Raw genomic sequence first — 452,370 nt, 5'->3', positions numbered from 1 at the left:
GGCGGCGTGGCACTCAACGCCGGCGGCCTTGCCCTGGGCGACAACGCTGCACTGGGCACCGGCACGCTGACCGTGGGCGGCGACGCCAGCCTGGACGCCACCAGCGCGCTGACGCTGGCCAACACCGTGCAGTTGAGCAGCGGCACGCTGACCCTGGCGGGCAGCAATCCGCTGACGTTGAATGGTGCAATCAGCGGTGCCGGCGGCCTGCTCAAGGATGGCGCGGCAACGGTCACCCTGGGCGGTGCCAGCACCTACACCGGCACCACCACCATCAACAGCGGCACATTGGCGGTGGCGGCCGGTGGCAGCCTGTCCGGTGCCAGCACGGTCAACCTGACCGGTGCCGGTACGCTGGATATCAGCGCAGGTGGCAGCCAGAGCATCGGCGGCCTGGCGGGTGTGACCGGATCCAGCGTGGTGCTGGGCGGTGCAACCCTGACCACCGGCGGCAACAATGGCAGCACCGTCTTCGGCGGCGTGCTCAGTGGCACCGGCGGCCTGGTTCAGAGCGGTACCGGCACGCTGACCCTGAGCGGCGCCAACACCTATACCGGCGGCACCACCATCAATGGTGGCAGTACGCTGCAGATCGGCAACGGCGGCAGCACCGGTTCGGTGCTGGGCGACATCACCAACAATGGCAGCCTGGTCTACAACCTGGGCACGACGGCAACCGTGGGTGCGGTGGTCAGTGGCAGCGGCGGCCTGACCCAGGCCGGCAGCGGCACGCTGGTGCTGACCGGCAACAACACCTACACCGGCGGCACCACCATCAATGCCGGCGGCACGTTGCAGGTGGGCAACGGTGGTGCGACCGGTGCGATCGTTGGCGACATCACCAACAACGGCGCGCTGGTATCCAACGTGGCCGGCAACACCACGCTGGGCGGCACCATCAGCGGCGGTGGTGGCCTGACCCAGGCCGGCAGTGGCACGCTGACCCTGACCGGCAACAACACCTATACCGGTGGTACCACCATCAATGCCGGTGGCACGCTGCAGGTGGGCAATGGCGGTGCGACCGGCGCGATCACCGGCAATGTCGCCAACAACGGCAGCCTGGTCTTCGACGTCGCGGGCAACACCACCGTCGGCGGCGCGATCAGTGGCAGTGGTGGCCTGACCCAGGCCGGCAGCGGCGTGCTGACCCTGGTTGGCAACAACACCTACACGGGCGGCACCACCATCAATGCCGGCGGCACGCTGCAGGTGGGCAACGGCGGTGCGACCGGCTCCATTGCCGGTGACATCACCAACAATGGTGCGTTGATTTCCAACGTGGCCGGCAACACCGCGCTGGGCGGCACCATCAGCGGCAGTGGCGGCCTGACCCAGGCCGGCAGCGGTACGCTGCTGCTGACCGGCAACAACACCTACACCGGCGGTACCACCATCAATGCCGGCGGCACGCTGCAGCTGGGCAATGGCGGTGCGACGGGCTCGATCGTCGGCGATGTGACCAACAATGGCACGCTGCTGTCCAACGTGGCCGGCAACACCACGCTGGGCGGCACCATCAGCGGCAGTGGCGGCCTGACCCAGGCTGGCAGCGGCACGCTGACCCTGACCGGCAACAACACCTATACCGGCCCGACCACCATCAACGCCGGTGGCACCCTGCAGGTCGGCAATGGCGGCGCCAGCGGTGCGATCGGCGGCAGTGTGACCAACAACGGCAGTCTGGTGTTCAACGTGGGTGGCAACACCACCGTCGGTGGCGCCATCAGCGGCAGCGGCGGCCTGACCCAGGCCGGCGCAGGTACCGTGACCCTGACCGGCAACAACACCTATACCGGCGGTACCACCATCAACGCCGGTGGCACGCTGCAGGTCGGCAATGGTGGCGCGAGCGGTGCGATCACCGGCAACGTCAGCAACAACGGCAGCCTGGTGTTCAACGTGGGTGGCAACACCACGGTGGGTGGCACCATCAGCGGCAGCGGCGGCCTGACCCAGGCCGGCACCGGCACCGTGACCCTGACGGGCAACAACACCTACACCGGCGGCACCACCATCAATGCCGGTGGCACCGTGCAGGTCGGAAACGGCGGGGCCAGCGGCTCGATCACCGGCAACATCACCAACAACGGTGGCCTGGTGATCAACACCGGCGGCACCACCACACTGGGCGGCAGCATCAGCGGCGGCGGCAGCATCGTGCAGGCCGGCCCGGGTGGCCTGAATCTCGGCGGCAACAGTGGTGGTTTCAGCGGCACCGGCCAGGTCACCGGTGGTGGCCTGAATGTCACCGGCACCATCGGCGGCCAGTGGACCATCGGCAGCGGTACCACGCTGTCCGGCACCGGCACCATTGGTGGCACCGGCGGCGGCGTGATGGTGTCCAGCGGCGGCGTGCTGTCGCCGGGCAATGGCCCGGGCAACGGCAGCGGCGCAGGCAATGGCACCGGCACGATCACGGTGGGTGGCAACCTGACCCTGTCGCCGGGCAGCACGCTGGGCATTGATCTGGGCGCCAGCGGCAGCGACACGGTGCAGGTGGGCGGCAGCGCCAACGTGGGAGGCAGCACGGTGCAGGTGAATACCATTTCGCCCAGCACCAGCTACCAGCAGGGCCAGCAGTACACGGTGGTCAATGCAGGCGGTGGCGTGAGTGGGCAGTTCGCCTCGGCGACCTCGCCGTCGGCCTTCCTGACCATCACCCCGGTCTACACCGCCAACACGGCCAACCTGCAGATCGACGTGGCGCAGACGGCGGCGTTCACCACCGTGGCCAACACGCGCAACCAGTACAACACCGCCGCAGCGCTGGACAGCCTGCCGCAGAGTGGTGCGGCGCTGGGCCTGTACAACACGGTGCTGATGTATGACGCCGGCACTGCGCGCAGCGCATTCGACCAGCTTTCCGGTGAAGTGCACGCGGCCAGTCGCGCGGTGCTGCTGTACGACAACTACCTGGAAGAGGGCATCCGCCAGCGCCTGGGCAGTGAGCTGCCGACCGTGCGTGGCGAGCGCGCCTCGGCCTGGTTGGCCGGCAGCGGCAAGGTGTTCAAGCAGGATGGGGATGGCAACGGTGATGAGATCCGTTCCAACCGCAATGCGGTAATGGCGGGCGTGGACTGGCAGCTGGGTGAACACGTGGTGCTGGGTGCAGCGGCCGGCAACGAACGGCTGGATACGCGCCTGTACGATCGCAGTTCGCGGGCCCGCCTGCGTGGCAACACGTTCGGCCTGTATGCACAGGGACAATGGAACAACGGCTTCGCGGTCGGTGGCAGCGTGTCGCGCGGTGACTACCGCACGCGCACCACGCGTGAGGTGCCGCTGCTGAGCCAGACCTTGTACAGCCGCCAGGATTCGGACGTGACCATCGCGCAGGTGGAGAGCAGCTGGACCTGGACCCACGGCAGGACCCAGCTGCAGCCGTACGTGCAGTTCACCAGGCACTGGGTCGACAGTGATCGTGCGGTGGAGCAGGGCGGCAGTGCCGCACTGGTGCTGGAAGGCGGCAAGGACACGCTCAACGTCAGCACGGTGGGCGTGCGCGGCCGCTGGGACGTGGGCAGCGGCGAGCGCTTCCCGGCGCAGCTGACCGTCGGCCTGGGCTGGCAGCATGCATCGGGTGACACCGATGTGGCCAGCCGCAACCGCTTCGCGGTCGGTGGTGATGCCTTCGATGTCTACAGCGCGGTGATGGCACGCAACGCACTGGTCAGCCAGGTGGGTGTGGCGGTCGGCCTGGGTCGCAGCAGCCAGCTGTCGATGTTCGTGCAGGGCCAGCATGGTGATGGCCGTCGCGATGTGGGTGGGCAGATCAACCTGCGGGTAGGCTTCTAAGGGGAGCGGGCCAACGGTAGATCCACGCGCTGCGTGGATCTACTTGTTGCGGCGCGACGGTGCCGCCGCGTCGCGCAGGCCGCTCAGTTCGCCGCATCCTGAGTGCGTCGGCGCAACCCGGCGGGCGGGTCGAACAGGCTCGAAGGCACCTCATCGAAAGTGACCTCGGTAACCCGCAGGCCGCGCTCGGTACGCTGGTTGCCGGTGCGTCCGCGGTAGCCCAGCAGCAGGCCGGTGCGGGTATCGATCCACAATGTGCCGGAGGTGGTGCCATCAGGGCCATGCGCGTTGTCATAGCGCCAGCCGGCAGCGAGACGGCCCAGGATGAACTCGCCGGGTGCGGGTGAGCAGCGCCCGCCGATCGTCTGGCATGGTGCGGCGGGATCGTACCAGTAGGGACCACTGGCGTCGGCGACCGGCAGCGTGTAGTTGCCACGTTCGCTTACCAACCATGCCCGGCCGCGCTGGCCCTGGGTGGTCAGCCATGCATCAGGCGCATTGCTGCCGCGGAAGTCGATGCGGATGGCCGGCCCGCGCAAGCGGATCTCGACCTCTACTTCACCGCCAGGCGCATTGGGACCGAGCGGGCCCAGGCCATAGGCGCGCGCGAGCAGTCGTGCCTGTGGAGGTTCGCTTTCGGCATCGTCCGTGGATTGCGCGGCGACGGCCCAGGTTGCTGCCATCAGCAGGCTGGCCAGCAGCACCCGCATGTCAGCGCGCCAGGTTGTTGCTGTCATGTACGGGGCTCTGCATGCGGACGATCGCATAGGACTCGATCGGCATGCGGCGATGGCCGGTGATCGGGTCCTCGATCAGCATCGAGGCCGGGCGGAAACTGTCGCCTTCGCTGACCAGATCTGAAAGGCCGGCGATCACCCGGTCGGCAAAGGGAACGATCAGGGGCATCGGATAGGTGACCTTGATCTTGAGGATGTTGGCGTCCTGCACGCTGACACGGCTGCTGCCGACGCGCGCATCGCGGAAGGCAAGGTTGTCGTTCGGCAATGCATAGCGCCCATCGAACTGGCGCTCGCGGAATTCGTTGTACGCCGCGCGGCTGGGCGAGATGACCTCGATCTTCGGCGACAGCAACGGGTTCTTCCACAGCAGGGCGACCTTGGCGCGGGCGGCGACGGCACCGGCGGCGTCCGGCGAGGTTGCGTACAACGGAGCCATTGCCATTTCCAGTGCGCTGCGCATCTCTGAATGACTGACGCCACTGACCGCGCCGGCACGTGCGGCCTGCAGCGTTGCGAAATCCAGCAGCGACTTTGCGCGATAGATCAGGACGAACTGGAAGATGACCAGGACGAGGAAGATGAAGGCCGGAACCACGATGCAGAATTCAAGCAGCGACTGGCCACGCTGACGGCCGATGGATGTGCGGATGTGCTTCATTGCAACGCCCTCGTGGATGGCGGTGCCGAAGGCGGAGAAGGGCACCATTGGAACGTTTCGCCCAGCACTGGAGCGATATGCCTGAGGCTGTCCGCCGGCATTTCCAGGGTGGAGTAGGCGCCGCGACACCAGGCGCCGCGCCAGGGGCGCACGGCCTCGCGCCAGCCAACAGCGCGCTGATCGCGGTCCAGGAACAACAGGTCGAGCGGATACCCCATCGCCAGCGTGTGCACGCTCGAGCAGGGGGTTATCAGCAGGCCCTGCCCGGGCTGGAGTGGCGCGCGCAACAGCAGGCCGCGCAGCCGCTGGTGCCAGCGATCGGCGTGCCAGACGCAGCTGAGCAGTTGCTGGTGGTCGCGGATCAGGGCGCCGGTTCTCATGTACGGAGCCTCACAGGATTCCCTGCTGCTTCATCTGCAGGAAGATGAAGTAGGCCAGGACGACGAAGATCAGGGGGAAGAAGAACAGCACCAGCGGTAGCATCATCTTCACCGGTGCTTCCAGGGCCAGCTTCTCGGCACGAAGGAAGCGCTCTTCGCGGCGCTGCATGGCCTGCGAGCGCAGCGTGTCGCTGAGGCTGGCACCCACCCGGTCGGCCTGGATCAAGGCGCTGGTGAAGCTGGTCAACTGGGAGATGTCGGCGCGATCGGACATGCGTCGCAGTGCTTCGGCGCGCGGAAGGCCCGCGCGCAGGTCACGCAGCATGCGCGAGAACTCCTGTGACAGCGGTCCGGGCGGCCCCTTGTCGACGGACTGCTCGATCGCACCGGTGATGTTCAGGCCCGCTTCGACGGCCATGGTGATGAAGTCGAGGAAGATGGGCAGGTCGCGGATCACGTGCTTGGAGCGCGCTTTCCGCCGTTCGCCCAGCCACAGCGTGGGATACATCCAGCCGAACGGTGCGCCGAATGCCAGGGCCATCAGCACGGAGCCGACTCCGAACCGGCCCAGCAGGATGATGGTGAGCAGCAGGAAGGTACTGGCCACGGCGGCGGAAACGATGCGTGCGCCATACAGTTCTTCCGGTGACAGCACGAAGTCCTGGCCGGCCGACTGCAGGCTGCGGTGCGCGCGCTCCAGCTGCGCCGAGGACAGGCGCGGCCCGGCCAGGCGCGTAGCGACCGTGATCAAGGGCCACAGGATGCGCAGCAGCAGTGGCAGCGGATCCTGGTAGTTGCGCTGGTCCACCTCGACCGACTGCACCAGTCCGCGCAGCGCGAATGCAAGCAGCCCAACAGCGGCAGCGGCAAGCAGTGCGACCAGGATGAGCAGGGCGTTCATATATCGATCGTCATGATTTTGCGGCACATGCGGTAGCCGAGGTATTCCAGTACCCCGATCAGGCCCATGACGCACCAGCCGATGAAGGTATGGAACATGGGATTCATCGTTTCCGGATAGAACAGCACGAGGAAGCCGACAAGACCGGCCGGGAGCATTGCCATGACGATGCCCTGCAGGCGCCCCTGCGCGGTGAGTGCCTTGACCTTGCCTTCCATGATGAGCTTGCGCCGCAGCGTTTCGGCGAGCGTGGACAGGCTTTCGGCGAGATTGCCACCGACCTCGCGCGAAATGCTGACGGCGGCCACGAACAGCTTCACGTCGGCGATGGGTACGCGGGCGGCGAAGTTGTCCAGCGCCTCCTCCGTGCGCACGCCCATGTGCTGCTCGCGCAGCACCAGTGCCAGCTCCTGGGCCAGCGGAGGCAGGCCATCATGGGCCAGTGCTTCCAGCGCAGGATTGAAGCCGACGCCGGCCTTGAGGCTGCCGGCCAGCATCAGCAGGCCATCAGGCAACTGCTGCTGGATCTGGTCGAGGCGGCGCTGCTTCAGCCACAGGTAGATCTTGCGGGGCGCTACGGCCAGCAGGATCAGGGCCAGGATCGGCAGCAGCAGGTTGCCACCGGTGATGATCCACAGCAGCACGGGGATCGCCAGCAGCATCAGGACATTGGTCCTGAACAGCACGCGCGGGTCGACGAACAGGAACATGTCGGCCAGATTGACCCGCGCCTGGTCCATGAAGTTGGCGCGGTAGCGGTCCATGAAGCCGGAGCTGGCACGCGCCAGCAGCAGTACCGAGCCTGTCACGCAGGCAAAACACAGCAGGGCGATCAGCAGGATGTCACTCATTCCGCCGTCCCCCGGTGCGGAAGATGTCCAGGTCGACCGCGACGCCGCGCTCGGCAAGCTCTTCATAGAACTCCGGCACTGCACCGGTCGCGACGAATTCGCCCACCACCTTGCCATCGCGTCCAGCACTGGAACGTGCCTTGAACAGGAACACATCCTGCAGCTGGATGGTTCCGCTTTCCATGCCGGTCAGTTCGGTGATGTGGCTGACCTTGCGCGAACCGCAGGGGAAGCGCTTCTGGTGCACGATCAGGTCCACCGCCGACGAGATCTGCTCGCGCACCACCGTCATCGGCAGTTCCATGCCGGACATCATGACCATCACTTCCAGGCGCGACAGCGCCTCGCGTGGATTGTTGGCATGGGCGGTGGTCAGCGATCCTTCGTGGCCGGTGTTCATGGCCTGCAGCATGTCCAGTGCTTCGCCGCCGCGGCACTCGCCGACCACGATGCGGTCCGGGCGCATGCGCAGCGCGTTGCGCACCAGGTCGCGGATGGAAATGTGGCCCTTGCCTTCCATGTTGGGAGGACGCGCTTCCAGGGCGACCAGGTTGGGCTGGACGAGCTTCAGTTCGGCCGCGTCCTCGATGGTGACGATGCGATCGGTATCGGGAATGAAGTTGGAAAGGATGTTGAGCAGGGTGGTCTTGCCGGAGCCGGTGCCGCCGGTAACGACGATGTTGCGCCGTTCGCGCACCGCAACGATCAGGAATTCCAGCATCGGCTGGCTGAGCGAGCCGAACGTGAGCAGGTCCTTTCCTTCCAGCTTGCGCTTGGCGAACTTTCGGATGCTGATGCTCGGGCCGCGCAGCGCCACCGGCGGAATGATGGCGTTGACGCGGGAGCCATCCTTCAGCCGCGCGTCGACCATCGGCGAGCTTTCGTCGATGCGACGACCGAGGGGCGTCACGATGCGTTCGATGGCCGACAACACCGCGCGGTCACTGGTGAAAACAATGGGGGACCGCTCGATCCTGCCGGCACGTTCAATGAAGATCTGGTCGTGCGCGTTGACCATGATTTCCGTCACCGTCGCATCGTCGATCAGGTCTTCCAGCGGGCCCAGGCCGATGGCCTCATCGAGCACTTCCTTGGCCAGCCTGCGCGGGTTGATCGTCTTGGGCAGCTCGGAGAACTCCCGTTGCATCACTTCATCGATCAGCTTGATGGTGGCGTTGCGCAGTGACTCATCATCCATGCTGCGCACATCGAGCCGGCGCAGGTCCATCTGCTTGACCAGCGAGGCATGCAGCTTTGCACGATAGACGGCCATGTCCGGCGGCAGCTGCTCCGGTCGTGCCAACTGGCGTTCGCTGGATGGCTGCGCCGGCGCGGGCGTCGGTGCAGGCGTGGAGTCCACCGGCGCATCGTTGGCCGCGCCCGCATTGAAGCTGCCGGCATCGGCGGTGGGTTCGGCTGGAGGGTCGTCGTCCACCACCTGCAGCAGGTAGTCGCCGATCTGCACGCGGTCACGGCTGGTGAGTGGGCCACGGCTGCCTTTGACCTGTTCGCCATTCACCAGTACCGGCGAGCGGCCTCCCAGGCTCTCGATGAAGATGCCCTGGTCCTCGCGCTTCAGCGCCGCATGGCGTTGGGCGATGCTCCAACCCTGCAGCACCACCAGGTTGCCATCGCCACGGCCGATCCCGCATTCACGGTGCAGGCAGCGGACACGTCGCTGGTCGCGATTGGGTGTGTCGATGAGGATGTTGAACATGCGACGGCTCCGGTTACTGCACGAAATCTTTGTTCCGGCGAGGCATGGCCTGCTGGCCGCGCTCCTGGATCTGTCGCGCACGCTCCAGGCCATCGAGGTTTTCCTGTGAGCCCGGCGTCACCACGCGCGGAGTAACGAACATCACCAGCTCGGTACGGTTGCCACGGAAGCCATCGGAGCGGAACAGCTTTCCCAGGATCGGGATATCGCCCAGCAGCGGCAGGCGCTTGGCATCCTGCTGCGCGCTGGAGTCGATCAGTCCGGAAATGACGATGGTTTCCCCGGCGTGGACGTTGATTTCCGACTCGGTGCGGCGGGTGGTGAAGCCCGGAACGCCCTGCACGGTCACCGTCGGATCGACACGGCTGACCTCGGCCAGGATGCGGGTGGAGATGTCCTCGTTGAAGTTGACCAGTGGCTCGATGTCGAGCTTGATGCCGTATTCCTTGTAGTCGACGGTGACCTGGCCAAAGCCCTGCGGAACCGGGATCGGCACTTCGCCGCCAGCCAGGAACTTCGCCTGCCCGCCACTGCGCGCACTGAGTTGAGGCGAGGCCAGCAGGAACGCCTTGCCCTTGTTCATCATCAGGTTGATCGCCGAGCCGATCTGCGTGGCGATGCCAAAGAAGGCCTGGGTTCCCTGCAGCTTGTTCGGCAATAGCACGCCGTTGGCCGGGCTCTGTTCGGGGTTGATGCGGTAGTAGTTGTTGTTGGTGAAATCCTTGACGATGCCGGCCACCGGGCCGCGGATCACGTTGTCCCACTGGATGCCGAGTTCTTCCAGCGCATTGGTGTCGAACTCCATGATCTTCACGTCCATCTGCACCATCGGGCGCATGCCCACCGGGTCGGCGGTAGTGAAGTTCAACACCGTCGGGTAGATCTTCTGGATCGCATCGATGCGGCTGCCGATCCCCGGATTGATGTCCTGGCCGGTGATGACCACGCGGTCGGCGACGGCATGCACGTTTATCTTTTCCACATCGGCCAGCAGGGTGCGGATGGTTTCGGCCAGGCTGACCGCATCGTTCTCGGAGATGTCCACCTGCACCTGCAACTGCTTGCCGTTCTGCAGCCACAGGTGAACCGTGGTGGAGCCGGCCTTCATGCCCATCATGATCAGGTCGCGTGGGCCGACGTTGGTGACTTCGAGCATCTCGCCACTACCGACGGCCACGCGCTTGAGCCCGCTGGGCAGCGTGTAGACCGCAGCCTGGCCGGCATAGATCCGGGCGCGGGTGGGCAGCGGCACCGCAGGCATGGCCGATGCGCTGGTGCGATAGGCGGGATCGGCAACCGGCGCCGGGAAGGCGCTCTGCCCGCCCGGTACCGGTGCATGGTTGGTGCTTGCCTGCGGCTGTGCCTGGACGGCGGGGCGCGGTGCGACCGTAATCGGCACCGGGGTCAGCTGGGTGCCAGTGGTCTGTGCCACGGCCAGCAGTGGTGCGGTGGCAACAGCGATGGCCGCGGTGGCGGCGATGAGGCTGCGGATTCCATTATTGCTGCGCATTCGTCGACCCTTTGCCCCCAATGATGAATTGCACGCCAGCACGACCCTGCGTGCCGTTGCCGAGCAGTTCCCTCTGCGTCATGCCACTGAGGCCGAACGCACCACGATCCTCCACCTGGCGAAGCATCACCCGCATCGAACCCGCCTTGGCAGCGACCGTGAGTCGCTGCGCCTGCGCCGGTGTCAGTTCCAGAGTGATGTTCGAATAGCCCTGCTGGTCTTCCGAGGCCGGCGTTTCACCGACGCGGTTGCCGGTTGCCAGTACGTTGATGTCCTCAAGCAGCGGCAGCACCCGGGCACCGGTTTGTTCCTGCTCGACGGTCAGCAGGATGTCGACGTGATCCCCGGGGGCGATCATGCCGGAGATCGAGTTCGTCTCGTCCACCTGAAGGGTATAGCCCACGTTGCCCTTGGCGATCACGCGTGAGAACTGGTCGTACAGCGGTACCAGTGCACTGGCACCCAGCGGTGCACCTTCGCGGATCGGCGCGCGCAGCATGCGGCCGCTGTACTCGGACACATTGTCCGGCGTGATCGCATCGGCAGGCGGCAGGTCGGCGGGGACTTCGCGCACTGCAAGGTCGGCAACGGTGACGATGCTGCCCGGTTCCATGTCGGTCTTGGGCACGGCCACCGGCACCATTTCCACCGGCGGTGCGGCACGTTCGTTCACCGCCTTCTGCACGTAGCGCACGGCGACCAGGGCCGCGAACAGGCCAAGGGCGAGGGCGATGATGATGAAGACGACGTTGCGGTTGGCTTTCAGCGGGAGCGCCTTCATACGACTCCCATCGACAGCATGTAGGTGAACCCCTGGTACGCCTTGCGCAGTGAATCGATCAGCTCGAGCACGATGTTCGGCTCGGCGACCAGGACCAGGACACCGACGGAAGCGACCACGGCGTACTCGATCAATGCGGCCCCGCGCTGGCGGCGTAGGGACGGTGGAATGCGTTTTCTCATGGCGGTGGTCTCAGTGCTGCGACTGGTTGACGACAATCGAGGTTCCCTGCTCGTGCCGGTTGAAGGTCATGGTCATTTCCTGGTTGCCCTTGCTGTAGCGGACAACGCACTGCAGCGCGATCATCGAACACCCGGCAGGGCCGGAACTGCGGCTCCAGCCATCCGCGGGAAGGCGGCTGGCGTAGAAGGCATCGGTCTGGAAGGGAGACAGCGTGCTTTCCATGGACAGGCTGCGCCCGGGCGTATCCAGGTAGGAGATGTCATTGATCACCTGGGTGCCGGACGGTTTCGGGAAATCGGCGCCGGCCGCCGCATCGGGCTTGCGCTTGAGCAGGCGTGTAATGCCGATCTGTGACTGGCTGCCACTGCCCTTGGCCGATACCTCGATGGTCACGTAGTACTCGCCGTGTGCATGGCCGATCACGGTCTTGCCGCCGACCTCGTTGATCACGGTCTGCCCAGGCCATTCGCGGTTGTAGTAGCTGACGATGGACGACACCGGCAATGTGGACGTGAAGCGCGAGATGCGCATGGGCAGGCCGTTGTAGAGCATGTCCTTGGCCACCCACTCGCTCTGCGCACCCTCGGGCTCGGGAATGTCGGGCCAGGACGCGGCCAGCGCAGGCCAGGCGAACAGCAGCGCGGCCAGTGCCGCCAGGAGGTCAACGCGACGGCGCATAGGCAGGCAACTTGTCGACAGGCACCACGTCGGGTGCGATGTAACCGGGATCAAGCCTGCTCAGCGTCCCGATCATCGGGATGCCGGAGAGGCCGTCAAACGCCTTGGCGATGCCCGCCATGTGCTGGGACGGCACCAACGGCTTGACCTGCGCGATCACCGAGCGTGACGAGTTGACCTTGAGCCCGGAACCGGCGGCATTCCAGGGGTCGGCCAGCACCACATGGGTGGCCTGCAGCTTCAGGCCCAGCGAATCGAAGGGTTCCAGGTAGGCCGCAGCACTGCCATTGGCACTTTTCAGATCCTGCACATCCAACCGCAGCTGGGCCTGGGTCAGGCCGTTGCGGTTGGGCGGGAACGAACCGAACATCGAGGTCACGTCACCGATCTTCTTCATCATGCCGCCTGCCGACGTGCTGGTGTAGGAGACCAGGGCGAGGTCACCGCGCCGTACCAGCGGCTGGTTGGAGAAGGTGTTCATCAGAACATCGCCGACGGCTGCATCGCGTGCGCCGGTCTGCGCCTGGCTGACGATGGGGTCGTTGGCGCGCCCGAAGTAGCGGTCGACGGCGAGATCGCGCTGGCGGCCGCTGGCCGGCAGTTTGTAGTCCGGTGATACGGTGGCTTCCCAGGCGATCGCGCGCGCGGCCTGCTGGGTGGCCTGGCGGGCGTGGATGTACTTGGCGAGGATCGGGATCAGCAGGAAGATCGGCACCAGCACGGCGCAGAGCACGGCGACTTCGGTGAGACTCTGGCCGCGCTGGCGACGCGCGCCGCGGAATGGGCGTTCCCTGTCCATGGCTACCTCAGCAGGTCATCGTTGGGAGGACGGTTCGCGCGGTACCTCGAGGTCGCCGCGTTCAAAGGGTTGGCCCACCGTCATGCGCTGCGTGGTCAGGCGGGTGCCATTGCCGTCCAGGGGTTCCTGTTCCAGGACAATGGCGTAGCGGCTTGGCCGGTAGTCGTTCAGCGCACCGGGAGTGAAGCCCCAGCTGGCACCGGCCGACCACACGCACTGGCTGAACCGTCCGTTCTCGTCCTTCCACGCGTTGCACGGCTGGCCAGCGACTCTGCGGTTGCCCGCGCGCTGGAAGCCCGGCGAGGCGCTGCCTTCGTCGGCTTCGGCGGCAAAGCGGGTGAGCCCGTCGCTGTCGGCAGGTGTCTGGCTGCGCTCTCCGGTTGCCAGGTCGACCTGCTCCACGCCGGAGGCGCTCTGGGTCTCCTGCAGGCCGGTGGTCTCCAGGCGGAACTGGCAACTGGTCGCCGGGCCATCGTTGAGCAGGCGCCACTCGCGGGTACGGAACACTTCTTCTTTGCTGGAAAGCCAGGCTTCGTAACGGACGGTCCCCAGGCGGGCGACATCGGCGTCATCCAGTGCGCGGGTCGGCAGCCCGGCCGCCTGGCAGTCGCTCAGTGCTTGCTGGTAGCTGGTGCGTGCCGCATTGCGGCCATCCACCAGGGTCTCGGCGATCTGGTCAAGATGGATGCCGGGCATGTTCCTGGCAGCGGCCGGCTCGCCGTTGTCCGCCGCGCTGCCACAGCCGCTGATCAGCAGTGTGGCGATCGACAGGTGCAGGCGATTGAATACAGCAAACGTCATGGCATCAGGGCTCCGGCTGCCGCCAGGGCAGCCTTGGTGGTGGCATCGGTCTTGACCAGTCGTGCCTGCCAGTAAGGACTGAACAGGTTTCCGGTTTCACGCTTGCGGTCATCGCGGCTGAACATGCGCAGCTGCACCGGACGGTCGAAGAACACCTGCGCGGAGGAGAGCGCCGCGATCTTGTTGTTGGCCATCTTGTCCGGCAGTTCCATCTGCGAGCCGGCCGGGGCGCCGATGCCGGCGCCTGACGTGGTGCGCGCGCTGGTGCCGGCGGTCTCGGCATAGATGGTGAAGACCGGGCCGACCTTGTCGCGGTCACGATCATTCTCGGCGTAGGGCTGCAGTGCCTGCCCGGCCTTGACGTCGTGATAGTCGCGCAGGCCGTTGTAGCCGGTGAAGAAGGCCTTGCGATGCTGGCCGTTGGCGAAGCGCACGTTGGCATCCTGGCTGCGGTCGACAATCCACGCCGCGCCACGATTGCGGCGCACCGCTTCGCCATACGGGCGGTAGCGGCGGCGGTCCCAGTCCGAGTACCAGCCGTTGCCGTTGCCGAAGCCATTGAGGAAGCGCTGGTTGCGATAGCTTTCCACGGCCTGCGCACCGCCCCAGCCGACCGGAATGTCGATATCGGGAAGCGGCCATGGCAGCGGAAGCTCGACGGCCATGGTGTCCAGCGCCGCCCATCGGTTGTAGTCGACCATGTCGGTGCCGCCGGACTGCACCAGGAAGCCGAGGAAATCATCGCTGCGGCTCTTGCTGAAGCCATCACGCGACTGCATCACCACATTGCGGAAGCGGTCGGCACCCTGGCGCTGCGTGGCCGAGCCACCGTTGGCGGTGCGGGGAATGCTGTAGCGCTGCAGCAGCCGGTTCTCGGCCGTGGCCAGTTGCGTGCCGAGCACCGCGGTTCCAATGGTGCCCAGCTGTGCCTGCGGTGAGTTCCGCTGCAGCACATCCTTGGCGATGGTGTAGCTGTCCAGCCGTGATACGCCTTCGATGACGAGCTGCACCGAGGCAGCGAACATCATGTTGAGCTTGTCGATGGCGATGATGGCCGCCTGCGCGACAGGCTGGAACGCCTGGCGGGTGGCCTTGAGGATGCGTTCGGCGACCTTGAAGGCGGTTGCCAGTGCCTTGAACACCACGCCGATGTAGGGAATGGCGGAGAGCACATCCAGCGTGGTGCGGATGACGATCGACGTGGTGTGCATCTGGTTCAGCCACGAATAGAGGCTGATCGTCTGCGCCACGGCCACTTCGTTGGCAACGCGGGCACGGTTCATGTAGGCCGCGTAGTTCAGTGCACGTGCCTGCTGGATCGCAACGCTGTAGGCGGCGGCGTCGGCCGCATTGACCAGCTCCACCTTCTTGTTCACCACCTGCCCCGTGTTGAACAGCAGGACAATCCCGATGCACAGAACCAGAATGAGTGCCAGCCCGAGAACCATTGCTTGGCCGGCGACCGTTCGGTGGCTGGAAACGCCCCGGGCCGCACGGCTTCGTGCCAAAGCCAATGCGCTGCGCATAACGAATTCCTGGGCCGGAGGCCATGGCTGCCCGTCGCGCGCCGCGTGCGGTGCGCGCAGGGAGATTATGCTGGGAGGGCCCTGGCGGCTTCATGCCGCCAGGGCTGGGGTATTACTTGTTCTTGTACGCGTCCATGCCCTTGGTCTTGTCAGCTTCCTGCTGGGCGCTGTTTGCCTGGTTCTTGGCGCGGTTGATCGACTGCGTTGCGCTCTGGCCGGACAGTTCTTTCGACATGCCTGCCACCTGGCTGCGAACCGTGCCTCCGAAGAAGGTGACGGCTCCGATCGCGGCGATGGCGATCAGCGCGGTGATGATGATGTACTCGGTCATGCCCTGACCGGCCTGCTTACGGGAAAAACGGATGTGACGACGGCTGCGTTCCATGTATTTCCTCCTTGATGGCAGGAATCCTCCCGGATGTGCGGGATATTCGGCGTGTCCGCTGGGGGATCCTGATTAATGGCAGGGCGAGGTAAAGACAGGAAGCTCACACCCTGGTTCGTCGAAAATTTGTCGCTCGTTCGAGAACGGGGCCAAGCCTATCGACAGAAAATTGACGATACAAGTCAGGTTTTTCCGATATGCAATGAAATATTTGAAAATGTGATGCGTATTGCAAATTAACAATTGTCTGCACATAAACGCGTCAATTTTGAGCTAGATGCGCCCATTTTCGTCAAAGAAATTAACATTCAACTGACACATTTATGTCACGCGGGTGGCCGGACATGTCGGAATTCTGGCGCGCCCGGTGACTTGTGGAGAGCCTTGTTCGTAGTCAAATCGAACGATGGATTCGAATGCATTTACTTTGCTGGATTCGCGATGAAACGGATGGTCGTGCAGCGCGAAAAAGAAAAAAGCACATGCAGGGCATGTGCTTTTTTCGTATCGCTTCAGCGCAGTAATGTCGTCGTGATATCAGCGCTTGACCAGCTCCACGCGACGATTGGCACGACGCCCTTCTTCGGTTGAATTGTCGGCGACCGGTTGGCTCTGGCCGTAGCCTTTGGCCGTCAAGCGATCAGCGGCGACTCCGCTGCCGACAAGACGTGTGCGTACCGACTCCGCACGCGCCTGCGAGAGCGTCTGGTTGTGCGATTGGCTGCCGCTGTTGTCGGTGTGTCCTTCCACGGAAAGACGAAGCTGCGGGTCGGCCTTCAACAGCTGGGTGACCTGTGCGATCTGTGGTTCCGAATCGGGCAGGATCTCGGCGGCGTCGGTTGCGAAGTTCACCTGGATGGACACCTTTCCACTGCTGTCCAGTGCCTGTTTCAGGGTGTCCGCTTCAATGACCTTGGCCGTGATCTGCACCGGCTTTGTCTCTGCGACGAGCAGGCCACCGGAGTTTCCACCCGAGCCCAGGTGAATCCAGATATCGCGATCTTCGCGATGGATGACATAGGTTTCTGCGGGTTCGTTGTAGATGTCGCCGATGCCGCCGACATAGGTGGTGGCGGCCTTGCTGTTGCCGATGTCACGCGATGCATCGGCGGGAATGGTGCCGGAGAAAATACGCTTGCCACCCAGGGCCTCGACCAGGCTCTGCACATTGCGGCTGAGTTCCAGCTGCGAATACGGGTGATCGCTGCTGCTCTGCAGTACCGACGAATGAACCTTGCCTTCAATCCATTCCACGCGATCTCCGGTCCAGAACGGTACGCGATCGAATTCGCTGTCCACGACGTCCTGGCTGGTGTAGCCCTGCGGCAGACCGAGATAGGGGAAGCTGCCGATCGTTGCCTGCGATACGGGCAGCTCGGCAACATTGAAGGCTGCGGCCTTCTGGCTTCCACCCCCGGCCGAGGCAGCCTGCGGTGATGGTTCGGCTGCGGCGCCGGAAGGTGCGGCCGGGGAAGCGCCACCCTCTGCGGGCGCTTCGCCAGCGCGCTTGCAGGCGCCCAGTGCCAGCACCAGGCTGGCGGCCAACAGGCTCGCGCGAACTGCGGACATCGTCGATCCGTGCTTCTGCATCATGAACGCACCTGCTTCATCAATTCGTTGCAGACTTCGTTGGTGGGCTTGTATTGGCCCTTCTTCCAGGCATCGGTGATCTTCTTCTGCGTCTGCGCTTCGGCCGCGTCATAGGCCTGGTCGAAGCCCGCTTCTGAGCCGAATACGGTTTTTGCCTGCGCCTTGTGGCTCGCGCGCAGCTTGGCCGCCTGTTCCGGGGTTGCACCACACGCCAGGGCGTTGCCTGCATGCGTGCCGCCCAATGCCCCGAACTGCGCCGCGCCGCCGCCTTGTGCGACTGCGGTGCCGCTGCCGATCAGCAAGGCGGAGGTGATCACTAGCTTCGTCATGAAATACCGCATGTTGATGTTCCTCATCCGGCCCGTTGGCGGGCATCAATCCCCTGTGGCCCGAGCATAGCAACAGGCAGTGAGTGCCAGCGTGTCGTTGCATCGCCATGGCACGGCCAGTGGTCAGGGCGTGGACAGGAAGGGCGGGGTGTCGCGACGTAGGGCAGATCCTGTGTTGGATGGCCGTCGAACGTGGAAGCGGGGCGGTCGGCCGGGAATCCACGCATGGCGTGAATCTACTGATGGGTCTGACGTCCCTGCATGGCGGAGATCCATCGATGGATCTGGAGCAGCAAGCCCCTCTGTTGAGGGGCTGCCCCGACAGGGGCGGAGAGAGGCCGGCAAGGGGAGGGGCCCAAACGTTGCGCAGCAACGTTTGGGGCGAAGCGCACACAGCGCACTTCGCGTCCCCAGCCAGATAACTGAAAAAGGCTGCCCGAAGGCAGCCTTTTTCAGTTATCTGGCGGAGAGAGGGGGATTCGAACCCCCGAAGCGCGGTTTAGACGCTTACACACTTTCCAGGCGTGCTCCTTCAACCACTCGGACACCTCTCCGGATCCCTGCCATCGGCAAACGCCTCAGCAGGGGCGCAGATTCTAGCGGGCGGCGCGGCCGGACACAAGCACCCAGTTCCGGGTCGCATCCAGGGGCATTGTTGGCGAGGGGGCTGGACAGGCATGGCACAATGGAACATCCGATGGAAAACGGTGGCCTGATGTCCTATCTCGTCCTTGCCCGCAAGTGGCGTCCGAAGCGTTTCGCCGAGCTGGTGGGCCAGGAACACGTGGTCCGTGCGCTCAGCAATGCGCTGGACAGCGGCCGGGTCCACCACGCGTTCCTGTTCACCGGCACCCGCGGCGTGGGCAAGACCACCATCGCGCGCATCTTCGCCAAGTCGCTGAACTGCGAGCAGGGCACCAGCGCCGATCCGTGCGGCCAGTGCGCGGCCTGCCTGGACATCGACGCCGGCCGCTACATCGACCTGCTGGAAATCGACGCCGCGTCCAACACCGGCGTGGATGACGTGCGCGAGGTGATCGAGAACGCGCAGTACATGCCCTCGCGCGGCAAGTACAAGGTCTACCTGATCGACGAAGTGCACATGCTGTCCAAGGCGGCGTTCAACGCGCTGCTGAAGACGCTGGAAGAACCGCCGGAACATGTGAAGTTCCTGCTGGCCACCACCGATCCGCAGAAGCTGCCGGTCACCGTGCTCAGCCGCTGCCTGCAGTTCAACCTCAAGCGCCTGGATGAAGACCAGATCCAGGGCCAGATGACCCGCATCCTGGCGGCGGAAGAGATCGAGGCCGACGGCAGCGCCATCGTGCAGCTGGCCAAGGCCGCCGATGGCAGCCTGCGCGATGGCCTGTCGCTGCTGGACCAGGCGATCGCCTATGCCGGCGGCGCGCTGCGCGAGGACGTGGTGCGCACCATGCTGGGTACCGTGGACCGCACCCAGGTGGCGGCGATGCTGGATGCGCTGGCCGAGGGCGATGGCCCGCGCCTGCTGCAGGTGGTGGCCGCGCTGGCTGAGTTCTCGCCGGACTGGAGTGGTGTGCTGGAAGCGCTGGCCGAAGGGCTGCACCGCATCCAGGTGCAGCAACTGGTGCCGGGCGCCGCCGCCGCGGAAGGCCTGGATGTCGCGGCATTCGCCGAGCGCCTGCGCCCGGAAGTGGTGCAGCTCTGGTACCAGATGGCCCTGAATGGCCGCCGCGACCTGCCGCTGGCACCGAGCCCGCGCGCCGGCTTTGAAATGGCGGTGCTGCGCATGCTGGCGTTCCGTCCGGCCGCAGCGGTACCGCCGGTGCCGAAGGCCGTCGACGGTGCGGTGGGCGGCGCGCCGGGCGGCAACGCTGGCGGTGGTGGCGCCGGTACCGGTAGCCACGACACGACGCCGGCCGCTGCCGCCGCTTCGGCCAGCCCGGCCGTGGCGGCGCAGGTCGCCGCGCCGGTGCAGGCTGCGCCGCGAGAACCTGAACCCGAACCCGAGCCGGCCCCGCAACCGGAACCGGATCCGACGCCTGAGCCCAAGCCGGTTCCGGTGGAAGAGCCCGTGTCGCCGCCGCCAGTGAAGGCCGCGGCAGAGACGCCGGCGCCTGCCGTCACTGCAGAGGCAAGCGACGACCTGCCGCCGTGGGCCACTGACGAAGCCGAGGCGCGTGACGAGGCGTTGGCGGCCGAGATGTCCGGCCCGGACGCCGCCATGGTCGCGCCCTGGCACGAACCGCCGGCTCCCGTCGCGGCTCCCAGCGAGCCTGCGCCGCCCGAGCGCCCGTTCCGCGCCGAAGGCATTGCCATTGCGCCGGCCGAACATGCTGAACTGGCCCCGGCGCGTGCTGCCGCGCCGCAGGAAGGTGTCAGCGAGCTGGCCACTGCCGAAGACTGGCTGGATCTGGTCGCCAACAGCGGCCTGAGCGGCCCCTCGCGGCAACTGGCCGCCAATGCCGCGTTCATCAGCTGCCAGCACGGGACCTTGAAACTGGGCCTTTCGCCCGGATTTGAATACCTGCGCTCGGAGCGCGCGCTGGCTGCCCTGGGCGAGATGCTGCAGAAGGCCCTCGGCCAGGCGCCGAAGATCGTGGTCGAGACCGTGGAAACCGAGCACGTTCCGGCCGAGACCCTGCATCAGCGGGCCGACCGCCAGCGTGGCGAGCGGCAGCAGGTGGCAGAGGCTGTTTTCATGGACGACCCGGAAGTGCAGGTGCTGATCCAACAGCACGGCGCACGGGTTGTTTCCGATTCCATCCGTTCTTTTGACGAGTAAGACACTATGCGCGGCAATATCGCCCAACTGATGCAGCAGGCCCAGAAGATGCAGGAAAACCTGCAGAAGGCCCAGGAAGAAATCGCCAAGATCGAAGTGACCGGCAGTGCCGGTGGCGGCATGGTCAGCGTGACCCTGACCGGCGCCAAGGAATGCCGCAAGGTGCGTATCGACCCGTCGCTGGCCAGTGACCCGGAAATGCTGGAAGACCTGATCGCGGCCGCCTTCAACGATGCCTCGAACAAGATCGATGCCGAGTCGAAGTCGAAGATGGGTTCGGCCACCGCCGGCATGCAGCTGCCGCCGGGCATGAAACTGCCGTTCTGATTCGTGGCGGGGCGCCTGTCGCTGCAGGTGCCCGCTGCAACCCTCAGTCGAGCATGGCTCGGCTCTACACGTAGCTGTCGAGCCTGCTCGACGCCATGAAAGCATGAAGCCGTGTCCGCACCCCTGCTTGAACAATTGATCGACGCACTGCGGGTGCTGCCTGGCGTCGGCCAGAAGACCGCACAGCGCATGGCCTACCACCTGCTCGAGCGCGAGCGCGAAGGTGGCCAGCGACTGTCCGAAGCCCTGGCGTTGGCGGTGGAGCGCATCGGCCACTGTGCGCAATGCCGCGACTTCAGCGAAACCGAGCTGTGCCCGACCTGTGCCAACAGCAGCCGCGAGCGCAGCCAGCTGTGCGTGGTCGAATCGCCGGCCGACCGCCTGGCCATCGAGAACGCCACCGGCTTCCGCGGTGTCTACTTCGTGCTGCAGGGCCGGCTGTCGCCGCTCGATGGCATCGGCCCGCGCGAGCTGGGCCTGGAGCAGCTGGAGCAACGGCTGGCCGAAGGCGAGGTGCAGGAGCTGATCATCGCCACCAGTGCCACCGTCGAAGGCGAAGCCACCGCGCACTACCTGGCGCAGCTGGCGCGCGCGCGCAAGGTGCAGCCCAGCCGGCTGGCGCAGGGCCTGCCGCTCGGTGGCGAACTCGAATACGTTGACCGCGGCACGCTGTCACACGCGTTCGGCACGCGCAGCGAATTCCGCGACTGAGCGCTGTCCGGGCAGCGCCCGGCGTGTCCGGCCTACAATGCGCAAGACATCCCGCCGAGGCCGACCATGAGCAACGAAACCCTCTTCAGCAAGATCATCCGTCGCGAGATCCCGGCCACCATCGTCTACGAGGACGACGAGGTGCTGGGCTTCAAGGACATCGCACCGCAGGCGCCGGTGCACGTACTGTTCATTCCGAAGAACGAGATCATCCCGACCCTGGACGACCTGCAGCCATCGCAGGCGCACCTGATCGGCAAGCTGGCCCTGGCCGCCGCCGAGTATGCGCGCCGCGAAGGCTTCGCGCAGGATGGCTACCGCATCGTGATGAACTGCCGCGAGCATGCCGGGCAGACCGTGTTCCACATCCACATGCACCTGCTGGCGGGTGCGCCGCTGGGGCATTTCGGTACGCCGGGGCGCTGAGCGCCCGGCATCCATCATTGCCCGCAGTGGATCCACGCGATGCGTGGATGAAAAAAGGCCGCCCGAAGGCGGCCTTTTTCGATCACGCATGGCGGATGGCGATCACCACCAGCCCCAACGGCCGTAACCACCCCAGTACGGGCCATACGGGCCCGGGCCCCACGGGCCATAGGGGTAGGGCACCACATCGACCTGGCGCTGTTCCGGCCACAGGTAGATCACATCGGCCGACAGCTTCGGCAGGCGGTAGTCGTACTCACCGATGCGGGTGTTCTGGTAGCCGTCGATCTTGCCGATGAAGGTCACGTCGCGGCCGGCTTCAAACACGGCCGGGTCGTAGAAACCGGCGCGGCAGGCGATGAAGCGGCCGTCGCTGGCGTCGGACGAGGTAGTGTTCGGGCGGCCGCTAGCGTTGAGCGGGCGCGAGATCATCTGGAAGCAGGTCTCGCCCTGGCCGGGCTTGGTTTCGATGATGCGACCGCCCCAACGGACCGGCGTGCCGACCTGCTGGGTGGCGACCGAGTCGCGCGGGGAGACCAGGCTGAACTGTCCCTGCAGCGGCTTGGGGGCCGTGGCGCAGGCCGACAGGGCCAGCGTGGCCACAGCGGTGAGGAGGAACTTGGTGTTCATGGGGAGGCTCCGGAAGTCGGGCGATGCCTGCGCAGGTCCCGCAATAATGAAGCGAGGTCGGTGCAAGTTCCAGCGTAACGCGCGTCGGCGAAACGCTGGCTGAGTGCCAGCAGGGCGGGGTCGGGGCGCTGGGCGTGTACCCGCCGTGACCAGTCGCATGCTGTCTCGTTGGGTTCGCGGGCCAGGCCAAGGCGTGCATAGCGCTGCCCCAGCCGGTGCCAGGCGCGCAGCAGCGGGTCGCGCTCGCGCTCGCCGCGGGCCAGCAGCCAGGCCATCCACGCCAGTGCCAGCAGCGCCGCGACCACGAAGCCGGTCACCAGCTGCGCCGGCCCGAGATCATCCAGCCCGAACGGCTTGAGCAGTTGCTGCTGGCGGCGTGCGTCGAAGGACAGCACCAGGTCGTTCCAGCCGCGGCGCAGCCAGTCACCCATCTGCCCCAGCTGCAGCCAGCGCTGTTGCAGCGGGGTCTCCGTGCCGGCCTGCAGGCGGTCGTCCAGCGTGTCCAGGATGCGTTCCGGTGCCACGGCCGCAGTCGGGTCGACCCGGACCCAGCCGCGCTGCGGCAGCCAGACTTCGGCCCAGGCGTGGGCATCCATGCGCCGCACCACCCAGTAGTCGCCGATGCGGTTGCGGGTGCCGCCCGCGAAGCCGGTCACCACCCGGGCCGGAATGCCGGCGTTGCGCATCAGCACCACGAAGGCCGAGCTGAAGTGCTGGCAGAAGCCTGCCTTGTAGTTGAACAGGAAATCGTCGACCGGATCCCGTCCCGCCACCGGCGTTTCCAGCGTGTAGGAGAAGTCGCGGGTGATCCATTGCAGCGCACGGCGGACGATGGCCTCGTCATCATTGCCGGCCTCCTGCCGCCATTGCTGTGCCAGTTGGGCGGTGCGCGGATTGAAGCCGGGCGGAAGCTGCAACGCGGCGCGGCGCAGGTAGGGCGACAGATCGGTGTCGAACCGTTGCGGAGGTGCCGAATGCAACCGCCAGCGGCTGAGCGCGGACAGCGTGCGGTCGCTGCGCAGGCTCATGTCCGCATCGAAGCTGCTGCCCTCCGGTGCGCGGCTGGGCAGGTCCAGGGCCACCAGCAGGCGACGGTCGGTGGGCTCGTAGTCGATCTGGTAGTCCCATCCCTGTGCGGCGGCTTCGACCACCGGGGCCGGGCGCCGGGCCGTCGCGCGATCGCGGCTCCAGCGGTGGCCATCGAAGGACGTCAGCACCGGACCGCGCCAGTAGCGCTGTGCGGGCTCGGGCACCGCGCCGAAGAACTGCACGCGCAGCGCCGGGGTGTCGTCGGCCATCAGGTCCAGCCATTGGTCAGGCGCCATGCTGTCAGCCAGGCCGGGTGTACCCACCGCTCGTTCGGGTACGCCCCACAGCGGCGCGGACAAGCGCGGGAACAGCCAGAAGCAGGCCAGAGCCAGCGGCAGGCCGATGCCCAGCAGTCGGCCGACACCACGCAGTTGCCCGCGCAGCGGCAGGCGAGGGCTGTGGCCCTCGTCCTGGGCCAGGCGTTGCAGCGCCAGCAGTGCGGCAACCGCGGCCAGCGCCGCCAGTCCGGTGGTCAGTGGTCCCTGGTCGAGCAGGAAGGCCGCGAACGGCGAGAACAGCGCGAATCCCAGCAGGCTGCGCGCGTCGCGCAGGTTGCGCAGTTCGCTGGATTTGATTGCCAGCATCGCCGCCAGCAGCGCACAACCGGTATCACGGCCCGGCCGCACCATGCCCATCTGCCAGACGATGGTGGCGAGCATGGCCAGCACCAGCAGCAGGCGCACCGGCATCGGCAGCACGCGCCGCCGGGAAAGCGCAGCGGTCAGCACGGCGGCGATCGCGATCACGATGGCCAGCACCGGCGGCAGCTGCAGCAGGAGTGGCAGCAGCGCCAGCGCTGCGCTGGCCAGGGTCCAGCTGCGTGCGTTGCGATCGAGCAGGACGGCAGGCTCAGTCATGGGGCATCAGCGCCAGTGCGCGCAGGCACAGGTGGTGGTGGCTGGCGCCCTGGCCGGGCCCGAACGGTGGATGGGCCGGAAGCTGCAGTGTGTAGCGTCGGCCTTCGCGCTCGGCCATGTCGACCCAGCGTGCCAGCCGCGCGATGCGCGCTTCATGGCCCAGCGGTGCCAGCGCGCGCCAGTCCAGCACCACTTCGATGCCGATCGGTTTTTCGTACTCGCGTACCAGCAGGCTGTCGCGGCGTGCCGAGTGTTTCCAGGCAATGCTGCGCGGGGCGTCGCCGGCACGATAGGGGCGCAGCTGGTGCAGCTCCTCGCCACTGGCGTGGGCGCGGGTGTGCAGTGGATCGCTGCCACTTTCCGGAAGCGGAGGTGCCAGTGCCTCGGCCAGTGGATAGACCAGCAGCGGCTGCTCCGGCCACACCCACGACCATGCCCGCACCAGCCCCAGCGGCTGCGTGCTCGACAGGCGGATGCGGGGCAGTTCCAGCCAGCCGCGGCGCTCGCTGGGGACATCCAGCTCCACTTCGCCGCGGCCGTGTGCAGGCAGTGCGACCCAGGCCTCGCTTGCGCCCAGCTGCAGGTGCAGCCCATGGCGCGCGCGCGGGTCGCGCAGCGACAGGTCCACGCGCAGGCGCAGGGGATGCCCCGCTGGAACCGGTTCGGCGGAGATTGCATCGATCTGTATGCCGGACAGCTGCAGGTGCGCAGCGATGGCGCTGGCGATCGCCGCTGCGGCCAGCAACAGGGCCAGCAGCAGGGCCGGGTTGTTGTTGTAGTTCAATGCGCCCAGCAGCATCGCCGACAGCAGCGTGGCGACGAACAGGCCGAAGCGGGTCGGCAGTACATAGATGCGATGGCGGTCCAGCCGCTGCGGCAAGGCTTCGGGCCTGCGTGGGCGTGCCAGCAGCTGCATGCGTGCCCAGCGTGTGGCCACCTTCAGTCCACCGCGACGGTCTGCAGGATCGCCCGCGCCAGTGCAGGCCCGGAGCTGGATTCGGCCTCCGCCACCAGGCGATGACCGGCCACCGCCACGAACAGGGTCTGCACGTCTTCGGGCACCACATGCCCGCGGCCGAGCAGCAGCGCATGCGCCTTGGCCGCGCGCAGCAGGGCCAGCCCGGCACGCGGCGACAGGCCCACGCGTACGCCGGCATGCTGGCGGCTGCGGGTCAACAGTGCCTGCACGTAGTCGATCAGCGCGTCGCTGGCATGCACCTGGCCAACTGCTTCACGCAGCGCACGCACCTGGGTGTCGTCCAGCTTCGGCACCGCGCGCGCGATCAGGTCACGACGATCACTGCCACGCAGCAGCTCGCGCTCGGCCTGCGCGCTCGGGTAGCCCATCGCCAGCCGCAGCAGGAAACGATCCAGCTGAGAATCCGGCAACGGGAAGGTGCCGGACAGATCGACCGGGTTCTGCGTGGCGATCACGAAGAACGGGTCGGGCAGCGGATGCGTCTGTCCATCCAGGGTGACCTGCTGCTCGGCCATCGCTTCCAGCAACGCGCTCTGCGTGCGCGGTGGCGCGCGGTTGATCTCATCGGCCAGCAGCACATGGGTGAACACCGGGCCGGGGTGGAACTGGAACTGGCGGCTGCCGGCCTCGTACACCGACACGCCGAGCACATCGGCCGGCAACAGGTCGGAGGTGAACTGCACGCGCTGGAAGCTGAGGCCGAGGCTGCTGGCCAGTGCATGCGCCAGCGTGGTCTTGCCCAGGCCGGGCAGATCCTCGATGAGCAGGTGGCCGCCGGAAAGCAGGGCGACAAAGGCCAGCCTGACTTCCGGCACCTTGCCCAGCACCAGTGCGTTCACCTGATCCTGTGCCTCCCGCAGGGCCTGGCGCAGTTGATCGGTTAGCATGCTGGGATTGGGGGACGAGGCTGGCATGATCGTCTCAGGTCTGGAATCCATTCGATTATCCATAGAGCAATGCAAGGCGAACAGCGCGCGCGGACAATATTTCTCTGGTTATGGACGCTGATCACAGCGGCCAAGCTGGTGGTGGCTGCGCGCCTGCCGCTGTTCGTCGATGAGGCGTTCTATTGGCAGGAAGGCCAGCACCTGGCCGCTGCCTATTCCGACCTGCCGGGGCTGACGGCGTGGCTCGCACGCCTGGGCGTGGAGATCGGTGGCCATCATGTGCTGGCATTGCGCCTGCCGTTCCTGGCCATCGGTGCGCTGCTGCCGTTGCTGGTGGTGCGCATCGCCACACGCTGGTTTGGCAACGTCGCAGGGTGGCAGGCGGGCAGCCTGACCCTGCTGATGCCGCTGTCGGCCACGCTGGGCCTGCTGGCCGTGCCGGATGTGCCGATGGCACTGGCCGCAGTGATCTGCCTGCATGCAGGTGCGCGCCTGCTGCACAACGTGGATGCGTCGTCGGCGATGAAGCTGGCGCTGGGCCTGCTGATCGGTGCGCTCAGCCACTACCGTTTCATTGGCGTCATCGGTGTCGGCTTCATTGCGCTGCTGGCGCTGCCGCAGGGCCGCCGCATGCTGGCCGACCCGCGCGTGTGGGTGGCGCTGGCGGTGGGTGTACTGGCCTGGCTGCCGTTGCTGGCCTGGAATGCGGACAACCATGATGCCGGCCTGAAGTTCCAGGTGGTCGAGCGCCACCCGTGGACGTTCGAATGGGACGGACTGTGGTTCCTGGTGATCCAGCCGATGCTGGTGACGCCGATCCTGTGCATCGCGATGTGGAAGGTCGCCCTGGCAGGTACCCGCAGCGGTGGTGGTGCGCGGGTGCAGTGGCGCTATTTCGGCCTGGTGGGCGGCGTGTCGACGCTGGGCATCTTCCTGCTGGGCTTCTTCACCGATGTCGAGCGGATCAGTTTCCACTGGCCATTGCCGGGCTACCTGGCGCTGCTGGTGGCCGTGCCGGTGGTCCTCAATGGCTGGCCGCGCTGGCTGCGCCGTACCGGCTGGTGGCTGGCGGCTGCAGGCACCGTGCTGGCCTTCGGCTACTACCTGATGGCGTCCACGCCGGCGCTGCGCGAGCAGATGGCCGGCAGCAAGTACTACCCGCGCAACTTTGCCGGCTGGCAGCCGCTGGCCGTGGCGGTGCGTGACGAACTGCGGCAGATGCCGCCGGGCACGCGTGTGCTGGCCGGCAACTTCAAGGTCGGTGCCGAACTGGGCTTCCAGCTGGGCAACGGTGATATCGAGGTATTGCCACATCCGCTCAACGACAAGCATGGGCGGACCGCACAGCTGGCGCAGTGGGACCTGCTGCACGAAGGCCCGCGCAGTGCGCCGATGCTGCTGGTGCTGTCACCCAGCGACCAGCGCTACCGCGATCTGCTGGCGCGCTATCACGCCATCTGCGAGCAGGTGGGGCCGCTGCCGGCGCCACGCGTGGTCAACAGCGATCATGGTTTCCAGCGCTTCCTGCTGTTCCGGCTGCCGGTGCAGCGCGCGCAGGGGCCCTGCGTGACGCCGGCAATGGCCTGGCTGGATGCGCCGTCCAACGGTGAGAAGGTCTCCGGAACGCTCGCCATCAAGGGCTGGGCGTTCAAGGATGGCGTCGGATTGGCGCGCATCGAAGTGCTGGTCGATGGCCGTTCGATCGGTGATGCGCGCTACGGGCGCGTGTTCGACATCCGCCAGGCCTGGCCGGACAGCACCGATCCGCAGCATCCGGCGGTGGGCTTCGACGCATCGCTGGATACCACCACGCTGGCGCCGGGCCGGCATTGGCTTGGCCTGCGCCTGCACGGGCGCGACGGCAGTGTGGAGGCGTGGCAGGAGCAGCCGTTCGAGGTTCGTTGAGGCTTCTGCTTTCGTAGCGTCGAGCCATGCTCGACTGCTTCTCCAAAGACGGTCGAGCATGGCTCGACGCTACAAAAAGGACAGCCGAGCATGGGCCTCGGCTCTACAGTTCAGGGCACTGCGAACCCCGCCTGGCGCAGCAGGCCGCACAGCGCGATCAGTGGCAGGCCGACCAGCGCGGTCGGGTCGCGGTTGTCGATTGCCTCGAACAGGCTGATGCCCAGGCCCTCGCACTTGAAGCTGCCGGCGCAGTCCAGTGGCTGCTCGGCGGCGACATAGCGCGTGATCTCCTGCGGGTCCAGCTCGCGGAAGCGCACTTCGGTCAGGTCCAGGGCGGCGAGGGATTCTCCATCCCGCCTGAGACTGATCGCCGTGTGAAAGCGCACCGTCTGCCCGGACATCGCCGCCAGCTGCGCACAGGCCGCCTCGAACGTGCCGGGCTTGCCCAGCGGCTGGCCGTTCAGATCGGCCACCTGGTCCGAGCCGATCACCCAGGCGCCGGGGTAGCGGGCGGCCACCTCGGCGGACTTGGCGGCGGCCAGGCGCGTGGCCAGGGCCAGCGGAGCTTCCCCATTCAGGGGAGTCTCATCCACGTCCGGGCGTGCGCATTCGAAGGGCAGGCCCAGCCGTTCCAGCAGTTCACGACGGTAGCGGGAGGTGGAGGCCAGGACCAGTGACATGTGACAATACCGGGGCAGGGCGCGGCAGTCTGGCCCCTCCACGGCGGCAGCGGCAAGTCCTGTAGGGCGGGCATTTGACAGCGGGCGGCGCGATCCTTAGTATTCAGCGGCTTATGTCCGCGAACGTGCCCGAAACGCTGGATGCCTGGCGGATGGTTGTAGCGCGAAGGCGCTTCGACGGTCAGGTCTCCCTGGCTGAATTGACCCGCCTGCAGGGGTTGGTCGCAGATACCGACGGCGAGTGTGTCTACTCGCTTGAATTCGGTCGCGACGACGTCTTGCGGGTATCCTATGTGGAACTGACCATCGACACCGCGTTGCCGCTGACCTGTCAGCGCAGCATGCAGCGATTCCTGTTGCCGGTGAAGGTGACCCAGAGGCTTGGCCTGATCCGCGACGAGGACGAGGAATCGTCCCTGCCGGAGGAATACGAGGCGTTGCTGGTGCCGGAAGACGGCCAGCTGCGTCCGTTGGACCTGGTCGAGGACGAGTTGGTGCTGGCAGTGCCGGTTGTGCCGCTGTCGCCCGACGGTGAGGCAGTCGACAAGGACTGGGCACCGAGCGAAGAAGAAACGAAGAAGGCCAATCCGTTTGCGGCGTTGGCAGCACTGAAGAAACAATAGCAGCCGGATTGTCGTCGGCGGCTGCGGCGAAAGCGAAAGTGTGCTGGGCGCTGGCGTCCTGCGCGACGATACGACGAAGCAAATCGAACCGAGTTTGGAGCAATCCCATGGCTGTGCAGAAATCCCGTGTCACCCCGTCCCGCCGCGGCATGCGTCGTGCCCACGACGCCCTGAGCGCCAAGCAGCTGTCGACCGACCCGACCACCGGCGAAGTGCACCTGCGTCACCACATCACTGCCGACGGTTTCTACCGCGGCAAGAAGGTCATCCAGACCAAGACCTCGGCCGTCGAAGAAGATTGATGTGCCGGGAAGGCCGCTGCCTCCGGGCAGCGGCCTTTGCCTTCTTTCCCGGGCGTGCCGGTGATCGGCGGCCCGCGCAACAGGAAACATGATGAGCAAGCGGATCTATTCGAGGATCGCGGGCACCGGTAGCTATTTGCCGGAAAAAGTCCTGACCAACGCCGACCTGGAAAAAATGGTCGAAACCTCGGATGAGTGGATCCAGTCGCGCACCGGAATTCGTGAACGGCACATCGCGGCCGAAGGCGAAACCACCAGCGACCTTGGCTACAACGCCGCCCTGCGCGCGCTTGAAGCCGCAGGCATCGATGCCTCGCAGCTCGACATGATCGTGGTCGGCACGACCACGCCTGATCTCATTTTCCCGTCCACCGCGTGCCTGATCCAGGCCAAGCTCGGTGTGGCCGGGTGCCCCGCCTTCGACGTCAACGCGGCCTGTTCGGGCTTCGTGTTCGCGCTGGGCGTGGCCGACAAGTTCATCCGCTCCGGCGACTGCAAGCACGTGCTGGTGATCGGCACCGAAACGCTGACCCGCATGGTCGACTGGAACGATCGCACCACCTGCGTTCTGTTCGGCGATGGCGCCGGCGCTGTCGTGCTCAAGGCCGACGAAGACACCGGCATCCTCAGCACCCACCTGCATGCCGATGGCAGCAAGAAGGAGCTGCTGTGGAACCCGGTTGGCGTTTCGACCGGCTTCAAGGACGGCGCCAACGGTGGCGGCACCATCAACATGAAGGGCAACGACGTGTTCAAGTACGCCGTCAAGGCGCTGGACTCGGTCGTGGACGAGACCCTGGCCGCCAACGGCCTGGACAAGTCCGACCTGGATTGGCTGATCCCGCACCAGGCCAACCTGCGCATCATCGAAGCCACCGCCAAGCGCCTGGACATGTCGATGGACCAGGTCGTGGTGACCGTCGACAAGCACGGCAACACCTCGTCCGGCTCGGTGCCGCTGGCGCTGGACGCCGCCGTGCGTTCGGGCAAGGTCGAGCGCGGCCAGCTGCTCCTGCTGGAAGCCTTTGGCGGCGGCTTCACCTGGGGTTCGGCCCTGTTGCGCTATTGATAGTGCAAGTTACGACAATGTGAAGCTTTGTCGTTGCGGCCCCTCTGGGGCCGTAACGCGTTTAAGGAGGACCTGTCATGGTTGAGCCCATCGTCATCGAAGGGCAACGTGCCTGGCTGAAGCAGTACGGCAAGGGAAGCCGAGCAATGGCCCTGGGCCTGCTCAATTTTGTTGCCCGCCGTTTCCATCTCGATGCCCTGCGCCCGCCACCGCACCGCGGTGGCGACGCCGCACGCGAAACCGAAGCCCGCCGCCTCGCGGAACTGCAGGCGCAGGGTGTGAACGTGCCTGACGTCCTGGGCACCGGCCATGCCGCCCTGGTGATCGGTGACAACGGCAGCTCGTTCAATACCTGTCTGCGCGAAGCCGACGAGACCGGTCGCGATCGGCTGGTGATGGCGGCGATGCAGGCCATTGCCGAAGCGCATGCCCGTGGTGCCTATTTTGGCCAGCCGTTGCCGCGCAACCTCACCTGGGATGGCGAGAAGGTCGGCTTCATCGACTTCGAGGAAGATCCGCTGGAAGTGATGGACCTGTCCGAAGCGCAGGCCCGCGACTGGCTGATGTTCGGCTATGGCGTGGCCAAGTACTACGCCGACCGCCCCGAGCACCTGCAGGCGATGATGGCCGAAGCGATGGGCGACGTTCAGGAGCCTGTGCGCGAGCACGTGCATGCGGTCAGTGGCCGCCTGCGCAGCCTGGCCCGGGTCTGCATGAAGCTGGGTCGCTCGGCGCGCGCGCTGGCCCATTCGATCTTCATTGCCCACGGCGCCAGCACTGCCGGCGTGCTGATGCTGGTGGGCCTGTGCGTGGATTTCCTCGCCGACGGCGATCTGGACGTCCTGCAGCTGTTCTGCTGATGGCTGACAGGGGTCAGATCCCTTTTCCTGCGGAAAAGGGATCTGACCCCGTTGCGCTTGCCCGGCCGCCCACCATACGCGTGCATACGCGCACGTACAGACGACACGGCATGTTCCCCCTTATCATGGCCCGCTTCGATTGCAACAAGCGGATGACCGCGTGACCGTATCCACCCTCGCTTTTGTCTTCCCCGGCCAGGGCTCGCAGTCTGTGGGCATGGTGGCCGAGCTGGCCGAACTGCACCCGCAGGTGCGTGAAGCCTTCACCGAGGCATCCGATGGTGCCGGCGTCGACCTGTGGGCGCTGTCCCAGGGCGGCCCGGAGGAAATGCTCAACCGTACCGAATATACCCAGCCGGCCCTGCTGGCCGCGAGCATCGGCGTGTGGCGCGCCTGGAACGCCGTGGGCGGTCCGCGCCCGTCGGTGCTGGCCGGCCACAGCCTGGGCGAGTACACCGCCCTGGTCGCGGCGGGCGCGCTGAGCCTGCATGACGGTGCGCACCTGGTGCGCCTGCGCGGCCAGCTGATGCAGGAAGCCGCACCGGCCGGTGTCGGCGCCATGGCCGCCGTGCTCGGCGCCGAAGACCAGCTGGTGCTGGACGTCTGCGCCGAAGCCGCAGGCAGCCAGGTGGTGGTGCCGGCCAACTTCAATTCGCCGGGCCAGATCGTGATCGGTGGCGACGCCGATGCGGTTGACCGTGCGCTGGCGCTGCTGGCCGAAAAGGGCGTGCGAAAGGCCGTGAAGCTGGCCGTCAGCGTGCCCTCGCACACCCCGCTCATGCGCGAAGCCGCCAACCGCCTGGCCGAAGTGATGGCCGGCCTGTCCTGGCAGGCGCCGCAGCTGCCGGTGGTGCAGAACGTCGACGCCCAGGTTCATGACGGCATTGACGCGATCCGTACCGCGCTGGTCCAGCAGCTGTACCAGCCGGTGCAGTGGGCCGGGTGCTTGCAGGCGCTGGCCGCCCGTGGCATCACCCAGATCGCCGAGTGCGGCCCGGGCAAGGTGCTGACCGGCCTGGTCAAGCGCATCGACAAGGCCATCGATGGCCGTTCGCTGGCCACGCCGGGCGACTTCGAAGCCGCCCGTGAGGCATGGTCGGCCTGATTTCCCTGTTCCTGCCGACTGTACCGGTGGCCGCTGCAAGCGGCACGGGTGCGGCGGCCGTCCCAGCCTGAGGAAAACATCATGAGCAAGCCCCTGCAGGGTGAAATCGCACTGGTCACCGGCGCCAGCCGTGGCATTGGTGCCGCCATCGCCGATCTGCTGGCCGCCCAGGGCGCCACCGTCATCGGCACCGCCACCACTGAATCCGGCGCTGCCGCGATCGGTGAGCGCCTGGCCGCCCACGGCGGTCACGGCCGCGCGCTGAACGTCACCGACGCTGCCGCGTTGGATGCCGTGCTGGCGGACATCGCCAAGGAATTCGGCCCGATCTCGATCCTGGTCAACAACGCTGGCATCACCCGCGACAACCTGCTGATGCGCATGAAGGACGAGGACTGGGCGTCGATCATCGACACCAACCTGACCAGCGTGTTCCGCACCAGCAAGGCGGTGATGCGCGGCATGATGAAGGCGCGCAAGGGGCGCATCATCAACATCGCATCGGTGGTGGGCGTGACCGGCAATGCCGGCCAGGCCAACTACGCCGCGGCCAAGGCCGGCATCATCGGCTTCAGCAAGTCGCTGGCCAAGGAAATCGGTTCGCGCGGTGTCACCGTCAATGTTGTCGCACCTGGCTTCATCGACACCGACATGACCAAGGCGTTGCCGGAAGAAGCGCGTACCGCGCTGATCAACGACATCGCCCTCGAACGCCTGGGTTCGCCGGAAGACATCGCCCATGCGGTGGCCTTCCTGGCCGGCCCGGCTGCCGGTTACATCACCGGCGAAACCCTCCATGTGAACGGCGGCATGTACATGCCGTAAGCAAGGGGCGCAGGGATTGCGCCGCAAGTGGTTGATCTGCGAAGGTTTTTGCTGCAATGCAAGGCCGCGCCGGTTTCCACTACACTATCCCACGGCCATCGCCTTTGATGGCGACCACTTTTGAACCACAACTCCATCTGGAGCGAGATCCCATGAGCACCATCGAAGAACGCGTCAAGAAAATCGTCGTCGAACAGCTTGGCGTCAAGGAAGAAGAAGTCACCAACAGCGCATCGTTCGTCGATGACCTGGGCGCTGACTCGCTGGACACCGTTGAGCTGGTGATGGCCCTGGAAGAAGAATTCGAGTGCGAGATCCCGGACGAAGAAGCCGAGAAGATCAGCACCGTGCAGGCCGCCATCGACTACATCAAGGCCCACGTCAAGGCCTGATGTCAGACGGCAGTGCGCGCGCGGGCCCATGCTCGCCGCGCACCGCACCCCATGGGGCCGCAGTTGCGGCCCCGTGTGTTTGAGCATCACACCGAAGCAAACCGAGTTGCCCGTTGAAATCAGCCGGGTCAGGAGAATCAGCAATGAAGCGTCGCGTCGTCGTAACCGGCCTGGGTATCGTCTCGCCGTTGGGCAATGATCTGGCCAGCAGCTGGGAAGGCATCACCCAGGGTCGTTCGGGCATCGGTCCGCTGACCAACGTTGCGGATGCCTACCTGGATCGGTTCACCACCAAGATTGCAGGTGAGGTCAAGGGATTCGACATCACCGCCGACAATGAACTGTTCGGCAAATTCCGGGTCAGCGGCAAGGATGCCAAGAAGATGGACCCGTTCATCCATTACGGCCTCGGTGCCTCGTTCATGGCCCTGCATGACTCGGGCCTGGACATCACCGACGCCAATGCCGAGCGCATCGGCGCCATCGTCGGCGCCGGCATCGGCGGCCTGCTCGGCATCGAAGAGCAGACCATCGAGTTCCACGAGGGCAAGAAGATCTCGCCCTTCTACGTGCCCAAGACCATCATCAACATGCTGCCGGGCCAGCTGAGCATCATCACCGGCCTGAAGGGCCCGTCGTTCTCGGCGGTGTCGGCATGCGCGACCTCGAACCATTCGATCGGTACCGCGATGCGCATGATCCAGTACGGCGATGCCGACGTGATGGTGGTCGGTGGTGCCGAGCGTGGCTCGTCGCCGACCGCACTGGGCGGCTTCTGCGCGATGAAGGCCATGAGCACCCGCAACGACGCCCCGGAACAGGCTTCGCGCCCGTGGGACAAGGACCGCGACGGCTTCGTGCTGGGCGACGGCGCCGGCATCCTGATCCTGGAAGAGTACGAGCACGCCAAGGCACGTGGCGCGAAGATCTATTGTGAACTGGCCGGCTTCGGCGCCAGCTCCGACGCGTACCACATGACCGCACCGAGCGAGAACGGCGAAGGCGCCGCCCGCTGCATGGTCATGGCCATGAAGGACGCTGGCGTGACCCCGGAACAGGTCGGTTACCTCAACGCGCACGGCACCTCCACGCCGCTGGGCGACCTGGGCGAGACCATGGCGATGAAGACCGCCTTCGGCGACCACGCCTACAAGATGATGGTCAGCTCCACCAAGTCGATGACCGGCCACCTGCTGGGCGCTGCCGGCGGCGTGGAAGCGATCTTCTCGGTGATGGCGCTGCAGGACAACGTCATTCCGCCGACCATCAACCTGCAGCAGCCGGGCGAAGGCTGCGACCTGGACTACGTGCCCAACGAAGCACGCCAGGCCAAGGTCGACGTGGTGATGTCGAATGGCTTCGGCTTCGGTGGCACCAACGGCACGCTGATCTTCAAGCGCGTCTGACCGAGGTGTAGCGTCGGGCCATGCTCGACTCCGCGTTCTACGGAGCCGCCGCAAGGCGGCTTCCGTGCATCTGAACTCCCGAACTGGCTGCCATGACCCACGCACCTCTGATCCACCCGCTGCCGCACCCGATCGATCTGCTGGCCCTGCAGCAGCACGACCCGGCGCGCTTTCCGCTGCTGATGGAATCCACCGCCTCGGGCACCGCCCAGGGCCGCTGGAGCCTGCTGCTGGCCGCGCAGGGCGATAGCCTGCGGCTGGATGCCGATGGCCAGGTGCGCGACCAGCACGACGCGGTACACGCCGGCAGCTTCCTGCAGGTGCTGGATCGCGCCTGGCAGCGCGAACGCCTGCCGCACGACGGCAGCCACAGCCTGCCGTTCCGCGGCGGCTGGGCGTTGATGCTGGATTACGAAGTGGCCAGCCAGATCGAGCCGGTGCTGCCGGCGCGCGCGCGCGAGGACGGCCGCCCGACCGCGCTGGCACTGCGCTGCCCGGCCGCGGTGCTGCACGACCACCACAACGATGCCAGCTTCGTCATCGCTGAAGCCGGCGAGCAGGCGTTGCTGGATGCGCTGGTGGCACTGGCCTCGGCCGCGCTGCCCGAAGCCGGGCAGGGCTGGCAGCCGCCGCAGTCGGTGGGCGAGGATGCGCCGCAGCGCTTCACCGACGGCGTACGCCGGGTGATCGAGTACCTGCGTGCCGGCGATGTGTTCCAGGTGAACCTGTCGCGGCGCTGGAGCGCGCGGTTCGCCGCGCCGGTCAGTCCGCAGGCGCTGTACGCGCAGCTGCGCCGTGCCAACCCGGCGCCGTTCGCTGGCCTGTTCAGCGCACACGGCCGCCATGTGGTCAGTTCCTCGCCGGAGCGGCTGGTGTCGGTGCATGCCGGCCATGCGCAGACCCGCCCGATTGCCGGCACGCGACCGCGCTTCGAGGGGGACGATGATGCCGCGCGCATCCAGGAGCTGGTCGGCCACCCGAAGGAGCGTGCCGAGCACGTGATGCTGATCGACCTGGAACGCAACGACCTGGGCCGCATCTGCCAGCCCGGCACCGTGGTGGTCGATGAGCTGATGACGGTGGAGAGCTACGCCCATGTGCACCACATCGTCAGCAATGTCAGCGGCCACCTGCGCCCGGAAATCACCCCCGGCGAGGTGATCGCCGCCACGTTTCCGGGTGGCACCATCACCGGCTGCCCCAAGGTGCGCTGCATGCAGATCATCAGGGAGCTGGAGCAGGTGCCGCGCGGTGCCTATACCGGCGCCTTCGGTTGGCTGAACCGCGATGGCGACCTGGACCTGAACATCCTGATCCGTACCGCCGAAGTGGATGGCTACGAGGTGAGCTTCCGCACCGGCGCCGGCATCGTGGTTGATTCGGACCCGGACAAGGAACTGGACGAGACCCGCGCCAAGGCCCGCGGCCTGCTGCGCGCGCTGGGCCAGCAGGGGTGATCGACCGGCCGGGCAGGAATGTTGGTGGGTGCCGACCGTTGGTCGGCACCGAGGCCTCCATGGCCGTTCATCCACGCATGGCGTGGATCTACTGATCGCCGCGCCAGGCATGGATTGTGGTGGGTGCCGACCGTTGGTCGGCACGCAGGCGCCACCCCGGTCATGACCCCAATCCACCGGCACGGTATCCTGCACGACGGAATCGAGTTCAGAGGTAGTCCATGGCGGGAGCCAAGCGCGGGTGTCTGTTCGTGGTAACGCTGGTGGTGGTGCTGGCCGCCGTCGTGGCCGGCGCGGGCGCGTGGTTCTTCTACCAGCAGACCCGGTTCGCCGACGCCCCCATCACCCCGTCCGCCGAGAGCATGGTCATCGCCAGTGGCGATGGCATGAACAGCGTGCTGCGCAAGCTGCGCGATGCCGGTGTGGATGAAGGCCAGGACGCGCAGTGGCAGCTGCTGGCGCGCCAGCTCGATGCTGCCGGCAAACTGAAGGTGGGCGAGTACGCGCTCAGCGCTGACCTGACCCCGCGCGAGCTGCTGCTGCGCATGCGCGCCGGCAAGGTGCTGCAGCACCGCGTCACGATCATCGAGGGCTGGAACATCCGCCAGCTGCGTGCCGCGCTCAAGCGCGCCGAGCCGCTGCTGCACACCACCGATAATCTTGATGACGCGGCGCTGATGCAACGCCTCGGTTTCGGTGGCCAGCATCCGGAAGGCCGCTTCCTGCCGGAGACCTACGTCTACCAGCGCGGCGACAGCGACCTCGATGTGCTCAAGCGCGCCCACGCCGCGATGGAAAAGGCACTGGACGAGGCCTGGGAAAGCCGCGCGCCGGACCTGCCGATCAACACGCCCTACGAACTGCTGACGATGGCGTCGATCATCGAGAAGGAAACCGCGCTGGCCAGCGAGCGCCCGCAGATTGCCGGCGTGTTCATGCGCCGCCTGAAGATCGGCATGCGCCTGCAGACCGACCCGACCGTGATCTACGGCATCGGTGCTGCGTATGACGGCAACATCCGCCGCCGCGACCTGACCACCGATACGCCCTACAACACCTATACCCGTGCCGGCCTGACCCCGACCCCGATCGCCATGCCCAGCCGCGATGCGCTGATGGCGGCCGCACAGCCGGCACCGGGCGACGCGCTGTACTTCGTCGCCGTGGGCGATGGCAGCGGCGCGCACGTGTTCTCGCCCAGCCTGGATCAGCACAACGCCGCAGTGGCCCGCTACCTGCAGCAGCTGCGCCAGCAACGTACCAAGGAGACCCCGGCGCAATGAGTCCCGCGCTGCTTCGCCACCCGCGTTTCGTCAGCCTGGAAGGCGGCGAGGGCGCAGGCAAGACCACCGCCATCAATGCCATCCGTGACTGCCTGCGCAGCCATGGCCATGAGGTGGTGCTGACCCGCGAGCCGGGCGGTACGCCGCTGGCCGAGCGCATCCGCGGCCTGGTGCTGAAGCCCGATGCCGAGATCGCCGCCGAACCGCTCAGCGCCGAAGCCGAACTGCTGCTGGTGTTCGCCGCACGCGCGCAGCATGTGCGCCAGGTGATCCAGCCGGCGCTGCAGCGCGGTGCCTATGTGCTGAGCGATCGCTTCACCGATTCCAGCTACGCCTACCAGGGCGGTGGCCGCGGCCTTGATCCGCAGTGGATTGCCGACCTGGAGCGCCGCGCCGTCGGCCTGCTGCCGGGCCTGACCCTGCTGCTGGACGTGGACGTGGCCGTCGGCCGCGCACGCGCCAATGGCCGCGACCTGTGGCCGGACCGCATCGAAAGCGAACAGGACGATTTCTTCCAGCGCGTGCGCGAAGTGTTCCGCAGCCGCGCGCAGCAGGACCCGCAGCGCTTTGCGCTGATCGACGCCGGCCAGGTACAGGAACGCGTGGCGGCCGATGTGGTCGCGTGCGTCGAGCGCTGGCTGCAGGACGGGGAGGCCGCATGAGCACGTTCTCGCCCTGGCAGCAGCGCGCGTTCGACCAGACCGTCGCCGCGCTCGATGCCGACCGGCTCGGCCATGGCCTGCTGATCTGCGGCCCGGCCGGGCTGGGCAAGCATGAGGTGGCGCTGGCCCTGGCCGACCACGTGCTGGCGCGCGGCGATGCCGCGCATGCCACGCGCACGCGCCAGCTGATCGCCGCCGGTACCCATCCGGACCTGCAGCTGGTCAGCTTCATTCCGAACAAGAGTGGCGACAAGCTGCGCACCGAGATCGTCATCGAGCAGGTGCGCGAGATCACCAACAAGCTGGCGCTGACCCCGCAATACGGCGTGGCGCAGGTGGTGATCGTCGATCCGGCCGATGCGATCAACCGCTCGGCCGCCAATGCGCTGCTGAAGACCTTGGAAGAGCCGCAGCCCGGCCGTTACCTGTGGCTGATCAGCAGCGACCCGGCGCGCCTGCCGCAGACCATCCGCAGCCGCTGCCAGCGCCTGGAGTTCAAGCTGCCACCGCAGCACGAAGCGCTGGCCTGGCTGCAGCAGCAGGGCCACAGCGAAGCATCGGCGCGCGAAGCGCTGGACGCCGCGCGCGGCCACCCCGGCCAGGCCGACAACTGGCTGCGCGAAGATGGCCTGAGCCTGCGCCGCGACGTGGGCCGCGAGCTGGAACAGCTGGCTGCCGGCAAGACCGGCGCGGTGGAGCTGGCGCAGAAGTGGTGCGCCGATGACAACGCGGCGCTGCGCCTGCGCTTTGCCGCCGACCTGGCGCTGGCCCAGGCCAGCACCGATGCCTTGACCACGCCGGAGCGATTGCACAAGCTTGCAGCCTGGTTCGATGCGGCCAACCGCACCCGCGACCTGCTGCGCACCACGGTGCGTGCAGACCTTGCGGTGGTCGAGTTGCTGCTGGCCTGGAACAAGGTGAACGAGCGGCCTGCCGCAAGGGGAAATCGATGAGTGCCAGCAACGCCCGCCAGGGCATCCTGTCCCTGGCTGTGAAGGACAAAGCCGCGCTGTACAGCGCGTACATGCCGTTCGTGAAGAATGGCGGCATCTTCGTGCCCACGCCCAAGCGCTACTTCCTGGGCGACGAGGTGTTCCTGCTGCTGACCCTGCCCGATTCCAGCGAGCGCCTGCCGGTGGCCGGCAAGGTGATCTGGGTGACCCCGGCCGGCGCACAGGGCAACCGCACCGCCGGCATCGGCGTGCAGCTGGCCGACGGTGCCGAAGGCGAGGGCGTGCGTCACAAGATCGAGACCCTGCTGGCCGGCCTGACCGGCTCGGACAAGCCGACCCATACGATGTAACTGGGCGCGGATCACCGCCACTGGTAGCGCCGGGCCATGCCCGGCGGCGATCGCCGAAACACCCGTGAACACGAATGTGAAAAACTGTTGACGGCCTCTGAAAAGCCCCTATAATGAGCGGCTCAGCAACACACCGGGCGGTTAGCTCAGCGGTAGAGCATTGCCTTCACACGGCAAGGGTCACAGGTTCGATCCCTGTACCGCCCACCATGTTGCAGAACGAAAGAAGCCTCCAGCAATGGGGGCTTTTTTGTTGCCTCGCATAATCAGCGAGGCCTTGCGCCAACCGGCGCCAGGGCATCACCCAGTCCATCCTGTGCAGCGCGCGCGATCTGGCGTGCGGCAACGATCAAGCCGTCCCGATGGAAGTCACCGAGTTGATCCTGTGGATCGCCAGCCAGGCGCGCGCGTTCGGCAGCATGCAGTAGATCCAGTACGGCATTCAATGCGACCAGCGAGCGGTCGAGCGAGTCGAAGCCTGTGGCGCTGAGTGTCTGCGGGGTACACGCGCGCCCGGCCTGGTCATCACCGGCGCGGATGGCATCGAGGCATGAAAGGAACGTTGGGCGCGAAGGTGGCAGCAGTCGCTCCGCCAGTGCGCATTCGATCTCACGCGCAAGGTCCTCGGGCACGTCGGCGGCGACGTCGCCGATAAGCGCGTGCAGGCGGGGATGGATGGCGGTTTGGTTGGTCATGGCGAAACCCTCACTGGCGTAGGGCCACCTTCCAAAGTGAAGGTGGCGGACGGTGCGGGTTGGCGTGCCAAGGCAAACAAGCTTCAAGGGAGAAGAACGCCTGGCGGATCTTGCGATCCCCACGCACCGCCCGCCATTGAGGGCAGTCGATGCATTCTCTCAACTGCGATTTCTCTCGCAGTCCTTGAAGCCTGTTCGTTTATTCGAGACGCCAATCCCGGCCAAGGCTTCTTGCCTCGGCGCGGCGATCTTCAGGCCGGGCAATCACATCGGTCTGTAAGGAAAATTCTCAACTGTCCCTAGGCAGGCCAGACATTTCCCGATGTGTGCCGTCCGACACCTGCGAGTAGTGCGGCCCATCACTGATGGCGCACATCGCCGCCCCTACCGACCGTGCACAAGACGACTCCAGAGCGGCGCCGCCACGGCAATCGCGTCACCCCGCGCGGCGGAGGCGGAACCGTGCCACGGGTCGACGCAGAGGGTTCCATTCCTGCGCTGTCCCGCCGCCCCAGGCAGGCGTAGTCTCAGCCCATTGCCGTGCCCATCCACTCTGGAGTGCCACCATGCCGCTCGCCCGTATCGATCTTCGCAAAGGTAAATCCGTCGACTACCTGCAACGCGTCGGCGAAACCATCTACCAGGCCATGCGCGCGGTGGGGGTGCCGGAAAATGATCGCTTCCAGATCTTCCAGCAACACGAGCCAGGTACGTTGATCTACGACCCCGGCTATCTGGGCGTGGACCGCACCGACGATTTCATCTGTATCCAGATCACCTGGAACGAGGGGCGCACGTTGGAGCAGAAGAAGGCGCTGTACGCCGGCATCGCCGATGGACTGCACGCGGCGGTGGGTATCCGCCGCGAGGATGTGTTCATCAATCTGGTGGAAGTGAAGAAGGAGAACTGGTCGTTCGGGAACGGGCAGGCGCAGTACGTGAGTTGATGCGGGAACGGCGTCTGCGCCTGACGCGGTTTGCTCAGGCCATGCGCGGCGATGCCTGCTGTTGTGCCTGTTGTTCGTCCTGCGTCGGTCGGCTTGCGTCGCGGGATTGCTGCTGCACGTTGGCCTGCTGATACAGCGTATCCGCGTCGCCCTGCTGCGTATCGAGCAGGGACAGGCGCTGGCGATTGGCGGCAGGGTCCGGCGAGGCGGTGTCGCCGCTGCGATGCAGGAATACGTAGCCGGGTACCTCGGCGGTGCTGTTTGAACTGAATGCCACGTGCAGCGTGTCCTTTTCGCTGAAGCCGGCCTGCACCGCCGCGTGGGTTAGATGGCCGGCCAGTCGTTCGTGCTCCTGCCCGGCAGGCAGTCCGCGCTGTTCGCCGGTCTGGGCGAGCGCAGCACGCACCTTCTGGTCCAAGGCGTAAAGGCTATGCCCCGGCGTGCGCGCATCCGCAGCCAGACGCTCGCCCAAGGAGCCATCAATGCCATCGGTTTCGCTGAGCAGACGCTGCTTCAAGCTGCGCTCGGGCAGGGGATGAGTGGTGGTGCGGTTGAGTTCGCTGTTGGGGAAAGGGGGCTCAATGCTGTCCACGCCATGGATGTTGCGCAGCGGACGATAGCCGTCCTTGCCCTGTGACTGGACGCCCAGCGGAATGCGGACGTCTGGCAGCAATTGGCCAACAGGGCCGCCGATGCTGTTCACGTCCAGGCTGTGCTTGCGCTGGATACCAGCATGATTCAATGCGCCCCAGGTGAAGTCCACGCAGTTGTGACGCACGTCGGCATAGTGCTTGCTGAAGCCGTGCGCTACTGGATCTTCGCCGAACGCTTTGAGCTTGTTGTACTGGGCTTCGGTGATTTCCAGAGAGCGCGTGTAATGCGGGTTCTTGTAGGTCTTTGCATCGTTGTCCACGATGTCACCTGGGCCGTTCATGCTGCCGTGCTCGATCGGTGCAAAGCCGTAGCTTGCCGGATCCTTTCCCGGTGCTCGAAGGACGTAGAACATGTGTCCCGGCCCGGACGTCTGCGCCGAGCCATCAGGATTGCGCAGCGGTTGCTGCGTAACGGGGTGGAGAAGCGGTGTTCCCGGTGCCGCAATGACGATATCGACGATGTAGCGTGGCTTGTCCATGTGCGTGGTGATCCTCCTGGAAGGTGTACGAAGGCGCTGCGCTACTTGGTGAGCGGACGCGATTCGTGAATCAGTATCCTGGCGCTTGCGCCACGAAGTGGTGCGATGTCTTCAACCGTGCTGATCTGTACGCGGTAGCGACTTTGCGCCTGCAACGGCAGCAGCGCGACATGGAGTCGATAGGCCCCATCGCTGCCTCGCTGGGTCTGGGCGTAGTTCAGACCCTTACCGCGGTGCCAGTCTGGCAGAGGCTGGCCAGATTGCGACTGTGCGATCTGATACGCGTCGGGGCTTGCCAGCGGCTGCCAAGTGCCGCCGGACCATTGCTGAAGTCCTACGCGTAAAGGAATGTGCAGGTCGCGCGGAGAAGCAGCATCTGGCGATGAGGAAACGTGCTGCAGATCCAGCTCCACCGCATATGTGTGGTAGCTGGCAAAATTGCGCGCCGTGGTTTCGAACTCGAACTGCACCTGCTGGCCGGGCGCGTCCACGGCGATGGGCTGTGAGAGTTCCAGCGGCTCTGGCGGTGGGGGCGGCCCCTTGTCGGCGCAGGCGGCAAGCAGCGCGGTCAGGCCGAGGAGGCTGATGCGCAGCCGGTGTGTGATGCGGGTGGTCATGCGGATCCCTCTGGCTCCTTGCCGTGGCCATCTGAACCCTAACGTTGGCGAGGCGGAGCCTGCAAGCGCCGGGACCGCGGTGCGGTGCATTCACATGTCGCCGCCGGAGGCGAGCCCCTGCGTCACCGTGTCGCAGGGGGTAAACCCTGAACGGGGTCCAAGGTTGGCCATGGCCCCGTAGAATGGCGGCGTGCGCCGTTCTGCTCTCCACCGCCGGTTCCAGGCCCTGGCATGGCTTGCCATGCTGCTGGTGCTGCTCGCCCCGCTGGTGAGCCGCTGGCTGGCGCACGGTCACGTGGCTGCAGCTGTACCGGTGGCAGCCCTGGACCACGCAATGCATGCAGAGCATGCGCAGCACGCGATGGAAGGGCACCACGACCATCACGCGATGGCGATGCCGCACGGCGAGGCCGCAAAGAAGCCGGCCGCCGATCCACATGCCGAGCATGAGATGGGCGTGGACTGCGACTACTGCCTGATCGCAGCGCGGTTGATCACCCTGCTAGTGGCGGCAGTGCTGCTGTTGGCGCCGATGGCACCGGTGTGCCGCGCGCTGCGCGGTGCGGTGCGGGCGTTGCCGCAACGGATCAGCGGCACGTTGGGAGCGCGTGGGCCGCCGGCTTTCATGGCCGCCTGAGCCGCACGCGCGTTGCATTGAACATTTTTCCATGAGGTTGCCGGCCACGGCCGGTGCCCGCACGCGCGTGTTTGTCCCTTTCTGATTGCTGCCCTGCCATTGCGGGGTGGCCTTGCATGCCGTGAAAAATGAAAACGAACCCCAACTCCGCGCGCCTGCGCCGGGCGACGCTGCCTGTCCTGTGCGCGTTGCTCCTGCACACCGCCCCCGTACTTGCCGCCGATGCGGCACCCCCGACCACGCTGGATACCGTGCGGGTGGTCGATACCCGCAGCGGTGAACTGTCGTCCTCCGCCAACGCCGGTTCCGCGCTGGGCCTGAGCGTGCTGCAGACACCGGCCAGCCTGACGGTGATTTCGCGCGAACAACTGGAGCAGCGCGGCGACAGCAACCTCAACGATGCCATCAGCCGGGCGGGTGCGATCAGTGCGATGCCGCACCCGGGCAATGGCCTGAGTGCGCTGTCCAGCCGCGGCTTCACCGATGGCGCTTCGGTGATGCGGCTGTACGACGGGCTGCGACAGTACGGTGGCGTGGGCATCACGTTCCCGTTCGATACCTGGTCGATCGAGCGCGTCGAAGTGCTGCGCGGGCCGGCGTCGGTCATCCATGGCGACGGTGCGATCGGCGGCGTGATCAACATCGTGCCGAAGAAGCCCACGCGTGGTGCGATCGAGAACGAGATCAGCGTAACCGTGGGCAGCGAGGACACCGCGCGCCTGGGCTTCGGCAGCGGTGGCGCGCTGACGCCCGAGCTGGCCTACCGGCTAGACGTGAGTGGCAACTACAGCGGTGGTTGGGTCGATCGTGGGCGCAACAGTGACGCGACATTCTCCGGTGCGTTGCTGTGGCAGCCGCGCGCGGACCTGCAGCTGACCCTCACCCATGCGCAGGGCTACCAGCAACCGATGCGTTACTTCGGCACGCCGCTGGTCGAGGGCCGCCAGCTGGAGGCGCTGCGCCACCGCAACTACAACGTGGACGACAGCCAGATCCGCTATCGCGACCGCTGGACCCAGCTCGATGCGCTGTGGACACCGAACGCGAACGTGGAATGGCGCACGCGCCTCTACCAGATCGGCAGCCAGCGCGATTGGCGCAATGCCGAGGCCTATGTCTACAACCGCGCTACCGGCTTGATCGATCGATCTGGCAATACCGAGATCACCCACAACCAGGACCAGACCGGACTGACCTCGACGCTGCGCGTGCAGGGAACCGCAGGTGGCCTGCAGAACAGCTTCGCGGTGGGCCTGGACGCCAACCGCGCGCACTTCAAGCACACCAACAACACCTATGCCGGCAGCTCGGGCCCGGTTGATCCGTTCGATCCGGTGCCGGGGCAGTTCGCCAGCGACGCACCGAACCTGCCGCGCTACCGCAACCGTGCCGAGCAGTACGCGCTGTTCGTGGAAGACCGGTTGGCGCTGAGCGAGCGCTGGTCGGTGCTGGGTGGGCTGCGCCACGATCGTGCGCGCATCGACCGTACCGATCTGATCAGCGGCCAGAACGCGTTCTCGAAGACCTACAGCAGCATCGGCTGGCGTGCAGGCACGGTATTCGCGCTGCAGCCGACGTTGAGCCTCTATACGCAGTATTCGCAGGCGGCAGACCCGGTCAGTGGCCTGTTGATGATCAGCCCGGCCAACGGGGCATTCGACCTGGCCAAGGGGCGGCAGATCGAGGTGGGCCTGAAGCAGGTCTTCGATGGCGGCGAGTGGACGCTGGCGGCGTATCGCATCCGCAAGACCGGGCTGCTCAGCCGCGATCCGCTGGTGCCGGACCGCCGTGTGCAGGTGGGTGCGCAGACCTCGCGTGGTATTGAAGCGTCCTTGAATTGGAACTTCGCGCCGCACTGGTCGTTGGATGCCAACGCGACGGTGCTGAAGGCCGAGTTCGAGGACTTCCTGGAAACCACGGGTTCGCCGCCGATGCTGGTGTCGCGCGATGGCAACGTGCCGCCGAACGTGGCCGAGCGCCTGGCCAGTGTGTGGTTGAGCTGGCAGTTCGCGACGGATTGGAGTGCGGCGGGTGGCGTTCGCTATGTCGGCAAGCGCTACGCCGACAATGCCAACACGCTGGAGTTGCCCGGTTACAGCACCACCGACCTGGCGCTGACGTGGCAGGCAGCACCGCGCACGCGATTGTCCGCGCGCCTGTTCAACGTGTTCGACAAGGCGTACTACGCCACCGCGTACTACACCAGCACGCAGTGGCTGCTGGGTGCGGACCGTCGCGTTGAGTTCACCGTCGACCATCGCTTCTGAGGACGCGCACCATGTCGCTGCGATCCACCGCCAAGCGTTGGACCTACCTGGTGCACCGCTGGCTCGGCATCGGCGGATGCCTGCTGATGCTGCTGTGGTTCGTCAGCGGCATGGTGATGCTGTTCATCGGCTACCCGAAGCTGACGCCGGGCGAGCGGCTGGCGGCATTGCCGGTGCTGGCTGAGGCCCGCGATCTGCGGGGGCTGTCGGTACTGCCTGCCGCCGTGCAGGCCGAGCCGGAAAGCGTGGCGCTGACCACGCTGCGTGGCGAGCCTGCGTATGTGGTGCGCAATGGCAGCAACGTGGGCACCTGGTCGGCGTACACCGGCCAGGCCCTGCTGCCCGTATCGGCACAGCGTGCCGAAGCATCCGCTGCACAGTTCGCCGGCGGCCAGGCCTTCGTGGGTGCGACGCGCGTGGACGAGGACCGCTGGACGCATTCGCGTGCACTGGACGCGCACCGGCCACTGTATCGCGTCGAAGTGGGGGGCGCGCAGCCCGGCGACCTGTATGTGTCCTCGCGTACCGGTGAAGTGGTGCTGGACGCACCGCATGTGCAGCAGCGCTGGAACTATGTGGGCGCCTGGCTGCACTGGCTGTACTTCCTGCGCATGCAGTCGGTGGATCCGGTGTGGGCGTGGGTGGTGATCGTGCTGTCCGCACTGTGCACGTTGGCGGCGGTCAGCGGCATCGTGGTGGGGGTGTGGCGCTGGCGCTTCCGCGGGCGCTACCGCTCCGGCGCGAAGACGCCCTATGTCGAACCATGGATGCGCTGGCACCATCTGATCGGGCTGGTGGCTGCGGCCTTCGTGTTCACCTGGATCTTCAGTGGGCTGATGTCGATGAATCCATTGGGCGTCTTCAGCAGCACGCGCGAGGCGATCGACAGCGGGCGCTATCGCGGTGACGCGGTGGCGGTGGATGGCGCGCTTGACGAGCCGGCGACACTTCTGGCGGTAGCCGATGCCGAGCACTTTCTGCCGGTGGAGATCCAGTGGCGACGGATCGGTGGTGAGCTGTTCGCGGTGCTGCTGGATGGGAAAGGCGATACCCGCATCGTGTCTGGCAGCGATGGGCATCTGCAGGTGGCGCGCCTGCTGCCGGCGACGTGGCTGCAGCAGAAGGTGCGTGCACTGTCCGATGCGCCGATGCAGGGTTTCGTGGTGCAGCGTGCAGCAGACGCCTACTTCTATCCGCGTGCGCCCGAGGCCATGAATGGTGCGGCGGTACGCCGCTTTCCGGTGGCGGTGGTGGACTTCGGCGATGCCGAGGCGACGCGCGTCTATATCGATCTGGCTACTGGCGATCCGTTGCTGACGATGGGGCATCGCGAGAGGGTGGGGCGCTGGCTGTTCTACTTCCTGCACAGCTGGGATCTTCCGGCGATGCTGCGCCAGGAAGGTGCCCGGCTGGCGGTGTTGCTGCTGCTGAGCGCTGCCGGCACCGCGTTGTGTGCCACGGCGACGGTGATCGGCTATCGGCGATTGCGGATGAAGCTGCGGCGCAGGCGGCGCTGATGCCGCGGGCTACACCCGCAGCCAACGCGTGGACATTGCCACCAGCAACAAGGCCGTGGCCACGCCGATGAAGGCGGCGATCAGGCCGAAGTGGTTGGCAGCGAAACCGATCAGCGCCGGTCCGGCAAGGATGCCCGCAAAGCCCAGCGTGGAAACGGCGGTGATTGCCAGCGCACCCGGCATGCGCGTCTGGTGGCCGGCCAGCGAGAACAGCGCCGGTGCGATGTTGGCGCAGCCGAGGCCAACCAGCACATAGCCGAGCAGTGACGCCGGCCACGGCGTGACCAGGGTCAGTACCAGTACGCCCGCGGCGGCGAGCAGCGCGCCGAACACGATCGCGCGCTCACGGCCTACGCGTGCCACCAGTGCGTCACCGAACAGGCGCGCGACGGTCATGGTCAGGGTGAAGACTACATAGCCGATACCGGCGAGGCTGGCATCGACGCGACGTACATCGCTGAGGAAGACCGCGCTCCAATCCAGCATCGCGCCTTCGCCGAGGAAGGCGACGAACGCCAGCACGCCGATGAACAGCACGATGCCATGCGGCAGGGCCAGCATCGGTGTGTCGTGTGGCATGCGTTCGCTGTGCCAGTGCGATGCCGACAACAGCATCACCAGCAGCATGGCGCCGACGCCGATCAGCACGGATGCCAAGGGAGGCAGCTGTGCGGACAGCAGCACGGTCATGGTGGCCGCGCCGAGGAAACCACCGATGCTGAAGAAGGCGTGGAAGCCGGACATCATCACGCGCCGTGCTTCGCGCTCGACGATGACGGCCTGCACGTTCATCGTGCAGTCCATCGCGCCTACGGCGGCGCCGAACACGAACAGGACCAGCCCTAGAATCCGGGCCGAACCAGCTAGGGCCAGGCCGGGCACGGTCAGGCAGATCAGCAGGCTGCTGGCCACCATCACCCGCCGGCAACCGAGGCGCGCGGCCAGCACGCCGGACAACGGCATTGCCAGCAGCGAACCGGCACCGAGGCAGAGCAGCACCAGCCCCAGCGTGGCGTCGTTGATCTCGGTGCGTGCCTTTGCGAACGGCACCAGGGTGGCCCACAGCGCGGTGGCGAAGCCGGGAATGAAGAACGCAGCGCGGGTCGCGTGCTGTTCGGCACGCGCGCGGTTGGCAAGGGACATGAGCGGTACGGTCAGGGGGGAGTGGGGTGTACCGCGATGCCTGCGGCGCGGAAGCGTGCCGCCAATGCGGGGGGGGCGGTGGTGGTCAGCACCAGGTCGTCGATCTCGTCCAGGCTGGCGATCTGCCAGTTGCCGCGGGCACCCAGCTTTTCAGTAGTGGCGGCGACGATGACACGGCTGCTGCAGGCCACCATCGCGCGTTTCAGCGTGGCTTCTTCCGCATCCATTGCCCACACGCCGGTGTCGCCGTCCACCGCGCAGGGGCCGGGCAGGTACACGTCGGCACGCAGGCGCTGCACCTGGGCCAGTGCTTCTGCGCCGACCGCACCACCGCCACGGGCCAGGCGCCCGCCGATCAACTGCACTGAGGTGCCTTCAAGCAGGCTGGCGGCCGTGGCGATCTGTGGCGCGTTGGTGATCACCGTCAGGCCGAGGGCGGCCGGCAGCTGCTGGGCGATCGCCAGGTTGGTTGAACCGGCATCGAGCAGCACGACCTGGCCGGGTTGCAGCAGCGCGCAGACGCGGGCGGCCAGTTCGGCCTTGTCGCCGCGATCGCGGGTCAGTCGTTCGCGTAGTGGGCGTTCCTTGGGCGGCGGCAGCACGGCGCCGCCGTAGACGCGCTGGCACAGGCCCTGCGCAGCCAGCTCGCGCAGGTCGCGGCGGATCGAATCTTCGGAGACGGCATAGCGGCGCGCCAGCTCGGCGGCGACCACGCGGCCCTGCTGGCGCAGTTCGTCGAGGATCTGCTGGGTGCGCTGGGCGGGGAGGGGGCTGAGATCGGTGCTCATGCCAGGAGTGTGCATGTTCGTGCATTAACGTGCAACAACGTGCGATCCGGGCGAGTGGCCACAGACCGGCTGGACTGCCGGTGAACCCGACCGCGCCAGCGTCTATGGATCGCCCTCGCGGCCCGGCATCATGGCAGGGCACTTGGCATGGAATTCCTGATGTCCCCCATCGTTCACCGCAAGCTGCGCATCGGCGCGGACCAGTACATCGGCCAGAAGGTGGTCGACCAGCAGTTCCACGAGTGCGATTTCTCCGGCGCGGACCTGACCGGCACCGAGTTCATCAACTGCAGCTTCTACGATGCCGACAGTCGCGCCGGCTGCCGCTTCAACGGCGCCACATTGAAGGAAGCCAGCTTCCGCAGCTGCGACATCAGCATGTGCCACTTCAATTTCATCAAGGCGCTGGGCCTGGAGATCAGCGAGTGCCGCGCGCAGGGCGCGGATTTCAGCAACGCCAGCTTCATGAACCAGATCACCACGCGCAGCTGGTTCTGCAGCGCCTTCATCAAGAAGTCGAACCTGCGCTATGCCAATTTCTCGCGGGTGACGCTGGAGAAATGCGAACTGTGGGAAAACCGCTGGGATGGCGCGAATGTGAGCGGCGCCAGCTTCGCAGGCTCGGATCTGTCCGGTGGCCAGTTCGAGGGCATCGACTGGAACAGCGCCAACTTCACCGACTGCGACCTGACCCACTCAGAGCTGGGTGAGCTGGACCTGCGCAGCACCAACCTGCGCGGTGCCACGCTGGATGTGCAGCAGGTGGCACTGCTGATGCAGCGCATCGGCATCACCGTGGTTCCGTAGGCATCACCCGGCGTACGCCACCCAACCCTTGAAGCTGAAGCCTGCGTAGAACAGCTCCACGCCGTCGAAGCCGGCCTCCTGCAGCAGCGCGACCTCCTGTTCGGGCGACAGCAACGGCAGCCGCTCGGCAATGGCGTCGATTGCGCGCTGTGCATCGGCGTGGGCAACGCCCGAGGTTTCGGCGAACGCTGCGTAGCGCTGCAACCAGCGCAGCTTGCCGGCCGGATCCTGCGGCACGCTGTGGTGGGCGACGATCAGAGGGGCGCCCTGGCGCAGTCGCTTGTGCAGTTCGCGCAGCGTATGCAGGCGTTGCGTAGCGTCGAGGAAGTGCAGGGTCAGCAGGCAGCTGGCACCATCGAAGCGCACGTCCGGGGCATCGTCGATGTAGCCTTCCAGCAGCTCAACGCGTGCGTTCAACGGGCCCAGTGTCTGCTCGGCCAGGGCCAGCATCGGCGCGGCCGGGTCCACGCCCAGCAGCTGCCAGCCCGGTTGCGCCTCGGCAAAGGCCTTCAGCTCCAGGCCACCACCGGCGCCCAGCACCAGCACGCGCCCCTGCACGTGGACACGTTCGGCCAGCAGCAGGTGAGTCATCTGCTGCAGGGCGAGGAAACCCGGCACCTGGCGCAGCGGGCCCTCGGCATAGCGGGCAACGGCCTGCGGATCGGAAAACGAAGACATGCGTGCATTCCTGCAACAGGGACATACCACTGTACCGTGGCATGCAAGTGCCTTTGCCGCGGGACACTCCCGCCTGCGCTGACCGGCTTGCATCCCGCTCAGCGCAACTCCCGCGCCAGCACCTGCCAGATCCTCGCGTCCTGGCACTGCGAAACGTTGAAGCGCAGATAGTCGGCCGCGCGCTGCGACTGGCTGAACGCGTTGCCAGGCGCCAGCACGATGCCTTCGCGCAGGCACTGCCGCGCCAGTGCGGCGGCATCGCGGCCATCCGGCAGTTGGCACCACAGGAACAGTCCGGCTTCCGGCTGCAGCCACGGCGTGATGCCAAGCGTGTGCAGCTTGCGCAGCGTGTGCCGGCGCACATCGGCCAGGCGCGAACGTATTGACTGCATGTGGCGGCGGTAGCCGCTGTCGGTCAGCGCGATGTGCATCAGCTGCGCGGCCAGGTGGCCACCGCCGAAGCTGGTCGCCAGCTTCAGGTCGGTCAACGCTTCGATCCAGTCATGGCGCGCAGCGATGTAGCCGCAGCGCGATGCGGCCGACAGTGTTTTGGAGAAGCTGCCGACGTGGATCACCCGTGACAGCCCATCGAGCGCGGCCAGCCGCGGTGCAGGCTGCAGTTCGAAGTCGGCGAAGATGTCGTCCTCGACGATGATCACCTCGCTGCGTTCGGCCAGGCCCAGCAGGCGGTGCGCGGTGCTGGCAGAAAGCACCGCGCCGGTCGGGTTGTGCAGGCCGGAGTTGGTGATGTACAGCCGCGGCGAATGCTCCTGCAATGCGCGTTCGAACGCTTCCAGGTCCGGGCCGGTGGGCGTGTACGGCACACCCACTGCCTGCACCTGGTGCGCCTTCAGCAGCGCGTGGTAATTGAAGTAGCTGGGGTCATCGACCAGCACGCAGTCACCGGGCTTGAGCAGGAAGCGGCAGATGAGGTCGACCGCGTGCGTCCCGGATTCGGTCAGCAGGATCTGCTCCATCGGTGCATCGATGCCGAGCGTGGCGCTTCGCCGTTGCAGCAGCTGGCGCAACGCGGGCAGCCCGAGCGGGCCGGCGTAGTCGGCCAGATGCATGGCATCGGCACGCGCCAACCGGCGCAGGCCGCGGCGCACGCCATCGTGATACAGCCAGTCGCTGGGCATCCAGCCGCACCCTGGCTTGAGGTGGCCCGGCGGGGTTTCCAGCGATTGCCGCGACACCCATAGCGGGTCCACGGCGCGGTCCAGCCGGGGCTCCATCTCGGCCAGTGCCAGCGGTGCGGCGGGCCCACTGACATAGAAGCCGGATCCTGCGCGCGCCGTGATCAGGCCTTCGGCCGCGAGGCGCTCGTAGGCTTCGACCACGGTGGAGACTGAGACTGCCATCGCTGCGGCTTGCGCGCGCACCGAAGGCAGGCGGGAGCCGGGACCATCCACGCGTGCGGTGATGCGGTTGCGGACGGCCTGGATGACCGATTCGATGCGGGTAAGCGGACGTGGCATGACAGCACTGTAGTGGAAGTGTGGGCAGTACAGTTCTTTGCGACTGTACTGGATTGTAGCTGGGGCGGTTCCGCGCTGGATGCTTCCATACAGGCTCCGCCAGGCATCGCCCGGCACTTCAGGATTACAGGCGTGGAACGGTCGGCGAGCGGTTGTATCAATGGCTTCATCGGGGTGGTGATTTTCGCGGGCTCGTTGCCGGCCACCCGCTTGGCGGTGCTTGAACTGGATGCCGGGTTCGTCACCGCCGCACGCGCCACCATCGCCGCTGTGCTCGGCCTGGGTCTGTTGTTGCTGCTGCGCCAGCCGTGGCCGCGCCGCAGTGACCTGCCAGGCCTGGTGGTGGTCAGCCTCGGCGTGGTGGTCGGCTTTCCGTTGCTGACTGCGCTCGCTCTGCGTCACGCCTCATCGGCGCACACCATCGTGTTTGTCGGCCTGCTGCCACTGAGCACCGCAGTATTCGGCGTGCTGCGCGGTGGCGAGCGGCCGCGTCCTGCCTTCTGGCTGTTCTCGTTGCTGGGCAGTGCCTGCGTGGTCGGCTATGCGGTGCGCAACGGCATCGAGGCCTCGCTGCAGGCCGACCTGCTGATGCTGGCGGCGATCGTGGTGTGCGGGCTGGGCTATGCCGAAGGCGGCCGGCTCGCCCGCCATCTCGGCGGTTGGCAGGTGATCAGCTGGGCGCTGCTGCTGGCGTTGCCGGTGATGCTGCCGCTGACGGTACTGATGCGCCCGGCCTCGTTCACTGCGGTCGGTGCGTCGGCGTGGTGGGCGCTGGGCTACGTGGCGGTGTTCAGCATGCTGATCGGTTTCCTGTTCTGGTACCGCGGGCTGGCGCAGGGCGGCATCGCCGCTGTTGGCCAGTTGCAGTTGCTGCAGCCGTTCTTCGGCCTGGCCCTGGCCGCGCTGCTGCTGCACGAATCGGTCAGCCTCAGCATGGTGCTGGTGACCGTGGTCGCGGTGATCTGCGTCGCCGGCGCACGCCGCTTCAGCCGCTGAGCGAAAAAGGGGACCGAAAAAGGGGACGGAGGGGATTAAGTCGTAATCGGTCCTGCTGTGCCTGAAACGACTTAATCCCCTCCGTCCCCTTTTTCAGTGATAGCGCGGGCGTATCGTGGGCTGTGGTCAACGGTATTGGCCGGACGCGGTGCGCTTGGCCGAAGCTGTGCCGATGCAGCCAATTTCCCGAATTTCCTTTGAAGGCCAGGTTGGCCTGGTGACGGGTGCCGCCGGTGGACTGGGCCTGGCCTACAGCCGCCTGCTGGCCGAGCGCGGGGCGCAGGTGCTGATGCATGACGTCGGTGCCGGTACCGATGGCCAAGGCGTTGATCCGCAGCGCATCGTGCGCAGCGTCGAAGTGCTGCAGGCGCAGGGGCTTTCGGTGCAAGCGGCGAGCAACCCCATCGACCATCGCGCCGGTTGCCATGCGCTGGTGCAGGAACTGCTGCAGGCGCATGGCCGCATCGACTTCCTGATCCACAACGCGGGCTGGGTCGAGTACCAGGCGCTGGAAGTGATCGAGGACGACGCGCTGGAGCGGATGCTGTGCCTGGCGGCGAAGACGCCGTTGTGGCTGGCGCAGGCGGCGTGGCCGGCCATGCGCGCAACGGGCGGCGGGCGCATCGTCATCACCACGTCCGATCGCGCGCTGTATCCCCAGTACGCGCAGCGCGGGCTGTCCGCCTATGCGATGGGCAAGCTGGCCGCGCTGGGCCTGGTCAATGTGCTGGCGCTGGAAGGTGCCGAGCATGGCATCGTGGTCAACGCGGTTTCGCCGGTGGCAAAGACCCGCATGTGGGGCATCGACGGCGAGCCCGACGAACTGCATCCGGAAGCCGTTGCGCAAGGCGTGGCCTATCTGGCATCCACGCGTTGCCAGGACGGCGGGTGGGCGCTGCGTGCCAGCAACGGGCAGTTCCATGCGCTGCGCCTGCAGGAAGCCGAGCATGTGGCGTACCCGCGGGATCTGCGCGCGGTGACTGCTGACAGCATCGAATCGGTCGCGCTGCAGTGGCCGGCCATCGCCCGCGCGAGCGTGGACGTGCGCAGCTGAGAGCGTACCCTAGGCGGGTTTCCGCTGCCTGCACCGAGATGATCGACCTGCGCCTGCTTCGCCAGTTCGTGGCCGTGGCCGAAGAGCTGCATTTCCACCGCGCCGCCGCCCGCCTGCACATGTCACAGCCGCCGCTGACGGCGGCGATACGACGGCTGGAAGACGCGCTCGGAAGTGAACTGATCGTGCGCGGCAACCGTACCCTGGGCCTGACCGTGGCGGGGCAGACGCTGCTGGTGGAGGCGCGGGCAACGCTGCAGCAGGCCGAGCAGGCGCTGCAACGCACCCGCGAGGCTGCAGCGGGGCAGTCCGGCAGCCTGCGCGTGGGCTATGTGGGCAGTGCGCTGTATGGACGCCTGCCAGGTTTGATTCGCCGCTTCCGCCAGCAATACCCGCAGGTACAGCTGCACCTGCAGGAAGCGACGTCGCGCCAGCAGCAGTTGTGGCTGCGTGAGCAGCGCATTGATGTCGGCGTGTTGATTCCACCGATTCCCGCCGCCGAGCTGCTGCTGCACGCCTTCGACCACGACCGCCTGGCGATTGCGCTGCCGCGTGCACATGCGCTGGCCGACGCGCCGGAGGTCAGTGTGGCGATGATGGCTGACGAACCGTTCGTTTCATGGCCGGCAGGCGAGGGCATCGGCTTCCATGCGCAGGTGCTGGGCCTGTGCACCGCTGCGGGCTTCACCCCGCGCGTGGTGCAGGAAGCGCAGGGCATGCATGCGGTGCTGTCGCTGGTGGCGGTGGAGGCGGGCGTGGCGATCGTTCCGGCCAGCATGGTCAGCTTCCGCCCGCAGGAGATCGTCTATCGCGTGCTGGAGAGCGAAGCAGCGCGCTTTGACCTGCCGTTCTGCATGCGGCCGGAATCACCGTCGCCGGTGCTGCGCAATTTCCTGCAGACGGCGGGCACCAACTGATTCTGTGGACCCGCTACGCCTCGTCGCCGCGGAACAGGTTGGCAACGGCATAGTCGATGAACACCCGCAGGCGTGCACTGGGATGGCGCCCACCGGGCCACAGCAACGAGAACTGCCCCTGGTGCGTGGGCAGCGCAGGCAGCACCCGTTGCAGGCGGCCATCGGCCAGCGCGTCAGCGGCGAGGAAGTCAGGCATCCAGGCCAGGCCCATGCAACCGATCGCAGCGGCCAGCACGGCTTCCATGTTGTTGCAGGTCATCGCCGTGGGAAGGCGTGCCCCGGCATCGCCTTCGATGCCCGGCAGCTGCCACGGATGCAGCTTTCCGGTGGTGGGGTAACGGAAGCGCAGCGCGGTATGCATGCGCAGCTCGCTCACATCACCGGGCGTACCGTGCGCCTGCAGATAGCCCGGCGCCGCACAGAGGATGAAACGAAAGCCACCCAGCCGTCGTGCGGTCAGGCTGGAATCGGCCAGTTCACCGCTGCGTATCACCGCATCGAGGCCTTCGCTGACCACATCGACGATGCGGTCGTTGAAGTCCAGTTCCAGCTGCACCTGCGGGTAGCGTTGCTGGAAGCCGGGCAGCACCGGCAGCAGGAAGCGGTAGCCGATGGTGGGCAGGCCGATGCGCAGCAGCCCGCTGGGGGCGTGCTGTCGCTGCGCCAGGTCTGCCTGCGCTTCGGAAAGTTCATCCAACGCACGCCGGCAGCGCTGCAGCAGCAGTTCGCCTTCATCGGTGAGGTGCACGCGGCGGGTGGTGCGCTGGAACAGGCGCGTGCCGAGTTCCTGTTCAAGGCGGGCGATGCGCTTGCCGACCGCCGATGCGGACAGGCCGAGTACGCGGGCGGCACCGATGATGCTGCCCGCCTCCGCGGTGCGGACGAAGGCGAGCAGGGCAGAGATGGAGTCCATGAAGGGCATGATTGCGGAACAATCGGCCGCAATCAACGTCCATCGAGCCTGTTTTTCAGCAATAGCGGCCTGTCCATCATCAATGCCCCTGATGGATGGAGGCCCGCATGGCCCCGGTTTCGATGCTCCCCGTACGTTCCCGCACACATCAGCGCTGGACGCTGCTCGCGGTCTGCCTGGCCGCGCTGGCGCTGCCGTTGTCCTTCTCGGCCGGGGCGGTCGTGGTGCCCGCACTGGCCCATTCCGTGGCGGCGTCGCCGACTGCGCTGGCGTGGGTGACCAACGCCTTCATGCTGACCTTCGGCAGCCTGCTGCTCGCTGCCGGTGGCCTGGCCGACCGCTATGGCCGACGGCGGTTGTTCCTGCTGGGCACAGCGGGTTTCACCATCGCCACGGCCGTTGTCTGCCTTGCGCCGACGCTGTTGTGGCTGGATCTGGCGCGCGGGTTGCAGGGTGTTGCCGCTGCAGCGGCATTGGCATCCGGTACGGCGGCGCTGGCGCATGCGTGGCAGGGGCCGGTGCGTGCCCGTGTGTTCGCCCTGCTGGGCACCACGTTCGGTGCTGGGTTGGCGCTGGGGCCGCTGCTCGCCGGACTGCTGCTGCAGGTACTGGGATGGCGCAGCGTGTTTGCGGCGGGCGGTGTACTGACGTTGGCGGCCTTCGCGCTGGGCGCACGCGTGTTGCCCGAAAGCCAGGGCGAGCGCGGGCGGCTGGATGTCGGCGGCATGCTGGGCTTCAGCCTGATGCTGGCGGCGTTGACCCTGGCCCTGCTGTGGCTGGGGGAATTCGGCCTGCATGCCGTGCGCGTGCAGCTGGCGCTGCTGGCGACGGTGCTGCTGGGCGCGGTGTTCGTCTGCACCGAACGGCTGCAGCGCTCACCGTTGCTGGACCTCTCGCTGTTCTCGCAACCGGCGTTCCTGGGTGTCCAGCTGCTGCCGGTCGCAACCTGCTTCGGCTACGTGGTGCTGCTGGTGGTGCTGCCCCTGCAGCTGCTGGGCGTGCACGGCCAGAGCGCGACCCTGGTGGGGCTGCAGATGCTGGCCCTGTCCGCGCCGATGCTGGTGCTGCCGATGCTGGCCGCACGCTGGGCCGAGCGCGTTGGAAGTGCGCGGCTGTGCGCACTGGGCCTGCTGGTCTGTGCCTCTGGCCTGTACCTGTTGTCGCGCTACGCATCGCACCCGTCGCCCTCGCAGTGGGTGCCGTTGCTGATGCTGATCGGTGCGGGCACGGCCTTGCCGTGGGGCTTGATGGATGGGCTGTCGGTGAGCGTGGTGCCGGTGCAGCGCGCAGGCATGGCCGCCGGCATCTTCGGAACGGTGCGGGTGGCCGGTGAGGGCATCGCATTGGCCGCAGTCACGGCCTTGCTTGCGCTGCTGATCGGCCACCAGCTGCAGGGAGCATCGCCGGCATCGCTGGCGCGTGCCGGTGCCTATCTGGCGACGGGGGCGCATGCACAGGCGCAGGCACTGCTTCCGGCGATGAGCGGCGCACAGCTGCAGCAGGCCAGTGCCGAGGCGCTGGCGATACTGCTGCGTGTCCTGGCGCTGCTGACCGCCGCATGCGCTGTGCTGTTGCACCTGCTGCTGCGGCGGCCAGCGTTGACTGTGATCAGAACCGGTAGCTGATGGTGCCGGTCACTACGCGCGGGTAGCCGGCGAAGCAGTCGCCGAAGGTACGGCACGGCGCGTAGTAGCGCTTGTCGGTGAGGTTGGTGATGTTCAACGCCATCGTCCAGTCAGTCACCTGTACTTCCACCAAGGCGTCTGCCAGCGTGTAGCTGGGGGTGATGATGCGCCCGCCGTTGCCCAGCGAGACCGTGTTGCCGACATGGCGCACGCCCAGGCCCAGGCGCAGGCGTGCGGCATCGTCCAGCTGGAAGCCCTTCGAAATCCATGCCGAGGCCAGGTCCTGCGGGGTGTCGTTCAGGCGCTGGCCCACTTCCAATGCGAAGTTGCTGCGGCTGACCTCGGCCTCGTTGCGCGCAACGGCGGCGGTGACGGTGAGGTCGTTGGCGAACTGGAACTGGCCTTCCAGCTCGATGCCCCTGGAGCGGATCTGCCCGGTCTGCACTACGTTCAGTACGTTGTCCGGGTCGTTGGTCTGCCGGTTGGTTTCGGTGATGCGGTACGCCGCCATCGTCAGCAGCAGGTTGCGCGCGGGTTGCCACTTGATGCCGGCCTCGCTCTGGCGGCCACGCATCGGCTTGAAGGCCTGGCCGAACAGGTCCTGGCCAGTGACCGGCAGGAACGATTCGCTGTAACTCAGGTAGGGCGACACCCCGGCACCCAGTTCGCCGATCAGGCCGGCGCGATAGGTGGTGGCGTTGTCGGTCTGGCTGGGCTGGCCTTCCGTCTTCGAGCGCGCATGGTCGCGGCGCGCACCCAGTACCAGCGACACGCGGTCGGCCCAGCGGATCTGATCCTGCACGTACAGACCCAGCTGCGTGGAGGTCTGGTCGGGTTGGCGGTCCCAGCCACGCAGCGTCGGCGCCACAGATACCGGGGCGTAGATGTCGATCGGCGTGCCGGTGGCATCCAGGCGCTGCAGCTGTTCCTTGTATTGGCTGTAATCCACGCCGGCCAGCAGCAGGTGCTGGAAGGCGCCGGTGGCGAAGTCGAACTGCAGCGCGTTGTCGGCGCTGAGGATCTGCACGTCCGGGCGGGTGCCATAGGCCGTGCGGTTGACCACGCGACGTGCGGCGTCGATGAACGGATCGGCCGGGTTGCTGTAGCTGTCCACGTACATCTGCTGCAGCGTCGTTTTACCATCGATGTAGCGCACGGCCGAGCGCAGGCTGAGCACGTCGTTGAAGCTGTGGTCGAACAGCGCGGTCAGGCTGTAGACGCGGGAGTCGATGCGGTCGAAGCCCGGGTCGCCGATGAAGGTGGAGGGATCCAGGCGGCGGCCGGGTGGCGCCAGCAGGGTCGCGGCCAGCGGCAGGAACTGCTGGCTGGAGCCGGTCTTGTCATGCTGGTAGCTGGCCAGCAGGGTCAGGGTGCTGCGTTCGCCGCGCCAGCTGATCGATGGCGCCAGGTAGACGCGATCATCCTTGAGCGTGTCGGTCTGCATGTTGGAGGCGCGTACCAGCCCGACCAGGCGACCGGCCACGGAGCCGTCCGCGTTCAATGCACCGCCGACGTCACCCTGCAGCTGCCTGCGATCGAAGCTGCCCAGCTGCACGGCGAGCTCGCCGCGTGCCGCACCGAAGGTGGGGCGCTTGCTGATGGCGTTGATGATGCCGCCGGTGGCGCCGGCGCCGTACAGCACCGAAGACGGTCCGCGCAGCACTTCCACCCGCTCCAGGCCGTAGATCTCCGGTCGCGCCAGCGGGCTGAAGCCGTAGCTGCGGCGCAGGCCATCCACGTACTGCACCGGGTCCAGGCCGCGTACCGAAGTAGCGTCGTTGCGCGTATCCAGGCCCCAGGCATCGGCGGTGACGCCCGCGCTGTAGCGCAGCACTTCCTGCAGGTTGTGCGCGCCGCGATCGGTGAACAGCTGTTGGGTGACCACGCTGATCGCCTGTGGCGTCGCGGTCAGCGCGGTATCGGTCTTGGTCGCGGTACTGGCGCGGTCGGCAACGACGCTGACGCGGTCCAGGGTCCGGGCGTCCGGTGTTTCCGCAGCCACAGCCAGTGGTGCGATGAGGGCACCGGGCAGCGCCAGGGCAAGGGAGAGCAGGGTGTGGCGGGCAGGCATGGCGGTCGGTCCATGGAAGATCGCCGCGGATTATCGGGATTGCCTCGAATTGATGCAAATGATTATCAATATCGCGTCATCCGGCGGTCGCCTTCGCATCACGCTCCCTATGCCGGCCCGCGCCTAGCCTTGATCGTCCCCGTCCCCCACGGAGACCCGCCATGTGGCTGCTCGACCATCTCTGGCCCGGCCGTAGACCACTTCCTCCCCCGGTCGCGGACGCGCCGCAGGCGCCGCCACGCCGCCCCTGGCTGAAACGCCCTGCGCGGGCCGGGCGCAGCGGCATGGCGCCCTGGCAGAAGGTCGCCACGCCGCCGCGGTGCGCGCGCCACTAGCCGGTGCGGTCGGCGGGGTGGTTGACCCCGTCGTTGACCGGGATCACACCCAGCGCGAACGGGTCGATGCCTTCCAGGCAGGCCACGTTGTAACCGTACTGTTCCGGGTTGGAGCGGCGCCGATGATGGGTGTAGATGCCGCACACGCCGCAGAAGTAGTGCTCGGCCACATGGGTGTTGAACTGGTACAGCTGCAGGTGGTTCTGCCCGCGCACCACCTGCAGGCCCGCGCGGGTAACGCTGGCTGCAATGGCACCCCGGCGCCGGCACATCGAGCAGTCGCAGCGGCGCGGGTCGACGATGCCGTCCGGCAGGTCCAGCAGCAGTTCAACCGTGCCGCAATGGCAGGTGGCGCGGTGCTGGGGTTGGACCGGAACGCCGGCCACGGAAGTGATGCCCATCGTTGCTCCTGTGAGATGAACCTGGCCGCATGGACCGCCGCAGACGGTGCGCCGGCGTGCCTGAACGGGCCGTAGATGCCACGGTGAACCCGCTTGTGGCTAACTATGCGGCTTCGGGACCGCGACAGGATGCCAGTGAGAGCCGCAGGACGTTGGATGACAGGAAGTGCCATGGCGCTGGCAGCGTTATGGGTGACCGGGCTGCTGGCCTATCAGATGCCGGGGCCGGGCTGGCTGGCGAACGGCATTGCGGTGCTGTGGCTGCTGCTTGCGCTGTGGGCGTCGTGGCGGGTCGCGCGTGGCCGTGGCCATCGTCGCCTGGGCCTGGCGTTCGGCGCCTCGCTGGCACTGGCTGGCCTGTGGTGGCTGCTGCTGACCCCGCGGCAGGACCGCGTGTGGGCCGATGACGTGGCCCAGCGCCTGCATGTGGTGTCCTTCGACGGGCGCCAAGTAGTGTTCGACAACGTGCGTGATTTCACCTGGCGCAGCGAAACCGACTACGACGCGCGCTGGGTGCGCCGCGAATACGACCTGGACCAGCTGCGCTCGGCCGACCTGGTGCTGTCGTACTGGATGGGCCCGGCGATCGCCCACACCCTCATCTCGTTCGGTTTCGAGGATGGGCGCCACGTGGTGTTCTCGCTGGAGATCCGCAAGGAACGTGGTGAATCGTTCTCGGCGCTGGGCGGCTTCTTCCGCAAGTTCGAGATGACCCTGGTGGCCTCGGAGGAGACCGACATCATCCGCACCCGTACCAACGCGCGCGGCGAGGATGTCTACCTGTACCGCCTGCACGGCATGGACCGTGCGCAGCTGAAGGAGCTGTTTGCCGCGTACATCGCGCAGGCGCGCGAACTGGATGCGAAGCCGGGCTTCTACAACACGCTCACCAGCAACTGCACCACCATCGTCTTCGACCTGGCCCGGCACATCGCGCCGCGCCTGCCGCTGGACTATCGCCTGCTGCTGTCCGGGTATCTGGCCGAGTACGCGCAGGAGGTGGGTGCGCTCACTCCGGGTGTGCCGTACGCCGAACTGCATGACAAGGGCCGCATCACCCAGCGTGCGCTGGACCTGGGCAGCGGCGACCACTTCTCCACCGTGATCCGCCAGGGCGTGCCCGGCACCGAGCAGGACCCGCAGTAATGACCCGACTCTTCCTGATCCGCTGGCAGCGCCTGCTGCCGGCGTTGTTCGCCGCCTTCCTGCTGCTGGGCAGCAGCGGCTGCGCGATGGTGACCGTCAAGCAGGTCAAATCCAGCGATTCGCTGGTGAACAAGCGTGCCGACGTGCTCAACACCGGCAAGCTCAGCCCGGCCGCGCGCGAGACGCTCAGCGCGGCGGGCCTGGACGAGTCGCAGTGCGAGAAGGACTTCCTGGTCTGCCGCAGCACGTTGTTGATGACCGATGACCTCAATGTCGAGCAGCGGTTGTCGGCGCTGTCCGAACTGTGGGTGAAGGCCGCACTGGCGTTGACGCCGAAGAAGACCGCCGCCGGCGATCCGCCGATGAGCGATGCGGCGCTGGACGCCTGGCTGGAAGCCGCGCGCTATGCCTATGCCTACCTGTTCTACAGCGGGCGCTCACCGTCTGACCGCGCCTTCGAGGACCGGCAGACGCAGGTGCGCGACTACTACAACTACGCGGCCGAGAAGGCGGCAGTGGTGTTGTTCGTGCGCGCACGCGCCGCTGCGCTGGCGGGCGAGGACTATACGAAACCGCTCACGGTCGGCAGCTGGTCGCTGGCCTCCAACTACCAGCAGTTGAACCTGAAGAGCATTCCTGCGCAGCTGGTACCGGCCGGCACGGTCAGCTTCGTCGGCCTGCGCAGCACCTATCGCCGCGATGGTTTCGGCGCCGAGCTGGTGATGGTGATGGACCCGCCGAAGCTGGTCGCGCCGGTGATCGCGCCGGATGGCCCGAAGGCCGATACGCCGCCGGAGGATGAGGACGACGCGCGTCGTGGCCGCCGCCATCGCCATGACGATTCGGTGCCCGAGTTCAGCGAGATGTCCTCGATCAACGTCACTGCGTTGCTGCGGTTCGAGGGCAGCAGCCTGGACGATGTGATGCGCACGCGCCGGGTCGAGCTCGATGCCTATTCGCCGGAAGCCACCGAACGCATCACCCTGCACGGCGAACAGGTACCGCTGGCCGGCAATTTCACCGCCGCCTACGGCCTGTGGCTGGCGCAGAGTGGCTTCGCCCGGCAGTCACTGCGCACCCTGTTCGGCATGAGCGAGGGCATCGGCGAACCGCACATCTACCTGATGCAGCCGTGGGACCCGAACCGCCGCATCATCTTCATGTTGCATGGCCTGGCCAGCAGCCCGGAAGCCTGGGTGAACCTGGCCAACGAGATCATGGGCGATCCCGAGCTGCGCCAGCAGTTCCAGGTGTGGCAGGTCTACTACCCGACCAATGCACCGATCGCGCTGAACCGCTACGAGATCGCCAACGCGTTCAACGACACGCTGAAGCATTTCGACCCCAACGGCAGCACGCGTGCGTCGAAGGACATGGTCTATATCGGCCACAGCATGGGCGGCGTGCTCGCGCGCCTGCTGGTGAGCGACTCTGGTGATGTGCTGTGGGATGACCTGCTGGCCAACTACGATCTGAAGGGCGAGCGGCTGAAGCGGGTGCAGACCAAGCTGGGGCCGCTGCTGCATTTCAAGGCGCAGCCGAACGTGGAGCGCGCGATCTTCATCGCCGCGCCGCACCAGGGAACGGATATCGCCGGCAACAAGGTCGGGCGCCTGATCGGTCGCCTGGTGCGCCTGCCGCTGACCATCCTCGGCAAGTTCGAGGATGTGTTCATGGCGCTGGCACAGGCCGAACAGCAGGTCGATGGCACGGCCAAGCCGAAGATTCCCAACAGCATCGACAACCTCAAGGCCAGCGACCCGTTCGTGAAGGCCGCCGCACAGCTGCCGATCGAAGCGGGCCTGAAGTACCACTCGATCATCGCCCAGCGCAAGCCGGAGTTGCCGGTGGAAAAGTCCGATGACGGGCTGGTGCCGTACTGGAGCGCGCACCTGCCGGGGGCGCTGTCGGAGAAAGTGATCATTTCCGGCCACAGCGTGCAGGAGACCCCACAGGCCGTGCTGGAAGTGCGGCGCATCCTGCATCGGGATATCGATGACATGGGCGCCGCTGCCAGGTAGTGCCGGCCGCTGGCCGGCATCATCACGGCATTCCTGCGTGCGTGGAGGTTGCCGGCCAGCGGCCGGCACCACCGTAATGCGGCGGCCTACACCCGCCGCGCGATCACTGCGGCCAGCACCGCCAGGCCGAAAGTGATCGCTAGGCACAGCAGGTAGCCGGTGTGCGGCGCGCTTTCCACGAAGAGGGCGAACAGCGCACCGGAGACCGCCAGCGCGGTGGTCACCGACAGCGCCTCGCTCAGCTGCAGCGCCGAGGTATTGGCACCCTGCTCATGCGGCGCTGACAGCGACAGGGTCAGCACCGACAGGCTGGCGTAGATCATGCCCATGCCGAAACCGGTCACGGCCCAGCCGACCAGCGCGACCGGCAGCGGCATCTGCTTGAACAGCACCGCCAGCGTGGCGGCGATGCCGACCGTCATCATCACCGTGCCAACGCGCAGCAGCTGCTGGCGTGACCAGCCGCGCTGCTGGTGACCCTGCAGCCAGGAGCCGGCGAACCAGCCCAGCGCACCGAGGCTGAGCACCGCGCCGGCCCAGCTGGGCGAAAGCCCGCGTTCGCGCTGCAGCAGCAGGGGCAGGTAGGCTTCGCAGGCGAAGAACGCCGCCGCAGCGATGCCGCGCAGCGCGATCACGCTGGGCAGGCCGCGGCGCAGAATCAGCGTTCCGGCCGGCAACAGCCGGTGCACGCAGAACAGCAGCGCCAGCATCGCCACGCCGATGCAGAGCAGGGCGGCCATGCCCTGTTGCTGGCCGCCGACGTAGAGCAGCAGTGCGGCCAGTGAGGCGCCACTGGCCCAGCGCACCACGTTGCCGCGTTCGCCATCGTTGCCGGGCGCAACGGGAGACTGCATGCGCGCCAATGCCGGGCGCAGCAGCAGTGCGGCCGGTATCGCCAGCAGTGGCACTGCCAGGAATACCCAGCGCCAGCCCAGATGCTGCACGATCAGGCCACTCAGCGCCGGGCCGACCATCGACGGCACCACCCAGCCTGCGGAGAACGCGGCGAACACCTTCGGCCGCAGGTGTTCGGGGTAGCTGCGGCCAACCATCACGTACAGCGAGACCGAAATCGCGCCCGCGCCCAGGCCCTGCATCAGGCGCCCGGCCACCAGCATGCCCATGCGCGTCGCAAAGCCGGCCAGCAGCAGGCCCAGCACGAAGCAGGCCAGGCCGTACCAGAGCGGGCGCGCGGGGCCGTGGCGATCCGCCCAGCGCCCGGCCAGGGTCATACCGATGACGCTGGTGGCCAGGGTGCCGCCAAAGGCCAGCGCGTACAGGCGCAGGCCATCGAGCGCTTCGGCCACGGTGGGCATGGCGGCGGCGACGGCCAATGCCTCGAAGGCATGCAGCGCGACCAGCGCGACCATGCCGATGGTGGTGGCGCGGTAGCGCGCGGACAGGATCGAGGTGTCAGCCGGCAGGTGGGCGTCGGCGGGAGAGAGGGTCGGGGTCATACGGGTCAGGTGCAGGCCGCGCTTGTCAACGGGCGGCGAAGATAGCAGCATGACACCTCAACTGTAGTTGAGGTCAAGCAATGGCATCCCAGGAACTCAGCGTTGGCGAGGTCTCCCAGCGCAGTGGCGTGGCCATTTCCGCACTGCATTTCTACGAGCGCAAGGGGCTGATCAGCAGCCTGCGTACTTCGGGCAACCAGCGCCGTTACAGCCGGGATGTACTGCGCCGGCTGGCCGTGATCCGCGTGGCGCAGCGGGTGGGCATGCCGCTGGAAGCGGTCGGCCGTGCCTTCGAGAGCCTGCCTGAAGGCCGCGCGCCGACCAAGGCCGACTGGGCTAAGCTGTCCGCGCGCTGGCGCACCGAGCTGGAAGAGCGCATCCACATGCTGCAGCTGCTGCGCGATGAACTGACCGGCTGCATCGGCTGTGGCTGCCTGTCGCTGCAGCATTGTCGCCTGGCCAACCCGGGCGACGTCCTCGGCGAACGCGGCGACGGCCCGATGCGCTGGGAGTGAAAAAGGGGACGGAGGGGATTAGGTCGCAAGTGCACAAACGACTTAATCCCCTCCGTCCCCTATTTCTTACCAGACCGTGATCGTCTCGCCGCTCTGGATGCCTTCCACCGCGCGCTGGAAGGCCAGTGCCGCGCGCTGCGCGCTCACCGCCTCGAAGCCCGGGAAGTAGGGGCCGTAGGCGGCCATCGATTCGATCAGCACGTTCGGGCTGACCACGTTGATGCGCAGGCCGCGCGGCAGCAGCTCGAGTGCGGCGGCACGCACGAAGCCTTCCAGTGCGGCATTCACCGAGGTGGCGTTGACGCCATCGCGGATCGGCTGTGCGCTGACGATGCCGCTGGTCAGGGTGATCGAACCGCCGGCGTTGAGGTGGTGCTGCGCGGCCAGTGCCAGCCGCACCTGGCCCAGCAGTTTGTCCTGCAGGCCGATGTTGAACTGCTCGGGCGTCATCTCCTGCAGCGGGCCGAAGTACAGCTTGCCAGCGGTGGAGATCACCGCATCGACCGGGCCGGTACGCGCGAACAGTTCGGCAACGCTGGCGTCGTCGGTCAGGTCGACGCGCAGCTCACCGCTGTGGCGGCCGGCCGCGAGGATCTGATGCTGCTGGCCAAGCTGGCGGGCGACTGCCTGGCCGAGGGTGCCGCTGGCACCCACGAGGAGGATCTTCATGGCGGTTCCTTGCGGGAGTGGGAATGGGCGCAGTCTGCGCCGTCACAGTGGGGTTAGGTAAGAAGCGTATGCTTCGCAGATTCCTAACTCAGGGTTAGTAATGGATACCCTCCGATGCATGCAGGCCTTCGTTGCCGTGGCCGAGCGTGGCAGTTTCGCCGGCGCCGCCGAACAGCTGCAGGTCTCGGCGGTGATGGTGGGCAAGTACATCCAGCAGCTGGAGGCGCACCTGGGGACAGCGCTGCTGCAACGGAACACCCGCCGCCAGCGCCTGACCGAAGCCGGCAGCGCCTATCTGGCCGGCTGCCGGCAAGTGCTGGAGCAGGTGCAGCAGGCCGAGGCCGACGTGGCCGGCCTGCAGGTACAGCCGCGTGGCCTGCTGCGGGTCAGTGCGCCGACCACCTGGGGCAGCTGTGTGCTGGCGCCGCAGCTGGCCGGCCTGCTGCGCGCGCAGCCGCAGTTGAACATCGAGCTGGACCTGAGCAACCGCCGCGTGGATCTGATCGAGGACGGCTTCGACGTGGCGATCCGGGTCGGACCGCTGCCATCGCAGGAGGTGGTGGCGCGGCCGTTGCCGCCCTATGCAATGAGCCTGTGCGCGGCGCCTTCATACCTGCGCCGGCGCGGCACGCCGCGCACGCCAGCGGATCTGCAGGGGCATGACTGCCTGAGCCATCTCGCCTGGCGTGGTGGCCATGGCTGGCAGCTGGCCAACGGCGAACAGGTGGACTGGGAGGCGCGGCTGACCTGCAACGACGGTGTTGCGCTGCGCGAGGCCGCGGTGGCCGGGGCAGGGCTGGTGCTGCAGCCGACCGCACTGCTGGCCGGCGAGATCGCGGCCGGGCGGTTGAAGCCGCTGCTGCGCGACTACCTGCCCGAACCGCGGCCGATGCACCTGATCTACCTGCCGGATCGACGGCCGCGCCCGCGCTTGCAGTGCTTCGTCGATTTCGTCATGGCCACATTGGGGCAATGAGCATCTACGCCTTGCGTGGATGATGGTAGGTGCCGACCGTTGGTCGGCACGCCTGTTTCAATCATTCGCCGCAGACAGTTCCTGCCCACGCACCTGCGCGGCGCGCAGCGCGGTGTCCACCAGTGCCTCGAAACCACCGGCCTGGAAGCGCTCGATCGCGGCCTGGGTGGTGCCGTTCGGCGAGGTCACGCGGCGGCGCAGTTCGGCGGGGCTTTCACCGGCCTCGTCAAGCATGCGCGAGGCACCCAGCAGGGTCTGCACCACCAGCGTGCGCGCGGCCTCGGCCGGCAGGCCCTGGGCAATGCCCGCCGCTTCCATCGCTTCGGCCAGCAGGAACACGTAGGCCGGCCCGCTGCCGGACACGGCAGTGACCGAATCCATCAGCGCCTCGTGCTCGATCCACACGGTACGGCCGGCACTGGCCAATACCTGTTCGGCCTGCGCGTGCTGCTGTGCATCCACCGACGGCGTGGCATACAGACCGGTCACGCCGGCGCCGAGCAGGGCCGGCGTGTTGGGCATTGCACGCACCACCGGCAGGTTGCCGCCCAGCCAGCGTTCCAGCTGCGCGCTGGTGATGCCGGCGGCAATGGACACCACCAGCGGTCGGTTCGCCTGCGCCAGTGCTTGCAGCGACTGGCAGACCTCGCGCAGCACCTGCGGTTTTACCGCCAGCAGCCAGGTGCGGCCCTGTGCGGCGGCATCGGCGGCGTTGTCGTGTACCTGTAGGCCGAAATCGGTGGCCAGCGACTCGCGCAGTGCGGCAACCGGTTCGGCCACGTGGATGTGCGCGGCGGGCACGCCCTGGCGGATCAGGCCGGCGATCAGGCTGCGCGCCATGTTGCCGCCGCCGATGAAGGTGATGGAATCAGCTGCCATGGAAGTCTCCTTGGAAAATCAGGCCGGGCGCGGACGCGCGCCGAACAGGGCGGTGCCGATGCGCACCAGGGTGGCGCCCTCGGCGATGGCTTCGGCGTAGTCGCTGCTCATGCCCATCGACAGCGTGTCGACCTGCTCATACTGGGCGGCCAGTGACTGGAAAAGGGCGCGCATGCGCACGAATGCATCCCGACGACGCTCGGCCTCCGGCCACGGCGCCGGAATCGCCATCAGGCCGCGCAGGCGCAGCTGGGGCTCGGCGGCGATCGCGGCGGCCAATGCGTCCACGGCCTCCGGCGCACAGCCGTGCTTGCTGGACTCATCGTCGATGTTGACCTGGATCAGCACGTTCAGCGGGCCGCGCGTGGCCGGGCGATGGCGCGCCAGCGCCGTCACCAGCTTGGGCCGGTCCACGCTCTGCACCCAGTCGAAATGGGTGGCCACGGCATCGGCCTTGTTCGACTGCAGGTGGCCGATCAGGTGCCACTCCAGCGCCAGATGCTGCAGCGCCTGCATCTTGGCCAGCGCTTCCTGCACATAGTTCTCGCCGAAGGCCTGCTGGCCCTGTGCGGCCAGCGCGGCCAGGGCCTCGGCCGGTTGGGTCTTGGAAACGGCCAGCAGGCGCGGATCGGGTCGGCCGGCCGCCTCGGCGGCAGCATGCAGGTTGCTCAGGATCTGGGGCAGGGGAGTGGCCACGTAACGCGTTCCGTTGAATCAGGAGGCTATACTGCCGCCCGGGGAAAGATCCTTCCAGTCGAAGCCGTTATTGGGGAGTAGCCGCTCATGGATATCGCCGAACTGCTGGCGTTTTCCGTAAAGAACAAAGCGTCCGACCTGCACCTGTCCGCAGGCCTGCCGCCGATGATCCGCGTGGACGGCGATGTTCGCCGGATCAACATCCCAGCCCTGGACCACAAGCAGGTCCACGCGCTGGTGTACGACATCATGTCCGACAAGCAGCGCCGCGATTACGAGGAATTCCTCGAAGTGGACTTCTCCTTCGAGATCCCGTCGCTGGCGCGCTTCCGTGTGAACGCGTTCAACCAGAACCGCGGCGCCGGTGCGGTGTTCCGTACCATTCCGTCCGAGGTGCTCACCCTTGAGGACCTGGCCTGCCCGCCGCTGTTCCGCGAAGTGATCCAGCAGCCGCAGGGCCTGATCCTGGTGACCGGCCCGACCGGCTCGGGCAAGTCGACCACGCTGGCGGCGATGATCGACTACATCAACAAGAACGAATACGGCCACATCCTCACCGTCGAGGATCCGATCGAATTCGTGCACACCTCGCAGAAGTGCCTGATCAACCAGCGCGAAGTACACCGCGACACGCATGGCTTCAACGAAGCCCTGCGCTCGGCACTGCGTGAGGACCCGGACATCATCCTGGTCGGCGAACTTCGCGACCTGGAAACCATCCGCCTGGCGCTGACCGCCGCGGAAACCGGCCACCTGGTGTTCGGCACCCTGCACACCAGTTCGGCGGCCAAGACCATCGACCGTATCATCGACGTGTTCCCGGCCGGCGAAAAGCCGATGGTGCGTTCGATGCTGTCCGAGTCGCTGCGTGCGGTGATCTCGCAGGCACTGCTGAAGAAGGTCGGCGGCGGTCGTACCGCTGCGTGGGAAATCATGGTCGGCACCCCGGCCATCCGCAACCTGATCCGCGAGGACAAGGTGGCGCAGATGTACTCGGCCATCCAGACCGGCCAGCAGTACGGCATGATGACCCTGGACCAGCACCTGCAGGACCTGGTCAAGCGCAGCCTGATCACCCGCAACCAGGCCCGCGAGTACGCCAAGGACAAGCGCCTGTTCGAGTAAGGCGGGGCAGCAGCGGGGCGGCGTGCGCCAGTGCGCCGCCGTACCCGCGCCGTTTCCTCCACCGACCGTTTCCTGGTACATGCCCCATTGGGAGCCCGCCGTGAACACCACCGCGACCACCATCGATTTCACTTCGTTCCTCAAGCTGATGGCGCACCAGCGCGCCTCGGACCTGTTCATCACGGCCGGCATGCCGCCGGCGATGAAGGTCAACGGCAAGATCTCGCCGATCACGCAGACCCCGCTCACGCCGCAGCAGAGCCGCGACCTGGTCCTCAACGTGATGACCCCGGCGCAGCGCGAGGAATTCGAGAAGACCCACGAATGCAACTTCGCCATCGGCCTGTCCGGTGTCGGCCGCTTCCGCGTCAGCTGCTTCTACCAGCGCAACCAGGTCGGCATGGTGCTGCGTCGCATCGAGACGCGCATTCCGACCGTGGAAGAACTGAGCCTGCCGCCGATCATCAAGACGCTGGCGATGACCAAGCGCGGCATCATCCTGTTCGTCGGCGCCACCGGTACCGGTAAGTCGACCTCGCTGGCGGCGATGATCGGTTACCGCAACCAGAACTCGACCGGCCACATCATCACCATCGAAGACCCGATCGAATTCGTGCACAAGCACGAGGGCTGCATCATCACCCAGCGCGAGGTCGGCATCGATACCGACAGCTGGGAAGCGGCGCTGAAGAACACCCTGCGCCAGGCGCCGGACGTGATCATGATCGGCGAGGTGCGTACCCGCGAAGGCATGGACCATGCCATCGCGTTCGCCGAAACCGGCCACCTGGTGCTGTGCACCCTGCATGCCAACAACGCCAACCAGGCGATGGACCGCATCGTCAACTTCTTCCCGGAAGACCGCCGCAACCAGCTGCTGATGGACCTGTCGCTGAACCTCAAGGGCGTGGTCGCGCAGCAGCTGGTGCCGTCGCCGGATGGCCGCTCGCGCAAGGTGGCGATGGAGATCCTGCTGGGCACGCCGCTGGTGCAGGACTACATCCGCGACGGCGAGATCCACAAGCTGAAGGAAGTGATGAAGGACTCGGTCCAGCTGGGCATGAAGACCTTCGACCAGAGCCTGTTCGAGCTGTACCAGGCCGGCGAGATCAGCTACGAGGACGCGCTGCGCTACGCCGATTCGCAGAACGAGGTGCGCCTGCGCATCAAGCTCAGCCAGGGCGGCGACGCGCGCACCCTGTCGCAGGGGCTGGACGGCGTGGAGATTTCCGAGATCCGGTGACTGGACGGGCGCCTGCGGGCGCCCTCTGCTCCGGGATGACCGCAGCGCCGGATGCACGCCGGCGTGCACCTGCCAGGGAGGCGTGCATGCGTGTGACTGCGAGCGTGGTACTGGCCATCGCCGTGCTGCTGCAGGGCGGTTGTGCTCGTACCCCCGAACCGGCTGCCCCGGCCGAGGGCTGCGACGATCCGGAGGCGCATGCCTGGTATCTGCTGCCACCGCCTGCACAGAGGCGTAGCAGGGGCCCGCTTCCCTTCCTCGATTTCACCGGGTTTGCGAGGGCATCCTACAGAGACGCGTTGCGGGATCTCGATGGCTTGCCGGAGCCGTCGTTCCGCTGTGGCAGCGTACCGGTCCAGGCGTATCGCTTCGTCTGGCATACCCCATTCTTCCCGGGCGTGGTAGTACGCGCGCAGCGCAACGCAGCCGGCCAGGCGTGGATCGTCGGGCGCAGTGCACGCGATTTCGAGATTCCCGGATCGTCGCCCGGGCGTCCATCCAGCGTCATCAAGGGCGGCACGTGCGCGCCACCGCGCGCGCTGAGTACGCAGGAATGGAAGGCCATCGCCGCCGCGTTTGCGCTTTTGCAGGGCGAAGACTCGAGCGCTGGGCTTGATGGCTCAACGTGGATGTTCGAGTCCGTGGTGGACGGCGAGCAGCGTTGGTTCGCGCGATGGGTGCCGCGGGATCCGGCGTTCCGCAACACTGGCAGGATGATGGTGGAACTGGCGGGGTGCACTGACACCGTGCCGGGCATGGAATGACCCGCGCGCCGCCGATTGATGAATTCCAGTCATGACCGACTGCCATCCAGCCGGTTCAATCCACCGCCAATGCAGGCGTATCGTCAGCGCTCCCCCTCTGGAGCACGACGATGCAGACACGTGAACTCGGCCGCAGTGGCCTGAAGGTTTCCGCCCTGGGCCTGGGCTGCATGGGCCTGACCCACGCCTACGGCCAGCCGGTGGAGCGCAGCCAGGGCATCGCCCTGCTGCAGGCCGCCGTCGAGCGTGGCGTGACCTTCTTCGACACCGCCGAGGTGTATGGCCCGTACACCAACGAAGACCTGCTCGGCGAAGCGTTGGCGCCGTATCGCGACAAGCTGGTGATCGCCACCAAGTTCGGCTTCAAGGACGCGCGCGTCGATACCGGCCTGGACAGCCGCCCGGAGAACATCCGTGCGGTGGCCGAAGCCAGCCTCAAGCGCCTGCGCACCGACCATATCGACCTGTTCTACCAGCACCGCGTGGACCCGAACGTGCCGATCGAAGATGTGGCCGGCACCGTGCGCGACCTGATCGCCGAAGGCAAGGTCGGCCACTTCGGCCTGTCCGAGGCCAGCGCCGCCACCGTGCGCCGTGCGCATGCGGTGCAGCCGGTCGCCGCCGTGCAGAGCGAGTACTCGCTGTGGTGGCGCGAGCCGGAGCGCGAGCTGCTGCCGACCCTGCAGGAACTGGGCATCGGCTTCGTGCCGTTCAGCCCGCTTGGCCGCGGCTTCCTGACCGGCGCGATCAACGCCGACACCACCTTCGACGCTAACGACTTCCGCAACAGCGTGCCGCGTTTCCAGGTGGAAGCACGCCGCGCCAACCAGGCGCTGGTTGATCGCATCGGCACGATTGCTGCGGCGCGTGGCGCGACCCCGGCACAGGTGGCGCTGGCCTGGCTGCTGGCGCAGGCGCCGTGGATCGTGCCGATTCCGGGCACGACCAAGGTCCATCGCCTGGAAGAGAACCTGGGCGCGGCCGACCTGCAGTTGGCACCGGAGGATCTGCAGCGCATCGCGCAGGCACTGGACGAAGTGTCGATCGTCGGCGAGCGCTACAACGCGCAGCGTGCGGCGCAGGCCAAGGGCTGATCACCAGGTGGGTGCGGTGGGTGCGGACCGTTGGTCCGCACTCCTCAACTTCCCATCGGCCCGCGCAGCGCTTCAAGCACCGTGCGCATCGCCACGGTGACGTGGCGGCGCGATGGGTAATACGCGTAGTAGCCATCAAAGTGCGGGCACCAGTCGTCCAGCACCGACTGCAGGCGACCATCGTCCAGCATCGGCTGCACCTGGTCTTCCGGCAGCCAGGCCAGGCCGCTGCCGGCCAGCGCCGCGGCGCGGGTCATACCCATGGTGTTGAAGGTCCACTGGCCGGTCACGCGCACGCTCAGTTCGTTGCCGTCCTGGCCGAAATCCCACGGCATCAGTCCACCATGCGTGGGCAGGCGCAGGGTCACGCAGTTGTGCCCGGCCAGGTCGTCCGGATGCTGCGGCACCACGTGCTGGCGGAAGTAGCTGGGCGCGCCGACCACGCGCATGCGCAGCGGCGGGCTGATCGGCACCGCGACCATGTCGCGGGCCAGCCGCTCGCCGAGGCGGATGCCGATGTCGTAGCGTTCGGCGACGATGTCGGCCAGGCCGTAGTCGGTGGTCAGTTCCACCTTCAGGTCCGGATAGCGCTGCAGCAGCGGCGCCAGCCGCGGCCAGGCCAGGTACTCGGCAGCATGGCCGGTGGCGTTGATGCGGATGGTGCCGGCCGGGCGCTCGCGGTACTCGGCCAGCGCGGCCAGTTCGTCCTCGATCTCGGCCAGGCGTGGGGCGAGGGTTTCGAGCAGGCGGGCGCCAGCTTCGGTGGTGGACACGCTGCGGGTGGTACGGGTCAGCAGGCGCACGCCGAGGCGCTGTTCCAGGCCGCGCATGGCATGGCTGAGCGCTGACTGGGACACGCCGAGCTGGGCGGCGGCCCTGGTGAAGCTGCCTTCGCGGGCAACGTGCACGAAGGCCTGCAGGTCGTTGAGGTTTTCACGGGGCATGACGGGATGATAAGGCTCCCGGATTGAACGGGCCTGTCGATTTCCGGCGCCCCGGTTCGTCGTACCGGTACATCCAACGCAAGGAGCTTCCGCATGAGCACTGACACCAAGCCGAAAGGCCCGGCCTCGTATTTCCCCTCCATCGAGAAGGCCTACGGTCAGCCGGTGGCGCACTGGTTCGGCCTGCTGGCGAAGCAGCCTAGGCTGAGGCACATGGAACTGGTCAGCTTCCTTAAAAGCGAGCATGGGCTGGGCCATGGCCACGCCAACGCGCTGGTGGCGCACCATCTGGCCGAGAAGGGATGAGGCAGGCAACGCTGCGCTGAACGGTCGTGTGGGGCCTGGCCACACGGCATCCAGGGTCAGGCAGACTGGGCGTTCATCCCGAGGCAGGACGCCCATATGCAGGTCACGTTGGACGCGATCACCGTCGACAACTACGAAGCCGTGTGCGACCTCGAGGTCAGTGAGGCGCAGCAGGATTTCGTCGCCGGCAACACCTGGTCGCTGGTGCAGGCCGCATTCCATCCCGGCTACCAGACCCGTGCCATCCAGGCCGATGGCGAGCTGGTCGGGTTCTTCATGTGGGTGCCGGAGACGCCGCAGCGCATCTCGATCTGGCGCTTCATGGTCGACCAGCGCTGGCAGGGGCGAGGCATCGGGCGCCGCGCGCTGGAACTGGCGCTGGCGCAGATCCGGGCCACGCCCGGGCTGGCCGAGATCGAGATCTGCTACAACCCGCGCAATCCGGTGGCCGGCGCCTTCTACGGCAGCTTCGGGTTCGTCGAGACCGGCATGGATGACGATGGCGAGGACATGCTGGCCGTGTTGCCTGTTGCGGGTCTGGAATAATCTGAATGGGCGAGGGTGGCTGAACGATTTCATCTGCAACTGTCATGCAGATCGTGTCTAATACCGCTCCCCACCCGCTGTTCCCCCACCCGCATGTCCCCTCCTTCCCATGGCCCCGCGCCGTGCGACGACGCTGACGGCCACCTGGTCACCGCCGGTCCGCTGACCCCACCGCCCGACAGTGCCGGCACCACCGCCGACGAAAAAGCGCTGCGACACTCGATCGCCGAGGACGTGCAGGGCATGGTGCTGGCCACGATGGTGGCCTCGCTGGGCCTGGCCATCTTCGCCAAGGGTGGGCTGATGATCGGCGGCATGGCGGGCATGGCGTTCCTGCTGCACTACGCGATGGGCTGGAACTTCGGCCTGGTGTTCGTGCTGGTCAACCTGCCGTTCTACTGGGTGGCGCTGCGGCGCATGGGCTGGGAATTCACCCTGAAGACCTTCGCCGCGGTCACCGCCTGTGGCGTGCTGACCGACCTGCTGCCGCGCTGGATCGACTTCTCGCATATCAACCCGCTGTACTCGGCGATCGTGGGCGGCGCGCTGTCCGGCCTGGGCATCCTGTTCTTCATCCGTCACCGCGCCAGCCTCGGCGGCATCGGCATCCTGGCGGTGTACCTGCAGCGCACCCGTGGCTGGAGCGCCGGCAAGGTGCAGATGTCCTACGACGCCTGCCTGATGGTGGCCGCGTTCTTCGTGCTGTCACCGTCGAAGGTGCTGTACTCGGCCATCGGCGCGGTGGTGCTCAGCCTGGTGCTGATGTTCAACCACCGCCCCGGCCGCTACATGGGCGTGTGATCGCGCTTTCCGCGTTCGCCGTGAACGTGTAGATCACCCGCAGCATGCAGTAGAGCCACGCCATGCGTGGCTGGCGCGGACGCCGATCAAGCGCCGGAGGCCTTCAACCACGGCGGCGACAGCGTCAGCAGCCGTGCATGCACCGGGCAGTCCGCGGCGTGCGCACCGGGCAGGTAGCCCAGGCTCATCAGGAATTCGCCGGTGATCTCGCCGCCGGTGAAGCGGAACGTCTTCTTGAACAGCTTGACCCAGTCGGCCTTGCTGCGCGGGTGATGCGCATCCAGCCATGCCGCGAAGCTGCCATGGCTGGCCCGCAGCTGCTGGATCACCTGCGCGTTGTGGATCGCCGCCAACACCTTCAGCCGGTTGCGGATGATGCCTGCGTCCGACAGCAGGCGTTCGATGTCCTGCTCGGCATAGGCCGCCACGCGGTCGACATCGAAACCGTCATAGGCCGTGCGGAAGCCCTCGCGCTTCTTCAGGATCGTTTCCCAGCTCAGCCCGGCCTGGTTGATCTCCAGCACCAGCCGCTCGAACAGCTCGCGCTCGTCACGCTGCGGGAAGCCGTACTCGTTGGCGTGGTAGTAGTCGTGCACCGGATGGCCCGGGGCGATGAGGCAGTAACCGCTCATGGGGAGGACTCGTTGGATTCGGGTTCGGGATCGATGGCCAGCGCAGGGCGCCCGCCGATGGACAGCATCGGCCAGCGCGGCGGTTCGAGAGTGAGCTCGCCATCACGCAGGGCCTGGTTGATGGCTTCGGCCTGGCCGCTGACAGTGCCGAACAGCGAACCGGCCCGGCGCCAGTGGGCATCCCTGCCACGTGCATACAGCACGCAGTCCGGCCCACGGTGGGTGTACAGCTCGCACAGCAGCACTTCGCCGGTGCCATCGCCGTCCAGGTCGCGATGCACGATCAGGCAGTCGCGCTCGCTCTGGGCGCAGGATTCGCCATTGATCGAACGCGTGGCCAGCGCCTGCCACCAATCGTCCGGCGGCGAGCTGGATCCCTTGGCCAGCTTCAGCGCGCGCTGCAGGGCGGCGACGTCCTGCGGACCCTTGTCGAGGCGGTGGCCGTCGTCCCAGCGTGAGGTACGTGCCAGTGCTGCAGCGATCACCTGTGGCGCGTTGGCATCGGTGGTGATGGCTGGATCACGCTGCAACTCGCGCAGCGCCTGCACGCCACGGCGCCCAAGATCGAAGCGCAGCACGTTGACGTCGCTACTGGTGATCGCCGGCGGATCCGCACGCAGGCGCGCCAGCTGGCTGGACAGGGTCAGCCGCACCGGATCCAGCAGCGGCGAGTTGCCCAGCAATGCCAGTGCCAGCACCGCCCAGCACATCCAGCGGTTGACCGGCTCCAGCATCTGCAACCAGCGGCTCTGCCGGCGCAGCACCGCCAGCGCATAGCCCACGGCATAGCCGGCCACGGCCAATGCGACGAGTACCGCCCAGAACCGGTCCACGGTCCAGCCGTACTGCGTCACGCGCAGGCCCAATGCATACAGCGCCAGCGCGGCGTACACCGGCAGTGTCAGCAGGCTGGCCTCGACCAGCCTTCGCAGTACCAGAGGGTAGGGTGCACTGTCTTCCCCCTGCTGGTAGACCGCATTGGTGAACGTCACCAGCAGCAGCGACACCACCACCAGCAGGCTGGCGGCGGAACGGGTCTTCCACAGCGGTTCCAGCCCGGTCAGCGGCAGGCTCAGCACGAACAGCACGGCGATGAACGAGAGCAGCGGCAGCAGCCCGCGGCAGATCGCGAACAGCACCTGGCGGGTGATCTGGATCGCGCGGTGCTGGGTGCGCCCGATCAGCACGCCGAACCCGGCCAGGCTGCCGGTGGCCAGCGCGATGAACGCGTCCTGGCGGAACAGGTCGCGGAAGACGGTCACGTCGAGCAACTGGAACAGCGCCGCCCACAGCCACAGCAGCAGCCAGGTCAGCCCGGTGAACAGCGCAGCCAGGGCCAGGGTCAGGCCGTTCTGCCAGGCACGCTCGAACAGCTCCGGATAGCTGGCGCGCCAATGCCCATGCTGCAGCTGGAACTGCCACCAGGGCAAGGCCACGAATACCGCCACGGCAATGCCCAGGGTCAACGGGACCTGCAACGCGCCCGACTCCAGTGCGGTCTCGCCAGTGAGGTTCCAGCCGGTCCAGGCGGCCAGCGCCAGCACCACCGCTGAGCCGAGCACGGCCTGCAGCCACAGTCGGCGCTGGCCCAGCTCGACCAGGCTCAGCGCCGCCGCGCTCGGAATGGCCAGCACCCAGGCGTACCAGCAGTAGCGCCAGCCGATATCGCGGAACGGCCACGCATCGGACAGTTCCTGTGCGGCATACAGCATCAGGCCCTGCAGCAGGGCAAGCAGGACGATGGCGCTGCGTGCCGGCAGGGTCAGGGGCGATGAAGACTGCATCGAAGACCTTCCATGGCAAAGCACCATCCTAGCCCATCGCTGTTCCGCGCCATCGCGCGACCATCCCGCCCCCAGCAGGTAGAATGGGGGCATGCCTGTAACGCCGACCTCCCTTGCCGATCACCTGCTCGTCGCGCTGCCGTCGCTGCTCGACGCGACCTTTGCCCGCAGCGTCGCGCTGATCTGCCAGCACGACGAGAACGGGGCAATGGGCGTGCTGGTCAACCAGCCTTCCGAATACACGCTGGGTGAAGTGCTTGCACAGATGGACATCACCACCGGTGATGGCGACCTGCAGGCGCGCATGGTGCTCAATGGCGGCCCGGTGCATCCCGAGCGCGGCTTCGTCATCCATGACGACGCGCGGGCGTGGGATTCCAGCCTGACCGTGGGAGAAGGCCTGTACCTGACCACCTCGCGCGACATCCTCGAAGCGATGGCGCGCGGCGAAGGCCCGGCCAATGCCGTGGTCACCCTCGGCTGTGCCGGTTGGGGTGCAGGGCAGCTGGAAAGCGAGCTGTCCGAGAACAGCTGGCTGACTGTGCCGGCCGATGCCGAACTGGTGTTCCAGCTGCCGCTGGAGCAGCGCTGGCAGGGTGCGGCCTCGCGCATCGGCGTGGACCTGTTCCGGCTGACCGACTACAGCGGCCATGTCTGAGCCCATCATGCCCGCGCCGGATCCTGCTGCCCCGGCCATCCGCCGTGACGGCACCGTTCTGGGTTTCGATGTCGGCTCGCGGCGTATCGGCGTGGCCATCGGCAGTGCCTTCGCTGCGCATGCGCGCGCGGTGGCCGTGGTCGATGTGCACGGCAACGGCCCGGACTGGACCGCGATCGAACGCCTGCTCAAGGAATGGAAACCCGATGGCCTGGTGGTCGGCGACCCGCTGACCCTGGACGGCCAGGACCAGCCCAACCGCAAGCGCGCGCAGGGCTTCGCCCGCCAGCTGCGGGAACGTTTCAAACTGCCAGTGGTGATGATCGACGAGCGTTCCAGCTCGGTCGAGGCCGCACGCCGCTTCGCTGTCGAGCGCGCCGAAGGGCGCAAGCGCCGCCGTGATGCGGCCGCCCTCGATGCCGTGGCCGCGGCGGTGATCATCGACCGCTGGCTGTCGTCGCCGGACGACGCCACCCCCATTCCCTGACTGCCCGACACCGCCATGACCGCCCAGCAAATCGATGCCTCCGGACGCCTGCGCCACCTGCTGACCCTGGAGGGCCTGCCGCGCGAAACCCTGCTGCAGCTGCTTGATCGGGCGGGGCAGATCCGCGATGCCGCGGTCGGTCGCGTCGGCAACAAGCGCCAGGTGCTGGCCGGTTCGGCGGTGTGCACGCTGTTCTTCGAACCGTCCACGCGCACCCGCAGTTCGTTCCAGTTGGCCGCGCAGCGCCTGGGCGCCGACGTGCTGAACTTCGATGCCTCGACCTCGTCCACGCGCAAGGGCGAAACCGCCTGCGACACGCTGCGCAACCTGGAAGCAATGGGCGTGCGCGGCTTCGTGGTGCGCCACCCGGATGATGGCGCCGTGGCCGCGCTGGCCGACGCCGCGGGTGAGGGCACCGCACTGATCAACGCCGGCGACGGCCGCAGCTCGCACCCGACCCAGGGCCTGCTGGACATGCTGACCCTGCGCCAGGCCAAGGGCCCGGATTTCTCGAAGCTGAAGGTGGTGATCGTCGGCGACGTGAAGCACTCGCGCGTGGCCCGCACCGACCTGCATGCGCTGCGCACGCTGGGTGTGGGCGAGATCCGCGTGTGCGGCCCGCAGTCGTTGCTGCCGGACGACGAGACCCTGAAGGGCTGCGTGGTCGGCGATGATTTCGACGCGATGCTGGAAGGCGTCGACGCGCTGATGATGCTGCGCCTGCAGCGCGAGCGCATGGAAGAAGGCCTGGTGCCGTCGCTGGAGCAGTACCACGCGCAGTACGGACTGACCAACGAACGCCTGGCCCGCGCCGGCAAGGATGCCGCGGTGCTGCACCCGGGTCCGATCAACCGTGGCGTGGAAGTGACGGACGACGTGGCCGACGGCCCGCAGTCGTGGGTGCTGCGCCAGGTCGCCAACGGCGTCGCCGTGCGCATGGCCGTGCTGGAAACCCTGCTGGGCTGATCGCAATCTTGACGGCATGGGTGGGTGCCGACCGTTGGTCGGCACAATGGGAATTCGCCTTGAACTGCCTGGGTAGGTGCCGACCGTTGGTCGGCACAATGGGAATTCGCCTTGAACTGCCTGGGTAGGTGCCGACTGTTGGTCGGCACAATGGGAATTCGCCTTGAACTGCCTGGGTAGGTGCCGACCGTTGGTCGGCACAGAGCCATCAGTCCAGTGAAGTGGCGAGCGTAGCCATTGATTGGCTACAGGCCTACCTGCATCGGAGTGGTTGCCCGATAGAAGGTGACTGCTGGCAAGCACACGCTTGTGCCGATGAATCGCGCACGCCTACGCCTTGGCCGCCATTCCCGGATCGGGCAATCCTACATCCTGACCACCGTCACCCAGGGCCGTCGACACTACTTCGACGACGCCACTGCGGCGCAGGTGGTGATGGAGGTGATCCGTCGTCTTGATGCTGACGGTCTGACGCACTCGCTTGCCTATGTGGTCATGCCGGATCATGTCCATTGGCTTGTGGAGCTCCGCGCGTTCTCGCTGGACTACGTCATGCAACGCTTCAAATCGAGCAGTGCATTGCGGACCAACCGCATGCTGGGTAGATCAGGGCGATTCTGGCAATCGAGCTATCACGATCACGCCATTCGTTCCGATGAATCGCTGTTCCGGCACGCGATGTACATCGTCGCCAACCCGATCCGGGCGAACTTGGCGAGCTGTCTTGGGGAGTACCCGCATGCGTGGTGCCGATGGGAGATTGATGGGCAGTTCAATGCAGAGGAACAGCCTGGATCGGAGAGATAGTGCCGACCAACGGTCGGCACCCACCACCAACTCCCATGCCGACCAACGGTCGGCACCCACCAGCTCCCATGCCCACCAACAGATGTTTCCCGACAGGAGCTTTGGTCAGCGCTTCTGCGCGAACAGCCACGCCCACATCGCCGGGTCGGCGTAGGTGGCGTCCCAGGCGTTGTGGTTGCCTTCCGGGTACTCGGTGTAGCGCACGTCGCGTGCGTGGGTGCCCTGGAATGCGCTGTGCAGCCTGCGGTCGTCATCCGGCGGCACCACGTCGTCCAGGGCACCGTGGAAGATCCAGATCGGCGTGTGCTGCAGTCGCCTGGCGATCACGGCGTACGGATCGGATTCCTGGGCCACCTGTTCGACGAACAGGGTCGGCCGCTTGGCGCGCGGCGCGAACACGGCACCGCATACCGGCACGATCGCGGCAAAGCGGTGCGGGTCATCCAGCGCAATGTTCCAGCTGCCGTAGCCGCCCATCGACATGCCGGTCAGGTACTGCCGCGCCGGGTCGGCGCCGAACTCGGCAATGGTCGCGTCCAGTGCGGCCACGGCCATGCGGTTGTTGCGGCCGCTCCATTCCGAATGGCGCGGTGCCTGCGGGAACACCACCAGCGCCGGGAAGTCGGGATGCTCGCGCAGGTAGGGCCCCAGTCCCGAGTACGTCTGCTTGATGCCGTCGCCGCCGCGTTCGCCCGAGCCATGCAGGAACAGGACCACCGGGACGCCGCTGCCGTTGCCGGCGCCTGCCGGCTGTCCCGCTCGCACCCCGGCCGGGATGAAGACCTGGTAATAGGCGGTCTCGCCGTCCACCTTCACTGCGCGGCCCTCGAAGCGGCCGCGCGCGCTGTCCGGCATCGAGGCACAGCCGGTCATCATCAGGACCGCCAGCAAGGGCAGCCAGCGCGGAATCGAACGGAGCATGGCGTTTCCCGGGGCAGTGAAGTCAGCTGCATCCTAGTCCGCCGCAGGTCAACGCGGCATCATGCGCCGCGTCACTCCGGTCGTGGGAAGCTGGCGATGATGTCCAGCTGCTCCTGCGCCTCGGCATTGCCGTCGGCGGCGGCGGCCTGCACCTGCGCGATGTCCGGGTGCAGCACCACCAGCAGCGGGTTCTCGCATACCGGGCAGTCGTACTCGGTGGCGTCCTCGTCCAGCTCCATCTCCATGGCGCGCGAGCTGCCCTTCCATTCACAGGCCGGGCAGGTGTGCTGCTGGTCGCGCCAGCCGGGCTGGAAGTAGTTTTCGATCGTTGTTGCCATGGGTGTTCCAGTTGGGATCGGGTCAGAGCCCCGCGTGGCGGGGATCCGACCCTGCAGGGTTCAGTGCAGCAGCACCAGCGTGGCCAGGCCGAGGAAGGTGAAGAAGCCCATCGAGTCGGTCACCGCGGTCAGGAAGATGCCGCTGGCCAGCGCCGGGTCGAAGCCGAAGCGTTTCAGGGTCAGTGGCACCAGCACGCCGGCCAGTGCGGCGAACAGCAGGTTGCAGGTCAGCGCGATGGCGATCACCGCCGACAGCCCGGGCGAGTGGAACCAGGCCAGCACGATCAGCCCCAGCACCGAACCCAGCATCACGCCGTTCAACAAGGCGACCCGCACTTCCTTCCACAGCAGCGTGCGCGCGTTGGACGCGCCCACCTGGCCCAGTGCCAGGCCGCGCACCATCAGCGCCAGCACCTGGGTGCCGGCATTGCCGCCCAGGCCTGCCACGATCGGCATCAGCACGGCCAGCGCCACCAGCTTGTCGATGGTGCCTTCGAAGTGGCCGACCACGCTGGAGGCCAGGAAGGCGGTGCACAGGTTCACCGACAGCCACATCAGGCGCCGGCGCATGGCGCGCCAGACCGGGCTGAACAGATCCTCGTCCTCGTCCAGGCCGGCGGCGCCCAGCGCCTGGTGCTCGGCCTGGCCACGGATGATGTCGACCACGTCATCGATGGTGATGCGGCCGATCAGGATGTTGTTGTCGTCCACCACCGGCGCGGAGATCCAGTCATGGTCGGAGAACTGGCGGGCGACCTCCTGGTCGCTCTCGCCGACATCGATGGCCGGCTGCTCGTCGTCGATCAGGCGGTTGATCGGGGTGGTGTCCTCGTGGGTCACCAGCGCCGCCAGCGACACCCGGCCGAGGTACTGGTGGCGCCGACTGACCACGAACAGGTGGTCGGTGTGGTCCGGCAGTTCGCCGCGCAGGCGCAGGTAACGCAGCACCACATCGACGTTGACGTCGGCGCGCACGGTCACCACGTCCGGGTTCATCAGGCGGCCGGCGCTGTCCTCGGGATAGGACAGCACCTGTTCCAGACGCTCGCGGTTCTCGCGGTCCATCGACTTGAGGACCTCGTCGATGACCGTATCCGGCAGGTCTTCGACCAGGTCGGCCAGGTCGTCGATGTCCAGGTCTTCGACCGCGGCGATGATCTCGTCCGGGTCCATGTCCGCGAGCAGGCTCTCGCGCACGTCTTCGCCGACGTGGACCAGCACCTCGCCGTCATCTTCCGGGTCGACCAGGCCCCACACCACCTCGCGCTTGCCTGGCGGCAGCGATTCCAGCAGGTTGCCGATCTCGGCCGGGGCCAGGGTGTTGACCAGCCGACGTACCGGGCCCAGCCGGCCGCTGTCCAGTGCATCGGACAACATCCGCAGTTGGCGCGCAGTCTTGTCGTGGCGTACAGCTTCAGCCATCGCAGCTCCCGCGGGATAAGAAAAGCCGCGATCCCGGCAAGGATGCGGCAACAGGGGTGTTCAGCGCGTCATTATCGCAAGGGGATGTTTCAACGCATACCCCGACGGGAGGCTGGGGTCAGATCCCTTTTCCACAGGAAAAGGGATCTGACCCCGCGCGTGCATGCCTGGCGAATCAGCAGGGCGCTCAGGGCGTATCCGCCACCAGCGCCAGCCAGCGTTCGATGGCGCGGCGGTCGCGCGCGGCCAGCAACTTCGGGGCACGGGCGCGCAGCGCACCCAGATCGGCTTCGCGGATTGCGCGGCGCACCTCCAGCAACGTACCGGGATGCAGGCTGAACTCGCTCAGGCCCAGCGCCAGCAGCAGCGGGGTCATCCGCGCATCACCGGCCATCTCGCCGCAGACCGCCACCGGGATGCGGTGGCGCGCGCCGGTCTCGATCACCATCTGCAACAGCCGCAGCACCGCCGGGTGCAACGGTGAATACAACTCACCCAGCGCCTCGTTGTTGCGGTCGGCGGCCAGCAGGTACTGCACCAGGTCATTGGTGCCGATCCACAGGAAATCGACCAGGTCGATGAAACTCTCCAGCGCCAGTGCAGCTGCCGGGACTTCGATCATCGCGCCCAGCGGCACGTGCTCGGACACCATGTGGCCTTCGCCGCGCAGCTGTTCGCTCAGCTTGAGCATGCGCCGGCGCACCGCCAGCAGTTCCTCGCGGGTGCTGACCATCGGCACCAGCACGCGCAGCTTGCCGTAGGCCGAGGCGCGCAGGATCGCGCGCAGCTGGGTGTCGGCCACCTTGGGTCGTGCCAGCGACAGGCGCACGCCGCGCAGGCCCAGTGCCGGGTTCTCTTCGTTGCTCAGGGTCAGGCCGGTGCGATCGGCCTTGTCCGCACCCAGGTCGAGCGTGCGGATGGTCACCGGCCGACCGCTCATGCCCAGTGCGGCATCACGGTAGGTCTGGAACTGTTCTTCTTCGTCCGGCAGTTCGTTGCGCTGCAGGAACAGGAATTCGGTGCGGTACAGGCCCAGCCCCTGCGCACCCAGTGCATGCGCCTGGGTGACGTCCTCCAGCGATTCGGCATTGGCCAGCAGGGCGATATCGACCTGGTCGCGGGTACGGCTGGGCTTGCTGCGCAGGCGGCCAAGCTCGCGCTGCTCGCGCGCGTGTTCCTTCAGGCGCGCGCGGTAGTCACGCAGGTTGTCGGCCAGCGGGTTGGCGGTGATGCTGCCGTCGGCACCGTCGATGATCAGCACGTCGCCGTCGGCGATGCGGCTGAGCAGCTGCGGCACGTTGACGATCAGGGGCAGGTGCAGGCTGCGGGCCAGGATCGCGCTGTGCGACAGCGCGCTGCCAGCGGCAGTGACGATGCCGACCACGCCCTGTGCCTGCAGCTGCGCCAGTTCGGACGGGGCGATGTTGTCGCAGACCAGGATCTCGCCGGCCAGGCCCTTCATCACCGGAGGGCGTTCGGGTTGCAGGAAGGCGTGGATACGGCCGATCACATGGTCGAGGTCGTCCATGCGGCTCTTCAGGTAGGCATCGTCCATGCCATCGAAGACCCTGGCCAGGCGGTCGCGCTGCAGGCGCAGCGCATAGCCGGCGCTGTACGGGCCGCTGCGGATCAGTTCGTCCAGCCCGAACAGCAGCTCGGGGTCATCCAGCAGCAGCGCGTGCAGGTCGAGGAACTCGCCCACTTCCTGGTTCAGCGCACCCTGCAGGCGCTGCCGCAGTTCGTGCATTTCCGTACGCGCGGCATCCACCGCCCGGTGCAGGCGAGCCAGTTCGGCCTCGACCTGGCTGGTTGCGACACGTTGTTCAGCGACTTCCAGCGCATGCGGCAAGCGTACGCGGGCCCGGCCCATTGCCGTGCCGCGCGCGGCCCCGTGCCCGGCCAGCAGTTGTACCGGCCGCTGGCCGGAAGGGACCTGGCCGGCGCGTGCGCGTGGCACGCTCAGCTGTCCTCGTCGAAGCGGCGTTCGAACAGGCCGACCACCGCGTCCATTGCGGCGGCTTCATCTTCGCCGTTGATGCGCACGGTGACCGGAGTGCCTTGACCAGCGGCCAGCAGCATCACGCCCATGATGCTCTTGGCGTTGATCTCACGGCCCTTGGCGGCCATGGTCACGTTGCAGCGGAACGGCGCCAGGGTCTGCACCAGCTTGGCGGTGGCCCGGGCGTGCAGGCCCAGGCGGTTGCTGACGGTGAGTTCTCGTTCAAGCATCGTCGACTATCGCTCCATTACGGGTACCCGCCGCGGCTGTGGCGGGCAGTTGATCCAGTCCCTGTTCCGGATAATTCATCACCCGCAGCAACATCGGCAGGCTCAGCGCCGACACCCGGCGAACCGGGGTCCCCAGCCGGGCCAGCTGCCCGGCAAGGTTGGCGGGGCTGGCGCCGTACAGGTCGGTCAGGATCAGCACGCCTTCACCGCTGTCGACCCGCCGCAGGGCGGCCGAGGCGAGCGGGAGCAGGGCGTCCAGGTCTGCGTCGAACGGTACTTCGAAAGCTTCGGTTTTCAGCGGCAATTGCCGCAGGAGCCGGGTCGCCACGTCAAGCAGGGCGGTCCCGACCCCGGGATGTGTTACGAGGAGAATGCCACAGGTCATTACTGCACGTTAACAGGTCAAGGTGAATCGGCGATAGCAGCAGATGAGGGGCACTGTGTCCCGTATTCAGCGTTACCGGGGTCAGAGCCCTTTTCCCCTGACCCCATCCGTTTTTCGACGCCTGACCGGGATTCATCCACGCATGGCGTGGATCTACTGTGTCGACCAAGGTCGACACCTACCAACAGCACACCGCACCGCCATCCCACGGAAGCCGCTTTTGCTGTTGCTGTTGCTGTTGCCGGCCAGCGGCCGGCACTACCGGCGGGTGCCGGGCGCAGCCCGGCCGGGGCCCCCCTCAATCCTGTTCGCGGTGGTACGTGGCCACGTCTTCCCAGCCCATCTCGCGGGCATGCCGGGCCATGCGCTCGGCCAGGAACACCGAACGGTGCTTGCCGCCGGTGCAGCCGAATGCCACGGTCACGTAGCTGCGGGTGCCATCGCCCAGTTTCGGCAGCCAGGTATCGAGGAAATCCATCAGCTGGGTCAGGTAGCGCTGCACGTCCGGCTGCGCTTCCAGGTAGTCGCGCACGCCCGGCTCGCGGCCGCTGAGCGCGCGCAGGTCCGGGTCCCAGTGCGGATTGGGCAGCACGCGGGCGTCGAACACGAAGTCCGCCTCGGCGGGCACACCACGCTTGTAGGCGAAGGATTCGAACAGCAGCGACAGGCCGGTGGCATGGTCCATCGCGAACTCGGTGATGATCCGCCGCCGCAGCTGATGCACGTTGAGGTTGCTGGTATCGATCACCGCGTCGGCCTCACGGCGCAGCGGCGCGGTCAGCTCGCGCTCGCGGGCAATCGCTTCGGGCAACGACAGGCCCAGCTGGCTCAGTGGATGGCGACGACGGGTGTCGGCGTAGCGCTTGAGCACCGTTTCGTCGCTGGCCTCGAAGAACAGCACCTTCACTTCCACGCCGGCATCGGTGGCCAGCTGCCGCCAGTTGCCCAGCTGGCTCAGGTCGGACTGGCCACGCACGTCGATGCCTACCGCCAGCCGGCGCGGTGCGCTGCCGTCGTGGTTGGCCAGCAGGCTGCGCACGAAGTCCGGCAGCAGGTGGATCGGCAGGTTGTCCGAGCAGTAGTAGTCCTGGTCCTCGAAGGTCTTGAGGGCGACGGATTTACCCGAGCCGGACAGGCCACTGACGATGATCAGGGTCGGGGCGGTGGGGGTTGCGGTGCTCATGGACAGGCTCTTCGAGGGGCAGTGGAGTCAGGGTGTTCGCCGTTCCAGCAGATTGCTGTGGCGGGCGATGAACATCGCTGCCGGGTCGATGCCCTTGGTGCGCAGGATGTGCAGGCGGGTCGCGGCCTCGGTCAGCACGGCCAGGTTGCGGCCGGGCATCACCGGCAGGGTGATCAGCGGAACGTCCAGGTCCAGCACATGGCGGGTGCCCGAGTCGCCGGTGAGGCGCTCGTAGCCATGCGGGGTAGGTTCGGTCATCGGCTTGGTCAGGTGGACGATCAGCCGAAGGTACTTGTTCTTCTTTACAGCCGTGTCGCCGAACATCTCGCGCACGTTCAGCACGCCCAGGCCGCGCACTTCCAGCAGGTCCTGCAGCAGTTCGGGGCAGGTGCCGTCGAGTACATCAGGCGCGATCTGGGTGAATTCGGGGGCATCGTCGGCCACCAGTCGATGGCCGCGGCTGAGCAGTTCCAGCGCCAGCTCGCTCTTGCCCGATCCGGCCTCGCCGGTGATCAGCACGCCGATGGAGTAGATCTCCATGAACACGCCATGCAGGATCACCCGCGGCGCCAGCGTACGCGCCAGGTGGTAGGACAGGTGGTTGAGCAGTTCGTGGCCGCGCTTGGGCGACAGCCACAGCGGTGTACCGGATTCATCGGCGGCCGCGCGCAGGTCTTCCGGGCACGCCTGGTTGCGGGTCAGCACCAGCGCCAGCGGGTGCGACTGCATGATCTTTTCGATGGTTTCCCAACGCTGGCGCGGTTCCAGCGCATCCAGCCAGGACAGTTCCTCGGTGCCCAGGATCTGCACCTTGTTGGGATAGATGGCATTGAGGTAGCCGGCCAGCGAGGGACGCCGCGAGACCGTGTTGCCGGCCTCCAGCTCGCGTTTCTCACCGGATTTGCCGGCGGCCCAGCGCAGCCCCAGCCGCTCGCGCTGCTGTTCGAACAGTTCACGGGCGGTGATGCTGGTATTCATGCGGCACTCGCAGGTGGGGTCATGTCCAGCGCTTCGCGCAGCGCCCGGGCATCGCCGGCTTCGCGCAGGGCCTGGCGGATGTCCGGTGCGGAAAACAGCTCTGCCAGCTCGGACAGCAGCATCAGGTGCTGGTGGGTGTAGTGGGCGGGGACGGCCATCGCGAACACCAGATCCACCGGCTCATCGCCGCCGAAGTCGACCGGGGTCGCCAGACGCAGCAGCGCGCCACGGGGGCGGTCCAGGGTCGGCGCGCGGCCGTGGGGGATGGCGATGCCGTGGCCGATCGCGGTGCTGCCCAGGGCTTCGCGCTGGCACAGGTTCAGATAGATCTGTTCGGCGTTGGCCTGGCGGCAGGCCAGCAACCCGGCGGCGGCCTGCAGGACGCTGTCACGGTCGGTGGCCGTGCAGAGCTGGGTCTGCACGGCCGCCAGGAGGTCAGTCAGGGGCATGTCTGCGGGGAACGGTGGCGATCAGCCACCATTGTCGCCCACCGGCAGCGGTGCGTGCTGCTGTTTTTTCTCCTTGTGCTTGATGACCAGGCGGTCAAGCTTGTCCGCAAGCAGGTCGATCGCGGCATACATGGTCTGGCCGCCGGCCTCGGCGTGCAGGGTCTGCCCCGGAATGTTGAGGCTGGCGTCGACGTGGTGTTCGGTCTTCTGCAGCTTGAGGGTCACCCGCGCTTCGCAGTGCTGGTCGAAGTGTTTTCCGATCCGGGCCAGCTTCTCCTCTACATAGGACTGCAGGGCCGGGGTGACTTCGACGTCTTTGCCAAACGTTTCGATGCGCATCGGGTTTCTCCTGTGTTCGGATGTGCCAATGAACCTCTCCGCCGGGCGCGGCGGCGCGTCAAGCGATTCTGACCCTTTCGTGCGAGGCGGAGATGTTCATGGCTTCACGATACTTCGCCACGGTGCGTCGCGCCACTGGAATTCCCGACGATTTGAGCAGGTCAGCCAGCTTGGCGTCAGAAAGCGGCTTGCGCGGGTTCTCATCGTCGATCAGGCGCCGGATCATCGCCTGGATGGCCGTGCTGGATGCCTCGCCACCGCCCTCGGTATCGATGCCCGAGGCGAAGAAGGCGCGCAGCGGCAGGGTGCCGCGCGGCGTGCGCACGTGCTTGCGGGCGATCGCACGCGACACCGTGGATTCGTGCAGGCCCAGCTCGGCGGCGATCTCGCGCAGGGTCAGCGGGCGCAGCGCTTGCTCGCCGAATTCGAGGAAGCCGGCCTGTTGCAGGATCAGGCTGCGCACCACCCGCAGCAGGGTTTCGCCGCGCTGCTGCAGGCCCTTCAGCAGCCAGCGCGCCTCCTGCAGCTGGGCGCGCAGGTAGCCGGCGTCGGCCTCGCCACAGCGGCGGATCAACTGTTCGTAGCCGCGGTGGATCACCACCTTCGGCCCGGCATGGCCGGCCAGTGCCGCGCGCCAGATGCCGTTCTGTCGCCACACCACGACGTCGGGCACCACGTAGGTGTCCTGCGAAAGCGGCGCGATCTGCGTGCCCGGACGCGGGTCCAGCGAGCGCAGCAGCGCGACCGCCGTCTCGACCTCGTCCAGGGGCTGTTTCAGTTCATGGGCCAGCCCGGCGACGCCGCTGCGCGGCAGCCGTTCCAGCGGGCCTGCGGCAATCTGTCGCGCCAGCGCCAGCCCCGGCGTGTCGCCAGGCAGCACGTCCAGCTGCAGCTGCAGGCATTCGCCGAGCGTGCGCGCGGCAACGCCGACCGGGTCGAAACGCTGGATGCGATGCAGCACCGCGAGGATTTCATCCTCATCGGCATGGACCGCCGGCAGCAGGGTTTCGGCGATGGTGGCCAGCGGTTCGCGCAGGTAGCCGTCGTCGTCCAAGGCATCGATCAGTGCCGCGCCGATGCTGCGGTCATGCGTGGAAAGATGCGACAGGTGCAGCTGCCACAGCAGGTGGTCGGCCAGGGTTTCGGTTTCGGCCACGCGCTCGGCGGCACTGCCGGTGTCATCGTCATCGTCGAAGCTGCCGCCACTGCCGGCGGCACTCCAGTCGAGTTCGGCCGGTCCCCAGTCGTCACCGTTGTCGGTGCGTTCGGCGGGGGCGTCGGCATCCGTGCTGTCGCTGCCCTCATTGGCGGCACTGCTGTCGTTGCTGTCGGCCCAGTCCAGCAGCGGATTGCTCTCCACGGCCTGGGCGATTTCAAGCTCCAGCTCGGTCGTGGACATCTGCAGCAGCTTGATCGCCTGCTGCAGCTGGGGCGTAAGCACCAGCTGCTGTCCCAACGATGTCTGCAGCCGAGTCTTCATGCCTGTGCCGAACGGAAGGAAAGGGACCCGGCGCCTGCGGTCACAGCTTGAAGGAATCCCCAAGGTAGACGCGACGTACGTCGGCGTTGTCCAGGATCGCCTCCGGCGAGCCCTGGGCCAGCACGGTGCCCTCGGCGAGGATATACGCGCGGTCGCAGATTCCCAAGGTCTCGCGCACGTTGTGGTCGGTGATCAACACGCCGATGCCACGCTGCTTGAGATGGGTGACGATGCGCTGGATTTCACCCACCGAGATCGGGTCGACACCGGCAAACGGTTCGTCGAGCAGGATCAGGCGCGGCTGTGCGGCCAGTGCGCGGGCGATCTCGCAGCGACGACGTTCGCCACCGGACAGGCTGGCGCCGAGCTGGTCGGCAACATGGCCCAGCTGCAGTTCGTCGAGCAGGCTGTTCAATTCGCGTTCGCGGCCAGCCGAATCCAGGTCTTCGCGCAGTTCCAGCACCAGGCGGAGGTTGTCGGCCACGGTCAGCTTGCGGAACACCGACGGTTCCTGCGGCAGGTAGCCCACGCCCTGCTTGGCACGGGTGTACATCGGATCGCTGGTGATGTCCTTGCCGTCGAGCACGATGCTGCCGGCATCGGCGGCGACCAGGCCGACGATCATGTAGAAGCAGGTGGTCTTGCCGGCGCCGTTGGGGCCGAGCAGGCCGACCACTTCGCCGGCGTCGAGGGTCAGCCCGAAGTCCTTGACGACTTCGCGCTGCTTGTAGCGCTTGCGCAGGCCCTTGGCGACGAGCATTACTTCTTGCTCCCGGCCGGCTTGGCCGGCGTGCTGGCCGGCGCCGCCGCCTTGGGCGTGGCAGCCGGTTGTGCCGCCGGGTTCTTGTTCTTCGGCGGAATGACGGTGCGCACGCGGCTGCCATCGCCACCGGAGTTCATCTCGCCGCTGCGGGTGTTGTAGACCATGCGCTGGCCGGCATTGGTGCCGCGCGCGCTGGTGACCTTGTAGTTGCCGGTCAGGGTGATGATCTCGGTCTTGATGTCGTAGTCGATGCGATCAGCCACCGCGTCCATCCAGGTGCCATCGTCGAGCTGCTGCTTCATCGTGGCCTGCTTGCCGGTGAACACCGCACGCACCGCCTCGCCGTCCTTCAGGTAGATCTCGGCTTCGGACGAGCGGATGTCCAGCGAGCCCTGGGTGACGGTCACGCCCTGCGACAGCACGGTCTTGCCATCGCCGGTGAGCACGCCCGACTGGGCACCGGAGTCGATGTTCATGTTCTCGTTGCGGTCGGTGGACTTGGCAAAGGCGGCGCTGGGAACAAGCAGGCCGAGCGCGAGTACGGCTGCAAAGGGAATCTTCATCGGGGTCCGTTCTACCGGTGGGGCCGCCCGGGAAACCGGGGGCGGGTGGGTGGGCTGCCTGCCTTGCGCCTGTCCGGGGACGTCGCAGGAGGGCGGCGGAATCAGCGACGGGGCGTGTAACGGCCCTTGGACTGGCTGAGGAAATGATACGTGTTGTTCTTCGAATCCACCTCGAAGCCAACACCGGACTGTTCCATGCCGGGGCGGGTCATGGTGACCAGTGCATCGGTACGGGCACGGTTCTCCTTGGGGAACACGTCCAGGTGGTCGGTGCGGAAGGTGGTCGGCACCACGCCCGGGTCGGCCGGGCTGTCGCCGGCGACATTGCCGCGCAGCTTCATCTCGTCGCCCTTGGCGCTGAGCCAGCCGGTCTCGGCACGCAGGGTCCAGTGCTTGCCATCCTTGTCCGGCATCTCGAACAGCGGCGTGGCGATGTTGATGGTCTGGTCGCCACGCTGGCGCTCCAGCAACGGTGCGCGCAGGGTGGTCGATTCCTTGCCGTGCTCATCCAGGGCGACGATCTGGAAGTCGTGCAGGATGTAGTCCACGCCGACTTCCTGGCCGGCACTGGCCGGACCCTTGTCGCGGTTGCGCAGGGCCGCCCAGCTGCTGAGCAGGGCCGCCAGCAGCAGTCCGATGCCGAGCAGGGTGCGCCAGTTCACGGTCGGCAGGCTCATGCGCCGAACCTCGCCAGGACCGCGTCCACGTGGCCCTGGGCGGCCAGCAGGATGTCGCACAGCTCACGGGCAGCGCCACGTCCGCCATCGGCGCGGGTCTGCCAGTGCACGCGCTCGGCGATCCACGGGTGGGCGTTGGCCGGCGCCACCGCCAGGCCGACCGCGCCCAGCGGCGCCAGGTCCGGCAGGTCGTCGCCCATGAAGGCCACCTGCTCCAGGCCGATGCCGTGCTGCGCACACAGCGCCTGCACGCTGGCCAGCTTGTCGCCCACGGCGATCTGGGTGTCGATGCCGAGGTCGGCGCCGCGCCTGAGCGCGGACTGGCTGTTGCGCGCGGTGATCAGCACGGGGTGGATGCCGTGCTGCTGCAGCAGTTTCAGGCCCAGGCCATCCTGCACGAAGTACGCCTTGCTCTCGTTGCCGTCCTTGTCGTAGTACAGCCGACCGTCGGTGAGGGTGCCGTCCACGTCGAAGCAGGCCAGGCGGACGCGGGCCGCGGCGGCATGCAGGTGGGCGGGGAAGGCGGGCAGGGGGGACCAGGGCATCAGGGCGGCGGACTCGGTAGGTTCGGGTGGGGCAGTACAGACTGAATGGGGTCTACGGACTGTCGGTTAAACCACCCGGGCCCGCAACAGGTCATGAATGTTCAGGGCGCCGACCGCGCGGCCCTGGCCGTCGATCACGATCAGGCCGGTGATCTTGTGGGTCTCCATCAGCCGGGCAGCCTCCACCGCCAGCTGGTCGGCACCGATGGTGCGTGGGTTGCGGGTCATCACATCGGCGATCTTCGCGGTGCGCACGTCCAGTGCACTGTCCAGCGCGCGGCGCAGGTCGCCGTCGGTGAACAGGCCGATCAGCACGCCATCGGCATCCACCACGGCGGTCATGCCCAGCCGTTTGCGGCTCATCTCCATCAGCGCTTCGCTGAGGCTGGCGTCGGCACCCACGCTGGGCAGGTCCTCGCCGGTGTGCATGACGTCGGTGATGTGCAGCAGCAGGCGACGGCCGAGGCTGCCGGCCGGGTGTGAACGGGCGAAGTCGTCGGCGGTGAAGCCGCGTGCGTCGAGCAGGGCCACGGCCAGCGCATCGCCCATCGCCAGCGAGGCGGTGGTGCTGGAGGTCGGTGCCAGCGCCAGCGGGCAGGCCTCGGCCGGAACGCTGACGTCCAGGTGGATGTCGGCGGCGGTGGCCAGGCTGGACTGCGGGCGGCCGGTCATGGAAATCAGCACGTTGCCCTGGCGCTTGAGCACCGGCAGCAGCATCAGCACTTCGTCCGACTCGCCCGAATAGGACAGGGCCAGCACCACGTCGTCCTCGGTGATCATGCCCAGGTCGCCATGGCCGGCTTCGCCCGGGTGCACGTAGAACGCCGGAGTGCCGGTCGAGGCCAGGGTGGCGGCGATCTTGCGGGCGATATGCCCGGACTTGCCCATGCCGGTGGCGACCACCCGGCCGCGGCTGGCCAGGATCGCCTGGCAGGCCTGCTGGAAGGCCTCGCCAAGGCGGTCGGCCACGGCATCCAGGGCCTGCTGCTCGATCTCGAAGACGCGGCGGCCACTGGCGACCAGGCTGGCAGGGTCGACGGAACGGGGGGGCAACAGGGATTCGGCCATGCGGACGCCACGCAGCGGAAGTAGAATGGAGGCACATTTTATTAGGAAAGCCCGTTGGACGCCGACACCATCCGCAACCTGATCGAAACCGGCCTGCCCGGCGCCCGCGCCGACGTGCAGGGCGACGATGGCGTGCATTTCGAAGCGACCGTGGTCTGCGAGGCCTTTGCCGGCAAGATGCCGCTGGCCCGCCACCGGATGGTCTATGCCACCCTGGGCGACCTGATGGGCGGCGCGATCCACGCGCTGGCGCTGAAAACCGTGACCCCGGCCGAAGCCGGCTGAACCGCAGAAGATCCCGAATACATGGCCAAGATCGTTGTGACCGGCGGCGCTGCGCTGCACGGTGAAGTGAGCATCTCCGGCGCCAAGAACGCCGTTCTCCCCATTCTCTGCGCGACCCTGCTGGCCGATGCGCCGGTGGAGATCACCAACGTGCCGCACCTGCACGACGTGGTCACCACGGTGAAGCTGCTGGGCGAGCTGGGCGCCAAGGTCACCATCGACCAGGGCACGCTGTCGCGCGGCAGCGCGATCGTGGTCGACCCGCGTTCGGTGAACCAGCACGTGGCGCCATACGAGCTGGTCAAGACCATGCGCGCCTCGATCCTGGTGCTGGGCCCGCTGCTGGCCCGCTTCGGCGCGGCGGAAGTGTCGCTGCCCGGCGGCTGCGCGATCGGTTCGCGTCCGGTCGACCAGCACATCAAGGGCCTGCAGGCGCTCGGTGCCGAGATCGTGGTCGAGAACGGCTTCATCAAGGCCACCGCCAAGCGCCTGAAGGGCGGCCATTTCACCTTCGACATGGTCAGCGTCACCGGCACCGAGAACGTGCTGATGGGCGCGGTGCTGGCTGAAGGCACCACCATCCTCGACAACTGTGCGATGGAACCGGAAGTGACCGATCTGGCGCATTGCCTGATCGCGCTGGGCGCGAAGATCGAAGGCCTGGGTACTGCCCGCCTGGTCATCGAAGGCGTCGAGCGCCTGTCCGGTGGCCGCCATGAAGTGCTTCCCGACCGCATCGAGACCGGCACCTTCCTGGTGGCCGCAGCGATGACCGGCGGCAAGGTCACGGTCAACCGTGCGCGGCCGAACACCATGGACGCGGTGCTGTCCAAGCTGGTCGAAGCCGGTGCGAAGATCGAGACCACCGACGACACCATCACCCTGGACATGCAGGGCAAGCGGCCGAAGGCGGTCAACCTGACCACCGCGCCGTACCCGGCGTTCCCGACCGACATGCAGGCGCAGTTCATGGCGCTCAACTGCGTGGCCGACGGTGTGGGCGTGATCAACGAAACGATCTTCGAGAACCGTTTCATGCACGTCAACGAACTGCTGCGCCTGGGCGCGGACATCCAGGTCGAAGGCCACACGGCCATCGTGCGTGGCAGCGAACACCTGAGCGGTGCGCCGGTAATGGCCACCGACCTGCGTGCCTCGGCCTCGCTGATCCTGGCCGGCCTGATGGCCAGCGGCGAGACCACCATCGACCGCATCTACCACCTTGATCGTGGCTACGAGAACATCGAAGAGAAGCTGTCTTCGCTCGGCGCCACCATCCGGCGCGTGCCATGATCCTGCGCGGCAAGTTCAGCCCGCGTCGCAAGGCGCTGCTGGCGCTGGTGCTGATCGTGCTGGCGTGGCTGGGCTATGCCTGGTACGCCAATATCGCCATCACTCAGGGCATCGAGCAGAAGGACATGGACTGGAACGGCGATGGCACGGTCTCGCGTGACGAGATCATCGAGTCGTTCTATGCCGTTGCGGTGAATGACAGCCAGGACGGCAACCGCCATTGCCGCACCTTCGTCTGGCGCAGCACCGGCGAGCAGATCCGCGTGGACTGCCGCACCGAGTTCAAGGCGGCCGAGGAACAGAAGCCGGCTGAAGCGAAGAAATAAGAAAACGCCCGCGGAAGCGGGCGTTTTCTTTGGGGTACACCCATCCACGCATGGCGTGGATCTACTTCAGGTTTCCAGTAGATCCACGCCATGCGTGGATGACGTGGATCTCCGGTCAGTTCATCGCCTTGATGGTCAGGTCCAGCGCATCGCGGTCGTTCTCCCGCTGCAGCATGCGCGCCGGCACCGGGAATTCCGGCACGATCCAGGCGATCAGTTCCTTGTTGCCGTCGGCACGCGACACCTTGGTCGCTTCGTAGCTCTTGCCGCCCACGGTGATCGATTCCTTGCCGATCACGCGGTAGGTCATGTTCTTGATGCGGCCTTCGTCGACCATGCGATAGGTCAGCGGCTTGCCGGCGGCCAGGTCGCGGGCGATCGCCAGGTTGATCAGCAGTGCATCCATGTCACCGGACTTCAGTGCGATCGGGCCGGCGCGGTCCGGCTTGATGTCGCCGGTCCAGGTGGCCTGGTTGCTGGTCCAGTTGTAGTTGGCCTGCACGTTGCGCTTCTTCACCAGCAGCGCCGAACGGTCCTGGCTGCTGAGCGGGCGCAGCTGGCCGCGCACCTCTTCGAACACGGTGCTCTGGCTCAGGTCGGCCAGCTGGTTCTTCACCTGCAGCGTGTAGCGCCACTTGTTGGCTCCCTCGCTGCTCAGCGTCATGCTGCCATTGGCCTGCATGCCCATGTAGCTGGCCAGGTAATCGGCCTTGAACGGCTGCAGGGCCATGGCCGGCAGGCTGGCCACCGACAGCGCGGCTGCAGCGATCCAGGTGAGGGGACGGGTCAGGGTGCTCATGCTCAGACTCCTTGGTATTCGATCAGGCGCAGATCGACGCGGTCTTCGCCGTCTTCGCGTTGCAGGATGCGCACCGGGGTGGGGACACCGTTGGCGATCCAGAGGATGGTTTCGTTGTTGCCGCCGTTGGTCCGGTAGACCCGCAGCGCGTTGTAGGACAGGTCGCCGACCTCGACGTTCTCGGTCTGCGGCGCGGCCTGGTAGTCATGCTGGCGGACCTTGCCCATGTCCACGTAGCGGTAGTGCATGGTGGCACCCGGACGGGCATCCCGCATGATCGCCAGATTGATCAGCAGGGCGCTCTGGTCGCCCGGCTGCAGCGGAATCGGCTGTGCACGGTCCTTCTTGACGTCGCCGGTCCACTGCGCGGTGCCGGCCTGCCAGTTGTAGGTGCCAACCGCCTTCTTGCCGAGGAACAGGCCCTTGCGCACCGTGCTCTGGCTGAGCGGTGCATAGACGCCGTTGCGCTCCTCGAACACCGTGCTCTGTTCGATGTTCAGGCCTAGCACGCTGGCAAAGCCGCGGCGGCCGACCACCTGCATGTCCACCCGCCACTGGCTGCCGCCGGTGTGGGTGACCTGCATGCTGGCATCGCCGGCCTCCTTGCTTTTGTAGAAGGCCTGGTAGGTAGCGGTGAACGGCTGCAGCGGCGGCGGCTCCCAGGCCAGCGCCGGAGGCATCGGCACGGCCGGTTCCGCGGGCGGCTGTACAACGGGTGCCGGCTGCGCAGGGGCCGCAGGCGCTTGCACCTGGCCCCAGCCCACGCCGGGGAGCACGGCCAGCGACAACAGCAGTGAAGTGGACAGCAGGGTCGTGGTCTTCATGGAGGACAGGGACCGCAGGAGGGGGCAGGATGCCAGCCCCGCAGTCAGCGGGGCGTGTGCATGGGAGTTACCGGTTCAGGTTCCCGGCGGAATCTAGGGCCAGCGGGCTAAACAGGGGGTGACCGTCCAGTTGCGGCTGGCCCTCCCGTTCAGCCAGGCGGCCGGTGCACAACAGCTGCAGGGTGGCGATCAGCAGGGGGTGCTCCACCGCCAGTACGCGTGCAGCCAGGCTGTCCGCGTCATCGCCGGGCAGCACCGGCACCCGCACCTGGGCCAGCACGGCGCCGGCGTCCAGCTCGGGCACGACCAGGTGCACGCTGGCACCGTGCTCGGCATCGCCGGCGTCCAGCGCCCGCGCATGCGTGTCCAGCCCTTTGTGCAGCGGCAGCAGCGACGGGTGGATGTTGACCAGGCGGCCATCGAAGCGCTGCACGAAGTCTGCGCCGAGGATGCGCATGTAACCGGCGCAGATGATCCAGTCCGGTGCGACCGCGGCCAGTGCGTCGCCCAGCGCCTGCTCGTAGGCCGCGCGGTCGACGAATTCCTTCGGTGCGTGTGCCCAGCGCAGGTCGGCGCCGACCCGCTGCAGCGCGGCGGCGGCCGGGCGGTCGGAAAACACGCCGACCACCTCGGCGGGCAGGCGGCCCGCGGCGATGGCATCGAGGATGGCCTGCAGGTTGCTGCCGCGGCCGGAGGCAAGCACGGCAATGCGGGTGGGCGCGGTCATTGCCGGGTACTCCGGCGGATCAGCGGCCAGGTCAGCAGGCTGCCCACGGTGGCCATCAACATGTCGGCATGCGCGTCCCACATGTCGCCCTGCTGCCCGTTGTAGGCCTCGGCGGCATCCGGCGACAGGGCGAGCGCGATGGCCCACTCGAACCACTCGTAGACCAGGCTGGCGCACATCACCGTCATCACCGCCAGGGTGAAGGCCTGCCCGCGGCACAGCGCCGGCCACGCGTGGCGTGCCAGCTGCAGCAGCGCCGGCGTGAAGCAGGCGCCGAACAGGAAGTGGATGAGGCGGTCGAAATGATTGCGCTGCCAACCGAACGCCGCATTCGGCGACCAGCCGGTCAGCGCCTGCGTCCACGCATCGTAGGGAACGTTGGAGTACAGCCAGCGGGCGGCCACGCAGTGCAGGGCGATGAAGCCGCAGATCGCGATGAAGGCACCGTTGCCCAGCCAGCCACCGCGGCGGTCGACCCACAGCAGGGCGGCCAGCCCGATCACGGTCAGGGTGCTGTGCAGCGCCTGCTCGGTGGGCCACAGCGGGTGGACCCAGCTGATCGCGAACACCGTCAGTACGGCGGCGAAGGCCAGCTTCTTGGGGCCCGAGAAACGGAAGGCGGTGGGCGAGGCGGTCGTCGGGAAGGCAGGCGCGGACATGGGGAGTCGATCAGGGAAGGGCGGGGCGTCTGCCGGCAAGCTCAGACGCTGAGATGGTCGCCGCGGTCGAACAGTGCGGCCATGTCAGGCTTGGAAAGGAACACCCAGGCATAGGCGGTCAGGGCCATGCCCAGCGGTCCGGCCAGCACCGCCAGCCAGGCCGCGCGCTGGCACCAGGCCAGCCCGGTGCGACGTGACAGCAGGCGCGCGGTGTGCAGCTGCACGAAGCCAAGCGCGGCAGCCAGCAGTGAAATGACGCCATACACCGTGGCCAGCACCGCGCCATCGTCCAGCCCGCGCGAGCTGGCGACCAGACCGATGAAACCGAGGAAGGCCAGCGCGGCCACCCAGTGGAAAACCGCCAGCGCGTAGAACAGCACCTTCAGCGTCTGCAGGTGGCTGGCCAGCTGCAGGTGCGCCAGGGTCTGCTGCGGCAGCGGCGGAGGCGCGCCCGGGCTCGTCATGCCGCCGTGCCAGCGGTGTCGAACGCGGCCTTGACCTGCGGGCGCAGCAGCGTGATCAGGCTGAACACGCCCAGCACGGTACCGATCGGCGTGAACAGGCAGGCCAGGCCGGCCATGATCAGGCACAGCAGGTAACGGCGGCGGCGGGCCAGGCAGCGGCCGGCATAGGCGACGAACGCGCCCAGGGTCACGCCACCGAACACGATGACGCAGCCGATGAGGGTGAACATCCAGCCGAACAGGCGCTGTTCGGCCGGCGACGAGGGCTGGTCGCCGGAGTTCATCGGCAGATTGCCGGTGAGGGCGGTGATGCCCAGCACGATGTGGACGATGAAGATCAGCGAGAACAGCGCGATCAGGCCACCGACCACGTAGTGCGCAATCGACAGCATGCGCAGATGGTCAGCATCCTGGCTGCTGAACGCCGGTACCGCCGCAGTTGGCGGCGGCACGGGGGCGGGGGGCAGGGGGGGCGTTGCGTCCATGCGGGCTCCTCGGGGCCGGGTTCAGCCGATGTGGACGCGTTCGGCGCCTTCAGCAGTGACCACCTGGCCGATGGTCCAGTGTTCCAGGCCCTGTGCCTTGACCGCCTCGGACACGGCGGCGACCTGGTCGGCCGCCACGATCAGCACGAAGCCGATGCCGCAGTTGAAGGTGCGCCACATCTCGCTGTCGGCCACGGCGCCTTCCTTCTGCAGCCACTGGAACACCGGCGGCAGGGTCCAGGCCGAGGCCTGGATGTCCAGGCCGAGCCCGTCGGGCACCACGCGGATGATGTTCTCGGTCAGGCCGCCACCGGTGATGTGGGCCATGCCGTGGATGGCCTCGCCGTGCGTCTTCAGCAGCGACAGGATCGGCTTCACGTACAGGCGGGTCGGCGCCATCAGCGCGTCGACCAGCTTCACGCCGCCTTCCAGCTCCAGGTCGGCCGGGCGGCCGGCACGGTCGTAGATGCGGCGCACCAGCGAGTAGCCATTGGAATGCGGGCCGGATGAGGCGATGCCGATCAGCACGTCGCCGGCGGCCACGCTGGCGCCGTCCTTCAGCTCGCTCTTCTCGACCGCAGCGACCGTGAAGCCGGCCAGGTCGTACTCGCCCGGGGCATACATGTCGGGCATTTCAGCGGTTTCGCCGCCGATCAGCGCGCAACCGGCCTCGGTGCAGCCATTGGCGATGCCGCCCACGACCGCCGCGGCGGTGTCGATGTCCAGCTTGCCGGTGGCGAAGTAGTCCAGGAAGAACAGCGGCTCGGCACCCTGCACCAGCACGTCGTTCACGCACATCGCGACCAGGTCGATGCCGATCGTATCGTGGCGGTTCAGCTGGTGGGCCAGCTTCAGCTTGGTGCCTACGCCGTCGGTACCCGACACCAGCACCGGCTCGCGGTACTTGTTGGACAGGTCGAACAGGGCGCCGAAGCCGCCCAGGCCGCCCATCACTTCCGGGCGGAAGCTGCGCTTGACCAGGGGCTTGATCCGCTCGACCAGCTCGTTGCCGGCGTCGATGTCGACACCCGCGTCACGGTAGGTGAGGGGGGAGGGGGCGGAAGACGGGGTGTTGGTCACGGGCGTCGGCGCTGGCAGGGGTTGAACGAGCGATTTTAACAGGCCGCATTGGCGCAAAGGCCGTATTCGGGCAACAATTCCCCCGGATTCGTCGAGCCAATGGATGTCCTGATGCGCCGCAGCCTGATTCTGACCCTGCTCCTTGCACTGAGCCTGCCGGTGGCCACGATGGCCCAGAGCGGCCTGCGCACCGAGGGAGATGTCGCCACCGCCTCCGGTGCCTACGAGGCCGAAGTGCCCGTCAACAGCCAGGCCGAAGCCGATCGCAACGGTGCCCTGGCCCGTGCCCTGAGCGTGGTGCTGGGCAAGCTGTCCGGCGACCGCAACGTGATGTCACGCCCCGGCGTGGTGCAGGCGCTGCGCAATGCCAAGGACTACGTGGCCAGCTACGACTACAAGCAGGACCAGAGCGTGGGCGCCAGCGGCGCACCGAGCTTCCGGACCCTGCTGGTGGCCCGCTTCCGCGAGGATGACGTCGATTCGCTGGTCTCGGCACTGGGCCTGCCGCTGTGGCCGCAGCCGCGACCGAAGCCGGTACTGTGGCTGGCCGTCGACGACGGCAGTGGCCCGCGCCTGGTCAGCGTCCAGCAGGCCAATGCCGCCCGCCCGCTGCTGAACCGCGCCATCGAGCGGGGGTACAAGCTGGGCCTGCCCAGCGGCGGTGCCGCCGAACAGGCCCTGGCCGGTGCCATCTGGCGCCAGGACAGTGCCGCCGTGGCCCGTGCCTCCTCGCGCTACTCGCCGCCGATGCAGCTGATCGGCAAGCTGTACCGCGCCAATGGTGGCTGGCAGGCGGACTGGGTGTTCGTCGACAACGGCCGCGAACTGAACAAGTGGACCAGCAAGGACGCCAACGCCATGCGCGCGATGGCCGCCGGTGCCGACGGCGCCGCCGATGCGCTGGTCAAGCGTTACGCCAAGGCCGGCGTGGCCGTCGGCCAGGCCGGCACCTACCGCCTGGTGGTGACCGGCATCAACAGCGCCGATGACTACCTGCGCCTGGCCGCTGGCCTGCGCGAGGTGCCGGTGGTGCGCAATGTCACTCCGCTGCACGCCTCGGCCGGCCAGCTGGAGCTGAGCGTGGAGATGACCACCGGCCTGGCCGGCTTCAACCGCATGCTCGGCGACAACGGCGTGCTGGTGCCAAGCGCGCCGCTGCCGGCCCTGCCGACCCCGATCGATGACAGCACCGGTGCCCCGGTGGCCGCGCCGGTCAGCAACGAGTATCGCCTGCGATGACCCTGACCCCGGAAGCTGAAATCGCGCAGTTCCTGCGCCGGCTGAAGTACATCCTGTTCGCCGGCCTGATCGGCTGGGTGGTGTGGCTGCTGGCGCCGATCCTGACCCCGTTCGTGCTGGCACTGGCGCTGGCCTGGCTGGGTGACCCGCTGGTGGACCGCATCGAGGCCACCGGCCGTTCGCGCATGACCGGCGTGGTGCTGGTGTTCGCCGCGATGGTGCTGGTGCTCGTGGCACTGCTGCTGGTGCTGGTGCCGATGATCGAGCGCCAGATCACCACGCTGATCGCGGTCGCGCCGCAGGCGCAGGCATGGCTTATGCAGACCGGCATTCCCTGGTTCGAGCACAAGACCGGCCTGGAAGTGATGCAGTGGCTGGATCCGGACCGCCTGATCGAATGGGTGCGCAGCCATTGGCAGCAGGCCGGCGGCTTCGCCACCACGTTCATGGGCTACGTCTCGCGTTCGGGCTTTGCGATGGTGACCTGGGTGGTCAACATCCTGCTGCTGCCGATCCTGGCGTTCTACTTCCTGCGTGACTGGGACAAGCTGGTCGAGCGGGTGGCCTCGGTGATCCCGCGCAACCAGATCGGCACCATCAGTGCGCTGGCACGCGAGTCCAACGAAGTGCTGGGGGCGTTCATCCGCGGCCAGTTCCTGGTGATGCTGGCGCTGGGCGTGATCTATGCCGGCGGCCTGTCGCTGGTCGGCCTCAAGCTGGGCCTGCTGATCGGCCTGATTGCCGGCCTGATCAGCTTCATCCCGTACCTGGGCGCGACCACCGGCATCCTGATGGCCATCGTGGCCGCACTGGTGCAGGCGCAGGGCTTTGACCTGAAGCTGCTGCTGCTGGTCGGCGTGGTGTTCACCGTGGGCCAGCTGCTGGAAAGCTACGTGCTGACCCCGCGCATCGTCGGCGACAAGATTGGCCTGCACCCGGTGGCGGTGATCTTCGCGGTGATGGCCGGCGGCCAGCTGTTCGGCTTCCTCGGCATGCTGCTGGCGCTGCCGGTGGCGGCGGTGACCAACGTGCTGCTGCGCTATGCCCACCAGCGCTACCGCCAGAGCGAGCTGTACGTGGGCGAGAAGCCGGCGATCGTGCTTGATGGCGTGGTCGACGCCCCCCATATCATCGTTCCGGACGACAAGGGCCCCGACCTGAAGTGATGGGTGTGCCGCAACTGCCGCTGGCCCTGCATTACCCGCGGGACCAGCGCCTGGAGACCTTCATCGGCGCGCCGGATGGCGCGCTGGCGCAGCTGCGCGCGATCGCGGTCGGCGCCAGCCACGACTGGGTCTACCTGGAAGGTGCGGCGGGAACCGGCAAGACCCACCAGGCGCTGGCGATGTGCTCCAGCGCCGAGCAGGCCGGACGCCTGCCGACCTACGTGCCGCTGGCCAGCGCCGCCGGCCGTGTCCGCGCGGCGCTCGATGGGCTGGAAGTGCGCGAACTGGTGGCGCTGGACGGCCTGGACGAGGTTGCCGGCAACCGCGAGGACGAGATCGCGCTGTTCGATTTCCACAACCGTGCGCGCGCTGCGGGCGTGACCGTGCTGTACACCGCGCAGAAGGCACCGGGCGAGCTGGGCCTGGTGCTGCCGGACCTGCGCTCGCGGCTGGGCCAGTGCGTGCGCGTGCTGCTGCAGCCGCTGGATGAGGAAGGGCGGGCCGCGGTGCTGCGTGAGCGTGCACTGCGACGCGGCCTCGCCATCGACGAGGCGGCCATCGAGTGGCTGCTGTCGCACACCGGTCGCGAACTGGGTGGATTGATCACCCTGCTGGACTGGCTGGACCGCGAATCACTGGCGGCGAAGCGGCGGATCACCGTGCCGTTCCTGCGCCAGGTGCTGGAAGAAGGCCGGCCGCGTTACTGAGGGTGGGGTTTGCTTTGCAGGGCTGCGCCCTGCACCCGCCGAAGCCGAAGCCGAAGCAACGTCAACGTCAAAAGCGGGCTATCCGTGGGATGGCGGGGTGGCTCAGGTTGCGGGGGACGGCGCAAGTACGTCCATGTAGCCTCGGTCGCGCCATCCATGGCGCTCACGCCCCCGCAACCTGAGCCACCCCGCCTTCGACAGTTGGCTGCGATCTGCCGGGACTGCGCACTGCACTGCTGTTGGTAGGTGTCGACCTTGGTCGACATGTGTCTTGCTTGTGGTAGGTGACGACCGTTGGTCGTCACCAGAGCAAGCGCAGCGAAGCGACCCGCTTTTGCTTTTCTTTCTTTCTTCCGTGGCTGGACGCCCACGGAAACTGTCAGAGGCCGGGCGGGGTGGGCTCGCGGGGGTGTCCGCGGCATGGATGCCGCGGCCAAGCCCCCAGGGACGGGTTCACGGCGTCCCCCGCGAACCCACCCCGCCCGGCCAAGCACGGCATCTGCTCTGAAAACGACCAGCCACGAGGGGCTCAGCCGTTCGCTGCCAACTCCGCATCCAGCGCGCGCAGGCGATCCACCGTCCCGACATCGGTCCAGCGCCCACGATGGTGCTGCCCGCTCATCAACCCCTGCGCCATGAAGTGCTTCTGCAGCGGCACCACCGAGAACTTCGGTGGCAGCCGCTCGCTGCCCGGTGCATCACCGATCACCGTGCGCCAGTCGGCCACGATCGAAGGACGGTACACGCCGATGCCGGCATAGGTCAGGCACGGCCCTGCACGGTCGTGATGCAGCAGGCCCTGCGCATCGAGTCGATAGTCACCGTCGGGGTGTTGCACCGGATTGTCGACCAGCACCAGGTGTGCCTGGCCCTGCGGCTCGCGCGGCAGCGTGGCGAAATCGAAATCGGTCCAGATGTCGCCGTTCACCACCAGGAACGGGGCGTCGCCCAGCACTGGCAACGCGTTGAGGATGCCGCCGCCGGTTTCCAGCGGGGTCTGCCCTTCGTACAGGAAATGCAGATGCAGGCCCCATTGGCTGCCATCGCCCAGCATCGCCGGAAACTGTTCGGCCAGCCACGCAGTGTTGACCACCACCTCGCGCACGCCGAGCGCCGCGAGGCGTTCCAGGTGCCAGACGATCAGTGGCTTGCCGGCCACTTCCAGCAGCGGCTTGGGCGTGTGCAGGGTCAGCGGGCGCATGCGCTCACCCAGCCCGGCGGCAAAGACGAGTGCCTTCATCGGGCCACGCGCATCGGTGCGGACAGTTCGGCCAGCGCCGGCTTGATGCGCTCGTCCAGCAGCTGCTGCAGCGGCGCCAGTTCGCGATAGCGCGGCAGCACTTCATCCAGGTAGGTGATGAAGCGCGGTGCGTCGTCCAGGTAGTGGCCCTTGTTGTCGCGGTAGCGCAGGCGGCAGAACAGGCCGAGAATCTTCACGTGGCGCTGGATGCCCATCCAGTCGGCATCGCGCAGGAAGGTGGCACGGTCGGGCACCGGCAGGCCGGCGCTGCGTGCGCGCTCGTGGTACTGCGCCAGCCACTCGTCCACGCGCTGCAGCGGCCAGCTCAGGAAGGCGTCCTTGAACAGGCTCACCGCGTCGTAGGCGATCGGGCCACGCACCAGGTCCTGGAAGTCCAGCACCGCGGGGCCGTCGTCGACCGGCATCAGGTTGCGCGGCATGTAGTCGCGGTGGGTCATCAGCTGGGCCTGGCCCAGCGCATTGTCCATCAGCCGGCGGTGCACCAGCTGCAGGCCTTCAATCTCGCCACAGTCCAGCTCCAGGTTCAGGTGGCGCTGCAGGAACCATTCGTCGAACAGGCCGGCATCACGCTGCAGCAGCGCTTCGCCGAACTGGCCGAAGTCGGCCGGCACCGGGATCGCCTGCAGGCGCAGCAGCTGTTCGATCGAACGGCCGAACCAGTCATCGGCGTTGCGCTCGTCGAGGATCTTCGCCAGGGTCGGGCCGCCGAGATCTTCCAGCAGCAGGAAGCCGGCCTCCAGGTCCTGGGCGAGCAGCGTGGGCACGCGCAGGCCGTGGTCGTGCAGCAGGCGGCGCATGCGCAGCCACGGCCGCGGATCTTCCAGTCCCGGAGGAGCGTCCATCACGATGTGGCTGCCACGCGTGCTGGTGGTGCGCCAGTAGCTGCGCATGCCGGCATCGACCGAGGCGCGTTCGACCACCGCGTCGGCATCGTCGAGCTGGGTACGGGCCCACTGCAGGCGCTGCGCGCTGCGCTGGGGATCAGAGGCGGGTTCGGTCATGCAGGCATATCCGGGCGCGCCGGGCGCGCCAACGTCGGCAACAGGAAGGGAAGGGGGAGCGGCGTCAGCGGCGGCCGCTGAACAGGCGCAGGACGGCAAGAACGGCCACCGCGCCCACCACTGCACCGAGGAAACCAGCCGGTTCGCCAGGGGCGTACCAGCCCATGTACTGGCCGAACCAGCCGGCCAGCAGGGCACCGAGAATGCCCAGCACGATGGTCAGCAGGCAGCCCATGCGGTTGTTGCCGGGCATGAAGAACCGCCCGAGCAGGCCGACGAAGAAGCCAACCAGCAGGATGTACAGCCAGCTGCTGCTGCCGAACAGACCATTCATGCGCGCGGATTCCGCTTGAGTGTGGACGCAGCCTAGCAAGGCCAGGCTGCGTCCGTCACGGGTGCCGGATCAGCAGCAGCCGTGGTCGCCGTGGCGGGTGCCGCTGTCGGCAGCCACCGGCGAACCGCTGGTCTCGCCGCGCAGGCTGGCGGCGTAGTGCTCGCTGATCACCTTGGACACGCAGGCGGTGACCTTCTTGCCCATCGGGATGTGCAGGAACTCGTTCGGGCCGTGCGCGTTGGAATGCGGGCCGAGCACGCCGGTGATCATGAACTGGGCGCCCGGAAACTTCTCACCCAGCATGCCCATGAACGGGATCGAGCCACCTTCGCCCATGTACATCGCCGGCTTGCCGAAGAAGGCCTGGCTGGCGTCGTCGATGGCCTGGGTCAGCCACGGCGCCATTGCCGGGGCGTTCCAGCCGGTGGAGGCCTTTTCCAGGTCCAGGGTGACGTGGGCGCCGTTCGGCGGATCGCGCAGCAGCGCTTCCTTCAGCAGCTCGCCACAGGTCTTGCCATCGGCGGTCGGCGGCAGGCGCAGCGACAGCTTCACCGAGGTCTGCGGGCGCAGCACGTTGCCGGCCGATTCCAGCGCCGGCATGCCACCCACGCCGGTAACCGACAGCGCCGGGCGCCAGGTGCGGTTGAGCACCAGCTCGGTCAGGTCCTCGTTCATCGGACGCAGGCCGTCGACCATCGGGAACTTCTCGAAGATCTCGGTATCGACCACTTCGGCGGCACGCTTGGCCTGCGCCTGGCGCTCGGCCGGGATCTCCACGTTCATGCCGTCGATCAGGATGCGGCCGGTGTCCTGGTCCTCGATGCGCGACAGCAGCTGGCGCAGCAGGCGGAAGCTGGACGGCACCACGCCGGAGGCATCGCCGGAGTGCACGCCTTCGTTGAGCACCTTCACGGTGAAGTTGCCGCCGGTCAGGCCGCGCAGCGAGGTGGTGCACCACAGCTGGTCGTAGTTGGCGCAGCCCGAATCCAGGCAGACCACCAGCGACGGCTTGCCGATGCGGTCGGCCAGGTGGTCGACGTAGGCCGGCAGGTCATAGCTGCCGGACTCTTCACAGGCTTCGATCAGCACCACGCAGCGGGCGTGCGGCAGGCCCTGGGCCTGCAGTGCCAGCACCGCGGCCAGCGAGCCGAAGATGGCGTAGCCGTCGTCCGCACCGCCGCGGCCATACAGCTTGTCGCCGCGCAGAACCGGGGTCCACGGGCCGAGATCGTCGTCCCAGCCGGTCATTTCCGGCTGCTTGTCGAGGTGGCCATAGAGCAGGATGGTGTCGTCGCCGGTTTCGGCGCCGGTGGCCGGAATTTCCAGGAAGATCAGCGGGGTACGGCCTTCCAGGCGCACCACTTCAACCTTCAGGCCGGGCAGCTGCTGAGCCTTGGCCCAGTTCTCCATCAGGGTGACCGCCTGTTCCATGTAGCCGTTCTGCACCCAATTGGCGTCGAACATCGGCGACTTGTTGGGAATGCGGATGTAGTCGACCAACTGCGGGACGATTTCGCTGTCCCACTTGTCATTGACGAATTGGCCGAGCTTGGCGCTGTCCATCTGAAACTCCGGTTGCATGGGCTGATCCGCGCATTCTACGCCTGTGCTGAGGGTAGGGTTTTTCCTACATCACGTCGGGTATTTGGCTGGCTTACGGAAATCCGGGAAACCGATAGGCTGTGCACATGTGGTGACGGACACTGTTCCTACCGACGGGATTGCCGGTCGGGACGGCCAGAATCACAGGGAGATACACGTCGTGCCTTGGTTTGTCGTGTTGAGGGCACTGGTGCTGGTAGTGGGGATCGCTGGGGCGCATGCCGCCGAACCGATCGACATCAACCGCGCCGATGCCCAGGCGCTGCAGCAGGGATTGACGATGGTCGGAGCCGCCAAGGCCGAGGCGATCGTCGAGCACCGGCGCAGACACGGCCCGTTTCATCGCGTCGAGGACCTGACGCAGGTGAAGGGGATAGGGAAAGCGATCGTCGAACGGAATCGACAGCGGATCACCGTAGGCAACGGGTTGTTGCCGGCGGATCCGGTACCCGGATCGGTACCGGTGCGGACCGTACCCAGGCGCTGACAGCAGGAATCGTCGGAACCGGCAGGAGGCTGGTTCACCGGACACGGACAGGAAGGCCGTGACCACCGACCGCCGCAGGACGCGGCACCAATCACCAGGATGGTGGCATCACAGACCTGTGGAAGGGGCTGAGATACAAACAGGACAGACGCGGCCGCGTGCAGGATGCAACGCTACCCCCACAGCGCAGGATGCGAGGGGGCGGCAGCAGGCCGACAAGGACGTAACGATTGCCCGGTACGACACATGGCTGTGTCGCCGGGCAGTTTCATTTCCGGCGCCCGGTTTTGCCGCGGTCACCACGGGCCGATGGTGTACGGTGGCCGCTCCGCATGGAAAGGACACCGCTGGATGCTTCCGCACCGCCCCACGACCCTGATGCTCGCCTTGGCGCTGGCCCTGCCGCTGCTGGCCCACGCCGCTGCACCGGCTGCGGCTGCCAAGCCAACGGCCGCTGCTGCCAGCACCGCCGAGGTACGCGGGCCGACCGACCTGAAGCCGGGCGAGTACCTGTGGCATCCGGAAATCTCGCCGACCGGACCGATCGTGCTGGTGGTCAGCCTGGATGAGCAGCGCGCCTACGTCTACCGCAACGGCATTGCCATCGGCCTGACCACGATCAGCTCGGGCAAGGCCGGGCACGAGACACCGACCGGTGTGTTCACCATCCTGCAGAAGGACAAGGACCACAAGTCCAATCTCTACAACAGCGCGCCGATGCCCTACATGCAGCGGCTGACCTGGGACGGCATCGCCCTGCATGGCGGCAGCCTGCCCGGGCACCCGGCCTCGCACGGCTGCGTGCGCCTGCCGCAGGCGTTCGCGCAGAAGCTGTTCAGCGAAACCCAGCGCGGCGATACGGTGGTGGTGGCCGATGCCAAGAGCTCGCCGATGACCCTGGCCTATCCGTCGGTGCTGGCACCGGTCAACGCACGTGGCCAGGCCCTGCCGGAGACCGAGGGCGGGGCGCCGGCGCAGGCCTGGTGGGACGACAGCGCAGCCCCGGCCGGGCAGGTCGGCATCCTGGTCAGCCTGCATGACCAGCGCCTGTATGTGCTGCGCGATGGCGTGATGATCGGCGAGTCGCCGCTGAAGGCCGACGCCCTGCCGGCATTCCAGGGCACCACGCTGTTCGTGATGGGGCAGGGCTACAGCGATACGCCCAGCCCGTTGGACGTGAACCAGCGCCTGCACCAGTGGACGGCCTATCCGCTGCTGGGCCAGGACCGTGCCCAGGCCACCCCGGACCTGCTGGCCACGCCCTCGTTGCCGATGGCGCTGCCGGCCGATTTCGCCCGCCAGCTGTACCAGGTGCTGGTGCCGGGCACGACCCTGCTGGTCACCTCGCTGCCGGCGGTCCGCCCAAGCCCGGCTGAATCCGGAATGCAGCCGGTCTTGGAATCCGAGCCGCCAGGGTCCACCCTCAAGGGCAACTGAGTCCCCTCGTTGTGCCCATGACTGCATCCCGCCTGTGCCGGCTGGCCGCGTTCGGCCTGCTGGCGACCTCCGCCAGCGCCCCGGCGCTGGCACAGACGCCCGCCCTCGCCACCAGTGCCGATGATCTGGCTGCCTTGCTGTCGCGCAGTGCGCCCAAGGCCGACCGCCACGTGTTGCAGCTGGCGGCACATGCCATGCGCTGTGCGCTGCAGCGGCCGGAGCTGGGCATCAACGGTGATCGCCTCAGCGTGATCGACTATTCGCGGCCGTCCACCGAGCCGCGCCTGTGGGTGTTCGACCTGGCGCACCAGCGCCTGCTGTTCGAGGAATGGGTGGCGCATGGCCGCAACAGCGGCGAGAACCGCACCGAACACTTCTCCAACCGCGATGGCAGTTTCATGTCCAGTCTCGGCGCGTTCACTGCGCAGGAGACCTACATGGGCGGCAATGGATATTCGCTTCGCCTGGCCGGCCTGGAGCCGGGCTTCAACGACCGCGCGCGCGAACGCGCGATCGTCATCCACGGCGCACCCTACGTGAACCCGGCCACCGCACAGCTGCAGGGGCGGCTCGGCCGCAGCCTGGGCTGCCCGGCGGTGCGGCTGTCGGTGGCCAAGCCGCTGATCGACGCCCTGCGCGGTGGCACGATGGTGTTTGCCTACTACCCCGATCAGGATTGGCTGAAGCACTCGCAGTTGCTGGGGGGCGAGTGCGGTGGCCAGGGCACGCTCGCCACGCGGTGATGCACGACGGCGCGCGGCGTGATGCAATGCGCCGATGAACATCGACTCCCTGTTGCACACTCCGAGCCAGGTGATCTCCCACCTGGACTATCGCCGCGAACGCTGGCGGAATGGACTTGGCTGGACCCGCGAGATCCTGCGCCTGCCTGCACAGGGTGATGACTGGGCGCTGCGCCTGTCGGTGGCCGAGATCGAGCAGGACGCTGCGTTTTCCGCCTTCCCCGGCGTGGAGCGCGAACTGGTGCTGCTGCAGGGCAATGGCGTGCGCCTGCGTTTCGAGGATGGCCGAGTGGCCGAGGTGCTGCCGCCGCACGGTCGGGTGCGCTTTGCCGGTGAGGAAGCGCTGCACGGCGAACTGGTCGATGGCACCACCCACGACTTCAACCTGATGTGGAAGCGCGACCTGCTGCAAGCCGAACTGCTGCACCGGCCGCTGGTGGGCACGATGTTCTTCTTCTGCGAACCGGGCGCTGCGTGGGCGCTGCACCTGCTGGCCGGACAGGCGGAGTTCGGTGCCGATAGTGGCCTGCCGGCGCTGCAGGCGGGAGACACCGCGTGGTTGGCGGCGGGCGAGAGGCAGCGTCATGCGTTGCAGGGCGGTGGCGAATTGCTGGCGATACGGGTAACGAGCGCCGGGTAGCGCCGGGCCACGCCCGGCGTCATGGGGCGCCATCCACGCATGGCGTGGATCTACTGCTGTGCGGTTGCCATCATGCCTGGACACGCCGTCATGGTGCGGCTGTGGTTGGGGTCAGAGCCCTTTCCTGCGGAAAGGGATCCGACCCCGATGGTTCGTTCAATACACATCGCGCCGGTAACGTCCGGCCAGCAGCAGCGCTTCCTTGCCTGCGGTACCCAGCACCTGCTCGATCACTGCATCCACGGCCGGGGCCATGCCCTGCAGGCTGCCGCAGACCAGGATCGCCGCGCCTTCATCGACCCACTGCCGCAGCGTTGCCGCTTCGGCCAGCAGCCTGTCCTGCACATAGCGATGCGTACCGCCGTCGCGGCTGAACACTGCATCCAGCCGCGTCAGCGCGCCGTTGGCCAGCATCGCCTGCAATTCTTCGCCGAAATGGAAGTCGTGCGCGGCGGTGCGCTCGCCGAACAGCAGCCAGGTACGACGCGCGCCACGCTGGGCACGTTCGTGCAGGTGCGCGCGCAGGCCGGCGATGCCGGTGCCGTTGCCGATCAGCAGCAGCGGTACATCGGCGGGCGCGCCATGGAAATTGTCGTTGCGGCGAAGTCGCAGCTGCACCGGTTCGCCGAGTGCGGCGTGGTCGCACAGCCAACCGCTGCCGATGCCGGGTGTGCCATCGGTGCGCAGCTGGCGACGCAGCAGCAATTCCACCGCGCCGTCGGCCATCACCGATGCGATGGAATACTCGCGATGGGGCAGCGGTTGCAGGGTTGCCAACAACGCGGGCAGATCACCCGGAGGGACCAGCGAGGGCAGATGCGAGCGCTCGATACGGGCCAGCAGCGCCTGCCCGTCATCCAGCACGGTGTCTGCATCGAAGCCCTGTGCATCGAGCCAGGCGCGCGCGCTGTGGCGTGGGTGCTGCGGGCCGATCTCGGCGATGTCGCCGGCCTGCCATTGCACATCGACGCCAGGCGGTGGCTGCAGGCGCAACCAGTACACCGGGCCGCCGGGGCTGCCCGGATTCAGATGCTCGCGTTGCAGCAGCGTCCACGGCTGATACTCGGCCGGGCTCCAGTCGGGCAGTTCAGTGGCGCCGCCGCCAAGTTGTCCCAGCAACTGCTGCCAATGTCGCAGCGCCGCCGGATCGGCATTGTCGACCTCGATCGCATCGAACAGCGGATGTGCACCGTGCTGGCGCAACCACTGGTCCAGCTGGTGGCCGAATCCGCAGAAGTGGCCATAGCTGCGGTCGCCCAGCGCGAGCACGCCGTACTGCAGATGCTGCAGCGGAGGCGGCGTGGCCATCACCCCGCGCAGGAACGGCAGGGCGTGGTCGGGCGGATCGCCTTCGCCGGTGGTGCTGGCAATGAACAGCGCGCGCTGGCTGTCGGCCAGCAACGCGGCATCGACCTCATGCAGTCCGCGCACACGCACCGGCACGCCGGCACCGCGCAGGGCCTCGGCACTGCGTTCGGCCAGTTCGCGGGCAAAGCCGGTCTGGCTGGACCAGACCAGCAGGATCGGGGGCGTGTCACCGGTTGTGGCATCGTCGCGCGGACGACTGCGCCACCACAGTGCTGCGCAGGCCAGCGCGTACAGCGCGGTGGTGATGATGGCGATCTGCGATTGCCGTGCCGGCGGTGCGCCCTGCCACCAGGCTTCGCCGAGGTGAAGTCGCAGCAGCGCCCAGGCGATCAGCGCCAGTACGATCAGTACAAGTGCGTTGCCGAGCAGTGCGCGCGATGGCCGAGTGCTCATGCGTCCTGCCCGTCGAGCAGGCGCTGGAAGGCGCTGCTGAGGAATTCGCGGGGGCCATCCGCTGCGCGTTGCAGGTAGCGTGCGGCCAGTCCTTCGCGTTCGGCCAGCGCCATGCCCTGTTCGCGACCCAGCACGGTCAGTGCGGTGGCCCAGGCATCGGCGTGCATGGCGTCGTCGGCTACCACGGTTACTGCCGCGGCGACCTGCCGCACCGGTCTGCCTGTACGCGGGTCGAGGCTGTGACTGTAGGCCTCGCCATCGGCCTGGTACTGGTGCCAGCGATCGCCGGAAGTGGCCACCGCCTTGCCGTCCAGCGCCAGCACCCGTGGCGGGGCATCGGTGTGCGCATCCTCTTCCGGTGCGGATTCCACCAGCACGCGCCACGGCTGGCCGTCCGGTTTGCGGCCGTAGCCGGCCAGCTCGCCGCCAACTTCGATCAGCGCCGCGGCGATGCCCTGCGCGCGCAGCCAAGCGGCGACATGATCGACGCCGAAGCCCTTGGCGATCGCAGAGAGATCCAGTTCCAACCCGCCCGGTTGCAGCAGCGCATCGTCCTGCCACTGCAGGCGCTGCCAACCGCATCGGTCGCGGGTGGCCTGCAGGGTGTTGGCATCGGGCAGGTGGCGATCGCCTGCGTGTGCACCGAACCCCCATAGCGCCACAAGCGGGCCGACGGTGGGATCGAAGGCGCCGTCACTGGCGGCAGCGATGGACTGTGCGCAGGCCAGGACGTGGCGCGTTTCGGCGGGCAGCACGCACCATTGGCCGGCGTCGGCGCGGTTGTAGCGGCTCAGATCCGAACCGCGCTCCCAGGTGCTCATCTGCGCGACCACCTCATCCAGCCGCGCCTGGATGCCAGCGTGCAGCGGGTGTAGGTCGCGCTGGCGCGACGCGACCAGCGACACACTCCAGGTGGTGCCCATGGTGGTGCCACCGAGGCGGGCGATGTCGAGCAGGGAATCGGTCATGGTGATGCGTTGCGGCGGCGATGCCGGGGATTGCCCGGCATCGCGGTCCACATTACTGCGGCAGCACTTCCAGCGTGGCGACGTAGCTCAGGCGGCGCTTGGCGGCCTGCTTCACCGACGTCTTGTTGTCCTCGGTGCCGGTTTCCAGCCAGTACATGCCGGCTTCCGGCCAGGTCACCTTGATCTCGCCCTTGGCGTCGCTGGTCAGCTTCAGCTCGTCCTGCGCGTTGCGGTAGCGGGTGGCGCCACGCACGATCTCGAACTCCAGGCCGGCGGTCGGCTTGCCATCGACCAGCACGCGGAAGGTGGCTTCCTCGCCGGCGAACAGGTCATTCGGGTGGCCGACGGCGACCAGTTCGATGCCACGGTTGGTCGGCTTCAGCGCGGTATCGTTCGGCGCGCCGTTGGTGACGAAGGTCTCCACGCGGCCGACCGACTGGCTCACTTCCAGCTTCTTCGCGTCCTTCGGCAGTTCACCGAAGGTAGCCACGCTGCCGCGCCAGCGCTTGCGCTCGCCGTTCTGCTCGTAGGTGGCGAACAGCCCGTCATTGACCGAGGCAATGCGGTAGGTGCCGGGCTGCTTCAGCTCAACGTCGAACACGCTGCGGTACTTGCCGGTGGCGGCGTTCTGCGGCTGTACGGTGCTGCCATCCGGGGCGGTGATCACCACCGACTCCAGGCGCAGCGGCACGTGGTTGAAGTAGAACAGGTCGTTGGAGACCGCACCGTCGACGGTGATCCACGGCGCGTTGCCGGCGATCACGGTCTGCGAGGGCAGCAGCCAGGCCTTGTGGGCCAGGGCGGAGAAGGGAAGGGCAGCGGCCAGGGCGGCGGCGAGGACGAGCGTGCGCTTCATGCGGAAGACTCCAGTTGGAAGGGGTCGGATCCCTTTCCAACGGAAAGGGCTCTGACCCCGAAGGATAGGGCGATGGGGTCAGAGCCCTTCCTGCGGAAGGGATCCGACCCCGGCTCAGGCAGTTACGGTTTGACGGCGAGGGTGACCTGGCCGAGTTCGGTGGCGCCCTGCGCCTTGCCGTTCTGCGCGGCGGTGGCCGGCCAGGTGAAGGGGATCTTCAGCAGTTCACGGCCACCGACTTCGCGCACCGCTTCGACCACCAGGGTGTAGTTGCCCGGGGCCAGCTGCTTCAGTGCCGGCTGCTTGTCGTTGAACGACAGCGCGTGCTTGCCGGCCGGGCGGGTCGGGCCGGTCACGCCGTCCACCGGTACCTGCAGGGTGCGGCCGCTCTTGCGCCACCACTGGCGCAGGTCGGGCAGCCACTTGGTGCCGTGGCCTTCGCTGTTGCTGGTCTGCTGATACCAGACCGACAGGTTGGCCGCGACCTTCTGGTCGGCGCCTTCCAGCCACACTGCCACGTACGGGCGGTGGTACTCGGCCACGTTGAGCTTGGGCACTTCGACGTTGATGTCGAGGGTGGTGGCATAGGCCGGCGAGGTGGCCAGCAGGCCGCTGAGGGCGATGGTCAGGGTGACGCGCATGGGGCGGCTCCGGGGAAACGGATGGAATTCATGGGGGACGTCAGTGGATCAGCAGCAGGGCGATCAGCAGCGGAATCATCAGGCCGAGGCCGACCAGCGGCCAGGTCATGCGCCGCTGCCGCGCATGCAGGTGCAGCAGGAACAGGCCGGTGATGCAGAACACCAGGCAGGCCACGGCGAACAGGTCCAGGAACCAGCCCCACGCCGGGCCGGCATTGCGGCCCTTGTGCAGGTCATTGAGGTAGGACACGACGCCGCGCGAGGTCGATTCGTATTCCACCGCGCCGGTCTCGCGATCGATGCTCAGCCAGGCGTCGCCGCCGGGGCGCGGCAGCGACAGGTAGATCTCTTCGGCCGACCACTCGGCCGGGCGTCCACCGATGGCGATGCCCAGCTGCGTGTCCAGCCATTGCCGGGCCGGGCGCGGGATCGGTGCGTTGCCGTCTTCGCGCGTGCCGAGCTGGCCGAGAAGTTCGGCCGGCAGTTCCAGCTGCTGGTTCTGCACCTGGGGTTTGGCTTCGATCTTCGCCGCATGGTTGAGGGTCAGACCGGTCACCGCGAACAGCAGCATGCCGATCAGGCACACCGCCGAGCTGATCCAGTGCCACTGGTGCAGCGTCCGCAGCCAGAAGCCACGGTTCTGTTGCTGCTGCACGGTGGAGGAGGCAGGACGGCTCACGGCACGGTTCGGGGCGGACGGGGACTGCCCATTACATCATTGATGAGAATAGCTCGCAATTGCGTATCGTTCTGTATCCCTGGAGGGGAGTGCCGGCGGCGGTCAGCTGCCGGCACCATCACTGATCAGTAGATCCACGCCATGCGTGGATGAAGCGGTGCCGACCAAGGTCGGCACCCGCCGGGGCAGGGCAATGCCGGTGCGCAGAGGTCAGAACTTCGCGTTGAGCGAAATCCAGTAGCTGCGGCGCTGGTCCTTGGTCGCATAGTCGTCCACGCAGTTGAACTCGCTCTGGCTGATCAGCAGGCACGACTGCGAGACGAAGTCCTTGTCGAACAGGTTGTTGACCCGCGCGTTCACCGTCAGCCATGGCGTGGCCTTCCAGCTGCCGCCGAGATGGAAGATGGTGTAGTCCTCGTAATAGCGGGTGTGGCTGGCGCCGTTGGCGTCCAGCAGCGTGTCGCGGTAGCGGTCGTAGCGGCCTTCGCCGATCAGCGACAGGCTGACCGCTTCGTTGACCTGCCAGTTGAGGCTGGCGTTGGCCATGTGCCTGGCCGGCATCGTGCCGCTGATCGGCAGGCCCTTCTGCGCGCCGCTGGTCTGCTCGCTCTTGGTCCAGGTGTAGTTGCCGCGCAGCTGCAGGCTGTCGAGCAGGTCGACATGCGCGGCCAGTTCGGCGCCACGGGTCTCGGCCTTGTCGATGTTCACGCTCTGGGTGAAGGTGCTGTAGCCCAGTGCCGCCCAGCCCGGGCCGATGTCCACGCAGTAGCCGCTGCCGGCGCGGGCCACTTCGCAGTTCGGGAAGGTGCCGCCGCTGGCGATCTTGTCCTCGAACTTGTTGAAGAAACCGGTGACGTTGAAGCCCCAGCGCTGACCCTCGTAGTAGGCGGCCAGCTCGTAGTTGGTGCTGGTTTCCGGCTTCAGGTTGGGCGAGCCCACCAGCGGCAGCACGCCCTGGCCACCGAAGCCGGTGATGCCCGGGAACAGCTGGTCCGGACGCGGGGTCTTGTAGCCGGTGCTGACGCCACCCTTGAAGGTCCATGCGTCGCTGGCGTTCCACACCAGGTAGCCGCGCGGGCTGACATGGCTGCCGAACACGTTGTGGTCGTCGTAGCGCAGGCCGAAGGTGGCGGTGAGGGTGTCGGTCAGCGCCCAGTTGTCCTCGGCGAACAGCGCCCACATGCGGTGCTTCTGCTTGACGTTGCTGCGGTAGCCGGCGCCGTCCATGCCGAACACACCGTCGACCATGTCAGTGTCGTTGTACTGGCCACCCACGGTCAGCTTGTGCGCGCCGAAGTCCAGGTCGAGCATGGTGTCGAGCACGTAGCCTTCCAGCTCCATGGTGCGCAGCGGACGCGGCAGGAATGCCTGCAGGCGCGCCATCTCGCTCGGGTTGAGGGCTGCAAGCGCATTGCCACGGCCGGCCGCGCAGTTGTTGGCGGCACCGGTGCGGCGGCAGACGTCATTCCACAGCGTCTGCAGGTTGGCGCGCTCGTCCAGGGTCAGCGGCAGCGAGCGGCCGAGGTTGCTGCTCTTGCTGTGGGTCAGCGAGGTCTGCCAGGTGCCGAAGCTGTAGCGGCCCTGATGGGTCAGCGACAACTGGTCGCGCTCGTAGCGCTGGTAGGCGGTGTAACCCACGCGCGGCTGCACCACGCGGCGGGTGAGCGTGCCGTTGCCGTTCGGGTTGGGAATGACGGCGTTGCCGACGCGCCACAGGCTGGCCAGGCTGTCGAGGGTGCCGGTCTGGCCTTCGCTGTTGTCGAACTTCTGCCGCGACACGTCGTAGTCCAGCCACAGTTCGTGGTCGTCATTGATGCGGAAGTCCAGCCGCACGCCGCTGTTCCAGTTGGTGTTGGCGACCGACTTGCCGCCGCCACCGAAGCCGATGCTGCGCTCCCACAGGGTGCCATCCGGCAGCGGCAGCGCATCCCATTCGGGATTGGAGGCCTTGGCGTCGTAGTAGCTGCCGCGTACCGCCAGGCTGAGGCGATCCTTCAGCAACGGACCGCTGAGGTACAGGTCGGTGGTGCGTGCATCGCCGAACTGGTCGTCCTGCTGCACGGTGAAGCCCTGGGTCAGCGCGCCGTGCCAGCTGTCCTGGTTGCGGCGTGTGATGATGTTGATGACGCCGCCCATCGCGTCCGAGCCGTACAGCGTGGACATCGGCCCGCGTACCACTTCGATGCGTTCGATCGCATCCAGCGGCGGCAGGTAGGCGAACTGGCCGCCACCGAAGTTGTTCGGATAGATCTGGCCGACATTGCTCTGGCGGCGGCCGTCGATCAGCACCAGGGTGTACTCGGACGGCAGGCCGCGCATCGAGACGGTGGCGCGGCCGTTCTTGTCGGTCGCTTCCAGGCCGACATCGATGCCTTCGACGTCGCGCAGCGCGTCGACCAGGCTGGTGTACGGGCGCTTGCTCAGTTCCTCGCGGCTGACCACGCTGATGCTGGCCGGAGCGTCGATCACCTTCTGTTCGAAGCCGGAGGCGGTGACCACCACCTTGTCCAGCGTCTGTGGCGCGCCGGAAGCGTCACCGTGGGCGAAGGCAGGGGCGGTCATGGCCGCCAGCACGGCGCTGGTCAGCAGGGAGCGGGACAGGGACGAACGGACACGATGGCGCTGGGCCATGGCAGTTACCTCGAAGGATGCAGGGTGGTGCGACGCCGTGCGCGAAGGGCGCGGCAGGCACGGAAGGCCCGGAAGGCCCGGAAGGCCCGGTCAGGGGCGGCAGGGATGGAGCAGGCAGCGGCGTGCGGGCGCGACCGCGCAGGCGGTCACGTCGGGCCGTGGATCAGGCGAGCGGCGGCGCCTGGCCGCGTTGCTGGCGACGCCCGGGCGCATCGGCCCAGGGCGTGTCCGGAGCGGCCAGCGGCCAGTCCGGGCGCACGCCGGGCATGGCCGGCGTGGCGGGTACGAGTTCGAGTTCAGTGCGCAGCCATTGGCTGGCCAGCAGCAGTGGCGGACGTGCCTTCTCGGCCGACTTCACCGGAGCGGACGCGCAGCGGCGCAGCTTGGCTGGCGCCTCTTCCTGCAGCGGCGCTTCGCCACCGCGCTCTTCCAGCGGCATCTGCACGGCCATTCCGGCGTGGGCCTGTGGCAGCAGCGGCAGGGTGCCCAGCAGCAAGGCCAGCATCGCCACCCACGCCAGCAGGCTGGCCAGCGCGGGACGCTGGCCGCGCATGGCGGTGCCCATCTTGCGATGGATGAGTGGGCGAGGGCGAAGCGGGCGCAGCAATCGGTGTCCCCAAGGGTCTGCCGGCAGCGGCCGGCATCAACGGGGCGTGATTGTAATGAGAGCTGTTAGCCGTTGCAAATGAGAATGATTGCCAAAATATCGCAGGCCGGCCAGGTGGGGCTCAGACTTCGCTCCAGCGCCGCAGCAGGTTGTGGTACACGCCGGTCAGCTGCAGCACCGCCTCGGCGTCGCCGCCGGTCTGCCGCAGGCGCTCGATCGAGCCATCCATTTCCCACAGCAGGCGCCGCTGCACGTCGTCGCGGATCATGCTCTGCACCCAGAAGAACGAGGCCACGCGCGCACCGCGGGTGACCGGCCGCACCTGATGCAGGCTGCTGGACGGATACACGATCAGGTCGCCGGCCGGCAGCTTCACCTCGTGCTCGCCGTAGGTATCGCTGATGACCAGCTCGCCGCCCTCGTACTCCTCGGGCGCGGACAGGAACAGGGTGCAGGAGATGTCCGAGCGCAGCTGCTCACCGTTGGCCAGGTTCATCACCGCACCATCGACGTGGAAGCCATAGGTGCCGCCCCCGCTGTAGCGGTTGAAGCGCGGCGGCAGGTACTTCAGCGGCAGCGCTGCGCTGAAGAACAGCGGGTGCCGGGCCAGCGCGACGAGGATGATCTCGCCCAGTTCGCGGCGCAGCGGCGAGGCCTCGGGCAGCTGCTGGTTGTGCTTGGCCTGTGCGCCCAGATGGCCCACGGTTTCGCGGCCATCGGTCCAGTCGGCGGCGTCGAGGCGGCGCCGGAAATCGGCCACCTGGTCGGCGCTGAGAATGTCGGGGATGTGCAGCAGCATGCGGAACTCCTCAGAGGGACGGCGGTGCGACCAGGGCGCGCACCTGCGGATGCGGCGACGCGGCCAGTTCCGGCACGATGTGCGCCATGAACGCCGGGCTGCCGTGCGCCAGTGCGAGCCGCAGCCAGTGCACGGCCTGCTCGACCTGGCCGGCCTGCAGCAGGATCGAGGCGTAGTTGGCCTGGCCGCGGAAATCACCGGCTTCGGCCGCGCGCTGGTACCAGGCGAGCGCCGCCTGCGGATCGGGTGCGGTATCCAGCCCGTCTTCGAGGTGGCGGGCCAGCAGGTTCATCGATTTGGCGTGGCCCAGGTGCGCGGCACGGGTGTACAGGGCCAGTGCCTGCGCGCGGTCCTGCGGAACGCCACGGCCGGTGGCCAGCAGGTTGGCCAGGTTGTACAGGCCCCAGTCCAGCCCGGTGTCGGCGGCGCGCCGGTACCACACTGCCGCCAGCGTCGGGTTGGCCGCGGTGCCGTGGCCCAGCTCATGGCAGCGGCCGAGCATGTTCATCGCCATCGGCGCGCCGTTGTTGGCGGCGGTTTCGTACCAGAGCAGCGCGGCCGAGGCGTCCTGCGCGGTGCCTTTGCCTTCCATGTGCATCTGCGCGAGCAGCAGTTGTGCATCGACCTGTCCAGCCTGCGCGGCGTCGCGCACGCGTGCGAACGCGGCCTGCGGATCGTGCTGCAGCAGCTCGGCCAGGGCGTCGCTGTCGATGGGGGTGCGGGTAACCATGGGGTGAGTATCGCCGGAAACAAAAACGGCGGCAGGAGAGCCTGCCGCCGTGGTGGAGCGAAGTTACATCAGAACTTCACGTTCAGTGCCAGGGTGGCCGAGCGACCCGGGGCGATGCTCGCGTAGTGCGAGGCATAGGCCTTGGTGAAGTAGGTCTTGTCGGTCAGGTTCTGCACGTTGAGCTGCAGGCTGATGTTGTCCTGGATCGCGTAGCTGGCCATCGCGTCGAAGCGGGTGTAGCTGGGATCCACTTGGTGTTGGCGACATCACCGTACTGCTTGTCCGAGTAGAACGCACCGGCGCCGATGGTCAGGCCGATCGGGAAGCGGTAGGTGGTCCACAGGTTGGCGCTGTGCTTGGCGGTGTTCGGGAACACGTTGCCGTTGTACGGCGACGGCACGTAGACGTTGGACGGGCAGGTGCGGCCGGACACGGCGCACACAAAGCCGTTGTCCTTCAGTTCCGAGTCCAGGTAGGTGTAGCCGCCATACAGGCTCCAGGCGTCGGTCAGCTGGCCGGTGAAGCCCAGCTCGAAGCCGTTGATTTCCTTCTTGCCGGCGTTCTGGCTGGTGCCGTTGTCGACGGTCACGCGTGCGTTGTTCATCACCGTGTGGAAGATCGCGGCGGTCAGGTTCAGGCGCTTGTCGAACAGATCCCACTTGGTGCCCAGTTCGAGGTTCTTGGTGTCCTGCGGCTTGAGGTCAGCCACGGCGGCGCTCAGGCCGTCCGAACCGTCGCCACCGTCCATGCCCGGCGGGGTCGAGGAGGTGCCCCACGACAGGTAGATGCTGCCGTTCTCCAGCGGCTTGAAGACGACGCCAGCCTGGTAGTTCAGGAAGTCGTTGTCATTGCGCACGCGGGTCGGTGCCTTGCCAGCCACCGGAGTGGTCAGGGTGGTGCTGTAGTCGTCGTAGCGCAGGCCGACGTTGAAGCTCCACTGTGCATTGAGCTCGATGGTGTCGAACAGATAGGCGGACTTGGTCTTGGTGCGCTGCTCGACGTCCAGTGCCTTGTCGCTGCGGTACACCGAATGAGTGGCCGCCCACGGATCACGCGGGTTCGGGTTGGCGAAGTCGGTGCAGTTGTAGCCGGTGGCCGCGCCCGTGGTCGGGCACTTGCTGTTGCCGGTCAGCGGGTTGCTGGTGCCCGGGGCGATCAGGTAGCTGCCGCGGGTCATCTTCTCGTCGCTGTATTCCACGCCAGCGCTGTAGCTGTGCTTGAGCGCGCCGGTCTGGAAGGCACCGGTCAGGCCGAGCTGGTCGGCGAAGCTCTTGACGTCGACGGCGCGGCTGTTGGTACGGCGCCACAAGGTGCCGTAGTTATTCGGGTTGCCCTGGCTGTCGTCCGGCTGGGTCCACAGGTAATCATTGCTGGTGTTGCCCAGGCGCGCGATGTTCCGCAGCTTGTGGCCGCCGAAGTCGAAGCTGGCATCCAGGGTGCTGATGTCGGCACGGGTGCGCTGGAAGTCACGATCGACCAGGCCGTAGTAGTTGTTGCGGTCCGGCACCATCGGCGGCCGTCGACCCACTTCGAGGCCGGTGCACCGTTCGGGTTGCCATACGGGAAGCCACCCGCGTCCGGCAGGTCATCGCTCTGCATGTGGTAGTGGCTGGCGATCAGCTGCGCCGGGCCGTTCAGGCCGAACGCGATCGACGGTGCGATGCCCCAGCGGCTGACATTGGTAGCGTCACGGCCAGGGATGTCCGACTCGTGCTTCATCAGGTTCAGACGGGCGGCGATGCCATCGCCCAGCACGTAGTTGGCATCCACGGTGCCGCGCGCGTAGCTGTCGGTGCCGATGCCCATGCTGGCGCTGGTCTCGTTCTTCAGCTTCGGCGTCTTGCTCACCAGGTTCAGGCTGCCACCACCGGAATCACGGCCACCGTAGGCCGAGCTCGGGCCCTTGACCACTTCCACCTGCTCCAGGTCGAAGATTTCGCGGGTCTGCGAGCCGACGTCACGCAGGCCGTCGACGAAGATGTTGCTCTGCGAATCGAAGCCACGGATGAAGGGGCGGTCGCCGGTCGGGTTGCCGCCTTCGCCGGCACCGAAGGTGATGCCCGGCACCATGCGCAGCGCATCCTGCAGGTTGGTCGCACCGGTTTCGGCGATCAGCTTCTCCGAGACGATCGACACCGACTTCGGGGTGTCCAGCAGTTCAGCGGTGAACTTCGGCGAGGACGGATTGAACCAGCTGCCGCGCACCTGCACCTTGTCCAGGTCGGTGGCCTTGTTATTGCCGGAGGCGGCGCTGTCGGCGGCCTGCGCGGCCAGCGGCGCGAAGCCGGCGGCCAGTGTGGCGGTGGCGAGCAGGGAAACGCGCGGGGCGCGCTTGCGGGACGTGATGTGGGTCATGGCTTGGGTGGTAGTGGCTGGGATCGGGAAAGGGCGAGGGCCGAAGCGCAGGCAGCGCGACGGCACATAGGGGGCTTCTTCTGTAGAGCCGAGCCGATGCTCGGCTACGCGGCGGACGACTTCAGGCGCACGGCAACGGCCGCAGGGCGCCTCAGCTGGCGTGCGGTGCGGGCGGTGCGTGGCCGGGGTTCAACCGCAGTGCGGGATCGCGCAGCTGCCAGCGCAGCGCGTCGGAGCGCCACAGCGGGATATGCGCGACCAGGGTGACGCGCGCGGGGGCCATGCCGGTGCAGGGCGAGGAGCCCTCGCCATCAAGCGGGGGCTCCGGTGCCGGTACGGCGTGCTGCGGGCATTCGTCCGCCGGCGGGACAGGCAACGGCATCGCCTGGTGAAGATCTTCGGCGTGTGCCTGCCAGCCGTGGGTGGCAGGCCCGTGGCCGCGTCCTTCGTGCAGGGCCGACCAGCCCAGCAGCAGCGTCAGCAGCACGGCCACAGCCAGCGGCCACCCCTGGCGGGCGAGCTGGCACAACGTGGCGGTGGGCGCGGGCGAAGCCATGGCGCAGGGGGCCGGATCGTTACGAAGATGTTACGTAGGATAACATCAACGATAATGATTCGCATATGCGCAATCAGGCGGGCCAACTGGAGGGCCCGGAAGGGCCCTGGGGCGCCGCTCAGGACGCTCTGGTAGATCCACCCCATGGGTCGAGATGCGCCTCGGCAGGGACGCCCTGGGGCGATTCCTGCAAGCCGTGCGCGACCTCAATCGCGGTCGTCGCGGGTCCAGACGGCGTCGTGCTCGCGCTTCACCGGGAACTTGGGCACCGGGGTATAGGCCGGTGCGCACAGGGCGCGGCCATCGCGTACGTCGAAGCGCGCGCCGTGCAGCACGCACTCCACGCTGCCTTCGGCGGTGTTGAACTCACCCGAGGACAGCTCGAACTCCTCATGTGTGCACTGGTCTTCCAGCGCGTACAGCTCGCCGTCGAGGTTGAACACCACGATCGGCGTGCCGGTCACTTCGTCGAACACGCTCTTCATTTCACCGGGCAGCAGTTCGGCGCCGGCACAGACAAAGGTCCAGGCCTCGCTCACGCGGCGGCTCCGGCCAATGGCTTTTCCAGGACCTCGAAGCGCAGGTCGTCGCGCTTGGGAATGCCGAAGCGCTCGTCGCCATACGGGAACGGCTTCTTGATGCCGGTGCGCTGGTAGCCACGACGCTCGTAGAAGGCGATCAGTTCGTCGCGCACGTCGATCACCGTCATCTGCATCACCGGCACCTTCCATTCGTGCGCGGCGTGCGCTTCGGCGGCGTCCATCATCTGCTTGCCGACGCCGCCGCCCTGCTGGGCCGGGTCGACCGAGAACATGCCGAAGTAGCCCTTGCCCTCGACATCGGCGACGTGGGCGCAGGCCACCAGCTGGCCCTCGCGCTCGGCCAGCAGGATGGTGGAGCGCGGGCGGTCGAGGTCGGCCTGGATGCCTTCGGCGTCGATGCGGGCGCCATCCAGCAGGTCGGCTTCGGTGGTCCAGCCGACGCGGCTGGCGTCGCCACGGTAGGCCGAGGTGACGAGGGCGATCAGGGCGGGGATGTCGGCCGGCGTGGCGGCGCGGAAGGTAAGGGTGGTCATGGCCCCATTCTAGGTGGGGCGGGGGCGGGCGCAAATGGGGGAGGGCCCTCGGCGGTCCTAGCAACCGCTATGCTCGCGCTTGATCAAATGCCAGGCGGAGTGCAGGGGTGGGCATATCGAAGGGAATCGCGCTGGCAGCAACTGCCCTGCTTGTGGCTCTTCTGGCTTGCCTGCCGGCGCGCGAGGAGGGTGGCGGCATCGCGCCCAACGGCCTGGGGTGCCCGGGTTTCAGTGCGTCCCGTGCGTTGCCGGTCACGCTGGAGGCGCTGCGGGCCGATCCGAGGCGCTATCACGGGAGGCTCGTGCGCGTACGTGGGGCCTACGTTGAGAGCTTTGAAATGTCCGCGCTGCACCCGGGGCCGCCGGTGCAGGATCCATGGGCGGCCGAGGGCGTGTGGGTGAATGGAGTTCCCATCATGGCGCTGCCGTCGGAGCAGGCGGTTGAACTCACCGGAATCGTAGAGGCGGGCCGGCCCGCTTTCCCTTATGGCAAGGGGCACCTTGGGCAATGGCCTGCGGCGCTCTGCGTGTCTTCGATCCAGCCCTTGCCGACGCCATGAAAAACGCCGCGGTTTCCCGCGGCGTTTCCGTTGCTTCCGGCTGCGCTGGGAGTCTTACCCCAGCAGCTTGCGTACCTTGGCCAGCGCGGTCATGAAGCGCTCGATCTCGGCGTGCGTGTTGTAGAACGCCAGCGAGGCACGGCAGGTGGCGGCGACGCCGAAGTACTGCAGCAGCGGGTGCGCGCAGTGCTGGCCCGAGCGCACGGCCACGCCTTCCAGGTCGAGCAGGGTCGCCAGGTCATGGGCATGCGCGCCATCGATCAGGAACGAGACCACGGCGGCCTTCTCCGGCGCTTCGCCGATGATGCGCAGGCCGTCGACGCGGCGCAGCTCTTCGGTGAAGTGCGCCAGCAGTTCGGCTTCGCGCGCTTCCACGTTCTCCTGGCCAAGCTGCTGCAGGTAGTCGGCAGCCACGCCCAGGCCGATGAAACCGGCGATGTTCGGGGTGCCGGCTTCGAACTTGTGCGGGGCATCGTTGAACACGGTGCCGTCGAAGCTGACTTCCTTGATCATCTCGCCGCCACCAAGGAACGGCGGCATCGCGTCCAGGTGCTCGCGACGGGCCCACAGTGCGCCGGTACCGGTTGGCCCGCACATCTTGTGGCCGGTGATGGCGTAGAAATCGCAGCCGATCGCGGCCACGTCGACCTTGCGGTGCGGTACCGCCTGCGAGCCATCGACCACGGTGATGATGCCGCGCTTGCGCGCTTCGCGGCAGATCTCGCGCACCGGATTGACCGTGCCCAGCACGTTGGAGACATGGGTGACCGCCAGCAGCTTGACCTCCGGGGTCATCGCCGCGCGCAGCGCATCCAGGTCCAGCGCACCATCGGGGGTGATCTCGGCCACGCGGATGGTGGCGCCGGTACGCTGCGCGACCAGCTGCCACGGCACGATGTTGGCGTGGTGCTCCATGCGCGTGATCAGGATCACGTCACCGGCCTTCAGTCGCGGCAGCGCCCATGAGTACGCCACCAGGTTGATGGCGAAGGTGGTACCGCTGCACAGCACCAGGTCGCCGGGGCGCACGTTGAGGAAGTGCGCCAGCTTGTTGCGCGCACCTTCGTAGGCATCGGTGGCTTCGCTGCCCAGTGCATGCACCGCGCGGCTGACGTTGGCGTTGTAGCGACGATAGAACTCGTCCACCGCGCCGATCACCTGCACCGGCTTCTGGCCGGTGTTGGCGTTGTCGAAATAGACCAGCGGCTTGCCGTGCACTTCACGCATCAGCAGCGGGAAGTCGAGGCGGACGCGATCCCAGTCGGGGGCGCCGGTGCGTTCTTCGATCGGGCGCGGCGTGGACAGGTTCATGCCACACCCGCCTCGGCCAGGGCCTTGTCCAGGCGGCGAGCCAGTTGCGCACGCAGCGCATCGGGCAGGATCTTCAGCGGTTCATGGCAGAACGCAGCGCTCAGCAGTGCCTGCGCCTGGGCCTGCGGCAGGCCGCGCGAGCGCAGGTAGAACAGCGCATTGGCATCGAGCTGGCCGACGGTCGCACCGTGCGCGGCCTTCACTTCATCGGCGTCGATCACCAGCGTCGGCTGGGTGTCGATCTCGGCATCGGCCGACAGCAGCAGGTTCTTGTTGGACAGGTTCGCGTCGGTGCCGTCGGCGCCTTCGCGGATCTGGATGCCACCATGGAACACCACGCGGCTGCGGTTGGCCGCAACGCCGCGCCACAGCAGTTCGCAACTCGTATCGCGTGCGATGTGGTCGATGCCCAGGCGGGTTTCGACGTGGCGGCGGCCATTGCCGAGCAGCACGCCGTTGGCGGTCAGCTGGGCGTTGTCGCCTTCCAGGCGCACGTTCAGTTCATGGCGGCTGAGCGCGGCGCCCAGTTCCAGGTCGACGCGGTGGTACTGCGCGTCGCGGGCCAGCACCGCGTCGGTGCGCAGGAAGCTGGTCTGGCGCGCGCTGCCGGCCTGCACGCGGGCGTGCTTGAGCATGGCATCACGGGCGACGTGGGCATGCAGCACGGTGTTGTCCAGGTGGGCGGAGTCACCCACGCTGAAGCGGTGCTCGACCACGCCGAGGCTGGCGCCGGCACGCAGTTCGATCAGGTGGCGGTGGTGCCAGGCCAGGTCGGTCTCGCCGGCGACGCTGGCGAACACCAGCTGCAGCGGTGCTTCGACCTGCACGCCTTCGTCCACGCGCAGCACCACGCCTTCGTCGGCCAGTGCGGCGTTGAGGCGGGCGAAGACCTCTTCACTGCGCTCGTAGCGGCGGCCGAGGAAACGCACGGCGTCTTCACCGGCGGCCAGTGCGGCCGACAACGGCTGCAGCTGCACGCCGGCCGGCAGCGCCTGCACGTCGCTCAGCGCGGCATCCAGGCGGCCGTTGACGAACACCAGGCGCGGGGCCGGGATGTCTTCCAGCAGCGCGGCGTCCAGCGCCGGGCCCTGCAACGGTGCCGCGGCGAACGAACGGCGTTCCAGCTGGCGCAGCGAGGTGTACTTCCAGACTTCGTTGCGGGCGGCCGGCAGGCCGTCGCGCAGGGCCGCATCCAGCACTTCGCGGCGCGCATCGCTGCCGCAGAAGGCCTGGGCCATCGAATCAAGCAGGGCGCTCATCAGACCGCCGCCTCGGGCACGACCCGGTCCTTCAGGAAATCGTAGCCGTGTGCTTCCAGCTCCAGCGCCAGTTCCGGGCCGCCGCTCTTGACGATGCGGCCATCGGCCAGCACGTGCACCACGTCCGGCTTGATGTAGTCCAGCAGGCGCTGGTAGTGGGTGATGACCAGGAACGAGCGGTCGGCGCCGCGCAGTGCGTTGACGCCGTCGGCCACGCTCTTCAGTGCGTCGATGTCCAGGCCCGAGTCGGTCTCGTCCAGGATCGCCAGCTTCGGTTCCAGCACGGCCAGCTGGAAGATCTCGTTGCGCTTCTTCTCGCCACCGGAGAAGCCTTCGTTGACGCCACGGTGCAGCAGTTCGTCCTTCAGGTGCAGCACGGCCAGCTTCTGGCGCACCAGCTTGAGGAACTGCATGGAATCGAGTTCCTCCTCACCGCGTGCCTTGCGCTGGGCGTTCAGCGCGGCGCGCAGGAAGTAGGTGTTGTTCACGCCCGGGATCTCCACCGGGTACTGGAACGCCAGGAACAGGCCGGCGGCGGCACGCGCTTCCGGGTCCTGCTCCAGCAGGTCGACGCCGTCGAACTGCACGCTGCCTTCGGTCACTTCGTAGCCGTCGCGGCCGGCCAGGACATTGCCCAGGGTGGACTTGCCGGCGCCGTTCGGGCCCATGATGGCGTGCACCTGGCCGGGCTTCACATCCAGCGACAGGCCCTTGAGGATTTCCTTGTCGCCGATGCGGGCGTGGAGGTTTTCGATCTTCAGCATGGTGGGGGTTTCCGTGGGGCGGGCCGGGGCCCGCCGGTAAAGAGAATGCGTTTGCGAGGGGCAGGGGCGGGCGGTCAGCCCACCGAACCTTCCAGCGAGACTTCCAGCAGCTTCTTGGCTTCCACCGCGAACTCCATCGGCAGTTCGCGGAACACCTGCTTGCAGAAGCCGTCGACGATCAGCGACACCGCGTCTTCCTGGCTGATGCCACGGGCGCGGCAGTAGAACAGCTGGTCATCGGAGATCTTGGAGGTGGTTGCCTCGTGCTCGACGGTGGCGCCCGGGTTCTTCACCTCGATGTAGGGGAAGGTGTGCGCGCCGCACTGCTTGCCGATCAGCAGCGAATCGCACTGGGTGTAGTTGCGCGCGCCGTCGGCGTTGCGGTCGACCTTGACCAGGCCGCGGTAGGTGTTCTGGCCGCGGCCGGCGCTGATGCCCTTGCTGACGATCTTGCTCTTGGTGCGCTTGCCGACGTGGATCATCTTGGTGCCGGTGTCGGCCTGCTGGCGGTGATGGGTCAGCGCGACGGAGTGGAATTCACCCACCGAGTCGTCGCCCAGCAGCACGCAGGAGGGGTACTTCCAGGTGATCGCCGAGCCGGTCTCGACCTGGGTCCAGGTGACCTTGCTGCGCGCGCCACGGCATTCGGCACGCTTGGTGACGAAGTTGTAGATGCCGCCGACGCCGTTCTCGTCGCCCGGATACCAGTTCTGCACCGTGGAGTACTTGATCTCCGCATCTTCCAGCGCGACCAGCTCGACCACCGCGGCGTGCAGCTGGTTCTCATCGCGCATCGGCGCGGTGCAGCCTTCCAGGTAGGAGACGTAGGCCTTGTCCTCGCACACGATCAGGGTGCGCTCGAACTGGCCGGTGTGGCCGGCGTTGATGCGGAAATAGGTGCTCAGTTCCATCGGGCAGCGCACGCCCTTGGGAATGAACACGAAGCTGCCATCGGAGAACACCGCCGAGTTGAGCGCGGCGAAGTAGTTGTCGCCGACCGGCACCACGGTGCCCAGGTACTGGCGGACCAGCTCCGGGTGTTCCTTGATGGCCTCGGACATCGAGCAGAAGATCACGCCCTTCTCGGCCAGTTCCTTGCGGAAGGTGGTGCCCACGGACACCGAGTCGAACACCGCATCCACCGCCACGCCGGCCAGCTTGGCGCGCTCGTGCAGCGGCACGCCCAGCTTGTCGTAGGTGTCGAGCAGTTCCTTCGGCACGTCATCCAGCGAGGCGTACTTCGGGCCCTTCGGCGCGGAGTAGTAGCTGAGCGCCTGCAGGTCGATCGGGGCGATCTCCAGCTTGGCCCAGTCGGGCATCGGCATGGTCAGGAAGTGGCGGTAGGCATCCAGGCGCCACTGCGTCATCCACTCCGGCTCTTCCTTCTTGGCCGACAGGGCACGGATGGTGTCCTCGTCCAGGCCCGGCGGCAGGGAGTCCGATTCGATCTCGGTGATGAAGCCGGCCGAATACTTGCGGCCGAGCTGCTCGTGGATCTCGCGGTTGGGGGTGTCGTCGTGGGCGACGTTTTCGATGGTTTCGGTGGCCATGGGGGGCTGCCTACGGATCAGGAGACGACGTCGACAGCGATGGTGCGGCGCTGTTCGTCATCGGCAAGGGGGAGAGGGGGCAGGATCTGGGCGAGGGTGACATCGCGCAGGGCCTCGGAGACCACGTCGTTGATCAGCCGCCAGCTGCTGCGCGCGCCGCACTTGGGCGCCATGCCGCACTGATGGTGGTCGTGGCTGCATTCGGTCAGGGCCAGTGGCCCTTCCATCGCTTCGACCACTTCGAACAGCGAGATCTCGATGGCCGGGCGGGTCAGCCGGTAGCCGCCACGGACGCCGCGCAGGCCTTCGACCAGGCCGGCCTGGGCCAGCGGCTTGAGCACCTTGCTGACGGTGGGCGGCTCCAGACCGGTGAATTCGGCCAGCTCTGTCGCGCTCAGCACTTCGCCCGGACGGGCGGCGAGCACGGTCAGCACGACGGTGGCGTAATCGGTGAGTTTGGTGACGCGCAACATGGGGATGCGAGTGGTTCTTAAAGCGGACTGAAATTGTACGCTTTTATTCGCCGCCATCCAACCCGGGCATTCAGCCGGCGCTGGGGCCGGGCCGGGACGACACACCGGGGCCGTTGCCAGGGCGCAATGCTGCGCCAACGGGATGATTTTCGCAATCACCCGGAATGGGCGAGAATCCCCGTTCCATCCGCTGCAAACAGCCCGTGCCGATGCCGAAGAAGATCCAAGCCCGCAAGTCCGCCATCCATGGCAACGGCGTGTTCGCCGTGGCCCCGATCGAGCAGGGCGAGCGCGTGATCCAGTACAAGGGCCTGCTGCGCAGCCACGGCGATGTCGATGCCGATGACAGCGGCGACGTCGAAAGCGGCCATACCTTCCTGTTCACCCTCAACGATGACTGGGTGATCGATGCCAACTACAAGGGCAACGACGCGCGCTGGATCAACCACAGCTGCGACCCGAACTGCGAGGCGGTGATCGAGGAAGACGAGGACGGCGACAGCCGGGGCGACAAGGTGTTCATCGAGGCACTGCGCGATATCAAGGCCGGCGAGGAGCTGACCTACAACTACGGCATCACCCTGGCCGAGCGCCACACGGCCAAGCTGAAGAAGATCTGGGAGTGCCGTTGCGGCTCGCCCAAGTGCACCGGCACGATGCTGCAGCCCAAGCGCTGACCCGCAGCGGGTAGTGCCGGCCGCTGGCCGGCACTACGTGGAGGCTCTCCACCTGCCGTGCACGACAGGGTCACCGCCGCGCAAGGGGGGGGGCTTCCATTCTGTGGGCTCCCCCAAACCGGAGTGCATCCATGGCAGAGCGATTGAAGGGCAAGCAGATTGCCATCCTTGCCACCCACGGCTTCGAACAGTCCGAGCTGACCGAGCCCAAGCGTTTGCTGGAAGCGGAGGGGGCGCGCGTCAGCGTGGTCTCGCCCGCAAAGGAAGCGACGATCAAGGGTTGGAAGGAGAAGAACTGGGGCGACGCCGTCGCGGTGGATATTCCGTTGGATGAGGCGGATCCTGCACGCTTCGATGCCGTGGTTCTACCCGGAGGGGTCATCAATCCGGACACGCTGCGCACCGATGATGCCGTACTGGCCTTCATCCGTTCAGTGGATGAAGCCGGCAAGCCTGTGGCGGCGATCTGTCATGGCCCGTGGCTGCTGATCAACAGCGGCCTGGCTGAGGGACGCGAGGTCACGTCCTGGCCGTCCCTGCAGCAGGATCTGTCCAACGCAGGTGGCAAATGGCGCGACACCGAGGTCGTGGTCGATGGCAACCTGATTACCAGCCGCAAGCCGGACGACATCCCAGCCTTCAGTGAGGCGGTGGTCAAAGCACTGGCCGCGTGATGTTCTGCCGATAGTGCCGGCCAGCGGCCGGCACTACCTTATTTGCCCAGCACGCCTGCCGGCACCAGGTTGCCCAGGTTCTGGTTGAAGGTGACCACCAGCTTGCCGTTCTTCACCTGTGCCGACTGCACCTGCAGGGCGCCGAGCACCCCGGCCACGGCCGGGTCCAGCTTGTAGATCGGTTCGCGCTGGGCGTAGTCGCTCAGCCATGCGTTGAGCAGGCCACGGGTGCGTGAGTCGAGGCGGCCGCCCTGGTTGGCCGGGGTGAAGTCATCCACGCTCGGCTGCTGCAGGTGGAAGCCCTGGGTCTGCGCGTCGTAGCGGAGGCCGCTGCTGAGCTTCACCGTGCCCAGTCTGGCCGGGTTGCCGCCGGCGGTGGCCAGCGCGACGTCCATGCCCAGGTTCAAGCGTTCGCCGGCCGGAAGGCTCAGCTGCGGATGGCTCATGGTCAGGGCGATCAGGCCGCCAAGGGCGTCCTGGGTGCGCGGGAAGCTGCCATCGAGGTACTGCTGCACGTCGCTGGCCCCCACCGACAGTTCGCGGCCGGAGATGGAGGGAGCCGCCTGTGCACCGATCGCAGCGGCGATCAGCACGGTGGAGGCCGCGAGGCGGGTCATCAGGGAACGCAGGCGCATGGCGGTGACCGGTGGGAAGCAAATGGATGGATCAAAGAGTAGCCGCGCAGGCTGAATCGCGCGTGCATGCCGCTGCAACGGTTCAGTCCAGCGTTGGACGCAGTTGTGCCGACTGGATCTGCCAGGCGCTGCCATTGCTGCTGGGCTGCACGCGGTACCAGCCGCCGAAGCGGAACGTGCCGTTGGCGGTGGCTGCGCGGATCTGCACCGGCACCTCAAGCAGCTGCGGTGGCTGCCGCTCGTCGCGGGCGATCGGGGTATCGCTGTGCAGGCGCAGGGTGCGCAGGTCCTGCAGCTGCCGCAGCGCGGCGTCGTCGGCATGCCGTGGGTCGCCGGGCGGGATCGCCCAGGCGGCGTCGCTGGCGGCGCGGTCGTGGTTGAGCAGTGCCGCCACGTAGCGGTTGAGCATCGTCGAGGGTGGCTCGGCATCGTCTGCGACGGCGGACAGCAGCGGCACGTCGCTCGCCTGCAGTGCTGCGGGATCGGGGCCGGTGCCGGTGTCCGCTGCTGCGGTGGCGGCGACGGGAGCGGACGCTGCCGCGATACCCTCAGTCGTCTGTGCCGCCGGACGCGAACAGCCCAGCAGCACCAGTGGTGCGATCAGGAACAGGATCCTGCGCATGCCTGCCTCCTCCCCGAGGCAATCTGGAGGGCGGCAGTGTAGCGGTTGCGCCGGTGTCAGCGGGAGGAGGGCAGCTGCTCCAGCGCGTCCAGTGCAGGCAGCACCTGGACGGCGATGGCGGCCAGTGCGTGGCCGTCGGTCTCGGCGTGGCGCTGCACGATGTCGCGCAGCAGCTGGGCGGCGATCACCAGGGTCGCCCGCTCGTCGCCACTGATGCCGGCGGTACGCGGGGCCGCCTCCAGCAGGCGCATCAGGTCGCGGCTGGCGCGGTGTTCCAGTTCGATGGTGCAGCGCCCGGTGCACTGCAGCCCGTCCTTTTCAATCGGGGTCACCGAGATCCGGTAGCGGGTGGAGGGGCTGGCCATGAGGGTGTGCTCGCCGTAGCTGTGGAGGATGTGCCCACCATAGGCAAGGCCACGGCCTGCGGCGACGGCCGGCGCTGCACGCAGTGTTCCACCCGGTACGTTCCGCGCCCTTTGCGGAGCGCCGGCAGCCAATGGCGGCGGGCCTGTACGGGGATATCCGGAGCTGCGGCAACGCTGTGTTGCGGGGGTGTGGTCCGTACAAAAAAACGGGACGGCCAGAGCCGTCCCGTCGGAATCCGCGTTGGGGCGCGCGCTTACAGCGCGGCGTCCTTCAGCTTCTTCAGCGGACGCACCTTCAGCTTGGTGGTGGCCGGCTTGGCAGCGAACCACTGCTCTTCCTTGGTGAACGGGTTGATGCCCTTGCGCTTCGGCTTGGCCGGCACATTGACGGTGGTGATCTTCAGCAGGCCCGGCAGGGTGAACGAGCCAGCGCCCTTCTTGTGCACCGAGGAGGCGACGGCGCTTTCCAGCGAGGCCAGCACAGCGCGGACGTCCTTGGCGATGACGCCGGAGGCTTCAGCGATGTGTGCAACCAGGCCGGACTTGGTCAGCACTTCCTTGATCGGCTTCGGAGCGGCCGGCTTGGCGGCTGCCTTCGTCGCGACTTTCTTCACTGCCTTCTTCGGGGCAGCCTTCTTAGCGGTCTTTGCCATGGTTTCCTGTTCCGTGAACGGTTGGTTGTTTGGTCGGCGCCGAACCCCGTCGGCAAGCGCAATGTAGGGCAACTCTCGGGCGCCGCCAATAGCCCGAAGCGCGGAAAGTGCATGTTTTTTCATATCCAGGCCGATTCAGTACATGGCCGGTAGTGGGGAAAGGGGGTGTGGCAGCGCACGCGATGGCCGGCGCCGGCCCATCGGTGGAATGCGCGAAACCACTGAAAACAAGGGGAAAATGCGTGCCGGCCTGGCGAAGAAGTGACCAGTTGTCCGGTTTCCGGCGGACGCGCGGCATGCGGCGGAGCGACGCAGGGCTAACGCGTCCCGTGCGAGGGTGACCCTTCATCACCGCCACGCAGGAGCAGCACATGGGAATCTCGCGACACGCCACCGCGCACTGGGAAGGCGATCTGAAGTCGGGCAAGGGACAGTTGAGCACGCCGCAGAGCGGGCTGCTGGACAAGACCCGCTACGGATTCAACAGCCGCTTCGGCGACGAGAAAGGCACCAATCCGGAGGAGCTGATCGCTGCCGCGCACGCCGGCTGTTTCACCATGGCGCTGTCGGCCAAGCTTGGTGAGGCCGGCTTCACCCCGACCTCGCTGGATACCGAGGCCAAGGTCGATCTGTCCCTGGAGGGCGGCCCGCAGCTGTCGCAGATCCGGCTGAAGGTGAAGGCCGTGGTGCCGGGCATCGACGCCGCACAGTTCCGTGCCATTGCCGATGACGCCAAGCAGAACTGCCCGGTCTCCAAGGCGCTGAGCGCGGTGCCGATCAGCCTGGAAGCCGAACTGGGCTGAGAAATCGCGGGCCGGGATGGTCACGGTAGTGCCGGCCGCTGGCCGGCAACCGCATGATGCCAGTGTCCAGGTGGCAGCCAGCCAGCGTTATCGCGGCCTTCCTGACCGCCCCCCCTCGGCCGTCGCGCGCGACGTTGGCAGCGGCTCCTGCCGCTGCCTTCGGCTCTACCCTCCAGCAGCAATCACCAATCGATGGTGCCGCTGATCACCGTCTGCACCTGGCCGCCCGACCAGACCTCGCCGTCTTCATCGACCCGCAGGGTCAGGCGCGCGTCGTGGCCGACTTCGCGGCCCTGGCTGACTTCGAACGGTGCACGGCCTCGGGGCAGGGCGTCGCGCAGGTCCAGCCATGCGGCCAGCACCGCATTGGCAGCACCGGAGGCGGCGTCCTCGAAGCGGCGGCCATTGCCGACAAAGGCGCGCACCGCCAGATCGAAGCCCTCGCTGCCATCGCTGAAGGCGTAGGCAAACACGCCCATGCTGTCGGTGGATTCGGCCAGAGCCGCGACCGCGTCCCAGTCCGGGCGCAGGGCGCGCAGTGCCGCTTCATCGGCCACCTGCACCACCCACCAGCTGCGCCCGCCCTGCATGCGTGACGGCGGCAGCGAGCCCAGCGGCCAGCCCTTCAGTACGGCCTGCAGGCGAGGATCGGTGGCCTCGACGGTCTCGGCCAGCTGCGCGCGCGGGGTGCGGATGGCGATACGCCGCTGCGCGCCCTCACCGCTGACGCGCAGCGGCAGCGCACCTGCAATGCCATCCTGCACCAGCACGCCATCGACCGGCGCGGCCAGGCCCGCCTGCAGCACCGCATGTGCGGTACCGACGCTGGGATGGCCGGCGAACGGAACTTCCTTCTGCGGACTGAACATGCGCAGCCGGTAGCTGGCGCCTGCGACCTGCGGCGGGAACACGAAGGTGGTCTCGGGCAGGCGCGTCCAGCGCGCAATGGCCTGCATGCTGGCATCGTCCAGGCCTTCGGCATCAAGCACCACGGCCAGCGGATTGCCAGCGCCGGCGCGCGGGGAGAACACATCCAGCTGCAGGAAACGGCGGGTGGACATCAGGCAGGACTCCAGTAAACAGGCGGCATAGCGTAGCGCGGGGCACAAAAAAGGGGACGGAGGGAACTAGGTCGCTTGTGCCCCATGTGCCATAAGCGACTTAATTCCCTCCGTCCCCTTTGTTTCGTGCGCTACCAGCGGATGTGGCCGTCGATGACCGGCTGCACCTGGCCGCCGATCCAGACCGTGCCCTGCGCGTCGACCTGCACCTGCACGCGGCCATCGCGGCCGACTTCGCGGCCCTGGCTGGCCACGTAGTGGCCCTCGCGGCCGGGCAGGGCGTTGCGCTGCCGCAGCCAGGCACCGATCAGGGCATTGGCGCTGCCGGTGACCGGATCTTCCGGCACGCTGGCCGCATCGGCGGGGCAGAAGGCGCGCACCACACGCGTGTGGTCGCTGCCGGCCTCGTCGGCGAATACGGCCACGCCGGTGGCATCGGTGGCAAGGCTCCAGTCGGCCAGCGCGGCCATGTCCGGCGCCAGGTTGCGCACGGCGGCGGCGTCGCGCATCGGCAGCAGCCACCAGCGTGCGCCGTTGTCCCAGAGTTCGGGCACGTGCCCGTTGGCGGCGAGGGCCAGCAGCGCTTCGGGCGCTCCGTCCGCGGCTGTGTCCAGTTGCCGCGCCGCTGGGCTGGCCAGCTGGATCTCCAGCGCCTCGGCTGGGCCGCTCACCCGCACCGGCAGCAACCCCGCCGCGCACTGCTGCAGCAGGGCGCCGTCGCGAGGCTGGGCCAGGCCGCAGCTCACCGCCGCCCAGGCCGCGCCGACACTGGGGTGGCCGGCGAAGGCCAGCTCGCGGGTCGGGGTGAAAATGCGGATGTGGTAATCGGCGCCGGGCGCGCTGGAGCGCAGGAAGAACACCGTCTCGGACAGGTTCAGCCAGGCGGCCAGGGCCTGCATCTGCTCGCCGGAGAGGTCGTCGGCATCCAGGAGGGCGCCCAGCGGATTGCCGGTGCCGGGGCGGGGGGCGAAGACATCGAGCTGCAGGTAACGAAGGACGGCCATCTACGGGGATATTGCGCTTAGAATCAAAGGTTCCGCCCCCAGGGGCGGCTTCCCCACATTCTACATAGCCAATCCATGTCAGCTTCCCCCTTGTCGATCGTTGGATCGTACTGAAGTTCGGCGGCACTTCGGTGTCGCGTCGTCACCGCTGGGACACGATCGGGAAGCTGGCGAAAAAACGCGCGGAAGAGACCGGCTCGCGCGTGCTGGTGGTGGTGTCGGCGCTGTCCGGGGTCACCAACGAACTGACCGCGATCGCCGATGGCGCGCCGGACAGCCGTGATCGCGTGGCCGCGCTGGTCGAACGCCATGAAGGCTTCCTGGTCGAACTGGGCCTGGGCCGCGAAGTACTGGCCGAGCGCCTGGCGGCGCTGCAGGGCCTGCTCGACGACCCGCGTGCGGCCACCCGTCCGCTGCAGTGGCAGGCCGAAGTGCTGGGCCAGGGCGAGCTGTTGTCGTCCACGCTGGGCGCGGCCTATCTGCACGCTTCGGGCCTGGACATGGGCTGGATGGATGCCCGCCAGTGGCTGGACGCGATGCCGCCGCAGCCGAACCAGAGCGACTGGTCGCAGCGCCTGTCGGTGAACTGCCAGTGGCGTGCCGATGCGGAGTGGATGCAGCGCTTCCGCGCGCAGCCGACCCGCCTGCTGATCACCCAGGGTTTCATCTCGCGGCATGCCGATGGCGGTACCGCCATCCTCGGCCGTGGTGGCTCGGATACCTCGGCGGCGTACTTCGGCGCGCTGCTCGGCGCCAGCCGCGTGGAGATCTGGACCGACGTGCCGGGCATGTTCAGTGCCAACCCGAAGGATGTGCCGGACGCGCGCCTGCTGACCCGCCTGGACTATTACGAGGCGCAGGAAATCGCCACCACCGGCGCCAAGGTGCTGCACCCGCGCTCGATCAAGCCGTGCCGCGATGCCGGCGTGCCGATGGCCATCCTCGATACCGAGCGCCCGGAACTGCCGGGCACCAGCATCGACGGCAGTGCTGCACCGGTACCGGGCGTAAAGGCGATCAGCCGCCGCAACGGCATCGTGCTGGTGTCGATGGAAGGCATCGGCATGTGGCAGCAGGTCGGCTTCCTGGCCGATGTGTTCAACCTGTTCAAGAAGCATGGCCTGTCGGTCGACCTGATCGGTTCGGCCGAAACCAACGTCACCGTGTCGCTGGATCCGTCCGAGAACCTGGTCAACACCGATGTGCTGGCCGCGCTGTCGGCCGACCTGTCGCAGATCTGCAAGGTGAAGGTGATCGTGCCGTGCGCGGCGATCACCCTGGTTGGCCGTGGCATGCGTTCGCTGCTGCACAAGCTGTCGGACGTGTGGGCCACCTTCGGCCGCGAGCGCGTGCACATGATCTCGCAGTCGTCCAACGACCTGAACCTGACCTTCGTCATCGACGAAGCCGATGCCGATGGCCTGCTGCCGATCCTGCACGCCGAGCTGATCGACAGCGGTGCGATGCCGGTGGAAGAAACCGAAGTGTTCGGCCCGCGCTGGCGCGAGATCGCCGGCACCGTGCGCCCGCGTGGCACGCCGTGGTGGCGGGGCCAGCGTGCGCACCTGCTGCAGCTGGCCGACGCCGGTACGCCGCGCTACGTCTACCACCTGCCGACCGTGCGCGCCCGTGCCCGCGCGCTGGCAGCGATCAAGCCGATCGATCAGCGTTACTACGCGATCAAGGCCAACAGCCACCCGGCCATCCTGCAGCTGCTGGAAGCCGAGGGCTTCGGCCTGGAGTGCGTCTCGCACGGCGAGCTGAAGCATGTGTTCCAGCACCTGCCGGAACTGTCGCCCAAGCGCGTGCTGTTCACCCCCAGCTTCTGCCCGCGCAGCGAGTACGAAGCCGCGTTCGCGCTGGGCGTGACCGTTACCGTCGACAATGTCGAAGCACTGCAGCGTTGGCCGGACCTGTTCCGCAACCGCGAGCTGTGGCTGCGCGTGGATCTGGGCCGTGGCGAAGGCCACCATGCCAAGGTCCGTACCGGCGGCAAGGACTCCAAGTTCGGCCTGCCGATCGCCCGCGTCGATGAGTTCGTGCGCGCGGCCACCGATCTGGGCAGCCGCGTGGTCGGCCTGCATGCGCACCTGGGCAGCGGCGTGGAAACCGCGCAGCACTGGCGCCTGATGTGCGATGAGCTGGCCGGCTTCGCCCGCCGCATCGGCAGCGTGCACACCATCGATATTGGCGGTGGCCTGCCGATTCCGTACAGCGACGAAGACGAGCCGTTCGACCTGGACGCCTGGGCCGAGGGCCTGGCCGAGGTCAAGGCGCTGCATCCGGCGTTCCGGCTGGCGATCGAGCCGGGCCGCTACCTGGTGGCCGAGTCCGGCGTGCTGCTGACCCATGTCACCCAAGTGGTGGAGAAGGATGGCGTGCGCCGTGTTGGCCTGGATGCTGGCATGAACGCACTGATGCGGCCGGCCCTGTACGACGCCTGGCACGACATCGAGAATCTCAGCCGCCAGGGCGGCTATGCCGAAGCCGCGTTCGACGTGGTCGGCCCGATCTGCGAATCCAGCGATGTGTTCGGCAAGCGCCGCAAGCTGCCGGTGTCGACCGCGCCGGACGATGTGATGCTGATCGCCGACGCCGGCGCCTACGGCTATTCGATGGCCAATACCTACAACCAGCGGATGCTGCCGCGCGAAGACGTGATCGAATGACCACCGCGCGCGCCCTGCACCCGCCCACCGACACGCCCCGCGCCATCGCGCGGGCCCGTGCCTGACCGGATACACCATGACTGCTTTCGACAAACACCAGGTTTCCCGCTTCCGCTTCGTCCGCTGCGAATTCGCCGCGGATACCGGCGTGGCCAGGCTGGTTTACGCCTTTGATGACGGCCCGGAGATGGTGGAAACCATCACCGTGCCGGGCGCCCCGTTCGTGCTCGACGAAGCGCGTAGCGCCGCCGTGCAGCGCGCGCTGCAGCTGCTGCACCTGATCGCCGGTGTCAGCTACTACAAGGCGGGCGTGCCGGAGACGGTCAGCATCGACAGCTATGCCATCGATGCCGATACCGCTGCGCTGGTGGAGACGGTCTACCTCAACGGCCTGGGTGAGTTTGCGTACCGCAACGGCCTGAACCTGCGCGGGCGCTTCCGCCTGCCGGTGCAGGGCGACGCGGTGCAGGCGCCGGTGCTGGGCCTGCAGCCGCACGCGCTGGTGGCCATCGGTGGCGGCAAGGATTCGCTGGTCAGCATCGAAGCGCTGCGCCGTGCCGGCGTGGACGAGACGGTGACCTGGATCGGTGGCTCACAGCTGATCCGCGCCTGTGCCGAGCGTACCGGCCTGCCGACGCTGAACCTGGGTCGCGCGCTGGCGCCGGAACTGTTCGAGCTCAACCGCCAGGGCGCCTGGAACGGCCATATCCCGGTCACCGCGGTGAACTCGGCGATCATGGTGCTGGCCGCGCTGCTGCAGGGCGTGGACCAGGTGGTGTTCTCCAATGAGCGTTCGGCCAGTTACGGCAGCCAGATTCCGGGCACCGGCGAAGTGAACCACCAGTGGTCCAAGGGCTGGGCGTTCGAGCAGGCGTTCGGCAGCCATGTGCAGACGCACGTGGCGGCGGACCTGCAGTACTACTCGCTGCTGCGCCCGATGTCCGAGCTGGCGGTGGCCCGCCAGTTCGCCAAGACCGATTTCTACGACGCGCACTTCTCCAGCTGCAACCGCAACTTCCACATCCTCGGCGAGCGTCCTGTGAACCGCTGGTGCGGCGTCTGCCCGAAGTGCCATTTCGTGTTCCTGGCGCTGGCCCCGTTCATGCCCAAGACGCGCCTGGTGCGCATCTTCGGCCGCAACCTGCTGGACGATGCCGAGCAGGCCGGCGGCTTCGACGCGCTGCTGGAGTTCCAGGACCACAAGCCGTTCGAGTGCGTGGGCGAAGGCCGTGAATCGCGCGCGGCGATGGCGACCCTGGCGCAGCGCCCGGAGTGGAAGGAAGACGTGCTGGTGAAGCGCTTCTGCAATGAGATCCAGCCGCAGCTGGATGCCGCCGAACTGGAACTGGCACCGCTGCTGCAGCTGCAGGGCGAGCACCGCGTTCCGGCTGCGCTGTGGGAACGGGTGCGTGAAGATTTCGAAGCTTGAAGGAAAGCGCGTCGCGCTGTGGGGCTGGGGCCGTGAGGGCCGCGCCGCGTTTGCGGTGCTGCGCGAGCGCCTGCCCACGCTGCCGCTGAGCCTGTTCTGCCCGGCGGCCGAAGTGGAGGCCGCGCGTGCGGAAACACAGGGCGTGCTGGACGTGCGTGGCGAGCCTTCCGCTGAAGCGCTGGCCGCGTTCGACGTCGTGATCAAATCGCCCGGCATCAGCCCCTACCAGCCGGTCGCGCTGGCGGCGGCGGGGCAGGGCACCACCTTCATCGGTGGCACCGCACTGTGGTTTGCCGAGCATGCGGGTGCCGATGGCATCGTGCACGACACCGTGTGCGTGACCGGCACCAAGGGCAAGAGCACCACCACCGCGCTGGTCGCGCACCTGCTGCGTGCGGCCGGCCACCGCACCGGCCTGGTCGGCAACATCGGCCTGCCGTTGCTGGAAGTACTGGATCCGCAGCCCGCGCCCGAGTACTGGGCGGTGGAACTGTCCAGCTACCAGACTGGCGAAGTGGCGCGCAGTGGCGCCCATCCGCAGGTGGCGGTGGTGCTGAACCTGTTCCCGGAGCACCTGGACTGGCACGGCAGCGAGCAGCGTTATATCGAGGACAAGCTGCGGCTGGTGACTGAAGCCGCACCGCGCATCGCCGTGCTCAACGCCGCCGATCCGCACCTGGCCGCGCTGTCGCTGCCCGACAGCGAAGTGGTCTGGTTCAACCAGCCGCAGGGCTGGCACATGCGCGGCGACATCGTGCATCGCGGTGAGCAGGCCGTGTTTGATACCCGCAACACGCCGCTGCCGGGCCGCCACAACCGTGGCAACCTGTGCGCGGTGCTGGCCGCGCTGGAAGCGCTGGGGCTGGATGCCGCGGCGCTTGCGCCGGCGGTGCAGGACTTCCGTCCGCTGCCCAACCGCCTGCAGCGCATCGGCGTGGCCGATGGCCTGACCTACGTCAACGATTCGATCAGCACCACGCCGCATGCCAGCCTGGCCGCGCTGGAGTGCTTCGCCGGCCAGCGCATCGCGCTGCTGGTGGGGGGGCATGACCGTGGCCTGGACTGGACCGATTTCATGCAGCACATGGCGCACGATGTGCCGCCGGTGGAGATCGTGACCATGGGCAGCAACGGCCCGCGCATCCACGCGATGCTGCAGCCGCTGGCTGATGCCGGCCGCTTCGGCCTGCATGCAGCCGCTGACCTGCCCGAAGCGATGGCGCTGGGACGTGCCGCGTTGGGCGCGCAGGGCGGGGTGGTGCTGCTGTCGCCGGGTGCGCCGAGCTTCGGCGCTTACCGTGACTACGTGGCGCGTGGCCGTCATTTCGCCGAGCTGGCCGGGTTTGACCCGGACAGCATCAGCGCGATTCCCGGGCTGGGTATCGTTTGAAGGTAGTGCCGGCCGCTGGCCGGCAACCTCCGGAGAAATTCATCCACGCATGGCGTGGATCTACTGTTCCTCGTCGATGAACGCGTAGTCGCCGTCAATCAGCTGCTGCAGGTACGCATCGAAGCTGGGCGCGATGACTACGTAGCTGTCTGGATCGTGCAGGTAGCGCACCACCTGGCCGACCGTGCCGCCCGGTGCCGGGTCGAAATCCAGGTACAGCATCGACGTGCCGCCGTTGTTCATGCAGTGCGAGAAACACAGTCGGCGGTTCATCGGCAGATCGGCGTCGATGCCGGCGCCGAGAATGTCCGGCTCGTCATCCAGCCACTCTTCGTAGATGGAACGAATGCTGTCGTCCCACTGCTGCTGGTCCTCGAAGATCTGCGCGACCGAGCGCAGGTAGTACGGGTAATCGCCCACATCTGAACCCAGCATCAGCACGCAGACCTCACCGCCGGGATACTCGCGGAAATGGGTGCCATCCACGCGCGACAACAATTCCATCAGGCTGTCCGGCACCTGCGGCCACTGCGCACGCAGGCGCTGCAGGTCTTCGGCGCTGGCGCCCTGGATCCAGGCCCACTGGGCGGCATCATCGGCAGGCAGACGCGGAACAAGGCCAGACAGGAAGCGATCAACAAGATTCATGCGAAAAAAGGGGACGGAGGGGATTAAGTCGTATCCAACCACACCTGCGTCACGCCGCCAATGCAGAATGCGACGCGGGAGGGGCGAATACGGCTTAATCCCCTCCGTCCCCTTTTTCTTGCGGAGCAGGCGCATGAATCGTTGGCGATGCGGTGTGGCGGTGATGCTGGGGCTGGCGGCAATGCCGGCGTGGGCGGCGATGAAGACGCAGCCGGTGGAGTGGAAGCACCAGGGCACGACCTTCAGTGGCGTGCTGGTCTATGACGATGGTGGGCACGACAAGCGCCCGGGCCTGGTGATGGTGCCGAACTGGAAGGGCGTGAACGAATCGGCAGTTGAGAAGGCCAAGCAGCTGGCCGGCGATGACTATGTGGTGCTGGTGGCCGATGTGTACGGCAAGGGCGTGCGGCCGAAGACCGATGCCGAGGCCGGGCCGGTGGCCAGCAAGCTGCGCAATGATCGGCCGCTGCTGCGTGCCCGCGCGCTGGAAGCGGTGAACGTGCTCAAGGCGCAGGCCGGCAAGGCGCCGCTCGATGCCAGCCGGATCGGTGCAGTGGGCTTCTGCTTCGGCGGCACCACGGTGCTGGAGCTGGCCCGTGCCGGTGCGCCGCTGGCCGGTGTGGTCAGCCTGCACGGCGGGCTGGGTTCGCCGCTGCCGGCGCAGGCCGGTGGCAGCCACCCGTCGGTGCTGGTGCTCAACGGCGCCGACGACAAGAGCGTGACCGCCGAGGACATCGCCGGTTTCCAGAAGGAAATGAACTCCGCCAAGGTCGACTGGGAATTCACCAACTACAGCGGTGCGGTGCACTGCTTCGCCGAGCGCGATGCCAACAGCCCGCCGGGCTGCCAGTACAACGAGCGCGCGGCCAAGCGCGCGTGGAAGGCGCTGGATGAGTTCTTCGAGGAGCGTTTCGAGAAACGCTGATCCGTGCCGCGGTAGTGCCGGCCGCTGGCCGGCAACCTCATGGCGCTGCGGATGTCATCGGAAATGCCGGCCAGCGGCCGGCACTACCGGATGCGGTCAATGCGAGCGCTGCACCGCGTAACGGGCCAGGCCACGCAGGGCGGCAACCGCATCGTTGTCGGCCAGACCGTCCAACGCGCGCTCGGCGGCTTCGGCATATTCCTCGGCACGCGCGCGGCTGTACTCCAGGCCGCCCGTGGCGCGGATCGCGGCCAGTACTTCCGGCATCGCCGAGGCATCGCCGTCCTGCACGATGGTGCGCAGGCGCTCGTGGGTGGCGTCGTCGGAGTGGGCCATCGCGTGGATCAGCGGCAGCGTGGCCTTGCCCTCGGCGAGGTCGTCGCCCAGGTTCTTGCCCAGTTCCTCGGCGTTGGCCGAGTAGTCCAGCACGTCGTCGGCGATCTGGAACGCGTAGCCCAGGTGCATGCCGTAGTCGAACAGGGCCTGCTGGGTGGCTTCATCCACGCCGCTTGCCAGCGCGCCCAGGCGGGTACCGGCAGCGAACAGCACCGCGGTCTTGCGCTCGATCACGCGCAAGTAGGCGGCTTCGTCGGTATCCGGGTTGTGCACGTGCAGCAGCTGCAGCACTTCACCCTCGGCGATGCGGTTGGTGGCATCGGCCAGGATCTGCATCACCGACATGCGCTCCAGCTCGACCATCAGCTGGAAGCTGCGCGAGTACAGGAAGTCGCCGACCAGCACGCTGGGTGCGTTGCCCCACAGCGCGTTGGCGGTGCTGCGGCCGCGGCGCAGGCTGGATTCGTCCACCACGTCATCGTGCAGCAGGGTGGAGGTGTGGATGAATTCGATGATCGCCGCCAGCTGGTGGTGGTCCGGGCCGGCCTGGCCGACCGCGTGGCCGGCAAGCATCACCAGCATCGGGCGCAGGCGTTTGCCGCCAGCGGAAATGATGTGGTCGGCGATCTGGTTGATCAGCACGACGTCCGAGGACAGCCGGCGCCGGATCAGGGCGTCGACGGCGGCCATGTCGGCCGCGGCAAGCGACTGGATCTGGGGCAGGCCCAGGGCGGGACGGGTGTCTTCGGTGATGGTCATGCGATCAGGCTTTCAGGCTCACCGCCGATTATAGGCGCTGGCCGTGAATTCGGGCGCAAACCGGCCCGAGCGGCATTTCCAGCCTGGCCGGCGCGGCCGCCCGCGTGAATACGTATGCAGGTTGCGCCATGCCCGGGAGGCCCCCGCTAAGCTTGCCGGATCAGGATTTCGGCCCGCTGCCGGCGGGTCCCGCATGCCCGGAGGGGGGCTGTCGATGTCGCACTATCCATGGTGGCGCGGAGCCGTCATCTACCAGATCTACCCGCGCAGCTACCTCGACGCCAACGGCGATGGGGTGGGCGACCTGCCGGGCATCATCGAGCGGCTGGACCACATCGCCGCGCTGGGCGTGGATGCGATCTGGATCTCGCCGTTCTTCAAGTCGCCGATGGCCGACTTCGGCTATGACATCGCCGACTACCGCGATGTCGACCCGCTGTTCGGCAGCCTGGACGACTTCGACCGCCTGCTGGCCAAGGCCCACGGCCTGGGCCTGAAGGTGATGATCGACCAGGTGTTGAGCCATACCTCGATCGAGCACGCCTGGTTCCGCGAGAGCCGCCAGGACCGCAGCAACCCGAAGGCGGACTGGTACGTCTGGGCCGACCCGCGTGAGGACGGCACCCCGCCCAACAACTGGCTGTCGCTGTTCGGCGGCTGCGCCTGGCAGTGGGAGCCGCGCCGCGAGCAGTACTACCTGCACAACTTCCTGGTCGACCAGCCGGACCTGAACTTCCATCACCCGGACGTGCAGCAGGCGACCCTGGACAACGTGCGCTTCTGGCTGGACCGCGGCGTGGATGGTTTCCGCCTGGATGCGATCAACTTCTGCTTCCACGACGCGCAGCTGCGTGACAACCCGGCCAAGCCCGCCGACAAGCGGGTGGGGCGCGGCTTCAGCCCGGACAATCCGTACGCCTACCAGTACCACTACTACAACAACACCCAGCCGGAGAACCTGCCGTTCCTGGAGCGCCTGCGCGCGCTGCTGGACGAGTACCCGGGGGCGGTCAGCCTGGGCGAGATCTCTTCGGAGGACTCGCTGGCCACCACGGCCGAGTACACCCGCGATGGCCGCCTGCACATGGGCTACAGCTTCGAGCTGCTGGTGGACGACTACAGCGCGGCCTACATCCGCGATACGGTCTCGCGCCTGGAAGCGGCGATGACCGAAGGCTGGCCGTGCTGGGCAGTTTCGAATCACGACGTGGAGCGGGCGGTCAGCCGCTGGGGCGGCCACCCGGCCGACCCGCGCCTGGCGCGGATGCTGGTGGCGATGCTGTGCTCGCTGCGCGGCTCGGTCTGCCTGTACCAGGGTGAAGAGCTGGGCCTGGCCGAGGCGGAGGTACCGTTCGAGGCCCTGCAGGACCCGTATGGCATCACCTTCTGGCCGAACTTCAAGGGCCGTGACGGCTGCCGTACCCCGTTGCCGTGGACCGATGCGCCGCTGGCCGGCTTCACCACCGGCCAGCCGTGGCTGCCGATCCCGGCCGAGCACCGCGCCGCGGCGGTAGCCGTGCAGGAACGCGACCCAGGCTCGGTCCTGGCCGCGTTCCGGGCGTACCTGGCCTGGCGGCATACCCAGCCGGTGCTCCTGCATGGCAGCATCCGATTCATCGAAAGTGCCGAGCCAGTGCTGCTGTTCGAGCGTATGCTTGCAGATGAAACCCTCCTGCTGGCCTTCAACCTGTCGGCCGAGGCGGTGAGCCATCCGCTGCCGCCGGGCAACTGGCAGCAGGTGGCGGTGCCGGGCCCGGAAGCGGGCACGGTGCAGGGCAATGAACTCCAGCTGCCGCCGCGTGCGGTGTATTGCGCCCGACGCAGCTGACCGTTTTCTCCGGTGGCGGTACTTGCGGGGACGGGGCCGAAGCGCCCCGTCCCTTTTTTGTGGGTGGGCTTCCGGCGAAAGGCATCCACGCATGGCGTGGATCTACGGGTTGGGGCGGCGCTGGGTAGATCCACGCCATGCGTTGATGTGCATTCGTGCAAAAGAAAACCCGCTGCCTGCGCAGCGGGTTTCCGATGAGTTGTTGCCGGCCAGCGGCCGGCACTACCCGGTCATGGTCAGAACTTGTAGTTCACGCCCAGCATGTAGGTGCGGCCCCATTCGATGTACTCCAGCGGGCGGTCCTTGCTGCCGGCGTAGGTGCGGTACGGCTCGTTGGTCAGGTTGCTGCCCTGCAGCAGCAGGGTCAGGCCACGCAGGGTGCTGCTGTCGCTGAAGGTGTAGCTGACCTGCGCATCGGTCACGTTCTCGCCGACGACGTAGCGCAGGCTGCGGTTGCCGTTGAAGTTGCCGATCTCACCGATGAAGTCCGAACGGCGGCGCTGGCTCACGCGTGCCTCGAAGCCACTGCGCTCGTAATAGGCGGTGAAGTTGTACACGCGCTTGGACAGGCCCGGCAGGCTGATCGGGTCACTACCCACGCTTGAGGCACTCTCCGGATCCAGGATGGTGATGTCGCTCTTGTTGAAGGTCGCGCTGGCCTGCACGCCGAAGCCACGCAGGCTGTCGGTCAGCATCTCCAGCGGGAACGATGCGGTCAGTTCCAGGCCCTTCAACGTGCCGCCCTTGCCGTTTTGCGGCGCGGAGAAGGTGCCGGTGGTCAGCACCGGCGCCGTCATGCCCGGCGGCGGCACGTAGCTGCCCAGCAGTGAAGTGAAGTCGTAGTTGTCGACCGACTGGGTGTAGACGTAGCTCTTCAGGTCCTTGTAGAAGATCGCGGCGGCCACGTAGGCCTTCTCGCCGAAGTACTTCTCATAGGACAGGTCCAGCGCGGTGGCACGCCACGGGTCCAGCAGCGGATTGCCGCCACTGCCGCCCGGCCGGCCGGTACCGGTGTCCACGCCGAACTCCAGGCCGGCGCGCATCTGGTCCACGCGCGGGCGCGCGACCTGCTTGGCGGCGGCGAAGCGCAGCGTCTGCTGGTGCGGGAACATGAAGGCCAGGTTCAAGCTCGGCAGCCAGTCGTTGTAGGTACGGCCGTTCGAATACGGCTGCACGTTGTTGCCGGCCGACTGCGAGCTGTCCCAGTAGCGCGAATCCGAACTCTGGTCGGTGTGCTGCATCTGCACGCCGATGTTGCCGCGCACGCCCACTTCACCGATGTCGGTGTTGATGTTCAGGCGCGCCCAGGCGGTGGTGATCTTCTCTTCGACCGTCCACGACTTGGGGATCAGGTAGTCCAGGTTGTCGACCGGATTGAAGGTCATGTAGCGGCCCACTGCGGCCGGTACGTTCCAGGCCGGGATGGTGCCCAGGCCGGCAAAGCCCAGGTCGACCGGGCGGTACTGCAGGTCCGAGGCGATGTTGGCGTCGCCCTGTGCGCCGAGCAGGATGTTGCCTTCGGACTGGGTCTTTACCTTGCGGCGGTCGGCGTAGTTCACACCGATGTCGATATCCGGCGCCCACGAGGCGATGGCATCGGGCAGGGCGATGGTGGCGGCCAGCTTGCCACCCTTCAGGCGATCTTCCACCTTCGGCACCTTGCCGTAGCCGGAACCGTAGATGGTGTTGGTCAGGAACAGGGCGTCGGGGTTGGAATAGTTCAGCCCCGGGCTGATCTGCGAGAACCCATCCTGGCGGATCGTCACGCCGATCGTATCCAGCTGCGGCATCGGGGTCAGCTGCAGGTTGTTTTCCAGGTTCAGCTCATCGCGCGTGGCCTTGGAGTAGTTCAGGTCGGCGACCAGCTTGACGCCGCCGAAGTTGAACTCGTTGTTCCAGCCGAACGCATCGATCTTGTCCTTGCGCTTGTTGTACATGCCGCGCACCAGCGGATACACGCCGCTGGCGGTACCGCCGGTGAACGAGCCGTTGGCGTTGATCTGCGGGTTGCTGACCAGCAGGCCCGGGGTGTAGTTGCCGTTGTAGTTGCTGAGGTTCAGCTCGAACTGGTTGGCGGTGTCGATCTGCTCGGCTTCGGTGTGGAACGCATCGAAGGTGCTGGTCCAGCTGTTGTTCGGGCGGAACTGGATGGTGGCCATCACGCCGTCGCGCTTGTTGTTGCCGGTGCGGCGCAGCGCCTTGATGCCATCGGAGAAGTAGGTGCCGGCGGCAACGCCAGGACGGTTGCCCTTGTCGGTGTGCTCGGTGGTCCACGGCTCGTACAGGCCGACCTGGTTCTCCTGGATCGGCATGTCGCTGTGCGCGTAGCCGATGGCGATGCCCAGGGTCTTGTCCAGGAACTGGTCGATGTAGCTTGCACTGAAGCGGTTGCCATACGGATCGACGTTGGCAGCGCGGCCCAGCGAACTCTTCTGGTAACGGCCGCTGACGGCGATCACGCGCTCGCCGAAGCTGAGCGGGCGTGCGGTCTGCATGTCGATGGTACCGGACAGGCCCTGGCCGACCAGCGCGGCATCCGGGGTCTTGTACACGGTCACGCCGTTGACCAGCTCGGACGGGTACTGGTCGAACTCAACGCCGCGGTTGTCGCCGGTGCTGACCACTTCCCGGCCATTGAGCAGGGTGGTGGCGAAGTCCGGCGACAGGCCGCGCACGCTGATCACCTGCGCACGGCCCGCCACACGCTGGGCTGCCAGGCCGGGCAGGCGCGAGATGGATTCGGCGATGCTGACGTCTGGCAGCTTGCCGATGTCTTCGGCAGAAATCGCTTCGACCACCGAGGTGGCGTCCTGCTTGACCGCGATCGCGCTCTCGATGCCGCGGCGGATGCCGGTGACCTGCACCGTATCCAGGTTGGTGGCGGCGGTGCCGGCCGGCGTGGTGGTGCTCTGCGTGGACTGTGCCGACGCCAGCGTCGGCGCCAGGACAACGGCCAGCGCGATGCTCAGCGCGCTGCGCTTGTGGTTCAACATTTTCCCCTCCCAGGCAATGTTGCAGATCGATTCGTGGACGTCCCGGCGTGACCGTGGACGTGCGACGCGGTGGCCGCTGTCGTCGCCGCTATGGTAGGCAGCGCGTTCTTCGCGGGAATCACCCTGCATACGTATTCAATGGCGTTTGCAGGGTTGTAATCGCTTTCAAGTACCTCGTGCGGTAGTGCCGGCCGCCGGCCGGCAATCACGATCACCGGGTTGCCGGCCAGCGGCCGGCACTACCGGTGCATTCAAAGCGGCGTGAAACGAATGGCCTGCCCACCACCTGGTGCCAGCACCAGCGTCAGTGCATCGGCGCTGGTCACCTCGCGGGTTTCACGCAGGAACGCGAACGGATTGCTGCGGAAATCCGCGCCCTCGCCATCGCGGTAGATCTCGGCGCGATAGCGCACGCCTGGCTCCAGGAAGCCCAGCGACACCGGCAGCACGCGGCCGTGTTCATCCGTGATGCTGCCAAGGAACCAGTCGCGGCTGTTGCGGTCGCGGCGCACGATCGTCACGTAGTCGCCCACTTCGCCATCAAGCACCCGGCTCTGCTCCCAGTCCACCGCGACGTCCTCGATGAAGCGGAACGCCTCGCGATGCTGCAGGTAGTGCTCGGGCAGGTCGGCGGCCATCTGGATCGGGCTGTACAGCACCACGTACAGCGCCAGCTGGCGGGCCAGCGTGCTGGGAATGGCCTGGCCGTGGCGGCCCTTCAGGCTGAGGATGCCGGGGGTGTAATCCATCGGCCCGGCCAGCATGCGGGTGAACACCAGGTTGACCTCGTGCTCCGGTGGGTTGGGCGGCTGGCCCCAGGCGTTGTACTCCATGCCGCGCGCGCCTTCGCGCGAGATCCAGTTGGGGTAGGTGCGGCGCAGGCCGGTGTCCTTGATCGGCTCATGCGGGTTCACCGACAGGTGCCGGCGCGCGGCCTCCTGCACCACCTTCAGGTGGTGGCGGGCCATGAATTGGCCGTCGTGCCACTCGCGCCACAGCGGGCCACCGGCCGGATTGAGGCGGTCGACCTGGCCGTCGTCGCAGACGTAGCCGGTCTTGAACTGGTCCACGCCCAGCCGCGCATACAGGTCCAGTGCGGCACCCAGCTGGTCCTCGTAATGCTCGATGGCACAGCCGGTCTCGTGGTGGCCGATCAGATGCACGCCCTTCTTCAGGCCATACGCTGACAGCGCTTTGATATCGAAGTCCGGCGTGGCGCGCGTGAAGTCGAAGTCGTAGCCGTTGCCGACCCAGTTGCCATCCCAGCCCGGGTTCCAGCCTTCCACCAGTACGCCACGGAAGCCGTGTGCGGCGGCGAAGTCGATCACCTTCTTCGTCCTGGCAGTGGTGGCCGCGTGCTTCGGGCCGGTCGCCCAGCTCTCATTGTCCAGGTGCATCGACCACCACACGCCCAGGTACTTGGCCGGCTTCACCCAGCTCACATCGCCCAGCGCATTGGGCTCGTTGAGGTTGAGGATCAGGTCCGATTCGACCAGGCCTCCGGCGCGGTCGGCGATCTGCAGCGTGCGCCAGGGCGTGGCAAAGGGCAGGGCACGGCGCACCTTCCAGCCTTCGGCGGAGGGCGACAGCTGCGCGCGCAGGCGTTGTCCTTCCGTGCGGCGCAGCCACATCCCGGCATAGTCCACCAGCGCGGCCTCGTGGATCGCCACGTGCAGGCCATCGCGGCTGCGCAGGGTCATCGGCGTATGCACCAGCGGCACCTCGCGCAGTGGCGTGCGCTGGTACAGGTATTCGTAGTGGATCGGTTCGCCGGCGGGAATCCACCAGGCGGTGGAATCCTGCGCGATGGCGAACTCGGTCAGCTCGTCATCGATGATCGCTTCGTGCAGGTTCGGCTGCTCGGGGAACACATAGCGGAAGCCAACGCCATCGTCGTAGACGCGGAACACCACGTCCAGCCGCCGCTTGCTGCCGGTGGTTTCGGCCAGCTGTACGGTCAGCTCGTTGAAGTGGTTGCGGGTGAGCCGGCGCTCGCCCCACGGCTGCTCCCAGCGGTCATCGACGCTGCGCCGCTGCTGGCCAAGCAGGGCGAAATCGCGGTCCAGGCGGCCGTCACGCAGGGCGAAGCCGAGCTTCGAATCCTCCACCACGGGCTCGTCGAAACGCTCGACGCGATAGCGGGCTGTGCCGCCGTCCAGCACGAGACTGACCTTGAGTATCTTGCCCGGTGACTCGACGCTGGCCACCTGTGGCGTGGCCTGTGCCAGCGTGGCCCAGACCAGCAGGGCCAGACCGAGCAGGTGCGCGATTGCCGCGCGTACAGCAGTGGGTGACATCGGCAGTTCCCCTCCCAAGGCGTCGTTGGCAGACCCGGACCATAAGCCAGTGCGGCAGGCGCGCTACCGCGTGGCGCCATGAATACGTATGCAGATGGACGCAGCCGACAGCCCCGCGTCTACCATGGGGCGAAGGCACCTTGAGGGAGGGGCCGCGCCCGTCCACCGGCAATGGTGGTGCGGACCTACAACGCGTGCAGAGAGGGAGGGAGGCCGACGGGCGCAAGCCGGTCCGCCGCTTCGATGCTGAAGATCATTTGCCTGACCGCTGCCCTGGGGGCAGCGCTGGGATCGACCGCGCAGGCGGCCGACCTGCAATTCGACGGCCGCCATGCGCGTGCCGAAGCCGCTGCCAAGGGCAGCTTCGTGCTGCATGCGCCGAAGGGCACAGTGCAGATCGCAGCCGCACCGATGCGCAGCCAGACCGGCAGCGTGATGTTCGATGCGCTGTTCGCGCTGGCCCAGCAGGAGATGGACCAGGACCGCGTGGATGCGATCCGCGATCCTGCGTTCGACGAAGGCCGGCCGGTGCCGTGCGAGTGCTTCCAGACCGGCGCGCGCTGGCCCTACGTGTGGACCCGCGATGTCAGCTTCGCCGCCGACCTGGCGCTGGCGCGGCTGGATCCGCAGCGCACCCGGCAGTCGCTGCAGTTCAAGCTGTCGGCGGCCCGCGATGGCCATACGCCCGGCCTGTTCGTCGCTCAGGACACCGGTTCCGGCGGCAGCTGGCCGATCAGCAGCGACCGCGTGGTGTGGTTCCTCGCCGCACGCCACCTGCTGGACGACCGCGCATTCGCCGACCAGGTCTGGCAGGCACTGCAGGGTACGCTGGCGCAGGACCGCGCGATGGTGTTCGACGCGCAGATGGGCCTGTACCGTGGCGAGACCTCGTTCCTGGACTGGCGCGAGCAGACCTATCCGGACTGGACCCGTGAGGACGTGCGCTTCATCGGTGACTCCTACGCACTGTCCACCAACGTGCTGCACTACCAGGCGCTGCGCCTGGCCGAGCGGCTGGCCGGCCAGCACGGCGACGCCCGCGCGGCCGACTACGAGGCGTGGGCTGATGCGTTGGCGCAGCAGATCGATGCACGTTTCTGGCGCGAGGATATCGGCCAGTACATGAGCTATATCGGCGAAGCCGCGCACCCGGTGCCGTACGCCAAGGTCGATCTGCTCGGCCTATCGCTGGGCATCCTGGCCGAGGTGCTGCCACCCGAGCGCGCGCGCCGCGCACTGGCTGCCTATCCGATGGGGCCGGCCGGCAGCCCGGTGGTGTGGCCGCAGGAGGCGCAGCAGCCGATCTACCACAACCGCGCGATCTGGCCGTTCGTCAGCGCCTATTCGCTGCGTGCCGCGCGCCAGCTGGACGATGCGCCGCGCATCGCCGCCGAGATCCGTTCGCTGATGCAGGGCGCCGCGCTGGCCGGTTCCAACATGGAAAACTACGAGCTGGTCAGCCAGGCCGTGCATGTTGACGAGGGCGCGCTGAGCGGCCCGGTGGTCAACTCCGAACGCCAGCTGTGGTCGGTCGCCGGCTATCTGTCGATGGTGGTCGAGGGCGTGTTCGGCGTGCAGGACGATGGCCGTGTGCAGCCCAAGTTGCCGGCGGTGCTGGTACCGGAGCTGTTCGGCAGCCAGCGCAGCATCCGTCTGGACGCTGCGGGCAGACGCTACGTGCTGGAGCGCCCGAAGCAGCTGGGTGATGGATTGCTGGTAGCGGGCAAGGTGAAGACGCGCGGTGCCACCACCACCGTGCAGCTGGTCCCCGCCGCCGCGGCGCCACGCAGCGAGGTGATGACGGCCGACGCCAATGCACGCGCACCGGCCACGCCGGCCGCACCGCAGGCGCGACGCAAGGGCAGGGGCTGGAGCGTCGCGGTCGCTGCCGACCAGGTGCTGTGGCAGGACGGTCGGGCGCTCACCGCCCGCAATGGCGAGGCACGCATCAGCGACGACGGCCTGCAGCATTGCCTCAGCCTTACCCGGCGCGACGGCGCATTGGAATCGCTGCACAGCCCGACGGTCTGCGTCGGTCCGCAGCAGGCGCTGAAGGGCGCGCAGCGCTGGCAGTTCAGCTCGGCCAGGGCCGGGCAGGTGCGCCTGCGCCTGCAGTACCGCAATCCGAACGGGCCGATCAACACGGGCGTCACCGCCGCGGTGAAGCAGCTGGTGCTGCAGTGCCCGGGCATTCCCCAGCAGCGGCGGACGGTCACGCTGCCGCACAGCGTGGCCGTGCAGGACTCGACCTCGGCGACGTTCACCGTGGCCAAGGGCCGGTGTTCGGTCGTGCTTGAGGAAGGCTTCAACATGAGCGCGCTGCAACACTTCGCGCACTACACCGGGGGCAAGGGCGGCCGCGACGGCGTGCTCAACCAGGCCCAGGTGCAGGCGCTGACGGTGGCGCCGGTGGCTGCGGCAGAGGGCGCACGATGAATCGCACGGCCAAGCCGCAGCTGTCGTTCTGGCAGATCTGGAACATGTGTTTCGGCTTCCTCGGCATCCAGTTCGGCTTCGCCCTGCAGAACGCAAATGCCAGCCGCATCTTCGAGACCCTGGGCGCGGACATCGACGCGGTGCCAGGGTTGTGGATCGCGGCGCCGCTGACGGGCCTGCTGGTGCAGCCGGTGATCGGCTACCTGTCCGACCGCACTTGGACGCGCTGGGGGCGCCGCCGTCCGTTCTTCATGATCGGTGCGGTGCTGACCACGCTGGCGCTGCTGGTGATGCCGAACTCGCCGACGCTGTGGATCGCGGCTGGCACGTTGTGGGTGCTGGATGCCTCGATCAACGTGTCGATGGAACCGTTCCGCGCCTTCGTCGGCGACCAGCTGGCGCCACGCCAGCGTCCAGCCGGCTACGCGATGCAGAGTTTCTTCATCGGCGTGGGCGCCATCGTTGCCAGCTTCCTGCCGTTCATCCTGGCCCACTTCGGGGTCGCCAATACGGCCGCCGCCGGTGAGGTGCCGGACACCGTGCGCTATGCGTTCTACTTCGGCGCGGTGGTGCTGCTGGCGGCGATCACCTGGACGGTGGTCAGCACCCGCGAGTACTCACCGGCAGAGCTGGCCGGGTTCGATGATGCCGAGCCGCCGGCACATCACGCGGCGGCGACGATCAGCGGTCCGGCCCCCTGGGCACAGGTGGCCATATGGCTGGGGCTGGGCGTGCTGCTGGCGCTGCTGATCGCGTGGCGGCAGGGCGACAGGATGCTGTATGTGCTGGCTGGCCTGTGTGCCGGCCATGGCCTGCTGCTGGCGCTCGCGCGCACGTTGCCGGCCACGCACATGCTGGCCGCCATCGTCGGCGACCTGCGCGCGATGCCGGTCACCATGCGGCGGCTGGCGTGGGTGCAGTTCTTCTCGTGGTTCGCGCTGTTTGCGATGTGGATCTACACCACTGCAGCAGTGGCCAGCGCCCACTTCGGTTCGACCGAACCGGAGTCGGCGGCCTACAACGAGGGTGCCAACTGGGTGGGGGTGCTGTTTGGCGCCTATAACGGTTTCGCCGCGTTGGCGGCGGTGCTGATTCCGCTGATGGTGCGCATGATCGGCCTGCGCTGGAGCCACCTGGTCAACCTGTGGCTGGGCGGTGCCGGGCTGGTCTCGCTGATGTTCATCCGCGACCCGCACTGGCTGCTGCTGTCGATGGTCGGCGTCGGCTTCGCCTGGGCGTCCATTCTCTCGCTGCCCTATGCACTGCTGTCCGACAGCGTACCGGCATCGAAGATGGGCGTGTACATGGGCATCTTCAATTTCTTCATCGTGATCCCGCAGCTGGTCGCCGCCAGTGCGCTCGGCTTCGCCCTGCGTACGTTGCTGGGTGGCCAGCCGATGCATGTACTGGTGCTGGGCGGCTGCAGCCTGTTCATCGCCGGCCTGTGCGTGCTGTGGGTTCCGTCCCGTCCGGAGGTGGTGTGATGCGTGGTGCGCTGTCTGTTGCTGTTTCCCTGGTACTGCTGGCCGGCCATGCGGCGGCCGCGCCGCGCCCGGACTATGTGGGCACCACCGAGCCGTTTGCCAGTGATGCGGTGTACTTCGTGGTCACCGACCGCTTCGTCAACGGCGATCCGTCCAACGACCATCGCGACCAGGGCGGCACGCATCGCACCTTCGATATTCCGGTGCCGTGCCCGGACAAGGTGGACGGCAACATCGGCTATCTCGGCGGCGACTTCCGCGGCGTGCTCGACAACGCACAGTACATCCGCAACCTCGGCTTCGGCGCGGTGTGGATTACCCCCATCGTCGACAACCCGGACGAGGCGTTCACCGGCAGCAAGCCGATCAGCTGCACCAGCACGCTGACCGATCGCGGCAAGACCGGCTACCACGGCTACTGGGGCATCAACTTCTACAAACTCGACGAGCACCTGCCCAGCAAGGACCTGGACTTTGCCGGGCTGACCAAGGGCCTGCACGGTGCTGGCCTGAAGGTGGTGCTGGACATCGTCGGCAACCACGGTTCGCCGGCCTGGACCATGCCGATACGGCAGCCGCAGTTCGGCCAGATCTTCGACAAGGACGGAACGCTGATCGCTGACCACCAGAACCTGCCACCGCAGAAGCTGGATCCGAAGCACAACCCGCTGCACGCGTTCTACAACAATATCGGCCCGGTCGACAGCAAGGACGGTTCGATCTTCGACGGCAACCTCGCCGAACTGTCCGACTTCAACCAGGACAATCCGGCGGTGATGGACTATCTGGTCGGCGCTTACCTGCAGTGGACCGCGCAGGGCGTGGACGCGCTGCGCATCGACACCATCGGCTGGCTGCCGCACCCGTGGTGGCATGCCTTCGTCAAACGCATCCGCGCCGAGCACCCGGGCATGTTCATGTTCGGCGAAGCGTTCGATTACGATGCCGCACGCATTGCCGAGCACACCTGGCCGGCCAACGCCAACGTCAGCGTGCTCGATTTCCCGTTGCGCGGCGCACTGGAACAGACCTTCGGCACCGCCGGCAAGGGCTTTGAAACCCTGGCCGAGCCGCTGCACCTGAGCGGTGGCCCGTACGCCAATCCGTACGAGTTGATGAGCTTCTACGACAACCACGACATGCCGCGCCTGCAGGCCAGCGACAACGGCTTCATCGATGCGCACAACTGGTTGTTCACCGCGCGCGGCATTCCGGTGGTCTATTACGGCTCGGAAACCGGCTTCATGCGTGGTCGCGCCGAGCATGCCGGCAATCGTGCCTACTTCGGCCAGCCGCGTGTGGATGCTGCGCCGCAGAGCCCGATCTTCGCGCCGCTGCAGCGCATCGCCAGGCTGCGCGCAGCCACCCCGGCGCTGCAGCGCGGCCTGCAGGTCAACGAGCGCCTGCAGGGTGATGAGGCAGTGTTCTTCCGCGTGCTGCAGCACGGCGAAGTGGCGCAGACCGCGCTGGTGCTGCTGAACAAGGGCGACCAGGCGAGGACCTTCACCGTGGCGCGTTACGTCCAGAACGGCCGCTGGCGCGACGCGCTGGAGGGAGGTTCGTTGCGGGTGGACGGCTCGCTGAAGGCCGAAGTGCCCGCGCACGGAGTGAAGGTCTACGTGCTGGATGCCGCCGTGCAGCAGCCGGCGCTGCAGGCCGAGCTGGACAAGGCGATGGCCGACCAGAAGGCACGGGACCAGCGGCTGGGACGGTAGTGCCGGCCGCTGGCCGGCACCCCTTGAATCCACGGCACCTGCAGATGCCGGCCAGCGGCCGGCACTACCGGGTTCGGCCGCATCCGGCACAATAGGCACCCCTCACGCCCCGCCGTACCGCCATGACCGACCTCGCCCCGCAGACCCCGATCGAAACCCTGCTGAAGGCGGCGATGGATGGGGCCGTGCCGATCCGCGCCTTCATGGAGGCCTTCGTCGCCTCCGAAGTGGTGCTGCTGACCGGCAGCCTGGTGACTCCCGATGGCAGTGGCTTCGACCCGCTGCTGTTCGACAAGCAGGGCACCCTCCATGTGGCCGTGTTCACCGACCCGTCGCGGGTGGGCATCTACAGCCAGCAGGCCGAACACCAGATCCGCTGGCTGATGCTGGATGTACTGCGCCGCGTGCCGGGTGGCTACGGCGTGGTGATCAACCCGGGTACTTCGCTGGGCTTCGAGATCTCGCCCAGCGGCATCGGCGAGATCCTGAAGGACTTCGCCCAGCGCTGAGCGGTCACCGCGCTATATTTGTAGAGTCGAGCCATGCTCAACTGCCTTTCGCGCAGTGCGAGATCAGTCGAGCATGGCTTGTATGTTCCTCCCGGCTCCTACGCGGTATGTAGGAGCCAGGGTGGAGGGACCGTCAACATGTTATCTGCGGGTACCAGCCGACAGACGAGTCGAGCGATCCCCATCCCGCACCTTAACGTCGATAAAGGATCTAGCGGCCTTTGAGGACCGCCGATGTAGGCAAGCCAACGTGGTGCGGTACCACCCCAGCCCTTCAACAATAGCTGGGAGTTGCGCAGATGTCAGATCGTTTCGCCGTCGGTATTGATGCCGATTCACAGACCCTGGTGGTGGCCTACTACGGCACCAAGGGCAGCGCCCGCATCGCCAATTCAGCGTCGGCCATCACTAAGTGGCTGTCCGCTCTGCCGGCCAGGTCTCGCATTGGAGTGGAGGCAACCAATCGCTACCACGAACTTGTGGTTCAAGCTGCCCAGAAGGCCGGTCATGCCGTCTTTGTGCTCAATCCGCGCGACGTCAAACACTACGCCAAGGGCGTGGCTTGCCGCGGTAAGACCGACGCTGGCGACGCCCAGGTCATTGCGCGTTACATCGCCAAGGAGGCCGACAATCTGCACGAGCATGTCGCCCGTTCGCCTGCACAGGAGCGGCTGCACGTGCTTCTGCAGCAGCGCGATAGTCTGGTGCGGAACAAGGCAACGCTCCATCTTTCCCAGGGGACGGACGCGGCTGACTCAGCCATCTTCGGGCGCATTTTCAGTGGCCTGAAGGAGGCGATTGCGATGCTGGACCGGGAAATCCAACGACTCTGCCGCAGCGGCGAACAGAGCGATCTGTATCGACGGATCATGACCATCCCGGGGATCGGGCCGACGGTGGCTGCCTTTGTCACCCATCACATCACCCGCTGGCCGCTGGCCAGCTCAGACGCTTGGGTGGCCTGCACCGGTCTGGATCCGCGACCCAACGAATCCGGCGCACGGATCGGCCGCCGCCGTTTGTCCAAGCGAGGCAACGCCGGCCTGCGTCAAATCCTCTACATGGCGGCCATGGGCCTGACCCGATCCAAAGGCGGCAAGCCCCTCTACCTGGCCATCCGCGAGCGCGGACACAGCAGCACCGCCAGTTTCAACATTCTGGCCAGAAAACTGGCCAGGATCGCTTGGGGCGTCTTCAAGAGCGGTCGGGACTTTGACCCGGCCATGCTGAAAGTGGGTCAAGCCTGCTTCCAGCAGGCTTGACCACGAACATAGGATCTCGACTCTACAGAACGCTTCCCCATCGAGGCATTGCCATGGAATTCAGGGTGCTACCCGCCGATGCATTGGAACGGCAGCAGTTGGCCCGGTGGTACCACGCCGAATGGGGCCGCGACGCTGGCCTGTCGCTGGAACAGGAACTTCAGCGGCTGAACCCGCCACAGGATGCCGAAGGCTTTCCGCATCTGATTGCCGCCTTCGATGACGGTCAGGTGGTCGGTGCGGTGCAGCTCAAGCGCCGGGAGATGCAGGCCTTCCCGCAGTACGAGCACTGGCTCGGCAGCGTGTTCGTGGCCGAAAGTCATCGCGGGCGTGGGCTGGCTGGCGGCCTGGTCGAGCAGGCCGCGGCGCAGGCGGTGCGGATGGGTGTGTCCGATCTGTACCTGCAGACCGAGGCCCTGGATGGTGGACTGTATGCACGGCTCGGCTGGAATCCCCTGCAGGAAATCGACAACCGCCACTATCGTGTGCTGGTGATGGTGCGCAGGTTAGCCGCATGAACGCACCGGCATCCTCGCGCCATTCCCGCTCCGCGCTGATCTTCCTGATCGCGGCCATCGTCGCCGCGCTGGTGTCCATGCCCGTGCTGCGTGCGGTGGGCATGGTGCTGTGGCCGGTGTTCGTCATTGCCTGGCTGATCAACCTGGGCGCGGCCTGGCATCTGGCGCAGTGGGCACGTCAGCAGGGCCGTTCGGCGTGGGCCTACGGATTACCGGCCGCGCTCGGTACCGTCGCCTCGATCGTGGTCTATGTGCTGTTGGCGTTGCTGGGGCCCAAGTCCCCGGTGCGCTGAACCTTCGCGGCTGTCGTGGACAATGTGCCGAGCATGGCTCGGCACTACAGCAAGGCCGAGCCAAGCCCGCACGTGTTGCAAGGAGCGCCGGCGCATCAGCCGGCGCCCCGTTGCCTCACATCGTCACCTTGCGCCGGTTGTCATCGCTCACCCGGTCGATCAGCTTGTTGTACGGGTCGAAGCCTGCTTCATCAGGCTTTTCATCCACCGTCACCGTGATCTTCGGCGTGGCGCTGGTGATGTGATGGCGCTGCAGGTACAGCACCTTCTGGTCGCGCTCCTTGCCCGACGGCCCGTTGGCGAACACGCCGACCTCGACCCAGTCATCCATCTTCGCGTCGCTCTCCTTGCCCTTGCCATCGGCGTACTGCTTGGCGGCGTGCAGGTCCAGGGTCACGTCGTAGCGGCCGTCATCGCGCTTGCGGGCGCTGGCGGCCATCACCCGGTTGTCGTAGAAGCTGATCTTCTCGAACAGGTCGGTGACCAGCTGCTGGCGGTCAGCCGGGGTCTCGGCACGGATGTAGCCCAGCAGCTCGCGTGAGGTGGTGTATGGCGGCTGCTGGTAGCCCTTGTCCTGCAGGAAGCGCTTCAAGGCACGGTTCAGCGCCTGCTCGCCGATTTCCTCGCGCAGCCGGTAGAACACCAGCGAACCCTTCTGGTAGTGGATGTACTGCTGGTTCTCCACGCGTTCCAGCGGCTGTTCCTCGATGGCTTCGCCACCGCGGCCGGAGAGGTAGCCGTCCAGCTCGCGCTTGAGGAACTGGCGCATGTGCTGGCGACCGTACTCCTGCTCCATGACCATCAGTGCCGAGTACTGTGACAGCGACTCGGACAGCATGGTCGCGCCCTGTACGTTGGCGCCGATCACCTGGTGCGCCCACCACTGGTGCGCGATCTCGTGCGCGGTCACGTAGAACACGTAGTCCACCTTGTCCGGGTCACGCAGGTCGGCGATGAAGCCGATGGCCTCGGAGTAGGGAATGGTGTTGGCGAACGACTGCGCGAAGCGGGCATAGCCCGGAAACTCGATGATGCGCACCTGGCGGTGCTGGTACGGGGTGAAGTTCGCCTCGTAGTAGGCCAGCGACTTCTGCACCGCTTCGATCATCCGGTCCACGTTGTAGCCGTGCGCCGGATCGAAGTAGACCTCGATCGGAATGTCCTTGTACGTCGCCCTGCGCACCTCCCAGCGTGCCGAAAGATAGGCGTAGAAGTTCAGCATCGGCCGGTCCATGGCATAGCTGAAGCAGCGTCGGCCATTCACCGTGGTCTTCCGCTGCAGATAGCCCGGCGCCAGCGCTACCTGGTCCGGTGCGGTGCAGACCGTGGTGCGGAAGTCGAGCCAGTCTGCGTCGTTGGAGATGTAGGTGTTGGCGCGCGCGGCTTCGTCTTCCAGCTTGGGCATGCGCCGGGGTTCGCCGAGGCCGCGCTTGCGGCGCTCGTTGCGGTCGCTGATCTCGGCCCCCTCGTTGTAACCGAACGAGGGCAGCACGCGGCTGTTGAAGAAGGTGCCGTTGTCGACGATGTTGCTCGGCGCCAGCCCGGCGGTGATGCCATTGGGCTTCTGCACCACCCGGAAGTGCACGTTGCGGCTTTCACCTGGCTGCAGTGGCGTGGCCAGGCGGTAGATGCGGTAGCCAAGGTCGGCGTCATGCATCGACAGGGTTTGCCCACCCAGGTCAACCGCGACCAGCTGCTTGTCGTCGCCCATCGAGAGATGCACGTCCTGGATCGGCACGGCATGCGTGTTGCGCACCGTCCAGTTCGCGTCGATCACCATCGACTGCGATTCCGGGAACAGGTCCACGCGGTTGTCCACCGCCACGACGCGCGGCTGCGGCAGGGCGCGGTACTTCGATAGTTCGCGTTCGTAGCGGGCCTGCAGGTCCAGCTGCCGGTCGGGCGCGATGAACTCGTTGCGGATGTTGGTGCTCCAGTACAGCCAGCCACCCACGCCGATGAAGGCCAGTGCCGCCAGCCCGGCGAAAGCACCGGTGGGGCCGCGCAGGCGACGGCCGGCCAGTGCCAGGCGCTGGCGCAGCCCCTGGCTGACACCGCGTACCCAGAATGCGGAGGCCAGGCACATCAGCGCCAGCAGGAACAGCGCCCAGTAGCCCTGGAACGCCAGCTGCCCCGGCAGGAAGTGGCCGTAGCCGTTCATGTCCGAATAGGGCGCGTTGGGCCAGCTGCCGAAGTTGTACAGGTGCTGCGTGTAGTCGAGCAGGCCGAGCACGCCCTGGCCGATCATCACCACGATCAGCAGTGCGTAACCGACGAACTTGTTGTTGGTGAGTACCTGCAGCACCAGTGCCAGGCCACCCATCAGGATGTAGACCACCGAATCCAGCGCCAGGCTGCGCAGGTACAGCAGCGGCTCCAGATGCGTGTAGCCCTTGGCCAGCTGTACGCCAATCGCGGCCACTGCACCGGCCGCCTGGAAGCAGACGATCACCGCCAGTAGTGCGGTGAACTTGGCCAGCAGCGGCACCCAGTTCGGCACCGGCATGGCATCGGTCACTTCGTTGATGCGCGCGCTGCGTTCCTTCCAGACCAGCTCGCCGGCGAAGAACAGCACGATGATCACCAGCAGCCAGCTGAAGGCGCCCTGCAATCCCATGATCATCTGCGAGGTGACCGGCCAGATCGGGGTGCCGTACAGCGTCTGCCGGAACAGTGCGCTGGGCAGGAAGTTGGTCAGGCCCAGTACCAGCAGCACGATGAACGGCACGCTGCGCAGGACGCCGCGCGTATCGAAGCGCACCTGGCGCAGGAACTGCCGCCACGCGGTGGTGGCGGTGAACGCCGGTACCACGCGCGGCAGCGTTGCGCGGGTCGGGCGGGCGGCGCTGGCGTCGGCAGCCGGCTGCGACTGCCTGCGGCCCCAGCGACGGCGGCCGCTGCCGCTGCGCTCGGTACGGAACAGCGCGAAGGTGGCGGCGAACAGCGCGGCGGCCACGCCCAGCCACAGGACGCGGTTGGCCAGCAGATAGCCGGTCAGTGCGGGAATACCACTGTTGCGCTCGGCGGTGGACCAGTAGCGGATGGTGCGGCTCAGTGCGCGCATGCCCAGCGGCTCGCTCAGCACGGCGATCCACGTGTTGTCGATGTCGCGCAGCAGGGCTGCACTGACGCCATACAGCACGAGGTAGGCCACCAGGCCGATGTAGACCCACAGGATCGAACGGGTCAGCGCCGCCAGCAGTGACAGCAATGCCGTGGTGAACAACAGGTTGGGAATGATGATGACCGCGAACGTCCAGGCATAGCCCCGCCAGCTGATCGGCCCCATGCGTTGGGGGTCGACCCACGGCATGAACGGCGCCAGCCACAGGCCGAACGCAATCACAACGTAGACCAGCAGGCCGGCGGCAAGGGCGGCGGCGATACGCCCGGCCAGGTAGTCGCGGCGCTTCACCGGGCTGGCGAAGATCAGTTCGGCGGTGCCGAGTTCGAAGTCACGCAGCAGCGCATTGCTGACGAACAGCGCAGTGACCAGCATGCCGAGCAGGGTGAAGATGCCCAGCATCTGCGCGATCACGGTGGGCGCGTTGCCGTGTACGTTGCCGCTGCCGCCACCGATCTGTACGGCGTCGCTGGAAGCGGCGGCGAAGGCGAGCAGGGCGAACAGCCCGGCCAGCAGCCACAGCAGCGGAGAACGCAACTGCTCGCGCAGTTCGAAACGGAAGAAGTTGAGGATCATGGCGTGCTCCGCTCAGGCTGCCGCGCGGGCACGGGCCTGCAGGCGCAGGCGCTGGAAATACACGTCCTCAAGGTCGGGTGCCACGGCCGCAAAGCCGTCACCGGGGTCGTTGGCGCTGTGCACATGGATCACCGGACGGCCACCGACCAGGCGGGTCGACAGCACCACGTAGCGTGCTTCATGGTCGGCCAGCTCCGAAGGATCGACCTGCTTGCGCCAGACCTGGTGCTGCAGGGCGTCGATGGCCTCGGCAGGACGGCCGGTGAGCAGTACCTGGCCCTTGTTCATGATCGCCATCGTCGGGCACAGGTCGGTCACGTCCTCGACGATGTGGGTCGACAGGATCACCGCCACGTTCTCGCCGATCGCCGCCAGCAGGTTGAGGAAGCGGTTGCGTTCCTCCGGGTCGAGGCCGGCGGTGGGTTCATCGACGATCACCAGCCGCGGGTCACCCAGCAGTGCCTGGGCAATGCCGAAGCGCTGGCGCATGCCGCCGGAGTAGGTGCCGAGCTTGCGCTTGCGCGCGTCCCACAGGTTCACCTGCTGCAGCAGCCCATCGACCACCTCGCGGCGCTGCGCACGCTGGGTCAGGCCCTTCAGCACCGCGAAATGCTCCAGCAGGTCCAGCGCGCTGACCTTCGGGTAGACGCCGAAGTCCTGCGGCAGGTAGCCCAGCCGACGGCGCACCGCGTCCTTGTCGCGCAGCACGTCGATCGACGCCTCACCCGGAATGCTGAGGGTGGCCGTGCCACTGTCGGCCTCCTGCAGGGTCGACAGCGTGCGCATCAGCGAGGACTTGCCGGCGCCGTTCGGGCCGAGCAGGCCGAACATGCCGCGCGGGATGTCCAGGGTGACGTTGTTGAGGGCATGCACGCCGTTGGCGTACGTCTTGGACAGCGAATCGATCTTCAGCATGCGACGTACACCTTTCCCTGGGCGATGTCTGCGCGTTATCCGCGCATCGGCGTCCGTGCGCATCCGCCGTTGGTCATGGGGGGAGAATCCGGCCGTCGTGCGTTGGCCGGCGCACCGGCCCTGCGGGTGCCTACCCGCGCAGCGACGATTCCCGTACCACCAGCTTCACCGGGATGCTCTGGCTGTCCACCGGCTGCCGCCCGATCAGTGCCAGCAGGCGCTCCACCAGCAGCTGGCCGGCCTGCTTGGTGTCCTGCTGCACGGTGGTCAGCGCCGGGGACACCGAAGCCGCCAGCGGGATGTCGTCGAAGCCGGTTACTGCCACGTCCTGCGGCACTCGTCGGCCGGCCTCGCGCAGGGCGCGCATCGCGCCGATGGCAATCAGGTCGCTGGCCGCGCAGATCGCATCGATCGGTTCGCCGCGCGCCAGCAGCGCCTGGCAGGCCTCCTGGCCGGAGGCTTCAGTGGTGATCGCATCGTGCTGCAGCGCCGGCTCCGCCGCCAGGCCGTGTTCCTGCAGGGCCGCCACATGGCCGCGGTAGCGTTCCTGGAATTCGGGGTAGTGGCTGGACGCATGGCCGAGGAAGGCGATGCGGCGGCAGCCCTGCTGCAGCAGGTGGGTGGTGATGTCGTGCCCGCCCTGGAAGTTGTCGCTGCCGATCGACACGCCGGGCTGGCCGGGCAGGGCGGCGCCCCAGCGCACGAAATGTGTGCCCTGTTCGACCAGCCGCTGCAGGCGGTCGCGCGATTCGTGGTAGTCACCGTAGCCGAGCAGGATGATGCCGTCGGCCTTGTTGCTGTCCTCATAATCGGCCTGCCAGTCGGTGGACAGCTGCTGGAACGAGACCAGCAGGTCCTGCCCGTGCAGGGCGCAGGCGCGGGTGATCGAGCCCAGCATCGAATGGAAGAACGGGTTGATCAGCGAGTCGTCGTTGGTCGGGTCCTCGAAGAACAGCAGGGCCAGCGTGCCGGCATTGCGCAGGCGCAGGCTGGAGGCGTTCTTGTCGACCTTGTAGTTCAGCTCGCGGGCGATGCGCAGGATGCGCTCGCGGGTCTCGGCGTTGACCATCGGGCTGCCACGCAGGGCGCGCGACACGGTCGGCTGGGAAACCCCGGCCAGGTGGGCGATGTCCAGGGAGGTGGCTTTGCCTTTGATGGTCATGGGCACGCGGAAGGGGCAGGGTGGAAGGTGCCCGGGCATGATGCCATGGGTCGACGCGGATGCCCTTCCCGATGTCCGCCGAGGCGAGGGTAAGTCATTGCCGGACAAGGAAATCAGCCCAAACCTCCGGTGCCGCCGGGGTCTTCCGGCCGGGCGGATGGCGGCGGCAATGCTAAGATGCATCGTTCTCGCACTCCCCCAAATTTCAACAGGGGCGGCCCAGCGTACTGCACCCCCGGCCGGGGCTGTGCTATCACTGGCGGTCTGCCCCTGGACAACGGACGAAGGTACCTATGGCGCGCGGCATCAACAAAGTCATCCTGGTCGGCAATCTCGGCAACGACCCGGACGTGAAGTACACCCAGGGCGGCATGGCGATCACCCGCATCAGCCTGGCTACCACCAGCGTCCGCAAGGACAAGGATGGCAACCAGCAGGAGCGCACCGAATGGCACCGCGTGGTGTTCTTCGGCAAGCTCGGCGAGATCGCCGGCGAGTACCTGCGCAAGGGCAGCTCGGTCTACGTCGAAGGCAGCCTGCGCTACGACAAGTACACCGGCCAGGACGGCGTGGAGAAGTACTCCACCGACATCATCGCCGATGAAATGCAGATGCTGGGCGGCCGCGGTGAAGGCGGCGGCGGTGGCGGCGGTGGTGGCAACTACGGCGGCGATCGTCCGCAGCGCCAGCAGGCGCCGCGCCAGGAGTACGGTGGCGGTGGCCAGCGTGGCGGCCAGGGCGGTGGCTATGGCAACCAGGGCGGTAACCAGGGTGGCGGTTACGGCAACCAGGGTGGCAATCAGCGCCCGCAGCCGCAGCAGGCGCCGCCGATGGACGACTTCGCTGACGACGATATCCCGTTCTGATTCCTACTTGACGGTTTTGGTGTTGATAGAGGCCCTCATCTTTATGGATGGGGGCCTTTTTTTCGTTAGGCAGAATCCAGCCGTGATCTAACCTTCTACTTGCGGCAGGGTGTTGATGGATGACTGGCGACACACCATAGCGAATCAGAATGGAGAGCGGCACCGGAAAGCCGTCTGCTCGAGCCCATCGCTGGTGCATGGCTTCGGCGGGTCTTGATACGGCGTGCGAAGGACAGGCATAAACCTAACGAGCTGGCGCGGGGCTGTCGCACACCCTGTGGACACGGTTACCGCGGGCCTATGCTCAATTGCGGTGTGCTTCTCCAAAGCTTGTCTTGTCGCACAAAATCTGTCATTAGCTTGCTCTAGGATTTGCCCATCCCCAGCAAGGTTGGGGGGAAAACATGTTCGTTCCGTGCATTAAGGACTGATGTCGGATGGAATCCTTTGGCCGGACTTGCCAGTTGTCTTTCACATGGAGTGTGTACCAATGGCATTTGCAATGCCCTGCGCAGCCACAAGGCTGCCGCCATTGTCTCCTTCTGCCTAGCATTAGGCAGTACATCGACTGCAAGGGCAGCCACCTACTACGGCCCTCCCTACACGGTTCAGTCGTTTCGCGGCGTTGGCTCGTTTGAGAGCATAGGTGCGGCGGTCAACTTCTTGGTTGGGAAGATCCAAGCCCCTTGCCAACAGGACCCCAAGTGCACCAAGCCGCCCGTTGTCACGGTGCGATACGGCACCGACGGTTGGGCTGCGACGATCTATGTCAATGGGAGTGTTAGTGACAACGTCTTTGCTTCCGAGATACTGATTGGACAGCCCCAGAAGAATTTCGGCGGGTGCCAGAAGCGTTGTTCGGCTGGGCTTGGCTCCGCTACCGATGGAACTGGGGCTCGAGGTGCTGCTGACAGTGCTTCAAAGGCCAATGCCCGTGATCCAGGAAGCCCGTTTGAGGGTGATCCGATCAATACCTCCACTGGCAACTTCTATCGGCAGGAAACGGACTTCGAGTCTCCGTCAGGCCTGATGTTCCGGCGGTTCTACAACAGTTCTGCTCGTGCCCCGGGTTCTTCTTTGGGTCGTCAGTGGCGCCATCTTTTTGATCGGCGACTCGAGGTGCTTGCACCTACCACGGGAGCGGCCGGGGACCGCACGTTCATTCGTGCCATTCGGCCGGATGGCAGTTCAGAGCTGTTCACACGAACCCCAAGCGGCTGGACTGTCGACGCCGATGTGGCAGACGTGCTCGTTGATCGAGAGGCGGGCACCGGCTATGCATTGCAGTTGGCGGCGAACCGCCAAACCGAAGTCTACGATGCAACAGGCTTGCTGAAGGAGGTCTATGACTCTGCAGGCAGGAAGCTTCTGTCCTTGCAGTATTCAGACGCAACCACGCCGGCAGATGTGGCGCCAGTCGCTGGGCTCCTGTTGACCGTTGGCGACGTCAGCGGGCGCACCTTGAGCTTTAAGTATGATGCTTCATCGCGATTGACCACGATGATGTTGCCAGATGGTTCATCGCAAGCGTTTGGCTACAACCCCGCAGGACAGCTTGCCTCGGTGACCTATCCGGACGCCACAAGCAAGGGCTACATCTACAACGAAACAGCCAACAGCCCCACTGTCTCAGGTACGTCCTTCCTCACAGGGATTGTGGATGAGAAAGGCATCCGTTACGAGACCATTAAATTCGACTACAACCATCGCGCTTATCACGCTGAGTTCGCTGGCGGAGTTGATATCACAACCCTGGACTACGCCGCTTCCACCTGGAAGGGAACGCTGCCAGTCACCGTCAAGGGGCCACTCGGAGCCACTTCCAAATTGGGCTTCGTGGATACAGGAAAGGGGCGTTTGATGCCCGCGGGCGGTTCGGCCGCCTGTGGTGACCAATGCAACCACCCTACAAGACCATGACCTATGACGTGAACGGCTACCCGGCGTCGGTCACGGACTTCAAGGGAATCACTACAAGGACCACTTACACGGCAGACGGGTTGCTGGCCGAACAGGTTGACGCCGCCGACACCCCCCAGCAGCGCACCACGACGACCACGTGGGATAGCGCACTGCGTTTGCCCCTGAGTCGGGTGGTAAAGAACTCTGCGGGCGTGGCCGTTTCCAGCAGTTCATGGAAGTACAACGCGTTGGGCCTGGAGGTCGCGCGGTGCGAGGTGGATCCTGCCAATTCGGCTGCGGTCGGGTATGCGTGCGGAACTGCAACCAATGCACCCGCTGGGGTTCGTCAATGGACCACCGCCTACTGCTCGGCGGTGGATGCCACCCAATGCCCGCAAGTCGGTCTTGTCCTTTCCGAAGACGGGCCGCGGTCCGATGTTCAGGACGTTACCAGGTACAGCTACTACCTGACCGAGGATGAGTCGGGTTGCGGCGTTTTCGGGGGCTCCTGCCACCGCGCTGGTGACCTTCAGTCCGAGACCAATGCTCTCGGTCAAGTGACGACACGGCTGGCCTACGACCGAAATGGACGTGTCAGGCGTCTTCGGGACGCGACGGGCACGATCCATGATTTCGGCTATTCCACTCGAGGCAAGCTCACTGCGATAACCGAGCGGAACAGCGTGGACGGAGCTGCGTCTACCAACGATCGCGTGACCTCCCTTTCCTATGATGCGACAGGTAATGTCGCCTCGATTGTTGACCCCGATGGAGTATCCCTCAGTTACACCTACGATGATGCGCACCGTCTCGTCCAGATCAATGACGGGGCCGGGAACAACATTCGCTACACCCTCGATGTGGCAGGCAATCGCACCAAAGAGGAGGTGTTCGACGCAGGTGGTGGACTGAAGCGTTCGCTCTCTCGCGTTTACAACAAGCTGGGGCAACTGGTCTCCCAGAAGACGGCAGCGGGGAATTCAACCGACTTTACTTATGACCTGGCGAACAACGTCCAGCTCATCACCGATGCCCTGAAGCGCAAGACGCAGTTTGACTACGATCCCTATGGAAGGCCCAGCAGGGTGCTTCAGGACGTTTCCGGAATGGCGGTCGAGACGCGATACGAGTATGACGTCGAAGGCCGGACCACCAAGGTGGTCGATCCCAAAGGCCTGGCGACCATTTACGGCTATTCAGGGCTGGGCGACCTGTTGAACCGCCAGAGTCCTGACACGGGCGCAACCACTGCCAGTTACAACAGTGCAGGGCAGCCGGCGAAGCAGGTTGACGCCAATGGCACGGCTAGCAGCTACACATACGATGCCCTGGGGCGCGTGGTGCGCAAGGTTTATGGGAACGAAGCGATTGTTGCGTCATACGTGTATGACCAAGTCGAGACCATCTGCTCACCTGATGAGTCGTTTGCAACCGGGCGGCTCTCATCCATGCAGGATGACGGCGCTAAAACCCAGTATTGCTACGATCGCTCCGGCAATGTGACGCGCAAGGTGCAGACGTCATCGGGGCAGAGCGTGGGCGTCAGCTATGCCTACACCAATGCTGGCCGACTTCGTTCTGTCACCTATCCTGACGGAACGGTGGCGGACTACAAGCGAGATGCGGCCGGCACGGTCACCGAGATCGGTGTGACTCGACCGGGTGCTGCTCGTGTCGTGTTGCTTTCCAGTGCAAAGCGCCATCCCTTCGGCCCCTCTGCGGGCTGGGCCTACGGCAACGGGCGTACGTTGGCGCGAGACGTCGACCAGGATTACCGTCCGTCGGCGTTGATCGGCAGTGGCTCGGGAGCACTGAATGCAGCCTTCTCGTTCAGTGCCGTGGGCGAGTTGACCGGCCTCACCTCCGGAGGGACTGGGGCAACGTCCGTATCGCTGACCTACGACGCCTTGAGCCGATTGACTGCCTTCAAGGATGCGGCCACTGGCTCGATCATCGACAGTTACTCCTACGACGTCACGGGCAATCGCACGTCTGCGAAGGTCAATGGAGCTGAGCAGGCCTATGCCTATCCGTCCGACAGTCATCGCCTGCAAAGCGTTGCGGGCGTGTCGCGTGCCTACGATGCGGCCGGCAACACGCTTTCGATCCAGGGCGTGGATCGCGAGTTTGCTTACAACGCAATGGGGCGCTTGAGTGCGGTGAAGCGAAACGGCACGGTTGCTGCGGAATACCATTACAACGATCTTGGCCAGCAGATAGCCCGTAAGGCCGGAGGTGCCTCAGCACTGAGTCTCCGATGAGCGCGGGCAATGGCTGGGGGAATACGACCAGGCGGGTATTGCGCGTCAGCAGGTGATCTGGTTGGACAACCTGCCTGTCGGATTGCTGAAGGGTAGCGCGCTCTACTACGTTCAGCCGGATCATCTGGGCACCCCTCGCGTTGTCGTTGACCCAGCCCGTGACGTCGCAGTTTGGACTTGGGATCTGAAGGGGGAAGCGTTCGGTGCGACGGCACCAAACGAGGATCCGGACCAGGACGGCACGCTTTTTGAGTTCGCGATGCGCTTCCCTGGGCAGAGATACGACGCTGAGAGCGGCCTTCACTACAACGTTCAGCGTGACTACGATCCCGCCAGTGGCCGCTTCGTGACGTCAGACCCGCTCGGATTGCAGGGGGGAATCAGCACCTACGGCTACGTGAAGGGCAACCCACTCGCATCAGTTGACCCCGATGGGATGCTGGCAATTCCTTTACTGCCCCCGCCCCCGGTGGTCACGGGCGCCCCGGGTGCCGTTGGGGCGTACAATGGGGCCGACCTCAGCAATCCGAACGGCAATTGGGATTTTGGACCGAAAATCAACTTGGACTCCATCAAGAAGGTCTTGATGCTCCAAGAAATGATGGGGCTCGGTCCCAACGGTTGGCTTAACCCCAATAGCGCTACGTCGCAGATGTCATTGGCTGTGCTTAAGCAAGCTTGCTCTACGGAGGAGAGCGACGAAGATGACCACTGCGACAAGAGGTATGCAGAAGAGACGGCAGTGTGTAGAGCGATAAAGAAGCGCCGAAGTTCAAAAGCAGCCGCAAGGTGCTACGCTTCCGCCGCACAGCGATATGCGGCTTGCTTGCGAGGAGAGCACGTTCCCGTATTTGATGTGTGGAACAATTAATTTAGGTGGAAGTCCATGAATTCTGAAGTTTATTCCCACCTTGTTGAGATAGATGAAGATACTAGGGTTCTATCGATTTACAGGATTTTCCCCCGGCGTCGAGAGTTATATACCTCGGTGGAATTGCCCTCCGGGCCGTGTGTGGCTGGCAACGCTGTCTTCGATGATTTCTTCAAGCTTTTAGGCGAGAACATTGTTTTTGATTCTCCTCAGGGCAGGCGTTGCCTTGGTTTGGATGATGAGGATGGCGAAGTTCTTGGGCCTGGATGAAGTAAAGGAATGGCATGAACGCGGGGATAACCTTGGCGCGTGCGCCTGCCGGGCCGTGTCGATGCTCTTGACTGACGGGGGCACCTGACGAGTGCAGATGTTTACGTTCGAACAAGCTCAATCGAACAGAACGCCTTCCTTGCCTGACCAGCGAGGATTTGTTTACACATTTGGTAGTCACAACCGTTCTGATTCCTACTCGACGGTTTTGGTGTTGATAGAGGCCCTCATCTTTATGGATGGGGGCCTTTTTCGTTAGCAACATCAGTTTCTGGCAGAATCCCGCCGTGATCCATCCTTCTCCTACAGCGAGATGTTGATAGATGACTGGCGACACACCTGAGCGAATCAGATTTGAGAACGGAGAACGACACGGGAAGACGTCTGCTCGAGTCCATCGCTGGCCGCGGAAGCAATCATCAGCATCGGCCCGTTTCGACTATCGATCTGTGCATGGTCTCGGCGGGTCTTGATGACGGCGTGCGAAGGACGGGTATAGGCCTAGCGAGCTGGCGTGGGGCTGTCGCAGATCCTGCGGACACGGTCTCTGCGGGCCTATGCCCAATTGCGCCGTTCTTCACCAAAGCAAGCCCAATGGCCGAGCCTTGGAGCCCGCTCCAGGAACCAATACATTTGGCAGATCCCTGATAAGGTCACACAGCTGTGCAAACGCCTTTGGTCCGTCCCTTGGGCCGCACTTCTGTTCCGAGGGGTGCGTGACTGGCACCGCTGCCGATCTGAAAAGGCTCAATGAGCTAATCGACGATGAGCCAGGGAGTACTCTGCAGGTAATGGATCAGTTTACACGTCTTCCCCCACGTTTCTGGTGAGCCGATGAATACCACTGCGCAAATTTCGTGCCTCGTCCTTTGCGTCCTGCTTGGGTCTTCCGTGTCCGCCCGTCCGCTGTCAGAAAGACTCGCGGCGGATATCGAGATGGCCGAACACTCTATTCTTGCCTCGCTGGTGGTGCACAAAAGTTCCGAGAGCAAGTCGCTGTGCTCTCAGACGCCATATGCTTGTGCAGGAGCAGACGGTGCTGAGCTTGGTCTCGCCTTGATAGGGGGCAGCAGGAGTGCTGCCGCTCCTCGGCACTTGGTTGAGCTGTCGCGATTCCGTATGGATGGAGCGCTTTCCGAGGACTACAAGTGCTACCTCGCCGCGCATGGAAATTCAGTGGCTCAGGCTGCGCCGAAGCTGGATGCCAAGAAGCTGGCAGGGCAATGCATGTCCGAATTTGCTGCTTTCAAACGTCGGGCCGGCGCCGCGAAGTTCGACGTGGCGCCCGAGAATATCTGCAACTCAGTGGCGGACATCCAGCGATCCCTGCGTGAAGCTGTCCGACTAGCCAATGCAGGCGGTGAATGTGACGGCTTCTGAGTCGGTCGTCGGAAAGAGCTGATGCGTAGGTGATTCGCGAAGCCTTGGCTTGGTTGACTACTGTCGCTCGACGTCACGAGCTATACAGCTCTTCAATCCGCCGGCTCCGAGGCGGTGCTGGGCCCTGGCGGCAGGGTGCGCCCGGATGCATAGGGCCAATGCCTTGGCTCGGGGCATCGAAGTTCTACTGACTTTGCTCGCTCGCTTGAGGAAAAAGCCAGTAGATTTCATCTCAGGCGACGGATTTGGTTAGAAAAGAAAGCCCCGCCAATGCGGGGCTTTTCTTTCTGTGCGATGTCGTTGGCATTGTGCTTCGCAGCATCAATTTTCGTGCACCGCAACTTGCAAGCATCCAATTTCCTCGCCTATGGTGCAATCGATTGCATTGCTGTCAATCGTTGCGTTTGATACCGGTTGGGAGGCCGGCAGGTGGATGTCCATCCATTCGATCAGACCGGCTCCGGCGACGGGCCTCACGCGGCGCGATGCGTTGCGCATGGCGGTTGCTGGAGGCGTAGCGCTGGGTACTGCGGGAGCGTTGCCTGCATTCGCCGCCACCGCAGCGCTCAAGGGCAACCTGAAGCACTCCGTGGCGCGTTGGACCTTCCCGCAGCTGTCGGTCGCCCAGCTCTGCACGACGGTGAAGAACATCGGCTTCGCCGCCATCGACCTGGTCGGCCCGGAAGACTGGCCCACGCTGAAGGCGAATGGCGTCTACAGCTCGATGTGCAACGGCGCAGAGCTGGGCCTGACCAAGGGCTTTGCCGGCCGCGAATTCCACGACCAGCTGGTGGAGCGCTACACGCGGCACATCGACCTGGTGGCTGACGCCGGCTACCGCAACCTGATCTGCTTCTCCGGCAACCGCAACGGCATGGATCCCCATGACGGCATGGCCAATGCCGAGGCCGGCCTCAAGCGCATCCTCGGGCATGCCGAGAAGCGCGGTGTCGTGCTGGTGATGGAGCTGCTCAACTCCAGGGTCGACCATCGCGACTACCTGTGCGACCACTCGGCCTGGGGCGTAGAGCTGTGCCAGCGGCTCGGCTCGGACAACTTCGGCCTGCTCTACGACATCTACCACATGCAGATCATGGAGGGCGACATCATCGCCACCATCGGCAAGCATCACGCCTGCTTCAAGCATTACCACACCGCGGGCGTGCCCGGCCGGAACGAGATCGGAGACCAGCAGGAGCTCCACTATCCGGCCATCTGTCGCGCGATCCGCGACACCGGTTTCAAGGGGTATCTGGCGCAGGAGTTCACGCCTGCAGCGCCCGATCCCGTTGCCTCATTGCGCGAGGCGATCCGCCTCTGCGACGTCTGAAACGATATCCACCCAGGTGAGAAACCCATGGCAGATAATCACTACGACGCCATTGTTGTTGGCTCGGGAATCAGTGGCGGTTGGGCGGCGAAGGAGCTGACCGAAAAGGGCCTGAAGGTCCTGATGCTGGAACGCGGGCGCAACATCGAGCACGTCAAGGACTACGTCAATGCGATGAAGGAAGCGTGGGACTTCCCGCACCGCAACCGGCCAACGCAGGCGATGAAGGCCGACTTTCCGGTGCTGATGCGTGACTACGGCCTGGCCGAGAACCTGGAAGGAATGTGGGCCAACGAACAGGACTCGCCCTACATCGAGACCAAGCGCTTCGACTGGTTCCGCGGCTACCACGTCGGTGGTCGCTCATTGTTGTGGGGCCGGCAGAGCTATCGCTTCTCCGACCTGGACTTCGAGGCCAACCTCAAGGATGGCATCGCCACCGACTGGCCGATTCGCTACGCCGACATCGCGCCGTGGTACGACCATGTGGAAAGGTTCGCCGGCATCGCCGGCACGCGTGAAGGGCTGGACGTGTTGCCGGATGGCGAGTTCCTGCCGCCGATCCCGTTGAACATCGTCGAGAAGGATGTGGCCGCGCGTATCAAGAAGGCCTTTGGCGGCACCCGGCACATGATCCACTCGCGCACCGCCAACATCACCAAGCCGATGCCCGAGCAGGGCCGCGTCAACTGCCAGTACCGCAACAAGTGCATCCTGGGCTGTCCTTTTGGTGCCTACTTCTCGACCCAGGCGGCGACGCTGCCAGCGGCGATGAAGACCGGCAACCTGACCTTGCGGCCGTTCTCGATCGTCAAGGAAGTGCTCTACGACAAGGACCGCAAGCGTGCGCACGGGGTGGAGGTCATCGACGCGGAGACCGGGCAGACCTACCAGTACACCGCCAAGGTCATCTTCCTCAACGCATCGTCCTTCAACTCGACCTGGCTGCTGATGGGCTCGGCCACCGACGTGTGGGAGGGCGGGCTGGGCTCTTCGTCCGGCGAGTTGGGGCACAACGTGATGGACCATCATTTCGGTGCAGGTGCCTCGGGCCGGGTCGAAGGCTACGAAGACAAGTACTACTTCGGCCGTCGACCCTGCGGTTTCTACATTCCGCGCTTCCGCAACGTCGCGGCCGACAAGCGCGGCTACCTGCGCGGGTTCGGCTACCAGGGCGGTGCCAGCCGCACCGGCTGGTCGCGCGAGATCGCCGAGCTGAACATCGGTGCCGATCTGAAGGAGGCGCTGACCGTGCCCGGTGACTGGCGCATCGGCATGACCGGGTTCGGTGAAATGCTGCCGCACCACGACAATACGATCCGCCTGGACCGCGAGCGCAAGGACAAGTGGGGACTGCCGGTGCTGGCGATGGACGTTGCCATGCGTGCCAACGAACTGGCGATGCGCAAGGATATGGCCGCCGATGCCGCCGAGATGCTGGAGGCGGCCGGCGTCAAGGACGTGAAGATGCATGACAACGATTACGCCCCGGGCAAGGGCATCCACGAAATGGGGACCGCGCGCATGGGACGTGATCGGAAGAGCTCGGTGCTGAACCAGCACAACCAGGTCTGGGATGCCCCCAATGTCTATGTGACCGACGGTGCCTGCATGACCTCCAGCGCCTGCGTGAATCCCTCGCTGACCTACATGGCGCTGACCGCGCGCGCGGCCGACCACGCGGTACGCGAACTGAAAGCGGGGAACCTCTGATGGATCGCCGCGAACTGCTGAAGATGATCGTCGCCGCTACCGGCGTGGCCATGGTCGGCCTGCCTGCGCTCGCGCAGGGAAACGCCGCTGCGGCACCGGTGAAGACCCTGTTTTCCGATGCCGATATCGGCACGCTGGACGAGATCGCCGAGACCATCCTGCCGCGGACCCGGACGCCAGGGGCGAAGGATGCCGGCGCCGGCCTGTTCATGGCGACCTTCGTCAGCGACTGCTATACCGCACGGCAGCAGTCGACGTTCCGCGCAGGGCTGGCCGACATCGACAGACGCGCCGGCGGCCGCTTCGTGTCGCTCACGCCGGAAGCCCGAACCGAATTGCTGCGCACGCTGGATGCGGAAGCAAAAGCAAAATCACACACGGCCGAGGTCACCGAGACCGGTACGCCTGAAGAGGGCGAGGCGATGCCGCACTACTTCACGATGCTCAAGCAGTTGGCCATCTTTGGCTTCTTCACCTCGAAGGTCGGCGCGACCGGGGTGCTGCAGTACGTCGCCGTGCCGGGGCGCTACGACGGCGACCTCGCCTATGTTCCCGGCACGCCGGCGTGGGGGACCAGCTGATGGAGCGCAACAGAATGATCAAGCCGGTGCTGATCGCGGCCACCGTGCTGGCCGCTGCACCCGTGTTCGCGCAGAACGGTGCCGACGCCGCGCGCGATCCGAAGAAGACCGAGGTGTGGACGCCGGTGCCCGCGACCGTGGCTACGCCGCAGGGCAAGGCCCCGTCCGATGCAATCGTGCTGTTCGATGGCAAGGATGTCTCCGCGTGGGAGTCGGAGCAGGGCGGACGCGTGCCCTGGAAGGTTGCCGATGGCGCCATGACCGTCGTGCCCGGCAGCAAGGGCATTCGCACCAGGCAACGCTTCTGCGACGTCCAGCTGCATGTCGAGTGGCGCACGCCCACCGGCACGAAGGGCTTCGACGGACAGAACCGCGGCAACAGCGGCATCTTCCTGCAGGAGCTGTACGAGCTGCAGGTGCTCGACAGCTACAACAACCCGACCTATGCCAATGGCCAGGCGGGCTCGATCTACAAGCAGGCCATGCCGTTGGTGAACGCCTCGCGCGCACCGGGACAGTGGCAGGCCTACGACATCCTCTGGAAGGCGCCACGTTTCTCGCAGGGCGGCGGGCTTGTGTCGCCCGCGCGCATCACGGTGCTGCACAACGGCGTGCTGGTGCAGGACGACACGGTGCTGGCGGGCAAGACCGAGTACATCGGCGCGCCGTCGTACTCGCCGCATGGGTGCGCGCCGCTCTATCTGCAGGAACATGACGCCAGGGTCAGCTACCGCAACATCTGGGTGCGCGAACTGTAGGGGCATGCGGCCGGCGTGATCGCCGGCCGCTTACTTCGCCAGGTAGCTGGCGATGTCATCGATCTCCTGCTGTGACAGTTGGGAGAAGGGCGGCATCAATCCGCCGCCCTTGCTGATCTTTTCCTTGATCTGCGCGGGTGCCATGCGTTTGCCGATATCGGTGAGCGCCGGGAATGCGCCCGGCATGCCCGCACGATCGGCGCCGTGGCAGGCCACGCAGTTCGCGGTGTAGAGCTTCGCACCTGCAGCCGGGTCGTCCTTGCACCAGGCGGCTGTCGCAACGCTCATGCCGCCCAGCGCCACCGCCATTGCCAGGATCATTTTCATGTGGGGCTCCTTGATGCGTCAGCGCCGCGCACGGGCGGGCACGTTGGTGGTCAGGTGTTCACGCAGATAGTCCGCACCGGTCTGGATGACCTTGGCCGGATCGCGTGGCTGGTCGTGCTCGATGATGTACCAATGCACGCCGGCGGCTGCCGCAGCAGGCAGGATCGCGTTCCAGTCCAGCACGCCCTGGCCCACCGCAGCGAATCCGCCTTCGTCTTCGGCCTGGCCCTTGGGCGCGTTGTCCTTTGCGTGCACCGCGAATACGTGGCCGCGGAATTTTCCCAGCATCACCGCCGGGTCCAGGCCTGCGCGCGCGACCCAGGCCAGGTCCAGCTCGGTCTGCAGGTCGGGACCGGCGGCGGCGAACAGCAGTTCCAGTCCGGTCCTGCCGTCGACGTCGGCCAGTTCGAAGTCGTGGTTGTGGTAGGCCAGGCGCATGCCCTTGCCGCGCACCTGTTTCGCGATGCGGCCCAGTTCCTGGCCCAGGGCGGTCCAGCCGGCGGCATCGCTCGGGCGATCCTTCTTGTCCAGGTACGGCACCACCAGCGTCGTGTTGCCGATCGACCGGTTGAAGGTCACCACGCCATCCAGGTTGCTGCGCAGCTCGGCCAGCGGCACGTGCGATGAAATCGCCTTGATCGAATACCGCTCCAGCAGCTGCTTGAGTTCGGCCGCGCTGGTGTTCTGCGTGCCGACCGTCTCCACCGCATGGACGCCTGCGTCGTGGACGATCTTCAACTGCTGCTCGAGCGAGCCGGCATCGCGCAGGCTGTACATCTGCACCGCGATCGGCTTCTGCGTGCTGGCGGCTTCGACTGCGAAAGCGGGCAGGGCAGCGAGCAGCAGGACGAGGCTTGCAGTTCCATGGACAAGGGCTTTCATCAACAGATCCTCCCGGGTTTCAACCGATGGCAGTCCAGGCGCGCGACCTGGCCGATGCAATGACACGATCGACGATCCGCGCCGAGCGCACGCCGTCCTCGAAGGTGGGCAGCCCCTGCGGCCGCTCGCCCTCGATGGCGCGATAGGTGTCGGCGACGAATGCTTCGAAGCACTGGGCGTAGCCCTGCGCGTGGCCGGCTGGCAGCGCCGACAGCCGGCGTTGTTCGGCACTGCCGGCGCCCGGCCCGCGCACGAAGATCTCCTCGCGCTGGTCGGGCAGGCCGATCCACAGGCGCTCGGCGTCCTCCTGGTTGAAGGCCACGCTGGCCTTGGCACCATCGATCTCGAACCAGAGGCGGTTGTGGCGTCCGGCCGAGACCTGGCTGACCGTCAACGACGCCAATGTGCCGGCGCCGGTCCTGAACATCGCCGCCGCCACGTCCTCGCTCGTTACCGCCTGCGTTGCGCCGCCTGCCGCCGGCGTGCTGAAGCTCTGCCCGCTGACGGCGCTGCGCTCAGCGATCACGGTAGAGAAGGCCGCACTGACCTCGGTGAAGCGCTCGCCGCTGACCCATTCCACCAGGTCGCACCAGTGCGAGCCGATGTCGGCGAACACGCGCGATGTGCCGCCCAGCGCCGGGTCCACGCGCCAGTTGTTGCTGGCCGGGTCCAGCAGCCAATCCTGCAGGTAGCTGCCGTGGATCAGGTGCAGCGGCCCGAGATCGCCCTGGGCGATGCGTGCGCGCGCCTCGCGCACCACCGGGTGGTAGCGATAGACGAAGGGGACCGTGGCAACCAAGCCGGTCGAGGCGGCCAACGCCGCCAGCGCCTGCGCATCGTCCAGCGTGGTCGCCAGCGGTTTCTCGCAGATGACGTGCTTGCCGGCTTCCAGTGCGGCCTGTGCCATCGCGCGGTGCAGATGGTTGGGCGTGCACACGTGCACCACCTGCACCTGCGGATCGGCGATCACCTCTTCGATGTCCCGGTAGGCGCGCGGAACATTCCACAACTGCGCCATCTCACGCGCGCGCTGCGCTGACGAAGCGGCCACGCCGCGTACCTCGGCACCGGCGAGCAAGGCCGCGCGGCGGTGCACGGCGCCGATCATGCCGGTGCCGACGATGGCGATTCCAAGCGTTGGCATCGGCTCGAATCCTCAGGGTGTGGAAGATGCGGCGGCCACGGCGGGCCGGTCGCGGAACAGCAGCAGGAAGGCGATCAGCACGACCAGCGCGACAGCGGCCGGGAACAGCCAGATCTGCTGCCAGTCGCGTCCGGCGGCCGTGGTGAAGTGCTCCACCACCGCGCCGGACAGGAAGGTGCCGATCAGCATGCCCACGCCGTACGTGGCCAGGGTGATGAAGCCCTGCGCGCTGCTGCGCACGGCGGGGCCGGCATGGGCATCGGTGTAGATCTGGCCGGTGACGAAGAAGAAGTCGTAGCAGATGCCGTGCAGCACGATGCCGATCACCAGCAGCGAGAAGCCGCCGCCCGCATCGCCGAAGGCGAACAGGACATAGCGCACGACCCAGGCCGCCATGCCCACCGCCAGCATCGTCTTCACCCCCAGCCGCACGAACAGGAACGGCATGGCCAGCATCAGCAGCACTTCGGAGACCTGGCCCAGCGACTGCAGGCCCGCGGCGCCGCGCACGCCCAGGTCGTTGAGATACGGATTGGTGAAGTTGTAGTAGAACGACAGCGGGATGCAGATGGCGATGGACGCCAGGAAGAACACCAGGTAGGCACGCGACTTCAGCAGCCGCAACGAATCCAGCCCGAGGATCTGCCCCAGCCCGGCATCGCGCTGCCGGGCCAGTGGCGGCGTGTGCGGCAGCGTGAACGCATACAGGCCCAGCACCAGCGATGCCAGCGCGGCCATGCGGAAGGTCAGTTCAAGCCGATGCGCCTGCTCCCAGCCCAGCCAGCCGATCAGCACACCTGCAACGATCCAGCCGATGCTGCCGGCCACGCGTACCAGCGGGAACTGTTTCTCGGGCGACTGCATGTGGCGCATGGCTACGCTGTTGGCCAGCGCCAGCGTCGGCATGAACAGCAGCATGTAGCCCATCACGCAGGCCGAGAACACGCTGAAGCTGGTGGCGGTGGACGCCAGCCACATCAGCACCGCGCCGGCCAGGTGCAGCACCGCGAGGATTCGTTGCGCGGCGAAGTAGCGATCGGCGATCAGGCCGACCAGGAACGGCGCCACGATGGCGCCGATGGACTGGCTGAGGAACGCCGTCGCCACCTGGCTCGCGCTGGCCTGCAGCGGGCCCTGCACCAGGTAGGTTCCGAGGGTCACGAACCATGCCCCCCAGATGAAGAACTGCAGAAACATCATCGCGCCCAGGCGCGACATGGCGTGCGTCATGGCTTGCCCTCCCGGGGCGGTCGTGGCTCAGATTCCCAGCATGCGGTGCAGTGATGCGGCGTCCGTGCCGCTGTCGGCGAAGTCATCGAAGGCGCGTTCGGTCACGCGGATGAGGTGGTCGCGGATGAAGGCAGCACCTTCGCGCGCACCGTCCTCGGGGTGCTTCAGGCAGCACTCCCATTCCAGCACCGCCCAGCCGGGGAAGTCGTACTGCGCGAACTTCGAGAAGATCGCCTTGAAGTCGATCTGGCCATCACCGAGCGAACGGAACCGGCCCGGACGATCAATCCAGTCCTGGTAGCCGCCATACACGCCGCTGCTCGCGCTGGAGCGATACTCCGCGTCCTTGACGTGGAAGATGCCGATGCGCGCGTGGTAGCGGTCGATGAAACCCAGGTAGTCCATCTGCTGCAGCAGCAGGTGGCTGGGGTCGTACAGGATCTTGGCGCGGGGGTGATGATCCACCACATCGAGGAAGCGCTCGAAGGTCGCACCATCGTGCAGGTCCTCGCCGGGGTGGATCTCGAAGCACAGGTCGACGCCGCAGGCGTCGAAGGCATCGAGGATCGGACGCCAGCGACGGCCGAGTTCGGCGAAGGCTTCCTCCACCAGTCCCGGTGGGCGCTGCGGCCAGGGATAGAAGTAGGGCCAGGCCAATGCGCCGGAGAACGTGGCATGCGCGGTCAGCCCCAGGCGCTGGCTGGCTTTGGCGGCCAGCAGAAGCTGCTCCACCGCCCAGGCCTGGCGGGCAGCCGGATCGCCGCGCTTGTCCGGCGGCGCGAATCCGTCGAACAGGCTGTCGTAGGCGGGATGGACGGCAACCAGCTGCCCCTGCAGGTGGGTCGACAGTTCGGTGATCTGCAGGCCGTGCCTGGCCAGCATGCCGGCAATGTCGTCGCAGTACGCCTGGCTGCGCGCCGCCTCGGCCAGATCGAACAGGTGGGGCGCGCTGGTGGGGACTTGTACGCCAGAATAACCCAGACCCGCGGCCCATCCGGCCAGCGTGTCCAGCCGATCAAAAGGAGCTGTGTCGCCGATGAACTGCGCCAGGAACAGCGCTGGACCCTTGAGCGTCTTCAACGTGATTCGCCCTCGATGCAATCGATTGCATTATCCTAGCAGGGGCGCACGCAGGACCTGTTGTGCACTGCACAGCGGACAGGAGAACTAACGCCATGGCCACCATCTACGACATCGCAAAGCACGTCGGCGTCTCCGCAGGCACGGTGTCGCGTGCGCTTTCCCGGCCGGACAAGGTCCTGCCCGCCACCCGCGCACGCATCGAGCAGGCCGCCGCCGCCCTCGGCTACGTGCCCAACACGGTGGCCCGCACGCTCAAGACCCAGCGCAGCGGCAAGATCCTGGTCACCGTCCCGGACATCGCCAATCCGTTCTTCGCGCAGATCCTGCAGGGCGCGGAGGAGGCCGCGCAGGCGGTCGGCTACGCGGTCCTGCTGGGCGATACCCAGCATCAACCCGACCGCGAGGAGCGCTACGCGCAGATGCTCCGGCGCAACGAGGCCGACGGCATGATCGTGCTCGGCCATCGCCTGCCACCCACGGCGCGCGAGATCGTCGAGCAGCGCGGCGCCGCCGCGCCGGTGGTCAACGGGTGCGAGTTCGACCCTGCACTGGGCATTCCCAGCGTCCACATCGACAACGCGGCCGCCGCACGCGCGGTGATGGAGCATCTGTACGGGCTGGGACACGAACGGATCGCCGTGGTCGGCGGGCCGCCTGACAACCCCCTGCACCAGCAACGGCTGGAAGGGGTGCGGGCAGCCGGCAAGGCGCGTGGCCGCCTGCGCCAGCTGAGCATCGTGCCGGGGGATTTTTCCGTGGAATCCGGCCATGCGGCTGCCATGGCGCTGTTGGATGGCACGCCGGCACCGACCGCGGTGTTCTGCTTCAGTGACCAGATGGCGTTGGGTGCCCTGGCCGCCTGCCGGGACCGGGGCATCCGCGTGCCGGACGAACTGTCCATCGTCGGCTTTGATGACCTGGCGTCTTCCCGCTACCTCACGCCGCCATTGACGACCATCCGGCAGCCCATGCGGGAGATTGGCGAGCGTGCGGTCAACCTGCTGCTCGCCATCATCGAACACGTCGACGTGCCGCTGCAGCAGACGCTGGAGTTCAGCTTCATGCTGCGGGGTTCGACGGCTGCGCCCCGGCGTGGGTGAGGGCGGCGCCGCCGCCGTGAGTCCTTGATCCCGAATTGACGCCGAGCTGTCAGACTCGGCATGGACAGCTCGGCAGGGGCCGGGGTGGAACGTGCGATCGCGCAAGGGGGTCGGCAATGCCGTTCTTGACTGACTCGACGGAAGTCGCGGTCGAAGGCATCGGCGCGGCACGTCGCATCGGCTGGATGCGCTTCGTCGGCAATGGCCTGGGCGCGATTCCCATCGCCTCGATCATTCTTGAACGCCAGGACGGCCTGTGGGCCTGGGTGTTGCTGCTGCTCAATGCGTTGGCGTGGCCGGCACTCGCGCTGGTGCTGACCCAGCGCGCCCGCCAGCCTGCACAGGTGCAGTTCCGCTGCATGGTCGCCGATTCCTTCTTCGGCGGCGGCTGGATCGCCTTCATGGCGCTGAGCGCGGTCCCCAGCGCGTTGTTCGCCGCGCTGCTGGTCGCCGACAAGATCGCCGCCGGTGGCGTGCGCCTGGCGATGCGGGCCACGCTGGCGCTGGTGCTGGGTTTCGCGATCACCTGGTGGGCGCTCGGCTTCCCTTACCAACCCGTTTCCTCGCAGCGCACGATCGTGCTCAGCGTGCCGTTCCTGTTCGTGTATGGCATCGGTCTCAGCATTCTCAGCTGGCAGCTGGCGCGCCGGGTCAAATCGCAGAACCGTCAGCTGCAACGGCTGAGCCGGATGGACCCGCTGGTCGAGCTGGCCAACCGCGGCTTCCTGATCCTGCGTGCGCAGCAGGCACTGGACCGGGCGCAGGGGCAGGGCGGTTTTGCCTGCCTGCTGATGCTCGACGTGGATGACTTCAAACGCATCAATGATTCGCTTGGCCACCGCGCGGGCGACGAGGTACTGCGGCATATCGCTGCAACATTGCGTACGTTTGCGCGGCCCGGTGATACCCCGGCGCGGCTGGGTGGCGATGAGTTCGTGGTGCTGCTGCAGGACTGTGCGCCCGTTGATGCGATGCACGTGGCCGAGCGGGTGCGCCTGCATCTGCTCGAGGCCGCGCGCCAGATCACGCCGGCCGTGGAGTTCAGCGTCAGCATCGGCATTGCCGCGACGCCGCGGGGCGGCAGTGTCGAGGACTGGCTGGCACTGGCCGACCGCGCGCTGTACCACGCCAAGCGGCAGGGCAAGAACACGGCCAGCTACGGAGAGTGAGTCGATGGGGCGGCGGCAGGGCCGCCACGGCATGAGAGCGTAACGCCCGTTCAGCCTGCACGCCGAATCGGCGGGTCAATCCTCTACCATGGGCCACCCCGCCCGGACGCGCTCCCATGCAAGACGCCCTTGTTGCCCAGCCCAAGCCCCCCATCCCAAGGATCGCGGCGTGGCTGATGATGTTGCTGGGCATGTGGCTGACGCTGAAGCTGGGCCTGGTGGTGACCCTGCTGTCCGGCCTGCTGGTGTTCCAGCTGACGCACGTGCTGGCCGCCACCGTGGAGGGCAGGCTGCCGCCGGGACGGGCGCGGGCGATCGCGGTGATTGTGCTGTCGGCGATCATCATCAGCGGGCTGGTACTGGCCGGCATCGGCGTGGCCTCGTTCTTCCGCAACGAGACCGGCGGCCCGGATGCACTGCTGGCGCGCCTGATGGAGATCCTCAACACCTCGCGCCACCAGGTGCCGGCGCTGCTGCAACCCTATATTCCCGAAGACATGCCGGCGCTGCGCACGGCGCTGAACGACTGGGCCGCCGAGCATCAGCGCCAGCTGGGCGTGGCCGGTACCTCGGTGGTGCAGGTCGGTGTGCGCGTACTGATCGGTATGGTGCTGGGCGCGATGATCGCGCTGTATGACGAACTGCCGCTGCCGAAGATGGGGCCGCTGGCGCAGGAGCTGATCGGGCGCACCAGCCGCCTGGCCACCGCGTTCCGCCAGGTGGTGTTCGCGCAGGTGAAGATCTCGCTGCTCAACACGGTGTTCACCGCGATTTTCCTGCTGGGCGTGCTGCCGCTGTTCGGCGTGCACCTGCCGCTGTCCAAGACCCTGGTGCTGATCACCTTCCTTGCCGGCCTGCTGCCGGTGGTGGGCAACATCATCTCCAACACGATCATCACCATCGTTGCGCTGTCGGTCTCGTTCTACGTGGCGGTGGCGGCGCTGCTGTACCTGATCGTGATCCACAAGCTGGAGTACTTCCTCAACGCGCGCATCGTCGGTGGCGAGATCCAGGCGCGTGCCTGGGAGCTGCTGCTGGCCATGCTGGTGATGGAGGCAGCCTTCGGCCTGCCGGGCCTGGTCGCCGCGCCGGTGTTCTATGCCTACGTGAAGCGCGAACTGGTCGACCAGCGCTGGATCTGACGCGGCAGGGCATGACGCATTCGCCCCGTTTGCACGGTCCGCGCGGCCTTGTCGGTGCGTTCGCAGCGGGCGCGGTATACCCACGGCAACGGTTGGTCCGGTAGCGGCTTGGCGCCTGTGCAGGCGGCCGCTACAGTGTTCTGCACGACAGGGGAAATGTGCATGGCCCGCAAGGCGTCGCCCATCGGATTGCGGACCTGGGTCTGGATCCTGGCCGGGCTGTTCGTAGTCTGTACGCTGCCGTTGATGGCCATCGCGCTGGTGCAGGGCACGCTGCGCTTCACTGCCGCCGAGGACAACCTGGTCAGCCTGCGCCAGCTGCGGCAGACCTTCGACCTGGCCAACCTGGTGTCGGCCGAGCGCGGTCCCGCCAACAGCCTGCTCGGGTCCAACACCGCCGATGCGGCCGAACAGGCCCGGCTGGCGGCGCAGCTGGCGGTTGCGCGCCAGCGGGTCGATACCGCCCTGCAACGCCTGGACACCGTGTTCAACGCCGACCCTGGCGTGGTCGACGAACATGGGCTGCTGGCCGATGCGCAACGCCGCCTGCAATCGGCGCGGGCCGCGGTGGACCGGGTGGCGGCGCAGCCGCATGGCGCGCGCCGGGTGGAGGACGTGGAGCGCGCGATCAGCAGCATGTTCGCCGTGGTCGATCGCCTGCACGTGCTGACCTCGGCGCAGATCAACGTGCTGGTCAGCGCCGACCGCGAAGCGGCGATTCCGGCGATGCAGGGCCAGGTGCTGATCGACCTGCGTGAGCATGGCGGGCGCCTGGCCTCGAACGTGATGGCGCCGGTGGCGGTGCCGGGGGCATGGCGCGACGAACAGGTGCGAGCGGCATTGCAGACCGAAGGCCGCCTGCTGGAGCTGTGGCGGCTGGCGGGCAGCCATGAAGCGGTGTTCCGCAGTGATCCGGCGCTGTCCTGGCATTGGGACATGGCACGCCGGCAGTTCTTCGGCGAATCGCTGCCGATGATCGAACAGTTGATCGAAGATGGCCGGCGCGGCGTGCCGCCGCCGTGGACCGCCGCCGAGTTCACCACGCGCTACGTGCCGACCCTGCAGTCGCTGGAAGCGCTGCGCGATGGCTACCTGAGCGTGTCCATCGCCCGTTTCGAGCGCACCCGCAACCGCGAAGCGACGCGCCTGGTGGTGCTGGTGGCGACGGTGCTGGGCACGCTGGTGGTGCTGGGCGTGGCGCTGCGCATCGCACATCTTCAGATCCTGCGGCCGCTGCTGCAGGCGCAGAAGCAGGTCATCCAGATCGCCTCGGAAGCGCCCGGCCCGGAGCAGCATGTCACCCATCCGCTGGCCGAGATGCAGCGCCTGTTCGATGCCATCGAAGTGCTGCGTGAGAAGTCGCGCGAGCGCTCGGCGTTGACCAGCGAGCTGCGCCAGCTGGCCGGCACCGATGAGCTGACCGGGCTGTTGAACCGGCGCGCGCTGGACGAGATGGTGCAGCAACGTCATGCCGACGGCGGCAACAGCGCGGTGGTGATCCTGCTGGACGTGGACCGCTTCAAGGCGATCAACGATGGCCACGGGCATGATGCCGGCGACGAGGTGCTGGTGCAGGTGGCGCAGCTGCTGCAGCGCCACCTGCGCCGCAGCGACAGCATTGCCCGCTATGGTGGCGAGGAGTTTCTCGTGTTGCTGGCCGACGGTGATCTGGCCGGTGGCCGCCAGCTGGCCGAGTCGCTGCGGGTGGCGCTGCAGCGGCTGGACATCGCCCTGGTCGGTGGCAAGGTGCTGCGGGTCACCGCCAGCTTCGGTGTGGCCGAGGGCGGCACCGACGCGCTGGGCTGGCGCACGTTGCTGCGCGCTGCGGATGCGGCCATGTACCAGGCCAAGGCGCAGGGCCGCGATCGCGTGCGCGTGGCCGGCGGTGGTCGCATCGCGCGCTGACGCACGACGTTCATCACCGGCGCACGTGGGGGCCCCTAGACTGGACGCCCGCCCGCTGCTGGAGCCCATCATGACCATGCGACCCATTGCCGTCGCCGTGCTGCTCACTGGCCTGCTGGCCGGCTGTGCGACTCCTGCACCGAAGACCGTTGCCGATGAACCGCGTCATCCCTCCATCGCTGCCGGCGTGAGCCCGGTGCCTGCCTTCACCGGTGGCGGCGCCGGGTGGCGCATCGAGATCACGTCCACTGGACAGGGCAACCACGATGCCAGCCTCAGTGCCGAAGGTCGTACCCACAAGGGCACGCTGCGCTATCCCGGCCAACCGGCCGACGCACCCAGCTCGCTGATCGTGCTCAACGGCGAGCTTGGCAGGCAGCCGGCCATCGTCGAGATCAAGCGCGAGTCGTGCCGCAATGCCGAAGGTGTGGACACCCTGGCCAGCGTGCAGGTGACGATGGAAGGGCAGCCGCAGCGTCGTGGCTGCGGTCACCTGGCCGTGTACTGAGTCGCTGCCCGGCATGCTCGAGATTCCCACCCTGCGTACCGCGCGCCTGCGGCTGCGCCCGCAGCAGCTGGACGACTTCAACGTCTATGCCGCGTTCCTGGCGTCGCCGCGCGCGCGTGGCATGGGGGGGCCGTTCGCTGAGGTGGCGGCGTGGGGCCAGTTCTGCCACGACCTGGCCAGCTGGCATCTGTTCGGTCATGGTGCATTGATGATCGAGCGTGCCGATACCGGTGCCTGCATCGGCCAGGTCGGGATCAACCACGGCCCGCTGTTCCCGGAAAAGGAACTGGGCTGGCTGCTGTATGACGGCCATGAAGGGAAGGGCTTCGCTACCGAAGCGGCCGGCGCGCTGCGCGACTGGGCCTTCGTGGTGGCGCAGCTGCCGACCCTGGTCAGCTACATGGCACCGGACAACCTGGCGTCGCAGGCCGTTGCACAACGGCTGGGCGGCGTGCTGGACGATCACGCCGTGCGCAGTGACGCCGATGATCTGGTGTATCGCTACCTGCGCTGACGCCTAGCTGCCCGTGGCCGGGGCCTGTACCGTGCGGCCGAGCGCCTTGGCGACGCCTTCGCGCTTCTCGATCAGGAATTCCATCAGGGCGCGCACGCGCGGTGGCATCTGCTCGCGCGAAGGCACGTATAGGTAGAAGCCGGGGAACGGTGCCGACCACGCCGGCATCAGGCGGACCAGGCGCCCATCGGCCAGCATCGGTTGCAATGACAGATCGATATGCTGCATCACGCCCAATCCCTGCAGCGCGGCGCGGATCATGCCCTCATCGTCGTTGGTGACATAGCGTCCGCGCGGTTCCACTTCAAAGTCATGACCGGGCTGGCCCGGCGTGCTGAATTCCCAGGCATAGACCCCGCCGCTGCCGGTCTGCCGGTAGCCCAGGCACCGTGTGCGGCCAGTTCGGCGGGCGTGGTGGGCGTGCCATGGCGGGCCAGGTAGGCCGGCGAGGCGACCACCACCATTTCCAGCATCGGCGTGACCGGCACGGCGATCATGCCTTCGGCCAACCGCTCGCCAAGGCGGATGCCGGCGTCACAGCCGTCGGCAACGATGCTGGACAGGCCGTCGTCCATCACCAGCTCGATGCGCAGCTCGGGGTAGCGCGCGAAGAACTCCGGTAGATGCGGTTCGATCAGCGTCCTGGCAGTCAGGCGCGCGGTGTTGATGCGCAGCAGGCCGGACGGAGCGTCATGGCTGGCGCGCAGGTCGCGTACTGCGGTTTCGATGGTGCTCAGCGATGGCCGCAGTGCGTCGAACAGGCGCTGGCCTTCCTCGGTGAGCGACATGTCGCGGGTGGTCCGGTGCAGCAGGCGTACCCCCAGCTGTCTCTCCAGGGTCTTCAGGCTCTGCGACAACGCCGGGCGCGAGACCCCCATCTCAACGGCCGCCTTGGTGAAGCTGCGGTGGTGGGCGATGTGGGCAAACCAGGCCAGCTGGGGCAGCAGGGCCGGGTTGATCGGGCTGGGGGCGCTCATGGGGCTCGGTCGGCAGGAGGGCGGGAGAAGATGGCGGCACAGGCTGTCGCTCTTTGGTAATTGCAGCTTACTACTATGGTTGTGATTGGCCGCTTTCTCGGTCCCAATCCCGGGTCTATCGTGCTTGCAACGGCGACATCCGTCGCCTCCCGCCGCTACCGAGGAGCCGCAGCATGGAAACCATCAACATCCAGAATCCGGACATGGCCTGGCCGATCGCCGCCGACCTGCATTTCCCGCCGGACTTCGACCGCAACCGGGTCTATCCCGCGATCATCAGCATGCATCCGATCGGCAGCTGCAAGGAGCAGACCGCCGGCAACATCTACGGTGAGGCCCTGGCTCGCGAGGGCTACGTGGTGATCGCCTATGACGCCAGCTTCCAGGGCGCCAGCGGCGGCGAGCCCCGGCGGGTCGAAGACCCGACCCAGCGCGTGGAGGATGTACGCCGCGTGGTCGACCATCTGGTCACCCTGCCGTACGTGGACGCCGAACGCATCGGCGTACTGGGCATCTGTGGCGGTGGTGGCTACGCGATCAACGCCACCATGACCGAGCGACGCATCAAGGCGGTCACCAGCATCACCGGTGTCAACTTCGGCCGGCTCAGTCGTGAGGGCTTTGGCGGTTTCGATCCGATCGGCACGCTGGAGGCCATCGCTGCCCAGCGCACCGCCGAGATGCGCGGCGGCGAGGCCCGAGTGGACCTGTTCCTGCCGCCTTCGGTGGAACAGGGGCGCGCCGCCGGCATCACCGATATCGACGTGCTGGAGGCCACGGACTATTACCGCACGCGCGAGCCGCAGCCCAACGGCGTGGTCAGTGCGTTGTTCTCGCATCGCGGTGCAGCGGTGGGCTGGGATGCCTTCCACCTGGCTGAAGTCCTGCTGACCCAACCGTTGCTGGTGGTGATCGGTGACAAGCCGGGTGGCTTTGGCGCCTACCGCGATGGCCTGGAGATCCATGGTCGTGCGGCGTCGAAGCACAAGCAGTTGAAGGTGGTGGAAGGCTGGTCGCATTACGACCTGTACGACAAGCCGGAGCCGGTGCGCGAGGCCCTGTCAGCGGTCGTTCCCTTCTTCAAGCAGCACCTGTGAGCTGACCTGGCAGGTGGTGCCGGCCACGGGCCGGCATCATCTGTACGCGGAGTATTCCGCCCAGTCATCGAGATCGCCCAGTTCCGGCGCCAGCGCATGTTCGACCGCGCGGCGCAGCAGTGCCGGCGCGACGTAGTGCCGGTGCGCGGCATCGATCAGCGCCATGTACAGGCGGCCGAACGCATTGCGGGTCTGCACGCGTGTGCCGAGGCTGATCTCGATGTGGCCATCGGCACAGCGTTGCACGCGCACGCTGCTGCGGAAGCGCAGGTGGCGATCATCGGCGCCGAGCAGCACTTCGGCGCAGGTGTCCCCGTCATCGATGTGCGCGTCCAGCACCGGGTAGCGGCCGGCGAACAAGCGGCTGCGGTCGGTCGACAGCAGCGACGATACCGGGCAGCCGAGTGGCGACGTGCGCAACCGCAACGGCGCCACCAGGCGGTTGCGCAGCGCCATCAGGTGGCCCACGCCGGCAGGTGGATTGCGCAGGAAGCCTTCCAGCACATCGGCCAGCAGCGCCGACGCGGCGTGATGGGTGACCTGCGTGCTGTCCAGGCGCAGGGTGGTCTGGTCCTGGTAGTGGCTGTGTGGCAGTGCAGCGGGCAGCAGCCCATCGCTGGCGGCGGCCTGCGAGTGGACGGGATAGGCCGGCGTGGCGCGTTCGACGAAGCCGCGCAAGCGCCGCAATGAAATCCTCCGCAGCGGGCCCAACAGAGCGCGGGTATGCGCGCACAGGTGGGCGCACAGGCTGGGAGGTGCGGCCTGCAGCGACAACTGCAGCAGGGGGGAGGCGGCGAGGCTTGCGGCCGAAGGCCAGTGCGCTTCCGGCAATACCTCGGTCAGGCTGGGGATATCGGCGGCATTGCGTTGAACCTGTGCACGGGCCTGCTCATCCATCGCCCCGGCCAGCTCATTGCTGTGGCAGGACAACGCGAACAGCGCAGGATGTGCGCGATGGTTCGATGCGAACTGGTGCCAGGTGCCGCCGCCGAAGCGCACGGTGAACAGGCAGTCTGGTGGAATGCGGATGCGCCGCAGCGTGCGTGCGAAGGCAGCGGGATCGCGCGCCAGCTGCGCGTCGGACGCGGTGGCAAAGCGCAGTTCGGCGCCGGCGCTGCCGGCGATGGCGGTGAACATGCGCGGCCCGGCATGCCGATGGAAGGGATGGCCGCCGGCGCCGACGGTGAAGCTGTACAGCGAGGAGGCGTCGCCCTGCTGCAGGTGCATGCCGCCAAGGCGCGCGGAAGGCTCGTCCAGTGCATCGATGAAGGCCGGGTGGTGGCGCTGGCGCTGGCTGGCGTCGGTCACCAGCGCATCACCGGCACCGATGCCGAGCTGCGCGATCAAGGTGACTTCGGTGGGGCTGCCGCCCTCCAGCGCTGGAAGCTGCACCCCTGGAAACGAACGGCGGTCGCGGGTCGAACCAGGCATGGTCATGCTCCTTGGCGGGGTGGTTCAGCGGGCAGGGGACTTGCGGCGGGCGCGTGCTTCGCGCTTCAGCGGGCCGCCGACCGGACAGACTTCGGCCGCCCAGGAAAACAACGTGTTGGCCAGGCGGTCGGGCACCTGCCGGAAGTACACGAACTGGCCGCGCTTCTCGCGTTCGATCAGGCCGGCTTCCTCAAGGATGCGCAGGTGGCTGGACAGCGCCGGCTTGCTGAAATCGAAGCGCCCGGCCAGCTCTCCCGCGCTGAGCTCGCCGGCGCTGAGATAGGCCAGGATCTGCCGGCGGGCGGTGGAGGCGAGGGCTTCGAAGATACGGTCCATGGCTAGCTAATTAACTAATTCGTTAATTGATACTCCTCCGCCCCGCGCCAGCTGTCAAGCCATGGCCCGTTGCGCCGCCCGTTGCGCGCCGCGCCCGGGCTTTGCCATCCTCCCTGCTGTTTTCCGTACCGTGGAGTTCCAATGCGCCCTGCCTTCTGGCTGATCCTGGCCCTGCTGCCCACCCTGGCGGTGGCGCAACCCGCGCGTACTCCCAAGGCCAAGGCCCCGGCGCAGGATCCCTTCAGCGAGCTGTTCGATACCGCCTGCATGCAGCACATCGGTGCGCCGGCGCGCCTGCAGTCGTTGATGGAAACCAACGGGCTGGCACCGCTGCAGCCGGCCGAGGCGGCAACGTTGCTGCAGGGGCAGGCAGGCGTGGCCTGGATGGTGCCGTTGGCCAGCGGCCGCTATGCGGTCAGCTGGGCCGACGATGGAACCTGCACGGTGTATGCGGAGAAGGCCGATGCAGCGGTGGTGCAGAAGGGCTTCGCACGGCTGGTGCAGGCGGCGCCGAAGCCGTTGCAGGCGCGCTCGCTGCCGGGCCGTGGGCCGTTGTCGGCCGACCAGGTGGCGATCCAGTACGGCTGGGCCACGCCCGGCCAGGCCAGGCTGCAGGCGCGCTTCCGGCTGGTCACGCGGCAGGCGGCCGAGGCCGGCGTACAGGCGATGGCTTCGGTGACGCCGGGTGAAGCGATGCTGGAACCTGCGGCACCCACCCGGTAACGCCTGTGGGCCCGGAGCCCAGCCGGTGACCCATGCCCGCGATTCAGCCTTTCACGCAGGATGTGGTATATCGTTTATCGATAAATCCACCCGGGGCGGCGAGGCCACCCCAATGCCGGAGGCCGCTTGACCGCTCGTCCCGCCCGCGCCAGACCCGCGCGAGGCTTGTTCACCCTGGCCCAGGCCGCCGTACAGGCCGTCCGGGCGATGTGCTGGCTGGGCATCCTGGCCGCACTGCTGGCCGTGCCACTGGTCGCTCACGACCGCCGCTGGCTGCTCGACAGCGTCCACGACGCCGATGCCGCCGCCGCGCACGGCAACGACCTGTTCCTGCACTTCTGCCTGGGCCTGGGCGCGATCGTCGCGCTGCTGGTGCTGTGCCTGCTGTTCCTGCGCCATCTGCTGCGGCTGCTGAAGTCGGCGGCGCGCGAGCGGCCGTTCACCCATGCCAATGCGCAGCGCCTGCAACGCATGGCATGGCTGATGCTGGCGATGGAGCTGCTGTCGATCCTGATCGGCGCCTATGCGGCCTGGATGGGCCCGGACTTCACCTGGATGGAGGTCGGCGGCGGCATGTCGATCACCGGGCTGGTGGCAGTGCTGATGCTGTTCGTGCTGGCACGCGTGTTCGCCGTGGGCGCAGCGATGCGCGATGACCTGGATGGTCTGATCTGATGGGCACGCGCTGATGGCGATCGTCATCACCCTCGACCGCATGCTGCAGGAACGGGGCATGACCCTGTCCGAGCTGGCCGGGCGCATCGACATCACCCTGGCGAACCTGTCGATCCTGAAGACCGGCAAGGCGCGCGCCATCCGCTTTTCCACGCTGGATGCGATCTGCCGCGAGCTGCAGTGCACGCCCGGCGACCTGCTCGGGCATGACCCGGCGCAGCTGCAGGACGCAGACTGAATGATTGCTCTTTTCCCTTACCTACTGACGAAACGGACCTGAAATGGAATGGTTGGCTGACCCCTCGATATGGATGGGCCTTGCAACCCTGGTCGTGCTGGAGATCGTTCTCGGCATCGACAACCTGGTGTTCATCGCGATCCTTGCCGACAAGCTGCCGCCGCACCAGCGCGACCGCGCTCGGGTGATCGGCCTGGCGCTGGCGCTGCTGATGCGGCTGGTGCTGCTGGCGGCGCTGGCCTGGATCATGAAACTGACCGAGCCGCTGGTCACCTTGTTCGGCCACAGCTTCTCCGGGCGTGACCTGATCCTGCTGGGCGGCGGCCTGTTCCTGCTGTTCAAGGGCACCATGGAGCTGCACGAACGGCTGGAAGGCCGCGAGCATCACGAGGATGGCAAGAAGGTCTATGCCAGCTTCGCGATGGTGGTGGCACAGATCGTGGTGCTCGACGCGGTGTTCTCGCTTGACTCGGTGATCACCGCGGTCGGCATGGTCGACAACCTGGGCGTGATGTACGCCGCGGTGACCATCGCGATGGCGCTGATGCTGGTGGCCAGCAAGCCGCTGACCCGCTTCGTCAACAAGCATCCCACGGTGGTGGTGCTGTGCCTGGGCTTCCTGCTGATGATCGGATTCAGCCTGGTGGCCGAAGGCCTGGGCTACAAGATCCCGAAGGGCTACCTGTACGCGGCGATCGCCTTCTCGATCCTGGTCGAGGCGTTCAACCAGTGGGTGCGCTTCAATCGCGAGCGCAACGAGCGCCGCCAGCCATTCCGCCAGCGTACCGCCGATGCCGTGCTGCGCATGCTGGGCGCGCGCCCGGCCAACGGCCACGCCGACGAAGGCGTGGACGAGCCGGTGGACGCCGAAGAACGCCTGCAGCCGGCCGAGCACGAGATGATCCGCAGCGTGCTGGGCCTGGCCGATCGGCCGGTGTCGAGCGTGATGACCGTGCGTGCCGATGTGCAGTGGATCGACCTGGCGCGGGGCCAGGAGGATGTGGTGGCCCGCCTGGTGGCGTCGCCGCACACCCGCCTGCTGGTGGGCGACGGTGACCTGGACAGCCTGCGTGGCGTGGTGCAGAGCCGCGACCTGCTGGCCGAGCTGCTGCAGGGCAAGCCACTACAGCTGGAAGGCAACCTGCGTGAGCCGCAGTACGTGCTGTCCAGTGCCAGTGCGCTGCAGGCGCTGGAGCTGATCCGCCAGCATCCGGTGCCGCTGGCGGTGGCCGTGGACGAGTACGGCAGCGTGGAAGGCCTGGTGACCGCCAACGACCTGCTGGCGGCGATTGCCGGCGACCTGGTCGATACCCAGGACGAGCGCTATGGCGTGGTCGCGCAGGGTGAGGAGCAGTGGGAGGCCGACGGTGCGCTGACCCTGGACGACCTGCAGCGGCTGGCCGGCATATCGCTGCCGCGCAGTGCCGACTACATGACCATCTCCGGCCTGGTGCTGGAGCAGCTGGGTCGGCTGCCGGACATTGGCGATGCGGTGGAGGTGGCCGGCGTGCGCATCACCGTATTGGCGATGGAGAAGCGCCGCATTGCCCGCCTGCGGGTGGAACGCCTGGGCCATCTGTAGAGTCGAGCCCCGCGCGATTGGGGTTCTGTAGAGTCGAGCCATGCTCGACTGCTTCCTGAGCAGCCGGGCACGTGCCCGGCTCTACACAACACGGCCGGCAACCGTCACCATGGCCGGCCCGTTTTCTTTCCAGGATGGTTGCAGTGCTGAGTACGATCGGTTTGTTGATGGGCCTGTATGTGGCCTGGCGCCTGTTCTGGCCGCTGCGCATGCCCGCCGCATTGAAGGTCGTGCTGTCGCTGCTGCTGGTGGCCGTTGCCGTGCAGTTGCGCATCGTCGCCACCTTCTGGGGTACGACGGCGTCGCCCGAGATCCCCAAGCTGGCCATCGCCACGCTGGCCACCGGCTCCACCGCGGTGTTGCTGCTGGCGCTGGTGATGCTGGTGCTGGACGCCGGCCTGCTGCTGTCGCGCCTGTTGCGCTGGCCACGCGCGGTAGCCGCAATGCGCACGCGCCGTCTGCGACCGGTGGCCGGCGTGCTGGCACTGCTGGTCAGTGGCTATGGTGTCAGCCAGGGCATGGCGGTGCCCAAGCCCCGGCAGATCGAGGTGAGCATCGCCGGATTGCCGGCCGCGTTCGACGGCTATCGCGTGCTGCAGCTGACCGACATCCATGCCAGTCGCCTGCTCACCGGCGACTGGGTGCGTAAGGTGGTGGATGAGAGCAACGCACTGACGCCGGACCTGATCGTGATCACCGGCGACCTGATCGACGGCAGTGTCGAGGCCCGCCGTGACGACGCGCGTCCACTCGCGGACCTGCGGGCGCCGGACGGCGTCGTCGCCATCACCGGCAACCACGAGTACTACGCGCAGTACCAGGCGTGGATGCAGGCGTTCCGCGCGCTGCACATGCAGGTGCTGGAGAACAGCCACATGCAGGTGCGGCGCGGCGATGCGGCGCTGACCATCGCCGGTGTCACCGATCCGGTGGCCGCACGCTACGGCCTGCCGCTGCCGGATCTGGATGCTGCACTGGCCGGTACCGATCCGTCCGCGCCGGTGATCCTGCTCGATCATCGCCCGCGCAATGCACGGGAGGCGGCGGCGCGTGGGGTGAAGCTGCAGCTGTCCGGGCATACCCACGGCGGGCAGATCATCGGCATGGACCAGCTGGTGAAGCGAGCCAATGGCGGTTTTGTGTCCGGGCGCTACGACGTGGATGGGATGACGCTGTACGTGGGCAACGGTGCGGGCCTCTGGGCCGGTTTCCCGGCGCGCATCGGCGTGCCGTCGGAGATCACCTTGGTAACATTGCGCCGCGCGCCGTGACCTTAGGCGGGGTCAGATCCCTTTCCCCTGGGGGAAAGGGATCTGGCACCCGACAAACCACATGGAAGGAACCATGGCCCATCCCCGCGCCCCGATGGAGCGCCTGATCCGTGCCAATGCTGACGAGATCAACCGGCTGCAGCAGGCCATCCACGAGAGTGCCAGTGCGCGCTGGCGTGGGCCGGAGGAGCGGGAACGGCACGCTGCGGCCTGTGCCGAGTTCCACCAGCACTACGAGCGGCTGGCGTTTCCGGGAGGCTATGCCAACGCGTTGAAACGGCTGGCCGAACACGATCCAGATACGCTGGATGTCGCGCTGACCTTTCTCGAAGTGCGGCCGTATTTCTTCCGATCCGGATACATGTGGAAGACGCTGCTGAAGCGCGTGCAACGGGTCCCCATGGGGATCAAACAGCGCGCGCGGCTGCAGAAGATCCTCGATGCCTACGTGGCTTATCGCGCCACGCGCGACGGCTGATAGGGACGGCATGATGAGGTCAGATCCCTTTGCCTTTGGCAAAGGGATCTGACCCGGGCCCGTCAGGCCGCCCGCAGCGGCGGCCGCGCATGCGCACTTCGGCGCAGCGCCTGCGCCCGCTTGGCAATCCAGCGCACCACGAAGGCGGTGAACAGCAGCGCCGACGGCACCGCATACCAGAAGTTGCCCGGCACGCGCTTGAAGTACGAGTAGGTGAACACCGCCGCGATGATCCACATGCCGGCGACGTGCAGGCGACGCCAGGCGGTGGGTCCCATGCGCCGGGCGAGCCCCCGGTGCGAGGTGATGGCCAGTGCCAGGATGGCGATGTAGCCCACCGTGCCCGGGAGGTTGGCCAGCGCGGATCGTGCTGGCCAGAACGCCGGGTTGAGGATGCCGAAACTGGTGATGGCGACTGCGTGCAGCAGGTGCGAGAACGCGAAGGACAGGCCGATGATGCGCCGTTCGCGCAGGAGGAAACGAGTGAACGGACCGGGCAGCAGGGTGGCGAAGGAGGATGCCGTGAATGCCGCCAGGAACAGCAGGAACGATGTGCGTGCAGTGACCCGGATCGCAGCTCGGCTGCCCTCGGCCACATCGGCATGCAGGGCGAACGCGCCCAGCGCGAACGCGATCAGGACCACGCCGATGGCTACGAACAGGCGCCAGCCGCTCAGGAAGGACGTGTTGGAAACAGTCATGGTCAGGCCTCGAAGAATGGAGAAGGGGTAGTGCCGGCCGCTGGCCGGCATTCCCCGGGATCGGTCGACGCAACCAGAACGCCGGCCGTGCAGAGTTCGCGCAGCACGGGAATGCAGGCCGCACGCAATGCGTCCGGTGCCACGTCATGTGTTTCGGACAGCGCCTGCAGTGCCTCATCCACAGGCGCGCCGTCGTCACCGAAGACCGAAAGCAGCGCGTAGGCCAGCGGTGACAGTTCCTCGACCTGCAGGCTGAATTCAGGCATGCGGCGCATCATCAGCAGCACAGGAGCTGCATCCAGCACCGGCTCCAGCACCTCGTCCACATGGACCGGCCACTGGTAGCCAAGCACCCGCACCAGCGGCGAGACCGCCAGCACATCACTGTCCACCGGAACGCGGTGCAGCGAACGCCCGGCGGCGCGCGCTTCAATGTGCAGCGACTGCTGCGTGCTCTCGTAGTGCGCCAGTTCCGCTGCCCAGGCCGGCAGTGCCAGCGCGTCCTGCATCGCCAGCCAGGCCGCGAATTCGCCAGCGATCTGTGGGAACAACGGGGTGCGGCAGGTATGGCTGGCGTAGTAGTGCTCCACGGTGTCGCGCCAGCGCGGCGTGCCCAACTGGTGTTGCAGGCGTGGCAGGGTGCCAGCCAGCAAGGTGTCCAGGCTGTCGATGCACAGGCGGCGGTACACCGCCAGTCGGCGCGCCTCGACGCCATCGGGCGCGGCCATTGATGGGTCGCGCACATGGTCGGCCCAACGCCGTTGCAGGGTGGCCAGCGACTCAGCCATGGGCCACCTCGGGCCAATGTGCCTCGGCCTGTGCCTGGCGGGTCTGCGCGACCTCGGCCAGCAACTCGGCCAGTGGCGGGAAGTTGAAGTCGCGTTCGAGCAGGGTGGGACGCACGCCCACCCGCGCATAGGCCTCGCGCAACAGTGCCCAGACCACGCCTTTCACCGGCGCACCGTGGGTGTCGATCTTGAAGCCATCGTCTTCATCGAAGTGGCCCGCCACATGCAGCGAGGCGACCCGCTGGGCCGGCACGCGGGCCAGGAATTCGAACGCGTCGTAGCCGTTGTTGCAGGCGTTGACGAAGACGTTGTTGACATCCAGCAGCAGGTCGCAGTCCGCCTCGGCGAGCACGGCATTGATGAAATCGATCTCGCTCATTTCGGCACCGGCAACGGCGTAGTAGGAAATGTTCTCCACGGCGATGCGTCGGCCCAGCATGTCCTGCACCTGGGCGATGCGGCCGGCGACGTGATGCACGGCCTCGGCGGTGAACGGCAGCGGCAGCAGGTCGTAGACGTGGCCACCGGCAGCGCAGTAGCTCAGGTGTTCGCTGTACAGCTGCACCTGGTGCAGGTCGAGGAAGGCGCGCGTCTGGGCCAGCAGGGTGCGGTCCAGTGGATCAGGACCGCCCAGCGACAGGGACAGGCCATGGCAGGTCAGGGGGTGGCGTTCGCTCAACCTGCGCAGCGCTGCACCGTGTGCACCGCCGACGCCGATCCAGTTGTCGGGCGAAACTTCGAGGAAGTCGATGGCACCGGCCGGCATGGCCAGCAGTTCGTCGATCAGGCCACGGCGCAGGCCAAGACCGGCGGCATTGGAAGGCAGGGGCAGGGTCATGACGGATGCTCCAGGGAGAGGGCGCCGCCTCGGAGGCGGCGCCGCTTGAACGTCGATCAATCGGCGACGCGGGAGAACAGGCCCTTCGGCATCGGCTTGCCGTTGGCGGTGTAGACGCTGCGCAGGTAGTCGTGTGCTTCCTGCTCGCTGATGTAGCCGTCGTGGTCGGTGTCGATGCGGTCGAACTCGGCGGCACGCTTGGCGGCCACGGCGTTGAACTCGGCACGCGAGACCCGGCCATCGTGGTCGCGGTCGGTGCGGGCAAACGAGGCGTCGCCGCACTTGCCTTCGCCACACTGGCCCTCGGCCACCTTGGCCTTGCCGGCGGGCTTGCCGGTGGCGGTCTTGTTGGCCCCGCACTTGCCTTCACCGCACTTGCCTTCGGCGGCAGCGCTCATGGCCACGGCACTGATCGCCAGTGGCTGGATCGCTGCGGCCTGGCCGGCCAGCAGCAGGCCACCGGCCAGGGCGATGCCGATGGCACCGATGCGCGGCAGGCGGGAGGAAGGGGTGTTCTTGGTCGAGACGGACATGGTGGTGACTCCTTGGGAAAGCACGCGGGGCGTGCGGGATGGACGCCGCTTGAAAGCGACGGAAACGAAGGGTAGAAGCGCGGTGAAGGGGCGAAGCGGATCAGGCGTTGCGGCGACGGCGCAGTACGTAACCCACCAGCAGCACACCGCCGAGCAGGGCGCCGCCGAAGCCGATGCCGGGCAGCAGCGAGGCAACCGGCAGCAGCAGGGCGATCAGGCTGACGCCCCAACCCAAGCCGTCATTGCCAACGGGGGCGTGCTGCGAGCCGGCCAGCAGACGGTCGACGCTGAGTGCGCCACCGCCGTTGAGGATCAGTGGCAGCAGCATGGCCAGGAACAGCAGCGGCAGCTTGAAGTTGCCGTAGCCCTGGTCGGTGATCGCATAGCCCTGCCAGAGTTCGCCCAGGCCGTTCCATTGGTCGGGCCAGTGCACGGCGGCGATGGCGACCAAGGTCAACACCCAGAAGACGTAGGCCACCGAGCGCGTGGCCAGGCCGAGCAGCAGCATCACCGCACCCACCAGTTCCAGCCAGGTGGCAAGCTGCCAGTTCAACGACGCGGGCAGGGTGGAGAACGGGAACGGGAAGCGGCCTTCCAGGTCGGCGAACCAGTTCTGGCCGCCCAGCTTCTCGCGGCCGGATTCAAAGAACTCCCAGGCCAGCAGGGTGCGCAGCGCCAATGGCGAGAGCCAGCGGCCGACGGCGTCCAGGCGGGGGGTATACACGGAAGAGGCGGTGCTGATCATGGTGGTGTCCTGCGGGCCAGTGGTCGATGGAGGCCATTTCAGGCGGCGCAGGTATCGGCAACGTGTGCCGTTGCCCGGGGTTTTGTCAGCGACTGTGGCCGCGGCGAGGTTTCGTACAGTCAGATACAAAGACGATGCGTTGACGCACATCGGGGCGTTGCGCGCCCGCGTGCGGGCAGCAATATCCACCCGGTAGCGCCCGGCCGGGCCCGGCGGCCGAATGTATCCCACTGTAGAAACCCGCCTGCGCCCTACAGTCCGGTACAACTCCGTGCCGCGGAGAAACAGCGCCGATACACCGGCAGGCGGAAATGGCCACTCCCAACACCGGAGTGCCACCCATGATCCGTACCTCGTTGCTTGCTGCCGCTCTCGCCCTTGCCGGCGCCGCCGCCCCCGCCTTCGCTGCCCAGGCTGATACCGCTGCACCGCCCACCGTCATCCTAGTGCACGGCGCGTTCGCCGATGGCTCCAGCTGGAGCAAGGTCATCAGCACGCTGCATGACTGGAAGCTGCCTGCGGTGGCCGTGCAGAATCCGCTCACCTCGCTGGCCGACGATGTTGCCGCCACCCGTCGTGCGATTGCCGCTGCACCCGGCAAGGTGGTGCTGGTCGGCCACAGCTGGGGCGGTACGGTCATCACCGAGGCGGGCAATGACCCGAAGGTGCAGGCGCTGGTGTACGTGGCGGCCTTCGCACCGGATGCAGGGCAGTCTTCGGCGCAACAAGGCGAAGGTTTCCCGGTCGGTCCGGGCCTGGCCCGCCTGCAGGAGAGGGATGGCTACCTGACTTTGCCGGCCGATGCGATCGCCCAGGACTTCGCGCAGGACGTGATGAAGAAGTCGGCTGCGCTGCTGTACAGCACCCAGGTCCCGCTGAAGGCCAGCGCGCTGGGCGAGGTGGTGAACGTTGCGGCGTGGCGCAGCAAGCCGAGCTGGTACGTGCTCAGCCGTGACGATCGCATGCTGTCGCCGCAGCTGCAGGCCGCCACCGCAAAGCGCATTGGCGCGCAGCTGCAATCGATCGGCAGCAGCCATGTGTCGCTGCTTTCGCATCCTGCGCAGGTGGCCGACAGCATCCTGGAAGCGGCAGGCGTGAAGCCCGCCGAACTGCCGCTGGCCGAGCAGGGGGGCTGAGCGATGGCCGCACTGCGAGGGTATGCACTGCTCCTGCTGCTGGGCCTGCTGGGTGGAGCTGCGCTGTTGCTGGCATGGCCCGGCGCGGATGCTGGCGCGCAGCCGCTCGACGCAGCACCGGTGGCGGGGTTCGACGGTGGCGGGCCATGGCACAACAGCCCACCGCTCACACTGAAGCAGTTGCGGGGGCAGGTGGTGCTGGTCGAGTTCTGGACCTACACCTGCAGCAACTGCCTCAACGTGGCGCCGTATGTCCACCAGTGGCATGCACGGTACGCGCCGCAGGGCCTGAAGGTGATCGGCGTGCATACGCCGGAGTTCGCCTATGAAGGGCTGCCCGGCAACGTGCGCAGGGCCATCGCACGGTTGGATATCACCTGGCCGGTGGTGCAGGACAACCAGTACCGGATCTGGAACGCCTGGGGCAACCGTTTCTGGCCCGCGCTGTACCTGCTCGACCGGCAGGGGCGGGTGGTCTACCGCCATTACGGCGAGGGCGACTACGCACGTACCGAAAGCGAGATCCAGCGCCTGCTGGCCACCCCCTGAGCCGCGCTACCATGGCCGCGCCGCGCGGCGCTGTCCCCCTGCCTTCATCGAGAACGCAATGAACCCTGTACCGCACATCCTTGTCGTCGACGATGACAGTGAGATCCGCCAGATGCTGGCCGACTACCTGCAACGCAACGGCCTGCGCGTGAGCCAGGCCGACGGTGGCCGGGCCATGCGCGCACTGATGGATACCCACGCGGTGGACCTGGTGGTGCTGGACGTGATGATGCCCGGCGAAGACGGCCTGAGCCTGTGCCGCAACCTGCGTGCCGGCAAGCATCGTGCGGTGCCGGTGGTGCTGCTGACCGCACGCGACGACGAGACCGACCGCATCATCGGCCTGGAAATGGGCGCCGACGACTACGTGACCAAGCCCTTTTCCTCGCGCGAACTGCTGGCACGCATCAACGCGGTGATCCGTCGCACCCGGATGCTGCCGCCGAACCTGCAGGTGAGCGAAGCCGGTCGCCAACTGGCCTTCGGTGCCTGGCGGCTGGATACCACCGCACGCCATCTGCTGGATGCACAGGACACCGCGTATCCGCTCAGTGGTGCCGAGTTCCGCCTGTTGCGCGTGTTCCTCGATCACGCCAATCGGGTGCTCAGCCGTGACCAGCTGCTCAGCCTCACCCAGGGCCGCGATGCCGAACTGTTCGACCGCTCGATCGATCTGCTGGTCAGCCGCGTGCGCCAACGGCTGGGTGACGACGCACGCGAGCCGACCTACATCAAGACCGTGCGCAGCGAAGGCTATGTGTTCAGCGTGCCGGTGCAGTTGCTGGGGCCGGACGAATGAACACCGGCGCACGCCGTCCACGCTGGCCGCGCACGCTGTCGGCGCGCCTGCTGCTGGTGCTGCTGGGTGGATTGGCGCTGGCCCACGCACTGTCTTTCGGTCTGCTGTTCTTCGAACGCTACCAGTCCACCCGCAGCATGATGCTGCGCAACCTCGATGAAGACGTGGCCGTGAGTGTCGCGTTGCTGGAGCACCTGCCCGCGGACCAGCGCGATGCCTGGGTGCCGCGGCTGGAGCGGCGCACCTACCGTTACCTGCTGCGCCCGGCTGCGGCCGGGCCGGGGCTGCAGACCGATCGTGCACGCGAGGTCACCGCGATCATCGACGACAGCCTGCAGCATCGCTATCCGTTGCAGGCGCGCCAGGTGGCTCGCCTGCCGGAGCGGTTCGAGGTGGAACTGCGCCTGCATGACGGCACACCGTTGACCATTGAAGTCACTCCGTCGGGCCTGCCGCTGGCGCGCTGGCTGCCCGCCGTGCTGCTGGTGCAGCTGGCGCTGTTGCTGGTGTGCGCATGGCTGGCGGTGCGCCTGGCCATGCGCCCGCTGCAGCAGCTGTCGCATGCGGTGGAACAGCTGCAGCCGGGCAAGGACGGGCCGGCACTGCCTGAAGATGGTCCTGCGGAAGTAGGCGGTGCGGCGGCCGCACTCAACGCGCTGCAGGCACGCATTCGTGGCCATGTCAGTGAGCGCCTGCAGATCCTGGCCGCGATCTCGCACGACCTGCAGACCCCCATCACGCGCATGAAGCTCCGGGTGGAGACCCTGCCTGAAGACAGCACCCAGCAGCGGCTGCTGGCCGACCTCGACCACCTGGGTCAACTGGTGCGTGAGGGCGTGGCCTATGCGCGCAGCAGCCACGTCGCCAGTGGCGCGCCGGTGTCGATGGACCTGGGCGCGTTCCTGGCCAGTGTGGTCGGCGATTACGAGGACATGGGCAAGCCGGTCAGTGGTGGTGCGCCCGCTGGACTGGTCGTGCAGACCTGGCCGCAGCCGCTGCGCCGGGTGGTCGGCAATCTGGTCGACAACGCGTTGCGCTACGCCGGTGCCGCCGAGATCGAGGCGGGCCGCGATGAGGCCGGAAGGGTGTGGATCGGAATTTCCGACCGTGGCCCCGGCATTCCCGAGGGCCAGCTGCAGGCAGTGCTGGCGCCGTTCCACCGGCTGGAAAGCTCGCGCAACCGCGATACCGGCGGTACCGGCCTGGGCCTGGCCATCGCGGTACAGCTGGCGCAGTCGCTGGGCGGCTCACTGCGGCTGCACAACCGCGAGGGCGGCGGTTTGCGGGCGGAGCTGCAGCTGCCGGGGTAATTGGCGGGGTCGGATCCCTTTGCGGGAGCAAAGGGCTCTGACCCCGATGTGGGATTTGCGACGTTCCTGCATGGCACCGGGATCGGCGATCATCTCCAGCGAGTGTTGAAACCAGGGAGCACCACGCAATGCAGGGACGCCGTTCTTCAATCTGGCACGCACGCCGTGTCGCGCTGCTTATCAGCGCAGGGTTGCTGGTGGCCTGCCAGCGCTCGCCGGAGGTATCGGCCGAACACGCGCCTGCAGACCCACCGGCGGTGATGCCGACCGCCACCACCGATCTCTCCCCGCTGCTGGATGCCCTGCCGACCTGCGCGCTGGATGGCTGGTACATCGATCAGCAAACCGACCGCCCGGCGCACTCCTGGTTGGCTGCGAACGCACCAAAGCCGTGCAAGGAGGACGAGGAGAACGAGATCGCCACGTTCTGCGTGCAGGGGCAGTGGAAGGGGCTGCCGGTGGAAGAGGTGATCCTGCCGACGATGACGTTCGTCTCGTTCCGTGGGGCCAGGATCGGCCTGCCGTTGGAGAAGGCGCGTTCAATCGCCCGCCAGCACCTGGGGCAGGACTTCCCGGGGGGCGCGGCTTACGAAGCGGGGCGCGAGCCGAAGCTGCTGGCCGACCCGGAGGATGCGCAGCGTTCGTGGCTGCTGTGCAGCACCCCGGAACTGGGCCACGACGTGGACAGCGAGGGAAGCATCAGCTATTCCGGCATGAACCTGCCCTACGACCACGACGGTTGCAGCTACCGCTACAGCCCGGTCGACTTCTGCGATGCGCAGCACCGCGCCGCCATCGAAGATGCCCTCCAGCACCAGAAACCCAATTTCAACCAGCACTATCTGCTGGTGCAGGTTGATGATCGACCCGAGTACTTCCAGCGTACGCTGGTGCTGGTCGATACCCGCACGGGCAGGGCGACGCCACTGCCGTTCGATGCCTTCACCGGGCCGGCAGGGAAAGGCGGAGATGCTACCGGCTACGGGACACTGGAAACGGGCGTGGACCAGCAGCAGTTCTGCCTCGATGGCGCGTTGCTGGTCTACCGCGTGTTCGAGGAAGGGCGCTTCTGTTTCGGCTTTGACGGTGAGCGTTTCACCGGCCATGAAACCCAGTACATGCAGGCAGCGGATAGCTGATGACCGGCATTTCACCCCGTCCATGCCACGCTGCGCGGAACCTGTACATCCGGGATCGAGGCTGTTGAAGGCGAATACGCAATGACCGCGGCGCGGCAGCGCTCGATGTGGGTGGCGGGCCTGTCCACGGTGGTGGAGTGGTACGACTTCACCCTGTACCTGTACTTCGCCACGGTCTTGTCGCGCGTGTTCTTCGGCGGCGGCGAGCAGGCGCTGCTGGTCACCCTGTCCGGCTTCGCGGTGTCCTACCTGATGCGCCCGCTGGGCGCGCTGTGCTTCGGCCACCTGGGTGACCGCCTGGGCCGGCGCTGGATGCTGCTGGCATCGATGGCCTTGATGGCAGCGGCGATGCTGGCCACCGCACTGCTGCCGACAGCGGCCACCGCAGGTACCACGGCGGGCGTGCTGCTGCTGGTACTGCGCTGCGTGATGGCGTTTTCGGTGGGCGGTGAGTACACCGGCGTGGTGGCGTACCTGCTGGAAAGCGCACCGGCGCGGCGACGTGGCCTGGTGACCTCGCTGGCCTCGGCCGCCAGCGAAGTAGGCGCACTGCTGGCGGTGGCGATCTCGGCGCTTACGGTTGCGCTGCTGCCCACCGCACAGCTGGACAGCTGGGGCTGGCGTATTCCGTTCTTCGTCGGTGCGGCATTGGCACTGGTGATCCTGGTCGCGCGCTCGGGCATGCACGAGTCGCCGGAGTTCGAGCGACAGCGCCGCGAGGGCAGCATTCCGGCGACACCGCTTCGCCATGTACTGCGCAACCATCCGCTGGCGGTGGCACGCACCTTCGCGATCTCGGCGCTGGGCTCGATCACTTATTACGTCGGCATCACCTATGTACCGGCATTCCTGCATGCGCAGGGTCATGACGAGGGTGACGCACTGTGGCTGTCGACGATTGCGGCGGTGGCGGTCATCGCGATCACGCCGCTGTGTGGTGCCTTGTCCGACCGCGTCGGGCGGCGGCCGATGCTGCTGGGCCTGACGGTGCTGGCAGCGCTGTTGCCGTTGTCGCTGTTCGCGTGGATGGCGCAGGCGGCGCCGTTGGGCATCGCGCTGGCCGCGGTACTGCTGGCCTGCGTGGCCGGTGGGGTAAGTGCCGTTGCTGCGCCGGCCACGGCCGAACAATTCCCGGGCGAGGGCCGGGTCAGCGGGCTGGCACTGGGGGTGACCATGGCCACCGCCTTCTTCGGCGGCGCAACGCCATGGCTGGCGCAATGGTGGGTGGAGCGCAGCGGCTGGGCAGCGGCGCCGGGCGCGATGATCGCGCTGGTGGCGGTGCTGGTGCTGCCGGTGCTGTGGACCCTGCCCGAGACGGTCCCGGGCAGGGCCAAGCGCTAGACGGTCAGACTTTCAGGGTCTGCTCGATGTCGGCCAGTACCGCGGCCGCATCCACGCCGATGGCAATCGACTGCACCACGTGGCCGTCCCACACGCTGGGGCCGAATGCCAGGCCTTCCGGCTTGGGAATGGTCATGCCGCGGGCGACGCCGTCGGTGGCCACGCGCACGCTGGCGCGCTCGAACTGGAACAGTTCCGGGCGGGTCAGCGCGATGCACGCGCAGCAGTCATGCACGACCATGCCCTTGTGGCCGGCCTGCAGGTAGAAGTCGACGTAGTCCTGCGACAGCGCACGCACCAGCTCGGCATCGGCACCGCCGATCGCAGCCAGCGTGTCCAGGCCGTCACGGTCCATTTCCACACGCGTGGTCACGTCCAGGCCGATCGCGGTGACCGGCCAGGTAGCGGTGAACACCACGTCGGCGGCTTCGGCATCGCCCCAGATATTGGCCTCGGCGGCCGGGGTGATGTTGCCGTTGACGTGGAAGGCGCCGCCCATGATCACCACGCCGCGCACCAGGCCGGCGATGTCCGGGGCCTGCTGCAGGGCCAGGGCCAGGTTGGTCATGCGGCCGACCGCGACCAGGGTCACTTCGCCCGGATGGGCGCGGACCAGGTCGATGATCAGCTGATGGGCCGGGCGCGCATCGGCAGCCACGTCCAGGCTGGCCGGCACCGGGTGGTTGCCCAGCCCATTGTGGCCGTGGATGTGCACCGGCCAGGCCTCCGGGGTGGCTTCCGGCTGCAGCGGGCCTTCGGCGCCACGCGCGACCGGGGCGGCAAAGCCCCAAGCCTGCTTCAGGTACAGCGCGTTGTGTGTGGTCGACTCCACCGAAGCATTGCCGAAGGTGGTGGTGACGCCGACCAGGTCGATCTGGGCGTGCTTGTGCAGGTACAGCAGGGCCAGGGCGTCGTCGACGCCCGGGTCGGTATCGAAAATGACTTTCAGCATGTTGTTGTTCTTCTTCTTCCGTGTGGTGCGGGGGGCGCCGGCGGCCACGGGGCAGGCCGGCGCGCCCTACATTGTCCCATCTTCATGACAGGCAGGGCCATTGCCGGGGTGGCAGGCCATAATGCCCCCGTCCAGGCACGGAGCCTCCCTATGCTGATCCTCGCGGTACTGCTGGTCCTGCTGGTGCTGGGCCTGAACGTGGTGGCCACCGTGGTGATCGCGCAGCGCGACGGCCTGTCGACGGGCGGCCGGACGGTGCAGCTGCTGCTGGTCTGGCTGCTGCCGCTGGTCGGCGCGATCCTGTGCATGGCGGTGGCCACGGCCGATGGCTCCGGCAGCCGGGGGGAGGGCGGCGCAAGCTACGACAGCTCAGGTGGCTATTCCGGTGACAACCAAAGCCATCACAGCCACAGCAGCGCCGACTGCAGCAGTGATGGTGGTGGGGGTGACGGCGGCAGCTGCGGCGATTGATGAGACGCTTCTGGATGCCGGCCAGCGGCCGGCACTACCCAGCCGAGGTCGCGCCCTGGTAGTGCCGGCCGCTGGCCGGCAACCTCGACAGCTCAGCCGCCGCCTTCGGTCGGCAACGGCGCCGGCACGTTCAGAAGCCCGCCCGCCGCCACATAGGCGGCCAGCGCCTGGCCCTGGCTCAGCAGATGGCGTTCCATGGTGCGTTCGGCAGCCTGCGCGTCGCGGCGGCGGAAGCATTCCATCAGCTCGCGGTGTTCGGCCAGCGACTGCGCGGTGCGGCCGGGGGTCAGCAGCTGGCGGCCACGGTGCATCTTCAGGATGCGGTGCAGGTCGTGGGTGATGCGGATCAGCCACGGGTTGCCCGCGTAGTGCTGCACGGTTTCGTGGATCAGGTAGTTGTTGCGGTAGTACTCGGCGATGTTGCCCTCGGCCGCCGCCGCTTCCATTGCTGCATGCAGGTCTTCCAGCTGCTGCACGCCGGCATCGTCGATGTGCTTCACCGCCTCATGCGCGCAACGGCCTTCCAGCATCGCCATCACCGGGAACAGCTGGTTGAGGTCTTCCAGCGTCAACCGGGTGACGCGGCTGCCACGACCGGCATCGATCTGCACCAGGCCTTCGGCGGCCAGCAGCTTCAGCGCCTCGCGCAGCGGCGTGCGGCTGATGCCCAGTTCTTCGCACAGCGCGGGCTCGTCGATCCACTCTCCCGGCGGCAGTCGGTAATCGTAGATGCGCTCGCGCACGTGCTCGGCCACCTCTTCATACAGAGGCGCGCGCTTCTTCGGTGACCGCGGGGCAGGGGCAATGGCCATGCGCAGAGTGTAACGCCAGGTCGCGCCGGCCAGCGGCCGGCACGTCCCGATGGCGGTTACATCCAGCCTGGCACCACGAACACCAGCCAGGCCAGCAGCGGTCCGAGCGCAACCACCAGGCCGCTGTAGACCAGGAAGCGGCGGAAGAGGGTCTCGCGCTCTTCCTTCGCTGCCGAGGCCACCACCAGTGCGCCATTGGTCGAGAACGGGCTGACATCGACGATGGTGGATGACACCGCCAGCGCGCAGATCACGCCGGCGGCGCTGAGGTGGCCCTGCATCAGGAACGGCACCGCCAGTGGAATCGTCGCGCCCAGCACCGCTGCCGATGATGCAAATGCGGAAACGATGCCGCCGACGTAGCAGACCAGCAGCGCTCCGAGCAGCGGGATGCCGATGTCGGAGACACCGTTGCCGATGAAGTCCACCGCGCCGGCATGTTCCAGCACGCCGATATACGTCACCACGCCGCAGATCAGCAGCACGGTGGACCAGCTGATGCCATCGACCGCACCCTTCTGGCTCTGCGGGGACAACAATGCCAGTGCCACCGCCACGGTGATCGACACCAGGCCGACGTTGAGGTTGTAGATCAGTGCGGCCACGCCCAGGCCCAGCAGGCCGATCAGGGTGAACAACCGCTCGCGGGTCAGGCTCACCGCATCCAGTGCCGCCGGATCATTGCTGAGCGTGCCGCCGCCTGCTGCGACCAGCGCGCCATGGCCTTCGATCGCGAATTGCCGCGACGACGCCTGCGGGCCACCGGCCATCGCCAGCTCGGCATTGCCGAGCGTTCCTGCTGCGGTGATCGAGCCACGGCGCAGCAGCGCGATGCCACCGAAGGCGAAGAAGCAGATCGTCGCCATCATGAAGTTGAAGCCCAGGCTGGTCAGGAACACCGCCATCTCGGTGACTTCCAGCCCGGCCTTCTGCACCACTCCGTTGGTGATGCTGCCGTACACGCTGATCGGCGAGAAGCCGCCCGCTTGGGCACCATGGATGACCAGCAGGCCCATCATCAGCGGATTGATGTTGTACTGCTTGGCAAAGCGCAGCGCGACCGGGCCGATGATCGCGACCGCTGCCGGGCCCAGCGCACCGAACGCGGTGAGGACCGCGGTGATCACGAACATCACCCACGGAATGGCCACGATATGGCCGCGCACCGCTTTCACCGCCCAGTGCACCAGCAGGTCGATGGTGCCGTTCTTCTGCGCGATGGCGAACAGATAGGTGATGCCGACCAGGGTCAGGAACAGATCGCCGGGAAAGCCGGCCAGGACCTCCTTGCCCCCCATGTCGACCCACAGCCCGCCGATGATGAAGGCCAGCGCGAAGGCGACGGCTCCCATGTTGATCGGCATCGCGGTGGCGACGATGAACATGATCACCAGACCGATGATCGTTGCGATTTGTGGACTCATGCGCCCTCCCAGACACGTGACTCACGTACAGCGCGGATGGAGACCCGCCATCCCGGGGTAAGGCGACGTACGGCGTGTTGCGTGATACGTACTGCTCGAACCCGCTATTGCAGCCGCTCCAGCGCACTGCGGACCCAGCCCGCGGCGCCTTCAAGGCTCTGGAACTCTTCCACCGCGCGCACCTCGCAGCACGGATAGGCCGGCGCGACGATGCGCGCCAAGGCGTTGCCCGGGCCCAGCTGCAGGAACACCCGCGCGCCACGCTCGAAGGCCTGGCGCATCACCTGCGCCCATTCGATGGTCTGTGCCAGCTGCGCCGACAGCGTGTGCACGACGGCGGCGCGATCCCGCACAGGGCGCGCATCGATGCCGGCCAGCAGGGGCAGGCGCGGCGCCTGCACCTGCGCAGCGTCCAGTGCGGCGGCAAACGGTGCCACTGCGCTGGCCAGCAGCGGCGTGTGCGCGGGCACATGGACCGGCAACGGGCGGATTTCCGCGCCGCACGCCTGCGCGCCTGCCGCCAACGCGTGCAGCGACCGCCATGCACCGCCTACGATGAAGTGGTCGTGGCCATTGGCGATCGCGATGAAGGCGCCATGCGTATCGCACAAGCGCTGCGTGGCAATGCGGTCCAGTCCCAGGATTGCCTGGAGCCCGGCATCATCGGGGCTGGCGGAATCCATCAGGCGCGCGCGCTGCGCGGACAGGGCCAGGCAGGTGGCGGTATCGAAGCTGCCGGCGATGGCATGTGCGGCGAGCTCACCGATGCTGTAGCCCGCGATCACCGCCGGCGTTGGCAGCACCTCGCGCAGGCCCTGCCAGTGCGCCAGGCTGGCTGCGCACAGCAGGGGTTGCGCCTGCACATTGTCGAAGCGGTCGCCGGCTGCCGCGGCGGCGAATACATCGCGGCCCAGCAGTTCGCCCGTGGCATCGAGCACCGGCCGCGCGGCAGCAAGGCCGCGCACGCGATCGAACATCGCCGCATGTTGCGCGCCCTGTCCGGGGCAGAGCAGGGCAAGGCTCATGTGCCCTCCTGCTGCAACAGGAAGAGGCTGCAGGCAAGCAGGTCGGCGCTGCCACCGGGGCTCAGGTGACGCGCAACGAAGGCGTCGGCAATGTGCTGCAGGCGCGGCTGCCAATCGCGTGCGAAGGCACCACCCTCGGCCAGGAAGCGGTGGGCCAACTGCTGCGCCCAGCCCAGGCCTTCCGCACCACCGCGATGCAGCAGGTTGAGGTCGTCGGTGTGTGCGACCAGCTGCATCAGCGTGTGGCACATCGCGGCTTCGCGTGGCAGGCCACTGGCCAGCGCGTGGCGCAGGCTGGGCAGCGCCACCTCGCGCAACAGCGGGTAACCGGCGGCGGCCTGTTCGCGCACGCCTGGCACCTTGTGCAGGGCGCGCGCGCGCTGGCCGGGGCTGCCTGCATCCAGCGGTGCCCGTGCGAAATCCGCAGCCCAACGACGTACCTCCAGGCAGACCTGCTCACCGGTGGCGGCATGGCCCAGGCGGGAGCGGCAGGCCGCGGCGGCCGCCACCAGCAGGCCGAGGCTGAAGACCGCGCCACGATGGGTGTTGATGCCGGCGGTCGCGCGCAGCATCGCCGCTTCGGCGGCAATGCCACACCGGCGCAGCGCATCGAAGTCCGCCCCGGCTGCACCGAGGTGGGCCACGGCGGTGAAATAGTGGCGCAGCGCGAACAGGCTGCGCAGGAACGTGCCCGCATCCATGTCGTGATGGCTGCCGCGGTCGAACGGCGTGACCAGTCCCGGCTTCGGTGCCAAGGCCAGCTCCGCATGCAGGCTGGCGACGGCGATGCGCCCCAGGCGCGCGTAGTCCACGGCCGCTGCCGGCCGGACAATCGGTTGCGCGACGGCGTTCATGCGCTCACCCCGGCGGGGGCGAACACGGACTCGCGCAGTTCCAGCGCGGCGCCTTCCGGGCGCTTGACCAGTATCTCGCGGCTGCGTCCCGCGTACTCCCGCCAGTTCACGGCGGCGCCGTCGGCCAGGCACAGTTCGCCATCGACCCGGCGACCGTATCCGGTTTCCCATGTCTGCAGCTCTGCAGCAAGGGCATCGGCCTGCGCGGTGGTGTCGATCCGCCACAGCAGATCGATGTCCGAGCGCGCGTGCACATAATGCAGTCCAGTGAGGTACTGCCAGGCAAACGCTCCGAATACGCGTGCCGCTGCGATGTCCTGCAGCGCCTGCAGGGGGCGCTGCCAGTCTTGCACAAGGTCGCCTTCCAGCACCGTCTGAAGTGCCGGTGGCGGCGCGGTGCGCAGCACATCGTGTGCCGGCACGCGCAGGGCCAGGCGCAGTTTGCCCTCGGCGGGCGGCAGCGGTACGCCGAGGCGCAGGCGGGGGTCGGCATCGTCGACGGCACGCCGGGCGACGATGGCCGGCAGACCCTGCGCAAACCAGTCGGCCAGGCGCGGCTCATGCGCGGCGATGTCCGCCTGCCAGCCGGCGTGCGCTGACAACCAGACCAGCGTATGGCGGGGCAGCCGCTCAGGCATCGCCCTGGCTCACGGCTGCAGCCACGCGTGCGGCCAACATGCGACCGCCACGTTCGGCGCCGCGCACGGCACGGCAGTCGCCATCGGCGGGCGTACGCAGCGCCTGCAGCAGGCATGCGGCCAGGTCGCCGTTCCAGATCGAATCCACCGCGCCCATCGCCACGTAGTTCTCCACGCCCGGTGCGAACACCGGCGAGCTCTGGCTCAGCGCCTGCAGTTTCTCCAATGGCTGCTTGGTCACCCGGGCCATCGCGCGCAGGTCCATCACCCGCACCTGGGCATCGGGCAGGGCGTGGATGTGGTCGGCCATCAAGCCGAACGAGAGGAAGCCACCACTGACCGACTCACCGTAGACCAGCGTCACCAGCCGTGCGCCCCGTCGGCGTGCCAGATCCAGCGTCTGCGCCAGGTGCGCGAAGTAGCCGTTGATGCCGAGCAGTTCGTCACGGCGTGCCAGGCGCTGGCCGGCGGTGTCGACCAGCATCACGATCGGTTGCTGTGGATGCGCGGCGGTACTGGCCAGCACGGTGTCGGCCAGTGCCAGCGCGTGGTCCACGCCCACCTCGAGCTTGTCGGCGGTACCGATCACGGTCACCTCGCCGTCGTCGGTGGTGGCGGTACCGGTCAGTACCGAGTCCTCCACGGCAACGGCGTGGCCACGCGGGAACAGGGCATCGAGCAGGGCGTGCAGCGGAAGGCTCATGGCAGGCTCCGATCGGCGGTGGCGGCGAGGAAATCGTCGGTGTCCAGCAGCGGCAGGCGCTCGGGTTCGGTGATGCCCTGCAGCGACCAGATCTCAAGACCATCGCGGCACCCGCCCCAGGCCTGCACGCGCGCCTTCAGTGCGGCATGGCGAGCCTGCAGGGCATTCAATGCAGCCTCGGCATCGGTGCTGGCGGTGTCCGGTTGCAGCGCGTCGAATGCCGCCTGCGCAAAGGCCTCGATGGCATCGGGCACGAGCACCTGCGCCTGGTCGATCAGATAGCGGTGCTTGCCGCCGGTCACCCGCCAGACCAGCGCGCGGTCGCGGGAATCGAACTCTTCCACGCCGCGAACGGTTTCGATCACCTCCGGCCCGGACAGCGACAGCCGGCCCTCCTCGGACATGATCACCGTGCTGCAGCAGCGGGCCACGATGCCCATGCCACCGAATGCGCCGTTGCCGCTGCCGATCAGCGCCACCACGGGGACGCCCGCAGCGCGCGCATCCAGGGTGGCGCGCATGATCTCGGAAATGGCGATCAGCCCCGCATTGGCCTCGTGCAGGCGTACGCCGCCGGTATCGAGCAGCAGCAACACCCCGTCGGGCCGGGTCGCCGCTGCACGGCGCAGCAGGCCGGTCAGCTTGGCACCGTGCACTTCGCCCACGCCGCCGCCCATGAATTCACCCTGCTGCGCGGCCAGCAGCACGCGCTTGCCGCGCAGCGTGGCTTCGCCGACGACGATGCCGTCGTCGAACGCCGCGGGCTGATCGAGCTGCGCCAGGTGCGGACTCATCATCCGTTGCGCCGGGCCGAGGAACTCGCGGAACGAACCGGCGTCGGCCAGGCCGGCGATACGCTCGCGCGCGTCGGCTTCGTAGTAGCTGTGGCGCTGCTTCGGATTCATGGCGTGCCTCCGGCGAGCAGCGTTTCCACCGCCTGGTCCAGGCGCAGGCTGACCACCGCCGGCGTGGCGCCGGCATCGTTGATCGAGATGCGTACATCGCGCAGCGGATGGCGCTGTGCGAAATCACCGATCACCGCTTCCCAGACGCGGCCAAAGCCTTGCGCGGCGGTGATGATGCGCACCGTCATCGCGCCGTCCAGTGCGGCCGGTTCCAGCAGGATTTCCAGGTTGCCCGAGGCCAGTACGCCGACCAGTACCGCATCGCGCGGGAACTGCACCGGGGTGCGTCCTTCGAATCGATAGTCGAGGGTTTCCATGCTCAGCCCCTTACCAGTTGCGGAAGCGCTTGGGCGGGTCGTACAGGCCGCCGGACCAGCGCACCAGATCCTTCACCGAACGTGCCGCCAGCAGGTCACGGCTGGCATCGCGCACGGAGATGCCCAGGTCATCCGGGCGGCGGATGACGCCGCGGTCGCGCAGGTTCTCCACCATCGCGCGGTCGCGTCCCAGGCCCACGGCGGTATAGCCGGACACGCCGCGGATCGCCTGTTCGCGTTCTTCCGGGGTGCGGCACAGCAGCAGGTTGGCGATGCCTTCCTCGGTCAGCACATGGCTGACGTCGTCGCCGTAGATCATCACCGGCGGCAGCGGCATGTCCGCGCGTTCGGCCAGCTCCCATGCATCCAGCCGTTCGACGAAGGCCGGCGCCATGTGCTCGCGGAAGGTTTCCACCATCTGCACCACCAGCTTGCGCCCGCGCGGCATTTCGCCGGGGCGTGCGGCCTGCTGGCCGGCCTTGATCCAGGCATCGCTGGCATGGCGGCGGCCGCGCGCATCCGAGCCCATGTTCGGTGCGCCGCCGAAGCCGGCGATGCGGTCGCGGGTGGCGGTGGAGCTGTTGCCCTGCAGGTCGATCTGCAGGGTGGAGCCGATGAACATGTCACACGCATACAGGCCGGCGGTCTGCGAGAACGCGCGGTTGGAGCGCATCGAGCCATCGGCACCGGTGAAGAACACATCGCTGCGTGCGGCGATGTACTTCTCCATGCCCAGTTCGGAACCGAACGAATGCACCGACTTGACGAAGCCCGATTCGATCGCCGGAATCAGCGCCGGGTGCGGATTGAGCGCCCAGTGCTGGCAGATCTTTCCCTTCAGCCCGAGCGATTCGGCGTAGGTCGGCAGCAGCAGTTCGATGGCGGCCGTGTCGAAGCCGATGCCATGGTTGAGTCGGTTCACGCCGTACTCGGCGTAGATGCCCTTGATCGCCATCATCGCCATCAGCACCTGGATCTCGGAGATCTGCGCCGGGTCGCGGGTGAACAGCGGTTCGATATGGTTCGGCTTCGGCGCCTGCACCACGAAGTTGACCCAGTCCGCAGGAATATCGACGCGGGGGAGGGTGTCGACGATCTCGTTGACCTGGGCAAAGACGATGCCGCCACCAAACGCCGTGGCCTCGACGATCACCGGGGTGTCTTCGGTATTCGGCCCGGTGTACAGGTTGCCGTGCCGATCTGCGGCCTGTGCTGCGACCAGGGCCACGCGCGGGGTCAGGTCGATGAAGTAGCGGCCGAACAGCTCCAGGTAGGTGTGGATGGCACCGATCTGGATGCGGCCCTCGGCCACCAGGTTGGCCAGGCGCACTGATTGCGGGCCGGAGAACGAGAAGTCCAGTTTCGAGGCGATGCCGCGCTCGAACACGTCCAGGTGCGAGGGCAGCGACAGCACCGACTGCACCATGTGCAGGTCATGCACGCGGGCGGGGTCGAGGTCGGCCAGCGCCTGGGCGAGGAAATCGGCCTGCTTCTGGTTGTTGCCCTCCAGGCAGACCTTGTCGCCGGGTTCCAGCAGCGCATGCAGCAGTTCGCCGACGTCGCTGGCAGCCACCTCGCGGCCCCGGGCCCACGGTGCGGCCCGCTGCAGGCGGGCCTGGCGGCTGCGTTCCAACGTATCCCAGCTCGGGTTCATCGACCGGCTTCCGATTGGCGTTGAAATAATTACGGCATAATTATGATGGGTGTGCAACCCGCGCTGCAGCAAATGAAAGGGCCCGCGCGGAGGCGGGCCCATTCAGATTGAAATGGAGGATGACCCGCATCGATCGGGGTAGTGCCGGCCGCTGGCCGGCTCCGCGTGATCGATGCATCGCTTGGAGCCGGCCAGCGGCCGGCACTACCGTTTCAGGTCGCTCAGAACTTCCAGCGCAGGCTGGCCGACACGAAGCGCGGCTCGCCGAAGTTGTTGTAGTCCAGGTTGGCCCAGTAGGTCTTGTCCAGCGCGTTGCGCACGCTCAGGGTCGCGGTCCAGTTGTCGCTGATGCGGTAGTTGGCGTTGAACTGCACCAGTGAGTAGGCCGGCTGGTTCACCGTCACCGTGCCTCCCAGCGGGTAGGCGATGTTGTAGCCCTGCACCTTGCTCTGCCACTGCACGCCACCGCCGATGCTCAGGCGCTTGAGTGCGCCGCGCAGCTGCAGCTGGGTGTTGAGCTGCAGCAGGTCCTCGGGCGGATTGGCGTACAGCAGGTCGGTGGCGGCGCGGGTCACCTTGACCTGGGTGTAGCCGGCATTGACCGTCCAGCCCGGCAGGATCTCGCCGTTGACGTCCATCTCCCAGCCGCGCGCCTTGGTGCCGTTGATGCCGATGTAGGCCGAGCTACCATCACTCAGCGTGCCTTCCGGCACGCTCATGTCGCGCACGGCGTAGTTGTCCTGCTTGGCTTCGAACACCGCCGCATTGGCCGTCAGGCGGCCATTGAACCACTGCGTCTTGATGCCCGCTTCCAGGTTCGAGCCCTGTACCGGCGCCAGCAGGTTCTCGTTGCGGTCCTTGTAGTTCTGTGGATTGAAGATCTCGGTGTAGCTGGCATAGGCCGACACGTTCGGCGTGATCTCGTAGACCAGGCCCACGTACGGGGTGACTTCATCGCTCACCTTGTAGGCACCGCTGGTGCCGGTGTAGACGCCGGCGGCGTTGTACGAGCGGCTGAGCGTTTCCCAGCGGCTCAGGCGTGCACCTGCAATCAGCGACAGCGGATCGGCCAGGCGCAGGCGGGTGGCCAGGTAGACGCCGCTCTGCGTGGTCTTGGCCACGCGGCGCGCACCGGTGCGGGTGTAGGTCACCTCGGAAATGTCGCCGTTCCAGTTGAACACGTTGGGGATGTAGTAGCAGCGCTCACGCCCGCAGGTTGCCCAGTCGCCCGGGAAGTTCAGTGCCAGGGTGTTGGTGGTGCCTTCCAGGTCAGACCACTGCGCGCCGACGGTGAGGTCGTGGTCGCGGCCCAACAGCGGGAAGCTGCCGGTCAGGTAGGCATCTACATTGCGGCGGGTGTCCTTCGAATCACCGGCGGCGGCACGCAGGTAGATGCCCGAGCCGGTCACCGGGTCCGGGTTGCCGGTGCCGTACAGGCGCACGTTCTGCACGTTGCCGCGGGTGTAGGCGGTGTTGATCTTGAGCAGCCAGTTGTCGCCGAAACGCTGTTCCAGGTTGGCGAAGGCGGTGCTGCTCTCGCGCTTCCAGTAGCTCCACTTCGGCGACAGGTTGGTCGAGCGCGCCAGATGGGCGAAGTTGCCCTGGTTGTCGAAGAACGCCACGGTGCCCCAGGTCGAACCGGTCGGGTTGTTGTCCTGGGTCTGGTAGCCGACGGTGACCGTGGTGCTGTCGGTGACATCGCCTTCCAGCACCGCCATGCCGGCCATCTTGTTTTCCTTGTAGCGGTCGTAATACAGCCCGCGGTCGGTGTAGGCGGCGACCACGCGGCTGCGGAAGCGGCCGTCATCGGTCAGTGGCGCGGTTACATCGGCCTCCATGCGGCGGTAGTCCCAGCTGCCGGCGCTGACCGCGAACGACGCGTCGAATTCCTTGCCCGGGCGCTTGCGCAGCAGGTTGACCGTGGCCGACGGCACGCCGGCGCCGCTGAGCAGGCCGTTGGCACCTCGGATCACTTCGATGCGGTCGTAGAAGGCGGTGTCGTACTCCTGGTTGGTGGAGCCGCTGTAGGTGGGAATGCCATCGACCTGGAAGTCGGTGATGGCAAAGCCACGCGCGTAGTACAGCGGGCGCTGCGTGTCATAGAAGGACACGCTGACGCCGGTGACGTTGCGCATCACATCGTTGATGCTGAACAGTGATTCGTCCTGCAGGCGCTGCAGGCTGATCGCGGTGGCCGACTGCGGGGTTTCCTGCAGGGTGATCGGCAGGCGCGTGGTACTGGCCGGCGGCGCCGACTGCTCGGCACGCACGCTGACCCGGTCCAGGGTCTTGGCGTCGGCCGCGCCATCGGCGGCAGCGAACGCGCTGGGCGTGGCCAGCAGGGCCAGCGACGAAAGCAGGGCGGCCGGCAGCAGCGCGCGGCGGGGCAGGCGGGTACGGAAGGTCAGGGACATGGTGGGCTCGAAACGTGGAGGCGGGGAGGGCGGCAACAGTCGTCCAGCACCCGGGCGGCGGCTTCGGGCACGGTCAGGTCCATCTGGGGAGATGGCGCGGTCACTGCGCAGGATGCAAATGTAAATAATTCTTAACAACATTACAATTCGCGTCATTGTGCAGGGGCTTCCCGGCGCAGAGCAGTGGCGGCCGGGGGCGGATCCCGTTGCCGCAGGCAATGGGCTCTGACCCCATCATCGGCGCCCAGGCGCAGGTCAGAGCCCTCCAGTGCGGGTAGGGATCCGACCCATCTCGCACAAAAACAAACGGCCACCCGAAGGTGGCCGTCCGTCTGCATCGAAAGGAACGCGCGGGCTTACAGCGCCTGCAGTTCCTCGTTGGCATTGCGCTTTTCCTTGGCCGGTGCCGGAACCGCTGCAGGCACTACCGCCGGGGCAGGAGCCGCCGCATTGGCGTCCACCGGCACCTCCAGGTACGGCAGGTGCAGGGTCTGGCTGGTCAGCGTGCGGATCTCGTTCACCAGCGCGGCGCTGTCGTTGAGCTTGCGCCCGTACGACGGCACGATCTCGCGCAGGCGGGTTTCCCAGCCGGCCTTCATCTGGTCCGGGAAGGCCTTGGCCATCAGGTCCAGCATGATCGGCGGCGAGGTCGACGCACCCGGCGACGCGCCGAGCAGGGCGGCGATGGTGTGGTCCTTGTCGGTCACGATCTCGGTACCGAACTGCAGCACCGGGCCCTTCAGCGGATCACGCTTGATGATCTGCACGCGCTGGCCGGCGGTGACCAGCTTCCAGTCGCCCGGCTTGGCATTGGGGAAGTACTTGACCAGTTCGGCCTGGCGGTCGGCATCGTTCAGGCGTGCCTGGCCCATCAGGTACTGCACCAGGTCCAGGTTGTCCTTGCCCACTTCCAGCATCGGGCCAACGTTGTTGTGGGTGACCGACGAGTACAGGTCCCACCACGAGCCGTGCTTGAGGAACTTGGTGCTGTACAGCGCGAACGGCCCGAACAGGACCACCGGCTTGCCGTCCAGCTTGCGCGCATCCAGGTGCGGCACCGACATCGGCGGCGAGCCGGTCTCAGCCATGCCGTAGGCCTTCACGCCATGGCGCGAGGTCACGTCCTGGCCCTGGAAGGCGAGGAACTGGCCACCGACCGGGAAACCGGCGTAGTCCTTCGATTCCGGAATGCCCGACATCTGCAGCAGCTTCAGCGCGGCGCCACCGGCACCGATGAACACGAAGCGGCTGTGGGTGGTGGTCTCGGTGCCGGCCTTGAGGTCCTTCACCGTCACGTTCCAGCTCTTGTCGGCGTTCTGCCGCAGCGCGCTCACTTCGTGGTTCAGGTGCAGGCTGAAGTTCGGGCTGCGCTGCAGGCCGGTGGTCAGCTGGCGGGTGATCACACCGAAGTTGACGTCGGTACCGAGCGGCATCCAGGTCGCGGCGACCTTCTGCTTCGGGTCACGGCCTTCCATCAGCAGCGGTGCCCACTGCTTGATCTGTGCCGGATCCTCGGAGTACTGCATGCCGTAGAACAGCGGGTTCTTCACCAGGGCCTGCTGGCGCTTGTGCAGGTAGGCGATGTTGTCATCGCCCCAGACGAAGCTCATGTGCGGGGTCGGGTTGATGAAGTCGCTGGGCTGGCTCAGCCGGCCTTCCTTCACCTGGTGCGACCAGAACTGGCGCGAGACCTCGAACGATTCGGCGATGCCGACCGCGCGCTTGGTCTCGATGCTGCCGTCGGGTAGTTCCGGGGTGTAGTTCAGTTCGGCGAACGCCGAATGGCCGGTGCCGGCGTTGTTCCAGCCGTCGGAGCTTTCACCGGCGACGCCGTCGAGGCGTTCGTAGACCTGGATGTTCCAGTCCGGCTGCAGTTCCTGCAGGTAGGTGGCCAGGGTGATGCTCATGATGCCGGCGCCGACCAGCACAACATCGACGGGCTTGTCGTTGCTGGCGGCGGGCACGGAACGCTGGGTCAGCGGCCAGTACAGGAACAGCGCGGCGGCCAGCAACAGCAGCACGAGCAGGGCGAGCAGGGCCTTGCCAAATTTCTTCATGGGGGCGGGATCGTTGGCGGAGGGGAGGAGTTCAGGATGCGCATGGGGCAGGGAAAGGGCGTGAAGAAACAACGCCTTGCAGCATCCATCCGCGATTCTAACCGGATCCGGTCCGTTTTTGATGCAACGCAGCATCCGACGTTTCGCGGCACCGTCACGCGAAGCGCCGGGACCACGCCCGGCTCAGACCAGCTCGAGGATCTCGTCACCGGCCTCATCGATCTCGCCTGTCGGACGCCAGCCCAGGCGGCGGTAGAAGCCATGCGAGCGCGAACGCGGGTCGGCCGAGCAGGCCAGGAACAGGCGCCGGTGGCCGGCATCGCGGGTCAGGCTGACCACTTCCTGCAGCAGCTGGCGGCCGATGCCGCGGCCCTCGTACTCCGGCAGCAGCGCCAGCACCAGCACCTCGCCGCTGTCGTGGTCGGCGAAGCAGTAGCCGACCATGCGCTCACCCTCCCAGGCGACGCGGCCGATCGAATCGCCGTGGGCGATGCCGGCCGCCCAGCTGTCCACGGTGATGCCCAGTTCCGCCAGCTGCGCCGCATTGAAGGCATTCTCGCGGGTGCGCCCGCGCAGATCGATGCAGGCGGCGGCATCGTCGGGGCGGGCGTCGCGCAGGTACACGGGCATGCCGGACATCCTTGTAATGGTCGGCCCGCCAGTATCCGCATCGCGCATGGACCCGGTGTGTAGACTCGATGGAGATCCGATGGAGCCCCGAAAAAGGGGACGGAGGGGATTAAGCCGTTTAAGGCCAATACGACATCCAAGGCAAATACGACTTAATCCCCTCCGTCCCCTTTTTGCGCCATGCGTCAGCGCTTGCGCCGGATCAGTGCCGAGGAAGCATCCAGCACCGCGCGGGTCAGCAGGGCCATGGTCTGCACGTCGCCCTTCCAGTGCTGCCAGTACAGCGGCACGTCTTCCCACGCGCGCTGGCGTACGTAGACCAGGCGGCCCGCGTCCAGGTGCCGCTTGACCAGCGGCAGGGGATTCATGGTCCAGCCCATGCCGCCCAGGTTGGCCTGCACGAAGGCGCGGGTGGAGGGAATCCACCAGGTCGGCGCGGTGCTGGGCAGGTCGTCGCCGGCCATGCGCCGGGCAAAGCGCGACTGCATTTCGTCCTTGCGGTTGAACACCAGCACCGGGGCCTGCGCCAGCGCCTGCGCGGTCACGCCCTTGGCGAAATGGCGTTCGCGGAATTCGGGGGTACAGGTCGCCGCGTAACGGATGCTGCCCAGCGCGTGGATCTGGCAGCCCTGCACCGGCTCGTCCAGCGTGGTCACCGCACCCAGCACCGTGCCCTGGCGCAGAAGCTCCACGGTGTGGTCCTGGTCCTCCACGCGCAGGTCCAGGGTGGTGCCGGTGCCCTGCGCGAACTGCGCGGCGGCCTGCGGGAACCAGGTTTCCAGGCTGTCGTGGTTCACCGCCACCGGGATGCTGGCCTGGGGCAGGTCTTCGTCAGCCAGGCCCATCCGGTGCAGCGCGTCGTGTTCGAGCAGGGCGGTCTGCTCGGCCAGCTGCACCAGCAGCTGGCCCTCGGCGGTGGCGGTGGCCGGGGTGCCGCGCTTGACCAGCAGGCGCCCGATCCGGTCCTCCAGCGCCTTGACCCGCTGCGAGATGGCCGAGGGCGTGACATTCAGCGAGTGTGCGGCGCGGTCGAAGCTGCCTTCGCGGATCACTGCGGCCAGGGCGCGCAGCTGGGCATGGTCGATACGCATCGAATTAAGTTCCGCTAATGTTGGTTTAGGAAGTTTAGCTCGTCTTTTTCATGTTGCGGTGCGACAATGGCGCTCGTTCCGGTGCTGTCCGCCTTCGCGAGGCACCGTCCCCCCAGCAATACAAGGCAGTGAATCCCATGTTCTCGGTCATCTCCGCCAGCACCGGCCTCGGTGCCTGGTTCTCTGGTGCAGCCACCGGCATCGGCCTGTTCGCCGTGGTCGGGGCCCAGAGCGCCTTCATTCTGCGCCAGGGCATCCTGCGCAAGCACATCGTGCCGGTGGTCGCCACCTGCGCGGCCATCGATGCCATCTTCATCTTCGCCAGCGTGGCCGGCCTGCGCACGCTTACCTCGGCGCTGCCGTGGCTGACCACCGCCGTGCTGTGGACCGGTGTCGCGTTCCTGGCCTGGTATGCGATGAAGTCGGCACGCCGTGCGATCGCCGGCGGCGGTGGCATGGGCGAGGCTGACAGCGACGACGGCAGCCGCCGCGCGGTGCTGATGGCCGCGGTCGGCTTCTCGCTGATCAATCCGCACTTCTGGCTGGACATGATGGTGATCGGCTCCATCGCCGAGAACTTCGGCAACGCCCGCATGGCCTTCGCCGCTGGCGTGGTCACTGCCAGCTGCCTGTGGCTGACCGCGCAGGGCCTCGGCGCGCGCCTGCTGGCGCCGCTGTTCACCAAGCCCAGCACCTGGCGCGTGCTCGACGGCACCATCGCCGTGATCCTCAGCATCCTGGCCCTCATGTTGGCGGTGCGCGGGGTCCACTGACCCGGCGCACGCCCCCCGAACCCACGTCCTGACTCTCTCTCCAAGGTAGTGGCAACGACGGCACCGGCAACGGTGCCGTCGTCTTTTCCGGCTCTGGCGGGAAACGCACGGCACTGCCTAGAATCGGCCACCAGGACAAGGTGTCCACAGGAGCAGGGGAAGGATGCACAAGACGATTCTGGCGGCCGCACTGGCCGTCATCGGGGGCGTTGCCACAGGCAGCGTGGGGGCGGTGGACCTGACGCAGTACCTGCGTCGCGAGACCTTCACCGACATCAAGATTTCGCCGGGGGGCGAATACGTGGCGGCAACGGTGCCGAAGGAAGACAGCACCGCGATCGCGATCCTGCGCTTGAAGGACAAGCAGCTGGTCGGTAGTTTCTGGCCACCCAGCCGCAACCACGCGCAGGAATTCGACTGGGTCAGCAATGAGCGCCTGCTGATCGGCCTGGCCGAGAAGTGGGGGGCGCTCGACCAGCCCAATCCCACCGGCGAACTCTATGCCATCGATGCCAACGGCAACCGTGGCGAACTGCTGGTCGGCTACCGCGTCGAAAGCAAGGGCCCGGGCACCCGCATCCAGCCGAAGAAGGTCGAAGCAGTGGCCGCCTTCCTGGCCGACGACCTGCCGGGCGATGAGCGCAACGTGCTGGTCACTGTGTGGCCGCTCGCCGAGGATCCATTCACCCGCGTCGATCGCATGGATGTGACCACAGGTCGTCGCTCGCGGGTGGCGTCTTCGCCGGTACGGCGTGGTGAGTTCACCACCGACGGTGCCGGCGAGGTCCGCTTCGTGCACGGCTCGGGCAGCGACAACGTCAACAAGCTGTACTTCCGCGACCGCAGCGGTGACAGCTGGAAGCTGATCAACGACGAGGCGGTCAGCAAGCGCATCGAAACCGCCCTCGGCTTCTCGGCCGACGACAACCTGGCCTATCTCAATGTCGAGCAGACCCAGGGGCCGGATGCGATCGTCAGCTGGAATCCGCAGACCGGCGAACGCGCCACGCTGCTGCGCGACGAGGTGGTCAATCCGTACCGCATCATCCATCGGCCCGGCACCCATGTGCCGGTGGGCGCGCTGTATCTGGGCGATAAGCCACGCACCCGCTTCTTCGACGAGAAGTCGCCGGAGGCACGCCTGTATCGCAGTCTGGAAGCGGCCTTCGGCGGCGCGGTCTACATCACCTCCAGCACCCGCGATGGCCGCGTCGTGCTGGTGGAAACCTGGTCGGGCACCAATCCCGGCGATTTCTACGTGTACGACACGGTGGCGCGCAAGGCTGACCACCTGATCAGCCGCAGCGACTGGATCGACGTGGACCGCAGTGCCAGCGTGAAGCCGATTGCACTGAAGGCCCGCGACGGGCTGCCGCTGCATGGCTTCCTGACCCTGCCGGCCGGCAGCGACGGGCGCAACCTGCCGATGGTGGTAATGCCGCATGGTGGCCCGTTCGACATCTTCGATTCCGGCCAGTACGACCGCGAAACGCAGATGCTGGCCGCCGCCGGTTATGCCGTGCTGCAGGTCAACTTCCGCGGGTCGGGCAACTACGGTCGGGCCCACACCCAGGCCGGTGCGCAGCAGTGGGGCGCGGCGATGCAGGACGACGTCACCGATGCCACCCGCTGGGCGATCAGCGAAGGCATCGCCGATGGCCGTCGCATCTGCATCTATGGCGCCAGCTACGGAGCCTACTCGGCGATGATGGGGGCCGCCCGCGAGCCCGGGCTGTACCAGTGCGCGGCGGGCTATGTCGGGGTCTACGACCTGCCGATGATGTATACCCGGGGCGACATCCAGGATCGCGGTTCAGGCGTGACCTACCTGCGCGAATGGCTGGGGGATCCGGCCAAGCTGGGTGCGGTGTCGCCGGTGAACCTGGCCGAGCGGATCAAGGTGCCGGTGTTCCTCGCAGCCGGTGGCGAAGACAAGCGCGCGCCGATCCAGCACACCGAGCGCATGGAAGCGGCGCTCAAGCGTGCCGGCACGCCGGTGGAGAGCCTGTACTACAAGACCGAAGGCCACGGCTTCTACACCGAGGCCCATCGCAGCGAGTACTACGACAAGCTGCTGGCGTTCCTGGCGCGCAGCCTCGGCGGCAAGACCGCGACAGCCGCACCTGCGGCAGGCAAGGACAAGGCGCCCTGAACTGGCAGGGCGGCGGATGATCCTTCCGCCGCCCTGGTTTTCCGCGCGCGCGGGGTTTACTTGACCCCGTGCATCATCCGCTTCAGCAGCGGCGCAGCGATGAAGGCGGCCAGTGCACAGCCCAGGCCGATCCACATCAGCAGCCAGAACAGGTGCGCGTAGGCGCCGGCGGCAGCCACCATGTCCAGCGATTCGCCTTCCGGCACCTCGATCGCGGCCAGCTTGCCGAACAGCGCGGCCAGCGTTTCCGAGAATGCGGTGGCCAGGAACCAGGTGCCCATCATCAGGCTCATCACCCGCGGCACGGCCAGCTGGGTCACTGCCGACAGGCCGACCGGCGACAGGCACATCTCGCCGCTGGCCAGCAGGAAGTAGGCCAGCACCAGCCACCACACGCTGGCCATCTCACCGGTGGCGCCGACCTGCTGCGCCGCCAGCGCCAGCGGCACGAACGACAGCGCGCCGATCACCAGGCCCCAGGCTGACTTCACCGGCTTGCCCGGTTCCCAGCCGCGGCGGTCCATCCAGGTCCAGAGTGCGGCGAAGGCCGGCGCGAGCAGCACCAGGAACAGGCCGCCGAGGTAGGTCAGCGAACCGGCGGTCTGCGGAATCACCAGGCAGTCGCGCACCAGCAGCACCAGCATCAGCACGACGATGGCGGCGAAGAACGTGCGCGGTGCGGCCGAACCCGGACGCCGTTCGGACAGGCGCGCGCTGACCACGAAGCCCAGCGGTGCCAGCAGCAGCGAGATGATCGACCACGGCAGCGGCGTACCGCCGGTGATCACCAGCGCAGGCACGATGTCCTTGGTCAGCAGGCGGTCGGTGAAGGTCACCCACGAGCCGTACGACTGCTCGTACATGGTGAAAAACCCAGCGCCATGAAGATCAGCACCATCAGCGCGATCATCTGCTGGCGCTGCACTGGCGTGCACTTGCTGCCAGTGAACCAGGCGAACCAGACCAGTACGCCGCCCAGCACCACCAGCATCAGCATCAGCGCCAGGCTGATTTCGCCGCCCAGCGCGAACGCACCATTGCCGGCGGCCCACATCAGCCACGCCACCGGCAGCACACCGAGCACCGCGCACAGATAGATGAGCCATTCGCGCGGCAGGCCCAGCACCTTCTGCTTCAGCGCCGCCGGTTGCGGTGGCTCGGCGTGGCCCTGCAGGTACTTCTGGCCCCACAGGAACATCGCCAGGCCGGCCAGCATGCCGATGCCGGCCGCGCCGAAACCGTATTTCCAGCCATACGCCTCGCCGAGGAAGCCACACACCAGCGACGAGAACAGCGCGCCGAGGTTGATGCCGGCGTAGAACAGCGAGAAGCCCGAATCACGTCGCGGGTCATCCTTGGCGTACAGCTTGCCGACGATGGTGGAGATGTTCGGCTTCAGGAAGCCCACGCCCATGATGATCAGGGCCAGCGACAGGTAGGTCACCGCCAGCGCCGAGGTGTCGCGCACCACTTCGCCGTTCACCCGGTACGCCGCGTGGCCTTCGAAGGCCATGCCAAGGTGACCGAGCACCAGCAGGATGCCGCCGAACAGCACCGCGCGGCGCATGCCCAGCCAGCGGTCGGCCAGCATGCCGCCGAACACCGGGATGCAGTACACCAGGCCGCCGTAGGCGCCAAGCAGGTCCAGCCCGGCCTTGTCGCCGAACAGGTGGTACTTGGTCAGGTACAGCAGCAGCAGCGCCTTCATGCCGTAGAAGGAGAAGCGCTCCCACATTTCGGTGAAGAAGCAGACATAGACGCCCTTGGGGTGGCCCAGGAAGTCGTCGGAAGCGGTAGCGGCAACGGTCATCGACGGCGGGGACAGCGGAAAGGGCGCGATTATAGAAGGGCAGGGGCCGCATCACGGCGCTTATGACAAATACGACTTAATCCCCTCCGTCCCCTTTTTGCGGCAGGCGCTGCGCGGCTTTGCGGGATCGGCCGGTTGGCCTTGCTGCACCGGTCGGGCGGCCGGGTGGGCCAGGGCTGGCGGTGACCATGCGCACTGGACTTGCCGCCCCCTGAACGCTAGCGTGCAGGGGATTTTTTGCCAGCAGGGGCTTCCATGAACCACGACGCTGCGCCCAAGCAGCTCACCTTCCGCGCAGTGGCCCTGGCCATCGTGCTGGCGGTGGTGCTGTCGGCCGCAAACGCCTACCTCGGTCTGTTCGCAGGCCTGACCATCGCCACCGCCATTCCCGCTGCGGTGATTTCCATGGGCGTGCTGCGCCTGCTGGGCGGTGGCTCCATCCTTGAAAACAACATCGTGCAGACCGGCGCCTCGGCCGGTTCGTCGATCGCCGCCGGTGTGATCTTCACCATCCCCGCGCTGGTGATCATGGGCTACTGGCCGGACTTCAAGTACTGGTGGGTGCTGGGCATCGCCGGCCTCGGCGGCCTGCTGGGCGTGCTGTTCTCGGTGCCGCTGCGCCGTTCGATGATCGTCGAAGACCCGCTGCCGTTCCCGGAAGGCAAGGCAGCGGCGGAAGTGCTCAAGGCCGGTGAGAACCCGGGCCCGGGCCTGAAGATCCTCGCCATTTCGGCGGTGATCGGTGCCTTCGTGAAGCTGGCCGCGGAAAGCGGCATGCGCCTGATTCCCGATGCCTGGGCCACCTCGGCCTACGTCGGCAGCTCCAAGGTCACCGCCTTCATCGGCACCAACCTGTCGCCGGCACTGCTGGGAGTGGGCTACATCGTCGGCCTCAACGTCGGCATCGTGGTGGTGTCCGGCTCGATCCTGACCTGGCACATCGCCATTCCGATCTACCAGGCGTTCTTCATGAACACCGATCCGGCACTGGCCGCGTCGGTGGCCGCTGCTTCCTCCACCGAGGCCGCGTTCGCCATCTGGGGCGCGAAGATGCGCTACCTGGGCGTCGGCGCAATGCTGATCGGCGGCATCTGGACCCTGATCTCGCTGCGCAAGTCGCTGCTCAACGGCGTCAAGAGCGGCTTTGCCGCCGCCCGCAAGAGCGGTGGCCCGGTGCTGGCGCACACCGAGCGCGACCTGCCGATGAAGTGGATGCTGGTCGCCCTGGTGGTGTTCGTGCTGCCGCTGCTGGCCCTGTACCAGGCCATCGTCGGCCAGTGGCACGTGTCGATCCCGATGACCCTCATCATGATCGTCGCCGGCTTCCTGTTCGTTTCGGTCTCGGCCTACCTGGCCGGCCTGATCGGTTCGTCCAACAACCCGGTCTCGGGCATCACCATCTCCACCATCCTGTTCGCCTCGGCCGTGCTGGTCGTGCTGCTGGGCAAGGATGGCCTGCAGCCGGTCGGCGCCTTCGGTGCGCCGCTGGGCGCGGTGGCCGCGATCATGATCGGTGCGGTGGTGTGCTGTGCGGCAGCGGTCGGCGGTGACAACCTGCAGGACCTCAAGGCCGGTTACATCGTCGGTGCCACCCCGTGGAAGCAGCAGCTGATGCTGGGCATCGGTGCGTTCTCCTGCGCGCTGATCATGGCGCCGGTGCTGAACCTGCTGGCCACCGCCTACGGCATCGGCGTGAAGTCCGAGCTGCACCCGAACGCGCTGGCTGCTCCGCAGGCCAACCTGATGGCCTCCGTGGCCAAGGGCCTGTTCGGTGGCGAGCTGCCGTGGACCTTCATCGGGATCGGTGCCGTGGTGGGCGCCGCCATCATCGCCTTCGACAGCTGGCTGAAGTCGCGCAACGCCCGCTTCCGCGTGCCGGTGCTGGCCGCCGCCATCGGCATCTACCTGCCGCTGGAACTGATGGTGCCGATCTTCCTCGGCGGCCTGATCGCCTACCTGGTCGAGCGCTTCCACAAGGTGCGTGCCGACGACGAAGAAGGCCGCGACCGCGTGCACAAGCCGGGTGTGCTGTTTGCTGCCGGCCTGATCACCGGCGAGGCACTGATGGGCATCGCCATCGCGATTCCGATCGTGGTCAGCAGCCGCGCCGACGTGCTGGCCGTGCCGTTCCACCTGCCGGGCGCACAGTGGATCGGCCTGGCCGTGCTGTTCGTGGTCGGCTGGCTGATCTACCGCACCGGCAAGCGCGCCGTGGCGTGATGCACGGGGTCGGATCCCTTCCCGCAGGGAAGGGCTCTGACCCGGTAGTGCCGGCCGCTGACCGGCAACCAGACAGATTGCCGGCCAGCGGCCGGCACTACCGCAAACCGCGCTACGGCGCGGTTTGCCTTTTCTGGCGAAGGCATCGACCCGTCCCCGGCCATGACCGATGGCCTTGGCAGCCCCGGCCGCACGGGCCTACCATCGGTTTTTTGCCGTCCTGCGGAGACCCCGATGAAACTGCGTCATGCCCTGCTGCCACTGAGCCTGCTGGCCGCCCTGCCCAGCGTCGCCGCTGCCCGTGGCCTGGAAGTCCGCGACATGGTGGCCATGGACCGCGTCTCCGCGCCGGTACTGACCGCCGATGGCGGCACCGTGGTGTTCGCCAAGCGCAGCGTGGACGCCAACCTGAAGGCCTCCACCGCGCTGTTCGCGCGCAACCTGCGCACGCGTGACGCGGCCCCGCCGAAGCAGATCACCCCGGCTGGCTGGAGCGTCAATTCCGCGTCGCTGTCGGCCGACGGCCAGACCGTGTATTTCCTCAGTGCCAAGAACGGCAGCCAGCAGCTGTACGCGCAGCCGATCAACGGCGGCACCCCGCGCCAGCTGACCGACTTCCCGGTGGACGTGGACAGCTACCACGTGTCGCCGCAGGACGACCGCGTGCTGTTCAGCGCCGGCGTGTTCCAGGCCTGCGCCTCGGACCTGGCCTGCACCGAGAAGAAGCTCAAGGACGTGGCCGGCGCCAAGGCCAGCGGCAAGGTCTTCGATTCGCTGTTCGTGCGCCACTGGGATACCTGGAACGACGGCCGCCGCAACACCCTGTTCGTGGCGCCGCTGCCGGCGGCCAAGGCCGGTGCGGTCAAGGGCGCGTCGGCGCTGAGCGCGACCATCGACGGTGATGCGCCGTCCAAGCCGTTCGGTGGCAATGATGATTTCGCGTGGTCGCCGGATGGCGCCAGCGTGGTGGCCAGCATCCGCGTTGCCGGCAAGCAGGAGCCGTGGTCGACCAACTTCGACCTGTACCGCTTCGACGCCGCCGGCAAGCAGGCGCCGGTCAACCTGACCGCTGCCAACCCGGCCTGGGATGCCGGCCCGGTGTTCAGCGCCGACGGCAAGACCCTGTTCTACCGTGCGATGAAGCGCCCGGGCTTCGAGGCTGACCGCTTCGGCCTAATGGCGATGGACCTGGCCAGCGGCAAGACCCGCGAGATCGCCCCGCAGTGGGATCGTTCGGCCGGTGGCATCACCCTGTCCGCGGATGGTGCCAGCATCTACACCACTGCCGATGACCTCGGCGAACACCCGCTGTTCCAGATCGACGTGGCCAGCGGCAAGGCCACCAAGCTGATCGGCGACGGCAGCGTGACCGCGGTCGACGTGGCCGGCAACAGCGTGGCGATCACCCGCAACAGCCTGAAGAGCAACGACCAGGTGCTGGTCGGCCTGCTGCCGGCCGCGGGTGAAGCCATCGGCGAACTGCGCGCGCTGACCCCGGCTGCCGGCGAGGTGCTCAAGGATGTCAGCTTCGGCGACTACGAGCAGTTCGAGTTCAAGGGCTGGAACAACGACACCGTGCATGGCTATGTGGTCAAGCCGCACAACTACCAGGAAGGCAAGTCGTACCCGGTTGCGTTCCTGATCCATGGCGGCCCGCAGGGCAGCTTCGGCAATGGCTGGAGCTACCGCTGGAACCCGCAGACCTATGCGGGCCAGGGCTACGCCGTGGTGATGATCGACTTCCACGGTTCCACCGGCTATGGCCAGGCCTTCACCGATGCGATCAGCCAGCACTGGGGCGACCGTCCGCTGGAAGACCTGCAGAAGGGCTGGGACGCCGCGCTGAAGAAGTATTCCTTCCTCAACGGTGACAAGGCCTGTGCGCTGGGTGCCAGCTACGGCGGCTTCATGGTCAACTGGATTGCCGGCAACTGGAACAGCCCGTTCAAGTGCCTGGTCAACCATGACGGCGTGTTCGACCAGCGCATGATGGGCTACGCCACCGAAGAGCTGTGGTTTACCGAGTGGGAGCAGGGCGGTACCCCGTACCAGAAGGCCGCGAACTACGAGAAGTTCAACCCGGTCAACCACGTGGCGGACTGGAAGAAGCCGATCCTGGTCATCCATGGCCAGCAGGACTTCCGCATTCCGGTCGAGCAGGGCCTGGCCGCTTTCACCGCCGCCCAGCGCCAGGGCATCGAATCGAAGTTCCTGTACTTCCCGGATGAAAACCACTGGGTGCTGAAGCCGAACAACAGCATCCTGTGGCATGACACCGTCAACGCCTGGCTGAAGCAGCACATCGGCGAATAAGCCGGTTCAGCGCCCAGGGGTCGGATCCCTTTCGCCACGCGGAAGGGCTCCGACCCCGTCATTGACCGCCCCCGGGGTCAGAGCCCTTTCGCGTGGCGAAAGGGATCGACCCCGCACCCAGAGCGCCTGCATGCCCTCGACCGCCCTGATCCAGAACGACATCGTCGTCTTCGGTTTGATCGCCGCCACGCTCGGCGCCGTGTTCTGGACCGCCTCGCGCGAGCAGGGCCTGTGGAAGCGCTTCTACACCTTCGTGCCGGCACTGCTGCTGTGCTACCTGATTCCCGGCATCTACAACACCGTCGGCCTGATCGACGGCCAGAACACCAGGCTCTACAACCCGATCGCGCGCGACATCCTGTTGCCGGCGGCGCTGATCCTGCTGACCCTGGCAGTGGACATCAAGGGCATCCTGCGGCTCGGCCCGAAGCTGGTGCTGATGTACCTGGGCGCCTCGGCCAGCATCATGCTCGGTGCGGTGGTGGCGTTCCTGGTGATGCGCGCGATCCATCCCGACACCGTGGCCGGTGATACCTGGGCCGGCATGGCGGCACTGGCCGGCAGCTGGATCGGTGGTGGCGCCAACATGCTGGCGATGCGCGAAGTGTTCGACGTCAATGCGACCACCTTCGGCCAGTTCGCCGTGGTCGACGTGGGTGTCGGTTACGTGTGGATGGCTGCGCTGATCTTCCTGGCCGGGCGTGCAGCGAAGATCGACGCGCGCAGCGGTGCTGACACGTCGGCCATCGATGAGCTGAAGGAGCGCATCGCGCGCTTCCAGGCCGAGCACGAACGCATTCCCAGCCTGACCGACCTGATGCTGATCGTGGCGGTGGCTTTCGGTGGTGTCGGCCTGTCGCACGCGATCGGTGCGCCGCTGGCGGCCTGGTTCAAGGCCAACGTCAGCTGGGCCCCGCAGTTCAGCCTGGACGCGCCGTTCGTGTGGGTGGTGGTGCTGTCGACCACGCTGGGCCTGAGCCTGAGCTTCACCCGCGCACGCAATCTGGAAGGCGCAGGCGCGTCGCGGCTGGGCTCGCTGCTGCTGTACTTCCTGATCGCCTGCATCGGCATGCAGATGGATCTGCTGGCGCTGCTGGACCGCCCGTGGCTGTTCCTGCTCGGCCTGATCTGGATTGCCGTGCACATCGTGCTGCTGTGGTGCCTGGGCAAGCTGCTGAAGGTGCCGTTCTTCTATTTCGCCATCGGTTCGCAGTCGAACATCGGTGGCCCGGCCTCAGCGCCGGTGGTGGCGGCCGCGTTCCATCCGGCCCTGGCGCCGGTGGGCGTGCTGCTGGGCACGATGGGCTATGCCACCGGCACCTACCTGGCCTACATCGTCGGCATTACCCTGCGCGCGCTGGCCGGGCAGGGCTGATGGGTGTTGGGGTCAGATCCCTTTTGCGCCGCAAAAGGGATCTGACCCGGTCCACGATGCGTTACGCCACCGGCAAGCCGCGTTCGATCAGCCACGCTTTCGCGTCTTCGGCGTCCTGCTCGAACCACGCCTTCGTAGATCCCAGCCGATACGTATACCCCCAGGCATCCATGTCGGCCATCAGCCGCTGGCTGCCGACACCGGGCAGCTGCCCGGCCAGCACGATCTGCAGGTAGCAGGTCGCGTCTTCCTCGGCCACCGAGTCGGTGGCATCGGTATGCACCTGCGCACGCCGCTCCGGTGGCAGCACGATCAGGTGGCAGGCTTCGTGCAGCATCGAGTGCACCGGGGTGTCATCGCGCACGTACACGTTGCTGGCGATGATGCCCGCCTCGGGTTCGCCCCAGTAGCTGCCGGGAATCGGTTCACCGGCCGCTACGTGGTGCAGCCGAAGGCCGTGCGCGGCGAGCAGGCACTGCGCATCGGCGAAGGCGATGTCGCCCACGCAGGTGATGTCCACGGCGGTTGTCGTATCGGTCATGCGGGTCAGGCAGCCCCGCCCATGCAGGCACGGGCGGGGCGGGGGATCAGGGTTTGTCCGGGCCTTCAGGCAGCGCCACGGAGATGTCCAGCACGTCGTGCTGGCCATCCTTCACCAGGTCGACCTTCACCGCATCGACGTCGATGTTCACGTACTTCTTGATCACTTCCAGCAGCTCGCGCTGCAGCAGCGGCAGGTAGTCCGGGCCACCGCGGTGGCTGCGCTCCTGCGCGATGATGATCTGCAGGCGGTTCTTGGCGGTTTCGGCGGTGGTCTTCTTCGCTTTGAGGAAATCAAACAGGCCCATGCTTACCCTCCGAACAGCTTGCTGAAGAAGCCCTTCTTCTCGACGTTGGTGAAGCGCATCGGGCGTTCTTCGCCAAGGATGCGCGCGACGGCGTCTTCATAGGCCTGGCCGGCAGCGGATTCGACATCCAGGATGACCGGCTCGCCCTTGTTGGAGGCGTTGAGCACGTCGCCCGATTCCGGAATCACGCCGATCGCCTTCAGGCCGAGCACTTCCTCGACGTCGGCGATGCTCAGCATCTCGCCGCTTTCCACGCGCAGCGGGGTGTAGCGGGTCAGCAGCAGGAAGGCCGGCACGTCCTGGCCCGATTCGGCCTTGTGGGTCTTCGAGTCGAGCAGGCCGATGATGCGGTCGGAGTCGCGCACCGACGACACTTCCGGGTTCACCACCACCACCGCGCGGTCGGCGAAGTACATCGCCAGGAAGGCGCCCTTCTCGATGCCGGCCGGGGAGTCGCAGATGATGTAGTCGAAGCCGTCGGCAGCCAGGTCCTTCAGGACCTTGCCCACGCCTTCCTGGGTCAGCGCGTCCTTGTCGCGGGTCTGCGAGGCAGCCAGCACGTACAGGTTGTCGAAACGCTTGTCCTTGATCAGGGCCTGCTTGAGGGTCGCTTCGCCGTGCACGACGTTGACGAAGTCGTACACCACGCGGCGTTCGCAGCCCATGATCAGGTCGAGGTTGCGCAGGCCGACGTCGAAGTCGATCACCGCCACCTTCTTGCCGCGCCGCGCCAGGCCGCAGGCCAGGCTCGCGCTGGAAGTGGTCTTGCCGACGCCGCCCTTGCCGGAGGTGACTACGATGATTTCAGCCAAAGGACTTCTCCTGGTTCTGCATGAGTTTGGTGCTGCGTCAGTCCAGCGCAGCGATCTTGATCTGGTCCTGTTCCAGCCACACCTGGACGGCCTTGCCGCGCAGGTTGTCCGGAACATCGTCCAGTACCTTGTAGTGGCCGGCAATGGCCACCAGTTCCGCATGGAAATCACGGCAGAAGATGCGTGCCGCGGTGTTGCCCTGGGCCCCTGCCAGCGCGCGGCCGCGCAGGGTGCCGTAGATATGGATGCTGCCGTCGGCGATGACTTCGGCGCCGGCGCCGACGGTGGCCATCACGGTCAGGTCGCAGTTTTCCGCGTACAGCTGCTGGCCCGAACGCACGTTGCCCAGCTGCATGCGGCCTGGCTGCGGTGCGGCGGCGTCGGCCACCTTGGCCACCGGCGTTGCCGGGGCCGGCTTCGGTTCGGCACGGGCCGCGCGGCGCGGCTCCGGTGCGGGCGGCGGCGGGGCCGGCTCGGCCTCGGCACGCTCGTACTGCGCGCGGAACTTGGCCAGCAGCGGCAGGCCAAGCTGCTGCGAGAGCAGGTCGATCGCGCTGGTGCCGTAGGCCAGTGCCACCGGCAGCACGCCCGCGCTGCGCAGGCCATCAACCAGCGCCTGCGCGGTGGCCACGTCCGGCACCTGGCTCAGGCCGCCGAAGTCGAGGATCACCGCGGCGCGGCCGAACAGCTTCGGTGCGCGGGTCACGCGCTCGCGCATTTCCTGCACGAGGCGCTCGACATCAAGGGTACGGATGCGCAGGTTGGCGATGCCCACCTGGCCGATCTTCAGTTCACCGGCCTGTTCGTAATCGAAATTCACCGCCACGCTCAGGTCCCCGTCGGCCGCTGTGCCTGCGCCGGCAGCTGCCGGGCGCGTGTCCATGCCACATCCGGCAGCTTGTCGCCGTAGGTCTCCTGGACCCACGGGTAGCTGCACAGTTCCTTGGCCAGCATGCTGGCGCGCACATCGACCTGCGGCATGGTGTTCTGGCCCAGCTCGCGGAAGCCGAAGCTGCCGTGGAAGAGCAGGGCGGCATCGGCGCCATGGTCGAGGAAGACTTCGCAGGTCATCTGCGGGTAGCGCAGCTCGGCGAAGCTCTGCGCGTCGGCATAGAACGCACGGCCGACGCCACCGCCACGACGGCGGCTGGCGACCACGATGCGGTCGATATAGAAGAACGGGGTGTCCAGCTGCTGCTTGAACCAGGCGAAATTGCTGCTGTCGTGCTGGCTGTCGCTGCCGAAGCCGATCAGGAAGCCGGCCAGGTTGCCGTCGCGCTCGGCGACGCGGAAATACTCAGCGGTTTCATAGAACAGGCGCAGGCGGGCCGCATCCAGGGGAAGGATGGCCAGGCCAGCGTTGTTGTTCAAAGCCAGGACGGAATCGAGCTCGTGCTCGCGCACGTCGCGGATGACAATCGACATTGTGACTCCGTGGGGTAACGCGGTTGGTCCATCAAGGGACCCTGCGCACGATTATTGCATGCCCGGGGTGGGCTGCGGCATGAACAGGCGACCGGGCAGGCATGACTTCCGTGGGGTGCGGTGCGCAGGCGCGGCCCGTAGAGTGCTGGCATGTTGGGAGTCCTCAGCCATACCCGCGTCCTCCGCCTGGCCGGCCTGTTCACCTGGGTCATGGTCGGCCTGCCCCTGGCGTACTCGCAGTTCGAGAACCTGCACAGCCGCGGTGACATGGGCGGCTGGGCGATCCTGCTGTTCGTCGCCTACCTGTCCTTCGGCACCGCCTACTACTGGCTGACCCGCATCCTGCGCAGCGACAGCCACACCAGCTGGCTGGACCGCGGCCTGCTGCTGTTGCTGACGGTCTCGGCGCTGGGGGTCAGCTTCCTCAGCGGCTCGGGCCTGGGCAGCATCCTGATGATGGTGGCGGCCGGGGTCATCCCGTGGATGCTGTCGGTACGGCTGGGGGTGCTGTGGCTGCTGGTCAGCCAGCTGGCGGTGGCGCCGGTCTACTACATGCTGCTGCGCTTCCCGCTGTTCGAAGCGGTGATGCAGTCGCTGCTGTACGGCGGCTTTTCCATGTTCATCTTCGTGACCAGCCTGGTCGCGCGGCAGCAGACCGAGGCCCGCGACGAGCAGCGCCGGCTCAATTCGGAACTACGGGCCACCCGTGCCCTGCTGGCCGAGAGCGCGCGGGTCAACGAGCGCACCCGCATTTCGCGCGAGCTGCATGATCTGCTGGGCCACCAGCTGACCGCGCTGACCCTGAACCTGGAGGTCGCCGGCCACCTGGCCGAGGGCCAGGCGCTGGATCACGTGAAGCGCTCGCACGCGTTGGCCAAGCTGCTGCTGGGCAACGTGCGCGAGGTGGTCAGCCAGCTGCGCGAGACCGGTGCCATCGATCTGGCCGCGGCGCTGCGCCCGCTGACCGAGAACGTGCCCTCGCTGGACATCCAGCTGGAGATCGAGGATCCGCTGAACGTGGAGGACCCGCAGCGGGCCCACGTGCTGCTGCGCTGTACCCAGGAGATCATCACCAACGCGGTGCGCCACGCCGGCGCCCGCCACCTGTGGATCAGGGTGTACCGTGAAGCCCCCGACCGGGTGGTGGTGGAGGCCCGCGACGACGGCGTCGGCGCGGATATGGTCAATGTGGGCAATGGCTTGCGCGGCATGCGCGAGCGCCTGCAACAATGTGGTGGCCAGCTGCAGATCGAAACCCGTCCCGGTGAAGGCTTCCGGCTGCGGGCGACGGTGCCGGCAACGGTGCTGGTGGCGGCCCTTACAAAGGTTCCTGAAGGAGTGCGTTGATGATTCGCGTCTGCCTGGTCGACGACCAAACCCTGGTGCGGCAGGGAATCCGCTCCCTGCTGGCGCTCGACGACGGCATCGAGGTGGTGGCCGAGGCCGGCGACGGCCGGCAGGCGGTCGAGCTGATACCGCAGGTGCGCCCCGACGTAGTGCTGATGGACATGCGCATGCCGGTGATGTCCGGCCTGGAGGCACTGCAGGTGCTGTCGCGGCAGGAACAGCTGCCGCCGACCATCATCCTCACCACCTTCGACGACGATCAGCTGGTGCTGGCCGGGCTCAAGGCCGGTGCCAAGGGCTACCTGCTCAAGGATGTCACCCTGGCGCAGCTGGTCGGTGCCATCCGCACCGTGGCCGACGGCGGTTCGCTGGTGCAGCCGGCGGTGACCCAGCGCCTGCTGTCCGGCCTGGAGCACATGCGCAACGAGTTCGTCAGCCTGGACCGCCCGGACCCGCTGACCGACCGCGAGACCGAGATCCTGCGGCTGATGGCCAGTGGCTTCTCCAACAAGGAGATCGCCAATTCGCTGGGCGTGGCCGAAGGCACCATCAAGAACCACGTGTCCAACATCCTTTCCAAGCTGGGCGTGCGCGACCGTACGCGTGCCGTACTGAAGGCGTTCGAACTCCAGCTGGTCTGAGGAAAATCGTTCAAGTACAACGACTTGGATGGTGGTCGGGGGTTTCCGCCAAGGTTGCCCCCTACTTGCCGGGTAGCGGTATGCGTTACCCTTCGAATTCTTTGTCCATACAAATACGCAGCCGGCAGGGAAACCGGTGCGCCAATCCCGATAAACAATGCCCGCGAAGCCTGCTAGGATTGGCGCTTCGCTTCAATCAACCCGGCCGTGGGATCGGCCCCGGAGACTCTCTGAATGACCCGTATTATCGAGTTCCTGATCGCCTTGGGGATCGTGGCTGGCCTGTTCGTCATCATTGGCGTATGTCTGCCGGGCGAGCGTCACATCACCGAAAGCATCGAGACCAACCGCAAGATGACGATCGTGTACGACACGGTCAGCAGCCTGCGCCGCTTCAAGGACTGGAACCCGCTGGTACTGCGCGATCCCGCCGTTGAACTGAAGCTGTCCGGCCCCGCCTCCGGTACCGGTGCCACCCTCGACTTCACCTCCAAGGACCTGGGCACCGGTTCCTGGAAGATCACCGAAGCCGAAGAGAACAAGCGTGTTGTGATCGCCATCGAAGACGCCACCAAGGGTCACGACAAGGTCACCACCTTCAGCCTGGAGCCGACCGGCAAGGGCGGTCGCAACGTCAAGATCACCCAGGACTACTCGGTGAAGTACGGCTTCGACCTGTTCGGCCGTTACGCAGGCCTGTATGTCAGCCGCCAGATCGGCGACGACATCAAGATGGGTCTGTCGCGCATGGCCAACATGCTCGCCAGCGTTCCGAACGTCGACTACCGCACGCCGGAAGCCCCGCTGACCGACCTGGCCATTGTTGAAGTGCCGGCCGAGAACCTGCTGGTCGTCAACGCCGGCAACGTGGACCGCGGCCAGGACACCATCACCAAGTCCATCAAGGACAACCAGGAGTGGATCAAGCGCGTGATGGAGGCCAATGGCCTTGAAGCCGCCGGTCCGTTCCGCATCATCACCACCGACTTCGGCCAGGAGAAGTACGCCTTCGACATCGCCCAGCCGGTGAAGAAGAAGGGTGCTGAAGGCGCTGCTGCCGACGAGCTGACCGTCAAGATCGACGGCGGCGCTCCGGTCAAGTACGTGCACGTTGCTCCGCACCGTTCGGCGCATGCGGCCTACACCGGCCACATGGCGGGTCTGGACGTGGCCCGCAACGGCCTGCGTGCCTGGGCCGTGACCTCGGGCAACGAAGTCATCGACCGCCCGTACGAAACCTGGAAGGACGGCATCGACAAGTCGTTCACCCCGGAAGCGACCTACGACATCTACTGGGCCGTCAAGTAAGCCTCGGCTGACCCATGTAGTGTTGGACACGAAAACGCGCCGCTCATTGCGGCGCGTTTTTTTTGATCTGGCGCCCGGCAAGGGGCGCTGCGCAAGGAGCCCTCATGTTCAATCTCGAACGTCGTGCGCGTAAGCCGTCCCTGTTGGCCTGCCTGGGTGCGCTGCTGGCCGCTGCCTCGATCGGCCTGTCTGCCTATGCATCGCATGGCGTGGCCGATCCGCTGGCGCAGCAGCATCTGAACATGGCGGCGCTGTATGCGTTCGCGCATGGTGCGGTACTGGTGGCGCTTGGTCCGCGCGCGCACGGGGCGATCGCGCACCTGGCGCTGTACGTGCTGCTGCTGGGCGTGCTGCTGTTTTCCGGCAGCCTGGTGGGCGGGGCGCTGTGGCAGTGGCCGACGCGGATGGCACCGATCGGTGGCACCAGCATGATGGCTGGATGGGTGCTGCTGGCGATCAATGCGTTGAGGCGGTGACTGAGTCGACGTTGTCGCCTCAATCCATGCTGATGCGATCTGCAGCGTTCAGGGGCGTTACTTTTCTTTTCGCGCGAAAAGAAAAGTAACCAAAAGAAACGCGCCGCCGGCCGCGAGCCGATGCTGCGCATCGGTACCCTGTGCTCCTCGGCCCGTCGAGGGACGGTGCGGAGAGCAGCCGAGCATGGCTCGGCTCTACAGAATCGCAAGCACCTCTTCGCCCTCGCCGGACCTGCGGTGCTCGGCTCGCTTGAAGGCGGACCCAACAGCCGCGCGCTGATCCGTTATAGAGGCTTCGAGCGAAGCGACCCGCTTTTGTCTTTGCTCTCTTGTTCCATTCCGTGGCGGACGCACACGGAAACTGTCAGAGGCCGGGCGGGTGGGCTGGGCTGGGCTGGGGTATCCGCGCCATGGATGGCGCGGCTAAGCCTCCAGGGGCGGATTCACGGCGTCCCCTGCCCAGCCTACCCGCCCGGACAGCTCCATGAATTTCGCCGTGCAGCCGCCACGAGGGGCTCAGCCGTTGGCCGGTCTCCAGCACCAGTGCCAGGGTTCGTAGACGATGCCGTGCGGGTTGTCGCGTGGGTAGCTCAGATGGTAGCCGTGCGTGCTGGCATGGGTCTGCAGCCACGCGAAGGCGTCTGTGGCTTCGAACGATTCTTCGGCCGGGGCATCGCCCGGTGTGCCGATGTCCAGTGCATGGCCGCTGTGGTGTTCGCTGAAACCCGGCGCGGCATTGACCTTCAGGATCTCCGTCACGCTCAGCCCGCGTGCAAGCTTCCGTTCGAAGATGCCCAACTGGTAGGCATGGCTGCGGAAACCGGAGATTGCATCCAGTGCGATGCCATCCCGCGCGGCGTGCAGGCGCATCCGTCGCCAGCCCTGTGCGGCACCACGGCGCAGCCATAGCGGGCGGGCGAAGCGGTCGCGGCCAGCGAAGTGCAGCAGGCACGGTTCCGGTTCCAGGGGCAGGCCGCTGTCATCGGCATAGCGCTGCACATCCAGGCCAAGCTGCTGTAGCCGCTGCTGCAGCCCGGCCAACGGAAGCCAGTGTTCTTCCAGCGCAGCGCCGAAGGGGCGGGCAGCGGTGGCGTCGAGCAGCGCCAGTGCGTCCTCGACCCCGGGCTCGCGCGGCAGGCGCGGCACCATCGAATGCACGCCGTGCGGCAGTACGGCCGCCAGATAGCGGCCATCGCGCTTGCGTCGCAGTACCCAACGCGCCTGCGACAGCAGGCGTGCATCCAGGTTGCTGCGTGCACGCAGCAGGTGGGCCGGCCACAGCTCGATGGCCTCGGTATTGATCAGCAGGGGCGGGCGTCGTTGCATCGCCGCAGCTTACTGCCGCAGCGCCGGCGCGGCCACCTTGCGCAGTGCGTCCAGCAGCACCTGCGGCCGGTCCAGGCTGAGCAGCAGCGTGCTGCCATCGCTGACCGGCAAGGCGAGAACGCGCGTTCGGTCGGTGACCAGCGCAAACCCCTTGCCGCCGCCCTGCAGGCGGAAGTGGCCGGAATAGAAACCCGGCATCGCATAGCCGTTGGTCTTGAAGCGGATGCCATAGCGGGGGTCACGCTGCAGGTCGACCACCTCGGCCTGGTCCAGCCGCAGCTGTGCCACCGGAACGCGGCGGCGGTACATCGTCGAGCGCACATCCAGTACGTCGTCGGCCAACTCCACCCGGCGGCGGAAGAAGGCCGCGCCCAGCACGATGCCGAGCGCGGCAATCACCAGCAGGCTCCAGGCGGCGCTGCCGCCCATCCGGAACCAGGGCGGCGACAGCGTTACTTCGATCCAGGGCGTCGTCGCCGGTGCCTTGTACAACTGCGCATACAGGCAGGCCACGAACGCGGCGAGCAGGGGCAGCACGATCCACAGCACGCGCAACGGCGAGCTCTCGGCCACCTCGTACTGTTTCGGATCGCTGGCGCCCATGGCTCAGGCCTCCTTCTTGAATACCAGCATCGCCGGGCGCATCGGTGCGGGGATGATGATGTTGACCAGCTCCCAGCCCAGCTGGCCCTGGCGGCTCAGTTCGCTCTGGATGTCCTCGGCCTTGAGCAGGCCCATCATGGACGTCTTGACCTCGATGGTCTGGTAGCTCCAGCGCTTGCTCATTCCTTGTCCTCCGAAGATGGCGTGGGTTTCGGCAGGCGTCCTGCCTTGCGCAGGGCGTCGCGCAGCACGTATTCGATCTGTGCGTTGAGGCTGCGCAGCTCGTCGTCAGCCCAGCGCTGCGCGGCGGCCAGGACGTCGGCGTTGATGCGCAGCGGGTAGGCTTTCTTCTCACTCATGCAAGCTCCTGGCGGGGCGGTGGGGCGCCCCGTTGCGAGGGTGGTTCAGTACAGCGAACCGGCGTTGACGATCGGCTGGGTGCCGCGGTCCGAGCACAGCACGGTCAACAGGTTGCTGACCATGTGCGCCTTGCGTTCCTCGTCCAGCTGCACCACGCCGTTCTTCTGCAGTTCGGCCAGGGCCATTTCGACCATGCCGACCGCACCGGCCACGATGCGCGTGCGTGCGGCGATCACCGCGTTGGCCTGCTGACGCTGCAGCATCGCCTGGGCGATTTCGGCGGCGTAGGCGAGGTGGCTGATGCGCGCGTCGATCACCTGCACGCCGGCATCGGCCAGGCGCTCGGCCAGTTCGTTCTTCAGGTGCTGGGAGATCTCGCTGGCATGGCTGCGCAGGGCCAGCTGGCCATCCTCATGCTGGTCGTACGGATAGCTGGTGGCCATCGCGCGCAACGCCGATTCGGACTGGATGTGCACGAAGCTCTCGTAGTCGTCCACGTTGTAGACCGCTTCGGAGGCATCGACCACCTGCCAGACGATCACCGCGGCGATCTCGATCGGGCTGCCGTCCAGCTCGTTGACCTTCAGCTTGCCGCTCTCGAAGTTGCGCACGCGCTGGCTGACCCGCCGCTTGGCAAAGAAGGGGTTGTTCCAGCGCAGGCCGTTGTCCTTCACGGTACCCACGTACTTGCCGAACAGGCTCAGTACCGCCGCCTGGTTGGGCTGGATGGTGTACAGGCCGGCCAGGATGAACACGCCCAGCGCCACCAGCAGGGCGCCCAGCAGCATCAGCAGCAGGTTGGGCGAGCCGGTGCTGGCCTTGGCTGCCACGCCCAGTACGAACAGGGCTGCGCCGGCGAGGGCGACGAGCAGGGCGCCGGCCAGCGTGCCGAGGCCGTTGAGGGAAGACAGCGACTTCTCTTTCATGGCGGTACGTCCTTGAGGGTTCGGAGAGAAGATATCAAAGTGATATCACTTGTCGACTACCGTTCGTCGGATGCCATGGCCGGGACGGTCGGCCAGCTAGAATGCCCACCCGCCTTCACATCGCTGCTGGAACCGCCATGGCCAAGCTTGGAACTCCGTTGTCCCCCTCCGCCACCCGCGTGCTGCTGCTGGGCTCGGGCGAACTCGGCAAGGAGGTGGCCATCGAGCTGCAGCGGCTGGGTGTGGAAGTGATCGCCGCCGACCGCTATGCCGATGCCCCGGCCATGCAGGTCGCGCACCGCTCGCACGTGATCGACATGCTCGATGCGATGGCCCTGCGTGCCCTGATCGCCCAGGAGCAGCCGCACCTGGTGGTGCCGGAGATCGAGGCCATCCATACCGAGACCCTGGTCCAGCTGGAGCAGGAGCAGGGCCTGCGGGTGATCCCGACCGCGCGCGCCGCCCGCCTGACCATGGACCGAGAGGGCATCCGCCGCCTGGCCGCCGAAACCCTGGGCCTGCCGACCTCGCCGTATCGCTTCGTCGATACCGAAGCCGAGTACCGCGCCGCCGTGGCCGCCATCGGCCTGCCGTGCGTGGTCAAGCCGGTGATGTCGTCTTCGGGCAAGGGCCAGAGCACCCTGCGCAGCGAGGCGGACATCGCCCCGGCCTGGGACTACGCGCAGACCGGTGGCCGCGCCGGTGCCGGTCGCTGCATCGTCGAGGGCTTCATCGATTTCGATTACGAGATCACCCTGCTCACCGTGCGCCATGCCGGTGGCACCTCGTTCTGCGCGCCGATCGGCCATCTGCAGAAGGACGGCGATTACCGCGAAAGCTGGCAGCCGCAGCCGATGTCGAGCAAGGCGCTGGCGCGTGCCGAAGAGATCTCGCGTGCGATCACCGATGACCTCGGTGGCTGGGGCCTGTTCGGCGTCGAGCTGTTCGTGAAGGGCGACGAGGTGTGGTTCAGCGAAGTGTCGCCGCGCCCGCACGACACCGGCCTGGTGACGCTTGTTTCGCAGGAACTGAGCGAGTTCGCGCTGCACGCGCGCGCCATCCTCGGCCTGCCGATCCCGGTGATCCGCCAGAGCGGCCCGTCGGCCTCGTGCGCGCTGCTGGCACACGGCGAGGGCGTGCCGTACTTCAACAACGTCGCCGCCGCCCTGCAGGTGCCGGACACCGCCGTGCGCCTGTTCGGCAAGCCCAGCGTGCATGGCCATCGCCGCGTCGGCGTGACCCTGGCGCGCGCGGAAACCATCGACGAAGCGCGTTCGATCGCACGTGACGCCGCCGACGCCATCGGCGTCGAACTGCGCCCGTAAAGCAAAAAGGGGACGGAGGGGATTAAGTCGCTTTTCCACAAACGACTTAATCCCCTCCGTCCCCTTTTTGTGTGGGGCTACGGCTTCACATCCACCCACACCAGGTGGTGGTCGCTGCCGTCGGCGATCTTCGCTTCCGGGCTTTCATTGGCCGGCCAGAAGATGCCGCTGCCCACGTATTCGAAACCGGTCGAGGGCAGCACGTAGTCCAGGCGCATGGTGCCGGACTTCGGGCCGAAATCGCCGGTGGCGTGGAACGGTGCGCCCTTGCGCTCGATGCCCTTGGCCGCATAGGCCAGGCTGGTCTGCTCGCCACCGACGCTGCGTGGGGTGGGGTAGCGCAGCACGCGGGCGTTCTCGATCAGTTCGACGATCGCCTCATGGCGGCCATCGCCGTCGACCGGGTCGTTGTTGAGGTCGCCGAGGATCACGAAGCGCGCGTCCTGCGCCAGGCCGCCGCACTGGCCCTTGTCGTCGCACAGCCACGGCTTGTCACCCTTGGACAGGTATTCCTGCCACAGGCGCAGTTCGTCGTGGTTGCGCGCCGCGTTGCGCTTTTCCGGGCCGTCGAACACCGGCGGGGTCGGGTGCGAGACCAGCGCGTGCACCACACCGGCCGGGGTCTTCACCGGCACGTCCCAATGCGACTTCGACGACAGCCGCAGCTGCGACCACACGTGGTCGTTGTAGAAGCTCTTGCCGGTGCGCGGGTCGACCGGACGGATCGCCCCCGGCATCGCGCTCCACTTCAGCAGCTGGAAGCTGCGCACCTTGGCTTCATCGATCGGGTAGCGCGACAGCACCAGCATGCCGTACTGGCCCGGGTGCAGGCCGTAGCCCCAGGCGTCGTTGCCGCGGCTGCGGCCTTCGCCGCCGACCACGCCGTTGTTGTCCAGGTCCAGGCCGCTGGGCACGCCGGTATTGACCGGCGCCAGGTAGCGGTAGGCGAAGTGCAGCGGCTTGCCGCCACCGGGCTGGGCGACGTCCAGGTAGCGCTTCTGGAACAGGTCGGCGGCGCGATGCGCATCGTCGAAGTCGAATTCATTCAGCAGCACCAGGTCCGGGCGCACCTGCTGCAGCACCGCGGCGATCTTGCGTGCGTGCTCGCTGTCGCCTTCCAGTTCCTTGATCAGGCCACCGGCGTCATCGGAGTACAGCGAGGTGTTGTAGGTGGCCAGGCGCAGCGCGCCGGACGGCTTTTCGGTCATCGCAGGGGACGTGGCGAAGGCGGGGGCGGTGGCGCCGCAGAGCAGGGCCAGGGCGAGGATCAGGGGTTTGGCGTTCATGGGCCGTATTGTGCACCCGGCCCGGTGTCAGCGGTTTGTCAGCGCCCGTCCAGATCCTTGTCGAAATCGTGCCAGCGGCGGCCATCGTAGGCCTCCAGCGGATGGAAGCGGCGCTTGTAGTCCATCTTCTGGTGGCCGCGGATCCAGTAGCCCAGATACACGTGCGGCAGGCCCTCGCGGCGGGCCCATTCGATCTGCTGCAGGATCGCGAAGGTGCCCAGCCCGCGTGCGGCGTGGTCCGGGTCGAAGAAGGTGTAGACCGCCGACAGGCCATGCTCGGTGACGTCGGTCACCGCCACCCCCAGCAGCTGGCTGGGCTGGCCGTCGTGGCCGGGCAGGCGCATCTCCATGAAACGGGTATGCGACCAGCTGCCGATCAGGAACTGCTCGAACTCGTGCGGGCCGTGGTCGTCCATGCCGCCATTGGCGTGGCGGTGGGTGAGATAGCGGTGGTACAGCGCGAACAGGTCGTCGCGGGCGGTGGCGGCGGTGATCCGCACCTCCAGGTCGTCATTGCGGGCGGCACAACGGCGCTGGCTGCGGTCCGGGGCGAAGCGCGCCACCGGGATGCGCACCGCCACGCAGGCCTGGCAGTGCGCGCAATGCGGCCGGTAGACCAGGTCGCCGCTGCGGCGGAAGCCCCAGCTCAGTGCCAGCGGGTACAGGCCGCCAAGGCGGCGATCGTGCGGGTCCAGCACCAGGTCGCGCGCCACCCGGTCCGACCAGTACCCGCAGGGGTGCTCGCCGGTCTGGAAAAGTCGCAGTTCGTCGTCTCTGTCGCCATGTATCGCCATGGGCACAGCATAGCCCCAGCCTGTCGCAGTGGCGGCGACTGTCCGCCGGATGAATGGAACCGGCAGTGGCGTCAACCGATGTCGCGCCCGGGCGTTGTTGTTCCCCGAGGGTGAAGTGATCACCCCGACGCTGTTCCCATCCCCAGGAGTGACCTCATGATCCGTACCCCCCTGCTGCTGGCCCTGCTGCTCGGCACCTCTGCTTCCGGTATCGCGCTGGCGGCCGACACCCCGACCACGCCGGCGCAGCGCCCGGCCAAGCTGGACACCAACGGCGACGGCGTGATCGACCGCAGCGAGGCCGCTGCCAACCCGCGCCTGGCCGCGAAGTTCGACGAGCTGGACAAGAACAAGGATGGCAAGCTCTCGCGCGATGAGCTGCCGCGCTGGCAGCATGGCCGCCGTGGCCACGGCGGTGAGCGCTGGGCCAAGCTGGACGTCAACAAGGATGGCCGCATCAGCCGCGAGGAAGCCAAGGCCGACCCGCGCCTGGCCGCACGCTTCGACCAGCTCGATCTCAACAAGGACGGCTACCTGGACAAGGCCGACCGCGAGCTGCGCATGAAGCAGCGCCGTGACGCCTGGTTCGCTGCCGCCGACACCAACAAGGATGGCCAGCTGAGCAAGGCCGAGTTCGATGCGGCCAAGGGCCCGATGCACGGTGGCCCGCGCCACGGCGGTCCGCGCGATGGCGCCGCGCCGAAGCCGCAGCGCTGAGTTTCAATGCAGTGATTGATGACAACGCCGGCGCACTGCCGGCGTTGTCCGTTACAGGCGGCCGCTGCGCATCAGTGAGTACACCACCAGCGCGATGACCATCAGGTTCATGGCGATGATGCCGGTGCGGCCATACATGGACTCGTATTTCCAGTTGGTCCCGCTGCGGCCGCGCCGCGCCGAATCACGCGCGATCATCGGCGCCATTACCCGCTGCAGCGGCACCAGGCACTGGTAGTTGACCACGCCCAGGCCGACCGCCAGCACCGCCAGCTGTGCCCAGACCGGCGCCTGCAGCATCACAGCCAGCAGGATCGCCAGGCACCAGAACATGCCGGTGAGGATGTTGAGGTAGAGGAACCGGCGAACATCGGCGCGCTCGGACGCCGTTTCGGTGTACGACATCAGGAAGCGTCCGCCCAGGTAGCTGCCGATCGCACCACCGACCACGCCACCGATCACCGCCCCCCAGCTTTCGGCCGGCAGCACGTGCAGCTGGCCCAGCGTGGCAGTCAGCGAGCCCATCGCAGTGCCTCCGGCAGCGCTGGCACCGCCGAGGCCAAGCTTGCTGCCGCCGATGCCGACGCCGGTGCCGAGCAGGATCGCGGCACTGGCGGTGCCGGGCGCGGCCACCAGCACCATCGACACCACAGCGGTGGCGAATGCGGCGCTCGGCGCGCTGCTGCGCGCGAATTCGCCGAAGCGCTGCAGCAGGCCGTCGCGCACCAGGGCGCGGGCACGCGACAGGCGCTTGCGCACGGCGGCGTCACTGAGCCCGAGCAGGTCGGCCACCTGCTGCGAGCGTTGGCCTTCGCGGTAGTACAGCAACAGCACTTCGCGGCTGTCGGCGGGGAGTGCGGAAATGATGTCCTCGGCGGCGATCTCTTCTTCCACCCGTTGCAGGCGGTCGGCCGCGCCCGGGGCCGGGTCGGCCGCCATGCCCATCGCCACTTCGGCCGCTTCGCCGGTCAGCGGCCGGCCACGTTGTGCACGCAGCCAGTCGCGGGCCAGGTTGCGGGTGATCTGCCGCAGCCAGGGCAGGAAGCTGGTCGAGCTGCGCAGCTGGTGCAGCTGCTGCCAGCCCTTCACGAAGGCCTCCTGGGCGATGTCCTCGCTGGCCTGGCGGTCGCGGGTGATGGCCAGGGCGATGGCGGTGACCGTGTTCTGGCAGGCCAGCACGATGCGGCCGTAGGCATGCTGGCAACCGCTGGCGGCGGCGGGCAGTTCGCGTTCCAGGGTCTGGTCGATCGATGCGGCGAACGTCGTCATGGCGGCGGCTCTCCTGCTGGGATTGTGTCCCATGACGGAGCCGCGCGCCGTTTGTGACCGAAAAAAGGGGACGGAGGGGAATTAAGTCGTTTGTGGCACAAACGACTTAATTCCCTCCGTCCCCTTTTTCACCCGCGAATTATTTCGAGGGCTGGATGCGGACCCGGACTTCTTCCTCTTCGGGTGCGGCCTGCGGGGCCGGTTGCGTCTGCTGCGGCTGGGGCTGCGGGGCGGGGTCCGGAGCTGCCGGAGCCGGGGCGCCGCGATGGCGCAGGCCGATCACCAGTGCCACGCCGGCGATCATCACCAGCAGGGCGATGCGGATGCGCCAGGCCCAGCTGCGACCACCGCTGCCCTGTTCCGGTGCGTCGCGGAAGGCGAATTCGGCGGTCGGATGGTCGCGGCGGGTGGTGTCGAGCAGGCGCGCCTCACGCAGGATTTCGCGCGCGCGCGGCTGGTCGTCGGCGCGCACGATCCACACCGCCGGGTAAGCATTGGCATTGCCGAGGTCGGTATAGCTGAACTGGCCGCGGCGGCGGGTCTTGTACGAGCGCCCATTGGTCACCTTGACGTCGATGCCATGCCCGCGCAGGAGCTCGGCCACGCCTTCGACGGTTTCCACGCGCTGGCTGCTGAAGATCTGGCGCATGGGATCAATCCTTCGCCGGTACGGCGGCGGCCGCTGCCTGGTCGGGAACCACGCGGATCAGGCCTTCCTGCGCGGTGCTGGCCACCAGCACGCCATTGCGGGTGAAGAACTGGCCGCGGGCCAGGCCGCGCGAATCCTGCGCGCTGGGGCTGTCCAGCGAGTACAGCAGCCAGTCGTCGGCACGGAACGGGCGGTGGAACCAGATCGCGTGGTCGAGCGAGGCCATCTGCACGTGCGGGTGGTAGTAGCTGATGCCGTGCGGGAACGTGGCAGTGCCCAGCAGGTGGAAGTCGGAGGCGTAGGCCAGCAGCGCCTGGTGCAGCTCCGGCGCATCGCCGACCGGTTCGCTCAGGCGCAGCCACACCTGGTGGTACGGCGGGCGCTTGGGCGGGTTCAGTTCGTCGCGCGGGTAGACGTGGCGGAACTCGAACGGGCCGCCGCGCGACAGCCAGCGCTGCACCTTGATAGGCAGGCGTTCCAGGACTTCGGCCGGCAGCGGCCGGTTCGGTTCGATGTCTTCCGGCTGCGGCACTTCGGGCATCTTGTGCTGGTGCTCGGCGCCGGTCTCGGCCTGCTGGAACGAGGCCGCGCAGAAGAAGATCACCTTGCCGTGCTGGATCGCGGTGACCCGGCGCACCGAGAAGCTGCCGCCGTCACGGGTGCGGTCCACGTCGTAGACGATCGGGTGGTCGATGTTGCCGGCGCGCAGGAAGTAGGCGTGCAGCGAGTGCACGTGGCGGCCGTTGTCGACCGTGGCCTGTGCCGCAGCCAGCGCCTGGCCCAGCACCTGCCCGCCGAACACGTACTTGGTGCCGATGTCGCGGCTCTGCCCGCGGAACAGGTTGTCCTCCAGCCGCTCCAGCGTGAGCAGGTCGATCAGCTCGGAGACGACGGGTTCGGGCGTGTCGTTCAAGGGGGCGGCCACAGCAGTGAGAAGGCCCCGATTATACCGGTCAGGGGTCAGATCCCTTTCGCCTGGCGAAAGGGATCTGACCCCGGGCGGGGGAGCCGCTATTTGCCGAGGCGCGCCACCAGCGCCTGCAGCGCATTCTGGGCGTCCGGGGCAAACCAGGCCTCGACGAAGCGGTCGAGCTGGATCAGGTCCGGCTGTAGCGCCACATGCAGGTCGGCACGAGCGATGGCGCGGGTCAGCAGCATCGGCTGCCGCGGCTGCTTGAGCAGGTTTTGCAGCCAGGCCACGGCACGCGCGACCACCAGGTCACCCTCGGCCAGTTCATCGACCAGGCCGATCTGCACCGCCTGTTCGGCCGGCACCAGCGAACCGGTGGTCAGCAGGACGCCGGCGCGGTGCACGCCCACGGCACGGCGCAGCAGGCGCTGGATGCCCTCCGGCGCGATCAGGCCCACCTGGACTTCGTTCAGGCCGATGGCATACGGCCGCGACGGATCGGCGCTGCGCGCCATCACCCGGTAGTCGCAGCACAGCGCCAGCACGCAGCCGCCGGCCGGGGCGTGGCCGGTGATCGCCGCGACCACCGGGATGCGGCTCTCGGCCAGTGTGCGCACGGCGCCAAAGAAGGCGTTCCAGGTGTCCAGCAGCTTGTGCTTGTCATCGCCATGCGAGAGCAGGTGCGGCACGTCCATGCCGCCGGTGAAGATCCGCTCGCTGCCCGACAGCACGATGCCGTGCGCGTCTTCGGCCATGGCCAGCTCGATGGCATGGATCAACTGCCGGCACAGTTCGGTGTCCAGTGCGTTGACCGGCGGCCGCGCCAGGCGCAGTTCGCGGATGGGGCCATGGTTGATCACCTCGATGAGCGTCGTCATGCTGCGGTCTCGTTGCGAAGAAGGAACCTGGGCGATGATAACCAAACCATTCGTTGGCGTACTGTGGGTTCTGTGTGCGGCTGCAGCATCGGCCTCGGCGGCGGAACCGGCCTGCGTCACGGTGGAGCAGGGCTGGGCGCGGCTGCCGCCGAATCCGGCGATGCCGATGACCGCCGGCTACGGCGTGATCCACAACGGCTGCAGCAAGGCAGTGGCGATCACCGGCGCGACCAGCAGCAGCTTCGACGATGTGTCGCTGCACGAGACCACGATCACGGATGGGGTCAGCCGGATGCGCGCGATCGAGCGACTGCCGCTGGCGCCGGGCGCACGTGCCGAGCTCAAGCCCGGCGGCCTGCACCTGATGTTGATGCAGGGCAAGGGTGCGCTGAAGGAAGGGCAGGTGGTACCGCTACGGCTGCAGCTGGAAGGCGGCGAAGCGAGTGCGACGTTGACCGTGCGCAAGGCTGCGAAATGACGATCGGGTAGTGCCGGCCGCTGGCCGGCAGCACAGGAAATGCCGGCCAGCGGCCGGCACGACCATGGGGTCTTACGACCAGTCGTACGAGAACAGCACCGTGCGGCTTTCCGGCTCGTACAGCATCACGATCGCATCGGCGCCGGTCGCGCACCAGTTGTAGCCGGCTACGTCGGCCACGGCGAAGAACTTGTTGCCATTGCGGGTGATGATCACCGTTTCGGCATCGTCCGCAGCATTGGGGTCATCGGCAGCCTCGGTAAAGCCCAGTTCGAAGGCCGCGGGAATTTCTGCGGTTTCGGTCCAGTTGCCGAAACCGATCGGGCCACCCAGCGTATCCAGGTAATCGCGCTCGCTGGCTTCACCCTTGCCGTAGCGCGAGTAGCAGGCGAGGCGGCCATGCGTGGCGTGGTAGTCGCGTGCCCTGGCGTAGCTGTCGCGCATCTGCGCGATGTGTTCCTGCGCGTCCTTGTCCTGCACCGCGTCGCCGATGAAATAGTCCTCGTTGCCGAGGAAGCGCATCTCGTTGCCGGCGGTCAGTTCGAAGGCGATCCAGTTGGTGCCGGTGAAATCGTTGTGGTGTTCTCCGGTGGTCTCGCCGATGCAGCCGTCGTAGGGCTCGATCGGGCACAGCATCGTCGCCACCTGGCCGGCCAGTTCCGGGCGCAGCACACCCAGGTCGATCTTCAGCAGCGGCAGCAGGTGCTGGCCGAGCCAAGCCTGGTCGGCGGGAAAGACGTCGGTGGGGAAGGGAACCATGCCGGGCAGCAGGTCGCTCAGTTCAGTCTGGTGGATCATGTCAGTCCTTTGAATTGGATCGGTAGTGCCGGCCGCTGGCCGGCAAGCTCATTACCGCCGAAGCGTGCCGACCAAGGTCGGCACCTACCAGGGCATTTCAGCTGGAGGCGCTGCGGATCGCCTCCGGCAGCGGTGCGCTCTTGCCGGTCTGGGTATCCATCCACACCACCACCACGTTGCCGTCCGAGTACAGCTTCGACTCGTCCTGCTGGTCGACGATGCGGTGGCCGATGGTCACGCTGCTGTTGCCCAGGCGCTCGACGAACAGTTCGACCAGGATGTCGTTGGGCCACACGATCGGCAGCCGGTAGTTGACGTTGGTCGCGGCCACCACCGGCGCGATGCGGTCGGTCATCGACACGCCGTCCACGCCCAGCATCCAGCGCACGCGCGCTTCTTCCAGGTAGGAGATGTACTTGGCGTTGTTGACGTGTCCCATACTGTCCATGTCACGCCAGCGCACGCTGATCGGTATGCGGGCCAGGATCTTGTGTTCGCTGCTCATCAGGCGTCCTTCTTCTTCGACGTGCTCTTGCTGGCCTTGCCGGTGCTCTTGGCGGCCACGGCCTTCTTCGCCACCTTGGCAGGCTTTTCAGGCTTCACCTTGCGCGGCGGACGCGCATCGGGCTTGTTGGCCACGGCGGCCGGCTGCTCGGGGCGCGCGCTGGTGGACGGCAGCATGCGGGCCAGGAACTGGCCGGTGTACGACTGCGGGCAGGCCGCCACGTCTTCCGGCGTGCCGGTGACCAGGATGGTGCCACCGCGGTGGCCGCCTTCCGGACCCAGGTCGACGATCCAGTCGGCGGTCTTGATCACGTCCAGGTTGTGCTCGATCACCACCACCGTGTTGCCTTCGTCGCGCAGCTTGTGCAGCACGCCCAGCAGCGCTTCGATGTCGTGGAAGTGCAGGCCGGTGGTCGGCTCGTCGAGGATGTACAGGGTGCGCCCGGTATCGCGGCGCGACAGTTCCTTGGACAGCTTCACGCGCTGTGCCTCACCACCGGACAGCGTGGTCGCGCTCTGGCCCAGCTTGATGTAGCTCAGGCCGACGTCGACCAGTGTTTCCAGCTTGCGTGCGATCGACGGCACCGGCTCGAACAGCCTCAGTGCATCCTCGACGGTCATTTCCAGCACGTCGTTGATGTTGAAGCCCTTGTACAGGATCTCCAGCGTTTCGCGGTTGTAGCGCTTGCCATGGCAGACATCGCACGGCACGTACACGTCCGGCAGGAAGTGCATCTCGACCTTGATCAGGCCGTCGCCCTGGCAGGCTTCGCAGCGGCCACCGCGCACGTTGAAGCTGAAACGGCCCGGCGAATAGCCGCGCGCACGCGCTTCGGGCACCTGTGCGAACAGTTCGCGCAGGGGAGTGAACAGGCCGGTGTAGGTGGCCGGGTTCGAACGTGGAGTGCGGCCGATCGGCGACTGGTCGATGTCCACCACCTTGTCGAACAGGTCCAGGCCATCGATCTCCTTGTATGGGGCGATCGGGTGCGAGGAACCGTTGATCTCGTTGGCGGCCAGCGAGAACAGGGTGTCGTTGATCAGGGTCGACTTGCCGGAGCCGGACACACCGGTCACGCAGGTCAGCAGGCCCGACGGAATCGCCAGGTCCACGCCCTTCAGGTTGTTGCCGCTGGCCCCGCGCAGGTGCAGGGTCATCTTCGGGTTCGGCTTGTGCCGGCGCGCGGGGATCTCGATCGCACGCTTGCCCGACAGGTACTGGCCGGTCAGCGAACGCGGTGCCTCCAGGATGTCCTGCAGGGTGCCCTGGCCGACGATCTCGCCGCCATGCACGCCCGCGCCCGGGCCGATGTCCAGCACGTAGTCGGCCAAGCGGATCGCATCCTCGTCATGCTCGACCACGATCACCGTGTTGCCGAGGTCGCGCAGGCGGGTGAGGGTGCCGAGCAGGCGTTCGTTGTCGCGCTGGTGCAGGCCGATCGACGGCTCGTCGAGCACGTACATCACGCCGACCAGGCCGGCACCGATCTGGCTGGCCAGGCGGATGCGCTGTGCCTCGCCACCGGACAGGGTGTCGGCCTTGCGCTCCAGGGTCAGGTAATCCAGGCCCACATCGACCAGGAAGCCGAGGCGCTCACCGATCTCCTTGACGATCTTCGAGGCGATCTCGCCACGCCAGCCCGGCAGGCTCAGTTCGCTGAAGAACTTCAGCGCCTCGTCGATCGGCAGCACCACCAGGTCCGGCAGCGGGCGGTCGGCCACGAACACGTTGCGTGCCGCCTTGTTCAGGCGCGCGCCATGGCATTCCGGGCACGGCTGTTCGCTGATGTACTTGGACAGTTCTTCGCGCACCGCCGGCGATTCGGTTTCCTTGTAGCGGCGCTCGAGGTTGGGAATGATGCCTTCGAAGCGGTGCTTGCGCTGGGTGCGGCCACCGGCTTCGGTGAAGTAGGTGAAGGTGATCGCTTCATCGCCACTGCCGTACAGCACGGCCTGCTGCACGTTCTGCGGCAGCGAGTTCCACGTCGCGTCGACATCGAACTTGTAGTGCTTGGCCAGCGAGGCGATCAGCTGGAAGTAGTAGGCATTGCGGCGATCCCAGCCGCGCACCGCACCGGCGGCCAGCGACAGCTCGGGATGCACCACCACGCGCGACGGATCGAAGAATTCGGCCATGCCCAGGCCATCGCAGCCGGGGCAGGCGCCCATCGGTGCGTTGAACGAGAACAGGCGCGGTTCCAGCTCCGGCAGCGAGTAATCGCAGACCGGGCAGGAGTACTTGGAGGAGAACAGGGTCGGCGCGGTCTCGGCCTTGTCCAGGCTCTGCACCGAGGCCATGCCGTCGCCGAGTTTCAGCGCGGTCTCGAAGCTCTCGGCCAGGCGCTGCTTGATGTCCTCGCGCGGGCGGAAGCGGTCGATCACCGCTTCGATGGTGTGCTTCTGGCGCAGTGCCAGCGGCGGCACCGCGTCGATTTCATGCAGCTCGCCGTCCACGCGCACGCGCACGAAACCCTGCGCGCGCAGCTGGTCGAACACCTGGGCGTGCTCGCCCTTGCGGTCGCGGATGACCGGGGCCAGCAGCATGTAGCGCTGTTCCGGGTCCAGGGTCAGTACCTGGTCGACCATCTGGCTGACCGTCTGCGCTTCCAGCGGATAGCCGTGGTCCGGGCAGCGCGGGGTGCCGACGCGGGCGTACAGCAGGCGCAGGTAGTCGTAGATCTCGGTGATCGTGCCGACGGTCGAGCGCGGGTTGTGTGAGGTCGATTTCTGCTCGATCGAGATCGCCGGGGACAGGCCCTCGATGTGGTCCAGGTCCGGCTTTTCCATCACGCTCAGGAACTGGCGCGCATAGGCCGACAGCGACTCGACATAGCGGCGCTGGCCTTCTGCATAGATGGTGTCGAACGCCAGCGAGGACTTGCCCGAGCCGGACAGGCCGGTGATCACGATCAGCTTGTCGCGGGGCAGGTCGAGGTCGAGGTTCTTCAGGTTGTGCGTCCGCGCGCCGCGGATGCGGATGAAATCCATCGCCATGGGGGATCCGGTTGTGGGGGCGTTGGCTGGGTGCCGGGCCAGCAGGGAACGGCAATCGGTCAGCCTACCGAGGTGACCAGATGGGGGCAATGGGCGACAATGCCAGCCCCGTGTCTCACCTTGTGAGACGGGCCGTCAGGCAGGGGTCAGATCCCTTTTCACGGGGTGGAATGGGATCTGGCCCCGTCCCGGCGCCCCCCTTTGCGGGGCCCCCCGGCCGTTCAGGGGTTGACTTGACCCGCGCCGGCTGATCTGCGTACAATCCCGCTCCTGTCCGCCCTCGATGGCGGCAGCTCAGACCACAATAACTACAGAGGAAGGCCTGGTCATGTACGCAGTACTGGTCACCGGCGGTAAGCAATACCGCGTGGCGCAGGGCGAAAAGCTCCGCATTGAAAAGCTCGAAGTCGAAGTCGGCAGCGAGATCAAGTTTGACAACATCCTGATGCTGGGTGACAGCGACGGCGTGAAGCTGGGCGATGCGCTGAAGGGCGCTGCCGTCACCGCCAAGGTCCTGTCCCAGGGTCGTGCTGACAAGGTCCGGATCATCAAGTTCCGTCGCCGCAAGCACCACATGAAGCGTCAGGGTCACCGTCAGTACTACACCGAAATCGAGATCACCGGCATCGCCGGCTAAGCATCAGGAGAAGCAGTCATGGCACATAAAAAGGGCGTAGGCTCCTCGCGCAACGGTCGCGACTCCAACCCGAAGTACCTGGGCGTCAAGATCTTCGGCGGCCAGGCCATCGAAGCCGGCAACATCATCGTGCGTCAGCGCGGCACCCAGTTCCACCCGGGTTCGGGCGTTGGCCTGGGTCGTGACCACACCCTGTTCGCCCTCGTGGACGGCAAGGTGGAGTTCTCGGTCAAGGGCGCCAAGAAGCGTCGCACCGTCAGCATCGTCTCGGCCGACGCCTGATCCAGGCATCGCCGGCACCCGTGCCCCGGCATGGGAGTGCTGCATGAAGAGCCCCGCTTCGGCGGGGCTTTTCGTTAGAGTGGACGCAAGACCGGCCAGGCCGGGCTGCCGGCCATCGGCAGGCATAACATTCAAGGCGGCGGCCGGCAGGCCACGCCCATCGCAGGCATCGAAACAATGAAACTGGTAGACGAAGCAGAAATCGAAGTGTTCGCCGGCAACGGCGGCAACGGCTGCATTGGCTTCCGTCGCGAGAAGTTCATTCCGCTCGGCGGCCCGGACGGCGGCGACGGCGGTGCGGGCGGCAGCGTGTACATCCGCGCCGACGAAAACCTGAACACCCTGGTCGACTTCCGCCATGACCGCATCTTCAAGGCGCAGCGCGGCGAGAACGGCATGGGCCGCCAGGCCTATGGCAAGGGCGGCGAAGACCTGACCATCACTGTGCCGGTCGGCACCGTGGTCATCAACGTTGCCACCGATGAAGTCATCGGCGACCTGACCCAGCACAACGACCGTCTGCTGGTGGCCCGGGGTGGCCGCGGCGGCCTGGGCAACATGCACTTCAAGAGCTCGACCAACCGCTCGCCGCGCCAGGCGCTGCCGGGTGAGCCGGGTGAGGAGCGCACGCTGAAGCTGGAGCTGAAGCTGCTGGCCGACGTCGGCCTGCTGGGCTTCCCCAATGCCGGCAAGAGCACCCTGATCCGCGCCGTTTCGGCGGCGACGCCGAAGGTGGCCGATTACCCGTTCACCACGCTGTACCCGAACCTGGGTGTGGTGAAGGTGGAGAACTACCGCAGCTTCGTGATCGCCGACATTCCGGGCCTGATCGAAGGTGCGGCGGACGGCGCCGGCCTCGGTGCGCAGTTCCTGCGCCACCTGCAGCGCACCCGCCTGCTGCTGCACCTGGTGGATATTTCGCCGATGGAAGGTGGCGTGGAAGGCATTTCGCCGGTGGAGCAGGTGCGTGCGATCGAGCGCGAGCTGGAGAAGCACGATCCGGAGCTGCTGAACAAGCCGCGCTGGCTGGTGCTGAACAAGGCCGACCTGATGTTCGAGGACGAGGCGCAGGCGGCAGCCGAGCAGATCGTCGCCGAGCTGGGCTGGAAGGAGCCGTGGTTCCTGGTCTCCGCGCTGGGCCGCGAAGGCACCTTCCCGATCATGAGCCGGATCATGGCCTTCTTCGATCGCCAGAAGGAAGATGAGCTGGAAGCCCGCAACGCGCAGTGATGCTGTTGTGGTTCCATGCGGAAAACCCGGCTTCGGCCGGGTTTTTTGTTGCCCGGTAGTGTCGGCCGCTGGCCGGCAGTTCGCTGGAGTTGCCGGCCAGCGGCCGGCACTACCGGATCGCGCGGTCCCTGTGGATCGCCAGGATCGCAGGCAACAAAAAACCCGGCCGGGGCCGGGCTTTTGTCTGCAGCCCAACCCCGAAGGGCAGGGCGGCAACGCCGGATCAGGCGGCCTTGAGGGCCTTGATGCGGTCGTTCAGGCGGCTCTTGTGGCGAGCAGCCTTGTTCTTGTGGATCAGGCCACGCGCGCTGAAGCGATCCAGGATCGGCTGGGCAACGGCGAAGGCGGCTTCGGCGCCGGCGGCATCGTTGGCGTCCAGCGCCTTGATCACTTTCTTGACGGCGGTGCGCAGCATCGAGCGCTGAGCCACGTTGCGCGCGTTGCGCACGACGGTCTGCTTGGCGCGCTTCTTGGCGGACTTGATATTGGCCACGGTGGTGGTTTCCTGAAAAAATCGGTGTTATGGGAACAGCAAGCTAGCTAGTATGATGGCGTAAGAAATGCACGTCAAGTCGATTGTCAAGAGGGACGCTGAGTGAGTTCACCCAAGTTGTTGCGGGGCCTGCTGTCGTTCAGCAGCATGACCATGGTCTCGCGCGTTCTCGGACTTGTCCGGGACTTCGTGGTGACCACCACGTTCGGCACCAACGCCATCACTGATGCTTTCTGGGTCGCCTTCAGGGTACCCAATTTCCTGCGCCGGTTGTTCGCCGAAGGGTCTTTCGCCACCGCTTTCGTGCCGGTGTTCACGGAAGTGAAGGAAACCCGCAGCCATGCCGAGCTGCGCGAACTGATGGCCCGGACCGCCGGCACCCTGGGCGGGGTGCTGATGCTGGTCACCGCGCTGGCGCTGATCTTCGCGCCGCAGCTGGCCTCGGTCTTCTCAAGTGGTGTTGATACCGATCCGGTGAAGCAGGGCCTGCTGGTCGACCTGTTCCGCCTGACCTTCCCGTTCCTGCTGTTCGTCTCGCTCACCGCGCTGGCCGGTGGCGCGCTGAACAGCTTCCAGCGCTTTGCCATGCCGGCGCTGACCCCGGTCATCCTCAACCTATGCATGATCGCCGGTGCACTGTGGCTGGCACCGCGGCTGGGCGGCACCCCGGAAAAGCAGATCCTGGCGCTGGGCTGGGCGGTGCTGGCTGCCGGCCTCCTGCAGCTGCTGTTCCAGCTGCCCTCGTTGAAGGGCATCAACCTGCTGACCCTGCCGCGCTGGGGCTGGAGCCATCCGGGCGTGCGCAAGGTGATGACGCTGATGGTGCCGACCCTGTTCGGTTCGTCGGTGGCGCAGATCAACCTGCTGTTGGATACGGTGATCGCGGCCAAGCTGACCGACGGCTCGCAGTCCTGGCTGTCGCTGGCCGACCGCTTCCTGGAGCTGCCGCTGGGTGTGTTCGGCGTGGCGCTGGGCACGGTGATCCTGCCGGCCCTGGCCCGCCACCACGTCAGTACCGACCGCGAGGGCTTCTCGCGCTCGCTGGACTGGGGCCTGCGGATGACCCTGCTGATCTCGGTGCCGGCCATGCTGGGCCTGCTGCTGCTGGCGGAGCCGCTGATCGCGACCATCTTCCAGCACGGCCAGTTCAGCGCCTTTGATACCCGCATGACCGCGCTGTCGGTGTACGGTCTCAGCTTCGGACTGCCGGCGTTCGCACTGCTCAAAGTGGTGCTGCCGGCCTTCTATGCCCGCCAGGACACCAAGACCCCGGTGCGCGCCGGTGTGGCTGCGCTGGTGGCCAACATGGTGTTCAACTTCATCCTGCTGGCCGTGCTGTACCAGGTGATGGTGCCGGACGCGCTGAAGGCACAGGGCGTGATGGCGGCCATCGGCAAGCAGCCGGGCCTGCACCTGGCACTGGGCATCGCCAGCGCGCTGTCCAGTTACCTGAACCTGGGCCTGCTCTGGTACTGGCTGGGCAAGACCGAGGTCTACCAGCGCCGGCCGGGCTGGGGCGGCTATCTGGTACGCCTGGTGCTGGCCTGTGCGGCCATGGTTGGCGTGTTGCTGGCCCTGCTGCACTGGCTGCCGGGCTTCTCGGCGATGAGCGTGTGGGAGCGGATCGGTGCCCTGGCGCTGCTGGTCGGCGGCGGTGGCGCGACCTATGCGGTGGCCATGCTGGCGATGGGCTTCCGCCCGCGCGACCTGCGCGGGCATTGATCGCGGCCCGTGGCGGCTATACTTCAGGGTTACACCATTGAAGCGGCGGCCCCGGTCGGGCCGGAACGAGAGTTGATGAGCAGGCTGTTCAGAAGCGTCGAGGGCGGGGAGCTGTTCCCGAACGGAAGCGTGGTCTGTATCGGTGCATTCGACGGCCTCCACCTGGGCCATCGTGCGCTGGTCCGCCACGCGGTTGCCCGCGCGCGCGCCTTGGGCGTGGCCGCAGTGGCCGTGGCATTCGAGCCGCTGCCGCGTGAATTCTTCGCCCAGGGCACGCCGCCGCCGCGGCTGACCCTGGCGCGCAGCAAGGTCGAGATCCTGCGCGAGCTTGGCGTCGATGCGATCGGCCTGCTGCGTTTCGATGCGGCGATGGCGGCGATGCCGGCCGAGACTTTCGTGCGCCAGTTGCTGGTGCACCGGCTGGGCGCCCGCGAAGTGTGGATCGGGCCGGAGTTCTGCTTCGGCAACCGCCGCCGCGGCGATCTGTCCCTGCTGCAGAAGATGGGCGCCGAACTCGGCTTCACCGCGGGCGAGATCGAAGCGGTGGACCTGCATGGCGAGCGCATCTCCAGCACCCGCATCCGCCAGTTGCTGCAGGAGGGCGATTTCGCCCGTGCCGGCGACCTGCTCGGCCGTCCGTACGCGATCAGCGGACGGGTGGTGCGCGGGCGCCAGCTCGGCCGCACGCTGGGCTTCCCCACCGCCAACCTGCGCTTCCCGAAGACCCCGGCGCTGTCGGGCATCTACGCGACCTGGGTGCACGGCGTGTTCGACCAGCCGTGGCCCTCGGTGTCCAGCTTCGGTACGCGGCCGACGGTGGAGGGCGTGGAGCCGCTGCTGGAAGCCCACCTGTTCGATTTCCAGGGCGACCTGTACGGGCGCCACATCGACGTGGAGTTCGTCGCCAAGCTGCGCGACGAAGAAAAATTCAATGATCTGGCGGCGCTGACCGACCAGATGCACCGCGACGCCGAACAGGCGCGCGCCATCCTTTCCGAACATAGATTGCGAGCCACTGCGTGAGCCAGGACTACAAGACCACCCTGAACCTGCCAGCCACCGAATTCCCGATGCGCGGCGATCTGCCCAAGCGCGAGCCGGGCATTCTGGCGCGGTGGGAAGAGCAGGGGCTCTACCAGCAGCTGCGCGACAACGCCGCCGGCCGCCCGCTGTTCGTGCTGCATGACGGCCCGCCGTACGCCAACGGCCGCATCCACCTGGGCCACGCGGTCAACAAGATCCTGAAGGACATCATCGTCAAGTCGCGCTACCTGGCCGGCTTCGATGCGCCCTACGTGCCGGGCTGGGACTGCCATGGCCTGCCGATCGAGATCGCGGTCGAGAAGAAGTGGGGCAAGGTCGGCACCAAGCTCGACGCCGTCGAATTCCGCCAGAAGTGCCGCGAGTTCGCCGAAGAGCAGATCAACATCCAGCGCGTGGACTTCAAGCGCCTGGGCGTGACCGGTGACTGGGACAACCCGTACAAGACCCTGAGCTTCGACTTCGAAGCCAACGAGATCCGCGCGCTGGCCAAGGTCGTGGCCAACGGCCACCTGGTCCGCGGCGCCAAGCCGGTGTACTGGTGCTTCGACTGTGGCTCGGCGCTGGCCGAGGCCGAGATCGAATACCAGGAAAAGGAATCGCCGGCGATCGACGTGGCCTACGCCGCGCGCGATGCGCAGGCCATCGGCCAGGCGTTCGGCGTGAGCGTGCCGGCCGACGTTGAAGTGGCCGTGCCGATCTGGACCACCACCCCGTGGACGCTGCCGGCCTCGCTGGCGGTGTCGCTGGGCGCAGAGATCAATTACGTACTGGCCGAGGGCCCGGCGCACAACGGCAAGCGCCGCTGGCTGGTGCTGGCCGCGGCCCTGGCCGAGCGCGCACTGCAGCGCTACGGCGTGGACGAAGTGGTGCTGCACGGTGAAACCACCGGCGCGGCGCTGGAGAACCAGCTGCTGGCGCACCCGTTCTACCCGGAGCGCGAGATCCTGGTCCTCAATGGCGACCATGTGTCCGACGAGGACGGTACCGGTGCGGTGCACACCGCGCCCGGCCACGGCCAGGAAGACTTCGTGGTCAGCCAGAAGTACGGCCTGCTGGACAAGTACAACGCCGGCCAGGTGACTCCGATCGACGGGCGCGGCGTGTACCTGGAATCGACCCCGCCGGCCGGTGACGTGGTGCTGGCCGGCCAGCACCTGTGGAAGGCGCAGGAGGCCATCGTCGGCGTGCTGCGCGACAACGGTTCGCTGCTGGCCTTCCACCCGATCCGCCACAGCTACCCGCACTGCTGGCGCCACAAGACGCCGGTGGTGTTCCGCGCCACCCCGCAGTGGTTCATCTCGATGGACAAGGCCAACCTGCGCAACGATGCGCTGGCCGCCATCGACACCGTCGGCTGGTTCCCGACCTGGGGCAAGGCGCGCATCCAGAGCATGGTCGACGGTCGCCCGGACTGGACGATCTCGCGCCAGCGCACCTGGGGCGTACCGATCGCACTGTTCACCCACCGCCAGACCGGCGAGATCCACCCGCGCTCGGTGGAGCTGATGCAGCAGGTCGCCGACCGCGTCGAAGCCGAGGGCATCGACGTGTGGTACTCGCTGGATGCCGCCGAACTGCTGGGCGCCGAAGCGGCCGACTACGAGAAGGTCACCGACATCCTCGACGTCTGGTTCGATTCGGGCGTGACCCATGAAGGCGTGCTCGCCGCGCGAGGCTTCGGCAAGCCGGCCGACCTGTACCTGGAAGGTTCCGACCAGCACCGCGGCTGGTTCCAGTCCTCGCTGCTGACCGGCGTGGCGATCGACAAGCGCGCGCCATACAAGCAGTGCCTGACCCACGGCTTCACCGTGGACGAGCACGGCCGCAAGATGTCCAAGTCGCTGGGCAACGGCATCGAGCCGCAGGACATCATGAACAAGCTGGGCGCGGACATCCTGCGCCTGTGGATCGCCTCGGCCGACTACAGCAACGAGATGTCGCTGTCGCAGGAGATCCTCAAGCGAAACGCCGACGCCTACCGTCGCCTGCGCAACACCGCGCGCTTCCTGCTCGGCAACCTGGACGGCTTCGATCCGGCCCAGCACCTGCAACCGCTCGAGCAGATGGTCGCGCTGGACCGCTGGATCGTGCATCGCGCGTGGGAGCTGCAGGAGAAGATCAAGGCGGCCTACGACGGCTACAACATGGCCGAGATCGTGCAGCTGCTGCTGAACTTCTGCAGCGTGGACCTGGGCTCGCTGTACCTGGACGTGACCAAGGACCGCCTGTACACGATGCCGACCGATTCGCACGGTCGCCGTTCGGCACAGAGCGCGATGTACCACATCGCCGAAGCGTTCACCCGCTGGGTGGCGCCGATCCTGACCTTCACCGCCGACGAGCTGTGGGGTTACCTGCCGGGCGAGCATGCCGGCCACGTGCTGTTCACCACCTGGTACGACGGCCTGGCGCCGCTGCCGGCCGATGCCCAGCTCAACGCCGCCGACTTCGACCAGCTGCTGGCCGTGCGCGAGCAGGTCGCCAAGGTGCTCGAGCCGATGCGTGCCAACGGCGCCATTGGTGCCGCGCTGGAAGCGGAAATCACCATCGCCGCCAGCGAAGAGCAGGCCGCGCGCTGGCAGCCGCTGGCCGATGAACTGCGCTTCCTGTTCATCAGTGGCGACGTGCAGGTGCGCCCGGCGACCACCGACGAGGTGTTCGTCAGCGCCCAGCCGACCACCAAGGCCAAGTGCGTGCGCTGCTGGCACCACCGCGCCGATGTCGGCAGCAACGCCGACCATCCGGAACTGTGCGGCCGCTGCGTGAGCAACGTCACCGGCGCCGGCGAACTGCGGAGCTGGTTCTGATGAGCGCCGCACGTCCGCATCCGAACGCCCTGGTCTGGCTGCTGCTGTCGGCCGCCATCATCGGCCTGGATCAGTGGTCCAAGGCCTGGGTGCTGTCGAGCCTGCCTGAATTCCAGCCGGTGGTGGTCATCGACGGCTTCTGGAACTGGTACCGCACCTACAACACCGGTGCGGCGTTCAGTTTCCTGAGCGACGCCGGTGGCTGGCAGAAGTACTTCTTCACCGCGCTGGCGATCGCCATCAGCGGCCTGATGGCCTGGTGGCTGCGCGGTACCGCCCGCGGCAACTGGAAGGCCGCGGTGCCGTATGCACTGATCATCGGCGGCGCGATCGGCAACGTGATCGACCGCCAGGTGCACGGCCACGTGGTCGATTTCATCCAGTGGTACGTGGGCAGCTACACCTGGCCCTCGTTCAACATCGCCGACTCGGCCATCGTGGCGGGTGCCATCGGCATCGCCCTGTTTGGCCTGTTCGACGGCAAGTCCGCCAAAAAGGCGGATAATGCCAACCCGAAACCGTAAGCCGGCCGCTGCCGGGAGATTGAACTGATGGATGTGCTGCTCGCCAACCCGCGTGGTTTCTGTGCCGGTGTCGATCGTGCGATCGAGATCGTCAAGCGCGCGATCGAAACGCTGGGCGCGCCCATCTACGTCCGCCATGAAGTGGTGCACAACCGCTTCGTGGTCGACGACCTGAAGCAGCGCGGTGCGATCTTCGTCGAGGAACTCGACGAAGTGCCGGACAACAACACGGTCATCTTCAGCGCCCATGGCGTGTCCCAGGCCGTGCGCCAGGAAGCCGAGCGCCGTGGCCTGAAGGTGTTCGACGCCACCTGTCCGCTGGTGACCAAGGTCCACTTCGAGGTTGCCCGCCACTGCCGTGCCGGCCGTGACGTGGTGCTGATCGGCCATGCCGGCCACCCGGAAGTGGAAGGCACCATGGGCCAGTGGAACCGCGAAGCCGGCACCGGCCAGATCTACCTGGTCGAAGATGTGGAGCAGGTCGCCACGCTGCACATCAACCAGCCGGAAAACTTCGCCTACACCACCCAGACCACGCTGTCGGTGGACGACACGCGCGGCATCATCGATGCGCTGCGCGAGCGTTTCCCGGCGATGCAGGGCCCGAAGAACGACGACATCTGCTACGCCACGCAGAACCGCCAGGACGCCGTGCGCGACCTGGCCAAGCGCTGTGACCTGGTGCTGGTGGTCGGCTCGCCGAACAGCTCCAACTCCAACCGCTTGAGCGAGCTGGCCCGTCGTGAGGGCGTGGAGTCGTACCTGATTGACGGCGCGCACGAGATTGACCCGCAGTGGGTGCAGGGCAAACAGCACATCGGCGTGACCGCCGGTGCATCGGCACCGCAGGTGCTGGTCGATGGCGTGCTGGCGCGCCTGGCCGAGCTGGGCGCGACCGGCGTCGGCGAGCTGGACGGCGAACCGGAATCGATGGTGTTCGCGCTGCCGAAGGAACTGCGTCTGCGCCTGGTCGACTGACCGGGCCTGACTCTGGTGGGTGCGGACCTTGGTCCGCACTGCTTCTCGGTGCATTCCATCCACGCATGGCGTGGATCTACTGAAACCGCTCTGGTGGATGCGAACCTGCACAAGGTGGGTGCGAACCTTGGTTCGCACGCTTTTGGGCATGGGTGGATGGGCGCTCGCCCATGACCTTTGGCCATGGGGCAGGGCAGCGCACAGGCCTAGCATCGGAGGATTCTCCGTTGTTGGAAGTTGCCCGATGAAGACCCGAGCCCTGGCGATGTCATTGCTGTTCGCGCTGGCGGTCACGCCCGCACTGGCGCAGACCTCGCCACCGGCGACCGCGGCGGCTCCCGGCCTGCTGCGCATCGATGTGGATGCGCGCGATCTGGCCCGGCGCATCTTCAAGGTGACTGCCACCGTACCGGCCAAGCCCGGGCCGATGACCCTGCTGTACCCGCAGTGGATTCCCGGCAACCATTCGCCCACCGGCCCGATCGACAAGCTGGCCGGCCTGCGCGTGACCGCCAACGGCAAGCCGCTGGCCTGGCAGCGTGACCAGTACAACGTCTATGCGTTCAAGGTGGACGTGCCCGAGGGCGTGAGCGAGATCGTGGCGCACTTCGACTTCCTGTCCTCGCAGGGCGGCAGCCAGGGCCGGGTGGTGATGACCCCGGAGATGCTCAACCTGCAGTGGAACGCCAACTCGCTGTACCCGGCCGGGGTGGATGCACGCAACCTGCAGGCGCAGGCCAGCGTGACCCTGCCCAAGGGCTGGTCGTTCGCCACTGCGCTGGAGACCGCGCGCCGCGATGGCGATACCGTGGTGTTCAAGCCGATCTCCTATGACCACCTGGTCGATTCGCCGTTGTTTGCCGGCGAACACTACCAGCGCATCGATCTCGATCCGGGCGCGAAGGTGCCGGTACACCTCAATGTGTTCGCCGACGAGGCCAAGTCGCTGAAGCCGAGCGAGGCACAGATCTCCATGCATCGTGCGCTGGTGCAGCAGGCCGACAAGCTCTACGGTGCGCGTCACTACAACCACTATGAATTCCTGCTGGCGTTGACCGACCGCCTCGGCGGCATCGGCCTGGAGCATCATCGTTCCAGCGAGAACAGCGCCGACCCGGGGTACTTCACCGAGTGGGACAGCAATGCGTGGATGCGCGACCTGCTGCCGCATGAGTACACCCATTCCTGGAACGGCAAGTACCGTCGCGGCGCGGATCTCGCCACCGCCAACTTCAACACGCCGATGGGCGACAGCCTGCTGTGGGTATACGAAGGCCAGACCCAGTTCTGGGGACAGGTGCTGGCGGCGCGTTCGGGCCTGTGGTCGACCGCGCAGGCGCGCGACATGCTGGCCAATGTGGCCGCGACCTATGATCGTGGCCGCCCCGGACTGGCCTGGCGCCCGCTGCAGGACACCACCAACGACCCGACCATCGCGCAGCGCCGCACGCTGCCTTACCGCAACTACCAGATGAGCGAGGACTACTACTCCGGCGGCCAGATGCTGTGGTTGGAAGTGGAGGGCAAGCTGCGCGAACTGAGTGGTAACCGGCGCAGCCTGGATGATTTCGCGCGCGCCTTCTTCGGGGTCGGCAACGGCGACTGGGACGTCAATCCCTACACCTTCGACGACGTGGTCGCGACCTTGAACGGCATCGCGCCGTACGACTGGGCGACGTTCCTGCGCGGTCGCCTGGATGGCCATGGTTCGTTGACCGGTGGCCTGGAACTGGCCGGCTGGAAGCTGGTCTACCGCGATACTCCGAACGACGCCTACAAGGCGCAGGAAAAGCGCGCGAAGGCGGCGCTGCTCGCCTATTCGCTGGGCGCGACCGTGCTCGACAGCGGCGTGGTCGGCGACGTGATCTGGGACAGCCCGGCGTTCAATGCCGGCCTGGCGCCGGGCATGAAGGTGATTGCCGTTGGCGGCCGCGAGTACAGCAGCCAGCGCTTGAAGGATGCAGTAGCCACGGCGGCGAAGGACAGGGCGCCGATCGTGCTGCTGGTGAAGCAGTTCGACCGCATCGAAACGATGAACATCGACTATCACGGTGGCCTGCAGTATCCGGTGCTGGAGCGCATCGCCGGCAAACCTGACCGCCTTGCGGATCTGTGGAAGGCACGATGAAGCCGCGCGCCCGCGATGGTCTGATCCTGCTGATGGCGATCCTGGCCATCATCGGCGCGTTCCTGCACGGTGACGGGCGCTGGCTGCATTGGCTGGCCAAGCCGACCACCACGCTGCTGATCGCCGCCATCGCCTGGCGGGTGCGTGATCCCGCGCAGCCGTTCTACCGTCGCGCGGTGCTGGCCGGCATGCTGCTGTCGTGTGTGGGTGACATCGCGCTGATGCTGCCGATGGACGCGTTCGTACCGGGGCTGGTGGCGTTCCTGCTGGCGCACCTCTGCTACATCGTCGCCTTCCGCGATGGCCTGCGTGCCGGGCGCGGCCTGCTCGCCGCCAGCGTCCTGCTCGGCGCATTCGCTGTACTCAATGTACTTGGCCTGTGGCCGCACCTGCCTGCACCGATGCGTATTCCGGTGCTGGCGTACGTGGTGGTGCTGGCCTCGATGGCGGTGCTGGCACTGGCACGCCAGTGGCGCCGGCCACAGCCCGCTACCGTTGAAGCCAGCAGCGCGCGCTGGGCTGCCGCCGGTGCGCTGCTGTTCGTCGCCAGCGATTCACTGCTGGCCTGGGATCGATTCGCAGGAGGCCTGCCGCTGGCCAGCCTGCTGGTGTTGTCCACCTACTACGGCGCGCAGTACGCCATCGCCCGCTCGGTGAAATAGCAAAAAAGGGGACGGAGGGGATTAAGTCGCAGACGGCACCAAGGCACAAACGACTTAATCCCCTCCGTCCCCTTTTTGCGTCGACTATCGGTGGCTTGTGCTGCGCAGGGCACCCTGTGCGTCGAAGGAGAGGCGTGCGGACTGGCGATCACCGGCGACCTCGTCCGGCAGCCAGACCAGAGTGCCCCCCTTGCGCACGATCACATAGACGTGACCGACTTCACCCGGTGTGCCCATCAAGGCGTTGCGCTGTGCCTGCAGCGCCTGGGCGACGCGTGGCACCGCCTCGAAATCGATGTTGGCCAGCGCTGTGCTGCTGCGGCGCAGGGTGATGGTGGGGGCGAAGCGTTGCGGATCGACCGGGGCGCCCTTGCGCCACTGGCCGCGCTCGAAATGGTAGCTGTCCACGCGCGAGGGGTGCTGCGGATCGACCAGGTCCAGGTTGATGCGGCCGTCATCATAGAAGTGGATGCTGTGGAACACCGTCAATCGATGCCCGGCCAGTGCCGGCAGTTCTTCGAGTGCCTGGCGAGCCGCCAGCAGATGGTCGGCATCGAACAGGCGATTGCTGCGCGCGGGAATCGGCGCAGGCTGCGGTCCGGCAGGCACGGTAACGCCGGGCGCAAGCGATGCAGGCTGTTCGCGCGGCGCCTGCGACGAAACGAATGGCGGCAACCGATCGGCCTGCACCGAATGGCCCAGCGTTTCGCCCAGCGTCTGCAGCGCACCCCCTGCGATGGCAACGCCGGCCAGCACCAGCAGTACCACGGAGAACACCAGGCGGGTCGAGGGCGGCTGCTTCATATACCCTCCAGGCGCACGTTGCCGCGATCTTCCGGGTCGTACAGCAGCGTGACCTGCTCGCGGGGAAGGTTGGCCAGCTCGATCAACGGGATGAAACGGCGCACGCTCACCTGCTGTACGCCGCCTTCGCGGTCGATGTACTCCAGCTGGAATTCCACCTGCGGCTGTTCGTTGAGGTAGGTGCCGGTCTGGCGCAGCTTCAGCACCTTCGCCTCCACGCCGATGCCGCGATACTTCAGCGCGTCACCGCGGGCATCGGCCTGCAGCACGCGACCCAGCAGGCGCAGGCCCAGCGCATAGCCGCACAACACCAGCGGACACACCAGCAGCGGATGGCCGAACGACAGGAAGGTCCAGCCCAGGCCTTCGCTCTGCAGGCGATAGGCGAACACGTAGGCACTGGCAACTGCGACGATGCCGATGGCCGCGCCGATGCCGCGACGCCAGAGGCTGCCGACATCCAGTTCGGGCTCGGCGCCCTCCAGCACCACGTTGGGGAACTCGCCCGGCGCACTGCTCACGCGTGCCTCGATGCGCTTGCCGGCGATGAAGCGTTGCAGTTGTGGCTTGCTGTCGACCACCAGCATCTGTTCGCTGATCGGTGTGCCGGACAGGTTCTGGAAGCGCAACTGCAGCTTCCACTGTGCGAAGCCACGTACATGCGCGCCGGTCTGCCCGGCCTGTTCGATCAGGGCATCACGCAGCTCACCGTCGGCCAGGATCGAGCGCACCCGATGCAGGGCGCGCGGTGGGCCCAGCAGCAGGTAGTGCAGGAAGGCGAGCAGCAACGCCAGCCACAGGGCCAGCGACAGGGCGAGCAGCAGCAGTGCCAGCCAGGGTGCGCTGCGGTCGGCCAGCTGCACCGGCCACGACGTGCCGAAGTAGAGAATGCACGGGAAGGGCAACGCGAAGAACAGCAGGAACGCGCCCCAGAACCAGAGATAGGCCTTCATGGGGTGGTGGGGGACCGATGGAACAGGGCGCGTAGGGTACTACGCTCAGCGGATCTGCAGGGTCAGCAGGAAGTAGCGGCCGAGTGGGTCGTCCAGCCCCGGCATCTGCCCGCCATTGCCGACCAGATAGTTCACCGGTTGCGTGTCGAGCACGTTGTGCACGTCCAGCGCAGCGACCACGCGCGGCCCCAGGCGTCGCGCGAGATGCAGGTTCCAGCGCAGCTGGCGGGGGTTCATGCAATGCTTCTGCCCGCGCTGCTCCTCCGGGCATTCCGCACCGGGCAGCCAGGCGCGCGTGCGCCCCACCTGGTTGCCGCGCAGGGCGATGTCCCAGTTGCTGTTCTGCCACTGTACGTTGAGCACGGCAGCCATCGTCGGCGTGACATGGCCGCGCAGGTCCACCGTTGCATCATGGCCACGTTCGCGGCGCAGTTCCTGCTGTTTCAGCGCATCGAGCGAGAACAGCCACTGGCCGGTGCTGCCGGTGTCGATGTGGTACTCCCCGCGCAGTACCCAGTTGCGCGAGGTGGTGCGGCCGATGTTGTCGAAGGACAGGCGCAGGCTGCTCAGGTGGCCGTCCTCGTCCAGCTCCCAGGTGCCGCGGTTCCACACTGCGTCGGTCGGTTGCAGGGCCAGGATCTCGTTGCGCAGTTCGACGATGTTGTGCGTGAGTGACAGCGAGAACGTGTCGGTCGGCGTCCAGGTCGCGGCCAGGGAATGACTGAGCGACCGCTCGGCCTTCAACGCATCGTTCTCCACCACGTCCACGGTGACGCTGCAGCGTCCGTTGCCGGTGCTCTGCGCGCAGTCGGGCAGTGCGCTGGAGGCGGGCAGTTCGATCGCGCCGAAATAGCCCGGTGGTCGCCGCTGCTCGAACAGGCTGGGCGCACGGTAGCCGCGCCCGCTGGCAAGCAGGAATGACCACTGCGGCGTGGGGCTCCAGCGCAGGCCCACACGGGGCGAGAAGGCCTGGTAGTCGCCATCGCGGTCCCAGCGTGCTGCCAGGTCCATGCGCAGCGTGTGCGCCAGGGGCAGGCCGAGTTCGGCGTAGGCGCCGCCACTGCGGCGCGCCAGGTGGCGCTGCTCCTGCGGCAGGCCCAGCGCCAGGTCACCCTGGCTCAGCAGTGCGTCGGGATGCGAGGTCCAGCGTTCCTGGCGCAGGTCGATGCCGGTGGCCAGCTGTGCGTGGCCGCCGGCCAGCGGCATCAACTCGCGCTGCATGCCCCACCAGCCCTGCCACTGCTCGGTACGCCCGCGGTTGCGGATCGATGGGAACAACTGCTCGGCCGCGCCTGCCGGCAGCGATGTGAAGCCGGGCAGGAAGTCCAGCGTCTCCGCCGCACGCAGCAGCGGCTCGGCGCGCACGGTGCCCGACGTGGACAGGGTGACATCGCTGCGTTGTGCACTGATGCCGGCGTCCCAGCTGCGCCGGCCCTGGTCACGGCCGATGCCGAAGGTGACGTCGGCGTCGGTGGCGCGTACATGCGGGCGCACGTTGCCGGCTTCGCGCAGCACGCTGTTGAAGGTGAACCCATACAGGCCGATGGCAACGGCGGTCGGGCCAAGGTCGAAGCGCTGCCGGTTGTGGCTGGCCCGCGCCTCGGCGTAGGCATAGCGACCTTCGCCGCGTTCATGCCGGTAGCGCAGGTAGGCCGAGGCGGTATCCGAGGCCGGTTGCAGCGAACGCGGGCGTGCGCTGTCGAACCAGCAGGCGCCATCGCGCCGTTTCAAGGGCCCTTCGCAGCGTTTTGCCGGCCAGTAGCGTCCATCGCGGAACGCGCCGATCAGGTACTGCGAGGTTTCCGCATGCCATTGGCGGCGATCACCGGCCACATGGTCGATGCGGTGCAGGTCGATGCCGGCGAACCAGCGGTCCCCTCCGTCGCGCACGCCACCGGTGGCCGCCTGCACGCGATACTGGCCGGCGTCACCGCGCCCGCTCAGGCCGGTCTGCAGCATGGCTTCAGGGCCGTCGGCCTGGTCGCGCAGGATGATGTTGACCACGCCGGACATCGCGTCGGCACCATAGATGGCGGAGGCGCCGCCACGCACCAGTTCGATGCGTTCGACGAAGCTGAGCGGGATTCCCCCAAGATCGGTGAGCCCACCCTGTTCCAGCGACACCATGGGATAGCGTGGCAGGCGCCGGCCATTGACCAGGAACAAGGTCGCACGCGGGCCCATGCCGTCCAGGCTGGTGGTGGTGGCCGCACCCACCGGCAGGTACTGCGAATCGCCGCTGCGCGAGGTGCTCATCGCCGGGTGGCCGTTCATGCCCGGCAAGTGCCGCAGCAGGTCGAACAGGCTGCCGTAGCCGCTGCGCAGGATGTCATCGCGGTCGATGATGGTGACCGGCAGCGTGGTCTGCACGGAGGTGCGTGGCAGCCGGCTGCCGGTAACATGGATCGGCGCCAGTTCCACCTGCGGTGGAGCGTCTGCGGTCTTGTGTGGCGCAGGTGCTGCAGGCGTGGCGCGTGCCGCGCCCGACGGCGGCGATGGTGGCGCGGGGTGGGTGCGGCGGACGACGAATCCGCCAGCAGGCGTACGCAGGATGCTCACCGGCATGCCGGCAACCAGTTCCTTCAGGGCCGCGGCCGCATCGCGGTGGCCATGGGTGCCGGCCGTGCGCAGGCCATCCAGCTCACGCGCATCGAACAGCAGGGCAATGCCGCTCTGTCGCGCCCATTGCTGCAGGGCCGGTGCCAGCGGGCCCGAACCAACATCGACCTCCAGGGTGCCCGCCTGCTCGGCGGCACCCGCAGACGGCAGCGCGGGGATGCTCAGCGCGAGGCAGAACAGGGTGCGGAGCAGCCCCCCCTGCAGCGCGCCCGGTACTGCCATCACCGCAGGCCTCCTCAGTACGTGCGGCGCAGTTCCAGCGCGCCATCCGGTCGCGTCTGGCCAGCCACCGACCAACCCAGTTCCAGTGCCGACAGCAGTTCCTGCGCGTCGCCGGCACGGAAGGTGCCACTCACCGCCAGGTTGGCGATCTCCGGATCGGCGATCACCAGCGGCGTGCGGCCGTAGCGGTTCATGCGTTCGACCACGATCGACAGCGGCGTGGCATCGAACACCAGCTGTCCCTGCAGCCAGCCTTCAGCGGCGGTATTGGACGACAGCGCCGGGCCGGGCTGGATGCGGCCCGACGGCAGCACCTGCAGTTGCTGGCCGGGTGCCAGGGTGTGCTGGGTCCCGCCATTGCTGACCTCGACCGCGCCCTCCAGCAGCGCGACTTCGACCAGGCCGTCGTGCAGGCGTTCCACCTGGAAGGTGGTGCCGATGTCGCGGATGGTGCTGTCGCCGGCGCGCAGCTGCAGCGCCTTGCCCGACGGTGCAACCTGCAGCTGCACGCGCCCGCGCTCCAGTACCAGGTTGCGGTGGCGCCAACCGAAACGGGCGTGCAGGGTGGTGCCGGCATCCAGTGTCGCTACGCTGCCATCGGCCAGCGTCTGTTGCCGGGGCTGGTGGGAATCGTTGGCATAACGCAGCGGCGTAGGGTTGCCGTCGACCGCCACCATCCAGCCGATCCCGACGGCCAGGCAGACGCCTGCGGCAGCCGCCAGCGCCGGCAGCCAGCGGCGCCGCACCGGTCGCGCCACGCGTGCCGCGGCAGTGCGCAGCCACGGGTCGGCGGCCAGTTCCTCGCCCTGCTGGAACAGCGTCTCGGCCTGGATCCAGGCGGTGACATGCGCCGGGTCTTCGGCCAGCCAGTCCTCGAACGTCTCGCGCTCGGCCGGCGTACAGTCCGCAGCTTCCAGCCGCGCGACCCAGGTGCTGGCGCGTTCGAACAGCTGGGTGTCTTCCCTGGGCCTGGCGTGACTCATCCGTTGTCCCTGTCGTTGTGCAGCGGATCCGATCCGAGTTCCTGGCGCAGGCCCTGCAGGGCGCGGGCGATATGTTTTTCCACGGTCTTGGCAGTAATTCCACAGTGCCGCGCGATCTGCGTATAGCTCATGCCGGTGATCCGGTTGAGCAGGTACACCTCGCGCGCGCGCTCGGGCAGCTTGAACAGGGCCTGCCGCAGCAGGGACAGCATCTGCCCGGACTCGGCCTGGCGCAATGGATCGGGCGACGTGCTGGAAGGCTCGTTGCCGCCATCATGCTCGGCCAGGGACAGATGCGGCCGCGACTGCGACGAACGGCCGCGGTCTGCCAGGCGGTTGCGGGCGATACGATACAGCAGCAACCGCAGCTCTTCGGCACTGTGCGCGCGATAGCGGATCAACCGCTCCATGCAGTCCTGCGCGATGTCCTCGGCATCCTCCGGCCCAACACCGCGCGTGCGCAGGAACGCGCACAACGGCGCGCGTTCTTCCCGCACGAACGCAATGAACGCGTCCGTCGGCACGGACAGGTCCGGCGCGCGATGGATCAGAGGAGAGGGGGTGGACAGGGCTGGCCTCGTGCTTCGGTGGCAGGTGCGTCTTCGAGTTTTACGCGACGATGACCGGATGGGGAAGAGTGTGCAGGGCCCCTGATTCCATTGTGAATGCATTCATGTTTCGGGGGGCGGTGCGCTGGGGGAGATCGCACCGCCCGGACGTTGAACTCTTGACCCGTGTGTTGCGGGTGGAGAGAGAACATATGAAGCATTCGAAGTTGAGCCTGGCCCTGGCAGGGCTGATGGGTATCACTGTCATCGCGGCGGCTGATGACGTCATGGCGATGAATTATCACGTGCAGGATGATCGCGTCTTCCTCAGCGGCGGCGTAACCGTTGCCGATGTGGTGGCGCTGCCCGCGCTGCTGGCCAAGGCGCAGGCCGAAGGCCGCCCGATCCGCGAAGTCGTGCTGCGCACCTCCAATGGTGGCGCGCTGATCGCCGGTGAGTGGCTGCAGGCGATGATCCGCACCCAGGGCCTGGACACCATCGTGTCCGGCCACTGCATTTCGTCCTGCTCGATCATGCAGTCCGGCGGCGTCAACCGTTATCTCGGCGGCGACCTGCCGGTGGTCGATTCAGTGCAGATCCATGCTGCCAGCAGTGGTGGCAGGATCACCTACGCACCGTCGCCGCGCATGACCCAGATCTACACCGGCAACTATGGCGGCGGCATGGATGCCGGCCTGTTGCACAAGGCCATGTACGAAGTGGTGGCGCCCAATGGCCTGCTGGTGTTCCGCGACCCGGCGCGTACCACGGGTACGTCGGTTACCTTCGATCCGGATGGCAGCGGCAGCAAGCTGGAGTCATTCCCGGGTCAGGACATCCGCAGCAACAACATCATCAACACGGCAGGCTATCGCGATCCAGGCGACACCCTTCGTGTCACCAGCAACGTCAGCGGCGACATCAATCCGGGCTACCTGCGCACCGCGCGCCAGCTGCAGGCCTTCGTCGACGACGATTTCGCGCGCTGGAACACCGACTGGGCCAGCACCTACATCAACTACGCGGTAAGCCTGTACAACTTCTCCACGCGCGGGGCGAACGGCATCGGCGCGCAGTCGTTGCAGCAGCTGCTTGCCGACCCCGACCTCCAGGACGAACTGCGCGGCCAGCTGCGGCTGGCCGATCTGGATGTCTCGACCCTGGCCAACTCCGCTGGCGTGATCCGCGTCAGCAATGGCGCCACCTGGCGCACCGCCGAAACCACCGGCGCCGATTTCATGCTGGTCGACAACGGCACCATCGCATTGGAGGGCGGTGCGCTGCGCACCCCTGAGCTGCGGGTGATGCCGGGCAGCGTCGTGGTCGGTCATGGTGATATCGCATCGGTGGGCATCGACACCGATGCACTGCTGGATGGCAGCGGCCCCTCCTGGCGCGAGGACGGCTTCAACCGCCTGCGCGTGTTCGGCACGCTGATGCCGCGCGGCGGTGATCTGGTGACCCACGGCTACGTCAACATCATGCCCGGCGGCCAGCTGCTGTTCGACGTTACCGAGGCCGGTGGCACCGGCAGTGGCCGCCTGCGCGTCGGCACTTTCTACGATGACGGCGCCGAAGAGGGCGCGCTGGTGATCGCGCAGGGTGCACACCTGGCCTTGAACGTCGCCCAGGGCTTCTACGCCGGCGCCTACCGCCGCGACCTGGTGGAAGGGCCGATCTACCAGGGCGGTTTCCAGGATGTCGTGCGACTGGGCGACACCGGCTACAGCGCCAGCATCACTGCGGGCGAAGTATTCCGCCCGCGCCACAATTCGCTGCTCAGCTTCAACGTCAACCAGACGGCCGACGGCCTGTGGCTGACCGCCAACCCGGGCTTCGACCAGCTGGGGCTGTTTGCCAACGGCACCTCCGGCGATGGACTGGGGCGCGCGCTGGCAGCCGCATCGGATCGCCAGGACAGCGGCCTGAAGTCGCTGCTCGGCGCGCTGCAGTTCACCGACCGCGATGTGATCGCACAGCAGGCCGGCGCCCTGCGCGGTGATGCCCATGCCAGCCTGCGCCTGGCCGACAACGCACTGCTGGGCAGCATCGGCAACGTGGTGCAGCAGCACCAGGCGGCGATGCGCAGTGGCGGCGATGCCGATGGCCTGGCCTCCCAAGCGGCGCAGTCGGTCTCGACGCAGCCGGGCATGCGCCATGGCAGCCTGTTCAACCAGCTGGCCATGCATCTGGTCGAACCGGCCGGCGAAGTGACTGGCGGTGGCGGTGCGACGGGACGCAGCCATGGCCTGTGGGCGCGCGGTTTCGCCAGCCATGGCCGCATCGACGCCGACGGTGGCGTGGCCGGCATGAGCCACAACATCGGTGGCATCGTGGTCGGTGCCGATACCCGTCTGGCCGATGACCGCGTCACCCTGGGTGTCAGCGTGGCCGCGGCCGACATGTCGACCAAGGCCAGCGACGGCTCCGGCTTCAGTGGTGACGTGCGCGCGCTGGACGTGGGCGGGTACATGGATGCGACCTATTCGCGTGGCTACCTGTCGGCGGCCGTGCGCTACACCGATCTGCGCCATGACACCCGCCGCAACCTCTCCGCCATCGAGGGCCTGCAGCAGCCGCTGCGTGCCCGATACAGCAACGATGCGGTCTCGGCGCGGGTCGAACATGCGTTCTCCTTCACCACCGGCAAGGGACTGGTGATCCAGCCGCTGTTGCCGGTGGTGGATTACGCGCGGACCTCGGCCACCCGTTTCAACGAAGGGCAGGGCGCCGGTGCGCTGGTGGGGCGTGGCGGCAGCCTGGAGAGCATCCGCGTTGGTGCCGGCCTGCAGTTGTTCAAGACCTTCGAGGGCAACAACGGCGAGCGCATCACCCCGCGTGCCCGCGTGGTCTGGCAGAAGGAGCTGGGCGATTCACAGGCGCGCTACAGCACTGGTTTCGCTGCGGCCCCGGACCTGGTGTTTGGTGCCAGCAGCCAGGCCGTGGGCGAGCAGGTGCTGGCCTGGAACGTGGGCGTGACCAGTCGCGCCAGCGAGCGCCTGTCGATCATGGCCGACTACGTGGGTGAGCGCCGCGACGGGCAGATCCAGAACGGCGTGATGCTGGGCCTGGGCTATCGGTTCTAAGTGGTACTCGGCCCCGGCGATATCCGTATCGCCGGGGCCATCCCATCAGGGCAGGTGCTGCGGTATGGTCGGCAGGGAACTCCAGCCAGGCCCGTCCATGCAGATCGCCGTTTTCAGTGCCCGCCCCTACGATCGTCGCTTCCTGGACGAGGCCAACCAGCGCGATGCGGCCGGGCAGGGCTTCGCGTTCGTGTACTTCGATGCCGCGCTGGACGTGCATACCGCCGCGCTTGCGCAGGACTGCGCCGCCGTCTGCGTGTTCGTCAACGACCGTCTCGACGCGTCGGTGCTGCATGCCCTGCATGCGTTGGGCGTGCGCGCCGTTCTGCTGCGCTGCGCCGGCTTCAACAATGTGGACCTGGCAGCCGCGAAAGCGCTGGACCTGTTCGTCGCACGGGTACCGGCCTATTCCCCCGAAGCCGTGGCCGAGCATGCGCTGGCGCTGGTGATGACGCTCAACCGGCAGACCCATCGCGCCTACAACCGCGTGCGCGAGGGCAACTTCATGCTCGATGGCCTGCTCGGACGCACCTTGTATGGGCGCACCGTCGGCATCGTTGGCACCGGCAAGATCGGGCTGGCTACCGCGCGCATCTTCAAGGGCATGGGCTGCACCGTGCTGGGGCACGACCCGTACCCGTCGCCGGCCTTCGCTGGCGTGGGCGACATGGTTGGACTGGACGAACTGCTGGCGCGCGCCGATATCGTCTCGCTGCATTGCCCGCTGACGCCCGATACCCAGCACCTGATCAACGACGCCTCGCTGGCGCGGATGAAGACCGGCGCGATGCTGGTCAACACCTCGCGCGGCGCACTGGTCGATACCCATGCGGTGATCCGCGCGCTGAAGTCACGGCGGCTGGGCCACCTGGCCATCGATGTCTACGAGCAGGAAAGCGCACTGTTCTTCCAGGACCTCTCGGGCGAGATCATCGACGACGAGGCCTTCCAGCGCCTGATGACCTTCCCCAACGTGCTGGTGACCGGCCACCAGGGCTTCTTCACCGTGGAGGCGCTGCAGGAGATCTCGGCGATCACGCTGGGGAACCTGCAGGATTTCGCCGAGGGGCGGGTGTGTGCGAACCGGGTGGAGGCGGGCTGAGCCGGGTGGATTGACCGCCGGGGCGCCCAGCCCGTAAAATCGCGGGCTCCGCCGGAATAGCTCAGTTGGTAGAGCGGCGCATTCGTAATGCGTAGGTCGCAGGTTCGACTCCTGTTTCCGGCACCAGTTGTAATGAAAAGCCCCGGCCTTGGTCGGGGCTTTTTGTTTGGATTGTGCTGCCGGGCGCGGGCCCAAGGCCGGCGGAAACGTCTGATGGAACTGCGGGCATGTACCTGCTCGGTCGAGGTCATTACCATTGCCGATGTGGATTGCTTGCGGCGCTGGACGGGGCAAGTCAGTTTCAATCAACAGGGGATGTCATGAAGAAGATCGTGGTGAGCCTGATGGCGTGCGTCGTTCTCGCCGGCTGTGCGACCCGTCAGATCAGCTCCGAACAGGCGCAGCCGGTGCCTGCCGAGCGGATTTTCGCCTTCAATGGGATGGGGGACAGTGCTTCCGGGCAGGTAATCGTCACGCGCGACGTCGGCGCGGTTGGTGGGGCGTGTCCACTTGCACTGTATATCGACGGCACCCTGGCAGCCCATCTGCAGCGGGGCGAGTCTGTCTCGCTGTCTGTGCCTGCCGGCAATCGCATTGTCAGCGCAAGTTTCGCGGGCAAAGGGCTCTGTTCGTGGGGGGATGAATCGGCGCACAGGCGCGAAATTTCCCACGTGGTCACGGCGGGTGGCAGAACCAGGATCCGTCTCGCATTGACCCATGATGGTGTGATTCAAATCGGTCCGACCGCGTTCTAGACGCACTCCACGCAAGACGAGCAGTTACATCAACAGGAAGCCCTGGCCGTTGCCGGGGCTTTCTGTTTCTGCCCGAAGGGAGAGGTCGGTCGGCAACGTCACCGATGCAAACACAGCTTCATTCACGTCCAACGATCACTGCACCCCGAGCCAACCACCCCCCGAGCTGCCGGAGATACCCACCTGCTGCTCCCGCCGATGCGCCGATCAGCAGGCGTGCAAGCACTCTGGTCTCGCGCGCGGCCCGCTCCCGCATCCAAGGCAGTACCGCCACCATCTGCGCACCCAGCAACAGCACCAGCACGTCCAGCCCGAGCGCGTCCACCACCGGCAGCAACGGCGACAGCGCCGGATTGCAGGCCAGCACGATCACCAGCGCAGCACCCAGCACGGCCATCAGGCGGCGCCCGGCGGGCAGGGTGGTCCAGTGCAGCAGTCGGCTGATCAGGCGCATGGCGTTCCTTGTGTCACGTGCAGGAGTCCTCATCAGGCTCAATCGGGCGCACCGGCTGCCGCAGCACGGTTTTCAGCCGCGCGGCGTCGGTCCTGCGCGGGTCGCTCAGGTAGATCTCATGATGGGGGCCGGCAAAGGTGTATCCCAGTGCGGGCATCAATTCGTCATGCAGATGCGCCAGGGTGGGGCCTTCGTCGTCGTAGGCGCCCACGTGCAAGGTCTGCAGGCTGGGCCCCTCGGCAAGGATTTCATGGCGAAGGCTGGGCGGAGCCTCTCCCAGCTTGGTGCGCGCCTTGCTGATCGCGGCCTGCCACTGTGCAGGGGCGATGCCCTCGGGTGTGCGGATCATTACGGTCCAGGCCCACTCATCCTTCCGCCGCGCGACGAAGCTGGCCGGATCCTCGGCGCTCCACAGTGCTTCCAGCGGTGGCACCACGTAGTCCTGGCCCATGGCCTTCAGTGCGAACTTCAGTGCATAGCTCACCGAGTACAGCCACTGCACGGCCTGCAGGTAGGCGGGGGCCGTGTTCGGATCACCGTGGCCGTCGACCATCACGTAGGGCAGGGGCGGTACATCGACCCGTACGAACCTGCCGGCGGGCGGTTGATAGAGCGCCCGGTCGCGCTTCCTGAAGTCGATCTTGTCCACGGGTCTTCCTCCTGCGCCGAGCATCCCATGCCGGGCACCCGCCCGCACGCCTGAACATGTTCAGATGACTTTGCCGAACGAGGGCGGACCGCCGGCCAGCAGCTGATGCTAGGATGCCGCCCCCGGGCGTCCTGCCCGCCGCGCCTGCGCGGTGCGACAACGTGTCGCAGCCAGAATCGGGCCTTTCCTGCGCTCGATCATTGTCAATGCCTTTCTTAAATGGTGGGTGACGGCCTAAAATTGAAAGGCTGACTCGACCCCACCTCCCTGCCTGTCTTCCGGACCGGTGGGACCGGCTTTGGCCGGAACAGGCAGGACGGGGAACGGCATTCCCTCGCAATTGGATCGACCGATGATTCCGTTGAAAACCCTTGGGCGCTGGTTGCGCCCGGGCCTGCTGCTGTCGTTGCTGGTGATGCTCACCGGTTGCGATGCGGTGGCCATCCTCAGTCCGAAGGGCCAGATCGGCCAGGATGAGAAGACCCTGCTGATCACGGCCACCGTGCTCATGCTGCTGGTCGTCATCCCGGTCATCATCATGACCCTGACCTTCGCGTGGAAGTATCGCGCCTCCAACACCAAGGCCCGCTACGAGCCGAAGTGGTCCCACTCGACGGCGATCGAGGTGGTGGTGTGGTCCATTCCCTGCATGATCGTGCTGGTTCTGGCGGTCCTGACCTGGCGCTCGTCGCACGCACTGGACCCGTATCGTCCGCTGGATTCGGACGTCAAGCCGGTCACCATCGAGGCGATCTCGCTGGACTGGAAGTGGCTGTTCATCTATCCGGAAGAGAAGGTGGCGGTCGTCAACGAAATCAAGTTCCCGGTCAACACGCCGCTGAACTTCAAGATCACGTCCGATTCGGTGATGAATGCGTTCTTCATCCCGCACCTGGGCAGCATGATCTACTCGATGGCTGCGATGGAGACCAAGCTCCACCTGATCGCCAACGAGACCGGTGAATTCCCGGGCATGTCCTCGCACTACAGCGGCGCGGGCTTCGCCAAGATGCACTTCACCGCCTACTCGGTCACCGATGCCGAATACCGCCAGTGGCTGGACCAGGTCCGCGCCGGCGAGCAGACCCTGGACAAGGCCTCGTTCAAGGCGCTGGGTGAAGCACGCAACGCCGAGTGGTACCCGGTCACCTACTTCGGCAAGACCGAAGAAGGCCTGTTCGACTGGGTCATCGCCAAGCACATGGGCGACAACAAGCATTACGGCATGAAGCACTCGCACGCTGGTGCCGCCGCTGCCGATGCCGCCAGCCATGAAGCGCACGAGGGCCATGCCCCCAGTGACGCGCATGATTCCAAGGAATCGGGTGAAAACCTGGATGCCAACGAACACGAACACGCAGGCCATGCCGGCCACGCGGGTTCGGGAGAATGAACATGTTGGGAAAACTCTCTCTTGAGTCGATCCCCCACGATCCGATCGTGCTGACCACCCTGGTCGGCGCGGTGCTGGGTGGCCTGGGCGTCATGGCCCTGATCACCAAGTTCAAGCTGTGGGGCTATCTGTGGAAGGAGTGGTTCACCTCGGTGGACCACAAGAAGATCGGCGTGATGTACCTCATCGTCGCCTTCGTCATGCTGCTGCGCGGTTTCTCCGACGCCATCATGATGCGTACCCAGCAGGCCATCGCCGTCGGTGGTTCCGAGGGTTACCTGCCGCCGCACCACTACGACCAGATCTTCACCGCCCACGGCGTGATCATGATCTTCTTCGTGGCGATGCCGCTGATCACCGGCCTGATGAACCTGGCCGTGCCGCTGCAGATCGGTGCGCGCGACGTCGCGTTCCCGTTCGTCAACTCGCTCAGCTTCTGGCTGTTCGTGTCCGGCGCGGTGCTGATCATGCTGTCGCTGTGGATCGGTGAGTTTGCTGCCACCGGCTGGCTGGCGTTCCCGCCACTGTCGGGCATCGAATACAGTCCAAGCGTCGGCATGGACTACTACATCTGGGGTCTACAGGTCGCAGGCCTGGGTACCACGCTGAGCGGTATCAACTTCTTCATCACCATCCTGAAGATGCGTACCCCCAGCATGAAGCTGATGCAGATGCCGGTGTTCACCTGGACCGCCCTGGTGACCAACGTGCTGATCGTCGCTGCCTTCCCGGTGCTGACCATCACCCTGGTGCTGCTGACCCTGGACCGTTACCTGGGTACGCACTTCTTCACCAATGACGGTGGCGGCAACGCCATGCTGTACATCAACCTGATCTGGATCTGGGGTCACCCGGAGGTGTACATCCTGGTCCTGCCGGCATTCGGTGTGTTCTCCGAAGTCATCGCGACCTTCTCGCGCAAGGCGCTGTTCGGCTACAAGGGCATGGTCTACGCCACCGCCTGCATCGGCGTGCTGTCGTTCATCGTGTGGCTGCACCACTTCTTCACCATGGGTTCGGGTGCCAACGTCAATGCCTTCTTCGGCATCACGACGATGATCATCTCGATCCCGACCGGCGTGAAGATCTTCAACTGGCTGTTCACCATGTTCCGCGGTCGCGTGCACTTCACCACCCCGGTGCTGTGGACCATCGGCTTCATGGTCACCTTCGTCATCGGCGGCATGACCGGCGTGATGCTGGCGATTCCGGCCATCGACTTCGTGCTGCACAACAGCCTGTTCCTGATCGCCCACTTCCACAACGTCATCATCGGCGGCGTGGTGTTCGGCATGTTCGCCGGCATCACCTACTGGTGGCCGAAGATGTTCGGCTTCCGCCTCAACGAGTTCTGGGGCAAGTGCGCGTTCTGGTGCTGGTTCATCGGCTTCTACGTGACCTTCATGCCGATGTACGTGCTGGGCTTCATGGGCATGACCCGTCGCCTGCAGAGCACGGTCAACCCGGCCTACGAGCCGCTGCTGCTGATCGCCGCCGCAGGTGCCTTCATCGTTGGCGCCGGCATCCTGTGCCAGATCATCCAGGTGGCCGTGTCGATCCGCGACCGCAAGAAGACCGTCGACCTGACCGGCGACCCGTGGGACGCCCGTACGCTGGAGTGGGAAACCTCTTCGCCGCCGGCCTTCTACAACTTCGGCACGCTGCCGGAAGTCACCGAGCTGGACGATTTCTGGGAGCGCAAGCAGCGCGGTGAAGCCTGGCCGAAGCCGGCCAAGTACACCGACATCCACATGCCGCGCAACACCGGCACGGGCGTTGTCATCGGTGCCTTCAGCCTGGTGTTCGGCTTCGCGATGATCTGGCACATCTGGTGGCTGGCCATCGTCGGCTTCGTCGGCATGATCGCCACGTTCATCTACCGCACCTTCGACCAGGACGTGGACTACTGGGTCCCGGCCGCCGAGGTGGAACGCATCGAGAACGAACACCGCAAGCACCTGGAAGCCCAGGGCCTGGTGAAGTCGGAGCTGAAGGCATGAGCACCAATACCTCGACCCTGAGCCACGGGCACGCCGCGCACGCGGCGGCCCATGGCCATGACGACCACGAGCACCACGACACCGGCGGCAATACCGTCTTCGGTTTCTGGGTGTACCTGATGAGCGACTGCCTCATCTTCGCCTCGCTGTTCGCCACCTACGTGGTGCTGTCCGGCGGTACCGATGGTGGTCCCACCGCGAAGGACCTGTTCGAGCTGCCGTTCGTGGCGTGGGAAACCGCGCTGCTGCTGACCTCGTCGCTGACCTTCGGCCTGGGCATGATCGCCATGCACCGCAAGCAGGTCGGCCAGATGTTCCTGTGGCTGGCGGTCACCTGGCTGCTGGGCTTCGGCTTCATGTGCATGGAAGTCTATGAATTCCAGCACCTGATCCATCAGGGCTACGGTCCGGACCGCAGTGCCTTCCTGTCGGCGTTCTTCGCCCTGGTCGGTACCCACGGCCTGCACGTCAGCGCTGGCCTGCTGTGGCTGCTGGTGATGTTCGTGCAGCTGAAGAAGTACGGCCTGACCCCGACCAACAAGACCCGCATGGCGTGCCTGAGCCTGTTCTGGCACTTCCTGGACCTGATCTGGATCGGCGTGTTCTCCGTCGTCTACCTCAATGGAGCGCTGTAATGGCACATGACAACCATGCACACGACCACGCCGCCGGCGGCGAGAGCCACGGCAGCGTCAAGTCCTACCTGATCGGCTTCGTGCTGGCGGTGGTGCTGACCGTCATCCCGTTCTGGATGGTGATGTCGGGCGACTTCTCGCGCACCGTCAACGGTGTGGTGATCGCGGTCACCGCGGTGCTGCAGATGCTGGTCCACCTGGTGTTCTTCCTGCACCTGGACCGCTCTTCGGAAAGCCGCTGGAACGTCAACGCTGCGGCCTTCACCGTTGTGGTGATCGGCATCATCGTGATCGGCACCCTGTGGGTCATGCACAACATGAACGTGCACATGATGCACTGACGTCCTCGCGACGTTGCTACGCAGAAAGGCCGCCCTCGGGCGGCCTTTTTGTTTGCCTGGGAATGGGTAGTGCCGGCCGCTGGCCGGCAATCAGTAGATCCACGCCATGCGTGGATGAACCGCCGCGTCACCCCACCCGGCGCAGGAACTCTTCGGCGTCCATCGGCCGCCCCAGGTGATAACCCTGCAACTGATCGCAGCCCAGCTCGCTCAGGTATTCGCGCTGCGCCTGGGTCTCCACGCCTTCGGCAACCACCTGCAGCTGCAGGGTGCGGCCCAGCGCGATGATCGACGAGACGATGGCGGCGTCCTCGTCATTGCGCTCCAGGTCGTGCACGAACGCACGGTCGATCTTCAGTTCGGTGGCGGGCATGCGCTTGAGGTACAGCAGGCTGGAGTAGCCGGTGCCGAAATCATCGATGGCAATGTGCACGCCCATCGCGGTCAGGTCGTTGAGGATCGCCAGGCTGGCATCGACATCCTTCATCGCCGTGGTCTCGGTGATCTCCAGGGTCAGCCGCGCGGGTTCGATCCGGTGCCGCTGCAGCACCTCGCGCACACTGTCCAGCAGCGCCGGCGAGGCGAACTGCAACGGCGACAGGTTCACCGCCATCGACCATTCGGCATGCCCGGCATCGTGCCATGCACGCAGCTGCGCGCAGGCGCGGTCCAGTACCCAGTCACCGATCGGCAGGATCAGGCCGCTGCGCTCGGCGATGGGAATGAACACATCCGGCGCCAGCTGGCCCAGCTCCGGGTGCTGCCAGCGCAGCAGCGCTTCGGCGCCGGTGGCCGGTGCGCCGGCGGCAGGGAACTTGGGCTGGTAGTGCAGGATCAGTTCGTTGCGGGCGATGGCCTTGCGCAGGTCCTGCAGCAGGCGCAGTTGGCGGTTGGCGCTCAGCTGCATCGAGGGGGTGAAGAAGGTATAGCCGTTCCGCCCGGTTTCCTTGGTGTGGTACATCGCCGCGTCGGCGTGAGCCATCAGCTCGCGTTCGTTGCTGGCATCGTCCGGGTACAGGGCGATGCCCAGGCTGGCGCTGACCTGCAGTTCGGCCGCATCCAGCGTGAACGGTTCGCCGGCAGCGGCGATGATGCGCTCGGCCACCACCACCGCATCGTCGGGAATATCGATGGCCAGCACGATCACGAACTCGTCGCCGCCGAGCGGCAAACGTATCCTGCGGCCGCAGCAGCCCGCCGATGCGCTGCGCCACCGCCACCAGCAGGCGGTCGCCGAGCTGGTGGCCATAGGCATCATTGACCGCCTTGAAACCATCCAGGTCGCAGAACATCACCGCCACCGCATGGTTGCGACGCCGCGCCTTCTCGATCGCCTGCTCGATGCGGTCCTGCAGCAGCATGCGGTTGGGCAGCTGGGTCAACGGGTCGTGCAGTGCGGCCTGGATCAGCTTGTTGTTGGCGTGCGCCAGCGAGTCGGCCAGCAGCCCGGTGCGCACGCGCATCTGCCGGTCGAACAGCGAGGCCACCAGGGCGATGCCCAGCGTGGCCACGGTGGTGACGATGACCAGCACCGCCAGCCAGCGCGTGTCGATGCCACCACTGCCGACGGCGCCACAGATGCTGCCTTCGGGGAAGCGCGCCGCGGCCATGCCGGTGTAATGCATGCCGACGATGGCCAGGCCCATCACCAGCGATGCGAGCGCGCGCAGGAGCAGGGTGTGGCGATGCTCGGCGCGCAGGCGGAAGGCGATCCACAGGGCGGCGCCAGCGGCACCGATGGCTACCGCGATGGAGGCGGCAAACCAGCCCGGGTGGTAGTCGATGCCCGGCTGCATGCGCATCGCCGCCATGCCCAGGTAATGCATGGTGGCGATGCCCAGGCCCATCAGCACGGCACCGGCCAGCAGCCGGCGCCAAGGCAGGCTGGGGCGTGACACCAGCCACAGCGCATAGGCCGAGGCGCCGATCGAGACCGCCAGCGAGTACAGGGTAATGCCGAGGTCGTAGCCGACCGGGATCGGCAGATCGAAGGCGAGCATGCCGATGAAGTGCATCGACCAGATGCCCAGGCCCATGGCCGCCGCCCCCCCGGCCAGCCACCAGCGGGCCACGCGGCCCTCGGCCGTGGCCAGGCGCCCGGCCATGTCCAGCGCCGTGTACGAAGCAAGAATGGCCACCAGCAGGGAGATGATGACCAGGCTCTGACTGTAACTGCCAGTCATGTTGAATCCAGTGGGAGAGGGAGGGGCGCCCGCAAGGCGCACGCCCGCGACCCCTATCGGCGCGGGTGGGCAGGACTTGAGCGGTCGCAGCACCTGCGACCCGGCTCGGCTATCCTGCCACGCCTGTTCCCGTTGCTGGAAATCATCCGATGGCAAAAGCCCGCACCGCCTACGTCTGCAATGAATGCGGCGCCGAATTCAGCAAGTGGCAGGGCCAATGCACCGAGTGCAACGCCTGGAACTCGCTGTCGGAAATCGTGCTGGAAAGCGCGGCGGCGGCCAAGGCGCCGGCCTCGCGCCGGGCCGGCTGGGCCGGCAAGATCGACCCGCCGAAGATCACCGCCCTGAAGGACGTGGAGCAGACCGAGCATCGCCGGGTCTCCACCGGCATCGGCGAGTTCGACCGGGTGCTGGGCGGTGGCCTGGTCGAGGGCGCAGTGGTGCTGGTCGGTGGCGATCCGGGCATCGGCAAGTCGACGCTGCTGCTGCAGGCGGTGGCGAAGATGGCAGCCGAGCTGCCGGTGCTGTACGTCACCGGCAAGAGTCGCTGGCGCAGGTCGCCGGCCGCGCCACCGGCTGGAGCTGCCGCTGGACGGGGTCAATGCGCTGGCCGAGACCGGGGTCGAATCGATCCTGCAGCATGCATCCAAGGCCGGCCCGCGGCTGATCGTGGCCGACTCCGTGCAGACCCTGTGGACCGAGAGCCTGACCGCTGCGCCGGGATCGGTCAGCCAGGTGCGCGAGAGCGCGGCGCGGCTGGTGCGGTTCGCCAAGGAGACCGGTACCGCCGTGTTCCTGGTCGGCCACGTGACCAAGGAGGGCGGCATCGCGGGTCCGCGCGTGCTCGAGCACATGGTCGACGCGGTGCTGTACTTCGAGGGTGAGAGTGGCAGCCGCTTCCGCCTGCTGCGCGCGTTCAAGAACCGCTTCGGTGCGGTCAACGAACTGGGCGTGTTCGCGATGGGCGACAAGGGCTTGAAGGAGGTCTCCAACCCATCGGCGATCTTCCTGTCCGGCGGCAGCACCCATCAACCGGGCAGCTGCGTGATGGTCACCCGCGAGGGCACCCGGCCGCTGCTGGTGGAAGTGCAGGCACTGGTCGATGCGTCGCCGCTGTCGAATCCACGCCGTGTCGCGGTCGGCCTGGAGCAGAACCGCCTGGCCATGCTGCTGGCGGTGTTGCATCGCCACGGCGGCGTGCTGGTCGGCGACCAGGACGTGTTCGTCAATGTCGTTGGCGGCATCCGCGTGCAGGAGACCGCCGCCGACCTGCCGGTGCTGCTGGCGGTGCTGTCCTCGCTGCAGGATCGGCCGCTGGCGGAAAAGACCATCGCCTTCGGCGAGGTGGGCCTGTCCGGCGAGATCCGCCCGGTGCCCAATGGCGAGGACCGCCTGCGCGAGGCCGCCACCCATGGCTTCAAGCGCGCCATCGTGCCCAAGGCCAATGCGCCCAAAGGCGGTTCGGTGAAGGGTATGGAAGTGATTGCGGTGGAGCGTCTGTCCGAGGCTATCGACGCGGCGTGATGCCTGCCGCGCACCCGCCGGGCATCACCCGGCGTCACCACCGCGCACGTGGAATACGGCGACCGACACGGCAACGGTCAGCTTCCCTGTGCTAGTTTTTCCCGCTCGACGAAGTCGCCCTCTGGCGTCTTTCCGTGCCCAGGAGTAAACGATTACATGCAGGACACCGCGCTCATTGCCCCCAACGCCGAGATCCGTCGTGCCGGGGTCGATCTATGGATTGATGACGGTGCTGGGCAAGCACCTGTATTCCACCCCGGTGGTGGCGCTGCGTGAGCTGGTGCAGAACGCGCACGACTCGATCATCCGCCGCCGCATCGAGCAGCCCGGCGTCGAGGTACCTTCGCGCATTTCGGTGCAGGTCGATGCCGGTGCCGGCGTGCTGCGCATCATCGATACCGGTGCCGGCCTGACCCGCCAGGAAATCCACGACTACCTGGCCACCGTCGGCGTCGGCTATACCCGTGGCCTGCGCCAGGGCGGCGAGGACGATGATGGCCTGATCGGCATGTTCGGCCTCGGCTTCCTGTCGGCCTTCGTGCTCGCGCGCCGGGTCAGCGTGCGCACGACCTCGTACCAGACGCCGGAGCTGGGCCATCTGTACGTGTCCAGCAACGCCGAGCAGTACACCGTCAGCGAAGTGCCGGCACGCGCGGTCGGCACCGAGGTCGAACTGGAGCTGCATCCGGACTTCCTGCCGCTGGCCAACGAGGCGCGCCTGCATGAGGTGCTGGGCCGCTACTGCGCGTTGTTGTCCGAGCCGATCTTCATCGGCGCTGCGGGCGAGGCGCTCAATCCCGAGCCACCGCCGTGGCGCGGCCAGGGGATGTCGCCGTGCATCCGGTGCAGGCGCGCCGCCAGGCGCTGCAGTTCGCTGCGCGCTTCGAGCACGATTTCGAGCCGATCGTCACCGTGCCGCTGCGTGCCGATGGCAACAGCGATGCCACCGGCCTGCTGTGGGTGCAGGACGGCGCCACCTATGGCACCAGTGACAACCGCAACCTGTCGGTGTTCGTGCGCGGCATGCTGCTGGATGACGACGCCCGCGACCTGCTGCCGCCGTGGGCCGGTTTCATCGGCGGGGTGATCGAATCCTCGCGGCTGACGCCCACCGCCAGCCGCGAAGACCTGCAGCGCGATCACCAGTACCGCGCTGTGCAACATGCCTTGCTGGAGGCGCTGATTGATGGCCTGGCCGACGTTGCACGGCAGCAGCCAGAGGCGTGGCGACGCGTATTGAGCCGCCACAACGAGGCGCTGCTGGGCGCGGCGCTGTGCGATGACCGCTTGTTCGACCTGCTGCTGGAACACGTGCGCGTGCCGACTTCGCAGGGTGACCTGCCGGCCAGTGCGCTGCCCGCACGCGGTGCCGTGCACGTGATCCTCGACAACGGCGGTGGCTTCGAGGAAATGCTGTTCCGTGCGATGGGCGTGCCGGTCGCGCATGGCCATCGCTATGCCGTGGTGCCATTCCTGCGGCGCTGGGCCCAGGCCAAGGGCCTGCGCCTGGTTGAACTCGGCACCGAGCAGGGCAATCGCGCATTGTTCCGCACCGATGACAGCCTCGACGAGGCGCAGTTGGCCTGGCTGCGCGAGCAGCTGGGCGATGGCGAGCAGCTGCTGCCGGCGCGCTTCAGCCCGGAGGCATTGCCGGTGGTGGTGGTGCCCGACCGCGAAGCCGAACTGAAGCAACGCCTGGAGGACGACGAGAACGACAAGCGCGTTTCGATGGCGGCGCTGCGCCTGGCGCGGCAGTTCACCGCACGCATCGAATCGCGTGCACCCTCGCGGCTGTACCTCAACCTCGACAACCCGGCGGTGCAGGCGCTGTTGCGCGCCCAGCGCGAGGGCCACCCGCAGGCCGAAGCAGCGGCACGCCTGCTGCGCTCGCTGAAGATCATCGTCGCTGCGCAGGGCCGTCCCCTGGCCCGGGCAGCGACCGCCACGCCAGGCCCGGATCTCAACGGCGCCTTTACCGATATCGCCGGTGCCCTGCAGCAGATGCTGCGCTGAGCACTGCACCCTCTCATCCAGCCTTCGCTAGACAGGAGCACTTACCCCATGGACATCTGGAACTGGGTCGAAAAACTGCAGGGAGACCTGCGCCAGGCCGGCCAGGCGCAGAACGCGCACCTGCTGAACCGCCTCGCCGACGAGGTCAGCGAGCTGCAGATCGACCGCGTCGATGCACTGCTGCCCGAAGCGCGTGCGCTGGGCAAGGCGCTGGACAACCCCTGGGTCGACGTCTACGTCGGCCACTGGGCGCTGCGCAACCGCGTCGGCAACAGGGTTGAAGGCGAGAGCGCACTTGGCGAAGCCGTTGCGCTGTTCGAGCGCGCACACCGCGAAGACACCCTGGAATGCCCGCAGTCGATCTGCGTGACCCAGGATCTGGCCGCCTGCTACGGCAACATCGATGGCCCGGGCTGGGTGCCCGAGCGCATCGAGGTGTGCGACGAGACCCTCGGCCGCATCGATCCCAGCTGGGCCTGCTTCCAGTGCCTGAGCTGCGAGAAAGCCGATGCGCTGCTCGACGACGGCCGTGGCCAGGAGGCGCTGGATTACCTGCAGGTGCAGTCCGATGCGATCGAGGCCTGCGGCAAGGAGGTGTTCGACAGCTTCCCGGAGATGCAGATCAAGATCCTGCTCGCCGTGGGCCGGGCCGAAGAGGCACTGGTGCTGATCGAAAAGCGCGAGGCTGAAGTGGCGGCTTCCGGTGAGTACGAGCCGGCCAACTGCACGGTGCCGCGCCGCCTGTCCAAGGCGTGGGCGCTGGCCCAGCTGGGCCGCGACGAAGAGGCGCTGCAGCAGCTGGTGCCGTGGCGCGAGCTGACCCCGAACTACTGGCGGCTGTGGGCGAACACCGCCGCTGCGCTGTGCCAGCGCGACCCCGCGCGCAATACGTGGGACCTGGGCACGCGCTTCAACACGATCATCGAGCACTTCGCCCGGGTCGGTTCGCATCGCCTGCTGATCGAAGTCGCGGCGCTGAGCCTGGAGCTGGCGCTGCAGCGGGGAGCGCGCTGGGTGGCGCTGCGCCAGCTGGAGCTGGCGCGTACCCATCTGGCACAGCTGCGCCAGGACCGGGGCGCGGCTGCGCTGGTGGCCGGCCTGGCGGCACGCATCGATGCATTGCCGGAGATGGCGCCGCTGCCGGCACCGGCCGGCGAATTGCTGGCGTGGCTGGACGCGCAGGGCGAGCAGAACCAGGCGCGCGATCCGGAGCGTGAGGCGCAGTGGCTGCTGCAGGCACAGGCGCAGCTGCCCGATGACGAGGCCTTGGCCGAGATGGCCGCCTCCGCGCTGAGCGCCTGTGGTGCACAGACCGAAGCGCGCGCATTGCTGTGGCGCTTCGTGCGCGCGCACGCGCAGGATGATGGCCCGGCCGCTTATACGTTGATGCGCTGGCTGGCCGAGCAGGGTGACGATGATGGCCTGCGCCAGCTTGCCGACCTCTATCGCGGCAGCGTGCCGGTGTTCGCGCACTGGTGCGACGTGCAGCGCGCCCGCCGCGTGTCCGACTGGCCGGCGCTGGAGCGGGCCGCGCAGGCCTTGCTGGCGGCATCGCCCGGTTCGCACGGTGCGCGCGGCACGCTGGCGCGGATGTACATGGAAACCGGCCGTTTCAGCGAGGCGCAGGCCTGCTATGCGCAGCTGGTGGAGCTGCTGGAAGAGCCGAGCGCCGCGCATTGGGACCACATGAGTGCAGCCAGCGCGGCACGTGACTGGGACGCGGTGCGCCGCTCGGCGGCGGCGATCGGCATGGAGCTGTCCAGCCAGGACGGCGTGGTTGAAGAGCCGTGGGGCTGGGTGATCATCCGCAGCGAAGAGAACGGCGAGCCGATGGAGTACTACGCCCGTCGCAGCGGCCCGGTGACCGCACGCATCGTCGAGAACGCACCGGCCAACCGCGCGCAGCAGGTGGGCGACTGGGTGGTGTTCGATGCCGCGCTGGTGCATCCGGCACCGGAGGAGGAGGAAGCGCGCGAGCACTTCATCCCGACCTATGCGCAGGTGCACGTGCTGGAGCGCGGTGGCTTCGCCCGCAGCTGGTTGATCGACGGTGCGCATCCGGGCGAAGAAGCCTGGAACGCCTTCGTTGCTGCGGCCGAAGCGCAGGGCTGGCAGGTGTGGTCGCACAGCCGCCCGGACTACACCGTGACCGATCCCGACGCGGAAGAGGGCACGCTGCCGGGCCTGCTGTTCACGGTCGCCCAGCCGCAGGACCATGCGCCTCTGGCGCTGCACCGCTTCCTGCAGCAGGAAACCGTGAAGTGGCCGCATCCGCACTGCTGGCTGCGCCTGGCCGAAGCCTGCGACCAGGATCGCCAGCCGCATCTGGATGTGATCGAGCGTTACGGGTTGTAAGCCGGGTATCGGTAGTGCCGGCCACTGGCCGGCAGCGCCGGGATATCCTGTATTGCCGGCCAGCGGCCGGCACTACCTCAAGGAGAAATACATGCGAAAGACAGGGATGTTCGTGATCGCCGGGCTGCTGCTGGCCCCCACCGTGCAGGCCGGGCCGGCCTGCCAGGAACCCGTGGCTGTGGCCCGCGCCTTCTACGAGGCAACGACGGGCGATGGCGACCTGCTGGAGCCACCACCGGCGCTGGTCAGCCCCGCTTTCGGCAAGGCGCTGCGCGGCGAGCGCGCCTGCCAGCAGCGCGAAGAGGGCATCTGCACGATCGATTCCGATCCGTGGCTGGATGCGCAGGACGGCGACATCGAAACGCCGGTGCGTTACAGCTGGAAAGAGGCGTCGGCCACCGCCGGCCAGGTCGAGATGCGCTATTCGGTGTGGAAGAAGGCCTACGTGACCCGTCTGCCGATGGTGCGCCAGGGGCAGTGCTGCTGGCAGGTTGATGACATCCTCACCAACAGCGGCCGCTCGGTGCGGAAGATCCTGGCCCAGCCGGTGCCTTGACCCGCTTACGGCATCCACGCATGGCGTGGTCCAGTTGCCGGCCAGCGGCCGGCACTACCGGGGTGGGTGTCGACCGTTGGTCGGCACGCCTCTATCGCGAATGCCCGAACACCAGTTCGATCACGAACTGGCTGCCGAAGAACGCCAGCAGCAGCAACAGCATCGCCGCCAGTGTCCAGTGCACCGCCTTCATGCCGCGCCAGCCGTAGCGCCGGCGGCCGATCAGCAGCACGCCAAACACGATCCACGACAGCACGCTGAGCACGGTCTTGTGCACCAGCTTCTGCGCCAGCAGGTCGTCGACGAACAGCACGCCGGTGACCAGGGTCAGGGTCAGCAGCGCGAAGCCGACGGTGATCACCCGGAACAGCAGCGATTCCAGATCGGCCAGCGGCGGCAGCGCGCGCAGCCACGGGCGGAACTCGCGGCGGCGCAGGGCGCGTTCCTGCAGCCAGAGCATGATCGCCAGCAGCGCGGCGATGCTCAGCGTGGCGTAGGCCAGCAGCGCCAGCCAGGCGTGGCTGGCCAGGCGCCAGCCCAGCACCTTGCTCGGTTCGTGGCCGTAGCCGTGGTAGGCCAGCAGCAGGACCGCGGCCAGCGGAAATACCACCACGCCCAGCGCCGACATCCGCCCACGCGCGCCGACCAGCGAGGTCAGCCAGGCCATGCCCAGGCCGACCAGCGACAGCGCGGCGAAGAAGTGCATGTCCGGCCCGCCGTTGGTACGCATCGCCACCATCACGTGGTAGCCGCCATGCAGCAGCATCGCCGGCAGGGCGGGCCACAGCCAGGTGGGAGAGCCGGTGCTTTCATCGCGGCCGAGCGCGCGCACCAGCAGGGCGCTGGCAGCCAGGTAGAGCAGGACGGCGATGAGAACGATTGTCATCGTTGCAGTTTCGCATACCCCCGGGATGCTGGCGACGGCCCGGTGGTCGCAGTCCGGGCGGACAGCCGGACCCGTTATACTGTCTGCCTTATTGTCCCCCGCTTTCAGACAGGTTGCGCCGCATGTTCGAGTCCCTGACCCAGCGCCTTTCCGGCACCATCGAGCGCCTGCGTGGCCGCGGCCGCCTGACCGAGGAGAACATCCGCGAGGCGACCCGCGAAGTGCGCATCGCGCTGCTCGAAGCCGACGTTGCGCTGCCGGTGGTGCAGGCCCTGATCGAGCGCATCAAGGTGCGCGCGGTCGGCCAGGAAGTGCTGAAGTCGCTGACCCCGGGCCAGGCCCTGATCAAGGTCGTCCGCGACGAGCTGACCGCGGTGATGGGCGCCGAAGCCAGCGACCTGAACCTCAACGTACCCGCCCCGGCCATCATCCTGATGGCGGGCCTGCAGGGCGCCGGCAAGACCACCACGGTGGGCAAGCTGGCCAAGCACCTGAAGGAAAAGCGCAAGAAGAAGGTGATGGTGGTTTCGGCCGACGTCTACCGCCCGGCCGCGATCGAGCAGCTGAAGACCCTGGCCGAGCAGGTCGGCGTGCTGTTCTTCCCGTCCAGCGCCGACCAGAAGCCGGAAGCCATCGTCCGCGCCGCAATCGACGATGCGCGCAAGTCGTTCGTCGACGTGCTGCTGGTCGATACCGCCGGCCGCCTGGCCATCGACGAAGCGATGATGGCCGAGATCAAGGCCCTGCACGCTGCCGTGAACCCGGCCGAAACCCTGTTCGTGGTCGACGCCATGACCGGCCAGGACGCGGCCAACACCGCCAAGGCCTTCGGTGATGCGTTGCCGCTGACCGGCGTGGTACTGACCAAGACCGACGGTGACGCCCGCGGCGGTGCCGCGCTGAGCGTGCGCTACATCACCGGCAAGCCGATCAAGTTCGTCGGTGTCAGCGAAAAGCCGGAAGGCCTGGACGTGTTCCACCCGGACCGCATCGCCAGCCGCATCCTGGACATGGGCGACGTGCTGTCGCTGGTCGAGCAGGTCGAGCAGCAGGTCGACAAGGACAAGGCCGCCAAGCTGGCCGAGAAGGTCGCCAAGGGCAAGAAGTTCGACCTGAACGACATGCGCGACCAGCTCGAGCAGATGCAGAACATGGGCGGCATCGGCGGCCTGATGGACAAGCTGCCGGGCCTGGGCAACATCCCCGACCATCTGAAGCAGCAGGTCAGCCAGGGCAAGGAAGTGCCGCGCATGATCGCCATCATCGGCTCGATGACCAAGAAGGAACGGCGCAACCCGAACCTGCTCAATGGCTCGCGCCGCGCGCGCATCGCCAAGGGCTCGGGCGTGACCCCGGCCGACGTCAACAAGCTGATGAAGCAGTACATGCAGATGGAAAAGATGATGAGCAAGATGGCCGGCGGCGGCATGAAGGGCATGTTGCGCAGCATGAAGGGCATGATGGGCGCCATGGGCGGCCGCGGCATGCCGTTCCGTTGATGCGTTGAACACCGGCTTTTTTTGTAGAGTCGAGCCATGCTCGACTGCTTTTCTGTCGGTGCCCCGGTCGAGGTAGAGTCGAGCAAGCTCGACTCTACCCCCGTCCTGCGCGCACCATGGGGGCCTGTCCGAAACGATGGGCCGTCATGCAGAGTTCCGCTGTATCTTCCCGCGTCGAGGCGTTCTGCCGGCGCTTTGGCGTTTCCGTTCCGATCCTGCTGGCCCCGATGGCCGGCGCCTGCCCGGTGCCGTTGTCGGCTGCGCTGGCCAATGCCGGCAGCATGGGGGCGATGGGCGCGGTGCTGTCGTCATCGGCCGATATCGGCCACTGGATGGATGACTTCCGCGCTGCCTCGACGGGCCCCGCACAGGTGAACCTATGGGTGCCGGACCCGGCACCGACCCGTGATGTCGCCGCTGAAGCCGCCAGCCGCACCTTCCTCGCGCAGTGGGGTCCGGACGTGCCGGCCAGCGCCGCCGATGCCACGCCCGCCGACTTCGAAGAACAGTTCGCCGCACTGCTGGCAGCGCGCCCGGCGGTGGCCTCGACCATCATGGGCGTGCTGCTGCCGCGCCACGTACAGCAGTTGAAGGATGCCGGCATTGCCTGGATCGCCTGTGCGACCACCTTGTCCGAAGCGCGTGCGGCACAGGACGCCGGTGCCGACGCGGTGGTCGCACAGGGCGTGGAGGCCGGTGGCCATCGCGGTGCGTTCGATCCGGCGATGGCCGAGCGCCAGCTGGTCGGCCTGTTTGCGTTGTTGCCACGCCTGGCCGATCACCTGCAGATTCCGGTGATCGCCGCCGGCGGTATCGCCGACGGCCGTGGCATTGCTGCCGCACTCACCTTGGGGGCCAGCGCCGTGCAGATCGGCACTGCCTTCCTGCGCACGCCCGAAGCGGCGATCGCTTCAGCGTGGGCCGATGGATTGGCGGCCAGCGAACCCGAAGATACCTGGCCGACCCGCGCCTTCAGCGGCCGCCTGGGCCGCGGCCTGGCGACACCCTATGTACGCGCCGCCGCTGCGGAAGGCGCCCCGGCGCCGCGTCCGTATCCGGTGCAGCGCGGGCTGACCGCGCCGATGCGCAGGCAGGCCGCGCAGGAAAACCGCCTGGCGGCGATGCAGGCCTGGGCCGGGCAGTCGGCGTGGATGGCGCCGGCACGGCCGGCCGCCGACGTGCTGCGCGGCATGTGGGAACAGGCGCAGGCACTGCTGCGATGACGCTGACCTGCAACGGCCTGCCGGCGCAGGTGGAGGATCTGCTGCCGGCGCTGGTGAACTACGGTCACTTCACCTCGCTGCAGGTACGCGACCACGCCGTACAGGGACTGGACCTGCATCTGGCGCGGCTGTCGCATGCCACGCGCGAACTGTTCGGCAGCGAACTGGATACGGCGCAGGTGCGGGGCTGGATGGCGCAGGCGCTGCGGCAGGCCGGCCTGGCCGATGCCTCACTGCGGGTGACGGTGTACTCGCGCCGCTTCGATTTCCGCAACCCGCTGGCGGCGGTGCCGGTGGACGTGCTGGTGGCGGTGTCCGCGCCGGTGACGCTGACCGCCTCCAAGCGCGTGCGCAGTGTGGCCTGGCAGCGTGAACTGCCACAGATCAAGCATGTGGGCACGTTTGGTCTGTTCGCCGAACGTCGCGCGGCGATGGCGGAAGGATTCGACGATGTGCTGTTCGTGACCGCCGATGGCGACGTGAGTGAAGGCAGCACCTGGAACGTGGCCGTTCACGATGGTGAACGGCTGCTCTGGCCGCAGGCGCCGGCCCTGCGCGGTACCGCCGAGGCGCTGCTGAAGCAGCATTGGCCGGGGGGACAGCAGACGCGGCCGCTGGCACTGGCTGAACTGGACAGTGTGAAGGCCGCTTTTGCCTGCAACGCCAGCGGCCTGTGGGCGCTGGAGGCCATCGACGGGCATGTCCTGCCCGGCTCGCAGGCACTGGCTGAACAGGGCAGGGCGGTGCTGGCGGGCGTGGCTTGGCAGGGGCTGGGGTCAGATCCCTTTTGCGTCGCAAAAGGGATCTGACCCCGGGCGGCCCCCGGGGTTGGCTCGGCCGGGCTCTGCCGCTATAATCGCCCGCTTACCTCGCCATCCTGGCGACTGGGCAATAGGAAAAACACCATGGTCAAGATTCGACTGACCCGCGGCGGCGCCAAGAAGCGTCCGTTCTACCACATCATCGTGACCGACGTGCGCAGCGCGCGCGACGGCCGCAACATCGAGCGCGTTGGCTTCTACAACCCGGTCGCCCAGGGCGCCGAGAAGCGCATCGAGCTGGACCTGGCCCGCGTTGAGCATTGGGTCAAGAACGGCGCCCAGCCGACCGACAAGGTCCGCAACCTGATCAAGGAAGCGACCAAGTCCCAGGCCGCTGCGGCCTGATCCTGACGGGCCACGCTTCGGCGTGGCCCTCTTGGTTGAAGCAGATGAAAGATATCGAGCGCCGCATCCTGCTGGGCAGGGTTGTCGGCGCTTTTGGTGTGCGCGGCGAGATCAAGCTCGAGTCCTGGACCGAGCCACGTTCCGCCATTTTCCGTTACCAGCCGTGGATCGTGCGCAGCCCGTCCGGCGTGGAAACCACGATTGAAGGTGTACGCGGCCGCGACAGCGGCAAGCACCTGGTCGCCCGTTTCCCCGGCGTCGAGGACCGCGATACCGTTGAAGCGATGCACGGCACCGAGATCTACGTGGCCCGCAGTGCGTTGCCGCCGCCGAAGCCCGATGAGTATTACTGGGTGGACCTGGAAGGCCTGGATGTGAAGACCACCGAGGGCGTTGCCCTGGGCCAGGTCTCGCACCTGTTCAGCACCGGCGCCAACGACGTGGTGGTGGTCCGGGGTGACCGCGAGCGGATGATTCCGTTCGTGCAGCCGGACTTCGTCAAGTCGGTCGACTTCGAGGCCAACCTGGTCGTGGTCGACTGGGATCCCGAGTTCTGAGTGTGAGCATGCGTTTCGACGTCATCACCCTGTTCCCCGAGTTCCTCGCCCAGTCCGCTGGATTGGGCGTGGTCGGGCGCGCGCAGGAGAAGGGGTTGTTCAGCCTGCATGGCTGGACCCCCCGTGATTACGCCGAAGGCAACTACCGCCGGGTGGACGACCGTCCGTTCGGTGGTGGCCCCGGCATGGTGATGCTGATCGAGCCACTGCAGGCCTGCCTGCAGGCGATCCGTGATGCCGATCCGACCCCGGCGCGGGTGATCCATCTCAGCCCGCAGGGTGCGCCGTTGACCCAGGCCAAGGTGCGGGAACTGGCGGCGCTGCCGCGCATGGTCCTGCTCTGTGGCCGCTACGAGGGCATCGACGAGCGTTTCCTGGAGGCCAATGTCGACGAGGAAATCTCCCTCGGCGACTACGTACTGTCCGGTGGCGAGCTGGGCGCGGCGGTGATCATCGACGCCGTGGCCCGCCTGCAGGACGGTGCCCTGAACGACGCGGAATCGGCGGCGCAGGACAGCTTCGAGGGCGACCTCGGCCTGCTCGACTGCCCGCACTACAGCCAGCCGGCCCAGCACCCGCTGGGTGACGTGCCGGACGTGCTGCGCTCGGGCAACCACGCGGCCATCGCGGCCTGGCGCCGCCAGCAGTCGCTGCTCCGGACCGCCGAGCGGCGCCCGGACCTGCTGGATGAACAGGCACTGGGCAAGGCCGACCGCAAACTGCTGGAGCAGGGCCGCCAGGCCCGCAACCAGAAGGCCAGCCCCTAGCGCAGGGCTGGCGTTATCGGCTATCATGGCCAATTCCCGTCGGCCCCGGCCGGCGCGCGCAGTACCCAAAACAAACGTGCAGCACAGTCCGGTGACTGCATGAGCCTACGTTGTCGATACGACACGCCCACCCGAACAAGAATCGGTGTAACCCATGAGCAAGCTGAACAAGTCCATCGTCGCGGAATTCGAATCCGCCCAGATCACCCGTGAACTGCCGAAGTTCAGCCAGGGCGACACCGTTGTCGTCAACGTGAAGGTGAAGGAAGGCAGCCGCGAGCGCGTGCAGGCCTACGAAGGCGTCGTCATCGCCACCAAGAACGCCGGCCTGAACTCCTCGTTCACCGTCCGCAAGATCTCGCACGGCTACGGCGTCGAGCGCGTTTTCCAGACCCACAGCGCCATCATCGACTCGGTCGAAGTGAAGCGTCGTGGTAAGGTCCGCGCCGGCAAGCTGTACTACCTGCGTGGCCTGGAAGGCAAGGCTGCCCGCATCAAGGAAGACCTGGCTGCCGCTGCTGCCGCCAAGGCTGCCCGTCTGGCCGAAAAGGCCTGATAAACAACTTCGGTTGTTGCCGCGACGGCCACCTTCGGGTGGCCGTTTGCGTTTCCGGCACCGCATCGGCCACGATCGGGTGATGAACGACATCAACCGGCACTATCCCGCTGTCATCCAGTCGGCGCTGCGCTTCCTGGACGACAAGGGGCTGGCGCGCGTGCAGTCGGCGCCGCTGCTGCATCGTGTGCTGTGGCGCATGGGCATCGCGCTGCCACCGCCGATCCTGGCCGGCTTCGGCACCAATGCGCTGGTGCAGGGTCTGCTGTTCGGGCTGTTCTGGACCGCGCTGATGTGGCTGATGCTGTGGCAGGGCAGCGAGCGCCCGTTGGCCTTGCTGCTGGCGGCCGGACTGTTGGCCGGTGCCCTGTTCGGCGTGGTGATGGCGGCGCTGATGCGCTCGCTGCGCCGCCACCGCAAGTTGCCGGACTGGCGGCAGTTCCGGGCGCGACAGGCGGACTGAGCCGATGGCGCACCGCGCCGTGACCGGCAGGCACGCGCCGCGCTAGGCTGCGGCTTCATCCCGATGGACGTGCCGTGCGATGCCTGCCAAGCGAACCGCACCTTCCGCCGCGCCCACGCTGTTGTCCGGCGGCAATCCGCAGATTGCCAAGGGCGAGGGCGATGCCCCGGTGCAGGCCTATATCGCGGCAATGACGGACTGGAAGCGGCCGATCGGCGAACAGCTGGATGCGCTGATCGCGCAGGCAGTGCCTGGCGTGCACAAGGCCGTGAAGTGGAATTCGCCGATGTATGCGGTGGCGCCGGGCGCAGGCTGGTTTCTCAGCTTCCATTGCTTCACCCGCTACATCAAGGTGGCGTTCTTCCGCGGCGCTGCATTGACGCCGGTGCCGCCCGAGCCGTCCAGGAGTGCCGATACGCGCTACCTGCACATTGCACAGGATGGGGTGCTGGATGAAGTACAGTTCCTCGACTGGGTGCGCCAGGCCGCCGCGTTGCCCGGCGAGCGCATGTAACCCCGACGTTCCGATTCCCTTGCCGACGAGAGCCGCTGATGGCCACGCATGCACCGAACCCTGCCGATGCCGGAACCCCGGCCGCTGAACTGATCGATGCACGCATCGCCGAGCTGGGCGACTGGCGTGGCGAAGCGCTGGCACACGTGCGCGCCTTGATCCATGAAGCGCTGCCGGACGTGCAGGAAACCTGGAAGTGGCGCGGTACACCGGTGTGGGAGCACAACGGCATCCTGTGCACCGGCGAGACCTACAAGCAGGCGGTGAAGCTGACCTTCGCCAACGGTGCGGCGCTGGCGGACCCGAAGGGCCTGTTCAACGCCAGCCTCGAGGGCAACACGCGGCGTGCGATCGACATCCATGAAGGCGCGATGCCCAATGCCGCGGCCTTGAAGGCGTTGCTGCGCGCGGCGGCGACGTTCAACGCTGCGAAGAAGAAGCGGTAGAGCCGGCCGCTGGCCGGCTGTTTTGCGATGCTTCCGGAGAGGTGTGAAGTTGCCGGCCAGCGGCCGGCACTACCACAGGCCCATGAGGTTGCCGGCCAGCGGCCGGCACTACCACCGGTCCATGAGGTTGCCGGCCAGCGGCCGGCACTACCGTGGCGGGGCTGACTCCAGCGCGGCATCCGGGTCGGCCACCGGCGAGGGCGGGCAGGCCGGAATCTCCGACGGCGTGGCCAGTTCTTCGGCGTGCGAGGGCTTGCCCATCATCTTCGCCTTGCGCCAGCCACCCCAGCGGTAATACGCCAGTGACAGCAGCATCGACACCAGCGAGCTGACCGGGAAGCTCCACCAGATCGCATCGGCACCCCAGTACGGCTGCAGCAGTTCGGCGAACGGCACGCGCACGCCCCACAGCGAGCCGGCCAGGATCAGCAGCGGCGGAATCACCGCGCCGGTGGAGCGCACCACGCCGGAGATCACGAAGCTGACGCCGAAGAACAGGAACGAGCCGATCACCACGTGGTTGAGGTGGCGGGCGATGTCCAGCGCCTGGCTGGCCGGTGGCAGGAACAGCGCCAGCAGCTGGCGATCGAACACCACCAGCGGCAGGATCAGCGCGCCGGTCAGCAGGAAGTTGAACAGCACGCCCTGGCGCGCGGTGCCGCGTACGCGGTCCCAGCGCTGCGCACCGACGTTCTGTGCGGCCATCGACGAGCACGCCGCGCCGATCGCCATCGCCGGCATCTGCAGGTAGTTCCACAGCTGCAGGGCAGCACCGTAACCGGCGCCGGTGTCGGTGCCGTACTGGTTGACCATGGTCATCAGCAGGATCACCGACAGCGAGATCAGCACCATCTGCAGGCCCATCGGCACGCCCTTGACCACCAGCGCCTTGAGGATGGTCATGTCGAGCTTGAACAGGCGCATGTCGGCGCGGCCCAGCCACAGGGTGTGGCGCTTGTGCCGCATGTACAGCAGCAGGCCGGCCAGCGACAGCGTCTGCGCGACCAGCGTGGCCCAGGCCGAGCCGGCGATACCCAGCGCGGGGAATGGCCCCATGCCGAAGATCAGGACCGGGTTCAGCACGATGTCCAGCGCCACCGACACCATCAGGAAACGGAACGGCGTGCGCGAGTCACCGGCACCGCGCAGTGCGGCGGTGAGGAAGGCGAACGCGTACAGCGTCGGCATCGCCAGGAAGATGATCTGCAGGTAGGCCTCGGCCAATGGCAGCGAGGCGGCCGGCGTGCCCATCGCCGCCAGCAGCGGATGGGCCATGAACCAGCCGGCGATGGCGATGATCACCGACAGGCCGATGAAGAAGGTGGCACTGGTGCCGACCACGCGCCGCGCCTGCGCGATGTCGCGCGCGCCGATCGCCTGGCCGATCAGGATGGTCGAGGCCATGCCGAAGCCGAACACCGAGCCGATCAGGAAGAACATGATGTTGTTGGCGTTCGCAGTGGCGGTCAGTGCCGCCTCGCCGAGGAAGCGCCCGACCCAGACCGCATTCACCGAACCGTTCAGCGATTGCGCGATGTTGCCCGCCAGGATCGGCAGGGAAAACAGCAGGAGATTGCGGCCGATCGGGCCGGAGGTCAGGTCAAGCGGCGCTTTGGCCATGGAGTGGTGATCGAATCCCGGGAGGCGCACACTAGCACCAAGCCGGTTTGCGGGATGTGGCAATGCATCAACGACTGCAGGTGAAGCGGAGCGTGGCGCTGGCCTTGATCAGCGCTGTACTGGCCGCATGTTCGATGGACGACCGGCTGGGCGATACCCAGATCCGGCCGACCGACCGGCCCGAGTGCCTGGTCGGCAGCCAGCGCCAGGACCTGGCCTCCGGCGTGCGGCCGCTGATCGGCGGCACCGGCTGCCGGGCCGATCCGGACAACCCGCGTCCTCTCAACAAGCCACCGGAGTAGTAGCGAACAATGCCCGAGCTTTCCCCGTTGTCGCCCAGTGTCCGCCTGGACATCTGGCTGTGGGCGGCCCGTTTCTTCAAGACCCGCAGCCTGGCCAAGCAGGCCATCGAAACCGGCAAGGTCAGCGTTGCGGGGCAGCGCCCGAAATCCTCACGCGCGGTGCGCGTCGGCGAGCAGCTGCAGGTCGACCGTGGCGAGGAGCATTTCGAGATCCAGGTGCTGGGGCTGAGCGATCAGCGCGGGCCGGCGCCGGCGGCGCAGCAGCTGTATGCCGAGAGCGAGGCCTCCAAGGCCCGTCGTGCCGAGCAGCGTGCGCTGCGCATCGCCGCACGCGATGGGTTCCAGCCGCCGGAGCACAAGCCGGACAAGCGCGCACGGCGGTTGATCCGCGCGCTGGGCGATATCGACGCGCTGTAGGCAACAGGGCGCCGGACCGGGTCCGGCGCCTGCAAACCTCAGCGCTTGCCGCCGAGCAGGTTGCCACCGAGCTTGAGCAGGTCGCTCATGCCGAACTGGCCGTCGCCGTCCTGGTCCAGCACGCTGCCGAGCAGGCCGCCGGCGATGCCGCCCTGCTGCTGCACCTGCTGCTTTTCCTGGCCGAGGGCCTGGCTGAGCGAGCCGGCATCGGCCTGGCCGCCGCCGAGACGCTGGGCCAGGAAGGCCATCACGATCGGCGCGAGGATCTGCAGCAGCTGGCTGGTACGGCCGCTGTCGAGCTGGGTGGCCTGGGCCAGGCCGGTTTCCACCTTCTGCTGGCTGCCGCCGAAGATGTGGCCGAGGATGCCGGCGCCGTCGCTGGCGGCACCGCCGCCGCCACCCAGCACCGAGCCGAGCACGCTGCCCAGGTCCAGTCCACTGTGGTTGTTCTGCAAGGCGCCGAGCAGTGCCTGCGCGCCCTGCGGCTGCGAGGCGTTGTTGCCCAGCGCGCCCATCAGCACCGGCAGCGCGGCACTGATCGCGCCGGAAGCCTGGGTATCGCTGATGCCGAGCTGCTGCGACACCTGCTGCAGCGGGGCGCCCTGCAATTTGGCGAGAAGTTCGTCGGTCAGGCTCATCTGCGGAATCCTTGATTGGGGTTGGGCGTGCAGAAGGTACGCCGCGGACCGTTAAAACGGCGACGCCGCCTCACGGGGAGGCGGCGTGCCGTTCACGGGGGAGGGCGGTCAGAGCTCGATGTCTTCGGCGCCCGGGGTGGCGGTGGGGAAGTCCGCTTCCGGCTGGGCCGGCTTGAACGGATCCGACGGCTGGCTGGCCAGCGCCTTCAGCGCCGCGGCAACACCGGCACCGTAGGCCGGGTCGGCCTTGCTGCAGTTGTCGATGTGGCGCTGCTTGATGAAGTCCGGCGCATCGCCCAGGGCACGGGCGGTGTTGGCGAACAGGCGGTCCTTCTGGGCCTGGTTGTAGCTGCGGAACAGCGCACCGGGCTGGCTGAAGTAGTCGGCGTCGTCCTCACGGAAGTTCCAGAAGTCGGCGTCGCCGCGGATCTTCATCGGCGGTTCGCGGTACTGCGGCTGTTCCTGCCACTGGCCGTAGCTGTTCGGTTCGTAGTGCGGCAGGCCGCCGTAGTTGCCGTCCACGCGCATCGCACCATCGCGGTGGTTGCTGTGCACCGGGCAGCGCGCTGCGTTCACCGGAATCTGGTGGTGGTTCACACCCAGGCGATAGCGCTGCGCATCGGAATAGGCGAACAGGCGCGCCTGCAGCATCTTGTCTGGCGATGGGCCGATGCCCGGCACCAGGTTGCTCGGTGCGAACGCTGACTGCTCCACGTCCTGGTACCAGTTGACCGGGTTGCGGTTCAGTTCGAACTGGCCCACTTCGATCAGCGGGTAGTCGCTCTTCGGCCACACCTTGGTCAGGTCGAACGGATGCACGCGGTAGGTTTCCGCGTCCAGCTCCGGCATGACCTGGATGAACAGCTTCCACTTCGGGAAGTCGCCCTTCTCGATCGCGGCGAACAGGTCGCGGCCGTGGCTTTCGCGGTCATGACCGACCAGGATCTGCGCCTGTGCGTCGGTCAGCGATTCGATGCCCTGCTGGCTGACGAAGTGGAACTTCACCCAGAAGCGTTCGCTGTCGGCGTTGGTGAAGCTGTAGGTGTGCGAGCCGAAACCGTGCATGTGGCGGAAGCTGCGCGGAATGCCGCGGTCGCTCATCACCACGGTCACCTGCAGCAGGGCTTCGGGCAGCAGCGTCCAGAAGTCCCAGTTGTTGCGCGCGCTGCGCAGGTTGGTGTGCGGGTCGCGCTTGACCGCCTTGTTGAGGTCGGCGAACTTGCGCGGATCGCGCAGGAAGAACACCGGGGTGTTGTTGCCGACCAGGTCCCAGTTGCCTTCTTCGGTGTAGAACTTCAGCGCGAAGCCGCGGATGTCACGCTCGGCGTCGGCGGCGCCACGCTCGCCGGCCACCGTGGTGAAGCGGGCGAACATCTCGGTCTGCTTGCCGACCTTCTCGAACAGCTTGGCGCGGGTGTACTTGCTGATGTCGTGGGTGACGGTGAAGGTGCCGAACGCGCCCGAGCCCTTGGCGTGCATGCGGCGCTCGGGAATGATCTCGCGGTTGAGGTTGGCCAGCTTTTCCAGCAGCCAGACGTCTTCCATCAGCAGCGGGCCACGCGGGCCGGCGGTCTTGCTGTTCTGGTTGTCCACCACCGGTGCGCCGAAGGCCGTGGTCATCGGCGTGACCGGGTCATCGCCGTGCTTCTGCTTTGGCGTGGTGCTCAGCTCGCGCTGCTGCTGGGCGCCTTCCTCGGGCGACGGTGCGCTGTGATACGGGCACTTGGCGTTGTTGTTGTCGGACTGGCTCATCGGCTGGCTCCTGGTGGCGGTGAAGACGTGGGTAAACATCTTCACTCGACTTTAGCTATGGCCGGATGAAATGAATAATCGAATGATTCGTTCAGGTTGATAGATTCTGTCAATTGAAACGCAGAATCGGATCTGCAGAGCCTTTCGATAGGCCTCCCGCAAGGCAGGCGGGAGGCCTTGGGCGTGCGCTGCGGTTACAGCAGCGCCTTCAACCGGTACAGGGCTTCCAGCGCCTGCTTCGGCGTCAGTTCGTCCGGGTCGATTGCTGCCAGTGCTTCCTGCGCCTTGCTGGCCGGCGCACTGAACAGGCCGAACTGCTGCGGCGCATCCAGTGCCTGCGGCGCCAGCTCGGCGGCATGGCTCTCACCGCCGCGCTGCTCCAGCTCGGCCAGGCGACGACGTGCCTGTGCCACGGTGGCGCGCGGCAGGCCGGCCAGTGCGGCCACCTGCAGGCCGAAGCTGCGGTTGGCGGGGCCGTCCTTCACCGCGTGCATGAACACCAGCGCTTCACCGTGCTCGACGGCATCCAGGTGCACGTTGGCGATGCCGCTGCGGCCGCCCTCGTGCTGCTCGTCGGCCAGCGCGGTCAGCTCGAAGTAGTGGGTCGCGAACAGCGTGTAGCAGCGGTTCTGGTAGGCCAGGTGGCGGGCCACTGCGTCGGCCAGGGCCAAGCCATCGTAGGTGGATGTGCCGCGGCCGATCTCGTCCATCAGCACCAGCGAATGGGCAGTGGCGTGATGCAGGATGTAGCTGGTCTCGGCCATCTCGACCATGAAGGTCGACTGCCCGCGGGCGAGGTCGTCACCGGCGCCGATGCGGGTCAGGATGCGGTCGATCGGGCCGATCAGCGCACGGCTGGCCGGCACGAAGCTGCCGATGTGGGCCAGCAGCACGATCAGCGCGTTCTGCCGCATGTAGGTCGATTTACCGCCCATGTTCGGGCCGGTGATGACCAGCATGCGCCGGTCCGGATGCAGGTCCAGGTCGTTCGGTTCGAACGGCTGCTCGCGCACCGCCTCGACCACCGGATGGCGACCGCGCTCGATCTTCAGGCACGGCTCGGCCTGCAGTTCCGGGCGCGCCCAGTCCAGCGCCTGCGCGCGTTCGGCGAAGGCTGCCAGCACATCCAGTTCGCTCAGTGCGGCGGCGCACTGCTTCAGCGGTTCCAGCTGCGCGCCAAGGGTATCCAGCAGCTGCTCGTACAGGTACTTCTCGCGCGACAGCGAACGGTCGCGCGCGGACAGCACCTTGTCCTCGAACGCCTTCAGTTCTTCGGTGATATAGCGCTCGGCATTGGTCAGCGTCTGGCGGCGGGTGTAGTGCACCGGCGCGCGGTCGGACTGGCCCTTGCTGATTTCGATGTAGTAGCCGTGCACGCGGTTGTAGCCCACCTTCAGGGTGGGAATGCCGCTGCTCTCGCGCTCGCGCAGTTCCAGGTCGACCAGGAACTGGTCGGCATGGGTGGACAGGCGGCGCAGCTCGTCCAGCTCTTCATCGAAGCCGTCGGCCAGCACGCCGCCATCGCTCAGCTTCAGCGGCGGCATCTCGGCAATGGCGCTGGCCAGCAGTTGTGCGCATTCGTCATGTTCACCCAGCGCGGCATGCAGCGCCTGCAGGCGCGGTGAATCCAGCGGCGCCAGCACCTCGCGCACCGCCGGCAGCAGGTTCAGGCCATCGCGCAGAGTGGAGAAATCGCGTGGTCGCGCCGAACGCAGCGCGACACGGGTGAGAATGCGTTCCAGGTCGCCGAGGCGGCGGAACTGCTCGCGGATGTCGGCGTCGCTGCCACGGTCGATCAGGGTTTCCACCGCATGGTGGCGTTGTATCAGCACCTCGCGCAGGCGCAGCGGGCGGTGCAGCCAGCGGCGCAGCAGGCGCCCGCCCATCGGCGTCACGGTGCTGTCGAGCACGCCCAGCAGGGTGTTGCGGGTATCGCCGTCGACGCGCGTATCGAGTTCCAGGTGGCGGCGGGTGGCGGCGTTCATCGCAATCGCCTCGCCAGCGGTTTCCATCGCGATCGAGGTCAGGTGCGGCAGGCGCTGCTTCTGGGTTTCCTCGACATAACCGAGCAGGGCACCGGCGGCAGCGGTGGCGCGCGGCTTGTCATCGATGCCGAAGCCGCTCAGGTCATGCAGCTTGAAGAAGTTCAGCAGCTGGCGGCGGCCGCTGTCGGCGTCGAACAGCCACGGCGCACGGCGGCGCACGCCGGTGCGCTGGCGCAGGAACTCCGGCCAGTTCTCCTCGTCGGGTACCAGCAGCTCGGCCGGTTCCAGTCGGGCCAGTTCGGCTTCCAGCGCGTCGTCGGTTTCCACTTCGTTGACCAGGAAGCGGCCACCGGCCAGGTCGGCCCAGGCCAGGCCGTAGCCCTGCTTCGTGCGCGACAGCGCCATCAGCAGGGTATCGCGGCGCTCGTCCAGCAGCGCTTCGTCGGTGACGGTGCCGGGGGTGACGATACGTACCACCTTGCGTTCGACCAGGCCCTTGGCCAGCGCCGGGTCGCCGATCTGCTCGCAGATCGCCACCGATTCGCCCAGCGCCACCAGCCGTGCCAGGTAGCCTTCGTAGGCGTGCACCGGCACGCCGGCCATCGGGATCGGCGCGCCGCCGGAGCTGCCGCGCTGGGTCAGGGTGATGTCGAGCAGGCGCGCGGCCTTGCGCGCATCGTCGTAGAACAGCTCGTAGAAGTCGCCCATGCGGAAGAACAGCAGCAGGTCCGGGTAGTCGGACTTGGCTGCGAAGAACTGCTTCATCAGCGGGGTGTGTTCGGCGGACCTTTCTTTGGACATGGGGCTCGTGAATCCGGGGCGTCCGTTCGCGCTGGAGGGCGGCGCGGCGGAGCGGGTACAGGGATGCCCATGGTAACTGGTGGGGGCAGGGGCTGCCGCATTCGCAGGCGTGGGCTGCCGCTTGCTTCAGGCCTGCACCAGGGTGATGTCCGGGTGGGCCGCGAAGATCTCCATCACGATCTCGAAGTAGGTCTGCCCTTCGCCGCACTCCAATGCCGCAAGCTGCTGCTCGATGGCCGCGGTGTTGAATGCGCCGGGATGGGCCAGTTTGGCCTGCAGCCAGCTGCGTGTGGCAGCCACGCCCAATGCTACGCGGCTGTGTTCGACATCGCGCCAGATGATGGTGCGGGTGGACCGTCCGGCCAGGGCGCCATCTCCGCCGTACAGCAGGTCATCCAGCGCATCCAGGCTGGGCGCCAGCTGCCAGTCTTCTCCGGCCATGAACACGCGGTTGATCTCGGCATAGAGGCTGGCGATGTCGCCGATGGCGGCGCCTTCGATCTGTAGGAGGATGGTCATGCGCCGACTGTAGCGTCAGCAGGCGAAAGCCGGCGTGCTGAACGACCGGGTTCGCGCCAGGGCCCGAGCGCGCATGCTTCCCGGGCGTTTGCGGTGTGGTTCCCCGCAGCCGACTGAATTTGCAATCTTCCCTATAGAAGTTCCTGTGGCGGCCGATACCCTTTGCGCCTTTCTGCGCTTCGCGCGGCGGCGTGCTCTCGCGTGTGCGACGGCAGACCCGAATCAAGCCGGCACGTCGATGCCTTGTCCTTTCCGGACAGAGCGCCCGACGGCCTGCATCAATATCAGGAAAAGACTGTGCGGTCAGGGAAGAAGCAGGCACGACAGGTGTGCCGTGGTGGTGGGTGGGTGGTGTTGCTTGGCATGACCTTCAGTGTTGCCGCCCAGCAGGCCGGTGATCCAGCCGTGCAGGAACTGCTGCGGCAACAGGAACGCGAACGCGTGCTGCGCGAGCAGCAGGAACAACGGCCCGACGTCCGCCTGGAGCGGGATGCGCCGAAGGACGGTGAGCACCTGCCGGCGCGGGAGCAGCCCTGCGTGCGCATTGACCGCATCGTGCTGGAAGGCGACGACAGCCAGCGCTTCGGCTGGGCACTGGCCGCGGCCGACCCGGTGGATGATCCGGCCACCGGCCGTTGCCTGGGGACCGAAGGCATCAACGTTGTGATGAAACGCGTGCAGAACGCGATCATCGCCCGTGGCTATGTCACCACGCGGGTGTTGTCGGCACCGCAGGACCTCAACCAGGGCACGCTGACCTTGTCGGTGGTGCCGGGCCGGTTCCGCGAGGCCGTGTTCTCCGATCCGCAGGGCCGGCATCCGGCCATCGCCAATGCATTGCCGATCCGCAGCGGCGGCCTGCTCAACCTGCGTGACATCGAGCAGGGGCTGGAGAACCTGCAGCGCGTGCCCACCGTCAGCGCCGACATCAAGATCGCGCCGGCCGACGGCGAGGGCGCGGCGCCGGGCCAGAGCGACCTGCAGATCGACTGGACGCAGCGTTCACCGGTACGCGCCAGCGTCACCCTGGACGATGCCGGCAGCCGCGGCACCGGCAAGCTGCAGGCCAACGCGACGCTGTCGCTGGATAATCCGCTGGGGCTGAACGAGCTGTTCTACATCAGTGCCGGGCGTGGCGTGTTCAACGGCCGCGGCAGGGACACCGACAGCTGGACCGCGCACTACGACGTGCCGTACGGCTACTGGCTGTTCGGTGCCACCGCCAGCGCCTACGACTACAGCCAGAGCGTGGTCGGCGCCTTTGAACGCTATGACTACAGCGGCCGCAGCCGCAACGCCGAAGCGCGGGTGGACCGGCTGCTGCTGCGCAATGCCAAGATCAAGTTCAGTGCCTATGCACGCGGCTGGCAGCGCGAGTCGAAGAACTACATCGACGATACCGAGATTGAAGTGCAGCGCCGCCGCACCGCTGGCTGGGAACTGGGCCTGACCCACAAGCAGTTCATCGGCACTGCCACGCTCGATGCCAGCGTGGCCTACCGGCGTGGCACGGGCGCCTTCCACGCCCTGCGCTCGCCGGAAGAGAAGGCGCAGCAGTGGGACCCGACGCTGCCGCTGGAAGGCACCTCGCGGATGAAGGTGATCACCGCTGATGCGCAGTTCAGCGTGCCGTTCCAGCTGGGCAAGCAGCGCCTGCGCTACACCGCCGCATGGCGGGCGCAGTGGAACCGAACGCCGCTCTCGCCACAGGACCGCTTCGCCATCGGTGGCCGCTATACCGTGCGCGGTTTCGATGGTGAAAGCTCGCTCAGCGGCGAGCGTGGCTGGTCGCTGCGCAACGATCTTTCGCTGGGCATCGGCGGCGGCCAGGAGTTCTACGTGGCCGCCGACTACGGCCGTATCGGCGGCCCATCCACGCAGTGGCAGTCCGGCCGCGACCTGGCCGGCATGGCGCTGGGCCTGCGCGGCGGCTGGCAGCAGCTTTCCTGGGATGGCTTCGTGGGCTCGGCACTGCACAAGCCCGCCCATTTCCCCACCGACTACACCACGTTCGGCTTCAGCCTGGCCTGGCGCTACTGATCTGCCACAAGGACACGTGACATGAACACTATCTATCGTCTGGTTTTCAACCGCGCGCTGCGCGTCTGGCAGGTGGCTTCAGAGCTGGTGAAGGGCGGCGGTGGCCTGGTCGGCCATGTGCCGGGCCGGCAGAGCGCGGCACTGTCGCTGCTGGGCTTCGCGCTGATGTGCTCACTGGGCTGGGTCAGTCTGGCAACACCTGCGCTGGCGCAGTCCGATGCACGCATCAGTTCCGATCCGAACGCGCCGGGCCGTGAACGGCCGACGGTGGTGACGGCACCCAACGGCGTGCCGATGGTGAACATCACCACGCCGTCGGCGGCGGGTGTGTCGCGCAACCGCTATTCGCAGTTCGACGTGGGCCGCGAAGGCGCCATCCTCAACAACGCCCGCGGCCAGGTGCAGACGCAGCTGGGCGGCTGGGTGCAGGGCAACCCGTGGCTGGCCACTGGCAGTGCACGGGTCATCCTCAATGAAGTGAATGGTCCGGCCAGCCGGCTCAACGGCTATGTGGAAGTGGCCGGGCAGCGTGCCGAAGTGATCATTGCCAACCCGGCCGGCATCCAGGTCAACGGTGGCGGCTTCCTCAATGCCAGCCGGGTGACCCTGACCACCGGCACCCCGATGTTCAGCGGTGCAGGCGCACTTGAGGGCTACCGTGTCACCGGCGGTGCGATCCAGATCGATGGCGATGGCCTGGACAGCAGCCGTGCCGACTACACCGACCTGATCACCCGTTCGTTGAAGGTCAATGCCGGCATCTGGGCCAACCAGCTGCAGGCAACGCTGGGCAGCAACGTGGTCAGTGCCGACCACAGCCAGGCCAGCGCGAACGCGGCCAGCGGCGAGGCACCGACGTTCGCACTGGACGTCGGCGCGCTGGGCGGCATGTTCGCCAACAAGATCTGGCTGGTCGGCAACGAGCATGGCGTGGGCGTGCGCAATGCCGGCAGCATCGGTGCGCAGGCCGGCGAGCTGGTGGTGACAGTGGATGGCCGTCTGGAAAACACCGGTGCGCTGCAGTCGCGGCAGAACGTGCGCGTGCAGGTCAGTGGCGACCTTGCCAATGCCGGCACCATCGCGGCTTCGCGTGAGGTGGCCATCACGTCTGGCGGCACGCTGGACAACAGCAACGGCACGCTCAATGCGCAGCGCCTGCAGCTGCAGGCGCAGGGGTTGCGCAACCAGGGCGGCGCGATTGAACAGACCGGCGTGCAGGCCCTGGTGCTCAAGGCCGACGCGGCCAGCAACCGCAACAATGGCCTGCTGGGCACACTGGATGCCGTGGCGTCAGGTGGCAATGAGGGCAGCCCTGGCGGCGGTACGTCGCCGGGCAGCGGTAGCGGAACGCCCGGAACCGGCACGCCCGGAACACCGGGAACCGGCGGCGGCAATGGCGGCTCGACCGGCACGCCGACGTCGCCGGCGCTGCCGCTGGCCGAGGGACTGATCGCCATCACCGGCACGATGGACAACGACGGCGGCAGCATCAGCAACGGCGGCGCGGTGTCACTGGCTGCACGCAACGGTCTCGACAACAGCGGCGGTCGCCTGGGAGTGAGCGCGCTGCAGGCCGGGGGCGAGCTGCGCAATGAGGGCGGCACGCTGCAGGTGCATGGCGATGCCGCGCTGCAGGTGGGCCTGTTGTCCAACCAGAAGGGCGCGCTGAGCGTGGCCGGCGGCCTGCTGCTGGAGGCGCAGTCGCTCGACAACCGCGGCGGTGAACTGCGGCACGCCGGCAAGGCCGCATCGTCGTGGGCGGTGCATGGCCTGTTCAACAACGACGGTGGCCTGCTGGCCACCAATGCCACGCAGCTGGCGTTGCGCGCAGGCCAGGTCGGCAATGCCGGTGGCCGCATCGAACATGCCGGTGAGGGGGGCCTGCAGCTGGATACGGGCGACTGGGCTGGCGCCGGTGGCCGGCTGAGTACGCTGGGCCGCCTGCAATGGACGGCCGGCAACGCCGAGCTGCGCAACGGCTCGCTCAGTGCGGCCGGGTTCGACATCGTCGCCGGGACGCTGGACAACCGGGGTGGCAGCCTGCTGTCGCTCGGCACCGGTGCCAGTTCGGTGAAGGCCACGGTGCTGGACAACAGCGCCGGCGGCACGCTGGCCAGCAATGGTGATCTGGGCCTCACCGCGATCACGCTGGAAAACCGCAAGGGGCTGGTACAGCAGGCCGGCACCGGCAGCCTGCGGGTGCAGGCCGAGACCCTGCGTGGCAGCGAAGGGCGCCTGCTCAGCAACGGCGCGCTGGTGCTGTCCGGCGGCGAGCTGGACGTGAGTGGCGGTACCACGTCGGCGCAGCGCGTGCAGATCCAGGCCGATGTGTTGCGCAACCGCCAGGGCCAGATCGTTGCGCAGGGAACGCAGGCGTTGGCACTGGACGTGCGCGATGCGCTCGACAACCAGAGCGGCCAGATCGTCGGCAACGGCGGGCTGCGCATCGACGCCGGTCGCATCGACAACCAGCAGGGCACGCTGCAGTCGGCCGGCACGCAGGGCGTGGCGCTGACGGTGCGCGACACGCTGGACAACAGCGGCGGAGGCATCTCCGGCAATGGCCAGGTGCAGCTGCAGGTTGGCAGCCTGGTCAACCAGGGCGGCAAGGTGCTGGCGGCAGGCAGCGGCGCGCTGCAGGTGCAGGCCCGCGAACGTCTGGACAACGGCAGCGGCGGCCGCCTGGCCGGTACCGGTGATCTGCGGCTGCAGGCGGCATGGCTGGACAACCGCAGTGGTGCGATCGAACACGCCGGCGGCGGCACGTTGCAGATCCGCGCCGACAGCGTGCAGGGTGCGGGCGGCCGCATCCTCAGCCAGTCGACGCTGGAGCTTGAGGGCGGCGACCTGCTGCTGGGGGCCGGCAGCATTACCCAGGCCGAGCGCATTGCCATCGACGCGCAGCGCCTGGACAACGCTGGCGGCAACCTCAGCGCGACCGGCAGCGGCGCGCTGCGGCTGCGCGTGGCGCAGCGCGTGGACAACAGTGGCGGCACGATTGCAGGCAATGGCGCGCTGGAGGTAGAGGCCGGCGAACTGATCAACCGCAAGGGCACGCTCAGCGGCGCCGGTACGGCTGACAGCACGCTGCAGATCGCCGGAGCGCTGGACAATCACGAAGGCACGATCGCCAGCAACGCCAACCGCCTGGCGGTCACTTCCGCACGGCTGGACAACAGTGGCGGCAGCATCCGCCAGGCTGGCAACCAGGGCCTGGACATCACCACCGGCCGCCTGGACGGCAGCAAGGGCACGCTGGTCTCCTCGGCCACGCTGACCCTGCGCGCCGACGACGTGGATCATCGTGACGCGACGCTGGGCGCTGATCGCTTCGACCTTGAGGCCGCCACGCTCGACAACGCCGGTGGCCGCATCATCGCCAGCGGTGAAGGCGCCAGCCGCATCAAGGCGACGACGCTGGGCAATGCCGGTGGCACGCTGGCCAGCAATGGTGACCTGACGCTGCAGGCGCAGGCGCTGGACAACAGCGCAGGCAGGATCCAGCACGCCGGTAGCGGCCAGCTGCAGGTCTCGGCGCAGACCCTGCTGGGCAAGGGCGGCAGCGTGCTCAGCAATGGCAGCTTTGCGCTGGATGGCGCCAACCTCGATCTGACCGGGGCGACCACCTCGGCGCGCCGCGTCGACATCACTGCCGGCACCCTGACCACCGCCGGTGGCACGCTTACCGCAACGGGTGAAGACGCGCTGCGCCTGCGCGTACAGGGTGTGCTGGACAATCGCGGTGGTTCGCTCGCCAGCAATGGCGCGCTGGATGTCACCGCGCAGCAGCTGATCAATGCGCAGGGCACGCTGCAGGGCGCAGGCACCGGTCACTCCACGCTGGCGATCGGCCACGCTCTGGACAACCAGAAGGGCCGCATACTGCTCGGCGGTGCCGGTACGGTCACCGCTGACAGCCTCGGCAACCAGGGCGGCACCGTGCATGCGGGCGGCAGCGCGCTGGTGCTGGGCGTTGACGGTCGCCTGGACAATGGCGAGCAGGGCCTGCTGTCCAGCACCGGCACGATGACCCTGGACGCCGACAGCCTCGACAACCGCCACGGCACCCTGGTCGCTGGCAAGGACCTGACGGTGACCACGGCAGGAGGCGTGGACAACAGCGACGGTGCGATGCAGGCCGGCGAACGCCTGCAGTTGCAGGCCAATGGCCTGCTCAACCAGCGCGGTACGCTGCTGGGCGGCCAGCTGGACATCGATACCCGCGGCCAGCGGCTGGACAACCGCGCCGGCACGCTGGGCACGCAGAAGGGCGACCTGATCGTTCGCAGTGGCGCGATGGACAACCAGGGTGGTCGCGTGCAGTCGGCGGCCGACCTGACCATCAACACGGCCGGGCAGGACATCGACAACCGCGCCACCGCCGGCAGCGGTGGATTGCTGGCAGCCGGGAAGCTGCAGCTGGATGGTGGCGTGCTGGACAACCGTGGCGGCGCAGTCAATGCACAAGGCGATGCGCGCTTGCTGCTGGCCCGCGTCGACAACAGTGGCGGTGGAACACTTGCCAGCTCCGCGGATCTGTCCCTGCAGGCGGCGAGCCTGGCCAATGCCAGTGGTCGCGTGCAGGCCGGGCGCAACCTCGACCTGACCCTGGCCGGGCACCTGGACAACGCCGCCGGCGCGATCGCGGCCGGGCAGCGGTTGACCCTCACTGCCGCCAGCGTGGACAACCGCAACACCCGTGGCGGCGACGGCACGCGTGGCCTGCAGGCGGGCCAGCTGCAGTTCGGCGCCCAGTGGCTGGACAACAGCCAGGGCCAGATCGTCACCGATGGCGGTGCGCGGCTGCAGATCAACGGCCAGCTGCAGAACACCGGCGGCGTGATCAGCACCGGCGGCAACCTGGACAGCCAGGCGGACAACGTCGCCAACAGCGGTGGCCTGCTGCGCGCCGATGGCAGCCAGACCCTGGTGGCACGTGCGCTCAGCGAAGACGGCCAGGTGCATGCGCAGCGTGACCTCGGCCTCACCCTGCAGCAGGGCATGCGCCAACGTGGCGAATGGATCGCCAACGGCACGCTGTCGCTGAATCTGTCCGGCGACCTCGACAACCAGGGTGTGGTGCGCGGTGGCAACCTCGACCTCAACGCCCAGAACATCACCAATGCGGCTTCGGGTGAGATCTCCAGCCAGGGCACGACCCACCTCAATGCCCGTGGCCAGCTGACCAACCGGGGCCTGATCGATGGCGCGCTGACCCACCTGGAGGCCGGCGAAATCGACAATCTCGGCACCGGGCGCATCTACGGTGATCGCGTGGCGATCTCCACCGGCGTGCTGAAGAACCGCGCCGAAGAGGCCGGTGGTGCCACCCGCGTCGGCACCGTGGCCGCACGTGAGCGCCTGGACCTGGGCGTGCGCGAGCTGCAGAACACCGGCAAGGGCCTGATCTACAGCGGTGGTGATGCTGCCATCGGCGGCACGCTCGACGCTGACCGGATCGCCAGCGGCATTGCCGGGCGGATCGACAACATCAGCTCGGTCATCGATGTGACCGGCAACCTGTCCATCGATGCGCAGGTGGTCAACAACATCCGCGAGAACGTGGTCATCACACAGGCCACGACCGTGATGGATCCGGTGCGGCTGGACCGCCCGGCATGGTGGCGCAACGGCAAGAACGGCACCGAGGATATCCGCAGTACCAGCCACTACTCCGCGCACGAGGTGTACTACCTCGACCCGGCCGACATCCTCGAAGACACGCCGCACATCACGCCTGATGGCTTCACCGTGCATCGCGCGGTGGTGCGCCTGAGCTCGAAGACCAGTGCCTACTTCTTCGGACGCGGTGGCCTGTATGCCGGCCTGGGCGAGCGCGCGCGCCTGAACGTGCAGGATGGCACGGTGGTGATGTACTACGTCGGCCGCCAGGACAACCAGGTCAATCCGGACCAGGTGCGTGTCGGCGCGGATGACCCGTTCGCCGAGCTGAGTACCCTGCATCCCGATGCGCCGGCATTCCGCTATGTCGACGACAAGCTGACCTATTCCAGCAACTACGGAACCTGCACCACCAACTGCGTGCAGTTGTGGACCTACAAGGACTACAACGATCCGGACCATACGCTGACCAATCCGCGCGGCTCGGGTGGCAACAACGTCAGCAGCAATGAGCAGTACCGCATCGCGACCCGGACAGTGACCGAAGATGTGCTCGGCGCCGGGGTAGGCGCCGACGCGGTGATCCGCTCCGGCGGCGCGATGCGCATCGGCACCGACAACCTGAAGAACCACTACGGCAGCATCGCCGCAGGGGGCAACCTGAGCATCGTGGGACTGACCGCGACGGCGAAGGTGGAGAACCTGGCGCAGACGCTGTTCCGCACCCATGAATTCAACAATGTGGGTCACACCTACAGCAACGAACGGGTCACCTGGAGCAATGACACGATCTCCGAGGAGATCGGCAGGATCGGTGGCAGCATCACCAGTGGTGGCACGCTGGTCATCGACGTCGGTGACCTGAGCAACCTCAACCAGGGGCGAAACGCGCCGAACGTGCAGAACGGTTCGGCCATGGCCAACCTCAATGTGCAGGGGCCCAAGTCGCTGCCGGATGGGCCGGGCCATGGCGGTGCGCAGGGGCCGGGCCAGTCCACCGGCACCGGTGCCGAACGCGCGCTGGCGCAGGCGGCCGATGCCGCCGGCACTCAGCAGGGCGGCAACGTCGGCGGCGTGGCCGGCAACAGCGGCACCTCTGGGCCGCGCGTGGTCGCGGCCAGTGGTGGATCACCGGACCGCATCGCGATGGGTGCACCGGACACGCGCGCGCCGAGCGCCAGCCTGTTCAACGTCAATCCCAACAGTGGCCACTATCTGGTCGAGACCGATCCGCGCTTCACCGACCACAAGACCTGGCTGAGCTCGGACCACCTGCTGGGCCAGATGGGCTACTCGCCCGATACCGTGCACAAACGCCTGGGCGATGGCTACTACGAGCAGAAACTGGTGCGCGAACAGATCGGCCAGCTGACCGGTCGCCGTTTCCTCGATGGCTACGCCAGTGACGAGGCGCAGTACCGCGCGCTGCTGGAGGCCGGTGCCACGGTGGCCAGCGAATGGGGCCTGCGCCCCGGCGTGGCGCTGACCGAAGCACAGATGGCACAGCTGACCAGTGACATCGTCTGGCTGGTCGAGCAGACCGTCACCCTGGCCGATGGCAGCACCACCACCGCGCTGGTGCCGCAGGTCTACCTGCGCCTGCGACCGGGCGACCTGGACGGCAACGGTGCACTGCTGGCCGGTGCCAATGTCGATATCAAACTGGGCAATGGCCTGGTCAACACCGGCAATATCGCCGGCCGCAAGCTGGTGACCATCGATGCCGGCAACATCGAGCACCTCGGCGGCAGCATTTCCGGCCAGTACGTCGGGCTGTCGTCGGACAAGGACATCCGCGTTGTCGGTGCCGCCGTGACGGCCACCGATGCGCTGTCGGTCAAGGCGGCGGGCAACGTCACGGTGGCCTCCACGGTGGAGACACAGCGGGGCGGTGGCAGCTACCAGTACGAGACCAACCGCATCGATCGGGTCGCCGGCCTGTATGTAACCAACCCCAGTGGCGACGGCATGCTGTCGGTGGTGGCTGGCGGTGACATCAGCCTGCAGGCCGCACAGATCCGCAACGCTGGCACTGACGGCCTGACCCAGCTGGCCGCAGGCGGCAATCTGGATGTTGGCGCGATTGCGCTGGAGGAACGCCGCGACGCCACCTTCGACGAGCGCAACCACCAGCGCAGCAGCAGGACGACACATGCCGCCTCGTCGGTGCAGGGCGCTGGCGATGTGGTGCTGGCCGCTGGCAAGGACATCACCCTGGCCGCCGCGCAGATCAAGGCGGGGGCCGGCCTGGCATTGCAGGCCGGTGGGGACATCAACAGCCAGGCGTTGGTGGACAGCGAGAGCCGCGATTTTGCCAATGCGGGCAAGCGCAGCTCGCTGCAGGTCAGCCAGCGTGATGAGACGGTGCGTGGCAGTACGTTGCAGGCAGGGGACAATCTGCTCCTGAAGGCTGGCCGGGACGTCAACCTGACCGCCGCGTTGGTCGACAGCAATGACGGCACGGTAAGCGTGGCTGCGGGCCGCGACGTCAACCTGCTCTCAGCCAACGAGACGCACGACTACAGCCTCGACAGCTACGACAAGAAAAAGAAGACGCTCTCCAGCACCACCACCACGCGCAGCGTCGACGCCAGCGACAGCTATGCCATCGGCACGGCGATCCAGGGCGAGCGCATCAACATCACGGCTGGCCGCGATCTGACTGCGGTAGGTGCGGTGGTCGATGCCACCGGCAACGTGATCCTGGGGGCTGGCAACAATGTGCTGATCACTGCCGCCGAGGACCATCACAGCAGTGAATCCAGCGAGAGCAAAAAGAAATCGGGCGTTACCGGAGGCTTCGGCAACGGCGTGGCATCGGTTGGATACAGCAGCGCGAAGAACAGCAGCACCCGCGCCGAGCAGTCCACCACCCAGGTGGGATCGGCGATCGCCTCGCGCGACGGCAATGTGCTGATCAATGCTGGCAACACACTGACGATCGGGGCATCGGACGTCGCCGCAGGCGAGAACCTGACACTGGTGGGCAAGGACATTGCGCTGCTGGCGCGGCAGGACACCACGGATAGCGAATCCAGCCAGGCCAGCAAGTCCAGCGGCTTCTCGGTGGGCGTGACCTACGATCCGACCAAGGCCTACCGCAGCGCCCGCGATTCGACCACCGACGGCATGGCCGACAGTGGCTCGGCAATGGGGCGGATCACCCGCACCGCTGAAGGTGCAGCCTCCGGCCTGCGCGCGGCCACCACTTCGACCGTGGTGACTGCCGGCAGCCAGCGCACCAACAGCGAACAGAGCCATTCGACCAGTGATGCCCGCGTCAGCCAGTTGGCTGCAGGCGGCGATCTCACGTTGATTGCCAATGGGGGCTCGATCCTCAGCCAGGGCACGCAGATGTCGGCCGAGGGCAACGCTGTGCTGCTGGCCACCAAGGACATCGTGTTCGACGTGGCCCACAACACCGAGCGCAGCGACAGCAGCAGCCGCGGCAAGGGCTGGGGCTTTGCCAACAACACCAGCGGCCTGCCGTTCGGTACCAACAACTCGCAGAGCCAGGGCAGCGGCAGCAGCGACACCATCACCGGCACGCAGCTGTCGGTCGGCGGCGGCGTGCGCATGGCCACCACCGAGGGCAACATCAGCCTGACCGCAGCCAATATCGCCGCCGAGAAGGACGTCAGCATCCGTGCGGCCGGTGATCTGCTGGTCCGCAGCGGGCAGGATACGGTCAGCAACGCCAATACGTCGGACAGCAAGGCGATCGGCACGGTACAGATATCGGATACCGAGAAGTTCTCCGGCTGGCACCGCGAGCAGCACCAGGACGACAGCGCGCAGGTGTCACAGGTGGCCAGCAGCATCGGCAGTCTGGGTGGCAGCGTGAACCTGACCGCCGGTGGCAAGTACACGCAGACGGCCAGCAATGTAGTGGCAGCCAAGGACGTGAACATCACCGCTGCCGAGATCGAGCTGCTGACCGCCGACGAAAGTGGCCATTACTCGCAGAGCGACAAGGACCTGAAGATCGGCGTGTTCGCGCGGGTGAAGTCGCCGTTGATCGACCTGATCAACAACGTGGACGCGGCCCGTCAGTCAGATGATCGCCTGCAGAAGATGCAGGGCATGGCAGCGGGCGCCAACGCGTACCAGGCAGCCAGTGCGATCTCGGCGCTTTCCGGCCATGGCGGCAGTGGCGAACTGTTCCGTGCTGAAGCAGGCATCGGCTTCAAGACCGCCAACAGCAGTGCCGATGGCAGCAGCATGGTGTCGCGTGGTTCCACCATCCAGGGCGGCGGCAACGTCAACCTCACCAGCACCCAGGGCGACATCCATGTTGTTCAGGGCAACCTGAGTGCAGGCAACACCCTCAGCCTGGATTCGGCCGGAGATATCCTGCTGGAAGCTGGCAAGGCGCATGTGGCCGACCGCAGCAAGAGCAGCAATGCCGGCGCCGAAGTCGGCGTGGGGTCTCTGTAGGCGCGCAGACCGGCGTGTATGTGTACGCCGAAGCGAGTGTTGGCAGCAGCAAGGCCAATGCCGAGAGTAGCACCTGGCAGAACACCACGCTGACCGGCAAGAACATCTCGATGAAGGCCGACGGCGATACCACGCTGCGTGGCGCCACAGCGTCCGCTGATCGCATCGACGTCAAGACCGGCGGCACGCTGACGATCGAGTCGCTGCAGGACATCGCCGAGAGCATGTCCAGGAACAGCCAGGTGGGTGGCCGCGTGCAGGTGTCGTTCGGCACTGCGTGGAATGCCGACGGTTACGCCAGTGCAGGCAAGGCCAGCGGCAGCTATCAGGGTGTTGGCCAGCAGAGCGGCCTGTTTGCCGGTAATGGCGGGTACCACGTCGATGCCGGCCACGTGAACCTGGTGGGTGGTGCGATTGCCAGCACCGATGCGGGCAACAGTGAACTGACTGCGGACTCGCTGACGTTCACTGACCTGCAGAACCACATGGACTACACGGCCAGCTCCGGCAGCATCAGTGGTGGTGCGGGCGGGGAGATGGATGGCTGGACGCCCAAGCCGGGAACTGCCGCACCCCGAGGTGGTCCGGGCCTGCCGATGATGGAAAAGGGCAGCGACAGCAGCTCCACCCTGGCCACCTTGACCGAGGGCAACATCACGATCGGTGGCAGACAGACGTCGGCGGCCGAGCTGGGCATCAACACCGACGCCAGTGGAGCGCATCGTGCGCTGGATGCATTGCCGGATGCGAGCAAGCTGCTGGCGGACCAGCAGGCGATGGCGGCTGCGGCGGGGACGGTGATGGCCACCAGCCAGCAGATTGCCTGGGATATTGGCAGTGCAGATGCGAAGAAGATCACGGATAAATATCGGGAGCCGATGAGTCCCGAAGAGAGACGGGCATTCGATGCGCTTCCTTCGGACGAGCAGTTCAAGCGCCTCGTCGCGTTCGATGCATCCTACCCCGATGCACTGGTGACCCAGCAGAAGTGGGCCCCTGATGGCGTCTATGGCCGCGCGCTCGGCGCAGTGACCAGCGCGTTGGTCGGTGGTGTTGAAGGACAGGGACTGGGTCAGCTGGGTTCCAACGCGCTGGCGCCGTATGCGGCTGAACTGATCGGCAAGACGTTTGACCCGAACAAGCAGAGTGCTGTGCCTAGCGAGGCCATGCAGATGCTGTCGCACGCGCTGCTGGGCGCGCTGTTGGCAGAGGCCAATGGTGGGTCGGCGGGAAGTGGGGCGTTGGCGGCCGGTGGTGGTGAGCTGGCGGCGAAGTTCCTGGGCGACTACTACGCCAAGCATAATAAGGGGCAGTTGTCGCCCGAGCAGGCGGAGCAAGTAAGGGTGCTCGGACAAGCGGTCGGCGCAATGGCGGGAGGACTTTCCGGTGCAGGTATTTCTGGCGCGACATTGGGCATGGGTATCGCAAAAAACGCCGTTGAGAACAACTACCTGAATCATGACGAGCGGATGGAGTACCTTCAGGCGACTGTTATCTGCTCTGATGCAGGTAAAGACTGCGATATCAAGGAAAACTTCGAGCGGCTCTCCGCTGAGCGCGATTACAAGCTCATGATGGCATGCCAAGTGCCAGGGTCTATCGCGTGCAGTGAGCAGCGATCACTTGCGAAGATTGCACTGGAATCGCATAACTCTCCTATATATAAGGGGGAGTATGACGCATGGATGGCTGAAAACGCCGATAAGCTCATCGCTGCGAGCAATAATGCCGGTTCTGGGGTCAACCTTGAAAAAATTGCCATTCACTCTTCCACCGAAGATCTGCAAAGGAAGGTGTACTGTTCGCTGGTTGGTGAGTGTGGTTCGAACACTGTCGATTTATTGCGTGGTGCAGGCTACGGTGCGGAAGCCGACTGGTTGTCGTCGACGAATCGAGCGGTCGCTGGTGCTGCGTTCGTAAACGGGCTCTGGACCGGCGGAAAGGACCTGGTAGCGGGTGCTGCAAGCATGAACCAGATCAGTGTTCTGCTGGGCTTGGTCTCGGATTACAAGGAGATGGATAAGCTCGGCTTGCAAGCGTTCTACGAAAAACGCAACAACGCGATCAGTCAGGCCATTAATGGGTACATGGAAAAGACGGCAGGCCTTGCGTACTATCTGACGGCTGGGCGAAATTCGTGGAACTTCGAGGACGTTGGCCAGGCAGCCGACATTGGCGGAAGGCTTGTTGTTGATATTGGAAGTTCTTTCGCAGGGCCTGAGGCGCTCCTTGCAAAGGGGGCTAAGGTCACCGCACTGGAGGCTGCTGCTTCAGAGGCACTCGAACGAGCTCGAAAGGCGCGCTCGGTAAAATTGGAGCCGGATGGCTCGTTGCCGCCGCATCTTCTGCCGGATAACATTGATGGTCACGGTCTAATCGAACATCCCGTTCTGCAAATTCCGGATTCATCAATGGTCGCCGCCGAGAGGCTGAAATCTGATCTGTTCGAGCTACAGAAGGTTGATGTTAGGCTTAACACGATGTTGCCCGGCGGTGGAAAGCCAATTGAGGTAATCGCGGAAAGTAGTATTGGTGGCCAAGTGCTGTGGGATACCAATCAGGGGTCGCGGCCAGCTCATTTGGCCGATCCGAATCGGCCGACCTTGATCTCAGATCTGGTGCCTCCAGGGCGTCCAAATTCAAATATGAAAGACGCACATGCCGAGATCGCGTTGATTCAACAGGCGTTCGATGCAGGTCTTACGAGAGGACAGGATATGAGTATGGTCGTGCGAGGCAGATCCGTTTGTGATTTCTGTATGTCTGATATCGGAAAGGCTGCTGACCGCGCCGGTTTGAATAGTGTGAGAGTACTGGATGCGAGCAATGGTAGAGTCCATGTTTGGGTAAGGGGGATCGGATGGAAATGATGGTGGACGATAGTCTTGAGGACGATCGAGCGTTCGAGGTTGAAATTCTTATTGGGCGTTCCAGTCCGCACGTTGAAATCGCAGAGAGGGTGGTCTGGAGTAGGGTTGAGGCTGGGGTTAGAGCAGTGTTCGCTCAAGGAGGACGAGTAAGATTGCGACTTCTCGAAGCAAGCGGTTACATTCGAAAGATGAGCATGGACGCAAATCCGGGCAATTTCAGAATGCTTGCTTTTACTTCTTCGGATGATATGAGGATGGAAATTCTGGAGTGGTGTGGGCCTGATGATGGAACGGCCAGTGGCTACGTAAAATTTGACGATGATATGTGGGATTCTCGAAAAGTGTGCAGTGATGTCGATGTTGCACTTCGATTGTTTGGTGAGTTTTACAGTCGAGGAGATCTTCTTGATGGGCTTGTGTTCTTCAGGTCGCCTTGGGATCCTTTGCAATGAATTCCGAGAGGTGCTGCAACTCTTGGTTGAAGCGCCAATAGATAATCTTGCGGCGGTCCCATGCCATTATTTCAGGCCGCCGAATGCCTTTTCCTGAATAAGTATATGGAGAGGGGGCAGGGCACTCTTGCTGATCTATTGTCTTCGGGAGGGGAATTTCTGTGGGCGAATGGCTTGCCCAACGACCCGGTAATGTGGGGTGACTGGTGCGACGCATTTGCTGAGGTTTCAGTCGATGGAAATGCTCTTAATTATGAATTCTGTAGCGCGCAAATTAGTTCATCAGGCGGACGTTTGACGTTGCTGGATGCGTTCTCAGTAATGCTGGTATTCCTCGAGGCGATCTTTGATCGATCCGGTGAGGATCTTCCGCTTTTCGAAGTTATTGGGCGTCTCATGTCGCCTCTAAGTGATTCCGGTTGTCCGAATGATTCCTCTGTCTGGGTTGAGTGGGTGGAGTCGGTTGGAAAGGTTAGGTCGTAGGGGTTTGGGCGGCGGCTTCCCTGATGGCAATAGGGATTGAAAGGGGGGGGGCTGGCGATGCAAGAGGATCTTGAATTTGGTTGTGACTTCGAATTCGAGATTCTTGTCGGCCGCAGTAGGCCTCATGCTGAGGTGACAGAGGAGCCTGTCTGGAGCAAGGTCGAGTTTCGTGGCGAGTTTGGATAAAAGATAATGAGAGCAAGGATTGAACCCACCTTCGGTAGCGCCGACGGTGAAGCAGTACAGCGCACAGATACAGCCTCCGATGGGCTGAGCGAAAAGGACGCACTGGCGATCGTGGTAGGAGACAGGTTCTCCACCTATCTCCACTACTGGAGGCTGTACGAAGCATGCGGCAGGGCGCCAAGGCGATGGAACTGGCCGGCATTCCTGTTCTCGTCACTCTGGTTCTTCTTCCGGCGCATGCATGCGTGGGGCGCGATCTGGTTCATCCTTTCGCCGTTGCTGATGACCACCTTCGCGCTGCTGGGGCTGCCATGGTTGTCCTTGCTCTCTTTCGTGGTGTTTCGCGTACTTGCAGGAATCCTGGCGAATCCGCTGTACCTGGCGCACTGTCGAAGGATTGTCCGCATGGTTGATGCCGAGCATCGCGGGGCACATCGTCGGCACCTTGAACTGCAGAAGGCTGGCGGCGTCAGCTACACCGCTCTGGTGATCGCCTTGGCGGTAACGGCCTCACAGAACACCCTTATCAAACTGATCGTTGGTTCGATATCAGAGCCAACGCCCACGCAGTCTGCCGTGTACGTGGCGGCGAACCCGCCGTATCTGCCGGACCCGCAGATAGAGGAAGCGGAGCGGGTGGTGTACCAGGAGCAAATGCGTGCGATCGCAATGACGGCGTGGCCAGCGGGCGTTCCAACCGAGGGCAATGCCTGCATTGTCGAGTTGCGTTTGGCGCCACCAGGTCAAGTGCTGAAGGCCAATGTCCTGGAGCCGTGTACGTTGAACGACGCCCAACGCGAGATGATGCTGGGTGAAATCAGGCGCACGGACTTCACGATCGAGGGGAAGATGCGGTTCTTCAACAGGCATACCCTTATCGACTTGCACAAGTAATGAGCATTTCGCTGTTTCTCGAAGCCGAAGCCGAAGCCGGTGCCGACCTGGATGCCGTGCTGCACGCCCTGGATTCGATCCAGGCCGAGTACTCCGACGGTACTGACGGTCTGCATGGGTATCTTCCAGCGTCCAACACCAGCTTCGGGTTCGGCATCGTCGACCCGCCGGAGGCGCTCGTAGCGGAAGGGCTTGAAGTCGAGTGGCAGGTGGGCCTGCTCGGCTCGTTTCATTTCCGCGCGAGCGGGTTTGAAAGCGCCTGGGAGGAAATCTGCCGCTTCACAAAGCGCTACGCCGCGACGTGTGGGTTTCGATTTGTGCTCTCGTTCCAGTTCGAGAGCGTCTATGCGGCAAGGCTCGGAAAGGATCTGGTCTTCCCGGGGCCTGCTGCACCGTAATGCCGGATAGCGGGGGGGCAGGCCCCGGCCTGATCCCATTCGCGCTACCCGTGGCGATATACCTTATGGATATAACGCCTTCGTGGGTCGTCTGATTTCACACCTGTCTGCACAGTTCCAGAGTTTTGGATCGATATAATAATATCGACCCATAAAGTTTCCCCTGTCTGCGCCGCCATCGATCGTACGGCCATGATCAAGGGAATTGAGATGCTCGCCTTACGCAACCTCCGAGTGGGATCCCGGCTGGGTGCCGGGTTTGGACTGCTGCTGCTGTTCATCGTGGCCATCGTCGGCCTGGTGCTGTACGGGAATCACCTGAAGTCCGCCCAGTTCGAGAAAGTGGTGGACGTCAACATGGTGAAGATGCGGCTGTTGAACGACATGCTGGATACCAACAACGCAGTGTTGATGCACCGCCGGCTGATGGTGATCAAGCGTGGCGAGGATTTCGACAAGGATTATCAGAAGGCGCAGGAGCTGTCGCGGACCTACGACGGCATCTGGGCCAAATACATCAAGATTCCGCGTGATGCCACCGGCGATACCCTGGTTGCGAAGATCGACGCGGCACGCAAGGCCACCGATGCCTCCACCCAGCATCTGCACGAGCGCATGAAGGCCGGTGATTTCGACGGCGCGGCCAAGGAACTGCTCGCCGAGCATGGGCTGGCAACCGCATGGAACGAGGCCATCTCGACATTGCTGCGGCATCAGGAAGCGCTGACCGCGCGCAGCCGCGAGGAATACCGGTCAACCGAATCCTGGACCGGTACGTTGTCGATCGTGTTCGGCGTGCTGAGCCTCATACTGGGTTCACTGGCCGCGTGGGCCATCACCCGCAGCCTGACCCGTCCGCTGGAAGGGGCGGTGAAGCTGGCCGATGGCATCGCCAACGGGCGGCTGGACAGCAGCATCGACGCCTCCGGCAATGATGAGGTAAGCCAGTTGCTCCGGTCGATGCAGCGCATGCAGGCGCAGCTGCAGTCGGTGATGGCGGCGCAGGGTGAGCTGGCGCGCCAGCACGATGCGGGCAGCCTCAGCTACCGCATGGACGAGAGTGCCTTTCCCGGCGACTACGGGCGCATGGTGCATGAGACCAATGCGCTGGTCGGCTCGCACGTGCAGGTGCAGAACCGGTTGATCGAGGTGATGAAGCACTACGCCCGTGGCGACCTGTCGGTGGACATGGATCCGCTGCCGGGCGAGAAGGCGGCGATCACCCAGGCCATGGACGAGACCAAGACCAGCCTGTCGGCGATCAACAGCGAGATCCGCCGGCTGGCGACGGCAGCGGCGGCGGGCGATTTCAGCCTGCGCGGCGATGAAGATCGCTTCGCCTATGATTTCCGCGACATGGTGACCGGGCTCAATCGCCTGATGCAGACCACCGACGAGAACCTGGTGCAGGTGTCGACCCTGCTGCAGGCGATCTCGCGCGGAGACCTGACCGTGCGCATGCAGGGCGACTTCCATGGCGTGTTCGCCCGCATGCGTGATGACTGCAATGCCACCGTCGACCAGCTCAAGCAGATTGTCGGCCGCATCCAGTCCAGCGCGTCCAGCATCAACCTGGCGGCAGGCGAGATCGCCTCGGGCAACACCGATCTGTCGCGGCGCACCGAGCAGCAGGCGGCGAACCTGGAAGAGACGGCTGCGTCGATGGAGGAGCTGACCTCTACCGTGAAGCAGAACGCCGAGCATGCCCGCCAGGCCAACCAGCTTGCCATCGGCGCGCACGGTGTCGCCTCGCAGGGCGGCGAGGTGGTCGGACAGGTGGTCACCACGATGTCGGCCATCGAAGCCTCGTCGAAGAAGATCGCCGAGATCATCTCGGTCATCGACGGCATCGCCTTCCAGACCAACATCCTGGCGTTGAACGCGGCGGTGGAAGCTGCGCGCGCCGGCGAGCAGGGCAGGGGCTTTGCGGTGGTGGCCAGTGAGGTGCGCACGTTGGCCCAGCGCTCGGCCGGTGCGGCCAAGGAGATCAAGGGCCTGATCGAGGATTCGGTCGGCAAGGTCGCCGATGGATCGGCGCTGGTTCGCCAGGCTGGCACCACGATGGGCGAGATCGTGGCGTCGGTGCAGCGCGTGACCGACATCATGGCCGATATCTCCGCCGCCTCGCAGGAGCAGAGCTCGGGCATCGAACAGGTGAACCAGGCGGTGGTGCAGATGGACGAGACCACGCAGCAGAATGCGGCACTGGTGGAAGAGGCCAGTGCAGCGGCACGCTCGATGGAAGAGCAGGCCAACCTGCTGGCCGAGGCGGTTTCGGTGTTCCGCACGGGTGCGGCGACGGCGGCGGCGGTGGCACGCCCTGCATTGGCAGCGGTAGCTGCGACGGTCACTCCAGTGCGTCGGCCCGCTGCGCTTTCACCCCGCATCGAACCGACACTGGCGGCCAACGCCGGTGGCTGGGAAGAGTTCTAGCAAGGCAGCACGCCGGTAGGGAGACGGCGCCCATCACGATGGCTGATCGTGATGGGCGCGGATTTTCTTCCTGAACGCGCGATGGCCGATGAGGTGGCGGACACGCGCATTTCACTTCCGGTTGCCAACCGCGGGAGGACACTTGCGCCATACCGGAACTCAGGAGATGGCCATGAAGACCTCGACCCGACTGCTTGTGCTGGGCACCCTGCTGGCGGCTTCGTCGGTAGCCGGTGCACAGACCTACGGGCCGCGCGATGAAGGACGCCGATTCAACGATGGCAGCCGCGTGGTCTGCAAGAACGTGGAAGTGCAGCGCAACTCGCGCGATCCCAACCGCATTGCCGGTACTGCCACCGGCGCGGTGATCGGCGGCCTGCTGGGCAACCAGGTGGGCGGCGGCAATGGCAAGAAGCTCGCTACCGTGGCCGGTGCTGTTGCCGGTGGTGCGGCCGGTCGCCAGATCCAGGGCAACAGCCAACAGAAGAATGGCGACCGCGTGGTCGAGCGCCGCTGCGAACGCGTCTATCGCTGATCGATCGCTGCCAGACCCCGTTTTCCCCTTCCACATCGCAGCACTCGAACGCCGGCCCCGCGCCGGCGTTCTTCGTTGCAGGAAAAGGGGACGGAGGGGATTAAGTCGCAATCCCCCCCAACCGGCCGCTTACGACTTAATCCCCTCCGTCCCCTTTTTTGCGAGGAGGCGCCAGGTGGCGAGGCTGCCGTAGAGCAGCAGCAGGGCGGTGAGGGTGATCAGTTCGTGGCTGACTTCGGCCAGGCTGGTGTCCATCTGGTTCAGGCGCACCATCAGGTTGATGCCCGAGGTGGTCGGCAACAGCTGCGCCAGCCAGACCAGCGGTTGTGGCGTCATCACCGCCGGCCACGACAGGTTGGCCAGGAAGAACAGCGGGATCGAGGTGGCGATGATGTACTGGAAGGCGCGTTCACGGGTGCGGAAGAAGCTGCCGACGAACAGGCCGAAGGCCACGGTGGCGGCGATGAACAAGGTGCCGCCCAGCAGCTGGCCCAGCGGGTTGCCGCCGCGCGGATAGTCCTGCACCCAGGCGGTGAAACCGGCGTAGTAGAACAGGCCGAACAGGCCGATCAGGCCGAAGCCCATCGCCATGCCGGCCAGGGTCGGCAGGTCGAAGCGCAGGCGCCGGCCGAGCGCGAGGCGGCGGCCGCCGAGCAGGACGCCGATGCCCATCAGCAGCGTCTGGTGCACGATCAGCTCGGCCACGCCGGGCACGATGGCGCTGCCATAGCCTTCCTGCGTGTTGTACAGCGGGCGCTGCACCAGGGTGACCGGTGGTGCCTGCGGTGCGCCCATGAAGGCGGCCTGGCCGACCACCGCCTCACGCCCGAACGCGCCCAGTGCATCGGCCACGCTGCCCAGCACCCAGCTGGCACGCCCCAGGTAGGCGCCGTTGCCGAGCAGCACCAGCTTGGCCGGATGGCCGCGCAGGATGTCGCGTTCCAGGTTGGCCGGGATCAGCACGATGCCCTCGGCGTGGCCAGCTTCCAGCTGCTGCCGGGCACTGTCGATGTCTGCCGGTTGCCCGACTACGCGTGCCACCCGGAGTGCATCGAGCTTGCGCAGCAGCTCACGGCTGGTCGCGCTGTGGTCTTCATCCACCACCAGCACCGGCAGGTTGCCGGCCACCTGGTGACGGTACGCAGCCGGGTAGAAGAACGAGTACAGGATCACCGCGCCGACCATCACCACGATCGCATAGCGGTCGCACAGCACCGCCATCAGGGTCTGCCGCAGGCTGCGCCAGAGTGCGCTCATGCGTCGGCCCCTGCCGGTTGTGCGGCGGCAGGCGTACGCGCAAAGGCGATCAGGCGCAGGCCACCGATGCCACCGGCCACCACTGCCATCAGCAGCAGCGTGGCCAACGGCCATGCCGAAACCTGCAGCGGCGAACCGATGAACTGCTGCTGGGTCTGCAGCTTGATGTAGGCGCTGAGCGGCAGCAGCTGATGCCAGATGCGGGTGAACAGGGGGCCATCCAGCACCGGGAAGGTGGCGCTGGAGAACGCCAGTGCGGTGCCGATGCTGAGGCCGACCGCGGACAGCGCGGTGCCCATGTCGCGGGTGACGCCGACGAAGAACAGCGCGTAGGCGGCCGTGGCCAGGTAGAACAGCGGCTGTGCGAGCAGCAGCAGGAGCACGCTGCCCGCCACGCCATCGCCGCGCAGCCAGGCCAGGTAGCCGATGCCGAGTGCGCCATACACCGAGAACATCAGGATGTACGGTGCGACCTTGCCGGCAATCGCCAGCCACGGCGTGCGGCCCAGCCAGGCGGGCAGGGTACCGTCGCGGATCTCGCGGCCGAGGCTGCCGGCCACTGCAAGTGCCAGCACCAGCGACAGCACCGCCGGGAAGATCAGCGGCAGCAGGAACAGCTCGTAGCTGCGCGCCGGGTTGTACAGGATGTCCGACTGCACCGCGATCGGTGCCGCACGCAATTTACCCGGACCGACCTGCAGTCCGATGCGCTCGCGCAGCAGGCGTGCGTTCCAGGCCGAGACCGCGTCGCCGATATCGCGCGCCGCGGACTGGCCGGTGGTCATGTAGGTGGCGTTGTAATAGGCGAACACCGTGCCCTGGCGGCCACGCAACGCCTGCCGGGTGACGTCGCGCGGCACCAGCACGATGGCGAACACGTCCAGGCTGCGCAGCTGCGAGCGTGCGTCTTCCAGGTCCACCGGCTGGCTGGCGATGCGCACGCCGGGGCTGGCATCGAGCATGCGCAGCAGCAGGCGGCTGTCACTGCTGTGGTCGAGGTCGACCACCGCGATCGGGATGTCGCGCATCACCGAGGGCGTGAACATCCACGCCATCACCACCAGCATCAGAAGCGGCAGCAGGGTGACCAGCAGCAGGTCGGCGCGGTTGCCGCGCAGTGACCGCAGCTCGCGCCGCCAGCTGGCGGCGAAGCCGCCGCGGCCAGGGCTCAGTGCTGGGGCCATGCGAACAGCACGCTCATGCCGGGGCGGAAGCCCTCGATGCGGCGTACCGGGCGCACCCGCACCTCGAAGCTGCGGACGTCGTAGCCGGACGACTGGCGGGTGGTCCGCCAGGTTGCATAGTCCCCGGCCGGATTGATGAAGTAGACCTCGAATTCGCCATCCAGGCCGAGTGCCGGCACGCTGCCCTGCAGCTTGCTGCCGACCTTCAGGCCCTGCATCTGCGATTCGCGCAGGTTCATCGCCACCCACATGCGGTCGATGTCGACCAGGGTGAACACCGGGTAGCCGGCCGGCACCAGTTCACCCGGGTCGGCCATGCGCTTGTTGATCTCGCCGGCGACCGGCGCGCGCCCTTCCACTTCGACACGCGCGGCGTTGACTTCGGCCACCGCGCCCTGTGCCTGCTGTACCTGGCCCTGCGCGGCACGCTTGTCCTGCTCGCGTGCGCCGGCCAGGGCCATGTCGTACTGCGCGCGGGCGGCACGCGCCAGTTCACGCGAACTGGTGGCCTGGGCATGTGCTTCATCGCGCTTCTGCCGGGTCATCACCCCTTCGTTGAACAGGTTCTGCACGCGCTGGTAGGTGGCTTCAGCCAGCGTCGCACCGGCTTCGGCCCGCTTCCAGTTCGCTTCGGCAGCGCGGATGTCCTCGCTGCGCGCGCCTTCGTCGGCCTTGTCGGCCACCGCCTGTGCGGCGGCCAATGCGCCGTGCGCCTGCTGTTCCTTGGCGGCCACTTCCGGGCTGTCGAGCAGGAACAGCACCTGCCCGGGCTGCACGCGGTCACCCTCGCGCACCTTCAGCTCGGCCACGCGCGCGGTGATCTTGGCGGCCACGTTGATGGTGTCCGCATCGGCCATACCCTGGATCTGGTCGCCCGGGCTGCGCCAGGCCAGCCACAGGCCGAGCACCACCACGACCAGCAGCACCACTACCAGGATCGGTCCCAACCGGCGCTTGCCCGGGGGCGTCGTCGCATCGTCGTGCAGCACATCACTCATGGTCGATCACCTCGTCCGCACGCCGCCGGAACTCTTCGAAACGGTCCATCTGTCCACTGACCTCCAGCAACTGTGCCAGCGCAATATCGTATTGGTAGGCGGCCTGTGCGCGCTCGACGCGGGCGCCGCCGAGGCCGAGCCGCGCGTCGATCACATCCAGCGAGGTGGCCTGGCCTTCGCGGAACGCCAGCTCCTGCAGGCGCAGGTTTTCCTGTGCCTGGGCAATGCTGCTGTCGAGCAGCACGTACTGCTGGCGTGCGGTTTCCAGTTCGTTCCAGGCCTTGCGCACGCCCAGCGCGACCTGGTTCTCGGCCTCGCGCAGGCCCGCTTCAGCCTGGTCCTGTTGCGCACGCGCGGCGCTGATCTGCGCCGGCCGCGAATTCGGCGACAGGAAGGTGTACTTCAGGCCGATGCCGAACGCCCAGTCCGGATCGGTCAGCATCTCGTCGCGGCGGCGGAAGTCGTACTGGCCGAAGGCGAAGATCTGCGGCTTCAGCTTGGCCTGCTGCACGCGCACGCCCTGTTCGGCCTGCGCCACCATCGCCCGCAGGCGTGCGATCTGCGGCTGGCGCGCCTGCGCCGTGCGCTCGAAGCTGGCCACCGGTTCCAGCGGCACGCGCTGCACGAACAGCGGCGACACCGGCTGCACCTCGCCACCACTGCGCAGCAGCGTGGCCAGTGCGGCCTTCAGCGTGGCCAGGTCGTTCACCGTCTTCTGGTATTCGCGCTCGGCCTTGTCGCGGGCCACGGTGGCCTGCAGGCGCTGCGCGCGGGTGGCAAAGCCCTCGCGTTCCAGTTTCTCTGCGTCGGACAGGTGGCGGTTGAGCCCATCACGCACGTCGCGGCGCACGTCCACCGCCTGCTCGGCTAGGCGCTGGCCGAAGTAGGCCTGGGCCAGCTGCACGGTTAGCGACTGGCGCTGTGCTTCGCGCTCGGCACTGGCCTGTTCGTGCGCGGCGCTGGCCGCACGTTGCGCGGCCGGAATCACACCGCCGGTGTACAGCGGCAGCACCGCGGTCACCACCGGGCGGGTACGCCAGTCGCGTTCGGTGAACGACAGCGGCGAGTCGATGCCATAGGCCTCGGCCACCGGTGCCAGCGAACCCAGTGGCAGGGTGAGGGTCTTCTGGAACTGCAGGCGGCGCACTTCGCCGGTGATCTCCGGCAGGCGCAGCAGACGCGTCGCGTCCTGCAGGTCCTGCTTGTTGCGCACGGCGGCGTCGGCGGCGGCCAGCGCATCGGAGACCTGTTCCAGGCGCTGCCGTGCCTGTTCCCAGTCCAAAGCCGGTGCATCGGTGAGGGTCTGCGCCGGCGCTGCCAGTGGCAGGCAGGTCGCCAGCGTCAACGCCAGCGCGGCCTTCGCGCGGTGCATCCTTGTACGTCGGCCGATCACGCCCATGCCGTCCCAATGGTGAAGAAGTGCGCAAACGGTAGTGCGCGCGGCGTGAAGCCCGGGTCTGCGATCATCGGTTTGTCCTCAACGAAGGGTGCCGCTGGCCGCAGTGCGCAGCGCCTGGGTGATGTGCTGCAGCGTGCTTGAGCGCACAGCGGCATGCTGCCAGTACAGCGGCACATCGAGCCAGCGGCGGGGTTCCAGTACCACCACGCGGCCGGCGCGCACGGCGGGCGCGACCAGGGTTTCCGGGGCCATGCCCCAGCCGAGTCCGCACGCGGCGGCTTCGACGAAACCGGTGGAGGAGGGCAGGTAGTGTAGCGGCGGCTGCAGTCGCGCGCGGGTCAGGCGCCGCACGAAGCGCCACTGCAGTTCATCTTTGCGGTTGAACACCAGCATCGGCGCGCGCGCCAGGGCCGCGGCCTGCATGCCATCGCTGAAGTACTGGCGGGCGAAGCCGGGCGAAGCGATGGCGTGGTAGCGCATCGCGCCGAGCGGGTGCACGTTGCAGCCCTTCACCGGTTGGCTTTCGGCAGTGACCGCGCCGAGTACGCTGCCATCGCGCAGCAGCTGCAGGGTGTGGTCCTGATCGTCCATGCGCAGGTCGAACAGGTAACCGCGGCGCTGGTGCAGGTCGGCGATGGCCGGTACGAACCAGGTATCGAGCGAGTCGTCGTTGACCGCCAGCGGGATCGGCGTGCGCGCAGCGTCGCTGCCACGCTCGGGCAGCAGCTCGGCCAATGCCTCGGCCTCCAGCGCCTGCATCGGCCGGACCCGGCGCAGCAGCGCTTCACCTGCGGCGGTCGGCCGGCACGGTGCCTGGCGCACGACCAGTACCTGGCCGAGCCTGTCCTCCAGCGCCTTGATCCGTTGCGACAGGGCCGACGGGCTGATCGACAGGCGGCGTGCCGCGGCCTCGAAGCTGCCTTCTTCCAGCACCGCGGCAAACGCGGCCAGTTGTGGATGTACCAGGTCCATGCCGGTGCCTCTTCAGTTTTCCTGCACAGGATAAAGAAAAATCAGTTTGTCTAAACAGGGGCGGCGGCCGCACCCTGCGCGTCCCCTCGCTGCCTGGCCTGTCCTGATGTGGATCGCCGCTACTGCCGCCGGCCTGTTCGCAGGCGCCGGCCTGATCATCGCCATCGGTGCGCAGAACGCGTTCGTGCTGCGCCAGGGCCTGCAGCAGCGTCATGTCGGCAGGGTGGTGCTGGCCTGTGCCGGCGCGGACATCGTGCTGATCCTGGCCGGCGTCGGCGGCATGGGCGCGCTGGTGCTGCAGTGGCCGCTGCTGCTGCAGGTGCTGCGCTTCGGTGGCGCGGCCTTCCTGCTCTGGTATGGCCTGCAGGCGGGGCTGCGCGCATGGCGCGGTGGCAGTGCGCTGGCCGCCGCCGAGGCGCAGGGCGGCAGCGGACGGCAGGTGCTGCTGACCTGCCTGGCCTTCACCCTGCTCAACCCGCACGTCTATCTGGATACCGTGGTGCTGCTGGGCAGCCTGTCCACGCGCTACCCCGGTGACCTGCGCTGGGCGTTCGCCGCCGGTGCCTGCGCCGCCAGCGTGGCCTGGTTCTGCACGCTGGGCTATGGCGCGCGCCTGTTGCAGCCGGTGTTCCGCAGGCCGGGCGCCTGGCGGGTGCTGGATGCGGGCGTCGCGATCTTCATGTTCTGCCTGGCCACGCTGCTGCTGTTGCGTCCGCTCTAGGCCGCTTCCACCGCGCACAATGGCGTTTCGCCGGGGCGCAGGGTCAATACGCGCACGCCGCTGCGGGTAGCCGCCACGGTGTGCTCGAACTGGGCAGACAGCTTGCCGTCGCGGGTGTACACCGGCCATTCGTCCGGCTGTTGGCGGATGGCCGGTTTGCCCTGGTTGAGCATCGGCTCGATGGTGAACACCATGCCTTCTTCCAGCACCATGCCGGTGTTGGGATGGCCGTAGTGGAGTATCTGCGGTTCTTCGTGCATTTCCTGGCCGATGCCATGGCCGCAGTATTCCTTCACCACGCTGTAGCCGTGGCTGCGTGCATGACGGGCGATGGCGTGGCCGATGTCGCCCAGGCGCGCGCCGGGGCGCACCGCGGCGATGCCTTTCCACATCGCCTGGTAGGTGGTCTGCACCAGCCTGCGCGCGGCGTAGTCGACCTCGCCCACCAGGTAGGTGGTGCTGGAGTCGGCGATGTAGCCGTTCTTCTCCAGGGTGATGTCGAGGTTGACGATCTGTCCGTTGCGCAGCACGTCGGTGGTGCTGGGCACGCCGTGGCAGATCACGTTGTCGATCGAGGTGTTGAGCACATACGGGAAGCCGTACTGGCCCTTGCTGGCCGGCCGCGCCCGCAGTTCATCGACGATCATGCGTTCGACGAAATCGTTGATCTCCATCGTGCTGCGGCCCTGCAGCGGCAGCCGGTCGAGCGCGGCGAACACCTGCGCCAGCAGGCGGCCCGATTCGGCCATCAGCGCGATCTCGTCAGGGCGCTTGATGATCGCCATCTGCTCAGACCTGCCCCGGTGCCAGCAGCGGCGGCTGCACGCCGGCCGCCCGCAGTTCGCTGGCGACGATGTCCTGGAAGCTCAGCGTGGGGTTCATCTCGCACAGCATGCCGACCCGGATCCAGAAGTTGGCCTGGGCATTGATCGAGCGGCTGGAGACGGTGCAGGCACGACGCAGCTGGTCGTGCAGGGTGTCATCGATGTTGACGATGCCCATGGGCGGTCCTGGAGGAGTGGATATACGAAGCGTATATGTTTCGTATATCCAACTCAAGGCCGCCCGGTTCAGCTGGCGTCGGTGGCGAAGCGCAGGCGGTTGCCGTCGGGGTCACGCAGCAGCATCTCGCGGCTGCCCCATTCGGTGTCATGCGGCGGCTGTTCGATGGGGACGCCTGCGGCACTGAAGGCGCGGTGCAGGGCGTCGACGTCCTCGACGATGAAGTACACCGCGCCGCCGACTTCGCAGTCGCCGCTGTGTTCGGTGAGGAAGATCGTCTGGCCGTCGCGGGTGAGCTGGGCGAACAGCGGGAAGCCGGGTTCGAAGCGGTGTTCCTAGTCGACCACGAAGCCCAGCCCCTGTACGTAGAACGGCAGGGTGGTATCGGCATGGCGCATGCGCAGTTGCGGGATGACGGTCTGGGGCATGGCGAGGGCTCCTGGGGCAGGCGTCCAGTGTAGTGCCGAGCCATGCTCGGCCATCGTCCCCTGTAGAGTCGAGCCATGCTCGACTCGGTGGCCAGCAAACAGCAGTCGAGCATGGCTCGACTCTACAGGACAGCGGTCAGCAGGCCGTCGGCACCGAGGCCATCGCGGCCAGCAGTTCGCGGTTCACCTGCTGGTGCCGTGCCTGCCACACCGGCAGATCGTCGGCGCTGATGTCGGGCTGGCCATCCAGCGAGGACAGCCAGCGCTTGAAGCGGCTCTGGTAGTTGGCCAGCGACACTTCGCCGGTGATGTCACTGCCGACCAGGCCGCCGGCGCGCAGCGCTTCGATCACCACCAGCGCGTGTTCCAGCTGGAAGCGGCCCTGGTCCCAGTTACTGCGGGCGACGTCCTCGGCGAACACATCCTTGTCGATCGACAGGTAGGTTGGCTGTGGCGACTTCGCCTGCTCTGCAGCGAACGCGGCCACCAGCGCTTCGGGATGCTCAAAACGGCGGAAGGCATGGCCCATGCCGAGGCGATGCCCCCAGCCTACGTCCACGTCCATGCACCAGTAGGTCAGGCGACCGCCGATCAGCGGGCGCCAATGGTTCTCCCAGGCGTGGCCAAGGCCGATGTCACTGGAGGTGATGCCCAGCACATGGATGTGCGAGATCTGCGGCAGCTTGCTGGCCGCGTTCACCCAGGAACCGCAGTGCATGCCGAACGGGAAACGCATGTTGTCGGGATGGTTGTCCAGCACCACCAGCTGGAACGGCTCCTGCGCGCGCATGCGACGCAGCAGAGGCAGGCTGAGATGATGGAAATCACCGCTGCCGAGCATCACCGTGCCGAGCTGGGCCGGCAGCGGAGCCAGCACTTCAGCGGCGAAACGGTCGAGGGTGGCATTGCTGCAGGCGAAGCGCAGTGGATCGTGCCATTGCGGCAGGGCCAGGGTCTGCGCCTGGGGCAGCGGCAGCACGCCACCGTCCAGGTCCAGGATCAACGGGGAACGCAACGGCATCGTTCAACCGCCTCCATCAGGTTCGCCCTGCAGGTACGGGGCCAGCCTGCGCAGGGCGGCGCGCAGCAGCGGGGAGCGTGCGTGGATCGCGTGCCGGGTGGAGGTGAAGCGGGCGCCGAGCTCGGCCTTGATCCGCGAGTCGGTCCAGCCGGCCACGTAGTGGCTCAGGCCGTGCTGCAGCGCGTATTCGAGGTTGTGCATCCAGCTGACCGCGTACAGGTTGTGCTCGCGCGACTGCGGATAGGCCAGGCCGATGTACTTGTCCACCAGCTTGCCGGCATGCACGTAGCACAGGTTCCAGCCGATCAGCTGGCCCTGGTGGCGGTACAGGAACATCCGTCCCTGGCCCAGGCTGTCGGCCAGCAGGTACTGGAAATAGGGCAGGTCGAGCTGGTCGAAATGCACCGCGCTCTGCGCGTACACGCCCAGGTACAGCGCATACAGTTCGGCCTGCAGCCGCGGGTCGGCCAGGGCCGGATCACCGGTGGCGATGCACTCGATCTGCAGCTCGTCACGCGAGCGCAGCTTGCGCCGGATGTTCTTGCGGCGCGAGGACGACAGGCGTCCGAGATAGCCATCGATCGAATCGAAATCGATGGCCACCCAGGCCAGCGGCATGCCTTCCAGTTCGACGAAGCCGCGTGCCAGCAGCGCCTGCAGGAAGGCACCGCTGTGTGCGTTGGCGGCGTCGTCCAGCAGCGGCGAATCGATCGCCAGGTCCTTGACTACCAGCAGCCGCGTATCGCCGATCGCGTGACGCGTCACGTCCTCGGCCAATGCCTCTGGTGCGACGTGCGCGGGCAGCGGGGTGTACTCGGTGCTGGTGGCACCGACGAAGCGGGTCTTCCAGGTGATCCATGGCCGCCACAGGCGCGACAGCGGCAGGCCAAGCAGCTTGCCGCGCAGGTCGTCATCCATCGTGGTGGTCAGGTCCAGCGGCGCACGGAAGGTCGGCAGGCCGCTGGGAAGGCGGCCCGCCTCGAATCCGAGCGGCGGGTGGGCCAGGAAGCCCTCCAGCAGCGCGGCCGGTTCCAGCGCGGTGCTGGATGCGCGTGACGTCATCTCCATCGGCACGGGAACCGGCAGCGCATCGACCTCAGCCCTTGGCCTTGGTCAGCGCCTGGTCGAGCAGGGTGATCGCCAGGTCGATCTCTTCGTAGCTGATGTCCAGCGACGGCGCGAAGGTGATCACGTTCTTGTACCAGCCACCCACGTCGAGCACGAGGCCCATGCGCTTGCCGTCGTGCAGCAGGTCACCGGCCAGGCCGATGTCGACCATGCGGTCCAGCAGTTCCTTGTTCGGGGTGTAGCCGTCGGTCTGGCAGATTTCCGCACGCAGGGCCAGGCCCAGACCGTCGACGTCGCCGATTTCCGGGTGGCGCTTCTGCAGGCCACGCAGGCCGTCGAGGAAGTACGCGCCCTTTTCCGGCACGGTGCGCTCGTAATCCATTTCCTTGCCCAGCTTCAGCACTTCCAGGCCCAGGCGGGTGCCCAGCGGGTTGGAGTTGAAGGTGGAGTGGGTGGAACCCGGCGGGAACACGGTCGGGTTGATCAGCTCTTCGCGCGCCCACAGGCCCGACAGCGGGTTCAGGCCGTTGGTCAGCGCCTTGCCGAACACCAGCACGTCCGGGGTCACGCCGAAGTGCTCGATCGACCACAGCTTGCCGGTGCGCCAGAAGCCCATCTGGATTTCATCGACCACCATCAGGATGCCGTACTTGTCCAGCACGCGCTTGAGGCCGGTGAAGAAGTTGCGCGGCGGGATGACGTAGCCGCCGGTGCCCTGGATCGGCTCGACGTAGAACGCGGCGTACTCGGCCTGGCCGACCTTGGGATCCCACACGCCGTTGTACTCGCTTTCGAACAGGCGCTCGAACTGCCAAACGCAGTGGTCGGAGTACTCGTCCGGGGTCATGCCCTTCGGGCGACGGAAGGGGTACGGGAACGGGATGAACATCGCGCGCTCGCCGAAGTGGCCGTAGCGGCGGCGGTAGCGGTAGCTGGAGGTGATCGACGACGCACCCAGGGTGCGGCCGTGGTAGCCGCCTTCGAAGGCGAACATCAGGCTCTTGCCGCCGCGCGCGTTGCGCACGATCTTCAGCGAGTCTTCGATGGCCTGCGCGCCACCGACGTTGAAGTGCACGCGGCCGTCGAGGCCGAACTTCTCGTGCATGTCCACGGCAATGGTCTTGGCAAGCTGCACGCGGGTCGGGTGCAGGTACTGGCTGGCGACCTGCGGCAGGGTGTCGATCTGGTCCTTCAGCGCGTCGTTCAGGCGCTTGTTGCTGTAGCCGAAGTTGCAGGCCGAGTACCACATCTGCAGGTCGAGGTAGGGCACGCCCGCACCGTCGAACATGTAGCTGCCTTCGCCGCGCTGGAAGATCTTCGGCGGGTCGACGTAGTGGACGGTGTCGCCGAAGGAGCTGTAGCGGGCTTCGTCGGCCAGCAGCTGCGCGTCGGAGGCAGCCGAATCGGCGTTCTTGTCAAAAATGTTCATGCAGTTCGGTTCCGTGAAGGACGTTCGAAAGGGGTAACGGGGGAGCGTGCCTGGAAGGGAGTGCTCAGGCGGTGGCCAGCAGCAGTGGCAGTGCGGCGGGCTGCGGGCTGGCGTCGAGGCGACGTGGCTGCAGCAGGCTGCCATCGAGCAAGCGCGGCAACAGTGCGATTGCATCGTGGAAGGTATCGATGGCGGCATGCTCGATGCCGGCATGGGTGCAATGGGTGATCAGGCGGCGCTTGGCGAACACGAAGTCGGCATCCTCGGACACGCAGAAGTCCGAACTGCCGTCGCCGATCATCAGCACGCGCGGCGCTTCGTTGGCACGCGCCTGCGCGGCGCAGGTGCACTTGCAGGTACCGCTGCGGCACCCCTCGGCCTGGTAGGGCGACTCCAGTTCCCAGTGGTCTTCGCACCAGCGCAGGTGGTTGGCCACCACCGGCAGCGGCGGCAGGCCATGGTTGGCGAGGATGCGGTGGATCGCATAGTCCAGGCCGTCGCTGACGATGCGCAGCGGCAGGCCCAGCTGCTCGGCGCGGGTGACGAAGGCGGCGAAGCCCGGATCGATCTTTACCTGGTCCAGGTGTGCGTCGAGCGTGGCCGGGTCCAGCTTCAGCAGCCGCACCTGGCCCTGCATGCATTCACGCGAGCCGATCTTTCCCGACTTCCACTGGTCTTCCAGTTCCTGCCAGCCCGGCTGGCCGTACTTCTCCAGCAGCGAGTCGATGACATCTTCGAGGCTGATGGTGCCGTCGAAGTCACACAGGATGCTCCAGTGCATGGGCAGGTCCGTCGATGAGAAAGGCGTCCGGCACGGTGCCGGGGCAGGCTCAATGTAGGCAGGCAGCCTTTCTCGTTCCTTTCCTGTTGAAAGGCTGCACTGCGGGGTGGGGAAAGTGTTCAGGAATCGAACATCCTGAATGGGCGCAATGCCCGGAAAATAGCCGTTTCAGGGCTGCGCGGCGGCCAGCGCCTGCAGGATCTGCGCGGTCTCTTCACGGGTCTGCCAGGCGCTGTTGCCGAGGGTCAGCATGCGTGCGGCGAAGTCGCGCGCGTTCGGCATGTCGTCCTGCGGCACGATGCCACGCAGGTAGGCGTAGTCGGGCAGGGCATGGATGAACATGCGGCTGGCACCGAGGCCACGCGGCCACAGGTCGTCCAGTGCGGCATCGCGCGCGCGCTGGCTGGGCAGCAGCAGCATCAGCATCGGCCAGGTGCCGCCGGTACCGGCCAGGCCATCGACCACCTCCACCGCCGGCAGCTGTGCCAGCTGCACGCGCAGCTGCAATGCGCGCAGGCGCCCGGCCTGCAGGAACGCCGGCAGCCGCCGTGCAGCATGGGCACCGATGTTCTGCCGCCAGTGGCTGACCCGGTGCTGCGGGATGTCCAGCGGAAAAACATCGCCGACCGCTTCTTCCAGATCACCGCGTTGCAGTGCGCTGCGCAGTGGATTGCCGTACACCAGCGACAGCAGCGAGGGGCGGTAGCAGGCGGCAAGGCCCAGCAGCTGCACGCTGCGAAGCAGCTCCCAGCGCAGGCTGAAACGGACCTGCTCGGCCGCATGTTCGGCCAGCGCGGCACGCAGTTCGTCATCGCGGCTGACCAGCAGGCCGCCTTCGTGCAGGCTCAGCCCCTTGCCGGCGGCCAGGCTGAAGAATCCGATATCGCCACGCAGGCCGACGCTGCTGTTGCCGACCCGCGCGCCCAGCGCCTGAGCGGCATCTTCGATGACCCAGGTACCGGCGCCATGCGCGATGTCGGCGGCCAGTTCAACATCGGCGATGCGTCCGCCGAGGTGCGTGGGCAGGATCGCCAACGTGCGTGCGTCGGCCAGGCGCGAGAGCTGTGCCGGATCAAAGTCGAAGTGGCCGCGACGGGTATCACACAGCTGCACGCGCAGGCCGAGGCTGTGCACCGCGATCGGCACCAGCGGGCAGGTGTAGGCCGGCAGGATCACGGTATCACGCTTGGGCGCACGCTTGCGCAGGGTGCGCAGCGCGATAAGCAGCGCGTGGGTGCCGGAACAGGTCAGCTGCAGCGGCGGTGTGCCGAGCTGTTTGGCCAGGATGTCACGCAGCTCGCCGCCACCGGGAAGGAAGTCGCTGGCCTGCATCGGCAGGCCGGCGGTCGGAGGCAGTTCGCGCGCGAACAGGCTCATCGCAGCCCGCTCACGAGGTGCTTTCGGCGGGGCTGTGCGGGTCATCCGCTTCGGCGCGGCCGAGGCAGACGATGCCGGCCACGATCAGCACCGCGCCCACCAGGTGGTGCAGGGTCAGCGGTTCGTTCAACAGCCACGCCGACAGCAGCAGCACACTGATCACTTCCAGGTGCGAGGCCGCGAAGGCAGGGCCGATCGGAGCGTGGCGCAGCAGGCTCATCCAGGTGAAGAACGCGCCGACGTAGCCGAGGATGGCACCGTATACCCACGGCTGCGACAGCACGCGCAGCAGCCAGGCGGTGTTGGCCTCGACCGGCAACGCGGCGTCACCGGCGTACTTGAAGCACAGCTGGGCCAGCGTGTCGAAGGCCATCAGCAGCGGAAAACCGATCACATACAGGCGCCTCATGAGCCCGCCCCCACCACCGCCACGCCCGCCGTGACCAGCAGCATGCCGGTCACCCGCAGCGGCGTGAGCTTTTCGCGGAACAGGAAGCGGCCGGCGATCATCAGCGCAACGATGTTGATCGAGCCCAGCAGCACGCCCTTGGACAACGGTACCAACGACAGGAACGCGATCCAGGCCACGAACTCAAGCACGTAGCAGGCGATGCCGATCCACAGCCAGGGGCGGCTGAGCATGTGTTTCCAGCGTTGCAGTCCTTCGCCGTCCTGCGGGTCGCTGGCGGCGGCCTTGAAGGCGAGCTGGCCACCGGTATCGAGCACGACATTGGCCAGCCACAGCAGCGTGGCGAGTGCCCCCATCTCAGGCCACCGCCTTGAGGACGCCGCTGCGTTCACCGATTTCGGTGAAGAAGCGCGCGCTGCGGCGGATCACGTCGCGGCGTTCGCGGTCGATGGTGATCATGTGGTAGCTGTCTTCCAGCACCACCAGTTCCTTCGGGCCACTGACCCGCGACATCACCAGTTCGGCATTGCCCATGCTGGCCACGTCGTCTTCGCGGGCGTGCATCACCAGGCACGGCGCGGTGACCTGATGCAGGTGGCGACGGGTCCAGTTGCTCAGGGCACGCATCTCGGCCAGCGCGTGCCAGGGGTTGCCCGGCAGGCCGGCAGCGGCGCTGTCGCCGGACAGCATGGCGGCGCTGACCTGCGCGCGCAGGCGCTCGTCACGCAGGCCGTAGGGCGGTTCTTCCATGAACATGCGGTCGCGGCCGATGTTGAAGCGCTTGAACCACGGCAGCAGGAACGACAGGCGGGCCACGGCGGGAATGTTCCAGCCGTCGTAGCGGAAGGTGGCGCCATACACGCCGACGCCGGACACCCACTCGGGGCGGCGTGCAGCCAGCGCCAGCGACAGTACCGCGCCCATCGACAGACCACCGACGAACAACTGGTCGACCTTGCCACGCAGGCTCGCCGCCGCATCTTCCACGCCCTGGTACCACTGTTCCCAGGTGGTCGCCAGCAGGTCATCCACGGTGCCGCAATGGCCGGGCAGCTGCACGCCGTGCACGGTGAAACCGGCGTTGTTCAGGCCCTTGCCCAGCATGCGCATTTCCGCCGGGGTGCCGGTCAGGCCGTGGACCAGCAGCACGCCCTGCGGGCCACCGGGGAGGAAGAAGTCGTGCGATTCGGTCACCTGGCGGCTCCGGGACGGCAGTGGGGATGGTCAGGATCGCAAGCGCGATTTTCGCCAGCCTTTCAGCGCCCCGGTCCGGGTCAGGGGGCCTTCAGCAGCGGAAGCGTGATGGCGACCTTCAGGCCCCCACCGGCACGGTTGAGGAAGGTCAGTCGGCCGCCGAAGTGCTCCACCGCTTCGTGGGCGATGGCCAGCCCCAGGCCGGTGCCGCTGGCGGTGGTGCCGGGCGCGCGGAAGAAACGCTCGCCCAGCCGCGGCATCACGTCCTCGGGTACGCCGGGTCCGTTGTCCTCCACGTACAGTTCGACGTCATTGTCGTCCAGCGCATGCACGCCGACCGTGACGGTCGCATCGCGGCCGGCGTAGCGCAGCGCGTTGTCGATCAAGTTGTCCAGTGCTTCCTGCAGTTGGGCACCGTTGCCGAGCACGCGCAGTGGATGGGGGCTGCCGCGGTAGCCCAGATCGATGCCATCGCGGATCGCCTCGGGCACGCGCATGCCGACCCATTGCGGCACCAGTTCGCACAGGTCCAGCGCTTCAACGGTATCGGGCACGGTCTGCGCACGGCTCAGCGCCAGCAGCTGGGTGCTGACCCGCGCGGTGCGCTGGTTGAGCCGGCGGATGTGCTGCAGCGCCTCGCGTACCGTGTCCGGGTCGCCATGCGCCAGCGCCTGGTCCACGTGCAGGGCCATGCCGGCCAACGGCGAGCGCAGCTGGTGCGCGGCATCGGCGATGAAGCGGTTCTGCAGCGTGATCATTTCCGCCTGGCGCGCAAACAGATCGTCGATGGTGCTGATCAGTGGCTGGATCTCTTCCGGCACGTCGGCATCGGAGATCGGCGCCAGTTCGCCGCGGCGCTGCGCCAGGCGGGTCCTCAGCGGCGTGAGGATGCGCAGGCCGTAGGTCACGCCAAACCAGACCAGCGCAGCGGTGCCCAGCGCCAGCATGGTCATCAGCGGGATGATGATCATCAGGATCTCGCGCGCACGCTGGCGGCGGTCGGCCATGCTTTCGGCCACGGTCACCGCCAGCTGGTCCTGCGGGTCGTTCATCGCCTGCGTGCAGACGGTGGCCATGCGCACCTGCTGGCCATTGAGGTTGCCGTCGTACAGCGCCGGATGCACGCCGGTGCAGTCCTGCGAAGGGGCATACGGGCTGAAGTCCGCGTTGCCGCTGAGGGTGCCCTTGCGGCTGCTGTCGACGTTGAAATAGCGATGGCCGTCGGGGTCGTACTCGATCAGGAAGCGCGCCTGCGGAGACAGGTCGCTGGTCACCGGCATGGTGCTCAGCATCTGCGCGAACGAGTGCGTGTCGTCGATCAGGTTGCGGTCGTGGATGCGGTTGGAATAGTCCAGCGCAACGTAGTAGGCCAGGATCGTATTGAAGGTGAGTAGGCCCAGCATCGGCAACGCCAGGAAGGCGAGCAGGCGCCGGCGCAGGCTGGGTGGTCCACTGATCACGGGGCGCTGTCGTCCTGCGCGTCTTCCAGCATGTAGCCCAGCCCGCGCACGGTGCGGATGCCCATGCCGCCGGGTTGCAGCTTGCGGCGCAGGCGGTGCAGGGCGATGTCCAGGCCGTTGTCGGTCAGGTCCTGGCCCCAGTCACACAGCGCCTCCACCAGCTGCGCGCGCGACACGATGCGCTCGGCGCGTACTGCCAGCGCCGACAGCAGGCCGAACTCGCGCGCGGTCAGTTCCAGCGACTGGTCGTCGATCCACACGCGATGCCCGGCCAGGTCCAGGCGCAGGCGTCCGATGCGCAGGTCCGGGTTGCCATTGCTGGTCACGCGGCGCAGCTGTGCGCGCACGCGCGCTTCGAATTCGTCCAGCGCGAACGGTTTGACCAGGTAGTCGTCGGCACCGAGGTCGAGCACGCGCACGCGTTCGGCCAGGCCGTCGCGGGCGGTCACCACCAGCACCGCCAGGCCATCGCCGCGCTGGCGCAGGCGCTGCAGCACGTCGCGGCCATCCAGCTGCGGCAGGCCCAGGTCCAGCACCAGCAGTGCGTACTGGGTCGAACCCAGCGCGGCGTCGGCGTGCGCGCCGTTGTCGACGTGGTCGACCACGTGCCCCTGTCGGCGCAGCGAGGCGCACAGGCCGGAGGCGATGTCCGGGTCGTCTTCAGCAATCAGAACGCGCATGCGCGGGGGGCTCCTGTATCGGTCGGGCCCAGCGGATGGACGGGGTGGGCCTCTCGGTTGCCGAGGGTAGCCGCAAACCGGGTGAAGGTGGAGCGCGACGACACCGCCGGGGGCCGTCGCGCTGTCCCGCCATTCAGTCCTGCAGGCCGGGCTCGCCTTGTGCCAGCGGCACCCGTGAGCCGTCCAGCAGGCCGCGGCTGAGCCTGCCATCCTCGATGAACAGCAGTTCGCCGTTCTCGCCGTTCTTGATGCTGCTGTCGATGGCGATCACGCGGTCGCCATGGAAGCTGCTGACGTGCGGCATCGAGGTGTGGCCGACCACGATGCGCTTGAGCTGCAGGCGATCGAGCACGGTCTGTACCCCCGCCGTGTCGAGGCGGCCATCGAAATAGCCGCGGTACCAGATCGGGCTGGTCTTGCCGTCATACAGCGGTGCGGTGGCCGGGTCGGCCTTCACTTCGGCCTTGGGCAGGCCCAGTGACGCCTGGTAGGCCGCGTTGGTGCGCGCCGGGTCCAGCGCCAGCTGCACCGCCTCGGGCGAGATGCCGCCGTGCAGGAACAGGGTGTCGCCGATCTTCAGCAGTACCGGGCGGGTGCGCAGCCACTGCCCGATCACCGAATCGGCGCCATACAGCTGCGGGTAGCTGCGGTCGAGCAGCTGGGCGCTGCGCAGGTATTTCGGGTTGACGTAGCGCAGGTCGTCGTACAGCACCATGGTTTCGTGGTTGCCGAGCACGAAGTGCACTGCGCCGCCGGCGGCGGCCGCCTGCTGCTGCAGGCCATACAGCAGCCAGAACGCCTCGGTCACCTGGGGGCCGCGATCGAACACATCGCCGGCGATGACCAGGGTGTCCTTGCCCAGTGCCCAGCGGTCCTGCGCGTCGATGACCTGGTGGGCGCGCAGCAGGCGCACCAGCAGCCCGTACTGGCCATGGATGTCGGACAGCGCAACGATGCGCGGCGCGGCCGGCAGTACGGAGATCGAAGGTGCATTCGGCGCGGCCACATGCACGGTGTGCCCGTAGCCGCAGCGTGGGGCGATGTCGGTGCCTGCGGGCTGCGTGGCCAGCGTGCGCGACTCGACCTTGTCGTCGCAGATCCACTTGGCCTGCAGCTGCGTGCCCTCGCGGAATACATAGGGGCCATCGGCCTGCACGTGGTCGGCGGGCGCGGCAACCTCGCGGGCCTGCGTGGCTCCGGCGCTGCAGGCCAGCAGCGGCAGCAGCAGGGCGGTCATCAGGGAAGGGCGATAGCGCGGCATTGGCGGCGTCCTGCGGCGGAAACATCCGATGCTAACCGGCGCGGCCGGATCGTGGTGTGCGCGAATGGGTGGATCAGGCGCCGCGCCCGTCGTCCTTGAGCTTGCGCACGCGGGTCGCGGCGGCCTGCAGGGGCTGACCGTCGCGCCCGTGCGGTTGCATGTAGGGCAGCGGTCGCCGCGTGCTGGATTCGATCAGCTGCGAATGAGCTTCACCAGCGCCGAAGCGATGGCGTTCTCCCCACTGGCGCAGCGCGACCAGCAGCGGGAACAGTTCCTGGCCGGCGTGGGTGAGTACGTATTCCTGGTAGGCCGAGCCATCGGAGGCCGGTTGCAGCTGCAGGATGCCGGCCTCGACCAGCCTGCGCAGGCGATCACTGAGGATGTTGCGCGCCGCGCCGAGGCTGCGCTGGAAGTCGCCAAAGCGGGTGATGCCATCGAAGGCATCGCGGATGACCAGCAACGCCCAGCGGTCGCCGAGCAGGTCGGCGCTGCGGGCGACGGGGCAGGGACTGTTGGCGTGCATGCTGGGGCCTCCGGATGTGGTTGCAGTTTAAAACCAATGGCGATAGTCTGCATCAAGTTTCAAATTGCAACCACATCATGAGCGTTCCATTGATTTCCCGCCCATTGCTGATCCTGCTCGCGGTCGCGGCCGGCGCCAGCGTTGCCAACGTCTACTACGCGCAACCTCTGCTGGATCGGCTGGCGCAGGGCTTCGCACTGGACCGTGCCGTGGCGGGCGCAGTGCTGGCGGCAACCCAGGCCGGCAGTGTGCTGGCCTTGCTTGGCCTGCTGCCGTTGGCCGATCGCGGTGACCGGCGACGTCTGCTGCGGCTGCAGTTGATGGCGCTGGTGCTGGGCCTGCTGTGGCTGACGGCTGCCCGGACTGCGGCATGGCTGTTGTCGGGCATGCTGCTGGCCGGCCTGCTGGGCACCGCGCTGACCCAGGGGCTGATCGCCTATACCGCCACGCTGGCGCCGCCGGAGCAGCGCGGCCGCGTGGTGGGCGTGGTGCAGGGCGGCGTGTTCATCGGCCTGTTGCTGGCGCGCGTGGTATCGGGCGCGATCGCGGCCACCATCGGCTGGCGTGCGGTCTATCTGCTGTCGGCAGCGATGATGGCGGCCTTGGCCGTGCTGTTGTGGCGGCGCCTGCCGGCGGTGCCGGTACCGGCGGTACCGCCGCGCTGGTCCGCACTGCTGGGTTCGATGCTGGGCATGCTGCGCCGGGACCGCAGTCTGCGCGAGCGTGGGCCGCTGGCGTTGCTGCTGTTTGCTGGCCTCAACGTGTTCTGGGCGGCGGCGCCGCTGCCGTTGTCGGCGCCTCCGTTGCAGTGGTCCACCGCGGCCATCGGTGCGCTCGGCCTGGCCGGCGTAGTGGGCGCATTGATGGCGGCGCGGGTCGGGCACTGGATGGACCGCGGTTTCGCCGATCGGGTCAGTCTTGGCGCACTGCTGCTGATGCTGGCCGCGTGGTGGCCGCTGCTGGGCCTGCCGCAGTCGCTGTCGTTGCTGCTGCTGGGCGTGATCGTGCTCGACCTCGGTGGGCAGGCACTGCACGTATCGAACCAGGCGCTGCTGCTGCGCGCGCCGGCAGAACAGCATGGGCGCCTGGTGGCGCTGTACATGCTGTTCTATGCGGTGGGCAGTGGCGCCGGTGCGGCGGCCGGACCCTGGATGCAGGCCCGGCACGGCTGGCCTGCCGTGTGCCTGCTGGGTGCAGGCATCGCGTTGCTGGCGCTGCTGTGGTGGGCCGCGTGGCGGGTGGTGGCGGTGAAAGCAGCGGCTGGTGCCCGTATCGGTAGTGCCGGCTGTCGGTAGAGGCGGCGCGCCATCAGCGTTGCAGTGCACGCCGCCCCGGGGCTTCCTGCAGGTCCGCACTGGCCACCACCACGCGGTTGCGGCCACTGCGCTTGGCCTCGTACATCGCCGCGTCGGCACGTGCCATCAGCCGCTCGTAGTCCGGGTGGCCGTCATGGCCGGCCACGCCGATGCTGGCAGTGAGTGACAGCACCTGGCCATTGGCCAGTGCCACCGGCGAGTGTGCGATCTGCCGGCGCAGGCTCTCGGCGATCACCGAGGCCTGCGACTCGCTGGCCGCGACCAGCACCACCACGAACTCCTCGCCGCCATAGCGGAACAGGTAGTCGCTGCCGCGCGTGAGCTGGCCGAGCAGGCCGGCGACGTGCTGCAACGCGCGGTCGCCGGCATCGTGGCCGTGGCCGTCGTTGATCGCCTTGAAATGATCTAGGTCGAGCAGCAGCAGCGAGAACGGCGTGCGGTTGCGCGTGGCCAGTTCGATCTCCCGGCGCAGCACGGTAGGCAGGAAGCGGCGGTTGAGCAGGTTGGTCAGGGCATCGCTGCCGGCATCCAGTTCACCGATGCGCTCGAACAGCAGCGTCATCAGCGTGCGGATGGCGGCCAGGTCCTCGCGGATGGCCGGCAGCACGGCCAGTCGCTGTGCCGGGGCATCATGGCTTGCCTGTTGCAGGCTGCTGTCGATGCGGGCCATCAGCTGGCCGACCTGCTGGGTCTCGCTGCTCTCGCCGAAGCTGGGGATGCCCTTGTGGGTGAACCACAGGCCGAACTCCGATGTCGCCAGGCTGGCGCTGTCGCTGGCCTGCACATGACCGGCCAACGCGTAGAGCAGGGCGTTCTCCCAGTCCAGCAGCAGTGCCCGCTGGCGCTCGCGTTCGGTGCCGACGTTCTGCACCAGCGAGAACAGCCGGTACGCAGCATCGGCACGGGTCGAGCGCTCGCGGGCATGGGTGTAGGCCAGGGTCATGCCTTCCATGGCGATGTCCATGATCGCGCTGAGGCAGTCGATGGCGGCGAACGCAATGGCGCTGTTGGGCGCATCATCGCGCAGGCGCACGAACAGCTCGTGCTTGAGCACGCGTGCGCCACGGGTCACCAGGTCGACCGGAATGCCGACCCGGGCATGCACGTCGCCGATCACCCGTTGCGAGGCGACGGTGGCAGCAATGCCGTCGGCATCGGTGGTCAACAGCTGCACGAGCCAGCGCTGCATGGCCGGTTGCAGGCGCTGCTTGACCTGCTCGTGGGACAGGAAGCGGCGTGCACGCCCATCCTGCAGCAGCACTTCATAGAAGCGCTGGGCCAGCGCGGGCGGGGCGTCGATGGCAGCGGCGCGCAGCAGCGCGGTGGCGGCGGGGCCGGCCTGTTGCAGGCAGTGCTGCCAGGCTTCGGCCAGCGGCTGGCTGGCATCGTCCAATTGGGGTGGTTCCACGTCGATCTCTGACTGCGTACGGCAAACCACGGGTATCGGCCGCGGCGGCATACGGTTGATGGCGGGTTAGCCGGCCAGTTTACGCGCGGTGCAGGGTTGCACGGTGCGCAAAGCACATCGGCGTCGCTGCGGCAATGAGTGAACGCATTTGAGAATCACTCGCATTAATGGGAGAATGCGCACACGGATCGGGCCGCAGGTGACTGCGGGACTGCTCCGCCTCCCCCTCGTCGTTGCCTCAAGCCCTTTGCCAGAGGCCCCGTTGCCCTGCCAGAAGGTCCAGATCATGTCCCGAGCCGTTGTCCTTTCGCCGCGCCCGCTGGCGCTCGCCGTTGCCGCCCTGCTGGCGGGCAGCGCCCTGACCGCCCAGGCCGAAACCGACGCAACCGATATCGACACGGTGCATGTCACCGCCTCGCAGATCGCCCGCCAGGCGTTGGGCACTTCGACCATCACCGCCGAGGACATCGCCAAGCGCCCACCGGCCAACGACATCGCCGAACTGCTGCGCACCATGCCGGGCGTCAACCTCACCGGCAACAGCGCCTCGGGCCAGTACGGCAACAACCGCCAGATCGACCTGCGCGGCATGGGCCCGGAGAACACGCTGATCCTGGTCGATGGCAAGCGCATCGGTGCGCGTGACGCCGTACGCATGGGCCGCAGCGGTGAGCGCAATACGCGCGGCGATACCAACTGGGTGCCGGCGGAAATGATCGAGCGCATCGAAGTGCTGCGCGGCCCTGCGGCGGCGCGCTATGGCTCCGGTGCGTCCGGCGGCGTGGTCAACATCATCACCAAGCGCCCGACCGGCAACCTGACCGGTGCGGTCGACCTGTATGGGTTGGTGCCCGAGCACAGCGCCGAAGGCGGCAGCGAGCGCGTCGGCCTGCAGCTGAGCGGGCCGATGACCGACACCCTGTCGTTCCGCCTGTACGGCAATCTCAACAAGACCGACGCGGACTCGCTGGACCTCAACCGCCAGTACGCGACCAACCCGAACGCGGTGCCGCCGGCTGGCCGCGAGGGCGTCAAGAACCGCGACGTCAACGCGTTGCTGCGCTGGGACATCACCGCCGATCAGGTGGTGGAGTTCGAAGCCGGTACCAGCCGCCAGGGCAACATCTACGCTGGCGACCGCGCCGTCAGCACCACCGGTACCTCGACCGGTGTCGACCTGGCGGCACTGGCCGAGGGCGAGGCGGAAACCAACCGCATGTACCGCAATACCGGCGCGATCACCCATCGCGGCCGTTGGGGCGACGTGACCTCGCGGGTGACCGCCGCAGTGGAAGCGGTGAACAACTCGCGCATCAACGAAGGCCTGGCCGGTGGCCCGGAAGGCAGCTTCAACGGCACCGACTGGTCGACCTCGCGCCTGCGCAACTACCAGCTGGATGGCGAAGTGAGCTTCCCGACCACGCTGGGTGGCGCCGAGAACATCTGGACGCTGGGCTTTGAATACCTGGACAGCCGCCTGACCGACCCGTATTCGATGAGCCAGTCCAGCAGCAGCGGCGGCGGCTTCCCGGGGCTGTCGGCCGACCGTGCGCGCGGCAAGGCCGATGCGCAGACCACCGCCGTATTCGTGGAAGACAACATCTACCTGGGTGAGCGCTGGATCGTTACCCCGGGGCTGCGCTTCGACCACCACAGCCAGTTCGGCAACAACACCAGCCCCAGCCTCAATGCGCAGTTCCGCATCAACAGCGACTGGGTGGTGAAGGGCGGCATCGCGCGCGCGTTCAAGGCGCCGAACCTGTACCAGTCGAACCCGGACTACCTGTACTACACCCGTGGCAATGGCTGCCGAATGCACTGCCGAGCCTGGGTGCTGGTTGCTACATGCGCGGCAATGCGGACCTGAAGGCGGAAACCAGTCTGAACAAGGAACTGGGCATCGAGTGGGCACCGCAGAGCGGCTGGCAGGCCTCGTTGACCTACTTCCACAACGACTACAAGGACAAGATCCAGGCTGGCTACACCCAGATCGGGCTGACCGCCGACACCAAGGGCCGCATCTTCCGCTGGGAGAACGCGCCGAAGGCGATCGTGCAGGGGCTTGAAGGCAACCTGGTGATTCCGCTGCTGGGCGAGCAGGGCAACCGCCTGAAGTGGAGCAACAACTTCACGTACATGGTGGAGAACGAGAACAAGAGCACCGGCCAGCCGCTGTCGGTGATCCCGAAGTACACGATCAACACGATGCTGGACTGGCAGGCCACCGACAAGCTGTCGGTGCTGCTGACCGGCACCTTCTACGGCAAGCAGAAGCCGGCCACCACCAACATCAACAATGATCCGCGCTGCACCGGCAGCTGCGATGCGTCGATCGCACTGCAGGACCGCGGCGCCTACAACATCTGGGGCGTGAGCGCGCGCTACAAGGTGACCGAGACGGTCAGCTTCGGCTTCGGCGTGAACAACCTGGCCGACAAGCGCCTGTTCCGCGAGGCCAACAGCAGCGATGCCGGCGCGGCGACCTACAACGAGCCGGGCCGCGCGTACTGGGCCAGCCTGCGCTTCGGGTTCTGAGCGCACGCGGACGTCGGTCCGCTGCCTTCGCCAGGCATGGCCTGGCGCTACCGGCCACGCTCCGGTAGCGCCGGGCCATGCCCGGTGAGGGACCGCGTGGCCTGCAATGTTATAAACACCGTAATAGTCTCCCCCGCCAGCACGGCGTAGCCTGCACCGCATCGCAAAGGAGCTGTTGCCATGGGCCACGACCACGATCACCTGCCATCCGAGATCCGTCACGAGAAACCCTTGTGGTGGGCACTCGGCCTGACCTCCACCTTCCTCGTCGTCGAGGTGGTGGGCGCGTTCTGGACCAACAGCCTGGCGCTGCTGTCAGACGCCGCGCACATGGCCACCGATGCGTTGGCGCTGATGATCGCGCTGGTCGCGGTGCGGCTGAGCCGGCGCCCGCCGGACGCGCGCCGCACCTACGGCTACGCACGCCTGGAAGCGCTGGGCGCGATGATCAACGGCGCCATGCTGTTCGTGGTTGCCGCCTACATCCTGTGGGAGGCGGTCGGGCGCTTCCGCGAGCCGCAGGAGATTGCCTCCTCCGGCATGCTGGTGATCGCCGCCGCGGGCCTGGTCATCAACCTGATCTCGATGCGCCTGCTGCAGGCGGGCAGTGGCGAGAGCCTCAACGTGAAGGGCGCCTACCTGGAAGTGTGGGCGGACATGCTCGGCTCGGTGGCCGTGATCGCCGGTGCATTGCTGATCAAGTGGACCGGCTGGAAGCCGATCGACCCGATCCTGGCGGTACTGATCGGCCTGTGGGTACTGCCGCGCACGTACGTGCTGATGCGAGAGGCGATCAACGTGCTGCTGGAAGGCGTGCCCAAGGGCATGGACGTGGCCAAGGTGCGCGACAGCCTGTCCGGCCATGCCGCCGTGCTGGACGTGCATGACCTGCACGTGTGGGCGCTGGCCTCCAGCACCCCGGCGCTGACCGCGCACATCGTGATGCGCGACGGCACCGATGCCGATGCGCTGCGCCGTGAGCTGGGCGGGCGCCTGCACGATGACTTCGGGATCGAGCACGTGACGCTGCAGATCGAAGCGGACCACTGCGGCGAAGCCTGTGGTGAGCCGGCGCCGGCCAAGGGCAGCGAGCACGAGGGCCATGAAGGCCACGACCATGGCGAGGACGCGCAGGGCCATCGCGGCCACGTGCATCGTTGATCGAGGATGACGACCGCGCCGGGCGGTGCCCGGTGCGGTCATTCGTCCCGTCGCGAGGCCAGCCGGTCCGCCAGCCGGGTCGGCTCCGGCAACCGGTAGCCGCGCAGCGTGCGCTGCACCCAGTCCAGCGCGGTATCCGCACTGACCCGATGGCCGCCGGCCACGAACAGTGGCTTGCAGCGCACCTTGCTGCGCAGCACCCAGCCCAGTTGCTCATCGCCATCCATCAGCGGCGTATGTGCGCCGGCCTCGGCGCCCGGTTCGACGAACCGGCCGACCAGCTTCGACTTGGCCACGCCGATGCTCGGCAGGTCGGTGACCACACCGAGGTGAGCGGCCACGCCCAGCCGGCGCGGGTGGCTGATGCCATGGCCATCGACGAACACCAGGTCCGGCGTGCGCGGCAGCAGCGCCAGCGCGGCCAGCAGTGCCGGCAGCTCGCGGAAGCTGAGCAGGCCGGGGATGTAGGGCATCACCGTGGGGATGCGCGCGATCTCCTGCACCACAGGCTGCAGCGTCTCCCCGTCCAGCAGTACCGCCGCGGCGCGGGTGATGGCGCCGCCGTCTTCAAAGCCGACATCCAGCCCGGCCAGCCAGCGCACCGTGCGTGGCAGGCGGTCCTGGCGCTCCACGCGGCCTGCCAGCTGCAGCTGCTGCGCGCGTGCCGCGGCGACGCTGCCTTCCCAGCGCCCGGGGTCGATCACCGTATTCATTGGTCACAGCATCGCATGCGCGGTGCCACGGCCCGGTGAGCGGCGCCCGGGGCTACAATGGCAGCCTGCCTTTCCTCGCGTTGGAGACCCTGCAGTGACCCGTAAACTCGTACTGTTGCGCCATGGCCAGAGCCAGTGGAACCTGGACAACCGCTTCACCGGCTGGGTCGATGTCGACCTGACCGAGCAGGGGCGCCGGGAAGCGGCCGCCGCGGGTCGCCTGATGCGCGAGGAAGGCCTGCAGTTCGACGTCGCCCACACCTCCGTGCTCAAGCGCGCCATCCACACCCTGCAGGGCGCACTGGCCGAGCTGGAACAGGACTGGCTGCCGGTGAACAAGTCCTGGCGTCTCAACGAGCGCCACTACGGTGGCCTGCAGGGCCTGGACAAGGCTGAGACCGCTGCCAAGCACGGCGAGGAGCAGGTCAAGGTGTGGCGTCGTTCGTACGACATCCCGCCGCCGGCCATGGACCTGGAAGATCCGGGCCACCCGATCCATGACCGCCGCTACGCCGGCCTGGACCGCAACGCGCTGCCGGGCACCGAATCGCTGGCGACCACGCTGGACCGCGTGCTGCCGTACTGGCACGACGCCATCGCGCCGCAGCTGAAGGACGGCAAGACCGTGCTGGTCACCGCCCACGGCAACTCGCTGCGCGCGCTGTACAAGTACCTCAACAACGTCTCGCGCGAGGAAATCCTCGAGCTGAACATCCCGACCGGCATCCCGCTGCTGTTCGAATTGAACGACGACCTGACGGTGAAGTCGTTCCGCTACCTGGGCGACCCGGAAGCAGCGCGCAAGGCCGCTGAAGCCGTGGCCAACCAGGGCAAGGCGAAATAAAGAAGCAGAAGGCCGGCGCAAGCCGGCCTTCGCTTTTGTAGAGTCGAGCCATGCTCGACTGACGCTGTCGCACCCCAGTAGAGCCACCCCATGGGTGGCTGCATCTGCCAGCTACGAAGGACCCAACAGACGCGCGCTCGGCGGCTGCAACGCGGCAATGTCGATGACGTGGTCCTGGCATATCACCTGATAGTGCGTGAATGGGCCGGGGTAGCGGGTGTCGGCGAAGGTGGCACGGTCCAGATAATCGAGGAACTTCGAACGGCTGTAACGGCGGAACAGGTTGCCGCTCCAGGTTTCGGAGTCGTCCCAGCTCTGGTAGGACTCGTTGTGCACGGCGTAGCTGATGTAGGCGTTCCAAACCAGCTCGAACCGCTGCGAATGGGAGGTTATCTCTATCGCGCGCACGCCCTCGATCGAACGTCCATTGCCGAGGTCCACTGGGCGAGGCTCTCCTTTCACCTGTCCCTCTTCGATGACCAGCCGCAGACAGTTGGCCTCCGGTTCGCCAATACCCGTCAGGAATAGATACTCGCAGCGGTCGAGGGCCAGTAGCAGCGCAGCGTCGTCCATGGGCGTGAGATCCGGTGATCGGGAAGATTAAGAATACCGGCATGCAGTTGGTTGGCGACTCCACGGGCTCGTGACCTTTGGCCGGTCCCCAGCTCCGTTCCCCCGGCTACCCTGTGAAATTACCCGCAGGAGAGCCTCATGAACGTCCGCAACCTGGTCCCGCTGGGCCTGACCATCGCCATCGCTGCCTCGCTGGCGGCCTGTGGCAAGAATGAAACCGCGCCGGCGGCCAGCGCCGACGCCAAGCCGGCCTTCGACCTGTCGCAGATCAAGACGCCGCTGATCTCGCTCAACAGCGCCGATCTGGACCCGGCCATTTCGGCCTGTACCGACCTCAATGGCTTCGTCAACAGCAAGTGGCGGAAGGCCAACCCGGTGCCGGGCGACCAGACCACCTGGGGCAGCTTCGAGATCCTGCGCGAGCGCTCGCTGGAAGTGCAGCACACGCTGGTGCAGCAGGCCGCCGCCAGTCAGGCCAAGGCCGGCTCGGTGGAAGCCAAGATCGGTGACATCTGGAAGACCGGCAACGACGAAGCCAAGATCGAAGCCGCCGGCCTCGCTCCGCTGCAGCCGCAGCTGGACAAGATCACCGCGCTGAACGATACCGCTGCGATCACCCAGTACCTGCGCGACAGCCAGGCCGAGGGCAAGGGCGTGCTGTTCTCGCTGTTCGCCAATGCCGACTACAAGGATTCGGCCAACGTCATCGCCTACGTCGGCCAGGGCGGCCTCGGTCTGCCGGAGAAGGGCTACTACTTCGACGACGCGCAGGCCAAGATCCGCGATGCCTACGTGGCCTACATCGCACAGGTGCTGACCCTGTCCGGCGTGGACGCGGCGCAGGCGGCCGAGCAGGCCAAGGCTGTGATGGCCTTTGAAACCCGCCTGGCCAAGGCCTCGATGTCGCGCATTGAAATGCGTGACCCGGCCAAGCGCTACAACCCGCTCAGCGCGGCCGACGCCGACAAGCTGACCCCGAACTTCAGCTGGACCGCGCTGTTCGACACCCTGAAGGTGCCGGCCGCGCAGAAGTTCTCGCTGGCCCAGCCGGGCTTCTTCGGTGAAATGGACAAGATGCTGGCCGACGTGCCGGCCAGCACCTGGCAGGCCTACCTGCGCTTCCACACCATCGACGACGCCTCGCCGTACCTGAGCAGCCAGTTCGAAAAGGCCAACTTCGAGTTCTATGGCAAGACCCTGCGCGGCCAGCAGGAAATGCAGCCGCGCTGGAAGCGCGTGCTGGAGTCGGTCAACGGTGGCATGGGTGAAGCCCTGGGCCAACTGTACGTCGACGCCGTGTTCCCGGCCGAATCCAAGGTGGCCATGCAGCACCTGGTGGAAAACCTGTCGCAGGCGCTGAAGGCGCGCCTGGAGCAGCTGCCGTGGATGGGCGAAGAAACCAAGAAGAAGGCCCTGGAGAAGTGGGCCAGCTTCACCCCGAAGATCGGTTACCCGGACAAGTGGCGTGACTGGGCGGGCCTGCAGACCAACGGCGACAGCTACCTGGGCAACATGCAGGCGGCACGTGCGTTCAACTACCGCTACATGCTGGACAAGATCGGCAAGCCGGTGGACAAGACCGAGTGGGGCATGACCCCGCAGACCGTCAACGCGTACTACAACGCCACCAAGAACGAGATCGTGTTCCCGGCGGCGATCCTGCAGGCACCGTTCTTCGACGCCAAGGCCGATCCGGCGCTGAACTACGGCGGCATCGGTGCGGTCATCGGCCACGAAATGATGCACGGCTACGACGACTCGGGCAGCCAGTTCGCCGCCAACGGCAACTTCGACAACTGGTGGACCGATGCCGACCGCAAGGCCTTCACCGAGCGTACCGACCAGCTGGTCGCGCAGTTCGACGGCTATGAATCGGTGCCGGGCGTGTTCGTGAAGGGCAAGCTGACCCTGGGCGAGAACATCGGCGACCTGGGTGGCCTGACCGTGGCCTACGACGCGTTGCAGATGGCGCTGAAGGAGGACCCGAAGGCGAATGTCGAAGTGGACGGCCACAGCCAGGACCAGCGCTTCTTCATGAACTGGGCCACCGTGTGGCGCCGCAACTTCACCGATGGTGAGCTGCGCGTCCGATTGAACACCGACCCGCACGCCCCGGCCAACTTCCGTGCCAACGGCGCGCCGTCGAACATGCCGTCCTATGCCGCTGCATTCCAGTGCAAGGCCGGCGACGCGATGGTGCGTGCCGACGACAAGCGCGTGGTGATCTGGTAATCGATCATGCGTGATGCGTGATGCAGAAGGCCCGGCGAATGCCGGGCCTTTTGTTTGCGCGGTTGGTGGCGTCGGGCGGTGCCCGGTGGATCTCAGGCCAGCTCCGGCTCCCGTGCCAGCATGCGATGGAAGCGCTGCAGCACGTAGGGGTCCACCAGCCCGCCGGATTGCGCTTCGATGATCCGCAATGCGGTTTCGTGCTCCATCGCGTCGCGGTACGGGCGCACGCTGGTCATCGCATCGTAGGCATCGGCGATGGTGACGATGCGCGCGCCCAGCGGGATGGATTCGCCGCGCAGCCCATCGGGATAGCCGCTGCCATCGAAGGCTTCGTGATGGGCGCGGATCAGTCGCGCCACGGGCGCGGCGTCGCTGCGGCCGGTGGCCAGGAAGATATGCTCGCCGCGCACCGGGTGCTCGCGCATGATCGCGCGCTCCTCATCGGTGTGCCGGCGCGGTGCCAGCAGCACATCGTCGGGAATGCCGATCTTGCCGATGTCGTGGAAGCGCGCGGCCAGGCCGATCTGCGCACAGGCCTCGTCATCGAGATCGCAGTGCGCGGCAAGGCGCTGCGCGAACAGGCCGACGCGGTCGCAGTGGTGGCGGGTATAGGCGTCGCGCATCTGCAGCGACATCGAAAGGGCATCGATCAGGCAGGCCTGCGCGTGCAGCAGGTCGGGGGCGGGTACGGCGTCAGGAAACATGGTCATCCGCCCGCACCGGGTGGGGACCGGTGCGGGGTATTCGGGGGCGATCAACCCGGGGCGAGGGTGGTCAGAAGGGCGCGGGCCGCGTTGAAGCGGTCTTCCGGCAACGGCAGCGGGTGCTTGATGCGCAGCTTGTCAGGCCCTTCCATGGCGTACAGGTTCGGTTGTTTCTGGATCAGCTGGATCACCGCCATCGGGTCGATGTTCGGCTTGGATTCGAACACGATGCGGCCACCGTTCTCACCCAGGTCGAGCTTGCGGATGCCCAGCGTATTGGCTTTCAACTTCAGCTCGGCGATGGCGAACAGGTGCTTGGCCGCATCCGGCAGCAGGCCAAAGCGGTCGATCATCTCCACCTGCAGCTCGCGCAGCGCATCGCTGTCGCGCGCGCTGGAAATGCGCTTGTACAGTGTCAGACGGGTGTGCACGTCCGGCAGGTAGTCTTCCGGAATCAGCGCCGGCACATGCAGTTCGACCTCGGCACCGCGTACTTCCTCGCCGGCATCCAGGTCGGGCAGCTTGCCCTGCTTGATGCTGCGCACCGCGCGCTCCAGCAGTTCGGTGTACAGGCTGAAGCCGACCTCGGCCATCTGCCCGCTCTGGTCCTCGCCGAGCAGTTCACCGGCGCCGCGGATCTCCAGATCGTGCGTGGCCAGGGTGAAGCCGGCGCCGAGTTCGTCCATCGAGGCGATCGCTTCCAGGCGCTTCTCCGCATCCGGGGTGATCGAACGGCGGTCGGGCGCCACCAGGTAGGCGTAGGCGCGGTGGTGCGAACGACCGACGCGGCCACGCAGCTGGTGCAGCTGGGCCAGGCCGAAGCGGTCGGCGCGGTTGATGATGATGGTGTTGGCGTTGGGGATGTCGATGCCCGACTCGATGATCGTGGTCGACAGCAGCACGTTGAAGCGCTGCTTCTGGAAATCCAGCATCACCTTTTCCAGCTCGCGCTCGGGCATCTGGCCGTGGGCGATGCCGATGCGTGCCTCGGGCACCAGCTCGGACAGCTCGCGCTGCATGCGGCCGATGCTTTCCACGTCGTTGTGCAGGAAGTACAGCTGGCCACCACGCGCCAGCTCGCGCTGGAAGGCTTCGCGCAGCAGCGCGTTGTCCCACTGGGTGATGAAGGTCTGCACCGCCAGCCGGTTCGGCGGCGGCGTGGCGATGATCGACAGGTCGCGCAGGCCGGCCATGGCCATGTTCAGCGTGCGCGGAATCGGCGTGGCGGTCAGGGTCAGCAGGTGCACGTTGGCGCGCAGCGCCTTCAGCGCTTCCTTCTGGCGCACGCCGAAACGCTGCTCCTCGTCGACGATGACCATGCCCAGGTCCTTGAACTTCACGTCCGGCTGCAGCAGGCGATGGGTACCGACGATGACGTCGATGGTGCCGGCGGCGACCTTTTCCAGCTCGGCCTTGATTTCCTTGGTGGTCTTGAAGCGCGACAGCACCTCGACCTTCAGCGGGTAATCGGCGAAACGGTCGCGGAAGTTGCGGTAATGCTGTTCGGCCAGCAGCGTGGTCGGCACCAGCACGGCCACCTGCTTGCCGGCACTGGCGGCCGCGAATGCCGCACGCACTGCCACCTCGGTCTTGCCGAAGCCGACGTCGCCGCAGACCACGCGGTCCATCGGCTGGCTGCTGGCCAGGTCGCGCAGGGTGGCGTCGATCGCGGCCAGCTGGTCCGGCGTTTCCTCGAACGGGAAACCGGCGGCGAACGGCTCGTACATCGCGCGGTCCACCTGCAGTGCCAGGCCGGCACGCGCCTGGCGGCGGGCCTGGATCTCCAGCAGCTCGGCGGCGACGTCGCGCACCTTCTCGGCGGCCTTGCGCTTGGCCTTGCTCCACTGTTCGCCACCCAGCGAATGCAGCGGCGCGGTTTCCGCCGACGCACCGGAGTAGCGGCTGATCAGGTGCAGCTGGGCGACCGGCACATACAGGCGGTCACCCTTGGCGTATTCGATTTCGAGGAACTCGCCGGGCATGCCGCCGACGTCCATCGCGATCAGGCCGCGGTAGCGGCCGACGCCATGGTCCTCGTGCACGATCGGCGCACCCTCGGTCAGCTCGCCAAGGTCGCGGATGATCGCTTCCGGCTCGCGGCCGGCACGGCGCGTGCGACGGGTGCTGCCGGCGCGTTCGGGGAACAGCTGGCGCTCGGTCAGCACCGCGATGCGCGGGTCGTCCAGTGCGAAGCCATCCTCCAGCGGCGCCACCGCGATCGCGAAGCGCGCATCGTCGGCGAGGAAGCTGGGCAGGTCGGCCGCCACCGGCGGCTTCAACTCGGCGGCCTGCAGCACTTCCAGCAGCGCCTCGCGGCGGCCGGGCGAATCGGCGGCGATCAGCACCCGGCCCGGATAATGGCCGAGGAAGGATTTCAGCGCGTCGCCTGCGGGCGCCTCGCGCGCGGCCACCGGCAGCGGCGGCAGCGGCTGGTCGCCCAGCGCGTGCGCGTCGGCGATGCGTGCGTGGTCAGCCGACCACACCTCGATGCGCGGGGCATCGTTCAGACGCTCGCGCAGCAGCTCCGGCGACAGGTACAGCGCGGACGGCGGCAGCAGCGGCCGTTCCACATCGTGGCGGCGTTGTTCGTAGCGCTCACCGGTCTGCGCCCAGAATGCCTCGGCGGCTTCGCCGGCACCGGCGCAGACCACCGGCAGGCTGCCGTCGGGCAGGTAGTCGAACAGGGTCGCGGTGCGTTCGAAGAACAGCGGCAGGTAGTACTCGACGCCGGCCGGCGCCAGCCCGGACTTCAGGTCCTGGTACAACGAACTGCGCCGGGTATCGACATCGAAACGCTCGCGCAGCGTGGCCAGCACGCGGGCGATGCTGGCTTCATCCATCGGCACTTCGCGGCCCGGCAGCATGTGCACCGCCTCGACCTTGTCCAGCGAACGCTGGCTTTCCGGATCGAAGGCACGGATCGAATCGATGTCCTCGTCCAGCAGCTCCACCCGCAGCGGCTCGTCGGCACCCATCGGGTACACGTCGAGCAGGCCGCCGCGCACAGCGAAGTCACCCGGGTCCATCACCTGCGGCACGTTGCGGTAGCCGGCGCTTTCCAGGCGGCGCTTCTCGGCCTCCAGGTCCAGGCGCTGGCCGACCTTCAGGTCGAAGCTGCCGCCGATCACGTAGCTGCGCGGGGCCAGCTGCTGCAGCAGGGTCTGCACCGGCACGATCACCAGGCCGCGCTTCAGCGCGGGCAGGCGGTGCAGGGCGGACAGTCGCTGCGAAATGATGTCCGGATGCGGGCTGAAGCGGTCGTAGGGCAGGGTTTCCCAGTCCGGGAAGGCGACCACCGGCAGGGCCGGGTCACCGCCGAGCAGGGTGTGCAGGTCGGCTTCGAGCTGGTTGGCACCGTGGTTGTCACGGGCGATCACCAGCAGGGGCGCGTCGTGCGCACGCGCGGCCTGGGCCAGGTACCAGGCCAGGGCGGTCGGCGATGCGGGGGCGCGCCACCAGGCGCGGAGCTGGCCGGCGCGCGGCAGCGGCGGGGCGGGGTATGAGGTACGCGACATGGACCCCGGATTTTAGCAGAAGCCCGATCGAAGCCCGGCGGATCGTGACGGCCGCTGGCCGGCGGCCTCATGCGCCGTTGGGGTAGCGGAATGCCGGCCAGCGGCCGGCACGACCGGAATACATCGCCGGGGCATGCCCGGCGCGGCCTTCAGTTGTCCAGCTCCAGCACCATCCGCACCAGGCCTTCGGCACCGGTCGGGTGCGGCACCGGCTTGAAGCCCAGCGAGGCGGCCAGCTGCTTCATCGGCTCGTTCTCGGCGGCAACGTCGCCGTACAGGCGGTCCAGGTACTTGCCGCGGCCCCACTTCACCAGCTTGCGCATCAGCTGCCGGCCCAGGCCCTGGCCAATGAGGAAGCGGCTGATCAGGATCGCGTACTCGGCTTCACGGGTGCCGGGGATGATCGAGGCCCGGGCGACCGCGCCGACCACCGCTTCGCCAGCGGGCAGGGATTCGGCTGCGACCAGGGTGATCTCGGTCTTGGGATTCGGGTGGGTCAGGCGCTGGGTGGTTTCCGGCGAAAGCTCGGTCACCGCCTGCAGGAAACGATCACGGATTTCTTCCGGCCCGAACAGGCTGAACGCCGCTTGCAGCGGTGCGCCATCTTCCGGGCGGATGGGGCGGATCAGCAGCTCGTGGCCGCTGGGAGCCTTGAAGATCTCATGCCAGGGCGGCATGCGGTTGCGAGTGGCCATACCGGGTGATTCCTTGGTGGTCCATCGATTGTGGCATCACCGGGGCTGCATTCCGTGAACGAAAGGCTCACGGCGGTACAGCCTCGTGAAGGCCGTTATTCGGGGGCTTTGAGCCAATCCAGGCGGGTGCTGGCCCCGGGTTCGCCCAGGTGCTGGCGCAGCGCCGGCAGGGCCGGGCCGACCACCCGGTCGAACTGCCACGGCGGGTTGAGCAGCAGCATGCCGCTGCCGTTGAGGCGCAGCGGCGAGTCGTCCGGGCGCACCAGGAACTCGATCGTCATCGCCGATTTCACCGGCAGGGCGGTGGCCTTGCGCAGGAAGTGCAGGATGGTGCGGCGCTGCTTGATCGGGAACCACACCGCGCAGGTGGCCTGCGGCCAACGTGCCAGGGTCTCGGCCAGGGCGGCCAGGACGGCCTGGTATTCGGCGTCCTGGGCCTCGTAGGGCGGGTCGATCAGCACCAGGCCACGGCCGATCTTGCTGCCGTTGAACTTCGGCGGCAGCAGCGAACGAAGAAGGGCATAGCCATCGCCGGGGCGCACGTCGACGCGGCTGTCATGGGCGAACAGGGCCTTCAGCGTGGCCGTTTCGGCTTCCTGCAGCTCGCAGACCGCCATGCGGTCCTGCGCGCGCATCGCCTGTGCGCTCAGCAGCGGTGAGCCCGGGTAGTTGGTCAGCGCGCCCACCGGGTTGTCGGCCTGCACCGCCTTCAGGTAGCGCTCGACCACCTCGGGCAGCTTGGGCTGGGCCATCAAGCGCATGATCCCGGATTCGGCCTCCAGGGTCTTGCGGCTCTCTTCGCTGGCCAGCAGGTAACGGCCGGCACCGCCGTGGGTGTCGAGCACGAAGAACGGGCTGTCCTTGCGCTTGAAGCTGTCGATCAGGGCCAGCTGCACGATGTGCTTGAGCACATCGGCGTGGTTGCCGGCATGGAAGGCGTGGCGATAGTTCATGGGCGGCAGTGTACGGGGCGGCGGCCGCAGCGGCTATGCTGCGCGCCATGACAGCTCCTGTTGCCCATGTCCTGGTGGTCGAGGACGAAGCCGCCATCGCCGAAACCGTGCTCTATGCGCTGCGCAGCGAAGGCTATGCCGCCAGCCACTGCCTGCTGGGCGGCGAGGCCCTGCAACGGCTGCAGGCCGGCGATATCGACGTGGTGGTGCTGGACGTGGGCCTGCCCGACCTGGGCGGTTTCGAGGTCTGCCGGCGGCTGCGCGCGCAGCCCGGGCCGGCGGCACAGCTGCCGGTGATCTTCCTGACCGCCCGCAACGATGAAGTGGACCGCGTGCTCGGCCTGGAACTGGGCGCCGACGATTACATGACCAAGCCGTTCTCGCCGCGCGAGCTGGTGGCGCGGGTGCGTGCGCGCCTGCGCCGTGCGGCACCGGCCGTCGCAGCGCCCCGCGCGGACGCCGGCTGGCAGGAACACGGGGCGTTCGCCATCGACCGCGAAGGCCGGCGCATCCGCTTCCGCGGCCATGCGCTGGACCTGACCCGCTACGAATACGCGTTGCTGGAAGCGCTGCTGCAGCGCCCGGGGGCCATCCTCAGCCGCACGCAGCTGATGGACCGGGGCTGGGACAGCAGTGCCGACAGCGCCGACCGCACCGTCGACACCCATGTAAAGACGCTGCGCGCCAAGCTGCGTGCGGCCGGTGCCAGCGACGACCCGATCCGCACCCACCGTGGCCTCGGCTACGCGCTGGAGGTCTAGCCGATGCGCCTGGTACTGAAGCTGTTCCTGGGCTTCTTCCTGATCACCGGCATCGCGGCCTTCTTCGTAATGCGCGTGTTCGTCAACGAGGTGAAGCCGGGTGTGCGCCAGGCGATGGAATCGACCCTGGTCGATGCGGCCAACGTGCTGGCCGAGATGGCCGCCGCCGACGTCAAGGACGGCACCATCCGCAGCGGCAGCTTCACCCGCAACCTGGCCAAGGCGCGGCAGCGCGACCTGAAGGCGATGGTCTGGCGTTTTCCCAAGCGCTCGCTGGATTACCGGGTGACCATCACCGATGCCAAGGGCATCGTCATCTACGATTCGCTGGGCCGCGACCTTGGGCGTGACAATTCGCGCTGGAACGATGTCTACCGCACCCTGCGTGGCGAGTACGGCGCCCGCTCCAGCCCCGAGACTGGCGGCGAAGAGGGCGACACGGTGATGCATGTGGCGGCCCCGGTATACGACCCGGCCGACGGGCGCACCCTGATCGGCGTGCTCAGCCTGGCCCAGCCCAACCGCAGCATCGATCCGTTCATTGCTGCAAGCCAGCGCGCCATCATCGAGCGCGGCGCCTGGTTGATCGGGCTGTCGGCGCTGGTCGGCGTGCTGGTGACGATGTGGCTCACCACCGGCCTCGGCCAGCTCAGCCGCTATGCACGCGCGGTCACCGCCGGCGAACCGGTGCCACCGCCACGGCGGCGACGCGACGAGATCGGCGATCTCGGCCAGGCGCTGGAAACCATGCGCCGCAAGCTGGAAGGCAAGGCCTACGTTGAACAGTACGTGCAGTCACTGACGCACGAAATGAAGAGCCCGCTGGCGGCGATCCGCGGTGCCGCCGAGCTGCTGCAGGAGCCGCTGCCCGAGGCGGATCGCGTGCATTTCGCGCGCAGCATCGTTGATCAACAGGAGCGGCTGACCGAGACCATCGACAAGCTGCTGGCGCTGGCGGAAGTGGAACAGCACGGCTGGCTGCAGACCCGCGATCCGATCGCGCTGCCAACCTTGCTGGCCGATGCGGCAGCGGCGGCGCAGGTGCGTGCGCAGGCGGCCGGCGTGCAGGTCCGCATTGGCAGCGTGCCCGACCTTCGGGTGCAGGGCGACGCCTATCTGTTGCGGCAGGCGTTGCACAACCTGATCGACAACGCCATTGCCTTCTCGCCGCCCGGCGCGGAGATCGCGCTGCAGGCCGAGGTGGACGGGCAGGGCGTGCGCCTGCAGGTAGCGGATCGCGGTGCCGGCATTCCCGACTACGCGCGCGAACGGGTGTTCGAACGCTTCTATTCGCTGGCCCGCCCCGGCAGCGGCCGGCGCAGTTCCGGTCTGGGCCTGCCGTTCGTGCAGGAGGTCGCGCGCCTGCATGACGGCCGCGCCAGCCTCGACGCCCGCGATGGCGGTGGTACCGTGGCCAGCCTGTGGCTGCCGTTGGCACTGCCGGGCCAGCGTCCGCGCCGCTGACTTCACACTCGCTTCAAATTCGCCACAAACCCTGCTCACCGCAGCGGTCCATCCTGCAGCCCTCTCCAACGAGGATGGACCATGAAATCCCTGAAGATGCTGCTGAGGTTCGCCATTGTCGGCGGGCTGATCCTGTTGTTGCTGGTGCCGCTGATGATGATCCGCGGGGTCATCACCGAGCGCAGCCAGTACCGCGACGAGGCCTTTGCGCGAGTGGCCGACAGCCGTGCCGGCACGCAGCAGCTGGTGGGCCCGGTGCGGGTGGTGCCGTGGGTGGAACGCAAGCAGGTCGAGGTGGTTGACGCCCAGGGCAGCAAGAAGATCGAGGAGCAGGTCACCGAGGGCCACTGGCTGCAGATGCCAGCGTCGCTGGAGGTGGGCGGCGAGATGCTGCCGAGCCAGCGCGAAGTCGGCCTGTTCAAGGTGCCGGTGTACAGCTGGAACGGCCAGCTGAAGGCCACCTTCGCAGCAGACGACTATCCATCGAAGAGCGGCCGCAGCTACGGCGAGCCCTATGTAGCGCTGGGTGTTTCCGATGTGCGTGGCCTGGTCGGCACGCCGAACCTGCGCGTGGACGGCAAGCAGCTGCGGTTGCTGCCTGGCGTTGGTGCGGCCAGCGAAATCGGCCGTGGCCTGCATGCGCCGGTGAGCGGTCTTGCCTCGGATCAGGGCCTCTCCCTGGCTGCCAGCACCATCGAACTGGAGCTGCGCCTGGACGGCAGCCGCATGCTGTCGGTGGTGCCAGTGGGCGATGACACCCGCATCGCGCTGCGTTCGAGCTGGCCGCACCCGTCGTTCAGCGGCGCCTTCCTGCCCAACGAGCGGCGCGTCGATGCACAGGGCTTCGATGCACGCTGGGCCGTGTCCTCGCTGGCCTCCGACGCACAGCGCCAGCTGCGCAGCGAGGGGCCGATCGATTCGCAGGCGGTGACGGTGTCGCTGGTCGATCCGGTCGATACCTATACCCAGGCCGACCGCGCCTCGAAGTATGGCGTGCTGTTCGTGCTGCTGACCTTCGTCGGCTTCATTTTGTTCGAGCTGATCAAGTCGCTGCGCATCCACCCGCTGCAGTACCTGATGGTCGGCCTGGCGCTGGCGATCTTCTTCCTGCTGCTGATCAGCCTGTCCGAGCACATCGCGTTCTGGAAGGCCTACCTGGTCTCGGCCGTGGCCTGTATCGGCCTGCAGGCGGTGTACCTGGCCAATGTGCTGGGCCACTGGAAGCGCGGCCTCGGCTTCACTGCGCTGCTGACCGTGCTGTACGGCGCGCTGTATGGCCTGCTGGTGTCGGAGAACAACGCGCTGCTGATGGGGTCGCTGCTGCTGTTCGTGATCCTGGCGCTGGCGATGTGGGTGACCCGCCGGGTCGATTGGTACGCGCTTGGCGCGGACCTGAAGTAAGGAGCACGCCATGAGCTGGCGCCAGGGATTGCGGCAACGGGCACGGCAGGGCATTCCGGCCCTGCTGGAAGTGGATGCACTGCTGCAGGCACATGGCGTGCTGGCGGCCCTGCCGGGGGCACGGATCGCCCCCGGCCTGGTCCGCTTCCAGCTGGCCGCGGTGACCTGCGAGGGATTGCAGGGCAAGGGCCTGGCCTGGTTGCAGGGCGCGCGGCAGGGACGCGGTGCGCTGGCGGGGAAGGTGCCGCGCTACCGGCCATGGAAGGCCGGGGCGGACGCACTGACCGAAATCGGCATCGGTGGCCTGCCCGATGACTGGCCGGCGCATGCGGCGGTATACGGCTGCAGCAGCATCGACCGGCGGCACTGGTTGCTGCTGCTGCCGGAGCGGGCGCAGTTGTGGCTGGGCTGGAGTGGGTGATTCGGCAGTTCATCCACGCATGGCGTGGATCTACTGTCGCTGTCCATGACCGATGGGACGGTATCGGCGCGCCCCTGCTGGCTAGACTCGATGGGTTGATGAGCAGGCCGGAAGGCAGGGGTGTGATGTGTTGAAGTGGGGCGTGCTGGCCGTAGCGCTGGCGATGGGTGGCAATGCAGCGGCGCAGCAGCGCGAAACGGTGGACCTGGACATGGTCAGCCGCATCCGCCAGGAGGCCTTCCATCGTTCGCAGGTGATGGACACCTTCAGCTATCTCACCGAACGCATCGGCCCACGGCTGACCAACTCGCCGGCGATGGGCCGGGCCAACGCGTGGACCCGCGGCAAGTTCAACGAATGGAAGCTGGACAACGTCCACGACGAAGCCTTCGATGACTTCGGCCGTGGCTGGGAGTTCACCTCGGCCAGCGTGGAAATGCTGGGTGACCGCATCCAGCCGCTGCACGCGCTGCCGAAGGCGTGGACGCCGGGCACCCAGGGCCCGGTTGAAGGCGAGCTGGTGCAGGTCGAGATCAAGAAGCCCGAAGACATCGAGAAGTACCGCGGCAAGCTGCGTGGCAAGATCCTGTTGCTGGGTGAAGCGCGCGAATACAAGCGCGGCACCGAGCCGGATTCCCATCGGCATGACGCGACCTCGCTGGAAGGCCTGCAGGAGTTCACCCTGCCGAAGGACCAGGACGCCACCGCCGAGCGCGCCAAGCGGGTCAAGGAGTACCAGGAACGCCAGCAGCTGGCGGCCAAGGTCAATGCGTTCTTCGTCGAAGAGGGCGCGCTGGCCTCGATCAGCATCAGCAGCTGGGACAATGGCATCATCCGCGTTGCCGGCGGCGGCTCGCGCAAGGCCGGCGAGCCGGTGGGCATCCCCGAGCTGGCGATGATCAGCGAGCACTTCAATCCGCTGGTGCGCGCGCTGAAGGCCAAGCAGAGCGTGCGCCTGCGCGTGGATGTGGCCGCGCGCTTCACCGATGAAGCCGACCAGCCGGGCTACAACACGCTGGCCGAGATCCGCGGCAGCAGCAAGCCCGATGAAGTGGTGATGATCGGTGCGCACCTGGATTCCTGGCACAGCGGCACCGGCGCGGCCGACAACGCCGCCGGCGTGGCGGTAATGATGGAGGCCATGCGCATCCTCAAGGCCACCGGCGCCAGGCCCAAGCGCACCATCCGCGTGGCGCTGTGGAGCGGCGAGGAGCAGGGCCTGATCGGCTCGCAGGCCTATGTGGCCAAGCATTTCGGCCGGTTCCCGGAGCCCACCGACCCGGCGCAGAAGGCGCTGCCGGCCTCGCTGCGCGAACCGACCGGCGCGCTGCAGAAGACCCGCGATTACAGCAAGTTCCAGGTCTACTTCAACATGGACAACGGCTCGGGCCGCTTCCGTGGCATCTACGCGCAGGAAAACCTGGCGGCGATGCCGATCTTCGAAGCCTGGCTGGCCCCGTTCCATGACGTCGGCGCCACCACCGTGGCCACCCGCAACACCGGCAGCACCGACCACATCAGCTTCGACCGCATCGGCCTGCCGGGCTTCCAGTTCATCCAGGACCGGCTGGACTACTTCACCAATGTCCACCACAGCCACCTGGACACCTGGGACCACGCCGAACCGGAAGACCTGAAGCAGGCCGCGGCCATCGTCGCCTCGTTCGCCTACAACGCCGCGATGCGCGAGCAGTCCTTCCCGCGCAAGGTAGAACCGTAAAAGGGGACGGAGGGGATTAAGTCGTATCTCCCCTCCGTTTCCCGGCTGCAGGTCAAGCGGCTGGGCAATCGCGACTTAATCCCCTCCGTCCCCTTTTTCGCAGGGGCGGTGGGCTGGTAAAATCGGGGGATTCCCGTTCCTCGAGCCGTCCATGACCTGCCGCACCCGCTTCGCCCCCAGTCCCACCGGCTACCTGCATATCGGTGGTGCCCGCACCGCGCTGTACTGCTGGCTGGAGGCCCGCCACCGTGGCGGCGAGTTCGTGCTGCGCATCGAGGACACCGACCGTGAACGCAGCACCCAGGGCGCGATCGACGCCATCCTGGAAGCGATGGAGTGGCTGGGCCTGGACTACGACGAAGGCCCGATCTACCAGACCGACCGCGTCGCCCGTTACCAGGAAGTGGCCGAGCAGCTGATCGCCGACGGCAAGGCCTACTACGCCTACGAAACCCGCGAAGAGCTGGACGCGATGCGCGAGGCCGCCATGGCCAGGCAGGAAAAGCCACGCTACAACGGCGCTGCACGCGAACTGGGCCTGCCGTACAAGGACGACCCGAACCGGGTCATCCGCTTCAAGAACCCGCTGGAAGGCACGGTGGTGTTCGACGACCTGATCAAGGGCCGCATCGAGATCGCCAACAGCGAGCTGGATGACATGGTCATCTTCCGCCCGGACGGCTACCCCACCTACAACTTCGCGGTGGTGGTGGACGACTGGGACATGGGCATCACCGAGGTCATCCGCGGCGACGACCACATCAACAACACCCCGCGGCAGATCAACCTGTACGAAGGCATCGGTGCGCCGGTGCCGAAGTTCGGCCACATGCCGATGATCCTCGACGAGCAGGGTGCCAAGCTGTCCAAGCGCACCGGCGCGGCCGACGTGATGCAGTACAAGGACGCCGGCTACCTGCCCGATGCGCTGCTGAGCTACCTGGCCCGCCTGGGCTGGTCGCACGGTGACCAGGAGCTGTTCAGCCGCCAGGAGCTGATCGACCTGTTCGACGTGAAGGACTGCAACTCCAAGGCCTCGCGCCTGGACATGGCCAAGCTGGGCTGGGTCAACCAGCACTTCCTGAAAACCGAGGATGTGGCCGCCATCGTGCCGCACCTGGTCTACCAGCTGCAGAAGCTGGGCCTGGACGTGGCCGCTGGCCCCGCCCCGGAGGACGTGGTGGTCGCCCTGCGTGAACGCGTGCAGACCCTGAAGGAAATGGCCGAGAAGGCAGTGGTCTGGTACCAGCCGCTGACCGAGTACGACGAAGCGGCGGTGGCCAAGCACTTCAAGGCCGGTGCTGAGGTGGCGCTGGGCAAGGCCCGCGAGCTGCTGGCCGCCCTGCCGGAGTGGACCGCCGAATCGGTGGGTGTGGCCCTGCACGATGCGGCCGCCGCGCTGGAGATCGGCATGGGCAAGGTCGCCCAGCCGCTGCGCGTGGCGATCACCGGCACCCAGGTCAGTCCTGACATTTCCCATACCGTGTACCTGGCCGGCCGCGAGCAGGCCTTGAAACGCATTGATGTGGCCATCACCAAGGTAGCAACGGCCTGAGGCATCCTTGCCAGGCCCGAACCGGAGAACACGCATGCCCGCCAAGACCGCCACTGCCTGTACCGCCCCGCACCACCACGTCCACGACGCATCGGATTTCGTGGCGGTGGTCGAGCGTGTCTCGCGCGAACGCGGGCTGCGCCTGACCCCCATCCGCGCCAATGTGCTGAAGCTGATCGCCGAGGCCGGCAAGCCGGTCAAGGCCTACGAGCTGCTGGAATGGGTGCGCAACGGCAAGGGCGTGGGCGCTGATGCCCCGCCCACCGTGTACCGCGCGCTGGACTTCCTGATGGCCAATGGCTTCGTGCACAAGCTGGAGTCGGTGAATGCCTTCGTGGCCTGCCATCACCCCAGCAGTGCCGCGCACTCGGTGCCGTTCCTGATCTGCAACAGCTGCCACAGCGCGGTGGAACTGGAAGACCGCGAGATCGTCACCCAGCTGGAAAAGCGCGCCAAGGAGCTGGGCTTCCAGCCGCAGGCGCAGACCCTGGAAGTGCACGGCCTCTGCGCGCGCTGCGCAGGCTGAAGGCAGGACGGGATTGGGGTCGGATCCCTTTGCCATTGGCAAAGGGATCCGACCCCGTTTCATGACAAGGCTAGTCCATCGGCTTGCTCGCGGTATCCACGCGCACGATCACCGACATGCCGGGCCGCAGCTGCGCGGCCAGCGTCTGGCCTTCATCGATCGATATCCGCACCGGCAGCCGCTGCACCACCTTGGTGAAGTTGCCGCTGGCATTGTCCGGGCGCAGCACGCTGAACTCTGATCCCGTGGCGGGTGCGATTTCCTGCACGCGGCCGCGCAGCACCTGGCCGTGGAACGCGTCCACCGAGAACGTGGTCGGCTGGCCGATCGCCATCCCCCAGGTCTGGCCTTCCTTGTAGTTGGCCACCACCCACAGCGTGTCAGGCACCAGGAACAGCAGCTGCGAACCGGCGGCGACGTACTGGCCCACGCGCACACTGGCTTCGCTGATCTGGCCGTCGCGCGGCGCATGGATCACCGTGTTGGCCAGGTCGATGCGCGCAAGTTCCAGCTGTGCCTGTGCGCTCTCCACCTGGGCTTCCAGGCTCTTGCGCGCCACCCGGGTCGACACCAGTGTTTCCTCGGCGATGCGGATCTGCGCCTGCGACTGCTGCACGCTGGCCTGCGCCGAGGCCTGGGTAGTGCGGAACTTGTCGCGGTCATTGACCGACACCAGCTGCTGCGCGGCCAGCTCCTCGTAACGCTTGGTCTCGTTGCGCGAGCGCTGCAGTTCGGCTTGCCCGGCCGACAGCGTGGCCCGCGCGGAGGCGATCTGCGCGCGGTTCTGCGCCTGCGACTGGTCCGAGTTCGCCAATGCTGCGTGCGCACTGTCCAGCGTCGCCTGCGCCTGGGCGACACGCTGTGCATAGATGCGGTCATCGATGCGCAGCAGCGGCTCGCCCTGTTTCACATGCTGGAAGTCCTTCACCAGCACCTCGGTCACGTAGCCGTTCACCTGCGGCGCCATCACCGTGATCTGGCCACGCACATAGGCGTTGTCGGTCACCATCACGCTGCTGGTGAACGGCCACAGGTGCCAGGCGCGCAGGATCAGCGCGATGCCCAGCAAGGCCACCACCACCATCACCACCACGCTGCGCGCGCTGGGCTTGAGGTACTTCGGCGCGACCGCGGGTTCTGCCGGGGTGGGCGCGGGCGCCGCGTCGGTCTGCGGCGGTGGGGTCACGTTGTCGGTGTCGTCGGGGCGGGGCGGGACGGGAGGCATGGGGGGACTCAACGGGGCGCGGCCGGCGTGGCCGCAGTGGAAAGGGCGGGGTGGCGCTTGCGCCATTGCTTGAGCACGGCGGTGCGCAGCGTCAGCAGCAGCAACCAGCACAGGAAGCCGATCGCCAGCCAGCCGCTCAGCGTGAACACATCATTGAAGCCGCGCACGTTGGCTTCGCGGCGCGCGGTCTGCGCCAGCTGCGCGCTGCCCTGCGCGCTGCGCAGCACCGGGTCGGTGATCTGTGCGCTGTACAGCTGCTGCTGGAGGCGCAGGCGCTGCGCCACCACCGGGTCGGCGGGGTCGAGCTGGCTGGTCAGCGCGCTGGAATACAGCTGCTCGCGATGCAGCTGGAAGGTGCCCAGCACCGCCGAACCGGCAAGGCCGCCCAGGGTCTGCGTGATCGACAGTGTCACCAGGAAGGTGATCATGTGGTCCACGCCCTGTTTCAACGCGGCGGAGATGCCGAGCATGATCAGCGGGCCCATGAACATGCCGGCACCGACCGAGGCCAGGAACTGGCTGGCGTAGAAGTCGTGCGGCCGGTCCAGGCTGGTGCGGTGCTGGTCGAAGAACGCGGCGGCGCCCAGCAGCAGGATCGCCATCAACAGCTGCGCGATCAGCCGTTTCGGGCCGAAGGTCAGCGAGGCGCCGGCGATGCCGACGATCACCCCGGCCAGGATCACCACGAACAGCGGCCGCATCTGGTCCGGCCCCATGCCCAGCGTGCGCATCAGGTTGACCACGCCGTAGGACTGTTCGGTGGTGAGGAAGCGGATCAGGAAGGCGCCGACGATGAAATGCAGCACCGGCAGTGTCGACAGCCAGCGGATCTGCAGCAGCGGATTGCGCCGGTAGTGTTCGATGATCAGTGCGACGGTGGTCAGCGCGATGGAGGCGATCAGCGCCCAGCCCAGCCACGGTGTATTGAGCCACCAGCGCGTATAGCCCTGCGCCAGCACGATCACCAGCAGCGCGACCGCCGGCGCAAGCAGGGCGAAGGTGAGGAAGTCCAATGGCTCGAAGGCCTTCACCTGGATGCCCGGCGGCAGCTTCAGCACCACCACTGCCGCGAACGCGCACAGTGCCAGCCCGGCTTCGAATGAGTACAGCTGGTGCCATTGGCCGGTATCGACCAGGCCCGGCGACACGATCCAGGCGATCGGCACCGCCAGTTGCGAAAGGCCGACACCGACCACCAGCAGGTTGCCGGTGAACCGCCGTGGCAGCGCCTGCAGCATGTACAGCGTGCCCAGCGTCGAACAGGCCGCGCCGGCGAAGCCGCTGGCAGCACGGGTCAGCATCGTGGTCTCGAAGCTGCCGACGAACAGGTGCAGCACCGCCAGCGCCGCATACAGGCCCAGGCCGATCTCGGCGAACAGGCGGATGCCGTACTGCTGGCGGAACTTGAAAGCCAGCAGGTTGGCGGTGACATTCACCATCGCATAGGCGGCCACCAGCCAGCTGCCCTGGGTCGGAGTGAGTGCCAGCTGGCCCTGCAGGAAGGGCAGGTTGGCGGTGACCAGCGCATTGCCGAGGCCGCCGGTGATCGCCACCAGCAGCGACACCAGGGCATAGGCCACGCGTCGATAGGGCGGATGCCAGGGCATCGATGCCGAACCGGGCATGGTCGGCTTTTCGTGCTCCTCCCAATCCGGAACCGGCTTCAGATACGGCTGGACCATCAGCGGGCCTCGCTGGTTGCTCCCTGGAGACCCCCGCGCAGCAGCTGCAGGGCGCGCCCGGCCAGGTGGGCGCGCTCGTCGCGGGTCTTGCCGCGCAGGGCCGCGCCCAGCATGCCCGAGATCAGTGAAATATCCGTCTTCTCCAGGTCGGCACGGCACAGGCCGGCGGCCTTGGCGCGGGCGATGGGCGCTTCGAGCAGGTCGCGCACGGTCTCGCGCGCGGTGCGCATGGCCGGAACATCGGAGTCGACCGCGCGCCAGTAATCGGCCAGTGCCGGCGAATCGATGATGCGCTGGGCCATGCCCTCGAACACCTCGAACAGGGCGTCGTCGCGGTCGCCCAACTGTTCGACCTGGCGCCGGATACGGTCGACCGTACGCTGCAGCAGCGCCTGGATCAGCGCGGTGCGGTCGGGGAAGTTGCGGTACAGGGTGGCGCGGCCCACCTGGGCGCGTTCGACCACCAGGTCCAGCGGGGCGGTGACGCCATGTTGGCCGAAGACATGATCGGCGGCGTCGAGGATGAGGGCACGGCGGGCAGCAGCATCGGCACGTTGAGCGGTCATGGAATTATTTTCGGACAAAAGTGTCCGTTTGGCGAGACTTTGAGTGACGGGATTGTCCGGTTGTTGTCGTACGCACATCTTTGTGACGGATGTGTGATGGCGTGGGGCGAAATGAAAACGGGGGCCCGAAGGCCCCCGCTGCGTACATGTGGAAGGAGTGGCAAGGAGATCCACGCCATGCGTGGTCTCAAGGCGGGGGGCAGAGCCCATTCCTGCGGAATGGGATCCGACCCCCGGCGTGGTGCAGTAGATCCACGCCATGCGTGGATGGAGGAGAGTCAGAAGAACGCGCGGATGCCGAATGCGACGCCGCGGCCCGGCAGCGGCGAGTAGTCGCGCAGCAGCGAGGTGTGCGGGCGCACTTCGCGGTTGGTCAGGTTGCTGCCATCCAGGAACACCTCGTAGCTGTTGCTCGCGTTGCGATCCCAGCGGTAGGCCAGGTGCGCATCGACCAGGGTGTAGCCGTTGCTCGGTTCCTCGTTCTGGGCGACGTCCTTCTGGCGGCTGTAACGCACCGCACCGACCGAGGCGCGCCAGCCGTCCTTCGACCAGCGCAGGTCGGCGCCGACGCGGGCCGGAGCGATGCGCGGCAGGTAGCCGGTATTGGCCAGTTCCACCGAGTAGTTGTGGTTGTGGTCGCCATGCGGCACGGCGATGTCCAGGTTGCGGCTGCCGCTGCCATCCAGCTTGGCCTTCACGTAGTCACCGAACAGGCGCAGATCCCAGTCACCAGCGCCGCCCTCGAACAGGTGCACCAGCGCTTCGGCCTCGGCACCGCGGAACACCGCGTCCTGCTGGGTCCACGCACGAACCGGCAGGCCCTCGGTGACGCCGGTGTCTGCCAGGTAGATGAAGTCCTTGAACTTGGTCTGGTAGACCGACGCGGAGAAGTCCAGGCGATCACTGTGGGTATGGATGCCAAGCTCGATGCGCTGGCCGCGCTCGGTCTTCAGGTTGGCGTCGCCGATTTCCAGAGAGCGGGTGGCGATGTGCGCGCCGGCGGCATACAGCTCTTCGTTGGTCGGTGCACGCTCGGAGCTGTCCACGCCGATGCGCAGGTCAACGGCATCGTTGAGCTTCCAGATGCCGGCGGCAGACAGGTTGGTAGCGCCGAAGGTGCGGCGGCGGTAGTCACCGGTCGGGTCCAGCTTGACCTGGTCGTGGCGGCCGCCCAGTTCCAGCTTGAACGGGCCGAACTGCTTTTCCTGCAGCACGAACAGGCCGATGTTCTTCGTGCCGGTATCCGGTACGAACGCCTCTTCACCCTTGGCGCCGAAATCACTGTTGCCGAACTGCAGGCCGAAGGCACCGTCCCAGCCGCCGATCTGCTGCTGCACGGCTTCGAGGCGCGCCTCGATGCCACGGTTGGTGAAGCGGGTGGACGGCGTGCCGGCCTCCAGCTCCACGTGCTCGTAGTCGGTGTAGGCCACGCGTGCGTTGATGTTCTTCAGGAACGAGACCGGGTTGTAGATGCCGGCCTTGGTCTCGAAGCGGTTCTGCACCATGTCGATGCGCACATCATGCTCGTCGCCGCCTTCCTCTTCATCGCCATGGTCGTGGCCGTGATCATGGCCATGATCATCACCATCGGCATGCACGTGCGCGCCATTGGGAATGCCGTAGTTGGTGCGGTAGGTGCTGGCCGATACGCCGAAGTAGCCGCCGTCGCCCAGCCAGGTTGCGCCGACGCCACCGGCGCGGGTGCGGATCGAACTGTTGTCGAGGCGGCCGCGGCGCGGCTCTTCGCCTTCCTCGCCCGCGTGGTCATGGTCGTGGTCGTCGTGATGGTCTTCAAGACTGTCGATCACCGCGTAGCCGGGAATGCGGTAGTCATCGCCATTGCGCACCAGGCCATCCACGTGCAGCACGACATTGCCGCTGACGCCGTCGAGGCGGAACATGCCGCTGCGTTCGTTGTTCACCGAATTGCCGCGCAGCTCGGCGCGGCCGCTGAGCGGGCGCTCCGGCAGCTCGCGCGCGATGCGGCCATCGACCACATTGACCGCACCACCGATGGCGCCGCTGCCGAACAGCAGCGTGGCCGGACCCTTCAGCACTTCGATCTGGTCGGCCAGGAACGGCTCGATGCTGGTGGCATGGTCGGCGCTGACCGTGGAGGCATCCATGTTGCCCATGCCGTTGGACAGCACGGCCACGCGCGGGCCTTCCTGGCCGCGGATGATCGGGCGGCCGACACCGGGGCCGAAGAAGGTGCTCTGCACGCCGGGCAGCTTGGCCACGGTATCGCCGAGGGTGCCGGCCTTCTGCTCGTCCAGGCGCTCACCGGCCAGCACGTCCACCGGGCGCGCCAGGGATTCGGCATCGCCCTGCAGCGGCGACGCGGTGACCTGCACCGACGACAGCTCGGTCAGGTGGCGGTCACGATGGGAGGTGTCCTGGCCGGCTGCAAAGGCGACGGACGGCAGCAGGGCGGCGAGGGCCAGGGCCAGGGAATGCGGCTTGAGCCGAGGGGTGTGGGCGGGCATGGGCAGGTCCTTTGTTACAATGTATCAATCACGGGGCGCACGAATCCCGTCGATGGGACAGGGGGAGGGAAACCGTGCGGGTCGGAGAGGGATGTTATATTATTCCATAACGATTCGCCGACCCTGCTGGAAGTCATGTCCCTGTCCTCACGCCTGCGCCACCTGCTCGACCGTTTCGGTGCCACTGGTTCGATGCTGTGCGCGGTGCACTGCGCGGTGATCCCCGTCCTGCTGGCGGCGGCGCCGTCGCTGGGCCTGTCGTTCTGGCTGAGCGATGGCGTGGAACAGGCGCTGGTGGTGTTCGTGACCCTGCTCGGGCTGTTCAGCCTGGTCTGGGGCTATCGCCGCCACGGTGCGCTGCGCGCGCTCGGCTTCCTGATCCCCGGCCTGGTCGCGCTGTGGGCCGGCGTGCTGTACGACCCGCTGCACCACAATGCGGTGCCACATGCGGTGGTGATGACCATCGGCGGCCTGCTGGTGGGCGTTGCCCACCTGGTCAACCTGCGCCTCAACCATGGCCACGTGCACGACGCAAGCTGCGCGCACTAGGCCCGCCGTGATAGGATTTCTGATCGTGCGCGGGGGCGCCCAGCAAGGCGGCCCCGCCGAACCCGTGTCAGTACGGGGTAACCAGATTTCACACTTGAGGAGTTGAAGACATGGGTAAGGGTGACCGCAAGACCGCCAAGGGCAAGCGCTACAACGCCAGCTACGGCAACGCCCGTTCGCACACCGCGAGCAAGGTCGCCGTAGGCGCCGCCGCCCCGGTTGCCAAGAAGACCGTCGCCAAGGCTCCGGCGAAGAAGGCTGTGGCGAAGAAGGCCGTCGCCAAGGCCTGATCCGGCCGACCGACCGGTCCAAGGAAAACGCGGCGCCTGGCGCCGCGTTTTTTTTGTGCCTGTCCGGCGAGCCGAGCGTGGGCTCGGCCCTGCAAACGGATCAGCGCAGCGTTTTCTTCAGCGTCTCCGCATTGCCGTCGTTCGGCGCGGCCGGAATCTGCAGCAGGTGGGCCAGCAGCGGATAGATGTCGACATTGTCGAAGCCGTCGATCACCAGGCCCTGGCGGAACGATGGGCCACTGGCCACGAACACCGCACGCATCGACGGCAGAGCATTGTCGTAACCGTGCGAGCCCCGGTCCTGGTGGACGCGCTTGGCGAGCTTCTGCTGGTGCAGCGCGTCCCAGCCTTCATCCATGTTGCAGATGATGGCCGGAATGCGCGGGTGGGTACCGTAGTGCCAGCGTGCCGGCAGGTTCTCCTTCTTCCAGCACTCGTAGTGCGCGTGGCGGCCGAGCAGGGCACGTTCGGCCTCCGCCTCACGACCGGCCACTGGCGCGAAGCCCACCGACTGGCCCTGGCTGACATTGCGTGCGATGGCCGGATCGACCATCGATTCGGTGGAAATCACCTGGCTTTCAGGCACCGATGCCATGCCGTGGTCGGATACCACGATCACATTGGTGGTGGCGGCCAGGCCGCGTTGCTGCAGGCCGTCGAGCACCTGGCCGACGATCAGATCGGCGCGTACGATCGCGTCGGCGTACTGCTTCGACCCGGGGCCGTAGTTGTGGCCGGCCTTGTCCACGTGCTCCATGTACAGCGTGGTCAGGCGGGGAGCATCGGCATCGGTCTGTGCCAGCCAGTCGAGCACGATGCCGGCGCGCTGCTCCAGCGGTTCCTTGCCGTCGTAGACGCGCCACTGGCTGGGGCGCACACCCCGGATTTCCGATTCACTGCCCGGCCACGACGTGGTGGCGGTGCGCACGCCGGCATTTTCCGCGCCGACCCAGATCGGTTCACCCCCCCACCAGCGGCTGTCGGTCACCGCTTCACGGTTGCCCAGTTCGAAGCGGCCGAGGGCTGCGTCGTCCATGCTGTTGTTGACGATGCCGTGGTGATCCGGACGCAGGCCGGTGACGATCGTGTAGTGGTTGGGGAAGGTCAGGGAAGGATAAGACGGCGTCATCCAGCGGGCGCGCACGCCGCCGTCGATCATCCGCTGCAGGTTCGGGGTGATCCCGCGGTCCAGCGCATCGGCGCGCAGGCCGTCGATGGAGATCAGCAGCAGCTTCGGCGGCGTAGCCGCGGCGACGGACGTGGGAACGGAGGCGGTAGGGGCGGGCGCAGTGGTGCAGGCAGCCAATGGCAGCAGCAGCGCCAGCGAACAGGTCAGGCGTACGGAAGTCATCTGCTCATGATAAGCCGGTGCAATGACGTACCAAAGACACGCCGCGCTATCGCGCGCCGTGTCCGCGCATTTTTCCTTATCCCCGCGCCGTCGGCGCGCCCCCTTGAACAACAAGGGGGCTTTCCACCAGACAGATTCCAGATGTCTCCATCCACGCATCGTATGGATCTACCGTGTCGACCAAGGTCGACACCTACCAGCGGCCGCGCAGTACGCCGTCCCGGCAGATCGCAGGAATCTGTCGAAGGCGGGGTGGGTCCGGTTGCGGGGGTGTCCGCGGCATGGATGCCGCGGCCGAGCCCCCAAGGGTGAGGGCGCTTTGCTTGCGAAGCACTGCTTCGCAAGCGCCCGAACGCCCAGCCGCCAGCGGCTGGGCTGGACCGCGGAGCGGGGTTTACGGCGTCCCCCGCAACTGGACCCACCGCGCCATCCCACGGAATGCTGCTGTTGCTTCGGCTGTTGCCGTTGCCTCTGCGGATGCCGGGCGCAGCCCGGCCAGCCCTCTCAGGCGAACAGCGGGGCCTGGCGCTGTTCCAGCCGCAGTAGCGCGGCCTTGGTTTCCAGGCCGCCACCGAAGCCGGTCAGCGCGCCATTGCTGCCGATCACGCGGTGGCAGGGCAGGATGATCGGCAACGGGTTGCGGCCATTGGCCGCGCCCACCGCGCGTGTCGCGCTGGGTTGTCCCAGGTGCTGCGCCAGCTGCAGGTAGCTCCAGGTCTGGCCGAACGGAATCAGTGCCAGCGCCTGCCACACGCGCAGCTGGAACGGCGTACCACGCGGCGCCAGCACAAGGTCAAAGCGGTTGCGCTCGCCGTGCAGGAACTGCAGCAGCTGCTCGCGCGCTTCCGGCAATGCATCCGGTGCGTAGTGCCAGTCATCGCGCCCGCGTGCGGGGTGGCGGTTCTCCGGGAACAGCACATGCGAAAGGCCACGCTCGTCGCCGGCGATGGTCAACACGCCGATCGGACTGTCGAAACGATCGAACAACAGGGTCATGTCGGTTCTCCAACGAAAGTGCCGGACAGGTGCCACAGGTGCAGCACGGCATAGGCGCGCCAGGGGCGCCACGGCTGCGAGCGCGCTTCGGTCGCGCGTTCGCTCAGGCGCTGGCCCTGCGCGTGGCCGAGCACCTGCTGCAGTACAAGATCGCCGGCCGGGAAGGCATCGGGCTGGCCGAGGCCACGCAGGGCGATGTACTGCGCGGTCCATGGGCCGATGCCGGGCAGTGCCACGCAGCGGGCAACAAATTCTTCCAGCGCCTGGCCGGGCCCGAAGTCGAGCTGGCCATTGGCGCAGGCGGTGGCCAATGCGCGCACGGTGGCGGCGCGGCTGCGCGGCAGGCCGATCGATTCCAGAGGCGCCTCGGCCAATACCTCGGGTGCCGGGAACTGGCGATCGAAGTCGGACGGCATGCCCGGCAGGTGCGCGCCATAGGCATCGACCAGCCGCCGCGCGAAGGTGGTGGCTGCGGCAACCGTGACCTGCTGGCCGAGCACCGCACGCACGCCGACCTCGAAGCCATCCCAGCCGCCGGGCACGCGCAGCCCGGGGCGCTCGGCGATGCCGCGCGCCAGCAGCGGTTCCTCGCCGAGCGCGGCATGCACCTGCTGCAGGTCGGCATCCAGATCGAACACGCGACGCACGCGGCGCACGATGTCCGGGATCAGGCGCGGATCCACCGCACCCAGCTGCAGGCGCAGCTCCGGGCGCTTCGGGTCTGCAGTGACACGCAGCAGGGTGGGGCGCTCCGGCGTGCCCAGCACGCGCTGGTAGCTGTCTTCGCCGATCAGTTCGATGCCGGGCAGGCTGCGCTTGCGCAGGAACGCGAGCATGCGCGGGAGGTCCAGCGGTGGACGGTAGCCCAGGCGCAGCACCAGGCCGCCATCGTCGGCGGCCAGCGGTTGATGCTGGCGGCGCAGTGCGGTGGGCGCCATGCCGCAACCCTGCAGGAACGCGGTATTGAAACGGCGCAGGCTGTTGTAGCCGGCGGCCAGCGCGACGTCGGTCACCGGTAGCGTGGTCTCGGTCAGCAGTTGCTTGGCCAGCAGCAGGCGATGGGTGGCATGGATCTGCCCCGGCGTTGCGCCCAGATGTTCGACGAACAGGCGCTGCAGCTGGCGCGCGCTGAGGCCGAGCTTCGTTGCAAGATCGGCCACCGGCTGCTCCTGCAGGAAGCCGCCGTGGATCAGGGCCAGGGCGCGCTGCACGGTCTGCCCGGCCAGTGCCTGCTGGGCCTGTGGTGCCAGCTCCGGGCGGCAGCGCAGGCACGGGCGATAGCCGGCGGCGGCGGCGGCAGCGGCGGTCGGGTAGTAGGTGATGTTGCGGGGCTTCGGGGGCGGTGCGGGGCAGACCGGGCGGCAATAGATGCCGGTGCTGCGCACGGCGGTGAAGAACACGCCGTCGAAGCGTGCGTCGCGGGCCAGGCGGGCGCGGTCGCAGGCGGCGGTGTCGAGGGCGAGGGCGGTGTCCATGGCGCCAGTCTAGGCGGGTAAGGGGGGCAATACTCGCCACATTCGGACATGGATGCTGGAGAGGGTACTGGCAGGGCTTGCAGCCCTGCACCCGCAACGTCACCGTCAACGTCTCAATCAAAAGCTGGCAGTCCGTAGGATGGGGGCGGTGTGGGCTGGCAGGACACGCCGTAAACCCGCCCATGGGGGCTCGATGGCGCCATCCATGGCGCCAACGGTCCTGCCAGCCCACATCGCCCCACCTCTGACAGTTGGTCGCTGCAGTTGGTGGGTGCCGACCGTTGGTCGGCACGCTTTGCCGTTGGCAGGTGTCGACCTTGGTCGACACACTTTTTCCCCAAGGGTCAGAAGGGGTTCAGTGCCGCGCGCTGAATGCGCGGCCTGGACGGGTAGACTGTGGCTCTTGCTCAGATGAAGACCGGTTGCCCGATGTCCGCCAAATTCCGCTGGTTGCCCCTGTTGTGCCTGGCCCTGGCGGGCTGCAGTCAGCTGGAGAATCCGGGCAATGTGACTGCTGCCGACAAGGCGGCGAGGGCACCGGCCAGCGATGGCGAGAACATGGTCTCGATCAACGCCGCCGACGCGCCGCCACCGCCGGCACCACCGCGCAGCCAGGCGGATCGGCCGTGGCCGCAGGCGCAGCTGGAAAATGGGCGTGCGTGGGTCAGTTGCAGCACGGAATATGCGGGCGATGCCGGCGACGGTGCCGAGCTGGAAGGCCTGCAGCGCGAGCAGATCACCCAGGCCCTGGCGCCGTGTGCCGAGCGTGGCCTGATGCGCGTGCGTTACGCCGGCAAGATCAATCCGGGCTTCGCCGAAATGATGTGGCGGCTGGCGGTGGTCGCTGACGAGCAGAAGATCCACAAGCGCATCCTCGATCTGGACTCCAGCGGCGGCCAGGTGGAGTCGGCGATCGTTGCCGGTGACAGCATCGGTGAATCGGGCTGGACCATCTGGGTGCGCGAAGGCTCGATCTGCCACAGCGCCTGCGTGTTCGTGCTGGCCGCTGGTGACAACCGCCTGCTGTCGGGCAAGGTCGGCATCCACCGCATGATGCGCATCAGCTCCAAGGCCACCTCGCGCGCGGAACTCAACCGCGAACTGCACGAGGTCTACGACAACGTGAAGGATTACCTGCAGCGCAATGGCGTGGCGGTGGGCGTGGCCGATCTGATGATGACCGTGCCCAACCGCAGCCTGCGCCTGCTGACGCCGGATGAGCTGCGCCAGTACGGCCTGGATGGCACCAACGCGGTGCAGGACGATCTGGAACGGATCAAGCAGATGCGCGCCTGCGGCGATGACTTCGTGCAGCGCAAGGATGCGTTCCTGATCGCCTTCGACCAGCAGTGCAAGCGCGAAGGCGCCGACATGGAATCGATCAACAGCTGTGGCCAGGCCCTGAAGCAGCGCTTCGGCTTCCCGGATGCGGTATGCCCGGAAGAAAGCCCGCTGTCGGAAATCGATGTGGCGACGCTGCCACCGGCACCGTCCGAGCCGCCGCCGGTGGCCGAACAGGCCCCGACCGCAACCGGCACGCCGGCCGCGCAGGCCGACGCCGCAGTGGTGGAAGGCAGCGCCCACGCGCGCTGACGAACGGCTCACCGCGCTGGCGTAGACTGCGGTTCTTTTCCGAGAACCGGCGGTGTCCATGAAGCGCGTGCTCCTGCTGCTGTCCCTGCTGCCCCTGACCGTATTGGCGCAGGCGCCTGCGCCGGCCACGCCTGCACCGGCTCCGGCACGCCCGGCCCCTGCCTCGCCAGCGGCCGCGAAGCCCGCTACCGCCGGTTCCCCTGCGTTGACCGCTGCGCAGCAGGCGCAGGTGCAGAAACAGGACGCGGAAATGGGCGCGGCCGCAGTGAAGGCAGCGCAGCTGGTCGATGCCAACCGCGCCGGCGAATTGTGGGATGGCGCCTCCGCCGTCGCGCGCCGTGCAGTACCGAAGGCCGCCTTCGTCAGCCAGCTGACCACCGAGCGCACGCGCCTGGGGGCGCTGGCTGGGCGTGGCCAACCGACCATCACCCGGGTCAAGTACAGCGCCGGTGCCGCGGTGCCGGAAGGGCTGTACATCAACGTCAGCTTCCCGACCCGTTTCGCCAACAGCGCGCAGCCGGTACGTGAGCTGGTGTCATTCCGTTTCGACGAGGACCAGGTGTGGCGCCTGGCCGGTTACAGCCTGCGTGCGTCGGCACCCTGAGGAGATGAACGATGGCAACTGAACTGACGATGCTGGCCTGGTCGGTGCTGCTGGGCTTCGTCTACATCTTCGCCACCTCCACCGTGGTCACCCGCGAGCGCGGGATGAAGTGGAATGCCTCGGCACGGGATGGCGACGCAAAACCGGTCAGCCCGCTGGCCGGTCGCCTGCAGCGTGCGCAGGCCAACTTCCTGGAAACCTTCCCGTTCTTCGCTGCGGCTGCGATCGCGGTGGTGCTGGCCGGGCGCGGCAACGACACCACGGCGCTGGCCGCGCAGGCCTACTTCTGGGCGCGCGTGGCCTACCTGCCGCTGTATGCCGCAGGCGTGCCCTATGTGCGCAGCCTGGTCTGGGCGGTGTCGCTGCTGTCGATCCTGGCGCTGGTGTTCGCGTTGTTGTGATCACGACCTGATCCAGATCAAGGCTGGTCAGGTGCGTGGCGCTATGCTGCCCGGACTGGATCATTGGCGGGAGGCGCGCATGCGCAGGATGGACGTGGTGGTGGTCGGCGCCGGACCGGCGGGTCTGTGTTTCGCGCGTGCGCTGGCCGGCAGCGGTCTGCAGGTCGGGCTGGTTGAAGTGCAGCCGCGCCAGGCCCTGGCCGAGGCCGCCTTCGATGGGCGCGAGATCGCGTTGACCCATGCCTCACGACAGAGCATGGAACAGCTGGGGTTGTGGCAGCGCCTGCCGCACGCCGAAGTCGCTGAACTGCGCGATGCCAAGGTGATGAACGGCGGATCGCCATTCGCGCTGACCTTCGCCAGCAGCCAGGTCGATGGCCAGCCGCTGGGCTGGCTGGTGCCCAACCATCTGATCCGTCGCGCCGCGTGGGATGCCGTACAGGGCCAGGACGGCCTGGAACTGTTCGACGGGCGCAAGGTACAGGGCGTGCAGGCCGATGCGCAGGGCCATGTGGTCAAGCTCGATGACGGCAGCCAACTGCACGCGCGCCTGCTGGTCGCCGCCGACAGCCGCTTCTCCGCCACCCGCCGCATGCTTGGCATCGGTGCGCAGATGCGCGACTTCGGCAAGTCGATGCTGGTGTGCCGCATGCAGGTCGAGCGCGACCATCACCACACCGCGTGGGAGTGGTTCGGCTACGGCCGCACCATGGCGCTGCTGCCGCTCAACGAGGGCCAGGCGTCGGCGGTGATCACGCTGCCACCGCGGCAGATCGAAGAGCTGCTGGCGATGGACGAGGTGGCTTTCGGTGAGGCCATCAGTGCCTGCTTCGAACACCGCCTGGGCCGGATGCAGCCGGTGGCCACGCCGCAGGCGTATCCGCTGGTGGGGGTGTACGCGCATCGCTTCGTCGGCGAGCGTTCGGCGCTGATCGGTGATGCCGCGGTGGGCATGCACCCGGTCACCGCGCATGGCTTCAACCTGGGCCTGGCCAGCGCACAGCGGCTGGCGCAGGGCATCGTCGCGCAGCAGCGCCGTGGCGCCGACATTGCCGCCGCCGGCATGCTGGCCAGCTACCAGCGCGGTCATCGGCTGGCATCGCGTCCGTTGTACGAAGCCACCAATGCGATCGCCAGCCTGTACACCGACGACCGCCGCCCGGCGCGCCTGCTGCGTGCGGCCGGCCTGCGCCTGGCGCAGGGGGTGGCACCGTTCAGGCAGCTGATCGCCTCGCACCTGACCCAGCGCGTGGCCTGAACAGCTTCAGATCAGCCGGCAGCCAGCACCCGGATCTGGCTGTCGGCGAATTCGACCACCTGGCCTGCGCGGATCTTGCAGGCCTTGCGCAGTTCGACTTCGCCGTCGACCCGTACCTGGCCCTCGCTGATGACCATCTTGGCCTCGCCGCCACTGGTGACCAGGTCGGCCAGCTTGAGCAGCTGCTTGAGTTCGACGTAGTCACCGTCGAGGTCGAATTCGAGAATCTGCATGGAGCGGGGTTCCTGGGAAGAGGGCGCAGGCCAGCGGCCGGGCCGGAAAGAGGGCGCGTATTGTGCGCCAGCACGGGGCAGGACGGCACGCGCACGCAAAGCTGTATGCGTTGTTCAGGATCAATGCGGTATCATTCCGCTCTGAGCGAGTGAAATCTCCTCCGACCGAGCAGCGCCAGGGCACGCGATAAGAAGGGCGCCCAAAGCGCGGACCATCCCTTTTTTATCGCACTGCCAGGAAGACGGCAGTGCCTTCGGAGTTCCCCATGTCCCAAGATTCCCAAGCGCCGCTGCAGTTTGCGCAGCTCGGCCTGTCCGAGTCCGTGATGCAGGCGGTCACCGCCATCGGCTACGAAACCCCGTCGCCGATCCAGGCCGCCACCATCCCGGCGATGCTGGAAGGCCGCGACGTGCTGGGCCAGGCCCAGACCGGTACCGGCAAGACCGCTGCCTTTGCACTGCCGGTACTGTCCAACATCGACCTGCAGCAGATCAAGCCCCAGGCGCTGATCCTGGCGCCGACCCGCGAACTGGCCATCCAGGTCGCCGAGGCGTTCCAGTCCTATTCGTCGAAGATCCCGGGCTTCCGCGTGCTGCCGGTGTACGGCGGCCAGCCGTACGGCCAGCAGCTGTCGGCGCTGCGTCGTGGCGTGCATATCGTGGTCGGTACCCCCGGCCGCGTGATCGACCACCTGGACCGCAGCACCCTGGACCTGTCCGAGCTGAAGACCCTGGTGCTGGACGAAGCCGATGAAATGCTGCGCATGGGCTTCATCGACGACGTCGAAGCCGTGCTGAAGAAGCTGCCGGAGCAGCGCCAGGTGGCCCTGTTCTCGGCCACCATGCCGCCGCAGATCCGCCGCATCGCGCAGACCTACCTGCAGGACCCGGTGGAAGTGACCATCGCGGCCAAGACCACCACCTCGGCCAACATCCGCCAGCGCTACTGGTGGGTGAGCGGCATGCACAAGCTGGACGCGCTGACCCGCATCTTGGAAGTCGAGCCGTTCGACGCGATGATCATCTTCGCGCGTACCAAGGCCGGCACCGAAGAACTGGCCAGCAAGCTGCAGGCCCGTGGCCTGGCCGCTGCCGCCATCAACGGTGACATGCAGCAGGCCCAGCGTGAGCGCACCATCGCCATGCTGAAGGAAGGCAAGCTGGACATCCTGGTCGCCACCGATGTGGCTGCCCGCGGCCTGGACGTGGAGCGCATCAGCCACGTGCTGAACTACGACATCCCGTACGACACCGAAAGCTACGTGCACCGCATCGGCCGTACCGGCCGTGCCGGCCGCAGCGGCGAGGCGATCCTGTTCGCCACCCCGCGCGAGAAGGGCATGCTGCGCCAGATCGAGCGCGCCACCCGCCAGCCGATCGAAGAGATGCAGCTGCCGAGCGTGGAAGCGGTCAACGACACCCGCATCAACAAGTTCACCTCGCGCATCAGCGAAACCCTCGGCGCCGGCGGCCTGGACTTCTACCGCCAGCTGCTGGAGCGCTTCGAGAACGAGCAGAACGTGCCGGCCATCGAAGTGGCCGCTGCGCTGGCCAAGATGCTGCAGGGTGACACCCCGTTCCTGCTGCAGCCGCCGGTGCGTGCCCCGCGTGAAGAGCGTGCGCCGCGTGAACGCTTCGACCGTGGCGACCGCCCGGAACGTGGCGATCGCTTCGACCGCAACGAGCGTGGTCCGCGCTTCGAGCGTGGCCCGCGCCGTGATGACGCTGAAGGTGGTTTCGAGCAGCGTCCGCGCCGCGAGGTTCCGCCGCGTGGTGCGCCGGAGCAGGGCATGGAGACCTACCGCATTTCGGTCGGCCACCAGCACGGCGTGAAGCCGGCCAACATCGTCGGCGCCATCGCCAACGAAGCCGGCCTGGAAAGCCGCTTCATCGGCCGCATCGACATCCACGATGACTTCTCGCTGCTGGACCTGCCGGCACAGATGCCGCCGGACGTGCTGTCGCACCTGCAGAAGGTCTGGGTGTCGGGCCAGCAGCTGCAGATGCGTGCGCTGGCTCCGGGTGAAGACACCAACCCGGCCCCGCGTCCGTTCAAGCCGCGCTTCGACAAGCGTGGTCCGGGCGGCCCGGGTGGCCCGCGTCGCGGTGGCCCGGGCGGTCCGGGTGGCCACGGTGGCGAGCGCGGCGGTGACCGCGACAGCCGCCCGCCGCGTCGTGACGGCTTCAAGCCGCGTGGCCCGCGCAGCTACTGAGCGGCAACGTAGCCATGACAACGCCAGCCTTCGGGCTGGCGTTGTCCGTTCCGGGGCCGGAAAAGGGGACGGAGGGGATTAAGTCGTATATGGCAGGCCACGTGCTTATGCTGAAAACGACTTAATCCCCTCCGTCCCCTTTTTCGCATGGTCAACACATTGCCGGCCCTAGGCTGAGCCGGTTCCAAGGGAGGTTGTCACCGCAGCACATTCGGGGGGATCCGGGATGGGTAGGAGTGGCACGGACCAACAGAGCCGGCGGGTACCGATGACCCGCGGCCTGGGACTGCGATTTGCGTTGTTGACGGGCATGGCGATTGGATTGGTCGCACTGTCCGCCTTGATCCAGGAACTGCAGGCGGCCTCCACCGCCTGGATCGCCGGCCAGGGCTACTGGTCGCGTGGTCAGCAGGATGCGACCGCCGCACTCAGCCGCTATCTGGCGCGGGGGGATGCCCAGGACCTGGACGACGCACGCCAGGCCCTGCAGGTGCCATTGGGCGATCTGCAGGCGCGGTTGGCGCTGGAACAGGCCGAGCCGGACGAAGCCAAGGCCAGGCAGGGCTTCCTGCAGGGCGGCAACGCGCGCGCCGATATCCCGCGCCTGGTGTTCTCGTTCCGCTATGCACGCGATATCGGTGCCTTCCGCGAAGCAACCGCGCTGTGGCGGAAGACCGACGGCGACCTGATGGCGGTGCAGCGCCTGATCGATGAGTTGCAGCTGCGGCACGACAGTGGCCCGGTGCCGACCGCCGCGCGTGACCGCTACCTGCAGCAACTGGGTGACCTTGATCGGCGGATGCAGGTGCAGAGCCAGGCGTTCTCGCAGGCGCTGCTGCGGATGGCGACGCTGGTGAGGCTGGCCACGTTGATGGTTGCGGGCCTGTCGGTGCTGGCGATCAGCCTGATGGCGGTCGCGCTGGCGCGTCGCGTCGGCAAGGACCTGACCGAACACGAGAGCCGTTTCCGCGCTGCGTTCTACCAGGCCAACGTCGGCATGCTCAAGCTCGATACCGAAGGCAAGGTGGTCGAGGCCAACCAGGCGATGGCCGATATCCTCGATCACCGTCGTGACATGCTGCTGCAGCTGTCACTGGGCGACCTGCTGATGGACGGTGAACTGGTCATCGATGGGGTGGGGCGCATCGATTGGGACCGCCAGCTGCGGCCGAGCGAACTGCGCTTCCGCCGTCGCGATGGCAGCCTGGTCTGGGGCCGCTGGAGCGGCACCGGCGTGCGCAGCACCGGCGGTGGCCTGTCGGTGTTCGCGATCATCGAGGACGTCAGCCAGAACCATGCACTGGCGCGCGAGATCGAACACCACGCCAGCCATGATCCGCTGACCGGCCTGATCAACCGCCGCGAGATCGAGCGGCTGCTGGAGCGCGCGCTGCTGCAGGTGCGCAGCGAGGGCGGCACGCACGCGCTGTGCTACATCAACCTGGACCATTTCAAGCTGGTCAACGACAGCTTCGGCCACGCCGCCGGCGACCAGATGCTGCGCAGCTTCGCCGACTATCTGGTGGCGGCGGTGCGCGATGGCGACTGGGTGGGACGGCTGGGCGCGGACGAGTTCGCGGTGTTCCTTGCCCATGCCGGGCAGGACGAGGCCAAGCGCGTGCTGCAGCGGGTGATCCGCAACCTGGGCCAGGCGACGTTCCCGGTCAGCGAGGGCAGCCCGCAGCTGAGCTGCAGCATCGGCGTGGTCGAGGTCAGCGCCGAGGCACCGGATGTGAACTGGCTGATGAGCGCCGCTGACAGCGCGTGCTATGCGGCCAAGCAGGCCGGCCGCAACCGCGTGCACTGCTTCAACGAGAACCGCATGGCGCTGGAGGAACGGCGCCTGGAAGCCGAACGCCTGCAGGGCGTCAGCCTGGCCATGGCCGAGAACCGCATGGTGCTGTATGCGCAGCGCATCGCCCGCGTCGGCGATCCCGCGTACCTGCACTATGAGGTGCTGGTGCGCATGCGTGGCAGCGATGGCAGCCTGCACCTGCCGGGCCAGTTCATGCCGGCGGTGGAGCGCTATGGCATGGCCGTGGCGCTGGACCGGCACGTGCTCGGCCTGCTGTTCCGGCATCTGCAGGTGTGCCCGGCACACGTCCGGCAGCTGGGCCTGTGCAACGTCAACGTCTCGGCGCAGTCGATCGCCGAGCCGGGCTTCCTCGCCTTCGTCTGCGACCTGCTGGAGCGCAACCGCGCAGTGGCCTCCAAGCTGTGCTTCGAAATCACCGAGACCGCTGCGATCAGCAACCTCAGCCAGGCGCGTGCCTTCATCGATGCGGTGAAGGCGCGTGGCTGCCGGATGGCGTTGGACGATTTCGGCTCCGGGCTGTCCTCGTTCGGCTACCTGCGCCAGCTGCCGGCCGACATCCTGAAGATCGACGGGGCCTTCGTGCGTGACATGGATACCGATCCGGTCAGCCACGCCACCGTGCGCGCGATCACTGAACTGGGGCGCGAGCTGCAGATGGAGGTGGTGGCCGAATGGGTGGAGACCGCCGACGTCGCCGCCGCGCTGACCCGGCTCGGGGTGCAGGGCCTGCAGGGCTATGCGGTCGAGCGGCCGCAGCCGCTGGAGCGGATGACCCTGAGTGACCTGAGGCCGGTCCGCCTGGTGGCGGTGAAGGGGCCTCCCGCCGCAGGCTGAACGTGCGTCGGCGACTTTGGTCTACACGTGCGCTGCAGCCGCGGCTGCGATAATGCCCGGCAGGGGCGACGCGCAGTGGGCGCGGGCGTAAGCAGGAACAGGACGTGGCGTGGGCGGCAGGCAGTGGCAGTACGGAACAGGAGCGGTGCTGGTCGTGCTGCTGGTGTGGTTGGCAACGCCGTGGCCGCTGTCGGCGGCGGTAGCCGAAGCCGGGCGTGATTACCTGCTGGTCGGTGCGGCCACCGATGAACCCACCCCGCATCGCGCTTGCACGCCGGAGATGCTGGCGGGGCCACGACAGCAGGTGCAGGTGTCCGCGCCAGCGGACGGCTGGTCGGGCCAGCCGCAGGCACTGGACGTGTTCAACGTGTTTGCCGGCGAAGTCCGCGTGCAGCACGGTGATCGCGAAATCTGCGGCAACATGCACGATGCCCGTACCCGTGATTCCCGGTTCCGCGCAGGCATCGGCCTGGTCGCGGTGCCGCCGGCCGGCAGCAATGAACCGTTCCTGGTGTCATGGCAGACGCCGCTGAAGGCGCGCTGGGTGCCGACCCTGCGGCTGGGGGCGCCCAGCCCCGTGCAGCAGAACGATACCGCCCGCCTGCTGGTGCGCGCGGCCTGCATCGCCGTGGCGATCGCGCTGGCCTTGTCGGCCCTGATGGCCTTCCTCACCACCCGCGACCGCAGCTTCCTGGTCTACATCGCCGGTACCACCGTGCTGGTGCTGTGGCAGGCCATCCTCGGTGGCCTCAGCGGCTACCCGGAGCCGTGGCTGCCGGTGGGCGAGCGCGGTGCCTGGTGGCTGCTGTCGTTGACCGCGGCGTCGCAGGCATTGGTGCTGCCGGCACTGTGGCGTCTGAACGGTGGCGACCGCCTGCTGCCGCGATCGCGCCCGGTGCAGCTGCTGGCGCTGTGGGGATTGCTGGCGCTGGCCGCATGGGTGCCCTGGCTGCAGTGGAACAGCCTGGCCTGGGTGGCGCAGGGCCTGCAGGTCTCCTACCTGCTGGGCTGTGGCCTGGCATTGATGGTCGGGGTATGGGCACGGCTGCGCGGTGACCGCTGGGCGCAGGCGGGGCTGGCAGCGCTGGCACCGATGCTGGTGTTGATCCTGGCCGATGCCTGCCGCGCTAAGTGGTTGCTGGAGTACCGCGTGGAGGCACTGCAGCTGTCGGTGACCTGGCTGCTGATGATGGCCGCCTATGCGCTGAACCAGCGGCTGGGCCGCCTGCGACAGCAGCGCGATGAACTGCGCCAGCTGGCCGAAACCGATGGCCTGACCGGGCTGCCCAACCGCCGTGCCGGGCTGCAGCAGCTGGCCCGGCATCTGGAACGGGTCGATCGCGAGCGCGGCCCGCTGGTGATCGGTTTCCTCGACATCGATCTGTTCAAGGACATCAATGACCGCCATGGCCACGCCGTGGGCGACCAGGTGCTGGTGGCGGTGGCACGTGCATTGCGTGCTGCGGTACGCAGCCAGGACCAGGTGGTGCGGATGGGCGGCGAGGAGTTCCTGCTGCTGATGCCGGGCATGCCGCGGGAGGCGGCGTCGGCGCGCCTGGATCGCCTGCGCCAGCACATCACCGAGGCGGCCCGGGCGCTGCAGGTACCCGGCCTGGAGGTGACCGCCAGCATCGGCCTGGCGCAGTGGCGGCCGGGCGAGGACGACCTGGCTGCGCTGTTGCGCCGGGCCGACCACGCCATGTACGTGGCCAAGCGTGCCGGCCGCAACCGGGTATTCGACGGCGAAGAGCTCGATCCACCCGGCCTGGCATGAAGCGCTGCGGGCGGCGATGCCGGATAATAGGCCGATGACCACCCGACTCAACAAACATATCGCCGACACCGGCTTCTGCTCCCGCCGCGAGGCCGATCGCCTGATCGCCGCCCGCCGGGTCACCGTCAACGGCCATCCGGCCGGCACCGGCGCGGTGGTGGGCGAGGAAGACCAGGTGCTGGTCGACGGCCAGCCGCTGCGCGCGCGCGTGGCCCGCAAGCCCGGTGCCCGCCGCCACGTCTACATCGCGCTGAACAAGCCGGTCGGCGTCACCTGCACGACCGAGACCTCGGTCAAGGGCAACATCGTCGACTTCGTCGGCCATGAACAGCGCATCTTCCCGATCGGGCGCCTGGACAAGGAATCCGAAGGCCTGATCCTGATGACCAGCAACGGCGACATCGTCAACCAGATCCTGCGCGCCGAGAACGGCCACCAGAAGGAGTACCTGGTGGCGGTGAACAAGCCGGTCACCGACGAGTTCCTGCGTGGCATGGCCCGTGGCGTCCGCATCCACGACCAGATGACGCTGCCGTGCAAGACCTCGCGCATCGCCAAGTTCGGTTTCCGCATCACCCTGCAGCAGGGCCTGAACCGGCAGATCCGCCTGATGGCGGCCGAGTTCGGCTACCGCGTGACCCAGCTGCGCCGCGTGCGCATCGACAACATCAAGATCGGTGCGCTGAAGCCGGGCCAGTGGCGCAACCTGACCGAGCAGGAGCTGCAGGGCCTGCTGCCGAAGCAGCTGGACTGGTAAACGGCTTCTGTAGAGCCGAGCCCATGCTCGGCTGCTCTTTTGTCCGGGTGCAGCCGAGCATGGGCTCGGCTCTACATCGGCTAGACTTCGCGGTGACCTGCCGGAACGTGACGCTGCATGATCAAGCCCGACAAGCCTGCCAATGAAGCCCTTCGGCTTGAGGCGCTGTACCGCTACCGGATCCTCGACTCGGAGCGTGAAAAATCCTTCGACGACCTGGTGGTGATCGCCAAGGCGGTCTGCGGCACCTCGATGGCGGCGGTGACCCTGATCGATGTCGAGCGGCAATGGTTCAAGTCGATCCAGGGCATCGATGCGGCGGAAAACCTGCGCAGCGAATCGATGTGCGGCCACGCGATCCTGCAACCGCAGCAGGTCATGGTGGTCGAGGACGCGTTGCAGGACATCCGCTTCCACGACAACCCGGTGGTGACCGGCGACCCGCACATCCGCTTCTATGCGGGCGCGCCACTGATCAGCTCAGATGGCCTGCCGCTGGGCACGCTGTGCGTATTCGATGCGCAGCCGCAGCACCTGGCCAGCGACAAGGCCGAAGCGCTGGCCGCGCTGTCGCGGCAGGTGATGCTGGTGATGGAACTGCGCCGCTTCGCGCTCGACATCCAGAAACACATGCTGGAGCGCGATGACTACGAGCGCCTGCTGTCGGAGTACCAGGACGTGCTGCTGGCGCAGAATGCGGACCTGGCCGAGCAGAGCCGCACCGATGCGTTGACCGGCCTGCCGAACCGCCGTGCGATGGCGGCGGCGCTGGAAGAGGCGGTGGCGGTGAACGGAGACCAGCCCGGTGTGGCCTGCGTCGCACTGCTGGACATCGACCATTTCAAGCACATCAACGATTTCCAGGGCCACGCCACCGGCGACCGCGTGCTGGCCGAACTGGGCGTGCTGCTGCGTTCCCATTTCGCCGGTCGCGGCATGGCCGCGCGCTATGGTGGCGAGGAATTCGTGGCGGTGATGCCGGCTACCGACCTGCACACCGCCGAACTGCAGTGCGAGTTCCTGCGCCTGGCGGTGGCTGACCTGCCGCTGGGATTCCCGGTCACGATCAGTATTGGTGTGGCCCAGCATCAGCCTGGTGAAAGCGTGGATGACACGCTGGCACGTGCCGACAAGGCGCTGTACCGGGCCAAGGGCAATGGCCGCAACCGGGTGGAACGGGCGGGCTGAAGCACCCCCAGGTAGATCCACGCCATGCGTGGATGCTGTTTCCGATTCACATTGCGTCGCAGTTCCTGCGATCAGAACCGGGCAGCATGACCTCTCTGTTTCCCCGGACACCGACCATGCTGCAGACCCTGGCCATCACCCACTATCGCTCGCTGCACGGGCTGGTACTGCCGCTGCAGCAGTTGAATGTGGTGACCGGTGACAACGGCAGTGGCAAGTCCAGCCTGTACCGCGCGCTGCGCCTGCTGGCGGAGACCGCGCAGGGCGGCGTCGCGGCGGTGCTGGCCCGCGAAGGCGGGCTGGGTTCGGCGCTGTGGGCGGGCCCGGAAAAAATGGACCGTCGGGTTGCTGTCGGCGAGATCCCCCTGCAGGGCGGCCCACGCCAGGAATCGGTGGGATTGAAGCTGGGCTTTACCACTGACGAATTCGGCTACGCCATCGATCTGGGCTACCCGCCGCCCAGTCGATCGGCCTTCGCATTGGACCCGCAGATCAAGGCCGAAGCGATCTGGGCGGGCCCGTTCCTGCGCAGCGCCAACCTGCTGGTCGACCGCCGTGGGGCGATGGTGCGGCAACGCCATGCGCGCGGCTGGGATCTTGTGGATGACCGGTTGTCGCTGTTCGACAGCCTGTTCACCCAGGTCGGCGATCCGCAGCGCATGCCGGAAACCATCGCCCTGCGCGAGTACATCCGCCGTTGGCGCTTCTACGATCATTTCCGCAGCGATGCCGATGCGCCGGCGCGGCAGCCGGCGATGGCCACGCGCACGCCGGTGCTGCATCACGATGGCCGTGATCTGGCCGCGGCCTGGGTCACCATCCTCGAGATCGGTGACCCGGTTGCGTTGGCACGCAGTGTCGACGATGCGTTCCCGGGCGCCTCGGTCGGCTTCGAGGAACTGGATGGCCGGTTGGCGTTGCGTTTCCACCAGCCCGGGCTGCTGCGGCCGTTGTCGATGGCCGAACTGTCCGACGGCACGCTGCGCTTCCTGCTGCTTGCCGCCGCGCTGCACACGCCGCGTCCGCCGCCGCTGCTTGTGCTCAACGAGCCGGAGACCAGCCTGCACCCGGACCTGCTGCCGGCGCTGGCACGGCTGATCATCGCGGCCAGTGCGCGCAGCCAGGTCTGGGTGGTGTCACATGCCAGTCGCCTGATCGCAGCACTGGAGCAGGCGCCCGGGTGCCATTCGCTGCATCTGCACAAGGAACACGGCCGCACGTTGCTGAGCGGGCAGGGCCTGCTGGATGCCCCGGCATGGCACTGGCCGCAGCGTTGATACGGCCATCCACGCCCGGTAGATCCACGCCATGCGTGGATGCACTCAATCGGCGATGTTGCGCGCCTCGGCCGTACCGAGGATCTCCGGGTGCTGCACCGGCTTGCGGCGGTTCAGCAGCGGATGCAGGAACACGGCGCCGACGATGATCGCCACGCCCAGGTAGAACCACGGGGTGACTTCGTGCTGCTCGCGCAGCAGCACCACCGCCAGCAGCACCGCATAGACCGGCTCCAGGTTGGTCACCAGCTGCACCGTGTAGGCGCTCAGGTGGCGCAGTGCGACCAGCGCCAGGGCGAACGGCAGCAGCGTGCAGAACCCGGCCAGCACCAGCAGCAGGATGCCGTCGTGCAGGTCCGGCACCACCCACAGCGGGCTGGCCAGCGCAGGCAGCAGGTAGGGCATCAACGGCGCCAGCAGGGTCAGGGTGAGGGTGCCCGCGCCCAGCTCCAGCGCGGTGACCGTGAGCGGATCGGCGTGGCTGACCATGCGCTTGTTGAGTGAGCCGAACACCGCTACCAGCAATGCCGAGATCGCGCCGATCAACACGCCCAGGCGCATGCCATCGGGCACGCCACCGACCACCAGTGCCACGCCCGGCAGCACGGCCAGGCCGAAGGCGAGTTCACGCAGCTGGAACGGCCGCTTGGCCACCCAGGGTTCGATGATCGAGGTGAACACCGGCGCTAGTGCGATGCAGGTGGCGGCCACCGAGGCATTGGCCAGCTTCACCGCACCGTAGAACGTCAGCCAGTGCAGGGCGACCAGGGCGCCGATGCCGGCATAACCGGCCACCAGCCGCAGCGGCAGCGTACGCAGTCCGCGCCAGACCCGCGGCAGCAGGGCCAGCATCGCTGTTACCAGCAGCATGCGCCACCACACCAGCGGCAGCGCGGGCAGGGTGATCAGCTTGCCGAGGATGGCGGTGACGCCCCACAGCAGGACACAGAAATGGATCTGCCACAGCGCTTTGCGGGTGTCGGGTGTGCTCATCCGCCTATTGTGAGGCAAGGCGATGACCGCAGCGCTATCCGCGTGAGGAATTGCGGGGGGCGTCCACCTGCCGCTGCAGGGCCATCGCCGCCGCCGGGTTGCGTGCCTTGCCTGCGCCGATGCACAGCAGGTAGACCTCGCGCGGGGTTCCCGGGGCCGCCCCGGCCAGGCAGGGCAGGTCATCCACCGGCTCGCCGCGTGACCAGCGCAGGGCACGTTCGGCCCAGCGCTGCTGCAGCGGCGCTGGCAGGCCTTCGTTCAAGCGGGCCTGGCTGCGCTTGATCCGCGCGTAGACGAAGCTGGCACTGACATCACCGTGCAGGGGCGCCTCGTCGCTGTCCTCGATCACCAGCGCCACGCCGTGTCGGCGCGCGGCGGCGACCAGCGCCGGGCCATGTGCCCCGGCGTTGCGCACCTCCAGCGCGTGCTGCAGTGGTACGCCCTGCAGCTGCTGCGGCAACTGCGCCATCAGCGCGCCCAATGCATCGGCGTCGGCCGGATGGCGCGGATCGAACTGCCACAGCAACGGGCCGAGCCGGTCACCGAGCGCCAACGCCGCCTCGAGGAACGGTGCGGCGGCCTCCACGGTGCTGGACAGGTCGCGGCGCTGCACCAGGTAGCGCGGCGCCTTCATCGAGAAGCGGAAACCGCCGGGTGTCTGTGCAGCCCATTGCGCGCACTGGGCCGCAGTGGGCGTGCGGTAGAACGTGCCGTTGATCTCGATGCAGCGCAGGGCGCGGCTGGCATGGGCCAGTTCCTCGCGCTGCGGCAGGCCTGCGGGATAGAACACACCGCCGCGCCATTCGGGAAACACCCAGCCGCCGATGCCGCAGCGGATGGCCGCCTGGCCGGCAGCTGTGGTCATTGGCCGTGGTCCGCGCGCCACGGATCGTAGCTGCCGAACCACCACAGGTAGCCTTCCGGGTCGGCGCAGGCGTAGCCACGGCCGCCGTAGTCCTGGTCGGCGATGTCGATGACGATGCGCGCGCCGGCAGCCTTGGCCCGGGCATAGTGCGCATCGGCATCGGTGACGATCACGCAGGCGCTCTGGGTCTGGCGTCCGCCGACCTCGTCAGGCATCACGGCATGCTGGTTCCACTCGCTTTCCTTGTTGACCGAACCGAGCATGATCATGCCGTGGCCGAAAGTGAGCTGCGCATGGAAGACCGTATCGCCATCGGCGTAGACGGCCTGGGCATGGAAGCCGAAGGCGCGCTGCAGCCAGTCGATGGCGGCCTGCGCGTCGCGGTAGCGCAGGCACGGAATGATGGTGGAGCCGCTGCTGGGTTGGCCGTTCTCGCCCATGACACCCCTCCTATGGCACAGGGCAGGGTGCGCCGCGGACCGTTACCATCCCGCGAAACCCCGGTGACGGCCTGCACACGGCCGCTACCCCTGTTCGGAGATCGTGCTGGATGAAAACCTGGATCGGAGGTGCCGTGCTGCTGGCGTGCACGACCATGGCGAGCGCGGCGACCCCGCCGCCGCTGCAGGACCTGGATGCGACCGTCGAGCGCGTGCGCGCGCAGTTCGACGTGCCGGGCATCGCCGTGGCCGTGGTCAAGGACGGCCAGGTGGTGCTGGAGCGCGGCTGGGGTGTGCGCGAGCAGGGCAAGCCGGAGCCGGTGCAGGCCGACACGCTGTTCGCGATCGCCTCCAATACCAAGGCGTTCACCGCCACCTCGCTGAACCTGCTGGCCGAGGACGGCAAGCTGAAGATGGACGACAAGGTGATCGACCACCTGCCGTCGTTCCGCATGTCCGATCCGTTCGTGACCGGGCAGATGACCATTCGTGACCTGCTGTCGCATCGCAGCGGCCTGAGCCTGGGCGCCGGTGACCTGCTGTTCTGGCCGACCACCTCCTACAGCAACGCCGAAGTGGTACAGCGGCTGGGCAAAGTGCCGTTGAAAGGCGGCTTCCGCGAGAGCTACGCCTACGACAACATCCTGTACGCGGTCGCCCAGCAGGTGATCGAGCACGTCTCCGGCATGAGCTACCAGCAGTTCCTGCAGACCCGCATCTTCGACAAGGTGGGCATGGCCGGTACGCGCTACAACGCCGACCACCTGAAGCCGGGCGACAAGGCGGCGGTCGGTCACGCCAAGTACGATTTCAAGGACCTGCGCACCGTCGCGCCGTTGACCTGGTCGAACAATGCCGGCGCCGGTGGCATCTATTCCAGTGCGCACGACATGGCACGCTGGATGCAGGTGCAGCTGGCCGAGGGCAAGCTGGCCGACGGCACTGCGCTGTTCAGCGAGAAGAGCCAGCAGCAGATGTGGCGCATGATCACCCCGCAGTCGATCCCGGCGCCGAGCGTGCCGGAGCTGGCGCCGGCGCGGGCCAACTTTGCCGGCTACGGCGAAGGCTGGAGCCTGAGCGACTACCGCGGGCAGAAGCTGGTCTGGCACACCGGTGGCTGGCCGGGCATGGTTTCGCGGCTGACCCTGGTGCCGGGCGAGAAGCTGGGCGTGGTCGTGCTGACCAACCAGGAAGTGGGTGCGGCGTTCAACGCGATCACCCTGAGCGTGCTTGATGCCTATCTGGGCGGCGAGAAGCACGACTGGGTGGACGCCTATGCCAAGGCCGTGGCCAAGGGCCAGGACAAGGCCGACGAGGCCTGGGCCAAGCACCAGAGCGCGCGCGACAAGGGCAGCACGCCGTCGCTGCCGCTGGCCGGCTACACCGGCACGTTCCGCGACCGCTGGTATGGCGACATGCAGATCACTGCCGAGGGCAGGGGCCTGCGCCTGCGCTTCATGAAGACCGCGCAGCTGAGCGGCCGCCTGGAGCACTGGCAGCACGACACCTTCATCGTGCGCTGGGACGACCGTTCGCTCAACGCCGATGCGTTCGTGAACTTCAGCCTGGACCCGGACGGCAAGGTGAGCGAGGTGCGCATGCAGTCGATCTTCGACCTGACCGATTTCAGCTTCGATTTCCAGGACCTGCTGTTCACCCCGGTGAAATGACGCCGCCGGGCGTGGCCCGGCGCTGACGTTTGACGAATCCGATGGGTAGTGCCGGCCGCTGGCCGGCAACCTCATGATCCCCGGATGCGTCGCAAGGGTGCCGGACAGCGGCCGGCACTACCGGAGCCGCGGCGATCATCGGCTGGCGTACACATCCGGCGTGGGATACTTCGCCGCTTGCAAGAGGCGAGGGAGTGCGATGTTCCGTTGGTTTGAATCCCTGATCCCGGTGTTCCCGCCCGTGGATGGGCGCATGCCACCGCGCAAGGTGCTGCCGTTCTACTTGCACTACCTGCGCCCGGTGTGGCCGGTGCTGCTGGCGACCCTGATCGCCGGACTGCTGCTGGCGCTGGTGGAAGTGGCGATGTTCGATTACCTGGGTCGCATCGTCGACATGGTCGCCGAGCAACCGGGGGCCGATTTCTTCAAGCGCCACGCCAATGAACTGGGCTGGATGCTGTTCATCACGGTCATCGCGCGGCCGATCCTGGTCGGCCTGCACAACCTGCTGGTCAACCAGGCCATCGTGCCAGGCCTGAGCAACCGCTCGCGCTGGCTGATGCACAACTACGTGGTGCGGCAGAGCCTGAGCTTCTTCCAGAACGATTTCGCCGGCAGCGTCGCCAACCGGGTGATGCAGACCGGCACCTCGCTGCGCGAATCGGCGGTGCAGATGGTCGATTCGCTCTGGTACATCGTGGTCTACACCGGCACCGCGCTGTACCTGTTCGCGCAGGCCGACTGGCGGCTGATGGTGCCGCTGATCCTGTGGCTGCTGGCCTATGCGGTGATCATGGTCTACTTCGTGCCGCGCGCGAAGGAACGGGCCTGGATCGCGTCCGAGGCACGTTCCAAGGCGATGGGTCGCATCGTCGATGGCTACACCAACATTCCCACGCTGAAGCTGTTCGCCCATGGCGGACGCGAGCAGGCCTACGTCGCCGAATCGATCCAGGAACTGGCGGTCAAGCACCGCGCGCAGACCCGGGTGACCACCGGCATGGACCTGACCATCGCCATCGTCAACGGCTTCCTGATCGCCGGTACCTGCGGGCTGGCGCTGTGGCTGTGGAACGGCGGGCACATCACCGTCGGCGCGATCACCCTGGCCACCGGCCTGGTGATCCGCATCCACAACATGTCCGGCTGGATCATGTGGACCATCAACGGCATCTTCGAGGACATCGGCACGGTGCAGGATGGCATCACCACGATCGCCCAGCCGCTGACCGTGCAGGACCGCGAGGATGCGGTGCCATTGCAGGTGACCCGTGGTGGCGTGCATTTCCAGGACATCCACTTCCACTATGGCAAGAAGGGCGGCGTGATCGCCGGCCTCGACCTGGTGGTGAAGCCCGGCGAGAAGATCGGCCTGGTGGGTCCTTCCGGTGCCGGCAAGTCGACCCTGGTCAACGTGCTGCTGCGCCTGTACGACCTGGAAAGCGGCCGCATCCTGATCGACGGCCAGGACATTGCGTACGTCACCCAGGAAAGCCTGCGCCAGCAGATCGGCGTGGTCACCCAGGACACCTCGCTGCTGCATCGCTCGATCCGCGACAACCTGCTGTACGGCCGTCCCGACGCGACCGATGAGCAGTTGCGCGCAGCCGTGGCCAAGGCGCGTGCCGAAGCCTTCATCGATACGCTGGTGGACGGGCAGGGGCGTCGTGGCTACGACGCGCATGTCGGCGAGCGCGGCGTGAAGCTGTCCGGCGGCCAGCGCCAGCGCATCGCCATTGCCCGCGTGCTGCTGAAGGACGCACCGATCCTGGTGCTGGATGAGGCGACCTCGGCGCTGGATTCGGAAGTGGAAGCGGCGATCCAGGACAGCCTGGACGAGCTGATGGGCGGCAAGACGGTGATCGCGATCGCGCACCGGTTGTCGACCATCGCGCGCATGGACCGGCTGGTGGTGATGGACCAGGGCCGCATCGTCGAGACCGGCACCCACGCCGAGCTGATTGCAGCCGGTGGCCTGTACGCGCGGTTGTGGGCGCGGCAGACCGGTGGTTTCGTGGCCGCCGATCAATGATTGCGCTGCTGTTGGCACTCAGCCTGGCGACCACGGCCGCAACTGCGGCGCCGGCCCCCATGCAAGGCGACCAGCTCGAGCAGGTGGTCCTGCTCAGCCGCCACAACCTGCGCGCGCCGGTGGTGGCATCGGGCGCGCTGGCCAATGCCACGCCAGAGCGCTGGCCAGGCTGGGACGTTGCCTCGGGCGCGCTGACCACCAAGGGCGGCGTGCTGGAGGTCTACATGGGCCGCTACATCGGCCAGTGGCTGCGCCAGGCACAGCTGCTGCCGCCGTCGGATTGCCCGCAGCCGGATGACTTCCACGCCCATGCCAACAGCCTGCAGCGCACCCAGGCCACCGCGCAGTTCTTCGTTGCCGGTGCCTTCCCGGGCTGTCATGTTGCGGTCGAGCAGCGCATGCCGCTGGGCACGATGGACCCGCTGTTCAATCCGGTGATCCACCGCGATGACGCGGCGTTCCGCGCACGTGCGGTGTCGGCGATGCAGCAGGCGCTGGCCGCATCCGATCTGGCTCCGGCGCTGTCCGTGGTGGAGGCGATCACCCGCTATCCGCAGTCGGCGGCATGCAAGGGGCGCAGCGACTGCCATCTGATGCTGGCCGACACGACCTTCAATGCGGAACCGGGCAAGGAGCCACGCGCGTCCGGTTCGTTGGCCCTGGCCAGTGGACTGGTCGATGCCCTGTTGATGGAGCACTACCAGGGAAGCGGTACTTCGCGCGAAGGTTGGGGCCGCTTGAACACGGAAGGCCAATGGCAGGCGTTGGCGCAGATCCGCAACCGCTACCAGGACATCCTGTTCGGAACGCCCGAGGTGGCGCGGGATGTGGCCGGACCGTTGCTGGCACGCGTGGAGGCGTTGTTGGAAGATCCCGCATCGCCGAAAGTGAGCCTGCTGGTCGGTCACGATTCCAATATCGGTTCGGTGCTGGCGGCGTTGGGCATCAGCGACTACAGCCTGCCGGGCCAGTACGAGAAGACGCCGATCGGCGGCCTGCTGCAGTTCGAGCGCTGGCGTGACCGCCACCGCGGCGAGGAACGGATCCGCCTGGCCTACGTCTACCCGACCACCGCGCAGCTGCGCGATGCGCTGCCGCTGACCAACGCGCAGCCGCCGGGCCGCGTCGCGCTTCGTGTGCCGGGGTGCGCGGCGCAGGGCTGCACCGTCGCCGAGTTCCAACGCCTGCTGCATCCGGCAGCGCGCTGAGGTACGCCGCTAACGCAGCGGCGCGCGCACGATGCCATGCGTGGCCATCAGCGTAAGGTCGCCGCCCAGCCGTGGCGAGTGGAACGGGCCGCGTGCATGCGCGGCGTCGAACAGGCCGCCATCCGGTGATCGCAACCGGTAGAACTCGACCCAGCCGCTGGCCTGCAGGGGCAGCTGTGCAACGCCGGTGTGTTGGTTGAACCACGCAGGGTCCTTGCTGCCTTCGACGACGCGGCGGGCAAGGCGGTCGATGGCGTGATCCCTGCTGGCGTACCAGTCCTGGCCGCGCAGCCGCGCCAGCTCAGCCATCATCACCAGCGGCGCCAATGCGTAGTCGTGGTAGTGCAGGGCACGTTGCCCGCGCGCCATCTCCAGCGGCAGGCTGCCATCGTCCTGGATGTCATCGATGCCCTTCTGGAAGGCGGAGTGGCCTGCCTGCCACAAGGCCTCGTCACTCGTGGCCAGGCCGGTGGCCAGTACGCCCAGGCCGCCCCAGTAGTAGTGGTTGTTGCGGCGCCGTTTCGGGTTGTCCCAATACGCCAGGTTGGCCCGTGCCAGCTTCTGCAGCCAGGGGTCGATGCGCGCGCGCTGCTGCGGGTTGGCCTGGTCATGCACCTTCAGGTAGGCCATCGCTAGCGCATCGAGCATCCACTGCCGCATGTAGAACGACTGATCGTTGTTGACCCGGATCATCTGCCCGAGCATGGCGCCATCGTCGGCCCACGCACCCAGCCAGGCCAGCGTGCATTGCGCCGCCGCCCGGTCACCGGTGCGCAGGTAGTCATCGCTCATGCGCGCCACATCGGCGGCATAGCGGTCCAGCGGCGCGGTGGCGTCCTTGTTCTGCTGGTGCAGTACCGGGTCGATCACCGAGCCGGCCTTGTCGGTGTAGTAGCCCAGGGCGCGGATGTCGGGCTGTCCCGCCGGTGGCGGCGGGCAGGCAGCGTAGGCAGGAGCGCAGGCCAACAGCGCGGGCAGCAGCGCAAGACGCAAGAGGGGGAGAGACATGGACGCCGGCGGAAGGGGGAACCCGGCGAAAGATGCGCCCGGAGTTGTTCGCCAAGTGTGAGGTCACGCACGCCCGATGTGCAACGGTTCAGGACCGGAGCGGCTCCAGCGTGGCGGGAAGGATGCGTTGCGCTGTAGGCGACGCGTGCCCTTCTGGGCAGCGGGGTTGCGATGTAGTCTGCGGGTGATTCACCTACTCTGGAGATCGACCATGAAAATCACGGACTTTCTGGTAATGGATCACTATGGCGACCAGATCGACGCCGATCCCCATGGCAACAACATTGCATTCTGCTGTTTCGACTGCGGGTATCCCATACTGGCCGTCGCGCTGGAGAACCAACGTGGGTTTGATGAAATGCATCCGGCGGCATGCCGGGGCTGCAAGGTGAAGTACTTTCTTGATATCCGCAGCCATGCCGGGAAGCTGTACATACACCGGATGTGAGGCCGTTGGGTGCTTCAAACGAGAACGGCCCGGGAAGCCCGGGCCGTGAGATGCTGCCAGAGCCGCGGGGCATTCAGCCCCGCGCCCGATCACTCGATCGGCTGGTCCAGCATCAGCTGGCGTGCGAAACGCACCGGCGGGGCGCCGTAGGACAGCACCTGGTCGTGGTACGCCTTCAGGTTGAACTTGTCGCCCAGCTTCTCCTGCACCGCCTTGCGGGTGTCGAAGTGTTCCTGCGCACCGACGAAGTAGGTCGGCAGCTGCGCCGAGGTCAGCTGCGCGCGCACCCACTTGCCGGCGGCTTCGCTTTCCTGCTGGAACGCGTCGTGGGTCATCAGGTGCATCGCCTTCTCGCGATCCCAGTTGTCCACGTGCACGCCCTGGTCGAGGATCGCGTTGGAGATCGTGCGCAGGTAGAACTTCAGCTGCACCAGGTGGAACAGCGGGTCGTTGTTGAGGTAACCCTGCTCCTGCATCATGCGCTCGGTATAGACCGCCCAGCCTTCGGCGAACAGGCCCGAACGCAGCACCGCACGCAGGGTCGAGGGGAACTTGGCCGAGTGCCAGCCTTCCAGGTAGTGGCCCGGGGTGCCTTCGTGGATGCTCAGCAGGTGGATCATGCGCGAGTTGTATTCACGCAGGAACGAGTCGACCTGCTTCTCGTTCCAGTCGTCCGGAATCGGCGACACGGCGTAGAAGGTCTTCAGGTTCTTGTCCAGCGGGCCCGGCGAATCGCAGTAGGCCACAGCCACGCCACGCTGGAATTCCGGCATCAGGATGATGTCCACCGGCGCATCGGGCAGGGTCACCAGATCGTGCTCGCGCACGAACGCGGTGGACTGCTCCAGCGCGGCCTTGGCGTCGTCGACTACCTTGTCGCGCGCCGGCTTGTCGGCGTAGGCCAGTTCCAGTGCCGCCTCGATCGCCTTCTGCTGCTGCTCGTCGGTCGGCTGGGCCGGCATTTCCGGCGCACCCGGCTTGTCCTTCAGCACGGTCTGCGCGATGCCGTACATGTCTTCGCGCACGCGCTTGAGTTCGGCGCGTGCACGCTCACCGATCTCCTGGCGCGACAGCGAGGAGCTCAGCGCGAACTTCAGCTTCTGGTCGTACTTTTCCGCACCGATGCGGAAGTCACCCTTGGCGTTCGGCACCAGGGTCTTGTCCAGCCAGGTCTGCTGTTCGTCCACGGCCTTCTTCAGGCCGTCGATGGCGGCCTGCAGGCGCTGCTGGTCGGCCTGCGGCAGTTCACCGATGTGCGGGGTGATGAAGGTATCGACGATGCTGAGGATGCCCTTGTTCTGCTTGGCCACCGTCTCGGCGTGGATCTTCGGCACGCGGGCCGGATCCAGGTTCTCGCGGGCCTGGGCGAAGATCGCCGGCAGCTTTTCCATGCGCGCGGTGGCCGACTTCAGGCGCTCCGGCAGCGGCGCGAACTCGCGGGCCATCAGGCCGTAGATCGCGCTGCCGGCGATGCCGTTGTACAGCTGCGGGTCCCACTTGCCGGACTGCAGCACTTCGGCGTTCCAGATCTCCGACTGCAGCTGGTTGCGCAGGATCGCTGCGTCCACCTGGTTCTCGCGGCCCAGCTTGGCCACCTCGATCTTGTCCAGCTCGCCCAGCAATGCCTTGTAGGCGGCCACGGTCTTCTGCTGGCCGGCGGCACTCAGGTCATCCAGCTCGCTGTCGTAGCGGTGGTCACCGATCTGGGTGGCGCTGACCGGCGAGAGCTGCATCCAGGTGTCCAGGGCGCGCTTGGACAGGTCGGCGAAGGCGGCATCGACCGCCGCGTCACCGGCCTGCTGGCTGGCGGCCGGGGTGGAACCGTTGGTCGGGGCGTCGGCCGGCTGGCAACCGGCCAGGGCGGCGACCAGGGCGAGGGCAAGAAGATGCGGGCGCATCGGCGTTCCTGTACAGGGTCAAACCCCGAGCATAGGCCCCCGGGGCTGCTTTGTCCCCGTGCCATAGGATTACCATGGGCGCAGACAGGGACTCTCCAGCGGAGCGCAGGACATGGAATACCAGGGAAGCTGCCATTGCGGCAGGATCGCATTCACCGTACAGGCCGGGACGCCGATCAGCGACGTCATCGACTGCAACTGCTCGATGTGCCGCCGCCGCGGCAGCCTGCTGTGGTTCGCCCCGCGCGAGGCGTTCCAGCTGACCACCGATCCGGCGGACGTGGCGACCTATCATTTCAACAAGGCGCACATCGATCACCACCACTGCCGCGAGTGCGGCATCGCGCCGTACAGCGAAGCGGTCGACCCGCGCACCGGTACGCCGATGGTGGCGGTGAACGTGCGCTGCGTGCCGCAGGTGGATCTGGCCGGTCTTTCGGTGACCTCCTACAACGGGGCCGCTCTGTGAGGTCGCTGCGCGCGTGGACGCGCGTGATAGCGATGCCGGTACTGCTGCTGGCACTCGTGGCCTGCGCCAGGAACGGCGAGCGCGCGGCAGAGGCCGGCGCGACTGCGGCCGATGCCGCTGTCGCGTCGCCGGAAGGCGCGTTCCTCGCCTACGAACATGACGTGCAGGTGCAGCTGGAGGCGGCGCAGATCGCACCGCGCATCCAGCAGATCGCACAGGCCTGCCAGAGTGCGAAGTTCGGCGACTGTGCGGTGCTGCAGGTTGACCAGCGCAGCGGCGAGCAGCCCAGCGGCGAGGTCAAGGTGCGCATCGCGCCGAAGGGCGCCGAGCCGTTGATCGCGATGGCCGGTGAAGGTGGAAAACTGCAGTCGCGCAACGCGCGCGCCGAAGATCTCGCGCAAGCCGTGGCCGATACGGCACTGACCAAGGCGCGGCTGGAGAAGGAACATGCGCGGCTGCTGTCCTACCAGGACCGCAAGGACCTGAAGATCGAAGACCTGATGGCGATCACCACGCGCCTGTCGGAGATCGAAGCGGGCGTCGAGCAGGCCAACAAGGATGCCGCCCAGCAGCGCCGGCGCATCGATACCCAGCTGGTGACGATCCACTTCGACACCACCTCGGGCCAGCGCAGCCGCAGCGAGATCGGTGAGGCGCTGAGCGAATCAGGCAGCATCCTCAGCACCAGTATTGCGTTCCTGATCCGCGCCGCGGCCGCGCTGCTGCCGGTGGCGGTGCTCGCCCTGATCGCGGCCTGGGGAGTGCGGGCGTGGTGGCGTCGCCGCCGCCGCACGCTGCCGCCCAGCCTCTGAGGTGAAGGTTGATGCCGGCAACCCGCTGGCATCAACCCTCGTCGGTTTCGTATTCCACGAACACGTCCAGCTCCAGTGCCAGTTCCTGCACGGCATCGCGCACCTTCTGCGCGGTGCTTTCATTGCCGACTTCCACTTCCAGTTCGTGGATGCCCGGGCCAATGTCATCGGACAGCCCGGCCGAACTGGAATCGTCGTCGTCCATGTGCGGCATCAGGTCGTCGGTTTCCTCGACATGTTCGATGCCATCCAGGCCGAGCAGCAGGTCGCTGATCGCGCGGGCGTCGTCTTCGGTTCCGGTGATGCGCAGTCGCAGCATGGCCATGGCGTCGATACGGTGTGGGGTTGCCTGCAGCCTAGCCAGCGTGAAGCAAAGAACGGGTGAGGGCGCAGTCAGCCGTGCGTGGCCGGGCGCCCGAGCAGGCTTTCCGGCAACGCGGGAATCGGCGTGCGTTCGTCCTGCGCCTGCTCCAGCAACCAGTCGATGAACAGGCGCGCGGCGTGGCTAGGCGGTTGTCCTTCGGCATGCACCACGTGATACGCGTAGCGCGCTTTCAGCGCCGGGCCGGGCAGGCGCACCACCTCGTAGCGCTGCAGGTAGGGCTGCGCGATGTGGGTGCGTGCCAGCACCGCGCCCATGCCGTACACCGCGGCACGCATCGCATCGGTACTGTCGGCGAAGGTATGCATCGGCGGCAGCGGCGAGGGCGGGCGCACGCCGGCATGACGGAACCAGTCACGCCAGCCCTGTGGCGAAAGGTCGGTCAACAGCGGCAGGTCAGCGATGCGCGCCGGATCGACCAGCGTTTCGACCCCGGCCAGCGCCGGTGAGGCCACCGGGAACAGGTAGTCATCCATCAGGTGCTGCGCACGCAGGCCGGGCCACTGGCCCAGGCCATAGCGGATGCCGACCTCCGGCCCGTTGTCGTCGTAGCGGTCCAGGCCGCTGCCGGTATGCAGCTCGATGCGGATGTGCGGATGGGCCTGGGTGAAACGCGGCAACCGCGGCAGCAGCCAGCAGTACGACAGCGAGCGCAGCGTGGTGATCCGCAATGGCACGCTGTCCGCGTCCGGGTGCAGATGGTGGGCGACCGCCGCGACATCGGTGAAGGCGGCGCTGGCGGCGTCGGCCAGCTGCCGGCCCTCGGCGGTCAGGCGCACGCCGCGGGCATGGCGCAGGAACAGCCGGGTATCCAGCACCTCCTCCAGGCGGCGCACGTGATGGCTGACCGCGCTTGCGGTCAGGTGCAGCTCCTGGGCGGCCTGGGCGAAGTTCTGGTGGCGCGCGGCGACCGCGAACACGGCCAGTGCGGGGAGCAGGGAAGGGCGTAGCTGCATGTTTAGCCTCAAACCATATTTGTGGCTGGCAGCGATACTACGCGCTTGTGCGGCGGGCGTCTGCGCCCGATCCTGTCTGCCTTGGCGAGGAACAGACGATGGACGGAGGCAGGGCATGAATGCGGTCCCACAGGTGGCCGAGCGCGACTGGCGCACGCCGCTGGAATTGACCCTGCTGGGCGCCATCTGGGGCTGTTCCTTCCTGTTCATGCGGGTAGCGGTGCCGTCGTTCGGCCCGTTCGCGCTGGTCGAGGTGCGGCTGGTGCTGGGCGCGCTGGTGCTGCTGCCGTTCCTGTGGCGCGCCCGCGCACAGTTTCCGCCGCGGCGCTGGCTGTGGCTGGCGCCGATCGGCCTGATCAACTCGGCGCTGCCGTTCGTGCTGTTCGCCTATGCCGCCGAACAGGCACCGGCCGCGATCGGTGCGATCTGCAATGCGATGACCGTGCTGTTCGCCGCGCTGATCGCCTTCCTGTTCTTCGGCGAGAAGATCGGCATGCGCCGCGCTGGCGCGTTGCTGGTCGGCTTCGCCGGCGTGGTGGTATTGGCCACGGCCAAGGTCTCGGGCCTGAGCATCGGCACCGCCGTACTCGCCGGCGCCGCTGCGTCGCTGCTGTACGGCCTGGGCGTGAACCTGGTGAAGCGGCACATGACCGGCCTGCCGTCGGCGGCAGCTGCGGCTGCGACGCTGTCGTGTGCCTCACTGTGGATGCTGCCGATGGCGGTGACCCACTGGCCGCAGGCGGCAATTCCGCTGAAGGCGTGGGGCGCGGCGATCGCACTGGGCGTGGCCTGCACCGGGCTGGCGTTCCTGATGTTCTATCGTTTGATCGGCCGTATCGGTCCGTCACGCGCGTCGACGGTGACCTACCTGATTCCGCTGTTCGGTGCGGCGTTTGCGTGGTTGTTCCTGGGTGAGCCGGTGACGCTGCAGATGCTGATTGCGGGTGCGTTGATTCTGGGGAGTGTGGCGGTGAGTCAGAAGGGCTGAGGCGTTGGCGTTTTGCGCGTGGCGCGTGCTGAAGGTGCTTCATTGTTCATGGGTGTTACTTTTCTTTGTACGCAAAGAAAAGTAACCAAAAGAAACGTTCCGCCGGTCACGAGCCGATGCGCGTTGCGCATCGGTGCCCTGCGCTCCTCGGCCCGTCGAGGGACGGCGCGGGAACTCGCTGCGCTCAGACACCCGCGCCTCTTCGCCCTCGCCGGACCTGCGGTGCTCGGCTCGCTCAAGGCGGACCCAGATCAAAGGCCACAGCTGCACCCAGTAGATCCACGCCATGCGTGGATGCTTTTGCGGTTGATCTTGACCTTCCAGTCCGCTTTGAGCGAGCCGAGCATCGCAGGGGAATCAGGGGCGAAGAGGCGCCGATGTCCTGTAGAGCCGACTGTTAGTCGGCTGACTTCCTCGCACCGTCCCCTGATTCACCGAGAAGCGCAGGGGACCGGCGTGCGAAGCACGGCGGCTCGCAACCTGGCGGCGCGTTTCTTTTGGTTACTTTTCTTTTCGCGCGAAAAGAAAAGTGACGCCCATGAACAATGAAGCGCCTTCAGCAGGCGCCACGCGCAGAACCTGCGACGGCGCTACTTCACCGGCACCGGAATATTGCAAAGATCGATATGCCCCGCCGGGCGCTTGTAGAAATCATCCACGCGATTGCGACGGGCCTCCACCGTATCGGCGAAGGTCTTCGAATCGGTGCGCAGCACCTGGATCGGGGTGCGCTCGGCTGCCGGCACGTCGCTGGCACGGTGGATCGACACGATCGGCGTACGCAGCTTCGGGTCGGTGTAGAAGCCCATCGGCGCCGGGCCGCGCGGGGTTGCACTGAGCAGTTCCATGCCTTTCAGCACGCGGCCGACCAGGGTGATGTTGCGGTCCAGCTGGCGCGGCGACTGCCCGGTCACCACGTACAGTTCGGCACCGATGCTGCTGTCTTCCTCGTTGCTGCGGCCGGCGCCGAGCATACCGTAGCAGTGCGCCAGCCAGGCCTTGCCGGCCTGCGGGTCCTGGCCGACCGGGAAGCCGTCGACGAAACCGGTCTGCGCGGCCCAGCCGTCGCGATCCGGCAGCACGCTGACCTTCAGGCCGGCGCTGGCGCGTTCGAATTCAGCCGGCAGCTTGCGCGCGGCACTACCGAACGGCTTGGCCTTGGCGGCGTCATCGGCGTCGGCATCACCGAACTGCACCACGAAGTTGTCCTGCGAGCGGTAGATGCTGGTGCCGTCCCAGAAGTGCTCGTGGGCGAAGGTCTGGATGTTGGCGACATGGCGCGGGGCGAATTGGGGCGCCAGCTCGATGATCACCCGCCCGGCCGGCAGGTCCATGTACAGCAGGTTGGCCGGGTCCGGGGTGCGCCAGTCGCTGGCCGCCGACGCGTCGAGGATCTGCTGCGGGCTGCGGTAGGGCGTGGCCGCGCTGGCCAGGGCGGGCAGCAGGCAGGCGAGGGCGGTCAGGGCAAGGCGACGATGGTGCGGCATGGGAACCCCGGAACATGAACGAGGCTTCGATTCTGCGCGAGCGGCCCGGCCACGCCAACCGGCACGATGACTAACGACACATTCGCTATACCGAACTTCGTACTAGTGTGGACTTCAACGTAGTGGAGGGCCGGCCATGTCCGAGGACGATGTCCACCTGAAGAAGTTCCAGAAGGAGCTGAGCGCCGGAACGGTGTCGCTGGCCCTGCTGGCGGTGCTGGCCCGGGCCGGCGAGCCGCTGTACGGGTATCTGATCGCGAAGGAACTGGAGCGGGTGGGCGAGGGCGTGCTGAGCGGCAAGCAGAGCGCGCTGTACCCGGTGCTGCGCAACCTGGAGGGCGCCGGGCTGCTGGAAAGCCATGTGGAGCCGTCCAGCAGCGGGCCGCCGCGGCGCTACTACCGCATCAACGAACGTGGCCGCGACGTGCTGGCGCAGTGGCGCCAGGCCTGGCAGGCCACCCGCGATTCCGTCGATTCCGTGTTGGAGGGGGTACCGCAATGAACGACCCGAGCCTGGCAGGCCGAGCCCTGCCGACCACCATTCCACAGTACCTGACGCAGCTGCGCGCGGCGCTGGAGGGCGCCGATCCGGCGATGGTGCAGGACGCGCTGTACGACGCCGAGGAGTACCTGCGTTCGGAGCTGGCCGCGCAGCCTGGCCGCAGCGAGGCCGAGGTGATCGCCGACGTCGCCGGCAGCTATGGCGCACCGGATGAAGTGGCCGAGATCTACCGCGAGACCGAAGTGACAGTGAACCGCGCGCTGCGTACACCGCGTGCAGATACCGCGCCGGTGCTGCGTGCGGCGGCCGAAGCCAGTGGTGTCGAGCCGGCCGCGCCACCACCGGCGCCGGTGCAGCGCTCGCTGCTGGCCCGCTTCTTCGGCGTGGTGGCTGATCCGCACACCTATGGCGCGCTGTTCTACATGCTGCTGTCGCTGGCTACCGGCATTTTCTTCTTCACCTGGGTGGTGACCGGTCTGTCGCTGTCGCTGGGCCTGCTGGTCCTGATCATCGGCATTCCGCTGACTGTGCTGTTCTTCGGCTCGGTGCGCGGGCTGGCGTTGCTGGAAGGGCGGTTGGTGGAAGCGCTGCTGGGCGAACGCATGCCGCGCCGTCCGCGCTATACCGACCGCAGCCGCACCTGGCTGCAGCGCGTCGGCGACATGTTCACCGATGGCCGCACCTGGCTGACCCTGTTGTACTTCGTGCTGATGCTGCCGCTGGGCGTGGTCTACTTCACCATCGCGGTGACGCTGCTGTCGCTGTCGCTGGGCCTGATCTGGGCACCGGTCGCGGCCATCTTCAGCGGCGACATTCCGGGCGTCTACGTCGACGGCGTGAACGTGCTGCCGATGGCGGCCTCGCCGCTGGTAGCGATCGTGGTTGCCGCCGTGGGCGCGTTGCTGCTGCTGTTGACGATGCACCTGGCACGCGGGATCGGCAAGCTGCATGGGCTGATCGCCAAGAACCTGCTGGTGCGGTTGTAAGCGGGAATCCACGCTTCGGTAGGTGCCAACCTTGGTTGGCACGGTCCATCAGCTATCGGGACGTTTTGCGGGCTCCGCTTCGGTAGGTGCCAACCTTGGTTGGCACAATCCATCAGATACCGGGATGCATGGTAGAGCGCCAACCAAGGTTGGCATCTACCGGGGAGTACCGACCAAGGCCGGCACCCACCGTGGGCGAGTTACCCCGCCTTTCGCCGCAACGGGGTCACGTTGCTCTTCTTCTTCGTGGCCTTCGCCGCCGGTGCTTCGGCATGTGCGGCGAAGAAGTCGCGCACCTTCGGGTACACCACCTCGCGCCAGCGGCGGCCGCTGAAGATGCCGTAATGGCCAGCACCTTCGACGATGAAATGCTCGCGGCGGTCAGCCGCGATACCGGTGCACAGCGCCTGCGCCGCTTCGGTCTGGCCGAGGCCGGCGATGTCGTCCAGCTCGCCTTCGATGCTCAGCAGCGCGGTATCGCGGATCGCCGACGGATCGACCTTCTCGCCGTTGACCACCCACTCGCCACGCGGCAGCAGGAAGTCCTGGAACACCACGCGGATGGTATCGAGGTAGTACTTGGCCGGCATGTCCAGCACCGCGTTGTACTCGTCGTAGAAACGACGGTGCGCGTCGGCGTCTTCCAGGTCGCCCTTGACCAGGTCGGTGTAGAAATCCCAGTGCGAGCTGAAGTGGCGGCTCGGATTCATCGACAGGAACCCGGCGTGCTGCAGGAAGCCCGGGTACACGCGGCGGCCGGCGCCGGGATAGCTGGCCGGCACGGTGTGGATGACGTTGTTCTCGAACCACGACAGCGGGTTCTGCGTGGCCAGGTTGTTCACTGCGGTCGGGCTGCAGCGTGCATCGATCGGGCCACCCATCATCACCAGTGTGCGCGGCGTCGGTTCGCCACGGCTGGCCATCAGCGAAACCGCAGCCAGTACCGGCACGGTCGGCTGGCAGACGCTCACCACGTGCAGGCGCTCCACGCCAAGGTGGCGGATGAACTCCTGGATGTAGGCGATGTAATCGTCCAGGCCGAATTCGCCTTCGCTGGCCGGCACCATGCGCGCATCCACCCAGTCGGTGACGTACACGCGGTGGTCGCGCAGCAGCGTGCGCACGGTATCGCGCAGCAGCGTGGCGTGGTGGCCCGACAACGGCGCCACCACCAGCACGAACGGCTGGTTGAGCATGGTGTGGAGCTGGTCGGCTTCATTGCTGTGGCGCTTGAAGCGCAGCAGCTTGCAGAACGGCTTGCTCACTTCCTCGTGCACGACGATTGGCACGCGCTCGCCATCGACGTCGATTTCGTTGATGCCCCACTCGGGCTTCTCGTAATCCTTGCCGATGCGGTGGAAGAGTTCATTGACCGCTGCCAGGCGATCGGCACCGGGCATCTGCGACCACCAGTGGCCCTGGTTGGCGAAGAATTTGGCGTTGGCCTGGGCCTGGTGCACCCAGGGGGCGAGCAGGTTGCGGGTCAGTTCGTGCAGTTGATAGAGCATGACGACCGAATATGTATGGTCATATGTTGCCGCGCAGCATATCCCATCCGGGTGTCCCGCAGGTTAAGTCGGCTGAAAATAATGAATCCGGATTCACATCCGTTCCAGCGCGGCCGCATCGCCTGCCAAGGCGGGGCCGAGCCAGCAGTGCGACCCGACCGGCTGCAGGCCTTGGCGGGCCAGCGTCCGTCGGTACCAGCGCGCCGGGCGGGCCTGGAAGCCCTCGTGGTCGCCCTCGAACGCGTCTTCGGCGGCGAAGGTCTCCAGGAAGGCCACGCCGCCGGTCAGCTCCGCCACGCCGGCCAGTCCGGCACGCAGCTCGCGGTCGGGCACGTAGTGCATCACGTCCGAGCAGACCAGCAGGTCGACCGGGGCGCAGGGCCGCAGCCAGGCGAAGTCGCCAAAGCGGGCCAGGTGCAGGTTGCGGGTGCGGCCGTAGCGGCGCACAGCGTACTCGCTGCTGTCGAAGCCGAGGTATTCGACCTTCGGACGCAGCTTCAGCAGCGGCGCGCGCCAGGCGCCTTCGCCGCAGCCGATGTCCAGCACGCTGCGGATCGGCCGCTCCAGGTAGTACTCGGCGCTGGCCACGGCCAACGCGACCTTGCGCGCCAGGCGGGCGCTGCCGCCGATGTCGGCGCGGCGGTACCAGCGTTGGAAGTAGGCGGCGTCGTAGGTCTTGTCCATGGGGCGGTGCGCGATCGGGGAAAACGGCGCATATCGTACGGTGTTGCGGCGCGCCATGCGTCGATGTGTCGCGGCGTGCGTGCCTGCGGCCGCCTTGCCATGGCATGCGAGAATGGCCGCCAACCTACGCCAGCCGCCGGAGCGAGCGCATGCAGAGCTACTACTGGGTCAAGACCTTCCACATCGTGTTCGTGGTGGCGTGGATGGCCACGGTGTTCTACCTGCCGCGCATCCTGGTCAACCTGGCCGAGACCGCAGGCCAGCCGGCGGTGACCGAGCGCCTGCAGCTGATGGGCCTGCGCCTGTACCGCTTCGGCCACTCGATGTTCGGCCTGGCATTCCTGCTCGGGCTGGTACTGTGGCTGGGCTACAAGGTCATTCCGGACTTCCCGACCATGGTCGCCCCGGGCGGTGCCGGTTGGCTGCATGCCAAGCTGGGCCTGGTCGTGGTGCTGCTGGCGTATTTCATCTGGATCGGGCGGCTGCTGAAGGGCGTGGCCAAGGGCAGGGCGCTGCCGTCGTCGCGCGCGCTGCGCTGGATCAACGAGATCCCGCTGCTGGCGTTCATCCCGATCGTGTGGCTGGTGCTGGCCAAGCCGTTCTGAGATCCCGCTATCCGTAGAGCCATGCTTGGCTCTACGGGTTCGCGTGATTCTTCGCCAAAGCAGAGGCATCCACGCATGGCGTGGATCTACTGGGTGCAGCTGTGGCTTTTGATGTTCAGGTCCGCCATGAGCGAGCCGAGCATCGCAGGTGAAACAGGGGCGAAGAGGCGCCGATGTCTGAGCGCAGCGAGTTCGGCGCCGTCCCCTGATTCACCGAGAAGCGCAGGGAACCGGTGCATGGCACCGGCTCGCGTTCGGCGGCGTGTTCTTCGGTTACTTTCTTGCACGAGCAAGAAAGTAACAAGCCGATGAATCAGGCCGCTTCGTACGTGCCGTAGCTGCGCAGGCGGGTGTAGCGCTGCTCCAGCAGCTGCTCGGTGGACAGCTTTTCCAGCGCGTCCAGTTCGTTCAGCAGCACGGCCTTCAGGCGCTTGGCCATCTGCGTCGGGTTGCGGTGGGCGCCGCCGGTCGGCTCGCGCACGACCTTGTCGACCAGGCCCAGGCTCTTCAGGCGCGGCGCGGTCAGGCCCAGCTGCTCGGCGGCATCCTTGGCCTTGCCGGCATCCTTCCACAGGATCGAGGCGCAGCCTTCCGGGGTGATGGTCGAGTACACCGCGTATTCCAGCATCACGGTACGGTCGCCCACGCCCAGCGCCAGCGCGCCGCCGGAGCCGCCTTCACCGATCACGGTGCAGATGATCGGCACCTTCAGTTCGGCCATCTCGATCAGGTTGCGCGCGATCGCTTCGGACTGGCCGCGCGATTCGGCGTCGATGCCCGGCCAGGCGCCGGCGGTGTCGATCAGGGTCAGCACCGGCAGGCCGAAGCGTTCGGCCATCTTCATCAGGCGCAGGGCCTTGCGGTAGCCCTCCGGCTTGGGCATGCCGAAGTTGCGCTTGATCTTTTCCTTGGTGTCGCGGCCCTTCTGGTGGCCGATCACCATCACCGCGCGGCCGTTGATGCGGGCCAGGCCGCCCATGATGGCCTTGTCGTCGGCGAAGGCGCGGTCACCGGCCAGTTCCTGGAACTCATCGCAGATGATGCGGATGTAGTCAGCGGTGTACGGGCGCGACGGGTGGCGGGCCAGCTGCAGCACCTGCCACGAGGTCAGGTTGCGGAAGATCTGCGCGGTGCGCATGCGCAGCTTGTCCTGCAGCGCGTGCACTTCGGCCTCGACATTGACCGCCGGCCCGGCACTGGCGTTGCGCAGCTCCTGGATCTTGGCTTCCAGGTCGGCGATGGGTTGCTCGAAGTCGAGGTAGTTCGGATTCATCGGAAGCCGTCGTGTAAAGAAGAGGGGAATTCTAGCCGAATGCGTGCAAACCGCCCGTACGCCCTCGTCTGGAAGGCGACGGTAGCGCAGCCGGGCAGGGGGCGCCAGTCAGCTCAGGGCACCACCAGGGCGCTGCGGCCCATCAGCTGGCTGCGCTGCGAGACGAAGTCGTTGTAGGCCTCGTTGGCCTCCCGGCCCAGGCCGCTGCCGAGGCTGGCGGTGGCCGAGGTGAAGGCCATCTGTGCGGCGAAATCCTGCTTGCGCAGGGCCTTCTGTTCATCGGCGGTGGTGGCCTTCAGCCAGCGGGCATAGACCTCGCGCAGCGGCGCGGCATGCGCCTCGAAGGCCGGTACCAGCGCGGGCAGGCTGGCCGGGGCCGGTTCCAGCTTGAAGGCCGGGGCCACGTAGCCGGCCGGCTGTTCACGCTTGAACGCGCCCGGCTCGCCCATGCCGTCTTCGACGTAGGCGATGAAGTCCGGCGCGGTGAACACCTTGGCCACGATCTGGCCGCCGCTGGAATCAACATGGGCCACCACTTTTTCCTTCGGGAACGGTTCGCGCACGCCGTAGGTCCAGGTCTTGTCGATGAACAGTGCGTGGCTTTTCTCGAACGGGCCTTCGAAGTCGACGCCGCCCAGCTGGATACCGGAATTGCCGACGCCGAAGTTCTTCACCTTGCTTTCGTCGGTGACATAGATCTCGCGGGCGATCACGTACTCGCTGAGGGTCGGGTTGATCAGCCCGCCACGACCGTCGACGTAGACGATGAAGCGCACATCACCGAGCTTGTCGGTGTGCAGGCGATGCTCGCCGATGGCCAGCGAGACCGGGCGCGAACCCTGCGCGGCCACCGGCAGGTCCTGGCCGTCGATGCTCAACGCCAGCGGCGTGTCGGTCGGGTTGTCGATCTGGAACTCGATCTTCGACGGGGAGCAGGCGGCCAGGGCCAGTGCGGCAGCGAACGGGAACAGCAGGGTCTTCATCGGCAATCGTCCTTGATACTTGGAACGGGGAAACAGGGGGGACAGGAAAACCAGGGAGCCAGCCTCAGCTGGCCCAGGGCGGGCTGTAGCGCACCTTCAGCGTGCGCACGGCCGGGTCGGCGCGCAGCGCCTCCATCAGCTTGGAATCGATGCGCACCGCGCTCTGCCCGGACACATCGAGCATGCCGGCGACGCCACCGTGCGGCCCCTTCAGCAGCAGGTCCAGGCGCAGCGGCGTTCGCCCGGGGCGATGGCGGTCGAGCAGGGCGTCGATGCGCTCCCAGACCGGGCGCTGCTGGCGCAGGTCCAGGCGCAGCGACAGCCGCGTGGCGTAGTTGGCGCAGACTTCGTCGAAGTCCCAGCACTGGCGGATGCGCAGCGCGAAGCCGCCGTTGAATTCGTCCTCGCGCAGGCCACCCTTGACCACCAGGATGCGGTCCTTGGTCATCAGGTGGCCGAACTCGGCCATCGCGTCGGAGAACGCGCTGCACTCGACGCGACCACGGCCGTCCTCGAGCTGGATGAAGATCTGGCTCTCACCCTTGCGGCGCACGCCGACCACCTGGCCGGCCAGCACGGTCTGCACTTCCGGGCGCCAGCGCTTTTCGCCGCCACCACCGCCACCGCTGTTGGCGCTCCAGATCTTCTCCACCGCGCCCAGGTCGTTGCCGACCAGGTCGCGCACGTCGTCGCGCCAGGGGTCGAACGGGTGGCCGCTGAGGTAGAAGCCCAGCGTGTCGCGCTCGCCATTGAGGCGCTGCAACAGCGGCCATTCCTCGGCTTCGGGCAGGTCCAGCTGGATCGTGGTCGCGCTCGGGTCGGGGCCGCCGAACAGCGAGTTCTGGCCCGACGCACGTTCGCGCGCCATCTGGTCGGTGGCCTTGATCACCTCCGGCAGCTGCAGCATCAGCGAGGCGCGGTTGTGGCCGAGCTCATCCAGTGCGCCGCAGTTGATCATCGCTTCCAGCGTGCGCCGGTTGAGCTTGGCCGAACCGACGCGGGTGCAGAAGTCGAGCAGGTCCTTGTACTCGCCGCCCTTCAGGCGTTCGTCGACCACCGCTTCGCAGGCACCCTGGCCGACGCCCTTGATCGCGCCCAGGCCGTACTGGATGGTGTCAGGCGTCACCGCCTCGAACATGAAGGCGGACTGGTTCACCTTCGGCGGCAGCACGGTCAGGCCGAGGTTGCGCACCTCGTCGAGGAAGCCGACCACCTTGTCGGTGTTGTCGAGGTCGGAAGACAGCGTGGCGGCCATGAACTCGGCCGGGTAGTGGCGCTTCAGCCAGGCGGTCTGGTAGCTGACCAGCGCATAGGCAGCGGCGTGCGACTTGTTGAAGCCGTAACCGGCGAACTTCTCCATCAGGTCGAAGATCGCATCGGCCTTGGCCTCGTCCACGCCGTCCTTGGCCGCGCCTTCGCGGAAGATCTCGCGGTGCTTGGCCATTTCCGCCGGCACCTTCTTGCCCATCGCGCGGCGCAGCAGGTCGGCGCCGCCCAGCGAGTAGCCGCCGACGATCTGCGCCATCTGCATCACCTGCTCCTGGTACACCATGATGCCGTAGGTGTCCTTCAGGATCGCTTCGGTGCGCGGATCGGGATAGATGATTTCTTCCTGGCCGTGCTTACGCGCGTTGAAGGAGGGAATCAGGTCCATCGGGCCGGGGCGGTACAGCGACACCAGCGCGATCAGGTCTTCGAAACGGTCGGGGCGCGCATCCTTCAGCAGGCGGCGCATACCCGAGGATTCGAACTGGAACACCGCGCCGGTATTGCCGTTGGCGAAGATGTCCTTGTAGGTGGGCGTGTCGTCCAGCGGGATCGCGGCGATGTCCACCGGCGGGATGCCGGCGCGCTCATGGCGCTTGTTGATCGCCTTCACCGCCCAGTCGATGATGGTCAGCGTGCGCAGGCCAAGGAAGTCGAACTTCACCAGGCCCACTTCTTCCACGTCGTTCTTGTCGAACTGGGTGACCGGGTTCTTGCCGAGGCCGTTCTCGTCGTGTTCGGCGTACAGCGGGCAGAACTCGCTCAGCGGCTCGGGACCGATCACCACGCCACCGGCATGCTTGCCGGCGTTGCGGGTCAGGTCTTCCAGCTGCAGCGCCAGATCGATCAGGTCGCGGACATCGTCCTCGGTCTCGTAGCGCTGGATCAGTTCGGCCGACGCCATTTCCGAGCTCGGGCCTTCCTTGCCCTTGCCCAGCGCATCCTTCAGGTGGATGCCGAGGATGTTCGGGATCAGCTTGGAAACGCCGTCGACCAGGCCGTACGGGAAGCCGAGCACGCGGCCGGAGTCGCGCACCACCGCCTTGGCGGCCATGGTGCCGTAGGTGATGATCTGGCTGACGCGCTCACGCCCGTACTTGCGTGCGACGTAGTCGATCACCTCGTCGCGGCGGTCCATGCAGAAGTCGATGTCGAAGTCGGGCATCGACACGCGTTCCGGGTTGAGGAATCGCTCGAACAGCAGGTTGTACGGCAACGGGTCCAGATCGGTGATCTTCAGCGCCCACGCCACCAGCGAACCGGCACCCGAACCACGGCCGGGGCCGATCGGAATGCCCTGGTTCTTGCCCCACTGGATGAAGTCGGCCACGATCAGGAAGTAGCCTGGGAAGCCCATCTTGATGATGGTGTTGAGCTCGAATTCCAGGCGCTCGAAGTACTCTTCGCGGGTCTTGCCCGGCGCCAGCGGATTCTTCTCCAGGCGCTCTTCCAGGCCATCGCGCGACATCTTCTGGATCCAGGTGTCCAGGGTCTCGTCGTCCGGCACCGGGTAGTTGGGCAGGAAGTAGGTGCCCAGCCGCATCTCGATGTTGCAGCGCTCGGCCAGCGCCAGCGTGTTGTCGATCGCATCGGGGATGTCGGCGAACAGCGCGCACATCTCCTCGGCCGACTTCAGGTACTGCTGGTCGCTGTATTCGCGCGGGCGCTTGGGGTCGTCCAGCACGCGGCCGGTGGAAATGCACACGCGCGCTTCGTGCGCGCTGAAGTCCGACGGCGACAGGAAGCGCACATCGTTGCTGGCCACCACCGGCAGGCCGCGCTGGCCGGCGGCCATCAGCGCGAACTGGTTGAAGGTTTCCTCGCCCTCGCGGCCGGTGCGGGTCAGCTCCAGGTGCAGGCCATCGCCGAACACGCGCTGCCAGTCGGCCAGCTGCTGCTCGGCCAGTTCATGCTTGCCGTCCAGCGCCAGGCGCCCGGCCAGGCTCTGCCGGCCGGCCAGCGCGAACAGGTTGGCGTTGCCGGCCTTCAGCCAGTCCGGGTGCACGGCCACGCCGCCTTCCGGGCGATGGCCTTCCATCCAGGCGCGGGTCAGCAGGCGCGACAGGCTCAGGTAGCCCTCGCGATCACGGCACAGCAGAGTCATCCGCCACGGGTCCTGGCCTTCCTCGGCGATCAGCACGTCGGCGCCGGCGATCGGCTTGATGCCCACGCCTTCGGCCGCCTTGTAGAACTTGACCAGGGCGAACAGGTTGTTGAGGTCGGTCACCGCCAGCGCAGGCAGGCCGAGTTCGACCGAGCGCGACAGCAGGTTGGCCTGCTTGGCCTTCTTCGGGTCCGCCTGGTCGGGCTTGGCCGGCACGCGGATGGTCGAGTCCGCCAGCGAGAACTCGGTGTGGACGTGGAGATGTACGAAGCGGGAGTTGGACATGCCGGACCAGGTTGGAGCGCGCGGGCCCCGGGTGCTGACGGAAGATCGTCGCCGGGGTCGGGATGCGCTGGAGTGCCCGGTCAGGGTAGCGAGGGCAGGGGGAGGCGACAAGCTCTTGACGGCACGCGATATCGCATTCGCGCTCTCGCTGCCCACGGTTCGCAGGCGAACCGCGGGCCCCGTCTCACCACGCTTCCACACCCTCCCGCCAGGGGCGTGTCCCCTTACTCAGGGGGGACTGTTCCCCCGCTGGGCTACGGCAGCCGTTCAGGCGATCGCGATGGTGGCCGCCTGCGCCGCTTCCAGGCATTCACGTACCGGGGCGAAGCTGCGCCGGTGCTCCGCGCAGGGGCCGTGCTCGCGCAGGGCGGCCAGGTGGGCCGGGGTGCCGTAGCCCTTGTGCTGCTCGAAGCCGTACTGCGGGTGGCGGGTATGCACGTCCAGCATGTAACGGTCGCGCGAGACCTTGGCCAGGATCGAGGCGGCCATGATCGCGCGGTCGATGCCATCGCCGCCGACCAGCGCCTGCGCCGGCAGCACCAGGCCCTTGGGCACCACGTTGCCATCGATGCGGGCGAAGCCGGCCACATGGGCGACCGCTGCAACAACGTCACGCATGCCCTGCAGGGTGGCCTGGTAGATGTTCAGGCGGTCGATGGTGTCCACGTCCACCAGCACCACATGCCAGGCCAGGGCGCGCTCGACGATGCGGTCATGCAGCTGCTCGCGGCGGGCCGCGGTCAACTGCTTGGAATCGTCCAGGCCGTTGATGCGTGGCCGTGACGGATCGAATACCACCGCCGCCACCGCCACCGGCCCGGCCAGCGGGCCACGCCCGGCCTCGTCGACACCGGCGACCAGGCGCTCCGGCTCGACCACCGTCGCGCCGTCGAACAGGGCCAGGCTGGCCGCTGCGGCGTGACGGCGGCTCATGCCTGCGCCTGGTCGCGCATCAGCAGTTCGCCGACGGCATCGGCGGCACGCGCCGAAGCGTTGCGGCGCAGGCGCTCGTGCAGGCGCACGTACGTGTCCTGCAGGTCGATCACCCGCTGCGGGTGGTCGAACCACTGCTGGATGGCCGCGGCCAGCCTGTCCGGCGTGCAGTCGTGCTGCATCAGCTCCGGCGCCAGGTCCTGGCCGGCCAGGATGTTGGGCAGGGCGAAGCGGTCGACCTTGATCAGGCCCAGCGCCTTGACCAGCCGGTAGGTCAGTTCATTGACGCGGTAACCGACCACCATCGGCCGCTTCACCAGCATGGCTTCCAGGGTCGCTGTGCCGGAGGCCAGCACCACCACGTCGGCGGCGATCATCGCGTTGCGCGCCTGGCCATCCAGCACGTGCGAATAGGCCACCGGCAACGCCGAGCGCGACAGCTGTTCTTCGATCAGCTGCCGGCAGGCCGGGTTGGCGGCCGGCACCACTACATGCAGGCCCGGAATGCGTTCGGAAACCTGCCAGGCGGCTTCGAAGAAGGGTTCGCCCAGGCGCGAGATCTCGCCCAGGCGGCTGCCCGGCAACACCGCCAGCACCTTGGCCGAGGTCGGAAGGCCGAGCGCGGCGCGTGCTTCCTCGCGGTTGCCCTGAAGCGGAATGTCATCGGCCATCGGGTGGCCGACGAAGCGCGCGTCGATGCCGTGCCTGGCATAGATCGGCGGTTCCATCGGGAACAGGCACAGCACCAGGTCCGCGCTGCTGCCGATCTTCTCGGCGCGCTTCTCGCGCCAGGCCCAGACCGAGGGACTGACGTAATGCACGGTGCGCACACCGCGTTGCTTCAGCCAGCGCTCGATGCCCAGGTTGAAGTCGGGTGCATCGATGCCGATGAACACGTCCGGCTGCCATTCCAGGGCGCGCTGGCGGAACGCCGAGCGCAGCTTCAGCAGCCGCGGCAGGTGGCGCAGCACTTCGGTCAGGCCCATCACCGCCAGCTCGCTGGCATCGTGCCAGGTCTGGCAGCCGGCGCTGCGCATGGCATCGCCGCCAATGCCGGCGAACTCGGCATTCGGGAAGCGCGCCTTCAGCTCACGCACCAGGCCCGCACCGAGCAGGTCGCCGGACGCTTCACCGGCAACCAGTGCGATCCGCAACGGGCGCTCGCTGAGCACCCGCTGTGCAGGCACGCTGCCGGCCATCGAGGCCAGCGGAATCACCGCGGCGCCGGCCGGCGTCTGGCCGGTCGTGCTGCTCATCGCAGCAAGGGCCTCTCGGCGTGCTCGATGAAGTCCAGCATGGCCTTCACGTCATCGCTGTCACGCGCCTGTTCGGTCAGCTGCACCTTGGCTTCGGCCAGCGGCAGGCCAGCCACGTACAGCGTGCGGTAGGCACGCTTGATGGCCGAGATGCGGTCGGCGTCGAAGCCGCGGCGCTTCAGGCCTTCGCTGTTGATGCCGCGCGGGCGGCCCAGCGAATCGGTACCGACCATGGTGAACGGCGGTACATCGCCATTGGTCAGCGCGCCCATGCCGAGGAAGGCATGCGCACCGATGCGGCAGAACTGGTGGGCACCGGCGAAGCCGCTGATGATCACGTAGTCGCCCACGGTCACGTGACCGGCCAGCGTGGTGTTGTTGGAGAACACGCAGAAGTTGCCGACATGGCAGTCGTGCGCCACGTGCGTGTAGGCCAGCATCCAGTTGTCGTTGCCGATGGTGGTGATGCCGCCGCCGCCGCCGGTGCCACGGTTGAGCGTGACGAACTCGCGGAACACGTTGCGGTCGCCGATCACCAGTTCGGTGCGCTCACCGGCGAACTTCTTGTCCTGCGGCTCGCCACCGATCGCGGCATGGCCGACGAAGCGGTTGTCGCGGCCGATCCGGGTCGGGCCGTGGATGCTGCAATGGGGGCCCACCACCGTGCCGGCGCCGATTTCAACGTCGGGGCCGATCAGGGTGAAGGCGCCCACCTGCACATCGTCGGCCAGGCGCGCGGCCGGATCGATGACGGCGGTGGGGTGGATCCGCGGTGCGTTGTCAGTCATTGCTGCCTCCAGTGGATCAGCCCTTGGCGCCGGCGCACATGACCTCGGCCGACGCGACGACTTCGCCGTTGACCTTGGCTTCGCCGTAGTACCAGCCCATGTTGCGGATCAGGCGCTTCATCTGCACATCCAGCATCAGCACGTCGCCGGGCACGACCTGCTTGTTGAAGCGGGCGTTTTCCACCTTGACCATGTAGAACAGCTTGGACTGCGCATCGCGGCCGAGCGTGAGCTGGGTCATGACGCCGCCGGCCTGCGCCAGCGCTTCGATGATCAGCACGCCGGGCATGATCGGGCGGCCCGGGAAGTGGCCCTGGAAGAACGGCTCGTTGATGCTGACGTTCTTCTGCGCCAGGATGCGCTTGGCCTCGACGTCGAGTTCAAGCACCCGGTCCACCAGCAGGAACGGGTAGCGGTGTGGAAGCAGTTCCTGGATCTGGCAGACGTCGATCGGAAGCTGCAGCGAATCGTTCATTCTTTCTCCTTGCCAGCAGCCAGGACGCGGCGAGCCAATGCGTCCAGCTGCTTGAAGCGCGCGGCGTTCTTGCGCCACGTGCGGTTGTCGGTCAATGGGGTGCCGGACGAATACTCGCCCGGCTCGGTGATGGAATTGCGGACCACCGACTTGCCGGTGATCACGACCTTGTCGCAGATCTCGAGGTGGCCGACCACGCCTACGGCACCGCCGAGCAGGCAGTAGCGGCCGATCTTGGCGCTGCCGGCGATGCCGGTGCAGCCTGCGATGGCCGAGTGCGCGCCGATCTGCACGTTGTGCGCGATCTGTACCAGATTATCCAGGCGCACGTCCTCGGCGAGGATGGTGTCTTCCAGTGCGCCACGATCAACGCAGGTGTTGGCGCCGATCTCGCAATCGTCGCCGACGCGGACGCCGCCCAGCTGCGGCACCTTGATCCACTTGCCGGCATCCATCGCCAGGCCGAAACCATCGGCACCCAGCACGGCACCGGGGTGGATACGCACGCGCTTGCCCAGCTTGACCCGGGTGACCAGGGTGACCCGGGCAATCAGTTCACAGCCGGTATCCAGGCTGCAGTCCTCGCCGATCACGCTGCCGGCGCCGACGATGCAGTTCTCGCCGATGACACTGCGTGCGCCGATGGTGACGAACGGGCCGATGTGGGCGCTGGCGGCCACCTGGGCGCCGGGATCGATCACTGCGCTGGGATGGATGCCCGGCGCGCGGGTCGGCGCCATGTCGAACAGCGCGGCGATCTTGGCGAAGGCGGTGTATGGGTCCTTGGCCACGAGCGCGGCGCCCGGGGCGGCCTCGGCGTCGTCGGCGCGCAGGACCACCAGCGAGGCGTGGCTGTCGGCCAGCTGGACGCGGTAACGCGGGTTGGCGAGGAAGGTCAGCTGGCCAGGACCGGCGTGGGCGAGGGTAGCCACGCCATGGATGGCGGTGGCGGGGTCGCCATGGACCTGCAGGCCGAACTGCTCGGCGAGTTGCTGGGCGGTGTAGGTGGGAGTATTCACGGCGGGAGTTTAACGTGTGACGCCATTGCGGTCATGCGGGGAGGTCATGCAGCCAACGGCAGGGCCCCTCGCGGCCGGCAGAGCCAGTCCCATGGGCTGGGTCGGACGGGGCGGGGCTGCGGGGGACGGCGCAAGTACGTCCATGTAGCCTTGGTCGCCGCATCCATGCGGCTCACACCCCCGCAGCCCCGCCCCGTCCGACCTCCGGCGGCGTGGCGCGAGTGCCAGCCACGGAAAAACAGAAAAGATCAAAAGCAGAGCGGGCGCTTCCGGCATCCGGACCAAACGAAAACGCCGGGCAATGCCCGGCGCTTCGCACCCCGTCTGGTGGAGAGCCCCCCTTCTGTTAAGGGGGGGCGCGCCGACGGCGCGGGGGATAGGTGAAATGCGGGGGCAATTCACCGGAGGTGGATCAGTTCTGAGGAACAGAGTTCCTCAGAACTGGCCACCGAACGTGAATTGCAGACGCTCGATCTTGTCATCGTCTTCCTTCTTCAGCGGGAAGGCGTAGCTGATCGAGATTGGGCCGACCGGGGCGCGCCACAGCAGGGCCACACCGGTGGACACGCGCAGCTCGTTGGCCTTGAAGTTCTTGGTGCCGTTGTAGACATTGCCGAAGTCGACGAAGGCCGACACGCGTGCCGACGGGCTGTCGAACAGGCGCGGGAAGTAGGCTTCGACCGAACCGACGGTCTTCAGCGAACCACCCAGCGGCTGCCCTTCGGGGTAGCCGCGGGTGACTTCGCGCGGGCCGAGGGTGTTGTCCTCGAAGCCTCGCACCGAGTTGGTACCACCGGCGTAGAAGTTCTCGAAGAACGGCAGGCCGCTGGCGGTGACCGTGCGGGTAGTGCCGTCGCCGTTGTCGATGACACGGGTGTAGTCCTTGCCGTAGGCATCGCCGTAGCCGATCTCCGCGCGGGTGTTGATCACCAGCGACGGCATGATCGGCCAGTACTTGCTGATCTGGTAGTTCAGCTTGTAGTACTCGATGGTCGAACCCGGCAGCGTGGTTTCCAGGCCGATGCGCTGGTAGGTGCCGCGGGTCGGCATGAAATAGTCGTTGCGCGAGTCGCGCGCCCAGCCCAGCTCGGTGCGCCAGGCATGGAAGGTACGCTTACCGACCGCATTGATGTAGTCGATGATCGACGGCGGGGTGGAGCCTTCGTAGGTGGTGATCTGGTTGCTGTCGATGCCGAACATCAGCGAGACGGTGTCGGTCTCGGTCAGCGGCACGCCGAACACCACCTGCGCCGAACCATTGGTGCTGTTGTACTGCGCGGTGTTGAAGTCGGAGTAGTCCAGTTCGCGCCAGGACAGGTTGTAGCCCAGCGACACGCCGTCATCGGTGAAGTACGGGTTGGTGTAGCTGAAGCCGTAGCGCTGCAGGTAGCTGCTGCGCGAGGCTTCGACCGACACGCGGTTGCCGCCGCCGAGGAAGTTGTTCTGCGACAGCTGCACCGAGGTGGTCATGCCGTAGGACTGCGAATAGCCCAGGCCGAACACGAAGCTGCCCGAGGTGGTTTCCTTGACGTTGTAGACGACGTCGACCTGGTCGTTGCTGCCGCTGACGGCCGGGGTCTCTACTTCCACCGATTCGAAGTAGCCCAGGCGCTGCAGGCGGATCTTGGAGCGGTCGATCGCGGCCTGCGAGTACCAGCTGTTCTCGAACTGGCGCAGCTCGCGACGCATCACTTCGTCGGAGGTACGGGTATTGCCGCGGAACAGGATGCGGCGCACCGACACGCGCGGGCCGGGCACGACCTGCATGTTGATGGCGACGGTCTGCTCGGCGCGGTTGGTGGTCGGGATCGGGTTCACCTTGGCGAACGCGTAGCCGATGTTGGACAGCGAATTGGTGATGGTGTCCGAGCTGAATTCCAGCAGGGCGCGCGAGAACGTGTCGCCGGACTTCTGGATCACCATGCGCTCGACGTCCTCCTGCGGGAGGATGGTGTCGCCGCTGACCTTGATCTCGGAGATCTTGTACTGCGCACCCTCGGTCACGCCCGCGGTCAGGAACATGTCGCGCTTGTCGGGGCTGATCGAGACCTGGGTGGAATCGATGCTGAAATCGACGTAGCCGCGGTCCAGGTACCAGGAGTTGAGCTTTTCCAGGTCGCCGGACAGCTTTTCCTTGGAGTACTGGTCGTCACGGCGGTACCACGAGGCCCAGTTGTGCTCCTTGGACTCCCAGGTCTCCAGGATGTCCTTGCTCTCGTACTTCTCGGTGCCGACCAGGTTGACGTGGCGGATCTTGGCCGCCTTGCCTTCCTTGATGGCGATGGCGATGTCCACGCGGTTGCGGTCCAGCGGGCTCACCGTCGGGGTGATGTCGACGTTGTACTTGCCGCGGTCGTTGTACTGGCGGCGCAGTTCCTGGGTCACGCGGTCCAGGCTCAGGCGATCGAAGGTGCCGCCCTCGGTCAGGCCGATGTCGGACAGGCCCTTGAGCAGCTGGTCGGACTTGATGTCCTTGTTGCCGGTCACGGTCAGCTTGTTGATCGCCGGGCGTTCCTTGACGGTCACCACCAGGATCGTGCCCTGGCGGTCCAGCTGCACGTCTTCGAAGAAGCCGGTCTTGTACAGGGCGCGGATCGTCTCGCCGACCTTGTTGTCGGTGACCGTCTCGCCACGTTCCACCGGCAGGTAGGTGAACACCGTGCCCGAGCTGATGCGCTGCAGGCCATCGACGCGGATGTCGCTGACAGTGAAGGGCTCGGCTGCCTGGGCCAGGGCGGGAGCGCCGGTGACGGCGGCGAGGGCGAGGGCCAGCAGGCGGCGATTGGGGAGTCGCGTCATGTCACGTCCGGTAGGAAGGTCGATTTCATTGGTGCGGGATGCCGACGCTGTAGACGGCAACAACGTGGAAAAGTTCATCGCGGGACCAGGCCGAGGATGTCGTTGTAGAACGCCAACCCCATCAGCCCGGCCAGCAACGCCAGGCCGATGTATTGGCCGGCGGCGATGGCACGCTCGCTCAGCGGGCTGCCCTTGACCAACTCGATAAGGTAATACAGCAGGTGGCCGCCGTCCAAGATCGGGATCGGCAGCAGGTTGATGATGCACAGGCTGAGGGACAGCAGGGCAAGGAACTGCAGGAACCAGTCGAGGCCGCGCTTGGCCGAGACATTGGCCACGCGGGCGATGGTGACCGGCCCGGAAACGTTCTGCAGCGAGGCCTTGCCGGTCACGATGCGGCCCATCATGCCCAGCGAGTCGGCCGCCAGGCGGCCGGTTTCACGCACCGCGACGGTGACCGAATCCAGCGGGCCGTAGCGCAGCAGGGTGTCGTACGGCGGGCTGAACTTGGTCGGGAACTGAACGCCGATCTGCCAGGCGGGGTCGCCCTTGGCGTCCTGGCCCTTGCGCGGCGTGACTTCCAGCGCCAGGCGCTCGCCGCCACGCAGGACCTCGATCATGCCCGGGCCACCGGCACGCCCCAGCGCCTGGATCTCACCGATCACCTGGTCGGCGCCGTCGATGCGCTGGCCGTCGATGGCCACGATCAGGTCGCCCGGCTGCAGTTGCCCGCTGACGACCGAATCCGGGGTCAGCGACTCGACCAGCGCCGGCTGCAGCCACGACTGCCAGTACATGCCGGCCAGGATCGGCACCCGCCGTTCATCGAAACCCGCCGGCAGCTGCGACAGCGGCAGGGTGCGCGTGCGCACCTGGTCGGCCGTATCCAGCACTTCCAGCTTCACGTCGCGGCGGTCCATCGCGGCCGCTGTCAGCGCCATGCTGGCCTCGCCGAGGGTGACTACCTGGCGGTCGTCCACGCGCAGCACGCGGTCGCCGCTGGCCAGGCCGGCACTGGCGGCGATGCCGCTGACGCGGCCGATGGTGGGCGAGTAATCCTGCTTGCCGATCACGAACATCGCCCACAGCAGGAGGATGCACAGCAGCAGGTTGGCGATGGGGCCGGCGGCGACAATGGCGATGCGCTGCCAGACGGTCTTGTGGTTGAAGGCCTGGCCGCGTTCGTGCGGGTGGACTTCGACCTCGCGTTCGTCGAGGAACTTCACGTAGCCACCCAGCGGGATGGCGGCGATGGCGAACTCGGTACCGTGCCTGTCGCGACGCGACCACAGCGGCCGGCCGAAGCCGACCGAGAAACGCAGGATCTTGACCCCGCACAGGCGCCCGACCCAGTAATGCCCGAACTCGTGGAACGTGACCAGCAGCCCGAGGCTGACAATCATCCACCAGACCGATCCGATGAAGTCAGTCATGCAGGCTCACAGTGGCGGGCAGGGGCGGCGGCGTCATGCTGGGCGAGGCGGTCGTTCAGGCGGCGTCGATGGCGTTCAGGGTGAGCTGGCGTGCCCGCTGGTCGGCGGACAACAGGACCTCCAGTGTATCGGCTGGCTGGGTCGGCAGTGTTGAAAGAGCGTTAGCAACCAGCTCCGGGATCGTCAGGAAACCGATCCGGCCCTGAAGAAACGCTGAAACCGCCTCTTCATTGGCGGCGTTCAGCACCGCCGGCGCGGTGCCGCCGGCCTGCATTGCCTGCCAGGCCAGGGCCAGGCAGGGGAAGGCGTTGGTGTCCGGGGCTTCGAAATCCAGCCGGCCCTGGGCCAGCAGGTCCAGCCCGGCCACGCCCGATTCGATGCGCTGCGGCCAGCCCAGGCCGACGGCCAGGGTGGTACGCATGTCCGGCAGGCCCATCTGCGCCAGGGTCGAACCGTCAACGAACTCGACCAGCGAATGGACCAGGCTCTGCGGGTGTACCAGCACCTCAATGCGTTCGCCGGGCACGCCGAACAGGTGGTGGGCCTCGATGACTTCCAGGCCCTTGTTCATCAACGTCGCCGAATCGACCGAGATCTTCGGCCCCATCGACCACTTCGGGTGGGCAACGGCCTGGGCCGGGGTGACCTGGGCCAGCTCGGCGCGGCTGCGGCCACGGAACGGGCCGCCGGAGGCGGTCAGCAGGATCCGGCGCACCCCGGCGCCGTCGACGCTGGCGTCGCGCGAGCGCAGGCACTGGAAGATCGCGCTGTGTTCGCTGTCGATCGGGATGATTTCGGCACCGGCACGTTCGGCGGTGCGGGTCAGCAGTTCGCCGGCCAGCACCAGCGATTCCTTGTTGGCCAGCAGGATGCGCTTGCCCGCGGCGGCCGCGGCCAGGGTCGAGGACAGGCCGGCAGCGCCGACAATGGCCGCGACCACGGTGTCGCAGGCGTCGCTGGCGGCCAGCTGGTCCAGCGCGGCATTGCCTGCATGGGCCTCGGTGGCCAGTCCGGCGTCGCGCAGGCCGTCACGCAGTTCGGCGAACAGCGACTCGTCGGCGATCACCGCGTGCGCGGGTTTGTGTTGGCGGCACAACGCCAACAGCGCCTGCACCTGGCGACCGGCGGCGAGCACCGTGGCCTGGTAGCGCTGCGGGTGGCGGGCGATCACGTCCAGCGTGGAGGCACCAATCGAGCCGGTGGCGCCGAATACGGCGACCCGGCGCAGGTCTGCAGCAGCATTCATGGTCAGAACCCGAAGATTTCCTTGCCCAGCGCGAACACCGGCACGGCGGCGAGGACGCCGTCGACACGGTCGAGCACGCCGCCATGGCCGGGGATCAGGTGGCCCGAATCCTTGGCGCCGGCGTGGCGCTTGATCAGGCTCTCGAACAGGTCACCCAGCACCGAGGCGAACACGGCCACCACCGAGGTGATCAGCAGCCCCGGCAGGTGTGCGGTATCGATGCCGGCCAGCCAGCCCAGGCCGACGGCCACGGCGACACCGGCCAGCAGGCCGCCGAACAGGCCTTCCCAGGTCTTGTTGGGGCTGATCCGCGGGGCCAGCTTGTGCCTGCCGAAATGGCGGCCGGCGAAATAGGCGCCCGAGTCGGCCGCCCACACCAGCGCCAGTGCAGCCAGCAGCCACAGGTGGCCCTGCTTGCCCGGCGGATCGCCACCGGCATGGATCAGCACCAGCGCGGCCCAGGCCGGCACGATGGCCAGGGTGCCGGCCAGCATCTTCAGGATGCGCGAGGGCGCCGACGGTTGTGCACCGAAGTTGAAGAAGCGCAGCCAGACCAGCGCGGCCAGCCACCAGGCAACGCCGGCCAGGGTGGTTATCTGGAACAGCACCAGCGTACTGCCATCGGCCCAGACCAGCAGCACCATCAGCAGCAGGTTCAGCACCAGCAGCACGGTGCGCGCCAGGGTGTCTTCGATACCGGCCAGCTTCAGCCATTCCCACAGGCCGATCAGCAGCACCGCGGCGGCGGCGGCGGCCAGCCATTGCGTGGGCAGCAGCAGGATCGCCGCAATGGCAACCGGCGCCATGATCAGTGCGGCGAGGACTCGGGTCTTGGTCATGGGCTGGAAGTCTCGGTGGCCAGTGCGGCGATCTGGGCGCTGGTCAGGCCGAAACGACGCTCGCGGCCGGCATAGGCGTCAAGCGCCTGCTGCAGCTGCCCGGCATCGAAGTCCGGCCACAGGGCCTCGGTGAACCACAGCTCGGTGTAGGCCAGCTGCCACAGCAGGAAATTGCTGATGCGGGTGTCGCCGCCGGTGCGGATGAACAGGTCCGGCGGCGGCAGGTCGGCCAGGGCGACCTGGCTGCCCAGCAGCGATTCGTCGGATCTGCTCGGGCAACAGGCGACCGGCCGCCACTTCGACGGCCAGGGCGCGCGCGGCGCGGGCGATGTCCTGGCGGCCACCATAGCTGGCGGCGATCGACAGGGTCAGGGTGGTGTTGTCGGCGGTGCGCTGCTCGGCCAGCTGCATGCGGCTGACCAGCCCTGCACCGAAGCGCTCGCGTTCGCCGATGAAGCGTACGCGCACGCCACGCCGGTGCAGCTCGTCCACTTCGCGGTCGAGTGCGCCGAGGAACAGCTTCATCAACGCATCCACTTCCTCCTGCGGCCGGCCCCAGTTCTCGCTGGAGAAGGCGAACAGGGTCAGCGCCGGAATGCCCAGTTCAAGGCAGCGCTCGATGGTGCGGTTGACCGCGCGCGCGCCGGCACGGTGGCCGATCACGCGGGGGCGACGGCGCTGCTGTGCCCAGCGCCCATTGCCATCCATGATGATGGCAATGTGGCGGGGCAGGGCGGCCGGCAACGGAGGCGGGGCTGAAGGCATCGACTTCAGACCGACAGCAGTTCTTTTTCCTTGTCGGCGACGACCTTGTCGACGTCCTTGATGTTGGCGTCGGTCAGCTTCTGGATGTCGTCTTCGCCGCGCTTCTTCTCGTCTTCGCTGATCGCCTTGTCCTTGACCAGCTTGGCGATTTCCTTGTTCGCGTCCTGGCGGATGTTGCGGATCGCGATCTTGGCGCCTTCACCTTCCTTCTGCACCTGCTTGGCCAGCTCCTTGCGGCGCTCTTCGGTCGGCGGCGGCATGTTGATGCGGATCGCGGTGCCCAGGGTGTTCGGGGTGAACTCGGCGTTGTAGAGACCCTTCTCGATCTCCTTGATCATGCTCTTGTCGAACGGCGTGACCAGCAGCGAGTGCGCGTCGGCGTTGGAGATCGAGGCAACCTGGTTCAGCGGGGTGCTGGCGTTGCCATAGGCACTGACCGTCACGCGGTCCAGCAGGGCAGGCGTGGCACGCCCGGTCCGGATGGAGGTGAGGGTGTGCTTCAGAGCGTCGATGCTCTTGGCCATGCGCGTCTGCGCGTTGTTCTTGATGTCGTTGAGCATCGCCCGGTCCTGGATGTATCTGGAATCGGGCGATTATAGGCGAATACGGGACGCTGCCGGGCCTGAATCGGCCCGGTCATCGCTTTGCGCTCAGGCTCAGGCCGGGTCGCGGCCCTGGACCAGGGTGCCGATGTTCGCGCCGTTGAGGATCTTCAGCAGCTCGCCCGGCTGGCCCATGTCGAACACGCGCATCGGCAGGTCGCTGTCGCGGGCCAGTGCGAAGGCCGCGGTGTCCATCACTTCCAGGCCACGGCGGATCACTTCGTCGTAGCTCAGGCTGTCGAAGCGGACCGCATCGCTGTGCTTGTTCGGGTCCTTGTCGTACACGCCATCGACCTTGGTGGCCTTCAGCAGCAGGTCGGCGCCGATCTCGATCGCGCGCAGGGCGGCGCCGGAATCGGTGGTGAAGAACGGGCTGCCGACGCCGGCGGCGAAGATCACCAGGCGGCCCTTTTCCAGGTGGCGGATGGCGCGGCGGCGGATGTAGTCCTCGCACACGTCGTTGATCTTGATCGCGCTCATCACGCGGGCCTTGGCGCCCAGCTTCTCGAGGGCGTCCTGCATGGCCAGGGCGTTGATGACCGTGGCCAGCATGCCCATCTGGTCGCCGGTGACCCGGTCCATGCCGCCAGCAGCCAGGCCGGCGCCGCGGAAGATGTTGCCGCCGCCGATCACCAGCGCCACTTCGGCACCGGCCTGCTGGGCTTCGATGACCTCGCGGGCCAGGCGATTGATGATCTTCGGGTCGATGCCGTAGTCCTCATCTCCCATCAGCGCCTCCCCGGACAGTTTCAGAAGGATGCGGCGATAGGCGAGCTTGGACATGGGGACCTCGGGTGCGTGGAAATCGCGGGCGATTCTACGCGCATGCGGCGTCGTGCCAAAGTGTTTTGTGCACTGCGGCGCAGAATCCGGTGATTCGCCCCGGTCAACCGGGGCTTCCCCCTTCAGCCCAGCTCGGCGCCGGCGGTGGCCGACAGCTCGTCGTGGCCGAGGGCGCCCGGTCAGCGGGCGATCACCCGGTTGCGGCCCAGGTTCTTGGAGCGGTACAGCACATCGTCGGCCGCGCGCAGCAGGTCCTGCACGTCGGCGAAGCGCTCGTAGCCACCCTGGGTGGCCACGCCGGCGGAGAAGGTGACGAACAGCGGCCCCCCTTCCAGCTCGGCCATCGGCGTGGCGACGATGTTGGCCAGTACCCGGCGGATCACGTCCAGGGCCACGCTTTCGCTGGTATTGGGCAGCAGCGCGACGAATTCCTCGCCGCCGAAGCGGGCGACGGTGTCGCTGTTGCGCAGCTGGCCCTGCAGCTTGCCGGCGAAGGCGCGCAGCACCTCGTCGCCGGTCAGGTGGCCGTGGGCGTCGTTGATCTTCTTGAAGTCGTCCAGGTCGATGAAGGCCACCGACAACGGCCAGCCCTGGCGGCCGGCGCGCAGGAATTCCTGCTCCAGCACCGCTTCCAGCTGGCGGCGGTTGAGCACGCCGGTCAGCGCGTCACGATGGGCCTGGTCGGCGAGGCGCTTGGCGCGTGCCTCGAACTCGTCGGCGCGGCGGCGTGCCTGGTCGGCATCCTGCAGTTCGCGCAGGTTGCGCAGCGTGGCCAGCTCCTGCGCGTGATCGATCAGTTCGCGCACCCGGGACGGTGAATTGAGGCCGGCATCGAACAGGCTGGCGATATCGGGCAGGGCCTCGCTGATGCGGGCCAGGACCTGGTCGAAGCGCGCGCTGTCCAGTTCCAGGCGGTCGTGCACCTGCTGCAGGGCGCGCTCACGCGCGGCATCGGCGTCGGTATCCAGCCAGATGTCGGCCACCGCGCCGGACAGCTGCACGCAGGCCTGGAACGGCGATTCGGCGGCGTCCTCGTCCTCGCTGTGGCTGATGCTCTCGACCAGGTAGCGGGGCAGGCCCCATTGCTCGGCCACCCAGGCGCCGACCTCGGCATGGCTGCAGCCCAGTTCCTCGCGCTCGCGGGCGACCAGGTCGATGTTGTCGCGTGCCTCGCGCAGCAGCGGCAGGTAGCGCTCCGACTCGGCCTGGGCCAGGCACAGCACGCCCAGGTCCTGCAGCAGGCCGGCCAGCATCAGTTCCTCCAGCCGGCGCAGACCGCGCGCCTGGCCCAGCTGGCTGGCGGCCAGGGCGCTGAGGATGCTGCGCTTCCACGCGCGCTGGCGCAGGTCATGGTCGGCGCCGGTGCCGCCGGTCAGGCCCTGGGTGACGGTGAAGCCCAGGGCGAGGCTGATCGTGGCGTTCAGGCCCAGCATGGTCAGCGCCTGGCCGAGGTTCTCGATGCGGCGGCGGCTGGCATACAGCGGCGAATTGGCGATGCGCAGCATGCGAGCGCTCAGCGCCATGTCGATGGCGATGATGTCGGCGGCGGTGGCGATGTCCGCTTCCGGGTCCTGGGCCAGTTCGATGATGCGCAGGGCAATACCGGGTGGCGAAGGCAGGTTGCGGCAGAGCGCCAGGGCAGCTGTCAGCTCGGGAGGCATGTCGGGTCGTTCAATTCCATTAGGACAAGAATACCTAGGAATGCATCACAGTCCGCGATTTTCGTTCCTGCTATGTGACTGTGGATTCCCTGCGCCGAGTATCGGCTTGATTCGCGCGCAACGCAAAGGTGCCGGTTGTGCGCACCAACGGAGGCTGTGCGCACCAACGGTGCGCACCGACAGGTTCACCGGCATAAAAAAAGAGCCGCGGTTTCCCGCGGCTCCTTCTGGTCGCTTCACAGCCGGAAGGCTGGAATCAGACCTGCATCGCCTTGGCAACTTCGGCGGCGTAGTCTTCCACCACCTTCTCGATGCCTTCGCCGACGATCAGCAGCTTGAAGCCTGCCACGTCGGCGCCAGCGGCCTTGACCACCTGCTCGACGGTGGTGTCGCCCAGCACGTAGGTCTGGCCGTACAGGGTCACGTCGCTGACGATCTTGTTGATCTTGCCGCTGATGATCTTTTCCAGGATGTCGGCCGGCTTGGCCTTGTCCTTCTCGGACATCTTGGCCAGCTCGATTTCCTTTTCCTTCTCGACGAACTCGGCCGGGACGTCCGCAGCCTTGTTGTGCGGCGGCTTCAGCGCGGCCACGTGCATGGCCAGGCCACGGGCCAGCTCGACGTCGCCGCCGACCAGGTCGACCAGAACGCCGACCTTGCCGTTGGTGTGGACGTAGGCGCCGATGGTGTTGTTGCCATCCACCTTCACCATGCGACGGATCTGGATGTTCTCACCCAGGGTCTGCACGGCGGTGGCGCGGGCTTCTTCAACGGTGCGGCCGTCGGCCAGCTTGGCAGCCTTCACGGCTTCGACGTCGGTGGCGCCCGATGCCAGGGCAGCGGCGGCGACGGCGTTGACGAAGGACTTGAAGTTGTCGTCGTTGGCGACGAAGTCGGTTTCCGAGTTGACTTCGACCAGCACGGCCTTGCCGCCGTCCTGGGCCAGGCCCAGACGGCCTTCGGCGGCCACGCGGTCAGCCTTCTTGTCGGCCTTGGCAGCGCCGGACTTGCGCATGGCTTCAGCAGCAGCGTTGATGTCGCCGTTGGCTTCGGTAAGCGCCTTCTTGCATTCCATCATGCCGGCGCCGGTGCGCTCGCGCAGTTCCTTGACCAGGGAAGCAGTGATTTCCACGGGATTACCTCACGAAAGAAAGGGGTTGGGCCGGCATGGTGGCCGGCCCGTGTGACACGGTCCTGTCACGCGCCAAGGGCGGCGTGCAGGGAGGGTGGACGCCGGGCGTCCACCCCGGGGCCTGGATCAGGCCTGGGCGTCGTCGCCCTTCTTGGCAGCCTTCTTGGCCGGAGCGCGGCGGGCCGGCTTCTCTTCGCCTTCAGCAGCGGCTTCAGCGAACTCTTCCTCGCGCACCGAAGCGGCGTGCGGAGCAGCGGCCTTACCTTCCAGCACGGCGTCGGCAGCGGCGCGGGCGTACAGCTGCACAGCGCGGATGGCGTCGTCGTTGCCCGGGATGGCGTAATCAACCAGTTCCGGGTTGTAGTTGGTGTCGACCACGGCGATGACCGGGATGCCCAGCTTCTTGGCTTCCTTGATCGCGATGTCTTCGTGGCCGATGTCGATCACGAAGATGGCAGTCCGGCAGACGGTTCATGTCCTTGATGCCGCCCAGCGAGGCTTCCAGCTTGTCGCGCTCGCGACGCAGGCCCAGCACTTCGTGCTTGACCAGCTTCTCGAAGGTGCCGTCGGTTTCACCGGCTTCCAGTTCCTTCAAGGCGGGCAACCGACTGCTTGACGGTACGGAAGTTGGTCAGGGTGCCGCCCAGCCAACGCTGGTTCATGAACGGCATGCTGCAACGCTCGGCTTCTTCCTTGACGGTTTTGCGGGCGCTGCGCTTGGTGCCCAGGAACAGGACGGTGCCGCGCTTCTGGGCAACCGACGAGATGAAGTTCATCGCGTCGTTGAACAGCGGGACGGTCTTTTCCAGGTTGATGATGTGGATCTTGCCGCGGGCGCCAAAGATGCACGGCCAGCCATCTTCGGGTTCCAGTAGCGGGTCTGGTGGCCGAAGTGGACGCCGGCTTCCAGCATCTGACGCATGGTGACCTGGGGCATTGCAATACTCCTGAGTATGGAACCAGCGATTCCGCCCGCGGGGATAGGTATGCGGGACGCGTGGAAGCGCGATCGGTTCCGGGGTTGGGCTTCCCTGTTGCCTCCGTGGCCGAACTCCTTGCGGAGCACCCCGGCACGGATGGGGGCAGCAGGTGTGGATTCACCGGTGACGTCCGGTGTGGACGGGTTCCCGCGCACGCTGGCGGCAGGAATCCGGTCGATTATAGCCCGCTGGGGGCGCTTGCTGCAATTGCAGGGTCAGCAGTGGCCAGATCGACCTCGCGGCCGTCCTGCAGGCGTGCCTTCTGAAGCGGCCTCCAGCATAGCCATCGGCGCGGGCAGGCAGGGGCCAGCGGCGTTCATGGCCCGCCAGGATGTAGCCGGCCAGGCCAGCCGTCAGCAGCGTTTGACTTCTGGCTGTCCGCTGTGATGAACGAGATCGTGCAGGCGGCCGTGCAGGGTACCGGTATTGCTGAGTCGCAGTGCGGGCTGCGACGCCTGGGCCTCGACGCGGCCCTGCAGGCGGGCATGCAACGGTGTTGCCGCTGGGCCGCGGAACAGTGGCAGGGAATAGCGCGGCAGCCCTGCCAGCGACGGCGCCAATACGATCCGATAGGCCTGTTCACCGACCGCCGCCGGCTCGGCTGGCAGCAGCCAGACGCGCTGGGTACTGCCGGGCGCGAGGTCCAGGCGCGCCGGGCTGACCCGGATCCGGTCGCTTGGCTGCAGCCGTTCGGCATCCAGCTGCTGATCCCAGGCCAGCACCTGACCTCGGCCCTGCCAGCGGCCGGGCCCGGGTTGTGCAGCCACAGCTCGGCGCGGCCGCCCTGGGCCGGCAGCTGCAGGGTGGTCGGCAACAGCTCCAGCGCCGCGGCGGGCAGGGCCAGCAGTAGTGCCAGCAGGGTCAGCAGCGCGCGCATCAGTAGATGAGGGTCACGGAGGGTGTTGCGTTCACGTCCGTTGCCGGTGGCGCGAGCTCGGGCGGACCTGGGGCGGCACCTGGGGCGCGTCACTGCGCTGGTGCGGCGCCGGCAGCGGACGCCACCGCCATCGTCGCTGCAGGATTCGACCACGGTCAGCCGGATCTGCAGGGCGCCGGTGCTGGGTTCGGCCCATGTCGGCAGGCTGGCGACTTAGCATCGCCCCGATCAGAAATGCACGAACCACCTGCCATCCACCGCAACCGAAAAGACTCTGCTGCGCGGTATCTGGCGCGGATGCGCCTGGAAGTTGCAGCGTCGCGCTTGCCCGGCATCCGTTTGCGCACCGCAATCCACCGGCGGGCGCCGACCGTTGGTCGGCACGCGGATCGCCCCCGGCGGGTGCCAACCGTTGGTCGGCACGCAGGTCAATAAGTGATCGTCACCTGCACCAGGTCGTTGTAGGTGCCGGCCGGAGGCTGGCCGGTGACCGGCGGTACCCGGCCATAGATGGTGAAGTGCTGGCGCGCTGCCGGTGCCGGTGCGCCGCTGGCCGTATCGATGGTCAACGGTTGCCCCAGCGCTGGCTCCGTGCCGCGTCCCGGTAGAGCTTGTAGGTGAGGTAGTAGGTGCTGCCGCCAATGGTGGTGGCCATGCGCCGGGTGGTGGTGGCGGTGGGATTGTTCTGGCCGTTGTTGAGACCGACCTGGAAGGCGGTGTTCTTCAGAGCAGGTCAGGGCCAAGGGTTGCGGTCTGGTCGATGTTGGCCGGGATGCCACCGGTGACGTTGCCGAAGTTCATGTTGGTGGTGACGTAGCTGCCGCATTGCGGCAGCACATTGGCGGTGGCGGTGAAGCTGAAGGCCGCACTCGCGCTGTTGGTACCGGTGGCGCCGCCGTTGCAGGTGGCGGGAATGGTGGCGGTGCCGAGCAGGACTTCGTTCCAGTGCCGGTACACCACGCTGGCACCGCTGAAGGTGCTGCTGTACGCGCCGGAGGCCAGGACCTGGTTGGCCGGGATCTGCCCGAGCAGCTGCACCGTCTGTGCGCCGCTGCCGCCGGTCAGCAGCGGCACGTTGTAGCTCATGGTCAGTTCCTGCGCCGGGGGCGTGCCGTGCGGCAGCCAGGCCAGTGACCTGGCCGAAGCTGGCGTTGTTGTACAGCTGGAAATTCATCGTGTCGCTGGTGGAGGTGGCCATCGTGCGGAACGTGGAACTGCTGCCGCCGCCACTGCCTGCGCCGATGCCCACGCAGACGCGCACGCCGGTGGTGGCCAGCAGGCTCAGCGCAGCGGTGGTGCAGGTCACCGTGATGTTGAGGTTGGCCGTGCTCGGGCCGGGTGCATTGCTGTTGATGTTGCCGAACGGCAGGGTCGGATTGGCGACCGCCGTGCAGACCGCGGGGCACTGGCAGGCGCCGCTGCCAGCAGGCCGGCCCACAGCAGCAGGACGAGCAGCAGTACCCTCATGGCGCGACCTCCGGATGCACTGCTGCGGTGCCGGCTTCGGCCGGGCGCCGGACGCCACCACCTTGGGCAGGTCCGGCACCTTCACCCGGCAGGGACCATGGCTGGTGGTGACGTACAGCACGCTGCCGGCGGCGACATCTTCCAGATAGACAGGCCGTCGTAGCCGACCGTGGCCTGGCGACCGTCAGGCAGCTACCTCGCTGCCCACCTCCAGAGGCTGGCCGTCCATCGCCAGCAGGGTCAGGCTCAGCGACGGCCGCGAGCGCAGCTGGAAGGTCACGCGGGTGCCGGCGCGCTGGCGCGGGGTCACCCAGTCCTCGATGCGGTCGGCGCGCATGTCTTCGGGCAGGTCCAGGGTGTCGATCCAGACCCGGTTGCGCTGCCAGGACAGCAACGGACTGACCAGCAGCAGGCCGCGATCATCGGTGACGCCGATCAGGCGGTTCTCCAGCCGCACCGGGACGCCGCCGACCCCATTGGTGCTGATCACCGCGAACGCATCGGAGACCTCGCGCGTGGCGAAGGCGTGCCCGCCCATCCACACCAGGCTGCCGCTGGCGCTGGCGTAGGCATAGTTGAGTCCACCCTGGCGCGAGGCGCCGAACGAATAGCGGCCGACATCGTTGAGGATGCCGACCTCGGCCAGGCCGCCGTTGCCGTCCTCGCCGTGGCGCAGCTGCGCGCGCAGCCGACGCCGCCGGCGCTGCCATCGCCGGACACCGGCCGGTGACGTCCGCCACCCAGCCTCTCGGCTGTCGCCGTTGCGCTGGCTGGAGAGGCTGGCCTGGCGGTTGTTGCCCAGGCTGGCGGTCACCGAACAGGTAGATGCTGCGGTCGTCGCTGCGGTCCAGCGTTCTGGTTCACCGACAGGTAGGCCGACCAGCGCTGGCGCTCCAGGTACGTGACCAGAACAGGCTGGCATAGCGGTTGTCGTCTCCATCCGGGTAGCGCAGGCGCAGATAGCTGGCGCTGAGCGTGCCCAGCCGCAGCAGGTCCAGGCCGAGCGTGGCCTGCTCGCTGGATGCTCTGGTGGCAGGTTGCCCTGCAGCGCGCCCAGGTCGCGGTAGTAGCCGTGGCTGCGTACGCTGCGCAGATTGACGTTGAAGCGACGGTTGTTCCAGCTGTAGCCCAGCGCCCATTGCCCACCCTGCAGGCCGTGGTAATCACTGCGTGCATAGGCGGCGTTGAACACGCCGGCAGCGCCGAGCAGCCACCAGCCACCGATGCCGGCCTGGGCCAGGCCACCGCCGCCTTCGGCATGCGCTTCGCCGGTGAACGTGTCGGTGACAACCGCCGCGCCAGCTGGCGCTGGCCACCGTGCGATCGTCATAGGCGAAGGAGCGTTCGCCGAAATCCCTGCGCAGCTGGCCGACGCCGACCGACCAGTCCGACAGGCCCTTGGCCAGCAGCTGCTGGGTGCCGTAGAAACTGAAATCCAGCGTCTGCATGCGGCCAAATGCATCGGTCACCACCACCTGCGCATTGCCGGTGCCGCTGATGCCGGGCTGCGCCGCCAGCTGGAAGGGCCCGACCGGCACCTGGCCGCTGTACTGGCGTAGGCCATCGACATACAGCTCGACCGTGGAGGGCACCACCGCCTGGCCGAGGAAGCTGGGCGTGGGCGTGAGCACGCGGTAGGGCTGGCAGGCCGTAGTTGCGGCCGATCTGCAGGCCGCCCAGGCGAACCGGGCGGGTCCAGTCGACGAAGCCGCTGTAGAAGTCACCGACCTCCAGCGTGGTTGCACTGTCCGGGAAATCCAGGCTCCAGCGTGTGTCCAGGCGCACACTTCGCCGCGCCAACGGCGGTCGCCGGGCTGCTGGTAGCGGCGGCTGATGGCGGTGTTTTCGAAAGTGCCGTTGCCGATGCCGAACACCCGCAGTTCCGAGCTCAGGCTGAGGTTGCCGAGCGTGTCCACCCGGCTGCCGTAGACGTCGTAGTTGAGCAGCACGCCCGGCGAGGCGTTGCCGGTGGGCGCGCGCGTCTGCGGGCGGCTGAGCACGGTGGTGGGCAGGGTCAGCTGGTCCAGCGGGACGTCCAGCGCCAGCGTCTGCATGTGTGCGTCGTAGCGCACCACCGCGCCGCTGATCTGGTCCAGGTAGACCGGTGCGTCGCCGCTGGCATTGAAGCCCAGCTGGCGCAGCACGTCGGGGCTGGCCTGAGCCGGCCGCGGTTCTCGGTGAACGGCAGCAGGCCGCGCGGCGTGCTGTTGAGCGACACATCCAGGTACAGCGCCTGGCTGGCGGTCAGCGGGGTCGGTGGCGGCAGGATGGCATCTGCCGACACGCCGGATACATCAGCCGCCGCGCCGGACACATCGGCGGCCTCGGTCGCCGCGGGAGCCAGGGCAGCCAACAGCGCGCCCATCAACGCCTCAGCGAGCCGGTGGGGGGGCGCCGACAGTGGCGTCTGTTCCGACTCGCCATTGAGCTTGGCCGTGATCTGGTCGTTGTCGCGGTCGATTGCCGTGCGTTCGATCGGCCAGCGCATCACCTGGCCGGGCAGCACATAGCCCAGCAGCCCGGGATGGACGATGCGCGGGCGCGTGGGCGCTGCCCAGCGCGAGATCGGCGATCTGCGCGTAGCCGTCGCCCGAGTTGGCCACCTCCACGCCGTTGCGGCCGTCCGCCAACTGGACCAGGCGGGCCTGCAGCCGCGGTGCCAGCGTGCCGGACGAGGGCTGCACGAACACCGGGATCGAATAGCGCAGCACGAACTGCATGCCGCCGGCGCGCGTGGCCAGATCGGGCACCTCGTCGACGATCAGGCGGTAGTACCGCTGTGCCGGCGGCGGTTCCCGGTCCGGACGCATCACCCGCACCAGCTGCTGCTGGCCGGCAGCCAGTTCCTGCATCGGCGGCGTGGCCATCACTTTCATCGGTGGGCAGCAGCTGTTCCTGGCCGTTCTCTGCACCCAGCGGAACACGCGCACCTGCAGCTTCACCGGCGAGGTGCCGCTGTTGGTCAGCCACAACTCGCCGGCACGCTGGCGGGCTTCCAGCTGCAGGCTGGTCGGGGCGACCTGCAGGCTGGTGGCGCCTGCGGTGGTGGTGGCCAGCAGGTACAGGGCGAGCAGCGCCACGCCGGTGGCGCGCCACGGGCGGGGTCCGGCCATGCAGGCGTGCTCCATCAATAGGTGATCGTGGCGGTAACCGTATCCAGGTAGTTACCGGTAGCCGGGTTGTTGGTGCTCAGGTTCAGGATCTGGCCGTAGACGATGTAGGGCACGGCCAGGCCGGTGCCGATGCCGGCCTGGGTATTGGTACCGGACGTGGCGCCCCAGACCAGGGTATGGGCGGCGTCCTGGTAGAGCTGGTAGCCGACGTAGTTGTTGGCGGTCACCGCAGCATTGGTGTTCTTCATCCGCCGGGTGGTGACGTCATTGGCCGTGCTGGCATTGGCGCCCGCATTCAGCGAGATGGTGTAGGGCGTCAGTGCCGAGCACTGCGCGGTCACCGTGCCCTGGCCCAGGGTGGGCGTGGCGGTGGTCGAGGCGGCGGTGCCGAAGTCGACGTTGGTGGCGGCCGCCGCCGTGATGGTGCAGGCCTTGGTGACCACCAGCGTGACGTTGAAGGTGGTGGTGTCGGCGGCCAACGCCGGGCTGGACAGCAGGAGCCCGGCCACGACCCATGTCAGCGGGGATCGAACTGGGGATCGCATGGACAACCTCCCTGACCCGAAGGTCTGTTGAACAAGGCGAAGACGGCACGTTCGGCGCCGCTTTGACGACAGTGGGTCCAGCTTAGGAGGCGTAAGTGTCTGTAATCCGTGATAAATAGGCAGGCGAAAGAGTGGAGGGCATCACGCTTTCACTTTCCTTGCCGGAACCGCGCATGGCCCGGATCGCCAGTTGGGTGGCGTTCGTTCAGATTGCGGCCGGATCGGCGATAATGGGTGCCATGAGCGTGAATCTGAAAACCCCGCAGGAAATCGAGATGATGCGCATCGCCGGCCGCCTGGCCAGCGAAGTGCTCGACATCGTCACCCCCCACGTCAAGCCCGGTGTCACCACCGAGGAACTGGACCGCATCTGCCACGACCATATCGTGAACGTGCAGGGCGCCATTCCGGCCAACGTCGGCTACCGCGGCTTCCCGAAGACCGTGTGCACCTCGGTCAACAATGTCATCTGCCACGGCATTCCCAGCGAAGGGAAGGTGCTCAAGGATGGCGACATCATCAATATCGACGTCACCGTCATCAAGGACGGCTGGCACGGCGACACCAGCCGCATGTACTTCGTCGGCACCCCGTCGGTGATGGCCCGTCGCCTGGTGGAAACCACTTACGAAGCCATGTGGCGCGGCATCCGTGCGGTGCGTCCGGGCGCCACCCTGGGCGACATCGGCCACGCCATCCAGAGCTATGCCGAAGGCGAGCGTTTCAGCGTGGTGCGCGAGTACTGCGGCCACGGCATCGGCAAGGTCTACCACGACGAGCCGCAGGTGGTGCATTACGGCCGCCCGGGCCAGGGCCTGGTGCTGCAGCCGGGCATGACCTTCACCATCGAGCCGATGATCAACGAGGGCACCCGCTACAACAAGGTGCTGCCGGACGGCTGGACCGTGGTGACCCAGGACCGCAAGCTGTCGGCGCAGTGGGAGCACATGATCGCGGTCACCGAGACCGGCGTGGACGTGCTGACCCTGTCGCCAGGCGAGTCGCAGGTCTCCTGAAGATGCTGCCGGCGAGTTCGCTGCTGGACACGCCGGCCGCGTCGCTCAACGACCCGGATTGGGCTGCTGCCGCGCGCCAGGCGCTGCAGCAGGCCGACGCGCGCCTGTACCGCCGCTTCGACCAGGGCGACAACATCGAGCGCCTGCTGGCGCTGCGCGCGCGCGCTGCCGACCATCTGATCCGCCTGGCCTGGCAGCGCTGCCTGCCGGCCGACAGTGGCCTGTCGCTGTTCGCGGTCGGTGGCTATGGCCGCGGTGAACTGTTCCCGCGCTCGGACATCGACCTGCTGGTGTTCGGCGATCCGCCGGCACAGCTGGCGCACGAAGCGGCATTGGCGCGCCTGTTCGCGCTGCTGTGGGACTGCGGATTGGCCGTCAGCCATGCGGTGCGTTCGGCATCGCAGTGCCGCGAGGCGGCAGCTGACCAGACCGTGCTGACCGCGCTGATCGAGGCGCGTCCGATCCTGGCCGATGATGCCGCGCGCCGCGCGCTGCGCGAGGCCATCGACGACCGCGAGCTGTGGCCGGCACGCAGCTTTTTCCTGGCCAAGCTGGAAGAGCTGCGCAACCGCCACCAGCGCTTCGGCGATACCGCCGACAACCTGGAGCCGGACCTGAAGGATGGCCCCGGCGGCCTGCGCGATCTCAACACGCTGGGCTGGATGGCGTTGCGTGCCTTCGGCGTGCGCGACCTGGAGGCCCTGGTCGGGCTCGGCCATCTGGGCGCTGACGAAGCCGCGGCGTTGAAGCGCGAACGTGCCGTGCTGGCGCGGTTGCGCTTCGGCCTGCACCTGGTCGCGCGCCGTCCGGAAGAGCGCCTGCGTTTCGATTACCAGAAGACTCTGGCCGCGCGACTGGGCTTCGAAGACGATGCCGAGAATCTCGGTGTCGAAAAAATGATGCAGGGCTTCTACCGCGCCGCGCTGGTGGTGCGCCGGATCAGCGACCGCCTGCTGCAGCGCTTCGAGGAACAATTCGATGGCGAGGCCCAGCCGGAACCGCTGACCGTGGGCTTTTCCCTGCGCCGTGGCTACCTGGCCGCCAACGAGGCCGACTGGCCGCGCGGCGACATCGGCCAGGTGTTCGCACTGTTTTCCAGCTGGGCCAACAACCCGCAGGTGCGCGGACTGCACTCGCTGACCGCGCGTGCACTGGCCGAGTCGCTGCCGCTGCTGCCGGCCTATGACCAGGCCGACTCCGATGCACGCGAGCAGTTCCTGGCCCTGCTGCGCGGCCAGCGTCCGGTCGATACGCTTTCGCGCATGGCGCGGCTGGGCGTGCTTGGCCAGTGGATTCCCGCGTTCGCCCAGGTCAGCGGGCGCATGCAGTTCGACCTGTTCCATGTCTATACGGTCGACCAGCACACGCTGATGGTCCTGCGCAACGTCGGCCAGTTCGCCAGCAGCCGCGCCGACGAGCGCTTCTCATCGCGCATGAAGTCTGGCCGCGCCGTGCAAGCCGGAACTGCTGCTGCTGGCCGGCCTGTTCCATGACATCGCCAAGGGCCGTGGCGGCGACCACTCGGAGCTGGGTGCGGTGGACGCGCGTGCCTTTGCCAGGCGCATGCGCTCAGTGGCACTGATACCATTGG

408 protein-coding genes, 3 tRNA genes and 11 pseudogenes (1 of these 422 only partly in view) are annotated in these 452,370 nt (G+C 67.1%); 191 read left to right on the top strand and 231 right to left on the bottom strand.

Annotated features, from left to right (window positions below):
• On the top strand, nt 1–3,798 hold the 3' end of the coding sequence (locus ACXI0D_RS07535) for an autotransporter-associated beta strand repeat-containing protein (RefSeq protein ID WP_119007234.1). Its footprint begins 7,083 nt before the window's first position; the window shows 3,798 of its 10,881 coding nt (coding positions 7,084–10,881); its start codon lies off the left edge, out of view; the stop codon is at nt 3,796–3,798.
• A gap of 83 nt (nt 3,799–3,881) precedes the next feature.
• Here ACXI0D_RS07535 and ACXI0D_RS07530 read toward each other — a convergent pair whose 3' ends face one another.
• The 17 genes from ACXI0D_RS07530 to ACXI0D_RS07450 all read right to left on the bottom strand — a co-directional run bounded on the left by ACXI0D_RS07530 (nt 3,882) and on the right by ACXI0D_RS07450 (nt 18,181).
• Nucleotides 3,882–4,508: a hypothetical protein gene (locus ACXI0D_RS07530; protein WP_119007233.1), complete on the bottom strand. Its 627-nt coding sequence runs from the start codon at nt 4,506–4,508 to the stop codon at nt 3,882–3,884.
• 1 nt (nt 4,509) lies between these two features.
• A complete protein-coding gene (locus ACXI0D_RS07525) occupies nt 4,510–5,196 on the bottom strand; it encodes a TadE/TadG family type IV pilus assembly protein (protein ID WP_182474426.1) in 687 nt (228 codons plus the stop codon).
• Nucleotides 5,193–5,576: a DUF192 domain-containing protein gene (locus tag ACXI0D_RS07520; protein ID WP_479642457.1), complete on the bottom strand. Its 384-nt coding sequence runs from the start codon at nt 5,574–5,576 to the stop codon at nt 5,193–5,195. The genes ACXI0D_RS07525 and ACXI0D_RS07520 overlap by 4 nt, the downstream gene beginning before the upstream one ends.
• 10 nt (nt 5,577–5,586) lie before the next feature.
• Nucleotides 5,587–6,477, bottom strand: coding sequence for a type II secretion system F family protein (locus ACXI0D_RS07515; protein ID WP_014036166.1), 891 nt, complete (start codon nt 6,475–6,477; stop codon nt 5,587–5,589).
• On the bottom strand, nt 6,474–7,328 hold the full coding sequence (locus ACXI0D_RS07510) for a type II secretion system F family protein (RefSeq protein WP_119007230.1): 855 nt from the start codon (nt 7,326–7,328) through the stop codon (nt 6,474–6,476). The genes ACXI0D_RS07515 and ACXI0D_RS07510 overlap by 4 nt, the downstream gene beginning before the upstream one ends.
• Nucleotides 7,321–9,045, bottom strand: coding sequence for a TadA family conjugal transfer-associated ATPase (locus ACXI0D_RS07505; RefSeq protein ID WP_080347544.1), 1,725 nt, complete (start codon nt 9,043–9,045; stop codon nt 7,321–7,323). The genes ACXI0D_RS07510 and ACXI0D_RS07505 overlap by 8 nt, the downstream gene beginning before the upstream one ends.
• Nucleotides 9,046–9,058: 13 nt before the next feature.
• Nucleotides 9,059–10,555, bottom strand: a complete 1,497-nt coding sequence (locus ACXI0D_RS07500; RefSeq protein WP_049446648.1) for a type II and III secretion system protein family protein — start codon at nt 10,553–10,555, stop codon at nt 9,059–9,061.
• Nucleotides 10,542–11,336, bottom strand: coding sequence for a Flp pilus assembly protein CpaB (gene cpaB, locus ACXI0D_RS07495; RefSeq protein ID WP_014036170.1), 795 nt, complete (start codon nt 11,334–11,336; stop codon nt 10,542–10,544). Before cpaB ends, ACXI0D_RS07500 begins: the two co-directional genes overlap by 14 nt.
• Nucleotides 11,333–11,518 carry a hypothetical protein gene (locus ACXI0D_RS07490; protein WP_014646171.1) on the bottom strand — a complete coding sequence of 62 codons (186 nt, stop codon included), beginning with the start codon at nt 11,516–11,518 and terminating at the stop codon, nt 11,333–11,335. The genes cpaB and ACXI0D_RS07490 overlap by 4 nt, the downstream gene beginning before the upstream one ends.
• A 10-nt stretch (nt 11,519–11,528) precedes the next feature.
• A complete protein-coding gene (locus tag ACXI0D_RS07485) occupies nt 11,529–12,197 on the bottom strand; it encodes a hypothetical protein (RefSeq protein ID WP_119007227.1) in 669 nt (222 codons plus the stop codon).
• On the bottom strand, nt 12,181–12,996 hold the full coding sequence (locus tag ACXI0D_RS07480; protein ID WP_014036173.1) for a TadE/TadG family type IV pilus assembly protein: 816 nt from the start codon (nt 12,994–12,996) through the stop codon (nt 12,181–12,183). The genes ACXI0D_RS07485 and ACXI0D_RS07480 overlap by 17 nt, the downstream gene beginning before the upstream one ends.
• 15 nt (nt 12,997–13,011) lie before the next feature.
• A complete protein-coding gene (locus tag ACXI0D_RS07475; RefSeq protein ID WP_119007226.1) occupies nt 13,012–13,797 on the bottom strand; it encodes a hypothetical protein in 786 nt (261 codons plus the stop codon).
• A complete protein-coding gene (locus tag ACXI0D_RS07470) occupies nt 13,794–15,245 on the bottom strand; it encodes a pilus assembly protein TadG-related protein (protein ID WP_119007225.1) in 1,452 nt (483 codons plus the stop codon). Before ACXI0D_RS07470 ends, ACXI0D_RS07475 begins: the two co-directional genes overlap by 4 nt.
• Before the next feature lie 190 nt (nt 15,246–15,435).
• Nucleotides 15,436–15,708 carry a hypothetical protein gene (locus ACXI0D_RS07465; protein ID WP_014036176.1) on the bottom strand — a complete coding sequence of 91 codons (273 nt, stop codon included), beginning with the start codon at nt 15,706–15,708 and terminating at the stop codon, nt 15,436–15,438.
• 537 nt (nt 15,709–16,245) lie between these two features.
• Nucleotides 16,246–17,277 carry an OmpA family protein gene (locus ACXI0D_RS07460; protein ID WP_479642456.1) on the bottom strand — a complete coding sequence of 344 codons (1,032 nt, stop codon included), beginning with the start codon at nt 17,275–17,277 and terminating at the stop codon, nt 16,246–16,248.
• Between the two features lie 20 nt (nt 17,278–17,297).
• Nucleotides 17,298–17,639: a hypothetical protein gene (locus ACXI0D_RS07455; protein WP_158297980.1), complete on the bottom strand. Its 342-nt coding sequence runs from the start codon at nt 17,637–17,639 to the stop codon at nt 17,298–17,300.
• A 449-nt stretch (nt 17,640–18,088) separates the two neighbouring features.
• Nucleotides 18,089–18,181 (bottom strand) — tRNA-Ser (locus tag ACXI0D_RS07450).
• A gap of 143 nt (nt 18,182–18,324) precedes the next feature.
• Between ACXI0D_RS07450 and dnaX the strand changes: the two genes are divergently transcribed.
• From dnaX to ACXI0D_RS07430, 4 genes are all read left to right on the top strand, one after another.
• Nucleotides 18,325–20,391 (top strand): DNA polymerase III subunit gamma/tau, encoded by a 2,067-nt coding sequence (dnaX, locus tag ACXI0D_RS07445; RefSeq protein ID WP_119007223.1) that lies wholly within the window; start codon nt 18,325–18,327, stop codon nt 20,389–20,391.
• Nucleotides 20,392–20,397: 6 nt separating this feature from the next.
• Entirely contained in the window at nt 20,398–20,718 is a 321-nt protein-coding gene (locus tag ACXI0D_RS07440; protein WP_004154630.1) for a YbaB/EbfC family nucleoid-associated protein, read from the top strand.
• Nucleotides 20,719–20,829: 111 nt separating this feature from the next.
• Nucleotides 20,830–21,429: a recombination mediator RecR gene (gene recR, locus ACXI0D_RS07435; RefSeq protein ID WP_049443379.1), complete on the top strand. Its 600-nt coding sequence runs from the start codon at nt 20,830–20,832 to the stop codon at nt 21,427–21,429.
• 66 nt (nt 21,430–21,495) lie between these two features.
• Nucleotides 21,496–21,855, top strand: coding sequence for a histidine triad nucleotide-binding protein (locus tag ACXI0D_RS07430; RefSeq protein ID WP_014036181.1), 360 nt, complete (start codon nt 21,496–21,498; stop codon nt 21,853–21,855).
• Between the two features lie 102 nt (nt 21,856–21,957).
• On the opposite strand, the gene ACXI0D_RS07425 is transcribed toward ACXI0D_RS07430, so the two are convergent.
• Genes ACXI0D_RS07425 through ACXI0D_RS07410 form a run of 4 tightly spaced genes read right to left on the bottom strand, consistent with a single transcriptional unit; the run spans nt 21,958 to nt 26,324 of the window.
• Nucleotides 21,958–22,485, bottom strand: coding sequence for a Slp family lipoprotein (locus tag ACXI0D_RS07425; protein ID WP_014036182.1), 528 nt, complete (start codon nt 22,483–22,485; stop codon nt 21,958–21,960).
• The gene (locus ACXI0D_RS07420; protein WP_119007222.1) at nt 22,482–24,431 is read right to left on the bottom strand and encodes a transglutaminase TgpA family protein; all 1,950 of its coding nucleotides are present in this window, start codon (nt 24,429–24,431) and stop codon (nt 22,482–22,484) included. Before ACXI0D_RS07420 ends, ACXI0D_RS07425 begins: the two co-directional genes overlap by 4 nt.
• Entirely contained in the window at nt 24,424–25,347 is a 924-nt protein-coding gene (locus ACXI0D_RS07415) for a DUF58 domain-containing protein (RefSeq protein WP_049443428.1), read from the bottom strand. The genes ACXI0D_RS07420 and ACXI0D_RS07415 overlap by 8 nt, the downstream gene beginning before the upstream one ends.
• 23 nt (nt 25,348–25,370) lie before the next feature.
• Complete coding sequence (locus ACXI0D_RS07410; RefSeq protein ID WP_014036185.1) at nt 25,371–26,324, bottom strand: AAA family ATPase; 954 nt, start codon at nt 26,322–26,324, stop codon at nt 25,371–25,373.
• Nucleotides 26,325–26,366: 42 nt separating this feature from the next.
• Here ACXI0D_RS07410 and ACXI0D_RS07405 point away from each other — a divergent pair, with 42 nt between their 5' ends.
• Entirely contained in the window at nt 26,367–28,202 is a 1,836-nt protein-coding gene (locus tag ACXI0D_RS07405) for a glycosyltransferase family 39 protein (protein WP_432591125.1), read from the top strand.
• A 110-nt stretch (nt 28,203–28,312) separates the two neighbouring features.
• Here the strand turns inward: ACXI0D_RS07405 and ACXI0D_RS07400 are convergent, their stop codons facing one another.
• A complete protein-coding gene (locus ACXI0D_RS07400) occupies nt 28,313–28,882 on the bottom strand; it encodes a Maf family protein (protein WP_119007219.1) in 570 nt (189 codons plus the stop codon).
• Nucleotides 28,883–28,995: 113 nt separating this feature from the next.
• Between ACXI0D_RS07400 and ACXI0D_RS07395 the strand changes: the two genes are divergently transcribed.
• The 14 genes from ACXI0D_RS07395 to ACXI0D_RS07330 all read left to right on the top strand — a co-directional run bounded on the left by ACXI0D_RS07395 (nt 28,996) and on the right by ACXI0D_RS07330 (nt 40,379).
• On the top strand, nt 28,996–29,505 hold the full coding sequence (locus ACXI0D_RS07395) for a YceD family protein (protein ID WP_049404889.1): 510 nt from the start codon (nt 28,996–28,998) through the stop codon (nt 29,503–29,505).
• A gap of 107 nt (nt 29,506–29,612) precedes the next feature.
• Entirely contained in the window at nt 29,613–29,807 is a 195-nt protein-coding gene (gene rpmF / locus ACXI0D_RS07390; RefSeq protein ID WP_004154640.1) for a 50S ribosomal protein L32, read from the top strand.
• Between the two features lie 91 nt (nt 29,808–29,898).
• Nucleotides 29,899–30,876, top strand: coding sequence for a beta-ketoacyl-ACP synthase III (locus tag ACXI0D_RS07385; RefSeq protein WP_049443384.1), 978 nt, complete (start codon nt 29,899–29,901; stop codon nt 30,874–30,876).
• A gap of 77 nt (nt 30,877–30,953) precedes the next feature.
• The gene (locus ACXI0D_RS07380; protein WP_119007218.1) at nt 30,954–31,736 is read left to right on the top strand and encodes a BUD32 family EKC/KEOPS complex subunit; all 783 of its coding nucleotides are present in this window, start codon (nt 30,954–30,956) and stop codon (nt 31,734–31,736) included.
• A gap of 160 nt (nt 31,737–31,896) precedes the next feature.
• Nucleotides 31,897–32,841 carry an ACP S-malonyltransferase gene (fabD, locus tag ACXI0D_RS07375; RefSeq protein ID WP_479642455.1) on the top strand — a complete coding sequence of 315 codons (945 nt, stop codon included), beginning with the start codon at nt 31,897–31,899 and terminating at the stop codon, nt 32,839–32,841.
• Between the two features lie 81 nt (nt 32,842–32,922).
• On the top strand, nt 32,923–33,666 hold the full coding sequence (gene fabG / locus ACXI0D_RS07370; RefSeq protein ID WP_049421577.1) for a 3-oxoacyl-ACP reductase FabG: 744 nt from the start codon (nt 32,923–32,925) through the stop codon (nt 33,664–33,666).
• 152 nt (nt 33,667–33,818) lie between these two features.
• Nucleotides 33,819–34,058, top strand: a complete 240-nt coding sequence (acpP, locus tag ACXI0D_RS07365) for an acyl carrier protein (protein WP_005415509.1) — start codon at nt 33,819–33,821, stop codon at nt 34,056–34,058.
• 143 nt (nt 34,059–34,201) lie between these two features.
• A complete protein-coding gene (gene fabF / locus ACXI0D_RS07360) occupies nt 34,202–35,464 on the top strand; it encodes a beta-ketoacyl-ACP synthase II (protein ID WP_014036191.1) in 1,263 nt (420 codons plus the stop codon).
• Nucleotides 35,465–35,556: 92 nt separating this feature from the next.
• The gene (locus ACXI0D_RS07355) at nt 35,557–36,921 is read left to right on the top strand and encodes an aminodeoxychorismate synthase component I (protein ID WP_119007216.1); all 1,365 of its coding nucleotides are present in this window, start codon (nt 35,557–35,559) and stop codon (nt 36,919–36,921) included.
• A gap of 221 nt (nt 36,922–37,142) precedes the next feature.
• A complete protein-coding gene (mltG, locus tag ACXI0D_RS07350) occupies nt 37,143–38,204 on the top strand; it encodes an endolytic transglycosylase MltG (RefSeq protein ID WP_101765031.1) in 1,062 nt (353 codons plus the stop codon).
• Nucleotides 38,201–38,866, top strand: a complete 666-nt coding sequence (gene tmk, locus ACXI0D_RS07345; RefSeq protein ID WP_119007215.1) for a dTMP kinase — start codon at nt 38,201–38,203, stop codon at nt 38,864–38,866. The genes mltG and tmk overlap by 4 nt, the downstream gene beginning before the upstream one ends.
• Nucleotides 38,863–39,819 carry a DNA polymerase III subunit delta' gene (locus ACXI0D_RS07340; RefSeq protein WP_119007214.1) on the top strand — a complete coding sequence of 319 codons (957 nt, stop codon included), beginning with the start codon at nt 38,863–38,865 and terminating at the stop codon, nt 39,817–39,819. Before tmk ends, ACXI0D_RS07340 begins: the two co-directional genes overlap by 4 nt.
• Nucleotides 39,816–40,169, top strand: a complete 354-nt coding sequence (locus ACXI0D_RS07335) for a PilZ domain-containing protein (RefSeq protein WP_005412452.1) — start codon at nt 39,816–39,818, stop codon at nt 40,167–40,169. The genes ACXI0D_RS07340 and ACXI0D_RS07335 overlap by 4 nt, the downstream gene beginning before the upstream one ends.
• A gap of 135 nt (nt 40,170–40,304) precedes the next feature.
• A tRNA-Val gene (locus ACXI0D_RS07330) sits at nt 40,305–40,379 on the top strand.
• Nucleotides 40,380–40,435: 56 nt separating this feature from the next.
• On the opposite strand, the gene ACXI0D_RS07325 is transcribed toward ACXI0D_RS07330, so the two are convergent.
• Nucleotides 40,436–40,864 (bottom strand): hypothetical protein, encoded by a 429-nt coding sequence (locus ACXI0D_RS07325; RefSeq protein WP_119007213.1) that lies wholly within the window; start codon nt 40,862–40,864, stop codon nt 40,436–40,438.
• A 566-nt stretch (nt 40,865–41,430) separates the two neighbouring features.
• Between ACXI0D_RS07325 and ACXI0D_RS07320 the strand changes: the two genes are divergently transcribed.
• On the top strand, nt 41,431–41,811 hold the full coding sequence (locus tag ACXI0D_RS07320; protein ID WP_119007212.1) for a tautomerase family protein: 381 nt from the start codon (nt 41,431–41,433) through the stop codon (nt 41,809–41,811).
• A gap of 34 nt (nt 41,812–41,845) precedes the next feature.
• Here the strand turns inward: ACXI0D_RS07320 and ACXI0D_RS07315 are convergent, their stop codons facing one another.
• Together ACXI0D_RS07315 and ACXI0D_RS07310 are read right to left on the bottom strand one after the other, a co-directional pair.
• Nucleotides 41,846–42,943, bottom strand: a complete 1,098-nt coding sequence (locus ACXI0D_RS07315; RefSeq protein WP_119007211.1) for an XVIPCD domain-containing protein — start codon at nt 42,941–42,943, stop codon at nt 41,846–41,848.
• Nucleotides 42,944–42,984: 41 nt separating this feature from the next.
• Nucleotides 42,985–43,560 (bottom strand): hypothetical protein, encoded by a 576-nt coding sequence (locus ACXI0D_RS07310; protein ID WP_119007210.1) that lies wholly within the window; start codon nt 43,558–43,560, stop codon nt 42,985–42,987.
• Between the two features lie 241 nt (nt 43,561–43,801).
• On the opposite strand from ACXI0D_RS07310, the gene ACXI0D_RS07305 reads away from it, so the two are divergent.
• The 3 genes from ACXI0D_RS07305 (at nt 43,802) to ACXI0D_RS07295 (ending at nt 47,981) form a co-directional block, all read left to right on the top strand.
• Entirely contained in the window at nt 43,802–44,197 is a 396-nt protein-coding gene (locus tag ACXI0D_RS07305; protein WP_119007209.1) for a DUF2946 family protein, read from the top strand.
• Between the two features lie 128 nt (nt 44,198–44,325).
• The gene (locus ACXI0D_RS07300) at nt 44,326–46,464 is read left to right on the top strand and encodes a TonB-dependent receptor (RefSeq protein ID WP_479642454.1); all 2,139 of its coding nucleotides are present in this window, start codon (nt 44,326–44,328) and stop codon (nt 46,462–46,464) included.
• An 11-nt stretch (nt 46,465–46,475) separates the two neighbouring features.
• The gene (locus ACXI0D_RS07295) at nt 46,476–47,981 is read left to right on the top strand and encodes a PepSY domain-containing protein (protein ID WP_479642453.1); all 1,506 of its coding nucleotides are present in this window, start codon (nt 46,476–46,478) and stop codon (nt 47,979–47,981) included.
• Nucleotides 47,982–47,990: 9 nt separating this feature from the next.
• On the opposite strand, the gene ACXI0D_RS07290 is transcribed toward ACXI0D_RS07295, so the two are convergent.
• Entirely contained in the window at nt 47,991–49,124 is a 1,134-nt protein-coding gene (locus tag ACXI0D_RS07290) for an MFS transporter (RefSeq protein ID WP_119007207.1), read from the bottom strand.
• Nucleotides 49,125–49,135: 11 nt separating this feature from the next.
• Complete coding sequence (locus tag ACXI0D_RS07285; protein ID WP_119007206.1) at nt 49,136–49,912, bottom strand: DeoR/GlpR family DNA-binding transcription regulator; 777 nt, start codon at nt 49,910–49,912, stop codon at nt 49,136–49,138.
• A 159-nt stretch (nt 49,913–50,071) separates the two neighbouring features.
• Between ACXI0D_RS07285 and smqnr the strand changes: the two genes are divergently transcribed.
• Nucleotides 50,072–50,719 (top strand): SmQnr family pentapeptide repeat protein, encoded by a 648-nt coding sequence (smqnr, locus tag ACXI0D_RS07280; protein ID WP_119007269.1) that lies wholly within the window; start codon nt 50,072–50,074, stop codon nt 50,717–50,719.
• 3 nt (nt 50,720–50,722) lie between these two features.
• Here smqnr and ACXI0D_RS07275 read toward each other — a convergent pair whose 3' ends face one another.
• Both ACXI0D_RS07275 and ACXI0D_RS07270 read right to left on the bottom strand, forming a co-directional pair.
• Nucleotides 50,723–51,397 carry a class I SAM-dependent methyltransferase gene (locus ACXI0D_RS07275; protein ID WP_479642452.1) on the bottom strand — a complete coding sequence of 225 codons (675 nt, stop codon included), beginning with the start codon at nt 51,395–51,397 and terminating at the stop codon, nt 50,723–50,725.
• A gap of 98 nt (nt 51,398–51,495) precedes the next feature.
• Nucleotides 51,496–52,875: an aminotransferase-like domain-containing protein gene (locus tag ACXI0D_RS07270; protein WP_119007204.1), complete on the bottom strand. Its 1,380-nt coding sequence runs from the start codon at nt 52,873–52,875 to the stop codon at nt 51,496–51,498.
• Between the two features lie 132 nt (nt 52,876–53,007).
• On the opposite strand from ACXI0D_RS07270, the gene ACXI0D_RS07265 reads away from it, so the two are divergent.
• The 3 genes from ACXI0D_RS07265 (at nt 53,008) to ACXI0D_RS07255 (ending at nt 55,842) form a co-directional block, all read left to right on the top strand.
• Nucleotides 53,008–53,871, top strand: a complete 864-nt coding sequence (locus ACXI0D_RS07265) for a DMT family transporter (protein ID WP_119007203.1) — start codon at nt 53,008–53,010, stop codon at nt 53,869–53,871.
• Nucleotides 53,872–54,043: 172 nt separating this feature from the next.
• Nucleotides 54,044–54,925 carry an SDR family NAD(P)-dependent oxidoreductase gene (locus ACXI0D_RS07260; protein ID WP_119007268.1) on the top strand — a complete coding sequence of 294 codons (882 nt, stop codon included), beginning with the start codon at nt 54,044–54,046 and terminating at the stop codon, nt 54,923–54,925.
• Between the two features lie 38 nt (nt 54,926–54,963).
• A complete protein-coding gene (locus ACXI0D_RS07255; protein ID WP_049443402.1) occupies nt 54,964–55,842 on the top strand; it encodes a LysR family transcriptional regulator in 879 nt (292 codons plus the stop codon).
• 13 nt (nt 55,843–55,855) lie between these two features.
• Here the strand turns inward: ACXI0D_RS07255 and ACXI0D_RS07250 are convergent, their stop codons facing one another.
• Complete coding sequence (locus tag ACXI0D_RS07250) at nt 55,856–56,755, bottom strand: LysR family transcriptional regulator (RefSeq protein WP_119007267.1); 900 nt, start codon at nt 56,753–56,755, stop codon at nt 55,856–55,858.
• 107 nt (nt 56,756–56,862) lie between these two features.
• Here ACXI0D_RS07250 and ACXI0D_RS07245 point away from each other — a divergent pair, with 107 nt between their 5' ends.
• Nucleotides 56,863–58,380, top strand: a complete 1,518-nt coding sequence (locus tag ACXI0D_RS07245) for an MFS transporter (RefSeq protein WP_049443431.1) — start codon at nt 56,863–56,865, stop codon at nt 58,378–58,380.
• Here ACXI0D_RS07245 and ACXI0D_RS07240 read toward each other — a convergent pair.
• Both ACXI0D_RS07240 and ACXI0D_RS07235 read right to left on the bottom strand, forming a co-directional pair.
• Nucleotides 58,364–60,451: a TonB-dependent siderophore receptor gene (locus ACXI0D_RS07240; protein ID WP_119007200.1), complete on the bottom strand. Its 2,088-nt coding sequence runs from the start codon at nt 60,449–60,451 to the stop codon at nt 58,364–58,366. The two genes, ACXI0D_RS07245 and ACXI0D_RS07240, sit on opposite strands and share 17 nt — an antisense overlap.
• Nucleotides 60,452–60,782: 331 nt before the next feature.
• Nucleotides 60,783–61,187, bottom strand: coding sequence for a GFA family protein (locus tag ACXI0D_RS07235; RefSeq protein WP_049443405.1), 405 nt, complete (start codon nt 61,185–61,187; stop codon nt 60,783–60,785).
• A 171-nt stretch (nt 61,188–61,358) separates the two neighbouring features.
• Here ACXI0D_RS07235 and ACXI0D_RS07230 point away from each other — a divergent pair, with 171 nt between their 5' ends.
• Both ACXI0D_RS07230 and ACXI0D_RS07225 read left to right on the top strand, forming a co-directional pair.
• A complete protein-coding gene (locus ACXI0D_RS07230; protein ID WP_101765043.1) occupies nt 61,359–62,333 on the top strand; it encodes an Lnb N-terminal periplasmic domain-containing protein in 975 nt (324 codons plus the stop codon).
• Nucleotides 62,333–64,354, top strand: coding sequence for an esterase/lipase family protein (locus tag ACXI0D_RS07225; protein WP_101765044.1), 2,022 nt, complete (start codon nt 62,333–62,335; stop codon nt 64,352–64,354). The genes ACXI0D_RS07230 and ACXI0D_RS07225 overlap by 1 nt, the downstream gene beginning before the upstream one ends.
• 86 nt (nt 64,355–64,440) lie before the next feature.
• Here ACXI0D_RS07225 and ACXI0D_RS07220 read toward each other — a convergent pair whose 3' ends face one another.
• Entirely contained in the window at nt 64,441–65,862 is a 1,422-nt protein-coding gene (locus ACXI0D_RS07220; RefSeq protein WP_049443408.1) for an MFS transporter, read from the bottom strand.
• Nucleotides 65,863–65,891: 29 nt separating this feature from the next.
• On the opposite strand from ACXI0D_RS07220, the gene soxR reads away from it, so the two are divergent.
• Nucleotides 65,892–66,326 carry a redox-sensitive transcriptional activator SoxR gene (gene soxR, locus ACXI0D_RS07215; protein ID WP_014036217.1) on the top strand — a complete coding sequence of 145 codons (435 nt, stop codon included), beginning with the start codon at nt 65,892–65,894 and terminating at the stop codon, nt 66,324–66,326.
• A 66-nt stretch (nt 66,327–66,392) separates the two neighbouring features.
• On the opposite strand, the gene ACXI0D_RS07210 is transcribed toward soxR, so the two are convergent.
• The gene (locus ACXI0D_RS07210) at nt 66,393–66,995 is read right to left on the bottom strand and encodes a short chain dehydrogenase (RefSeq protein ID WP_049443409.1); all 603 of its coding nucleotides are present in this window, start codon (nt 66,993–66,995) and stop codon (nt 66,393–66,395) included.
• A gap of 100 nt (nt 66,996–67,095) precedes the next feature.
• Here ACXI0D_RS07210 and ACXI0D_RS07205 point away from each other — a divergent pair, with 100 nt between their 5' ends.
• Nucleotides 67,096–67,971, top strand: a complete 876-nt coding sequence (locus ACXI0D_RS07205) for a LysR family transcriptional regulator (protein ID WP_049443410.1) — start codon at nt 67,096–67,098, stop codon at nt 67,969–67,971.
• 57 nt (nt 67,972–68,028) lie between these two features.
• Here the strand turns inward: ACXI0D_RS07205 and proC are convergent, their stop codons facing one another.
• Together proC and ACXI0D_RS07195 are read right to left on the bottom strand one after the other, a co-directional pair.
• A complete protein-coding gene (proC, locus tag ACXI0D_RS07200; protein WP_479642451.1) occupies nt 68,029–68,850 on the bottom strand; it encodes a pyrroline-5-carboxylate reductase in 822 nt (273 codons plus the stop codon).
• Nucleotides 68,851–68,868: 18 nt separating this feature from the next.
• Nucleotides 68,869–69,546 (bottom strand): YggS family pyridoxal phosphate-dependent enzyme, encoded by a 678-nt coding sequence (locus tag ACXI0D_RS07195; protein WP_119007199.1) that lies wholly within the window; start codon nt 69,544–69,546, stop codon nt 68,869–68,871.
• An 87-nt stretch (nt 69,547–69,633) separates the two neighbouring features.
• Here ACXI0D_RS07195 and ACXI0D_RS07190 point away from each other — a divergent pair, with 87 nt between their 5' ends.
• The 4 genes from ACXI0D_RS07190 to ACXI0D_RS07175 all read left to right on the top strand — a co-directional run bounded on the left by ACXI0D_RS07190 (nt 69,634) and on the right by ACXI0D_RS07175 (nt 73,772).
• On the top strand, nt 69,634–70,671 hold the full coding sequence (locus ACXI0D_RS07190; protein ID WP_004147099.1) for a type IV pilus twitching motility protein PilT: 1,038 nt from the start codon (nt 69,634–69,636) through the stop codon (nt 70,669–70,671).
• Nucleotides 70,672–70,771: 100 nt separating this feature from the next.
• The gene (locus ACXI0D_RS07185) at nt 70,772–71,914 is read left to right on the top strand and encodes a PilT/PilU family type 4a pilus ATPase (protein ID WP_005408369.1); all 1,143 of its coding nucleotides are present in this window, start codon (nt 70,772–70,774) and stop codon (nt 71,912–71,914) included.
• Nucleotides 71,915–72,036: 122 nt separating this feature from the next.
• Nucleotides 72,037–72,678, top strand: coding sequence for a hypothetical protein (locus ACXI0D_RS07180; RefSeq protein WP_479642450.1), 642 nt, complete (start codon nt 72,037–72,039; stop codon nt 72,676–72,678).
• Nucleotides 72,679–72,788: 110 nt separating this feature from the next.
• Complete coding sequence (locus tag ACXI0D_RS07175; RefSeq protein WP_049443414.1) at nt 72,789–73,772, top strand: aldo/keto reductase; 984 nt, start codon at nt 72,789–72,791, stop codon at nt 73,770–73,772.
• 44 nt (nt 73,773–73,816) lie between these two features.
• Here the strand turns inward: ACXI0D_RS07175 and ACXI0D_RS07170 are convergent, their stop codons facing one another.
• The gene (locus tag ACXI0D_RS07170) at nt 73,817–74,716 is read right to left on the bottom strand and encodes a LysR family transcriptional regulator (RefSeq protein WP_101765046.1); all 900 of its coding nucleotides are present in this window, start codon (nt 74,714–74,716) and stop codon (nt 73,817–73,819) included.
• A 93-nt stretch (nt 74,717–74,809) separates the two neighbouring features.
• On the opposite strand from ACXI0D_RS07170, the gene ACXI0D_RS07165 reads away from it, so the two are divergent.
• From ACXI0D_RS07165 to ACXI0D_RS07155, 3 genes are all read left to right on the top strand, one after another.
• Entirely contained in the window at nt 74,810–75,022 is a 213-nt protein-coding gene (locus tag ACXI0D_RS07165; RefSeq protein WP_479642449.1) for a DUF4287 domain-containing protein, read from the top strand.
• A 96-nt stretch (nt 75,023–75,118) separates the two neighbouring features.
• Nucleotides 75,119–75,568 carry a GNAT family N-acetyltransferase gene (locus ACXI0D_RS07160; protein WP_049443417.1) on the top strand — a complete coding sequence of 150 codons (450 nt, stop codon included), beginning with the start codon at nt 75,119–75,121 and terminating at the stop codon, nt 75,566–75,568.
• 93 nt (nt 75,569–75,661) lie between these two features.
• Nucleotides 75,662–76,369, top strand: coding sequence for a YitT family protein (locus ACXI0D_RS07155; protein ID WP_049443418.1), 708 nt, complete (start codon nt 75,662–75,664; stop codon nt 76,367–76,369).
• Nucleotides 76,370–76,455: 86 nt separating this feature from the next.
• On the opposite strand, the gene ACXI0D_RS07150 is transcribed toward ACXI0D_RS07155, so the two are convergent.
• Both ACXI0D_RS07150 and ACXI0D_RS07145 read right to left on the bottom strand, forming a co-directional pair.
• The gene (locus ACXI0D_RS07150) at nt 76,456–77,001 is read right to left on the bottom strand and encodes a DNA-3-methyladenine glycosylase I (protein WP_049443419.1); all 546 of its coding nucleotides are present in this window, start codon (nt 76,999–77,001) and stop codon (nt 76,456–76,458) included.
• Entirely contained in the window at nt 76,998–78,785 is a 1,788-nt protein-coding gene (locus tag ACXI0D_RS07145; RefSeq protein ID WP_049443420.1) for a DUF4153 domain-containing protein, read from the bottom strand. The genes ACXI0D_RS07150 and ACXI0D_RS07145 overlap by 4 nt, the downstream gene beginning before the upstream one ends.
• A 91-nt stretch (nt 78,786–78,876) precedes the next feature.
• Between ACXI0D_RS07145 and ACXI0D_RS07140 the strand changes: the two genes are divergently transcribed.
• From ACXI0D_RS07140 to ACXI0D_RS07125, 4 genes are all read left to right on the top strand, one after another.
• A complete protein-coding gene (locus tag ACXI0D_RS07140; RefSeq protein WP_014036231.1) occupies nt 78,877–79,443 on the top strand; it encodes a YqgE/AlgH family protein in 567 nt (188 codons plus the stop codon).
• Nucleotides 79,436–79,930, top strand: coding sequence for a Holliday junction resolvase RuvX (ruvX, locus tag ACXI0D_RS07135; RefSeq protein WP_049443421.1), 495 nt, complete (start codon nt 79,436–79,438; stop codon nt 79,928–79,930). The genes ACXI0D_RS07140 and ruvX overlap by 8 nt, the downstream gene beginning before the upstream one ends.
• A 15-nt stretch (nt 79,931–79,945) precedes the next feature.
• Complete coding sequence (locus ACXI0D_RS07130) at nt 79,946–80,896, top strand: aspartate carbamoyltransferase catalytic subunit (RefSeq protein WP_119007197.1); 951 nt, start codon at nt 79,946–79,948, stop codon at nt 80,894–80,896.
• A 315-nt stretch (nt 80,897–81,211) separates the two neighbouring features.
• On the top strand, nt 81,212–81,703 hold the full coding sequence (locus ACXI0D_RS07125) for an REP-associated tyrosine transposase (RefSeq protein WP_075675162.1): 492 nt from the start codon (nt 81,212–81,214) through the stop codon (nt 81,701–81,703).
• Nucleotides 81,704–81,808: 105 nt separating this feature from the next.
• Here the strand turns inward: ACXI0D_RS07125 and ACXI0D_RS07120 are convergent, their stop codons facing one another.
• The 16 genes from ACXI0D_RS07120 to ACXI0D_RS07045 all read right to left on the bottom strand — a co-directional run bounded on the left by ACXI0D_RS07120 (nt 81,809) and on the right by ACXI0D_RS07045 (nt 95,043).
• Complete coding sequence (locus ACXI0D_RS07120) at nt 81,809–82,624, bottom strand: carboxylesterase family protein (protein ID WP_119007196.1); 816 nt, start codon at nt 82,622–82,624, stop codon at nt 81,809–81,811.
• Nucleotides 82,625–82,695: 71 nt separating this feature from the next.
• On the bottom strand, nt 82,696–82,962 hold the full coding sequence (locus ACXI0D_RS07115; protein WP_014036236.1) for a hypothetical protein: 267 nt from the start codon (nt 82,960–82,962) through the stop codon (nt 82,696–82,698).
• Between the two features lie 60 nt (nt 82,963–83,022).
• Nucleotides 83,023–84,384 carry a magnesium transporter gene (mgtE, locus tag ACXI0D_RS07110; protein ID WP_008266103.1) on the bottom strand — a complete coding sequence of 454 codons (1,362 nt, stop codon included), beginning with the start codon at nt 84,382–84,384 and terminating at the stop codon, nt 83,023–83,025.
• A gap of 187 nt (nt 84,385–84,571) precedes the next feature.
• A complete protein-coding gene (gene ptsP, locus ACXI0D_RS07105) occupies nt 84,572–86,341 on the bottom strand; it encodes a phosphoenolpyruvate--protein phosphotransferase (RefSeq protein WP_479642448.1) in 1,770 nt (589 codons plus the stop codon).
• A 2-nt stretch (nt 86,342–86,343) separates the two neighbouring features.
• Nucleotides 86,344–86,613, bottom strand: coding sequence for an HPr family phosphocarrier protein (locus ACXI0D_RS07100; protein WP_014036238.1), 270 nt, complete (start codon nt 86,611–86,613; stop codon nt 86,344–86,346).
• Nucleotides 86,606–86,998: a PTS sugar transporter subunit IIA gene (locus tag ACXI0D_RS07095; RefSeq protein WP_014036239.1), complete on the bottom strand. Its 393-nt coding sequence runs from the start codon at nt 86,996–86,998 to the stop codon at nt 86,606–86,608. Before ACXI0D_RS07095 ends, ACXI0D_RS07100 begins: the two co-directional genes overlap by 8 nt.
• Before the next feature lie 298 nt (nt 86,999–87,296).
• A complete protein-coding gene (gene rapZ / locus ACXI0D_RS07090) occupies nt 87,297–88,181 on the bottom strand; it encodes an RNase adapter RapZ (protein ID WP_049443426.1) in 885 nt (294 codons plus the stop codon).
• Nucleotides 88,182–88,208: 27 nt separating this feature from the next.
• A complete protein-coding gene (gene hprK / locus ACXI0D_RS07085) occupies nt 88,209–89,159 on the bottom strand; it encodes an HPr(Ser) kinase/phosphatase (RefSeq protein WP_005408388.1) in 951 nt (316 codons plus the stop codon).
• The gene (locus ACXI0D_RS07080) at nt 89,156–89,608 is read right to left on the bottom strand and encodes a PTS sugar transporter subunit IIA (protein ID WP_032130191.1); all 453 of its coding nucleotides are present in this window, start codon (nt 89,606–89,608) and stop codon (nt 89,156–89,158) included. The genes hprK and ACXI0D_RS07080 overlap by 4 nt, the downstream gene beginning before the upstream one ends.
• Before the next feature lie 21 nt (nt 89,609–89,629).
• A complete protein-coding gene (hpf, locus tag ACXI0D_RS07075) occupies nt 89,630–89,947 on the bottom strand; it encodes a ribosome hibernation-promoting factor, HPF/YfiA family (RefSeq protein WP_005415556.1) in 318 nt (105 codons plus the stop codon).
• Nucleotides 89,948–90,005: 58 nt separating this feature from the next.
• Nucleotides 90,006–91,427 (bottom strand): RNA polymerase factor sigma-54, encoded by a 1,422-nt coding sequence (locus tag ACXI0D_RS07070; RefSeq protein ID WP_049443427.1) that lies wholly within the window; start codon nt 91,425–91,427, stop codon nt 90,006–90,008.
• Nucleotides 91,428–91,467: 40 nt separating this feature from the next.
• On the bottom strand, nt 91,468–92,187 hold the full coding sequence (gene lptB, locus ACXI0D_RS07065; RefSeq protein WP_005415558.1) for an LPS export ABC transporter ATP-binding protein: 720 nt from the start codon (nt 92,185–92,187) through the stop codon (nt 91,468–91,470).
• On the bottom strand, nt 92,187–92,753 hold the full coding sequence (gene lptA / locus ACXI0D_RS07060; protein WP_075675157.1) for a lipopolysaccharide transport periplasmic protein LptA: 567 nt from the start codon (nt 92,751–92,753) through the stop codon (nt 92,187–92,189). Before lptA ends, lptB begins: the two co-directional genes overlap by 1 nt.
• Nucleotides 92,754–92,854: 101 nt before the next feature.
• Complete coding sequence (gene lptC, locus ACXI0D_RS07055) at nt 92,855–93,430, bottom strand: LPS export ABC transporter periplasmic protein LptC (RefSeq protein ID WP_049442963.1); 576 nt, start codon at nt 93,428–93,430, stop codon at nt 92,855–92,857.
• Entirely contained in the window at nt 93,427–93,975 is a 549-nt protein-coding gene (locus ACXI0D_RS07050; RefSeq protein ID WP_014036245.1) for a KdsC family phosphatase, read from the bottom strand. Before ACXI0D_RS07050 ends, lptC begins: the two co-directional genes overlap by 4 nt.
• Nucleotides 93,976–94,041: 66 nt before the next feature.
• Nucleotides 94,042–95,043: a KpsF/GutQ family sugar-phosphate isomerase gene (locus ACXI0D_RS07045; RefSeq protein ID WP_049442962.1), complete on the bottom strand. Its 1,002-nt coding sequence runs from the start codon at nt 95,041–95,043 to the stop codon at nt 94,042–94,044.
• A gap of 54 nt (nt 95,044–95,097) precedes the next feature.
• Between ACXI0D_RS07045 and ACXI0D_RS07040 the strand changes: the two genes are divergently transcribed.
• The 3 genes from ACXI0D_RS07040 to ACXI0D_RS07030 are packed head-to-tail and all read left to right on the top strand — an operon-like array spanning nt 95,098 to nt 96,947.
• The gene (locus tag ACXI0D_RS07040) at nt 95,098–95,328 is read left to right on the top strand and encodes a BolA family protein (protein ID WP_005408396.1); all 231 of its coding nucleotides are present in this window, start codon (nt 95,098–95,100) and stop codon (nt 95,326–95,328) included.
• Nucleotides 95,329–95,349: 21 nt separating this feature from the next.
• Nucleotides 95,350–96,621, top strand: coding sequence for a UDP-N-acetylglucosamine 1-carboxyvinyltransferase (murA, locus tag ACXI0D_RS07035; RefSeq protein WP_014036247.1), 1,272 nt, complete (start codon nt 95,350–95,352; stop codon nt 96,619–96,621).
• Nucleotides 96,618–96,947 (top strand): hypothetical protein, encoded by a 330-nt coding sequence (locus ACXI0D_RS07030; protein ID WP_014036248.1) that lies wholly within the window; start codon nt 96,618–96,620, stop codon nt 96,945–96,947. Before murA ends, ACXI0D_RS07030 begins: the two co-directional genes overlap by 4 nt.
• Nucleotides 96,948–97,062: 115 nt before the next feature.
• On the opposite strand, the gene ACXI0D_RS07025 is transcribed toward ACXI0D_RS07030, so the two are convergent.
• The 7 genes from ACXI0D_RS07025 to purM all read right to left on the bottom strand — a co-directional run bounded on the left by ACXI0D_RS07025 (nt 97,063) and on the right by purM (nt 101,985).
• Nucleotides 97,063–97,746 carry a DUF3108 domain-containing protein gene (locus tag ACXI0D_RS07025; RefSeq protein WP_014036249.1) on the bottom strand — a complete coding sequence of 228 codons (684 nt, stop codon included), beginning with the start codon at nt 97,744–97,746 and terminating at the stop codon, nt 97,063–97,065.
• A 2-nt stretch (nt 97,747–97,748) separates the two neighbouring features.
• On the bottom strand, nt 97,749–98,570 hold the full coding sequence (locus tag ACXI0D_RS07020) for a DUF3108 domain-containing protein (protein WP_049442960.1): 822 nt from the start codon (nt 98,568–98,570) through the stop codon (nt 97,749–97,751).
• Between the two features lie 67 nt (nt 98,571–98,637).
• Complete coding sequence (purN, locus tag ACXI0D_RS07015; protein WP_119007193.1) at nt 98,638–99,297, bottom strand: phosphoribosylglycinamide formyltransferase; 660 nt, start codon at nt 99,295–99,297, stop codon at nt 98,638–98,640.
• A complete protein-coding gene (locus ACXI0D_RS07010; RefSeq protein ID WP_119007192.1) occupies nt 99,294–99,956 on the bottom strand; it encodes a DUF2238 domain-containing protein in 663 nt (220 codons plus the stop codon). The genes purN and ACXI0D_RS07010 overlap by 4 nt, the downstream gene beginning before the upstream one ends.
• 41 nt (nt 99,957–99,997) lie before the next feature.
• The gene (locus ACXI0D_RS07005) at nt 99,998–100,420 is read right to left on the bottom strand and encodes a hypothetical protein (protein WP_087921762.1); all 423 of its coding nucleotides are present in this window, start codon (nt 100,418–100,420) and stop codon (nt 99,998–100,000) included.
• A complete protein-coding gene (locus tag ACXI0D_RS07000; RefSeq protein WP_049442956.1) occupies nt 100,417–100,905 on the bottom strand; it encodes a hypothetical protein in 489 nt (162 codons plus the stop codon). The genes ACXI0D_RS07005 and ACXI0D_RS07000 overlap by 4 nt, the downstream gene beginning before the upstream one ends.
• A gap of 21 nt (nt 100,906–100,926) precedes the next feature.
• Nucleotides 100,927–101,985 (bottom strand): phosphoribosylformylglycinamidine cyclo-ligase, encoded by a 1,059-nt coding sequence (purM, locus tag ACXI0D_RS06995; protein ID WP_479642447.1) that lies wholly within the window; start codon nt 101,983–101,985, stop codon nt 100,927–100,929.
• 99 nt (nt 101,986–102,084) lie between these two features.
• Here purM and ACXI0D_RS06990 point away from each other — a divergent pair, with 99 nt between their 5' ends.
• The 3 genes from ACXI0D_RS06990 to hda are packed head-to-tail and all read left to right on the top strand — an operon-like array spanning nt 102,085 to nt 105,097.
• Complete coding sequence (locus tag ACXI0D_RS06990) at nt 102,085–103,224, top strand: DUF2066 domain-containing protein (protein WP_479642446.1); 1,140 nt, start codon at nt 102,085–102,087, stop codon at nt 103,222–103,224.
• Nucleotides 103,221–104,390, top strand: coding sequence for an AI-2E family transporter (locus ACXI0D_RS06985; RefSeq protein ID WP_049442953.1), 1,170 nt, complete (start codon nt 103,221–103,223; stop codon nt 104,388–104,390). Before ACXI0D_RS06990 ends, ACXI0D_RS06985 begins: the two co-directional genes overlap by 4 nt.
• A complete protein-coding gene (gene hda / locus ACXI0D_RS06980) occupies nt 104,390–105,097 on the top strand; it encodes a DnaA regulatory inactivator Hda (protein WP_014036258.1) in 708 nt (235 codons plus the stop codon). The genes ACXI0D_RS06985 and hda overlap by 1 nt, the downstream gene beginning before the upstream one ends.
• A 529-nt stretch (nt 105,098–105,626) precedes the next feature.
• Here the strand turns inward: hda and murU are convergent.
• From murU to ACXI0D_RS06960, 4 genes are all read right to left on the bottom strand, one after another.
• Complete coding sequence (gene murU, locus ACXI0D_RS06975; RefSeq protein ID WP_119007191.1) at nt 105,627–106,337, bottom strand: N-acetylmuramate alpha-1-phosphate uridylyltransferase MurU; 711 nt, start codon at nt 106,335–106,337, stop codon at nt 105,627–105,629.
• On the bottom strand, nt 106,334–107,359 hold the full coding sequence (locus tag ACXI0D_RS06970; RefSeq protein ID WP_479642445.1) for an aminoglycoside phosphotransferase family protein: 1,026 nt from the start codon (nt 107,357–107,359) through the stop codon (nt 106,334–106,336). Before ACXI0D_RS06970 ends, murU begins: the two co-directional genes overlap by 4 nt.
• A 64-nt stretch (nt 107,360–107,423) precedes the next feature.
• Nucleotides 107,424–107,693, bottom strand: a complete 270-nt coding sequence (locus tag ACXI0D_RS06965) for a GlsB/YeaQ/YmgE family stress response membrane protein (RefSeq protein WP_005415577.1) — start codon at nt 107,691–107,693, stop codon at nt 107,424–107,426.
• 69 nt (nt 107,694–107,762) lie between these two features.
• Nucleotides 107,763–109,256: a M20 family metallopeptidase gene (locus tag ACXI0D_RS06960; RefSeq protein ID WP_101765060.1), complete on the bottom strand. Its 1,494-nt coding sequence runs from the start codon at nt 109,254–109,256 to the stop codon at nt 107,763–107,765.
• A 199-nt stretch (nt 109,257–109,455) separates the two neighbouring features.
• Between ACXI0D_RS06960 and ACXI0D_RS06955 the strand changes: the two genes are divergently transcribed.
• From ACXI0D_RS06955 to ACXI0D_RS06940, 4 genes are all read left to right on the top strand, one after another.
• Nucleotides 109,456–109,782, top strand: coding sequence for a ComEA family DNA-binding protein (locus ACXI0D_RS06955; protein WP_479642444.1), 327 nt, complete (start codon nt 109,456–109,458; stop codon nt 109,780–109,782).
• 351 nt (nt 109,783–110,133) lie between these two features.
• The gene (locus ACXI0D_RS06950) at nt 110,134–111,219 is read left to right on the top strand and encodes a L,D-transpeptidase (protein ID WP_014036263.1); all 1,086 of its coding nucleotides are present in this window, start codon (nt 110,134–110,136) and stop codon (nt 111,217–111,219) included.
• Nucleotides 111,220–111,236: 17 nt separating this feature from the next.
• Nucleotides 111,237–111,962 carry a murein L,D-transpeptidase catalytic domain family protein gene (locus ACXI0D_RS06945; RefSeq protein ID WP_004147404.1) on the top strand — a complete coding sequence of 242 codons (726 nt, stop codon included), beginning with the start codon at nt 111,237–111,239 and terminating at the stop codon, nt 111,960–111,962.
• A 34-nt stretch (nt 111,963–111,996) separates the two neighbouring features.
• On the top strand, nt 111,997–112,602 hold the full coding sequence (locus tag ACXI0D_RS06940; RefSeq protein ID WP_479642443.1) for a HutD/Ves family protein: 606 nt from the start codon (nt 111,997–111,999) through the stop codon (nt 112,600–112,602).
• Nucleotides 112,603–112,758: 156 nt separating this feature from the next.
• On the opposite strand, the gene ACXI0D_RS06935 is transcribed toward ACXI0D_RS06940, so the two are convergent.
• From ACXI0D_RS06935 to ACXI0D_RS06875, 13 genes and pseudogenes are all read right to left on the bottom strand, one after another.
• A complete protein-coding gene (locus ACXI0D_RS06935) occupies nt 112,759–114,363 on the bottom strand; it encodes a sulfite reductase subunit alpha (protein WP_101765061.1) in 1,605 nt (534 codons plus the stop codon).
• Entirely contained in the window at nt 114,360–115,331 is a 972-nt protein-coding gene (locus tag ACXI0D_RS06930) for an FAD:protein FMN transferase (protein ID WP_101766382.1), read from the bottom strand. The genes ACXI0D_RS06935 and ACXI0D_RS06930 overlap by 4 nt, the downstream gene beginning before the upstream one ends.
• A 52-nt stretch (nt 115,332–115,383) precedes the next feature.
• On the bottom strand, nt 115,384–116,187 hold the full coding sequence (locus ACXI0D_RS06925) for a DUF4198 domain-containing protein (RefSeq protein WP_014036267.1): 804 nt from the start codon (nt 116,185–116,187) through the stop codon (nt 115,384–115,386).
• Between the two features lie 122 nt (nt 116,188–116,309).
• Nucleotides 116,310–116,828 (bottom strand): DUF2271 domain-containing protein, encoded by a 519-nt coding sequence (locus ACXI0D_RS06920; RefSeq protein ID WP_004147429.1) that lies wholly within the window; start codon nt 116,826–116,828, stop codon nt 116,310–116,312.
• 40 nt (nt 116,829–116,868) lie between these two features.
• Complete coding sequence (locus tag ACXI0D_RS06915) at nt 116,869–117,507, bottom strand: PepSY-associated TM helix domain-containing protein (protein ID WP_101765062.1); 639 nt, start codon at nt 117,505–117,507, stop codon at nt 116,869–116,871.
• A 210-nt stretch (nt 117,508–117,717) separates the two neighbouring features.
• Nucleotides 117,718–120,138 carry a TonB-dependent receptor domain-containing protein gene (locus ACXI0D_RS06910; RefSeq protein WP_479642442.1) on the bottom strand — a complete coding sequence of 807 codons (2,421 nt, stop codon included), beginning with the start codon at nt 120,136–120,138 and terminating at the stop codon, nt 117,718–117,720.
• A 163-nt stretch (nt 120,139–120,301) separates the two neighbouring features.
• Nucleotides 120,302–120,703: a hypothetical protein gene (locus ACXI0D_RS06905; protein WP_014036270.1), complete on the bottom strand. Its 402-nt coding sequence runs from the start codon at nt 120,701–120,703 to the stop codon at nt 120,302–120,304.
• 163 nt (nt 120,704–120,866) lie between these two features.
• Nucleotides 120,867–121,544 (bottom strand): Fe2+-dependent dioxygenase, encoded by a 678-nt coding sequence (locus ACXI0D_RS06900; protein ID WP_049442941.1) that lies wholly within the window; start codon nt 121,542–121,544, stop codon nt 120,867–120,869.
• A 10-nt stretch (nt 121,545–121,554) separates the two neighbouring features.
• Nucleotides 121,555–122,274 (bottom strand): tetratricopeptide repeat protein, encoded by a 720-nt coding sequence (locus ACXI0D_RS06895; protein WP_049442940.1) that lies wholly within the window; start codon nt 122,272–122,274, stop codon nt 121,555–121,557.
• A gap of 68 nt (nt 122,275–122,342) precedes the next feature.
• Nucleotides 122,343–124,629 (bottom strand): annotated as a pseudogene (locus tag ACXI0D_RS06890) (TonB-dependent receptor).
• Nucleotides 124,630–124,780: 151 nt separating this feature from the next.
• The gene (locus ACXI0D_RS06885) at nt 124,781–125,185 is read right to left on the bottom strand and encodes a hypothetical protein (RefSeq protein ID WP_119007185.1); all 405 of its coding nucleotides are present in this window, start codon (nt 125,183–125,185) and stop codon (nt 124,781–124,783) included.
• Between the two features lie 206 nt (nt 125,186–125,391).
• Nucleotides 125,392–125,724, bottom strand: a complete 333-nt coding sequence (locus tag ACXI0D_RS06880; protein ID WP_014036275.1) for a non-heme iron oxygenase ferredoxin subunit — start codon at nt 125,722–125,724, stop codon at nt 125,392–125,394.
• Nucleotides 125,721–126,260, bottom strand: coding sequence for a GNAT family N-acetyltransferase (locus ACXI0D_RS06875; protein ID WP_075675136.1), 540 nt, complete (start codon nt 126,258–126,260; stop codon nt 125,721–125,723). The genes ACXI0D_RS06880 and ACXI0D_RS06875 overlap by 4 nt, the downstream gene beginning before the upstream one ends.
• A gap of 107 nt (nt 126,261–126,367) precedes the next feature.
• On the opposite strand from ACXI0D_RS06875, the gene ACXI0D_RS06870 reads away from it, so the two are divergent.
• Entirely contained in the window at nt 126,368–126,820 is a 453-nt protein-coding gene (locus ACXI0D_RS06870; protein WP_049447236.1) for a hypothetical protein, read from the top strand.
• A gap of 54 nt (nt 126,821–126,874) precedes the next feature.
• Here ACXI0D_RS06870 and ACXI0D_RS06865 read toward each other — a convergent pair whose 3' ends face one another.
• From ACXI0D_RS06865 to ACXI0D_RS06845, 5 genes are all read right to left on the bottom strand, one after another.
• Entirely contained in the window at nt 126,875–128,131 is a 1,257-nt protein-coding gene (locus ACXI0D_RS06865) for a cysteine desulfurase (RefSeq protein WP_049447235.1), read from the bottom strand.
• Complete coding sequence (gene sufD, locus ACXI0D_RS06860; protein ID WP_119007184.1) at nt 128,128–129,390, bottom strand: Fe-S cluster assembly protein SufD; 1,263 nt, start codon at nt 129,388–129,390, stop codon at nt 128,128–128,130. Before sufD ends, ACXI0D_RS06865 begins: the two co-directional genes overlap by 4 nt.
• Nucleotides 129,390–130,154, bottom strand: coding sequence for a Fe-S cluster assembly ATPase SufC (gene sufC / locus ACXI0D_RS06855; RefSeq protein ID WP_032957818.1), 765 nt, complete (start codon nt 130,152–130,154; stop codon nt 129,390–129,392). Before sufC ends, sufD begins: the two co-directional genes overlap by 1 nt.
• A gap of 74 nt (nt 130,155–130,228) precedes the next feature.
• Nucleotides 130,229–131,704: a Fe-S cluster assembly protein SufB gene (sufB, locus tag ACXI0D_RS06850; RefSeq protein ID WP_049447231.1), complete on the bottom strand. Its 1,476-nt coding sequence runs from the start codon at nt 131,702–131,704 to the stop codon at nt 130,229–130,231.
• Nucleotides 131,705–131,721: 17 nt separating this feature from the next.
• Nucleotides 131,722–132,177: an SUF system Fe-S cluster assembly regulator gene (locus tag ACXI0D_RS06845; protein WP_005408436.1), complete on the bottom strand. Its 456-nt coding sequence runs from the start codon at nt 132,175–132,177 to the stop codon at nt 131,722–131,724.
• Between the two features lie 209 nt (nt 132,178–132,386).
• Here ACXI0D_RS06845 and ACXI0D_RS06840 point away from each other — a divergent pair, with 209 nt between their 5' ends.
• Both ACXI0D_RS06840 and ACXI0D_RS06835 read left to right on the top strand, forming a co-directional pair.
• On the top strand, nt 132,387–132,854 hold the full coding sequence (locus ACXI0D_RS06840; protein ID WP_049447248.1) for an SET domain-containing protein: 468 nt from the start codon (nt 132,387–132,389) through the stop codon (nt 132,852–132,854).
• Between the two features lie 131 nt (nt 132,855–132,985).
• Nucleotides 132,986–133,528 (top strand): type 1 glutamine amidotransferase domain-containing protein, encoded by a 543-nt coding sequence (locus ACXI0D_RS06835; protein ID WP_014036281.1) that lies wholly within the window; start codon nt 132,986–132,988, stop codon nt 133,526–133,528.
• Nucleotides 133,529–133,566: 38 nt separating this feature from the next.
• On the opposite strand, the gene ACXI0D_RS06830 is transcribed toward ACXI0D_RS06835, so the two are convergent.
• From ACXI0D_RS06830 to ACXI0D_RS06815, 4 genes are all read right to left on the bottom strand, one after another.
• On the bottom strand, nt 133,567–134,163 hold the full coding sequence (locus ACXI0D_RS06830; protein WP_014036282.1) for a YceB family lipoprotein: 597 nt from the start codon (nt 134,161–134,163) through the stop codon (nt 133,567–133,569).
• An 82-nt stretch (nt 134,164–134,245) separates the two neighbouring features.
• Nucleotides 134,246–134,785: a hypothetical protein gene (locus ACXI0D_RS06825; protein WP_479642441.1), complete on the bottom strand. Its 540-nt coding sequence runs from the start codon at nt 134,783–134,785 to the stop codon at nt 134,246–134,248.
• 56 nt (nt 134,786–134,841) lie between these two features.
• On the bottom strand, nt 134,842–135,150 hold the full coding sequence (locus ACXI0D_RS06820; RefSeq protein ID WP_049447224.1) for a DUF3861 family protein: 309 nt from the start codon (nt 135,148–135,150) through the stop codon (nt 134,842–134,844).
• Between the two features lie 254 nt (nt 135,151–135,404).
• Nucleotides 135,405–135,803, bottom strand: a complete 399-nt coding sequence (locus ACXI0D_RS06815) for an HU family DNA-binding protein (RefSeq protein ID WP_010483539.1) — start codon at nt 135,801–135,803, stop codon at nt 135,405–135,407.
• A 371-nt stretch (nt 135,804–136,174) separates the two neighbouring features.
• On the opposite strand from ACXI0D_RS06815, the gene ACXI0D_RS06810 reads away from it, so the two are divergent.
• On the top strand, nt 136,175–136,606 hold the full coding sequence (locus ACXI0D_RS06810) for an OsmC family protein (protein WP_014646276.1): 432 nt from the start codon (nt 136,175–136,177) through the stop codon (nt 136,604–136,606).
• Between the two features lie 182 nt (nt 136,607–136,788).
• Here ACXI0D_RS06810 and ACXI0D_RS06805 read toward each other — a convergent pair whose 3' ends face one another.
• The gene (locus ACXI0D_RS06805) at nt 136,789–137,667 is read right to left on the bottom strand and encodes a PhzF family phenazine biosynthesis protein (protein ID WP_119007183.1); all 879 of its coding nucleotides are present in this window, start codon (nt 137,665–137,667) and stop codon (nt 136,789–136,791) included.
• Between the two features lie 131 nt (nt 137,668–137,798).
• Complete coding sequence (locus tag ACXI0D_RS06800; RefSeq protein WP_049447220.1) at nt 137,799–138,671, bottom strand: PhzF family phenazine biosynthesis protein; 873 nt, start codon at nt 138,669–138,671, stop codon at nt 137,799–137,801.
• A gap of 71 nt (nt 138,672–138,742) precedes the next feature.
• Here ACXI0D_RS06800 and ACXI0D_RS06795 point away from each other — a divergent pair, with 71 nt between their 5' ends.
• From ACXI0D_RS06795 to murD, 3 genes are all read left to right on the top strand, one after another.
• Nucleotides 138,743–141,340, top strand: a complete 2,598-nt coding sequence (locus ACXI0D_RS06795; protein WP_479642742.1) for a bifunctional aspartate kinase/diaminopimelate decarboxylase — start codon at nt 138,743–138,745, stop codon at nt 141,338–141,340.
• 76 nt (nt 141,341–141,416) lie between these two features.
• On the top strand, nt 141,417–142,769 hold the full coding sequence (murL, locus tag ACXI0D_RS06790) for a UDP-N-acetyl-alpha-D-muramoyl-L-alanyl-L-glutamate epimerase (protein WP_049447216.1): 1,353 nt from the start codon (nt 141,417–141,419) through the stop codon (nt 142,767–142,769).
• The gene (gene murD, locus ACXI0D_RS06785) at nt 142,750–144,159 is read left to right on the top strand and encodes a UDP-N-acetylmuramoyl-L-alanine--D-glutamate ligase (RefSeq protein ID WP_119007182.1); all 1,410 of its coding nucleotides are present in this window, start codon (nt 142,750–142,752) and stop codon (nt 144,157–144,159) included. Before murL ends, murD begins: the two co-directional genes overlap by 20 nt.
• A 60-nt stretch (nt 144,160–144,219) precedes the next feature.
• Here murD and ACXI0D_RS06780 read toward each other — a convergent pair whose 3' ends face one another.
• Entirely contained in the window at nt 144,220–144,807 is a 588-nt protein-coding gene (locus ACXI0D_RS06780; protein ID WP_049443878.1) for an SMI1/KNR4 family protein, read from the bottom strand.
• Between the two features lie 133 nt (nt 144,808–144,940).
• Between ACXI0D_RS06780 and ACXI0D_RS06775 the strand changes: the two genes are divergently transcribed.
• Nucleotides 144,941–145,732 (top strand): dienelactone hydrolase family protein, encoded by a 792-nt coding sequence (locus ACXI0D_RS06775; RefSeq protein WP_049443876.1) that lies wholly within the window; start codon nt 144,941–144,943, stop codon nt 145,730–145,732.
• 96 nt (nt 145,733–145,828) lie between these two features.
• Here the strand turns inward: ACXI0D_RS06775 and ACXI0D_RS06770 are convergent, their stop codons facing one another.
• A complete protein-coding gene (locus tag ACXI0D_RS06770; protein WP_119007181.1) occupies nt 145,829–146,827 on the bottom strand; it encodes a polyprenyl synthetase family protein in 999 nt (332 codons plus the stop codon).
• Between the two features lie 214 nt (nt 146,828–147,041).
• Between ACXI0D_RS06770 and ACXI0D_RS06765 the strand changes: the two genes are divergently transcribed.
• Complete coding sequence (locus ACXI0D_RS06765; protein ID WP_049443872.1) at nt 147,042–148,655, top strand: alpha-glucosidase family protein; 1,614 nt, start codon at nt 147,042–147,044, stop codon at nt 148,653–148,655.
• A gap of 236 nt (nt 148,656–148,891) precedes the next feature.
• On the opposite strand, the gene ACXI0D_RS06760 is transcribed toward ACXI0D_RS06765, so the two are convergent.
• Together ACXI0D_RS06760 and ACXI0D_RS06755 are read right to left on the bottom strand one after the other, a co-directional pair.
• The gene (locus tag ACXI0D_RS06760; RefSeq protein WP_182474424.1) at nt 148,892–151,648 is read right to left on the bottom strand and encodes a TonB-dependent receptor; all 2,757 of its coding nucleotides are present in this window, start codon (nt 151,646–151,648) and stop codon (nt 148,892–148,894) included.
• A gap of 251 nt (nt 151,649–151,899) precedes the next feature.
• Nucleotides 151,900–153,951 carry a glycoside hydrolase family 97 protein gene (locus tag ACXI0D_RS06755; protein WP_479642741.1) on the bottom strand — a complete coding sequence of 684 codons (2,052 nt, stop codon included), beginning with the start codon at nt 153,949–153,951 and terminating at the stop codon, nt 151,900–151,902.
• Between the two features lie 237 nt (nt 153,952–154,188).
• Here ACXI0D_RS06755 and ACXI0D_RS06750 point away from each other — a divergent pair, with 237 nt between their 5' ends.
• From ACXI0D_RS06750 to ACXI0D_RS06720, 7 genes are all read left to right on the top strand, one after another.
• Complete coding sequence (locus tag ACXI0D_RS06750) at nt 154,189–156,381, top strand: glucosidase family protein (protein WP_119007179.1); 2,193 nt, start codon at nt 154,189–154,191, stop codon at nt 156,379–156,381.
• Entirely contained in the window at nt 156,378–157,865 is a 1,488-nt protein-coding gene (locus ACXI0D_RS06745) for an MFS transporter (protein WP_119007178.1), read from the top strand. Before ACXI0D_RS06750 ends, ACXI0D_RS06745 begins: the two co-directional genes overlap by 4 nt.
• Nucleotides 157,865–159,580, top strand: a complete 1,716-nt coding sequence (locus ACXI0D_RS06740; RefSeq protein ID WP_119007177.1) for an alpha-amylase family glycosyl hydrolase — start codon at nt 157,865–157,867, stop codon at nt 159,578–159,580. Before ACXI0D_RS06745 ends, ACXI0D_RS06740 begins: the two co-directional genes overlap by 1 nt.
• 122 nt (nt 159,581–159,702) lie before the next feature.
• Nucleotides 159,703–160,089, top strand: coding sequence for an SseB family protein (locus ACXI0D_RS06735; RefSeq protein WP_119007176.1), 387 nt, complete (start codon nt 159,703–159,705; stop codon nt 160,087–160,089).
• Nucleotides 160,090–160,388: 299 nt separating this feature from the next.
• A complete protein-coding gene (locus tag ACXI0D_RS06730; protein ID WP_119007175.1) occupies nt 160,389–161,351 on the top strand; it encodes an IS110 family transposase in 963 nt (320 codons plus the stop codon).
• A gap of 53 nt (nt 161,352–161,404) precedes the next feature.
• Nucleotides 161,405–161,869, top strand: coding sequence for a GNAT family N-acetyltransferase (locus ACXI0D_RS06725; protein WP_049443859.1), 465 nt, complete (start codon nt 161,405–161,407; stop codon nt 161,867–161,869).
• On the top strand, nt 161,866–162,162 hold the full coding sequence (locus tag ACXI0D_RS06720; protein ID WP_049443857.1) for a hypothetical protein: 297 nt from the start codon (nt 161,866–161,868) through the stop codon (nt 162,160–162,162). The genes ACXI0D_RS06725 and ACXI0D_RS06720 overlap by 4 nt, the downstream gene beginning before the upstream one ends.
• A 115-nt stretch (nt 162,163–162,277) precedes the next feature.
• Here the strand turns inward: ACXI0D_RS06720 and ACXI0D_RS06715 are convergent, their stop codons facing one another.
• The 3 genes from ACXI0D_RS06715 to ACXI0D_RS06705 all read right to left on the bottom strand — a co-directional run bounded on the left by ACXI0D_RS06715 (nt 162,278) and on the right by ACXI0D_RS06705 (nt 167,939).
• The gene (locus ACXI0D_RS06715) at nt 162,278–165,862 is read right to left on the bottom strand and encodes an ABC transporter permease/M1 family aminopeptidase (RefSeq protein WP_119007174.1); all 3,585 of its coding nucleotides are present in this window, start codon (nt 165,860–165,862) and stop codon (nt 162,278–162,280) included.
• A gap of 12 nt (nt 165,863–165,874) precedes the next feature.
• A complete protein-coding gene (locus ACXI0D_RS06710; RefSeq protein WP_110711511.1) occupies nt 165,875–166,777 on the bottom strand; it encodes an ABC transporter ATP-binding protein in 903 nt (300 codons plus the stop codon).
• A gap of 130 nt (nt 166,778–166,907) precedes the next feature.
• The gene (locus ACXI0D_RS06705; protein ID WP_049404959.1) at nt 166,908–167,939 is read right to left on the bottom strand and encodes a LacI family DNA-binding transcriptional regulator; all 1,032 of its coding nucleotides are present in this window, start codon (nt 167,937–167,939) and stop codon (nt 166,908–166,910) included.
• Between the two features lie 293 nt (nt 167,940–168,232).
• Here ACXI0D_RS06705 and ACXI0D_RS06700 point away from each other — a divergent pair, with 293 nt between their 5' ends.
• The 6 genes from ACXI0D_RS06700 (at nt 168,233) to ACXI0D_RS06675 (ending at nt 175,489) form a co-directional block, all read left to right on the top strand.
• Complete coding sequence (locus ACXI0D_RS06700) at nt 168,233–168,805, top strand: single-stranded DNA-binding protein (protein ID WP_119007172.1); 573 nt, start codon at nt 168,233–168,235, stop codon at nt 168,803–168,805.
• Nucleotides 168,806–169,252: 447 nt separating this feature from the next.
• A complete protein-coding gene (locus tag ACXI0D_RS06695; protein WP_479642440.1) occupies nt 169,253–170,725 on the top strand; it encodes a DUF6531 domain-containing protein in 1,473 nt (490 codons plus the stop codon).
• Entirely contained in the window at nt 170,722–172,968 is a 2,247-nt protein-coding gene (locus tag ACXI0D_RS06690; RefSeq protein WP_479642439.1) for a hypothetical protein, read from the top strand. Before ACXI0D_RS06695 ends, ACXI0D_RS06690 begins: the two co-directional genes overlap by 4 nt.
• 61 nt (nt 172,969–173,029) lie before the next feature.
• A complete protein-coding gene (locus ACXI0D_RS06685; RefSeq protein ID WP_479642438.1) occupies nt 173,030–173,839 on the top strand; it encodes an RHS repeat domain-containing protein in 810 nt (269 codons plus the stop codon).
• 15 nt (nt 173,840–173,854) lie between these two features.
• The gene (locus ACXI0D_RS06680; protein ID WP_135966044.1) at nt 173,855–174,109 is read left to right on the top strand and encodes a hypothetical protein; all 255 of its coding nucleotides are present in this window, start codon (nt 173,855–173,857) and stop codon (nt 174,107–174,109) included.
• Between the two features lie 834 nt (nt 174,110–174,943).
• The gene (locus ACXI0D_RS06675; protein ID WP_119007169.1) at nt 174,944–175,489 is read left to right on the top strand and encodes an Imm57 family immunity protein; all 546 of its coding nucleotides are present in this window, start codon (nt 174,944–174,946) and stop codon (nt 175,487–175,489) included.
• Between the two features lie 321 nt (nt 175,490–175,810).
• On the opposite strand, the gene ACXI0D_RS06670 is transcribed toward ACXI0D_RS06675, so the two are convergent.
• The gene (locus tag ACXI0D_RS06670; protein WP_180886858.1) at nt 175,811–175,987 is read right to left on the bottom strand and encodes a hypothetical protein; all 177 of its coding nucleotides are present in this window, start codon (nt 175,985–175,987) and stop codon (nt 175,811–175,813) included.
• Here ACXI0D_RS06670 and ACXI0D_RS06665 point away from each other — a divergent pair.
• Genes ACXI0D_RS06665 through ACXI0D_RS06650 form a run of 4 tightly spaced genes read left to right on the top strand, consistent with a single transcriptional unit; the run spans nt 175,923 to nt 179,871 of the window.
• Nucleotides 175,923–176,819, top strand: a complete 897-nt coding sequence (locus ACXI0D_RS06665; RefSeq protein ID WP_479642437.1) for a hydroxypyruvate isomerase family protein — start codon at nt 175,923–175,925, stop codon at nt 176,817–176,819. The two genes, ACXI0D_RS06670 and ACXI0D_RS06665, sit on opposite strands and share 65 nt — an antisense overlap.
• Nucleotides 176,820–176,846: 27 nt before the next feature.
• Complete coding sequence (locus ACXI0D_RS06660) at nt 176,847–178,532, top strand: GMC oxidoreductase (RefSeq protein ID WP_479642436.1); 1,686 nt, start codon at nt 176,847–176,849, stop codon at nt 178,530–178,532.
• Entirely contained in the window at nt 178,532–179,113 is a 582-nt protein-coding gene (locus ACXI0D_RS06655; RefSeq protein ID WP_119007166.1) for a gluconate 2-dehydrogenase subunit 3 family protein, read from the top strand. The genes ACXI0D_RS06660 and ACXI0D_RS06655 overlap by 1 nt, the downstream gene beginning before the upstream one ends.
• A 14-nt stretch (nt 179,114–179,127) precedes the next feature.
• Complete coding sequence (locus ACXI0D_RS06650; RefSeq protein WP_458220391.1) at nt 179,128–179,871, top strand: 3-keto-disaccharide hydrolase; 744 nt, start codon at nt 179,128–179,130, stop codon at nt 179,869–179,871.
• Between the two features lie 30 nt (nt 179,872–179,901).
• Here the strand turns inward: ACXI0D_RS06650 and ACXI0D_RS06645 are convergent, their stop codons facing one another.
• From ACXI0D_RS06645 to ACXI0D_RS06625, 5 genes are read right to left on the bottom strand one after another with little or no spacing between them, the layout of a single operon-like run.
• Entirely contained in the window at nt 179,902–180,198 is a 297-nt protein-coding gene (locus tag ACXI0D_RS06645) for a c-type cytochrome (RefSeq protein WP_049398853.1), read from the bottom strand.
• A gap of 18 nt (nt 180,199–180,216) precedes the next feature.
• Entirely contained in the window at nt 180,217–181,080 is an 864-nt protein-coding gene (locus ACXI0D_RS06640) for a sugar phosphate isomerase/epimerase family protein (RefSeq protein WP_479642435.1), read from the bottom strand.
• Nucleotides 181,081–181,099: 19 nt separating this feature from the next.
• Complete coding sequence (locus ACXI0D_RS06635) at nt 181,100–182,224, bottom strand: Gfo/Idh/MocA family protein (protein WP_101765081.1); 1,125 nt, start codon at nt 182,222–182,224, stop codon at nt 181,100–181,102.
• A gap of 12 nt (nt 182,225–182,236) precedes the next feature.
• Entirely contained in the window at nt 182,237–183,454 is a 1,218-nt protein-coding gene (locus tag ACXI0D_RS06630; protein WP_458220364.1) for a nucleoside permease, read from the bottom strand.
• Between the two features lie 27 nt (nt 183,455–183,481).
• On the bottom strand, nt 183,482–184,534 hold the full coding sequence (locus ACXI0D_RS06625; RefSeq protein WP_458220365.1) for a sugar phosphate isomerase/epimerase family protein: 1,053 nt from the start codon (nt 184,532–184,534) through the stop codon (nt 183,482–183,484).
• A gap of 95 nt (nt 184,535–184,629) precedes the next feature.
• Between ACXI0D_RS06625 and ACXI0D_RS06620 the strand changes: the two genes are divergently transcribed.
• From ACXI0D_RS06620 to ACXI0D_RS06595, 6 genes are all read left to right on the top strand, one after another.
• Nucleotides 184,630–185,637: a LacI family DNA-binding transcriptional regulator gene (locus ACXI0D_RS06620; RefSeq protein ID WP_430345106.1), complete on the top strand. Its 1,008-nt coding sequence runs from the start codon at nt 184,630–184,632 to the stop codon at nt 185,635–185,637.
• 116 nt (nt 185,638–185,753) lie between these two features.
• Nucleotides 185,754–186,806, top strand: a complete 1,053-nt coding sequence (locus ACXI0D_RS06615) for a sensor domain-containing diguanylate cyclase (RefSeq protein ID WP_458220366.1) — start codon at nt 185,754–185,756, stop codon at nt 186,804–186,806.
• Between the two features lie 116 nt (nt 186,807–186,922).
• Entirely contained in the window at nt 186,923–187,948 is a 1,026-nt protein-coding gene (locus ACXI0D_RS06610; protein ID WP_101765086.1) for an AI-2E family transporter, read from the top strand.
• 162 nt (nt 187,949–188,110) lie between these two features.
• A complete protein-coding gene (locus tag ACXI0D_RS06605) occupies nt 188,111–189,853 on the top strand; it encodes a GGDEF domain-containing protein (protein WP_049443818.1) in 1,743 nt (580 codons plus the stop codon).
• Between the two features lie 70 nt (nt 189,854–189,923).
• Nucleotides 189,924–190,361: a hypothetical protein gene (locus tag ACXI0D_RS06600; protein ID WP_049443817.1), complete on the top strand. Its 438-nt coding sequence runs from the start codon at nt 189,924–189,926 to the stop codon at nt 190,359–190,361.
• A gap of 13 nt (nt 190,362–190,374) precedes the next feature.
• On the top strand, nt 190,375–190,875 hold the full coding sequence (locus tag ACXI0D_RS06595) for a GNAT family N-acetyltransferase (RefSeq protein ID WP_479642434.1): 501 nt from the start codon (nt 190,375–190,377) through the stop codon (nt 190,873–190,875).
• Between the two features lie 3 nt (nt 190,876–190,878).
• On the opposite strand, the gene ACXI0D_RS06590 is transcribed toward ACXI0D_RS06595, so the two are convergent.
• Both ACXI0D_RS06590 and ACXI0D_RS06585 read right to left on the bottom strand, forming a co-directional pair.
• Complete coding sequence (locus ACXI0D_RS06590) at nt 190,879–191,136, bottom strand: LysR substrate-binding domain-containing protein (RefSeq protein WP_479642432.1); 258 nt, start codon at nt 191,134–191,136, stop codon at nt 190,879–190,881.
• Complete coding sequence (locus tag ACXI0D_RS06585; RefSeq protein WP_479642431.1) at nt 191,133–191,852, bottom strand: LysR family transcriptional regulator; 720 nt, start codon at nt 191,850–191,852, stop codon at nt 191,133–191,135. The genes ACXI0D_RS06590 and ACXI0D_RS06585 overlap by 4 nt, the downstream gene beginning before the upstream one ends.
• A 173-nt stretch (nt 191,853–192,025) precedes the next feature.
• On the opposite strand from ACXI0D_RS06585, the gene ACXI0D_RS06580 reads away from it, so the two are divergent.
• Complete coding sequence (locus ACXI0D_RS06580) at nt 192,026–192,949, top strand: alpha/beta hydrolase (protein WP_032127632.1); 924 nt, start codon at nt 192,026–192,028, stop codon at nt 192,947–192,949.
• Between the two features lie 36 nt (nt 192,950–192,985).
• Here ACXI0D_RS06580 and ACXI0D_RS06575 read toward each other — a convergent pair whose 3' ends face one another.
• Nucleotides 192,986–194,380, bottom strand: a complete 1,395-nt coding sequence (locus tag ACXI0D_RS06575; RefSeq protein ID WP_049443810.1) for a DUF2867 domain-containing protein — start codon at nt 194,378–194,380, stop codon at nt 192,986–192,988.
• Nucleotides 194,381–194,404: 24 nt separating this feature from the next.
• On the bottom strand, nt 194,405–194,716 hold the full coding sequence (locus tag ACXI0D_RS06570) for a metalloregulator ArsR/SmtB family transcription factor (RefSeq protein ID WP_006423919.1): 312 nt from the start codon (nt 194,714–194,716) through the stop codon (nt 194,405–194,407).
• 141 nt (nt 194,717–194,857) lie between these two features.
• On the opposite strand from ACXI0D_RS06570, the gene ACXI0D_RS06565 reads away from it, so the two are divergent.
• From ACXI0D_RS06565 to ACXI0D_RS06540, 6 genes are all read left to right on the top strand, one after another.
• Nucleotides 194,858–195,439 (top strand): NMCC_0638 family (lipo)protein, encoded by a 582-nt coding sequence (locus tag ACXI0D_RS06565; protein WP_049443807.1) that lies wholly within the window; start codon nt 194,858–194,860, stop codon nt 195,437–195,439.
• Nucleotides 195,440–195,646: 207 nt separating this feature from the next.
• Complete coding sequence (locus ACXI0D_RS06560) at nt 195,647–196,114, top strand: DUF2975 domain-containing protein (protein WP_014036329.1); 468 nt, start codon at nt 195,647–195,649, stop codon at nt 196,112–196,114.
• 13 nt (nt 196,115–196,127) lie between these two features.
• Entirely contained in the window at nt 196,128–196,352 is a 225-nt protein-coding gene (locus ACXI0D_RS06555) for a helix-turn-helix domain-containing protein (protein WP_101765090.1), read from the top strand.
• Between the two features lie 43 nt (nt 196,353–196,395).
• Nucleotides 196,396–197,934: a TerC family protein gene (locus tag ACXI0D_RS06550; protein WP_101765091.1), complete on the top strand. Its 1,539-nt coding sequence runs from the start codon at nt 196,396–196,398 to the stop codon at nt 197,932–197,934.
• Between the two features lie 134 nt (nt 197,935–198,068).
• The gene (locus tag ACXI0D_RS06545; protein ID WP_197622025.1) at nt 198,069–199,205 is read left to right on the top strand and encodes a metallophosphoesterase; all 1,137 of its coding nucleotides are present in this window, start codon (nt 198,069–198,071) and stop codon (nt 199,203–199,205) included.
• 73 nt (nt 199,206–199,278) lie between these two features.
• Nucleotides 199,279–199,683 carry a hypothetical protein gene (locus tag ACXI0D_RS06540; RefSeq protein ID WP_479642430.1) on the top strand — a complete coding sequence of 135 codons (405 nt, stop codon included), beginning with the start codon at nt 199,279–199,281 and terminating at the stop codon, nt 199,681–199,683.
• Between the two features lie 62 nt (nt 199,684–199,745).
• On the opposite strand, the gene ACXI0D_RS06535 is transcribed toward ACXI0D_RS06540, so the two are convergent.
• The 5 genes from ACXI0D_RS06535 to ACXI0D_RS06515 form a co-directional block, all read right to left on the bottom strand.
• The gene (locus tag ACXI0D_RS06535) at nt 199,746–200,384 is read right to left on the bottom strand and encodes a ferric reductase-like transmembrane domain-containing protein (protein ID WP_479642429.1); all 639 of its coding nucleotides are present in this window, start codon (nt 200,382–200,384) and stop codon (nt 199,746–199,748) included.
• A gap of 2 nt (nt 200,385–200,386) precedes the next feature.
• Nucleotides 200,387–201,172 carry an HvfC family RiPP maturation protein gene (locus ACXI0D_RS06530; RefSeq protein WP_049443797.1) on the bottom strand — a complete coding sequence of 262 codons (786 nt, stop codon included), beginning with the start codon at nt 201,170–201,172 and terminating at the stop codon, nt 200,387–200,389.
• On the bottom strand, nt 201,165–202,010 hold the full coding sequence (locus tag ACXI0D_RS06525; protein WP_479642428.1) for an HvfB family MNIO-type RiPP peptide maturase: 846 nt from the start codon (nt 202,008–202,010) through the stop codon (nt 201,165–201,167). Before ACXI0D_RS06525 ends, ACXI0D_RS06530 begins: the two co-directional genes overlap by 8 nt.
• A gap of 56 nt (nt 202,011–202,066) precedes the next feature.
• The gene (locus ACXI0D_RS06520) at nt 202,067–202,543 is read right to left on the bottom strand and encodes an HvfA family oxazolone/thioamide-modified RiPP metallophore (protein WP_049443792.1); all 477 of its coding nucleotides are present in this window, start codon (nt 202,541–202,543) and stop codon (nt 202,067–202,069) included.
• A gap of 100 nt (nt 202,544–202,643) precedes the next feature.
• Nucleotides 202,644–203,288, bottom strand: coding sequence for an HvfX family Cu-binding RiPP maturation protein (locus ACXI0D_RS06515; protein WP_101765096.1), 645 nt, complete (start codon nt 203,286–203,288; stop codon nt 202,644–202,646).
• A 341-nt stretch (nt 203,289–203,629) separates the two neighbouring features.
• Here ACXI0D_RS06515 and ACXI0D_RS06510 point away from each other — a divergent pair, with 341 nt between their 5' ends.
• The 6 genes from ACXI0D_RS06510 to ACXI0D_RS06485 all read left to right on the top strand — a co-directional run bounded on the left by ACXI0D_RS06510 (nt 203,630) and on the right by ACXI0D_RS06485 (nt 209,562).
• Nucleotides 203,630–204,424: an alpha/beta fold hydrolase gene (locus ACXI0D_RS06510; RefSeq protein WP_479642427.1), complete on the top strand. Its 795-nt coding sequence runs from the start codon at nt 203,630–203,632 to the stop codon at nt 204,422–204,424.
• 3 nt (nt 204,425–204,427) lie between these two features.
• Nucleotides 204,428–204,973, top strand: coding sequence for a redoxin family protein (locus ACXI0D_RS06505; RefSeq protein WP_049443787.1), 546 nt, complete (start codon nt 204,428–204,430; stop codon nt 204,971–204,973).
• 58 nt (nt 204,974–205,031) lie between these two features.
• Entirely contained in the window at nt 205,032–205,772 is a 741-nt protein-coding gene (locus ACXI0D_RS06500; protein ID WP_049443785.1) for a response regulator, read from the top strand.
• Entirely contained in the window at nt 205,769–207,082 is a 1,314-nt protein-coding gene (locus tag ACXI0D_RS06495) for a sensor histidine kinase (RefSeq protein ID WP_479642426.1), read from the top strand. The genes ACXI0D_RS06500 and ACXI0D_RS06495 overlap by 4 nt, the downstream gene beginning before the upstream one ends.
• Nucleotides 207,083–207,210: 128 nt before the next feature.
• Entirely contained in the window at nt 207,211–208,221 is a 1,011-nt protein-coding gene (locus ACXI0D_RS06490; protein WP_049443781.1) for a hypothetical protein, read from the top strand.
• Nucleotides 208,222–208,302: 81 nt separating this feature from the next.
• Entirely contained in the window at nt 208,303–209,562 is a 1,260-nt protein-coding gene (locus ACXI0D_RS06485) for an MFS transporter (RefSeq protein WP_049443779.1), read from the top strand.
• Nucleotides 209,563–209,566: 4 nt separating this feature from the next.
• Here ACXI0D_RS06485 and ACXI0D_RS06480 read toward each other — a convergent pair whose 3' ends face one another.
• Nucleotides 209,567–210,514, bottom strand: a complete 948-nt coding sequence (locus ACXI0D_RS06480; protein ID WP_101766384.1) for a nucleoside hydrolase — start codon at nt 210,512–210,514, stop codon at nt 209,567–209,569.
• 150 nt (nt 210,515–210,664) lie between these two features.
• Here ACXI0D_RS06480 and ACXI0D_RS06475 point away from each other — a divergent pair, with 150 nt between their 5' ends.
• A complete protein-coding gene (locus tag ACXI0D_RS06475) occupies nt 210,665–210,985 on the top strand; it encodes a hypothetical protein (protein ID WP_049443777.1) in 321 nt (106 codons plus the stop codon).
• A 92-nt stretch (nt 210,986–211,077) separates the two neighbouring features.
• Here the strand turns inward: ACXI0D_RS06475 and ACXI0D_RS06470 are convergent, their stop codons facing one another.
• From ACXI0D_RS06470 to ACXI0D_RS06410, 13 genes are all read right to left on the bottom strand, one after another.
• A complete protein-coding gene (locus ACXI0D_RS06470; RefSeq protein ID WP_012510388.1) occupies nt 211,078–211,797 on the bottom strand; it encodes a GntR family transcriptional regulator in 720 nt (239 codons plus the stop codon).
• A gap of 56 nt (nt 211,798–211,853) precedes the next feature.
• Nucleotides 211,854–213,221: an SLC13 family permease gene (locus tag ACXI0D_RS06465; protein ID WP_005408510.1), complete on the bottom strand. Its 1,368-nt coding sequence runs from the start codon at nt 213,219–213,221 to the stop codon at nt 211,854–211,856.
• Between the two features lie 104 nt (nt 213,222–213,325).
• On the bottom strand, nt 213,326–214,246 hold the full coding sequence (mdcH, locus tag ACXI0D_RS06460) for a malonate decarboxylase subunit epsilon (protein ID WP_101765099.1): 921 nt from the start codon (nt 214,244–214,246) through the stop codon (nt 213,326–213,328).
• A complete protein-coding gene (gene mdcB, locus ACXI0D_RS06455; protein ID WP_101765100.1) occupies nt 214,243–215,100 on the bottom strand; it encodes a triphosphoribosyl-dephospho-CoA synthase MdcB in 858 nt (285 codons plus the stop codon). The genes mdcH and mdcB overlap by 4 nt, the downstream gene beginning before the upstream one ends.
• Nucleotides 215,097–215,738: a malonate decarboxylase holo-[acyl-carrier-protein] synthase gene (gene mdcG / locus ACXI0D_RS06450; protein ID WP_101765101.1), complete on the bottom strand. Its 642-nt coding sequence runs from the start codon at nt 215,736–215,738 to the stop codon at nt 215,097–215,099. The genes mdcB and mdcG overlap by 4 nt, the downstream gene beginning before the upstream one ends.
• Nucleotides 215,731–216,441: a biotin-independent malonate decarboxylase subunit gamma gene (gene mdcE, locus ACXI0D_RS06445; RefSeq protein WP_101765102.1), complete on the bottom strand. Its 711-nt coding sequence runs from the start codon at nt 216,439–216,441 to the stop codon at nt 215,731–215,733. Before mdcE ends, mdcG begins: the two co-directional genes overlap by 8 nt.
• Nucleotides 216,438–217,346, bottom strand: a complete 909-nt coding sequence (locus ACXI0D_RS06440) for a biotin-independent malonate decarboxylase subunit beta (RefSeq protein ID WP_049443766.1) — start codon at nt 217,344–217,346, stop codon at nt 216,438–216,440. Before ACXI0D_RS06440 ends, mdcE begins: the two co-directional genes overlap by 4 nt.
• Complete coding sequence (mdcC, locus tag ACXI0D_RS06435) at nt 217,343–217,663, bottom strand: malonate decarboxylase acyl carrier protein (protein WP_049443764.1); 321 nt, start codon at nt 217,661–217,663, stop codon at nt 217,343–217,345. Before mdcC ends, ACXI0D_RS06440 begins: the two co-directional genes overlap by 4 nt.
• Before the next feature lie 10 nt (nt 217,664–217,673).
• Nucleotides 217,674–219,317 (bottom strand): malonate decarboxylase subunit alpha, encoded by a 1,644-nt coding sequence (gene mdcA / locus ACXI0D_RS06430; RefSeq protein ID WP_049443762.1) that lies wholly within the window; start codon nt 219,315–219,317, stop codon nt 217,674–217,676.
• A 221-nt stretch (nt 219,318–219,538) separates the two neighbouring features.
• Nucleotides 219,539–221,731 carry a TonB-dependent siderophore receptor gene (locus ACXI0D_RS06425; RefSeq protein ID WP_479642425.1) on the bottom strand — a complete coding sequence of 731 codons (2,193 nt, stop codon included), beginning with the start codon at nt 221,729–221,731 and terminating at the stop codon, nt 219,539–219,541.
• 356 nt (nt 221,732–222,087) lie between these two features.
• Nucleotides 222,088–223,788, bottom strand: coding sequence for a malate dehydrogenase (quinone) (mqo, locus tag ACXI0D_RS06420; protein WP_049443758.1), 1,701 nt, complete (start codon nt 223,786–223,788; stop codon nt 222,088–222,090).
• A gap of 183 nt (nt 223,789–223,971) precedes the next feature.
• Nucleotides 223,972–224,418 carry a GNAT family N-acetyltransferase gene (locus tag ACXI0D_RS06415; protein WP_049443884.1) on the bottom strand — a complete coding sequence of 149 codons (447 nt, stop codon included), beginning with the start codon at nt 224,416–224,418 and terminating at the stop codon, nt 223,972–223,974.
• Nucleotides 224,419–224,603: 185 nt separating this feature from the next.
• Entirely contained in the window at nt 224,604–225,509 is a 906-nt protein-coding gene (locus ACXI0D_RS06410) for a LysR family transcriptional regulator ArgP (protein ID WP_014036348.1), read from the bottom strand.
• Between the two features lie 137 nt (nt 225,510–225,646).
• Here ACXI0D_RS06410 and ACXI0D_RS06405 point away from each other — a divergent pair, with 137 nt between their 5' ends.
• Complete coding sequence (locus ACXI0D_RS06405) at nt 225,647–226,282, top strand: LysE/ArgO family amino acid transporter (RefSeq protein WP_005415673.1); 636 nt, start codon at nt 225,647–225,649, stop codon at nt 226,280–226,282.
• Nucleotides 226,283–226,445: 163 nt separating this feature from the next.
• A complete protein-coding gene (locus tag ACXI0D_RS06400; protein ID WP_479642424.1) occupies nt 226,446–228,434 on the top strand; it encodes an alpha/beta hydrolase family protein in 1,989 nt (662 codons plus the stop codon).
• Nucleotides 228,435–228,490: 56 nt separating this feature from the next.
• Here ACXI0D_RS06400 and ACXI0D_RS06395 read toward each other — a convergent pair.
• A pseudogene (locus ACXI0D_RS06395) lies at nt 228,491–230,244 on the bottom strand (peptide MFS transporter).
• A 255-nt stretch (nt 230,245–230,499) separates the two neighbouring features.
• On the opposite strand from ACXI0D_RS06395, the gene ACXI0D_RS06390 reads away from it, so the two are divergent.
• The 3 genes from ACXI0D_RS06390 to ACXI0D_RS06380 all read left to right on the top strand — a co-directional run bounded on the left by ACXI0D_RS06390 (nt 230,500) and on the right by ACXI0D_RS06380 (nt 236,152).
• A complete protein-coding gene (locus ACXI0D_RS06390; protein ID WP_014036352.1) occupies nt 230,500–232,464 on the top strand; it encodes an OPT family oligopeptide transporter in 1,965 nt (654 codons plus the stop codon).
• Between the two features lie 234 nt (nt 232,465–232,698).
• A complete protein-coding gene (locus ACXI0D_RS06385; protein WP_049443748.1) occupies nt 232,699–234,777 on the top strand; it encodes an alpha/beta hydrolase family protein in 2,079 nt (692 codons plus the stop codon).
• 130 nt (nt 234,778–234,907) lie between these two features.
• Nucleotides 234,908–236,152, top strand: a complete 1,245-nt coding sequence (locus tag ACXI0D_RS06380; protein WP_049443746.1) for a DUF819 family protein — start codon at nt 234,908–234,910, stop codon at nt 236,150–236,152.
• Nucleotides 236,153–236,213: 61 nt separating this feature from the next.
• On the opposite strand, the gene ACXI0D_RS06375 is transcribed toward ACXI0D_RS06380, so the two are convergent.
• Genes ACXI0D_RS06375 through ACXI0D_RS06355 form a run of 5 tightly spaced genes read right to left on the bottom strand, consistent with a single transcriptional unit; the run spans nt 236,214 to nt 239,237 of the window.
• Nucleotides 236,214–236,693, bottom strand: coding sequence for a hypothetical protein (locus tag ACXI0D_RS06375; RefSeq protein ID WP_014646351.1), 480 nt, complete (start codon nt 236,691–236,693; stop codon nt 236,214–236,216).
• Between the two features lie 46 nt (nt 236,694–236,739).
• Nucleotides 236,740–237,000, bottom strand: coding sequence for a cell division topological specificity factor MinE (gene minE, locus ACXI0D_RS06370; protein ID WP_005408532.1), 261 nt, complete (start codon nt 236,998–237,000; stop codon nt 236,740–236,742).
• Between the two features lie 2 nt (nt 237,001–237,002).
• The gene (gene minD / locus ACXI0D_RS06365) at nt 237,003–237,812 is read right to left on the bottom strand and encodes a septum site-determining protein MinD (RefSeq protein ID WP_005415682.1); all 810 of its coding nucleotides are present in this window, start codon (nt 237,810–237,812) and stop codon (nt 237,003–237,005) included.
• A gap of 37 nt (nt 237,813–237,849) precedes the next feature.
• Nucleotides 237,850–238,695, bottom strand: coding sequence for a septum site-determining protein MinC (gene minC, locus ACXI0D_RS06360; RefSeq protein ID WP_014036356.1), 846 nt, complete (start codon nt 238,693–238,695; stop codon nt 237,850–237,852).
• Complete coding sequence (locus ACXI0D_RS06355; protein WP_014036357.1) at nt 238,641–239,237, bottom strand: GNAT family N-acetyltransferase; 597 nt, start codon at nt 239,235–239,237, stop codon at nt 238,641–238,643. Before ACXI0D_RS06355 ends, minC begins: the two co-directional genes overlap by 55 nt.
• A 150-nt stretch (nt 239,238–239,387) precedes the next feature.
• On the opposite strand from ACXI0D_RS06355, the gene ACXI0D_RS06350 reads away from it, so the two are divergent.
• From ACXI0D_RS06350 to ACXI0D_RS06335, 4 genes are all read left to right on the top strand, one after another.
• Entirely contained in the window at nt 239,388–240,584 is a 1,197-nt protein-coding gene (locus ACXI0D_RS06350; protein WP_014036358.1) for a sensor histidine kinase, read from the top strand.
• Nucleotides 240,584–241,225 carry a response regulator gene (locus ACXI0D_RS06345; protein WP_006424175.1) on the top strand — a complete coding sequence of 214 codons (642 nt, stop codon included), beginning with the start codon at nt 240,584–240,586 and terminating at the stop codon, nt 241,223–241,225. Before ACXI0D_RS06350 ends, ACXI0D_RS06345 begins: the two co-directional genes overlap by 1 nt.
• A 234-nt stretch (nt 241,226–241,459) precedes the next feature.
• Nucleotides 241,460–242,533, top strand: coding sequence for a polyketide cyclase (locus ACXI0D_RS06340; protein WP_014036359.1), 1,074 nt, complete (start codon nt 241,460–241,462; stop codon nt 242,531–242,533).
• Nucleotides 242,534–242,637: 104 nt separating this feature from the next.
• Nucleotides 242,638–243,009, top strand: coding sequence for a DUF423 domain-containing protein (locus tag ACXI0D_RS06335; protein WP_049443743.1), 372 nt, complete (start codon nt 242,638–242,640; stop codon nt 243,007–243,009).
• Nucleotides 243,010–243,525: 516 nt separating this feature from the next.
• On the opposite strand, the gene ACXI0D_RS06330 is transcribed toward ACXI0D_RS06335, so the two are convergent.
• Genes ACXI0D_RS06330 through ACXI0D_RS06310 form a run of 5 tightly spaced genes read right to left on the bottom strand, consistent with a single transcriptional unit; the run spans nt 243,526 to nt 246,224 of the window.
• Complete coding sequence (locus ACXI0D_RS06330) at nt 243,526–244,335, bottom strand: M15 family metallopeptidase (RefSeq protein ID WP_479642423.1); 810 nt, start codon at nt 244,333–244,335, stop codon at nt 243,526–243,528.
• A gap of 9 nt (nt 244,336–244,344) precedes the next feature.
• Nucleotides 244,345–244,938, bottom strand: a complete 594-nt coding sequence (locus ACXI0D_RS06325; RefSeq protein ID WP_479642422.1) for a PH domain-containing protein — start codon at nt 244,936–244,938, stop codon at nt 244,345–244,347.
• Nucleotides 244,939–244,941: 3 nt separating this feature from the next.
• Nucleotides 244,942–245,121: a DUF4177 domain-containing protein gene (locus ACXI0D_RS06320; RefSeq protein WP_005415690.1), complete on the bottom strand. Its 180-nt coding sequence runs from the start codon at nt 245,119–245,121 to the stop codon at nt 244,942–244,944.
• Entirely contained in the window at nt 245,118–245,297 is a 180-nt protein-coding gene (locus tag ACXI0D_RS06315) for a type II toxin-antitoxin system antitoxin (RefSeq protein ID WP_005415691.1), read from the bottom strand. Before ACXI0D_RS06315 ends, ACXI0D_RS06320 begins: the two co-directional genes overlap by 4 nt.
• A 45-nt stretch (nt 245,298–245,342) precedes the next feature.
• Nucleotides 245,343–246,224, bottom strand: a complete 882-nt coding sequence (locus tag ACXI0D_RS06310) for an SPFH domain-containing protein (protein ID WP_049443739.1) — start codon at nt 246,222–246,224, stop codon at nt 245,343–245,345.
• A 137-nt stretch (nt 246,225–246,361) separates the two neighbouring features.
• Between ACXI0D_RS06310 and purT the strand changes: the two genes are divergently transcribed.
• Nucleotides 246,362–247,549: a formate-dependent phosphoribosylglycinamide formyltransferase gene (purT, locus tag ACXI0D_RS06305; RefSeq protein ID WP_479642421.1), complete on the top strand. Its 1,188-nt coding sequence runs from the start codon at nt 246,362–246,364 to the stop codon at nt 247,547–247,549.
• A 77-nt stretch (nt 247,550–247,626) separates the two neighbouring features.
• Here purT and ACXI0D_RS06300 read toward each other — a convergent pair whose 3' ends face one another.
• Nucleotides 247,627–248,835, bottom strand: coding sequence for an endonuclease/exonuclease/phosphatase family protein (locus tag ACXI0D_RS06300; RefSeq protein ID WP_014036367.1), 1,209 nt, complete (start codon nt 248,833–248,835; stop codon nt 247,627–247,629).
• A gap of 38 nt (nt 248,836–248,873) precedes the next feature.
• A complete protein-coding gene (locus ACXI0D_RS06295; RefSeq protein WP_014036368.1) occupies nt 248,874–249,629 on the bottom strand; it encodes an arginyltransferase in 756 nt (251 codons plus the stop codon).
• 156 nt (nt 249,630–249,785) lie between these two features.
• Here ACXI0D_RS06295 and ACXI0D_RS06290 point away from each other — a divergent pair, with 156 nt between their 5' ends.
• Nucleotides 249,786–250,346 (top strand): EF-hand domain-containing protein, encoded by a 561-nt coding sequence (locus ACXI0D_RS06290; protein ID WP_014036369.1) that lies wholly within the window; start codon nt 249,786–249,788, stop codon nt 250,344–250,346.
• A gap of 51 nt (nt 250,347–250,397) precedes the next feature.
• Here ACXI0D_RS06290 and ACXI0D_RS06285 read toward each other — a convergent pair whose 3' ends face one another.
• The 4 genes from ACXI0D_RS06285 to ACXI0D_RS06270 form a co-directional block, all read right to left on the bottom strand.
• Nucleotides 250,398–251,615 carry an RNA polymerase sigma factor gene (locus ACXI0D_RS06285; RefSeq protein ID WP_119007148.1) on the bottom strand — a complete coding sequence of 406 codons (1,218 nt, stop codon included), beginning with the start codon at nt 251,613–251,615 and terminating at the stop codon, nt 250,398–250,400.
• A 139-nt stretch (nt 251,616–251,754) separates the two neighbouring features.
• Nucleotides 251,755–252,264, bottom strand: a complete 510-nt coding sequence (locus tag ACXI0D_RS06280) for a pathogenicity-like protein (protein WP_119007147.1) — start codon at nt 252,262–252,264, stop codon at nt 251,755–251,757.
• A 4-nt stretch (nt 252,265–252,268) separates the two neighbouring features.
• Nucleotides 252,269–253,189 (bottom strand): acyl-CoA thioesterase II, encoded by a 921-nt coding sequence (gene tesB, locus ACXI0D_RS06275; protein ID WP_004148214.1) that lies wholly within the window; start codon nt 253,187–253,189, stop codon nt 252,269–252,271.
• An 86-nt stretch (nt 253,190–253,275) separates the two neighbouring features.
• The gene (locus tag ACXI0D_RS06270; RefSeq protein WP_087921878.1) at nt 253,276–254,052 is read right to left on the bottom strand and encodes an enoyl-CoA hydratase/isomerase family protein; all 777 of its coding nucleotides are present in this window, start codon (nt 254,050–254,052) and stop codon (nt 253,276–253,278) included.
• Nucleotides 254,053–254,086: 34 nt separating this feature from the next.
• Here ACXI0D_RS06270 and ACXI0D_RS06265 point away from each other — a divergent pair, with 34 nt between their 5' ends.
• Nucleotides 254,087–254,530 (top strand): copper chaperone PCu(A)C, encoded by a 444-nt coding sequence (locus ACXI0D_RS06265; RefSeq protein WP_479642420.1) that lies wholly within the window; start codon nt 254,087–254,089, stop codon nt 254,528–254,530.
• Nucleotides 254,531–254,602: 72 nt separating this feature from the next.
• Here the strand turns inward: ACXI0D_RS06265 and ACXI0D_RS06260 are convergent, their stop codons facing one another.
• From ACXI0D_RS06260 to uvrA, 3 genes are all read right to left on the bottom strand, one after another.
• Complete coding sequence (locus ACXI0D_RS06260) at nt 254,603–255,328, bottom strand: enolase (protein ID WP_119007145.1); 726 nt, start codon at nt 255,326–255,328, stop codon at nt 254,603–254,605.
• A 97-nt stretch (nt 255,329–255,425) separates the two neighbouring features.
• Nucleotides 255,426–255,833: an acyl-CoA thioesterase gene (locus ACXI0D_RS06255; protein ID WP_049443720.1), complete on the bottom strand. Its 408-nt coding sequence runs from the start codon at nt 255,831–255,833 to the stop codon at nt 255,426–255,428.
• Nucleotides 255,833–258,826: an excinuclease ABC subunit UvrA gene (gene uvrA, locus ACXI0D_RS06250; protein WP_049443718.1), complete on the bottom strand. Its 2,994-nt coding sequence runs from the start codon at nt 258,824–258,826 to the stop codon at nt 255,833–255,835. Before uvrA ends, ACXI0D_RS06255 begins: the two co-directional genes overlap by 1 nt.
• A gap of 328 nt (nt 258,827–259,154) precedes the next feature.
• Here uvrA and rplU point away from each other — a divergent pair, with 328 nt between their 5' ends.
• From rplU to cgtA, 3 genes are all read left to right on the top strand, one after another.
• Nucleotides 259,155–259,463: a 50S ribosomal protein L21 gene (gene rplU, locus ACXI0D_RS06245; RefSeq protein ID WP_005408557.1), complete on the top strand. Its 309-nt coding sequence runs from the start codon at nt 259,155–259,157 to the stop codon at nt 259,461–259,463.
• Between the two features lie 18 nt (nt 259,464–259,481).
• The gene (rpmA, locus tag ACXI0D_RS06240) at nt 259,482–259,745 is read left to right on the top strand and encodes a 50S ribosomal protein L27 (protein ID WP_005415704.1); all 264 of its coding nucleotides are present in this window, start codon (nt 259,482–259,484) and stop codon (nt 259,743–259,745) included.
• Nucleotides 259,746–259,922: 177 nt separating this feature from the next.
• On the top strand, nt 259,923–260,975 hold the full coding sequence (cgtA, locus tag ACXI0D_RS06235; protein WP_432591266.1) for an Obg family GTPase CgtA: 1,053 nt from the start codon (nt 259,923–259,925) through the stop codon (nt 260,973–260,975).
• Nucleotides 260,976–261,198: 223 nt separating this feature from the next.
• On the opposite strand, the gene rpsT is transcribed toward cgtA, so the two are convergent.
• A complete protein-coding gene (rpsT, locus tag ACXI0D_RS06230) occupies nt 261,199–261,468 on the bottom strand; it encodes a 30S ribosomal protein S20 (protein ID WP_005408560.1) in 270 nt (89 codons plus the stop codon).
• A 117-nt stretch (nt 261,469–261,585) separates the two neighbouring features.
• Between rpsT and murJ the strand changes: the two genes are divergently transcribed.
• From murJ to ACXI0D_RS06195, 7 genes are all read left to right on the top strand, one after another.
• Nucleotides 261,586–263,190 (top strand): murein biosynthesis integral membrane protein MurJ, encoded by a 1,605-nt coding sequence (gene murJ, locus ACXI0D_RS06225; RefSeq protein ID WP_101765116.1) that lies wholly within the window; start codon nt 261,586–261,588, stop codon nt 263,188–263,190.
• A gap of 75 nt (nt 263,191–263,265) precedes the next feature.
• Entirely contained in the window at nt 263,266–264,213 is a 948-nt protein-coding gene (locus ACXI0D_RS06220) for a bifunctional riboflavin kinase/FAD synthetase (protein ID WP_119007143.1), read from the top strand.
• Entirely contained in the window at nt 264,210–267,041 is a 2,832-nt protein-coding gene (gene ileS, locus ACXI0D_RS06215; protein ID WP_101765118.1) for an isoleucine--tRNA ligase, read from the top strand. Before ACXI0D_RS06220 ends, ileS begins: the two co-directional genes overlap by 4 nt.
• Nucleotides 267,041–267,565 (top strand): signal peptidase II, encoded by a 525-nt coding sequence (gene lspA, locus ACXI0D_RS06210; protein WP_101765119.1) that lies wholly within the window; start codon nt 267,041–267,043, stop codon nt 267,563–267,565. Before ileS ends, lspA begins: the two co-directional genes overlap by 1 nt.
• Nucleotides 267,566–267,592: 27 nt before the next feature.
• Entirely contained in the window at nt 267,593–268,543 is a 951-nt protein-coding gene (ispH, locus tag ACXI0D_RS06205; protein ID WP_101765120.1) for a 4-hydroxy-3-methylbut-2-enyl diphosphate reductase, read from the top strand.
• A 244-nt stretch (nt 268,544–268,787) separates the two neighbouring features.
• Complete coding sequence (locus ACXI0D_RS06200) at nt 268,788–270,671, top strand: M61 family metallopeptidase (protein ID WP_479642419.1); 1,884 nt, start codon at nt 268,788–268,790, stop codon at nt 270,669–270,671.
• Entirely contained in the window at nt 270,668–271,333 is a 666-nt protein-coding gene (locus ACXI0D_RS06195; RefSeq protein WP_101765122.1) for a lysoplasmalogenase, read from the top strand. Before ACXI0D_RS06200 ends, ACXI0D_RS06195 begins: the two co-directional genes overlap by 4 nt.
• Nucleotides 271,334–271,417: 84 nt before the next feature.
• Here the strand turns inward: ACXI0D_RS06195 and ACXI0D_RS06190 are convergent, their stop codons facing one another.
• The 5 genes from ACXI0D_RS06190 to ACXI0D_RS06170 are packed head-to-tail and all read right to left on the bottom strand — an operon-like array spanning nt 271,418 to nt 277,438.
• The gene (locus tag ACXI0D_RS06190; protein WP_119007141.1) at nt 271,418–272,137 is read right to left on the bottom strand and encodes a hypothetical protein; all 720 of its coding nucleotides are present in this window, start codon (nt 272,135–272,137) and stop codon (nt 271,418–271,420) included.
• A complete protein-coding gene (locus tag ACXI0D_RS06185) occupies nt 272,134–273,090 on the bottom strand; it encodes a hypothetical protein (RefSeq protein WP_119007140.1) in 957 nt (318 codons plus the stop codon). Before ACXI0D_RS06185 ends, ACXI0D_RS06190 begins: the two co-directional genes overlap by 4 nt.
• 45 nt (nt 273,091–273,135) lie before the next feature.
• Nucleotides 273,136–275,931 carry a TonB-dependent receptor plug domain-containing protein gene (locus ACXI0D_RS06180; RefSeq protein ID WP_479642740.1) on the bottom strand — a complete coding sequence of 932 codons (2,796 nt, stop codon included), beginning with the start codon at nt 275,929–275,931 and terminating at the stop codon, nt 273,136–273,138.
• Between the two features lie 14 nt (nt 275,932–275,945).
• Nucleotides 275,946–276,914 (bottom strand): FecR family protein, encoded by a 969-nt coding sequence (locus tag ACXI0D_RS06175; RefSeq protein ID WP_479642418.1) that lies wholly within the window; start codon nt 276,912–276,914, stop codon nt 275,946–275,948.
• A complete protein-coding gene (locus tag ACXI0D_RS06170) occupies nt 276,911–277,438 on the bottom strand; it encodes an RNA polymerase sigma factor (RefSeq protein WP_119007137.1) in 528 nt (175 codons plus the stop codon). Before ACXI0D_RS06170 ends, ACXI0D_RS06175 begins: the two co-directional genes overlap by 4 nt.
• A gap of 236 nt (nt 277,439–277,674) precedes the next feature.
• On the opposite strand from ACXI0D_RS06170, the gene ACXI0D_RS06165 reads away from it, so the two are divergent.
• The 4 genes from ACXI0D_RS06165 (at nt 277,675) to ACXI0D_RS06150 (ending at nt 282,405) form a co-directional block, all read left to right on the top strand.
• Nucleotides 277,675–280,548, top strand: coding sequence for an autotransporter domain-containing protein (locus ACXI0D_RS06165; RefSeq protein ID WP_479642417.1), 2,874 nt, complete (start codon nt 277,675–277,677; stop codon nt 280,546–280,548).
• 97 nt (nt 280,549–280,645) lie between these two features.
• A complete protein-coding gene (locus ACXI0D_RS06160) occupies nt 280,646–281,650 on the top strand; it encodes a 2-hydroxyacid dehydrogenase (protein WP_479642416.1) in 1,005 nt (334 codons plus the stop codon).
• Between the two features lie 50 nt (nt 281,651–281,700).
• Nucleotides 281,701–281,776 (top strand) — tRNA-Thr (locus ACXI0D_RS06155).
• A gap of 194 nt (nt 281,777–281,970) precedes the next feature.
• Nucleotides 281,971–282,405: a hypothetical protein gene (locus ACXI0D_RS06150; RefSeq protein WP_049446440.1), complete on the top strand. Its 435-nt coding sequence runs from the start codon at nt 281,971–281,973 to the stop codon at nt 282,403–282,405.
• Between the two features lie 118 nt (nt 282,406–282,523).
• Here ACXI0D_RS06150 and ACXI0D_RS06145 read toward each other — a convergent pair whose 3' ends face one another.
• Together ACXI0D_RS06145 and ACXI0D_RS06140 are read right to left on the bottom strand one after the other, a co-directional pair.
• Complete coding sequence (locus ACXI0D_RS06145) at nt 282,524–282,859, bottom strand: hypothetical protein (protein WP_479642415.1); 336 nt, start codon at nt 282,857–282,859, stop codon at nt 282,524–282,526.
• Between the two features lie 13 nt (nt 282,860–282,872).
• Nucleotides 282,873–283,508: a GyrI-like domain-containing protein gene (locus ACXI0D_RS06140; RefSeq protein WP_101765132.1), complete on the bottom strand. Its 636-nt coding sequence runs from the start codon at nt 283,506–283,508 to the stop codon at nt 282,873–282,875.
• 352 nt (nt 283,509–283,860) lie between these two features.
• Between ACXI0D_RS06140 and cyoA the strand changes: the two genes are divergently transcribed.
• Genes cyoA through cyoD form a run of 4 tightly spaced genes read left to right on the top strand, consistent with a single transcriptional unit; the run spans nt 283,861 to nt 287,877 of the window.
• Nucleotides 283,861–284,901: a ubiquinol oxidase subunit II gene (cyoA, locus tag ACXI0D_RS06135; protein ID WP_049446433.1), complete on the top strand. Its 1,041-nt coding sequence runs from the start codon at nt 283,861–283,863 to the stop codon at nt 284,899–284,901.
• A gap of 2 nt (nt 284,902–284,903) precedes the next feature.
• Nucleotides 284,904–286,901 carry a cytochrome o ubiquinol oxidase subunit I gene (cyoB, locus tag ACXI0D_RS06130; RefSeq protein WP_014036395.1) on the top strand — a complete coding sequence of 666 codons (1,998 nt, stop codon included), beginning with the start codon at nt 284,904–284,906 and terminating at the stop codon, nt 286,899–286,901.
• Nucleotides 286,898–287,536, top strand: coding sequence for a cytochrome o ubiquinol oxidase subunit III (gene cyoC, locus ACXI0D_RS06125; RefSeq protein WP_049446432.1), 639 nt, complete (start codon nt 286,898–286,900; stop codon nt 287,534–287,536). The genes cyoB and cyoC overlap by 4 nt, the downstream gene beginning before the upstream one ends.
• A complete protein-coding gene (cyoD, locus tag ACXI0D_RS06120) occupies nt 287,536–287,877 on the top strand; it encodes a cytochrome o ubiquinol oxidase subunit IV (protein WP_014036396.1) in 342 nt (113 codons plus the stop codon). Before cyoC ends, cyoD begins: the two co-directional genes overlap by 1 nt.
• A 127-nt stretch (nt 287,878–288,004) precedes the next feature.
• On the opposite strand, the pseudogene ACXI0D_RS06115 reads toward cyoD, so the two are convergent.
• A pseudogene (locus ACXI0D_RS06115) lies at nt 288,005–290,060 on the bottom strand (putative bifunctional diguanylate cyclase/phosphodiesterase).
• A 149-nt stretch (nt 290,061–290,209) separates the two neighbouring features.
• On the opposite strand from ACXI0D_RS06115, the pseudogene radA reads away from it, so the two are divergent.
• The 4 genes and pseudogenes from radA (at nt 290,210) to ACXI0D_RS06095 (ending at nt 296,508) form a co-directional block, all read left to right on the top strand.
• Nucleotides 290,210–291,584: pseudogene (gene radA, locus ACXI0D_RS06110) on the top strand (DNA repair protein RadA).
• 156 nt (nt 291,585–291,740) lie between these two features.
• Nucleotides 291,741–293,597, top strand: a pseudogene (locus ACXI0D_RS06105) (ATP-binding protein).
• Nucleotides 293,598–293,645: 48 nt separating this feature from the next.
• Nucleotides 293,646–295,952: a tetratricopeptide repeat protein gene (locus tag ACXI0D_RS06100; protein WP_101765136.1), complete on the top strand. Its 2,307-nt coding sequence runs from the start codon at nt 293,646–293,648 to the stop codon at nt 295,950–295,952.
• Between the two features lie 91 nt (nt 295,953–296,043).
• On the top strand, nt 296,044–296,508 hold the full coding sequence (locus tag ACXI0D_RS06095) for a hypothetical protein (protein ID WP_119007132.1): 465 nt from the start codon (nt 296,044–296,046) through the stop codon (nt 296,506–296,508).
• Nucleotides 296,509–296,599: 91 nt separating this feature from the next.
• Here the strand turns inward: ACXI0D_RS06095 and ACXI0D_RS06090 are convergent, their stop codons facing one another.
• Nucleotides 296,600–297,394: a cytochrome C assembly family protein gene (locus tag ACXI0D_RS06090; RefSeq protein ID WP_010483269.1), complete on the bottom strand. Its 795-nt coding sequence runs from the start codon at nt 297,392–297,394 to the stop codon at nt 296,600–296,602.
• Nucleotides 297,395–297,516: 122 nt separating this feature from the next.
• Here ACXI0D_RS06090 and ffh point away from each other — a divergent pair, with 122 nt between their 5' ends.
• The 10 genes from ffh (at nt 297,517) to ACXI0D_RS06040 (ending at nt 304,585) form a co-directional block, all read left to right on the top strand.
• A complete protein-coding gene (gene ffh, locus ACXI0D_RS06085; protein ID WP_014036403.1) occupies nt 297,517–298,893 on the top strand; it encodes a signal recognition particle protein in 1,377 nt (458 codons plus the stop codon).
• Between the two features lie 146 nt (nt 298,894–299,039).
• On the top strand, nt 299,040–300,116 hold the full coding sequence (locus ACXI0D_RS06080) for an NAD(P)H-dependent flavin oxidoreductase (RefSeq protein WP_101765138.1): 1,077 nt from the start codon (nt 299,040–299,042) through the stop codon (nt 300,114–300,116).
• Nucleotides 300,113–300,925, top strand: a complete 813-nt coding sequence (locus tag ACXI0D_RS06075; protein ID WP_049446420.1) for an aminotransferase class IV family protein — start codon at nt 300,113–300,115, stop codon at nt 300,923–300,925. The genes ACXI0D_RS06080 and ACXI0D_RS06075 overlap by 4 nt, the downstream gene beginning before the upstream one ends.
• Before the next feature lie 96 nt (nt 300,926–301,021).
• Entirely contained in the window at nt 301,022–301,282 is a 261-nt protein-coding gene (gene rpsP, locus ACXI0D_RS06070; protein WP_119007131.1) for a 30S ribosomal protein S16, read from the top strand.
• Between the two features lie 44 nt (nt 301,283–301,326).
• Nucleotides 301,327–301,839, top strand: a complete 513-nt coding sequence (gene rimM, locus ACXI0D_RS06065) for a ribosome maturation factor RimM (protein WP_010483256.1) — start codon at nt 301,327–301,329, stop codon at nt 301,837–301,839.
• Nucleotides 301,840–301,847: 8 nt separating this feature from the next.
• Nucleotides 301,848–302,606: a tRNA (guanosine(37)-N1)-methyltransferase TrmD gene (trmD, locus tag ACXI0D_RS06060; protein WP_119007130.1), complete on the top strand. Its 759-nt coding sequence runs from the start codon at nt 301,848–301,850 to the stop codon at nt 302,604–302,606.
• A 154-nt stretch (nt 302,607–302,760) separates the two neighbouring features.
• Nucleotides 302,761–303,162: a 50S ribosomal protein L19 gene (rplS, locus tag ACXI0D_RS06055; RefSeq protein ID WP_005408597.1), complete on the top strand. Its 402-nt coding sequence runs from the start codon at nt 302,761–302,763 to the stop codon at nt 303,160–303,162.
• Nucleotides 303,163–303,244: 82 nt separating this feature from the next.
• A complete protein-coding gene (locus ACXI0D_RS06050; RefSeq protein WP_014036408.1) occupies nt 303,245–303,625 on the top strand; it encodes a DUF6404 family protein in 381 nt (126 codons plus the stop codon).
• 79 nt (nt 303,626–303,704) lie between these two features.
• Complete coding sequence (locus tag ACXI0D_RS06045) at nt 303,705–304,139, top strand: DUF1801 domain-containing protein (RefSeq protein WP_119007128.1); 435 nt, start codon at nt 303,705–303,707, stop codon at nt 304,137–304,139.
• Nucleotides 304,140–304,177: 38 nt separating this feature from the next.
• Entirely contained in the window at nt 304,178–304,585 is a 408-nt protein-coding gene (locus tag ACXI0D_RS06040) for a DUF1801 domain-containing protein (protein ID WP_119007127.1), read from the top strand.
• A gap of 147 nt (nt 304,586–304,732) precedes the next feature.
• Here the strand turns inward: ACXI0D_RS06040 and ACXI0D_RS06035 are convergent, their stop codons facing one another.
• The gene (locus ACXI0D_RS06035) at nt 304,733–306,205 is read right to left on the bottom strand and encodes an MATE family efflux transporter (RefSeq protein ID WP_119007126.1); all 1,473 of its coding nucleotides are present in this window, start codon (nt 306,203–306,205) and stop codon (nt 304,733–304,735) included.
• A gap of 62 nt (nt 306,206–306,267) precedes the next feature.
• On the opposite strand from ACXI0D_RS06035, the gene ACXI0D_RS06030 reads away from it, so the two are divergent.
• The gene (locus ACXI0D_RS06030) at nt 306,268–306,507 is read left to right on the top strand and encodes a hypothetical protein (protein WP_049446409.1); all 240 of its coding nucleotides are present in this window, start codon (nt 306,268–306,270) and stop codon (nt 306,505–306,507) included.
• Between the two features lie 9 nt (nt 306,508–306,516).
• Complete coding sequence (locus ACXI0D_RS06025) at nt 306,517–306,924, top strand: RNA-binding S4 domain-containing protein (RefSeq protein WP_110711637.1); 408 nt, start codon at nt 306,517–306,519, stop codon at nt 306,922–306,924.
• 38 nt (nt 306,925–306,962) lie between these two features.
• Here ACXI0D_RS06025 and ACXI0D_RS06020 read toward each other — a convergent pair whose 3' ends face one another.
• The 4 genes from ACXI0D_RS06020 to ACXI0D_RS06005 form a co-directional block, all read right to left on the bottom strand.
• Nucleotides 306,963–307,562, bottom strand: a complete 600-nt coding sequence (locus ACXI0D_RS06020) for a DUF937 domain-containing protein (protein ID WP_014036413.1) — start codon at nt 307,560–307,562, stop codon at nt 306,963–306,965.
• Nucleotides 307,563–307,670: 108 nt separating this feature from the next.
• Nucleotides 307,671–309,314 (bottom strand): catalase, encoded by a 1,644-nt coding sequence (locus tag ACXI0D_RS06015; RefSeq protein ID WP_101765144.1) that lies wholly within the window; start codon nt 309,312–309,314, stop codon nt 307,671–307,673.
• 194 nt (nt 309,315–309,508) lie between these two features.
• Nucleotides 309,509–312,100: a DNA mismatch repair protein MutS gene (gene mutS / locus ACXI0D_RS06010; protein WP_479642414.1), complete on the bottom strand. Its 2,592-nt coding sequence runs from the start codon at nt 312,098–312,100 to the stop codon at nt 309,509–309,511.
• A 126-nt stretch (nt 312,101–312,226) separates the two neighbouring features.
• Nucleotides 312,227–312,619 (bottom strand): barstar family protein, encoded by a 393-nt coding sequence (locus ACXI0D_RS06005; RefSeq protein ID WP_119007110.1) that lies wholly within the window; start codon nt 312,617–312,619, stop codon nt 312,227–312,229.
• A gap of 363 nt (nt 312,620–312,982) precedes the next feature.
• Between ACXI0D_RS06005 and ACXI0D_RS06000 the strand changes: the two genes are divergently transcribed.
• The 8 genes from ACXI0D_RS06000 to ACXI0D_RS05965 all read left to right on the top strand — a co-directional run bounded on the left by ACXI0D_RS06000 (nt 312,983) and on the right by ACXI0D_RS05965 (nt 332,969).
• On the top strand, nt 312,983–314,659 hold the full coding sequence (locus tag ACXI0D_RS06000) for a ShlB/FhaC/HecB family hemolysin secretion/activation protein (protein ID WP_479642413.1): 1,677 nt from the start codon (nt 312,983–312,985) through the stop codon (nt 314,657–314,659).
• A 21-nt stretch (nt 314,660–314,680) separates the two neighbouring features.
• Entirely contained in the window at nt 314,681–324,718 is a 10,038-nt protein-coding gene (locus ACXI0D_RS05995; protein ID WP_479642412.1) for a two-partner secretion domain-containing protein, read from the top strand.
• A 14-nt stretch (nt 324,719–324,732) separates the two neighbouring features.
• The gene (locus ACXI0D_RS05990) at nt 324,733–327,588 is read left to right on the top strand and encodes a cytidine deaminase-like fold-containing protein (RefSeq protein WP_479642411.1); all 2,856 of its coding nucleotides are present in this window, start codon (nt 324,733–324,735) and stop codon (nt 327,586–327,588) included.
• Nucleotides 327,585–328,040: a DUF6911 family protein gene (locus tag ACXI0D_RS05985; RefSeq protein WP_479642410.1), complete on the top strand. Its 456-nt coding sequence runs from the start codon at nt 327,585–327,587 to the stop codon at nt 328,038–328,040. The genes ACXI0D_RS05990 and ACXI0D_RS05985 overlap by 4 nt, the downstream gene beginning before the upstream one ends.
• Before the next feature lie 675 nt (nt 328,041–328,715).
• Entirely contained in the window at nt 328,716–329,603 is an 888-nt protein-coding gene (locus ACXI0D_RS05980) for a DUF2628 domain-containing protein (protein ID WP_119007107.1), read from the top strand.
• On the top strand, nt 329,603–330,001 hold the full coding sequence (locus tag ACXI0D_RS05975) for a hypothetical protein (protein WP_119007105.1): 399 nt from the start codon (nt 329,603–329,605) through the stop codon (nt 329,999–330,001). The genes ACXI0D_RS05980 and ACXI0D_RS05975 overlap by 1 nt, the downstream gene beginning before the upstream one ends.
• Nucleotides 330,002–330,211: 210 nt before the next feature.
• Nucleotides 330,212–332,434: a methyl-accepting chemotaxis protein gene (locus ACXI0D_RS05970; protein WP_119007261.1), complete on the top strand. Its 2,223-nt coding sequence runs from the start codon at nt 330,212–330,214 to the stop codon at nt 332,432–332,434.
• A gap of 166 nt (nt 332,435–332,600) precedes the next feature.
• Nucleotides 332,601–332,969, top strand: coding sequence for a glycine zipper 2TM domain-containing protein (locus tag ACXI0D_RS05965; RefSeq protein WP_014646414.1), 369 nt, complete (start codon nt 332,601–332,603; stop codon nt 332,967–332,969).
• Nucleotides 332,970–333,098: 129 nt separating this feature from the next.
• On the opposite strand, the gene ACXI0D_RS05960 is transcribed toward ACXI0D_RS05965, so the two are convergent.
• The 5 genes from ACXI0D_RS05960 to ACXI0D_RS05940 all read right to left on the bottom strand — a co-directional run bounded on the left by ACXI0D_RS05960 (nt 333,099) and on the right by ACXI0D_RS05940 (nt 338,779).
• Nucleotides 333,099–334,226, bottom strand: a complete 1,128-nt coding sequence (locus ACXI0D_RS05960; protein ID WP_119007103.1) for an ABC transporter permease — start codon at nt 334,224–334,226, stop codon at nt 333,099–333,101.
• Nucleotides 334,223–335,410: an ABC transporter permease gene (locus ACXI0D_RS05955; RefSeq protein WP_119007101.1), complete on the bottom strand. Its 1,188-nt coding sequence runs from the start codon at nt 335,408–335,410 to the stop codon at nt 334,223–334,225. Before ACXI0D_RS05955 ends, ACXI0D_RS05960 begins: the two co-directional genes overlap by 4 nt.
• Nucleotides 335,395–336,408 (bottom strand): HlyD family secretion protein, encoded by a 1,014-nt coding sequence (locus ACXI0D_RS05950; RefSeq protein WP_479642409.1) that lies wholly within the window; start codon nt 336,406–336,408, stop codon nt 335,395–335,397. Before ACXI0D_RS05950 ends, ACXI0D_RS05955 begins: the two co-directional genes overlap by 16 nt.
• The gene (locus ACXI0D_RS05945; RefSeq protein WP_119007098.1) at nt 336,401–337,807 is read right to left on the bottom strand and encodes a TolC family protein; all 1,407 of its coding nucleotides are present in this window, start codon (nt 337,805–337,807) and stop codon (nt 336,401–336,403) included. The genes ACXI0D_RS05950 and ACXI0D_RS05945 overlap by 8 nt, the downstream gene beginning before the upstream one ends.
• 78 nt (nt 337,808–337,885) lie before the next feature.
• Nucleotides 337,886–338,779, bottom strand: coding sequence for a LysR family transcriptional regulator ArgP (locus ACXI0D_RS05940; RefSeq protein ID WP_119007096.1), 894 nt, complete (start codon nt 338,777–338,779; stop codon nt 337,886–337,888).
• Between the two features lie 106 nt (nt 338,780–338,885).
• Between ACXI0D_RS05940 and ACXI0D_RS05935 the strand changes: the two genes are divergently transcribed.
• The gene (locus ACXI0D_RS05935; RefSeq protein WP_119007094.1) at nt 338,886–339,500 is read left to right on the top strand and encodes a LysE/ArgO family amino acid transporter; all 615 of its coding nucleotides are present in this window, start codon (nt 338,886–338,888) and stop codon (nt 339,498–339,500) included.
• Here the strand turns inward: ACXI0D_RS05935 and map (ACXI0D_RS05930) are convergent.
• From map (ACXI0D_RS05930) to ACXI0D_RS05860, 15 genes and pseudogenes are all read right to left on the bottom strand, one after another.
• Nucleotides 339,497–340,279, bottom strand: coding sequence for a type I methionyl aminopeptidase (gene map, locus ACXI0D_RS05930; protein ID WP_479642739.1), 783 nt, complete (start codon nt 340,277–340,279; stop codon nt 339,497–339,499). The genes ACXI0D_RS05935 and map (ACXI0D_RS05930) overlap by 4 nt on opposite strands.
• 10 nt (nt 340,280–340,289) lie before the next feature.
• Nucleotides 340,290–340,502 (bottom strand): ParD-like family protein, encoded by a 213-nt coding sequence (locus ACXI0D_RS05925; RefSeq protein ID WP_005415768.1) that lies wholly within the window; start codon nt 340,500–340,502, stop codon nt 340,290–340,292.
• A gap of 68 nt (nt 340,503–340,570) precedes the next feature.
• A pseudogene (locus ACXI0D_RS05920) lies at nt 340,571–340,930 on the bottom strand (bleomycin resistance protein).
• A gap of 136 nt (nt 340,931–341,066) precedes the next feature.
• Nucleotides 341,067–341,951, bottom strand: coding sequence for an arginase family protein (locus ACXI0D_RS05915; RefSeq protein ID WP_014036432.1), 885 nt, complete (start codon nt 341,949–341,951; stop codon nt 341,067–341,069).
• Nucleotides 341,952–341,954: 3 nt separating this feature from the next.
• Nucleotides 341,955–343,019, bottom strand: coding sequence for a GNAT family N-acetyltransferase (locus tag ACXI0D_RS05910; RefSeq protein WP_049446372.1), 1,065 nt, complete (start codon nt 343,017–343,019; stop codon nt 341,955–341,957).
• Between the two features lie 28 nt (nt 343,020–343,047).
• Entirely contained in the window at nt 343,048–344,448 is a 1,401-nt protein-coding gene (locus ACXI0D_RS05905; RefSeq protein WP_014036434.1) for an aspartate aminotransferase family protein, read from the bottom strand.
• Nucleotides 344,449–344,512: 64 nt separating this feature from the next.
• Nucleotides 344,513–345,229, bottom strand: coding sequence for an MtnX-like HAD-IB family phosphatase (locus ACXI0D_RS05900; protein ID WP_101765152.1), 717 nt, complete (start codon nt 345,227–345,229; stop codon nt 344,513–344,515).
• 168 nt (nt 345,230–345,397) lie between these two features.
• A complete protein-coding gene (locus ACXI0D_RS05895; protein ID WP_101765153.1) occupies nt 345,398–346,606 on the bottom strand; it encodes a DegT/DnrJ/EryC1/StrS family aminotransferase in 1,209 nt (402 codons plus the stop codon).
• A gap of 10 nt (nt 346,607–346,616) precedes the next feature.
• Complete coding sequence (locus ACXI0D_RS05890; RefSeq protein WP_075674983.1) at nt 346,617–347,015, bottom strand: DMT family transporter; 399 nt, start codon at nt 347,013–347,015, stop codon at nt 346,617–346,619.
• Nucleotides 347,012–347,371 (bottom strand): EamA family transporter, encoded by a 360-nt coding sequence (locus ACXI0D_RS05885; RefSeq protein ID WP_006425769.1) that lies wholly within the window; start codon nt 347,369–347,371, stop codon nt 347,012–347,014. Before ACXI0D_RS05885 ends, ACXI0D_RS05890 begins: the two co-directional genes overlap by 4 nt.
• A gap of 1 nt (nt 347,372) precedes the next feature.
• Nucleotides 347,373–348,209 (bottom strand): alpha/beta hydrolase, encoded by an 837-nt coding sequence (locus ACXI0D_RS05880; RefSeq protein ID WP_049446362.1) that lies wholly within the window; start codon nt 348,207–348,209, stop codon nt 347,373–347,375.
• Nucleotides 348,210–348,289: 80 nt separating this feature from the next.
• Complete coding sequence (locus tag ACXI0D_RS05875) at nt 348,290–349,669, bottom strand: sensor histidine kinase (protein ID WP_101765155.1); 1,380 nt, start codon at nt 349,667–349,669, stop codon at nt 348,290–348,292.
• Nucleotides 349,666–350,349: a response regulator gene (locus tag ACXI0D_RS05870; protein WP_008265770.1), complete on the bottom strand. Its 684-nt coding sequence runs from the start codon at nt 350,347–350,349 to the stop codon at nt 349,666–349,668. Before ACXI0D_RS05870 ends, ACXI0D_RS05875 begins: the two co-directional genes overlap by 4 nt.
• Before the next feature lie 133 nt (nt 350,350–350,482).
• On the bottom strand, nt 350,483–351,610 hold the full coding sequence (locus ACXI0D_RS05865) for a metallophosphoesterase (protein WP_119007088.1): 1,128 nt from the start codon (nt 351,608–351,610) through the stop codon (nt 350,483–350,485).
• A gap of 73 nt (nt 351,611–351,683) precedes the next feature.
• Nucleotides 351,684–352,133, bottom strand: a complete 450-nt coding sequence (locus ACXI0D_RS05860; RefSeq protein ID WP_014036442.1) for a winged helix-turn-helix transcriptional regulator — start codon at nt 352,131–352,133, stop codon at nt 351,684–351,686.
• Between the two features lie 77 nt (nt 352,134–352,210).
• Between ACXI0D_RS05860 and ACXI0D_RS05855 the strand changes: the two genes are divergently transcribed.
• On the top strand, nt 352,211–353,428 hold the full coding sequence (locus ACXI0D_RS05855; RefSeq protein WP_049446353.1) for an MFS transporter: 1,218 nt from the start codon (nt 352,211–352,213) through the stop codon (nt 353,426–353,428).
• Between the two features lie 13 nt (nt 353,429–353,441).
• Here ACXI0D_RS05855 and ACXI0D_RS05850 read toward each other — a convergent pair whose 3' ends face one another.
• Nucleotides 353,442–354,857, bottom strand: coding sequence for a GGDEF domain-containing protein (locus ACXI0D_RS05850; RefSeq protein WP_119007087.1), 1,416 nt, complete (start codon nt 354,855–354,857; stop codon nt 353,442–353,444).
• A 286-nt stretch (nt 354,858–355,143) separates the two neighbouring features.
• Here ACXI0D_RS05850 and ACXI0D_RS05845 point away from each other — a divergent pair.
• Nucleotides 355,144–357,392, top strand: a pseudogene (locus tag ACXI0D_RS05845) (TonB-dependent siderophore receptor).
• A 180-nt stretch (nt 357,393–357,572) separates the two neighbouring features.
• Nucleotides 357,573–358,553 carry a cation diffusion facilitator family transporter gene (locus ACXI0D_RS05840; protein WP_101765157.1) on the top strand — a complete coding sequence of 327 codons (981 nt, stop codon included), beginning with the start codon at nt 357,573–357,575 and terminating at the stop codon, nt 358,551–358,553.
• Nucleotides 358,554–358,591: 38 nt separating this feature from the next.
• Here the strand turns inward: ACXI0D_RS05840 and nfi are convergent, their stop codons facing one another.
• A complete protein-coding gene (gene nfi, locus ACXI0D_RS05835; RefSeq protein WP_479642408.1) occupies nt 358,592–359,266 on the bottom strand; it encodes a deoxyribonuclease V in 675 nt (224 codons plus the stop codon).
• Nucleotides 359,267–359,360: 94 nt separating this feature from the next.
• Between nfi and gpmA the strand changes: the two genes are divergently transcribed.
• Nucleotides 359,361–360,110, top strand: coding sequence for a 2,3-diphosphoglycerate-dependent phosphoglycerate mutase (gpmA, locus tag ACXI0D_RS05830; RefSeq protein WP_032127519.1), 750 nt, complete (start codon nt 359,361–359,363; stop codon nt 360,108–360,110).
• Between the two features lie 111 nt (nt 360,111–360,221).
• Here the strand turns inward: gpmA and ACXI0D_RS05825 are convergent, their stop codons facing one another.
• Nucleotides 360,222–360,683, bottom strand: coding sequence for a hypothetical protein (locus tag ACXI0D_RS05825; RefSeq protein ID WP_049446344.1), 462 nt, complete (start codon nt 360,681–360,683; stop codon nt 360,222–360,224).
• Between the two features lie 138 nt (nt 360,684–360,821).
• Between ACXI0D_RS05825 and ACXI0D_RS05820 the strand changes: the two genes are divergently transcribed.
• On the top strand, nt 360,822–362,915 hold the full coding sequence (locus tag ACXI0D_RS05820; RefSeq protein WP_479642407.1) for a M13 family metallopeptidase: 2,094 nt from the start codon (nt 360,822–360,824) through the stop codon (nt 362,913–362,915).
• 92 nt (nt 362,916–363,007) lie between these two features.
• Here ACXI0D_RS05820 and ACXI0D_RS05815 read toward each other — a convergent pair whose 3' ends face one another.
• From ACXI0D_RS05815 to ACXI0D_RS05800, 4 genes are all read right to left on the bottom strand, one after another.
• A complete protein-coding gene (locus ACXI0D_RS05815) occupies nt 363,008–363,625 on the bottom strand; it encodes an HD-GYP domain-containing protein (RefSeq protein WP_049446339.1) in 618 nt (205 codons plus the stop codon).
• 44 nt (nt 363,626–363,669) lie between these two features.
• Nucleotides 363,670–367,134 carry a transcription-repair coupling factor gene (mfd, locus tag ACXI0D_RS05810; RefSeq protein WP_119007071.1) on the bottom strand — a complete coding sequence of 1,155 codons (3,465 nt, stop codon included), beginning with the start codon at nt 367,132–367,134 and terminating at the stop codon, nt 363,670–363,672.
• A 149-nt stretch (nt 367,135–367,283) separates the two neighbouring features.
• Nucleotides 367,284–367,829, bottom strand: a complete 546-nt coding sequence (locus ACXI0D_RS05805) for a GNAT family N-acetyltransferase (protein WP_004150340.1) — start codon at nt 367,827–367,829, stop codon at nt 367,284–367,286.
• A gap of 95 nt (nt 367,830–367,924) precedes the next feature.
• Nucleotides 367,925–368,782 (bottom strand): 23S rRNA (adenine(2030)-N(6))-methyltransferase RlmJ, encoded by an 858-nt coding sequence (locus ACXI0D_RS05800; protein ID WP_049446337.1) that lies wholly within the window; start codon nt 368,780–368,782, stop codon nt 367,925–367,927.
• Nucleotides 368,783–368,817: 35 nt separating this feature from the next.
• Between ACXI0D_RS05800 and creB the strand changes: the two genes are divergently transcribed.
• The 7 genes from creB (at nt 368,818) to ACXI0D_RS05765 (ending at nt 376,630) form a co-directional block, all read left to right on the top strand.
• Nucleotides 368,818–369,543 carry a two-component system response regulator CreB gene (gene creB / locus ACXI0D_RS05795; protein WP_458220097.1) on the top strand — a complete coding sequence of 242 codons (726 nt, stop codon included), beginning with the start codon at nt 368,818–368,820 and terminating at the stop codon, nt 369,541–369,543.
• Nucleotides 369,544–369,546: 3 nt separating this feature from the next.
• Entirely contained in the window at nt 369,547–371,007 is a 1,461-nt protein-coding gene (creC, locus tag ACXI0D_RS05790; RefSeq protein ID WP_479642406.1) for a two-component system sensor histidine kinase CreC, read from the top strand.
• 81 nt (nt 371,008–371,088) lie between these two features.
• Nucleotides 371,089–372,408 carry a cell envelope integrity protein CreD gene (gene creD, locus ACXI0D_RS05785; protein ID WP_479642405.1) on the top strand — a complete coding sequence of 440 codons (1,320 nt, stop codon included), beginning with the start codon at nt 371,089–371,091 and terminating at the stop codon, nt 372,406–372,408.
• Nucleotides 372,409–372,418: 10 nt separating this feature from the next.
• Complete coding sequence (locus ACXI0D_RS05780; RefSeq protein WP_049446331.1) at nt 372,419–372,829, top strand: hypothetical protein; 411 nt, start codon at nt 372,419–372,421, stop codon at nt 372,827–372,829.
• 127 nt (nt 372,830–372,956) lie between these two features.
• Nucleotides 372,957–374,549, top strand: a complete 1,593-nt coding sequence (locus ACXI0D_RS05775) for a M20/M25/M40 family metallo-hydrolase (protein WP_119007065.1) — start codon at nt 372,957–372,959, stop codon at nt 374,547–374,549.
• A 151-nt stretch (nt 374,550–374,700) separates the two neighbouring features.
• Entirely contained in the window at nt 374,701–376,104 is a 1,404-nt protein-coding gene (gene gltX / locus ACXI0D_RS05770; protein WP_262084530.1) for a glutamate--tRNA ligase, read from the top strand.
• Between the two features lie 34 nt (nt 376,105–376,138).
• Nucleotides 376,139–376,630 carry a Fur family transcriptional regulator gene (locus ACXI0D_RS05765; protein WP_004150412.1) on the top strand — a complete coding sequence of 164 codons (492 nt, stop codon included), beginning with the start codon at nt 376,139–376,141 and terminating at the stop codon, nt 376,628–376,630.
• 70 nt (nt 376,631–376,700) lie between these two features.
• Here ACXI0D_RS05765 and ACXI0D_RS05760 read toward each other — a convergent pair whose 3' ends face one another.
• The 4 genes from ACXI0D_RS05760 to ACXI0D_RS05745 form a co-directional block, all read right to left on the bottom strand.
• Nucleotides 376,701–377,855 carry an HlyD family secretion protein gene (locus ACXI0D_RS05760; RefSeq protein ID WP_479642404.1) on the bottom strand — a complete coding sequence of 385 codons (1,155 nt, stop codon included), beginning with the start codon at nt 377,853–377,855 and terminating at the stop codon, nt 376,701–376,703.
• Nucleotides 377,856–377,863: 8 nt separating this feature from the next.
• Nucleotides 377,864–379,537: an MFS transporter gene (locus tag ACXI0D_RS05755; RefSeq protein ID WP_479642403.1), complete on the bottom strand. Its 1,674-nt coding sequence runs from the start codon at nt 379,535–379,537 to the stop codon at nt 377,864–377,866.
• Nucleotides 379,537–380,103: a TetR/AcrR family transcriptional regulator gene (locus tag ACXI0D_RS05750; protein WP_010483118.1), complete on the bottom strand. Its 567-nt coding sequence runs from the start codon at nt 380,101–380,103 to the stop codon at nt 379,537–379,539. The genes ACXI0D_RS05755 and ACXI0D_RS05750 overlap by 1 nt, the downstream gene beginning before the upstream one ends.
• A 278-nt stretch (nt 380,104–380,381) precedes the next feature.
• A complete protein-coding gene (locus ACXI0D_RS05745) occupies nt 380,382–382,589 on the bottom strand; it encodes a TonB-dependent receptor (RefSeq protein WP_049446318.1) in 2,208 nt (735 codons plus the stop codon).
• Nucleotides 382,590–382,724: 135 nt separating this feature from the next.
• On the opposite strand from ACXI0D_RS05745, the gene ACXI0D_RS05740 reads away from it, so the two are divergent.
• Both ACXI0D_RS05740 and ACXI0D_RS05735 read left to right on the top strand, forming a co-directional pair.
• Nucleotides 382,725–383,138 carry a MerC domain-containing protein gene (locus tag ACXI0D_RS05740; RefSeq protein WP_008264835.1) on the top strand — a complete coding sequence of 138 codons (414 nt, stop codon included), beginning with the start codon at nt 382,725–382,727 and terminating at the stop codon, nt 383,136–383,138.
• A gap of 110 nt (nt 383,139–383,248) precedes the next feature.
• On the top strand, nt 383,249–383,428 hold the full coding sequence (locus ACXI0D_RS05735; protein WP_004150462.1) for a 30S ribosomal protein THX: 180 nt from the start codon (nt 383,249–383,251) through the stop codon (nt 383,426–383,428).
• Nucleotides 383,429–383,528: 100 nt separating this feature from the next.
• Here the strand turns inward: ACXI0D_RS05735 and ACXI0D_RS05730 are convergent, their stop codons facing one another.
• From ACXI0D_RS05730 to ACXI0D_RS05720, 3 genes are all read right to left on the bottom strand, one after another.
• Complete coding sequence (locus ACXI0D_RS05730; protein WP_479642402.1) at nt 383,529–384,779, bottom strand: alkaline phosphatase family protein; 1,251 nt, start codon at nt 384,777–384,779, stop codon at nt 383,529–383,531.
• Nucleotides 384,780–385,283: 504 nt separating this feature from the next.
• Complete coding sequence (locus ACXI0D_RS05725; RefSeq protein ID WP_101765170.1) at nt 385,284–385,775, bottom strand: methylated-DNA--[protein]-cysteine S-methyltransferase; 492 nt, start codon at nt 385,773–385,775, stop codon at nt 385,284–385,286.
• Nucleotides 385,772–387,250, bottom strand: a complete 1,479-nt coding sequence (locus ACXI0D_RS05720; RefSeq protein WP_101765171.1) for a DNA-3-methyladenine glycosylase 2 family protein — start codon at nt 387,248–387,250, stop codon at nt 385,772–385,774. The genes ACXI0D_RS05725 and ACXI0D_RS05720 overlap by 4 nt, the downstream gene beginning before the upstream one ends.
• Before the next feature lie 429 nt (nt 387,251–387,679).
• Between ACXI0D_RS05720 and ACXI0D_RS05715 the strand changes: the two genes are divergently transcribed.
• The 4 genes from ACXI0D_RS05715 (at nt 387,680) to ubiM (ending at nt 391,106) form a co-directional block, all read left to right on the top strand.
• A complete protein-coding gene (locus ACXI0D_RS05715; RefSeq protein ID WP_049446310.1) occupies nt 387,680–388,843 on the top strand; it encodes a hypothetical protein in 1,164 nt (387 codons plus the stop codon).
• A gap of 58 nt (nt 388,844–388,901) precedes the next feature.
• The gene (locus ACXI0D_RS05710; protein ID WP_049446308.1) at nt 388,902–389,447 is read left to right on the top strand and encodes a DUF4019 domain-containing protein; all 546 of its coding nucleotides are present in this window, start codon (nt 388,902–388,904) and stop codon (nt 389,445–389,447) included.
• An 11-nt stretch (nt 389,448–389,458) separates the two neighbouring features.
• Nucleotides 389,459–389,848 carry an MAPEG family protein gene (locus ACXI0D_RS05705; protein WP_049446305.1) on the top strand — a complete coding sequence of 130 codons (390 nt, stop codon included), beginning with the start codon at nt 389,459–389,461 and terminating at the stop codon, nt 389,846–389,848.
• Nucleotides 389,849–389,927: 79 nt separating this feature from the next.
• On the top strand, nt 389,928–391,106 hold the full coding sequence (ubiM, locus tag ACXI0D_RS05700; RefSeq protein WP_049446474.1) for a 5-demethoxyubiquinol-8 5-hydroxylase UbiM: 1,179 nt from the start codon (nt 389,928–389,930) through the stop codon (nt 391,104–391,106).
• An 11-nt stretch (nt 391,107–391,117) separates the two neighbouring features.
• Here ubiM and ACXI0D_RS05695 read toward each other — a convergent pair whose 3' ends face one another.
• Nucleotides 391,118–391,339, bottom strand: coding sequence for an RNA-binding S4 domain-containing protein (locus tag ACXI0D_RS05695; RefSeq protein ID WP_014036469.1), 222 nt, complete (start codon nt 391,337–391,339; stop codon nt 391,118–391,120).
• A 266-nt stretch (nt 391,340–391,605) separates the two neighbouring features.
• Here ACXI0D_RS05695 and ACXI0D_RS05690 point away from each other — a divergent pair, with 266 nt between their 5' ends.
• The 6 genes from ACXI0D_RS05690 to ACXI0D_RS05665 all read left to right on the top strand — a co-directional run bounded on the left by ACXI0D_RS05690 (nt 391,606) and on the right by ACXI0D_RS05665 (nt 401,198).
• Complete coding sequence (locus ACXI0D_RS05690) at nt 391,606–393,552, top strand: DEAD/DEAH box helicase (RefSeq protein ID WP_049446303.1); 1,947 nt, start codon at nt 391,606–391,608, stop codon at nt 393,550–393,552.
• Between the two features lie 226 nt (nt 393,553–393,778).
• A complete protein-coding gene (locus ACXI0D_RS05685) occupies nt 393,779–396,202 on the top strand; it encodes a putative bifunctional diguanylate cyclase/phosphodiesterase (protein ID WP_479642401.1) in 2,424 nt (807 codons plus the stop codon).
• Nucleotides 396,203–396,311: 109 nt separating this feature from the next.
• Nucleotides 396,312–397,976 carry a sensor domain-containing diguanylate cyclase gene (locus ACXI0D_RS05680; RefSeq protein ID WP_049446299.1) on the top strand — a complete coding sequence of 555 codons (1,665 nt, stop codon included), beginning with the start codon at nt 396,312–396,314 and terminating at the stop codon, nt 397,974–397,976.
• Nucleotides 397,977–398,010: 34 nt separating this feature from the next.
• Nucleotides 398,011–398,733: a pseudouridine synthase gene (locus ACXI0D_RS05675; protein ID WP_005408708.1), complete on the top strand. Its 723-nt coding sequence runs from the start codon at nt 398,011–398,013 to the stop codon at nt 398,731–398,733.
• Nucleotides 398,734–398,850: 117 nt separating this feature from the next.
• Entirely contained in the window at nt 398,851–399,921 is a 1,071-nt protein-coding gene (locus tag ACXI0D_RS05670; RefSeq protein ID WP_014036474.1) for a sensor domain-containing diguanylate cyclase, read from the top strand.
• Nucleotides 399,922–400,037: 116 nt separating this feature from the next.
• Entirely contained in the window at nt 400,038–401,198 is a 1,161-nt protein-coding gene (locus ACXI0D_RS05665) for an AAA family ATPase (RefSeq protein WP_049446295.1), read from the top strand.
• 45 nt (nt 401,199–401,243) lie between these two features.
• On the opposite strand, the gene ACXI0D_RS05660 is transcribed toward ACXI0D_RS05665, so the two are convergent.
• The 3 genes from ACXI0D_RS05660 to ACXI0D_RS05650 are packed head-to-tail and all read right to left on the bottom strand — an operon-like array spanning nt 401,244 to nt 403,496.
• Nucleotides 401,244–402,191 carry a DMT family transporter gene (locus ACXI0D_RS05660; RefSeq protein WP_014036476.1) on the bottom strand — a complete coding sequence of 316 codons (948 nt, stop codon included), beginning with the start codon at nt 402,189–402,191 and terminating at the stop codon, nt 401,244–401,246.
• A 34-nt stretch (nt 402,192–402,225) separates the two neighbouring features.
• On the bottom strand, nt 402,226–403,056 hold the full coding sequence (locus ACXI0D_RS05655; protein WP_049446292.1) for a DUF72 domain-containing protein: 831 nt from the start codon (nt 403,054–403,056) through the stop codon (nt 402,226–402,228).
• On the bottom strand, nt 403,053–403,496 hold the full coding sequence (locus ACXI0D_RS05650) for a VOC family protein (RefSeq protein ID WP_049446290.1): 444 nt from the start codon (nt 403,494–403,496) through the stop codon (nt 403,053–403,055). Before ACXI0D_RS05650 ends, ACXI0D_RS05655 begins: the two co-directional genes overlap by 4 nt.
• A 110-nt stretch (nt 403,497–403,606) precedes the next feature.
• On the opposite strand from ACXI0D_RS05650, the gene ACXI0D_RS05645 reads away from it, so the two are divergent.
• The 3 genes from ACXI0D_RS05645 to agp all read left to right on the top strand — a co-directional run bounded on the left by ACXI0D_RS05645 (nt 403,607) and on the right by agp (nt 408,406).
• Nucleotides 403,607–405,166: a serine hydrolase gene (locus tag ACXI0D_RS05645; protein WP_479642400.1), complete on the top strand. Its 1,560-nt coding sequence runs from the start codon at nt 403,607–403,609 to the stop codon at nt 405,164–405,166.
• A 199-nt stretch (nt 405,167–405,365) separates the two neighbouring features.
• Nucleotides 405,366–407,198, top strand: coding sequence for a multidrug efflux ABC transporter SmrA (gene smrA / locus ACXI0D_RS05640; RefSeq protein ID WP_014036480.1), 1,833 nt, complete (start codon nt 405,366–405,368; stop codon nt 407,196–407,198).
• Complete coding sequence (agp, locus tag ACXI0D_RS05635) at nt 407,195–408,406, top strand: bifunctional glucose-1-phosphatase/inositol phosphatase (protein ID WP_479642399.1); 1,212 nt, start codon at nt 407,195–407,197, stop codon at nt 408,404–408,406. The genes smrA and agp overlap by 4 nt, the downstream gene beginning before the upstream one ends.
• 9 nt (nt 408,407–408,415) lie before the next feature.
• On the opposite strand, the gene ACXI0D_RS05630 is transcribed toward agp, so the two are convergent.
• Entirely contained in the window at nt 408,416–409,414 is a 999-nt protein-coding gene (locus tag ACXI0D_RS05630; protein WP_479642398.1) for a polysaccharide lyase, read from the bottom strand.
• A 211-nt stretch (nt 409,415–409,625) separates the two neighbouring features.
• Here ACXI0D_RS05630 and ACXI0D_RS05625 point away from each other — a divergent pair, with 211 nt between their 5' ends.
• Nucleotides 409,626–409,862 (top strand): hypothetical protein, encoded by a 237-nt coding sequence (locus ACXI0D_RS05625; RefSeq protein ID WP_049446279.1) that lies wholly within the window; start codon nt 409,626–409,628, stop codon nt 409,860–409,862.
• Nucleotides 409,863–409,951: 89 nt separating this feature from the next.
• On the opposite strand, the gene ACXI0D_RS05620 is transcribed toward ACXI0D_RS05625, so the two are convergent.
• Nucleotides 409,952–411,760 carry a DUF885 domain-containing protein gene (locus ACXI0D_RS05620; protein WP_014036483.1) on the bottom strand — a complete coding sequence of 603 codons (1,809 nt, stop codon included), beginning with the start codon at nt 411,758–411,760 and terminating at the stop codon, nt 409,952–409,954.
• 112 nt (nt 411,761–411,872) lie between these two features.
• On the opposite strand from ACXI0D_RS05620, the gene ACXI0D_RS05615 reads away from it, so the two are divergent.
• A complete protein-coding gene (locus ACXI0D_RS05615) occupies nt 411,873–412,229 on the top strand; it encodes a GFA family protein (RefSeq protein ID WP_014036484.1) in 357 nt (118 codons plus the stop codon).
• A gap of 32 nt (nt 412,230–412,261) precedes the next feature.
• Complete coding sequence (locus ACXI0D_RS05610; RefSeq protein ID WP_479642397.1) at nt 412,262–413,041, top strand: DUF4349 domain-containing protein; 780 nt, start codon at nt 412,262–412,264, stop codon at nt 413,039–413,041.
• A 31-nt stretch (nt 413,042–413,072) separates the two neighbouring features.
• On the opposite strand, the gene ACXI0D_RS05605 is transcribed toward ACXI0D_RS05610, so the two are convergent.
• Both ACXI0D_RS05605 and ACXI0D_RS05600 read right to left on the bottom strand, forming a co-directional pair.
• On the bottom strand, nt 413,073–413,366 hold the full coding sequence (locus ACXI0D_RS05605) for a hypothetical protein (RefSeq protein WP_005415831.1): 294 nt from the start codon (nt 413,364–413,366) through the stop codon (nt 413,073–413,075).
• A gap of 68 nt (nt 413,367–413,434) precedes the next feature.
• On the bottom strand, nt 413,435–414,379 hold the full coding sequence (locus tag ACXI0D_RS05600) for a LysR substrate-binding domain-containing protein (protein WP_101765183.1): 945 nt from the start codon (nt 414,377–414,379) through the stop codon (nt 413,435–413,437).
• 115 nt (nt 414,380–414,494) lie between these two features.
• On the opposite strand from ACXI0D_RS05600, the gene ACXI0D_RS05595 reads away from it, so the two are divergent.
• Entirely contained in the window at nt 414,495–415,367 is an 873-nt protein-coding gene (locus ACXI0D_RS05595; protein ID WP_101765184.1) for a DMT family transporter, read from the top strand.
• 39 nt (nt 415,368–415,406) lie between these two features.
• Here ACXI0D_RS05595 and ACXI0D_RS05590 read toward each other — a convergent pair whose 3' ends face one another.
• A complete protein-coding gene (locus ACXI0D_RS05590; protein ID WP_479642396.1) occupies nt 415,407–415,655 on the bottom strand; it encodes a hypothetical protein in 249 nt (82 codons plus the stop codon).
• 302 nt (nt 415,656–415,957) lie between these two features.
• Nucleotides 415,958–416,854 carry a peptidylprolyl isomerase gene (locus ACXI0D_RS05585; RefSeq protein ID WP_049446275.1) on the bottom strand — a complete coding sequence of 299 codons (897 nt, stop codon included), beginning with the start codon at nt 416,852–416,854 and terminating at the stop codon, nt 415,958–415,960.
• A 136-nt stretch (nt 416,855–416,990) separates the two neighbouring features.
• On the opposite strand from ACXI0D_RS05585, the gene ACXI0D_RS05580 reads away from it, so the two are divergent.
• Nucleotides 416,991–417,356 (top strand): PadR family transcriptional regulator, encoded by a 366-nt coding sequence (locus ACXI0D_RS05580; RefSeq protein WP_010486360.1) that lies wholly within the window; start codon nt 416,991–416,993, stop codon nt 417,354–417,356.
• Nucleotides 417,353–418,342: a sensor domain-containing protein gene (locus ACXI0D_RS05575; RefSeq protein ID WP_049446272.1), complete on the top strand. Its 990-nt coding sequence runs from the start codon at nt 417,353–417,355 to the stop codon at nt 418,340–418,342. The genes ACXI0D_RS05580 and ACXI0D_RS05575 overlap by 4 nt, the downstream gene beginning before the upstream one ends.
• A 200-nt stretch (nt 418,343–418,542) precedes the next feature.
• Here ACXI0D_RS05575 and ACXI0D_RS05570 read toward each other — a convergent pair whose 3' ends face one another.
• Together ACXI0D_RS05570 and ACXI0D_RS05565 are read right to left on the bottom strand one after the other, a co-directional pair.
• The gene (locus ACXI0D_RS05570) at nt 418,543–419,850 is read right to left on the bottom strand and encodes a polyhydroxyalkanoate depolymerase (RefSeq protein ID WP_014036491.1); all 1,308 of its coding nucleotides are present in this window, start codon (nt 419,848–419,850) and stop codon (nt 418,543–418,545) included.
• A gap of 93 nt (nt 419,851–419,943) precedes the next feature.
• Nucleotides 419,944–420,534 (bottom strand): class I SAM-dependent DNA methyltransferase, encoded by a 591-nt coding sequence (locus tag ACXI0D_RS05565; RefSeq protein ID WP_049446269.1) that lies wholly within the window; start codon nt 420,532–420,534, stop codon nt 419,944–419,946.
• Nucleotides 420,535–420,683: 149 nt separating this feature from the next.
• On the opposite strand from ACXI0D_RS05565, the gene ACXI0D_RS05560 reads away from it, so the two are divergent.
• Nucleotides 420,684–421,139 carry a CopD family protein gene (locus ACXI0D_RS05560; RefSeq protein WP_014036492.1) on the top strand — a complete coding sequence of 152 codons (456 nt, stop codon included), beginning with the start codon at nt 420,684–420,686 and terminating at the stop codon, nt 421,137–421,139.
• A gap of 313 nt (nt 421,140–421,452) precedes the next feature.
• Here ACXI0D_RS05560 and ACXI0D_RS05555 read toward each other — a convergent pair whose 3' ends face one another.
• The 24 genes and pseudogenes from ACXI0D_RS05555 to ACXI0D_RS05440 form a co-directional block, all read right to left on the bottom strand.
• Entirely contained in the window at nt 421,453–422,412 is a 960-nt protein-coding gene (locus ACXI0D_RS05555) for an acetyl-CoA carboxylase carboxyltransferase subunit alpha (RefSeq protein ID WP_087921984.1), read from the bottom strand.
• A gap of 113 nt (nt 422,413–422,525) precedes the next feature.
• Nucleotides 422,526–423,395: a hypothetical protein gene (locus tag ACXI0D_RS05550; RefSeq protein ID WP_101765186.1), complete on the bottom strand. Its 870-nt coding sequence runs from the start codon at nt 423,393–423,395 to the stop codon at nt 422,526–422,528.
• Nucleotides 423,396–423,459: 64 nt separating this feature from the next.
• Nucleotides 423,460–427,050 (bottom strand): DNA polymerase III subunit alpha, encoded by a 3,591-nt coding sequence (gene dnaE, locus ACXI0D_RS05545; RefSeq protein WP_014036495.1) that lies wholly within the window; start codon nt 427,048–427,050, stop codon nt 423,460–423,462.
• A gap of 267 nt (nt 427,051–427,317) precedes the next feature.
• Complete coding sequence (locus ACXI0D_RS05540; protein WP_101765187.1) at nt 427,318–427,983, bottom strand: ribonuclease HII; 666 nt, start codon at nt 427,981–427,983, stop codon at nt 427,318–427,320.
• Nucleotides 427,980–429,182: a lipid-A-disaccharide synthase gene (gene lpxB / locus ACXI0D_RS05535; protein ID WP_134967132.1), complete on the bottom strand. Its 1,203-nt coding sequence runs from the start codon at nt 429,180–429,182 to the stop codon at nt 427,980–427,982. The genes ACXI0D_RS05540 and lpxB overlap by 4 nt, the downstream gene beginning before the upstream one ends.
• Before the next feature lie 53 nt (nt 429,183–429,235).
• The gene (lpxA, locus tag ACXI0D_RS05530) at nt 429,236–430,027 is read right to left on the bottom strand and encodes an acyl-ACP--UDP-N-acetylglucosamine O-acyltransferase (protein WP_014036498.1); all 792 of its coding nucleotides are present in this window, start codon (nt 430,025–430,027) and stop codon (nt 429,236–429,238) included.
• A 16-nt stretch (nt 430,028–430,043) separates the two neighbouring features.
• Nucleotides 430,044–430,502 carry a 3-hydroxyacyl-ACP dehydratase FabZ gene (fabZ, locus tag ACXI0D_RS05525; protein ID WP_005415845.1) on the bottom strand — a complete coding sequence of 153 codons (459 nt, stop codon included), beginning with the start codon at nt 430,500–430,502 and terminating at the stop codon, nt 430,044–430,046.
• On the bottom strand, nt 430,499–431,521 hold the full coding sequence (lpxD, locus tag ACXI0D_RS05520) for a UDP-3-O-(3-hydroxymyristoyl)glucosamine N-acyltransferase (protein ID WP_119007032.1): 1,023 nt from the start codon (nt 431,519–431,521) through the stop codon (nt 430,499–430,501). Before lpxD ends, fabZ begins: the two co-directional genes overlap by 4 nt.
• A 435-nt stretch (nt 431,522–431,956) precedes the next feature.
• On the bottom strand, nt 431,957–434,320 hold the full coding sequence (gene bamA / locus ACXI0D_RS05515) for an outer membrane protein assembly factor BamA (protein WP_049446256.1): 2,364 nt from the start codon (nt 434,318–434,320) through the stop codon (nt 431,957–431,959).
• 74 nt (nt 434,321–434,394) lie between these two features.
• A complete protein-coding gene (rseP, locus tag ACXI0D_RS05510; protein ID WP_049446253.1) occupies nt 434,395–435,753 on the bottom strand; it encodes an RIP metalloprotease RseP in 1,359 nt (452 codons plus the stop codon).
• 55 nt (nt 435,754–435,808) lie between these two features.
• The gene (locus ACXI0D_RS05505) at nt 435,809–436,999 is read right to left on the bottom strand and encodes a 1-deoxy-D-xylulose-5-phosphate reductoisomerase (RefSeq protein WP_049446251.1); all 1,191 of its coding nucleotides are present in this window, start codon (nt 436,997–436,999) and stop codon (nt 435,809–435,811) included.
• 2 nt (nt 437,000–437,001) lie between these two features.
• The gene (locus ACXI0D_RS05500) at nt 437,002–437,838 is read right to left on the bottom strand and encodes a phosphatidate cytidylyltransferase (protein ID WP_049446250.1); all 837 of its coding nucleotides are present in this window, start codon (nt 437,836–437,838) and stop codon (nt 437,002–437,004) included.
• Nucleotides 437,835–438,603, bottom strand: a pseudogene (gene uppS, locus ACXI0D_RS05495) (polyprenyl diphosphate synthase). Before uppS ends, ACXI0D_RS05500 begins: the two are co-directional and overlap by 4 nt.
• Nucleotides 438,604–438,608: 5 nt before the next feature.
• The gene (gene frr / locus ACXI0D_RS05490; protein ID WP_014036506.1) at nt 438,609–439,163 is read right to left on the bottom strand and encodes a ribosome recycling factor; all 555 of its coding nucleotides are present in this window, start codon (nt 439,161–439,163) and stop codon (nt 438,609–438,611) included.
• Between the two features lie 96 nt (nt 439,164–439,259).
• The gene (pyrH, locus tag ACXI0D_RS05485) at nt 439,260–439,988 is read right to left on the bottom strand and encodes a UMP kinase (RefSeq protein WP_005415854.1); all 729 of its coding nucleotides are present in this window, start codon (nt 439,986–439,988) and stop codon (nt 439,260–439,262) included.
• Nucleotides 439,989–440,167: 179 nt separating this feature from the next.
• Nucleotides 440,168–441,649, bottom strand: coding sequence for an HDOD domain-containing protein (locus ACXI0D_RS05480; protein WP_479642395.1), 1,482 nt, complete (start codon nt 441,647–441,649; stop codon nt 440,168–440,170).
• Between the two features lie 256 nt (nt 441,650–441,905).
• Nucleotides 441,906–442,781 (bottom strand): translation elongation factor Ts, encoded by an 876-nt coding sequence (gene tsf, locus ACXI0D_RS05475; protein ID WP_049446244.1) that lies wholly within the window; start codon nt 442,779–442,781, stop codon nt 441,906–441,908.
• A gap of 126 nt (nt 442,782–442,907) precedes the next feature.
• Nucleotides 442,908–443,718, bottom strand: a pseudogene (gene rpsB / locus ACXI0D_RS05470) (30S ribosomal protein S2).
• 396 nt (nt 443,719–444,114) lie between these two features.
• Nucleotides 444,115–444,483 (bottom strand): fimbrial biogenesis chaperone, encoded by a 369-nt coding sequence (locus tag ACXI0D_RS05465; RefSeq protein WP_479642394.1) that lies wholly within the window; start codon nt 444,481–444,483, stop codon nt 444,115–444,117.
• A gap of 583 nt (nt 444,484–445,066) precedes the next feature.
• Nucleotides 445,067–446,105: pseudogene (locus ACXI0D_RS05460) on the bottom strand (Csu type fimbrial protein).
• 184 nt (nt 446,106–446,289) lie between these two features.
• Entirely contained in the window at nt 446,290–447,027 is a 738-nt protein-coding gene (locus tag ACXI0D_RS05455; protein ID WP_479642738.1) for a fimbria/pilus outer membrane usher protein, read from the bottom strand.
• A gap of 241 nt (nt 447,028–447,268) precedes the next feature.
• Entirely contained in the window at nt 447,269–448,249 is a 981-nt protein-coding gene (locus ACXI0D_RS05450) for a fimbria/pilus outer membrane usher protein (protein WP_479642393.1), read from the bottom strand.
• A 228-nt stretch (nt 448,250–448,477) separates the two neighbouring features.
• The gene (locus tag ACXI0D_RS05445) at nt 448,478–449,218 is read right to left on the bottom strand and encodes a fimbrial biogenesis chaperone (RefSeq protein ID WP_479642392.1); all 741 of its coding nucleotides are present in this window, start codon (nt 449,216–449,218) and stop codon (nt 448,478–448,480) included.
• Between the two features lie 14 nt (nt 449,219–449,232).
• Complete coding sequence (locus ACXI0D_RS05440) at nt 449,233–449,763, bottom strand: Csu type fimbrial protein (protein WP_049446232.1); 531 nt, start codon at nt 449,761–449,763, stop codon at nt 449,233–449,235.
• A 173-nt stretch (nt 449,764–449,936) separates the two neighbouring features.
• Here ACXI0D_RS05440 and map (ACXI0D_RS05435) point away from each other — a divergent pair, with 173 nt between their 5' ends.
• Together map (ACXI0D_RS05435) and ACXI0D_RS05430 are read left to right on the top strand one after the other, a co-directional pair.
• Nucleotides 449,937–450,779: a type I methionyl aminopeptidase gene (gene map / locus ACXI0D_RS05435; RefSeq protein ID WP_479642391.1), complete on the top strand. Its 843-nt coding sequence runs from the start codon at nt 449,937–449,939 to the stop codon at nt 450,777–450,779.
• Nucleotides 450,780–450,799: 20 nt separating this feature from the next.
• A pseudogene (locus ACXI0D_RS05430) lies at nt 450,800–452,370 on the top strand ([protein-PII] uridylyltransferase family protein); the annotation flags it as partial.

The sequence above is a fragment of the Stenotrophomonas sp. C9D9 genome (assembly GCF_056491205.1).
Note: the sequence above shows the minus strand (reverse complement) of the source record. Positions and strands in the feature narration are given on the sequence as shown.

Coding starts and splice junctions, on each gene's coding strand:
- ACXI0D_RS07530 (WP_119007233.1), bottom strand. CDS start 4,508: ATGCGGGTGCTGCTGGCCAGCCTGCTGATGGCAGCAACCTGGGCCGTC.
- ACXI0D_RS07525 (WP_182474426.1), bottom strand. CDS start 5,196: ATGAAGCACATCCGCACATCCATCGGCCGTCAGCGTGGCCAGTCGCTG.
- ACXI0D_RS07520 (WP_479642457.1), bottom strand. CDS start 5,576: ATGAGAACCGGCGCCCTGATCCGCGACCACCAGCAACTGCTCAGCTGC.
- ACXI0D_RS07515 (WP_014036166.1), bottom strand. CDS start 6,477: ATGAACGCCCTGCTCATCCTGGTCGCACTGCTTGCCGCTGCCGCTGTT.
- ACXI0D_RS07510 (WP_119007230.1), bottom strand. CDS start 7,328: ATGAGTGACATCCTGCTGATCGCCCTGCTGTGTTTTGCCTGCGTGACA.
- ACXI0D_RS07505 (WP_080347544.1), bottom strand. CDS start 9,045: ATGTTCAACATCCTCATCGACACACCCAATCGCGACCAGCGACGTGTC.
- ACXI0D_RS07500 (WP_049446648.1), bottom strand. CDS start 10,555: ATGCGCAGCAATAATGGAATCCGCAGCCTCATCGCCGCCACCGCGGCC.
- cpaB (WP_014036170.1), bottom strand. CDS start 11,336: ATGAAGGCGCTCCCGCTGAAAGCCAACCGCAACGTCGTCTTCATCATC.
- ACXI0D_RS07490 (WP_014646171.1), bottom strand. CDS start 11,518: ATGAGAAAACGCATTCCACCGTCCCTACGCCGCCAGCGCGGGGCCGCA.
- ACXI0D_RS07485 (WP_119007227.1), bottom strand. CDS start 12,197: ATGCGCCGTCGCGTTGACCTCCTGGCGGCACTGGCCGCGCTGCTGTTC.
- ACXI0D_RS07480 (WP_014036173.1), bottom strand. CDS start 12,996: ATGGACAGGGAACGCCCATTCCGCGGCGCGCGTCGCCAGCGCGGCCAG.
- ACXI0D_RS07475 (WP_119007226.1), bottom strand. CDS start 13,797: ATGACGTTTGCTGTATTCAATCGCCTGCACCTGTCGATCGCCACACTG.
- ACXI0D_RS07470 (WP_119007225.1), bottom strand. CDS start 15,245: ATGGTTCTCGGGCTGGCACTCATTCTGGTTCTGTGCATCGGGATTGTC.
- ACXI0D_RS07465 (WP_014036176.1), bottom strand. CDS start 15,708: ATGGAACGCAGCCGTCGTCACATCCGTTTTTCCCGTAAGCAGGCCGGT.
- ACXI0D_RS07460 (WP_479642456.1), bottom strand. CDS start 17,277: ATGTCCGCAGTTCGCGCGAGCCTGTTGGCCGCCAGCCTGGTGCTGGCA.
- ACXI0D_RS07455 (WP_158297980.1), bottom strand. CDS start 17,639: ATGCGGTATTTCATGACGAAGCTAGTGATCACCTCCGCCTTGCTGATC.
- dnaX (WP_119007223.1), top strand. CDS start 18,325: ATGGAAAACGGTGGCCTGATGTCCTATCTCGTCCTTGCCCGCAAGTGG.
- ACXI0D_RS07440 (WP_004154630.1), top strand. CDS start 20,398: ATGCGCGGCAATATCGCCCAACTGATGCAGCAGGCCCAGAAGATGCAG.
- ACXI0D_RS07430 (WP_014036181.1), top strand. CDS start 21,496: ATGAGCAACGAAACCCTCTTCAGCAAGATCATCCGTCGCGAGATCCCG.
- ACXI0D_RS07425 (WP_014036182.1), bottom strand. CDS start 22,485: ATGAACACCAAGTTCCTCCTCACCGCTGTGGCCACGCTGGCCCTGTCG.
- ACXI0D_RS07420 (WP_119007222.1), bottom strand. CDS start 24,431: ATGACTGAGCCTGCCGTCCTGCTCGATCGCAACGCACGCAGCTGGACC.
- ACXI0D_RS07415 (WP_049443428.1), bottom strand. CDS start 25,347: ATGCAGCTGCTGGCACGCCCACGCAGGCCCGAAGCCTTGCCGCAGCGG.
- ACXI0D_RS07410 (WP_014036185.1), bottom strand. CDS start 26,324: ATGCCAGCCTCGTCCCCCAATCCCAGCATGCTAACCGATCAACTGCGC.
- ACXI0D_RS07405 (WP_432591125.1), top strand. CDS start 26,367: ATGCAAGGCGAACAGCGCGCGCGGACAATATTTCTCTGGTTATGGACG.
- ACXI0D_RS07400 (WP_119007219.1), bottom strand. CDS start 28,882: ATGTCACTGGTCCTGGCCTCCACCTCCCGCTACCGTCGTGAACTGCTG.
- ACXI0D_RS07395 (WP_049404889.1), top strand. CDS start 28,996: ATGTCCGCGAACGTGCCCGAAACGCTGGATGCCTGGCGGATGGTTGTA.
- rpmF (WP_004154640.1), top strand. CDS start 29,613: ATGGCTGTGCAGAAATCCCGTGTCACCCCGTCCCGCCGCGGCATGCGT.
- ACXI0D_RS07385 (WP_049443384.1), top strand. CDS start 29,899: ATGAGCAAGCGGATCTATTCGAGGATCGCGGGCACCGGTAGCTATTTG.
- ACXI0D_RS07380 (WP_119007218.1), top strand. CDS start 30,954: ATGGTTGAGCCCATCGTCATCGAAGGGCAACGTGCCTGGCTGAAGCAG.
- fabG (WP_049421577.1), top strand. CDS start 32,923: ATGAGCAAGCCCCTGCAGGGTGAAATCGCACTGGTCACCGGCGCCAGC.
- acpP (WP_005415509.1), top strand. CDS start 33,819: ATGAGCACCATCGAAGAACGCGTCAAGAAAATCGTCGTCGAACAGCTT.
- fabF (WP_014036191.1), top strand. CDS start 34,202: ATGAAGCGTCGCGTCGTCGTAACCGGCCTGGGTATCGTCTCGCCGTTG.
- ACXI0D_RS07355 (WP_119007216.1), top strand. CDS start 35,557: ATGACCCACGCACCTCTGATCCACCCGCTGCCGCACCCGATCGATCTG.
- mltG (WP_101765031.1), top strand. CDS start 37,143: ATGGCGGGAGCCAAGCGCGGGTGTCTGTTCGTGGTAACGCTGGTGGTG.
- tmk (WP_119007215.1), top strand. CDS start 38,201: ATGAGTCCCGCGCTGCTTCGCCACCCGCGTTTCGTCAGCCTGGAAGGC.
- ACXI0D_RS07340 (WP_119007214.1), top strand. CDS start 38,863: ATGAGCACGTTCTCGCCCTGGCAGCAGCGCGCGTTCGACCAGACCGTC.
- ACXI0D_RS07335 (WP_005412452.1), top strand. CDS start 39,816: ATGAGTGCCAGCAACGCCCGCCAGGGCATCCTGTCCCTGGCTGTGAAG.
- ACXI0D_RS07325 (WP_119007213.1), bottom strand. CDS start 40,864: ATGACCAACCAAACCGCCATCCATCCCCGCCTGCACGCGCTTATCGGC.
- ACXI0D_RS07320 (WP_119007212.1), top strand. CDS start 41,431: ATGCCGCTCGCCCGTATCGATCTTCGCAAAGGTAAATCCGTCGACTAC.
- ACXI0D_RS07315 (WP_119007211.1), bottom strand. CDS start 42,943: ATGGACAAGCCACGCTACATCGTCGATATCGTCATTGCGGCACCGGGA.
- ACXI0D_RS07310 (WP_119007210.1), bottom strand. CDS start 43,560: ATGACCACCCGCATCACACACCGGCTGCGCATCAGCCTCCTCGGCCTG.
- ACXI0D_RS07305 (WP_119007209.1), top strand. CDS start 43,802: ATGCTGCTGGTGCTGCTCGCCCCGCTGGTGAGCCGCTGGCTGGCGCAC.
- ACXI0D_RS07300 (WP_479642454.1), top strand. CDS start 44,326: ATGAAAACGAACCCCAACTCCGCGCGCCTGCGCCGGGCGACGCTGCCT.
- ACXI0D_RS07295 (WP_479642453.1), top strand. CDS start 46,476: ATGTCGCTGCGATCCACCGCCAAGCGTTGGACCTACCTGGTGCACCGC.
- ACXI0D_RS07290 (WP_119007207.1), bottom strand. CDS start 49,124: ATGTCCCTTGCCAACCGCGCGCGTGCCGAACAGCACGCGACCCGCGCT.
- ACXI0D_RS07285 (WP_119007206.1), bottom strand. CDS start 49,912: ATGAGCACCGATCTCAGCCCCCTCCCCGCCCAGCGCACCCAGCAGATC.
- smqnr (WP_119007269.1), top strand. CDS start 50,072: ATGTCCCCCATCGTTCACCGCAAGCTGCGCATCGGCGCGGACCAGTAC.
- ACXI0D_RS07275 (WP_479642452.1), bottom strand. CDS start 51,397: ATGTCTTCGTTTTCCGATCCGCAGGCCGTTGCCCGCTATGCCGAGGGC.
- ACXI0D_RS07270 (WP_119007204.1), bottom strand. CDS start 52,875: ATGCCACGTCCGCTTACCCGCATCGAATCGGTCATCCAGGCCGTCCGC.
- ACXI0D_RS07260 (WP_119007268.1), top strand. CDS start 54,044: ATGCAGCCAATTTCCCGAATTTCCTTTGAAGGCCAGGTTGGCCTGGTG.
- ACXI0D_RS07255 (WP_049443402.1), top strand. CDS start 54,964: ATGATCGACCTGCGCCTGCTTCGCCAGTTCGTGGCCGTGGCCGAAGAG.
- ACXI0D_RS07250 (WP_119007267.1), bottom strand. CDS start 56,755: ATGGACTCCATCTCTGCCCTGCTCGCCTTCGTCCGCACCGCGGAGGCG.
- ACXI0D_RS07245 (WP_049443431.1), top strand. CDS start 56,863: ATGGCCCCGGTTTCGATGCTCCCCGTACGTTCCCGCACACATCAGCGC.
- ACXI0D_RS07240 (WP_119007200.1), bottom strand. CDS start 60,451: ATGCCTGCCCGCCACACCCTGCTCTCCCTTGCCCTGGCGCTGCCCGGT.
- ACXI0D_RS07235 (WP_049443405.1), bottom strand. CDS start 61,187: ATGGGCATCACTTCCGTGGCCGGCGTTCCGGTCCAACCCCAGCACCGC.
- ACXI0D_RS07230 (WP_101765043.1), top strand. CDS start 61,359: ATGGCGCTGGCAGCGTTATGGGTGACCGGGCTGCTGGCCTATCAGATG.
- ACXI0D_RS07225 (WP_101765044.1), top strand. CDS start 62,333: ATGACCCGACTCTTCCTGATCCGCTGGCAGCGCCTGCTGCCGGCGTTG.
- ACXI0D_RS07220 (WP_049443408.1), bottom strand. CDS start 65,862: ATGCTGCTATCTTCGCCGCCCGTTGACAAGCGCGGCCTGCACCTGACC.
- soxR (WP_014036217.1), top strand. CDS start 65,892: ATGGCATCCCAGGAACTCAGCGTTGGCGAGGTCTCCCAGCGCAGTGGC.
- ACXI0D_RS07210 (WP_049443409.1), bottom strand. CDS start 66,995: ATGAAGATCCTCCTCGTGGGTGCCAGCGGCACCCTCGGCCAGGCAGTC.
- ACXI0D_RS07205 (WP_049443410.1), top strand. CDS start 67,096: ATGGATACCCTCCGATGCATGCAGGCCTTCGTTGCCGTGGCCGAGCGT.
- proC (WP_479642451.1), bottom strand. CDS start 68,850: ATGGCAGCTGATTCCATCACCTTCATCGGCGGCGGCAACATGGCGCGC.
- ACXI0D_RS07190 (WP_004147099.1), top strand. CDS start 69,634: ATGGATATCGCCGAACTGCTGGCGTTTTCCGTAAAGAACAAAGCGTCC.
- ACXI0D_RS07175 (WP_049443414.1), top strand. CDS start 72,789: ATGCAGACACGTGAACTCGGCCGCAGTGGCCTGAAGGTTTCCGCCCTG.
- ACXI0D_RS07170 (WP_101765046.1), bottom strand. CDS start 74,716: ATGCCCCGTGAAAACCTCAACGACCTGCAGGCCTTCGTGCACGTTGCC.
- ACXI0D_RS07165 (WP_479642449.1), top strand. CDS start 74,810: ATGAGCACTGACACCAAGCCGAAAGGCCCGGCCTCGTATTTCCCCTCC.
- ACXI0D_RS07160 (WP_049443417.1), top strand. CDS start 75,119: ATGCAGGTCACGTTGGACGCGATCACCGTCGACAACTACGAAGCCGTG.
- ACXI0D_RS07155 (WP_049443418.1), top strand. CDS start 75,662: ATGTCCCCTCCTTCCCATGGCCCCGCGCCGTGCGACGACGCTGACGGC.
- ACXI0D_RS07150 (WP_049443419.1), bottom strand. CDS start 77,001: ATGAGCGGTTACTGCCTCATCGCCCCGGGCCATCCGGTGCACGACTAC.
- ACXI0D_RS07145 (WP_049443420.1), bottom strand. CDS start 78,785: ATGCAGTCTTCATCGCCCCTGACCCTGCCGGCACGCAGCGCCATCGTC.
- ACXI0D_RS07140 (WP_014036231.1), top strand. CDS start 78,877: ATGCCTGTAACGCCGACCTCCCTTGCCGATCACCTGCTCGTCGCGCTG.
- ruvX (WP_049443421.1), top strand. CDS start 79,436: ATGTCTGAGCCCATCATGCCCGCGCCGGATCCTGCTGCCCCGGCCATC.
- ACXI0D_RS07130 (WP_119007197.1), top strand. CDS start 79,946: ATGACCGCCCAGCAAATCGATGCCTCCGGACGCCTGCGCCACCTGCTG.
- ACXI0D_RS07125 (WP_075675162.1), top strand. CDS start 81,212: ATGAATCGCGCACGCCTACGCCTTGGCCGCCATTCCCGGATCGGGCAA.
- ACXI0D_RS07120 (WP_119007196.1), bottom strand. CDS start 82,624: ATGCTCCGTTCGATTCCGCGCTGGCTGCCCTTGCTGGCGGTCCTGATG.
- ACXI0D_RS07115 (WP_014036236.1), bottom strand. CDS start 82,962: ATGGCAACAACGATCGAAAACTACTTCCAGCCCGGCTGGCGCGACCAG.
- mgtE (WP_008266103.1), bottom strand. CDS start 84,384: ATGGCTGAAGCTGTACGCCACGACAAGACTGCGCGCCAACTGCGGATG.
- ACXI0D_RS07100 (WP_014036238.1), bottom strand. CDS start 86,613: ATGCTTGAACGAGAACTCACCGTCAGCAACCGCCTGGGCCTGCACGCC.
- ACXI0D_RS07095 (WP_014036239.1), bottom strand. CDS start 86,998: ATGACCTGTGGCATTCTCCTCGTAACACATCCCGGGGTCGGGACCGCC.
- rapZ (WP_049443426.1), bottom strand. CDS start 88,181: ATGAGCACCGCAACCCCCACCGCCCCGACCCTGATCATCGTCAGTGGC.
- hprK (WP_005408388.1), bottom strand. CDS start 89,159: ATGAATACCAGCATCACCGCCCGTGAACTGTTCGAACAGCAGCGCGAG.
- ACXI0D_RS07080 (WP_032130191.1), bottom strand. CDS start 89,608: ATGCCCCTGACTGACCTCCTGGCGGCCGTGCAGACCCAGCTCTGCACG.
- hpf (WP_005415556.1), bottom strand. CDS start 89,947: ATGCGCATCGAAACGTTTGGCAAAGACGTCGAAGTCACCCCGGCCCTG.
- ACXI0D_RS07070 (WP_049443427.1), bottom strand. CDS start 91,427: ATGAAGACTCGGCTGCAGACATCGTTGGGACAGCAGCTGGTGCTTACG.
- lptB (WP_005415558.1), bottom strand. CDS start 92,187: ATGCTCGTCGCCAAGGGCCTGCGCAAGCGCTACAAGCAGCGCGAAGTC.
- lptA (WP_075675157.1), bottom strand. CDS start 92,753: ATGAAGATTCCCTTTGCAGCCGTACTCGCGCTCGGCCTGCTTGTTCCC.
- lptC (WP_049442963.1), bottom strand. CDS start 93,430: ATGAGCCTGCCGACCGTGAACTGGCGCACCCTGCTCGGCATCGGACTG.
- ACXI0D_RS07050 (WP_014036245.1), bottom strand. CDS start 93,975: ATGCCCTGGTCCCCCCTGCCCGCCTTCCCCGCCCACCTGCATGCCGCC.
- ACXI0D_RS07045 (WP_049442962.1), bottom strand. CDS start 95,043: ATGGCCGAATCCCTGTTGCCCCCCCGTTCCGTCGACCCTGCCAGCCTG.
- murA (WP_014036247.1), top strand. CDS start 95,350: ATGGCCAAGATCGTTGTGACCGGCGGCGCTGCGCTGCACGGTGAAGTG.
- ACXI0D_RS07030 (WP_014036248.1), top strand. CDS start 96,618: ATGATCCTGCGCGGCAAGTTCAGCCCGCGTCGCAAGGCGCTGCTGGCG.
- ACXI0D_RS07025 (WP_014036249.1), bottom strand. CDS start 97,746: ATGAGCACCCTGACCCGTCCCCTCACCTGGATCGCTGCAGCCGCGCTG.
- ACXI0D_RS07020 (WP_049442960.1), bottom strand. CDS start 98,570: ATGAAGACCACGACCCTGCTGTCCACTTCACTGCTGTTGTCGCTGGCC.
- purN (WP_119007193.1), bottom strand. CDS start 99,297: ATGACCGCGCCCACCCGCATTGCCGTGCTTGCCTCCGGCCGCGGCAGC.
- ACXI0D_RS07010 (WP_119007192.1), bottom strand. CDS start 99,956: ATGTCCGCGCCTGCCTTCCCGACGACCGCCTCGCCCACCGCCTTCCGT.
- ACXI0D_RS07005 (WP_087921762.1), bottom strand. CDS start 100,420: ATGACGAGCCCGGGCGCGCCTCCGCCGCTGCCGCAGCAGACCCTGGCG.
- ACXI0D_RS07000 (WP_049442956.1), bottom strand. CDS start 100,905: ATGGACGCAACGCCCCCCCTGCCCCCCGCCCCCGTGCCGCCGCCAACT.
- ACXI0D_RS06990 (WP_479642446.1), top strand. CDS start 102,085: ATGGATGTCCTGATGCGCCGCAGCCTGATTCTGACCCTGCTCCTTGCA.
- ACXI0D_RS06985 (WP_049442953.1), top strand. CDS start 103,221: ATGACCCTGACCCCGGAAGCTGAAATCGCGCAGTTCCTGCGCCGGCTG.
- hda (WP_014036258.1), top strand. CDS start 104,390: ATGGGTGTGCCGCAACTGCCGCTGGCCCTGCATTACCCGCGGGACCAG.
- murU (WP_119007191.1), bottom strand. CDS start 106,337: ATGAAGGCACTCGTCTTTGCCGCCGGGCTGGGTGAGCGCATGCGCCCG.
- ACXI0D_RS06970 (WP_479642445.1), bottom strand. CDS start 107,359: ATGACCGAACCCGCCTCTGATCCCCAGCGCAGCGCGCAGCGCCTGCAG.
- ACXI0D_RS06965 (WP_005415577.1), bottom strand. CDS start 107,693: ATGAATGGTCTGTTCGGCAGCAGCAGCTGGCTGTACATCCTGCTGGTT.
- ACXI0D_RS06960 (WP_101765060.1), bottom strand. CDS start 109,256: ATGGACAGCGCCAAGCTCGGCCAATTCGTCAATGACAAGTGGGACAGC.
- ACXI0D_RS06950 (WP_014036263.1), top strand. CDS start 110,134: ATGCTTCCGCACCGCCCCACGACCCTGATGCTCGCCTTGGCGCTGGCC.
- ACXI0D_RS06945 (WP_004147404.1), top strand. CDS start 111,237: ATGACTGCATCCCGCCTGTGCCGGCTGGCCGCGTTCGGCCTGCTGGCG.
- ACXI0D_RS06940 (WP_479642443.1), top strand. CDS start 111,997: ATGAACATCGACTCCCTGTTGCACACTCCGAGCCAGGTGATCTCCCAC.
- ACXI0D_RS06935 (WP_101765061.1), bottom strand. CDS start 114,363: ATGAGCACTCGGCCATCGCGCGCACTGCTCGGCAACGCACTTGTACTG.
- ACXI0D_RS06930 (WP_101766382.1), bottom strand. CDS start 115,331: ATGACCGATTCCCTGCTCGACATCGCCCGCCTCGGTGGCACCACCATG.
- ACXI0D_RS06925 (WP_014036267.1), bottom strand. CDS start 116,187: ATGAAGCGCACGCTCGTCCTCGCCGCCGCCCTGGCCGCTGCCCTTCCC.
- ACXI0D_RS06920 (WP_004147429.1), bottom strand. CDS start 116,828: ATGCGCGTCACCCTGACCATCGCCCTCAGCGGCCTGCTGGCCACCTCG.
- ACXI0D_RS06910 (WP_479642442.1), bottom strand. CDS start 120,138: ATGGCCCAGCGCCATCGTGTCCGTTCGTCCCTGTCCCGCTCCCTGCTG.
- ACXI0D_RS06905 (WP_014036270.1), bottom strand. CDS start 120,703: ATGGGCACCGCCATGCGCGGCCAGCGTCCCGCGCTGGCCAGCCTGCTG.
- ACXI0D_RS06900 (WP_049442941.1), bottom strand. CDS start 121,544: ATGCTGCTGCACATCCCCGACATTCTCAGCGCCGACCAGGTGGCCGAT.
- ACXI0D_RS06895 (WP_049442940.1), bottom strand. CDS start 122,274: ATGGTTACCCGCACCCCCATCGACAGCGACGCCCTGGCCGAGCTGCTG.
- ACXI0D_RS06885 (WP_119007185.1), bottom strand. CDS start 125,185: ATGGCTTCGCCCGCGCCCACCGCCACGTTGTGCCAGCTCGCCCGCCAG.
- ACXI0D_RS06875 (WP_075675136.1), bottom strand. CDS start 126,260: ATGACCACCCTTACCTTCCGCGCCGCCACGCCGGCCGACATCCCCGCC.
- ACXI0D_RS06865 (WP_049447235.1), bottom strand. CDS start 128,131: ATGAACCTGTCCACGCCGCGCCCGATCGAAGAACGCACCGGCGCCCCC.
- sufD (WP_119007184.1), bottom strand. CDS start 129,390: ATGAGCGCCCTGCTTGATTCGATGGCCCAGGCCTTCTGCGGCAGCGAT.
- sufC (WP_032957818.1), bottom strand. CDS start 130,154: ATGCTGAAGATCGAAAACCTCCACGCCCGCATCGGCGACAAGGAAATC.
- sufB (WP_049447231.1), bottom strand. CDS start 131,704: ATGGCCACCGAAACCATCGAAAACGTCGCCCACGACGACACCCCCAAC.
- ACXI0D_RS06845 (WP_005408436.1), bottom strand. CDS start 132,177: ATGTTGCGCGTCACCAAACTCACCGATTACGCCACCGTCGTGCTGACC.
- ACXI0D_RS06840 (WP_049447248.1), top strand. CDS start 132,387: ATGCCGAAGAAGATCCAAGCCCGCAAGTCCGCCATCCATGGCAACGGC.
- ACXI0D_RS06835 (WP_014036281.1), top strand. CDS start 132,986: ATGGCAGAGCGATTGAAGGGCAAGCAGATTGCCATCCTTGCCACCCAC.
- ACXI0D_RS06830 (WP_014036282.1), bottom strand. CDS start 134,163: ATGCGCCTGCGTTCCCTGATGACCCGCCTCGCGGCCTCCACCGTGCTG.
- ACXI0D_RS06825 (WP_479642441.1), bottom strand. CDS start 134,785: ATGCGCAGGATCCTGTTCCTGATCGCACCACTGGTGCTGCTGGGCTGT.
- ACXI0D_RS06820 (WP_049447224.1), bottom strand. CDS start 135,150: ATGGCCAGCCCCTCCACCCGCTACCGGATCTCGGTGACCCCGATTGAA.
- ACXI0D_RS06815 (WP_010483539.1), bottom strand. CDS start 135,803: ATGGCAAAGACCGCTAAGAAGGCTGCCCCGAAGAAGGCAGTGAAGAAA.
- ACXI0D_RS06810 (WP_014646276.1), top strand. CDS start 136,175: ATGGGAATCTCGCGACACGCCACCGCGCACTGGGAAGGCGATCTGAAG.
- ACXI0D_RS06805 (WP_119007183.1), bottom strand. CDS start 137,667: ATGTCCACCCGCCGTTTCCTGCAGCTGGATGTGTTCTCCCCGCGCGCC.
- ACXI0D_RS06800 (WP_049447220.1), bottom strand. CDS start 138,671: ATGGCCGTCCTTCGTTACCTGCAGCTCGATGTCTTCGCCCCCCGCCCC.
- murL (WP_049447216.1), top strand. CDS start 141,417: ATGACTGCTTTCGACAAACACCAGGTTTCCCGCTTCCGCTTCGTCCGC.
- ACXI0D_RS06780 (WP_049443878.1), bottom strand. CDS start 144,807: ATGAATCTTGTTGATCGCTTCCTGTCTGGCCTTGTTCCGCGTCTGCCT.
- ACXI0D_RS06775 (WP_049443876.1), top strand. CDS start 144,941: ATGAATCGTTGGCGATGCGGTGTGGCGGTGATGCTGGGGCTGGCGGCA.
- ACXI0D_RS06770 (WP_119007181.1), bottom strand. CDS start 146,827: ATGACCATCACCGAAGACACCCGTCCCGCCCTGGGCCTGCCCCAGATC.
- ACXI0D_RS06765 (WP_049443872.1), top strand. CDS start 147,042: ATGTCGCACTATCCATGGTGGCGCGGAGCCGTCATCTACCAGATCTAC.
- ACXI0D_RS06760 (WP_182474424.1), bottom strand. CDS start 151,648: ATGTTGAACCACAAGCGCAGCGCGCTGAGCATCGCGCTGGCCGTTGTC.
- ACXI0D_RS06750 (WP_119007179.1), top strand. CDS start 154,189: ATGCTGAAGATCATTTGCCTGACCGCTGCCCTGGGGGCAGCGCTGGGA.
- ACXI0D_RS06745 (WP_119007178.1), top strand. CDS start 156,378: ATGAATCGCACGGCCAAGCCGCAGCTGTCGTTCTGGCAGATCTGGAAC.
- ACXI0D_RS06740 (WP_119007177.1), top strand. CDS start 157,865: ATGCGTGGTGCGCTGTCTGTTGCTGTTTCCCTGGTACTGCTGGCCGGC.
- ACXI0D_RS06735 (WP_119007176.1), top strand. CDS start 159,703: ATGACCGACCTCGCCCCGCAGACCCCGATCGAAACCCTGCTGAAGGCG.
- ACXI0D_RS06730 (WP_119007175.1), top strand. CDS start 160,389: ATGTCAGATCGTTTCGCCGTCGGTATTGATGCCGATTCACAGACCCTG.
- ACXI0D_RS06725 (WP_049443859.1), top strand. CDS start 161,405: ATGGAATTCAGGGTGCTACCCGCCGATGCATTGGAACGGCAGCAGTTG.
- ACXI0D_RS06720 (WP_049443857.1), top strand. CDS start 161,866: ATGAACGCACCGGCATCCTCGCGCCATTCCCGCTCCGCGCTGATCTTC.
- ACXI0D_RS06715 (WP_119007174.1), bottom strand. CDS start 165,862: ATGATCCTCAACTTCTTCCGTTTCGAACTGCGCGAGCAGTTGCGTTCT.
- ACXI0D_RS06710 (WP_110711511.1), bottom strand. CDS start 166,777: ATGCTGAAGATCGATTCGCTGTCCAAGACGTACGCCAACGGCGTGCAT.
- ACXI0D_RS06705 (WP_049404959.1), bottom strand. CDS start 167,939: ATGACCATCAAAGGCAAAGCCACCTCCCTGGACATCGCCCACCTGGCC.
- ACXI0D_RS06700 (WP_119007172.1), top strand. CDS start 168,233: ATGGCGCGCGGCATCAACAAAGTCATCCTGGTCGGCAATCTCGGCAAC.
- ACXI0D_RS06690 (WP_479642439.1), top strand. CDS start 170,722: ATGACCTATGACGTGAACGGCTACCCGGCGTCGGTCACGGACTTCAAG.
- ACXI0D_RS06680 (WP_135966044.1), top strand. CDS start 173,855: ATGAATTCTGAAGTTTATTCCCACCTTGTTGAGATAGATGAAGATACT.
- ACXI0D_RS06675 (WP_119007169.1), top strand. CDS start 174,944: ATGAATACCACTGCGCAAATTTCGTGCCTCGTCCTTTGCGTCCTGCTT.
- ACXI0D_RS06665 (WP_479642437.1), top strand. CDS start 175,923: ATGTCCATCCATTCGATCAGACCGGCTCCGGCGACGGGCCTCACGCGG.
- ACXI0D_RS06670 (WP_180886858.1), bottom strand. CDS start 175,987: ATGCGCAACGCATCGCGCCGCGTGAGGCCCGTCGCCGGAGCCGGTCTG.
- ACXI0D_RS06660 (WP_479642436.1), top strand. CDS start 176,847: ATGGCAGATAATCACTACGACGCCATTGTTGTTGGCTCGGGAATCAGT.
- ACXI0D_RS06655 (WP_119007166.1), top strand. CDS start 178,532: ATGGATCGCCGCGAACTGCTGAAGATGATCGTCGCCGCTACCGGCGTG.
- ACXI0D_RS06650 (WP_458220391.1), top strand. CDS start 179,128: ATGATCAAGCCGGTGCTGATCGCGGCCACCGTGCTGGCCGCTGCACCC.
- ACXI0D_RS06645 (WP_049398853.1), bottom strand. CDS start 180,198: ATGAAAATGATCCTGGCAATGGCGGTGGCGCTGGGCGGCATGAGCGTT.
- ACXI0D_RS06640 (WP_479642435.1), bottom strand. CDS start 181,080: ATGAAAGCCCTTGTCCATGGAACTGCAAGCCTCGTCCTGCTGCTCGCT.
- ACXI0D_RS06635 (WP_101765081.1), bottom strand. CDS start 182,224: ATGCCAACGCTTGGAATCGCCATCGTCGGCACCGGCATGATCGGCGCC.
- ACXI0D_RS06630 (WP_458220364.1), bottom strand. CDS start 183,454: ATGACGCACGCCATGTCGCGCCTGGGCGCGATGATGTTTCTGCAGTTC.
- ACXI0D_RS06620 (WP_430345106.1), top strand. CDS start 184,630: ATGGCCACCATCTACGACATCGCAAAGCACGTCGGCGTCTCCGCAGGC.
- ACXI0D_RS06615 (WP_458220366.1), top strand. CDS start 185,754: ATGCCGTTCTTGACTGACTCGACGGAAGTCGCGGTCGAAGGCATCGGC.
- ACXI0D_RS06610 (WP_101765086.1), top strand. CDS start 186,923: ATGCAAGACGCCCTTGTTGCCCAGCCCAAGCCCCCCATCCCAAGGATC.
- ACXI0D_RS06605 (WP_049443818.1), top strand. CDS start 188,111: ATGGCCCGCAAGGCGTCGCCCATCGGATTGCGGACCTGGGTCTGGATC.
- ACXI0D_RS06600 (WP_049443817.1), top strand. CDS start 189,924: ATGACCATGCGACCCATTGCCGTCGCCGTGCTGCTCACTGGCCTGCTG.
- ACXI0D_RS06595 (WP_479642434.1), top strand. CDS start 190,375: ATGCTCGAGATTCCCACCCTGCGTACCGCGCGCCTGCGGCTGCGCCCG.
- ACXI0D_RS06590 (WP_479642432.1), bottom strand. CDS start 191,136: ATGATCCGCGCCGCGCTGCAGGGATTGGGCGTGATGCAGCATATCGAT.
- ACXI0D_RS06585 (WP_479642431.1), bottom strand. CDS start 191,852: ATGAGCGCCCCCAGCCCGATCAACCCGGCCCTGCTGCCCCAGCTGGCC.
- ACXI0D_RS06580 (WP_032127632.1), top strand. CDS start 192,026: ATGGAAACCATCAACATCCAGAATCCGGACATGGCCTGGCCGATCGCC.
- ACXI0D_RS06575 (WP_049443810.1), bottom strand. CDS start 194,380: ATGCCTGGTTCGACCCGCGACCGCCGTTCGTTTCCAGGGGTGCAGCTT.
- ACXI0D_RS06570 (WP_006423919.1), bottom strand. CDS start 194,716: ATGGACCGTATCTTCGAAGCCCTCGCCTCCACCGCCCGCCGGCAGATC.
- ACXI0D_RS06565 (WP_049443807.1), top strand. CDS start 194,858: ATGCGCCCTGCCTTCTGGCTGATCCTGGCCCTGCTGCCCACCCTGGCG.
- ACXI0D_RS06560 (WP_014036329.1), top strand. CDS start 195,647: ATGTGCTGGCTGGGCATCCTGGCCGCACTGCTGGCCGTGCCACTGGTC.
- ACXI0D_RS06555 (WP_101765090.1), top strand. CDS start 196,128: ATGGCGATCGTCATCACCCTCGACCGCATGCTGCAGGAACGGGGCATG.
- ACXI0D_RS06550 (WP_101765091.1), top strand. CDS start 196,396: ATGGAATGGTTGGCTGACCCCTCGATATGGATGGGCCTTGCAACCCTG.
- ACXI0D_RS06545 (WP_197622025.1), top strand. CDS start 198,069: ATGGTTGCAGTGCTGAGTACGATCGGTTTGTTGATGGGCCTGTATGTG.
- ACXI0D_RS06540 (WP_479642430.1), top strand. CDS start 199,279: ATGGCCCATCCCCGCGCCCCGATGGAGCGCCTGATCCGTGCCAATGCT.
- ACXI0D_RS06535 (WP_479642429.1), bottom strand. CDS start 200,384: ATGACTGTTTCCAACACGTCCTTCCTGAGCGGCTGGCGCCTGTTCGTA.
- ACXI0D_RS06530 (WP_049443797.1), bottom strand. CDS start 201,172: ATGGCTGAGTCGCTGGCCACCCTGCAACGGCGTTGGGCCGACCATGTG.
- ACXI0D_RS06525 (WP_479642428.1), bottom strand. CDS start 202,010: ATGACCCTGCCCCTGCCTTCCAATGCCGCCGGTCTTGGCCTGCGCCGT.
- ACXI0D_RS06520 (WP_049443792.1), bottom strand. CDS start 202,543: ATGTCCGTCTCGACCAAGAACACCCCTTCCTCCCGCCTGCCGCGCATC.
- ACXI0D_RS06515 (WP_101765096.1), bottom strand. CDS start 203,288: ATGATCAGCACCGCCTCTTCCGTGTATACCCCCCGCCTGGACGCCGTC.
- ACXI0D_RS06510 (WP_479642427.1), top strand. CDS start 203,630: ATGATCCGTACCTCGTTGCTTGCTGCCGCTCTCGCCCTTGCCGGCGCC.
- ACXI0D_RS06505 (WP_049443787.1), top strand. CDS start 204,428: ATGGCCGCACTGCGAGGGTATGCACTGCTCCTGCTGCTGGGCCTGCTG.
- ACXI0D_RS06500 (WP_049443785.1), top strand. CDS start 205,032: ATGAACCCTGTACCGCACATCCTTGTCGTCGACGATGACAGTGAGATC.
- ACXI0D_RS06495 (WP_479642426.1), top strand. CDS start 205,769: ATGAACACCGGCGCACGCCGTCCACGCTGGCCGCGCACGCTGTCGGCG.
- ACXI0D_RS06490 (WP_049443781.1), top strand. CDS start 207,211: ATGCAGGGACGCCGTTCTTCAATCTGGCACGCACGCCGTGTCGCGCTG.
- ACXI0D_RS06485 (WP_049443779.1), top strand. CDS start 208,303: ATGACCGCGGCGCGGCAGCGCTCGATGTGGGTGGCGGGCCTGTCCACG.
- ACXI0D_RS06480 (WP_101766384.1), bottom strand. CDS start 210,514: ATGCTGAAAGTCATTTTCGATACCGACCCGGGCGTCGACGACGCCCTG.
- ACXI0D_RS06475 (WP_049443777.1), top strand. CDS start 210,665: ATGCTGATCCTCGCGGTACTGCTGGTCCTGCTGGTGCTGGGCCTGAAC.
- ACXI0D_RS06470 (WP_012510388.1), bottom strand. CDS start 211,797: ATGGCCATTGCCCCTGCCCCGCGGTCACCGAAGAAGCGCGCGCCTCTG.
- ACXI0D_RS06465 (WP_005408510.1), bottom strand. CDS start 213,221: ATGAGTCCACAAATCGCAACGATCATCGGTCTGGTGATCATGTTCATC.
- mdcH (WP_101765099.1), bottom strand. CDS start 214,246: ATGAGCCTTGCCCTGCTCTGCCCCGGACAGGGCGCGCAACATGCGGCG.
- mdcB (WP_101765100.1), bottom strand. CDS start 215,100: ATGAACGCCGTCGCGCAACCGATTGTCCGGCCGGCAGCGGCCGTGGAC.
- mdcG (WP_101765101.1), bottom strand. CDS start 215,738: ATGCCTGAGCGGCTGCCCCGCCATACGCTGGTCTGGTTGTCAGCGCAC.
- mdcE (WP_101765102.1), bottom strand. CDS start 216,441: ATGAGCCTTCCGCTGCACGCCCTGCTCGATGCCCTGTTCCCGCGTGGC.
- ACXI0D_RS06440 (WP_049443766.1), bottom strand. CDS start 217,346: ATGAATCCGAAGCAGCGCCACAGCTACTACGAAGCCGACGCGCGCGAG.
- mdcC (WP_049443764.1), bottom strand. CDS start 217,663: ATGGAAACCCTCGACTATCGATTCGAAGGACGCACCCCGGTGCAGTTC.
- mdcA (WP_049443762.1), bottom strand. CDS start 219,317: ATGAACCCGAGCTGGGATACGTTGGAACGCAGCCGCCAGGCCCGCCTG.
- ACXI0D_RS06425 (WP_479642425.1), bottom strand. CDS start 221,731: ATGTCCCTGACCTTCCGTACCCGCCTGCCCCGCCGCGCGCTGCTGCCG.
- mqo (WP_049443758.1), bottom strand. CDS start 223,788: ATGAAGAAATTTGGCAAGGCCCTGCTCGCCCTGCTCGTGCTGCTGTTG.
- ACXI0D_RS06415 (WP_049443884.1), bottom strand. CDS start 224,418: ATGCCCGTGTACCTGCGCGACGCCCGCCCCGACGATGCCGCCGCCTGC.
- ACXI0D_RS06410 (WP_014036348.1), bottom strand. CDS start 225,509: ATGCGTATCGACCATGCCCAGCTGCGCGCCCTGGCCGCAGTGATCCGC.
- ACXI0D_RS06405 (WP_005415673.1), top strand. CDS start 225,647: ATGTTCTCGGTCATCTCCGCCAGCACCGGCCTCGGTGCCTGGTTCTCT.
- ACXI0D_RS06400 (WP_479642424.1), top strand. CDS start 226,446: ATGCACAAGACGATTCTGGCGGCCGCACTGGCCGTCATCGGGGGCGTT.
- ACXI0D_RS06390 (WP_014036352.1), top strand. CDS start 230,500: ATGAACCACGACGCTGCGCCCAAGCAGCTCACCTTCCGCGCAGTGGCC.
- ACXI0D_RS06385 (WP_049443748.1), top strand. CDS start 232,699: ATGAAACTGCGTCATGCCCTGCTGCCACTGAGCCTGCTGGCCGCCCTG.
- ACXI0D_RS06380 (WP_049443746.1), top strand. CDS start 234,908: ATGCCCTCGACCGCCCTGATCCAGAACGACATCGTCGTCTTCGGTTTG.
- ACXI0D_RS06375 (WP_014646351.1), bottom strand. CDS start 236,693: ATGACCGATACGACAACCGCCGTGGACATCACCTGCGTGGGCGACATC.
- minE (WP_005408532.1), bottom strand. CDS start 237,000: ATGGGCCTGTTTGATTTCCTCAAAGCGAAGAAGACCACCGCCGAAACC.
- minC (WP_014036356.1), bottom strand. CDS start 238,695: ATGGACACGCGCCCGGCAGCTGCCGGCGCAGGCACAGCGGCCGACGGG.
- ACXI0D_RS06355 (WP_014036357.1), bottom strand. CDS start 239,237: ATGTCGATTGTCATCCGCGACGTGCGCGAGCACGAGCTCGATTCCGTC.
- ACXI0D_RS06350 (WP_014036358.1), top strand. CDS start 239,388: ATGTTGGGAGTCCTCAGCCATACCCGCGTCCTCCGCCTGGCCGGCCTG.
- ACXI0D_RS06345 (WP_006424175.1), top strand. CDS start 240,584: ATGATTCGCGTCTGCCTGGTCGACGACCAAACCCTGGTGCGGCAGGGA.
- ACXI0D_RS06340 (WP_014036359.1), top strand. CDS start 241,460: ATGACCCGTATTATCGAGTTCCTGATCGCCTTGGGGATCGTGGCTGGC.
- ACXI0D_RS06335 (WP_049443743.1), top strand. CDS start 242,638: ATGTTCAATCTCGAACGTCGTGCGCGTAAGCCGTCCCTGTTGGCCTGC.
- ACXI0D_RS06330 (WP_479642423.1), bottom strand. CDS start 244,335: ATGCAACGACGCCCGCCCCTGCTGATCAATACCGAGGCCATCGAGCTG.
- ACXI0D_RS06325 (WP_479642422.1), bottom strand. CDS start 244,938: ATGGGCGCCAGCGATCCGAAACAGTACGAGGTGGCCGAGAGCTCGCCG.
- ACXI0D_RS06320 (WP_005415690.1), bottom strand. CDS start 245,121: ATGAGCAAGCGCTGGAGCTACCAGACCATCGAGGTCAAGACGTCCATG.
- ACXI0D_RS06315 (WP_005415691.1), bottom strand. CDS start 245,297: ATGAGTGAGAAGAAAGCCTACCCGCTGCGCATCAACGCCGACGTCCTG.
- ACXI0D_RS06310 (WP_049443739.1), bottom strand. CDS start 246,224: ATGAAAGAGAAGTCGCTGTCTTCCCTCAACGGCCTCGGCACGCTGGCC.
- purT (WP_479642421.1), top strand. CDS start 246,362: ATGGCCAAGCTTGGAACTCCGTTGTCCCCCTCCGCCACCCGCGTGCTG.
- ACXI0D_RS06300 (WP_014036367.1), bottom strand. CDS start 248,835: ATGAACGCCAAACCCCTGATCCTCGCCCTGGCCCTGCTCTGCGGCGCC.
- ACXI0D_RS06295 (WP_014036368.1), bottom strand. CDS start 249,629: ATGGCGATACATGGCGACAGAGACGACGAACTGCGACTTTTCCAGACC.
- ACXI0D_RS06290 (WP_014036369.1), top strand. CDS start 249,786: ATGATCCGTACCCCCCTGCTGCTGGCCCTGCTGCTCGGCACCTCTGCT.
- ACXI0D_RS06285 (WP_119007148.1), bottom strand. CDS start 251,615: ATGACGACGTTCGCCGCATCGATCGACCAGACCCTGGAACGCGAACTG.
- ACXI0D_RS06280 (WP_119007147.1), bottom strand. CDS start 252,264: ATGCGCCAGATCTTCAGCAGCCAGCGCGTGGAAACCGTCGAAGGCGTG.
- ACXI0D_RS06270 (WP_087921878.1), bottom strand. CDS start 254,052: ATGACGACGCTCATCGAGGTGATCAACCATGGCCCCATCCGCGAACTG.
- ACXI0D_RS06265 (WP_479642420.1), top strand. CDS start 254,087: ATGATAACCAAACCATTCGTTGGCGTACTGTGGGTTCTGTGTGCGGCT.
- ACXI0D_RS06260 (WP_119007145.1), bottom strand. CDS start 255,328: ATGATCCACCAGACTGAACTGAGCGACCTGCTGCCCGGCATGGTTCCC.
- ACXI0D_RS06255 (WP_049443720.1), bottom strand. CDS start 255,833: ATGAGCAGCGAACACAAGATCCTGGCCCGCATACCGATCAGCGTGCGC.
- uvrA (WP_049443718.1), bottom strand. CDS start 258,826: ATGGCGATGGATTTCATCCGCATCCGCGGCGCGCGGACGCACAACCTG.
- rplU (WP_005408557.1), top strand. CDS start 259,155: ATGTACGCAGTACTGGTCACCGGCGGTAAGCAATACCGCGTGGCGCAG.
- rpmA (WP_005415704.1), top strand. CDS start 259,482: ATGGCACATAAAAAGGGCGTAGGCTCCTCGCGCAACGGTCGCGACTCC.
- cgtA (WP_432591266.1), top strand. CDS start 259,923: ATGAAACTGGTAGACGAAGCAGAAATCGAAGTGTTCGCCGGCAACGGC.
- ACXI0D_RS06220 (WP_119007143.1), top strand. CDS start 263,266: ATGAGCAGGCTGTTCAGAAGCGTCGAGGGCGGGGAGCTGTTCCCGAAC.
- lspA (WP_101765119.1), top strand. CDS start 267,041: ATGAGCGCCGCACGTCCGCATCCGAACGCCCTGGTCTGGCTGCTGCTG.
- ispH (WP_101765120.1), top strand. CDS start 267,593: ATGGATGTGCTGCTCGCCAACCCGCGTGGTTTCTGTGCCGGTGTCGAT.
- ACXI0D_RS06200 (WP_479642419.1), top strand. CDS start 268,788: ATGAAGACCCGAGCCCTGGCGATGTCATTGCTGTTCGCGCTGGCGGTC.
- ACXI0D_RS06195 (WP_101765122.1), top strand. CDS start 270,668: ATGAAGCCGCGCGCCCGCGATGGTCTGATCCTGCTGATGGCGATCCTG.
- ACXI0D_RS06190 (WP_119007141.1), bottom strand. CDS start 272,137: ATGAAGCAGCCGCCCTCGACCCGCCTGGTGTTCTCCGTGGTACTGCTG.
- ACXI0D_RS06185 (WP_119007140.1), bottom strand. CDS start 273,090: ATGAAGGCCTATCTCTGGTTCTGGGGCGCGTTCCTGCTGTTCTTCGCG.
- ACXI0D_RS06180 (WP_479642740.1), bottom strand. CDS start 275,931: ATGGCAGTACCGGGCGCGCTGCAGGGGGGGCTGCTCCGCACCCTGTTC.
- ACXI0D_RS06175 (WP_479642418.1), bottom strand. CDS start 276,914: ATGAGTCACGCCAGGCCCAGGGAAGACACCCAGCTGTTCGAACGCGCC.
- ACXI0D_RS06165 (WP_479642417.1), top strand. CDS start 277,675: ATGAAGCATTCGAAGTTGAGCCTGGCCCTGGCAGGGCTGATGGGTATC.
- ACXI0D_RS06160 (WP_479642416.1), top strand. CDS start 280,646: ATGCAGATCGCCGTTTTCAGTGCCCGCCCCTACGATCGTCGCTTCCTG.
- ACXI0D_RS06150 (WP_049446440.1), top strand. CDS start 281,971: ATGAAGAAGATCGTGGTGAGCCTGATGGCGTGCGTCGTTCTCGCCGGC.
- ACXI0D_RS06145 (WP_479642415.1), bottom strand. CDS start 282,859: ATGCGCCTGATCAGCCGACTGCTGCACTGGACCACCCTGCCCGCCGGG.
- cyoA (WP_049446433.1), top strand. CDS start 283,861: ATGATTCCGTTGAAAACCCTTGGGCGCTGGTTGCGCCCGGGCCTGCTG.
- cyoB (WP_014036395.1), top strand. CDS start 284,904: ATGTTGGGAAAACTCTCTCTTGAGTCGATCCCCCACGATCCGATCGTG.
- cyoC (WP_049446432.1), top strand. CDS start 286,898: ATGAGCACCAATACCTCGACCCTGAGCCACGGGCACGCCGCGCACGCG.
- cyoD (WP_014036396.1), top strand. CDS start 287,536: ATGGCACATGACAACCATGCACACGACCACGCCGCCGGCGGCGAGAGC.
- ACXI0D_RS06100 (WP_101765136.1), top strand. CDS start 293,646: ATGGACATCTGGAACTGGGTCGAAAAACTGCAGGGAGACCTGCGCCAG.
- ACXI0D_RS06095 (WP_119007132.1), top strand. CDS start 296,044: ATGCGAAAGACAGGGATGTTCGTGATCGCCGGGCTGCTGCTGGCCCCC.
- ACXI0D_RS06090 (WP_010483269.1), bottom strand. CDS start 297,394: ATGACAATCGTTCTCATCGCCGTCCTGCTCTACCTGGCTGCCAGCGCC.
- ffh (WP_014036403.1), top strand. CDS start 297,517: ATGTTCGAGTCCCTGACCCAGCGCCTTTCCGGCACCATCGAGCGCCTG.
- ACXI0D_RS06080 (WP_101765138.1), top strand. CDS start 299,040: ATGCAGAGTTCCGCTGTATCTTCCCGCGTCGAGGCGTTCTGCCGGCGC.
- ACXI0D_RS06075 (WP_049446420.1), top strand. CDS start 300,113: ATGACGCTGACCTGCAACGGCCTGCCGGCGCAGGTGGAGGATCTGCTG.
- rpsP (WP_119007131.1), top strand. CDS start 301,022: ATGGTCAAGATTCGACTGACCCGCGGCGGCGCCAAGAAGCGTCCGTTC.
- rimM (WP_010483256.1), top strand. CDS start 301,327: ATGAAAGATATCGAGCGCCGCATCCTGCTGGGCAGGGTTGTCGGCGCT.
- trmD (WP_119007130.1), top strand. CDS start 301,848: ATGCGTTTCGACGTCATCACCCTGTTCCCCGAGTTCCTCGCCCAGTCC.
- rplS (WP_005408597.1), top strand. CDS start 302,761: ATGAGCAAGCTGAACAAGTCCATCGTCGCGGAATTCGAATCCGCCCAG.
- ACXI0D_RS06050 (WP_014036408.1), top strand. CDS start 303,245: ATGAACGACATCAACCGGCACTATCCCGCTGTCATCCAGTCGGCGCTG.
- ACXI0D_RS06045 (WP_119007128.1), top strand. CDS start 303,705: ATGCCTGCCAAGCGAACCGCACCTTCCGCCGCGCCCACGCTGTTGTCC.
- ACXI0D_RS06040 (WP_119007127.1), top strand. CDS start 304,178: ATGGCCACGCATGCACCGAACCCTGCCGATGCCGGAACCCCGGCCGCT.
- ACXI0D_RS06035 (WP_119007126.1), bottom strand. CDS start 306,205: ATGGCCAAAGCGCCGCTTGACCTGACCTCCGGCCCGATCGGCCGCAAT.
- ACXI0D_RS06030 (WP_049446409.1), top strand. CDS start 306,268: ATGCATCAACGACTGCAGGTGAAGCGGAGCGTGGCGCTGGCCTTGATC.
- ACXI0D_RS06025 (WP_110711637.1), top strand. CDS start 306,517: ATGCCCGAGCTTTCCCCGTTGTCGCCCAGTGTCCGCCTGGACATCTGG.
- ACXI0D_RS06020 (WP_014036413.1), bottom strand. CDS start 307,562: ATGAGCCTGACCGACGAACTTCTCGCCAAATTGCAGGGCGCCCCGCTG.
- ACXI0D_RS06015 (WP_101765144.1), bottom strand. CDS start 309,314: ATGAGCCAGTCCGACAACAACAACGCCAAGTGCCCGTATCACAGCGCA.
- mutS (WP_479642414.1), bottom strand. CDS start 312,100: ATGTCCAAAGAAAGGTCCGCCGAACACACCCCGCTGATGAAGCAGTTC.
- ACXI0D_RS06005 (WP_119007110.1), bottom strand. CDS start 312,619: ATGACCATCCTCCTACAGATCGAAGGCGCCGCCATCGGCGACATCGCC.
- ACXI0D_RS06000 (WP_479642413.1), top strand. CDS start 312,983: ATGACCTTCAGTGTTGCCGCCCAGCAGGCCGGTGATCCAGCCGTGCAG.
- ACXI0D_RS05995 (WP_479642412.1), top strand. CDS start 314,681: ATGAACACTATCTATCGTCTGGTTTTCAACCGCGCGCTGCGCGTCTGG.
- ACXI0D_RS05985 (WP_479642410.1), top strand. CDS start 327,585: ATGATGGTGGACGATAGTCTTGAGGACGATCGAGCGTTCGAGGTTGAA.
- ACXI0D_RS05980 (WP_119007107.1), top strand. CDS start 328,716: ATGAGAGCAAGGATTGAACCCACCTTCGGTAGCGCCGACGGTGAAGCA.
- ACXI0D_RS05975 (WP_119007105.1), top strand. CDS start 329,603: ATGAGCATTTCGCTGTTTCTCGAAGCCGAAGCCGAAGCCGGTGCCGAC.
- ACXI0D_RS05970 (WP_119007261.1), top strand. CDS start 330,212: ATGCTCGCCTTACGCAACCTCCGAGTGGGATCCCGGCTGGGTGCCGGG.
- ACXI0D_RS05965 (WP_014646414.1), top strand. CDS start 332,601: ATGGCCATGAAGACCTCGACCCGACTGCTTGTGCTGGGCACCCTGCTG.
- ACXI0D_RS05960 (WP_119007103.1), bottom strand. CDS start 334,226: ATGAGCGCACTCTGGCGCAGCCTGCGGCAGACCCTGATGGCGGTGCTG.
- ACXI0D_RS05955 (WP_119007101.1), bottom strand. CDS start 335,410: ATGGCCCCAGCACTGAGCCCTGGCCGCGGCGGCTTCGCCGCCAGCTGG.
- ACXI0D_RS05950 (WP_479642409.1), bottom strand. CDS start 336,408: ATGAGTGATGTGCTGCACGACGATGCGACGACGCCCCCGGGCAAGCGC.
- ACXI0D_RS05945 (WP_119007098.1), bottom strand. CDS start 337,807: ATGGGCGTGATCGGCCGACGTACAAGGATGCACCGCGCGAAGGCCGCG.
- ACXI0D_RS05940 (WP_119007096.1), bottom strand. CDS start 338,779: ATGGACCTGGTACATCCACAACTGGCCGCGTTTGCCGCGGTGCTGGAA.
- ACXI0D_RS05935 (WP_119007094.1), top strand. CDS start 338,886: ATGTGGATCGCCGCTACTGCCGCCGGCCTGTTCGCAGGCGCCGGCCTG.
- ACXI0D_RS05925 (WP_005415768.1), bottom strand. CDS start 340,502: ATGGGCATCGTCAACATCGATGACACCCTGCACGACCAGCTGCGTCGT.
- ACXI0D_RS05915 (WP_014036432.1), bottom strand. CDS start 341,951: ATGCCGTTGCGTTCCCCGTTGATCCTGGACCTGGACGGTGGCGTGCTG.
- ACXI0D_RS05910 (WP_049446372.1), bottom strand. CDS start 343,019: ATGGAGATGACGTCACGCGCATCCAGCACCGCGCTGGAACCGGCCGCG.
- ACXI0D_RS05905 (WP_014036434.1), bottom strand. CDS start 344,448: ATGAACATTTTTGACAAGAACGCCGATTCGGCTGCCTCCGACGCGCAG.
- ACXI0D_RS05900 (WP_101765152.1), bottom strand. CDS start 345,229: ATGCACTGGAGCATCCTGTGTGACTTCGACGGCACCATCAGCCTCGAA.
- ACXI0D_RS05895 (WP_101765153.1), bottom strand. CDS start 346,606: ATGAGCCTGTTCGCGCGCGAACTGCCTCCGACCGCCGGCCTGCCGATG.
- ACXI0D_RS05890 (WP_075674983.1), bottom strand. CDS start 347,015: ATGAGGCGCCTGTATGTGATCGGTTTTCCGCTGCTGATGGCCTTCGAC.
- ACXI0D_RS05885 (WP_006425769.1), bottom strand. CDS start 347,371: ATGGGGGCACTCGCCACGCTGCTGTGGCTGGCCAATGTCGTGCTCGAT.
- ACXI0D_RS05870 (WP_008265770.1), bottom strand. CDS start 350,349: ATGCGCGTTCTGATTGCTGAAGACGACCCGGACATCGCCTCCGGCCTG.
- ACXI0D_RS05865 (WP_119007088.1), bottom strand. CDS start 351,610: ATGCCGCGCTATCGCCCTTCCCTGATGACCGCCCTGCTGCTGCCGCTG.
- ACXI0D_RS05860 (WP_014036442.1), bottom strand. CDS start 352,133: ATGCACGCCAACAGTCCCTGCCCCGTCGCCCGCAGCGCCGACCTGCTC.
- ACXI0D_RS05855 (WP_049446353.1), top strand. CDS start 352,211: ATGAGCGTTCCATTGATTTCCCGCCCATTGCTGATCCTGCTCGCGGTC.
- ACXI0D_RS05840 (WP_101765157.1), top strand. CDS start 357,573: ATGGGCCACGACCACGATCACCTGCCATCCGAGATCCGTCACGAGAAA.
- nfi (WP_479642408.1), bottom strand. CDS start 359,266: ATGAATACGGTGATCGACCCCGGGCGCTGGGAAGGCAGCGTCGCCGCG.
- ACXI0D_RS05825 (WP_049446344.1), bottom strand. CDS start 360,683: ATGGACGACGCTGCGCTGCTACTGGCCCTCGACCGCTGCGAGTATCTA.
- ACXI0D_RS05820 (WP_479642407.1), top strand. CDS start 360,822: ATGAACGTCCGCAACCTGGTCCCGCTGGGCCTGACCATCGCCATCGCT.
- ACXI0D_RS05815 (WP_049446339.1), bottom strand. CDS start 363,625: ATGACCATGTTTCCTGACGCCGTACCCGCCCCCGACCTGCTGCACGCG.
- mfd (WP_119007071.1), bottom strand. CDS start 367,134: ATGTCGCGTACCTCATACCCCGCCCCGCCGCTGCCGCGCGCCGGCCAG.
- ACXI0D_RS05805 (WP_004150340.1), bottom strand. CDS start 367,829: ATGGCCACTCGCAACCGCATGCCGCCCTGGCATGAGATCTTCAAGGCT.
- ACXI0D_RS05800 (WP_049446337.1), bottom strand. CDS start 368,782: ATGAACTATCGCCACGCCTTCCATGCCGGCAACCACGCCGATGTGCTC.
- creB (WP_458220097.1), top strand. CDS start 368,818: ATGCTGCGCGCCATGACAGCTCCTGTTGCCCATGTCCTGGTGGTCGAG.
- creC (WP_479642406.1), top strand. CDS start 369,547: ATGCGCCTGGTACTGAAGCTGTTCCTGGGCTTCTTCCTGATCACCGGC.
- creD (WP_479642405.1), top strand. CDS start 371,089: ATGAAATCCCTGAAGATGCTGCTGAGGTTCGCCATTGTCGGCGGGCTG.
- ACXI0D_RS05780 (WP_049446331.1), top strand. CDS start 372,419: ATGAGCTGGCGCCAGGGATTGCGGCAACGGGCACGGCAGGGCATTCCG.
- gltX (WP_262084530.1), top strand. CDS start 374,701: ATGACCTGCCGCACCCGCTTCGCCCCCAGTCCCACCGGCTACCTGCAT.
- ACXI0D_RS05765 (WP_004150412.1), top strand. CDS start 376,139: ATGCCCGCCAAGACCGCCACTGCCTGTACCGCCCCGCACCACCACGTC.
- ACXI0D_RS05760 (WP_479642404.1), bottom strand. CDS start 377,855: ATGCCTCCCGTCCCGCCCCGCCCCGACGACACCGACAACGTGACCCCA.
- ACXI0D_RS05755 (WP_479642403.1), bottom strand. CDS start 379,537: ATGGTCCAGCCGTATCTGAAGCCGGTTCCGGATTGGGAGGAGCACGAA.
- ACXI0D_RS05750 (WP_010483118.1), bottom strand. CDS start 380,103: ATGACCGCTCAACGTGCCGATGCTGCTGCCCGCCGTGCCCTCATCCTC.
- ACXI0D_RS05745 (WP_049446318.1), bottom strand. CDS start 382,589: ATGCCCGCCCACACCCCTCGGCTCAAGCCGCATTCCCTGGCCCTGGCC.
- ACXI0D_RS05740 (WP_008264835.1), top strand. CDS start 382,725: ATGTCCCTGTCCTCACGCCTGCGCCACCTGCTCGACCGTTTCGGTGCC.
- ACXI0D_RS05735 (WP_004150462.1), top strand. CDS start 383,249: ATGGGTAAGGGTGACCGCAAGACCGCCAAGGGCAAGCGCTACAACGCC.
- ACXI0D_RS05730 (WP_479642402.1), bottom strand. CDS start 384,779: ATGACTTCCGTACGCCTGACCTGTTCGCTGGCGCTGCTGCTGCCATTG.
- ACXI0D_RS05725 (WP_101765170.1), bottom strand. CDS start 385,775: ATGACCCTGTTGTTCGATCGTTTCGACAGTCCGATCGGCGTGTTGACC.
- ACXI0D_RS05720 (WP_101765171.1), bottom strand. CDS start 387,250: ATGGACACCGCCCTCGCCCTCGACACCGCCGCCTGCGACCGCGCCCGC.
- ACXI0D_RS05715 (WP_049446310.1), top strand. CDS start 387,680: ATGTCCGCCAAATTCCGCTGGTTGCCCCTGTTGTGCCTGGCCCTGGCG.
- ACXI0D_RS05710 (WP_049446308.1), top strand. CDS start 388,902: ATGAAGCGCGTGCTCCTGCTGCTGTCCCTGCTGCCCCTGACCGTATTG.
- ACXI0D_RS05705 (WP_049446305.1), top strand. CDS start 389,459: ATGGCAACTGAACTGACGATGCTGGCCTGGTCGGTGCTGCTGGGCTTC.
- ubiM (WP_049446474.1), top strand. CDS start 389,928: ATGCGCAGGATGGACGTGGTGGTGGTCGGCGCCGGACCGGCGGGTCTG.
- ACXI0D_RS05695 (WP_014036469.1), bottom strand. CDS start 391,339: ATGCAGATTCTCGAATTCGACCTCGACGGTGACTACGTCGAACTCAAG.
- ACXI0D_RS05690 (WP_049446303.1), top strand. CDS start 391,606: ATGTCCCAAGATTCCCAAGCGCCGCTGCAGTTTGCGCAGCTCGGCCTG.
- ACXI0D_RS05685 (WP_479642401.1), top strand. CDS start 393,779: ATGGGTAGGAGTGGCACGGACCAACAGAGCCGGCGGGTACCGATGACC.
- ACXI0D_RS05675 (WP_005408708.1), top strand. CDS start 398,011: ATGACCACCCGACTCAACAAACATATCGCCGACACCGGCTTCTGCTCC.
- ACXI0D_RS05670 (WP_014036474.1), top strand. CDS start 398,851: ATGATCAAGCCCGACAAGCCTGCCAATGAAGCCCTTCGGCTTGAGGCG.
- ACXI0D_RS05665 (WP_049446295.1), top strand. CDS start 400,038: ATGCTGCAGACCCTGGCCATCACCCACTATCGCTCGCTGCACGGGCTG.
- ACXI0D_RS05660 (WP_014036476.1), bottom strand. CDS start 402,191: ATGAGCACACCCGACACCCGCAAAGCGCTGTGGCAGATCCATTTCTGT.
- ACXI0D_RS05655 (WP_049446292.1), bottom strand. CDS start 403,056: ATGACCACAGCTGCCGGCCAGGCGGCCATCCGCTGCGGCATCGGCGGC.
- ACXI0D_RS05650 (WP_049446290.1), bottom strand. CDS start 403,496: ATGGGCGAGAACGGCCAACCCAGCAGCGGCTCCACCATCATTCCGTGC.
- ACXI0D_RS05645 (WP_479642400.1), top strand. CDS start 403,607: ATGAAAACCTGGATCGGAGGTGCCGTGCTGCTGGCGTGCACGACCATG.
- smrA (WP_014036480.1), top strand. CDS start 405,366: ATGTTCCGTTGGTTTGAATCCCTGATCCCGGTGTTCCCGCCCGTGGAT.
- agp (WP_479642399.1), top strand. CDS start 407,195: ATGATTGCGCTGCTGTTGGCACTCAGCCTGGCGACCACGGCCGCAACT.
- ACXI0D_RS05630 (WP_479642398.1), bottom strand. CDS start 409,414: ATGTCTCTCCCCCTCTTGCGTCTTGCGCTGCTGCCCGCGCTGTTGGCC.
- ACXI0D_RS05625 (WP_049446279.1), top strand. CDS start 409,626: ATGAAAATCACGGACTTTCTGGTAATGGATCACTATGGCGACCAGATC.
- ACXI0D_RS05620 (WP_014036483.1), bottom strand. CDS start 411,760: ATGCGCCCGCATCTTCTTGCCCTCGCCCTGGTCGCCGCCCTGGCCGGT.
- ACXI0D_RS05615 (WP_014036484.1), top strand. CDS start 411,873: ATGGAATACCAGGGAAGCTGCCATTGCGGCAGGATCGCATTCACCGTA.
- ACXI0D_RS05610 (WP_479642397.1), top strand. CDS start 412,262: ATGCCGGTACTGCTGCTGGCACTCGTGGCCTGCGCCAGGAACGGCGAG.
- ACXI0D_RS05605 (WP_005415831.1), bottom strand. CDS start 413,366: ATGGCCATGCTGCGACTGCGCATCACCGGAACCGAAGACGACGCCCGC.
- ACXI0D_RS05600 (WP_101765183.1), bottom strand. CDS start 414,379: ATGCAGCTACGCCCTTCCCTGCTCCCCGCACTGGCCGTGTTCGCGGTC.
- ACXI0D_RS05595 (WP_101765184.1), top strand. CDS start 414,495: ATGAATGCGGTCCCACAGGTGGCCGAGCGCGACTGGCGCACGCCGCTG.
- ACXI0D_RS05590 (WP_479642396.1), bottom strand. CDS start 415,655: ATGGCGTGGATCTACTGGGTGCAGCTGTGGCCTTTGATCTGGGTCCGC.
- ACXI0D_RS05585 (WP_049446275.1), bottom strand. CDS start 416,854: ATGCCGCACCATCGTCGCCTTGCCCTGACCGCCCTCGCCTGCCTGCTG.
- ACXI0D_RS05580 (WP_010486360.1), top strand. CDS start 416,991: ATGTCCGAGGACGATGTCCACCTGAAGAAGTTCCAGAAGGAGCTGAGC.
- ACXI0D_RS05575 (WP_049446272.1), top strand. CDS start 417,353: ATGAACGACCCGAGCCTGGCAGGCCGAGCCCTGCCGACCACCATTCCA.
- ACXI0D_RS05570 (WP_014036491.1), bottom strand. CDS start 419,850: ATGCTCTATCAACTGCACGAACTGACCCGCAACCTGCTCGCCCCCTGG.
- ACXI0D_RS05565 (WP_049446269.1), bottom strand. CDS start 420,534: ATGGACAAGACCTACGACGCCGCCTACTTCCAACGCTGGTACCGCCGC.
- ACXI0D_RS05560 (WP_014036492.1), top strand. CDS start 420,684: ATGCAGAGCTACTACTGGGTCAAGACCTTCCACATCGTGTTCGTGGTG.
- ACXI0D_RS05555 (WP_087921984.1), bottom strand. CDS start 422,412: ATGAATCCGAACTACCTCGACTTCGAGCAACCCATCGCCGACCTGGAA.
- ACXI0D_RS05550 (WP_101765186.1), bottom strand. CDS start 423,395: ATGAAGACCCTGCTGTTCCCGTTCGCTGCCGCACTGGCCCTGGCCGCC.
- dnaE (WP_014036495.1), bottom strand. CDS start 427,050: ATGTCCAACTCCCGCTTCGTACATCTCCACGTCCACACCGAGTTCTCG.
- ACXI0D_RS05540 (WP_101765187.1), bottom strand. CDS start 427,983: ATGAGCCGCCGTCACGCCGCAGCGGCCAGCCTGGCCCTGTTCGACGGC.
- lpxB (WP_134967132.1), bottom strand. CDS start 429,182: ATGGCCGGCAGCGTGCCTGCACAGCGGGTGCTCAGCGAGCGCCCGTTG.
- lpxA (WP_014036498.1), bottom strand. CDS start 430,027: ATGACTGACAACGCACCGCGGATCCACCCCACCGCCGTCATCGATCCG.
- fabZ (WP_005415845.1), bottom strand. CDS start 430,502: ATGAACGATTCGCTGCAGCTTCCGATCGACGTCTGCCAGATCCAGGAA.
- bamA (WP_049446256.1), bottom strand. CDS start 434,320: ATGACGCGACTCCCCAATCGCCGCCTGCTGGCCCTCGCCCTCGCCGCC.
- rseP (WP_049446253.1), bottom strand. CDS start 435,753: ATGACTGACTTCATCGGATCGGTCTGGTGGATGATTGTCAGCCTCGGG.
- ACXI0D_RS05505 (WP_049446251.1), bottom strand. CDS start 436,999: ATGAATGCTGCTGCAGACCTGCGCCGGGTCGCCGTATTCGGCGCCACC.
- ACXI0D_RS05500 (WP_049446250.1), bottom strand. CDS start 437,838: ATGACCAAGACCCGAGTCCTCGCCGCACTGATCATGGCGCCGGTTGCC.
- frr (WP_014036506.1), bottom strand. CDS start 439,163: ATGCTCAACGACATCAAGAACAACGCGCAGACGCGCATGGCCAAGAGC.
- pyrH (WP_005415854.1), bottom strand. CDS start 439,988: ATGTCCAAGCTCGCCTATCGCCGCATCCTTCTGAAACTGTCCGGGGAG.
- ACXI0D_RS05480 (WP_479642395.1), bottom strand. CDS start 441,649: ATGCCTCCCGAGCTGACAGCTGCCCTGGCGCTCTGCCGCAACCTGCCT.
- ACXI0D_RS05455 (WP_479642738.1), bottom strand. CDS start 447,027: ATGCCAGCCTGTTCTGGTCACGTACCTGGAGCGCCAGCGCTGGTCGGC.
- ACXI0D_RS05445 (WP_479642392.1), bottom strand. CDS start 449,218: ATGGCCGGACCCCGCCCGTGGCGCGCCACCGGCGTGGCGCTGCTCGCC.
- ACXI0D_RS05440 (WP_049446232.1), bottom strand. CDS start 449,763: ATGCGATCCCCAGTTCGATCCCCGCTGACATGGGTCGTGGCCGGGCTC.
- map (WP_479642391.1), top strand. CDS start 449,937: ATGGCCCGGATCGCCAGTTGGGTGGCGTTCGTTCAGATTGCGGCCGGA.